At 71.7% G+C, this 382,198-nt stretch carries 334 protein-coding genes, 3 tRNA genes, 7 pseudogenes and 1 riboswitch (1 of these 345 running past the window's edge); of the genes and pseudogenes, 184 read left to right on the top strand and 160 right to left on the bottom strand.

Annotation, left to right across the window (positions count from 1 at the left end):
- Positions 1–222 precede the first annotated feature (222 nt).
- The gene (locus AB0M18_RS05490) at positions 223–495 is read left to right on the top strand and encodes a hypothetical protein (protein ID WP_365755474.1); all 273 of its coding nucleotides are present in this window, start codon (positions 223–225) and stop codon (positions 493–495) included.
- A gap of 249 nt (positions 496–744) precedes the next feature.
- Here AB0M18_RS05490 and AB0M18_RS05485 read toward each other — a convergent pair whose 3' ends face one another.
- The gene (locus AB0M18_RS05485; protein ID WP_365755473.1) at positions 745–1,620 is read right to left on the bottom strand and encodes a transglutaminase-like domain-containing protein; all 876 of its coding nucleotides are present in this window, start codon (positions 1,618–1,620) and stop codon (positions 745–747) included.
- Positions 1,617–2,630 carry a GNAT family N-acetyltransferase gene (locus tag AB0M18_RS05480; RefSeq protein ID WP_365755472.1) on the bottom strand — a complete coding sequence of 338 codons (1,014 nt, stop codon included), beginning with the start codon at positions 2,628–2,630 and terminating at the stop codon, positions 1,617–1,619. Before AB0M18_RS05480 ends, AB0M18_RS05485 begins: the two co-directional genes overlap by 4 nt.
- A 112-nt stretch (positions 2,631–2,742) precedes the next feature.
- Here AB0M18_RS05480 and fdxA point away from each other — a divergent pair, with 112 nt between their 5' ends.
- Together fdxA and dapC are read left to right on the top strand one after the other, a co-directional pair.
- Positions 2,743–3,063 carry a ferredoxin gene (gene fdxA, locus AB0M18_RS05475; protein WP_010474859.1) on the top strand — a complete coding sequence of 107 codons (321 nt, stop codon included), beginning with the start codon at positions 2,743–2,745 and terminating at the stop codon, positions 3,061–3,063.
- Between the two features lie 103 nt (positions 3,064–3,166).
- Positions 3,167–4,267 (top strand): succinyldiaminopimelate transaminase, encoded by a 1,101-nt coding sequence (gene dapC, locus AB0M18_RS05470; RefSeq protein WP_365755471.1) that lies wholly within the window; start codon positions 3,167–3,169, stop codon positions 4,265–4,267.
- Positions 4,268–4,332: 65 nt separating this feature from the next.
- Here the strand turns inward: dapC and AB0M18_RS05465 are convergent, their stop codons facing one another.
- Together AB0M18_RS05465 and AB0M18_RS05460 are read right to left on the bottom strand one after the other, a co-directional pair.
- Positions 4,333–4,710, bottom strand: coding sequence for an ATP-binding protein (locus AB0M18_RS05465; protein WP_365755470.1), 378 nt, complete (start codon positions 4,708–4,710; stop codon positions 4,333–4,335).
- Between the two features lie 304 nt (positions 4,711–5,014).
- Positions 5,015–5,953, bottom strand: a complete 939-nt coding sequence (locus tag AB0M18_RS05460) for a hypothetical protein (protein WP_365755469.1) — start codon at positions 5,951–5,953, stop codon at positions 5,015–5,017.
- A 38-nt stretch (positions 5,954–5,991) separates the two neighbouring features.
- Between AB0M18_RS05460 and dapE the strand changes: the two genes are divergently transcribed.
- Positions 5,992–7,098: a succinyl-diaminopimelate desuccinylase gene (dapE, locus tag AB0M18_RS05455; RefSeq protein WP_365755468.1), complete on the top strand. Its 1,107-nt coding sequence runs from the start codon at positions 5,992–5,994 to the stop codon at positions 7,096–7,098.
- A gap of 98 nt (positions 7,099–7,196) precedes the next feature.
- Positions 7,197–7,946, top strand: a complete 750-nt coding sequence (locus tag AB0M18_RS05450; RefSeq protein ID WP_365755467.1) for a TIGR00730 family Rossman fold protein — start codon at positions 7,197–7,199, stop codon at positions 7,944–7,946.
- Between the two features lie 58 nt (positions 7,947–8,004).
- On the opposite strand, the gene folP is transcribed toward AB0M18_RS05450, so the two are convergent.
- Positions 8,005–8,865, bottom strand: coding sequence for a dihydropteroate synthase (gene folP, locus AB0M18_RS05445; RefSeq protein ID WP_365755466.1), 861 nt, complete (start codon positions 8,863–8,865; stop codon positions 8,005–8,007).
- 126 nt (positions 8,866–8,991) lie between these two features.
- Between folP and AB0M18_RS05440 the strand changes: the two genes are divergently transcribed.
- Complete coding sequence (locus tag AB0M18_RS05440) at positions 8,992–9,333, top strand: DivIVA domain-containing protein (protein ID WP_365755465.1); 342 nt, start codon at positions 8,992–8,994, stop codon at positions 9,331–9,333.
- Complete coding sequence (locus AB0M18_RS05435; protein WP_365755464.1) at positions 9,330–9,977, top strand: DNA-3-methyladenine glycosylase I; 648 nt, start codon at positions 9,330–9,332, stop codon at positions 9,975–9,977. Before AB0M18_RS05440 ends, AB0M18_RS05435 begins: the two co-directional genes overlap by 4 nt.
- Here AB0M18_RS05435 and AB0M18_RS05430 read toward each other — a convergent pair.
- Complete coding sequence (locus tag AB0M18_RS05430; RefSeq protein WP_365755463.1) at positions 9,940–10,743, bottom strand: enoyl-CoA hydratase-related protein; 804 nt, start codon at positions 10,741–10,743, stop codon at positions 9,940–9,942. The two genes, AB0M18_RS05435 and AB0M18_RS05430, sit on opposite strands and share 38 nt — an antisense overlap.
- Before the next feature lie 290 nt (positions 10,744–11,033).
- On the opposite strand from AB0M18_RS05430, the gene AB0M18_RS05425 reads away from it, so the two are divergent.
- A complete protein-coding gene (locus tag AB0M18_RS05425) occupies positions 11,034–11,201 on the top strand; it encodes a DUF3117 domain-containing protein (RefSeq protein WP_205628308.1) in 168 nt (55 codons plus the stop codon).
- Positions 11,202–11,350: 149 nt separating this feature from the next.
- Here the strand turns inward: AB0M18_RS05425 and AB0M18_RS05420 are convergent, their stop codons facing one another.
- A complete protein-coding gene (locus AB0M18_RS05420; protein WP_365755462.1) occupies positions 11,351–11,965 on the bottom strand; it encodes a class I SAM-dependent methyltransferase in 615 nt (204 codons plus the stop codon).
- Between the two features lie 207 nt (positions 11,966–12,172).
- Here AB0M18_RS05420 and sigE point away from each other — a divergent pair, with 207 nt between their 5' ends.
- From sigE to AB0M18_RS05395, 5 genes are all read left to right on the top strand, one after another.
- Positions 12,173–12,931, top strand: coding sequence for an RNA polymerase sigma factor SigE (sigE, locus tag AB0M18_RS05415; RefSeq protein ID WP_365755461.1), 759 nt, complete (start codon positions 12,173–12,175; stop codon positions 12,929–12,931).
- The gene (locus AB0M18_RS05410) at positions 12,928–13,653 is read left to right on the top strand and encodes a zf-HC2 domain-containing protein (RefSeq protein WP_365755460.1); all 726 of its coding nucleotides are present in this window, start codon (positions 12,928–12,930) and stop codon (positions 13,651–13,653) included. Before sigE ends, AB0M18_RS05410 begins: the two co-directional genes overlap by 4 nt.
- 100 nt (positions 13,654–13,753) lie before the next feature.
- Positions 13,754–15,307: a trypsin-like peptidase domain-containing protein gene (locus AB0M18_RS05405; RefSeq protein ID WP_365755459.1), complete on the top strand. Its 1,554-nt coding sequence runs from the start codon at positions 13,754–13,756 to the stop codon at positions 15,305–15,307.
- Between the two features lie 106 nt (positions 15,308–15,413).
- On the top strand, positions 15,414–15,869 hold the full coding sequence (locus AB0M18_RS05400; protein WP_365755458.1) for a sec-independent translocase: 456 nt from the start codon (positions 15,414–15,416) through the stop codon (positions 15,867–15,869).
- Positions 15,870–15,965: 96 nt separating this feature from the next.
- On the top strand, positions 15,966–16,574 hold the full coding sequence (locus AB0M18_RS05395) for a hypothetical protein (RefSeq protein WP_365755457.1): 609 nt from the start codon (positions 15,966–15,968) through the stop codon (positions 16,572–16,574).
- A gap of 74 nt (positions 16,575–16,648) precedes the next feature.
- Here AB0M18_RS05395 and AB0M18_RS05390 read toward each other — a convergent pair whose 3' ends face one another.
- From AB0M18_RS05390 to AB0M18_RS05380, 3 genes are all read right to left on the bottom strand, one after another.
- Complete coding sequence (locus tag AB0M18_RS05390; RefSeq protein ID WP_365755456.1) at positions 16,649–17,806, bottom strand: Mrp/NBP35 family ATP-binding protein; 1,158 nt, start codon at positions 17,804–17,806, stop codon at positions 16,649–16,651.
- Between the two features lie 139 nt (positions 17,807–17,945).
- Positions 17,946–18,455, bottom strand: coding sequence for a DUF1003 domain-containing protein (locus AB0M18_RS05385; RefSeq protein WP_365755500.1), 510 nt, complete (start codon positions 18,453–18,455; stop codon positions 17,946–17,948).
- A gap of 49 nt (positions 18,456–18,504) precedes the next feature.
- Entirely contained in the window at positions 18,505–19,773 is a 1,269-nt protein-coding gene (locus AB0M18_RS05380) for a CBS domain-containing protein (protein WP_365755455.1), read from the bottom strand.
- Positions 19,774–19,991: 218 nt separating this feature from the next.
- Between AB0M18_RS05380 and AB0M18_RS05375 the strand changes: the two genes are divergently transcribed.
- Positions 19,992–20,801 (top strand): hypothetical protein, encoded by an 810-nt coding sequence (locus tag AB0M18_RS05375; protein ID WP_365755454.1) that lies wholly within the window; start codon positions 19,992–19,994, stop codon positions 20,799–20,801.
- A 46-nt stretch (positions 20,802–20,847) separates the two neighbouring features.
- On the opposite strand, the gene AB0M18_RS05370 is transcribed toward AB0M18_RS05375, so the two are convergent.
- Together AB0M18_RS05370 and AB0M18_RS05365 are read right to left on the bottom strand one after the other, a co-directional pair.
- Positions 20,848–21,351, bottom strand: coding sequence for a hypothetical protein (locus AB0M18_RS05370; protein ID WP_365755453.1), 504 nt, complete (start codon positions 21,349–21,351; stop codon positions 20,848–20,850).
- Positions 21,352–21,380: 29 nt separating this feature from the next.
- On the bottom strand, positions 21,381–22,520 hold the full coding sequence (locus AB0M18_RS05365) for a magnesium and cobalt transport protein CorA (protein WP_365755452.1): 1,140 nt from the start codon (positions 22,518–22,520) through the stop codon (positions 21,381–21,383).
- Between the two features lie 448 nt (positions 22,521–22,968).
- Here AB0M18_RS05365 and AB0M18_RS05360 point away from each other — a divergent pair, with 448 nt between their 5' ends.
- The 4 genes from AB0M18_RS05360 (at position 22,969) to AB0M18_RS05345 (ending at position 26,143) form a co-directional block, all read left to right on the top strand.
- Positions 22,969–23,559, top strand: a complete 591-nt coding sequence (locus AB0M18_RS05360) for a suppressor of fused domain protein (protein WP_365755451.1) — start codon at positions 22,969–22,971, stop codon at positions 23,557–23,559.
- A 115-nt stretch (positions 23,560–23,674) separates the two neighbouring features.
- A complete protein-coding gene (locus tag AB0M18_RS05355; protein ID WP_365755450.1) occupies positions 23,675–24,313 on the top strand; it encodes a DUF6758 family protein in 639 nt (212 codons plus the stop codon).
- Between the two features lie 182 nt (positions 24,314–24,495).
- Positions 24,496–25,356, top strand: a complete 861-nt coding sequence (locus AB0M18_RS05350) for a PHP domain-containing protein (RefSeq protein ID WP_365755449.1) — start codon at positions 24,496–24,498, stop codon at positions 25,354–25,356.
- 181 nt (positions 25,357–25,537) lie between these two features.
- Positions 25,538–26,143 (top strand): MarC family protein, encoded by a 606-nt coding sequence (locus AB0M18_RS05345; RefSeq protein ID WP_365755499.1) that lies wholly within the window; start codon positions 25,538–25,540, stop codon positions 26,141–26,143.
- Positions 26,144–26,241: 98 nt separating this feature from the next.
- On the opposite strand, the gene AB0M18_RS05340 is transcribed toward AB0M18_RS05345, so the two are convergent.
- The 3 genes from AB0M18_RS05340 to AB0M18_RS05330 form a co-directional block, all read right to left on the bottom strand.
- Positions 26,242–26,394 (bottom strand): hypothetical protein, encoded by a 153-nt coding sequence (locus tag AB0M18_RS05340; RefSeq protein ID WP_365755448.1) that lies wholly within the window; start codon positions 26,392–26,394, stop codon positions 26,242–26,244.
- A gap of 176 nt (positions 26,395–26,570) precedes the next feature.
- On the bottom strand, positions 26,571–27,494 hold the full coding sequence (locus tag AB0M18_RS05335) for an alpha/beta hydrolase (RefSeq protein ID WP_365755447.1): 924 nt from the start codon (positions 27,492–27,494) through the stop codon (positions 26,571–26,573).
- Between the two features lie 97 nt (positions 27,495–27,591).
- On the bottom strand, positions 27,592–30,351 hold the full coding sequence (locus AB0M18_RS05330; RefSeq protein ID WP_365755446.1) for a DEAD/DEAH box helicase: 2,760 nt from the start codon (positions 30,349–30,351) through the stop codon (positions 27,592–27,594).
- Between the two features lie 481 nt (positions 30,352–30,832).
- Between AB0M18_RS05330 and AB0M18_RS05325 the strand changes: the two genes are divergently transcribed.
- Positions 30,833–31,564 carry a ferritin-like fold-containing protein gene (locus AB0M18_RS05325; RefSeq protein ID WP_365755445.1) on the top strand — a complete coding sequence of 244 codons (732 nt, stop codon included), beginning with the start codon at positions 30,833–30,835 and terminating at the stop codon, positions 31,562–31,564.
- A 52-nt stretch (positions 31,565–31,616) separates the two neighbouring features.
- Here the strand turns inward: AB0M18_RS05325 and AB0M18_RS05320 are convergent, their stop codons facing one another.
- From AB0M18_RS05320 to AB0M18_RS05305, 4 genes are all read right to left on the bottom strand, one after another.
- A complete protein-coding gene (locus AB0M18_RS05320; protein WP_365755444.1) occupies positions 31,617–31,892 on the bottom strand; it encodes a hypothetical protein in 276 nt (91 codons plus the stop codon).
- A 191-nt stretch (positions 31,893–32,083) separates the two neighbouring features.
- Positions 32,084–32,311 (bottom strand): DUF3107 domain-containing protein, encoded by a 228-nt coding sequence (locus AB0M18_RS05315; RefSeq protein ID WP_265866637.1) that lies wholly within the window; start codon positions 32,309–32,311, stop codon positions 32,084–32,086.
- 173 nt (positions 32,312–32,484) lie between these two features.
- The gene (locus AB0M18_RS05310; RefSeq protein WP_365755443.1) at positions 32,485–33,144 is read right to left on the bottom strand and encodes a TetR/AcrR family transcriptional regulator; all 660 of its coding nucleotides are present in this window, start codon (positions 33,142–33,144) and stop codon (positions 32,485–32,487) included.
- A 172-nt stretch (positions 33,145–33,316) separates the two neighbouring features.
- The gene (locus tag AB0M18_RS05305; protein ID WP_365755442.1) at positions 33,317–33,532 is read right to left on the bottom strand and encodes a hypothetical protein; all 216 of its coding nucleotides are present in this window, start codon (positions 33,530–33,532) and stop codon (positions 33,317–33,319) included.
- 144 nt (positions 33,533–33,676) lie between these two features.
- Between AB0M18_RS05305 and AB0M18_RS05300 the strand changes: the two genes are divergently transcribed.
- The 7 genes from AB0M18_RS05300 to moeZ all read left to right on the top strand — a co-directional run bounded on the left by AB0M18_RS05300 (position 33,677) and on the right by moeZ (position 42,510).
- The gene (locus tag AB0M18_RS05300; RefSeq protein WP_365755441.1) at positions 33,677–34,657 is read left to right on the top strand and encodes an alpha/beta hydrolase; all 981 of its coding nucleotides are present in this window, start codon (positions 33,677–33,679) and stop codon (positions 34,655–34,657) included.
- 8 nt (positions 34,658–34,665) lie between these two features.
- Positions 34,666–36,129, top strand: a complete 1,464-nt coding sequence (locus tag AB0M18_RS05295; protein ID WP_365755440.1) for a DUF3152 domain-containing protein — start codon at positions 34,666–34,668, stop codon at positions 36,127–36,129.
- 241 nt (positions 36,130–36,370) lie between these two features.
- Positions 36,371–38,062 (top strand): DUF3492 domain-containing protein, encoded by a 1,692-nt coding sequence (locus AB0M18_RS05290; protein ID WP_365755439.1) that lies wholly within the window; start codon positions 36,371–36,373, stop codon positions 38,060–38,062.
- A 13-nt stretch (positions 38,063–38,075) separates the two neighbouring features.
- Entirely contained in the window at positions 38,076–39,386 is a 1,311-nt protein-coding gene (locus tag AB0M18_RS05285) for a hypothetical protein (RefSeq protein ID WP_365755438.1), read from the top strand.
- A 164-nt stretch (positions 39,387–39,550) separates the two neighbouring features.
- On the top strand, positions 39,551–40,513 hold the full coding sequence (locus tag AB0M18_RS05280; protein ID WP_365755437.1) for an NAD-dependent epimerase/dehydratase family protein: 963 nt from the start codon (positions 39,551–39,553) through the stop codon (positions 40,511–40,513).
- Complete coding sequence (locus tag AB0M18_RS05275; RefSeq protein WP_365755436.1) at positions 40,501–41,256, top strand: spherulation-specific family 4 protein; 756 nt, start codon at positions 40,501–40,503, stop codon at positions 41,254–41,256. Before AB0M18_RS05280 ends, AB0M18_RS05275 begins: the two co-directional genes overlap by 13 nt.
- 75 nt (positions 41,257–41,331) lie before the next feature.
- Complete coding sequence (gene moeZ, locus AB0M18_RS05270) at positions 41,332–42,510, top strand: adenylyltransferase/sulfurtransferase MoeZ (protein WP_265866628.1); 1,179 nt, start codon at positions 41,332–41,334, stop codon at positions 42,508–42,510.
- Positions 42,511–42,571: 61 nt separating this feature from the next.
- On the opposite strand, the gene AB0M18_RS05265 is transcribed toward moeZ, so the two are convergent.
- The 6 genes from AB0M18_RS05265 to AB0M18_RS05240 form a co-directional block, all read right to left on the bottom strand.
- Positions 42,572–44,149: an alpha/beta hydrolase gene (locus tag AB0M18_RS05265; RefSeq protein ID WP_365755435.1), complete on the bottom strand. Its 1,578-nt coding sequence runs from the start codon at positions 44,147–44,149 to the stop codon at positions 42,572–42,574.
- Between the two features lie 86 nt (positions 44,150–44,235).
- Complete coding sequence (locus tag AB0M18_RS05260) at positions 44,236–45,819, bottom strand: alpha/beta hydrolase (protein ID WP_365755434.1); 1,584 nt, start codon at positions 45,817–45,819, stop codon at positions 44,236–44,238.
- Between the two features lie 76 nt (positions 45,820–45,895).
- A complete protein-coding gene (gene narI, locus AB0M18_RS05255) occupies positions 45,896–46,621 on the bottom strand; it encodes a respiratory nitrate reductase subunit gamma (RefSeq protein WP_365755433.1) in 726 nt (241 codons plus the stop codon).
- Entirely contained in the window at positions 46,621–47,283 is a 663-nt protein-coding gene (gene narJ, locus AB0M18_RS05250) for a nitrate reductase molybdenum cofactor assembly chaperone (protein WP_365755432.1), read from the bottom strand. Before narJ ends, narI begins: the two co-directional genes overlap by 1 nt.
- Positions 47,280–48,803 carry a nitrate reductase subunit beta gene (narH, locus tag AB0M18_RS05245; RefSeq protein WP_365755431.1) on the bottom strand — a complete coding sequence of 508 codons (1,524 nt, stop codon included), beginning with the start codon at positions 48,801–48,803 and terminating at the stop codon, positions 47,280–47,282. The genes narJ and narH overlap by 4 nt, the downstream gene beginning before the upstream one ends.
- Positions 48,804–48,807: 4 nt before the next feature.
- Positions 48,808–52,473, bottom strand: a complete 3,666-nt coding sequence (locus AB0M18_RS05240; protein WP_365755430.1) for a nitrate reductase subunit alpha — start codon at positions 52,471–52,473, stop codon at positions 48,808–48,810.
- Positions 52,474–52,607: 134 nt separating this feature from the next.
- Between AB0M18_RS05240 and AB0M18_RS05235 the strand changes: the two genes are divergently transcribed.
- Positions 52,608–53,369 (top strand): YwiC-like family protein, encoded by a 762-nt coding sequence (locus AB0M18_RS05235; protein WP_365755429.1) that lies wholly within the window; start codon positions 52,608–52,610, stop codon positions 53,367–53,369.
- A gap of 60 nt (positions 53,370–53,429) precedes the next feature.
- On the opposite strand, the gene AB0M18_RS05230 is transcribed toward AB0M18_RS05235, so the two are convergent.
- Positions 53,430–56,054: a lysylphosphatidylglycerol synthase transmembrane domain-containing protein gene (locus tag AB0M18_RS05230; RefSeq protein WP_365755498.1), complete on the bottom strand. Its 2,625-nt coding sequence runs from the start codon at positions 56,052–56,054 to the stop codon at positions 53,430–53,432.
- 294 nt (positions 56,055–56,348) lie between these two features.
- On the opposite strand from AB0M18_RS05230, the gene AB0M18_RS05225 reads away from it, so the two are divergent.
- From AB0M18_RS05225 to nudC, 6 genes are all read left to right on the top strand, one after another.
- Positions 56,349–56,690 carry an MGMT family protein gene (locus tag AB0M18_RS05225; RefSeq protein ID WP_365755428.1) on the top strand — a complete coding sequence of 114 codons (342 nt, stop codon included), beginning with the start codon at positions 56,349–56,351 and terminating at the stop codon, positions 56,688–56,690.
- A 203-nt stretch (positions 56,691–56,893) separates the two neighbouring features.
- Positions 56,894–60,250, top strand: a complete 3,357-nt coding sequence (locus AB0M18_RS05220; RefSeq protein WP_365755427.1) for an ATP-dependent DNA helicase — start codon at positions 56,894–56,896, stop codon at positions 60,248–60,250.
- Between the two features lie 57 nt (positions 60,251–60,307).
- Positions 60,308–61,153 carry a hypothetical protein gene (locus AB0M18_RS05215; protein ID WP_365755426.1) on the top strand — a complete coding sequence of 282 codons (846 nt, stop codon included), beginning with the start codon at positions 60,308–60,310 and terminating at the stop codon, positions 61,151–61,153.
- A 64-nt stretch (positions 61,154–61,217) separates the two neighbouring features.
- A complete protein-coding gene (locus AB0M18_RS05210; protein ID WP_365755425.1) occupies positions 61,218–64,661 on the top strand; it encodes a UvrD-helicase domain-containing protein in 3,444 nt (1,147 codons plus the stop codon).
- Between the two features lie 10 nt (positions 64,662–64,671).
- On the top strand, positions 64,672–66,093 hold the full coding sequence (locus AB0M18_RS05205; protein ID WP_365755424.1) for a dipeptidase: 1,422 nt from the start codon (positions 64,672–64,674) through the stop codon (positions 66,091–66,093).
- A 44-nt stretch (positions 66,094–66,137) separates the two neighbouring features.
- Positions 66,138–67,085 carry an NAD(+) diphosphatase gene (gene nudC / locus AB0M18_RS05200; protein ID WP_365755423.1) on the top strand — a complete coding sequence of 316 codons (948 nt, stop codon included), beginning with the start codon at positions 66,138–66,140 and terminating at the stop codon, positions 67,083–67,085.
- Positions 67,086–67,159: 74 nt separating this feature from the next.
- Here the strand turns inward: nudC and AB0M18_RS05195 are convergent.
- A pseudogene (locus AB0M18_RS05195) lies at positions 67,160–67,246 on the bottom strand (NrdH-redoxin); the annotation flags it as partial.
- A 65-nt stretch (positions 67,247–67,311) separates the two neighbouring features.
- Between AB0M18_RS05195 and AB0M18_RS05190 the strand changes: the two are divergent.
- The gene (locus AB0M18_RS05190; protein WP_365755422.1) at positions 67,312–69,015 is read left to right on the top strand and encodes a recombinase family protein; all 1,704 of its coding nucleotides are present in this window, start codon (positions 67,312–67,314) and stop codon (positions 69,013–69,015) included.
- Between the two features lie 200 nt (positions 69,016–69,215).
- Positions 69,216–69,470: pseudogene (locus tag AB0M18_RS05185) on the top strand (XRE family transcriptional regulator); the annotation flags it as partial.
- Positions 69,471–69,538: 68 nt separating this feature from the next.
- On the opposite strand, the gene AB0M18_RS05180 reads toward AB0M18_RS05185, so the two are convergent.
- Entirely contained in the window at positions 69,539–69,793 is a 255-nt protein-coding gene (locus tag AB0M18_RS05180) for a mycoredoxin (RefSeq protein ID WP_365755421.1), read from the bottom strand.
- Between the two features lie 168 nt (positions 69,794–69,961).
- On the opposite strand from AB0M18_RS05180, the gene AB0M18_RS05175 reads away from it, so the two are divergent.
- The 5 genes from AB0M18_RS05175 (at position 69,962) to AB0M18_RS05155 (ending at position 73,822) form a co-directional block, all read left to right on the top strand.
- Positions 69,962–72,142 (top strand): ATP-dependent DNA helicase UvrD2, encoded by a 2,181-nt coding sequence (locus AB0M18_RS05175; protein WP_365755420.1) that lies wholly within the window; start codon positions 69,962–69,964, stop codon positions 72,140–72,142.
- Between the two features lie 170 nt (positions 72,143–72,312).
- Entirely contained in the window at positions 72,313–72,660 is a 348-nt protein-coding gene (locus AB0M18_RS05170; RefSeq protein WP_365755419.1) for a hypothetical protein, read from the top strand.
- Between the two features lie 175 nt (positions 72,661–72,835).
- Positions 72,836–73,204: a WhiB family transcriptional regulator gene (locus tag AB0M18_RS05165; RefSeq protein WP_365755418.1), complete on the top strand. Its 369-nt coding sequence runs from the start codon at positions 72,836–72,838 to the stop codon at positions 73,202–73,204.
- Positions 73,201–73,524 (top strand): hypothetical protein, encoded by a 324-nt coding sequence (locus AB0M18_RS05160; RefSeq protein WP_365755417.1) that lies wholly within the window; start codon positions 73,201–73,203, stop codon positions 73,522–73,524. The genes AB0M18_RS05165 and AB0M18_RS05160 overlap by 4 nt, the downstream gene beginning before the upstream one ends.
- A 115-nt stretch (positions 73,525–73,639) precedes the next feature.
- Positions 73,640–73,822 carry a hypothetical protein gene (locus AB0M18_RS05155; protein ID WP_365755416.1) on the top strand — a complete coding sequence of 61 codons (183 nt, stop codon included), beginning with the start codon at positions 73,640–73,642 and terminating at the stop codon, positions 73,820–73,822.
- Between the two features lie 25 nt (positions 73,823–73,847).
- On the opposite strand, the gene AB0M18_RS05150 is transcribed toward AB0M18_RS05155, so the two are convergent.
- Positions 73,848–75,218, bottom strand: a complete 1,371-nt coding sequence (locus tag AB0M18_RS05150; protein ID WP_365755415.1) for an AarF/ABC1/UbiB kinase family protein — start codon at positions 75,216–75,218, stop codon at positions 73,848–73,850.
- Positions 75,211–76,398 carry a TOMM precursor leader peptide-binding protein gene (locus AB0M18_RS05145; protein WP_365755414.1) on the bottom strand — a complete coding sequence of 396 codons (1,188 nt, stop codon included), beginning with the start codon at positions 76,396–76,398 and terminating at the stop codon, positions 75,211–75,213. The genes AB0M18_RS05150 and AB0M18_RS05145 overlap by 8 nt, the downstream gene beginning before the upstream one ends.
- Before the next feature lie 169 nt (positions 76,399–76,567).
- Here AB0M18_RS05145 and AB0M18_RS05140 point away from each other — a divergent pair, with 169 nt between their 5' ends.
- The 4 genes from AB0M18_RS05140 to AB0M18_RS05125 all read left to right on the top strand — a co-directional run bounded on the left by AB0M18_RS05140 (position 76,568) and on the right by AB0M18_RS05125 (position 80,445).
- Entirely contained in the window at positions 76,568–77,146 is a 579-nt protein-coding gene (locus AB0M18_RS05140) for a M48 family metallopeptidase (protein ID WP_365755413.1), read from the top strand.
- A gap of 177 nt (positions 77,147–77,323) precedes the next feature.
- Complete coding sequence (locus AB0M18_RS05135) at positions 77,324–78,976, top strand: TerD family protein (protein ID WP_365755412.1); 1,653 nt, start codon at positions 77,324–77,326, stop codon at positions 78,974–78,976.
- A gap of 15 nt (positions 78,977–78,991) precedes the next feature.
- Positions 78,992–79,672, top strand: a complete 681-nt coding sequence (locus tag AB0M18_RS05130; protein WP_365755411.1) for an AIM24 family protein — start codon at positions 78,992–78,994, stop codon at positions 79,670–79,672.
- A 17-nt stretch (positions 79,673–79,689) separates the two neighbouring features.
- A complete protein-coding gene (locus AB0M18_RS05125) occupies positions 79,690–80,445 on the top strand; it encodes an AIM24 family protein (RefSeq protein ID WP_365755410.1) in 756 nt (251 codons plus the stop codon).
- 67 nt (positions 80,446–80,512) lie between these two features.
- Here AB0M18_RS05125 and AB0M18_RS05120 read toward each other — a convergent pair whose 3' ends face one another.
- Together AB0M18_RS05120 and AB0M18_RS05115 are read right to left on the bottom strand one after the other, a co-directional pair.
- On the bottom strand, positions 80,513–81,037 hold the full coding sequence (locus AB0M18_RS05120) for an NUDIX hydrolase (protein ID WP_365755409.1): 525 nt from the start codon (positions 81,035–81,037) through the stop codon (positions 80,513–80,515).
- Positions 81,034–82,473 (bottom strand): zinc-dependent metalloprotease, encoded by a 1,440-nt coding sequence (locus AB0M18_RS05115; RefSeq protein ID WP_365755408.1) that lies wholly within the window; start codon positions 82,471–82,473, stop codon positions 81,034–81,036. The genes AB0M18_RS05120 and AB0M18_RS05115 overlap by 4 nt, the downstream gene beginning before the upstream one ends.
- 232 nt (positions 82,474–82,705) lie before the next feature.
- Between AB0M18_RS05115 and AB0M18_RS05110 the strand changes: the two genes are divergently transcribed.
- From AB0M18_RS05110 to AB0M18_RS05095, 4 genes are all read left to right on the top strand, one after another.
- Complete coding sequence (locus AB0M18_RS05110; RefSeq protein ID WP_365755407.1) at positions 82,706–83,815, top strand: SDR family oxidoreductase; 1,110 nt, start codon at positions 82,706–82,708, stop codon at positions 83,813–83,815.
- Positions 83,816–83,893: 78 nt separating this feature from the next.
- Positions 83,894–84,367 (top strand): molybdenum cofactor biosynthesis protein MoaE, encoded by a 474-nt coding sequence (locus tag AB0M18_RS05105; RefSeq protein ID WP_365755406.1) that lies wholly within the window; start codon positions 83,894–83,896, stop codon positions 84,365–84,367.
- Between the two features lie 184 nt (positions 84,368–84,551).
- A complete protein-coding gene (locus tag AB0M18_RS05100; RefSeq protein WP_365755501.1) occupies positions 84,552–84,821 on the top strand; it encodes a hypothetical protein in 270 nt (89 codons plus the stop codon).
- A gap of 56 nt (positions 84,822–84,877) precedes the next feature.
- Positions 84,878–85,966 (top strand): PDZ domain-containing protein, encoded by a 1,089-nt coding sequence (locus tag AB0M18_RS05095; protein ID WP_365755405.1) that lies wholly within the window; start codon positions 84,878–84,880, stop codon positions 85,964–85,966.
- 82 nt (positions 85,967–86,048) lie between these two features.
- On the opposite strand, the gene AB0M18_RS05090 is transcribed toward AB0M18_RS05095, so the two are convergent.
- Positions 86,049–86,603, bottom strand: coding sequence for a PPA1309 family protein (locus tag AB0M18_RS05090; protein ID WP_365755404.1), 555 nt, complete (start codon positions 86,601–86,603; stop codon positions 86,049–86,051).
- Between the two features lie 154 nt (positions 86,604–86,757).
- Here AB0M18_RS05090 and AB0M18_RS05085 point away from each other — a divergent pair, with 154 nt between their 5' ends.
- The 4 genes from AB0M18_RS05085 to AB0M18_RS05070 all read left to right on the top strand — a co-directional run bounded on the left by AB0M18_RS05085 (position 86,758) and on the right by AB0M18_RS05070 (position 92,142).
- Positions 86,758–89,721 carry a UPF0182 family protein gene (locus AB0M18_RS05085; RefSeq protein WP_365755497.1) on the top strand — a complete coding sequence of 988 codons (2,964 nt, stop codon included), beginning with the start codon at positions 86,758–86,760 and terminating at the stop codon, positions 89,719–89,721.
- Between the two features lie 45 nt (positions 89,722–89,766).
- A tRNA-Met gene (locus tag AB0M18_RS05080) sits at positions 89,767–89,840 on the top strand.
- Positions 89,841–90,045: 205 nt separating this feature from the next.
- The gene (locus AB0M18_RS05075) at positions 90,046–92,022 is read left to right on the top strand and encodes a tetratricopeptide repeat protein (RefSeq protein WP_365755403.1); all 1,977 of its coding nucleotides are present in this window, start codon (positions 90,046–90,048) and stop codon (positions 92,020–92,022) included.
- Between the two features lie 46 nt (positions 92,023–92,068).
- A tRNA-Met gene (locus AB0M18_RS05070) sits at positions 92,069–92,142 on the top strand.
- A gap of 119 nt (positions 92,143–92,261) precedes the next feature.
- Here the strand turns inward: AB0M18_RS05070 and AB0M18_RS05065 are convergent.
- The 3 genes from AB0M18_RS05065 to hisN form a co-directional block, all read right to left on the bottom strand.
- Positions 92,262–92,681: a Fur family transcriptional regulator gene (locus AB0M18_RS05065; protein ID WP_365755402.1), complete on the bottom strand. Its 420-nt coding sequence runs from the start codon at positions 92,679–92,681 to the stop codon at positions 92,262–92,264.
- A gap of 108 nt (positions 92,682–92,789) precedes the next feature.
- Positions 92,790–93,176, bottom strand: a complete 387-nt coding sequence (locus AB0M18_RS05060) for a CBS domain-containing protein (protein WP_365755401.1) — start codon at positions 93,174–93,176, stop codon at positions 92,790–92,792.
- A gap of 193 nt (positions 93,177–93,369) precedes the next feature.
- Positions 93,370–94,182 carry a histidinol-phosphatase gene (gene hisN, locus AB0M18_RS05055; RefSeq protein ID WP_365755400.1) on the bottom strand — a complete coding sequence of 271 codons (813 nt, stop codon included), beginning with the start codon at positions 94,180–94,182 and terminating at the stop codon, positions 93,370–93,372.
- Positions 94,183–94,288: 106 nt separating this feature from the next.
- On the opposite strand from hisN, the gene AB0M18_RS05050 reads away from it, so the two are divergent.
- On the top strand, positions 94,289–95,002 hold the full coding sequence (locus tag AB0M18_RS05050) for a TetR family transcriptional regulator (RefSeq protein WP_365755399.1): 714 nt from the start codon (positions 94,289–94,291) through the stop codon (positions 95,000–95,002).
- On the opposite strand, the gene AB0M18_RS05045 is transcribed toward AB0M18_RS05050, so the two are convergent.
- From AB0M18_RS05045 to AB0M18_RS05030, 4 genes are all read right to left on the bottom strand, one after another.
- Positions 94,894–95,217, bottom strand: a complete 324-nt coding sequence (locus AB0M18_RS05045) for a multidrug efflux SMR transporter (protein ID WP_365755398.1) — start codon at positions 95,215–95,217, stop codon at positions 94,894–94,896. The genes AB0M18_RS05050 and AB0M18_RS05045 overlap by 109 nt on opposite strands.
- 82 nt (positions 95,218–95,299) lie before the next feature.
- Positions 95,300–96,310, bottom strand: coding sequence for a ribosome small subunit-dependent GTPase A (gene rsgA / locus AB0M18_RS05040; RefSeq protein WP_365755397.1), 1,011 nt, complete (start codon positions 96,308–96,310; stop codon positions 95,300–95,302).
- Between the two features lie 3 nt (positions 96,311–96,313).
- Complete coding sequence (aroA, locus tag AB0M18_RS05035) at positions 96,314–97,666, bottom strand: 3-phosphoshikimate 1-carboxyvinyltransferase (RefSeq protein WP_365755396.1); 1,353 nt, start codon at positions 97,664–97,666, stop codon at positions 96,314–96,316.
- Between the two features lie 31 nt (positions 97,667–97,697).
- Entirely contained in the window at positions 97,698–98,393 is a 696-nt protein-coding gene (locus tag AB0M18_RS05030; RefSeq protein ID WP_365755395.1) for a M50 family metallopeptidase, read from the bottom strand.
- Between the two features lie 50 nt (positions 98,394–98,443).
- On the opposite strand from AB0M18_RS05030, the gene AB0M18_RS05025 reads away from it, so the two are divergent.
- The 8 genes from AB0M18_RS05025 to def all read left to right on the top strand — a co-directional run bounded on the left by AB0M18_RS05025 (position 98,444) and on the right by def (position 105,802).
- Positions 98,444–99,259 (top strand): SOS response-associated peptidase, encoded by an 816-nt coding sequence (locus tag AB0M18_RS05025; protein WP_365755394.1) that lies wholly within the window; start codon positions 98,444–98,446, stop codon positions 99,257–99,259.
- Positions 99,260–99,284: 25 nt separating this feature from the next.
- Positions 99,285–99,917 carry an alpha/beta family hydrolase gene (locus AB0M18_RS05020; protein WP_365755393.1) on the top strand — a complete coding sequence of 211 codons (633 nt, stop codon included), beginning with the start codon at positions 99,285–99,287 and terminating at the stop codon, positions 99,915–99,917.
- A gap of 254 nt (positions 99,918–100,171) precedes the next feature.
- On the top strand, positions 100,172–100,828 hold the full coding sequence (locus AB0M18_RS05015; RefSeq protein ID WP_265866716.1) for a sigma-70 family RNA polymerase sigma factor: 657 nt from the start codon (positions 100,172–100,174) through the stop codon (positions 100,826–100,828).
- Entirely contained in the window at positions 100,825–101,139 is a 315-nt protein-coding gene (rsrA, locus tag AB0M18_RS05010) for a mycothiol system anti-sigma-R factor (protein ID WP_365755392.1), read from the top strand. The genes AB0M18_RS05015 and rsrA overlap by 4 nt, the downstream gene beginning before the upstream one ends.
- A 163-nt stretch (positions 101,140–101,302) precedes the next feature.
- Positions 101,303–102,727 (top strand): HD-GYP domain-containing protein, encoded by a 1,425-nt coding sequence (locus AB0M18_RS05005; RefSeq protein ID WP_365755391.1) that lies wholly within the window; start codon positions 101,303–101,305, stop codon positions 102,725–102,727.
- Positions 102,724–104,019 (top strand): HD domain-containing protein, encoded by a 1,296-nt coding sequence (locus AB0M18_RS05000; protein WP_365755390.1) that lies wholly within the window; start codon positions 102,724–102,726, stop codon positions 104,017–104,019. The genes AB0M18_RS05005 and AB0M18_RS05000 overlap by 4 nt, the downstream gene beginning before the upstream one ends.
- A gap of 79 nt (positions 104,020–104,098) precedes the next feature.
- Positions 104,099–105,079, top strand: a complete 981-nt coding sequence (locus AB0M18_RS04995; protein ID WP_265866586.1) for a hypothetical protein — start codon at positions 104,099–104,101, stop codon at positions 105,077–105,079.
- Positions 105,080–105,151: 72 nt separating this feature from the next.
- The gene (gene def, locus AB0M18_RS04990; protein ID WP_365755389.1) at positions 105,152–105,802 is read left to right on the top strand and encodes a peptide deformylase; all 651 of its coding nucleotides are present in this window, start codon (positions 105,152–105,154) and stop codon (positions 105,800–105,802) included.
- Positions 105,803–105,866: 64 nt separating this feature from the next.
- Here def and AB0M18_RS04985 read toward each other — a convergent pair whose 3' ends face one another.
- The 6 genes from AB0M18_RS04985 to AB0M18_RS04960 form a co-directional block, all read right to left on the bottom strand.
- On the bottom strand, positions 105,867–106,886 hold the full coding sequence (locus AB0M18_RS04985) for a ribonucleotide-diphosphate reductase subunit beta (protein ID WP_365755388.1): 1,020 nt from the start codon (positions 106,884–106,886) through the stop codon (positions 105,867–105,869).
- Entirely contained in the window at positions 106,883–109,252 is a 2,370-nt protein-coding gene (locus AB0M18_RS04980; RefSeq protein ID WP_365755387.1) for a ribonucleoside-diphosphate reductase subunit alpha, read from the bottom strand. The genes AB0M18_RS04985 and AB0M18_RS04980 overlap by 4 nt, the downstream gene beginning before the upstream one ends.
- Positions 109,253–109,396: 144 nt before the next feature.
- Positions 109,397–109,553, bottom strand: a riboswitch (cobalamin riboswitch).
- Between the two features lie 34 nt (positions 109,554–109,587).
- Positions 109,588–110,097: a GNAT family N-acetyltransferase gene (locus AB0M18_RS04975; protein ID WP_365755386.1), complete on the bottom strand. Its 510-nt coding sequence runs from the start codon at positions 110,095–110,097 to the stop codon at positions 109,588–109,590.
- A gap of 75 nt (positions 110,098–110,172) precedes the next feature.
- A complete protein-coding gene (gene mctP / locus AB0M18_RS04970) occupies positions 110,173–111,798 on the bottom strand; it encodes a monocarboxylate uptake permease MctP (RefSeq protein ID WP_365755385.1) in 1,626 nt (541 codons plus the stop codon).
- Entirely contained in the window at positions 111,795–112,049 is a 255-nt protein-coding gene (locus AB0M18_RS04965; RefSeq protein WP_365755384.1) for a DUF3311 domain-containing protein, read from the bottom strand. Before AB0M18_RS04965 ends, mctP begins: the two co-directional genes overlap by 4 nt.
- Positions 112,050–112,278: 229 nt before the next feature.
- On the bottom strand, positions 112,279–113,043 hold the full coding sequence (locus tag AB0M18_RS04960; RefSeq protein WP_365755383.1) for a GntR family transcriptional regulator: 765 nt from the start codon (positions 113,041–113,043) through the stop codon (positions 112,279–112,281).
- 303 nt (positions 113,044–113,346) lie between these two features.
- On the opposite strand from AB0M18_RS04960, the gene AB0M18_RS04955 reads away from it, so the two are divergent.
- The 4 genes from AB0M18_RS04955 (at position 113,347) to AB0M18_RS04940 (ending at position 118,106) form a co-directional block, all read left to right on the top strand.
- Entirely contained in the window at positions 113,347–114,630 is a 1,284-nt protein-coding gene (locus tag AB0M18_RS04955; protein ID WP_365755382.1) for an extracellular solute-binding protein, read from the top strand.
- 78 nt (positions 114,631–114,708) lie between these two features.
- Entirely contained in the window at positions 114,709–115,701 is a 993-nt protein-coding gene (locus AB0M18_RS04950) for a sugar ABC transporter permease (protein WP_365755381.1), read from the top strand.
- Positions 115,698–116,576 carry a carbohydrate ABC transporter permease gene (locus tag AB0M18_RS04945; RefSeq protein ID WP_365755380.1) on the top strand — a complete coding sequence of 293 codons (879 nt, stop codon included), beginning with the start codon at positions 115,698–115,700 and terminating at the stop codon, positions 116,574–116,576. The genes AB0M18_RS04950 and AB0M18_RS04945 overlap by 4 nt, the downstream gene beginning before the upstream one ends.
- A gap of 9 nt (positions 116,577–116,585) precedes the next feature.
- Positions 116,586–118,106, top strand: coding sequence for a glycoside hydrolase family 3 N-terminal domain-containing protein (locus tag AB0M18_RS04940; protein ID WP_365755379.1), 1,521 nt, complete (start codon positions 116,586–116,588; stop codon positions 118,104–118,106).
- An 86-nt stretch (positions 118,107–118,192) separates the two neighbouring features.
- Here the strand turns inward: AB0M18_RS04940 and nagB are convergent, their stop codons facing one another.
- Positions 118,193–118,978: a glucosamine-6-phosphate deaminase gene (gene nagB / locus AB0M18_RS04935; protein ID WP_365755378.1), complete on the bottom strand. Its 786-nt coding sequence runs from the start codon at positions 118,976–118,978 to the stop codon at positions 118,193–118,195.
- A gap of 531 nt (positions 118,979–119,509) precedes the next feature.
- On the opposite strand from nagB, the gene AB0M18_RS04930 reads away from it, so the two are divergent.
- Positions 119,510–120,976, top strand: coding sequence for a histidine kinase N-terminal domain-containing protein (locus AB0M18_RS04930; protein WP_365755496.1), 1,467 nt, complete (start codon positions 119,510–119,512; stop codon positions 120,974–120,976).
- Between the two features lie 228 nt (positions 120,977–121,204).
- Here AB0M18_RS04930 and AB0M18_RS04925 read toward each other — a convergent pair whose 3' ends face one another.
- Both AB0M18_RS04925 and AB0M18_RS04920 read right to left on the bottom strand, forming a co-directional pair.
- Positions 121,205–121,462 carry a WhiB family transcriptional regulator gene (locus AB0M18_RS04925; protein ID WP_003953983.1) on the bottom strand — a complete coding sequence of 86 codons (258 nt, stop codon included), beginning with the start codon at positions 121,460–121,462 and terminating at the stop codon, positions 121,205–121,207.
- Between the two features lie 319 nt (positions 121,463–121,781).
- Entirely contained in the window at positions 121,782–122,750 is a 969-nt protein-coding gene (locus AB0M18_RS04920; RefSeq protein WP_365755377.1) for a diacylglycerol kinase family protein, read from the bottom strand.
- A 135-nt stretch (positions 122,751–122,885) separates the two neighbouring features.
- Here AB0M18_RS04920 and AB0M18_RS04915 point away from each other — a divergent pair, with 135 nt between their 5' ends.
- Positions 122,886–123,350, top strand: a complete 465-nt coding sequence (locus AB0M18_RS04915) for a hypothetical protein (RefSeq protein WP_365755376.1) — start codon at positions 122,886–122,888, stop codon at positions 123,348–123,350.
- A 72-nt stretch (positions 123,351–123,422) separates the two neighbouring features.
- On the opposite strand, the gene AB0M18_RS04910 is transcribed toward AB0M18_RS04915, so the two are convergent.
- The 3 genes from AB0M18_RS04910 to AB0M18_RS04900 form a co-directional block, all read right to left on the bottom strand.
- On the bottom strand, positions 123,423–124,460 hold the full coding sequence (locus AB0M18_RS04910) for an RNA polymerase sigma factor SigF (RefSeq protein WP_365755375.1): 1,038 nt from the start codon (positions 124,458–124,460) through the stop codon (positions 123,423–123,425).
- Positions 124,457–124,870 (bottom strand): anti-sigma regulatory factor, encoded by a 414-nt coding sequence (locus tag AB0M18_RS04905; protein WP_123457481.1) that lies wholly within the window; start codon positions 124,868–124,870, stop codon positions 124,457–124,459. The genes AB0M18_RS04910 and AB0M18_RS04905 overlap by 4 nt, the downstream gene beginning before the upstream one ends.
- Before the next feature lie 224 nt (positions 124,871–125,094).
- Positions 125,095–125,355, bottom strand: coding sequence for a UBP-type zinc finger domain-containing protein (locus tag AB0M18_RS04900; RefSeq protein ID WP_365755374.1), 261 nt, complete (start codon positions 125,353–125,355; stop codon positions 125,095–125,097).
- A 56-nt stretch (positions 125,356–125,411) separates the two neighbouring features.
- On the opposite strand from AB0M18_RS04900, the gene AB0M18_RS04895 reads away from it, so the two are divergent.
- Positions 125,412–127,019 (top strand): Na+/H+ antiporter, encoded by a 1,608-nt coding sequence (locus AB0M18_RS04895; protein ID WP_365755373.1) that lies wholly within the window; start codon positions 125,412–125,414, stop codon positions 127,017–127,019.
- Between the two features lie 19 nt (positions 127,020–127,038).
- Here the strand turns inward: AB0M18_RS04895 and AB0M18_RS04890 are convergent, their stop codons facing one another.
- Both AB0M18_RS04890 and AB0M18_RS04885 read right to left on the bottom strand, forming a co-directional pair.
- On the bottom strand, positions 127,039–127,953 hold the full coding sequence (locus tag AB0M18_RS04890) for a pyridoxal-phosphate dependent enzyme (protein ID WP_365755372.1): 915 nt from the start codon (positions 127,951–127,953) through the stop codon (positions 127,039–127,041).
- A gap of 103 nt (positions 127,954–128,056) precedes the next feature.
- Positions 128,057–128,647: an N-acetylmuramoyl-L-alanine amidase gene (locus tag AB0M18_RS04885; RefSeq protein WP_365755371.1), complete on the bottom strand. Its 591-nt coding sequence runs from the start codon at positions 128,645–128,647 to the stop codon at positions 128,057–128,059.
- A gap of 252 nt (positions 128,648–128,899) precedes the next feature.
- Here AB0M18_RS04885 and AB0M18_RS04880 point away from each other — a divergent pair, with 252 nt between their 5' ends.
- The 4 genes from AB0M18_RS04880 (at position 128,900) to AB0M18_RS04865 (ending at position 132,528) form a co-directional block, all read left to right on the top strand.
- Positions 128,900–130,315, top strand: a complete 1,416-nt coding sequence (locus tag AB0M18_RS04880; protein ID WP_365755370.1) for a family 2B encapsulin nanocompartment shell protein — start codon at positions 128,900–128,902, stop codon at positions 130,313–130,315.
- A gap of 137 nt (positions 130,316–130,452) precedes the next feature.
- Entirely contained in the window at positions 130,453–131,514 is a 1,062-nt protein-coding gene (locus AB0M18_RS04875) for a family 2 encapsulin nanocompartment cargo protein polyprenyl transferase (protein WP_365755495.1), read from the top strand.
- Between the two features lie 213 nt (positions 131,515–131,727).
- Positions 131,728–132,066 carry a hypothetical protein gene (locus AB0M18_RS04870; protein ID WP_365755369.1) on the top strand — a complete coding sequence of 113 codons (339 nt, stop codon included), beginning with the start codon at positions 131,728–131,730 and terminating at the stop codon, positions 132,064–132,066.
- A gap of 42 nt (positions 132,067–132,108) precedes the next feature.
- The gene (locus AB0M18_RS04865; protein WP_365755367.1) at positions 132,109–132,528 is read left to right on the top strand and encodes a DUF6304 family protein; all 420 of its coding nucleotides are present in this window, start codon (positions 132,109–132,111) and stop codon (positions 132,526–132,528) included.
- A gap of 52 nt (positions 132,529–132,580) precedes the next feature.
- On the opposite strand, the gene snpA is transcribed toward AB0M18_RS04865, so the two are convergent.
- Entirely contained in the window at positions 132,581–133,231 is a 651-nt protein-coding gene (gene snpA / locus AB0M18_RS04860; protein ID WP_365755366.1) for a snapalysin, read from the bottom strand.
- A 179-nt stretch (positions 133,232–133,410) separates the two neighbouring features.
- Between snpA and AB0M18_RS04855 the strand changes: the two genes are divergently transcribed.
- Complete coding sequence (locus AB0M18_RS04855; protein ID WP_365755365.1) at positions 133,411–134,358, top strand: LysR family transcriptional regulator; 948 nt, start codon at positions 133,411–133,413, stop codon at positions 134,356–134,358.
- 30 nt (positions 134,359–134,388) lie between these two features.
- On the opposite strand, the gene AB0M18_RS04850 is transcribed toward AB0M18_RS04855, so the two are convergent.
- The gene (locus AB0M18_RS04850; protein ID WP_365755364.1) at positions 134,389–134,520 is read right to left on the bottom strand and encodes a hypothetical protein; all 132 of its coding nucleotides are present in this window, start codon (positions 134,518–134,520) and stop codon (positions 134,389–134,391) included.
- Between the two features lie 155 nt (positions 134,521–134,675).
- Positions 134,676–137,603, bottom strand: coding sequence for a BTAD domain-containing putative transcriptional regulator (locus AB0M18_RS04845; protein ID WP_365755362.1), 2,928 nt, complete (start codon positions 137,601–137,603; stop codon positions 134,676–134,678).
- A 236-nt stretch (positions 137,604–137,839) separates the two neighbouring features.
- Between AB0M18_RS04845 and AB0M18_RS04840 the strand changes: the two genes are divergently transcribed.
- Positions 137,840–140,278, top strand: a complete 2,439-nt coding sequence (locus tag AB0M18_RS04840) for a tetratricopeptide repeat protein (protein ID WP_365755361.1) — start codon at positions 137,840–137,842, stop codon at positions 140,276–140,278.
- Here the strand turns inward: AB0M18_RS04840 and AB0M18_RS04835 are convergent.
- The 7 genes and pseudogenes from AB0M18_RS04835 to AB0M18_RS04805 form a co-directional block, all read right to left on the bottom strand.
- Positions 140,217–140,534, bottom strand: a complete 318-nt coding sequence (locus AB0M18_RS04835; protein WP_365755360.1) for a hypothetical protein — start codon at positions 140,532–140,534, stop codon at positions 140,217–140,219. The genes AB0M18_RS04840 and AB0M18_RS04835 overlap by 62 nt on opposite strands.
- A complete protein-coding gene (locus AB0M18_RS04830) occupies positions 140,531–141,775 on the bottom strand; it encodes a hypothetical protein (RefSeq protein ID WP_365755359.1) in 1,245 nt (414 codons plus the stop codon). Before AB0M18_RS04830 ends, AB0M18_RS04835 begins: the two co-directional genes overlap by 4 nt.
- A 576-nt stretch (positions 141,776–142,351) precedes the next feature.
- Positions 142,352–143,560: an enoyl-[acyl-carrier-protein] reductase FabV gene (fabV, locus tag AB0M18_RS04825; protein WP_365755358.1), complete on the bottom strand. Its 1,209-nt coding sequence runs from the start codon at positions 143,558–143,560 to the stop codon at positions 142,352–142,354.
- A 283-nt stretch (positions 143,561–143,843) separates the two neighbouring features.
- Positions 143,844–143,948 (bottom strand): annotated as a pseudogene (locus AB0M18_RS04820) (DNA mismatch repair protein MutT); the annotation flags it as partial.
- Positions 143,949–143,967: 19 nt separating this feature from the next.
- Positions 143,968–144,588, bottom strand: coding sequence for a DUF5753 domain-containing protein (locus tag AB0M18_RS04815; protein ID WP_365755357.1), 621 nt, complete (start codon positions 144,586–144,588; stop codon positions 143,968–143,970).
- Positions 144,589–144,694: 106 nt separating this feature from the next.
- A pseudogene (locus AB0M18_RS04810) lies at positions 144,695–144,790 on the bottom strand (RNA-binding protein); the annotation flags it as partial.
- A gap of 293 nt (positions 144,791–145,083) precedes the next feature.
- Positions 145,084–146,217 (bottom strand): hypothetical protein, encoded by a 1,134-nt coding sequence (locus AB0M18_RS04805; RefSeq protein WP_365755356.1) that lies wholly within the window; start codon positions 146,215–146,217, stop codon positions 145,084–145,086.
- Positions 146,218–146,376: 159 nt separating this feature from the next.
- On the opposite strand from AB0M18_RS04805, the pseudogene AB0M18_RS04800 reads away from it, so the two are divergent.
- The 3 genes and pseudogenes from AB0M18_RS04800 to AB0M18_RS04790 all read left to right on the top strand — a co-directional run.
- A pseudogene (locus AB0M18_RS04800) lies at positions 146,377–146,733 on the top strand (hypothetical protein); the annotation flags it as partial.
- A gap of 198 nt (positions 146,734–146,931) precedes the next feature.
- The gene (locus AB0M18_RS04795) at positions 146,932–152,034 is read left to right on the top strand and encodes a hypothetical protein (RefSeq protein ID WP_365755355.1); all 5,103 of its coding nucleotides are present in this window, start codon (positions 146,932–146,934) and stop codon (positions 152,032–152,034) included.
- Positions 152,035–152,286: 252 nt separating this feature from the next.
- On the top strand, positions 152,287–152,415 hold the full coding sequence (locus AB0M18_RS04790) for a hypothetical protein (RefSeq protein WP_351848821.1): 129 nt from the start codon (positions 152,287–152,289) through the stop codon (positions 152,413–152,415).
- 317 nt (positions 152,416–152,732) lie between these two features.
- Here the strand turns inward: AB0M18_RS04790 and AB0M18_RS04785 are convergent, their stop codons facing one another.
- From AB0M18_RS04785 to AB0M18_RS04770, 4 genes are all read right to left on the bottom strand, one after another.
- Complete coding sequence (locus AB0M18_RS04785; RefSeq protein ID WP_365755354.1) at positions 152,733–154,334, bottom strand: hypothetical protein; 1,602 nt, start codon at positions 154,332–154,334, stop codon at positions 152,733–152,735.
- A 70-nt stretch (positions 154,335–154,404) separates the two neighbouring features.
- Positions 154,405–154,770 (bottom strand): ASCH domain-containing protein, encoded by a 366-nt coding sequence (locus AB0M18_RS04780; protein ID WP_365755353.1) that lies wholly within the window; start codon positions 154,768–154,770, stop codon positions 154,405–154,407.
- Positions 154,767–155,882, bottom strand: coding sequence for a hypothetical protein (locus tag AB0M18_RS04775; RefSeq protein WP_365755352.1), 1,116 nt, complete (start codon positions 155,880–155,882; stop codon positions 154,767–154,769). The genes AB0M18_RS04780 and AB0M18_RS04775 overlap by 4 nt, the downstream gene beginning before the upstream one ends.
- On the bottom strand, positions 155,879–156,379 hold the full coding sequence (locus AB0M18_RS04770) for an ATP-binding protein (RefSeq protein WP_365755351.1): 501 nt from the start codon (positions 156,377–156,379) through the stop codon (positions 155,879–155,881). The genes AB0M18_RS04775 and AB0M18_RS04770 overlap by 4 nt, the downstream gene beginning before the upstream one ends.
- Before the next feature lie 104 nt (positions 156,380–156,483).
- On the opposite strand from AB0M18_RS04770, the gene AB0M18_RS04765 reads away from it, so the two are divergent.
- Both AB0M18_RS04765 and AB0M18_RS04760 read left to right on the top strand, forming a co-directional pair.
- Complete coding sequence (locus AB0M18_RS04765; protein WP_365755350.1) at positions 156,484–157,821, top strand: XRE family transcriptional regulator; 1,338 nt, start codon at positions 156,484–156,486, stop codon at positions 157,819–157,821.
- On the top strand, positions 157,818–158,636 hold the full coding sequence (locus tag AB0M18_RS04760; RefSeq protein WP_365755349.1) for a methyltransferase domain-containing protein: 819 nt from the start codon (positions 157,818–157,820) through the stop codon (positions 158,634–158,636). The genes AB0M18_RS04765 and AB0M18_RS04760 overlap by 4 nt, the downstream gene beginning before the upstream one ends.
- Positions 158,637–158,648: 12 nt before the next feature.
- Here the strand turns inward: AB0M18_RS04760 and AB0M18_RS04755 are convergent, their stop codons facing one another.
- Positions 158,649–159,308: an SMI1/KNR4 family protein gene (locus AB0M18_RS04755; protein WP_365755348.1), complete on the bottom strand. Its 660-nt coding sequence runs from the start codon at positions 159,306–159,308 to the stop codon at positions 158,649–158,651.
- A gap of 135 nt (positions 159,309–159,443) precedes the next feature.
- On the opposite strand from AB0M18_RS04755, the gene AB0M18_RS04750 reads away from it, so the two are divergent.
- Both AB0M18_RS04750 and AB0M18_RS04745 read left to right on the top strand, forming a co-directional pair.
- On the top strand, positions 159,444–160,259 hold the full coding sequence (locus tag AB0M18_RS04750) for a hypothetical protein (protein WP_365755347.1): 816 nt from the start codon (positions 159,444–159,446) through the stop codon (positions 160,257–160,259).
- Positions 160,260–160,395: 136 nt separating this feature from the next.
- A complete protein-coding gene (locus AB0M18_RS04745) occupies positions 160,396–160,635 on the top strand; it encodes a hypothetical protein (RefSeq protein ID WP_365755346.1) in 240 nt (79 codons plus the stop codon).
- Between the two features lie 175 nt (positions 160,636–160,810).
- Here the strand turns inward: AB0M18_RS04745 and AB0M18_RS04740 are convergent.
- From AB0M18_RS04740 to AB0M18_RS04725, 4 genes and pseudogenes are all read right to left on the bottom strand, one after another.
- A pseudogene (locus AB0M18_RS04740) lies at positions 160,811–162,493 on the bottom strand (mobilization protein).
- The gene (locus AB0M18_RS04735) at positions 162,483–163,034 is read right to left on the bottom strand and encodes a hypothetical protein (protein WP_365755345.1); all 552 of its coding nucleotides are present in this window, start codon (positions 163,032–163,034) and stop codon (positions 162,483–162,485) included. The pseudogene AB0M18_RS04740 and the gene AB0M18_RS04735 overlap by 11 nt, the downstream one beginning before the upstream one ends.
- A gap of 315 nt (positions 163,035–163,349) precedes the next feature.
- Complete coding sequence (locus tag AB0M18_RS04730; protein WP_365755494.1) at positions 163,350–164,591, bottom strand: DUF3631 domain-containing protein; 1,242 nt, start codon at positions 164,589–164,591, stop codon at positions 163,350–163,352.
- A 570-nt stretch (positions 164,592–165,161) separates the two neighbouring features.
- Entirely contained in the window at positions 165,162–165,356 is a 195-nt protein-coding gene (locus AB0M18_RS04725; protein WP_365755344.1) for a helix-turn-helix domain-containing protein, read from the bottom strand.
- A gap of 121 nt (positions 165,357–165,477) precedes the next feature.
- On the opposite strand from AB0M18_RS04725, the gene AB0M18_RS04720 reads away from it, so the two are divergent.
- Positions 165,478–165,978, top strand: coding sequence for a helix-turn-helix transcriptional regulator (locus AB0M18_RS04720; RefSeq protein WP_365755343.1), 501 nt, complete (start codon positions 165,478–165,480; stop codon positions 165,976–165,978).
- Between the two features lie 24 nt (positions 165,979–166,002).
- A complete protein-coding gene (locus tag AB0M18_RS04715) occupies positions 166,003–167,157 on the top strand; it encodes a site-specific integrase (RefSeq protein WP_365755342.1) in 1,155 nt (384 codons plus the stop codon).
- A 7-nt stretch (positions 167,158–167,164) separates the two neighbouring features.
- Here the strand turns inward: AB0M18_RS04715 and sodN are convergent, their stop codons facing one another.
- Positions 167,165–167,560 carry a superoxide dismutase, Ni gene (gene sodN / locus AB0M18_RS04710; protein ID WP_265866548.1) on the bottom strand — a complete coding sequence of 132 codons (396 nt, stop codon included), beginning with the start codon at positions 167,558–167,560 and terminating at the stop codon, positions 167,165–167,167.
- Between the two features lie 142 nt (positions 167,561–167,702).
- Here sodN and sodX point away from each other — a divergent pair, with 142 nt between their 5' ends.
- A complete protein-coding gene (sodX, locus tag AB0M18_RS04705; protein WP_365755493.1) occupies positions 167,703–168,119 on the top strand; it encodes a nickel-type superoxide dismutase maturation protease in 417 nt (138 codons plus the stop codon).
- Here the strand turns inward: sodX and AB0M18_RS04700 are convergent.
- Complete coding sequence (locus AB0M18_RS04700) at positions 168,041–168,670, bottom strand: CGNR zinc finger domain-containing protein (RefSeq protein ID WP_365755341.1); 630 nt, start codon at positions 168,668–168,670, stop codon at positions 168,041–168,043. The genes sodX and AB0M18_RS04700 overlap by 79 nt on opposite strands.
- Positions 168,671–168,765: 95 nt before the next feature.
- Here AB0M18_RS04700 and AB0M18_RS04695 point away from each other — a divergent pair, with 95 nt between their 5' ends.
- Positions 168,766–169,566 carry a class I SAM-dependent methyltransferase gene (locus AB0M18_RS04695; RefSeq protein WP_365755340.1) on the top strand — a complete coding sequence of 267 codons (801 nt, stop codon included), beginning with the start codon at positions 168,766–168,768 and terminating at the stop codon, positions 169,564–169,566.
- 744 nt (positions 169,567–170,310) lie between these two features.
- Here the strand turns inward: AB0M18_RS04695 and AB0M18_RS04690 are convergent.
- The 3 genes from AB0M18_RS04690 to AB0M18_RS04680 are packed head-to-tail and all read right to left on the bottom strand — an operon-like array spanning position 170,311 to position 173,029.
- Positions 170,311–171,078 carry an amino acid ABC transporter ATP-binding protein gene (locus AB0M18_RS04690; protein WP_365755339.1) on the bottom strand — a complete coding sequence of 256 codons (768 nt, stop codon included), beginning with the start codon at positions 171,076–171,078 and terminating at the stop codon, positions 170,311–170,313.
- Positions 171,075–172,028 carry an amino acid ABC transporter permease gene (locus AB0M18_RS04685; protein ID WP_365755338.1) on the bottom strand — a complete coding sequence of 318 codons (954 nt, stop codon included), beginning with the start codon at positions 172,026–172,028 and terminating at the stop codon, positions 171,075–171,077. The genes AB0M18_RS04690 and AB0M18_RS04685 overlap by 4 nt, the downstream gene beginning before the upstream one ends.
- A 29-nt stretch (positions 172,029–172,057) precedes the next feature.
- Positions 172,058–173,029 (bottom strand): ABC transporter substrate-binding protein, encoded by a 972-nt coding sequence (locus AB0M18_RS04680; RefSeq protein WP_365755337.1) that lies wholly within the window; start codon positions 173,027–173,029, stop codon positions 172,058–172,060.
- A gap of 547 nt (positions 173,030–173,576) precedes the next feature.
- Between AB0M18_RS04680 and AB0M18_RS04675 the strand changes: the two genes are divergently transcribed.
- The 3 genes from AB0M18_RS04675 (at position 173,577) to AB0M18_RS04665 (ending at position 177,385) form a co-directional block, all read left to right on the top strand.
- Positions 173,577–174,788: an NADP-dependent malic enzyme gene (locus AB0M18_RS04675; protein WP_365755336.1), complete on the top strand. Its 1,212-nt coding sequence runs from the start codon at positions 173,577–173,579 to the stop codon at positions 174,786–174,788.
- A gap of 146 nt (positions 174,789–174,934) precedes the next feature.
- Positions 174,935–175,900 (top strand): zinc-binding dehydrogenase, encoded by a 966-nt coding sequence (locus AB0M18_RS04670; RefSeq protein ID WP_365755335.1) that lies wholly within the window; start codon positions 174,935–174,937, stop codon positions 175,898–175,900.
- A gap of 102 nt (positions 175,901–176,002) precedes the next feature.
- Positions 176,003–177,385 (top strand): cellulase family glycosylhydrolase, encoded by a 1,383-nt coding sequence (locus AB0M18_RS04665; protein ID WP_365755334.1) that lies wholly within the window; start codon positions 176,003–176,005, stop codon positions 177,383–177,385.
- Between the two features lie 82 nt (positions 177,386–177,467).
- Here AB0M18_RS04665 and AB0M18_RS04660 read toward each other — a convergent pair whose 3' ends face one another.
- Both AB0M18_RS04660 and AB0M18_RS04655 read right to left on the bottom strand, forming a co-directional pair.
- Positions 177,468–178,358, bottom strand: coding sequence for a helix-turn-helix transcriptional regulator (locus tag AB0M18_RS04660; protein WP_365755333.1), 891 nt, complete (start codon positions 178,356–178,358; stop codon positions 177,468–177,470).
- A gap of 1 nt (position 178,359) precedes the next feature.
- Positions 178,360–179,265, bottom strand: a complete 906-nt coding sequence (locus AB0M18_RS04655) for a DUF4097 family beta strand repeat-containing protein (RefSeq protein WP_365755332.1) — start codon at positions 179,263–179,265, stop codon at positions 178,360–178,362.
- A gap of 182 nt (positions 179,266–179,447) precedes the next feature.
- Between AB0M18_RS04655 and AB0M18_RS04650 the strand changes: the two genes are divergently transcribed.
- On the top strand, positions 179,448–180,290 hold the full coding sequence (locus tag AB0M18_RS04650) for a hypothetical protein (RefSeq protein ID WP_365755331.1): 843 nt from the start codon (positions 179,448–179,450) through the stop codon (positions 180,288–180,290).
- Between the two features lie 15 nt (positions 180,291–180,305).
- Here the strand turns inward: AB0M18_RS04650 and AB0M18_RS04645 are convergent, their stop codons facing one another.
- The gene (locus AB0M18_RS04645; RefSeq protein WP_019075209.1) at positions 180,306–180,488 is read right to left on the bottom strand and encodes a DUF6104 family protein; all 183 of its coding nucleotides are present in this window, start codon (positions 180,486–180,488) and stop codon (positions 180,306–180,308) included.
- A 105-nt stretch (positions 180,489–180,593) separates the two neighbouring features.
- On the opposite strand from AB0M18_RS04645, the gene AB0M18_RS04640 reads away from it, so the two are divergent.
- The 7 genes from AB0M18_RS04640 to fxsT all read left to right on the top strand — a co-directional run bounded on the left by AB0M18_RS04640 (position 180,594) and on the right by fxsT (position 192,564).
- Positions 180,594–181,127: a CU044_2847 family protein gene (locus AB0M18_RS04640; RefSeq protein WP_365755330.1), complete on the top strand. Its 534-nt coding sequence runs from the start codon at positions 180,594–180,596 to the stop codon at positions 181,125–181,127.
- Complete coding sequence (locus AB0M18_RS04635; RefSeq protein WP_365755329.1) at positions 181,124–183,211, top strand: trypsin-like peptidase domain-containing protein; 2,088 nt, start codon at positions 181,124–181,126, stop codon at positions 183,209–183,211. Before AB0M18_RS04640 ends, AB0M18_RS04635 begins: the two co-directional genes overlap by 4 nt.
- A 310-nt stretch (positions 183,212–183,521) precedes the next feature.
- The gene (locus tag AB0M18_RS04630; RefSeq protein WP_365755328.1) at positions 183,522–184,562 is read left to right on the top strand and encodes a MoxR family ATPase; all 1,041 of its coding nucleotides are present in this window, start codon (positions 183,522–183,524) and stop codon (positions 184,560–184,562) included.
- A 7-nt stretch (positions 184,563–184,569) separates the two neighbouring features.
- Complete coding sequence (locus AB0M18_RS04625) at positions 184,570–187,755, top strand: SAV_2336 N-terminal domain-related protein (RefSeq protein WP_365755327.1); 3,186 nt, start codon at positions 184,570–184,572, stop codon at positions 187,753–187,755.
- A gap of 206 nt (positions 187,756–187,961) precedes the next feature.
- A complete protein-coding gene (locus tag AB0M18_RS04620) occupies positions 187,962–188,156 on the top strand; it encodes an FXSXX-COOH protein (protein ID WP_365755326.1) in 195 nt (64 codons plus the stop codon).
- Between the two features lie 69 nt (positions 188,157–188,225).
- Positions 188,226–189,509, top strand: a complete 1,284-nt coding sequence (locus tag AB0M18_RS04615; protein WP_365755325.1) for an HEXXH motif-containing putative peptide modification protein — start codon at positions 188,226–188,228, stop codon at positions 189,507–189,509.
- Between the two features lie 55 nt (positions 189,510–189,564).
- On the top strand, positions 189,565–192,564 hold the full coding sequence (fxsT, locus tag AB0M18_RS04610) for an FxSxx-COOH system tetratricopeptide repeat protein (RefSeq protein WP_365755324.1): 3,000 nt from the start codon (positions 189,565–189,567) through the stop codon (positions 192,562–192,564).
- 97 nt (positions 192,565–192,661) lie between these two features.
- Here fxsT and AB0M18_RS04605 read toward each other — a convergent pair whose 3' ends face one another.
- The 6 genes from AB0M18_RS04605 to AB0M18_RS04580 form a co-directional block, all read right to left on the bottom strand.
- Complete coding sequence (locus AB0M18_RS04605; protein WP_365755323.1) at positions 192,662–196,459, bottom strand: multifunctional oxoglutarate decarboxylase/oxoglutarate dehydrogenase thiamine pyrophosphate-binding subunit/dihydrolipoyllysine-residue succinyltransferase subunit; 3,798 nt, start codon at positions 196,457–196,459, stop codon at positions 192,662–192,664.
- A gap of 303 nt (positions 196,460–196,762) precedes the next feature.
- Positions 196,763–197,815, bottom strand: a complete 1,053-nt coding sequence (locus AB0M18_RS04600; RefSeq protein ID WP_365755492.1) for an ATP-binding protein — start codon at positions 197,813–197,815, stop codon at positions 196,763–196,765.
- Between the two features lie 122 nt (positions 197,816–197,937).
- Positions 197,938–198,675 carry a response regulator transcription factor gene (locus tag AB0M18_RS04595; RefSeq protein WP_265866529.1) on the bottom strand — a complete coding sequence of 246 codons (738 nt, stop codon included), beginning with the start codon at positions 198,673–198,675 and terminating at the stop codon, positions 197,938–197,940.
- A 60-nt stretch (positions 198,676–198,735) separates the two neighbouring features.
- A complete protein-coding gene (locus AB0M18_RS04590) occupies positions 198,736–199,440 on the bottom strand; it encodes a spermidine synthase (protein WP_365755322.1) in 705 nt (234 codons plus the stop codon).
- 114 nt (positions 199,441–199,554) lie between these two features.
- A complete protein-coding gene (locus AB0M18_RS04585; RefSeq protein WP_365755321.1) occupies positions 199,555–200,040 on the bottom strand; it encodes a hypothetical protein in 486 nt (161 codons plus the stop codon).
- Between the two features lie 79 nt (positions 200,041–200,119).
- Positions 200,120–200,755 (bottom strand): GNAT family N-acetyltransferase, encoded by a 636-nt coding sequence (locus tag AB0M18_RS04580; RefSeq protein WP_365755320.1) that lies wholly within the window; start codon positions 200,753–200,755, stop codon positions 200,120–200,122.
- A 130-nt stretch (positions 200,756–200,885) separates the two neighbouring features.
- On the opposite strand from AB0M18_RS04580, the gene lon reads away from it, so the two are divergent.
- On the top strand, positions 200,886–203,297 hold the full coding sequence (lon, locus tag AB0M18_RS04575) for an endopeptidase La (protein ID WP_365755318.1): 2,412 nt from the start codon (positions 200,886–200,888) through the stop codon (positions 203,295–203,297).
- Positions 203,298–203,350: 53 nt separating this feature from the next.
- Here lon and AB0M18_RS04570 read toward each other — a convergent pair whose 3' ends face one another.
- Both AB0M18_RS04570 and AB0M18_RS04565 read right to left on the bottom strand, forming a co-directional pair.
- Positions 203,351–204,502, bottom strand: coding sequence for a glutamate--cysteine ligase (locus tag AB0M18_RS04570; RefSeq protein ID WP_365755317.1), 1,152 nt, complete (start codon positions 204,500–204,502; stop codon positions 203,351–203,353).
- A gap of 215 nt (positions 204,503–204,717) precedes the next feature.
- A complete protein-coding gene (locus AB0M18_RS04565; protein ID WP_365755316.1) occupies positions 204,718–205,083 on the bottom strand; it encodes a hypothetical protein in 366 nt (121 codons plus the stop codon).
- A 182-nt stretch (positions 205,084–205,265) separates the two neighbouring features.
- On the opposite strand from AB0M18_RS04565, the gene AB0M18_RS04560 reads away from it, so the two are divergent.
- Both AB0M18_RS04560 and AB0M18_RS04555 read left to right on the top strand, forming a co-directional pair.
- Positions 205,266–206,099 (top strand): helix-turn-helix transcriptional regulator, encoded by an 834-nt coding sequence (locus tag AB0M18_RS04560; RefSeq protein WP_365755315.1) that lies wholly within the window; start codon positions 205,266–205,268, stop codon positions 206,097–206,099.
- Positions 206,081–206,350, top strand: coding sequence for a DUF397 domain-containing protein (locus AB0M18_RS04555; RefSeq protein WP_365755314.1), 270 nt, complete (start codon positions 206,081–206,083; stop codon positions 206,348–206,350). The genes AB0M18_RS04560 and AB0M18_RS04555 overlap by 19 nt, the downstream gene beginning before the upstream one ends.
- 3 nt (positions 206,351–206,353) lie before the next feature.
- On the opposite strand, the gene AB0M18_RS04550 is transcribed toward AB0M18_RS04555, so the two are convergent.
- Positions 206,354–207,217: a lytic polysaccharide monooxygenase gene (locus AB0M18_RS04550; protein WP_365755313.1), complete on the bottom strand. Its 864-nt coding sequence runs from the start codon at positions 207,215–207,217 to the stop codon at positions 206,354–206,356.
- A 199-nt stretch (positions 207,218–207,416) separates the two neighbouring features.
- On the bottom strand, positions 207,417–208,262 hold the full coding sequence (locus AB0M18_RS04545) for a lysozyme (protein WP_365755312.1): 846 nt from the start codon (positions 208,260–208,262) through the stop codon (positions 207,417–207,419).
- 300 nt (positions 208,263–208,562) lie between these two features.
- Between AB0M18_RS04545 and AB0M18_RS04540 the strand changes: the two genes are divergently transcribed.
- On the top strand, positions 208,563–208,997 hold the full coding sequence (locus tag AB0M18_RS04540; protein ID WP_365755311.1) for a MarR family transcriptional regulator: 435 nt from the start codon (positions 208,563–208,565) through the stop codon (positions 208,995–208,997).
- A gap of 13 nt (positions 208,998–209,010) precedes the next feature.
- Here the strand turns inward: AB0M18_RS04540 and AB0M18_RS04535 are convergent, their stop codons facing one another.
- Entirely contained in the window at positions 209,011–209,793 is a 783-nt protein-coding gene (locus tag AB0M18_RS04535) for a hypothetical protein (protein ID WP_365755310.1), read from the bottom strand.
- Between the two features lie 372 nt (positions 209,794–210,165).
- Here AB0M18_RS04535 and AB0M18_RS04530 point away from each other — a divergent pair, with 372 nt between their 5' ends.
- The 5 genes from AB0M18_RS04530 to AB0M18_RS04510 all read left to right on the top strand — a co-directional run bounded on the left by AB0M18_RS04530 (position 210,166) and on the right by AB0M18_RS04510 (position 215,947).
- Positions 210,166–213,069 carry a nitrate- and nitrite sensing domain-containing protein gene (locus AB0M18_RS04530; RefSeq protein WP_365755309.1) on the top strand — a complete coding sequence of 968 codons (2,904 nt, stop codon included), beginning with the start codon at positions 210,166–210,168 and terminating at the stop codon, positions 213,067–213,069.
- Positions 213,066–213,569 (top strand): roadblock/LC7 domain-containing protein, encoded by a 504-nt coding sequence (locus AB0M18_RS04525; RefSeq protein WP_365755308.1) that lies wholly within the window; start codon positions 213,066–213,068, stop codon positions 213,567–213,569. Before AB0M18_RS04530 ends, AB0M18_RS04525 begins: the two co-directional genes overlap by 4 nt.
- Positions 213,566–213,979, top strand: coding sequence for a DUF742 domain-containing protein (locus AB0M18_RS04520; RefSeq protein ID WP_365755307.1), 414 nt, complete (start codon positions 213,566–213,568; stop codon positions 213,977–213,979). Before AB0M18_RS04525 ends, AB0M18_RS04520 begins: the two co-directional genes overlap by 4 nt.
- Before the next feature lie 82 nt (positions 213,980–214,061).
- Positions 214,062–214,682: an ATP/GTP-binding protein gene (locus AB0M18_RS04515; protein ID WP_365755491.1), complete on the top strand. Its 621-nt coding sequence runs from the start codon at positions 214,062–214,064 to the stop codon at positions 214,680–214,682.
- Between the two features lie 29 nt (positions 214,683–214,711).
- Positions 214,712–215,947: a styrene monooxygenase/indole monooxygenase family protein gene (locus tag AB0M18_RS04510; protein WP_365755306.1), complete on the top strand. Its 1,236-nt coding sequence runs from the start codon at positions 214,712–214,714 to the stop codon at positions 215,945–215,947.
- Here the strand turns inward: AB0M18_RS04510 and AB0M18_RS04505 are convergent.
- From AB0M18_RS04505 to AB0M18_RS04490, 4 genes are all read right to left on the bottom strand, one after another.
- The gene (locus tag AB0M18_RS04505) at positions 215,920–217,110 is read right to left on the bottom strand and encodes a C40 family peptidase (RefSeq protein WP_365755305.1); all 1,191 of its coding nucleotides are present in this window, start codon (positions 217,108–217,110) and stop codon (positions 215,920–215,922) included. The two genes, AB0M18_RS04510 and AB0M18_RS04505, sit on opposite strands and share 28 nt — an antisense overlap.
- Before the next feature lie 74 nt (positions 217,111–217,184).
- A complete protein-coding gene (locus AB0M18_RS04500; RefSeq protein WP_365755304.1) occupies positions 217,185–217,511 on the bottom strand; it encodes a hypothetical protein in 327 nt (108 codons plus the stop codon).
- A gap of 24 nt (positions 217,512–217,535) precedes the next feature.
- Positions 217,536–218,258 carry a TetR/AcrR family transcriptional regulator gene (locus tag AB0M18_RS04495; protein ID WP_365755303.1) on the bottom strand — a complete coding sequence of 241 codons (723 nt, stop codon included), beginning with the start codon at positions 218,256–218,258 and terminating at the stop codon, positions 217,536–217,538.
- A gap of 74 nt (positions 218,259–218,332) precedes the next feature.
- A complete protein-coding gene (locus tag AB0M18_RS04490; RefSeq protein ID WP_365755302.1) occupies positions 218,333–219,268 on the bottom strand; it encodes a diiron oxygenase in 936 nt (311 codons plus the stop codon).
- Between the two features lie 111 nt (positions 219,269–219,379).
- Here AB0M18_RS04490 and AB0M18_RS04485 point away from each other — a divergent pair, with 111 nt between their 5' ends.
- A complete protein-coding gene (locus tag AB0M18_RS04485) occupies positions 219,380–220,501 on the top strand; it encodes a ferritin-like domain-containing protein (RefSeq protein WP_365755301.1) in 1,122 nt (373 codons plus the stop codon).
- A 77-nt stretch (positions 220,502–220,578) separates the two neighbouring features.
- Here the strand turns inward: AB0M18_RS04485 and AB0M18_RS04480 are convergent, their stop codons facing one another.
- Positions 220,579–223,731 (bottom strand): DNRLRE domain-containing protein, encoded by a 3,153-nt coding sequence (locus AB0M18_RS04480; protein WP_365755300.1) that lies wholly within the window; start codon positions 223,729–223,731, stop codon positions 220,579–220,581.
- Between the two features lie 652 nt (positions 223,732–224,383).
- Here AB0M18_RS04480 and AB0M18_RS04475 point away from each other — a divergent pair.
- The gene (locus AB0M18_RS04475) at positions 224,384–232,312 is read left to right on the top strand and encodes a ricin-type beta-trefoil lectin domain protein (protein ID WP_365755490.1); all 7,929 of its coding nucleotides are present in this window, start codon (positions 224,384–224,386) and stop codon (positions 232,310–232,312) included.
- Positions 232,309–232,545, top strand: coding sequence for a DUF2283 domain-containing protein (locus tag AB0M18_RS04470; RefSeq protein ID WP_365755299.1), 237 nt, complete (start codon positions 232,309–232,311; stop codon positions 232,543–232,545). The genes AB0M18_RS04475 and AB0M18_RS04470 overlap by 4 nt, the downstream gene beginning before the upstream one ends.
- Positions 232,546–232,620: 75 nt before the next feature.
- Here AB0M18_RS04470 and AB0M18_RS04465 read toward each other — a convergent pair whose 3' ends face one another.
- From AB0M18_RS04465 to ligD, 7 genes are all read right to left on the bottom strand, one after another.
- Positions 232,621–234,099 carry a penicillin-binding transpeptidase domain-containing protein gene (locus tag AB0M18_RS04465; protein ID WP_365755298.1) on the bottom strand — a complete coding sequence of 493 codons (1,479 nt, stop codon included), beginning with the start codon at positions 234,097–234,099 and terminating at the stop codon, positions 232,621–232,623.
- Positions 234,100–234,123: 24 nt separating this feature from the next.
- On the bottom strand, positions 234,124–235,524 hold the full coding sequence (locus tag AB0M18_RS04460) for an FtsW/RodA/SpoVE family cell cycle protein (protein ID WP_365755297.1): 1,401 nt from the start codon (positions 235,522–235,524) through the stop codon (positions 234,124–234,126).
- Positions 235,525–235,591: 67 nt separating this feature from the next.
- Entirely contained in the window at positions 235,592–236,899 is a 1,308-nt protein-coding gene (locus AB0M18_RS04455; protein WP_365755296.1) for a HAMP domain-containing sensor histidine kinase, read from the bottom strand.
- Positions 236,896–237,642: a hypothetical protein gene (locus AB0M18_RS04450; protein WP_365755295.1), complete on the bottom strand. Its 747-nt coding sequence runs from the start codon at positions 237,640–237,642 to the stop codon at positions 236,896–236,898. The genes AB0M18_RS04455 and AB0M18_RS04450 overlap by 4 nt, the downstream gene beginning before the upstream one ends.
- 166 nt (positions 237,643–237,808) lie before the next feature.
- Complete coding sequence (locus AB0M18_RS04445; RefSeq protein WP_365755294.1) at positions 237,809–239,911, bottom strand: PBS lyase; 2,103 nt, start codon at positions 239,909–239,911, stop codon at positions 237,809–237,811.
- A 412-nt stretch (positions 239,912–240,323) separates the two neighbouring features.
- Complete coding sequence (locus tag AB0M18_RS04440; RefSeq protein ID WP_365755293.1) at positions 240,324–241,250, bottom strand: DNA ligase; 927 nt, start codon at positions 241,248–241,250, stop codon at positions 240,324–240,326.
- 131 nt (positions 241,251–241,381) lie between these two features.
- The gene (gene ligD, locus AB0M18_RS04435) at positions 241,382–242,275 is read right to left on the bottom strand and encodes a non-homologous end-joining DNA ligase (protein ID WP_365755292.1); all 894 of its coding nucleotides are present in this window, start codon (positions 242,273–242,275) and stop codon (positions 241,382–241,384) included.
- A 52-nt stretch (positions 242,276–242,327) separates the two neighbouring features.
- On the opposite strand from ligD, the gene AB0M18_RS04430 reads away from it, so the two are divergent.
- The 3 genes from AB0M18_RS04430 (at position 242,328) to AB0M18_RS04420 (ending at position 245,986) form a co-directional block, all read left to right on the top strand.
- A complete protein-coding gene (locus AB0M18_RS04430) occupies positions 242,328–243,386 on the top strand; it encodes a Ku protein (RefSeq protein WP_365755291.1) in 1,059 nt (352 codons plus the stop codon).
- Between the two features lie 51 nt (positions 243,387–243,437).
- A complete protein-coding gene (locus tag AB0M18_RS04425) occupies positions 243,438–244,169 on the top strand; it encodes a 4'-phosphopantetheinyl transferase superfamily protein (protein WP_365755290.1) in 732 nt (243 codons plus the stop codon).
- Between the two features lie 320 nt (positions 244,170–244,489).
- On the top strand, positions 244,490–245,986 hold the full coding sequence (locus AB0M18_RS04420; protein ID WP_365755489.1) for a M4 family metallopeptidase: 1,497 nt from the start codon (positions 244,490–244,492) through the stop codon (positions 245,984–245,986).
- A gap of 81 nt (positions 245,987–246,067) precedes the next feature.
- Here the strand turns inward: AB0M18_RS04420 and AB0M18_RS04415 are convergent, their stop codons facing one another.
- The 7 genes from AB0M18_RS04415 to AB0M18_RS04385 are packed head-to-tail and all read right to left on the bottom strand — an operon-like array spanning position 246,068 to position 255,504.
- A complete protein-coding gene (locus AB0M18_RS04415; RefSeq protein WP_365755289.1) occupies positions 246,068–246,826 on the bottom strand; it encodes a DsbA family protein in 759 nt (252 codons plus the stop codon).
- The gene (locus AB0M18_RS04410) at positions 246,823–250,653 is read right to left on the bottom strand and encodes a multicopper oxidase domain-containing protein (protein ID WP_365755288.1); all 3,831 of its coding nucleotides are present in this window, start codon (positions 250,651–250,653) and stop codon (positions 246,823–246,825) included. Before AB0M18_RS04410 ends, AB0M18_RS04415 begins: the two co-directional genes overlap by 4 nt.
- 45 nt (positions 250,654–250,698) lie before the next feature.
- Positions 250,699–252,045 carry a methyltransferase domain-containing protein gene (locus tag AB0M18_RS04405; RefSeq protein WP_365755287.1) on the bottom strand — a complete coding sequence of 449 codons (1,347 nt, stop codon included), beginning with the start codon at positions 252,043–252,045 and terminating at the stop codon, positions 250,699–250,701.
- Positions 252,042–252,929, bottom strand: coding sequence for an iron-containing redox enzyme family protein (locus AB0M18_RS04400; RefSeq protein WP_365755286.1), 888 nt, complete (start codon positions 252,927–252,929; stop codon positions 252,042–252,044). Before AB0M18_RS04400 ends, AB0M18_RS04405 begins: the two co-directional genes overlap by 4 nt.
- Positions 252,926–253,744 carry a dihydrodipicolinate synthase family protein gene (locus AB0M18_RS04395; RefSeq protein ID WP_365755285.1) on the bottom strand — a complete coding sequence of 273 codons (819 nt, stop codon included), beginning with the start codon at positions 253,742–253,744 and terminating at the stop codon, positions 252,926–252,928. Before AB0M18_RS04395 ends, AB0M18_RS04400 begins: the two co-directional genes overlap by 4 nt.
- A 1-nt stretch (position 253,745) precedes the next feature.
- Positions 253,746–254,318 (bottom strand): DUF6190 family protein, encoded by a 573-nt coding sequence (locus AB0M18_RS04390; protein WP_365755284.1) that lies wholly within the window; start codon positions 254,316–254,318, stop codon positions 253,746–253,748.
- Complete coding sequence (locus tag AB0M18_RS04385) at positions 254,308–255,504, bottom strand: pyridoxal phosphate-dependent aminotransferase (protein ID WP_365755283.1); 1,197 nt, start codon at positions 255,502–255,504, stop codon at positions 254,308–254,310. The genes AB0M18_RS04390 and AB0M18_RS04385 overlap by 11 nt, the downstream gene beginning before the upstream one ends.
- Before the next feature lie 577 nt (positions 255,505–256,081).
- Between AB0M18_RS04385 and AB0M18_RS04380 the strand changes: the two genes are divergently transcribed.
- Positions 256,082–256,729 (top strand): helix-turn-helix domain-containing protein, encoded by a 648-nt coding sequence (locus AB0M18_RS04380; RefSeq protein ID WP_365755282.1) that lies wholly within the window; start codon positions 256,082–256,084, stop codon positions 256,727–256,729.
- A 102-nt stretch (positions 256,730–256,831) separates the two neighbouring features.
- Here the strand turns inward: AB0M18_RS04380 and AB0M18_RS04375 are convergent, their stop codons facing one another.
- Positions 256,832–257,401, bottom strand: a complete 570-nt coding sequence (locus AB0M18_RS04375; protein ID WP_365755281.1) for a YceI family protein — start codon at positions 257,399–257,401, stop codon at positions 256,832–256,834.
- A gap of 33 nt (positions 257,402–257,434) precedes the next feature.
- A complete protein-coding gene (locus tag AB0M18_RS04370; protein ID WP_265868545.1) occupies positions 257,435–257,764 on the bottom strand; it encodes a rhodanese-like domain-containing protein in 330 nt (109 codons plus the stop codon).
- Positions 257,765–257,858: 94 nt separating this feature from the next.
- Between AB0M18_RS04370 and AB0M18_RS04365 the strand changes: the two genes are divergently transcribed.
- Positions 257,859–258,314, top strand: a complete 456-nt coding sequence (locus AB0M18_RS04365; protein WP_365755280.1) for a MarR family transcriptional regulator — start codon at positions 257,859–257,861, stop codon at positions 258,312–258,314.
- Positions 258,315–258,417: 103 nt separating this feature from the next.
- Here the strand turns inward: AB0M18_RS04365 and AB0M18_RS04360 are convergent, their stop codons facing one another.
- Entirely contained in the window at positions 258,418–259,875 is a 1,458-nt protein-coding gene (locus tag AB0M18_RS04360; RefSeq protein ID WP_365755279.1) for a hypothetical protein, read from the bottom strand.
- A gap of 167 nt (positions 259,876–260,042) precedes the next feature.
- Positions 260,043–260,510, bottom strand: coding sequence for a GtrA family protein (locus AB0M18_RS04355; protein ID WP_365755278.1), 468 nt, complete (start codon positions 260,508–260,510; stop codon positions 260,043–260,045).
- 123 nt (positions 260,511–260,633) lie between these two features.
- Here AB0M18_RS04355 and AB0M18_RS04350 point away from each other — a divergent pair, with 123 nt between their 5' ends.
- Positions 260,634–261,608 (top strand): glycosyltransferase, encoded by a 975-nt coding sequence (locus tag AB0M18_RS04350; protein WP_365755277.1) that lies wholly within the window; start codon positions 260,634–260,636, stop codon positions 261,606–261,608.
- 1,370 nt (positions 261,609–262,978) lie between these two features.
- On the opposite strand, the gene AB0M18_RS04345 is transcribed toward AB0M18_RS04350, so the two are convergent.
- Positions 262,979–263,833, bottom strand: a complete 855-nt coding sequence (locus AB0M18_RS04345; protein ID WP_365755276.1) for an ETEC_3214 domain-containing protein — start codon at positions 263,831–263,833, stop codon at positions 262,979–262,981.
- Between the two features lie 690 nt (positions 263,834–264,523).
- Here AB0M18_RS04345 and AB0M18_RS04340 point away from each other — a divergent pair.
- The gene (locus AB0M18_RS04340) at positions 264,524–265,222 is read left to right on the top strand and encodes a hypothetical protein (protein WP_365755275.1); all 699 of its coding nucleotides are present in this window, start codon (positions 264,524–264,526) and stop codon (positions 265,220–265,222) included.
- Here the strand turns inward: AB0M18_RS04340 and dcm are convergent.
- From dcm to AB0M18_RS04325, 3 genes are all read right to left on the bottom strand, one after another.
- The gene (gene dcm, locus AB0M18_RS04335; protein WP_365755274.1) at positions 265,180–266,412 is read right to left on the bottom strand and encodes a DNA (cytosine-5-)-methyltransferase; all 1,233 of its coding nucleotides are present in this window, start codon (positions 266,410–266,412) and stop codon (positions 265,180–265,182) included. The two genes, AB0M18_RS04340 and dcm, sit on opposite strands and share 43 nt — an antisense overlap.
- A gap of 650 nt (positions 266,413–267,062) precedes the next feature.
- Positions 267,063–267,755: an HAD family phosphatase gene (locus tag AB0M18_RS04330; protein WP_365755273.1), complete on the bottom strand. Its 693-nt coding sequence runs from the start codon at positions 267,753–267,755 to the stop codon at positions 267,063–267,065.
- Positions 267,742–268,608, bottom strand: a complete 867-nt coding sequence (locus tag AB0M18_RS04325; protein ID WP_365755272.1) for a winged helix-turn-helix domain-containing protein — start codon at positions 268,606–268,608, stop codon at positions 267,742–267,744. Before AB0M18_RS04325 ends, AB0M18_RS04330 begins: the two co-directional genes overlap by 14 nt.
- Before the next feature lie 152 nt (positions 268,609–268,760).
- On the opposite strand from AB0M18_RS04325, the gene AB0M18_RS04320 reads away from it, so the two are divergent.
- The 13 genes from AB0M18_RS04320 to AB0M18_RS04260 all read left to right on the top strand — a co-directional run bounded on the left by AB0M18_RS04320 (position 268,761) and on the right by AB0M18_RS04260 (position 276,704).
- The gene (locus AB0M18_RS04320) at positions 268,761–269,093 is read left to right on the top strand and encodes a hypothetical protein (RefSeq protein ID WP_365755271.1); all 333 of its coding nucleotides are present in this window, start codon (positions 268,761–268,763) and stop codon (positions 269,091–269,093) included.
- 2 nt (positions 269,094–269,095) lie between these two features.
- Positions 269,096–270,445, top strand: a complete 1,350-nt coding sequence (locus AB0M18_RS04315; RefSeq protein ID WP_365755270.1) for an FtsK/SpoIIIE domain-containing protein — start codon at positions 269,096–269,098, stop codon at positions 270,443–270,445.
- Between the two features lie 80 nt (positions 270,446–270,525).
- Positions 270,526–270,720, top strand: a complete 195-nt coding sequence (locus tag AB0M18_RS04310; RefSeq protein WP_365755269.1) for a hypothetical protein — start codon at positions 270,526–270,528, stop codon at positions 270,718–270,720.
- 20 nt (positions 270,721–270,740) lie between these two features.
- Positions 270,741–271,445 (top strand): DUF2637 domain-containing protein, encoded by a 705-nt coding sequence (locus AB0M18_RS04305; RefSeq protein WP_365755268.1) that lies wholly within the window; start codon positions 270,741–270,743, stop codon positions 271,443–271,445.
- A 20-nt stretch (positions 271,446–271,465) separates the two neighbouring features.
- Positions 271,466–271,654: a mobile element transfer protein gene (locus tag AB0M18_RS04300; RefSeq protein ID WP_365755267.1), complete on the top strand. Its 189-nt coding sequence runs from the start codon at positions 271,466–271,468 to the stop codon at positions 271,652–271,654.
- A gap of 18 nt (positions 271,655–271,672) precedes the next feature.
- Positions 271,673–271,831, top strand: a complete 159-nt coding sequence (locus AB0M18_RS04295) for a hypothetical protein (protein ID WP_365755266.1) — start codon at positions 271,673–271,675, stop codon at positions 271,829–271,831.
- An 11-nt stretch (positions 271,832–271,842) separates the two neighbouring features.
- Complete coding sequence (locus AB0M18_RS04290) at positions 271,843–272,199, top strand: SpdD-like protein (protein WP_365755265.1); 357 nt, start codon at positions 271,843–271,845, stop codon at positions 272,197–272,199.
- Positions 272,200–272,207: 8 nt separating this feature from the next.
- Entirely contained in the window at positions 272,208–272,756 is a 549-nt protein-coding gene (locus tag AB0M18_RS04285; protein WP_365755264.1) for a GGDEF domain-containing protein, read from the top strand.
- A 94-nt stretch (positions 272,757–272,850) separates the two neighbouring features.
- Positions 272,851–273,030: a hypothetical protein gene (locus tag AB0M18_RS04280; protein ID WP_365755488.1), complete on the top strand. Its 180-nt coding sequence runs from the start codon at positions 272,851–272,853 to the stop codon at positions 273,028–273,030.
- A gap of 5 nt (positions 273,031–273,035) precedes the next feature.
- Positions 273,036–273,749 (top strand): DNA methylase, encoded by a 714-nt coding sequence (locus tag AB0M18_RS04275; protein ID WP_365755263.1) that lies wholly within the window; start codon positions 273,036–273,038, stop codon positions 273,747–273,749.
- Complete coding sequence (repSA, locus tag AB0M18_RS04270) at positions 273,746–275,149, top strand: replication initiator protein RepSA (protein ID WP_365755262.1); 1,404 nt, start codon at positions 273,746–273,748, stop codon at positions 275,147–275,149. Before AB0M18_RS04275 ends, repSA begins: the two co-directional genes overlap by 4 nt.
- Positions 275,150–275,160: 11 nt before the next feature.
- Positions 275,161–275,334 (top strand): helix-turn-helix domain-containing protein, encoded by a 174-nt coding sequence (locus AB0M18_RS04265; RefSeq protein WP_362524122.1) that lies wholly within the window; start codon positions 275,161–275,163, stop codon positions 275,332–275,334.
- Positions 275,331–276,704: a site-specific integrase gene (locus AB0M18_RS04260; RefSeq protein WP_365755261.1), complete on the top strand. Its 1,374-nt coding sequence runs from the start codon at positions 275,331–275,333 to the stop codon at positions 276,702–276,704. The genes AB0M18_RS04265 and AB0M18_RS04260 overlap by 4 nt, the downstream gene beginning before the upstream one ends.
- A 216-nt stretch (positions 276,705–276,920) precedes the next feature.
- Here the strand turns inward: AB0M18_RS04260 and AB0M18_RS04255 are convergent.
- Positions 276,921–276,992: transfer RNA gene (locus AB0M18_RS04255), tRNA-Arg, on the bottom strand.
- A 159-nt stretch (positions 276,993–277,151) separates the two neighbouring features.
- Here AB0M18_RS04255 and AB0M18_RS04250 point away from each other — a divergent pair.
- The 26 genes from AB0M18_RS04250 to AB0M18_RS04125 all read left to right on the top strand — a co-directional run bounded on the left by AB0M18_RS04250 (position 277,152) and on the right by AB0M18_RS04125 (position 303,838).
- On the top strand, positions 277,152–277,625 hold the full coding sequence (locus AB0M18_RS04250; RefSeq protein ID WP_365755260.1) for a response regulator: 474 nt from the start codon (positions 277,152–277,154) through the stop codon (positions 277,623–277,625).
- 100 nt (positions 277,626–277,725) lie between these two features.
- Positions 277,726–278,769 (top strand): ArgS-related anticodon-binding protein NrtL, encoded by a 1,044-nt coding sequence (nrtL, locus tag AB0M18_RS04245; protein WP_365755259.1) that lies wholly within the window; start codon positions 277,726–277,728, stop codon positions 278,767–278,769.
- Between the two features lie 14 nt (positions 278,770–278,783).
- Positions 278,784–280,175: a diaminopimelate decarboxylase gene (lysA, locus tag AB0M18_RS04240; protein ID WP_365755258.1), complete on the top strand. Its 1,392-nt coding sequence runs from the start codon at positions 278,784–278,786 to the stop codon at positions 280,173–280,175.
- A 151-nt stretch (positions 280,176–280,326) separates the two neighbouring features.
- Positions 280,327–281,625 (top strand): homoserine dehydrogenase, encoded by a 1,299-nt coding sequence (locus AB0M18_RS04235; protein ID WP_365755487.1) that lies wholly within the window; start codon positions 280,327–280,329, stop codon positions 281,623–281,625.
- 6 nt (positions 281,626–281,631) lie between these two features.
- Entirely contained in the window at positions 281,632–282,702 is a 1,071-nt protein-coding gene (thrC, locus tag AB0M18_RS04230; RefSeq protein ID WP_365755256.1) for a threonine synthase, read from the top strand.
- Between the two features lie 258 nt (positions 282,703–282,960).
- Positions 282,961–283,878: a homoserine kinase gene (gene thrB, locus AB0M18_RS04225; RefSeq protein WP_365755255.1), complete on the top strand. Its 918-nt coding sequence runs from the start codon at positions 282,961–282,963 to the stop codon at positions 283,876–283,878.
- Between the two features lie 421 nt (positions 283,879–284,299).
- A complete protein-coding gene (gene rho / locus AB0M18_RS04220) occupies positions 284,300–286,372 on the top strand; it encodes a transcription termination factor Rho (protein WP_365755254.1) in 2,073 nt (690 codons plus the stop codon).
- Between the two features lie 219 nt (positions 286,373–286,591).
- On the top strand, positions 286,592–287,683 hold the full coding sequence (locus AB0M18_RS04215; RefSeq protein ID WP_365755253.1) for an LCP family protein: 1,092 nt from the start codon (positions 286,592–286,594) through the stop codon (positions 287,681–287,683).
- Between the two features lie 166 nt (positions 287,684–287,849).
- Positions 287,850–288,074: a 50S ribosomal protein L31 gene (gene rpmE, locus AB0M18_RS04210; RefSeq protein WP_030761597.1), complete on the top strand. Its 225-nt coding sequence runs from the start codon at positions 287,850–287,852 to the stop codon at positions 288,072–288,074.
- Between the two features lie 98 nt (positions 288,075–288,172).
- Positions 288,173–289,252 (top strand): peptide chain release factor 1, encoded by a 1,080-nt coding sequence (gene prfA, locus AB0M18_RS04205; protein WP_365755252.1) that lies wholly within the window; start codon positions 288,173–288,175, stop codon positions 289,250–289,252.
- Positions 289,253–289,318: 66 nt separating this feature from the next.
- A complete protein-coding gene (gene prmC, locus AB0M18_RS04200; RefSeq protein WP_365755251.1) occupies positions 289,319–290,164 on the top strand; it encodes a peptide chain release factor N(5)-glutamine methyltransferase in 846 nt (281 codons plus the stop codon).
- Between the two features lie 34 nt (positions 290,165–290,198).
- On the top strand, positions 290,199–290,846 hold the full coding sequence (locus AB0M18_RS04195; protein WP_365755250.1) for an L-threonylcarbamoyladenylate synthase: 648 nt from the start codon (positions 290,199–290,201) through the stop codon (positions 290,844–290,846).
- The gene (locus AB0M18_RS04190; protein ID WP_365755249.1) at positions 290,843–291,496 is read left to right on the top strand and encodes a protein-tyrosine-phosphatase; all 654 of its coding nucleotides are present in this window, start codon (positions 290,843–290,845) and stop codon (positions 291,494–291,496) included. Before AB0M18_RS04195 ends, AB0M18_RS04190 begins: the two co-directional genes overlap by 4 nt.
- 286 nt (positions 291,497–291,782) lie before the next feature.
- Positions 291,783–293,036 (top strand): serine hydroxymethyltransferase, encoded by a 1,254-nt coding sequence (gene glyA / locus AB0M18_RS04185; protein ID WP_365755248.1) that lies wholly within the window; start codon positions 291,783–291,785, stop codon positions 293,034–293,036.
- A gap of 107 nt (positions 293,037–293,143) precedes the next feature.
- Positions 293,144–294,490: an MraY family glycosyltransferase gene (locus AB0M18_RS04180; RefSeq protein WP_365755247.1), complete on the top strand. Its 1,347-nt coding sequence runs from the start codon at positions 293,144–293,146 to the stop codon at positions 294,488–294,490.
- Between the two features lie 273 nt (positions 294,491–294,763).
- Entirely contained in the window at positions 294,764–295,177 is a 414-nt protein-coding gene (locus AB0M18_RS04175) for a hypothetical protein (protein WP_365755246.1), read from the top strand.
- A 225-nt stretch (positions 295,178–295,402) separates the two neighbouring features.
- A complete protein-coding gene (atpB, locus tag AB0M18_RS04170; RefSeq protein ID WP_365755245.1) occupies positions 295,403–296,212 on the top strand; it encodes a F0F1 ATP synthase subunit A in 810 nt (269 codons plus the stop codon).
- A 90-nt stretch (positions 296,213–296,302) separates the two neighbouring features.
- The gene (gene atpE / locus AB0M18_RS04165) at positions 296,303–296,536 is read left to right on the top strand and encodes an ATP synthase F0 subunit C (protein ID WP_010474382.1); all 234 of its coding nucleotides are present in this window, start codon (positions 296,303–296,305) and stop codon (positions 296,534–296,536) included.
- 41 nt (positions 296,537–296,577) lie between these two features.
- Positions 296,578–297,123: a F0F1 ATP synthase subunit B gene (locus AB0M18_RS04160; protein WP_265868513.1), complete on the top strand. Its 546-nt coding sequence runs from the start codon at positions 296,578–296,580 to the stop codon at positions 297,121–297,123.
- Entirely contained in the window at positions 297,120–297,935 is an 816-nt protein-coding gene (locus AB0M18_RS04155; protein WP_365755244.1) for a F0F1 ATP synthase subunit delta, read from the top strand. Before AB0M18_RS04160 ends, AB0M18_RS04155 begins: the two co-directional genes overlap by 4 nt.
- A gap of 140 nt (positions 297,936–298,075) precedes the next feature.
- Positions 298,076–299,674 carry a F0F1 ATP synthase subunit alpha gene (gene atpA, locus AB0M18_RS04150; RefSeq protein ID WP_365755243.1) on the top strand — a complete coding sequence of 533 codons (1,599 nt, stop codon included), beginning with the start codon at positions 298,076–298,078 and terminating at the stop codon, positions 299,672–299,674.
- 20 nt (positions 299,675–299,694) lie between these two features.
- On the top strand, positions 299,695–300,612 hold the full coding sequence (locus AB0M18_RS04145; RefSeq protein WP_365755242.1) for a F0F1 ATP synthase subunit gamma: 918 nt from the start codon (positions 299,695–299,697) through the stop codon (positions 300,610–300,612).
- Positions 300,612–302,054 carry a F0F1 ATP synthase subunit beta gene (gene atpD / locus AB0M18_RS04140; RefSeq protein WP_365755241.1) on the top strand — a complete coding sequence of 481 codons (1,443 nt, stop codon included), beginning with the start codon at positions 300,612–300,614 and terminating at the stop codon, positions 302,052–302,054. The genes AB0M18_RS04145 and atpD overlap by 1 nt, the downstream gene beginning before the upstream one ends.
- A gap of 110 nt (positions 302,055–302,164) precedes the next feature.
- The gene (locus AB0M18_RS04135) at positions 302,165–302,539 is read left to right on the top strand and encodes a F0F1 ATP synthase subunit epsilon (protein ID WP_365755240.1); all 375 of its coding nucleotides are present in this window, start codon (positions 302,165–302,167) and stop codon (positions 302,537–302,539) included.
- 145 nt (positions 302,540–302,684) lie between these two features.
- On the top strand, positions 302,685–303,131 hold the full coding sequence (locus AB0M18_RS04130; RefSeq protein WP_365755486.1) for a DUF2550 domain-containing protein: 447 nt from the start codon (positions 302,685–302,687) through the stop codon (positions 303,129–303,131).
- Between the two features lie 71 nt (positions 303,132–303,202).
- Entirely contained in the window at positions 303,203–303,838 is a 636-nt protein-coding gene (locus tag AB0M18_RS04125) for a 4'-phosphopantetheinyl transferase superfamily protein (RefSeq protein WP_365755239.1), read from the top strand.
- Here the strand turns inward: AB0M18_RS04125 and AB0M18_RS04120 are convergent.
- From AB0M18_RS04120 to AB0M18_RS04110, 3 genes are all read right to left on the bottom strand, one after another.
- A complete protein-coding gene (locus tag AB0M18_RS04120) occupies positions 303,835–305,595 on the bottom strand; it encodes a glycoside hydrolase family 18 chitinase (protein WP_365755485.1) in 1,761 nt (586 codons plus the stop codon). The two genes, AB0M18_RS04125 and AB0M18_RS04120, sit on opposite strands and share 4 nt — an antisense overlap.
- Before the next feature lie 210 nt (positions 305,596–305,805).
- Positions 305,806–306,480, bottom strand: a complete 675-nt coding sequence (locus AB0M18_RS04115) for a response regulator transcription factor (protein ID WP_365755238.1) — start codon at positions 306,478–306,480, stop codon at positions 305,806–305,808.
- The gene (locus AB0M18_RS04110) at positions 306,477–307,676 is read right to left on the bottom strand and encodes a histidine kinase (protein WP_365755237.1); all 1,200 of its coding nucleotides are present in this window, start codon (positions 307,674–307,676) and stop codon (positions 306,477–306,479) included. The genes AB0M18_RS04115 and AB0M18_RS04110 overlap by 4 nt, the downstream gene beginning before the upstream one ends.
- Before the next feature lie 163 nt (positions 307,677–307,839).
- Between AB0M18_RS04110 and AB0M18_RS04105 the strand changes: the two genes are divergently transcribed.
- Positions 307,840–308,472: a hypothetical protein gene (locus AB0M18_RS04105; RefSeq protein ID WP_365755236.1), complete on the top strand. Its 633-nt coding sequence runs from the start codon at positions 307,840–307,842 to the stop codon at positions 308,470–308,472.
- Here the strand turns inward: AB0M18_RS04105 and AB0M18_RS04100 are convergent.
- Both AB0M18_RS04100 and AB0M18_RS04095 read right to left on the bottom strand, forming a co-directional pair.
- Positions 308,392–308,964, bottom strand: coding sequence for a cob(I)yrinic acid a,c-diamide adenosyltransferase (locus AB0M18_RS04100; RefSeq protein WP_365755235.1), 573 nt, complete (start codon positions 308,962–308,964; stop codon positions 308,392–308,394). The two genes, AB0M18_RS04105 and AB0M18_RS04100, sit on opposite strands and share 81 nt — an antisense overlap.
- Before the next feature lie 13 nt (positions 308,965–308,977).
- A pseudogene (locus AB0M18_RS04095) lies at positions 308,978–309,073 on the bottom strand (ABC transporter permease); the annotation flags it as partial.
- A gap of 29 nt (positions 309,074–309,102) precedes the next feature.
- On the opposite strand from AB0M18_RS04095, the gene AB0M18_RS04090 reads away from it, so the two are divergent.
- The 4 genes from AB0M18_RS04090 to AB0M18_RS04075 all read left to right on the top strand — a co-directional run bounded on the left by AB0M18_RS04090 (position 309,103) and on the right by AB0M18_RS04075 (position 313,667).
- A complete protein-coding gene (locus AB0M18_RS04090; protein WP_365755234.1) occupies positions 309,103–309,246 on the top strand; it encodes a hypothetical protein in 144 nt (47 codons plus the stop codon).
- 179 nt (positions 309,247–309,425) lie between these two features.
- The gene (locus tag AB0M18_RS04085; protein ID WP_365755233.1) at positions 309,426–310,274 is read left to right on the top strand and encodes a 3-hydroxyacyl-CoA dehydrogenase family protein; all 849 of its coding nucleotides are present in this window, start codon (positions 309,426–309,428) and stop codon (positions 310,272–310,274) included.
- A 222-nt stretch (positions 310,275–310,496) separates the two neighbouring features.
- On the top strand, positions 310,497–310,820 hold the full coding sequence (locus tag AB0M18_RS04080; protein WP_365755232.1) for an STAS domain-containing protein: 324 nt from the start codon (positions 310,497–310,499) through the stop codon (positions 310,818–310,820).
- A 228-nt stretch (positions 310,821–311,048) separates the two neighbouring features.
- Positions 311,049–313,667: an ATP-binding protein gene (locus tag AB0M18_RS04075; RefSeq protein WP_365755231.1), complete on the top strand. Its 2,619-nt coding sequence runs from the start codon at positions 311,049–311,051 to the stop codon at positions 313,665–313,667.
- A 79-nt stretch (positions 313,668–313,746) separates the two neighbouring features.
- Here AB0M18_RS04075 and nucS read toward each other — a convergent pair whose 3' ends face one another.
- The gene (nucS, locus tag AB0M18_RS04070) at positions 313,747–314,418 is read right to left on the bottom strand and encodes an endonuclease NucS (protein WP_365755229.1); all 672 of its coding nucleotides are present in this window, start codon (positions 314,416–314,418) and stop codon (positions 313,747–313,749) included.
- A gap of 273 nt (positions 314,419–314,691) precedes the next feature.
- Here nucS and AB0M18_RS04065 point away from each other — a divergent pair, with 273 nt between their 5' ends.
- Positions 314,692–315,084, top strand: a complete 393-nt coding sequence (locus tag AB0M18_RS04065) for an SCO5389 family protein (protein WP_365755228.1) — start codon at positions 314,692–314,694, stop codon at positions 315,082–315,084.
- A 106-nt stretch (positions 315,085–315,190) separates the two neighbouring features.
- Here AB0M18_RS04065 and AB0M18_RS04060 read toward each other — a convergent pair whose 3' ends face one another.
- Positions 315,191–316,225 carry an LLM class flavin-dependent oxidoreductase gene (locus tag AB0M18_RS04060; RefSeq protein WP_365755227.1) on the bottom strand — a complete coding sequence of 345 codons (1,035 nt, stop codon included), beginning with the start codon at positions 316,223–316,225 and terminating at the stop codon, positions 315,191–315,193.
- Between the two features lie 222 nt (positions 316,226–316,447).
- Between AB0M18_RS04060 and AB0M18_RS04055 the strand changes: the two genes are divergently transcribed.
- The gene (locus AB0M18_RS04055) at positions 316,448–316,774 is read left to right on the top strand and encodes an ATP/GTP-binding protein (protein WP_365755226.1); all 327 of its coding nucleotides are present in this window, start codon (positions 316,448–316,450) and stop codon (positions 316,772–316,774) included.
- A 77-nt stretch (positions 316,775–316,851) separates the two neighbouring features.
- On the opposite strand, the gene AB0M18_RS04050 is transcribed toward AB0M18_RS04055, so the two are convergent.
- The 7 genes from AB0M18_RS04050 to mce all read right to left on the bottom strand — a co-directional run bounded on the left by AB0M18_RS04050 (position 316,852) and on the right by mce (position 327,205).
- Positions 316,852–317,691 carry an ABC transporter permease gene (locus tag AB0M18_RS04050; protein WP_365755484.1) on the bottom strand — a complete coding sequence of 280 codons (840 nt, stop codon included), beginning with the start codon at positions 317,689–317,691 and terminating at the stop codon, positions 316,852–316,854.
- A 32-nt stretch (positions 317,692–317,723) separates the two neighbouring features.
- A complete protein-coding gene (locus tag AB0M18_RS04045) occupies positions 317,724–318,830 on the bottom strand; it encodes an ATP-binding cassette domain-containing protein (RefSeq protein ID WP_365755225.1) in 1,107 nt (368 codons plus the stop codon).
- A gap of 170 nt (positions 318,831–319,000) precedes the next feature.
- Positions 319,001–319,780: an ABC transporter permease gene (locus tag AB0M18_RS04040; RefSeq protein ID WP_365755224.1), complete on the bottom strand. Its 780-nt coding sequence runs from the start codon at positions 319,778–319,780 to the stop codon at positions 319,001–319,003.
- Between the two features lie 3 nt (positions 319,781–319,783).
- Positions 319,784–320,758 (bottom strand): ATP-binding cassette domain-containing protein, encoded by a 975-nt coding sequence (locus AB0M18_RS04035; RefSeq protein WP_365755223.1) that lies wholly within the window; start codon positions 320,756–320,758, stop codon positions 319,784–319,786.
- A gap of 139 nt (positions 320,759–320,897) precedes the next feature.
- Positions 320,898–321,833 carry a cellulose-binding protein gene (locus AB0M18_RS04030; protein WP_128984664.1) on the bottom strand — a complete coding sequence of 312 codons (936 nt, stop codon included), beginning with the start codon at positions 321,831–321,833 and terminating at the stop codon, positions 320,898–320,900.
- A gap of 114 nt (positions 321,834–321,947) precedes the next feature.
- Positions 321,948–326,549, bottom strand: coding sequence for a polarized growth protein Scy (gene scy / locus AB0M18_RS04025; protein WP_365755221.1), 4,602 nt, complete (start codon positions 326,547–326,549; stop codon positions 321,948–321,950).
- Positions 326,550–326,752: 203 nt separating this feature from the next.
- Positions 326,753–327,205, bottom strand: coding sequence for a methylmalonyl-CoA epimerase (gene mce / locus AB0M18_RS04020; RefSeq protein WP_265864808.1), 453 nt, complete (start codon positions 327,203–327,205; stop codon positions 326,753–326,755).
- Between the two features lie 137 nt (positions 327,206–327,342).
- Between mce and AB0M18_RS04015 the strand changes: the two genes are divergently transcribed.
- The gene (locus tag AB0M18_RS04015; protein ID WP_365755220.1) at positions 327,343–328,545 is read left to right on the top strand and encodes an acetyl-CoA C-acetyltransferase; all 1,203 of its coding nucleotides are present in this window, start codon (positions 327,343–327,345) and stop codon (positions 328,543–328,545) included.
- Positions 328,546–328,581: 36 nt separating this feature from the next.
- Entirely contained in the window at positions 328,582–329,538 is a 957-nt protein-coding gene (gene meaB / locus AB0M18_RS04010; protein WP_365755219.1) for a methylmalonyl Co-A mutase-associated GTPase MeaB, read from the top strand.
- Positions 329,539–329,642: 104 nt separating this feature from the next.
- Here meaB and AB0M18_RS04005 read toward each other — a convergent pair whose 3' ends face one another.
- From AB0M18_RS04005 to AB0M18_RS03990, 4 genes are all read right to left on the bottom strand, one after another.
- The gene (locus AB0M18_RS04005; RefSeq protein ID WP_365755218.1) at positions 329,643–330,119 is read right to left on the bottom strand and encodes a MarR family transcriptional regulator; all 477 of its coding nucleotides are present in this window, start codon (positions 330,117–330,119) and stop codon (positions 329,643–329,645) included.
- Positions 330,120–330,199: 80 nt separating this feature from the next.
- Positions 330,200–330,997, bottom strand: a complete 798-nt coding sequence (locus AB0M18_RS04000; RefSeq protein WP_365755217.1) for an AIM24 family protein — start codon at positions 330,995–330,997, stop codon at positions 330,200–330,202.
- Positions 330,994–331,644, bottom strand: coding sequence for an AIM24 family protein (locus tag AB0M18_RS03995; protein ID WP_365755216.1), 651 nt, complete (start codon positions 331,642–331,644; stop codon positions 330,994–330,996). The genes AB0M18_RS04000 and AB0M18_RS03995 overlap by 4 nt, the downstream gene beginning before the upstream one ends.
- Positions 331,644–332,282 (bottom strand): AIM24 family protein, encoded by a 639-nt coding sequence (locus AB0M18_RS03990; RefSeq protein ID WP_265864803.1) that lies wholly within the window; start codon positions 332,280–332,282, stop codon positions 331,644–331,646. Before AB0M18_RS03990 ends, AB0M18_RS03995 begins: the two co-directional genes overlap by 1 nt.
- A gap of 108 nt (positions 332,283–332,390) precedes the next feature.
- Between AB0M18_RS03990 and AB0M18_RS03985 the strand changes: the two genes are divergently transcribed.
- Positions 332,391–332,735, top strand: a complete 345-nt coding sequence (locus tag AB0M18_RS03985; protein ID WP_265864802.1) for a DUF3817 domain-containing protein — start codon at positions 332,391–332,393, stop codon at positions 332,733–332,735.
- 58 nt (positions 332,736–332,793) lie between these two features.
- Here the strand turns inward: AB0M18_RS03985 and AB0M18_RS03980 are convergent, their stop codons facing one another.
- The 3 genes from AB0M18_RS03980 to AB0M18_RS03970 all read right to left on the bottom strand — a co-directional run bounded on the left by AB0M18_RS03980 (position 332,794) and on the right by AB0M18_RS03970 (position 335,357).
- Complete coding sequence (locus AB0M18_RS03980) at positions 332,794–334,167, bottom strand: recombinase family protein (protein ID WP_365755483.1); 1,374 nt, start codon at positions 334,165–334,167, stop codon at positions 332,794–332,796.
- Between the two features lie 32 nt (positions 334,168–334,199).
- Positions 334,200–334,547 (bottom strand): hypothetical protein, encoded by a 348-nt coding sequence (locus tag AB0M18_RS03975; protein WP_365755215.1) that lies wholly within the window; start codon positions 334,545–334,547, stop codon positions 334,200–334,202.
- Positions 334,548–334,628: 81 nt separating this feature from the next.
- The gene (locus tag AB0M18_RS03970; protein ID WP_365755214.1) at positions 334,629–335,357 is read right to left on the bottom strand and encodes a GntR family transcriptional regulator; all 729 of its coding nucleotides are present in this window, start codon (positions 335,355–335,357) and stop codon (positions 334,629–334,631) included.
- 88 nt (positions 335,358–335,445) lie between these two features.
- Here AB0M18_RS03970 and AB0M18_RS03965 point away from each other — a divergent pair, with 88 nt between their 5' ends.
- Together AB0M18_RS03965 and AB0M18_RS03960 are read left to right on the top strand one after the other, a co-directional pair.
- A complete protein-coding gene (locus tag AB0M18_RS03965; protein WP_365755213.1) occupies positions 335,446–336,258 on the top strand; it encodes a class I SAM-dependent methyltransferase in 813 nt (270 codons plus the stop codon).
- Between the two features lie 204 nt (positions 336,259–336,462).
- Positions 336,463–337,209 carry a hypothetical protein gene (locus AB0M18_RS03960; protein ID WP_365755212.1) on the top strand — a complete coding sequence of 249 codons (747 nt, stop codon included), beginning with the start codon at positions 336,463–336,465 and terminating at the stop codon, positions 337,207–337,209.
- Positions 337,210–337,222: 13 nt separating this feature from the next.
- Here AB0M18_RS03960 and AB0M18_RS03955 read toward each other — a convergent pair whose 3' ends face one another.
- The gene (locus AB0M18_RS03955) at positions 337,223–337,672 is read right to left on the bottom strand and encodes a hypothetical protein (protein ID WP_365755211.1); all 450 of its coding nucleotides are present in this window, start codon (positions 337,670–337,672) and stop codon (positions 337,223–337,225) included.
- An 82-nt stretch (positions 337,673–337,754) separates the two neighbouring features.
- Between AB0M18_RS03955 and AB0M18_RS03950 the strand changes: the two genes are divergently transcribed.
- From AB0M18_RS03950 to AB0M18_RS03940, 3 genes are all read left to right on the top strand, one after another.
- Positions 337,755–338,273, top strand: a complete 519-nt coding sequence (locus AB0M18_RS03950) for a MarR family winged helix-turn-helix transcriptional regulator (protein WP_365755210.1) — start codon at positions 337,755–337,757, stop codon at positions 338,271–338,273.
- 91 nt (positions 338,274–338,364) lie between these two features.
- The gene (locus AB0M18_RS03945; RefSeq protein WP_365755209.1) at positions 338,365–340,200 is read left to right on the top strand and encodes a cellulose synthase catalytic subunit; all 1,836 of its coding nucleotides are present in this window, start codon (positions 338,365–338,367) and stop codon (positions 340,198–340,200) included.
- A gap of 3 nt (positions 340,201–340,203) precedes the next feature.
- A complete protein-coding gene (locus AB0M18_RS03940; protein ID WP_365755208.1) occupies positions 340,204–342,186 on the top strand; it encodes a kelch motif-containing protein in 1,983 nt (660 codons plus the stop codon).
- A 1-nt stretch (position 342,187) separates the two neighbouring features.
- On the opposite strand, the gene AB0M18_RS03935 is transcribed toward AB0M18_RS03940, so the two are convergent.
- Complete coding sequence (locus tag AB0M18_RS03935; RefSeq protein WP_365755207.1) at positions 342,188–343,207, bottom strand: glycoside hydrolase family 6 protein; 1,020 nt, start codon at positions 343,205–343,207, stop codon at positions 342,188–342,190.
- A 231-nt stretch (positions 343,208–343,438) separates the two neighbouring features.
- On the opposite strand from AB0M18_RS03935, the gene AB0M18_RS03930 reads away from it, so the two are divergent.
- The 3 genes from AB0M18_RS03930 to AB0M18_RS03920 all read left to right on the top strand — a co-directional run bounded on the left by AB0M18_RS03930 (position 343,439) and on the right by AB0M18_RS03920 (position 346,109).
- A complete protein-coding gene (locus AB0M18_RS03930; protein WP_093874040.1) occupies positions 343,439–343,948 on the top strand; it encodes a MarR family transcriptional regulator in 510 nt (169 codons plus the stop codon).
- 43 nt (positions 343,949–343,991) lie between these two features.
- On the top strand, positions 343,992–344,324 hold the full coding sequence (locus tag AB0M18_RS03925; RefSeq protein ID WP_265864787.1) for a DUF3817 domain-containing protein: 333 nt from the start codon (positions 343,992–343,994) through the stop codon (positions 344,322–344,324).
- Between the two features lie 84 nt (positions 344,325–344,408).
- The gene (locus tag AB0M18_RS03920; protein WP_365755206.1) at positions 344,409–346,109 is read left to right on the top strand and encodes a methylmalonyl-CoA mutase family protein; all 1,701 of its coding nucleotides are present in this window, start codon (positions 344,409–344,411) and stop codon (positions 346,107–346,109) included.
- Positions 346,110–346,188: 79 nt separating this feature from the next.
- Here the strand turns inward: AB0M18_RS03920 and AB0M18_RS03915 are convergent, their stop codons facing one another.
- Complete coding sequence (locus AB0M18_RS03915; protein ID WP_365755205.1) at positions 346,189–346,827, bottom strand: TetR/AcrR family transcriptional regulator; 639 nt, start codon at positions 346,825–346,827, stop codon at positions 346,189–346,191.
- 289 nt (positions 346,828–347,116) lie between these two features.
- On the opposite strand from AB0M18_RS03915, the gene AB0M18_RS03910 reads away from it, so the two are divergent.
- The 4 genes from AB0M18_RS03910 to AB0M18_RS03895 all read left to right on the top strand — a co-directional run bounded on the left by AB0M18_RS03910 (position 347,117) and on the right by AB0M18_RS03895 (position 351,387).
- On the top strand, positions 347,117–348,085 hold the full coding sequence (locus AB0M18_RS03910) for a tetratricopeptide repeat protein (protein WP_365755204.1): 969 nt from the start codon (positions 347,117–347,119) through the stop codon (positions 348,083–348,085).
- Positions 348,086–348,687: 602 nt separating this feature from the next.
- Positions 348,688–349,356, top strand: coding sequence for a DUF6230 family protein (locus AB0M18_RS03905; RefSeq protein ID WP_365755203.1), 669 nt, complete (start codon positions 348,688–348,690; stop codon positions 349,354–349,356).
- A gap of 125 nt (positions 349,357–349,481) precedes the next feature.
- Entirely contained in the window at positions 349,482–350,102 is a 621-nt protein-coding gene (locus AB0M18_RS03900) for a DUF6114 domain-containing protein (RefSeq protein ID WP_365755202.1), read from the top strand.
- A complete protein-coding gene (locus tag AB0M18_RS03895) occupies positions 350,092–351,387 on the top strand; it encodes a hypothetical protein (protein WP_365755201.1) in 1,296 nt (431 codons plus the stop codon). Before AB0M18_RS03900 ends, AB0M18_RS03895 begins: the two co-directional genes overlap by 11 nt.
- Before the next feature lie 109 nt (positions 351,388–351,496).
- Here the strand turns inward: AB0M18_RS03895 and pyk are convergent, their stop codons facing one another.
- From pyk to pta, 3 genes are all read right to left on the bottom strand, one after another.
- Entirely contained in the window at positions 351,497–352,930 is a 1,434-nt protein-coding gene (gene pyk, locus AB0M18_RS03890) for a pyruvate kinase (protein ID WP_365755200.1), read from the bottom strand.
- Between the two features lie 82 nt (positions 352,931–353,012).
- On the bottom strand, positions 353,013–354,236 hold the full coding sequence (locus AB0M18_RS03885; protein ID WP_365755199.1) for an acetate kinase: 1,224 nt from the start codon (positions 354,234–354,236) through the stop codon (positions 353,013–353,015).
- Positions 354,233–356,314: a phosphate acetyltransferase gene (gene pta, locus AB0M18_RS03880; RefSeq protein WP_365755198.1), complete on the bottom strand. Its 2,082-nt coding sequence runs from the start codon at positions 356,312–356,314 to the stop codon at positions 354,233–354,235. The genes AB0M18_RS03885 and pta overlap by 4 nt, the downstream gene beginning before the upstream one ends.
- 280 nt (positions 356,315–356,594) lie before the next feature.
- Here pta and AB0M18_RS03875 point away from each other — a divergent pair, with 280 nt between their 5' ends.
- Together AB0M18_RS03875 and AB0M18_RS03870 are read left to right on the top strand one after the other, a co-directional pair.
- Positions 356,595–357,620: an ATP-dependent 6-phosphofructokinase gene (locus AB0M18_RS03875; RefSeq protein ID WP_365755197.1), complete on the top strand. Its 1,026-nt coding sequence runs from the start codon at positions 356,595–356,597 to the stop codon at positions 357,618–357,620.
- A 92-nt stretch (positions 357,621–357,712) separates the two neighbouring features.
- On the top strand, positions 357,713–357,943 hold the full coding sequence (locus AB0M18_RS03870) for a hypothetical protein (RefSeq protein WP_365755196.1): 231 nt from the start codon (positions 357,713–357,715) through the stop codon (positions 357,941–357,943).
- 91 nt (positions 357,944–358,034) lie between these two features.
- Here the strand turns inward: AB0M18_RS03870 and AB0M18_RS03865 are convergent, their stop codons facing one another.
- From AB0M18_RS03865 to AB0M18_RS03850, 4 genes are all read right to left on the bottom strand, one after another.
- Positions 358,035–358,787 (bottom strand): tyrosine-protein phosphatase, encoded by a 753-nt coding sequence (locus AB0M18_RS03865; RefSeq protein ID WP_365755195.1) that lies wholly within the window; start codon positions 358,785–358,787, stop codon positions 358,035–358,037.
- Between the two features lie 4 nt (positions 358,788–358,791).
- Complete coding sequence (locus AB0M18_RS03860) at positions 358,792–359,406, bottom strand: helix-turn-helix domain-containing protein (protein WP_365755482.1); 615 nt, start codon at positions 359,404–359,406, stop codon at positions 358,792–358,794.
- Positions 359,407–359,586: 180 nt separating this feature from the next.
- On the bottom strand, positions 359,587–360,279 hold the full coding sequence (locus AB0M18_RS03855) for a response regulator (RefSeq protein ID WP_365755194.1): 693 nt from the start codon (positions 360,277–360,279) through the stop codon (positions 359,587–359,589).
- Positions 360,276–361,982 (bottom strand): ATP-binding protein, encoded by a 1,707-nt coding sequence (locus AB0M18_RS03850; RefSeq protein ID WP_365755193.1) that lies wholly within the window; start codon positions 361,980–361,982, stop codon positions 360,276–360,278. The genes AB0M18_RS03855 and AB0M18_RS03850 overlap by 4 nt, the downstream gene beginning before the upstream one ends.
- Before the next feature lie 162 nt (positions 361,983–362,144).
- Here AB0M18_RS03850 and AB0M18_RS03845 point away from each other — a divergent pair, with 162 nt between their 5' ends.
- On the top strand, positions 362,145–363,497 hold the full coding sequence (locus tag AB0M18_RS03845) for a cation:dicarboxylase symporter family transporter (RefSeq protein WP_365755192.1): 1,353 nt from the start codon (positions 362,145–362,147) through the stop codon (positions 363,495–363,497).
- A 157-nt stretch (positions 363,498–363,654) separates the two neighbouring features.
- Here AB0M18_RS03845 and AB0M18_RS03840 read toward each other — a convergent pair whose 3' ends face one another.
- Complete coding sequence (locus AB0M18_RS03840; protein ID WP_365755191.1) at positions 363,655–364,548, bottom strand: aldo/keto reductase; 894 nt, start codon at positions 364,546–364,548, stop codon at positions 363,655–363,657.
- Complete coding sequence (locus tag AB0M18_RS03835; protein WP_365755190.1) at positions 364,548–365,450, bottom strand: NAD-dependent epimerase/dehydratase family protein; 903 nt, start codon at positions 365,448–365,450, stop codon at positions 364,548–364,550. Before AB0M18_RS03835 ends, AB0M18_RS03840 begins: the two co-directional genes overlap by 1 nt.
- Positions 365,451–365,495: 45 nt before the next feature.
- Between AB0M18_RS03835 and AB0M18_RS03830 the strand changes: the two genes are divergently transcribed.
- The 3 genes from AB0M18_RS03830 to trxA are packed head-to-tail and all read left to right on the top strand — an operon-like array spanning position 365,496 to position 366,818.
- The gene (locus tag AB0M18_RS03830) at positions 365,496–366,011 is read left to right on the top strand and encodes an Lrp/AsnC family transcriptional regulator (protein ID WP_365755188.1); all 516 of its coding nucleotides are present in this window, start codon (positions 365,496–365,498) and stop codon (positions 366,009–366,011) included.
- A 52-nt stretch (positions 366,012–366,063) separates the two neighbouring features.
- Complete coding sequence (locus tag AB0M18_RS03825) at positions 366,064–366,492, top strand: MerR family transcriptional regulator (RefSeq protein ID WP_365755187.1); 429 nt, start codon at positions 366,064–366,066, stop codon at positions 366,490–366,492.
- The gene (gene trxA, locus AB0M18_RS03820) at positions 366,489–366,818 is read left to right on the top strand and encodes a thioredoxin (protein WP_365755186.1); all 330 of its coding nucleotides are present in this window, start codon (positions 366,489–366,491) and stop codon (positions 366,816–366,818) included. The genes AB0M18_RS03825 and trxA overlap by 4 nt, the downstream gene beginning before the upstream one ends.
- A 13-nt stretch (positions 366,819–366,831) precedes the next feature.
- Here trxA and thrS read toward each other — a convergent pair whose 3' ends face one another.
- Positions 366,832–368,082, bottom strand: a complete 1,251-nt coding sequence (gene thrS / locus AB0M18_RS03815; RefSeq protein WP_365755185.1) for a threonine--tRNA ligase — start codon at positions 368,080–368,082, stop codon at positions 366,832–366,834.
- A gap of 349 nt (positions 368,083–368,431) precedes the next feature.
- Between thrS and AB0M18_RS03810 the strand changes: the two genes are divergently transcribed.
- Positions 368,432–370,666: a UvrD-helicase domain-containing protein gene (locus tag AB0M18_RS03810; RefSeq protein ID WP_365755184.1), complete on the top strand. Its 2,235-nt coding sequence runs from the start codon at positions 368,432–368,434 to the stop codon at positions 370,664–370,666.
- Here the strand turns inward: AB0M18_RS03810 and glgB are convergent.
- The 5 genes from glgB to AB0M18_RS03785 form a co-directional block, all read right to left on the bottom strand.
- Complete coding sequence (gene glgB / locus AB0M18_RS03805) at positions 370,653–372,947, bottom strand: 1,4-alpha-glucan branching enzyme (protein ID WP_365755183.1); 2,295 nt, start codon at positions 372,945–372,947, stop codon at positions 370,653–370,655. The genes AB0M18_RS03810 and glgB overlap by 14 nt on opposite strands.
- A gap of 121 nt (positions 372,948–373,068) precedes the next feature.
- The gene (locus AB0M18_RS03800; protein ID WP_365755182.1) at positions 373,069–374,418 is read right to left on the bottom strand and encodes a maltokinase; all 1,350 of its coding nucleotides are present in this window, start codon (positions 374,416–374,418) and stop codon (positions 373,069–373,071) included.
- A gap of 211 nt (positions 374,419–374,629) precedes the next feature.
- The gene (gene treS / locus AB0M18_RS03795) at positions 374,630–376,342 is read right to left on the bottom strand and encodes a maltose alpha-D-glucosyltransferase (protein WP_365755181.1); all 1,713 of its coding nucleotides are present in this window, start codon (positions 376,340–376,342) and stop codon (positions 374,630–374,632) included.
- Complete coding sequence (locus AB0M18_RS03790) at positions 376,339–378,333, bottom strand: alpha-1,4-glucan--maltose-1-phosphate maltosyltransferase (protein ID WP_365755180.1); 1,995 nt, start codon at positions 378,331–378,333, stop codon at positions 376,339–376,341. The genes treS and AB0M18_RS03790 overlap by 4 nt, the downstream gene beginning before the upstream one ends.
- A 331-nt stretch (positions 378,334–378,664) precedes the next feature.
- Entirely contained in the window at positions 378,665–379,315 is a 651-nt protein-coding gene (locus AB0M18_RS03785) for a dihydrofolate reductase family protein (RefSeq protein WP_365755179.1), read from the bottom strand.
- A gap of 222 nt (positions 379,316–379,537) precedes the next feature.
- On the opposite strand from AB0M18_RS03785, the gene glgP reads away from it, so the two are divergent.
- On the top strand, positions 379,538–382,105 hold the full coding sequence (gene glgP / locus AB0M18_RS03780) for an alpha-glucan family phosphorylase (protein ID WP_365755178.1): 2,568 nt from the start codon (positions 379,538–379,540) through the stop codon (positions 382,103–382,105).
- Between the two features lie 65 nt (positions 382,106–382,170).
- Here the strand turns inward: glgP and AB0M18_RS03775 are convergent, their stop codons facing one another.
- Positions 382,171–382,198 carry the final stretch of a M4 family metallopeptidase gene (locus AB0M18_RS03775; RefSeq protein ID WP_365755177.1) on the bottom strand. 1,997 nt of this gene lie beyond the right edge of the window, so only the last 28 of its 2,025 coding nucleotides appear in the window; the start codon falls outside the window, past its right edge; it ends in the stop codon at positions 382,171–382,173.

Raw genomic sequence — 382,198 nt, 5'->3', positions numbered from 1 at the left:
CCCGGGGCTTTCCGCGTGGCCGGGCCCCCGGCCGCCCTCCGAGTGTGTAAAGGCTCCCGGAGACACCGGGTCAAGGGTGGCCGCAGGCCATCGCGCAGCGACGCGACCGAAGGGAGCGCCCTTGAGGCGGTGGTGGAGGGGGCCACACTCGGAGAGAGGGCGGCCACACCAGAAGCCTGCAAGGCCCACCACCCCGAGCGCCTCCGGCGGTAGGTTGCGCCTGTGGAGATACCTGATTGGGTTCGCTGGATCGCCCTCGGCCTCGTGGTGTTGAACCTGCTCGGCCTCGTGCCCGTGGTGCGTCGGATGCGCGGTGGCGACCCGGTGGAGCGGACCGCGGCCCGTATCGACCTGTTCGACAGCGCAGGATCGCTGCTGATGCTCAGCGGCATCGGCCTGCGCCTCGTTCCCCTCGCCGCCGCCGGGCTCGCGATCATGGGGGTCGCCATCACGGTGGGGCTCGTGCGGCGGATCCGCGCCCGATCCGCCGCCTAGGTCCGCGACGCCCGGCACGGCACTCCCCCTGGGCCCCTGCGGGCCCGGGCGGACCCCCACGCCGCGTTGTCGTCGGCCGCCGATGTCCCCCTCGCTTCCGCCCCGGCCTTGCGGCCGGGGTGGGGGTACCACCGGCGAAGCCAGGGGGAGTACCCCACCGCCGCCTGCGATCCACGGCGCTGGGGGTACTCGCAGGCGAAGCTCTGGGGGAGCCGCTCGCTGATCCGGCCTGATCCGAAAAGACACGGCCTAGTTCAGCAGTGCCCGCGCCGCCTTCGCGCGGCGGCGGATCGTCTCTGCGGCGCTCGGTTCGACGGCGTCCATGATCGTCGCGTAGGCCTCCATCTCCGCCGCTCCCGTCAGGAAGTCGCCGCGCTGGACGAGCAGCTCCGCGCGCTCGTAGCGGAGGCGGGCGGGGTGGGAGGGGAGCAGCAGGGAGAGCTCGACGGCCAGGAGGGCGACGTCGGAGCGTTCGGGGCGGGCGGAGGCCCAGGCGCGGATGTTGTTGAGGACACGCAGCACGATGGCCGGCGGGGTCGCGGGGCGCAGCATCGAGGGGTCGAGGGCCTCGCCGGTGGCGCCGGTGACGAGGAGCTCGGCGTCGGTGCCGGTCATCGCGCGGCCGCCGGCGAAGGGGTCGGCGAGGTGGAGGTCGGCGGGGTCGCCGAAGCCGACGACGAAGTGGCCGGGCAGCCCGAGGCCGTACACGGGTGCTCCGGCCCGGCGGGCCACCTCCATCCAGACCACGGACAGCAGGATGGGCAGGCCGCGCCGGGTCCGCAGCACCTCGTGGAGCAGCGAGGACTCCAGGCGCTGGTAGTCCGCGGGCACGCCCTGGAAGCCCTCGCGGCGGCCGAGGAGGTCCGCGAGGGCCGCGACCCACGCGTCGGCGCCGTGTGTCCCGTACGGGACGAGCCCGGCGAGCCGGTCGAGTTCGATCTCGGCCTCGTCGAGGTCGGCCTCGGTGACGGTCGGGTCGGCGACGGCGCACAGGAGCAGGCACAGTCGGGCGAGGTCGGGCCGCTCGGACCTGGCCTCCTCGGCGAACTCCCGCCGCCAGTCGGTGACGCCGCCGGCGTCTTCCGTACCGTCGCCGACTCCGCCGCCGTCGTCGTCGTCCGTCACGCGCCCGTCCATCGGTAGTGGTGGTAGTGGTGATGGGTGGTGAAGCCCATCCCGTCGTACAGCGCCCGGGCGCCGTGGTTGTCCGACTCCACCTGGAGCCAGGCCGCCGAGGCGCCCTCGTCGAGGGCCCGGCGGGCGAGCGCGGTCATGACGGAGGTCGCCAGGCCGCGTCGCCGCTGCTCCGGGTCGACCTCGACCGCCATGAAGCCGGCCCAGCGGCCGTCCACGACGAGGCGCCCGATCGCCGCCGGAACGTCCCCCGCGTTGTCTCCAGTGCCCGGTACGGACGCGAACCACACACTCGGGCCGCCCTCCAGCACCTTCGTGACGTGCGGGCCCGGCTCGCCGAAGCGCTGGTAGCGGCGCAGCCAGGCCTCGTCGAAGCCGCGGCCGACCCGTACCGCCGAGATGTCGGCGTCGAGGTCGCCGATCGGGGCGAGCGCCGCGATGCGCAGCTCGGCGGTGACCTCGCGGGTCCAGCCGCGCCGGTCCAGTTCGGCGCTGAGCAGCTCCTGGGTGTCCGCCGCGCCGGTGGCGGTCTGGATGAACGCGGGCAGGTCGCGGGCCGCGTACCAGTCCCGTACCCGCTCCAGGGCGGCGTCGAGTGGGAGGCCCGGATCGCCCAGCGGCAGCACGGAGTTGGCCCGGCGGGTGAATCCGGCGGCGGCCCGCAGGGTCCACTCGCCGAGCGGCTCGCTCTCCAGCGGCGGCCAGGCGCGGGCGGCGGCGCGGGCGAGCTCCGGGAAGGTGGCGGCGGGACCCCGGCGGCGGGCCGGGGCGGCGGGGACGGCCTTGCCGGCGACGAGGGCGGATTCCGCGATCCGGACGGGTTCACCGGTCCTGCGTGTGATCAGCAGCACACCCGCGTCCCATGATGTGAGAACCCCGACCGCGTCGGTGAACTTCTCACCCGGGGCGGCCGACTCCGTCACGTACCGAACAGAGACGCGTTTTCCCACGTCAGCCGCCGTAATGCGGACCTCGAGCCGTCCTCCACCGGTGAATTCCACAGCTTCTGAGCCCCTCCTGTTCGGATCGTCCCCAAGAACGGAGATACTAGGGGCGGGCATCGACGACACCGCGCTCCCGCGCAGACCAGCCCTATCGAGGAGGAACGACAGCGTGACCTACGTCATCGCGCAGCCTTGTGTCGACGTCAAGGACAAGGCGTGCATCGAGGAGTGCCCCGTCGACTGCATCTACGAGGGCCAGCGGTCCTTGTACATCCACCCGGACGAGTGCGTCGACTGCGGGGCCTGTGAGCCGGTCTGTCCGGTGGAGGCGATCTTCTACGAGGACGACACCCCGGAGGAGTGGAAGGACTACTACAAGGCGAACGTCGAGTTCTTCGACGAGCTCGGCTCGCCCGGTGGTGCCTCCAAGCTCGGACTGATCGAGCGCGACCACCCCTTCATCGCCGCCCTGCCGCCGCAGAACGGCTGATCGGACGATCACCACTGAACAACCACCCTCGGTCCCGTACGGCGTCGCCGCCGCTGTACGGGACCGTTGTGTTCTCCGTACGTACGAGGAAGTGAGCCCCACCGTGAGCGCCCCCGTCTCTTCGCGCCTGCCCGTCTTCCCCTGGGACAGGCTGGAGCCCTACAAGGCGACCGCGTCCGCCCACCCGGACGGGATCGTGGACCTGTCCGTGGGCACCCCCGTCGACCCGGTCCCCGCGCTGATCCAGGAGGCCCTGGTGGCGGCGGCGGACTCGCCGGGCTATCCCACGGTGTGGGGTACGAAGGAGCTGCGGGACGCGCTCACCGGCTGGTGCGGGCGGCGCCTGGGCGCGGTCGGGCTGGTGCACGAGAACGTGCTGCCGGTGGTCGGCTCCAAGGAGCTGGTGGCCTGGCTGCCGACCCAGCTGGGGCTCGGGGTGGGGGACGTCGTGGCGTACCCGCGGCTCGCCTACCCGACGTACGAGGTGGGTGCGCGGCTGTGCGGCGCGACGCCGGTCGTCTACGAGGACCCGACCACGGATCTCGACCCGGCCGGTTTGAAGCTGCTGTGGCTCAACTCGCCGTCCAACCCGACCGGCAAGGTGCTCGGCAAGGACGAGCTGACCCGGATCGTGGCGTGGGCGCGCGAGCACGGCGTGCTCGTCGTCTCCGACGAGTGCTACCTGGAGCTGGGCTGGGAGGCCGACCCGGTCTCGGTGCTGCACCCGGACGTGTGCGGTGGCTCGTACGAGGGGATCGTCGCCGTCCACTCGCTGTCCAAGCGCTCCAACCTGGCGGGCTACCGCGCGGCGTTCGTCGCCGGTGACGCGGCGGTCCTCGGCGAGCTGCTGCAGATCCGCAAGCACGGCGGCATGATGACCGCCGCCCCGGTGCAGGCCGCGACGGTCGCCGCGCTCGGCGACGACGCGCACGTGGCGGAGCAGCGCGGGCGGTACGCGGCGCGGCGCGCGGTTCTGCGGGCGGCCCTGGAGGCGCACGGCTTCCGGGTCGAGCACAGCGAGGCCAGCCTGTACCTGTGGGTGACGCGGGACGAGCCGTGCTGGGAGACGGTGGCGTACCTGGCGGAGAAGGGCATCCTGGTGGCGCCCGGCGACTTCTACGGCGAGGCCGGGGAGCGCTTCGTGCGGGTGGCGTTCACGGCGACGGACGAGCGGGTCGAGGCGGCCGTGAAGCGGCTGGGCTGACGGATGTGCGAAGGCCCCCGGAGAGCATCGCTCTCCGGGGGCCTTCGCGTGTGCCGTGACCGTGATCAGCCGCCGATCGGCAGGCCGCCCATCAGACCGCTGGTCGGCAGCTGGCCGGTGGGCAGCGTGCTCAGCGCGCCGCCCGTCGGGGCCTCGGCCTTCTCGGTGACGGCGCCCGTGGTCTGGCCGACGGTGTCGGTCGCCTGGTCGGTGGCGCCGGTGAGCTTCTGCGTGGCGGGGACCTTGTTCGCGACGCCGGTCGCGGTGCCGAGGGCGCCCTCGGCACCGGCCTTGTCCAGGGAGGTCAGACCCGTCAGGGCGCCGGTCGGCGCGAGCGACTGGTCCGCGGCGCTCGCGGAGCCGGCCGCCGCGACCACGGGGGCTGCTCCGGCCGCGATGAGCAGGGCGGCCTGGGCGATCCGACGGGTCAGGGGGAGGGACATGGTGCTCCTTCGACGAGAGGACGTGTACGCGGTGACAACCGGCCCCGGGGCGGGGGAGGTTGCGGACGCCGAAGGTAAAGACTGGGTAATGCGTACGATTGTCGGGCGGGGAGGAAAGCGGACGAACGCGACGGTTCGCGACGGTGTGCCGAACCGTCACTCCCCTTGCGCCCCAAGGATCTTGCGGAGGCATGCCGGACGCCGGGAGGGCTCCCCGCGGGCCTCGCCGCCACGCCGGGCGTGTGACACGTCCGGGTGACGGGTCGCAAGTGTGACCAGTGGGGATGGGGAGGCGGCCGGGGCGCTAGCGCGCCAGGCGGATGCGGACCGTCGAGCCGTCCGTGGACTTCGAACGGGCCGGGGACCAGTCGCCCGAGGCGTCGTCGGCGATCCAGACGTGGTCTCCGAAGGAGACCTCCGCTATGCGGAGTTCGCCGGCGCGGGCGACCGCCCACTGGGCCAGTTCCCAGCCGCGCCGGTCGCGGGTGGCGGTGGTGGGGCGGACCGGGACGGAGAGTTCCACCGGGGGAGCGGTGACCGCCGCGCCGCCCGCCGCGGCGCCGGAGCCGGCGCCCGGGGTGACCGGCTTCGGCGCCGTCTCCTCGCCGAAGGCGCGGATCAGTTCGGCGCGGATGCGGGCGGGGTCGCCGGGGCGGCCCTCCTTCACGTCCGCCGTGCAGGTGAGCGCGGCCGGGGCGCGGCCGGTGAGGGCCGCCGAGAGGAGCGTGGCGTCCGGCTCGTGCTTCGCGTACGCCTGGGGGAAGCCGCTGCGCTGCACCTTCTGCGCCGCCACTGTCAGCGGCAGCCGCGAATAGCCCGGAACCTTCTCCAGGCCTTCGTAGAACCTCCCCGACGAGTACACGGGGTCCAGGATCTGCTCCGGCGTGCCCCAGCCCATCGACGGGCGCTGCTGGAACAGGCCGAGCGAGTCGCGGTCGCCGTGCTCGATGTTCCGCAGCGCCGACTCCTGCAGCGCGGTCGCGAGCGCGATCGTCACCGCGCGCTCCGGGAGCCCGCGGCTGGTGCCCACGGCCGCGATCGTCGCGGCGTTCGAGGCCTGCTCCGGAGTGAATTCGTACCGGTTCGACCCGCTTCCGATGGTGCACCGGGGCGCACCCTTGCTGCCCGTGACGTAGTGCACCGTCACGTACGCGACCAGGCCGAGGAGCACGGCGAGGCCCGCCGCGAACCGGGCGGCGCGGCCGCGGCGGGCGGGACGGGAGAGGCGGGTGGGCTCGGACACGCGCCCCACCGTACTGGAGGCCGCGTTAGGGTCGACACATGGCTGACACCGCTCCTTCGGAACCCGCTCCGGCCCCCTCGCTGGACCTCTCGCTCGACGGCGCCGCGCTGACCGCCGCCCTGGTCGACATCCCCTCCGTCAGCGGAACCGAGCAGCCGCTCGCCGACGCGATCGAGCGCGCCCTGCGCGGCCTGCCGCACCTCACCGTCGACCGCCACGGCAACAACGTGGTGGCCCGCACGAACCTCGGCCACTCCGAGCGCGTGGTCCTGGCCGGCCACATCGACACGGTGCCGATCGCCGACAACGTGCCCTCGCGGCTCGACGAGGACGGCGTGCTGTGGGGCTGCGGCACCTCCGACATGAAGTCCGGCGTCGCCGTCCAGCTGCGGATCGCCGCCACCGTCCCCGCGCCCAACCGCGATCTGACCTTCGTCTTCTACGACAACGAGGAGGTCGCCGCCCACCTCAACGGCCTCGGCAAGATCGCCGACGCGCACCCGGACTGGCTCGCCGGCGACTTCGCCGTGCTCCTGGAGCCCTCCTTCGGGCAGGTCGAGGGCGGCTGTCAGGGCACGCTGCGGGTCAAGCTGCGCACGGTCGGTGAGCGGGCCCACTCCGCGCGCTCCTGGATGGGCGCCAACGCCATCCACGCCGCCGCCCCGATCCTGGCCCGGCTCGCCGCGTACGAGCCGCGCAAGCCGGTCATCGACGGCCTGGAGTACCACGAGGGCCTCAACGCGGTCGGCATCGAGGGCGGTGTCGCCACCAACGTCATCCCCGACGAGTGCGTGGTCACCGTCAACTACCGCTTCGCCCCCGACCTCTCCGTCGCGCAGGCCCTGGCCCACGTCCACGAGGTCTTCGCGGACTGCGGCGTCACCTCCATCGAGGTCGACGACGAGAGCCCCGGAGCGCTGCCCGGCCTCTCCCACCCGGCCGCCGCGGCCTTCATGAAGGCGGTCGGCGGCAACGCCATGCCCAAGTTCGGCTGGACCGACGTCGCCCGCTTCAGCGCCCTCGGCGTCCCCGCCGTCAACTACGGGCCGGGCGACCCGCTCTACGCGCACAAGCGCGACGAGCACGTGCACGTCGAGAGGATCCACCACTGCGAGGCACGGCTCCGCGACTGGCTGACGGAATGATTCCCGTAATTTCGCTTTTCGTCACCTCCGTGGACCTACCCTGACCGGACCGGACGATCAACCCCGGTCGATCAGTGGAACGGTGAGAGGAGCAGGCCATGGGCGTACCCGAAGAGCCGAAGAAGCTCGAGGAGCAGCGGCTGGGACCGGTGATCAGGCGCCGTGACCAGGTGCAGGCCGGCACCACGGACCAGCGGCTGCTCGACACCGAGGGCGACTCGGAGTGGGTGCACACCGACCCCTGGCGGGTCATGCGGATCCAGTCCGAGTTCGTCGAGGGCTTCGGCGCGCTCGCCGAACTGCCCAGCGCCATCAGCGTCTTCGGCTCGGCCCGTACCAAGCCCGAATCGCCCGAGTACGCGGCGGGCGTCAAGCTCGGCCGCGCCCTCGTGCAGGCCGGCTTCGCGGTGATCACCGGCGGCGGCCCCGGCGCCATGGAGGCGGCGAACCGGGGCGCCCGCGAGGCCAAGGGCATCTCGGTCGGCCTCGGCATCGAGCTGCCCTTCGAGCAGGGCCTCAACCCGCACGTCGACATCGGCGTGAACTTCCGCTACTTCTTCGTCCGCAAGACGATGTTCGTGAAGTACGCGCAGGGCTTCGTGGTCCTGCCCGGCGGCCTCGGCACCCTCGACGAGCTCTTCGAGGCGCTCACCCTCGTCCAGACCCGCAAGGTCACCCGCTTCCCGATCGTGCTCTTCGGCACGGAGTACTGGGGCGGCCTGGTCGACTGGCTGCGCGACTCCGTCGTCGGCGGCGGCAAGGCGTCCGAGCAGGACCTGCTGCTCTTCCACGTGACGGACGACGTGGAGGAGGCGGTGGCGCTGGTGTCCAAGGAGGTCGGGCGGTAGGGCCAGGCCTTGTGTGTGGGGGGGGGCGCCCCTGCGGCGCCCCCCCCGGTCCGGCCCGCTACGCCAGGCCTCGTCGGGCCACCGCCGGCTCGCGGTGCCCCGCGATCGTCGCCACCATGTCCAGGACCTGCCGCGTCTCCGCCACCTCGTGCACCCGGTACACCCGCGCCCCGAGCCACGCCGACACCGCCGTCGTCGCCAGCGTCCCGAGCACCCGCTCCTTCACCGGCCGGTCCAGCGTCTCGCCGACGAAGTCCTTGTTGGACAGCGACACGAGCACCGGCCAGCCCGTCTCCGCCATCTCGCCGAGCCGGCGGGTCGCCTCCAGGCTGTGGCGGGTGTTCTTCCCGAAGTCGTGGCCCGGGTCGATCATGATCCCGTCGCGCCGCACGCCCAGCGACACGGCCCGCTCCGCGAGCCCGACCGTGACGCGCAGGATGTCGGCCATCACGTCCTCGTACGTGACCCGGTGCGGCCGGGTCCGCGGCTCCGCGCCGCCCGCGTGCGTGCACACCAGGCCCGCGCCGTACTTCGCCGCCACCTCCGCGAGCCGCGGGTCGACGCCGCCCCACGCGTCGTTCAGGAGGTCCGCGCCGGCCTCGCAGACCGCCTCGCCGACGTCCGCCCGCCAGGTGTCCACGCTGATCACCACGTCCGGGTGGCGGCGCCGCACCTCGGCCACGAAGCCGACCGTGCGCCGGGCCTCCTCCTCGGCGGTGACCTCCTCGCCGGGGCCCGCCTTGACCCCGCCGATGTCGATGATCGCCGCGCCCTCGGCCACGGCCTGTTCGACCCGGGCGAGCGCCGGCTCGTCCCGGAAGGTGGCCCCCTGGTCGTAGAAGGAGTCCGGGGTCCGGTTCACGATCGCCATGATCACCGGCTCGTGCGGCCCGAATTCACGCCGTCCCAAGCGGAGCATCCCTTTTGTCCTCCCTCGCGGCAGCTCGCCTGCGTCGTCTTGCGACCCTAACCGTCGTCGGCACATGGCACGATCGGCACCGGACGTTTTCCACGCGGGGAAACACGCTCGGGGAAAGGCGCGCAGGTGTTCTGGTTTCTGCTGATCACGATGGTGGTCGTCGTCGCGGCGGTCACCCTGGCGGTGGTCGGAGGCGGCGACAGCGAGGTGCTGCCCGAGGTGGCGCCCCAGCAGCTGGTCGATCCGCTGCCCGCCGGCCGCCCGGTCGACCAGGCCGACGTCGAGGCGCTGCGCCTGCCGGTCGCCCCCCGGGGCTACCGGATGGCGGACGTGGACGACGTCCTCGGCCGGCTCGGCGCCGAGCTCGCCGAGCGCGACGCCCGTATCGCCGACCTGGAGACCGCGCTCGCCGGCGCCCGCGCGAACGGCGAGCAGCGCGAGCAGGGCGGGGAGGGCGAGGAGGCGTGAGCGAGGGCACGGCGGTCCCGGGGCCCGACGGCCTGCCGCGCTGCCCCTGGGGCCTGTCCACCGAGGACTACGTGGCGTACCACGACGAGGAGTGGGGCCGCCCGGTCCACGGTGACGACGCGCTCTTCGAGCGCCTGTGCCTGGAGGCCTTCCAGTCCGGCCTGTCGTGGATCACGATCCTGCGCCGCCGGGAGGGCTTCCGGAAGGCCTTCGCGGGCTTCCGGATCGCCGAGGTGGCCCGGTTCACCGACACCGACCGGGAGCGGCTGCTCGCCGACGAGGGCATCATCCGCAACCGCGCGAAGATCGACGCCACCCTCGCCAACGCGAAGGTGCTCGCGGGCTGGGAGCCCGGCGAGCTGGACACGCTGATCTGGTCGTACGCGCCGGATCCGGCGACCCGCCCGGCCCCGGCCACGATCGCCGAGGTCCCGGCGGTCACGGACGAGTCCACGGCCCTGTCGAAGGACCTGAAGAAGCGCGGGCTGCGCTTCATCGGCCCGACCACGGCGTACGCGCTGATGCAGGCCTGCGGCCTGGTCGACGACCACGTCGAGGGCTGCATCGCGCGCGGTGCCGGGCGGCGGCCCGCCCGGAAGGCGGGGGCTAGCGGCCGAGGTACTTCGGCTTCTCCTTCGCGATGAAGGCCTGCACCGCGATCGTGTGGTCCGCCGAGGCGCCCGCCTTCGTCTGGAGCTCGTCCTCCTTCTCCAGGGCCTCGGCGAGCGAGTGGTCCGCGCCGTACGCCAGCGACTCCTTCAGGGCCGCGTAGGCGACGGTCGGGCCCTCGGCCAGCTTGCGGGCCAGCTTCGCGGCCTCCTCGGCGAGTGCGTCCGGCGCGACGAGCCGGTTCACGACGCCCAGCTCGTACGCCTCCTGGGCGCTGATCGAGCGCGGGAAGAGCAGCAGGTCGGCGGCCCGGCTCTGGCCGATCAGGCGGGGCAGCGTCCACGACATGCCCGAGTCGGCGGTGAGCGCCACGCCGGCGAAGGAGGTGTTGAAGGAGGCGGTGTCTGCGACGATCCGGTAGTCCGCCGCGAGCGCGAAGCCGAAGCCCGCGCCGGCCGCGACGCCGTTCACGGCCGCGACGACCGGCTTCGCCATCCCGGTGAGCGCCTTCACGATCGGGTTGTAGTGGTCGCGCACCGTGTTCATGGTGTGCTGCGTGCCGGACTCCTTGTCCTGGAGCAGCAGGCCCACGTGCTCCTTGAGGTCCTGGCCCACGCAGAACGCGCGGTCGCCGGCCGCCGTGAGCAGCACCGCCCGGACGGCCGGGTCGGCGGCGGCCGCCTCGGCCGCGTCGCGCAGGGCCACCTTGGCCGCCACGTTCATCGCGTTCATCGCCTCGGGGCGGTTGATCGTGATGGTGGCGAGCCCGTCGCTCACCTCGTACAGCACCGTGTCGGCCATCGGGATCCCTTCGCGTCTTCGCGTCGCTGACAGGGCTCAGCATGGCGGAGATCACCCACCGATCGCCCGGTCCGAGCGTGTGAGCTGCGTCAAAGAATCGTCCCCCGGGCGCCGACCGGCGGCGGCGAAGTATCGCAGGTGGATCGGCGAAATGTGCGCCTTTGTGAAAGCGCGTTGCGGAAGCGATGCCTGCTGATGTTGGTCATCGGGTCCTGTGATGCGGGATAATGACCGGGAAGCAATCGTGTTCGATGCTGACGATGAGCTGGTTTTGCGGAAGGGGAACGAGCATGGCGGCCATGAAGCCGCGGACGGGTGACGGCCCGCTCGAGGTGACCAAGGAGGGGCGGGGCATCGTCATGCGCGTTCCGCTCGAAGGCGGCGGCCGGCTCGTCGTCGAGCTGACCCCGGACGAGGCGAAGGCACTCGGCGACGCCCTGAAGGACGTCGTCGGCTGACGCCCCCGTAGCGTTTTTCCCGCTTCTGCCCCGGTACGGTACCCACCGCACCGGGGCAGTGGTGTGTCGGGGGCCGGGTTCTCGGGGTCGGTACGGCCGGTACGGTCGGTACGGCCGGTACGGCCGGTACGAGGTGTGAGAGGCGCTGCTCAGACGCCGCGGCGGACCGCGCACAGCAGGCCGTCGCCCACCGGCAGCAGCGTGGGCAGCAGCTCACGGCTCTCGCGCACCGTGCGCAGCAGTTCCCGTATCCGCTGCACCTCGGCCGGCTGGGCCGCCGAGTCCACCGTACGGCCGTCGGCGAAGACGCCCTCGAAGCAGACCAGGCCGCCGGGGCGCAGCAGGCGCAACGATTCAGCGAGGTAGTCGAGCAGCTCGAGACGGTCGCCGTCGCAGAAGACGAGGTCGTATCCGCCGTCCGCGAGCCGCGGCAGCACGTCGAGCGCGCGGCCGGGGATGAACCGCGCCCGGTTGCCCGCGAAACCCGCCGCGCGGAACGCCGCCTTCGCGTGCGCCTGCCGCTCCGGCTCGACGTCCACCGTGGTCAGCACCCCGTCCGGGCGCATCCCGAGGAGCAGATAGATCCCGGAGACCCCGGTACCCGTGCCGATCTCCGCCACCGCCTTGGCGTCCGCCGTCGCGGCCAGCAGGCGCAGGGCGGCGCCGGTGCCCGAAGACACCGAGGGCAGCCCTGCCTCCCGGGCCCGGTCACGGGCCCAGCGCAGCGCCTCGTCCTCGGCGACATAGGCGTCGGCGAACGCCAAACTCGTCTGCCGGTTGGCGGTAATGGCCCTCTCCTGTCCCCGTCTTGGACGCCGTAGTCGACGATGGCGTCGACTGTATCCGCTGTGCGCGGGAACCCGCAGATGGGACCGCGCGTTCCTCCTGACGGGAAGCGAGCGGGACGGCGACACGGGCCCGCCCCAAATTCGCGTAAAGATTCTTATCCGGAGCTAACGGGCGAGGTGGCTATGGTAGGGGCTCCACTGGACACCACCAGAGCCGACAGGGGAGGTGCGGCTGCGCCTGTGGATCGGAGAGGGGTGCTGCGACGCCTTCTCGGGTCGGCGGGTGAGCCGAAATCCGTGACCGACACCGCTGACCGTTCCCGCACCGCCGATTCCGCACCCACCACCGCGACCTTCGCATCGGATGCGGAATCGCAGGCGTGGACTCCGCCCAGCTGGGAGGAGATCGTCAGCACGCACAGCGCCCGGGTCTACCGGCTCGCCTACCGCCTGACCGGCAACCAGCACGACGCCGAGGACCTGACCCAGGAGGTCTTCGTCCGGGTCTTCCGCTCGCTGTCGTCCTACACGCCGGGCACCTTCGAGGGCTGGCTGCACCGGATCACCACCAACCTGTTCCTGGACATGGTCCGCCGCAAGCAGCGGATCCGCTTCGACGCGCTCGCCGACGACGCCGCCGAGCGGCTGCCGAGCCGCGAGCCGTCCCCGCAGCAGGCGTTCAACGACACGCACTTCGACGCCGACGTGCAGCAGGCCCTGGACACCCTCGCGCCCGAGTTCCGTGCCGCGGTCGTGCTCTGCGACATCGAGGGCCTTTCGTACGAGGAGATCGCCGCGACCCTCGGCGTGAAGCTCGGCACCGTCCGCAGCCGCATCCACCGCGGCCGCTCCCACCTGCGCAAGGCGCTCAAGCACCGCTCGCCCGAGGCGCGCGCGGAGCGGGCCCTCGCCGCCGTCGGCTGGGAGGGCGGAACAGCGTGAGCTCCACACGTCCGTCCGCGACCCCGGCGTCCCCCGAGGCGCAGCGGCTCGCGGAACACCATCTCGGGGACCGGCTCGCCGCGCTCGTCGACGGCGAGCTCGGTCATGACGCCCGCGAGCGGGTCCTCGCCCATCTCGCGACCTGCGCGCGCTGCAAGGCCGAGGCCGACGCCCAGCGCACCCTGAAGAGCGTCTTCGCCTCCTCCGCGCCCCCGGCCCCCTCCGAGGGGCTGCTCGCGCGGCTCCAGGGGCTGCCGGGGGGACCGCCTGACCAGGGGGGACCCTTCGACGACCTGCTGCGGGGCGGCGGCGTGCGCGCCGACGGCTTCGCCACCGCCCGGCCCGTCACCCCGGACGGGGGCTTCCCCATCCACGCGGTCGGCGAGCGCTCCGCCGGACGCGGACGGCGTTTCGCCTTCGCGGCGGCCAGCGCGGTCTCCTTCGCGGCGATCGCCCTGAGCAGCACCCTGTCGATCGACACCCCGCGCGGCGGCCAGGGCACCGGCAGCAATGTCACACCGCTGCGGGCGCCCGCGACCTTCGCCTCCGGCTCGCGCCGCGAGACGACCCCCGCGGCCGCGCCTCCGACGGTCATCCCGGCCCGCCTCGAACTGGCCCCGCTCGTCCGCCCGATGAGCCCGGCGCTCCGGCTCTCGTACGTGCCGGGGCTCCCCACCGGCTCCCCGACGCCCACCCCGGCCCCCGGCCCCTCCCATCCCTGACCCGCGACCTGGTTCAATTCCAACCTGGTTGAATCCAGGGGCAGGGGCGCGCCGCCCGGCGACACGGGCGGCGCGGACAGGGATGCGTTGCGGGGAGAGCATGAAGAACGGGAAGCCGACCTGGTGGAGCCGGCCGTCGACCATCGCACCGACGGCGCCCGCCGCACCGCCCGAAGGGGCGGACGACGCCGACTTCACCCTCGCCGCCCCGGCGGCCCTCGGGGCCCCGGCCCCCGAGCCCGCGGCTGAGCCGGAACCGGCGCCCGAGCCCGTACCCGCGCCGGTCCAGGAGACGGAGCCCGCGCCCGTACCCGTACCTCCGGCGGCGCAGCAGCCGCTGCACGCTCCCGATCCCTACCGGACGCCGCCCTACGGCGAGCCGGGCCCCTGGGCGCCCGCGCCCCCGGTCCAGCCGCCCGCGCCCATGTCCGCGCCCGCGCCCGTACCCATGGCGGTGCCGTCGCCCGCGCCCGCGTACGACCCCTGGAGCGCCCAGCCGCTCACGCAGTCGCTCGTGGTCGAGGACAAGGCGCCCCGCAAGCCCCGGCGCGGCCTCGCCCTGGTCGGCGCGCTCGCCTTCGCGCTCGTCACCGGTGTCGTCGGCGGCGGCGTCGGCGCGTACATCGAGCGCAACGGCGGCCTCAGCACCGTCGAACTGCCGCAGGCCGGGCCCGCCGACACCGGCCGCGCCCCCGGCAGCGTCGCCGGGATCGCAGCCAGCGCCCTGCCCAGTGTCGTCACCATCCACGTCAGCGGCAGCGGCTCCTCCGGCACCGGCACCGGCTTCGTGCTCGACACCCGCGGCCACATCCTCACCAACAACCACGTGGTGGACGCGGCGGCCTCCTCCGGCGAGATCTCCGTCACCTTCAGCAACGGCGAGACCGCCCGCGCCAAGCTCATCGGCCGCGACACCGGCTACGACCTCGCGGTGATCCAGGTCCGCGGTGTCTCCGGTCTCAAGCCGCTCGCGCTCGGCAACTCCGACAGCGTCCGCGTCGGCGACCCGGTCGTCGCCATCGGCGCACCCTTCGACCTCTCCAACACGGTCACCTCCGGCATCATCAGCGCCAAGGAGCGGCCGATCACCGCCGGCGGCGAGAAGGGCGACGGCAGCGACGTCAGCTACGTCGACGCCCTCCAGACCGACGCACCGATAAACCCCGGCAACTCCGGCGGCCCGCTGGTCGACGGGCAGGGCCGGGTCATCGGCATCAACAGCGCCATCCGCGCCGCCGGCGGCGGCTCCGACGGCGAGGGCGGCGGCGGTCAGTCCGGCTCCATCGGCCTCGGCTTCGCCATCCCGATCAACCAGGGCAAGCGGGTCGCCGAGGAGCTCATCAACACCGGCAAGGCCACCCACCCGGTCATCGGCGTCAGCCTCGACATGGCCTACACCGGCGACGGCGCCCGGGTCGGCGACAAGGGCAAGGGCGACACCCCCTCGGTCACCGCCGCCGGCCCCGCCGACAAGGCCGGCATCCGCCCCGGCGACATCATCACCAAGGTCGACGGCCAGCGCGTCCACAGCGGCGAGGAACTGATCGTGAAGATCCGCTCCCACCGCCCAGGGGACAAGCTGAAGCTGACCCTGACCCGTAACGGCAAAGAGCAGACAAAGACCTTGACCCTGGGCTCCTCCACGGGCACCTGAGGGACCGCCCAGTGGCCATGTGGAGGACACCACGCGGTACCCGCCGGACAGTTTCGGCGGGTACCGTGGAGCGGGCCGCCCGGGACCGGCGAGAAGGAGCTACAGGGTGTTCAGCGACATAGGCGCACTCGAGCTGGTGACGCTCGTGGTGCTCGCCGTGCTCATCTTCGGGCCCGACAAGCTGCCGAAGGTGATCCAGGACGTCTCCCGCTTCATCCGCAAGATCCGCGAGTTCTCCGACAGCGCCAAGGCCGACATCCGCAGCGAGCTGGGCCCGGAGTTCAAGGACTTCGAGTTCGAGGACCTCAACCCCAAGAACTTCATCCGCAAGCAGCTCGCGGAGAACGAGGACTTCAAGGAGCTGAACGAGCTCCGCTCGACCTTCGACCTCAAGAAGGAGATGAACGAGGTCGCCGACGCGGTCCACGGCCGCGAGTCCCAGCCGTCGTCCCCGTCCTCCTCGTCCGCTCCCGCGGTCACCGGCGGCAAGCCGGACCTCCTCAAGAAGCAGGACAAGCCGGACAACGCCGAGCGCCCGCCGTACGACTACGACGCGACCTGACGCGCCGTCCCACCGGCGGTGACGACGCCCTGTCACCGAACCACCCCGCAGCGGTGGCTATCCTCCCTCTGTTGACTGAACGAGGAGGCGGCCGAGATGAAGACGACGAGTCGGGTGGAAGCCGACGGCTTTCTGCGCGCACCCTTCGCCTGGTACGGGCTCGACGAGGCGTTCACCGGACCCCGCCGGCTGATGCAGATCGGCACGGCGGCGGACGGCACCGTGCAGCACGGCTCCATGGGCCACGGTGACGAGCCGTCGATAAAGTCCGAGGCCGGCGGCGCGGGCACCGAGAAGGAGCGCTTCGCGGTCGTCGTGACGGTCGCCGCCAACCCCGTGCGCCGCACCGGCGACGGCACCGGCGTCCTGGACGCCACCACGGTCTCCTCGGCGGCCTGGCTGGCCGGCTCGGGTCTCCTGGCCCACACCTGGCCCGCACAGCTCGACCACGCCCTGCGTGACAACTGGCTGGACCAGCAGACCGAGACCGCCTTCGAGCTCGCCGACGACCTCGACGGGCCCGCCTGGGCGACCCTCTCGCTGCCCGTGGACGGCGTCCCGGTGCCCTTCCACTACCGCGAGTCCGAGTTCGGCTGGGTCCTCGCCGGCTCGGCGGACGGCGTGCACATCGGCGCGTACGGGCGGGGGATGAGCGCGTACGGGCTCGGGTTCGCGCGGGTGAAGGACCTCGGCGCGTACGCCTGACGGAGCCGTGGACACGCCGAAGGGCGCCCCGCGACTCGCGCGGGGCGCCCTTCGCCGTACGTACCGTCGAGCGGTCAGAACTTGTTCCGCGGCGTGATGCCCAGGCTCATGCCCGACAGGCCGCGCTGGCGGCCGCCCAGCTTGCCCGCGATCGTGCGCAGGGCCGCGCCGGCCGGGGAGTCGGGGTCGGCCAGGACGACCGGCCTGCCCTCGTCGCCGCCCTCGCGCAGGCGCACGTCGATCGGGATCGAGCCGAGCACCGGGACGGTCGCGCCGGTGGTCCTGGTCAGGCCGTCGGCGACCAGCTGGCCGCCGCCCGTGCCGAACACGTCGACCATCTCGTCGCAGTGCGGACACGGCAGGCCCGCCATGTTCTCGACCACGCCGACGATCTTCTGGTGGGTCTGCACGGCGATCGCGCCGGCCCGCTCGGCGACCTCGGCCGCCGCCTGCTGCGGGGTCGTGACGACCAGGATCTCCGCGTTCGGCACCAGCTGGGCCACGGAGATCGCGATGTCACCGGTGCCCGGCGGCAGGTCGAGGAGGAGGACGTCCAGGTCGCCCCAGTACACGTCCGCGAGGAACTGCTGGAGCGCGCGGTGCAGCATCGGGCCGCGCCACACGACCGGCGCGTTGCCCGGGGTGAACATGCCGATCGAGATGACCTTCACGCCGTTCGCCGACGGCGGCATGATCATGTTCTCGACCTGGGTCGGACGCCCGTCCACGCCCAGCATGCGCGGCACGCTGTGGCCGTAGATGTCGGCGTCCACGACACCGACCTTCAGACCGTCGGCGGCCATCGCCGCCGCCAGGTTGACCGTCACCGAGGACTTGCCGACGCCGCCCTTGCCGGACGCCACCGCGTAGACCCGGGTCAGCGAGCCCGGCTTGGCGAACGGGACCTCGCGCTCGGCGGTGGTGCCGCGCAGCGCCGACGCGAGCTCCTTGCGCTGCTCGTCGCTCATCACGTCCAGGGAGACGTCGACGCCGGTGACGCCCTCGACCCGGGAGACGGCGTCCGTCACGCGCTGGGTGATCGTCTCGCGCATCGGGCAGCCGGAGACCGTGAGGTAGACGGTGACGGCGACCTTGCCGTCGTCACCGATCTCCACCGACTTCACCATGCCGAGCTCGGTGATCGGCTTGTTGATCTCGGGGTCGTTCACCGTCGCTAGTGCTTCGCGCACCGCGTCAGTCGTTGGGGTGAACCCCGACCTATCGGCAGTCATCCGTCTTCCTTCGCCACTAGGCTCCCACTCGCGCCATTCGGCGCCGGGCAGGGCTTGTCCGTCATGAGGACGCGTACGCGTTCAAGTGAGAAGCCCCTCCTCAGGGAGGGGAGGAGTCACAGAGAGATGGTACGGCGATTTAGCGCGTCGGTTCTGAACCATCAGCTCGTAGGGGATGAGAGATCCGTCGCTCCTCGAACTCCTTCAGGAGATCGAGGAGCTCCGAGCGCATCCAGTCGCGGGTGGCCACCTCGCCCAGGCCCATCCGCAGCGCCGCGATCTCCCGGGTCAGGTACTCGGTGTCGGCGATCGAACGCTCGTTCTGCTTGCGGTCCTGTTCCAGGTTGACCCGGTCCCGGTCGTCCTGCCGGTTCTGCGCGAGCAGGATCAGCGGAGCCGCGTACGAGGCCTGCAGGGACAGCGCGAGCGTCAGGAAGATGAAGGGGTACTCGTCGAACCGCAGCGCCGACGGCGCGAAGACGTTCCACCCGATCCAGACGACGACCGTCAGGGTCATCCAGACCAGGAACCTGCCCGTCCCCAGGAAGCGGGCGATCCGCTCCGAGAGCCGCCCGAAGGCCTCGGGGTCGTACTCCGGCAGCAGCCGGGCGCGCCGCTCGCGCGGCAGGTCGAGCCGGATCCGGGGCAGCGTGCGCTCCCGGTCCCGGTCCCGCTCGCGGTCCCGCTCCTGCGCGCGCTCAGCCACCGGCCACCCCCTCCTCGTGGAACTCCGTCTCGCGCCAGTCGTCCGGCAGCAGGTGGTCGAGCACGTCGTCCACCGTGACCGCGCCCAGCAGCGAGCCGCTCTCGTCCACCACCGGCGCCGCCACCAGGTTGTACGCGGCGAAGTAGCTGGTGATGGCGGGCAGCGGGGTGTCCGGGCCGAGCGGCGGCAGATCGGTGTCCGCGAGCGCGCTGACCAGCGTGAACGGCGGGTCCCGCAGCAGCCGCTGGAAGTGCACCGTGCCCAGGTACTTGCCCGTCGGGGTCTCGTCCGGCGGCCGGCACACGTACACCTGCGCGGCGAGCGCGGGGGAGAGGTCCTGCTGGCGGACCCGGGCCAGCGCGTCGGCGACCGTGGCGTCCGGCCGCAGCACGATCGGCTCGGTCGTCATCAGACCGCCCGCGGTCCGCTCCTCGTACGCCATCAGCCGACGCACGTCGGCCGCGTCGTCCGGCTGCATCAGGGTCAGCAGCCGCTCCTTCTCGTCCTCCGGCAGCTCGTTCAGGAGGTCGGCCGCGTCGTCCGGGTCCATCGCCTCCAGGACGTCCGCGGCCCGCTCCTCCTTCAGCTTGCCCAGGATCTCGATCTGGTCGTCCTCCGGCAGCTCCTCCAGGACGTCCGCGAGCCGGTCGTCGTCGAGAGCGGCCGCCACCTCGGCGCGCCGCTTGGGGGAGAGGTGGTGCAGCGCGTTGGCGAGGTCGGCGGGGCGCAGCCGCTCGAAGGTGGCGACCAGGCTCTCGGCGCCCTGCCCGTGCTCCTCCAGGGAGAAGCCGGTGACGGCGGACCAGTCGACGGTCAGCGTCTCGCCCTTGCGGCGAAGCGCCCCGCCCTTGCCGCGCCGTACGAAGACCTTGTCGATCTCCCAGTCGCGGCGGGCCGGCAGCTGCTGGATCGCCACGTCGAGGACGGTGACCTCCTCACGGGTCTCCACCAGCGTCACCCGCCGGTCGAGGAGTTCGCCGAGCACCAGTCGCTCGGTGGGGCGTTGTTCGAAGCGCCGCATGTTGACGACACCGGTGGTGATGACCTGGCCGGACTCGACGCCGGTGATCCGGGTCATCGGCACGAAGACCCGGCGGCGCGACAGCACCTCGACGACCATGCCGAGCAGCCGCGGCGGGCGTCGGCCCACCCGCAGCATGGCCACCAGATCGCTGACCCGGCCGACCTGGTCGCCCACGGGGTCGAAGACCGGGACGCCGGCGAGATGGGAGACGAAGACCCGGGGGGCGCCTGCCGCCATGCTCGCGCCTCCTCCGTGCCGCACGATTCGGGCCGGTACGTGAATGCTCGTCCCGCTTGCCGGGTTCAGGCTAGCCCGTGGCGGACGGTGCCGCTTCGGCAGAGCGCCCGTCCGGCTGCCTGCGGGACGGGCACCCGGCCCGGGTACGCTGCGGTCTGCCGCCCCCCACCGGCTCCGGATCCCACCGGCCGTCCCCCACCCTCACGAGAGGTGCCCAGGTGACCGTGCTCCGTCCGACCTCGCGCGTCCGCGGGGCCGTCCTTCCGCTCGCGCTCTCCGTGGGCCTGATGACGGTGCTCGGTGCGTGCGCCTCCGACCCGGACGAGGGGACCAACGGGGTCGGGCGGCTCGACGCCACCGTGATCGAGGAGAAGGCCAGGGCGGCGGCCGACGGGGCCGAGGCGGTGCGCCTGTCCGGCACGCTGGTCAGCAAGGGCGGCACCTACAAGCTGAACATGCGCCTCAAGCAGGACGGCGCGAGCGGCTCGGTGACCACGAAGAACAGCACCTTCGAGCTGCTTCGGGTCGGCGACGCGCTCTATCTGAAGGCGGACGCGGGCTTCTGGGAGCACGAGGACGGCGCCGGCGGCTCGGCCGCCCCGTCGGAATCCGAGGGCTCCGGCTCGGGCTCCGGCGACTCGGGTTCCGACCACGGTGGGTCGGAGGCCGCCGACACGCTTGAGGACAAGTACGTGAAGGTGCCCGAGGACGACCCCTCGTACAAGCAACTGCGCGGCTTCACCGACATGAACCTGCTGCTCGACGGGCTGATCGGGCTGCACGGCGACCTCGTCAAGGGCGACCACGACAAGATCGGCGGCGTGCGCACCATCAACGTCCGCGTCGGCGAGGACGCCGTGGGCGGCTCGCTCGACGTGTCCCTGGAGGGCGCCCCGTTCCCACTGCGCTTCGCGCGCGGCGGCGGCGCGGGCGTGGTGATCCTGTCCGAGTGGAACAAGGACTTCCCGCTGGCCGAGCCGGAGAAGGGCCAGATGCTCGACTACGGCAAGCAGCTGCCCCGAACGTAGCCCCCCGTGCGCAGCCCCCGTACGCAGCCCCGTCCAGGGCGGCCGTCTAGCGGCGGTGCTTGCGCTTCAGGAGCAGCTTCGGCAGGCCGGCCGGGACCGGCCGGCGGGTGATGCCGGGTGACGGCAGCGGTACGGCGGCCAGCGAGCCGTCCGGCAGGTCGGTGGTCGAGGCCCGCGGTTCGAGCCGCACGACCCGGCACTCGCGTGCCCAACGGTCCGGCATGGCCTCGCCGTCGGGCGCGTTCAGCCGCTTGCCCTTCAGCTCGGCGACCGCCGCGTCCCACTCCTCCGTACCGGCCGGCAGTTCGCGTACGACGGCGGTCCAGGCGACGACCCGGCCGCCCTTGTCCTTGCTGCGCACGGTGACCTCGGCGGTGCCGCCGTCGGCCAGGCCCGGCAGCGGCTGCTCGCCCGGCCCGTCGCCGACGACGAGCGCGGCCCCCTCGTGCCACACGTGCCACAGCGCGCGGGCCGCCGGGGCCGCGCCCCGCACCCAGACGAGGCCGGACTTCTTGGTGGCCTCCTCGACGAGGAACAGCTCTTCGGTCATGGGCCGAAGCCTATCGAGCGGTGCGACTCCTACAACCAGCCGTTGCGCTTGAGGGTGCGGTGGATGGCGAAGCAGATGACGGCGATGCCGCCGAGCACCATCGGGTACCCGTACTTCCAGTGCAGCTCCGGCATGTGGTCGAAGTTCATGCCGTACACCCCGCAGACCGCCGTCGGGACGGCGACGATCGCCGCCCACGAGGTGATCTTGCGCATGTCCTCGTTCTGCGCGACGGTCGCCTGCGCCAGATTGGCCTGGAGGATCGAGTTGAGCAGCTCGTCGAAGGCGACGACCTGCTCCTGGACCCGGGCGAGGTGGTCGGCGACGTCCCGGAAGTACTTCTGGATGTCGGGGTCGACCAGGCGCATCGGCCGCTCGCTGAGCAGCTGCATCGGGCGGAGCAGCGGCGTGACCGCCCGCTTGAACTCCAGGACCTCGCGCTTGAGCTGGTAGATCCGGCCGGTGTCAGCGCCGCGGGTGGAGCCCTTGGCGGCCGGCGAGAAGACGTCGATCTCCAGCTCGTCGATGTCGAGCTCGACGGCGTCGGCGACCGCGATGTAGCCGTCGACGACATGGTCGGCGATGGCGTGCAGCACGGAGGAGGGGCCCTTGGCGAGCAGTTCGGGCTCGCCCTGGAGGCGGTGCCGGAGGTTGCGCAGCGAGCCCTGCCCGCCGTGCCGGACGGTGATGACGAAGTCGGGGCCGGTGAAGACCATCACCTCGCCGGTCTCCACGACCTCGCTGGTGGCGGTGAGTTCGGCGTGCTCGACGTAGTGGATCGTCTTGAAGACGGTGAAGAGGGTGTCGTCGTAACGCTCCAGCTTGGGCCGCTGGTGGGCGTGGACGGCGTCCTCGACGGCGAGCGGGTGCAGCCCGAACTCGGCGGCGATACCGGCGAATTCGGCCTCGGTCGGCTCGTGCAGACCGATCCAGGCGAAGCCGCCGCTCTCCCGCACCTGGCGCATCGCGCCGCGCGGGGTCAGGCAGGCGCGGTCGTCGACCCGGCGCCCGTCGCGGTAGACGGCGCAGTCGACGACGGCGCTCGCGGCCGTGGGGTCGCGGGTGGCGTCGTAGTTGGCGTACTGCGCGGCGGTGGCGGTGGTGGTCTTGCGCAGCGGGTGCAGCAGGGACGGACGGACGGCGGCGCGCAGGTCACGGATCATCGACATGGGCGTGCTCCTTCACGGAGAGGCCGTCGGCGACGGTGGCACAGCCCGGAATGAGGACGTGGAGCCACGTCGTCCACAAAGCGGGCGGCACCGGCGGATCGCGGTGACGGCGTTCGCTACAGACAGGGAGGCAAGAAGGTGCTCTTCCGTCGTGCGTGCTGCCGGAGACCGGAGAGAGGGGATCCGGGAAGGCCGAGAGGCTACGGGGATCCGTGTGTCACCGGAGGGAGGAGCGCACCGGGCTGGGGTGCGTGGCGGCGGAAGAGCGGCTGGTACTGCCGGGTCGACTTCGATCCATCGCAGTCCCACCTCCTCCGGCCGGTCCCTCGTGAGGGATGACGTGTGACGAGCAGTCGGGTCATCAAGCCCGACCAGTCGCCAACACTATCAGCCGACCGAGGGTCAATCCCTTACTTTGCCCGTTCCATACGCGCTTTATGCTCGCCGCATGGCAGAAATTCTCGTTCTGGTCGAGGCCCGGTTGCGCACCGCCCTCGGCGAGCCGGACGCGCGGGCGGCGATCACCTTCCTCGGCACCGACCGGATCGAGGTGCTCCGCTTCATCGACGCCGAGGCCGGACTCGTGCGCTACGCGACCCTCGGCATGTCCGCGCAGCCGATGGCCGACCCCACCTCCGCGCTCGCCGACCCGGTGAAGGGCCCGCGCGCCGAACTGCTGCTCACCGTGCGCGCCGGCCTCGCCGACACCGACCAGGTGCTCCGCCCGCTCGCCGTACTCGCCGCCACCCCCCAGGTGGAGGGCGTGGTCGTGGCCCCCGGCGCCTCGCTCGACGTCGGCGAGCCGCTGTGGCCGGGCGCGCCCTTCAGCTCGGTCCTGGTCGCCGAGCCGGGCGGCCTGGTGGAGGACCTGGACCTCGACGCCCCGCTCGACCCGGTGCGCTTCCTGCCGCTGCTCCCGATGACCTCGAACGAGGCCGCGTGGAAGCGCGTGCACGGCGCGCAGGCCCTGGAGGAGCGCTGGCTGGGCAACGGCACGGACCTGCGCGATCCGCTGCGCAGGTCCGTGACCCTGGACTGACCGACGGGCGGGCGCAAGGGGACGATCGCGGTCCGGGTGAAGCGCTCCGGCCGGACGGGTGATCATCGGTGATCGTCCTTGACGCGGGGCCCCGCGGGTAGGACCGTTGAGCCCTATGAGGGGCGAACCCAGTTGCCCGAAGTGCGGTGGCCGGGTCAGGGCGCCCGGTCTCTTCGCCGACTCCTGGCAGTGCGACGTGCACGGCTCGGTGCACCCGCTCCAGCCCGTCATCCCACCCAGCGTCGAAGGCCTCGGTGTGGTCGTGCACCGGGCCCACGTGCCGGTGTGGATGCCGTGGCCCCTGCCCGTCGGGTGGCTCTTCACCGGGGTGGCGTACGCCGGTGACGACCGCAGCGGCGGACGCGCGACCGCCGTGGCCTGTTCCGGGCCCGGTCCGCTCGGCGGCATCGGGGAGCTGCTGCTCGTCGCCGAGGAGCTCGGCGTCGGACTCGGCGCCCGGTACGCGGGCATGGACGGACCCGATCCCGGCCCCGGCATGGCCATCGACAAACCGCCGCAGGTCAAGGTCCTCGCCGCCGGCCGCCCGACTCCGCTCTGGCATGTCACCGGTGCCCCGCAGGACCGCGCCGTCTTCGCCGGCGAGGCGCGCGGACTGTGGCTGTGGGCGATCGTCTGGCCCGAGCAGTCCGGACTGCTGATGTACGACGAGCTGGTCCTCACCGATCTGCGCGAGGCGGGTTCGGAGGTCGAGCTGCTGCCGTGCGGCGCGCTGACACCGAGGCTGCTCACGTAGGCCGGGTCTTCCGGATCTTGCCGGGGTCTTCCGGATCTTGCCGGGCTTCCGGCGGGACGGGCCGGCGCGGCGACCGCAGGTAAGGGGCGGGGGCTTCGGTGGCTCCGTACGAAGGGGCTTGATTCGCCCGTTATGCTGGAGCGGTCCCTTCAGTCCGCCCCGAGCCCCCGGAGTCCCGCGTCGTGCGCATCGACCTGCACACCCACTCCACGGCCTCGGACGGTACGGACACCCCGGCCGAGTTGGTGCGCCATGCCGCCGCCGCGGGCCTCGACGTGGTCGCGCTGACCGACCACGACACCACCCGGGGACACCGTGAGGCCGTCGCGGCCCTGCCCGAGGGCCTCACCCTCGTCACCGGCGCCGAACTCTCCTGCCGCTACGACGGCGTGAGCCTGCACATGCTGGCCTACCTCTTCGACCCCGAGGAGCCCGCCCTGCTCGCCGAGCGCGAGCTGGTCCGGGACGACCGGGTGCCGCGCGCCCGCGCCATGGTCGCCAAGCTCCAGGAGCTCGGCGTGCCCGTCACCTGGGAGCAGGTTGCCCGGATCGCCGGCGACGGCTCCGTGGGCCGCCCGCACGTCGCCGAGGCCCTGGTCGAGCTCGGCGTCGTGCCCGATGTCTCCGGCGCCTTCACGCCCGAGTGGATCGCCGACGGCGGCCGGGCCCACGTGCAGAAGCACGAGCTCGACCCGATCGACGCGATCCGGCTGGTCAAGGCCGCCGGGGGGGTCACCGTCTTCGCCCACCCGCTGGCCGTCAAGCGCGGCGAGTGCGTGCCCGAGTCCGCCATCGCGCAGCTCGCCGAGGCCGGTCTCGACGGCATCGAGGTGGACCACATGGACCACGACGAGCCGACCCGGGCCCGGCTGCGCGGACTCGCCAAGGAGCTGGGGCTGCTGACCACCGGCTCCAGCGACTACCACGGCAGCCGCAAGACCGTCGGCCTCGGCGAGTACACCACCGACCCCGAGATCTACGGCGAGATCACCCGCCGCGCCGCCGGTGCCTTCCCGGTGCCGGGCGCGGGCGGACGCCCGTAACGCCTCGTCATCGCCGCACCCTTCTCCCTTTCCGCCTGACGGCCGGCCGCCCCGCGCGGCCGGGCCGCCGTGCCGCGGCGTCCCCGTGCTTCCCCTCCCGGCCGGCTCCGGCCTGCCCGCTCCCCGGAATCCCTTATTCCGGATGTTCGTGTACACCCCTTTCCCGCAAGGCACCCACACCGTGTTCGACGTCGCCGTCTTCGGCTCGCTGTTCCTGACCCTCTTCGTGATCATGGACCCCCCGGGGATCACCCCGATCTTCCTCGCGCTCACCTCCGGCCGCGCCGTCAAGGTGCAGCGCCGCATGGCCTGGCAGGCCGTCGCCGTGGCCTTCGGCGTCATCGCCGTCTTCGGCGTCCTCGGCCAGCAGATCCTCGACTACCTGCACGTCTCCGTCCCCGCGCTGATGATCGCGGGCGGACTGCTCCTGCTGCTCATCGCGCTCAGCCTGCTCACCGGCAAGAACGACGAGCCGCAGCAGACCAAGGACGTCAACGTCGCCCTGGTCCCGCTCGGCATGCCGCTGCTCGCCGGGCCCGGTGCCATCGTCTCGGTCATCCTCGCCGTGCAGCACGCCGACGGCGCCGCCGCGCAGATCTCCGTCTGGGCCGCCATCGTCGCCATGCACATCGTGCTGTGGCTGACCATGCGCTACTCGCTGCTGATCATCCGCGTCATCAAGGACGGCGGCGTGGTGCTCGTGACGCGGCTCGCCGGCATGATGCTCGCCGCCATCGCCGTGCAGCAGATCATCAACGGCGTCACCCAGGTCGTCCAGGGCGTCTGACACCCCGGACGCCGCGCCGTACACACCACTGCGCCCCCGTACGGATTCCGGATCTCCGGAGTCCGCGCGGGGGCGCGGTGCGTGGTGGTGCTTCGTCTCTACGAGGCCGAGGTCTCGGCCGGACGGATCCAGATGCGCTGGCCGATCGCGGCGGCCTGCTGCACGATCCGGTTGACGGAGGCGGCGTCCACGACGGTCCGGTCGACGGGCGTGCCGTCGGTGTCGTCGAGTCGCAGGATTTCGAAGCGCATGGGCTTCTCCCTTCGTCTGGAGTTGATCCTCCTGATGGAGAACTGGGGTGCACACCGGCCTCTGTGGCGGCGTACGTATGTGTCCAACGGCTTGCACCCTGCAAACATTCCCTACGCTAAGGAAATTTTTCGGGAAGCTAAATATCGCTGGGTAGACCCATCCTCGCCGACGCGCGTTACGAGGGTGCTTCGGCCGGATTTCCACCGATCGGCACCTCGGTACGACCCGGGAGCGCCCGCTCCGGGACCGCGTCCCAGAACGCCGCGAGCAGCGCCGCCAGCTCCCGGGGGTGCGACACGTTGGGGGAGTGACCGGCCCCCGCCACCACCGTGTGGTGCGCGCCGGTACGGGCGGCCGCCGCCGCCAGGTCCGGCACCGGCCAGACCGTCTCCTCGTCCCCGTACGCCAGATGCAGCGGCATCGGCAGCGCCCGCAGCGCCGCCGTCCCGTCCGGGTCGCCCACGAGCAGCCGCCCCGCGCCCGAGAGCTGGGCGATCCGGGTCAGCATCCAGCGCCGGCGCAGGAACTCCACGATCTCCGGCGGATCCCCGGCACCCGGCTCCTCGCCCCGGCTGTCCAGCCAGCGGGTCGCCTGCCACACCCGCTCCTTCGGCAGCAGCGCGAACGCTCCGCGCAGCGCCCGGATCCGGATCCGCTGCGGCCGGGCCACCCGGCCCGGGCCCGAGGAGAGCAGGGTCAGCGAGTGGAAGGCGTCCGGCGCGAGCGCGACCGCCGCGCGGGCCACCAGACCGCCGAAGGAGTGCCCGAGCAGATGCACCGGCCCCTCGCCGAGCGCCGCCGCCTGCGCGACCACGTCGAGCGCGAGCGCCTTGCGCCGGTACGCGGCCCGGCCGCGCGGCCCCGGCGTCTCGTGCTGGCCCCGCCCGTCCACGGCGACCGCGCGATACCCGGCCCCGGCGAGCGGACCGAGCAGCGCGAGGAAGTCCTCCTTGCTGCCGGTGTACCCCGGCAGCAACAGCACGGTCCCGTGCCGGGGTCCCTCGGGAACGGTGTCGAGCACGGCGAAGGGCCCCCGCGCGGTGGCCAGTCGAAGACGACGGGTACGGGGCGGCAACGCCAGGGACCGGGGCTTGCTCATACAGGGACTGTAACCGGAACCGGAGCGGCGCCTCGGCCCGTACGCACCGCGGCCCGGCGCCTCCGGAGAGGGGCCGGGCCGCGGTGGTGCCGGATGGTTACGCCTCGGGCTGGGCGGCGGCCTTCTTGGCGGTCCGCTTGCGCGGGGCCTTCGGGGCGGCCTCCGTGGCCTCGGCCGTGGTGGCCTCGGTGGCCACGGCCTTCTTGGTCGTACGGCGACGGGTCGGCGTCTTCGGCTCCGAAGCGTCCGGCGCCTCGGCGGCGACGGCCTTCTTGGCCACGCGCTTGCGCGGGGCGGCCTTCTTCGGCTCCTCGACCGTCTCGGCGGGGGCCTCGGCCGGCGCCTCGGTGGCGACGGCCTTCTTGGCGACCCGCTTGCGCGGGGCGGCCTTCTTGGGGGCCTCGGTCACGGCCTCGGCCTCGGCCGGAGCCTCGACCTCGGCGGCGACGGCCTTCCTGACCGTGCGCTTGCGCGGGGCGGCCTTCTTCGGCTCCTCGACCGTCTCGGCGGGGGCCTCGGCGGGCACCTCGGTGGCGACGGCCTTCTTGGCGACCCGCTTGCGCGGGGCGGCCTTCTTCGGCTCCTCGGCCACCACCGGCTCGGCCACCGGGGCGGCGGCCTCGACGATGACCACGGCAGCGGCGCTCGCGGTCGACGTCACCGGGCTGGAGGCCCGACGGGTCGCACGGCGGCGCGGCTTGGGCTCCTCGGCGACCGGCGCGGGGGCCGGCTCCGGGGCGGCGGGGGCCTCGGCGGCCGGGGCCGTCGACGTCACCGGGCGGGTGGCGCGGCGACGCGGACGCGGTGCCGACGGAGCGGCGGCGGCCGGAGCGGCGGTCACCGGCTCGGCGGCCTGCGCCGGGACGGCGGCCTTGGGCGCCTCGGCCTTGACCTCGGCGGCCTTCGGCTCGGCGGCCTGGGCCGGCACCGTACGGGCCGAGGCGGCGGCCAGCGCGGCGGCGGCCGTCTCGACCGTCTGGAAGGTCACCGTCTCCTCGGCCGGACGCGGCCGGACCCGGCGCTTGCGCGGGGCAGGCGCAGGGGCAGCGGCCGGAGCCTGGGCAGGGGCGGCGGCGGTCACCGGCTCGGCGGCCTCCGGACGCGCGCCACGGGAACGACGGCGGCGCGGCCGGGACTCCTCGGCCGGGGCCTCGACGACCGGCTCGGCGACCGGGGTCTCGGCGACCGGCTCCGGGGTCACCACGGCGGGAGCCTCGGCGACCTCGGCGGTCTCCACGACCTCGGTGGTCTCCGCGGCGCGGGTCCGGGTGCGGCTGCGACGGCGGCGCGGCTCCTCGGCGGGCGCCTCGGCCACCGGGGCGGCCGGAGCCTCGACCGGCGTCTCGACCGGCGTCTCGACGGCCGGGGCCTCCACGACGGCGGTCGTGCTCGCCGTGCCGGCGACCGGGATACCGGCCGACGGGCCGCCCGTGCCGCGGGTGCGGCGGCGGCGCGGACGGCGCGGACCGGCGGGCGCCTCGGCGGCGTCCGTACCGGCGGCCGGGGCCTCGGGCGCGGTCGCCACGGCGGTCTGCTCGACCGGCGCGCCGTCGCCGAGCTCCGAACCGCCACGGGTGCGGCGGCGCTGGCGCGGCGTACGGGTGCGGGCCGGACGCTCCTCGGCCTGCTGCTGCTCGCGGCGCGGGCCGCGGCCGCGCTTGCCGCCGGGCTCGCCCAGGTCCTCCAGGACCTCCGCGTCGAGACCGGCGCGGGTGCGCTCGGCGCGCGGCAGGATGCCCTTGGTGCCCTCGGGGATGTCGAGCAGCTCGTAGAGGTGCGGCGAGCTGGAGTAGGTCTCGACCGGGTCGCTGAACTTCAGGTCGAGGGCCTTGTTGATCAGCTGCCAGCGCGGGATGTCGTCCCAGTCGACCAGCGTGATCGCGGTGCCGCTCGCGCCCGCGCGGCCGGTGCGGCCGATGCGGTGCAGATAGGTCTTCTCGTCCTCGGGGGACTGGTAGTTGATGACGTGCGTCACGCCCTCGACGTCGATGCCGCGGGCGGCGACGTCGGTGGCGACGAGGACGTCGACCTTGCCGTTGCGGAAGGCGCGCAGCGCCTGCTCGCGGGCGCCCTGGCCGAGGTCGCCGTGGACCGCGCCGGAGGCGAAGCCGCGGCGCTCCAGCTGCTCGGCGATGTCGGCGGCGGTGCGCTTGGTACGGCAGAAGATCATCGCGAGACCGCGGCCACGGGCCTGCAGGATGCGGGCGACCATCTCCGGCTTGTCCATGTTGTGGGCGCGGAAGACGTGCTGCGCGATGTTGGCGTGCGTCGCGCCCTCGTCGTCCGGCGAGGTGGCGCGGATGTGCGTGGGCTTCGACATGTAGCGGCGGGCCAGGCCGATGACGGCGCCCGGCATGGTCGCCGAGAACAGCATGGTCTGGCGGGACGCCGGAAGCATGCTGATGATCTTCTCGACGTCGGGCAGGAAGCCCAGGTCGAGCATCTCGTCGGCCTCGTCCAGGACGAGCGCCTTGACGTGCGACAGGTCGAGCTTGCGCTGGCCGGCCAGGTCGAGCAGGCGGCCCGGGGTGCCGACGATCACGTCGACGCCCTTCTTCAGCGCCTCGACCTGGGGCTCGTAGGCCCGGCCGCCGTAGATGGCGAGGACCCGCACGTTGCGCACCTTGCCGGCGGTGAGCAGGTCGTTGGTGACCTGCTGGCACAGCTCGCGGGTGGGCACGACGACGAGCGCCTGCGGGGCGTCGGTCAGCTGCTCGGGCTTGGCGCGGCCCGCCTCGACGTCGGCGGGGACGGTGACGCGCTCCAGGAGCGGGAGGCCGAAACCGAGGGTCTTGCCCGTACCGGTCTTGGCCTGGCCGATGACGTCGGTGCCGGAAAGGGCGACCGGAAGGGTCATCTCCTGGATGGGGAAGGGGGTGACGATGCCGACGGCTTCCAGGGCCTCGGCCGTCTCGGGAAGGATCCCGAGGTCGCGGAACGTAGTCAGGGTGCTGCCTCTTCTGTGAGACGCGGCGCGAGGCGAACGAAGGGGGTCTCACCGTGCCGGGAACCACTGGGGGGATCGGGAAGATCACCGTCGGGTCGGCGCGGGACCACTGCCGTCGCTCGAGCGTCGTGCCGCTGAGGGACCCTTCGGCGGGTCCGCCGGAAGGGCTGTCGGGCCGGAGCCGATCGGGCCACCGACCGGGCATCCTCATTCATCAGTCGGCCCACCGAGTACGTCCGAACGTGCGAAAGCATGTCCGCATACTCAGCAGGCGCATTACCACTGTACCCCGGAATCGCGCATGTGTGTCGGGAGAATTCCCGGCGAGGCCACCGTCACAGGGGACGACCGGCGCCCCGGGCGTCACGGCGAGCGGGCTATTGTGCGCTTCATGGAGACGCCTGACAACGCCACACCCACCGGTATCGCCGCCCAGGACTGGGCCACCGCGTCCGCCGTGCCGCAGTACCGCGCCGCCGTGATCGACCTGCTCGGCGCGCTGGCCTACGGCGAGCTCGCGGCCTTCGAGCGGCTCGCCGAGGACGCCAAGCTGGCGCCGACCCTCGCGGACAAGGCGGAGCTGGCGAAGATGGCCTCCGCCGAGTTCCACCACTTCGAGCAGCTGCGCGGCCGGCTCGCCGCCGTGGACGCCGAGCCCACCGAGGCGATGGAGCCCTTCGCGAAGGCGCTGGACGACTTCCACCGGCAGACCGCGCCGTCCGACTGGCTGGAGGGCCTGGTCAAGGCCTACGTGGGCGACTCGATCGCCAGTGACTTCTACCGCGAGGTCGCGGCCCGGCTCGACTCCGACACCCGCGCGCTCGTGCTCTCGGTGCTCGACGACACGGGGCACGGCAACTTCGCCGTGGAGAAGGTCCGCGCCGCCATCGACGCCGATCCGCGGGTGGGCGGCCGCCTCGCGCTGTGGGCGCGCCGGCTGATGGGCGAGGCCCTGTCGCAGGCCCAGCGCGTGGTCGCCGAGCGCGACGCCCTGTCGACGATGCTGGTCGGCGGCGTGGACGGGATGGCCGCGGGCTTCGACCTCGCCGAGGTCGGCCGCATGTTCTCCCGCATCACCGAGGCGCACACCAAGCGGATGGCCGCGCTCGGCCTGGCCGCGTAGAGGACCGCGGCGGGAGTGAACGTTCCGCCGCGGGTGCTTCCGCCGCGGGCGCTCAGCCCGCGGCGGCTGATCGGCGCAGCCGCCGCCGCGAGGCCGGGCGGATGAGCAGCGACAGCAGGACGGCGGTGATCGCGACGGCGCCGATCAGGGTGGCCAGGAAGTGGCCGGGCCCGAGGGCGCCGTGGGTCACCAGGGCGCCGAAGACGCCGCCCAGCGCGCCGGTCAGCAGGACGGCGGCCCGTCCGGGGAGGCGATCGGGGAGCCGGTGCGCGGCGGCCCAGGCCAGGGCGAAACCGAGCAGGGCGGAGCCGAGGGCTTCCAGGAACACGGCGGATCACCTCGCGTGGGGTGCGGGGCGGGCAGTTCGGTCACTCCCGTCCTACCCGGTCACTCCGGATGACAATCCTCCCCGTACCCCCCTGACGTGGGCAGACGGAGACGGCACCGGTCGGCGAGGAGCGCAAGGCGAAGGGGCCCGGCGGACAGTGTCCGCCGGGCCCCTTCACTCGGTCGTACGTCTCAGAGGGCGCCGAAGCCCACCCGGCGCACGGCCTGCTCGCCGATCTCGATGTACGCGATCTTGTCGGACGGGACGAGGACCTTGCGGCCCTTCTCGTCCGTCAGGCTGAGCAGCGGCGTCTTGCCGGCCAGCGCGTCGGCCACCGCGCGCTCGACCTCCTCGGCGGACTGCCCGCTCTCCAGAACGATCTCCCGGGGTGCGTACTGCACGCCGATCTTGACCTCCACGGCTATGTCCCTCCGAACGGTCTGCTGTGCGCGTGGATCCCGCGCCGTACCTGCCACACATTAGCCCGGTGAGGGGACGGACACGGTGTGCACGGGGCACGCCAAGAGCGAACAGCGCGGGGGAACAGGCGCGGGGACACAGGGGGCGGTCCCGGGTCGGTGACCCGCGGGGCTCAGTGGCCCTCGGCGGCGAGCTGTCCGTCCGTGCCGTGCAGCGGGAAGCCGGCGATGCCGCGCCAGGCGAGCGAGGTCAGCAGGCCGACCGCCGTGTCGCGGGGGATCGGCGACTCGCTGGACAGCCAGTAGCGCGCGACCACCTGGGACACGCCGCCCAGGCCCACGGCCAGGAGCATCGACTCGTCCTTCGACAGTCCGGTGTCCTCCGCGATGACCTCGGAGATGGCCTCGGCGCACTGCAGCGAGACCCGGTCGACGCGCTCGCGCACGGCCGGCTCGTTGGTCAGGTCCGACTCGAAGACGAGCCGGAAGGCGCCGCCCTCGTCCTCCACGTACGCGAAGTAGGCGTCCATCGTCGCCGCGACCCGCAGCTTGTTGTCGGAGGTGGAGCCCAGGGCCGTGCGCACCGACTGGAGCAGCGCCTCGCAGTGCTGGTCCAGGAGCGCGAGGTAGAGCTCCAGCTTGCCCGGGAAGTGCTGGTAGAGCACCGGCTTGCTGACGCCGGCCCGCTCGGCGATGTCGTCCATGGCGGCCGAGTGGTAACCCTGGGCGACGAACACCTCCTGGGCCGCGCCGAGCAGCTGGTTCCGACGGGCACGGCGCGGCAGGCGCGTGCCCCGGGGGCGTGCTGCCTCTGTCTGCTCGATGGCGCTCACGCCGCCTCCAAAGTTCGATCCATGCGCGCATTGGCGTCGCGCCGCCATCGTACTTTTGGGTAACCCGGCTGTGCGCGGTGCGAACGCAGAATTTCACGGACCGGACGCCCGGGGCGAGAGGCGACGGGCAACAAGATGGTCAGGTAACCGAACACATCGCGCCCGGCCGGGGTCAGCGGTAGTCGTCCTCGTCGACGCTGACCACCCGGGTCTGTTCCACCGCGTCCGCGTCGTTCGCCTGGTCGTGCGGCAACTGCTGAGGCCGCTCGTCCTCGCGCTGCTGCAGTTCGGTGTGCTGCTCGGCCGCGTCGGCCTCCGGGATCTCCTCGTCGAGCACGACGTCCTCTTCCTCGGCGAATGTGTCCGGCTCGTTCGGGTCGACAGTCATGCGGTTCCTTCCGGCGTGGCGGGTCCGCGGGTCCTGTCCGATGACCCTCAACTCCGAGCGTAGGAGCTCCCCCGGCGCGGCGCACCCGATCCTGTGACGCCACCCACACGCGCCCGGGCGTGATCGTCTCGTAATATCGCTGCCATGTCCTCGACCGAGCTGCCGGAAACCCGGACCGCCGCACCGCCCGCGACCCGGCCGCGCGCCGTGCGGGTCGCCGACGGCGAGAGACTGCGCTCCGTCGCGCTGCCCGGGCTCACCCTGACCGTGCGCTCCCGGCCCGGCGACCGCCCCGGTCTGCCGCCCGCGCTGTACGTGCACGGGCTCGGCGGCTCCTCGCAGAACTGGTCGGACCTGATGCCCCGGCTCGCCGACCTCGTCGACGGCGAGGCGGTCGACCTGCCCGGCTTCGGCGACTCGCCGCCGCCGGACGACGGCGACTACTCCGTGACCGGACACGCCCGGGCGGTCATCCGGCATCTCGACGCGGCCGGCCGCGGCCCGGTGCACCTCTTCGGCAACTCGCTGGGCGGCGCCGTCGCCACCCGGGTCGCCGCCGTGCGCCCCGACCTGGTGCGCACCCTCACCCTGGTCTCCCCGGCGCTGCCGGAGTTGCGGGCCCAGAAGTCCGCCTGGCCGACCGCGATGCTCGCGCTGCCGGGCGTCACGTCGCTGTTCGCGCGGCTCAGCCGGGACTGGACGCCCGAGCAGCGGGTCCGCGGGGTGCTCTCGCTCTGTTACGGCGACCCCGGCCGGGTCAGCGAGGAGGGCTTCCGGCACGCCGTCGAGGAGATGGAACGGCGCCTGGAACTGCCGTACTTCTGGGACGCGATGGCCCGCTCCTCGCGCGGCATCGTCGACGCGTACACACTGGGCGGCCAGCACGGGCTGTGGCGGCAGGCGGAGCGCGTGCTCGCGCCGACCCTGCTCGTCTACGGCGGCCGTGACCGGCTGGTGGGCTTCCGGATGGCGCGCAGGGCGGCCGCCGCGTTCCGCGGCTCGCGGCTGCTCACGCTCCCGGAGGCGGGGCACGTGGCCATGATGGAGTATCCGGAGACCGTCGCCGCGGCGGTCCGGGAGCTGATCACCGATGCCGCGCGGACCGCGGCCGAGGGCGGGAGCTGAGCCGGACCGTGGGACGACATAGTCGCAAGGGGCCCGCACCCGCGCCGGTGGCCGACACCGGACAGCGGGAGGCCGCGAGGCCCGGGCCGGGGAGCGGGCGACGCCGCCGCGGCGAGGACCAGCAGCCTCCGGCCGCCGGACCCTGGCAGGGCGGGCAGACCCCGTCACCGCAGCGGCCGCAGGCCGCACAGCCCTATCCGGGCGGGCCCCGGCCCCAGAACGCACAGCAGCCCATGGGCGCCGCGCGGCCGCAGCCCTACCCGGGCGGGCCCCGCACACAGGGCGCGCCGCAGTATCCGGGCGGCCCCCGGCCGCAGGCCGCGTCGCGGCCCCCGCAGCCGCCTCGTCCGTACGGCCCGCAGGGGGTGCCGGTGTACGGCGCGCCGGGGCGCACGGCCGCTCCCCTCTTCGACACGCCGATGCACGGCACGCCGCGCGTGCAGGGGCCGTACGACCCGTACGACCCGAGCGCCGCCGACTCCTTCGTACGCGGCGGGCACCCCGTGCACGAGGAGACCGCACCCCCTGCGGCTCCCTTCGTTCCCGGCCCGCGCCGCGAGGCGCCGCCCCGGCCGATCGTCGAGGAGACGGAACAGGCCGCTACGGAGGCCGAGTCCGTCGGAGACCCCGAAGCACGGCGGTCCGGGCGGTCCGGCGGTCTCGGGCGGGCCCTCACCGGCGTCGCCGCCGCCGCGATCACCACCGTGCTCGCGGTGGTCGTGGCCGGCCAGGTCGCCGAGCGCGAGAGCGGCGGGGGCGCGGCGCAGTCCAAGGCCGCCGACCGGCCCGCCGACCGTGCCGGGGCCGAGAACCCCGCGTCCCGCTCGGACGACCGCCCGACCCGTACGCCCACGGCGGCCCCCGCGCCGCCCTCGTACGAGGAACTGATGGCGCGGCGGTTCCCGATCGACCCCAAGCTGCGCGGCCCGGGGAGGTTCGACGCCGTGCCCGGCTTCGACAAGGCGCCCGGCAAGGGCCGCAAGGTCCGCTACCGGATCGACGTGGAGCAGGGGCTCGGGCTCGACGGCTCGCTGTTCGCGCAGGCCGTGCAGAAGACGCTCAACGACCCGCGCAGCTGGGCCGGCCGGGGCGAGATGACCTTCGAGCGGATCTCCAGCGGCGACCCCGACTTCGTCATCACCCTCGCCAGCCCCGGCACCACCGGCGACTGGTGCCGCAAGTCCGGTCTCGACACCACCGTCGACAACGTGTCCTGCGACTCCGCCTCGACCGAGCGCGTGATGATCAACGCCTTCCGGTGGGCGCAGGGTTCGGACACCTTCGGCCCGGCCGCGATGCACGCCTACCGTCAGATGCTCATCAACCACGAGGTCGGGCACCGGCTCGGCCACAACCACGTGAGCTGCCGCACGCCCGGCGCGCTCGCGCCGGTGATGCAGCAGCAGACCAAGTCGCTCGACATCGACGGCGTCAGGTGCCGCCCCAACCCCTGGGTGCACCCCGGGAGTTGACGTCCGTCGACGCCTGTTGACGCCCCGTCGAACTACCCCCCGGGGCCTGACGGAGAGTGACCGTACCGGCCCGTAGCGCCACGGAACGCGACGGGTGCGGGAAAGTCACGCGCATTCACCCCTTCCGGTGGTGCGACGGACAACCGTCCATCACACCCCCGTCATGTCCGCTTACGTTCTTCACGCTGCGGGTCGCCGGACCGAACGGTGACCGCCGTCACGGGAGAACGGGGGTGTGCTCATGCGGATCGGACTGCTCACGGAGGGTGGCTACCCGTATGCCGCCGGTGAGTCCGGGCTCTGGTGCGACCGGCTCGTCCGCGGGCTCGCCCCGCACGAGTTCGACCTGTACGCGCTGAGCCGCGACGCCCACCAGGAGGCCGCCGGCCGGCTGCCGCTGCCGCCCAACGTGCGCGGTGTGCGCACCGCCCCGCTGTGGACCCCCGAGGACGACACCCGGGGCCCCGGCCGGGCCCGCGGCCGCGGCTACGGCCGACGCGACCGGCACCGCTTCGAGGACGCGTTCCGGGAGCTCGCCGAGGGCGTCTGCGCCGCCGACGCGCCCGACGGCACCGACCGGCCCGGCACCGAGGGCCCCGAGCGCTTCGCCGCCGGGCTCTACGGACTCGCCGAACTCGCCCGCGCGAGCGGCGGACTCGCCGGCGCGCTGCGCTCCGAGCACGCCGTCCGGATCCTGGAGGCCGCCTGCCGCGCCCCCGGCGCCCGCCGCGCCGCCGCCGCCACCGTCGCCGACCAGCTCGCCTTCACCGAACAGCTGGAACGCGCCCTGCGCCCCCTCTCGCTCGACTGGTACGACGAGGAGGCCGGCCGCGACGGAACGGCCGGCGGCCTCGGGCTCGTCGACCTCTGCCACGCCGCCTCCGCCGGCGCCGCCGCCCTCCCGGGCCTCCTGGCCAAACGCTTCTTCGGCACCCCGCTGCTCGTCACCGAGTACGGCGTCCAGCTCCGCGCCCACTACCTCGCCGCCACCGGCGCACCCCTCGCCACCCCCGTACGCGCCCTGCTCGCCGCCTTCCACGGACGGCTCGCCGGCGAGGTCTACCGGCAGGCCGCGCTGCTCACCCCCGGCAACGCGCACGCCCGCCGCTGGCAGGAGAGGTGCGGCGCCGACCGGGCCCGGCTGCGCACCGTCCACCCCGGCATGGACGCCGAGCGCTTCGCCGAGGTCGGCGAGGACGAGGAGAGCGGCGATCCGGCCACCCTCTCCTGGATCGGCCGGGTCGAACCCGCCAAGGACCTCGTCGCCCTGCTGCACGCCTTCGCCGAGGTGCGCCGGCAGCAGCCCGACGCCCGGCTGCGGATCATCGCCGCGCCGGTGCGCGAGGCCGGCGCCGCCGCGTATCTCGCGCACTGCCGGGGCCTGGCCGAGCAGCTGTTCCCCGACGAGGCGGCCGGCGCGCACGCCATCGGCGAGAACCCGGTCTCCTTCGAGGAGCTCGGCGGACCCGAGGCGCCCAGCCTGGAGGAGGCCTACGCGGCCAGCGCCGTCGTCGTGCTCTCCAGCGTCGTGGAGGGCTTCCCGGTCGGCCTCGTCGAGGCCATGTTCTGTGCCCGGGCCACCGTCTCCACGGACGTCGGCGCGGTCGTCGAGGTCATCGGCGGCACCGGGCTCGTCGTCCCCCCGCGCAACCCCAAGGCGCTCGCCGACGCCTGCCTCGCGCTGCTGCGCGACCCGGACCGCCGGCACCGGCTCGGCGCGGCCGCCCGCGCCCGCGCCCTTGAGCTGTTCACCGTCGAACAGAACCTGGCGGCGTTCCGCGGCATCTACCTCGAACTTCTCTCCCACTCACCGGTCCGCCGCCGCACCACCAGCGGCGTGCCCTTCGCCCACCCGGCCGAGTCCCATGTGCCGGGCAGCTGGGCGGACCAGCCGGTCACCGCGGCGACCGGAGCGGGAGAACCCGATGCGTGAAGGAGGCACATCCATGCGCGGCCCCGCCGCACCCACCAGCCCCGGCCCCTGGGACTCCCGCTCCGAGGCGCTCCTCAGCGCCCCCGCGCTCACGGCGCCCGCGCTGCCGGCCGGCGGACTCGACCTGGCGGCCGCGCCGACCGCCCCCGCGGCGGTCACGGCCCCCGCCCCCGCCGTCGCGCCGAAGTCCGCCCCGGCCGCCCCTGCCGAAGCGATTCAGCAGACCGCGGTCCAGGCCGCCTCCGCGCGGCCCCGGCGCGGCCCCGCCGACCCCGTCAAGGCCCTGATGCACCGCCACCGCGAGCTGTGCGAACGGGCCGTGGACCCACTGGAGATCGCCGCCGGCCTGGAGGCGCACGGCGTCACCGACCGCACGGCCGCCCGCTTCCGCCACCGGGACGTCTTCTCGCTCGCCGAGGAGCTGTACGCCCGCGTCCCCCGCGGGGAGGCCACCGTGCCCCGTACCCCGTCCGACCGGGCCGCCGGACCCGGACCCGCGAGCTGGGCGCTCACGGTCTGCGCGCCCGGCGCCGTCGCGGGCCTCGCCACCCTCGGACTGGCCCTCGGCACCGGCGGGCTGCGGATCGCCGCGGGCGTCATCGGCGCCCTCGGCCTCTTCGCCGGACTCGTCGTCGCCGTGCGGCGCGGCCCGCTCCGCAGCTCTGCCGGCACCGCGACCGCCGCGCCGCTGTGGACCCTCGGTCTGCTCGCCTACGCGGCGGCGGGCGACGGACTGCTCGACCAGCTGCTGCGCGGCGGGCCCGACACCGGACCGGTCGTCACCACCGCCCTGGACGGCCCGGCCGCCGCCGGAGAGTGGGCGTTCGACACCGCGCCGCTGCTCGCCCTCGCCCTGTCCGTCGTCCCCGCCGCCTGGTGCGCCCACCTCTTCGCCGTACGGGCCCGCCACCGGCTCACCGCCAGCCGCGGCCTCGCCGACTTCGCGGCCGGCGCCCGCCCGCTGCTCCTCGGCACCGTCGCCCTCCACCTCGCGCTGCTCGCCGGACTGCTCGTCCTCACCGGCTTCCACCCCGGCGCCCTCGCGCTCGGCGCGCTGCTCCTGATCGCCCGGCTGCTCGCCGTCCACGGCTTCGCCGAGGCCGCCGGGCGCACCCTCGGGGCCGCCTGCGCCGCCGAAGCCCTCGCCCTCGCGAGCGTCCTCGCCGCCCGCCTCCCCGGCCTCGACCCGCTCGGCGCCCCGGTCCGCGCGCTCGTCACGTTCGGCGGCCCCGCCGCCCTGCCCGCCCTGGTCTGCGGCTGCGCCGCCCTCGCCCTGCTCACCCACGCCACCGAGGCCCTCTCCCGCGCCTCGGCCCACGCGTAGGCACCCACCCCCCACCTTGCCCCACCCCCACCCCCACACCCGAAACGCGCACCCGCGGAGCCGACGCCGCGGGCGTGCCCTCCACGCGACACCTCCCAAGGAGAAGAACGACACATGACACCCGGATCCCGCACCACGGCCGGTCGGCACGAGGGGGCCGCACGATGAGGGTGCTGCTGCTCGGAGCCAACGGATTCGTCGGACGGTTCGTCGCCGACCGGCTGCTCGCCGACCCGGCGGTGCACCTCACCGCCCTCGGGCGCGGCGACGACGCCGACGTACGGTTCGACCTCGCGACCGGCAGCCCCGGCGCGCTCACCCGGTTCCTCGACGCCGTCCATCCCGGAGTCGTCGTCAACTGCGCCGGCGCCACCCGCGGCGGCGCCCGCGACCTGACCCGGCACAACACCGTCGCCGTCGCCACCGTCTGCGAGGCGCTGCGCCGCAGCGGCTGCGGCGCCCGGCTCGTCCAGGTCGGCTGCGCCTCCGAGTACGGGCCCAGCCAGCCCGGCTCGTCGACCGCCGAGGACGCGGTGCCGCGGCCCGGCGGCCCGTACGGCGTGTCCAAGCTCGCCGCCACCGAACTCGTCCTCGGCTCCGGCCTCGACGCGGTCGTGCTGCGGGTGTTCTCGCCGGTCGGCCCCGGCACCCCGGCCGGCTCCCCGCTCGGGCGGCTCGCCGAGGCCATGCGCCGCGCCATCCAGGCCGGGGACGGCGAACTGAAGCTCAGCGGACTCGGCGTGCAGCGCGACTTCGTGGACGTCCGCGACGTGGCCAGGGCCGTGCACGCCGCCTCGCTGTCCGCGGCCCAGGGCGTGGTCAACATCGGTACCGGCCGTGCGGTCAAGCTCCGCGACGCCGCCGCCGTGCTCGCCCGGGTCGCCGGCTACGCCGGTCAGCTGCACGAGGTCGACGGGCCGCCGCAGCGCCCGGTGATCGGGGCCCCGCGCACCGAGGCGACCATCGCCGAGCAGCTGGCCGCCGCCCCCTACCCGTACCCCGACGGCTGCGGACCCTGGCAGCAGGCCGACGTCCGCACCGCCCGCGACCGGCTCGGCTGGCGTCCCCGGATCAATCTGGAGGAGTCGCTCGCCGACATCTGGATGGAGGCGGCATGTCGCATCTGACCGCCACCGGCACCGGGACGGACACGGGGACGGTCACCGGGATGGGAGTGGGCGTCCCCGGCTACGCCCACCCCCTCCTCGCGCCCGTCGAGTGGGCCGAGCTCACCCGCCCCGGCACCCCCGTGCACTGGGCCGTGCTCAATGTCGCCGAGGGGCCCGGCGAGCGGCCCGACCCGCACTGCCTCGAAGCGGCCGGCAGGCTGCGCAACGCCGGGGTCCGGGTGCTCGGGCATCTCGACCTGTGTCATGGATCACGTCCGTACGCCGAGCTGGTCTCCGACGCGCAGCGGTTCCTGGACTGGTACAAGGCGGACGGCTTCTATCTGGACCGGGCGCCCGCCGACCGGGCCGACCTGCCCGCCGTGCGGCGGGTCTCGGCGACCCTGGAGGCGCTGCGGGACGGCGAGGCGCACCTCGTCCTGGGGCACGGCACCCATCCGTATCCGGGCTATGCGGAGGCCGCCGACCAGCTGGTCACCTTCTCCGGGGCCTGGACGGACTACCGCTGGTCGCAGGTGGCGGAGTGGACCGCCGACCACCCGGCGGGGAAGTTCGTCCACCTCGTCCACGGAGTGCCCAGGACACACCTGGACGAAGCCCTGCGGATCGCCCGCTGGCAGGGGGCCGGCACGGTCTTCATGACCGACCGCCCGGGTGGGCCGGGACATACCGCCCCATTCCACTCGCTGCCCGGCTACTGGGACGAAATCGTCTCGCGTATCGGACGGGGTGTCTCGGAATGAGAAGGGGCGTGGCAGTGTTGTGCGGAGAACAAGCGTCTTACTGACATCCCGACCAGCTGTATTGATGAGGTCTCCGTGTCGCTGCCACCCCTGGTCGAGCCGGCTGCCGAGCTCACCGTAGACGAGGTCCGCAGGTACTCCCGCCACCTGATCATCCCGGATGTCGGGATGGACGGACAGAAGCGGCTGAAGAACGCCAAGGTGCTCGCCGTGGGCGCCGGCGGTCTCGGCTCCCCGGCGCTGATGTACCTGGCCGCGGCCGGTGTCGGCACGCTCGGCATCGTGGAGTTCGACGAGGTCGACGAGTCGAACCTGCAGCGCCAGATCATCCACAGCCAGGCCGACATCGGCCGGTCCAAGGCGGAGTCGGCGCGCGACAGCGTGCTCGGCATCAACCCGTACGTGAACGTGGTCCTTCACGAAGAGCGGCTGGAAGCCGAGAACGTGATGGAGATCTTCAGCCAGTACGACCTGATCGTCGACGGCACGGACAACTTCGCGACCCGCTACCTGGTCAACGACGCGTGCGTGCTGCTCAACAAGCCGTACGTGTGGGGCTCGATCTACCGCTTCGACGGCCAGGCCTCGGTCTTCTGGTCCGAGCACGGCCCGTGCTACCGCTGCCTCTACCCGGAGCCCCCGCCGCCGGGCATGGTCCCGTCCTGCGCCGAGGGCGGCGTCCTGGGCGTGCTGTGCGCGTCCATCGGCTCCATCCAGGTCAACGAGGCCATCAAGCTCCTCGCGGGCATCGGCGAGCCGCTGGTCGGCCGCCTGATGATCTACGACGCCCTGGAGATGCAGTACCGCCAGGTGAAGGTCCGCAAGGATCCCAACTGCGCGGTCTGCGGCGAGAACCCGACCGTCACCGAGCTCATCGACTACGAGGCCTTCTGCGGCGTCGTGTCCGAGGAGGCCCAGGAGGCGGCGCTCGGCTCCACGATCACTCCGAAGCAGCTCAAGGAGTGGATCGACGACGGCGAGAACATCGACATCATCGACGTCCGCGAGCCGAACGAGTACGAGATCGTCTCGATCCCCGGCGCCCGCCTGATCCCGAAGAACGAGTTCCTGATGGGCAACGCCCTCCAGGACCTCCCGCAGGACAAGAAGATCGTCCTGCATTGCAAGACGGGTGTCCGCAGTGCGGAAGTCCTCGCCGTGCTCAAGTCCGCGGGCTTCGCGGACGCGGTGCACGTCGGCGGCGGCGTCATCGGCTGGGTCAACCAGATCGAGCCGGAGAAGCCGATCTACTAGGCACAAGGCTGCGTGAGGGCCCCCGGACCTGCCTCAGGTCCGGGGGCCTCGTGCGTGTCCGTTACGAGCAGGTCTTGCCGTACGCCGGGATCTCGGCCCGCAGCAGATACGCGTCGATCGTCTTCGTGGCGCAGGCCGCCGAGCCGTACGCGCCGTGGCCCTCGCCCTTGTTGGTGACGAGCACGCCCACGCCCGGGCCGAGCGCCTTCGCCATCCGCTCCGCGCCCTCGTACGGGGTGGCCGGGTCGCCCGTGGTGCCGACGACCAGGATCGGGGCGGCGCCCGGGGCGCTCGCCGCGGGGGTCGTGGACTCACCCTCGACCGGCCAGTCCGCGCACCAGCCGGCCGTGTCCCAGGCGAGGGCGGCGCCGAACACGGGGGAGAGGCGGCGGAACTCCGGGAGCAGCGCCCGGGCCTCGTCGAGGGTGGGCCGCTGGGCGGAGTCGGCGCAGGAGATCGCCCGCTGGGAGTGCGACTGCGTCGAGTAGTGGCCGGTGGCGTCCCGGTCGTTGTACCAGTCGGCCAGCGAGAGGAGTTCGGCGCCGGAGCCGTTCTCCGCCTTGGTGAGCGCCGAGGTCAGCAGCGGCCAGTTCTGCTGCGCGTAGAGCGGCATGACCACGCCCATGAGGGCGAGCGAGTCGTTGAGCTCGCGGTCGCCGACCGTGAGGGGCTTCCTGTCGAGCCTCTCCAGGAGCCGGACGATCCGCCGGGTGCCCTCCTTCGGGTCCTGGCCGGTGGAGGTCAGATAGTTGTCGAGGGCCCGCTGGAAGCCGATGGTCTGGTTGCGGGCGTGGCCGACGGAGTCGGCGGTCGGGTCGACCACCGCGTCGAGCACCATCCGGCCGACGTTCTCGGGGAAGAGGTGGGCGTAGGCGGCGCCGAGCTGGGTTCCGTACGAGATGCCGAAGTAGTTCAGCTTCGGGTCGCCGAGGACCTGCCGGATGAGGTCCATGTCGCGGGCGGTGTTGCTGGTCGTGGTGTACGGCAGGACGGTGCCGGAGCGGCGCTCGCAGCCCTGGCCGAAGGAGACGGCGTCGGCGCGGAGGGTCTTCTCCTCGGCCGCCGTCTCGGGCGTGAAGTCGACGGTCCGCTCGGCCTTCGCCTGCTCCTCGTCGTCCCGGCACACCACCCCGGAGCTGCGCTGCACGCCCCGCGGGTCGAAGGAGACCAGGTCGTAGCGGGTGCCGAGGGCCGTGTACTCGGCGGCGCCGCGCGGCAGGATGTCCACGCCCGAGCCGCCGGGGCCGCCGAAGTTGAAGAGCAGCGAGCCGATCCGGGCGTCCTTGGCGCCGGCCTCCTTGCGGATCAGCGCGATCGGGATGGTCGGCCCGTCCGGCTTCGCGTAGTCGAGCGGCACCTTCACCGTGGCGCAGCGCCAGGCGGAGCCGGGGGCCTCGCCGCCCTCGGGGGCGGTGCAGCGGCGCCAGTCGGGCCGCTGCCCGGTGAGCGCGGCGGGCAGCGCGGGCCCGCCGGGCTTGCCGGTGGAGGAGGACGCGGAGGCGGAGGGCTTGGCGTCGCCGGGCGCCGGGGCGGAGCTCGGGGTGCCGCCGGGGCCGGTCCCGCCCGTGGTCGTACACCCCGTGGCGAGCGCTGCGGAGAGGGCGACGACGGCCCCCGTACGTATGAACGACGAGCGCACCGAGCGCCACCCCCTGATCCGAGCCGGACCGCCATCCTAGGCGGGGCGGCACGGTCGGTTACGGGCGGCCGGTCACGGGCGGAGGGTCACGGGCAGACGGTCCCGGAGGCGGGCACCTTGCCGTTCAGGAGGTACGCGTCGGTCGCGGTCTTCACGCACTTGTCGCCGCTGCTGTAGGCGCCGTGGCCCTGGCCCTTGTAGGTGAGTTCGACGCCGACGCCCTTGCCGAGGGCGTTCACCATGGCGCGCGCGCCCTCGTAGGGGGTGGCGGGGTCGCCGGTGTTGCCGATGACCAGGATCGGCGCGGAGCCGGGCGCGGAGACGTTCGGGTGGTCCCAGCTGCCGGGCACCGGCCACTGGCCGCAACCGGACAGCGCCCAGCCCATGAAGGCGCCGAAGACGGGGGAGACCTCGCGGAACTCGGGGACCCGTTCCTTGGCCTGGCCGAGGGTGTACCGCTCCTTGAAGTCCACGCAGTTGATGGCGGCGTTGGCCGCCTGGATGTTGCTGTAACTGCCGTCCTGGCTGCGCCCGTTCATCGAGTCGGACAGCGCGAGCAGCAGGGCGCCGTTGCCGCCGTCGGCCTCGTCGAGGCCCTGTTCGAGATAGGGCCAGAACTCCTTGGAGTACAGGGCCTGCGCGATGCCGTTGGTGGCCTGGGTCTGGGTGAGCTTCCGGTCGCCGATGCCCGCGATGGGCTTGGCGTCGAGCTCGGCGAGCAGTTCGGTGATGAACGCCTCGATCTCGGCGACGCTGCCGCCCGGCAGCCGGCACTCGTCGGCCCGGTCCACGCAGTCCTGCGCGAAGTTGTCCAGGGCGAGCTGGAAGCCCTTCGTCTGCCCGAGCGCGCCGGCCTCCACGCCGGCCGTGGGGTCGACGACCGCGTCGAAGACCGCCCGGCCCACGTTCTCGGGGAACAGGTGGGCGTAGACGCCGCCGAGTTCGGTGCCGTAGGAGATGCCGAAGTAGTGCAGCCTGTCGTCGCCGAGGACCCGGCGCATCAGGTCCATGTCGCGGGCCGCGTTCTCGGTGCCGACGTACGGCAGCCGGTTGCCGGCGTTGTTCTCGCAGCCGTTCGCGTAGGTCTGCTGCGCCTCGGAGAGGGTCTTCTCCTCGGCGGCGTCGTCGGGGGTGAAGTCGAGGGCGTAGTAGGCGTCGAGCTCCTTGTCGCCCTCGCACTCGACGGGGACGCTGCGGCCGACCCCGCGCGGGTCGAAGGAGACCAGGTCGTAGCGGGAGCGCAGGCTCTCGAAGTCGGCGGCGAAGCCGGGCAGTCCGGTGACGCCGGAGCCGCCGGGGCCGCCGAAGTTGAAGACCAGGGAGCCGATCCGCCGGTCGGGCGCGGCGGCCCTGGCGCGGATCAGGGCCAGGTCGACGGTCTCGCCGTCCGGGTTCGCGTAGTCGAGCGGCGCCGTCATGAAGGAGCACTCCCACGGCGTGCCGCCGGGCAGCGGTGTGGGGGCCGGTCCGCCGCCCTCGGCCGGGGACGGCGGCAGGCACTCCGACCATTCGAGCTTCTGCGCCGCGAGTGCGTCGAGCCCGGTGGGGCCGCTGGTCTCGGGGGCCGCCTGCCCTCCGTCGTCGGAGCACCCGGTGGTCGCGGTGAGCAGGGCGGTCGCGGTCAGCAGGGCGGCGCGCCGGGCGGTGCGCTGGGCGGCGGAGATCGGCATGATCCCATCGTGGGGCGCCCGCCCGGGGCCCGCGCGGGAGGTGGGCCATGCGGGTGGCCCACCCGGCCTCCCGGTCCTAGGACACCCGCTCCCAGCCGCGCTTCGGCTCGCGGGCGGCGAGCCGGCCGGGGCGGCGGCGCCGGTAGACCACGAAGGGCCGGAAGAGATACCGCACCGGCGCGGCGAACATGTGTACGAGTCGGGAGTAGGGGATCAGTGCGAAGAGCGCGAGGCCGAACAGCACGTGCAGCTTGAACACCAGCGGGGCGCCCGCCATCAGCCCCCAGTCCGGGCTGAGCGCGAACAGCGACCGGAACCAGACCGAGACGCCCTCCCGGTAGTTGTAGTCGTCCGTCTGACCGGTCGAGTTGAGCACCGTGGCGAGCAGCCCGAGCGCCATCGCGCCGAGCAGCACCGTGTACATCAGGTGGTCGCTCCTGAGCGTCGCCTTCCGTACCGCCGGCACCGTGAAGCGCCGGTACACCAGGATGCCGATGCCGACGGCCGCCGCAAGCCCGGCGACGGCGCCGGTGGACACCGCCATCAGGTGGTACGCGTGGTCGCTCAGCCCGACCGCGTCCGTCCACGCCATGGGCACGAGCAGCCCGACCACGTGCCCGAGCACCACGAAGGCCATGCCGAAGTGGAACAGCGGCGAGCCGATCCGCAGCAGCCGCGACTCGTGCAGCTGCGAGGAGTGGGTGGTGATCCCGAAGCGGTCGTGCCGGCCGCGCCAGATCGTGCCCGCCACGAGCAGGACGACGGAGACATAGGGCAGCACGCCCCAGAGCAGCAGATCCATCAGGACCGGGTCCTTTCTTCCTGGCGCGTCGGCGCGGCCTGGCGCTTCGTCGTCCACGGCAGCTCCACCCCGGGACCGAAGGGTTCGAAGTCCCCGAGACCGACCAGCTCGCGCGGCGGCCCGGAGCGGGCCAGCGCCTTCGCCTCCTCCTTGGTGGCGGGCGAGGGGCCGGGCAGCGTCGCGCAGACCGCCTCCACGACCTGGGTGTACGGGGTGTCCGCGACCGTCAGCGCGAGCCGCAGCAGCTCAAGACCGGCCCGGTGCTCCTCAAGCAGCGCGGTGCCGGACTCCTCGTGCCGGGCGGCGAACTCCAGGGCGACGGGCAGGAAGTCCGGCAGCTCCTCGCTGTCGAACTCCAGGCCCCGCTCCCGGTAGATCCGCTTGATCCGCACGAGGGAGAGCCCGCGCCGCCGTGTGTCGCCGTCCGTCCACCAGGTCAGATACAGACAGCGCCGGTTCCTGGTGTCGAAGGTGTCGGTGTAGTGCGCGGCGAGCTCCAGCGGGTCGGTGCGCTCCACATGGTCGAGGAAGGCCGCGAGCCCGGCTCCGCCCCGTACCCCCTCCACAGCGCCCCGGAGCAGCGGGAGGTCTTCGTACAGGCGCTCGTCCGGGTAGGTCAGGCAGCGCGCCGCCACCAGCCGGATCACGGCGTCGGGGTTCACGGGTTCCTCCTCGTACGGCTGAGGTTGAGCAGCACGCGTCCGCCCCCGGCCTGGTCGGCGACCGGGCAGCCGGCGTCCAGCGGGTGGGAGTCCGCGAGCGCGTCCGCGTCGGCGCGGGCTGCCGTCGGGATCACGTACCGGTCCTCGTACTTGGCGATGGCGAGCAGCCGGAACATGTCCTCCATCTCCTCGCCGGTCAGTCCGACCGCCTTCGCGATCGTGTCGTCCTTCGCCTCGCCGAGGTTGACCGCCCGCATGTAGGAGCGCATGGCCGCCATCCGGCGCAGCACCGCCTCCACCGGGTAGGTGTCCCCGGCGGTGAGCAGCTCGGCCAGGTACTCGACGGGGATGCGCAGCGCGTCGATCGCGCCGAAGAGGTTGCCCGCGTCCTCGCCGTCGCTGCCGGTCGCGGCGACCGCGTCGACGACCGGGGAGAGCGGCGGCACGTACCAGACCATCGGCATCGTGCGGTACTCCGGGTGCAGCGGCAGGGCGACCTGGTAGGTCGCGATCAGGTCGTACACGGGGGAGCGGCGGGCCGCGTCCAGCCACTCCTCGGTGATCCCGGACGCCTTCGCCGCGGCGGCGACCGCCGGGTCGTTCGGGTCGAGGAAGCATTCCAGCTGGGCCGGGTAGAGGTCGTGTTCGTCCTCCACGGCCGCCGCCTCGGCGACCTTGTCGGCGTCGTACAGCATCACGCCCAGATAGCGCATCCGGCCCACGCAGGTCTCGGAGCAGATGGTCGGCAGGCCGACCTCGACGCGCGGGAAGCAGAAGGTGCACTTCTCGGCCTTGCCGGTCGCGTGGTTGAAGTAGACCTTCTTGTACGGGCAGCCGGTCACGCACATCCGCCAGCCCCGGCACTGGTCCTGGTTCACCAGGACGATGCCGTCCTCCTCGCGCTTGTACATCGCGCCGGACGGGCAGGACGAGACGCACGCCGGGTTGAGGCAGTGCTCGCAGATCCGCGGCAGGTAGAAGAGGAAGCTCTGCTCGAACTCGAAGCGGATCTTCTCGCCGACCTGCGCCCGGACCTTCTCGACCAGCGGGTCCTTCGGCCCGTGCTCGGGCGCCCCGCCCAGGTTGTCGTCCCAGTTCGGTCCCCACTCGACCTTGTCGAGCGGCTCACCGGTGAGCTGGGAGACGGGGCGGGCGACGGGCAGGTCGTCGCCCGCCGGCGCCTCGGTGAGGTTCTTGTACTCGTACGTCCACGGCTGGTAGTAGTCGTCGAGCTCCGGCAGCTCCGGGTTGGCGAAGATCTGCCCGAGCCGCTTGAGGCGTCCGCCGGCCCGCAGCCGCAGCCTCCCCGAGCGCGTCCGCTCCCAGCCGCCCTTCCACCGCTCCTGGTCCTCCCAGCGCCGCGGATACCCCTGCCCGGGCAGGGTCTCGACGTTGTTGAACCAGACGTACTCGGTGCCCTGCCGGTTGGTCCACGCCTGCTTGCAGGTGACCGAACAGGTGTGGCAGCCGATGCACTTGTCGAGGTTCATGACCATGGCGACCTGTGCCATCACGCGCATGGGATCAGTACTCCACCTTCTGGTCGCGGCGGCGGATCACCGTCACCTCGTCGCGCTGGTTGCCGGTCGGGCCCAGGTAGTTGAAGGCCCAGGTGAGCTGGGCGTAACCGCCGACGAGATGGGTGGGCTTGAGCATCACCCTGGTCAGCGAGTTGTGGATGCCGCCCCGGCGGCCGGTCTTCTCCGTCTTCGGAACGCCGACCGTGCGCTCCTGCGCGTGGTTCATGTAGACCGTGCCCGGCGGCATCTTGTGGGAGACGATCGCGCGGGCGGTCACCACGCCGTTGCGGTTCACGGCCTCGATCCAGTCGTTGTCCCTGACCCCGATCGCGTCCGCGTCCTGCGGGGACATCCAGATCGTCTGCCCGCCCCGGCCGAGCGTCATCATGTACAGGTTGTCCTGGTACTGGGAGTGGATCGCCCACTTGTTGTGCGGGGTCAGATACCGGACCGCGACCTCGCGCCCGTCCCGCCCGTCCCGCCTGGACCCCAACTCCGGCTCCCCGTACAGCCGGTGCATGTCCAGCGGCGGCTTGTAGACGGGCAGTGCCTCGCCGACCTCGTGGATCCAGTCGTGGTCGAGGAAGAAGTGCTGGCGCCCGGTGAGGGTGTGCCAGGGCTTCAGCTGCTCGGTGTTGACGGTGAACGCGGTGTAGCGGCGCCCGCCGGACTCGCTGCCCGACCACTCCGGCGAGGTGATGACGGGGACGGGCCTGGCCTGCGTGTCGGCGAAGGTGATCCGCTTGCCCTCGGCCTCCGCCGCCAGGTGCGCCATCTCCGTGCCGACCCGCTTCTGCAGCGTCTCGAAGCCCTGGGTGGCGAGCCGCCCGTTCGACGTGCCGGAGAGGGAGAGGATCGCCTCGCAGGCGCGCTGCGCCGTGTCGAGCCGCGGCCGGCCGTCGGCGACCCCGCCCCGTACCCGCCCGTTCCTCTCGCCGAGGTACGCGACCTCCTCGCCGACGTCGAAGGTGATCGCCTTCGTCGTCACGCCGAGGCTGTCCACGAGCGGGCCGAGCGCCGCGAACTTCTCGCCCACCGCTCCGTAGTCCCGCTCCACGACCGTCAGGTTGTACATGCTCTGCCCCGGCACCGGCGGGCACTCGCCCTTCGACCAGTCGAGCGCCACCCCGCCGGGCTGCGCCATCTCGCCGCCCGCCGTGTCGTGCTGGAGCGCCGTCGCCACCAGGTCCCTGCGCACCCCCAGATGCTCCTTGGCCAGCTCGCCGAAGCGGCGGGCGAGAGCGAGGAAGGCGTCGTAGTCGGAGCGGGCCTGCCAGGGCGGGTCGACGGCCGGGGTGAACGCGTGCAGGAAGGGGTGCATGTCGGTGGACGACAAGTCGTGCTTCTCGTACCAGGTGGCGGCCGGGAGCACGATGTCGCTCAGCAGCGTCGTGCTCGTCATCCGGAAGTCCATCGCGAGCAGCAGGTCCAGCTTCCCCTCGACGTCGGCGGCCGGTGTCCGCACGTCCTTCGGCGTGCACCGCGGGCCGTCGGAGGGGAGGTTGGAGTGGGTCCCGAGCAGATGCCGGAGGAAGTACTCGTTGCCCTTGGAGGACGAGCCGAGGAGGTTCGCCCGCCACACGTTGAGCACCCGCGGCCAGTTCTGCGGCGCGTCCGGGTCCTCTCCGGCGAAGCCGAGCGTGCCGTCCTTCAGCGCCCGTACGGTGTCGCCGACCGGGTCGGCCTGCGCGCCGAGGTCCAGCGGATTGCGGTCGAAGGTCGGGTACGAGGGCATCCAGCCCATCCTGGCCGCCGCCGCCAGACAGTCGGCGCCCGTCATCCCGGCGAACCGGCCCGCGCCGAGCGGCGAGGACAGCGCCTCGGCCGGCAGCGTGTCGTACCGCCACTGGTCGGTGTGCAGGTAGAACCAGCCCGCGCCGATCATGTGCCGGGGCGGGCGCCCCCAGTCGGAGGCGCTCGCCAGGGTCGCCCAGCCGGTCACCGGCCGGCACTTCTCCTGGCCCACGTAGTGGCCCCAGCCGCCGCCGTTGCGGCCCTGGCAGCCGGTCAGCGTCAGCAGCGCGAGGAAGGCGCGGTAGATCGTCTCCGAGTGGAACCAGTGGTTGGTGCCCGCGCCCATCAGGATCATGCAGCGGCCGTGCGAGCGCTCGGCGGTGTCCGCGAACTCCCGTGCCACCCGGGCCGCCTGGGCGGCGGGGACGGAGGTCAGCGTCTCCTGCCAGGCCGGGGTGCCGGGCTGCGACGCGTCCTCGTACGAGGCGGGCCACTCGCCCGGCAGACCCGCGCGCCCCACCCCGTACTGGGCGAGCAGCAGGTCGTACACGGTGGTGACCAGCGATCCCCCCTCGGCGAGCCGGCGCACGGGGACGCCGCGGCGGAGCACCGCGCCCTCCTCGTCGAAGCGGGGCAGCAGCACCTCCGCTGACTCGCCCTCCTCCAGGAGGGAGAGCCGCGGCCGTACGTCTCCGAGGTCCAGGTTCCAGTCGGGCTTGCCGTCCGTGCCCCAGCGGTGGCCGAGGGTGCCGTTCGGGACGACCGGCTCGCCGGTGGCGTCGTCGACGAGGACGGTCTTCCAGGCGGCGTTCTCGACGTCCTGCCCGAGATCGGCGGCGGTGACGAACTTCCCCGGGACCAGGCCCTTGTCGGTCTCCCGCAGGGTCACCAGGAACGGCAGGTCGGTGTAGGTGCGGACGTAGTCCAGGAAGAAGGGGGTCCGCCGCTCGACGAAGAACTCCTTCAGGACCACGTGCCCCATCGCGAGGGCGAGCGCCCCGTCCGTCCCCGGGTGCGGGTGCATCCACTCGTCGGCGAACTTGGTGTTGTCGGCGAAGTCGGGGGAGACCGTGACGACCTTCTGGCCCCGGTAGCGGGCCTCCGTCATCCAGTGCGCGTCCGGGGTCCGGGTCACCGGCACGTTCGAGCCCCACATCAGCAGATAGGCCGCGTCCCACCAGTCGCCCGACTCCGGTACGTCGGTCTGGTCGCCGAACACCTGAGGCGAGGCCACCGGCAGGTCCGCGTACCAGTCGTAGAACGACAGCATCGGCGCGCCGATGAGCGAGTGGAAGCGCGCGCCGGCCGCGTGCGAGGCCATCGACATGGCCGGGATCGGCGAGAAGCCCGCCACCCGGTCGGGGCCGTGTTCCCTGATCGTGTGGACGTGCGCGGCGGCGGCGATCTCCAGGGCCTCGTCCCAGCTCGCCCGCACCAGACCGCCCTTGCCGCGCGCCCGCTGATACGTGCGGCGGCGCTCCGGGTCGCGCTGGATGTCCGCCCAGGCGAGCACGGGGTCCTTCAGGCGCTTCCTCGCCTCCCGGTACATCGAGAGGAGGGTGCCCCGGACCATGGGGTGGCGGACCCGGGTGGGGGAGTAGCTGTACCAGGAGAAGGAGGCTCCGCGCGGGCAGCCGCGCGGCTCGTACTCCGGGCGGTCGGGGCCGACCGAGGGATAGTCGGTGGCCTGCGTCTCCCAGGTGATGATGCCGTCCTTGACGTACACCTTCCAGCGGCACGAACCCGTGCAGTTGACGCCGTGCGTCGAGTACACGACCTTGTCGTGGCTCCAGCGGTCCCGGTAGAAGGCCTCGGCCTCCCGCCCGCCGGTGCGGTGGACGGTGCGCAGGTCCTCGGAGACCTCGGCGCCGGAGGCGCGGGCGAAGAAACCGCCCGCCCGGAGGAGGGTCTCGGCGGGGTTGGGCCTCTGCTGCACGGCTGACTCCTTGACGGCGGCACGTCGCTGCGATCGGTGCGATCTGTGCTTCGAGGCTAGAACCGGCGTGCGGGCCGGGAAGGGGGCCGATGGTCCCTCCGGGGGGTGACCAAATCCCGTAGTTGTCCCGGCAGATGGTGTGTGACCGTGAGGGGGTGAGCGTTGCCGGACGATGGATCCCGAACCAGCACGGTGCGTGGGCGATGCTGACCGTGCCCTACGCGGCGGGCGTGCTGCTCGGCGACCCCGTGTGGGCCCAACTGCCCCTGTTCGCCGCCTGGCTGGGCGCGTACATCGCCGCCTACCACGCCCAGCAGTGGCTACGGCTCCGCCGGCTGTCCCGCAACCCTCGCGCGGCCGCCCGGCACGTCCGGCCCGCCGTCGTCCTCGGCGGCTGCACGGCCGTCCTCGGCGTGCCGCTCGCCGTCGTGCACCCGTGGCTGCTGCTCGCGGCCGCCGCGATGGTGCCGTTCCTCGCGGTCAACGCCTGGCACGCGCACGTGAACCGGGAACGCGCCCTGCTCAACGGCCTCGCCGCCGTCGTCCCCGCCTGCGGCATGCTCCTCGTCGCGCTCCGGCTCGGCGGCGGCACCCTCGCCGAGGGCCTCGCCCCGGCGCTCGCCTGCCTGCTCTACTTCGCCGGCACCGTGCCGTACGTGAAGACGATGATCCGCGAGCGGAATTCGGCCGCGTACCGGCGGGGGTCGGTCGCCTACCACGCGGCGGCGCTGCTCGCCGCCGCCCTCCTGAACCCCTGGCTGGCCCTGCCCTTCGCGGTCTACCTCGCCCGCGCGGCGGTCCTGCCCGGCCGGGGACCGAAGGTCCCGGTGGTGGGCGCGGTGGAGGTCGGCTGCTCGCTGCTGCTGCTCGGCTTCGTGGTGGGGGTGTACGGGTAGCCGGTACGAGGAGCCGGTGTCGCAGGTATCGCCGGTGCCCCGTGGCCTTCGACACACGCCCTAGAGCGCCTCCTGCTTGGTCAGCCAGTTGAAGCAGATCCAGCCCGGCAGCACCGGCAGCCACAGGGTCAGCAGACGGTAGAGGAGGACCGCGGGGGTGGCGACGTCGATCGGCAGGTTGCCCACCGCGACGAGACCGCCGATGAGCGCGCCCTCGACCGCGCCGACGCCGCCGGGCGTCGGCGCCGCCGAGCCGAGCGCGTTGCCCGCGAGGAAGACCACCGCCACGCCCGCGAAGCTGATCGACGCGCTCTCGCTCCCGAAGGCGCGGATCGACGCGTCCAGGCAGAAGACGAACGCACCGGTCAGCAGCAGCATCCCGCCGATGCCGGTGACCAGCTTCATCGGCCGCTGCAGCACGTCCAGCATGCGGGGCACCACGCCCGCGAAGAGCGAGCGCACCCGGGTCGAGACGAACTTCCGCATGAACGGGATCGCCGTCATCACCAGGACGAGCACCGCGACCGTCAGCAGACCCGCGATGACCGTCCTCGACGGCGTGAACGACTGCGACTTCTCGGTCCCCGTCAGATAGCCGAAGGCGAGCAGCAGCAGGATGTGCGCCCCGAGCCCGAAGAGCTGCGAGGCGCCCACGCTGGCCACCGCGAGCCCCGGGCGCACGCCCGCGCGCTGCAGGAAGCGGGTGTTCAGGGCGACGCCGCCGACCGCCGCCGGGGCGACGATCTTCACGAACGAACCGGCGACCTGCGCCACCACCGTCCGCCAGAACCCGACCCGCTCCGGCACGAAGCCGAGCAGGCTCATCGCCGCCGCCACATAGCTGATCGCGGAGAACAGCACCGCGGCCGCCACCCACCGCCAGTCCGCCTCGCTGATCGTCGACAGCGGGGTCCGGGCGATCTGCGAGAGCAGGAAGTACGCGCCGACCGCGCCCGCGAGCAGCGAGATCAGCGTCCGCGGCTTGATGCGCTCCAGACGGACCGGCTCCACCGGCGCCTGCGGCCGGATCAGCAGCACCTGCTGGCGGATCTGCGCGAGCAGATCCTCCTCGCGGGCCTCGTCGAGGGCCGAGTCGAGCGCCCGCTTCTCCGCCTTCTTGTCGGCCTGCTTCTCCGCCCGGGCCGCCTTCCGGTCGGTCTCCAGATTGGCCTGCGCCCGCGCCTCCGCCCGGGCCTGCTTGGCCGCCGCGGAGGCCGCGAGCACCGCCTCGCGCTCGCGCGCGGAACGCTCACGGGCCCGCCGGCGCAGCTCCCCGCGGGTCGACCGGCTCAGCGCGATCGGCTGGAGCAGCGGCAGACAGGCGGCGATCGCGTCCGGACCGAGCACCTCCACGGCCGCCGCGACCGCCCGTTCCGCCCCGACCCGCAGACCGAGGGTGGTGAGCAGCTGCGCGATGTCCATCCGCAGCACGATGTCGCCGGCCGCGATCTCGCCGCCGCGCAGATCGGTGAGGATCACCCTGCCGGAACGATCCACCAGAATCGCGTCCCCGGCGAGCCGGCGGTGCGCGATCCGGCGCGACTGGAGCGCCTTCACCTGGCGCCAGGCGCTGCGCACCAGCTCGTCGTTGATCTCGTCGTCGTCCAGCGAGTCCAGGGTCCGGCCGCCCAGGTGCTCGTACACGAGCATCACGGCGTCCGGTCCGAGCTCGGAGGTGGCGATCAGCTTCGGCGCGTTCGCGCCCGCCGCGATGGCCGCGTACGCGAGCAGCGCCTCCTGCTCCAGTGCCTGGCGCAGCGACACGATCGAGCGGCGGGTGGTGATGGCGCGCAGGGTGAGGCGGCGCCAGGCCCGGTAGAAGAAGCCGTGCGCCTGCTGCTCGCGGTCGACGACCGTGACGTCGAGCGGCGGCCCGTCCTCCAGGGTCACGATGTAGCGCCGGCCCCGGTCGCCGCTGTCGGCCGAGTCCGGCACGCCCTCGGCGCGCAGCGCGGTCACCGGCCGGAAGCCGACCCGGCGCAGGCCGGCGAGCAGGGTCTGCCCGGTCGGCCGGACGTTGGGCGAGCCGACCGCGTACAGCGTGCCGTACGCCACGGTCCAGCCGATCAGCACGGTGAGGATGATCGAGAAGGCGGTGGTGTAGCCGGCGACGAGCATGGTGAACGCGTCGAGCAGCAGCACCACCCACAGCACCACCCGCCAGCGCGGGCGCCGGGCCATGCCGACGGCGGTCATGTACGCGATGACGGGCGCGAGGTAGTTGTGCACCGGGTCGGTGAGCCCGCCGCCTGACTGCGGCTGGGTCAGCGCGTCCGCGATGGTGCCGGGCGCGGCCTTCGCCACCCACAGGTCCGTGGCGAGCGTCACGCCGTGCGCGAGGACGGCGGCGAGCACGCCGTCGGCGATGCGCAGCCCGTCACGCTTCACCAGGCGTTCGATGGCGAAGGCGACCGGGACGAGGAGGACGGCGATCGACGACACCAGACCGGCGATCTTGACGAAGACGTCGGGGGCGCCGCCGGCGCCCTTGTTGATGTCCTGCTCCAGGCCGGAGGTGGTGCCGTGGGCGAAGGCGGCGATGCCGAGGACCACGGCGATGGCCAGGACGCCGATCAGCAGCCGCATCAGGTCGGACGGCCGGTGCACCCGTGCGGCGAGCAGCGGCTCGTCGCCGGACACGCGCTCGGGAGCGCGCTCCGGTGGGCTGTCGTGCGCCATCACCATGTCCGTCTCTGCATGCCGTGTCGTGATCGGGCCTGTCGCGGGTGCCGTCGCGCGGTCGGCCGCGCGGTCGGTCGCGGATGCCGTCACGGGTTCCGTGGTCGGTTCGGTCATCGGGTCTGTCTTCGAGTCTGCCGCCGGGTCCGCCGTCGGGTCTGCCGTCGGGTCCGTCGGGTCTGTCGTGGTCGTTTGTTCTTGATCTCGTATCACCAGTCACCGCCCGGACGATGGTGGCACGAAGAGGGGCCGTTCGGAGGCATCAGGGGGTTGTCGGTGGGGTGAGGCAGGATGGTCCGAATGGAGACGCAGGAGCTGCCCGAGCTGCCCGACTATGCGGAACGGGTCCTTCAGGTCGCCGAGGAGATCCCGCCCGGCCGGGTGATGACCTATGGCGACGTCGCCGAGTGGCTGGGCGAGGGAGGCCCCCGGCAGGTAGGCCGGGCGATGGCGTTGTACGGAGGCTCCGTGCCGTGGTGGCGCGTGGTGCGGGCGGACGGGGTGCCGCTGCCGGGCCACGAGCGACGTGCGCTCGGTCACTACCGGGCGGAGGGCACACCGCTGCGGCAGCCGGCGGGCGGCGGCCCGCTGCGCCTGGACATGCGGCGGGCGAGGTGGGACGGCGCCCCGGTGCCCGAGTGAGGACACGCGGCGGCGGGGGTTTCGCGCCCGGAATCGCGTAACGTCGAGGGTCGCGCTCCTCATGCGAGCGCTCCCCGCACCGAACGACACACCGCGTGCGTACGAACCCGACAGACCCAGCAGCAGGACCGGCGACCCACGTGACTTCCTCCTCCACCCTTCGGCATACGCGGGGCCCCGGCGCGTACCGGCTGGTGCGGGCCATGCCGGCACCGGTACGGCCCCCTGTGCTTGACGCGGCACAGCGGGCGGTGGTTGAGCACACGGACGGAGCACTTCTGGTCCTGGCCGGACCCGGCACCGGCAAGACGACGACGCTGGTCGAGGCGGTCGCGGCGCGGGTGGAGGCGGGCGCGGACCCGGAACGCCTCCTCGTCCTCACCTTCAGCCGCAAGGCGGCCGTGGAACTCCGCGACCGGATGGCGGCCCGGCTGGGCGGGCGGCGCCCGCCGCAGGCCACCACCTTCCACTCGTACTGCTACGCGCTCGTCCGCGCCCACCAGGACGCCGACCTGTTCGCCGAGCCGCTGCGGCTGCTGTCAGGGCCCGAGCAGGACCTGGCGGTACGGGAACTCCTCGGCGGCCAGATCGACCTGGCGAAGCTCGGCCTCGGCCACGTCCGCTGGCCCGACGAACTGCGCGCCTGCCTCACCACACGCGGCTTCGCCGACGAGGTCCGCGCGGTCATCGCCCGCTCCCGCGAACTGGGCCTCGGCCCCGACGCCCTCGGCGCCTTCGCCCGGCGCGTCGGCCGCCCCGACTGGGGCGCGGCGGCCGGCTTCCTCGCCGAGTACCTCGACGTCATGGACCTCCAGGGCGTCCTGGACTACACCGAGCTGGTCCACCGGGCGGTGCTGCTCACGGAGTCCGCGGCGCCCGGCTCCCTCCCCTCGTACGACGCGGTCTTCGTCGACGAGTACCAGGACACCGACCCGGCGCAGGTCCGGCTGCTGCGCGGCCTCACCGCCGGCACCGCCGCCACGGTCGTCGCCTTCGGCGACCCCGACCAGTCCATCTACGCCTTCCGCGGCGCCGACGTGAACGGCATCCTCGACTTCCCCGCGGCCTTCGGCGCCGCCGTACGCGTCCTCGACACCTCCCGCCGCTCCGGCGCCGCCCTCCTCGCCGCCACCCGCCTCCTCACCCAGCGCATGCCGCTGCCCCGCCTCCCCGCCGACCGCGTCCGCGCCCACCGCGCCCTCGCCCCCGTCCGCGACGGCGGCCGTGCCGAGGTCCACACCTACCCCACCCCCTCCACCGAGACCGACAACATCGCCGACCTCCTCCGCCGCGCCCACCTCGAAGACGGCGTCCCCTGGCACGACATGGCCGTCCTCACCCGCTCCGCCACCCCCCTCCCGTCCCTCCGCCGCGCCCTGACCGCCGCCGGAGTCCCGGTGGAGACCGACGCCGCCGACACACCCCTGCGCCACGAACCGGCCGTCGCCCCGCTGCTCCTCGCACTGCGGGCGGCGGCGGGCGGAGCGGGGGAGGCGGACGCGGGCCCCGGCGTGTCGCCGGGCACGGGGCAGGACCCCGAGGCCCCTGCCGAGGGCGGCGCCGATGCGGGCCAGGGGCCCGAGGTCCCGGCTGGCGGCACCGGCTCCGATGCCCCCGGCGCCGGGGCGGGCACAGCCCCCGGGCCCGGAGGTCCGGACCCGGCCGCGCCCGCCGCGCCCGCGGCCTGGCTCGACACCGAGACCGCCGTCGCTCTGCTCGCCTCGCCGCTCGGCGGGATGGATCCCGCCGATCTGCGGCGGCTCGGGCGCGCGCTGCGCGACGAGGAGCGGGCCGGGGGGAACAAGGTGCCCGCGCCGTCGGACGTGTTGCTCGCGCGGGCGCTGGCCGAGCCGGAGCGGTTGGTCGCGCACGACCAGACGTACGCGCGCGGGGCCCGGCGGCTCGGGCTGCTGTTGCAGGCGGCGCGGAACAGGCTGGCCGCCGGAGGGACTGCGGAGGAGGCGTTGTGGCTGCTGTGGGACGGGACGCCGTGGCCCGGGCGGCTTGAGCGGGCGTCGCTGCGGGGCGGGCCCGCGGGGCGGAACGCGGACCGGGACCTGGACGCGGTGTGCGCGCTGTTCGAGACGGCGGCGCGGGCCGAGGACCGGGTCGGCGGGCGCGGCGCGCTGAACTTCCTGGAGGAGCTGGACGCGCAGGACATCGCCGCCGACACCCTCACCCGCCGCCACACCCGCCCCGACGCCGTGCGCCTGATGACCGCGCACCGCTCCAAGGGCCTGGAGTGGGGCCTCGTCGTCGTCGCCGGCCTCCAGGAGGGCCTGTGGCCCGACCTGCGGCGGCGCGGCTCGCTCCTGGAGGCGGACCGGATCGGCCGGGACGGACTCGCCGAGCCGCTCACCCCCGGCGCGCTGCTCGCCGAGGAGCGCCGGCTCTTCTACGTCGCCGCCACCCGCGCCCGCGACCGCCTCGTCGTCACCGCCGTCAAGGCCCCGGCCGAGGACGGCGACCAGCCCTCCCGCTTCCTCACCGAGCTCGGCGTCGAGCCGAAGGAGGTGACCGGCCGCCCCCGCTGCCCCCTCGCCGTCGCCGCGCTCGTCGCCGAGCTGCGGGCCACCACCGTCGACCCCGACGCCTCGCCCGAGCTGCGCGCCGCCGCCGCCGAACGCCTCGCGACCCTCGCCGCCCTCGCCGACGAGGACGGCCACCCGCTCGTCCCGGCCGCCCACCCGGACCGCTGGTGGGGCCTCGCCGAGCCGACCCGCAGCGAGGTGCCGCTGCGCGACCGGGACCGCCCCGTCGCCCTCTCCGGCTCCGCGCTCGACCAGCTCGCCAACACCTGCGCCCTGCAGTGGTTCCTGGGCCGCGAGGTCAAGGCGGACGCCCCCGCGACCACCGCCCAGGGCTTCGGCAACGTCGTGCACGTCCTCGCCGACGAGGTCGCCTCCGGCCGCACCCCCGCCGACCTCGACGTCCTCATGGCCCGCCTCGACTCCGTCTGGGACGCCCTCGCCTTCGACGCGCCGTGGAAGTCGGCGCAGGAGAAGCAGAACGCCCGGGTCGCCCTGGAGCGCTTCCTGCACTGGCACGTCATGGACCGGGGCGCGGGCCGCACCCCCGCCGCGACCGAGCACGACTTCGACGTGACCCTCGGCGCCGGCGCGTACCAGGTCCGCATCCGCGGCTCCATGGACCGCGTCGAGGCCGACGAGCACGGCCGCGCCTACGTCGTCGACTTCAAGACCGGCAAGTCCGCGCCCACCAAGGACGAGGTCGCCCACCACCCGCAGCTCGCCGTCTACCAGCTCGCCGTCCGCGAGGGCGCCGTCGACGAGGTCTTCGGCGGCCGCACCCCCGAACCCGGCGGCGCCGAACTCGTACACCTGCGCCAGGCCGCACCCAAGAAGGAGGGCGGCGACGCCCTGCCCAAGGTGCAGGCGCAGGAACCGCCGGACGGCGAGTGGATCGGCGACCTCCTCGCCGACGCCGCCGGCCGCGTCCTCGACGAGCGCTTCACCCCCACCGCCGGGCAGCACTGCACGACCTGCTCCTTCCGCGCCTCGTGCAGCGCCCGCCCGGAGGGCCGCCAGATCGTGGAGTAGCGGGCCCCCGCCCGCTCCGGCACCCTGGAATTTCGGGGAGTCCCGGAGGAGGCCCGCATGGCGTCCCAGACCACCAAGCTCCGCGCCGCCGCCGCCGTCGTGTGCACCGCGCTGATCGGCGCCGCACCCGTCGCCCTGGCACCCGCCGGCCACACCGCGTCCCCACCGGCGTCCCCACTCGCGTCCCCACCCGTCTCCGTACGGGCTCCGAGCCCCTCGCCCGACCCCTTCAAGGGCCTCACCGCCGACCAGATCGGCGACAAGGCCGTCGCCGCCACCCGGTCCGCGCACTCCCTGCGCATGACCGGCCGGGTCTCCTCCGGCGGACAGCCGCTGGTCGTGGACTTCTCCGTCAGCGACAAGAGCGAGTGCACCGGCGCGATCAGGCTCCAGGGCGGTACCGCCGAACTCCGCCGCACCGGTGGCGCCACGTACATGAAGGGCGACGAGGCCTTCTGGCGCGCCTCCATGACCTCCCAGGGCATGCCCCCCGCGCAGATCGACGCGACCATCGAGCTCCTCAAGGGCCGCTGGCTGAAGATCCCCCAGGGACAGCCCGGCACCGAGGACCTCGGCAGCGTCTGCGACCTGAAGTCGCTCCTCGCCGACCTCGGCAGGAACAAGGAACAGCGCACCGGCCTGGTCCGCGGCCCCGACGGCGAGGTGAAGGGCACCCCCGTCGCCACCCTGGTGAAGCGGAAGACCAGCGGCGACACCACGACCACCACCACCGTGTCCGTCTCCGAGCGCGGCAAGCCGTACATCCTGAAGATGGTGAAGACGGGCGGCACGGACCCCGGCAGCGTGGTCCTCTCCGACTACGACAAGCCCGTGAAGGTCGTCACCCCGCCGGCCGACCAGACCGTGGACCTCACCAAGCTGGACCAGGGCACCCCCGCCTGAGGCCCACCCCGGCCGTCCGGTCACCCGGTCCGGACTGTCGGTCCGTCCGGTTAGCCTCTTTCGGGTGACCGCACGCATCACCGACCCCGAGCAGCTCAAGGAGCTGCTCGGCATCCCGTTCACCCCGGAGCAGACGGCCTGCATCACCGCGCCGCCCGCCCCGCAGGTCATCGTGGCCGGAGCCGGTTCCGGCAAGACCACGGTGATGGCCGCCCGGGTGGTCTGGCTGGTCGGCACGGGCCAGGTCGCGCCCGAGCAGGTCCTCGGCCTCACCTTCACCAACAAGGCCGCCGGCGAGCTCGCCGAGCGCGTCCGCACCGCCCTCGTCCGGGCCGGGGTCACCGACCCCGACGTCATCGACCCCGACGAGCCGCCCGGCGAGCCCCTCATCTCCACGTACCACGCCTTCGCCGGCCGGCTCCTCACCGACCACGGCCTGCGCCTGGGCCTTGAGCCCACCTCCCGGCTGCTCGCCGACGCCACCCGCTACCAGCTCGCCGCACGCGTGCTGCGCGAGGCCCCCGGCCCGTACCCCGCGCTCACCCGTTCCTTCCCCACCCTGGTCGGCGACCTGCTCGCGCTCGACGCCGAGCTCGCCGAACACCTCGTACCACCCGAGCGCCTCCTCGGATACGACTCCGAGCTGCTCGCCGAACTCGCCGGCGCCAGGCTCACCAACGCCGACCTGCGCAGACTCCCCGAGACGGCGACCGCGCGGCGCGAGCTCCTCGACCTCGTCGTGCGCTACCGCGCCGCCAAGCGCTCCCGCGACCTGCTCGACTTCGGCGACCAGATCGCGCTGTCCGCCGAGCTCGCCACCACCCGGCCCGAGGTCGGCGCGATCCTCCGCGACGAGTTCCGGGTGGTGCTCCTCGACGAGTACCAGGACACCTCCGTCGCCCAGCGGCTGCTGCTCTCCGGCCTCTTCGGACAGGGCACGGGCCACGCCGTGACCGCCGTCGGCGACCCCTGCCAGGCCATCTACGGCTGGCGCGGCGCCTCCGTCGCCAACCTCGACGACTTCCCCGAGCACTTCCCCCACGAGGACGGCACCCCCGCCACCCGCTTCGCGCTCTCCGAGAACCGGCGCAGCGGCGGCCGCCTCCTCGACCTCGCCAACGGCCTCGCCGCGCCGCTGCGCGCCATGCACGCGGGCGTGGAGGCGCTGCGGCCCGCGCCCGGCGCCGAGCGGGACGGCAGCGTGCGGATCGCCCTGCTGCCCACCCACGCCGAGGAGCTCGACTGGATCGCCGACCGCCTCGCCCACCTCGTCCGCACCGGCACCGAACCCGGCGAGATCGCCGTCCTGTGCCGGACCGCCACCGACTTCCCCGCCATCCAGGCCGCCCTCGTCGCCCGCGACGTGCCGGTCGAGGTCGTCGGCCTGTCCGGGCTGCTGCACCTGCCCGAGGTCGCCGACCTGGTCGCGGTCTGCGAGGTCCTCCAGGACCCCGGCGCCAACGCCTCGCTCGTACGGCTCCTCACCGGCCCCCGCTGGCGGATCGGCCCCCGCGACCTGGCCCTGCTCGGCCGCCGCGCCCGGCTGCTCGTCCACCGGCCGGGAGCGGAGGCGGACGACGCCGACCAGCGGCTCGCCGCCGCCGTCGAGGGCGTCGACCCGGCCGAGGTGATCTCCCTCGCCGACGCGCTCGACTCCTTCCTCGACCAGGGAAGCACCGGCGGCGGCGAGGACGACGGACTGCCGTTCTCCGCCGAGGCCCGGGTCCGCTTCGCACGCCTCGCCGCCGAACTGCGCTCGCTGCGCACCTCGCTCGCCGACCCGCTGATGGACGTGCTGCACCGGGTGCTCGCCGCCACCGGCCTGGAGGTCGAGCTGTCGGCCTCCCCGCACGCCCTGGCCGCCCGCCGCCGCGAGACCCTCGGCAACTTCCTCGACATCGCGGCCGGTTTCGCCTCCCTCGACGGCGAGGCCACCCTGCTCGCCTTCCTCGGCTTCCTGCGCACGGCCGCGCAGTACGAGAAGGGCCTCGACAACGCGCTGCCCGGCGGCGAGAACACCGTCAAGGTGATGACCGCGCACAAGTCCAAGGGCCTGGAGTGGGACGTCGTCGCCGTGCCCGGCCTCGTCACCGGCCAGTTCCCGTCGGCCCGCGCCCGCGAGTCGTGGGCCGCCCAGCCGCAGGTCCTCCCGCACGCCCTGCGCGGCGACGCGGCCACCCTGCCCGCGCTCGACACCTGGGACGCCAAGGCGCTCACCGCCTTCAAGAACGCGATGCGCGACCACCAGCACACCGAGGAGCTGCGCCTCGGCTATGTGACCTTCACCCGCCCCCGCTCCCTGCTGCTCGGCTCCGCCCACTGGTGGGGCCCGGCGCAGAAGAAGCCCCGCGGCCCCTCCGACTTCCTGCTCGCGCTGTACGAGCACTGCGCCGCCGGCCACGGCGAGATCGACGCCTGGGCGGACCCGCCGGAGGAAGGCGCCGAGAACCCGGTCCTCGCGGCGGAACTGCGCGACCAGGCCTGGCCGCTGCCGCTGGACAAGGAGGGCATGGAGCGGCGGCGGGAGGCGGCGCGGCTGGTCCTCGACCGCCTGTGGGCCCGCGAAGTCCCCGCCCCTCCCCCCGACCCTGTCCCCGCCCCTGCCCCCGTTCGGGAGGAGCCGGACGACCTCTGGCTCCCGGAGGACCTGGAGGACCCTCCGTACGAACCGGAGTGGGACGAGCCCCATGTGCCCGCACCGCGCGAGGAGCCGAACCCCCTCACCCCGGAAGAGCAGCGCACCATCGCCTCCTGGGACCGAGACCTCACCGCCCTCACCGCCGAGCTGCGGCGCGCCCGCGCCACCACGCGGGACGTCCTGCTGCCCGCGTACCTCTCCGCCTCCCAGGTGCTTCGCCTCGCCGCCGATCCCGAGGGCTTCGCCAAGGAGCTGGCCCGGCCCATGCCGAAGCCGCCGCAGCCGGCCGCCCGGCGCGGCACCCGCTTCCACGCCTGGGTGGAGTCCCGCTTCGACGAGCTGCCGCTGCCGTTCCTCGGGCCGGACGAGCTGCCCGGCGGCGAGGAGTTCGCCGGCGAGCCGGAGATCCTGGACGAGCGGGACCTGGAGTCGCTCAAGGAGGCCTTCGACCGCACCCCGTACGCCCGCCGCACCCCGTACCGGGTCGAGGTCCCCGTCCACCTCACCCTCGGGGGCCGGGTGGTCCGCGGCAGGATCGACGCCGTGTACCGGGACCCGGACACCGGCGCGTACGAGATCGTCGACTGGAAGACCAGCCACCTGCGCAACGCCGACCCGCTCCAGCTGGCGATCTACCGCCTCGCCTGGGCCGAGCAGCACGGCCTCGACCCCGAGGAGGTGGCCGCCGCCTTCGTGTACGTACGGACCGGGGAGGTCGTACGGCCGCGGCGGCTGCCCGGCCGGGCCGAGCTGGAGACCGTACTGCTCGGCACCCCGGCCGGGGACGGGCTGGCCGGGGACGGGCTGGCTGGGGACGGGCCGGCCGGGGACGGGCTGGCCGGGGACGGAGCGGCTTCCGGCGCCGGATAGGCTCGGTGGCATGAGCGAGACCCCGGACAACGCCGTCCACGCCGCACCGACCGCTGCCGTACGCGCGTACATCGAGCAGCACCGCACCGCCTTCCTCGACGACCTCGCCGAGTGGCTGCGGATCCCCTCGGTGTCGGCGCAGCCGGAGCGCGCCGGGGACGTGCGCCGCAGCGCCGACTGGCTCGCCGCCCGGCTCACGGACACCGGCTTCTCGACCGTCGAGGTGTGGGAGACCGACGGCGCGCCCGCCGTCTTCGCCGAGTGGCCGTCCGGCGCGCCGGACGCGCCGACCGTCCTCGTCTACGGGCACCACGACGTGCAGCCCGCCGCCCGCGAGGACGGCTGGCACACCGACCCGTTCGAGCCGACCGTGATCGACGGCCGGATGTACGGGCGGGGCGCCGCCGACGACAAGGGCCAGGTGTTCTTCCACACCCTCGGCGTCCGCGCGCACCTCGCCGCGACCGGCCGCACGGCGCCGGCCGTCAACCTGAAGCTGGTGGTGGAGGGCGAGGAGGAGTCGGGCTCGCCGCACTTCCGCGCCCTGGTGGAGAAGCACGCCGACCGGCTCGCCGCCGATGTCGTGATCGTCTCCGACACCGGCATGTGGTCCGAGACCACCCCGACCGTGTGCACCGGCATGCGCGGGGTCGCGGACTGCGAGATCGATCTGTACGGGCCGGACCAGGACATCCACTCCGGATCCTTCGGCGGCGCCGTGCCCAACCCGGCCACCGTCGCCGGCCGGATCGTCGCCGCCCTGCACGACGCCGACGAGCGGGTCGCGATCCCCGGGTTCTACGAGGGAGTGACCGAACTCACCGAGGACGAGCGACGGCTGATCGCCGAGCTGCCCTTCGACGAGGCCGGCTGGCTGTCCACCGCCAAGTCGTACGGCACCCTCGGCGAGGCCGGCTACTCCACCCTGGAGCGGGTCTGGGCCCGCCCGACCGCCGAGGTCAACGGCATCGGCGGCGGCTACCAGGGCCCCGGCGGCAAGACGATCGTGCCCGCCTCCGCCCACCTGAAGCTGTCCTTCCGGCTGGTCGCCGGCCAGGACCCGGCGCGGATCGAGACCGCGGTACGGGACTGGCTGGCCGGCCTGGTCCCGGCGGGCGTCCGCCACGAGATCGTCTTCGGCGCCCCGACCCGGCCCTGCCTGACCCCGCTCGACCACCCCGCCCTCAGGGCGGTGGCCGGCGCGATGAGCCGCGCCTTCGACGGCGCCAAGGTCCGCTACACCCGCGAGGGCGGCTCCGGACCGGCGGCCGACCTGCAGGACGTGCTCGGCGCGCCCGTGCTGTTCCTGGGCATCTCGGTGCCGTCGGACGGCTGGCACGCGCCGAACGAGAAGATCGAGCTCGACCTGCTCCTCAAGGGCGTCGAGACCACGGCCCACCTGTGGGGCGAACTGCCCGCCGCCCTCCGCTGAACTTCGCATTCACTGACACCGATCCGGGGGAGTTGGAAGCACCTGTGAGCACCTTGAACAACGCGTTCGCGGACCGCCCGGTCTCGCTCACCGCCCCGAGCGGGATCGACCGCGCCGCCCACCACCGCCTCGACGAGGCGTGGCTCGCGGCCGCCTGGAGCCACCCGACGACCCGGGTCTTCGTGGTCTCGGGCGGCCAGGTGCTGATCGACGACACGCCCGACGGCCGGACCGAGCTGGTCATGACCCCGGCCTTCGAGGCCCCGGTCACCGAGACCCACCGCTACTTCCTGGGCACGGACGAGGACGGCGTGTCCTACTTCGCGCTGCAGAAGGACAGCCTGCCGGGCCGCATGGACCAGTCGGCCCGGCCCGCCGGGCTGCGCGAGGCGGGGCTGCTGCTCTCGCCGCGCGACGCCGGTCTGATGACGCACGCGGTGGCGCTGGAGAACTGGCAGCGGCTGCACCGCTTCTGCTCGCGCTGCGGCGAGCGCACGGTGATCGCGGCGGCCGGGCACGTCCGCCGCTGCCAGGCCTGCGGCGCCGAGCACTACCCGCGCACCGACCCGGCCGTGATCATGCTGGTCACCGACGACCGGGACCGCGCGCTGCTCGGCCGCCAGGTGCACTGGCCCGAGGGCCGTTTCTCGACCCTGGCCGGTTTCGTGGAGCCGGGCGAGTCCATCGAACAGGCGGTGGTGCGCGAGGTCTTCGAGGAGGCGGGCGTCACGGTCGGCGAGGTGGAGTACGTGGCGAGCCAGCCCTGGCCCTTCCCGTCCAGCCTGATGCTGGGCTTCTTCGCCCGGGCGACCTCCGCCGAGATAGACGTGGACGGGGAGGAGATCCACGAGGCCCGCTGGTTCTCCCGCGAGGACCTGGCGGCCGCCTTCGAGTCGGGCGAGGTGCTGCCGCCGTACGGGATCTCGATCGCCTCCCGGCTCATCGAGCTCTGGTACGGCAAGCCGCTGCCGAGGCCCGGCGACGCCGTCTGACCCCGATCGGCCTCCGATCCCGAACAGCCCCCGTCCAGCACTGCTGGGCGGGGGCTTTTTTCGGCCAGGCGGGATCAGACGCCGACCTTCTGCTTGACCTGGGCGAGCGACGGGTTCGTCAGCGTCGAGCCGTCAGCGAAGAGCACCGTCGGTACGGTCTGTACACTTCCCTCTTGAGGCAGGTGGCCGGGGAGGGTCACCTCGACTCCGGCGAAGGGGGAGGCCCGTGAGCGAGAAGCCCAGGGCTCTTGGCGTGGTCCGTCTGTCCGTTGGTAACGAGAATCAGACCGGTGAGGAAACGCAGCGCATCCGCATCAGTAAGCGTGCGGACGCCGAAGAGATGGAACTGGTGGACTTCGCCGTCGATATCGACGTGTCGGCGTCCGTCTCGCCGTGGATGCGCCCGTCTCTGGGGGACTGGCTCAACAACAAGAAGGACCAGTTCGACCACATCGTCATCCTGAAGATCGACCGCATCGCACGGTCGGTTCGCCACCTCTTGGACATCATCGAGTGGTGCGAGGCGAACGGTAAGGGACTGATCTCCTGCGAGGAGGGGTTCGACCTCTCGAAGCCGTGGGGCAGGACCATCGCCAAGATCCTGGCCGTGGTCGCAGAGGCCGAGCTGGACGCCATCAAGGCCCGTAACAAGGCATCTCGGGAGACCATGCGCAGGACGGGCCGCTGGCCGGGCGGCCTTGTCCCGTTCGGGCGCAGGGCGGTGAAGGGCGAGGAAGGGTTCACTCTGGAACTCGACCCGGAGTACGGCCCGACGCTCATCGAGATGATCCGGCGGTTCATCGAGAAGCCGAGCTTTTCGGCCGTGGCCGACTGGCTGAATGACCGAGGTGTCCCCACGGTCCAGGACATCGCCCGCATCCGTGCGGCAGCGGGTGAGAGCACGACCCGGCTGGCTGACCCGAAGCCACGGGGAAGCCGGTGGACGCCGACCACGGTGCAAGCCGTACTGACGAGCCGGTCACTGTTGGGGGAGTACGTACGCGCCGACGGGGCCGTGGTCCGCAACGACGACGGCTCACCTGTCATGAGGTCGGAGCCGGTGTTGAACGAGGAGGAGTGGACGAGGCTGTCCGAGGCCGTCGCCTCGGTCAAGTACAAGAAGCAGAAGGGCTCTACGTCCCCCACGGTCGGCGTGACCTTCTGCCTCATGTGCAAGAGCCCCATCTACTACGTCAAGGGCGTCCCGTCCAAGAGCAAGCGTGAGCGGTACCGCTGTCACGGAAACAAGAGCCAGGGAATCAAGGCGTGTCCGAAGCTCACGTTCTGGGCTGACGACCTCTACCCCTGGCTCGAATCCACGTTGCTCGGAGAGATCGGCCATCTCGAAAGGATGGAGTCCAGCACCACCATCGACGACAGCAGGGCGGCGAAGCTTGCGGTCATCGACGGCAAGATGAACCAGCTCAACAAGGAGTTCCAACAAGGGCAGATGTGCGCCACCGCCTACGCCTCCCAGATGGCCAGTCTTGCGCAGGATCGGGAGAAGATCACCAGCCAGGAAGGCCCCAAGCCGGTTACTGTCTGGGTCTCGACCGGCGAGAGCTACGCAGATTGGTGGCAGCGGTCCACCGTGGACGAGCGTCGCGAGTGGTTGAAGAAGCACAAGGTGAAGGCGTACTTCGGACACGACGTGATGGCCATTGACCCCGGTGACCTGATCGAGAACCTTCGCCAGCAGGGAATCTCGTGGTGGGACACGCCGGCCAAGGCATCCCAGGTGCTGGCCCCGATCGGTCCTATCTCGCTGCCCGGAAGGCCCTACGCGAAGCCCCAGGCGCTTACGGGCGCAGAGTGGGAGATCGTCAGCCGCTGGGAGGACTTCGAAGCGGAGAGAGCGGCGGAGCGGAAGAGGGCCGAAGAGGAAGCGAAGGGAGCAGAGGAAACCGAGACCGCGCTGATTCAGGTCTGACGCCTGGCGAGTAGGCGAGGAGGCCCCCCGGCCGTGGGGGCCTCTCCCATCTCCCCGCCCGGTACTTTGCCTGCCAGGACGCCGCAGTCGCTCCGGACCACAAGAGACCGAGTCCGGGCCCTGCTCTGACTCGAGTGCTCCGGGCCGATCTCCACGTTGCCGCCGGTCTCTACGGCTGCGGCTTGTCACCAGTCGCCAGGCTCGACCTGACCGTAGACCGGAACGGCGTCACGGGGTCGTGGGTCGAGCAGACGGCGGCGGACGGCTACTACAACGGGGCCCGGTACCACGGGGCCGTTCAACTCTCGGTGGAGCCGACCGGCCGGAGGATGGCCGGGAAGTGGGTCGGGTTCGGCAAGGACTTTGACGTGAACACGGGGCCGTGGGAGCTGCGGCTTGTGGGCAGGTCCACGTCAAAGGCCTCCTTGGAGCAGTGCGCTCGCGCCCCTGAATGATCACCGGGACGCGAGCAGGGCCCCCGCCGGAGCGGGGGCCCTGCCGTACATAAGGGGGATCGGGAGGGTCAGACGGCGAGGGCCTGCTTGACCTGCGCGAGGCTCGGGTTCGTCATGACCGACTCAGCACCGGTGGGGGCGATTACCAGCACCGTCGGTACGGTCTGGTTGCCCCCGTTGGCCTTCTCCACGAACGCGGCCGACTCGGGGTCCTGCTCGATGTTGATCTCCGTGTACGCGATGCCCTCGCGGTCCATCTGGCTCTTCAGCCGGCGGCAGTAGCCGCACCACGTCGTGCTGTACATCGTCACAGTGCCCTGCATGGCCTGGTGCTCCTCGGGTCGGGGTCGCTCGGGTCGGTGCCGAGAGGAAGAACGTACGCGGTCACCCGGCCATTCCCGGAAACCACGGTCTGTGATTCGTATGACCGCGGCCGCCCGCCTGTGGACGACCCGCCGCACCGACCCCACGGAACCTGGCAGCATGGCGGGGTGACAGCAGCAACGCACTCCACTCTCTTCCCGCAGGTCCCCGAGTCGGCCGACGCGGTGCTCGACGGGCTCGACCCGGAGCAGCGCGAGGTCGCCCTGGCCCTGCACGGCCCGGTGTGCGTGCTGGCCGGCGCCGGCACGGGCAAGACGCGGGCCATCACCCACCGCATCGCCTACGGGGTGCGCGCGGGCATACTCCCGCCCGCGAGCGTGCTCGCCGTCACCTTCACCAACCGTGCCGCCGGCGAGATGCGCGGCCGGCTCCGCCAGCTCGGCGCGGGCGGCGTCCAGGCCCGCACCTTCCACTCCGCGGCCCTCCGGCAGCTCCAGTACTTCTGGCCGAAAGCCGTCGGTGGCGAGCTGCCCCGGCTGCTGGAGCGGAAGATCCAGCTGGTCGCCGAGGCCGCCGCGCGCTGCCGGGTCCGGCTCGACCGGAACGAGCTGCGGGACGTCACCGGCGAGATCGAGTGGGCCAAGGTCACTCAGACCGTCCCCGCCGACTATCCGGCGGCCGTCGGCAAGTCGCTCCGCGAGGCCCCCCGCGACCCCGCCGAGATCGGCCAGATCTACGCGATGTACGAGCAGCTGAAGCGCGACCGCGACGTGATCGACTTCGAGGACGTGCTGCTGCTCACCGTCGGCATCCTCCAGGACCGGCACGACATCGCCGACCAGATCCGCCGGCAGTACCAGCACTTCGTGGTCGACGAGTACCAGGACGTCTCGCCGCTCCAGCAGCGGCTGCTCGACCTCTGGCTCGGCGACCGGGACAACCTGTGCGTGGTCGGCGACGCCAGCCAGACGATCTACTCGTTCACCGGCGCCACCCCCGACCACCTGCTGAACTTCCGCACCCGACACCCGGACGCGACCGTGGTCAAGCTGGTCCGGGACTACCGCTCCACCCCCCAGGTGGTCCACCTGGCCAACGGGCTGCTCAGCCAGGCCCGCGGCAAGGCCGCCGAGCACCGCCTGGAACTGATCTCCCAGCGCGACCCGGGCCCCGAGCCGGCCTACACGGAGTACGCGGACGAACCCGCCGAGGCCGAGGGCACCGCCCGCTGCATCCGCGACCTGATCGCCGCGGGCGTCCCGGCGGGCGAGATCGCCGTGCTCTACCGGATCAACGCCCAGTCGGAGGTCTACGAGCAGGCCCTGGCCGACGCCGGCGTGCCCTACCAGCTGCGCGGCGCCGAGCGCTTCTTCGAGCGCCAGGAGGTGCGCGAGGCGGGCGTCGCCCTGCGCGGCGCCGCCCGCGCCGGGGGGAACGACGCGCTGCTCGACGACGCCGAGGACCTGCCGTCCCAGGTGCGCGCCGTGCTCTCCACCAAGGGCTGGACGAGCGAGCCGCCGGCCGGCTCCGGCGCGGTCCGGGACCGCTGGGAGTCGCTGGCCGCGCTGGTGCGGCTCGCCGAGGACTTCGCCCGGGCCAAGTCCGGCGCCACCCTCTCCGACCTGGTCGCCGAGCTCGACGAGCGGGCCGCCGCCCAGCACGCCCCGACCGTCCAGGGCGTCACCCTGGCCTCGCTGCACGCCGCCAAGGGCCTGGAGTGGGACGCCGTCTTCCTGGTCGGCCTCACCGAGGGCATGATGCCGATCACCTACGCCAAGACCGACGAGCAGGTCGAGGAGGAGCGCCGGCTGCTCTACGTGGGCGTCACCCGGGCCCGGCTCCACCTGTCGCTGTCCTGGGCGCTCTCGCGCTCCCCGGGCGGCCGGGCCTCCCGGCGCCCCACCCGCTTCCTGAAGGGCCTGCGGCCCGGCTCCGGCCCGCTCGGCGGGTCCGGCGCGGGCGGCGGCGGGGGCATCGAGCGGGGCGCGGGCTCCGGCGGCCGGCGCAAGCGGCGCGGACCGGTGCTCTGCCGGGTCTGCGGCGCCACCCTCACCGAGGCCGGCGAGATGAAGCTGATGCGCTGCGAGGGCTGCCCCTCCGACATGGACGAGGGGCTGTACGAGCGGCTGCGCGAGTGGCGCTCGGTCCAGGCCCGCGAGCTCGGCCAGCCCGCCTACTGCGTGTTCACCGACAAGACCCTCATGGCGATCGCCGAGCGCGTCCCGTCCTCCGACGGGGAGCTCTCCTCGATCTCCGGGGTGGGGGCCCGCAAGCTCGACCGCTTCGGTGCCGATGTTCTCGCCATCTGCGCAGGTGAGGAGCCCGGAGGAAGCGACGAGGAGGACTGATGAAAACTCGTGGGAAAAATAGTTTGCGCCCGCCCCGTCAAGCCCCATAGGTTCTTAACCACGACACAGCGGCTTCTTTGAAGCCCTGTCTTCGTGCTGTACTTGTCCAAATGAACATGAGGGTCCGGCTCACCCCGAGCCCTCCGAGACGCCGAGAGGAGGCGATTCCAGTGATCAGCATCAAGAACATCAAGACCAGCACCGCCAAAATGACCGATCTCTCGGTCGTCGCCTCCGCCTGCCCGCTCGGCCTCACCGCCTTCGCGTCCCCCGCCGCCTTTGGCACCGGTCTGTCCGGAGCCGGTCTGTCCCTCGGCTCGCCCAGCAGCCTGCTGATGGATCGACTTGAGGGCGCGGAGCGACCGACCAAGGCACTGGAAGCAGGAGTGGTGGGCAAGGCCGAGGCCGCTGCCTATGGCTTCGTGGCAACCGGTGCCGGCATTCAGCGGACGACGACGCAGCACCACCACACGATGTGGGCCTTCCGTGGGCTCGAACCCTGGAGTGATCCAGCCTGATCGACGATCAGGCCGGCGCCTTCAGGGCCGCGGAACCCCACCAGGGATCCGCGGCCCTTCTGTTTGTCCCCGAACGGGGCTGACGGAGCGAGGGGGCCTCGGGACCAGCAGTGACCGGTACCAGCCGAATCCCCGGCCCACCAGGCCGGAACGACCAGACGAGGAAGTCAAACCCGTGCAACTCGAAGCGCACGCCCCGTCCGTACCGCCTTCCGAAACGATCCCCCCGCCCGGCCTCACGAAGGACTTCGCCTTGACCCCGCTCTCCACGCTCACCGCGCTCGACGACGCCATCGAGAACCTCGGCGTGCCCGTCCCCTGCCGCTCCTACGACCCCGAGGTCTTCTTCGCCGAGTCCCCGGCCGACGTCGAGTACGCCAAGTCCCTCTGCAAGACCTGCCCGCTCGTGGCGGCCTGCCTGGCGGGTGCCCAGGAGCGTCGCGAGCCCTGGGGCGTCTGGGGTGGCGAGCTCTTCGTCCAGGGTGTGGTCGTCGCCCGCAAGCGGCCCCGTGGCCGTCCGCGCAAGAACCCGGTCGCGGCATGAACGTCTCCGGAACCATCGACCGCCCCCTCACGCACGATCCCCAGAAGCAGGCCCCGATGACCTCGTCCGCCCACGAGCCCTCCGGCTCCGCGACTTCAGACGTTTCGATCAGCGGCGCGAACCGCTCGCGCCAGAACAGGACCCGTGAGATGCAACTCATCCCAGAAGCCCTGGCCCGTGCCCATATGCACGACAGGCGGCGTGAAGCCGAGGCGGAACGCCAGGCCGCGCGCCTGGTCGCCGCCCGGCGGATGCAGCGGCGCGCCGAGCGCGTCTCGCTGCGCGCCCGCCGCGCGCTCGCCATGGCCGTCATGCACTGACGACCTGGAGAGCCAGGCAGAGCAGACCCTGACCCCGCGGGGGCCGGTCCGAACGGACCGGCCCCCGCGGTGCGTTGCCCGGTCGGCGGGCCCTCCTCGGGTTATCGTCACCAAGGTGAACGACGCCCCTGCGAACGAGCCCCCCGTCGTCTGCGCCCGCTGCGGCAAGACCGCCCCGGAGCTGCCCGTCACCTGGACCTGCTCGGTGGAGAACGGCACCCGCCAGTACTTCTGCGAGGACTGCGCCCGCGCCAACATCAGGGCCATCGAGGGCCGCCTCGACTCCTCCTGGTGGTGAGGGCATGACGGCCCGACGGTGACCCCTACGCGTCCGTGGCGACGAAGCCCGGCAGCCACTCCGCGAGTTCGTCCCGCAGCCGCACCGTCGCGCCCAGCTGGCACAGCACCCCGATCGTGCTCAAGGTCACACGGTGTATCAGCAGATACGAGGGCGGCAGATTCAGCTGCTTGCCCAACTGGTGGGCGGGGGAGCGGGGATCGGCGATCCGGGCGGCCTGCGCGCGCATCCAGCCGCGGGTGAACCCGAACGCGTCCACCTCGGCCGGCTCGATGATCGGCAGCAGGTACTCCAGGACCGCGTCCGGATCCAGATCCACGGACTCCTTCACGAAGCCCTCCGCGCGCAACAGCTCGTAGACCCGCTCCGCCTCGCCCACGAGGGTCATCCGCAGACAGGTGCCGATGGTCTCCGGCAGTCCGCCCGGCAGCCGGTCCACGGTGCCGAAGTCGAGCACCCCGAGCCGCCAGGACCCGGCGTCCCCGTCCCCTTCGCCCTCCTCGCCGCTGCCGCCCGCCGGGCCGGGCAGCAGCCGGAAGTTCCCCGGGTGCGGATCCGCGTGCAGCAGCCCGGTGCGCGCCGGGCCGGAGAACAGGAACCGGGCGAGCAGCTGACCGGCCCGGTCGCGCTGCTCCGCCGTGCCGTCCGCGATCACCTCCGACAGCGGCACACCGTCCATCCACTCGGTGATCAGCACCTGCTCCGACTGGTGCACCACCGCGGGCACCACCACGTCCGGGTCGTCGGCGAACTCCGCCGCGTGCGCCCGCTGGGCCTCGGCCTCCAGACCGTAGTCCAGCTCCTCCGAGACCCGGTCCCGCAGCTCCGTGATCAGCGGCTTGATGTCCAGACCGGGGATCAGCGGGCCGAGCAGCCGGGCGAACCGGCTCAGCTGGGTGAGGTCCGAGAGCAGCGCCTCCCCGGCACCCGGGTACTGCACCTTCACCGCGACCTCGCGGCCGTCGTGCCACACCGCCCGGTGCACCTGCCCGATCGACGCGGCGGCCGCCGGCTTGTCCTCGAACTCCTCGAACAGCTCCCGCCAGCCCTCGCCGAGCCGCTCCTCGAGCACCGTGTGCACGGTCCGGGTCGGCATCGGCGGCGCCGCGTCCTGCAACTTGGTGAGCGCCGCCCGGTAGGGCCCGGCGATCTCCTCCGGCAGCGCCGACTCGAAGACGGACAGCGCCTGCCCGAGCTTCATGGCGCCACCCTTCAACTCGCCCAGGACCTTGAACAACTGATCGGCCGTGCGCTGCTGGAGCTCCCGCGCCACGAGCTCCGCGGACTTCCCGCCGATCCGCTTGCCCAGGCCCCAGGTGGCCCGGCCGGCGAAGCCCAGAGGCAACGCGGCCAACTTGGCGGTCCGGGTGACCGCCTTCCGGGGAAGATCAGACATGCGCCCTCCAAGTCCCAGACTGCCGTGCCGCGCGGGAACCGTGCCCCGCCATTGTGTCGTGCGTCGCTCGGGGCGCGGTCGCATGCTCCCCCTCGGCGTCGCGGCGCGCCCCGCACGGACACGCGGGGTGTGCCCGGACCGGCGCCGAGCGCCACTCGAGCAGCGGCAGCGACACCTCCCAGCGCGCCCCGGTGCTCGCCGGCAGGTCCCCGTCCAGGAAGGCCAGGGCATGCGCCGCCGCAAGCCCCGCGACCGCCGCCGCGAGCGTCACGTCGCAGGCCGGCAGCGCGTGCGGCGGACCCGAGCGCCACTGCGCCGGCAGCCGCGGCCACACCGGCTCCCGGTCGGTCCGCTCCCGCTGCATGCAGCCCGCGCACGCCGTGCCGCCCGGCAGCACCAACGGGCCCACCACACCGGTCGCTTCGAGCACCCCCGCGTACAGATGCGGAGTCCCGGTGGCGAGCCAGGCCTCCGCCGGCAGCGGGTCCGGCACATACGCGCCGAGCCCGTCCCGGGGCGCCACCACCACGAGCGCGAGCCCCGGCTCCCCGCCTCCGTCGTCCGGCCCGCCGGGCGCGCCCCGCGGCGGCCGCCCGCCCGGCGCCGACCTGCCCACAAGGCGTCGCGCCGCCACCGTCCTGCGCTCGCCGACCGCCTCGGCCGGCAGTCCGCCCGGCGCGACCTCCCACGGCGGGACCGTGCCCCGGTCGAGCACCTCGACCCGGCCGACCCCGGCGGCAGAGAGCAGCGCCGCCACCGCCGCGCCCACCCGCCCCGCGCCGCGCACCTGCACCCGCGCCGCCCGCCGCGCCGCCAGAGCACGCGCCGCCCCGTCCGGCGCGCGGTGGACCACCGACAGCGAGGCCAGGTCGGCCCGCACCGGATCGAGCTCCGGCGCGGCCGACGGCCCGCCGGGCGGCCGCACCGCCGCGTCGGCGATCAGCCCGGCGGCGGCCAGCCGGTCGAGCAGCGCGTCGAGCCGCCCCTCCGGCAGCCCGAGCGCCGCCGCCTCGGCCCGCAGCAGCTCCAGGCCCCGTGTCCCGTCGAGCAGCCCGAGCAGACTGCCGGTCGTGAGGTCCACCGGCCCCAGGACCACCGCGTGCGCGGGAGTCACCCCGAACTGCACGGACTGCATGTCGCGCCAGGCGCGCCGCAACGCCGGCTTCACCATCGGATGCATCGGTCAACCCCCGTCGTCCCCGTCACCGCTTTCACGGTTCATCGCTTCCACGGTCAGATTGCCCGGTCCGGGCGACCGGTGCGGAAAGTTGTCCACAGGGCCGAGGCATTAATCATTCGAATGCGACGGTGCGGGACTTCCGCCGCCGCATACGGGTAACGTCGGGGCCGTGCCGGCCGACCCACAGCGCAGCGTGACAAGCAGACCGCCCCGCGGCTCGGGGACGAGCGCGGTCGAGGTGCGCAGAAGCTCCCGCCGGAGCAGAACGGTCTCCGCCTACCGCGAGGGCGACCGGACCATCGTGCTCATCCCCGCCCGCATGTCGGAGGCGGAGGAGAAGCGCTGGGTCACCGTCATGCTGGACAAACTGGCCGCGCAGGAGAGCAAGCGGGTTCTCGGCGACGGCGCGCTGACCGAGCGCGCCGCACAGCTGTCCGAGCAGTACTTCGGCGGCCGGGCCCGCCCCACGTCGGTGCGCTGGGTCACCAACCAGAACACCCGGTGGGGCTCCTGCACCCCGTCCGAGGGCAGCATCCGGCTCTCCCACCGGCTCCAGGGCATGCCCGAGTACGTCGTCGACTACGTGCTCTGCCACGAGCTGGCCCATCTGCTCGTGCCCGGCCACGGCCCGCGCTTCTGGCGCCTCCTGGACGCCTACCCGCGCACCGAACGGGCCCGCGGCTATCTGGAGGGCGTTGCCGCCGCCACGCGGGGGCCGCACCTGCCGGACACCGCCCGCGAGGACTGACCGCGAGGCGCGCGCTCCGCTCCGTAGCCTCCGTTCCGCTCTGTAGCGTCTGTTCCGCTCCGTAGCCGTGTGCTCCGGTTCTGTACCGAACGGGCACGGCCCTGCCGCGATGTCCGGGCCACCCGTTAGCCTGGCGCGACGCAATCGTCGTAATCGGATGGGGGACGGTCGTCACTCATGGCCAGGGAATTCCAACGCGGCCACAAGGCCAAGATCAGCGATCTCACGGCGGGCACCGATCTGTACGTGGGCGTGCAGATCGCGGCGCCAGGCCTGAGCTTCGACATCAGCTGCTTCGGTCTGGACGCCGACGAACGGCTGTCGGACGACCGCTACTTCGTCTTCTTCAACCAGCCCAAGTCGCCCGAGGAGTCCATCCAGCTGCTCGGCGCGCAGTCCGGTGACACGGAATCCTTCCGGGTGACCCTGGACCGGATCCCGGCGCACATCCAGAAGCTGTCGTTCACCGCGACCATCGACGGCGCCGGGCAGATGTCGCAGGTCGGGCCCGGCTGGATCCGGATCGTCGCGGGCGGCGAGGAGGTGGCCCGCTACGCCTTCACCGGCGCGGAGTTCTCCACCGAGCGCGCCGTCATGCTCGGCGACTTCTATCTGAAGGACGTGTGGCGGTTCGCCGCCGTCGGACAGGGCTTCGACGGCGGTCTGGAAGCGCTCCTGAAGAACTTCGGCGGCGAGGTCGCCGAGGAGGAGCCCGCCGCGCCGCAGGCGCCGCAGGGCGCCGCCCCCGGCTTCGCGCCCCCGGCCCAGGCCGCCGCGCCGCCCGCGTTCGGCGCCCCCGCCGCCCCGGCCCCGGCCCCGGCCCCCGCTCCGGCCCCGGCCCCCGCGCCCGCTCCGTCGTTCGGTGCCCCGGCCGCTCCCACGCCGCCGCCCGCGCCCGCGCCGGTGCACTCCGCGCCGACGATGGTCGGCCCCATGACGCCCCAGGCGCCCACCCCGCCGCCCGCTCCGGCGCCCGCCCCGTACGGGCAGCCCCCGCAGTTCGGCCAGGTCCCCGGCCAGACGCCGCCGCACGGCGCGCCCGCCCCGTACGGACAGCAGCCCCCGGCCCCGTACGGACAGCCCGCTCCGTACGGGCAGCCCCCGCAGTTCGGCCAGGTCCCGGGGCAGGTCCCGCAGCAGGGAATGCCCCAGGGCGCGCCGGCCGCCGGCGCCGGGCTCGCCGCCGCGCTCGCGCCGTTCAAGGAGACCGCGACCGGCGTCCGCTGGACCCCGCAGAACCAGCAGCTCATGCGGGTCGACCTCGCCATGGGCGGCGTCCCCGTCCTCGCCCGCCAGGGCTCCATGGTCATGTACCAGGGCAAGGTCGACTTCTCCTACAAGGGCGCCGGTTTCGCCGGCCGCATCGTCGGCAACGCCACCGGCCAGGAGATGCAGCTGATGCGCTGCACCGGACGCGGCCAGGTCTTCCTCGCCGAGAACGGCGCGCACCTGCACCCGATCGAGCTCCAGGGCGACGGCATCTGCGTCTCCGCGGAGAACGTGCTCGCCTTCGACGAGTCGCTGCAGTACGAGGTGCGGCGCATCGAGGGCCACGGCATCCCCGGCGGCGCGCTGTTCACCATGCAGTTCCAGGGCACCGGCACGGTCGTCGTGAAGACCCACGGCACGCCCGTGGTGCTGCCCGTCACCCCGACCACCTTCGCCGACTGCAACGCCGTCGTCGCCTGGTCGGCCGCGTCCCAGGTCATCCTGTCCAGCCAGGTCCGGCTGCGCCGCAACGCCTACCCCGGCCACAGCGGGGAGACCGTGAACCTCCAGTTCCGGGGCGCCCCCGGCAACTTCATCGTCGTCCAGCCCTACGAGGTCTAAAGGGAGCCCGGAACCATGAACCAGCAACTCGCGGGCTACGCCCCGACCCCGATCGCGGCCCGGATGGAGAACCACGGCCGCTCCATGCTCAAGGTCGCCATGGCCACCGGCCAGGACCTGTACGCGCGCACCGGCTCGATGGTCGCCTACGAGGGCTTCATCAGCTACGAGCCCAACCCGCCGGCCGTCCGGCAGGTCGCCCAGCAGTGGATCACCGGCGAAGGCGCGCCGATCATGAAGTGCACGGGTGACGGACTGCTCTACCTCGCCGACTACGGCGCGGACGTGGTCGTCATCAACCTCAACAACGACTCCCTCTCCGTGAACGGCAGCAACCTGCTCGCCTTCGACGCGCACCTGACGTGGGGCGTGGAGCGGGTCAAGGGCCTCGCCAAGTTCGCCGGACAGGGCCTGTTCAACGTCGAGCTCGCGGGCACCGGCTGGGTCGCCATCACCTCGCGCGGCACGCCGGTCGTCGTCGACTGCGGCCGCGGCGAGGACGAGACGTACGTCGACCCGGACGCCCTGGTCGCCTGGTCGCCCGCGCTCAAGGTGAAGGGCAAGCGCAGCTTCAAGGCGTCCTCCCTGATCGGCCGTGGCAGTGGCGAGGCGTTCCAGATGGCCTTCTCGGGCCAGGGCATCGTCGTCGTACAGCCGAGCGAGGACAGCAGCGACCGGCTCCGGATCCGGGGCTGAGGGGGAGCGAGAGACACATGCAGAGCCCGCTTTTCAACCACGCCGAGCAGCAGAGCCAGGAGCGCTACGTCGTGCAGAACCCGCAGATGCTGCGGGTCTCCCTGACGGGCCAGGACGACATCCTGGCCCGCAAGGGCGCGATGGTGGCCTACCAGGGCCTGGTCGACTTCGACGGCGAGTACCAGACGTCCAGCCAGCGCCGGGCCCGCGCCCGCACCGGTGAGGGCCTCGACCTGATGCGCTGCTCCGGGCAGGGCACGGTCTACTTCGCCAACCTCGCGCAGTACATCCACGTCGTGGACGTGGACCACGAGGGTCTGACCGTCGACAGTGCCTACGTCCTCGCGCTCGACTCGACCCTGCACACCGAGGTCATCGCGGTGGACAGCCAGTACGGGGTCTCCGGCACCGGCAAGTACCAGCTGAACATCACCGGCCGCGGCAAGGTCGCCCTGATGACCTCCGGCCAGCCGCTGATGATGCAGGTGACGCCCGACAAGTACGTGAGCGCCGACGCCGACGCGATCGTCGCCTGGTCCACCGGGCTCCGGGTGCAGATGCAGGCCCAGACGCACAGCTCCGGCGTCCGTCAGCGCCGCGGCAACACCGGCGAGGGCTGGGAGCTCAGCTTCCTCGGCCAGGGCTTCGCCCTGGTGCAGCCGAGCGAGGTCATGCCGCCGCAGAACGCCGGCATCGGACAGGGCATCGCCGCCCAGTACGGCGTCGGCCAGCACGGCGCGCACGCCCAGAACCAGAACAACGCCTGGAACTGAGGCAGGGCCCCAACGGGCACGCGTAAGGGGCGGTCGCCATGGCGACCGCCCCTTACCGTTGCGCCGCTCAGAGGCGCTTCAGCGTGTTCTCCATCAGCCGCACCACCGAGGTGTCCGCCACCTCGGCCACCTCGTCGTACGAGAACCAGCGCAGGTCCAGCGACTCGTCGCTGATCTCCTCCACGGCACCGGCCGGGGTCAGCGCCGCGTACTGCACGTCCAGATGCCAGTTGCACGGAGCCGGAATCGGATGCCGGTCGAGCCGCACGGGTCCGCCCGGCAGCAGCGTCAGACCCGTGATGCCGGACTCCTCCGTCGCCTCACGCAGCGCCGCCGCCTCGACCGTCGCGTCCTCCTGCTCGCAGTGCCCGCCCATCTGCAGCCACATGTTCAGCTTCTTGTGCAGGGTGAGGAGTACCCGGCCCCGCTCGGGGTCGATCACCAGCGCGCTCGCCGTCACATGCCCGGCCGAGCACGGCTTGTACATGCCGTCCTCGCCCTGCGCCGCGAGGTGATCCAGATAGACGTCACGAAGCTCCGGCTGGTCCGCGTACTCCTTGAGCACCAGGACCGCGTCGTCGTACAGGCTCACTTCTCGGTCTCGTCCTTGCCCTCGTCGTCCTTGCCCGCGTCCTCGGAGCGGCCCTGGGCCGCCTCGCCCAGCATCTTGTCGAGCTCGGAGAAGTCCAGCTGCTCGCGGTGGACGAAGCCGTCCGGGTCGTCCAGGTCGGTCGCCGTCGGCAGCATGTCCGGGTGCGCCCACAGGCCGTCCCGGCCGTCCACACCGCGCGCGTCGGTGAGCGAGGCCCACAGCCGCGAGGCGTCCCGCAGCCGGCGCGGCCGCAGCTCAAGGCCGATCAGGGTGGCGAAGGTCTGCTCCGCGGGGCCACCGGTCGCCCGGCGCCGGCGCAGCGTCTCGCGCAGCGCGTCCGCCGAGGTCAGCCGGGTCTTCGCGGCCTCGTGCACCACCGCGTCCACCCAGCCCTCGACCAGCGCGAGCGCCGTCTCCAGACGGGCGAGCGCGGCCTTCTGCTCGGGGGTGTCCTCGGGCTGGAACATGCCCTGCTGGAGCGCCTCCTGCAGCTGCTCGGGATGCGTCGGGTCCAGCTGGCCCACCGCCTCCTCCAGCTTGGAGGTGTCGACCTTGATGCCGCGGGCATAGCCCTCGACCGCGCCGAACAGATGAGAGCGCAGCCACGGCACGTGCGCGAAGAGACGCTGGTGGGCGGCCTCGCGCAGGGCCAGGTAGAGCCGGACCTCGTCCGAGGGGACGCCCAGGTCCTTGCCGAAGGCCTCGACGTTCAGCGGCAGCAGCGCCGCCTTGCCGGCCGGGCCGAGCGGCAGACCGACATCGGTCGAACCGACGACCTCGCCCGCGAGCACGCCCACGGCCTGCCCGATCTGCTGCCCGAACATGGCGCCGCCCATGGAGCGCATCATGCCGATCAGCGGGCCCGCCATGGCCTGCATCTCCTGCGGCAGGACGTCGCCCATCGCCGCGCCGACCCGCTCGGCGACCGGGTCCACGAGCTGCTTCCAGGCCGGCAGGGTCGCCTCGACCCACTCGGCACGGCTCCACGCCACGGCCGTGCTCGCGCCCGAGGGCAGCGAGGTCGCCTGGTCGAGCCACAGGTCGGCCAGCCGCACCGCCTCCTCGACCGCCGCCTTCTCGGCGGGGCCGACGCTCGCGTCCTTCGTGCCGTCAGGGGTGCCCTGCGCCACGACCTGGCGGGCGATCTGCTTCGCCATGTCCCAGTTGACCGGCCCGCCCTCGTAACTGAGCATCTGGCCGAGCTGCTGGAAGGCCGCGCCCAGGTCCTGGGGGTTCAGGTTGCCGAACATGGCCGCGAACGGATTGTCCGCGCCGCCCGGGCCGCCCATGCCGGGCAGCCCGCCGAAGCCGAACGGGTTGCCCCCGCCCTGGCCACCGGACCCCTGGCCACCTCCGGCGGGGTCCTTCTTCTTGCCCTCGTCGCCGTTGTCCGGCTCCTCCGGCGGAAGGCCGAATCCGAATGGGGTGTCGCTCACAGGTTTCCTCGGCTCGTCGGGCCGCCGGCTTCCAGCCGACGGCGGGCTCTCACCACCAGCGTAGGCGCTGGCTCGCCGGTCAGACCGGGCCGACCGGCGAGCCCGCGCCCCGACATCCGCACCGGATCCGGGCTCAGTGCTCCGCCGGGCCGTGGCCTGGGGCAGGATGGACGCCACCTGGTACGTACGCGTCATTCGGGTACGTACTGAAGACAACCGCTGGAGACGCCCGGTGAGTTCCCCTGATCCTCAGGTTCGCGCAGCGCGAAACCACTCAACCCGGTCCGCCGCGCGCGGCCCCGTCGTCGCGGTCACCGGTGCCGCGGCCGGCGTCGGTGACCTGCTGACCCGGCGCCTCGCCGCGTCCGAGGAGGTCAAGCAGGTCATCGCGATCGACGAGCGCCGGGGCGAGGTGTCCGAGGCGCAGTGGCACATCCTCGACGTGCGCGACCCGGCCATCGCCGAGAAGCTGCGCGGCGCGGACGTCGTCGTGCACCTCGCGGTCGACCTCGACCTGGAGACCGACCCGGCCGCGCGCACCGCGTACAACGTGCGTGGCACCCAGACCGTGCTGACCGCCGCCGCGGCGGCCGGCGTGCACCGGGTCGTGCTGTGCACCTCGGCGATGGTCTACGGCGCTCTGCCCGACAACGACATCCCGCTCTCCGAGGACGCCGAGCTGCGCGCCACCGCCGAGGCCACGGGCGTCGGCGACCTCCTGGAGATCGAGCGGCTCGCCCGGCGCGCCCCGCGCGCCCACCCCGGGCTCAACGTGACGGTGGTCCGCCCGGCGGTCCTGGTCGGCGGTACGGACACGGCGCTGACCCGCTACTTCGAGTCGCCCCGCCTCCTCGTCGTCGCCGGATCCCGCCCCACCTGGCAGTTCTGCCATGTCGACGACCTGGTCAGCGCGCTGGAGTACGCGGCCCTGGAGAAGGTCGACGGCGAGTTCGCGGTCGGCTGCGACGGCTGGCTGGAGCAGGAGGAGGTCGAGCAGCTGTCCGGCATCCGGCGCATGGAGCTGCCCTCGGCGGTCGCCCTGGGCGCGGCGGCCCGGCTGCACCGGATCGGCCTCACCCCGTCCCCGGCCGGTGACCTCGCCTACACCATGCACCCGTGGGTGGTCAGCGTCGGACGCCTGCACGACGCGGGCTGGCGGCCGCAGTGGACCAACGAGGAGGTGCTCGCCGCCCTCCTGGAGGAGGTGCAGGGCCGGCACACGGTCGCCGGGCGCCGGCTCGGCCGCAAGGACGCGACGGCGGCGGGCGCGGCCGGTGCGACGGTGGCGCTGCTCGGCACGGCGGCCCTGGTGCGGCAGATGCGGAAGCGGCGCGGTCTGTAGGACCCTCCTACGGAGGGTCCGGGCCGCCGGTGGAAAACGCTATTCCGCGCTGTCGGTGGCGTACGGCACGATGGAGCCATGGCAGACACGCACGCCCACGCCAGTGACCACCCCGGTGAGCGGGTCGCGGACGACCCGATCAAGCTCCTCGCCGTCCGTGACGCCCCGCTCTCGCTCGACGAGGTCTTCCGCGCGGTCGGCGACGACGCGGCGGGCGGCACGACCCTGTTCGTGGGCACGGTGCGCAACCACGACGGCGGCGCCGACGTGGACGCGCTCGGCTACTCCTGCCACCCCACCGCCGAGGCGGAGCTGCGCCGGGTCGCCGAGAAGGTCGTGGCGAACCACCCGGTCCGCGCCCTGGCCGCCGTCCACCGGGTGGGCGACCTCCGTGTGGGTGACATCGCGGTCGTCGTCGCGGTCTCCTGTCCCCACCGCGGCGAGGCCTTCGAGGCCTGCCGGATGCTGATCGACGACCTCAAGCACGAGGTCCCCATCTGGAAGCACCAGACGTTCTCGGACGGCACCGAGGAGTGGGTCGGCGCCTGCTGAGAGGCGCGGCCGCACCGGGTTCCGTATGCACGACGCCTGGCAACCCGCCACGCCGACGACCCGTAGCCGAACGCCCCGATTTGCGTAACCGGCCCCCGCGCGTGAGCGTTGATTCCGCGGATGAATAATCTGCTGATCGACTGCTGATCAACTCACTGCGGACCATTGGGGATGGGAGGTCGGGATGGCAGCGCTGGCTTGGTTGTTGATTCCGCTTTTCGCCGTCGTCGGCGCGGCGATATGGGGAAGCTGGGCTTCGAGGAACAAGACGACAGGCGACGTCGCCGAGCTCGCGGGCTACGCACGCTTCAGGGATGCCATGGAGCGCGTCCACACCGTGCCCGCCGACTCCGCGGCCGCCGTTTCCACCGCCGCCTCCACCATCGCTCCCGCCACCGCTTCCGCTTCGCTGGTGCCCGAGCGCGAGGCAGCCCCGGTGACGACCACCGGTTGATCACGTCCGGGTCGCCCCAGGGGCGCACTCACAGAGCGGTCCCGTACTGTCGTTCCATGCCACGCCGCACCGCGACGATGCTCGCCTCCACCCTGGTCCTGATCACGCTGCTCTGCGTCGGCGTCCTCATTCCGGTCCCGTACGCGGAGATGAGCCCCGGCCCGACCGTGAACACCCTCGGTGAAGCCCGCGGAGAACCGGTTCTGCAGATCTCCGGACACCAGACCTACCCGACCACCGGCCACCTCAACATGACGACCGTCCGGGTCACCGGCGCGGACTACCGGATGAACGCGGTCGAGGCCGTGTACGGCTGGCTGGCCCACGACAGCGTGATCGTCCCGCACGACACCCTCTACCCGGACGGCAAGACCGAGGAGGAGTCGAGCCAGGAGAACGCCGAGGAGTTCAGCCAGTCCCAGGAGAGCGCCAAGGTCGCCGCCCTCAAGGAGCTGAACATCCCGGTCACCACCCGGGTCGTCGTGGCCACCGTCGTCAAGGGCACCCCTGCCGAGGGCAAGCTGCACGCCGGCGACGTGATCCGCGCCGTGGACGGCACGCCCGTCAAGGAGCCCGGCGACGTGGCCAAGCAGGTCACCAAGCGCAAGCCCGGCCAGGACGTGGTCTTCACCATCGTCCCGGCCAAGGAGGCCGCCGCCGCGGAGAAGGCCCACAAGGAGGCCACCACCACCGAGCGGGTGGTCATCAGGACGGCCACCTCGGAGGAGGGCGACCGGGCGATCGTCGGCATCCAGGCCGGCACCGACCACGTCTTCCCGTTCACCATCGACATCAAGCTGGCCGACGTCGGCGGCCCCAGCGCCGGACTCATGTTCGCGCTTGGGATCGTCGACAAGCTCACCCCGGGGCCGCTCACCGACGGCAAGTTCATCGCCGGCACCGGCACCATCGACGACAAGGGCAAGGTCGGCCCGATCGGCGGCATCGAGATGAAGCTGGTCGGCGCGCGCCGGGCGGGCGCGCAGTACTTCCTGACCCCCGCCGACAACTGCGCCGCCGCGGCCTCCGACACCCCCGCCGGCCTCACCCTGATCAAGGTCGACAGCATCGACGACGCGACGAAGTCGCTGGAGAAGCTCCGCAAGGGCGACACGGGCTCGCTGCCCAACTGCGCCAAGAGCTGAAACGGAGCCGAGAGCTGATACGGAAGGGGGCGCCCCGCACCGCGGGGCGCCCCCTTCCGCGTACGGCAGTACCGCGGAGGCCTCAGGACTCGAACGTCGCGGCCAGCGCGTCCGCGAGCCCCGGCACCAGGTCGGGGCCGGTCAGCACCTCGTTCGGCGAGTCCTTCTCGCGCAGCCGGATCGCGGCCTCGCGGGCCCCGTCCCGCAGCACGGCGACCGTCATCCGGACCTCCTGGCGGTCCGGGTGCGCGGCCACCCACTTGGCGAGCCCGGCCTCGTTCAGGCCCTTCGGCACGGCGGCCTCGGCCGACGGCGGCAGCATCAGCCGCTCCACCGTGAGCGCGCAGCCGGCCACGCCCTCGGGCCAGGCGATGGTGCCGAGGAACTCGTCGAGCGGCTTGCCCTTCGGCAGCTCCTCCTGCTCGATCGGCGTGTAGGTGGTGGTCTGGTCGGCGCCGGCGCCCAGCTGGGAGGCGAGCGAGGGCGCCTGGGCGCGCAGCCGCGCGGTGTCGACGAGGGCGAACAGGCGGGCCGGCCGGTCCCAGCCGAGACCCGAGGCGTACTCGTCGATCTCGAGCACGGCGCGGGTGAGGGGGCTCGCGGCCATCGGAGGCCCGGAGGGGGAGTGGTTGGACATGAGCAATATCCTGCCTGGTCTTCTCCCGAAGACGGGAACTAGGTAAAGCCTCAGTAAGTTGCATCAGTGGGCTCTACGATCGCGGAGCCTGCTTACCGACGCATTCGAAGCATTCGAAGCATCAGACCTCGAGGGGCGCACGTTGGCTTTCCAGATGCCGGACCGCGGCGGCGGCACAGGTCCTTCCGGGCCGAGGATCAGAGTCGGCCGGCCGTCCCGGCGCGCCCGTACGCTGCTGATGACGCTGGGCGTCCTGGCGGTCCTCGCCATGGCGTTCGTGATGTTCGCCGGGTTCTGGACGGACTGGCTCTGGTTCCGCTCGGTCCACTACTCGTCCGTGTTCACCACCACCCTGTGGACCAAGGTCGGCCTGTTCCTGGTGTTCGGCCTGCTGATGGCGCTGGCCGTCGGCCTGAACATCTGGCTGGCGTACCGGCTGCGGCCGCCGCTGAGCGCGATGTCGCTGGAGCAGCAGAGCCTCGACCGGTACCGGATGGGTCTGGCGCCCTTCAGGAAGTGGGTGCTGCTCGCGGTCACCGCCCTGGTCGGCCTGATCGCCGGCGCCTCCGCCTCCGGGCAGTGGCGCACCTGGCTGATGTGGGTGAACGGGGTCTCCTTCGGCGAGAAGGACCCGCAGTTCCAGCTCGACGTGTCGTTCTACGCGTTCGACCTGCCGTGGTACCGCTTCCTGCTCGCCTTCGGCTTCGCGGCCACCGTGCTCTCGCTGATCGCCGCCGCCCTCACCCACTATCTGTACGGCGGGCTGCGGATCACCAGCCCGGGCGCGCGGGCCACCGCGGCCGCGACCGGACACCTGTCGGTGCTGCTCGGCGTGTTCGTGTCGCTGAAGGCCGTGGCGTACTGGCTCGACCGGTACGGCCTGGCGGTGAAGTCCAGCGACTTCAAGGCCACCGGCAACTGGACCGGTCTGCGCTACGTGGACGCCAACGCGTACCTGCCGGCGAAGACCATCCTCTTCTGCATCGCCGTGATCTGCGCGGTGCTGTTCTTCGCGACGCTGTGGCGGCGCACCTGGCAGCTGCCGGTGATCGGCTTCGGCCTGATGGTGCTCTCGGCGATCCTGATCGGCGGCCTGTACCCGGCCATCGTGCAGAAGTTCCAGGTCCAGCCGAACGAGCAGGCCAAGGAAGCGCCGTACATCGAGAAGAACATCGCCGCGACCCGCAAGGCCTACGCGATCGACTCCACCAAGGCGGAGGAGTACTCCGGCAAGTCGACGGTGAAGGCGAAGGACCAGCTGCGTGCCGACTCGGACACGGCGGCCAGTTACCGCCTGGTCGACCCGAACGTCGTGTCGCCGACCTTCCAGCAGCTGGAGCAGAAGCGGAAGTACTACCAGTTCCCGCTCACCCTGGACGTGGACCGCTACGCCGGCAAGGACACCGTGGTCGGTCTGCGCGAGCTCAACATCAAGGGCATCCCGAAGCGGAACTGGATCAACGACCACTTCACCTACACCCACGGCTACGGCGCCATCATGGCGGCCGGAACCCAGACGGACGCCAACGGCTCCCCGGTCTTCACCGAGCAGGGCCTGCCGACCACCGGCATGCTCCCGAAGTACGAGCAGCGCATCTACTACGGCGAGAAGACCGACCAGTACTCGATCGTGGGCGGGCCCCAGAAGGAGCTCGACTACGAGGAGAACGGCGAGAAGACCACCAGCTACCGGGGCGACAGCGGGGTCAGCCTCTCCAGCGCCTTCAACCGGGCGGCGTACGCGGTCGCGTTCAGCGAGCCGCAGATCCTCTACTCGGGAGCCATCGGCGACGGTTCGCGGATCCTCTACAACCGCACCCCCAAGGAGCGGGTCGAGGCCGTCGCGCCGTGGCTGACCATCGACGGCGACGCCTACCCGGCGGTCGTCGACGGCCGGATCCAGTGGATCGTCGACGCCTACACCACCACCAACGGCTACCCGTACGCCTCGCGCACCACCCTGGGCGAGACCACCGCGGACGCCCTGACGGTCGGCAACCAGCAGCGCGCGGTGGTCGCCCAGCAGAACCAGGTCAACTACATCCGCAACTCGGTGAAGGCCACCGTCGACGCCTACGACGGCACGGTGACCCTCTACCAGTGGGACACCCAGGACCCGGTCCTGAAGACCTGGATGAAGGCCTTCCCGGGCACGGTCAAGGAGCGCTCCGCGATCAAGCCCGACCTGCTCGCCCACCTGCGCTACCCGCAGGACATGTTCAAGGTCCAGCGCGAGCTGCTCACCCGCTACCACGTGCAGGACCCGGCGCAGTTCTACAGCGGCTCGGACGCCTGGCAGGTGCCGGACGACCCGACCAACAAGGACGGCAACGCGGTCCCGCCGTACTACCTGAGCATCAAGATGCCCGGGGACACCTCGCAGAAGTTCTCGTTGACGACGACCTTCACGCCCAACGGGCGGCCCAATCTGGGCGGGTTCATGGCGGTCGACGCCGACGCCGCCGGCAAGGACTACGGGCGGATAAGGCTGCTGCGGGTCGGGGAGGACGTGCCCGGACCCCAACAGGTGCAGAACAAGCTCAACAGCCTCCCGTCGGTGGCGACCTTCGTCCGTGACATGAAGGGCGCCGACTCCGACATCATCTACGGCAACCTGCTCACCGTCCCGCTCGACGGCGGCTTCCTCTACGTGGAGCCGGTGTACGCGCAGGGCCGCAACGCGCAGTACCCGCTCCTCAAGAAGGTGGCGGTGTCCTACGTGGACGCGGACCAGCCGAAGGGCGACACCACCAAGGACACCACGGTGTTCGCGGACAACCTGACGGCCGCCCTGAACGAGGTCTTCGGGGTCGAGGGCACCCAGCCGCCGGCCACCCAGCCGCCCGGCACCAAGCCCCCGACGGCGCCGACGACCAACGACGCCGCCCTCAAGCAGGCCATCGCGGACGCGCAGAAGGCGTACGACGACGGCGAGGCGGCGCTCCAGAAGGGCGACTGGGCGGCGTACGGCAAGGCGCAGGACGCCCTGCAGGACGCCCTCCAGCGCGCGGCCGACGCGGGAGCGAAGCTCCAGAGCGGCCAGCCCGGTCAGTCGGGCCAGTCGGGCCAGCCCGGTCAGTCGGGCCAGCCCGGTCAGTCGGGCCAGTCCGGCGGATAATCGGTCAAGACCTCACCCCGCGTCGTGATACGGTTTTCCTACCGACGCGGGGTGGAGCAGCTCGGTAGCTCGCTGGGCTCATAACCCAGAGGTCGCAGGTTCAAATCCTGTCCCCGCTACTGACACGAAGAGGGCCCGAATCCATAAGGATTCGGGCCCTCGACGTGTGTCCGGAGCGACCTCGGGCACGAAGGGCGGTATGGATGGGGCGAGTTGGCGTGAGTCGTGTTTGACTTGTCTCTCTGTGGGCATGTCGACAAAACGCTGAAGTGACCTCACTGGCTGCGATATACCAGGTGTACGCGGGTTGCGGGTGGTGCGACGATGGTATTTATGGGGGACAGGGCAACTCTGTTGGAGACAGGGCGGTTTGTGCAGCGGCATGCCGGAAACGCCGCAGACGAGATCATCGAGGCCGCGGGGGCCGTCGATGCCGCCGTCGACACCACCGCCGACCAGGAGAACGAGGCCGAGACCGAGGCCCGCCACCGCCTCGCCGCCGAGAAGGGCGACCCCGCGTCCATGAGCGTGCTCGGCGCGCTCCTGCTGCGCCGCGGCGACCTGGACGGCGCCGAGCCCTATCTGCGCGGCGCCACCGGCCAGGGCGACCGCGCCGCAGCCAACAACCTGGGCGTCCTGCTGCACCAGCGCGGCTACCCGGACGAGGCCGCCGGCTGGTGGCGGGTCGCAGCCGTCGCCGGCTCCGCCCCGGCCGCCCACGCCCTCGGCCGCCACCACCGCGAGCGCGGCGACGAGCCCGCCGCCGAGTACTGGCTCCGCCAGGCCGCCGAACAGGGCCACGCCCTCGGCGCGTACGCCCTCGCCGACCTCCTGGAGCACCGCAGCGACGTCGGCGCCGAGCGCTGGCTGCGCGCCGCCGCCGAGCAGGGCCACCGCGAGGCCGCCTACCGGCTCGCCCTCGCCCTGGAGCGCCGCGCCACCGGCCCGGCCGCCCGCGGCCCCCACGCGTACGACACAGGCACGGGCACGGGTACGGGTACGGGCACGGGCACGGGTCCGAGCACGGGCACCGGCCTGCGCGCCGCCACGCGCCCGGCGCCCCTCGGTGAGGCCCGGCCCGCGGCCGAGGACGGGCTCGCCGAGGCCGAGCAGTGGTTCCGGCAGGCGGCGGCCCGCGGGCACCGGCGGGCCGCCCTGCACCTCGGCGCCATCCTGGAGAGGCGCGGCGACCTCAAGGAGGCCGGCCGCTGGTATCTGACCTCCGCCAAGGACGGCGAGGCCAAGGCCGCCCGCGCGCTCGGCTTCCTGCTGCGCGACGCCGGCGACGAGGAGAGCGCCGCCGTGTGGTGGCTGCGCGCCGCCCAGGACGGCGACGGCAACGCCGCCAACGCGCTCGGCGCGCTGCACGCCGCCCGGGGCGAGCAGCAGACCGCCGAGCGCTGGTACCGCGCCGCGATGGACGCGGGCGACGTGAACGGCGCCTACAACCTCGGGCTGCTCTGCGCCGCCCAGGAGCGCACCCAGCAGGCCGAGCAGTGGTACCGCAGGGCCGCCTACGCCGGACACCGCGAGGCCGCCAACGCGCTGGCCGTGCTGCTGCTCCAGGCCGGTGACGCGGGGGGCGCCGAGCCGTGGTTCTCCAAGGCCGCCGAGGCCGGCAGCGTCGACGCCGCCTTCAACCTGGGCATCCTCCACGCCGGCCGGGACGACGACCGCACCGCGCTCACCTGGTACGAGCGGGCCGCGGCCGCCGGACACACCGAGGCCGCGCTCCAGGTCGGCATCGCGCATCTGCGCGACGGCGACGAGCAGGCCGCCGAGCGGCATCTGCGCTGCGCGGCCGGCGGCGGCAGCGCCGAGGCCGCCTACCGGCTCGCCACCGTCCTCGACGCGCGCCGCCCGGCCCCCGGGCCGCCGGTCCTCGGCGCGCCGCGCGAGGAGCGGAGCGAGTGCGAGGAGTGGTACGAGCGGGCCGCCCAGCAGGGGCACCGCCGCGCCCAGGTCCGGGTCGGCATGCTCGCCGCCGCCCGCGGCGACATCGAGGAGGCGGCCCGCTGGTACCGGGAGGCGGCCGAGGCCGGCTCCCGCAACGGCGCCTTCAACCTCGGTCTGCTGCTCGCCCGCGAGGGCGCCGAGCGGGAGGCCGCCCTGTGGTGGACCCGCGCCGCGCACGCCGGGCACGGCCGGGCCGCCCTGCGGCTCGCGCTGCTCGCGGCCCGGCGCGGCGAGCTCACCGAGGGGCGCCGCTGGTGCGACCGCGCGGTCGAACTCGGCCCGGCCGAGGTGGCGGAGCGGGCGGCCCGGCTCAGCGAGGCGCTGCACCAGGAGCTCACCGCGTAATGGATTTGCGCTGGTGAGGGCCGTACCGTAAGGTTGGGTTCACCGACGCGGGGTGGAGCAGCTCGGTAGCTCGCTGGGCTCATAACCCAGAGGTCGCAGGTTCAAATCCTGTCCCCGCTACTCAGTAGCACGAAGGCCCGGATCCTCAGGATCCGGGCCTTCGTCGTATGTGCCGCCGGTGTCATCGGAGACGGAAAAGCCCCGCCCGAAGGCGGGGCTTTCATGTGTCGCCGAAATGACTAGGCGGTCGCCGCGCAGCTCGGGCAGATGCCCCGGTAGGTGACCTCGACGTCCGAGATGGTGAAGCCGAAGCGCTCGGTGGCGGGCAGGTCGGCCAGCGGGTCGCCGGCCGGGTGCACGTCACGGATCGCGCCGCAGCGGGCGCAGACCAGGTGCTGGTGCGGCCGGTGGGCGTTCGGGTCGTAGCGCTTGGCGCGCCCGTCCGTGGCCACCTCGATCACCTCGCCGAGCGTGACCATCTCGCCGAGCGTGTTGTAGACGGTGGCACGGGAGATCTCGGGCAGGCGCTCGATGGCCCGGGCGTGGACCTCGTCCGCGGTCAGGTGCACATGGTCCCCGTCGAGCACCTCGGCCACGACACGGCGCTGCGCGGTCATCCGCCAGCCGCGGCCGCGCAGTCGTTCCAACAGGTCACTCATGGGGGTCAGCGTAACAGCCGCCGCAACCGAGTCCCGAACGGGTGTGAGTTTGGATACTCCCTCGGATTGGACAAAGTCCAAGCCGAGGGAGCGGGGCCGAGGGTGTGCTCAGGCGGCGCTGTGCACCGGGAGCCAGCAGCGGATGATGTCGCGGACGGAGACGATGCCGACCGGCCCGTGGTCGTCGAGCACCACGAGATGGCGGAAGCCGCCGCGGGTCATCGCCTCCGCGGCCTCCTCCAGGGTCCAGGTCGGCGCGGCGAAGACCACGTCCCGGGTGGTGTGGGCGTCGCAGGTCTCGAGGTCGGGGTTCCGGTCGGTGCCGATGGCGTTGAGGACGTCGCGTTCGGTGAGGATGCCGAATCCGCCGGCGTCGCCGTCCTGGACGACGGCCGCGCCGACGCGGCGCGCCGACATCAGCCGGGCGGCCTGGCGCAGCGTGTGGGCCGGTCCGATGGTGAGGATCACGGTGGTCATGGCGTCACGGACGAGCATGGAGGGAACCACCTCCGGTTCGGAGACTTCACATGCGGAGACTTCGAGAACTTTTTCACAAGTTCACAAAGGGGGGATTCTCAGAGTGACACCGGGGGAGGGGGCCGACAAGGGGGCGCGCGGAGCTCCCCCGGGCGCACGCGGGGGGCGTGTGGCGGCCGGGGTGTGACGGTGGATCGGGTGTGACGGGGGCTCAGCCCTGCTGCGGCGGTTCCGTGTTGAGATAGCTCAGCAGCTCGCCGTGGAGCAGCCCGTTCGACGCCGCCGCGTTGCCGCTGTGGGGGCCGTGCCGCCCGTCGAGCCCGGTGAAGGTGCCGCCGGCCTCCTGCACCACGATCGCCGTGGCCGCCATGTCCCACAGCGACAGCTCCGGCTCGGCGCACAGGTCGACCGAGCCCTCGGCGACCATCATGTACGGCCAGAAGTCCCCGTACGCCCGGGTCCGCCAGACGGCGCGGGTGAGGTCCAGGAAGCCGTCGAGCCGGCCCCGCTCCTCCCAGCCGGTCAGGCTGGAGTACGCGAAGGAGGCGTCCTCCAGACGCCCGACCTTCGAGACCCCGATCCGGCTCGCCGAGGCCAGGCTGCGGCCGGTGTACGCGCCGAGTCCCTTCGCGGCCCACCAGCGGCGGCCGAGCGCCGGGGCCGACACCACGCCCACCACCGGCTGGAAACCGGTCTCGCCAGCCTCCATCAGCGCGATCAGGGTCGCCCACACCGGCACCCCGCGCACATAGTTCTTGGTGCCGTCGATCGGGTCGATCACCCAGCGGCGCGGGCCCGAGCCCTCCACGCCGTACTCCTCGCCGAGGATCGCGTCCCGCGGCCTGGCGCGCTGCAGCTGTCCGCGGATCAGCTCCTCGGCCGCCTTGTCCGCCTCGCTGACCGGAGTCATGTCGGGCTTCGTCTCGACCTTCAGGTCGAGCGCCTGGAACCGGTCCATCGTGGCCGCGTCCGCGGCATCCGCGAGGACATGGGCGAGACGCAGATCGTCGTGGTAATCGGCCATGGTCGAAACTCTATCCCCCGAAGACGCGTCGCCCGGCGGCGACCCTTGACACTGCGTGTTCGTCCGTCAACGCTGAGCGCAGAACCGATCCGGCTGGGAGGCGACGATGCCGACTGCCCGAGAGTCCCTGCTCGACACGGCCCTCGCGGCCCTCGGCACCCTGCCCTGGTCCGCCGTGCGGATGGTCGACGTGGCCGCCCGCGCCCGGGTGTCCCGGCAGACCCTCTACAACGAGTTCGGCAGCAAGGAGGGGCTCGCCCGGGCCCTCGTCCGGCGCGAGGCCGACACCTATCTCCTGGGGGTACGGCGGGTGCTCGCCACCCCCGCACCGCCCGAGCGCAATCTGGTCGCCGTCGCCGAGTGGACCGTGGCGCGGGCCGCCGAGCGCCCGATCCTGCGGGCCCTGCTCACCGACGCCTGGAACGAGGCCCTGCCCCGGCCGCGGCCCGCCCGGGCCGGCGCCCGGCCCGCTCCCGTACCCGCCCAGCGGCGTGCCGACGCCGGGCCGCCCGCGCCCGGCGAACTGGTCGCCGAGACCGCCGCCTGCGCGGGGGAGCGGTGGGCCGCCTCGTGCGAACTCGCGGTGCGGTTCGCCCTCAGTCATGTCGTGGCGCCCCCGATCGCCGTCCCGGTCGCCCGGCGCGCCGACGCCCGAGGCACGGACGCCCGAGGCGCGGACGCACAAGGCACGGGCACCGAGGGCGGCGACGCTCAGTGCGCGGAGCCGGAGAGCTGGAGGCCGATCACCCCGACGATCACCAGCGTGATCGAGACGATCTTGAGCGTGGACACGACGTCGCCGAGGAAGATCATCCCGTAGATCGCGGTGCCCGCCGCACCGATCCCGGTCCACACCGCGTACGCCGGACCCACGTCCAGCTTGCGCAGCGCCAGGGTCAGCAGTCCGAAGCTGCCGAGCGCGAAGGCGGCGAACGCGACCGTCGGCCACAGCCGGGTGAAGCCGTGCGAGAGCTTCAGGCACACCGCGAAACCCGTCTCCAGGAGCCCGGCGACCACCACCAGCAGCCACGCCATCGTCAGTGCCTCCCACGCCCCATATGGATCACTTGGTGCGATTATGCACTTACCAGCCGCGGTGACTCGCAAACGTGCGCGGTCAGTCGCCCTCGCGGCGCTCGCGGGTCGCGAGCAGCCGGCGCAGCGAGTACAGCCGGGCCGGGTCCGCGTGGCCCTCGGCCACCCAGGCGTCGAGCGCGCAGTCCGGCTCGTCGTGGCTGCACGCCCGCGGGCAGTCCTCGGTGCCCGGCTCCAGGTCCGGGAAGGCGTGGATGACCCGGGACGGATCGACGTGGTGCAGACCGAAGGACCGCACGCCCGGGGTGTCGATCACCCAGCCGTCGACCTTGTCCAGCGGCAGCGCGAGCGCCGAGGTCGTGGTGTGCCGGCCGCGGCCGGTCACCGCGTTCACATGGCCGGTGAGCCGCCGCCGCTCCTCCGGCACGAGCGCGTTCACCAGCGTCGTCTTGCCCACGCCCGAGTGCCCCACGAACGCGGTGACCCGGTCGCCCAGGTACTCGCGCACCCGGTCCGCCGCCCCGCCGTCGTACAGCTCCTCGCGGTTCACCACCACGTACGGGATGTCCAGGGCGCCGTACAGCTCCAGGAGCATCGAAGGCGGGGCCAGGTCCGACTTGGTGAGCACCAGGAAGGGGTCGAGCCCGCCGTCGTAGGCCGCGACCAGACAGCGGTCGATCAGCCGGGGGCGCGGCTCGGGGTCGGCGAGCGCGGTCACGATCGCCAGCTGGTCGGCGTTGGCGACGACCACCCGCTCGTACGGGTCGTCGTCATCGGCCGTGCGGCGCAGCACCGAGCTGCGCTCGCCGATCCGCACGATCCGGGCCAGGGTGTCCTTCTCGCCGGACAGGTCGCCCACCAGGGAGACCCGGTCGCCGACCACGGCGGCCTTGCGGCCCAGCTCGCGGGCCTTCATCGCCATCACGGTCCGGTCCTCGACCAGACAGGTCAGCCGGCCGCGGTCCACGGTGAGGACCATGCCCTCGACCGCGTCCTCGTGCTTGGGACGGATGTTGGTCCGGGGGCGGCTGCCCTTGCGGTTGGGGCGCTGGCGGATGTCGTCCGCGTCGGTGTGCTTGCCGTAACGCCGCATGGCTCAGACTCCGAGCATTTCGGTCCACATCCTCGGGAAGTCGGGCAAGGTCTTCTCGGTCGTCTTCACGTTCTCGATCTCCACGCCCTCGACGGCCAGGCCGATGACCGCGCCCGCGGTCGCCATCCGGTGGTCGTGGTACGTGTGGAACACGCCGCCGCGCAGCGGGCGCGGGCGGATGTGCAGACCGTCCTCGGTCTCCGTGACGTCGCCGCCGAGCCCGTTGATCTCCTTCGTCAGCGCGGCGAGCCGGTCGGTCTCGTGCAGCCGCAGATGCGCGACACCGCGCAGGGTGGAGGGGGAGTCGGCGAGCGCGGCGACCGCCGCGATGCCCGGGGTCAGCTCGCCGACCTCGCCGAGGTCGACGTCGATGCCGTGGATCCGGCCGGTGCCGGTGAAGGTCAGGCCCCGGTCGGTGAGCTCGCAGGAGCCACCCATCTCGGTGAAGATCTCCCGCAGCGCGTCACCGGGCTGGGTGGTCCTGGCCGGCCAGTCCGGCACGGTGACCCGCCCGCCGGTCACCAGCGCGGCGGCCAGGAACGGCTGGGCGTTCGACAGGTCGGGCTCCACCACCAGGTCGCGGCCGAGCAGCGCGGACGGGGCGACCCGCCACACGTCGGGGCGCCCGCCGTGCTCCGGCTCGTCGACCTGCGCGCCGACCGCGCGCAGCATGTCGACCGTCATCCGGATGTGCGGCAGCGAGGGCAGCCGGCCGCCCACGTGCCGTACCTCCACGCCCTGGTTGAAGCGGGCGCCGGAGAGCAGCAGGGCGCTGACGAACTGCGAGGACGAGGAGGCGTCGATCTCCACGACACCGCCCTCGAGACCGCCGCCGCCGTGCACGGTCATCGGCAGCGCGCCGCGCCCGTCGTCGTCGATCCGGGCGCCGAGCGCGCGCAGCGCGTCGATCACGCCGTGCAGCGGGCGCTCGTGGGAGCGCGGGTCGCCGTCGAAGCGGACCGGCCCGTCGGCGAGCGCGGCGACCGGCGGCAGGAAGCGCATGACCGTGCCGGCGTTGCCGACGTCCACGGTCGCCGGGCCGCGCAGCCCGGCCGGGATGATCCGCCAGGCCTCGCCGGTGCCGGAAGGGACCCCCGTGACGGAGGAACTGGAAGACACGGTCTCGTCGATCTTCACGCCGAGGGTGCGCAGCGCGTCGGCCATCAGCACGGTGTCGCGCGAGCGCAGCGGGCGGCGCACCCAGCCCGGCTCGGCCGCGAGTGCGGCGAGCACCAGGGCGCGGTTGGTGACCGACTTCGATCCGGGCACGGTGACGGTGGCGTCGACGCCGCCGCCCGCGTACGGGGCGGGCCAGTGGCCGGTGAGCGGATCGGTGGACGGGGTGCTGTCGGTCATGCCCTCACTGTACGGGGGCGAAGAGAGGCCGCTACACGGCGAGCAGCCAGCGTCCGCCGCCGATCAGGGCACAGATCGAGACCGCGTGGAAGAACAGCAGCCACAGCGTGGGCGGTACGTGGGTGAGGCGGCCCAGCTGGTCCGCGTCGGAGTCGCCAGCGTCCCCGTGCCGCCGCTTGGCCTGCAGCTCGAAGGCCGGACGCACCCCGCCGAGCAGCAGGAACCACACCACCGTGTACGCGAACACCGACTGCACGTCCGGGCCGGTCAGCCAGGAGACGAGCAGGAAGGCGGCGCCGGTGAGCAGCACCGTGAAGATCCCGTACGCGTTGCGCACCATCAGCAGCATCGCGAGCAGCAGCGCCGTGGCCAGCCACAGCAGCAGGGTGATCCGGTGCGAGGAGAGCAGCGCGGCGCCGCCGAGGCCGAGCAGCGGGGCCGCGGTGTAGCCGGCGGCGGCCGTGAGGATCATGCCGAGGCCGGTGGGGCGGCCGCGCGAGACGGTGAGTCCGCTGGTGTCCGAGTGCAGCCGGATCGACTGGAGACGGCGGCCGGTGACGAGCGCGATCAGGCCGTGCCCGCCCTCGTGCGCGATGGTGATCGCGTTCCGGGACAGGCGCCATATCGAGCGGGGTACGACGGCGGCGAGGGCGGCGACCCCCGTGGCGATCACGATCCACAGCGCGGGCGCGCTCTGGGTGCCGAGGACGTCGAGATCGGGGCTCATTGCGTGGACGGCTCCTCGGTGGGTGACGGTTGCGTGGCAGTGTGGCACGCATGTGCGGACGGTATGCGGCGAGCAGGAGCCCCGAGGAGCTGGCGGCGGCCTTCGGGGTCGAGAAGTGGGAGCCGGAGGAGACCCTGGCGCCCGACTGGAACGTGGCCCCGACCAAGCAGGTCCACGTGATCCTGGAACGTCCTCTCAAAGACGCGGAATCGCGGCGCCCGGTTCGCCAGATGCGGGTCCTGAAGTGGGGCCTGGTGCCGTCCTGGGCCAAGGGACCGGAGGGCGCCGCCCGGATGATCAACGCGCGCGCGGAGACCCTCCACGAGAAGCCGTCCTTCAAGGAGGCCTTCGCGCGGCGCCGCTGCATCGTGCCGGCCGACGGGTATTACGAGTGGGTGACCGGCTCCGACGAGCGCGACCTCGAGGTCGAGGGGAAGCGGAAGCGGGCCCGCAAGCAGCCCTACTTCGTGACCCCCGCCGACGGCTCGGTCTTCGCGATGGCCGGGATCTACGAGTTCTGGCGCGACCGCACCCTGCCCGACGCCCACCCGCTCGCCTGGTGGGTGACCTGCTCGGTGGTCACCACCGAGGCCGAGACCGCGCCGCTGGGCGTCGCCCCGGCCGAGGGCCCGCGCTCGCTCGCCGACATCCACCCCCGGATGCCGCTGATGCTCACCCCCGACCGCTGGGACGCCTGGCTGGACCCGGCCCGCACCACGCCCGGCGCGCTCGGCACCCTGCTCGCCCCGCCGCCCGAAGGCCTGATGCGGGCCTACCCGGTGGCGACGGCGGTCAGCAACGTGCGCAACAACGGGCCCGAACTGCTGACGGAGCTGGAGGGCCCGGAGGAGGCGACGCTGTTCTGAGGCCCCGTCGGTGCAGGATGAGGACGTGACCAAGACCGAGATCGTTCCGACCGACGCCGGGAACGCCCGGATCACCTGGCACTCCGCGCGCAAGCCGTGGACGGTGCTCGCGGTGAGCCACGGCGCCGGCGGCGGCATCGAGGCCCGCGACCTGGTGGCCCTGGCCGGCGCGCTGCCCGCCGAGGGCGTGAGCGTCGCCCTGGTCGAGCAGCCCTGGCGGGTCGCCGGCAAGAAGGTCGCCCCCGCGCCGAAGACCCTCGACACCGGCTGGCGCGGACTGTGGCCCGCGCTCGCCGCCCCCGGCCTGCCCGTGATCGCCGGCGGCCGCAGCGCCGGCGCCCGGGTCGCCTGCCGCACCGCCGGCGAGCTCGGCGCGAGCGCCGTCCTCGCGCTGAGCTTCCCACTGCACCCGCCGGGCAGGCCGGAACGGTCCCGAGCTGACGAACTACTGGGCGCCGGAGTGCCGACCCTCGTCGTGCAGGGCGGCAACGACCCCTTCGGGAAACCGGCAGAGTTCCCGGCCGGCCCGCACACCCTCGCCGAGGTGCCGTACGCGGACCACGGCCTCGCCGTGCCCAAGCGCGCCCCGATCACCCAGGACGAGGCCCTGGACACCGTGGTGGGCGCGGTCACCGGGTGGCTCGCGTCACTCCGCTGACCGCCCGGCACGGGCCGGGAATGCCGGGCGGGGCGGTGCTGTTGTGACGGACATCGGTGCTTGGAGCAAAGGAAGAGGGAGTCCGTCGCATGGGTTCTGCCATCTGCCGTGAGCGCCCGCAGGCCGCTGACCTCGACTGGACAGTGCTGCCCGGGCCCAAGACCGCCCCTGTTCGGGCGGCGGGCGGAGCGGTTCCTCGTCTATCCTCCGAAGCGAGCGGGTCCGCGTTCGGGTTCGCCGCAGCGCTGGAGGAGGTGGGTCCGGTCACTGGGACCGACACAGGGACCGACGACGGCCCCGAGGAGACGACCGCGGAGCGCAACGCGCGCTTCGAGCGGGACGCCCTCGGCTACCTCGACCAGATGTACTCGGCCGCGCTGCGCATGACGCGCAACCCCGCGGACGCCGAGGACCTGGTGCAGGAGACCTACGCGAAGGCGTACGGCTCCTTCCACCAGTTCCGCGAGGGCACGAACCTGAAGGCGTGGCTGTACCGCATCCTCACCAACACCTTCATCAACTCGTACCGCAAGAAGCAGCGTGAGCCCCAGCGCTCGGCTGCCGAGGAGATCGAGGACTGGCAGCTCGCCCGCGCCGAGTCGCACATGTCGACCGGACTGCGCTCCGCCGAGTCGCAGGCCCTCGACCACCTGCCGGACTCCGACGTGAAGGAAGCGCTGCAGGCGATCCCCGAGGAGTTCCGCATCGCCGTCTATCTCGCGGACGTAGAGGGCTTTGCGTACAAGGAGATCGCGGACATCATGGGTACACCCATCGGTACGGTGATGTCCCGACTGCACCGGGGCCGCCGCCAGCTGCGCGGCATGCTCGAGGACTACGCTCGCGACCGCGGGCTGGTACCCGCGGGCGCCGGTGAGTCGTCGCACGATCTGAAAGGCTCGGGCTCATGAGCTGCGGAGACCCGCACGAGACGGACTGCTCAGAGGTCTTGGACCATCTCTACGAGTTCCTCGACCGAGAGATGCCCGATGGTGAATGCACCAAGTTCGAGGTGCACTTCGAGGAGTGCTCCCCGTGCCTGGAGAAGTACGGCCTGGAACAGGCCGTGAAGAAGCTGGTCAAGCGCTGCTGCGGCAGCGACGATGTGCCGGTCGACCTGCGCGCCAAGGTGATGGGCCGGATCGAGCTGATCCGCGAGGGCCATCTGCTCCCCGAGCAGGACGCCACCGCGGCGGCTCCCGCCGCTCCGCAGGAGCAGTAGCCGCAGAACACCGGACACAGGACACAGGACGCGTACCGGGAGCCGGGCGAGCACCTCGCCCGGCTCCCGGTCTGTCTATCGGCCCATCGGCTTGTATCACCCGATGGTGCGAATCGCCCGTGCCCGGCCGCTCCGCCGACCCCGACTCGCTAGCGTGACAGGCGTGATGGTGGTCCCGCGAACGGCACGCGTTTTCATCGGCTGCGCCCTGCTGGCCGCCGCCGCGGTCACCCTGCCCGCGTTACGCCCCGCCGCCGGCACCCCCTGGCCTACGGTGCTGCTGCTCGCCGCGCTCTACCCGCTGTGCGAGCTGCCCGCCCGCTGCCTGCGCTCCGGCGGCGCCCTCGGCGGCCGGGACGGCGGACCCTCGGGCCCCGTCTCCTTCTTCCCCGTCCTCATCGCCGCCGCGCTGCTGCTGCCGCCCTCCGCCGCCGCGCTCACCGCCCTGCCGGGCGCCGTGCTCACCCGGGTCGACCGGCCGCCCGCCGCGCTGCGCCGTACCTGGCGGGCCGCCCAACTCGCGCTGGCCGTCTGGGCCGCGGCCACCGTCGGCCGCACCCTGCGCTGCGACGAGTCCCTGGGCCTCGGCCCGCGGACCCCCGACTTCCCCTACGTGCTGCTTCCGGCCGGGGCCACCGCCCTCACCTTCTGCCTGGTCCTCACCGCCCTCGACGGCGGCATCCGCGCCACCGCCGAACAGCACCCGCTCCGCACCGCCTGGCGCGGACTCCTCGGCCGGGCCCTCGCCCCGCACGCCGTCCACGGGCTCGCCGGACTCATGACGGCCGTGCTGTGGCGCAGCGCATACGGGCCGGTGGCCGCCCTGTTCGCGCTGCTGCCCATCTACCTGTCCTGCTGGGGCTTCGCCCAGTACCACCGCGAGCGCGCCGCCCACCAGGCCACCATCCGCGCCCTCGTCCAGGCCGTCGACATCAAGGACCGCTACACCCGCGGCCACAGCGAACGCGTCGGCCGCGCCTCCGTCCTGATCGCCCATGAGCTCGGCATGGACGAACCCCGCCTGGAGGTCGTGCGGTTCGCCGGCATCCTGCACGACGTCGGCAAGCTCGGCGTGCCCACCCGGGTGCTCCGCAAGGACGGCCCGCTCACCCCCGAGGAGCGCCGGATCATCGAACTGCACCCCGAGTACGGGCACGAGATGGTGCGCGGCATCGGCTTCCTCGGCGAGGCCCGCACGGCGATCCTGCACCACCACGAACGCATGGACGGTTCCGGCTACCCGTACGGCCTCAAGGGCCATGAGATCCCCGAGTACGCGCGCGTGGTCGCCGTCGCCGACGCCTTCGACGCCATGACCTCCACCCGCTGCTACAGCCGCGCCCGGCCGGTCGACACCGCGCTCGCCGAGCTGGAGCGGTGCGCCGGCAGCCAGTTCGACCCGCGGATGGTCGAGGCGCTGGTCCGCGCCCTGCACCGGCACGGCTGGCAGACCGAGGTCACCGCCGACGAGCCGGCCGTCCCGACCCCGCGCGGCCCCGAGCCGCCCGGACCGGCCGAGCCGGCGCCCGCCGCAGCCGCTCCCGCATCCGCTCCCGCATCCGAAGCCCCGCTCCAGGAGCCCGCGTGAGCGGCGGCCGCGCCACCGTAGGCCTCGTCCACGGCGCCGCGCTGCTGCTCACCCTCGCCGGCCTCGGCGGCACCCTCTGGCACGGCCTCGACGAACCCGGCCACGCCCTCGCCTTCGGCGTCCTCGTCGCCGTCGGCGAGCTCACCCGCTGGGGCGCCCGAAGAAGCGAGCGGGAACCCGCGCCGCTGGCCGCTGCCGGCGCCCTCGCGTACGCGCTGCTCGGCCAGAGCGCCGGCCGGCCCACCACCCACGGGGTGCTCCAGACCGTCGCCGTGGTCGTCGCCGCCGGCCTCGTCGGGATCGTCCCGCACATCGCCCGCGGCCACGGACCCGACCCCGACCAGCTCGCCCGCCGGGTCCTCACCGTCGGCTTCGCCGCCCTCTGCTTCCAGCCCCTCTACAACGCGGGCACCGTCACCGCCCGGATCGGCGAGGGCCCGCAGTACGCCCTCTTCCTGCTCCTTCTGCTGCTCCTCACCGCCCTCTGCGACGCCGTCGTCGCCGCCCTGCTGCGCCGGGCCCGCAAGGGGCACCCCTACGGGCCGCTGCTCCGCGACGAGCTGCGCGCCCTGCTCGGCATCGGCTCCGCCGTGTGCGCCACCGGTGCCGTGATGGCGCTCGGGGTGGCCGTCGCGGGCCTCTGGGCGCTGCCCGTCTTCGCCGTACCGCTCCTCCTCACCCAGGTCTCGCTCCGCCGCTGGGCCGCCGTGCGCACCACCAACCGGCAGACCATCGCCTCCCTCGCCCGCGCCACCGAGATCGCCGGCTGCACACCGCCCGGGCACGTCCACCGGGTCGCCGCGCTCAGCCGGGCGGTCGGCCGGGAGCTCGGCCTGTCCGGGCCCGCGCTGACCGACCTCGAATACGCGGCGCTCATGCACGACATCGGACAGCTCTCCCTCGTCGACCCGGTCGACGGCGGCGCGACCGCCCCGCTGCCCGCCGCGGAACAGCGCCGGATCGCCCTGCTCGGCGCCGCCGTGGTGCGCCAGACCGGGGTCCCCGAGGCCGTCGCCCGGATCGTCGAGCGGCAGGCCGACCCGTACCGCGAGCAGCCGCTGCCCGCCCGGATCGTGCGGGTCGTGAACGCCTACGACGACCTGGCCGGCGACCGCGCCGGCGGCGGCCTCGGCGCCCTGGAACGGCTCCGGCTCGGCACCGCCCGCGACTACCACCCCGACGTGGTCGAATCCCTCGCCCGGGTGCTCGCCCGTGGCGGCGTCCCGGCCGCCGCCACGCCCGGTGCCCCGCCCGGTGCCACCAGGGGCATCGCCCCCGTCCCACCGGGGTAACCCATGGGTAATGAGCGCGCGTCCGACCGGGCATGGTTGGATGCGAACAAGAGGGTGTAGCGACCGGCAGGCGGGAATCGTGAGGATCTTCGGGAAGGTACGGCATCGGCCCTCCGCCTCGTGGCGGCAGGCCACCGACCGCGCGTTCACGCTGATCGGCGACGGCCGGTACGAGGACGCGGGCGCGCTGCTCACGCGAGCGGCGGACCTGGAGCCCTGGCTCTCCGAGTCCTGGTTCAACCTGGCCCTGCTGCACAAGTTCCGCCACGACTGGGAACAGGCCCGGGCCGCGGGCCTGCGCGCCGTCGCCCTGCTCGACAAGGAGACCGGCGCCCCCGACTGGTGGAACGTGGGCATCGCCGCCACCGCCCTGCAGGACTGGCCGCTGGCCCGCCGCGCCTGGCAGGCCTACGGACTGAGGGTGCCCGGAGCCGCCTCGGGCACCGGCGAGCCGGCCGGCATGGAGCTGGGCAGCGCGGCCGTGCGGCTCTCCCCGGAGGGCGAGGCCGAGGTCGTGTGGGGCCGCCGGCTCGACCCGGCCCGGATCGAGGTCCTGTCCATCCCGCTGCCGTCCTCCGGCCGCCGCTGGGGCGAGGTCGTGCTCCACGACGGCGTGCCCAACGGCGAGCGCACCACCAGCGCGGGCCCCTCCTACCCCGTCTTCGACGAGATCGAGCTGTGGGCGCCCTCACCCGTGCCCACCTGGGTGGTCCTCCTGGAGGCCGCCACCGAGGCCGACCGGGACGCCCTGGAGCAGCTCGCCGCCGACGCGGGCTTCGCCGCCGAGGACTGGTCGTCCTCCGTTCGGCTGCTCTGCCGCGCCTGCTCCGAGTCGACGATGCCGAGCGCCGAGGGCGAGGGCGAGCACCTGGACCCGCACGACCACAGCGAGCCCGGGCACCCCGGTCCGCTGGGCCACCGCTCGCCCGGCGAGCTGTGGGTGCCGGAGCGCGAGTGCGGCATCGCGGCGCCCGCGGGCCTGGTCCGCGGGCTGCTCGACGGCTGGGTGGCGGACAGCCCGGACAGCCGGGAATGGCGTGATCTGGAAGAAGTCTGCTGACCGCTGCCCGTAGGCTGTACCCCACATCTACGACAGATCCCTCGGATCTCAGGAAGAAGGCGTACGGCGGACATGTCGCAGCAGGGCACTGAGCAGGAGCAGACGGGCGTGTACGCCGTGGACGACGAGGGCTTCATCGTCGACACCGAGGACACCGAGGCCCGCGAGACCGCCCACCGCGAGCGCGGCACCTCGCGCCCCATCACGGTCGTGGGCAACCCCGTCCTGCACCGGGAGTGCAAGGACGTCACCGAGTTCGACGCCGAGCTGGCGCAGCTCATCGACGACATGTTCACCAGCCAGCGCACCGCCGAGGGCGTCGGCCTCGCCGCCAACCAGATCGGCGTGGACCTCAAGGTCTTCGTCTACGACTGCATGGACGACGAGGGCAAGCGCCACGTCGGCCACGTCGTCAACCCGGTCCTCGTCGACCTGCCGGCCGAGCAGCGCCACCTCGACGACTCCAACGAGGGCTGCCTGTCCGTCCCCACCGCCTACGCCGAGCTGGCCCGCCCGGACTACGCCGAGGTCAACGGCCAGGACATGCAGGGCAACCCGATCAAGGTCCGCGGCACCGGCTACTTCGCCCGCTGCCTCCAGCACGAGACCGACCACCTCTACGGCTTCCTCTACATCGACAAGCTGTCGAAGCGGGACCGCAAGGACGCCCTGCGCCAGATGGAAGAGGGCACCCCGCGCTACGAGATCGTCCCGAACGCCTGATCTCCGCGTCCGTACGCGAAAGGGCCCCGCACTCCTCGCAGTGCGGGGCCCTTCGTCGTACGGACTAGAAGTCCTCGTCCAGGTCCACCGAGCCCTCGACCGCCACCTGGTAGGCGGACGGGCGGCGCTCGAAGAAGTTGGTCAGTTCCTGGACGCCCTGGAGCTCCATGAAGGAGAACGGGTTCTCCGAGCCGTACACCGGGGCGAAGCCCAGGCGGGTCAGCCGCTGGTCGGCGACGCACTGGAGGTACTCGCGCATCGACTCGGTGTTCATGCCCGGCAGGCCCTCGCCGCACAGGTCGCGGCCGAACTGGAGCTCCGCCTCGACGGCCTCCTTCAGCATCTCCGTGACCTGCGCCTGGAGCCCGTCGTCGAAGAGCTCCGGCTCCTCCTTGCGGACGGTGTCCACGACCTCGAAGGCGAAGCTCATGTGCATCGTCTCGTCGCGGAACACCCAGTTGGTGCCGGTCGCCAGGCCGTGCAGCAGACCACGGGACCGGAACCAGTAGACGTACGCGAAGGCGCCGTAGAAGAACAGGCCCTCGATGCAGGCGGCGAAGCAGATCAGGTTCAGCAGGAAGCGGCGGCGGTCGGCGGCCGTCTCAAGGCGGTCGATCTTCTCGACCGAGTCCATCCACTTGAAGCAGAACTGGGCCTTCTCGCGGATGGAGGGGATGTTCTCGACGGCGGCGAACGCGGCGGCGCGGTCGTCCGGGTCGGGCAGGTAGGTGTCGAGCAGCGTCAGATAGAACTGGACGTGCACGGCCTCCTCGAAGAGCTGGCGCGAGAGATAGAGCCGCGCCTCCGGGGAGTTGATGTGCTTGTAGAGCGTCAGCACCAGGTTGTTGGCCACGATCGAGTCGCCGGTCGCGAAGAAGGCGACGAGACGGCCGATCATGTGCTGCTCGCCCGGGGACAGCTTGGCGAGGTCGGCGACGTCCGAGTGGAGGTCGACCTCCTCCACGGTCCAGGTGTTCTTGATCGCGTCGCGGTAGCGCTCGTAGAAGTCCGGGTAGCGCATCGGACGCAGGGTCAGTTCGAAGCCCGGGTCGAGCAGGTTGTGGTTGCGGCTGGGGGTCGTCACTGGCAGGCCTCGCAGGACTCGGGGTTTTCGAGGGAGCAGGCGACGGCGTCCGCGTCGGGTGTGGCCTGCTGGACGGGGATGGTCGTGGCCTGGGCGGCGCGGGCGATGCGGGTCGCCGGGCGGGAGCGCAGGTAGTACGTGGTCTTCAGGCCCTGCTTCCAGGCGTACGCGTACATCGACGACAGCTTGCCGATGGTCGGCGTCTCCATGAACAGGTTCAGGGACTGCGACTGGTCGAGGAAGGGGGTGCGGGCGGCGGCCATGTCGATCAGGCCGCGCTGCGGGATCTCCCAGGCCGTGCGGTACAGCTCGCGCACCTCGGCCGGCACCCAGCCGAAGCCGGCCACCGAGCCGTTGGCCTCGCGCAGCGCCTCGCGGGTCTGCGCGTCCCACACGCCGAGCTCCTTGAGCTCCGCGACCAGGTACGAGTTGACCTGGAGGAACTCGCCGGACAGCGTCTCGCGCTTGAACAGGTTGGAGACCTGCGGCTCGATGCACTCGTAGACGCCGGCGATCGAGGCGATCGTCGCGGTCGGGGCGATGGCGAGGAGGAGGGAGTTGCGCAGGCCGGTCGACGCGATCCGCGCGCGCAGCGCGGCCCAGCGCTCCGGCCAGTTGAGCTCGACGTCGTAGTGGTCGGGGTGCAGCACGCCTCGGGCCGTGCGGGTCTTCTCCCAGGCGGGCAGCGGGCCGTTGCGCTCGGCCAGGTCGGCGGAGGCCTCGTACGCGGCGAGCATGATCCGCTCGGCGATGCGGGTCGACAGGGCGCGGGCTCCGGCCGAGTCGAAGGGGAGCTTCAGCTTGAAGAAGACGTCCTGGAGGCCCATCGCGCCCAGGCCGACCGGGCGCCACTTGGCGTTGGAGCGGCCGGCCTGCTCGGTCGGGTAGAAGTTGATGTCGACGACCCGGTCGAGGAAGGTGACGGCCGTGCGGACGGTCTCGTCGAGCCGGTCCCAGTCGAGGTCGCCCGTCTCCTGGAGCACGAAGGCGCCGAGGTTGACCGAGCCGAGGTTGCACACGGCGGTCTCGCCGTCGTCGGTGACCTCGATGATCTCGGTGCACAGGTTCGAGGAGTGCACGACCGTGCCGGGCTCGGCGGTCTGGTTGGCGGTGCGGTTGGAGGCGTCCTTGAAGGTCATCCAGCCGTTGCCGGTCTGCGCGAGGGTGCGCATCATCCGGCCGTACAGGTCCCGGGCCGGCATGGTCTTGCGGGCCAGGCCCGCCGCCTCGGCCCTGCGGTAGGCGGCGTCGAACTCCTCGCCGTACAGGTCGACGAGCTCGGGCACGTCGGCCGGGGAGAACAGCGACCACTCGCCGTCCGCGTCGACCCGGCGCATGAACTCGTCCGGGATCCAGTGTGCCAGGTTGAGGTTGTGGGTGCGGCGGGCGTCCTCGCCGGTGTTGTCGCGGAGCTCCAGGAACTCCTCGATGTCCGCGTGCCAGGTCTCCAGATAGACGGCGGCGGCGCCCTTGCGGCGGCCGCCCTGGTTCACGGCGGCGACGGAGGCGTCGAGGGTCTTCAGGAACGGGACGATGCCGTTGGAGTGCCCGTTGGTGCCGCGGATCAGCGAACCGCGGGCGCGGATGCGGGAGTAGGCGAGGCCGATGCCGCCGGCGTGCTTGGACAGGCGCGCGACCTGGTGGTAGCGGTCGTAGATGGAGTCCAGCTCGTCCAGCGGGGAGTCGAGCAGGTAGCAGGACGACATCTGCGGGTGGCGGGTGCCGGAGTTGAAGAGGGTGGGGGAGGACGGCAGGTAGTCGAGCCGGCTCATCAGCCCGTACAGCGCCGTGACCTCGTCGAGCGCGCGGGCCGAGTCGTTCTCGGCGAGGCCGGAGGCGACGCGCAGCATGAAGTGCTGCGGGGTCTCGATCACCTTGCGGGTGATCGGGTGCCGGAGCAGATAGCGCGAGTACAGCGTGCGCAGACCGAAGTAGCCGAAGCGGTCGTCGGCGGCCGGGTCGATCGCCGCGTCGAGGCGCTCCGCGTGCAGCGCGACGAAGTCGGCGGTGCGGTCGGCGATCAGGCCCTCGCGGTGGCCGACGGCGACGGAGCCGGAGAAGGACACGGCGCCCTGACCGGCCGCCTCCTCGGTGATCGTGATGGTCAGGAGCCGGGCGGCGAGCCGGGAGTACGCCGGGTCCTCGGCGATCAGGCCGGCGGCGGCCTCGGTGGCCAGCTCGCGCAGTTCCGCCGCGTCCGAGCCGGGGTGCCGGCCGCGCAGCGCGGCGGCGGCGACCCGGCCGGGGTCGGTGTCCGGGAGGTCGGCGGTCAGCTCGGTCAGGGTCCGCAGCAGCGCGGTCCCGGGGCCGTCGCTGTCGACGGCGGAAGCCTGGGCCGAAGCCGGATCGGCGGGCGCGATGGTCACGTGGGGGCTCTCCCTCGCTCGGCTCGGGGCCAGGGCGGGGGAGGCGGGAAACGACGGGCCTCCGTGGCGTACGTACGCACACGGCGGCACCGCGTCCACCGGCCCACTCCGCGAGGCCCGGACGTCTGTGGCACCCGGAACGGACGGACCGGGCGCACCATCGGCAGGTCTTCGGACTCTCTCCGCGCGAAAAGCGCGAAGTGCACCGTTGCGGGACAGTTCCGGATTTCCACCGGATTCCCCTGCGGCGACAGCGAGGACGAGCATACATGTGGGGGGCGCCGATCGCGGCACCCCCCACATGTTGTGTGTCGTCTGACGAGCCGTCTGGATTCCTACAACTCCAGGGCGTAGCAGAGCAGCAGGAAATCGGGCTGCTCGGGAATGGGGGCCCAGTCCCGTTCCGGAGCGCGGCGGAAGCCCAGGCGCTCGTATATGCGGTGCGCGGTGCGCATCTCGGGCTGGGTGGACAGCACGATCCTCTCGCAGCCCTCCACGGCCCGCGCGCGCTCGACACAGGCCCGGACGAGGGCCTCGCCGACGCCTCGGCCGCGGGCCGCCCGGTCGACGGCCAGCATCCGGATCTCGGTCTCGCCGGGGCGGGCGCGGTCGCCCATCACGCCGGGGGCCGGGACGAAGGTCACGCCGCCGAGGACGGCGCCGTCCGCGTCCACGGCGGCGAGCACCTCGGCCACCTCGACCCGTCCGGCCACGTTCCGCAGATGCCCGTAGTACCAGTCGTCCGCGCCATGGAGGAGGAACCCGTCGTCGAGGTAGGCCCGGCCGGTGATCTCGCCGAGGGTCTCGTACTCCTCGGGCCGTACAGGTCTGATCGTGAAGTCCATGCACGTCAGTGTGCCCTTGACGCACCCGCGCCCGCCCCCGGGATTTCGGGGACGGGCGCGGGCTCATGCGCGGTGTCAGTGACCGGCGGCGCCGACCTTCGGCAGGTCGGTGGCGACGCCCGCGTCACCCGCGTCGGCGGTGTAGTCCGCCGGGGAGGTCTCGTCGACGCCCTCGGGGGCCTTGACGGCCTTGAGGACGAAGGTGAGGACCACGGTGACGAGCACGTTGAGGACGAAGGCGGTGAGGGCGATGTAGCCCATCTCGCCGATGCCCGGGATCTCCGCGGCGGAGCCGCCGAAGTGCTTCTGGGTCGGGCTCGCGACGCCGTACGCGGCGAACGTGCCGTAGATCATGCCGACCGCCCAGCCGGCGAGCAGTGCCCAGCGGTGCATCCAGCGGGTGAACAGACCGCCGACCAGGGCCGGGAAGGTCTGCAGGATCCAGATGCCGCCGAGCAGCTGGAAGTTGATCGCGACGGTCTTGTCCATGGTGAGGACGAAGATCAGCGCGCCGACCTTCACCAGGAGCGAGACCAGCTTGGAGACCTTGGTCTCCTGCGCGGGGGTCGCGTCGCGCTTGATGAAGTCCTTGTAGATGTTGCGGGTGAAGAGGTTGGCCGCGGCGATCGACATGATCGCGGCCGGCACGAGCGCGCCGATGCCGATGGCGGCGAAGGCCACGCCCGCGAACCAGTCGGGGAACATGTTCTCGAAGAGCTGCGGGATGGCGAGCTGGCCGTTGGTCACCTTCACCCCGGCGGCGATCGCCATGAAGCCGAGCAGCGCGAGCAGGCCCAGCATCAGCGAGTACAGCGGCAGGATGGTGGTGTTGCGGCGGATCACCTCGCGGCTCTTCGACGACAGGGTCGCCGTGATCGAGTGCGGGTACATGAACAGCGCGAGCGCCGAGCCGAGCGCGAGGGTCGCGTACGTCCACTGGCTCGCCTCGCCGGGCACGAGCGCGCCCTTGGGCTTGCCGGTGGCCGGGTTGACCTGGGCGAAGGCCTCGCCGGCCTTGCCGAAGATCTCGTCGAAGCCGCCCAGCTTGATCGGGATGTAGATGATCGCCACCGCGATGACGATGTAGATGAGCGTGTCCTTGACGAACGCGATGAGCGCGGGCGCGCGCAGACCGGACGAGTAGGTGTACGCGGCGAGCACGCCGAAGGCGATGAGCAGCGGCAGGTCCTTGACGAACCAGTTGGTGTTCTCGCCGCCGCCGACGCCCATCACGTCCAGGACGGCCTGGATGCCGACCAGTTGGAGCGCGATGTACGGCATGGTGGCGAGGATGCCGGTGACCGCGACCGCGAGCGAGAGGCCCTTGGAGTCGAAGCGCCCGCGCACGAAGTCCGAGGTGGTCACGTACCCGTGCTTGTGCGACACCGACCACAGGCGGGGCAGGAAGGTGAAGATCAGCGGGTAGACCAGGATGGTGTACGGCACCGCGAAGAAGCCGGCCGCGCCTGCCGCGTAGATCGCCGCCGGGACGGCGACGAAGGTGTACGCGGTGTAGAGGTCGCCGCCCAGCAGGAACCAGGTGATCCAGGTGCCGAACGAGCGGCCGCCCAGGCCCCATTCGTCGAGGCTGTGCTCGTTCTCGGCCCGGCGCCACCGGGCCGCCAGGAAGCCCATGACCGTGACGGCCAGGAAGAAGAAGATGAAGACGCCGAGCGCGACGCCGTTCACGCCGTCCTTCACTGCGACGCACCCCCCTTGCGGGCGCGCTGGTCACGCTGCCACAGCTTGTAGGCGACCATGGTGAGCAGGGTCGAGATCAGCACCCAGAGCATCTGGTACCAGTAGAAGAACGGGACGCCGATGAAGGTGGGTTCCACCTTCGCGTAGGAGCTCACCCACAGCATCGCGACGAACGGTACGAAGAGGCAGAGCGCGATCACCACTCTCAGTGGAGTGATGACCGGTTGTTTCCCTTGTGTCTCTTGTGACATGGCGATCCCGTCCCACGTGCCGATGACCTTGTAATGCCGAGGAAATCTAGGGGACCGTTCGCATTCTCGGAACCCCTGTCCGTATCACGGATGTGTTCCCGCGGTGGTTCACAACCAGCCATCTGGCAGCCCGCACGGGCCGATCTTTCCCGGAAGCGACCGGTTCGCCCGGCGGCTCGGAATGGCTGGTTCTCGTCCGTCGGCGGACTCGAACCAGCCTTGCCCGTCGTCAGTCGAGCGGCCGCTGGAGGCGGGCGACGAACTTGTACCGGTCGCCCCGGTAGACCGAGCGCACCCACTCGACCGGATCGCCGTGGGCGTCCAGCGAGTGGCGGGAGAGCATCAGCATCGGCAGGCCCACGTCCGTGCCGAGCAGGCCGGCCTCGCGCGGGGTGGCGAGCGAGGTCTCGATGGTCTCCTCGGCCTCGGCGAGGTGCACGTCGTACACCTCGGCGAGCGCGGTGTAGAGCGAGGTGTACTTCACCAGCGAACGCCGCAGCGCGGGGAAGCGCTTGGCGGACAGATGGGTGGTCTCGATGGCCATCGGCTCGCCGCTGGCGAGGCGCAGGCGCTCGATGCGCAGCACCCGTCCGCCGGTGGAGATGTCGAGCAGCCCGGCGAGGGTGTCGTCGGCCGTCACGTAGCCGATGTCGAGCAGCTGCGAGGTGGGCTCCAGGCCCTGGGCCCGCATGTCCTCGGTGTACGAGGTGAGCTGGAGGGCCTGGGAGACCTTGGGCTTGGCCACGAACGTGCCCTTGCCCTGGATCCGCTCCAGGCGGCCCTCGACGACCAGCTCCTGCAGGGCCTGGCGGACCGTCGTGCGCGAGGTGTCGAACTCCGCGGCGAGGGTCCGCTCCGGCGGCACCGGCGTACCGGGCGCCTGGGTCTCGGTCATGTCGAGCAGGTGCCGCTTCAGCCGGTAGTACTTGGGCACGCGCGCGGTACGGGTGGCGATCCCGCTGTCTGTCTCGGTGTTCCCCGCGTCCGTGGCCATGGCCCGCCTTTCCGACTCCTGTGCTGCTGCCGTCACCGGCTCCTCCGTCTGTCGCGGCTCACATGGTGGCACGGACCGGTCACGGGTCGTCGCCCTCCCTCAGGTGTCGGTCCGGTAACGGACCCGACTGCCCTTCTTATACACCCTTGACACCCCTAAAGGTCTAGGCCAAGCTCCGGGTACTGGTCTACACCATTAAAGATCAGGTCCCAGCCCCACAGCATTACTCGAGGTACGACTCGACGTAAGTCTTCGCGTCTTCGCGCGGTGGGAGGGGGAGCAGGCATCCCTGAGGAGGGTGGCGTGAAGCGCAAGCTCATCGCGGCGATCGGCGTCGCGGGCATGATGGTCGGCATTGCCGCGTGTGGTGGCTCGGACGACAAGGGCGGGGCGAAGGCCGGCGGCGACGCCAAGGAGCTCACCGTCTGGCTGACGGTCGACGCCCAGAACAACTGGCCCGAGCTGGTCAAGGCCGCCGACGACGCGGTCGCCAAGAAGCACCCGGGCATCAAGATCAACCACGAGTACTACGGCTGGCCGGACAAGAACACCAAGCTCGACGCGGTGCTCGCGACCGACAAGGCCCCGGACGTTGTCGAGATGGGCAACTCCGAGATGATCAGCTACATGGCCAAGGGCGCCTTCGCCGAGGTCGACCCGTCGAAGTTCGAGAACTCCGACAAGTGGCTGGACGCCCTCAAGGACTCGGTCACCTACAACGGCAAGACCTACGGCGTCCCCTACTACGCCGGTGGCCGCGTCGGCACCTGGCGCAAGGACATCGCCGCCGAGGCGGGCGTCAAGGCCGCCCCGAAGACCTGGGCCGAGCTGACCGCCGCGCTCGACGCCATCCAGAAGAAGAAGGGCGACAAGTTCAGCGCCTGGTACCAGCCGTCGCCGGACTGGTACGCCGCGATGTCCTTCGTCTACGAGCAGGGCGGCTCCATCGCCAAGCAGGACGGCGAGACCTGGAAGGCGAACCTGTCCTCGCCGGAGTCCATCAAGGGCCTCACCGAGTACAAGAACATCCTCGACAAGTACATGCACGGCGACAAGACGAAGGACGAGGCCGACCGTCCCGTCGTCTACGGCCAGGGCAAGTCGGCGACGATCTTCGCCGCCGCCTGGGAGGGCGCCACCGCCGCCGACCCGAAGAGCGACAAGGTCGGCGGGCTGAAGGACAAGCTCGAGAACTTCGTCATGCCCGGCCCGTCCGGCAAGAACCTCCCGGTGTTCCTCGGCGGTTCGGACCTGGCCGTCCCGGTCAAGTCCAAGGCGCAGGCCGTCGCGGCCGAGTGGATCAACGCCTTCACCGGCGCCGAGGGCCAGAAGGGCCTCATGGCCAAGGGCAACCTGCCGAACAACAAGGCGGACCTCGCCCCGCTGAAGAACGACCCGGCCACCGCCGTCCCGGCGACCGCGGCCGAGTCCAGCTGGTTCGTCCCGACCGCCCCCGGCTGGGGCCAGGTCGAGAAGGCCCAGACCCTCAAGACGATGCTCATCGACATCGCCAACGGCAAGAAGTCGGTCGAGCAGGCGGCCAAGGACGCCGACGCCGCGATCGACAAGGTCATCAACACCAAGTGACCTGACGTGCAGGGCCCCGTCGTCGCGTGACGGGGCCCTGCCGCCCGTACCACGAGAGGGATCGCTGAGGAGCACGGGATGAGTGCCGCAGACACAACCACCGCGAAGGTGCCGCCGGCGCGGCAATCGCCACCATCCGGCTCCACGGCCGGTACGCCCGCCCGACGCGGCGGGAAGCCCAGGAGCGGGGCCGGGATCCCCTGGCTGCTGCTCGCGCCATGCCTGCTCGTGCTGCTCCTGGTGCTGGGCTATCCGCTGGTCCGCCTGGTCACCCTCTCGTTCCAGCACTTCGGCCAGCCGCAGCTGTGGGGCTTCCAGGAAGCGGAGTCGGCCGGCTTCGACAACTTCGCCAAGATCCTCGGCGACGGCGAGTTCTGGTCCGTCGTCCTGCGGACGGTGATCTTCGCGGCCGGCGCCGTGATCGTCACCATGGTGCTCGGCATGCTGATCGCCCTGCTCCTCCAGCGGGTCTCGGGCTGGGTCAAGCTGCTGATCAACATCGTGCTCGTGGCGAGCTGGGGCATGCCCATCATCGTCGCCACCGCCATCTTCAAGTGGGTCTTCGACGCCGACTACGGCGTCCTCAACTGGCTGCTCAGCCGCCTTCCCGGCGTCGACATGATCGGTCACAACTGGTTCGCCAGCGGCCCCGAGGGCCTGGCCGTGATCATGCTCCTGGTGGTGTGGGGCGCCGTGCCCTTCGTCGTGATCACCCTCACCGCGGGCCTCACCCAGGTGCCCAAGGAGCTCGAAGAGGCCGCGCGCCTCGACGGCGCCGGCGCCTGGGGCGTGTTCCGCTACGTCACCCTGCCCATCCTCAAGCCGATCATCGTCATGCTGACGACGCTCTCGGTGATCTGGGACATGGGTGTCTTCCCGCAGGTCTACGTGATGCGCAACGGCCACCCCGAGGCGGAGTTCCAGCTGCTGACCACGTACTCCTTCGACCGGGCGTTCGTCGTCAACGACTACGGCACCGGCTCGGCCATCGCGCTCGTCACGGTCCTGCTGCTGCTCGGCGTGGTCGCGGTGTACATGCGCCAGATGCTCAAGATCGGAGATGTGGAGTGAGCGTCACGAAGGCTCCCGCCGCCACCCATGGCCCCGCGCCCCATCGCCCGCGCAAGCCCCGCAAGTCCAAGCTCGGCTGGAACCTGCTCGGCCTGCTCGTCTTCGTCACCGCCGGCTTCCCCGTCTACTGGATGCTCAACACGGCCTTCAAGCCGGCCAAGGACGCGATCGACCCGAACCCGCACTTCTTCCCGACCACGTTCACCCTTGAGAACTTCAAGCGTGCCCTGGACATCGCGGACTTCTGGGGCCCGGTCACCCGCAGCCTCGTCGTGTCGGCCGTCGTCGTCGTCATCGGCATCGCGGTCGGACTGCTCGCCGCCCTCGCCATCTCCCGGTTCGCCTTCCGCGGCCGCAAGATCGTCATCGTCGGCATCCTCGCGGTCCAGATGGTCCCGCTCGTCGCGATGATCATCCCGGTCTTCCTGCTGCTCAACGACCTCGGGCAGTACGACAAGCTCAGCGGCCTGATCATCACCTACCTGACCTTCATCCTGCCGTTCACGGTGTGGACGCTGCGCGGCTTCATCGTCAACATCCCCAAGGAGCTGGAGGAGGCGGCGCAGGTCGACGGCTGCACCCCGACCGGGGCCTTCCTCCGGGTCGTCTTCCCGCTGCTCGCCCCGGGGATGGTCGCCACCTCCGTCTACGGCTTCATCCAGGCGTGGAACGAGTACCTGTACGCGCTGATGCTGATGAGCCAGCAGAACCAGACGGCCACCGTCTGGCTGTCCAACTTCATCACCAAGAACGGCACCGAGTACGCCCCGATGATGGCCGGCTCGACCATGATGGCCGTCCCCATCGTGGTCCTCTTCCTCCTCGTCCAGCGCAAGATGGCCGCGGGCCTGACGGCCGGCGCGGTGAAGGGATAACGGCGCCCCATGACCACGTTCGCAACCGGCTCGGACACCCTGACCCGGGACGCGCTCACCGTCCTCCAGCCGGGCTTCGTCGGCACCACCGCCCCCGACTGGCTGCTCCGCCGGATCGGCGAGGGACTGTCCTCGGTGGGCCTCTTCGGCCGCAACGTCGTCGCCCCCGACCAGCTGGCCGCCCTCACCGCCCGGCTGCGCGCCGAGCGCGAGGACGTCCTGGTCGCCATCGACGAGGAGGGCGGCGACGTCACCCGCCTGGAGGTGCGCGAGGGCTCCTCCTTCCCCGGCAACTACGCCCTCGGCAGCGTCGACGACGTCGAGCTCACCCGGGCCGTGGCCCGCGAGCTCGGCCGCCGGCTCGCCGAGTGCGGGATCGACCTCAACTGGGCGCCGTCCGCCGACGTCAACTCCAACGCCGACAACCCGGTCATCGGGGTGCGCTCCTTCGGCGCCGACCCCGACCTGGTCGCCCGGCACACCGTGGCCTACGTCGACGGCCTCCAGGCCGTGGGCGTCGCCGCCTGCACCAAGCACTTCCCGGGACACGGCGACACCAACGTGGACTCGCACCACGCGCTGCCCCGGATCGATGTGAATCTCGCGACACTGCACGCCCGTGAGCTGGTACCTTTCCGCGCGGCCGTCGCCGCGGGTACCAAAGCCGTCATGAGCGCGCATATCCTGCTGTCCGCGCTCGACCCCGACCGGCCGGCCACCCTGAGCCCGCAGATCCTCACCGGACTGCTGCGCCGGGAGCTGGGCTTCGAGGGGCTGATCGTCACCGACGGGATGGAGATGCAGGCCATCGCGTCGACGTACGGCATCGAGCGTGGATCCGTCCTCGCGATCGCCGCGGGCGCCGACGCCATCTGCGTCGGCGGCGGGCTGGCCGACGAGGACACCGTACTGCGGCTGCGCGACGCGCTGGTCGATGCGGTACGGACCGGTGAACTGCCCGAGGAGCGGCTGGCCGACGCCGCGGCGCGCGTACGCGCCCTGGCGGCCTGGACCCAGGCGCACCGGGCCAGGGGGGCTGCATCGGGGCCGGGCGCGGCGTCACAGGAGGGGACCGCGCCCGGCACCGAGGTCGGACTCGTCGCGGCCCGCCGGGCCCTGAAGGTGACACCGGGGGAGCGGCCCTTCCAGCCGCTCACCGCCGCGCCCTACGTGGCCTCCCTCACCCCGGTCGCGAACTTCGCCGTCGGCGACGAGACGCCCTGGGGCATCGCCGCCGAGCTGGAGCGCCTGCTGCCGGGCACCACGACCGGCTCGTACGGAGCGGAGGCCTCGGCCGACGCCGTGCTCGCCGCCGCCGGGGAGCGGCGCGTGGTCGCCGTCGTCCGCGACGCCCACCGGCACCCGTGGATGGCCGGCACCCTGGACGCCCTGCTCGCGGCCCGCCCCGACACCGTGGTGGTGGAGATGGGTCTGAACGAGTCGTCCCCGCGCGGCGCCCTCCACATCGCCACCCACGGCGCCGCCCGCGTCTGCGGCCGCGCGGCGGCCGAGGTCATCGCGGGAGCCTGAGTCCCGGGAGTTCTAGGGGTACGCGAAGGGGCCCGGCACCTGATCCAGGTGCCGGGCCCCTCCGCGTACGACCGCGTGGGGTGGATCTAGATGCCCTGCCAGGAGGGCTTGTTCGCGTAGGTGTGGCGGAAGTAGTCCGCGAGCTTCAGCTTGGAGGCGGCGGCCTCGTCCACGACCACCGTCGCGTGCGGGTGCAGCTGGAGCGCGGAGGCCGGCACCAGCGCCGCCACCGGGCCCTCGACGGTCTGCGCCACGGCCTCGGCCTTGCCCTCGCCGGTGGCGAGCAGCACCAGGTGGCGGGCCTCCAGGATGGTGCCGATGCCCTGGGTGATGACGTGGTGCGGCACCTGCTCGATGTCGTTGTCGAAGAAGCGTGCGTTGTCGATCCGGGTCTGCTCGGTGAGCGTCTTGATCCGGGTGCGGGAGGCGAGCGAGGAGCACGGCTCGTTGAAGCCGATGTGCCCGTCCGTGCCGATGCCGAGGATCTGCAGGTCGACGCCGCCGGCGTCGACGAGCGCCTGGTCGTACGCCTCGCAGGCCGCCTGGACGTCCTCGGCCGAGCCGTCGGGGCCCATGAAGGCGTCGGGGGAGAGCCCGAGCGGCTCGACGACCTGGCGCAGCACCGTCGCCCGGTACGACTCGGGGTGCCCGGTGGGCAGGCCCACGTACTCGTCCAGCTGGGCGATCCGAGCCCGGGAGACGTCCACGGAGCCCGCCGCGACCTTGGCGGTCAGGGCGTCGTAGATGGGCAGCGGGGTCGATCCGGTGGCCACGCCGAGCAGCGCGTCGGGCTTGCGGCGCAGGAGGTCGGCGATGCCGTCCGCGATGAGCTCGCCGCCCGCCGTGGCGTCCTTGACGATGACAACTTCCACGCTGTGCCTGCCGATCTGGTGAGGGGCTGGAAAGGAGCCGGTGGTATAGACCAATCTAGGCTCAAATCTAGCAGAGCGCGGGCCCTCGGCCCATGCCGTTCCGGCTGCCGGACGGGGCGCCGGGCGAGGCTGCTCCCATGGTCGAACGCGGCTGTCCCGGCGGCCACCCGGAAGGGCCGCTGAAGGGGGGCGGGTCGGAAAGGGGCCCGGAAATGCCCGCGGGCCGCGGCACCGGGACGGGACCCTCAACCCGTCCGGCACCGCAGCCCGGAGCTGCCCGGCCGGGGGTGTGCGGTTCCCTCGGCCGTTGTGGGAGGTCTCGGCGCAGTCAGGGCAGAGAGCGCCGGGTACCTCGTCCGTCCTCCTGTGCGGGGAGGACGGAGGCTCTATGAAATGATTGTGGACTAGACCATTCTTGTCTGTCCATCCATGCGAGCCTGGTCGTTCCGGGCCCATCCTCCAACACGGACGCCGGGAACTCCAGGTTCACCGCCCGGTAATTCCACGGGTACGCTCGCACACGTGCCCTCCATGAACGACCTCGTCCGCCAGCACACCGCACTCAGCGAGTCCGACCTCGACTGGCTCCACCTGCTGGTCTCGGAGTGGCAGCTGCTCTCCGACCTCTCCTTCGCCGACCTGGTCCTGTGGGTCCCGACCCTCGACGGCACCCGCTATGTCTCCGTCGCCCAGATGCGCCCCAACACCGGGCCCACCTCCTACCAGGACGACATGGTCGGCCACCTGGTCCCGCGCGGCCGCCGCCCGCTGCTCGACGCCGCCCTCGACGAGGGCCGGATCGTCCGCGAGGGCGACCCCGAGTGGCGCGAGGAGGTCCCCGTACGGGTCGAGTCCATCCCCGTGCGGCGCGAGGGCAGGGTCCTCGGCGTCATCGCCCGCAACACCAATCTGCTCACCGTGCGGACCCCGTCCCGGCTGGAGCTCACCTACCTCCAGTCCGCCTCCGACCTGGCCCAGATGATCGCGGCCGGCTCCTTCCCCTTCCCCGGGGAGCAGGTCGACATGGACTCCTCGCCCCGGGCCGGCGACGGCCTGATGCGGCTCGACGCCGACGGCGTCGTCCAGTACGCCTCGCCCAACGCGCTCTCCGCCTACCACCGGCTCGGCCTCGCCGCCGACCTGGTCGGCCAGGAACTCGGCCAGGTCACCGCGGAACTCGCCCCCTCCCGTGGGCCGGTGGACGAGGCGCTGGTCAAGATGGCCTCCGGCTACGCCCCGCGCGAGTTCGAGATCGAGGGCAGCGGCGGGGTGATCCAGCTGCGGGCGATCCCGCTCAAGCCCAAGGGCGCCCGCATCGGCTCCCTCGTCCTGCTCCGCGACGTCACCGAACTGCGTCGCCGCGAGCGCGAGTTGATCACCAAGGACGCCACCATCCGGGAGATCCACCACCGGGTGAAGAACAACCTCCAGACGGTGGCCGCGCTGCTGCGCCTCCAGGCCCGCCGGATGGACTCCGACCGGGGTCGCGAGGCGCTCAACGAGGCCGTGCGACGGGTCGGCTCGATCGCCATCGTCCACGAGACGCTGTCCCAGAACCTGGACGAGCGGGTCGAGTTCGACGAGATCGCCGACCGGGTGATCGCGATGGTCGCCGAGATCTCCCCCGGCAAGGTCACCTGCCGGCGCAACGGACGCTTCGGCATCCTCGACGCCGAGGTCGCCACCCCGCTCTCCATGGTGCTCACCGAGGTCCTGCAGAACGCCCTGGAGCACGCCTTCGCGCCCGGCGAGCAGGGCACCGTCGAGGTCACCGCCGTCCGCGGCGAACCGCGCGCCGACGCCCGGCTGCTGATCACGGTCAAGGACGACGGCCGCGGTCTGCCCGAGGGATTCGACCCGCAGCGGGCCGGCAACCTCGGCCTGCAGATCGTACGGACCCTGGTCGAGGGCGAACTCGGCGGCACTTTCGACATGCAGCCCGGCGCGGAACGCGGTACGCGGGTCGTGCTCGACATTCCCGTACAGCCGCAGAAGTAATACGCCGACGGGAATTCTTATGCGGCGAACTGCCTTCCGGGAGAGGGCAGTTCCCGTGCGGTGGGTGCGTGAGACCCGTGCGGTGAGTGCGGTGAAGAGCAGCGAGCCCCGGACCGAAGTGAATCGGTCCGGGGCTCGAATGCTGTGGGTTACTGCGCGCGCTGCGGCTCGGGGGCGGTGATTGCGTACACGACGTACGCGCCGCTTGCCTCAGACTGTGCAGGTGGCTCAGGCGCTGGCGTTGCGCGCCCGGTTGCGGGCGGCGCGGCGCTTCATCGCACGACGCTCGTCCTCGCTGAGGCCACCCCAGACGCCGGAGTCCTGGCCGGACTCGAGCGCCCACTGCAGGCACTGCTCCATGACGGGGCAGCGGCGGCAGACGGCCTTGGCTTCCTCGATCTGCAGCAGCGCAGGACCGGTGTTGCCGATGGGGAAGAACAGCTCGGGGTCTTCCTCACGACAAACGGCGTTGTGACGCCAGTCCATGGCTGCTACCTCTCTCAGGTGTTACGTGCAAGTTGCTTGTGAATGTGAACGCTTTCACGAATCCCCCCGCAGGGGAAGGGCCGACTGCCAGGTGAACTGGCGTGGTCCTTGTCACTGGGGTGGGGTTCTGGCTCTCAGTGGAGGCCGGTCTTGCGGGCCGTCCCGATCGCCAAGAAGAGACTCCCAAACCCCAGCAACGGATACAACCCCTTCTGGAAAGTTTTTTTTGATTCCTCGGTGTCGGCTCCGTCACAGCCGTACTTCTAGGGGGTGGAGGGCAGCCTAAACGTTCGAGTGGAAGGACTTTCGGTCCTTCTGGTCACACAATCACACGCAGTGCACGGCGTACGCCTGTGAACGTCACGCTCGTACGCAGCCCCAGGTGGTCGCCGTCCATCTGGAGCGGCAGTGGCACCTTCGAATGCAAGGTGAAGTCGGTCAGATCGTGCAGGGTCACCGCATGCTTGCCGCGGGGCCCCCGCTCGGGGGTCGAAGTGAGCAGCTGAGTGGCGTACCGGGCCACCGAAGGAGCCGACAGACGGCTCAGTCCGAGCACGTCCAGGGCCGTCTCGAAGGAGGCCTCCGGCGACGCGTACACCGGACGATTCCCCAGGTAGGTCCAGGGGGAGGTGTTGCAGATTATGGAGAGCACGAGATCCTTCACGGGATCCTCGCCGGGCCGCTCCAGGGTGATCGTGCCGTGCCGCCGGTTCTGCTCGCCCAGGAACTGGCGCACCACCTGGCGCAGATAGAGCGCGTGGGTCGAACGCTTGCCGCGCTCGCGCTGCTGTTCGACCCGGCCGATCACGCTCGCGTCGAAACCGAAACCCGCACAGAACGTGAACCAGCGTTCGGGAACCGCCTCGTCGTCCGTGCCCGCGGTCCCGGACGCCAGTCCGAGACCGACCGTCCGCGCCCGCCGCTCGCGCAGCGCGTCGAGCAGCGCACCGGTCGCCTCCACCGCGTCGTTCGGCAGACCGAGCGCCCGCGCGAACACGTTGGTCGAGCCGCCCGGCACCACCGCGAGCCCCGGCAGCCGGTCCGGATCCGGCCCCGCGTGCAGCAGCCCGTTGACCACCTCGTTGACCGTGCCGTCGCCGCCGAGCGCCACGACGAGGTCGATGTCGTCCGAGTCGGCGGCCCTGCGACCAAGGTCACGGGCATGGCCCCGGTACTCGGTCGTCACCGCCTCCAGCTTCATCTCGCTGGCGAGCGCGTGGATCAGCACGTCCCGTGTGCGCGCACTGGTGGTGGTTGCTGCCGGATTGACCACGAGAAGCGCGCGCATGACCGCCAGCGTACCTACCCGGCGGTACCGGGCCCAGTCCCGGCCTCCCCGACCGGACCCGGATCCGCCCCCTAGGGCCTGTCCGGCCGCGCCTGGGCGCCCCGCCCCGTACCGGCCCCGGCTACCCTGCCTTGCATGAGCAGTGCGAGCAGGGCGAGCAGCGCCGACACGAGCAGTTCCGAGCAGCCGACGGAGCCGGTCTCCCGGCCCGGGCGGCTCACCGCCGCCGCGGTGGTGGCCGCGGTCGAGGGCCTGGCCCTCGTGGCCGGCGGCCTCGTCATCCTGGTCCGCAGCCTCGGCGACCGGCCCGGCGACCTCACCTCGGCCCTCATGGGCGCGGTCACCCTGGTCGCCCTCGGCCTCATCCCGCTGGTCGCCGCCCGCGGTCTGTGGCTGCGCCGCTCCTGGAGCCGCGGCCCCTCCGTGATCACCCAGATCCTGGCGCTGCCCGTCGCCTGGCAGCTCCTCCAGGCCGACAGCGTGATGATCCCGGCCGGCATCGCCCTCGCGGTCCTCGCCGTGACCGGCCTCGTCCTCCTGGTGAGCCCGTCCACCACCGCGGCGCTCGGCATCCGGCGCCCGGGCCAGGACGCCTCGTAACGCACGGCTCGCGCATGACGGAGGGGCCGGGGGATCACCCCCGGCCCCTCCGTCATGACACCGGTGTTCCGCTCACTCCTCCACGAGGAGCTTGTCCCGCAGCTGCGCCAGCGTCCGCGCGAGCAGTCGCGAGACGTGCATCTGCGAGATGCCGACCTCCTGCGCGATCTGCGACTGGGTCATGTTCCCGAAGAAGCGAAGCAGCAGGATCCGCTTCTCGCGCGGCGGCAGGTCCTCCAGGAGCGGCTTGAGCGACTCCCGGTACTCGACGCCCTCCAGGGCCTCGTCCTCCGCGCCCAGGGTGTCCGCCACCGCCGGCGACTCGTCGTCCGTGTCCGGGACGTCGAGCGAGAGCGTCGAGTAGGCGTTCGCCGACTCCAGACCCTCCAGGACCTCCTCCTCGGAGATCCCGAGCCGCTCCGCCAGCTCGTGCACCGTCGGCGAGCGCCCGTGCTGCTGGGACAGCTCGGCCGTCGCCGTGGTCAGGGAGAGCCGCAGCTCCTGCAGGCGGCGGGGGACCCGTACCGCCCATCCCTTGTCACGGAAGTGGCGCTTGATCTCGCCCACCACCGTCGGCGTCGCGTACGTGGAGAACTCCACCCCGCGGTCCGGGTCGAACCGGTCCACCGACTTGATCAGGCCGATCGTCGCCACCTGCGTCAGGTCGTCCAGCGGCTCGCCCCGGTTGCGGAAGCGCCGGGCCAGGTGCTCCACCAGCGGCAGGTGCATCCGCACCAGCCGGTCGCGCAGCGCCGCCTTCTCCGGCGAACCCTCCGGAAGGCCGCGCAGTTCGACGAAGAGCGCCCGCGCACCGCTACGGTCGTGCGGTTCGGAGGCGGCTTCCGGGGCCGGGCCGGAAGCCGGGCCGGAAGCCGCTTCGGGGGCCGGACCGGGGGGCGGATCGGGGACGTGGCCGGGCGCCCCGTCGGGGACCCGGTCGTGGGCCTCCCGAGGCGCGCCCGCTCCCGGGGCCTCTTCGTGCTGCTCGTGCTCGCTCATCTGGTCCGCCTGCTCCGTAGCGACCTCGACCTCGACCTCGACACCGGCCGCCCCCTGCGGCCGGGCCCGCTGCTGTTCAGGGATGCCGGCCGTCGCGTCCCCGCTCCTCACGCCGGGCCTGGCCCCGCGCCGCGCTGTTTGTACAGGCTGATGGAGACCGTCCGGTCCTCGGCGACCGACGACTCCACCTTCCCGGCGAGCGCGGAGAGCACCGTCCACGCGAAGGTGTCCCGCTCCGGCGCCCTGCCGTCCGTGGTCGGGGCCGACACCGTGACGTCGAGCGAGTCGTCGATCAGACGGAACACACAGCTCAGCACCGAGCCCGGAACCGCCTGCTGGAGCAGGATCGCGCATGCCTCGTCGACCGCGATCCGCAGGTCCTCGATCTCGTCGAGGGTGAAGTCCAAGCGCGCCGCGAGACCGGCCGTGGCCGTACGCAGCACGGACAGGTAGGCACCCGCAGCGGGCAGCCGGACTTCCACGAAGTCCTGGGTCCCGGGCTCGCCTGCGATCTGGGACACCCTCACCTCCAAGGTGGCACAAGCTCTTTCGGGATCCGGGGCGGAAAGCCCCGGACCTGGCGGTACGCAGTCGGTTCTGCAGTCCGCCGAGACGCTATCGCGATCCGTCCCGCCGTGTCGCCGGGGGCCCGGGAGGACCGCCCCCGCGGGGACCCGGTCCGGAAGGACCCGCCGTACGCACCGGCGGCCGCGGAGAACCCGCGGAGGGGTGACGTACCCAGCCGTCAGACGATCGAACCGTCGACGAAGCACCAGCGCCAGCGTTCGTTCGGCTCGAAGGTCCGCATCACCGGGTGCCCCGAGGTGTGGAAGTGCGCCGTCGCGTGCCGTCCCGCCGACGAGTCGCAGCAGCCCACGTGCCCGCAGCTCAGGCAGAGCCGCAGCTGGACGGGGTGCGTGCCGTCCGCCAGGCACTCCGGACAGGTGTCGTTCAGCGGCGCCGGTTCGGGGCGCGGCACTTCGGCAACGTGCGGGCACTCGCTCATGATGGCCAGGTTACGTTGTGGCGGGAGTGACGGACGGGTACGAGACAGGGACCGGCATGGACGCACTGCAACTGGTGGCGCTGGTCGCGGCGAGCACCGCGGTGGCGGGCCTCGCCCGCCGGACCCCGGTCCCGGCCCCGCTGCTCCTGGTCGCCGTCGGCCTCGTCGCCGCCTACCTGCCCGGAGTGCCCGACTACACCCTCGACCCGCACATCGTGCTGCCGCTGGTCCTGCCGCCGCTGCTCTACACCGCCGCCGTCGACTCCTCGTACCTCGACCTGCGCGCGAACATCCGGCCGGTCGCACTGCTCTCCGTCGGCTACGTGCTCTTCGCGACCGTCGCGGTCGGCTGGCTCGCCTACGCCCTGGTGCCCGACCTGCCGCTGACCGCCGCCCTCGTCCTCGGCGCCGTCGTGGCCCCGCCGGACGCGGTCGCCGCCACCGCCATCGCCCGCAAGCTCGGCCTGCCGGGCCGGATCACCACCATCCTGCAGGGCGAGTCCCTGGTGAACGACGCCACCGCGATCACCGCCTACAAGGTCGCGCTGGCCGCCGCCGTGGGGGAGGGCGTCAGCTGGGCCGGCGGTCTGTGGGAGTTCGCGCTCGCCGCCGTCGGCGGCATCGGCGTCGGCCTGGTCCTCATGGTCCCCATCCACTGGCTGCGCACCCATCTGCGCGAGGCCCTGCTGCAGAACACCCTCTCCCTGCTCATCCCGTTCATCGCCTACGCCGCCGCCGAGCAGGTGCACGCCTCCGGAGTGCTCGCCGTCGTCGTGGTCGGCCTCTTCCTCGGGCACAAGAACTGGAAGGTCGACTTCGCCACCCGCCTCCAGGAGGAGGCGGTCTGGAAGATGGTCGCCTTCGTCCTGGAGTCCGCCGTGTTCGCGCTGATCGGCCTCCAGCTGCCCTTCGTCGTGCAGGGCCTCGGCCCCTACGGGATCGGGGAGGCCGCCTGGTACGCGATCGGGGTCTTCGTCTTCGTGGTGGTCGTGCGCTTCGTCTGGGTCTTCCCCGCGACCTTCCTGCCCCGCTGGCTGTCCCCGAAGGTCCGCTCCCGCGAGCCCGGGGTGGACTGGAAGGCGCCGGTGATCGTCGGCTGGGCCGGGATGCGGGGCGTGGTCTCCCTCGCCATCGCCTTCTCCATCCCGATCGCCACCGACGGTGTCCCCTTCCCCGCCCGCAACCTGGTTCTCTTCCTCACCTTCACCACCGTGATCGGCACCCTCGTCGTCCAGGGCCTCACCCTGCCGCCGCTCATCCGCGCCCTGAGACTGCCCGGCCGCGACCGTGTCCAGGACACCCTCGCCGAGGCCCAGGCCCAGAGCGAGGCCTCGCAGGCCGCCGAGGCCCGGCTCGACGAACTCCTCGCCGACGAGCGCAACGCCCTGCCGGGGCCGCTCGCCGACCGGCTGCGCACGGTCATGGAGCGCCGCCGCAACGCCGTCTGGGAGCGGCTCGGCACCGTCAACGAGCTCACCGGCGAGACCGCCGACGACACCTACCGGCGCCTCGCACGCGAGATGATCGACGCCGAGCGCGAGGTCTTCGTGCGGCTGCGCGACGCCCGCCGCATCGACGACGAGATGATGCGCACCCTGCTGCGCCGGCTCGACCTGGAGGAGGCCGCGGCCTACCGGGAGACCGACCAGGGCCGCCTCCCGTAGGCCCGCGCCCCTCAGTGGGTCAGGCGGTGCCGTCGGGGGACCCGGTGATCACGGCGGCGATCCTGGTTCCGGGTGCGAAGGCGCCCTCCGCCGCCAGGGTCACCAGTCCGTAGAGCATTTTGGCGACATACAGCCGCTCGATGGCGAGTCCGTGCCGCGCCCGGTGCCGCGCCTCGAAATCCTGTGCGAACGCCGCCAGGGCGGGAGGCACGCGCGCGTAGCCCCCGCCGTGGAAGCGCTCGTCGAGGGACCAGTCCCCGCGTGGGCCGCCGAAGGCCGTCTCCTGGAGGGCGCGGACCTCCGCGCCGAGGAAGCCGCCCTTGAGGACCGGGACGCCGAGGGTCCGGCCCCCGAAGCCGGCCGCCAGGCCGGCCAGGGTGCCGCCCGTGCCGCAGGCCACCACGGCCACGTCGGCGCGGCCGGCCAGCTCGCGGCCCAGCTCCACGCACCCGTGGACGGCGAGCGCGTTGCTGCCGCCCTCCGGTACCACGTACGTCCCCTCGGGCGCCTCGGCCAGGGTGAGGATCCGGGCCAGGGTGTCCGGTTCGTGCTTCGTGCGGTACGTGGCGCGGTCCACGAACACCAGGCGCATGCCGTCCGCCGCGCAGCGCGCCAGCGAGGGGTTCAGCGGCCGGCCGGCCAGCTCGTCGCCGCGTACGACACCGACGGTGGGGAAGCCCAGCAGCCGGCCGGCGGCGGCCGCGGCCCGCAGGTGGTTGGAGTAGGCGCCCCCGAAGGTCAGCACCGGCCGGCCGGCCGCCTCGCGCAGGTTGAGCGCGAGCTTGCGCCACTTGTTGCCGGGCAGGTCGGGGTGGATCAGGTCGTCACGCTTCAGCAGCAGCGTGAGCCCGTGCCGGGCGAAGCGCTCGTCCGCCACCGGCTCCAGGGGCGAGGGGAGCCGGGGCCGCAGACGGGAGAGATCGGGCGCGTTCACCCGGCCATTCTCGCCGCCCCGCGGCGGCCTGGGCGCGGGGGCACGGCGCACGGGTCACGGCGCGCGGGGCACGGGTCACGGGGCACGGCGCGCGGGGCACGGGTCAGCGCAGCCGGTCGGCGATCCGCTCGCGCATCGACGCCATGGTGAAGCCGCGCGGGTCGACCTTGCCGGGCTGCCACTCCAGGTGGCCGATGACCGAGCGCTGGGTCCAGCCGTGGACCCGGCACACCGCGGCCGCGGCCTTGGCGATGGCCTCCAGCTGGACCTTGGGCCACGGGTCGGTGCCGTTGCCCAGGTTCTCGCACTCGAAGCCGTAGAAGTGCCGGTTGCCGTCGGTGGTGGCCTCGTCGTCCGGCGGCAGGCGCTTCTCGGCGATGACCGCCCGCAGCACCTCGTCGTCGCCGAGACCGGCGTGGTTGGCCCGGCCGTAGCCGACCAGGTGGACCGTGCCGTCCTTGGCGATCACACCGTGGCAGAGCGGGCCGGGCAGGGACTCGTAGCCGTCCCGGCAGATGCGGACGGTGTTGCCGGTGCCCCGGGTGACGGTGTGGTGGATCATCACCCCGTGCACGGGGCCCCAGGGGCCCTTGTGGTTGCGGTTGTGGGTGCGCCAGTCGCCGACCTCGACGACCGTCAGACCTTCGTCGCGCAGCGCGTCGAGGAAACGGCTCGCGGACATGGGTGTGGCCATGACCGGCTCCTTTCGGGACGGGGGTTCCGGTTCTTCCGGTTCCGCCTGCCCTACCGGGGTACCGGAGTCCTCCGCTCCGCTGCCATCCGTTCGGTTCGTGTGCGAGCCGATCCGGACGAATTCCGGGGCGGGGAATCGTGCGCCATGCCCAGCCCCGGGGCGGCCGACACCCACTCTTTTGTGTAATGGCGCGGACACGCTGCGTGCTGGAAGGCTTCCCCTCGCAGGCCTGTCGCATCGAGAGGGAGTTCCATGTCCGTTGGTTCGGTTGACGGCGAGGTGCGCGAGGGCGGGGCGCCCGAGCAGCAGAGTCTCGGCACCGCCGCCGCGCGGAACCTCGCGGGCACCACCAAGTCCGCCCCGCAGATGCAGGAGATCACCTCCCGGTGGCTGCTGCGCGCGCTCCCGTGGGTGGACGTCCGGGGCGGTGCCTACCGGGTGAACCGGCGGCTCAGCTACGCCGTGGGCGACGGCCGGGTCACCTTCGTGCAGACCGGCGGGCGGGTCGCGGTGGTCCCCGCCGAGCTGGGCGAACTCCCCGCCCTGCGCGGCTTCGACGAGCCGGACGTCCTCGCCGGGCTGGCCGCCCGCTGCGTCCAGCGGGAGTACGCGGCGGGCGAGGTCATCGCCGCCCGCGGCGCGAGCACCGACCGGGTCCACCTGCTCGCGCACGGCCGGGTCGAGCGGCTCGGCGAGGGCCCCTACGGCGACGAGACCGTGCTCGGCGTGCTCGCCGACGGCGCCTACTTCGGCGAGGACGCGCTGGCCGCCGCCGACGCCTCGTGGGCGTGGACCGCCCGCGCCACCACCGCCTGCACGGTCCTGGAGCTGACCCGGGCCGATGTGCTCGCCCTCGCCGAGCGGGCCGGCGCGCTCGCCGGACACCTCGCCGAGTTCGCGGTCCTGCCGCCACATCGCACCAACCGGCACGGGGAGGCTGCCATCGACCTCTCCGCCGGCCACGTCGGCGAACCGGTCGTCCCGCACGCCTTCGTGGACTACGAACTCTCCCCGCGCGAGTACGAGCTGAGCGTCGCCCAGACCGTGCTCAAGGTCCACACCCGCGTGGCCGACCTCTACAACCACCCGATGGACCAGACCGAACACCAGCTGCGGCTGACGGTCGAGGCGCTGCGCGAGCGCCAGGAACACGAGCTGGTCAACCACCGGGAGTTCGGCCTCCTCGCCAACTGCGACCACGGGGAGCGGATCCAGCCGCAGGACGGCGCGCCGGGCCCCGACGACCTGGACGAGCTGCTGTCCCGGCGGCGCGGCTCCAAGCTGTTCCTGGCCCACCCGCAGGCCATCGCCGCCTTCGGGCGCGAGCTCGACCGGCGCGGTCTGGTGCCGGACACGGTCGACCTCGACGGCACGCGGATCATGACCTGGCGCGGGGTCCCGCTCTACCCGTGCGACAAGATCCCGGTCACCGACGCCCGTACCAGCTCGATCATCTGCATGCGCACGGGCGAGTCCGACCAGGGCGTCATCGGCCTGCACCGGACCGACCTCCCGGACGAGGTCGAGCCGGGCCTGTCCTGTCGCTTCATGGGCATCGACGACCAGGCGATCACCTCCTACCTGGTCACCGCCTACTACTCGGCGGCGGTGCTCGTGCCCGACGCACTGGGCGTCCTGGAGAACGTCGAGGTAGGCCGCCGCCACTGATGCCGCGGCGCCGTCGCCGACGCGGGCGCCGCCACAGACGTACCGGGGACGGGGGCCGGGCCGACGGGTCGCCGCCCCCGGTGCACGCCATCCACCAGGCCATGCCATGGCATGCCGTGAGGAAAGTGACCGAGAAGATGACCACGACCAGCGCGGACGCCGAGACCGGGGCGACCGGGGGACGCAGCGCCGCGCTGCTTCTGGACCGGACGCGCAGCGTCGTCGACCCGCAGCTCCGGACGACCGTCCAGTCCCTGCCGGGCTCCATACGGCGCATCGCCGCCTATCACTTCGGCTGGGAGGAGGCCGACGGCTCCCCGACCGAGGACGGCCGGAGCGGCAAGGCCATCCGGCCGGCCCTGGTGCTCGCCGCCACCCGCGCGCTCGGCGCGGACCCGGCCCCGGCGGTCAAGGCCGCCGCCGCGGTGGAGCTGGCGCACAACTTCACCCTGCTCCACGACGACATCGTCGACGAGGACCCGACCCGCCGTCACCGCCCCACCGCCTGGAAGGTGTTCGGCATCCCGGACGCGCTGCTCGCCGGCGACGCCATGAACGCGCTCGCGCTGAGGCTGCTCGCCGAGGATCCGCACCCGGCCGCCGTCCCGGCCGCGGCCCGGCTCGCCGCCTGTGTCATCGAGCTGTGCGCGGGCCAGCAGGCGGACTGCGCCTTCGAGCAGCGCGACCCCCGGGAGGTGTCCCTGGACGAGGTGGTGGCGATGGCCACCGCCAAGACCGGCGCGCTGCTCGGCTGTTCCTGCGCACTGGGCGCGCTGTACGCGGGGGCGGACGAGGAGGCGGTCGCGGCGCTCGACGCGTTCGGCCGGGAGGCGGGCCTGGCGTTCCAGCTGATCGACGACCTGATCGGGATCTGGGGCGACCCGGGACGCACCGGCAAGCCGGCCGGCGCCGATCTCGTCGCCCACAAGAAGTCGCTGCCGGTGGTGGCCGCGCTCACCTCGGGGACCCCGGCGGGCGCGGAGCTGGCCGAGATCTACGCCTGCCCGGTGCTCGACGCCGCGGCGGTGCGGGCGGCGGCGGACGCGGTCGAGCGGGCCGGCGGCCGGGACTGGGCACAGAGCCAGGCGGCCGAGCGGATGGCCCGCGCGGTCGAGCAACTCTCCAGGGCGGTCCCGGACCTGTCCGCGGCGGGGGACCTGCTTGCGCTCGCGGAGTTCGTGACGCGTCGCAGTCGCTGATCTCTTCGAAGGGAGGCGGCGGCGCCGCGTCCATGCTCACGTACCTGGATGGGCTCGTACCGCCTCGGCCTGGAGGCCGGGATGCCCAGCCCGTAGGCCCATCTCCGGGTCCGCGAGCTCAAGGCTGGAGGACGTGCGCACCTTCGGCAATGGCGTCGTCGTGCGCTGGTACGCCAGGAAGCGGTGACGCCCGGCCCGTCCTAGGCTGGAAGCATGGTGGGCGAGACGCCGCACACCACACGGGACCCCCGCGCCGAGCATCCGTGCCCGGCCTGCGGGGAGCCGCGTCAGGTGGTGGCCGAACGGCACAAGGTCCTCGGGGCCTGGGTGCCGGAGTGGGTCGTGCAGCCGTGCCGTAATCCGGAGTGCGAGCTGTACGAGTCGGAGGGCGACGCGGCGGCGGACGGTGCGCCGCGGGACCCCGCCGGGAACGGCTCGGGGCATGCCTCGGGGCACGGCTCGGGGCCTGGCGAGGAACCCGGCGCGGAAGCCACTACCACGCACGTGACCGGCAAGAACGGCGAGACCGGGAGAAGTCCGGCCCCTGGGTGACCGGCCGCGCGCCGGAGCCGGTCATACCGCTACAGTCCGCGCATGTCATCGGAGTCGACAGAAGTCTGGACCGGCTGGTACCGGGACCGCCGCGGTGCGGAAGCGATCGTCATCACGGCCGCCGGGGACCATGTGGCCACCCGGATCAGGGGTATCGAGTACACGGGCGCGAGCTTCGCCGCGCTCAGCGCCGCGGGCGAGGGCGGGCAGGCCCTCACCGGGTGCGTCCTGGAGTGGGACCTGCCGCTCCCCGTCGTCGCGGACGGCGTCACCCAGCAGGCCACGCTCAGCTGCCTGTTGACCCTCGGCGAGCGCGCCGACCTCAGCCTCACGCTGCACTACGGGGGCGCCGCCTACGAGTCCGGCATCGCCGGCGGGGACTTCGAGGAGGCGCTCGGCCGGGTGCGCCGGCAGCTGCCGCCCGGCACCGAGTTCGGCCGGGGGCTGCTCCAGGCGGCCTGAGGCGGCAGGGGGGGGCAGGGCGCCGGCCGGTGGGCGCCCCGCCCCTGGGGGATCAGCCGGCCTTGACGGCGGTGGCGAGTCCGTACTGCCACAACTGGTCCACGCGGGAGCGTTCCCGGGAGTTCGGGTACGCGTTCTGGCAGGACGTGCCGGGCCCGCCGCCGGACATCAGCTCGCCGCACGGGCCGCTGTAGTGGTCGGGGAGGCCGAGCACGTGCCCGGTCTCGTGGGCGGTGACGCGGGTGGAGTTGTACTGCTGGTTCTGCCGGTAGTCGAGGAAGATGTAGCCGCCGCCGTGCCCGTCCGTGCTCGCGTACGAACCGCGGGAGTCGTTCCCCTCGTAGTACGCGAAGTCGGCGTTGGATCCCTCGACGAGGCGGACGTTGCTGACCGAGCTGTTCCAGATCTGCGCCGAACGGGATATCTGGGTACGGAAACTGGGTGCGTTGGCGGCGCTGTAGACCACGGTGACGGCGGTGGCACCAGGCGTGGCGGCCCGCTTCTTCGCCACCGACTTCACGACGGCGTCGAAGAACGCCTGGTTGGCCCGGGCCTCCTCGGCCGAACCCGCGTAGCTCGCGTATCCGGCGCGGTCGGCGGTGGGGGTGGGTGCGGCGGAGGCCGGGGCGGCGCCGAGCGAGAGGGTGAGACCGGCACCGAGGGCGGCGGTGAGTAAGGACGTGAGGACCTTCGGGTGTCGCATGGGGGGCTCCTCCTGTGGGGTTAGAGGAGAGTGTGGGGCAGCGGGGTGCGGACGGGGAATGATGCCATCCGCCGATAACGCCGCGCTATCACGGGGGAGTTGACGTATTCGCACGCGGGTGTACGGGGGGCGTGCGGGGTGGTCTGGTGCGTGCCCCGGAGCCGCCCTAACCTCGGACCATGGAGCTGGAGGTGAGGCACCTGCGGGCGCTCTGCGCCATCGCGGACACCGGCAGCCTGCACAAGGCGGCCCGCCGGCTCGGCGTCAGCCAGCCCTCCCTGACCACCCAGCTGCGCCGCATCGAGAACGCCCTCGGCGCCGAACTCTTCACCCGCGGCCGCACCGGCTGTCTGCCCACCCCGCTGGGCCGCTCCGTCCTCAGCCGGGCCCGCCCGCTGGTCGACGGCATGACCGCCCTGGTCACCGAGACCCGCGCGGCCGCCGCCCGGGCCGCCGACGGCCCGGTCCTCCGCGTCGGTTCCACCGCCAGCCGCGCACTGCCCGGCTGGCTGAGCCGGCTCCGGCAGGGCGCGGCCGGCACCGACATCGCGCTCCGGGTCGACGTCTCGGCCCACACCCTGCTGCGCACGGTCGCCGCGGGCCGGCTCGACCTGGCCTTCGTCCACGAGGTGGAGGGCTGCCCGCTGCGCGTCCCGGACGGCCTGACCGGGCGGGTCCTGGTCGAACGCGAGCCGCAGTTCGTCTCCATGGCGAGCGACCACCCGGCGGCCGCCCACGAGGTCGTCGACCTCACCGACCTCGCCCACGACCGCTGGACGGTCGACCCGGCCGTCGACGGCGAGTGGGACGGTCTGCGCCGGGTCCTCGGCGCGGCCGGCCTCGACCCGCCGCTGCTGCACGCCGACTACCACACCGCAGCCTCCCTGGTCGCCCTCGGCGAGGCCGTCGCCCCCTGCCAGCCCACCTCCCGCCCGCGCGAGGACATGGCCGTCCGCCCCCTCCGCGGCGACCCCCTCGCGGTCCGCCTCCTCCTCTTCGCCGCCCCCGGCGTCCCCCTGGACCGCCCGTACGCCGACCTCACCGCCGCCTACCGCGAGGCGGCCCTCCGTGCGGCCCCGTACCGCCGCTGGCTCCACGCGGGCGGGACGGCGGGGCCGTGCATGTGAATGGGCCCGGAATTCCGGGCCCAGGGTTTGTCAGCGCGGGCTGACGGCGGAAACGGCGAGGGTGGTGCTGGGCGTGGAGCCCCACGCGGCGGCCACCAGTGGAATGCATATGAGGCCGGCGGTGAGGGTGGCGGCGAGGTGGCGAAGGATTCGATGCTTCATGGTGTTCATCGTGCTCTCTCACGGGTCGTTCGGGTCGCCCGAGCGGCGACCTGAGGGCAATGAGAGCACGCCCGTCGAAAGCTTCAAAATCGGCCGGATATTCGCCTTCGTTCTGCTAGGTTCTTGTTCCTCGAAAATGATTTGGCATATGCCGATCAGGTATTCTTGACGGGCGTGCCCGTGGCGCGGAGCGCCCGCGCCGCCCGTGCCTCCTCGTGTGCCGCCCCGATGCTGCGAGCCGCCTCCAACGCGCCCTTGTAGTGCGCTGTCGCCTCGTCGTCACGGCCCAGGCCGCGCAGCGCGTCGCCGATCCGGTGCAGCGCCTCGGCCGTGTTGCGCAGGTCGCCCACGCCGCGGAAGGTCGCCAGGGCGTCGCGGTAGAGCCGCAGCATTTCCGCGCCATCCTTCTCAGGAGTCATCGTGTTCGCCAGATTGACCCGGGCCGCCGCACGCTCCGTCTCGTTTCCGAATCGTTCCATCAGGGTCAGGGATTCGATGGCTGTCTGTCGTGCGGTGGCCAGATCGCCGGTATGCACATAAAGGTCGGAGAGGTTGTTGAGGACGCATGCGACTTCTCTTTCGTCGCCACAGGACCGGAATCCCTGGAGGGCGGCGAGAAAGTGTCTCCTGGACTCCTCGAATTCCTGGAGGAAGAGATAGGTGATCCCGATGTTGTTCCGGCACCTGGACATTTGCCAGACATCTCCTGTGTGCCGGCGCAGTTCGAGCGTCGATTTCTGGAGCGAGAGGGCGGTGTCGTGGCTGCCGAGGTGCCAGTGGAGGACGCCGAGAAGGTGCCGGACCTCCGCCTCGGTCTCGGGGTCGCCGAGGGCGCGGGCCAGGTCGAGGGCGCGGTGGACGCTCGACAGGGCTCGGTCGTAGCGGCTCGCGCGGGACTGGGCGGCGCCCAGGTCGACGAGGGCGGAGATCTCGCCCCGTACGTCTCCCACCTCGCTCCAGTGGCGGGCGGCCGGGCCGTGCATGCGCTGCGCCTCGCCCCAGTGGCCGTCCTCCTCCAGGAATCCTGCCAGGGCGCCGGCGAGGAGGGCGGCCTCGTGAGGGCGACCGCGGGTGCGGGCGTGGTGCTCGGCGGCGACCAGGCCCAGGCGTTCCTGAGCCAGCCAGCCCCGCGCCTCCTGCGCGTCGTGCCAGTCGGGGAGTTCGTACGCCGGTGGTGTGTGCGCCGGGTGATCCGCGGCTTCGTACCGGAAGCGCCGGGGGTGGATCATGCGAGCGGCCCGGGCGCTTGCCTGGATGTAGAACCGGGCCAGCCGGTGCCGTGCGTCGGATCGTTCGGCGGGGGTGTCCTCCATCGCCGCCAGCATCCGCGCGAATTCCCCCACGAGGTCGTGGAAATGGAAGCGTTCGGGCATGGGTTCGGAGAGCAGATGATCGTCCAGAAGCGAGTCGAGCGTCCGCTCCGTGTCGGCGAGGGAAAGCCCGGTGAGGGCGGCCGCCGCGTGCGGTCCGAACGTCGGGCCGAAGTGCAGGCTCAGCATCCGGAATGCATCTTGGTGATCTTCGTTGAGGGCGTGATAGGACATCTCGAAAACGCGGGCGATCTCCGTGAATCCGTCCCGGATCTCCGCGAGCCGCCCCGGAGTTCTGCGCAATTTCTCGATCAGGTGCGTGGTCGTCCACGACGGCCGGGAAGCCAGCCGCCCGGCGGCGAGCTCGACCGCCAGGGGCAGGTGACCGCAGAGCCGGACGATCCTGGCCGCGTCGTCCGGGTCCTGGACGCGCTCCTCGCCGACGAGAAGGCGGAACAGCGCCGTCGCGTCGACGGCCGGCAGCACGTCGAGGAAGAGGGCCCGGACACCGGGCAGTCCGGTGATGCGGCGTCGGCTGGTGACGATGACGAGAGACCGGGTGCTGCCGGGGAGCAGGGGACGCAGTTGCTCGGCGTCCACCGCGTCGTCCAGGACGATCACGGCACGGCGGGTGCTGAGCAGGGTGCGCCAGAGAGCGGTCCGCTCGTCGGGGTCGGAGGGGATGGCCGGCGCCGCGACTCCGAAGACGCGAAGGAGCGTGAAGAGGGCGGCCTGCGGGCTCAGCGCCTGGCGGCCGGGGGCGTGTGCGCGCAGATCGAGCAGCACCTGTCCGTCGGGGTAGCGGTCGGCGAGGTGGCGCGCCGCGTGCACGGCGAGCAGGGACTTGCCCACGCCCGGCATCCCGGCGATCGTCTGGAGGGCGATGACGCGCCGGCCGCGGGGCTCGTCCGCCGCGTGGGCGTCCACCAGGAGTCCGAGTTCTCTGGTCCTGCCGACGAGGACGCCGTGGCTCGGGAGGGTGTGCGGAGCGGACGGGGAGGGTTCGGAGCGGGGCAGCAGGTCCGGGACCGGGGCGCGGTCCAGGACGAGGTGGTGAAGTCTGGTGAGTGCCTCGCCGGGGTCGGCGCCGAGTTCCTCGGAGAGTCTGCGGCGCACCGTCTCGTAGGTGCGCAGCGCGTCCGCCTGTCGCCCGCACCCGTAGGCCGCGGTCATCAACTGGGCGGCGATGGTCTCGTCCGTGGGGTGTTCGTCGAGCAGTGCGGCCAGGTCGGGGACCAGTTCGGCGTGGTGCCCGAGACGCAGCTGGATGCCGGTCCGGGTCAGGGTGGCGGCGAGCCGCTTCTCCTTGAGGTGGGCCCGGGTGCCCTCCGCCCACAGCCCGGCGAGGCCGGCGAGCGGTTCGCCGCGCCACAGCGCGTCCGCCTCGGTCAGCCGCTCCAGGGCGGTTGTGGGGTCGCCGCCGTCGCATCGGGTCCGGGCCTCGTCGACGAGGCGCAGGAAGCGGTGCCAGTCCACCAGGTCGGCGTCGATGTCGAAGGTGTACGCGTTGGCCTCCTGGATCAGCCGCGCCACTTCTCCGGCAGCCCGCAGGCGCTGTCGGATCCGTGCCGCGTAGGCGTGCAGGCTGGCGCGCGGCTTGGCGGGCGGAGTGTCGTCCCACACGCGCTGCGCCAGGGTGTCGAGGGACACCGGCCGGCCCGCGCTCAGGGCGAGGGCCGCGATCATCAGGCGTTCCTTGGGTGTTCCCGTCGAGGATCGACGTCCGGCCGTCACGAATTCGACAGGCCCCAGTACGCGTATTCCGAAGTCCATCCAGCGCCCCCGATCGCCGGTCGTCTCCCGCTCGCACGCGCACTCGCGTGTAGAGGCCAAAGGATGACACGATGCCAACTAGGTCAAAAGATGGCGTCTCTCGATCAAATTGCATGACTAAAACGATCTGATGATCGAAAGAATCCGTCTCGTCGGGGCATTGAGCGTAAGGCTCTTGCCGACCAGGAAGGCCAGAGTCATAGGCGCCGGTGGACATACGGGGGGAGACGGTGGACATGGAACCCGTGGCGGCCGTACAGCTCAGCACCGCCCTGACCGCGGGAGCGGCACGACCCGCGATGTGGCGCGTACTCGTCGACGTGCTGCGGGAGTTCCGGGGCACCCCCGCCGTCGCCGCGCTGTTGCGTGGCGAGCAGGGCCTCCCGCCGCACAGCGGCGCGGACCTGGTCCGCGACCTCGTCGAGGCCGCGGCCGCCGATCACCGCCTCTCGCTGGTCCTGAGCCGATGGGCCGCGGCGGTGACCGACGGTCCGACGGACCGCGTGGGCAACCACGTCGGCGGAGCGACCACGGTCCACGGCTCCGTCGTGCAGGCCGGGGACATCCGGGGGGACGTACACATCCACGTCCCGTCCGAGGCCGCGCGAGGCGGCCCGGCACCGCTCGGCGCCCCGCACGCGCCACGCCAGCTCCTCCCCTTACCCGAGCACTTCACGGGGCGGACGGACACGCTCGGCTCCCTCGACGCGCTGCTGCCCCAACTGGCCGCGCGTCCGCTGCTCGTGGTGGTCAACGGACCGCCGGGCGTCGGCAAGTCGGCCCTCGTGACCCGCTGGCTGCACGGCCTGGCCGACCGCTTCCCCGACGGACAGCTCTACGCGGACCTCCGCGGCCACCTCCCCGACGCGGGCGCCGGACCCGCGGCACCCAGCGACATCCTCGGCCGCTTCCTCCGGGCCCTCGGTGTGACCGAAGTCCCCATGGAACCCGCCGAGTCCGCGGCACTCTGGCGCTCCCACACCGCCGGACTGCGACTCGCGCTGATGCTCGACAACGCGCTCAGCGCCGCCCAGGTCCGCCCCCTGCTCCCCAGCGCGCCGGGCAGCCTCGTCGCGGTCACCAGCCGGCGGCGCCTGACGGCCCTGGGCATCGACGGTGCCGTCTTCCGCCAGCTCGGTCTGCTGTCCCCGCACGACGCCGTGGACCTCCTCGCCCGCCGGATCGGGGCAGACCGGGTGCATCGGGAACCGGAGGCGGCGGCCGAGGTCGCGGCCCTCTGCGCCGGGCTGCCCCTCGCCGTCTGTGTCGCCGCCGCCCGGCTTGCCGCACGGCCGCAGCAGTCCCTCGCCGCCATGGCCGGAGCGCTCGGCGGAGCCGGTGCCGCCCGCCTCGACGCCCTCGACCTGGGCGGCGAACACGCCGTCCGGGTCGCCCTGGACGCCTCGTACCGGCAGCTCTCACCCGAGCTGGCCCGCGGCTATCGCAGACTCGGGCTCCCACCGGTCACCGTCCTCAACGGCCCGGTCGCCGCGGCGGCCTGCGCCGTCGGCCCGGAGGAGGGCGACCGGCTGCTCGACGAGCTCGCCGAGGTCAACCTGCTGGAGGATCTCGGGACCGACGCCGCCACCGGCCTCGGGCGCTACCGCTTCCACGACCTCGTTCGCGTCCACGCCGGCCAGCTCGCAGCCGACACCGAAAACCTGGAGGAACGGCGGGAGACCGTCCGCAGAGTCGTCGACCACTACCTCGCCACCGCCACCGCCGCGGAAGCCCTGCTCACCCCGAGCCACCGCACCCTGAGACGCGACTACGCGCACCCCGCGCCGCACCAGCCGCCGTTCGACGCGCCGACCGCGGCACTCGGCTGGCTGGACGCCGAGCGTGAACACCTCATGGCCGCGCTGCGTACCGCCGCCGACGAGGGCTGGCACGCCACCGCGTGGCAACTCGCCGACGCCATGTGGCCGCTCTTCCTGCGCCTGCGCCCGTACGAGCTGTGGGTGGAGGCGCACCGGATCGGGCGCACCGCCGCCCTGCGGGCCGGCGACCGGCAGGGACTGAGCCGGATGCTGACCTCGGGCGGTGTCGGCCTGCGCAACGCCGGACTGTGCGACGAGGCCGTCGACTGGTTCACCGAGGCGGCCCGGGGCGCGCGCACGGACGGCGACCGCAAGGCCGAGGCCCAGGCACTGCACGGCCTCGGCCAGTCGCATCTGCTGGCGGGCCGGCTCGACCGGGCCACCGAACACCTCACCGCGGCCCTGGCGCTCCGCGAGGCCATCGGGTACCACCGTGGCGCCGCGATGACCCGGATCTGCCTCGGTGACGTCGAGCTGGCGGCCGGCCGGCCCCGGCGCGCCCTCGCTCCACTCGCTCGGGCCAGGGAGGAGCTCGTCGCCGTGCCCGACCCCTACGACGCGGCCCGCGCCCTGGCCTTCCTCGGCCTCGCCCTCGTCCGCGCGGGAACCCGCCACACCACAGGGCAGGACGGCGAGACCCTGCTCTGGCAGGCCCTCGACGAGTTCGCGGCCGCGGGGTCGGTCCACTGGCAGGGACGGGTCCTGGAGATGCTCGGCGACGTCGCGGCCCTGCGCGGGGAGGCGGACGAGGCCAGGAACCGGTATGCCCGATCCCTGGCGCTCTACGAACCGGTCAGCGACAGGGACTCGACCCGCTTACGGGCGCGGCTCGCGGAACTGGACGCCCGGCGGTGAGCACCAGGACGGCGATCCGGTCCGGCCCGCGCAACCGCAGGCCGACCGCGCATCCGCCCTCGCACCGCCGCACGACGGTCACCAGGCAGCCCGGATAGCGTGACAGCAGGTCCCGGGCGAGCAGCACCGCGGCGGAGTGCGGGCGCGGGTACCGCGTGCGCAGCAGGTCCGCGCACTCCCGCCAGGTCTCACCCGAACCGCCGTCGAGGTCCACGCAGAGGAGGTCCTCCGGCGCGGGCGGGGCCCAGGTGGTCACGCGGACACCTCCGACCAGTCCTCGGGCCGACCGTGCGCCGCGCCCTCGGTCTCCAGCGGGCGCGGATCCGGCAGGGGAGCGGTCACCGGCTGGTAGGCGGGCTCCCCGAGCCGGAGGATCCGGTACAGCAGCCGACGCATGTTCGCGTCGAACCGGCCCGGCTCGGACGAGATCCGGGCGGCGATCCGGGCGTACGCCTCGGTGGGATACGCCTCGGCCGCGTACGCCAGCTGCTCCGCCAGCGGGTGCGCGACGGACAGCGCGGGCGCCGTCCGGGCCAGTTCGGCCCCCGGCGAGTCGGGATTGACGTCCTCCTCGGGAAACCGTGCGAGCAGGATCGCCGCGCGTGTCATCGTCGCGTACAGCGTCACCGAGCCATGGTCGCCGAGCACCCAGTCCGCGGCGACGAGCAGCGGCCGCCAGTCGGTCCCCGGCGAGACGAGTACGACGCCCCGGCGGCGCAGTGCCGCCAGCCAGGACCGGACCTGCCAGTCACCGTGGCCGGACCAGACATTGGGGTGGACGAGCACGGCGATCCGGTACCCGCGGCCCGGCAGCTCCGTGAGGAGGCGCGGCAGCAGGGCGTCCAGCCGGTTGAACGACGAGCCGAGCCCCCAGGTGGAGGAGACCAGGACCAGCCGTTCCCCCTGCCGCAGCCCCAGGGCGAGCCGGTAGCGCTCCCGCAGCGGCATGCTCGCCGCGATCCGGTCGTGCACCCCGTCCCCGACCACCTCCGTGATCGGCACGGCCTCCGGGCACGACACCCGCAGCAACGCCAGGTCCTCGTCGTGGGCGACCGCGTACGCGGCGGGGACGACCCGGTCGCCCCACATCAGATAGGAGCGTCCCATCCCGCCGACCGCCCTGGGCTCACCCGCGGCCCGTGCGTCCGCGACCCGCGACAACTTGATGTGCCCCGCGCCGTGGGGCAGCCGTACGAGGGGAGCACGCAGTCGCTCCGTGCCCTGGGAGCCGGCCGCGAGCGCGAGGTCGAACTCGGTGCGCACGGCCTCCTCCCAGGGCAGCACGACCTCGCCCACCCCGTGCAGCGCCCTGCGCGTGCCACCGTTGAAGGCGTGCGGCGCGACAGTGAACGCGACCTGGACCCGCAGGTCGGATGCCAAGAGCGGCAGTACGTCGAGCAGCCTGCGGCCGTACACCTCGGTGTGCACGACGACGAGCACCTTCCGGCACCCGGCCAGCGTCACCCACTGCGCCGGATTCCTGTCCGTCACGTTCATCGAAGCCCCCGTCTCCGGTTCGCGGCGTTTCCGCGTCACGCGACGGACCCTTCCCCGGACGTGTGTTCGTGTCCTTGCAGGAGCCTTGCCGAATCCTTGCCGTCGACTTCAGAGCCGCGGCGCTCGGGTTCGCCGCCCCCTTCGTTCGACCCGGCCCACACCTCGGGCTGCCGCCGGTGGCCGCTCGTCAGCGCCGGCCCATGACGGCCCGCATCGGTAGGTGGTCCAGTGGGCGCCGACGCCGGGGTCGCCACCGCCGCGGCTCCACACCCACTGGCCGTTGACGACGCGGACCGGCATCGAGTAGGCCATGAACGACGGGAGGGCGGGGGCCGGGGGCGGCCGCCGGCTTGGACCGCCGGATCCACTGCTCGTAGTACGCGTGCACCTCCTCCCGGCTCCGGAAGATGCGTTGCACGTCCTCATCCGGGGATCCACGCCCACCTGACGGCCGGGCGAGAACGACCGCACCCGGCCCGCCCTGGACGCCGTTGCTCGGCGGCCTGCGGACCGGGTGCGGACTGCAGCGGCAGTGCCCCGGTGTCGTAGCGGTGGTGGGGCCACTCCTGGAGCGGGTCAGATGGTGAGAGCGGGCCAGGAGACGTCGGTCTCGACAGCGGCGGTGTAGTCGACGCCGGGGACGGAGAAGCCGTAGAGGCGGCGGACTTCGTCGCTGAACCAGTCAAGGTCAGCGAGTGCGGTGATGGAGCCGCTGGTGGCGGTGCTCCAGCGTTCGGCGACGGCGTTCTGCACGGCGGGGTCGAGTTCCCAGCTGTCGAGGCGAACCCGGCCCTCGTCGTCGAGGTCGAGCGGGCGGACACCGGTCAGCTGGTCCCACAGCTCCACCAGTTGGCCGATCGGGGCCACCATGGCATCCCCGAGGACGCCTCGCAGCAGCCCGAGGTACAGGGCGATGCCGGGGATGGCGGTGGAGGACTGGGTGACGGCGGCGGCGTTGACCGATGTCACGGCCCGGCCACCCAGCGTCTTGGCGAGGCGCTCGTCCAACGTGCGTGCGGTGGCTTCCAGATGGGACTTCGCGGCGCCGATGGTGCCCTGCCGGTAGATCGCCGCGGTGAGCGGCGAGCCGATGTAGGAGAGGGCGGCGGTGGTGAAGCCGTCGGCGAGCAGGGACCGGTCGGCCAGGAACGTGATCCACCGCTCCCAGTCCGTGCCGCCCATCACCGCCACGGTCTGCTCGATGTCGTCGCCTTCGGCCGGCGCGGTGGTGACCTCCTTCACCTCCGGGCCACCGTGCTCGTCGAAGACGAGCGTCTTGGTGGTGTACGGCGAGCCGATCGGCTTGAGGACCGAGGCGTACACGTCGCCGGTGTCCGGGTCGGTTCGGCGAGGCGCGGCCACCGAGTAGATCAGGTAGTCGAGCCGTCCCCCGAAGCGCTCCGCGAGGAGGTCGGCGACCTGCTCCTTCACCGTGTCGCTGAACGCGTCGCCATTGAGGAAGACCATGTCCCGACCGTGCTGTCGGGCGAGCCGGGCGGTGGCGGCGGTGCGATACCAGCCGGCCGTGCCGGTGCGCCGCGCGGGCGCCTTCTCGAAGCACACGCCGATGCCACGGATCCCGACACGGGCCAGGCCCGCGATCGTGGCGGCCAGGCCATACCCGGCGGACGAGCCGATGACCAGGGCCACCGGCCCTTCGCCCCCGGCGGTGACCGGGGCGGGGACGGCTTCCCACATCTCGTCCACCAGCTGTCGGCAGCCGCCAGGATGGGAGTCGAGGAACAGGAAGCCCCGGCTCTTGGGCGCAATGACGCGTTCGCTCACGGTGTGGTGTCCCAGGGGTCGTCACGGACAAGGACGCGGCAGCCCGCGGCCGCCCCGTTCTGCAAGTCTGCGGCCGTGCTCATGAGCACGGTGATCTTGACCGGCACAACGATGTCCAGTGGGGCTTGGAGGGTTCCCACTAGCTCCAGCGGGGGCGGCTGACGGCACCGAAGTCCCATCCCGCAGGGCCGGGCCGAGCCTGCCGACCGGCAGGAACGCCGACTCAGGTCACTGGCTCCAGCCGTCGAAGACGCGGTTGGTCGCCTTGTCGTGGACGATCGAAGACGCGGTTGGTCGCCTTGTCGTGGACGATGACGGCGGCGACCCGCAGGGTCATGGATTCGAGCGCCGGCTTGAGGGCGCTTCGGACTGCTGTGCGGCGCTCCACCGCTGGAGTGACGAACGGCCTACTGCCGGAGTGGGGTGTCGGCCCAGAAGGCGTGGGCCTTCTTCAGAAGCTCCTCGGCGGCGTCGCCGTACGATGCCGCACTGCTCAGCGCGGTGAAGGCTTTGTCGTAGAGGTCGAGTTCGCTCTGTTCCGTGATGTCCACGGAGGAGGAGACGAGTTCGACGTGGGCCCGGTCGCCGTCGCCGTAGATGTCGAACGCGTGGACGGGGAACAGGTCCACCCGTGCGGTGGAGGGAAGGATCCCGAGTGTGAGAGAGGCCAGGCCGAGCTCTCGCAGGAGGCGCTCGATCTGTTCCCGCATGATTTCGGGTCCGCCGATGTTCGTGTAGAGCGCCTGCTCCCCGAGGACGACGTCGTAGTGGTGCTCGCCGTCGTACAGCACCTGCTGCCGTTGCATGCGCTTGGCGACGCCTGCCGGCACGTCGTTCGGGATGCCGAGGAAGTCGACGACCTGGCTGAGGATCACGCTCGCGTATGCCTCGGTCTGGAGAGTGCCCCAGATCATCGTGGGCACATACGCCTTGCCTTCGCGCGTGCTCTGGTACCAGCGCACCACGTCGTCCTGAGTCGATTCCGTACCGGTGGACAGACGATCCGTCCAGCGAACTGAACTGGTCACCGCACCCCCTCCTGGGTGGTGCCGCCGGGGGGGGCGGCTTCGATGAGCGTTGCCGTTCCGGTCGAGGATGGCCCCGAGTGTCCGATCTTGTAAGAGCGGGAATCGGTCAGGCCATGCGCTTGATCTCGATGGCGAGGGCGCCGAGGGCTTCCTTCTCGGGGCCGTAGATGGTGCGGATGTTGGCGAGCTGCTGGGCGCGGGTGAGGTCCACGGCCTGGAGGGCCTTTGTCGACAAGGTGGGAGCCGAAGACCCAGTCGCCGCCCTTGACCATGACGTGCAGGGTGTCGTTCGGGCTGGTCAGGGCGAGTTCCTTGACCAGGTTGCGGTAGAGGGTGGCCAGGTCCAGGTACGCGTACGCGGCGTAGTCCGGCGGCGGGGGAACGGCATCGTGCGGTGCCGGCCCGTGCCTGGAAGGAGATCCGGGGCGGTGTCGGTTGCCTCGTTGGTGAGTCCGCTTGCCGTGGTCGACAGCAGAGCGACTTGACTCGGTGAGGTCAGCCCAGTGGCGGCCAGGGCCCGGCGAGCAGGCGTCCTGCCTCCTCGGTGATCTCTTCCGCCAGAGGTTCCCGGTCGCCGCGTCGGATCGCTGCCCAGTCGTTGTATGCCTCGGTCTTGTCGACCAGGGGCCTGAGCGTTTGCGGCCGGGCCAGGGCGCCCCACCCTTCGTACGTGATCAGGTCACCGCCGGCGCCGGGGTCCAGGCTGCCGTTCACGATGAGCCGGAGCCACCAGCGGACGAGTTCCCAGCGCGCCGCTTCCCACGGGAGGTCGGTGGTGTCGGCCGGGAGGTCCTGGAACAGGCCCAGTTCGTCAAGCACCTGGTCGAACAGTACGTCGGCCTGCTCGCGCTCGGCGCGTGCCAGGCCCGCGAGGAGGGGGAGGGAGTCCGTCTCGACGTCGAGAAGCAGGGCCGTGAGGCCGGCTTCGATGAGCTGCTCTGGGTGGTGCCGGCGGCCGATCAGGCGTTCCAGGGCCAGCATTCTGATGCAGTCGACGGCCTCCTGCGCGCTCCTGGCGTACGGCGTGAACGGCGTGGGCAGAGAGACGTCGATGCCTGGACCGCCCTCGACGAAGTACGACCAGAAGTCGACCGTCGAGTGGGCGAGGAAGCTCGAGGCGTGGCCGGCGAACTCGTGGTGAATGTAGTCGGCGAGGTCGTTCCCGTACAGGACGATGTCGGTCTGCCAGACGGACAGGACGGGGTGGCCGTGCTCGCCCGCCGTGCCGGGCAGGTAGCGGTGTCCGTAGACCGGAACCAGCTGCGGCACGCTCTCCAGCTCGGCCCTCGCGACGCCCAGTGCCTCGGATGTCCCGGCCGGCCTCGACGGCCAGCCGGGATGCCAGAACCCGTTGTGCTCCACGTCGAAGAGCACGCCCTCCACCGGCCACGCCAGCTGCTCGGCCAGGTCCTCGGGGTCGCCGTCGCGCCAGTCGGGCCACCGCGACGAGCCGTGCGGGAGCCCGGCGGAGAGGAAGACGCGGTGGTCCGCCGCGAACGTGAAGCCGAACCGTGTCTCGACCGCGTCGAGTTCCTGCTCGGTGAGCCCCGGTCCGATCTCGGTTCGGAGCGTGCCCTGAAGGGCACGGGCGGCGTCCAGAGTCAGTCGTGGGGGCGACGGCGTGTACACGCCTGCCAGCGTAGTGAGTGGTACGGCCGCACATGCCAGGAGGTTGTGTCCCGAAGCCCCTCCACACGACCATCGAGGGCTGGGTGGAGGGGCTCGCTTTGGCTCACCACGCATCCATGTGGGCAAGGCAGGTCACCAAGCTCGTCGGCGATGACGTCGAACTGCACCCGGAGGGCCCTCCAGGCGGAGGAGAGTGAGACGGCCGAGCGCGAGGACCGCAAGCCTGTCGAGCTGCCGCACATGGTGACCCACGACCTGCGGCACTTCTACGCCTCCGCGCTCATCGCCGGCGGCGCGGGGCGGCGCGAGCGTCAAGCAGGTGCAGCTCGTCCTCGGGCACGCGTCCGCCGTCATCACGCTGCGGACCCACGCCCACCTGACGGCCGGGCGAGAACGACCGCACCCGGCCCGCCATGGACGCCGTTGCTCGGCGGCCTGCGGACCGGGTGCGGCCTCTGGCTTCTCGCGAGGAAGGTCAGGCCTTCTTCGTCTCCTAGTAATGGGCCGGGTCGGTGACCTGCGGCGATGGTGGCCGCAGGTCGCTGACCTGGCCTTTTGCTGTTGGGTGGCGATGGGGTGCGACGGTCTTGATCGGGTGTCCTGCGGACTGTGTGCGGACTGGGCAGAGACTGATGCGATATCCCTTCACGGTTCTCGACGCACCGCTACGGTGAGCAGTGCGGCCACATATCGCACGATGCCACCGAGGAACCCATGAACGAGTCCGTTGCACCGGATGCTGCTGCTCGGTCCGAAGGCGAGATGGCATCTGGATCCGCCGCTGCTCCCCAGGATGCGACCGCTGGGGGTGCCACTGCCGTAACCGGTGGCACGGAACGAGGATCGAGCACCTACGCCACCGGCGGGGGCGGCGTTTCGTTCGCGCACCGCGTCGCGGCCGTCTATCTCGCCGGCATGTTGACCAGCGCACGACGGGCGGAGACGTCTGAGCTGCCGGTTCGGAGGGTCTCATTCCAAACTGGTCCGGCGCATCCGGTGGATGACCTTCTTGTGGAGTGCGGCGATGAGTCGGGCGAGGTCACCCTCGCCGTGGCATGCCGCGCGACGCCGGATTTCGTCCCGAGCCATGACGAGACGGTGAAGCTCGTCGGGTCGCTGCTTTCCGAAGTCGAAAGGTTCGACACAGACACTCACCAGGTCGCTGTCGCAACCGCCGGCCGGTCCAATCAGTGGGACCACCTAGCAACGCTCTGCGATATCGCGCGGGCTCATGCCGACCAGGAGTCGTTCCAAGCGTCCATGGCCGTCGACGGCCGCTGGTCGAAGCCGGTGCGTGAGCGGCAGAGGCATTTTCTGAAGATGGTCGAGAAGGTCGTCGAAGACGGCACAGTACCGAAAGAGATCCTGCGGCTGGCATGGCGGCTGCTCGGCCGGCTGCACATCCTCGGTTTTGCTGTCCAAAGTCCGGACGAAGGTGACCGCGCGGCAGTCGCAACGTCGCTGGACGGCGTGGCCTCAGCTGCCACCGACGGAGTGGGGGTCCGGAACCGGCTCGAGGTCGAGGCAACCCGCTACGACGCGACGGGCGCCGTGGTGGACGTCAAGGTGCTTCGCCGTGACATTCACGTGTTCCTGGACTCGGCCGCGACGCGAAGCCGGCACGCGTGGTCGGTGCTCGCCGAACAACGCAAGCTGGCTGTTGCCCGTGTGCGGACCACGATCGGTGATGAGACATCTGGAGGACCGGTCGAGATCTCGTTCGACGACCGCCGCGAGCAACTCACCGGGGCCCTGCGCGAGGCAGGTGCTCGTGTTTCGGCTCTGCTGGTGTCCGGCGAGTCGGGCATCGGCAAGAGCGCGCTGACGCTGTCGGCCGTCGAAGAGTTGGAAGCCGCAGACCCCGTTGGGTTCCAGGGGGTGGTGGTGAACTTCCGGGGCTTGCCGCAGTCGAGCTTGGAGTTGCGGGCTGCGCTCGGGATGTCGCTGGAGGATGTGCTCGCGGAGACATCGGCACCGTCTCGGGTCCTGGTCATCGATGCGGCTGATGCTGCCCTGGAGCGATCTTCCGGCCTGTTGAGTGACCTGGTGTCGGCAGCGGCTGCGGCGGGTGTGGGCATCGTCGTGGTGACCTCTGACGTGGCAATGGGTTTCGTGCGAGAACAGGTGGAGCCGGGGTTCGCGAAGTCCATTTCGTCCTTCGAGATGCGGCCGTTGGACGATGAGGACATCTCTGTCGTCTCGGACCACTTCCCGCTCTTGCGTAAGGTCCTGCGGGACCTGCCTGCGAACTCGCTGCTGAGAAGGCCCGTTGTGCTCGACCTTCTGGCTCGGACCGGGGCGGAGCCGGAAAGTTCACTGGGTGAGTGGGAATGTCTTGATCTGGTGTGGAGCCGGATTGTTCGCGGCGATGGGCGGCCCGGCGTCGGCTCGGCGGAGGCACGTGAACAGACGCTGCTCGCAGTAGCCGCAGAGACCATGAAGCTGCCCGAGGACCGTCGACCTCGCGCAAGCGTCGATGCTGCAGCGGTCGACGCGCTGCGTCGGGATCATTTGCTCGCACCACCGAGCCGATATCGGAATCAGCCGGAATTTGCACATGACGAAGTTCGGCGGTACGCGACCGCCATCCTTCTCGTCCGTGGTACAAGCCCCACCGATTTGCTGCAGGCGGCAGGAGCGCCTCGGTGGGCGCTGTCGGCCGCCATTCTTGCGTGCGAGGGGCTACTGAAAGCACCGGACGCTCGGCCTGTCCGAAAATTCATCGAACTGAGCTCGCAATTCCAGATGTTCGCGGCAGCACGCGGTCCCCGGTGGGCCGACGTTCCGGTGGAGGCGGTACTGGAGACACCATTCGGGTACAAATGCCTGAAGTCAGCGTGCACGGACCAGTCGGTCGGTTTGGTACTCGGCGAGGTAGTTCGAGTCGCTCAGCAGCGGCATAAGGTCAATGGGCTGGTCGACCGCCTGGTTGCGAAGCCCGTTGTGCAGATCATCCTCGATGACAAAGAGCCGTGGAACGTGTCGAAGGAGTCGTTTGAACTGCTCGCGGACTGGCTTCAATCCCTGTCCCTGGCGGACGTTCCGGCTGGCAACGAACTAAGAATCAGGCTTCGGGACCGTCTCCTTGCCTACTGGAACTCGTTCTCTCCCCGTAAAACCGACGGAGAGGCACTGTCCGGTGGGATGGCGCAGCGTCGGCGACGCCGACGCCGGCTGGATCACCATCTGGAGAAGGAAGAGTTCGTTGAAACGCTGGCCCTGCTCGGTCCGGACATCGATGATGCCGCCGAAGAGTGTCTTCGGGCTATCGCGGACGACGCGCCAGCGTCCCTGGCTCCGGCCGCGGACTCGCCGCTGAGCGCCCGAGCCTTGGCGCAGAAGAACCCAGAGCTACTGGCGGCGTTGATGGCGGCCTACTACATCGACGACGAGCCGAGGTGGCACCGAGATGAGGGTGTCCGGAGGCATCAGGGCCGATGGATAGGATTCGGACCACCGTTCTTCCAGTACTACTTCGGTGGATTCTGGCAGCTGTTCCAGACAGCTCCATTGCCGACATCGGTGCGGGTGCTGAACGACATTCTTAATAGCGGTGCACGGGCACGCGTAGCGAGGCTGTCGAGGCTTAGCCCGCCTGATGCATTCGCTGGGTCCATCCACGCCGGCAACGAAAGCGTAGACGCCGACACGGAAAGCGGAGAAGGAGAAAAACGCGGTGCGGTCCTGAACCTTGACGGCACCGCCCGCCTGTATGTCGGCGACAGTCATGTGTGGAGCTGGTACCGGGGAACGTCAGTTGGCCCCTACTCGGCCATGAGCGCACTCCAGGCGATGGAGCGTCTTGCCGACACGTGGTTGAGCCAGGGTGCGTCACCGAGATTGGTTGTCGAGGCACTTTTGAACGGCTGTGAGAACCTGGCCATTCCGGGGATGCTATTCGGCCTGCTGGTGCGTCACATTGAGAAAGTCGGCACCGAGCTCGACCTTTTCCTCGCCGAACCTGCCGTATGGGAGCTGGAGTTCGGCCGCAGGACGAGTGAGTACGTAGGGCTGCGTGCGGCAACCGAAGGGCTCGCAAACCTTGAACGCCGCCAGTGGACACCGCGTGAAGTAGCCATGTGGCTGATGGTGAACGGCGGACAGGAGCGTAACCAGGCTTTGAAGAAGGTCGCCGACAAGCTCGTCGAGAACGGCGACCGACTGGGAATCAGCGAGGAGCGTACGAAGAACTGGGCCGCAAGCCTGGACTCGGAGCAATATCGGGTTAAACAGCATGGGGATGAGGTTTACATCGAGGTCGAACCACCGATTGAGCTGCAAGCAGCGCAGGAAGCGCACGAGGCTCACCAGGAGGTCGTGCAGACCAGCCTGCGCCTGCAGAATCGGTACTGGGGCTCGGCCAAGCACGACGCGGAGTACGGTCCGCCCTCGTCGGAAGAGATCGCCGCGGACCTGGCGGCAGGACGTGCCTTGATCGAAGTCGATGAAGACCTGATGCCGAACCGGCCTGTGGACGCTGTTGCCCACGTCGTCCGAGCAGCGGTCGAACGAGCCGCCGCCGGCGATCTGGAGGCGCTGGGCTGCGAAGCGCAGTTCGCGGCCGAGTTCGTCCTCGGCATCGCGTCATTGTTCCAAGACGCCGAGAACCAGGTCCATGAGGACCAGTACTTCGACCTCAGTGCCGACCGAGCTGTGGCTCAAGCCCTGCCGGCGTTCCTTACACCCGCACTGGCCGCACCGCTGGAAGCGGCCGGCGGCTCGGCCGAAGATGTTGCCCAGGTCGGCCTTGCGATGGCAGACAAGGCGTCCTTGGAGACTCGGCTGTACCTGGCGCGTGGATGCGATGTCGTCTGGGGCTCTCCGTGCCACTTCGACCCCTGCATCCACCGGACCGCCTTGAACTGGATGCTCGAGACCGCTCGTGGCGCAGAAATCGGTCCCTGGGACCAGGACGGCCAGAGTCGGTCGAAGGCCCGGATCACCGGCGACGTTGTTCAGCGCCTCCAGGAACTGCCGGGCGACTCGGTGGACATCGCGGTTCTCGACGCGGCCGTTCGCGGGCTCGGCGCAGCCTCGTCGGCAGAGCACTGTTGCACCGACGACGCGGTGACGCTCCTCGCCGCGTTTCTCGACGTCGAGCGACGGGCCATGGTCACGCAGGAGAAGGAGGGCTGGTCCGCGGACGACCGCGGCATGCACAGCCTTGTTGCCGCACGGGCTCTGCTCGGAGGGTTCGCGAAGAACCGCGACGCGGGGCCGCTGCTCGATCACCTCGATGTTCTTCGCGTAGATGCACAGCTGATGTCGCATTTCCTTCACGGCCTCGCCGCGGCAGGCGCAGAGAACGAACGCTTGGCCGAAGCTGCCCGAGGCGTCTGGCCGTCGCTGCTGCGCCACGCCCTCGGCTACCTGAGTGACACCCCGAGCCCCTACCGCGACCACCACTGGGGGGACTGGGCCGCCGCCGCTCTGCTGCCGAGCCCGCTTTCGTGGACACAAGGCATGTACAACGAGGTCGCCGGCGAGCCCATCGACTGGGTGCGCGCTGAGGACTTCGTTGAGTCGATTGACGACTGGCTGCCAGCCGCTCACGGAGAGGCCATGCCCCTCGATGCGCTCATCCGCATCCTTCGGAAGCTGCCGAAGGAAACGCAAGCGACTCGTGGCGTGTCCTGGGTGTCCGACTTGTGCATCCAAGAGGGGCGTGTCACGGTCAAGTGGTCCCGGCTTTCGGACGACTGGCTCAAGGAGATCCGCAGAACGGCTGAGGAAATCGACGAGCTGGACAGCTGGCAGATGCTCGTCGATTCCTTCGTGGTCGCCGGAAATGAGCGCCTGGCGCCGTACAGCCGGTGACGCCGCAGGGGCCCTGTCCGGCAGTGACAGCGACAACACCGAACTCGATGACCTCTGGCACCGGCTCGCCGGTGACGTCCTCGGCGTCGGGCGCGGCACGGCCCGGATCTCGCCCAGCGCTCGTTTCCCCCTGGAGAAGGCCCCTGCCTTCCTTGGCGAGGGGTCGGCCGGGAGGTCGTCGAACTGCCGGGAACCGTGACTGTCCGCGATCCCGGGCCCGTCATGGCCCACGTGGCTTCGCACCGAGCCTGGGTGGATCAGTACCAAGTGCCCTTCGACGCGACCGCCGACCGTGCGCGCGTCCTCGTCGCCGGTCACATCGCCCGTCACGGCGCGTACGAGATCACTTGCCTCGGTGGCGTCCTCGTCCGCAGCAGGTGAGGGGCTCTGGCATCTTCCCCGTCTTCTCCCGTGGGTCCCGGGGACGGCGGCGGCCCGCGCCGGGGTGTCCGGGCGGGCTGCTCCATTCGATCTCTGGCCTGCGACGGGCCAGGAGGGCGGGAGTAGCCTGGGTCCGGCCTTCCTGGTCTCCGTAACGGGGCGGGTCGGTGACCTTCGGTGATGATGGCCGAAGGTAGCCGAACGGCCCTTTTGCTGTTAACTGGCGATGGGTGCGACGGTCTTGATCGGGTGTCTTGCGGACTGTGTGCGACTGGCAGCGCCCCGGCCCCGCCCGGCGGTTGCCCATCAGGGCGACCTTACTCTTGCTGGGGCTTGGGTTCGCTCGCCCATTCGCTCAGACCGGTCAGCATGGACAGAGCTGATGTGAAGAAAGTCTTGACGGCTGCCAGTCCCCGCAAGTCGCCGAAGACCCTGGTGAGTGTCTTCTCGTAATCGCTGCTCTTACGGTGAGCCGTCGCCTTCGAACGGATCTCCTGGAGGTTTCGCAAGAACTGGGTGTCCCGTTCGGCATGCGGGTAACCCTCCTGCTCCATCCAGCGCTTGAACTTCGAGATGCCCTTCTCGTTATCAATGCGGTCCGGCAGACGCTTCTGGATCTCCCGTTCATTGAGGGCGTCAACGAAAAGCTGGGTCATAATTCGAATGCTGGACTCGAATTCTGCCTGTGAATCATTCAAGGGTAGGCGTAGGCGCTGTAGAAGTCCTGCATCGGCTTCCTCGGGCTTCCGGAAGAGCTCCCACCCGTAGACCTCCTCCCATGTGCGTCTGAAGGTCAGGTAGTTGGAGCGAACGAGTAGGTCCTCGGCGGTCGGCTCGGCGGGCTGCCCCAGGAATGCTCGGCGAATCAGAGTCTCGCTAGGTGGGCCGTCTTCTGCGACATTGAAGCTGCGCCAGTAGTCCCGCTCCTGCCTGGGTAGATCGCGACCAAGGTCTCCAAGAAAGACGACGACGTAATCCTGGGCACTGTTATCGAGTCGCAGGCCCCATAGTGATGCGCAACTGAGATATCCGTCCGATACGGTGTAGAGTTCAGGCTTATCGTAGTACTTCTGCAGCACTTCCCGGCGAAAATATACGGGCGTGAGGTAGTGTGGAGCATCGGGGTTCGCTCCGAAATAATTACTGAGAGAATCGGGATTGCAGCTGTATCGAATCTCATCGCCATCGGAGTCCGTCGCAATAATGAACTCCGGAAAGTGGGAGTCTTCTTCCTCGAACGGCCAGATCCCACTCTTCTCGACCGATGGCGGCGGAACTACTCGGGTGCCGAGGAGGCGGGTAAATTTTCCGGGTCCGACTCGGTCTCCAGGGTAAAGGGAGATTCGTGCGGTGTCCGTGGTCAGGTCAAAGGCTTCGGGAAGCGCGTCATCTTTCTCGCCGATGCAGACGGAATCCACATAGAGGATCAGGTCGTACCCTTGGGCAGCCTGGAATTGGCGCAGCAGTTTTGTGCGGACTTCGATCTTGCTGGCGGTCAGCTTGACGGCGGCCAATGAAGTGCCGTCATCCAGAGGCTGCATGAATTGTGCGCTGAGCTCATCCCAGTAGAGATTGTGGTATAGCCGAAAGTGTTCGGCTAGCTCTCGGGTCGACGGTACTGCTCCGTGATATTCCCGGCACAGGACCAGCGGCTCGATGCCGTCTTCGGTGCTGCTGCGGAAGTACCTGGTTACGATCTCGCCGTTCTCTCGGTGCTGCGAGAAGCCGGGGCGAAAATCGCTCATACTCACATCCCACGATGGAGATTTGAGGATTCTCGTGCGCATCGCAGCCGGAGCGAAAGCGCAATAGATTCCGCCATTTCCGTTCTGCTCGTGCCAATCTTCGTACACAGTTGTCCACGAGCCCTGCTCCATCGAGGTGAAGCGCCTAAGCATCTCTTCTTGCCGCAGGTCCATTTGCGCATATTAGGTGCGACCGCCGGTTGCGGCAATAGGTTTACCTGGTGTTCGTTCTTGCGCTCTAGGGTCAAGAGTCTGGTGTCGAGATCCGTCGGACCTGAATGGCGAGTGCGCCGAGGGCTTCCTTCTCGGGGCCGTAGATCGTGCGGATGTTGACGAGCTGTTGGTCGCGGGTGGCGGTCGGGTTGACGTTGGACGGGCCTTCGCCGTCTAGGAGGGCTTCGAAGCCGGGGTACTCCGTGACGCGGAGGACCTCGACGTCGCAGTTCTCGTTGGTGTCCTTGATGCGGAAGCGGATGGTGTCGCCGGCGGTGAGGTCGGCGAGGTGCGGGTACTTGACCCGCACCTCGATCGTTTTGGTGCCCGCGGCGACGAGCTCGAAGTACTGGCGGTAGAGGTTGAGCTCGCGGACGCGGGCGGTGCGGTCGGTCATCGGGAGGGAACGCTCCTGGGGGACGGTGCGGTGATCAGGCGGCCGATCTCGGCGGCCGAGTACGAGCGGAAGAAGTGGCGGGGGTCGGAGAGCAGGGTCTCGGCCATGGCGAGCAGCTGGTCGGCGTACTCGGTGACGGTGCCGGGCCACTGCCGAGTGTCGAGCATCCAAGGGGCGGCGCCCTCGGGCAAGGGGGCACGGCCTTCTCGTATGAGGGATTTCGACAGCTTGGCGCCGGTGTCGGTAACGACCTGGGGGCAGAACAGGCGGGCCGGGAGCTGGGTGCGCGTGAGGCCCACGGCCTGGAGGGCCTCGTCGACGAGGTGGGAGCCGAAGACCCAGTCACCGCCCTTGACCATGACGTGCAGGGTGCCGATGGGGCTGGTCAGGGCGAGTTCCTTGACCAGGTTGCGGTACAGGGTGGCCAGGTCCAGGTACGCGCCGGCGGTAGGCGTGATCGCGGCCTCGTGCGGACCGTGGTGGAGGCAGACGGCGGAGACCACCGCCGACTCGGGCCCGGTGAGGCGGACCCGGGTGCGTTCGGCGTGCTTCTCAGCCCAGCCACAGTCGGGGTGAGGGCAGGGGACGCGGAGGTGAGGAGTGCCGGTGGAGGGGGCGAGCCACCAGCGGGCGGCGTCAACGCGGGGGAGCAGGCGGAGCCAGGTGCGGCGGTAGTGCTCGCTGGCCTGCTGCTGGGTGTACGTCTCGATGCGGTGCGGGATGCCCAGGTGCCTGGACAAGGCGGTGAAGAGAGGCTGGTAGAGGGCGGCGACGAAGTCGTGCAGGGCCTGCTCGCCGAGGGCCTGGGCGTAGGCGCGCTGGTAGCGGTTACCGCTGGCCGGGTCGGTGGCCAGCTCGTACGGGGCGTTGTCGAGGGCGCTGAAGAGCACCTCGGTGGGGAGACCAAAGCGGTCGCGCAGGCGGGCGGCCATGGCGAAGGCCAGGGACTGCACGAGCGAGGTGCCGATGTGCGGGGCGCCGTTGATCTGGGTGCCGACGACCAGCACGATCCGCTCGGGCGGGGTAGCCAGGATGCGCGGGGTCAGGACGTCCTCGGCGTGGTGGAGGGCGTTGGCGAGAACGGTGTTCGGCGAGACGGGGTGCGTGGTCACGAGGTGTCTCCCTGGGGGCCGGTGGTGTGGGGCGGCAGGGGAGCGGCCCCGTTCTTGGCACGGTCGAATGCGGCCCAGACGCACTTTCCGGGGCCCGTCCGCTCCTTCACGCCCCAGCTGTCGGCGGTCGCGGCGACGATCAGCAGACCGCGGCCATCGACGGCGGACTCCTCGGGAACGCGCTTCGTCGGCCTCTTCACGCCGCTGTCGTGGACCTCGATCCGCAGCTCCGCGTCGAGGGACTCGACCCGTACCAGGACCAGCCGGCCCACGGGGACCCCGTGCAGCACGGCGTTGGTGACGAACTCCGAGGTGCACAGCCGCATGTCGTCGAGGCGGCTCGTCTCACCCCATTCGGTCAGCGTGGCGGCGACGAAGTCGCGAGCGGTACGCGGTGTGGTCCGGCGGCGAGGGAACAGCATGGTGCGGTGCCGGCCCGTGCCCGGAAGGAGGTCCGGGGCGGCGTCGGTCGCCTGGTTGGTGAGTCTGCTTGCCATGGTCAACAGCAAAGCGACTTAACTCATTTGGGTCGGGAGCCAGCACGGGGGCCAAGACGGGGGCCACTATGGGGGCCAGAGGTCATGTGTTCCTGGGGGACGGCATGGGTGACACCGGGATCGGTGCCTTGCTCGTCCGGCTGCGCACCGCGCGTGGCTGGAGCCAGCAGAGGGTTGCCGATGAGTACAACGCTCTGGAGGGGCGTTCCGCGAAGACCGGCAAGGAGATCGGGCGGTACGAGCGCGAAGCGCGAGTCCCTGTTCCCTACGCTCGGAAGTACCTGGCGCAGGTCTTCGGTGTCGATGTCGCCGTATTCGACCAAGCCGTTGCCGTCAGCAAGGGGCAGCGAGACGGGGCCGATGCCCCCGAGGCCAAGATTGTGCCGCTGGTGCTGCCGCCCGAAGACACCCACGTCCGTGGAGACCCACTCTCGGAGGACGCGGTGCGGTCGGCGGACTTTGCCCGCTTCATCGCGCAGCGGAACGCCGACGAGTTCGTGGTGGAGCAGCTGGAGGCAGACGTCGGCCGGCTCGCCCGTACGTACGTCAGCCACCCGTTGATGGAGCAGTACGTCGAGATCAGGCGGTTACGGGACGGGGTGTTCGAGCTGCTGCGCGGGCGCCAGCACCCACGGCAGACCACCGACCTGTACCTCTCCGCTTCTCGCCTCTGTGGCCTGTCCGCGCACGTCTGCCTCGACCTCGGTGACTACGACTCCGCCGCCACCCACGCCCGTACCGCACGCGCCTGTGCCGAGGCGGCTGGGCACGAGGGGATGCTGGCTTGGGTACGGGCCGTGGAGTCGTTGATCGCGTACTGGACCGGGCGGTACGAGCAGGCGGCCCGGCTGGCGCAGGCCGGCCGGCGGCACCGTGCTAGCGGCAGTATCGGTGCACGGCTGGCCAGTCTGGAGGCGCGGGCGTTGGCGACAGTCGGCGACTCGGCAGGTGCGCTCGCTGCCCTGTCGGATGCCGAACGATCTCGTGAGGCGATCTCGGATCGGGACGAGGTACTGGGAGTCTTCGACTTCCCTGCGGCCAAGCAGTTCGCTTACGCCGGAACGACCCTTCTGGCCGTGGGCGGGCAGGAGCTCGTCCAGCGGGCCATCGTCAGCGCGGAGACGGCGATCCGCCTCTATCGCAGCGCGGACGGAGACGATCAGTCGGTCGGTGATCTGTTCGCCGCGCACCTCGACCTCGCCCGCGGGCACATGCTCCTGGGCGACCTGGATGGCACGGAGGAGATGCTCGGCTTCGTGCTCCAGTCCTCGCCGGAGCGCATGTCGGCCAGTATCGTGCGCCGGCTCACCGTTTTCGGGCGGGAGTTGGGAGGGTCGCAGTACGGTGGAGCCGCGCAGGCGGTGCACCTGCGCGAACGACTCCAGCACACGGCCGTCCGTGCGTCCCTGCCCGCCGCCCACCTTCCGGAGTTGCCGACGTGACCGACCTGTCTGCCGTCCACGACGCTGCTGTCACCGACCGGACCCGCCTGGCGGGCAGCGCCTACAACGGAGACCGGGACCTGGCCGCCCGGCAGTCGCTCTACCAGTGGCAGACGCCCCGGTACGACCTGCCCGGCCTCGTCGCCGAGCGGCTGGGCGACGTACGCGGGCGCGTTGTCGACATCGGCTGCGGCAACGGCAAGTTCATCCAGCGGCTCCGTCAGGACCGCCCGGACCTGTCCCTGCTCGGCCTCGACATCGCTCCCGGCATCCTTGCCGGCGTCCCCGGCCCGGTCGCCGTGGCGGACGCCACGCGGCTTCCGCTGGCAGCGGGCAGCGCTGACGCCGCTCTCGCGCTCCACATGCTCTACCACGTACCCGACATCCCCCAGGCGGTCAGGGAGCTGGCCAGGGTCGTGGCCCGTGACGGGCTGGTGGTCGCCTCCACCAACAGCGACCGCGACAAGGCCGAACTCGACGACCTCTGGCAGCGGGCCGCCGGCGACGTCCTCGGTATCGACCGCGGCCCGGCCCGCATCTCGCTCAGCGCCCGCTTCTCCCTGGAGAAGGCCCCGGCCTTCCTCGGCGAGGAGTTCGGACAGGTGGAGGTCACCGAACTGCCGGGGACCATCACGGTCCGCGACCCCGAGCCGGTCATCGCTCACATGGCCTCTTATCGCGCCTGGTCGGACCAGCACGACGTGCCCTTCGACGCGACCATCGACCGGGCCCGTGCCCTCGTCGCCGACGACATCGCCCGCAATGGCGCGTACGAGATTACCTGCCTTGGCGGCATCCTTGTCTGCCGCCGTTGACGGGGAGAGTCGCTACAGCTCGTCGGTCACACTGCCGTCGGGGTGGTGGCGGTAGAAGTGCACGCGGCGCTCGTCCGAGGGCTTCTGCTGTTCGGCTTCGTACCAGGGAACCAGGCGGGCCCACGCTTCCCTTTGCTGACGGACGTTCGCTTCCAACCAGTCCGTGAAGCGGATGTAGACCCGAGACGGTTCGGTGTCACCCTCGGAGTAGGTCCACACCTCTGGATCGGGCCCTTCGCCGCGCAGGAACTCGAATTCGTAGCCCTGGTGCATGAAGATCACGCGATCGGAGCTGCGCAGGTGAAAGGGCTCTTGGTTCTCTCTCAGCAGTTCGTCCGCTGCTTCCCGAAGGCCGATGACGTGGGGGTAGAAGACGTCACTGCCTTGAAAGAAGTGGCCGGCACCGCCACCGACGAGGCGGAGGAAGCAGGCGTAGGCCGTACCCAGAGGAGCAGGCTGGTCCCGTTCGATTTCGTCGAGCTCGTCGGCTGACAGCCCGCGCAGCCCGTCTGCCGTGGCCGTCGTGCCGTCGGCGAGTGATGCCAACAGAGCGCGAACCATCGCCTCGGAGGAGGTGTCTGCTGGCCCGTGCGGGGGAGTAGCAGACGCGGTTATCGCGTTCTCGGACTCATTCTGGCTCCCACCCTGCTTGGCCTTCTTCCAAAACTGCACGTGATCCCACCCCAGTGCTCTGGCCGATCCTTCCCCGGCCCGTCGGCCTGAGGCTAACGGACACCTGCCGCCTCGGTTCGAGTCCTTGTTGGTGCCTGGGGCGGGCCCTGACCAGGGCAGTAGGCTCCATCGATCATGAGCATGCAGGCCACCCCCGAGGGTTTGCCGGATGAGGTACCCGGGACCGACCTTCACGAGGCTTGGCGGACCGGTCGGGTCTTCGGCCCGCCGATCCGGCGGACCTTTCGCGACGTCATCGCCGACCGTCTCTCAGATCCGCTGCCACCGCAGGCAGCGATGCTGTTCGAGCCCCTGGCGGATCCACACTGGGACAGCGACGGGTTCTTCCTCGGCGACTTCTACAGCGAGATCCTTCATCAGGACACCTGCCATCCGTGCACCGCAGACGGTGTTGCCTTGCTCGCAGCCTTGTCCGTCGACGACCGAGTACCTCCCCAGCTCCGCTTCCGGAGTGTGGTTCTGCTGTTCGAGATCGCCACGGTTGCGGACCGCCACCTTGCCCAGTGCTGGCCGGACGTCCCGCCGCATGCCGATCCTGAAAGTGAGGGCAGGGCCCGTGACGCTGTCCGGTTCTGTATCCCGGACCTGCTTGCCCGATGGGCGATCGAATGCCCCGCAGTCCGTCTAGCGCTGGCTGGGATCGCCGTCGTCTTCCCAACGGTCCGCACGCTGCCCGCACTGACCACACGGCTTCAAGGCTTCGCCGAGCAGCACCCTCAAGGCACCGATATCGGTGACTACGTGCGATTCGCGCTGGTGCTGGCTGCCGGCGATGACCAGCACACCCTCACCGCAGTCGAGACGCTCACGGACGCCTACTGGACAGGCACCGCACGCAGGGCGCCCACACGCGCACGAGCACTCCACTTGCTCGGCCAGATGCTGACTACAGTCGGTGGCAACCTCAGGCGGCCCGCTGCTGGGGCATGACGCAATACCGTCTTGGGGAATCGAAGGCTCTCACGTTGATCTTGTGGCGGCCGTCAGCGGGTCACGCTTTCCGGCTCTGTCACTGATCTTGTGATGGCCTGGATTCTGCGCGGTCACACTGGTTACGTTGTCGGGCATGCCCCTCGAACCTCGCAGCCGTGAAGAGCTGGTCACCTTCCTGCGTGACCTGCACAAAGAGTTCCGTACCCACGGTCACGAGTGGGAGAACAACACTCTGGACGACTTCCTTGAAGCGCTCGCCGCATGGGTGCACGACTCCCCGGGTGCGTACGGCAACGCGGGAGAGCAGATCCCGCCCGATGGCGACTGGACCTTCATGGCTCGAGCCCTCCACGCAGCCACCATCTACGAGTAGAGCGGTGTTCCTCCAGCCACTCCAGTGCGTCACAAGATCAGCGACAGACCCCGCTTTCCCTACGATCTACATGATCAGAGTCACGTAATTCCCCCGCCCGCGCGGTCGCGGTGGCTTTGCCGTTGAGCCGGACCCGATGCCCTGCCACGAGGCGTGGCGGGGCATCGGGCCGGGGTCAGCGGTGTCGACTGCGCTCTTCGGGCCTCGCGGCTGGTGTGGCCGAAGGGTGTGGCGTGGCGGACATGGACGGCGTTCCGCTGGTGGTGCTTCGGCTGCGAGCTGCTTGCGTCCGCCGGTTCGGTTGAGCGGTGATGCGCCAGTTGAGGACCTCGGCGGGGTGCTCGGCGCTGTCGAGTTCTCGTTGGGTGCCCACTTCGGCCAGGAGGCGGCGGGGGGCGTGGCCGGCGGTCTCGGCCTGGGCGAGAGTTGTGGTCAGGGCGGTCCAAGTGGGGTCGGCGAGGATCCGGTCGGCGTGGTCGGGGAGGGCCGCGCACACGTCTTGCTCGAAGCGGCGGGCGGTTGCGGCTCGTGGTGCGCGGCGGGTCAGGTCCGCCAGGACGGGTGTGGCGGCCTGCTGGTAGCCCGCCTGGAGGTGGCGGAGGGCTTCTTGGGCCGCTGCGGCCTGCTGTTCGTGGCCGCGTTGCTCGTGCCACTTGGCGGCGGCGCGGGCCAGGTGGACGGTGGCGAAGAGCAGGGCGATGGCGAGTCCGCCCGGTGCGTTGGAGGCGTAGGTGAGTTCTTTGGCGGCCTTGCGCAGGGCGGTGGCGGCCTGGTGGTCGGCGCGGGTGGCGGAGCGGCGGGCGCGGTTGAATGCCATCGCCGCCGCTCGTAGTTCCGCCTGGTGGGGGCCGGTCGTGGCGCTGGCGATGTTGTACAGGGCGTCGCCGAAGGCGGCCAGGTGGCCCTAGGCGGCGGCATAGTCATCGGAGTCGAGGACGGTGCGTGCCGTGTGTATGGCGGTGGTGGTGTGGCGCCATGGGTCGGCGGGGTCCGCCACATACCGGGGGTGGTCGGCCACCTTCTGTTCGGGGAGGCGTTCGCGTAGGCGGTTGATGGAGAGGTCGGGGGCGAGTTTGGAGCCGCCGTACCAGACGGGTTCGCCGGCTGCGTTGGTGTCGCCGGGTGCGGCGAGGCTGTAGCCGGTCTCGGGGCCGAGGCGTGTTTTGACCTTGATGCCGAGGGACTGCAGCACGGTGAAGTAGTCGGCTTCGTTTTGTACGGCGGCGGCGACCGCGTACGCCTGATCGCGCAGCCACTGCCGTGCCGTGACCGTCTGGCCCTGGCGCTCGGCCTTGGCGCGTTCGGCGCCGGTGGGGGTGCGGGGCGCGGTGAGGTCGCCGGACTTCAGGCGGCGCAGGCCGAACTCGGCTTCGATCTTGCGGCATTCGGCTTGGGCCCGCTGTCCGTCGTGGTGGGTGCGTGGGCGGCGGCCGTCGGCGCGGACGGTGGTGGCCATGATGTGGATGTGGTCGTCGGCGTGGCGCACCGCGATCCACCGGCATGCCTTCTCGTCGCCTTCGGGGGCGATGCCGGTGGCGTGGACGATGCGGCGGGCGACCTCGGCCCACTCGGTGTCGGTGAGGTAGCGGTCGCCGGGCGCGGTGCGGACCGGGCAGTGCCAGACGTGCTGAGGTGGTTTCTTGCCGCCCAGCTCGCGGGTGCGCAGGTCGACGTGGTGGTCGAGGCGCTTGGCGAGCTGGGAGTAGGTGGCTGCCGTGTCGCGGCCCGGGTCAGGGGCGCCGGCCATGTCCCAGGCGGCGACGATGTGAGGGTCGGTGTGTTCGTCGCGGCGGCCGGAGCCGAAGAGGTAGACGATCAGTCCGCGGGTGTCGGAGCCGGTGGAGACGTCAGGAACCATGCGCGGTGCCTTCCGTCAGGAGCTGGTCGATCAGTCGGTAGCTGTTCTGGGCTGCTTGCTCGACGCGGTCCAGCACCGCCTCGGCGCGCTCGGGCACGGTGCCTCGGTGGATGGCTGCGGTGATCTGGTTGAGGTTGGCACCGATGCGGTTCAGCGCGACCGTGTGCGCCTCGACAGCCTCGATCAGCGGGCGGACCGGGTCGTCCTCCGGGCTGCCGACCAGCCCCGCCTTGCCGAGGGCGACGGCGAGGGCGGCGTCCCCGACGAATCCGGCGAACTTCTGACCGCGCTGGTGAGCTGCGGTGCTGATCACGCTCACAGCGGTCCGGGTGAAGCGGATGGTCTTCTCCTGATCGCGCTTCTCCACGGTGCGCTTGCGGTTCATCAGTGCGGGCAGGGTGGGGGCGTCGAGGTCCCGCCAGGAGAGCTGCTCGACGGGCGGATGGACGTCGGTCGGTTGCTGGGTGCGGAGGGCGGCGGAGTCGGCTATGACCTCCCCCGGCTCGGGCGCCCCTTGGCGCTCGGCCTTCTCCTCCGCCACCCCTGGGGCGGGGGCAAGCGCGGACGAAGCCTCGTTAGAGGCTCGTTCGCTCCAGCTTGCTGCTGATCGGCGGGTCAGGCCGAAGAATCCTTTGCGGCGGCGGGTGGGGGAGTTGTCGGTGCTCGTTTCGGGCATGGTCGTGCTCCGGTGGTCGTGTGGGGTGGGGCTTCGTCACGTCCGTTGCATCCGTCCCGTAGCTGGTCAGGACAGGTACGGAAACGGTCGCAGGTACGGAGTGATCCGTATCGGCGAGGAACTCCGTCCCCGCGCTGACTTGCGCGGGGACGGATGCGACGGATTGATACGGAGCTGGGGTCAGCGAGTGGGCCTGGGGCCAGCAGGGCCGCCGGGCGGGCCGATGGGCAACGTTCCGGACGGAAGGGCCGGCGGCTTGCTCTGGGCCCGACGTGCGGGCGCGGCCTCGCCGGCTGCGGGGGCCGGCTGGGTGGGGTCGGGGCAGTAGCGCGCCCAGGCGTCGATGAACTGGTTGCGGGCGTACGCCTTGGCCTGCCTGCCGTTCTCGAAGCGGTGGTTGGCCGGGCTGATGCCGAAGTCGCGCAGCAGGTTGGCCAGGTGGTAGGCGTTCAGGCCCTTGGTGCCGTACTCGGCCCACGGCGCCTCGGCGTCCTGGACGAGGGCGGCGAGCAGGTCGTGGCTGCGCAGCGCCTCCTTGGCGCCCTGGTGCTCGAAGACTCGGCGGATGTCCCGGAGCAACCGGGTCTTCAGCGTCGTCTGCTCGTCCTGGACCACCTCGTTCCTGGTCATCGCCAGGCAGGCGGCACGGGCCCGTGAGGGCCAGTGCCCGCCGGCCAGGTCGGCGACGATGACCAGCGGTTCCCACGTGTCGGCGGCACGGTCTTCGACCGGCATCTGCGGAACCAAGCCCTCTGCGGTGCTTCGCAGCGGGGCCAGCCAGGCGGTCAGACGGTCGCGCAGCGCGTTCAGTTCCGGGACGGAATACCGCGAGCGGAACGGGGCTATGTGCTCACCCGGCCTGCGCTTCTGCATGCGGAGCACGACCGCCCGGTCCATGATCGTGTCCGGAAGGTCGCCGATCCCGGCGAGCGCCGCCATGGCGAAGGTGGGAAACGCCGTCGCCTTGTGCTCCGGGCCGGAGATTCGCCAGGCGGGCCGGTTGCGCTGGTGCCCCGCGTTCAGCAGGCCGCGCAGGTCCTCCTTGTCGCCGGCTTTGGGGCCGAAGATGGTGTCGGCCTCGTCCACCAGCAGCGTCGGCGGGTCCTCGCCAATGACGCGGAAGACCACCGCAGGCGAGGTGTTAACCGTCATCATCGGCTTGTGCACGGTCTCGTGGAGCACGTCCAGCACACGGGACTTGCCGCAGCCCTTGGTCGGCCCCACCACCGCTAGGCGCGGCGCGTGCTGGAGGGCGGGCTGGATGTGGGAGGCCGCCACCCACAGGGTGACCGCGGTCAGGGCCTCCTCGCTCGGCAGTACGACGTACCGGCCGATCGCGGCGCGCAGCTCGTCCAGTACGGCGGTCCCGTTCTGGTCCCGGTCCGCATCGAGGCTGGCACCCTCGCGGTCCCCAGTCCCCAGTCCGGGTTCGGGGACCGTCCCCGGAGCGCTGTGGCGACCATGGTCAACCCGGACCGTCGGTCCGGGTTCGCTGGCCGACCGACCGGAACTCTCCGCCCGGTCCTCGGCTTCCGGACCGGGTCCACGGTCCGGGTTCCCGGGCTGGTCCGGTAGGCCGCTGACCTGTGTGTTCTCCGTCGGTCCGGGTTCCTGGTCCGGGTTGACCGGAACTCCGGTCCGGGTTTCGGTCGCGGACCGGTCCGGTCCCGGACCGACCGGACCAGCGGCACGGACCGGTCGGTCGCCGGTCCCCGGAGAGGTGCACCGTCCGTCCGCTCGGTCCGGACGGTGCCACGGGATGCCCTGGCCGGGGACCGCAGGGGTGGGCCAGACGACCTTGGGGGACGTGTTCGAGGTGGCGGGGGACGTAGAGTCCTCCATTGGCGTTCCTCTCAGGTGAGGGGGCGGGACGGGCAAGGTCCCGCCCCCTCACCGGTTCGTTCGTTCAGGGATGGGCGACAGGCAGGGGAATCTCCGGCCCTCGGCGTTGGCGCGCCGGGGGCCGTTGCTGTGTCCGGGGTTGCTGGCGGCTCATGAGGCCAGGCCCCACTCGTCTCGGCCGTCGATCAGCGTGCGCTCGTAGCGCAGCAGCTCCGCCTCGGGGTACAGCACCCGCTTGCCGATCTTGATGCCGCGCGGCCCCTTCCCGATGTGGCGCCAGTAGCGGACGGTGCTCTCGGCCGTGCGGTAGCGCTCGGCGACCTCGGCGGTGGTCAGGTATCGCATGCATTCCCATTCGGCTAGGTGGCGATTCGATCTGCATAGAGTTGTACCTCGCGATCGCCGGTTAACCAAATCGGGAAGCTCATGTTTCAATTGGGATAGCGACGGTGACGATGGAGGTTCGATGGCAGGCGACAGACCCGAGGGCGGCGAGGTGCCGCTGCTCTACAGCGAGGGGAACGTGGCCGCGCGCGTGGCCCTGGAGCGCGAGGTCAGAGGGTGGAGCACGACTGAGCTGGCGGAGCGGGTGACCAGAGCCGGCGTCAAGATGAACCAGACGGCGGTCTGGCGCATTGAGAACGGCACCCCCCGTCGCCGCATCAACCTCGACGAGGCCCTCGCCTTCTCCCGCGTCTTCGAGCTCCCTCTCGAAGAACTGATGTCACCGCCCCTGGAGGGGCTCGACATCGACAGCCGGCGCCTCGTCCAAGAGGCCGTTGAAGCCTTCTACGAGGCCCGAGACGCGCGCGACCGCCTGCACCGCGCAGTGGTCGCCATCGCCGACCACATCAAGGCCCATCCCGACAGCTCGCGGGCGATCCACGAGCAGTGCCTCCGCCTCATGGGCGACGAGCGGGACGCTCGCACGCTCAGCGGTGACATCGAGGACGGCGGCCACTACTGACAACCGACACGAAGGAGAGGCCACTTGGCCAACATCCAGAAGCGCCCCAACGGCAAATGGCGAGCCCGCTACCGCGACCTCGACGGCAAGGAACACGCCCGCCACTTCGAGAGGAAGCTCGACGCCCAGCGGTGGATCGACGAGGTCACGGCCAGCATGGTCACCGGCCAGTACGTCGACCCGCGCGCCGGCCGCGTCACCTTCGAGAAGTACGCCGAGAGGTGGGAGGGCTCGCTCATCGCGAGCGAGGCGGGCGAGCGCATCACTGACAATGCGCTCCGGCTCCACCTCGTACCGGCGCTGGGTGCCCGGTCCATGGCGGCGATACGCCGCAACGACATACAGGTGCTCTTCAAGCACCTGTCCGACCAGCTCGGCCCCGGCAGCGTGCGGAACGTCTACGACGTCCTCGTACGCGTCATGACCGCGGCCGTGGACGACAAGGTCATCGCCTCCAGCCCGTGCCGCCGGATCACCCTCCCGGCCATGCCGGACGAGGAGGTCACTCCGCCCACGGTCGAGCAGGTCGAGGCGATGGCGCGGGTGATGCCGCCGTACATCCGCGCGGCGATCGTCACCCTCGCCGGATCAGGGCTGCGCATCGGTGAACTGCTCGGCCTGACGGTGTCGGACGTCGACTTCAAGGCTGGCGCCATCCGGGTCGACCGGCAGCGGCTTCAGTCCGGGAAGATCGGCCCGCCGAAGACCGCCAAGTCACGGCGTACGGTCCCGGTCGGCGAGGTCGTCACCGATGCGCTCCTCGCGCACCTTGCTGCACGCCCCTCCAGGGAGTGGCTGTTCACCATGGAGGAGGGCGAGCCACTCAACTACCGGCGGTGGAAGACCGAGTGGAACGGGGCCCGCAAGGCGCTCCAGGCGGCCGAGAACGGGGCCGCCGAGCGGGAAGGCCGTAAGGCCGTCGAGCTGCCCCACATGGTCACCCACGACCTGCGGCACTTCTATGCCTCCGCGCTCATCGCCGGGGGCGCGAGCGTCAAGCAGGTGCAGCTCGTCCTCGGGCACGCGTCCGCCGTCATCACGTTGCGGATCTACGCGCACCTCTGGCCCGGGGAAGAAGACCGCACCCGGGCCGTCATGGACGCCGTGCTCGGCGGCCTGCGGACCGGGTGCGGACAGGTAGACGGCATGGCCCGCGAAACCGCAGGTCAGAACGCCTAACCAGAGATCAGGCCTTCTTCGTCTCCCAGAAGATGCGGTCGATCTCGGCGATGAGCTCCAGCGCCTTCTCGCCCGTCTTCGGGTCCGTCGAGGCCTTCGCTGCCGACAGGGCCTTCAGGGTGTCGTTCACGAGCTGGTTGAGCTCGGGGTACTTCTCGAAGTGCGGGGCCTTGAAGTAGTCGCTCCACAGGACCGAGACGTGGTGCTTGGCGAGCTCCGCGCGCTGCTCCTTGATGACGACGGCGCGGGCGCGGAAGTGCGGGTCCTCGTTCGCCTGGTACTTCTCCTGGACGGCCTTGACGGACTCGGCCTCGATGCGGGCCTGGGCCGGGTCGTACACGCCGCAGGGGAGGTCGCAGTGGGCGCTGACCTTGACCTTGGGGGCAAACAGGCGGGAGAGCATTCTGCTGTCCTTCCTCGTGATCGTCTTCTCAGGTGGGACATTACTCGGTGACAAGCGCGTTTTCGCGAGTGCCCCCTGGTGCTTAGGACAAAAGTCCAGGGTCACCATGGGACTCGTGGACGATCGGACCGGGAGGTGCCGGATGGTGGAATCGGGGCGTGAGCCGGGGCGGGAGCCCGGGGCCCCGTTCGGGATCGCCGAGGTGACGGGGGTGTCGATGGTGCCCACGCTGCTTCACGGCGATCAGCTGTTCGTGCACTACGGGGCGCGGCTGCGGCCCGGGAACGTGGCCGTGCTGCGCCACCCGCTCCAGCAGGATCTGCTCATCGTGAAGCGGCTGATCGAGCGGCGCGGCGGCGGCTGGTGGGTGCTCGGGGACAACCCGGACGCCGAGGGCGACAGCCGGGTGTTCGGGGTCGTACCGGATCCGCTGGTGCTCGGGCGGGTGCGGGCGCGGTACCGGCCCGTCACCCGCGGGCGTCAGCGGTCGGCCGGTGTGGCGCTCTCCTGGCTCTTCTCCGCCGTCAGGCCGGTGCGCTCGGCGTCGAGGGCCTCCTGACGCTTGCGGGCGCGGTAGGCGGCCACGTTGGCGCGGGTCGCGCAGCGGTCGGAGCAGTAGCGGCGGGAGCGGTTGGTCGAGGTGTCCAGGTAGGCGTTGCGGCACGGCGCCGCCTGGCACAGGCCGAGGCGGTCCGCGCCGAACTCGGTGAGGTGGAAGGCCAGGCCCATCGCCGCGATGGCGGCGTAGCCCGCGGTCGCGTTCGACGGGTGATCGGCGAGGTGCATGTGCCAGCGCGGCCGGCCCTCCTCGTCGAGGTAGTCGTGGCCGGAGATCTGCGGGCTGACCGGGAACTCCAGGAGGAGGGAGTTCAGCAGGTCCACGGCCCCGGTGTGGTCGCCCTCGTCGGCCGCCGTGAAGACGGCCCGCAGCCGGGCGCGTACCGAGCGGAAGCGCGTCACGTCGGCGTCGGTGGCCCGCCGGGCCATCTGGGACGCGGCGCCGAAGAGCTCCCGGACCGCCTCGACCGTGGTCAGGGAGTCCTTGTTGCGGGCCGGCTCCTCGGTGTTGACCAGACGTACGGCGTAGTCCGAGTAATAGGCCAGTTCCACTTGTAGTCCTTACTCCGGCGGGCTAGGGTCGGGGCGGGGAAGGGTAAGCGATGCCTTCCTTCCGAGGGTATTACGAAGAGGGTGGAGGCAGAGCCATGACGGACGCCGCGAACGCCAAGGACGCGAACACGACCGGCACCGGCACCGGGACCGGCACCGACTGGGCGGCCTGGCAGCGCAGCTGGGACCGTCAGCAGGAGTGGTACATGCCCGACCGCGAGGAACGGTTCCGGGTGATGCTCGACATGGTCGAGGCGCTCGTGGGACCGGAGCCCCGCGTGCTCGACCTCGCCTGTGGTACGGGGAGTATCACGAGCCGGCTGCTCCAGCGGTTCCCGGGGGCGACCAGCACCGGCGTCGACCTCGACCCGGCACTCCTCGCCATCGCCGAGGGCAGCTTCGCCGGCGACCCCCGCGTCACCCTCGTGGCCGCCGACCTCAAGGACCCCTCCTGGACCGAGGCGCTGCCGTACGACACGTACGACGCCGTCCTCACCGCCACCGCCCTCCACTGGCTGCACAGCGAGCCCCTGGCCGCCCTCTACGGGCAGCTCGCCGGCCTCGTCCGCGACGGCGGCGTCCTCATGAACGCCGACCACATGATCGACCCCTCCACGCCCCGCATCAACGCCGCCGAGCGCGCCCAGCGGCACGCCCGCATGGACCGCGACAAGGCCGCCGGCGTCCTCGACTGGGCCGACTGGTGGGCGCTCGCCGCCAAGGACCCGGTGCTCGCCGAGCCCACCGCCCGCCGCTTCGAGATCTACGGCGAGCACGCCGACGGCGACATGCCCGCGCCCCGCTGGCACGCCGACACCCTCCGCGCCGCCGGCTTCGGCGAGGCCCGGACCGTGTGGGCCTCGCCGTCGGACACAATCGTGCTGGCGGTCAAGTAGGGAGCCGGGCAGAACGGAAAAGGGTGGCGACGCCACATGGCGCCACCACCCTTTTCCGTTCCACCGACTACGGAAGCTTCAGCCAGGGGCTCCGGAACGGCGGGGTCCAGGTCCCGTCGGACGTCCACAGGATCTGCGTGAAGGTGGTGTACGCCTCGCCCTCTTCGTGCGTGCTGTCGTAAAAGTCGGGAGCGGCAAACCGCTTCGCGGTAATGGCGCCCGACGGGCAAGCGTGCGTCCTTTGCGACACCACCCTCGAACCGCCCGTCCGGACCGCCCGAATGGCTATCTTGCAGGCAGGGTGACCGGATCGAAGGGTTATATAGGCGTCGGGTCGCCCCACTCCGCGACTGGGTGCGCTGATACAGGTCTTGATGGTGACGTACGTACTCCTGCCAACGCCGTCGTAATAGGTGGAGCACCCACCGCCACTTGCCGCCTGGGCGCTGGATCCGGTCATGACCGAGGCCGCCACGATTCCGGCGACGCCAACCACCCGTGCGGTCGTCTGCATGAAGCGGTTCAAATGGAACCCCCCCCTTTTTTGTGTCTTGTCGAAGATTCGGCAAGACGGTCGTCAGGGACGCTACGGCGGGACTCTCTCCCCGTCCAGCGATTTCAAGATCCTTGAGGGTTTCCTGAGCTTCCGTGTGGAGGGGCGTAAACGGGAGTCGAAACGGGCTGGGGCCCCACCGCGAGAAACGGCGGAGCCCCAGCCTGATGTGACGTTCCAGATGCTGTTGGTTAGAGGACCTTAGACAGGAATGCCTTCGTCCGGTCGTGCTGCGGGTTCGTCAGGACGTCCCGCGGGTTGCCCGACTCGACCACCACGCCGCCGTCCATGAAGACCAGCGAGTCGCCGACCTCCCGGGCAAAGCCCATCTCGTGCGTGACGACGATCATCGTCATGCCCGACTCGGCCAGGTCGCGCATGACGTCGAGGACGTCACCCACGAGCTCCGGGTCGAGCGCCGAGGTCGGCTCGTCGAAGAGCATCAGCTTCGGCTCCATCGCCAGCGCACGGGCGATGGCGACACGCTGCTGCTGGCCGCCGGAGAGCTGCGACGGGTAGTTGCCCATCTTGTCCCGCAGGCCGACCCGGTCGAGCAGACGCTCGGCACGCTCGCGCGCCACCGCCTTGGAGTCGCCCTTCACCTGGATGGGCGCCTCCATGACGTTGGCCAGGGCCGTCATGTGCGGGAACAGGTTGAAGCGCTGGAAGACCATGCCGATGTCACGGCGCTGGACCGCGACCTCGCTGTCCTTCAGCTCGTAGAGCTTGTCGCCCTTCTGGCGGTAGCCCACCAGCTCGCCGTCGACCGAGAGCCGGCCGCCGTCGATGCGCTCAAGGTGGTTGATGCAGCGCAGGAAGGTCGACTTGCCGGAGCCGGACGGGCCGACCAGGCAGAAGACCTCGCCGTTCTGCACCTCCAGGTCGATGCCGCGAAGGATGTGGGCCGCGCCGTAGGACTTGTGGACGCCTTCGGCCTTGACCATGGGCTGACCGGTCATGCCGTTGCCTCCGGGGAACGCTTGAAGATGATGACGTTCTTCTTGACCCGCTGCCACGGGGTGGGCGGCAGGTTACGGGTCGAACCGCGGGCGAAACGACGCTCCAGGTAGAACTGGCCGACGCTGAACACGCTGGTCAGCGCGAGGTACCAGATCGAGGCCACGAAGAGCATCTCCATCACGGCGCCGGCCGTGGTGCCGATGTTCGAGGAGGCTCGCAGGAGCTCGGTGTACTGCACGGCCGAGACCAGCGACGAGGTCTTCAGCATGTTGATGAACTCGTTGCCCGTCGGCGGCACGATCACGCGCATGGCCTGCGGCAGCACGACCCGCCACATGGTCTTCGTCTGCGACATGCCGAGCGCGTGCGCCGCCTCGGTCTGGCCCTCGTCGACCGACTGGATGCCGGCCCGGACGATCTCCGCCATGTAGGCGCCCTCGTTGAGGCCGAGGCCGAGCAACGCCACCATGAACGGCGTCATGACGTCCACGGTCTCGTTCTTGTAGATCGGCCCGAGGTTGATGTACTGGAAGATCAGCGACAGGTTGAACCACACCAGCAGCTGCACGTACACCGGGGTGCCGCGGAAGAACCAGATGTACAGCCACGCGACCGCGCCGGTGACCGGGTTCTTCGACAGGCGCATCACCGCGAAGAGGATGCCGAGCACGAGGCCCAGCGCCATGGAGGCGACGCTGATGATCACGGTGTTGGCCAGACCGTCGAGGACGGACGGGTCGAACACCTTGTCCCACACGGTGTCCCAGATGATGTTGCCCTGGGAGAACGCGTAGATCAGCCACCCGAGCAGCGCGACGACCACGACGGCGCTGACCCAGCGCCCGTAGTGACGCACCGGGATCGCCTTGATCGCCTCGTACGGGACGGCCGAGGGGCCGGAGCCGGCCGGACGCGAGTCCGACGGCTCCTTGGAGATCTTGTCAGTCACGACGACTGCCCTTCAGTGGAACGAGGAGGTCACTTGCCGGCGTTGACGGTGGCCGACTGGACAGCGCTGCCCTCGACGTTCCACTTCTTCAGGACTTCAGCGTACGAGCCGTCCTTGATGATCGCGTCGAGCGCGTCCTTGACGGCGTCACGCAGCTGGGTCTTGTCCTTGGAGACGCCGATGCCGAAGAGGCCGACGTCGCTCTGGCTGCCGACGACCTCGAAGTCGTTGCCGCCGCCCGAGGTCTTCGCGATGTACGCGGCGACCGGGTAGTCGTTCAGGTCGGCTACGGCGCCGCCGGCCTTGACGCGGGTCTGCGCCTCGGCGTCGGTGTCGAAGGCCTGGATCGTCAGCTTGTTGGCGCCGCACTTGGTGGCCTGCGCCTTGAAGGTGTCCTCGTAGATCGTGCCGCGCTGCACGGCCACGGTCTTCCCGCAGAGGTCGTCGAGGGAGTTGATGCTCTGCGGGTTGCCCTTCTTGACCAGCAGGGAGACGCCGGAGCTGAAGTAGTCGACGAAGTCGATGCCCTTGCCGATCTTCTTGCCGCTGTCGTCCAGGCCCTCCTGGCGCTTCTTGTTGTCCGTCATCGCGGACATGACCAGGTCCTGGCGGCCGGTGTAGATCGAGGTGATCAGGCCGTCGAAGGTGCCCGAGGTGAACTCGAACTTCACGCCGAGCTGCTTGCTCAGCGCTTCGGCGATGTCGGGGTCGATACCGACGATCTTGCCGCCCTCGGTGTACTCCATCGGGGCGTACGAGGCGTCCGTGCCGACCTTGATGACGCCGGCCTTCTGGATGTCGGCCGGGAGCTTCGAGAAGAGGGGGGCCTTGTCGGCGGCCGGGGCGGAGGAGCCGCCGGTCTGGGCCGCGCCGCCGTCATTGGTCTGGTCGCCGCAGGCGGTCAGCAGCATCGAGCCGGCGACCGCGATGGCGGCGACCGCGGCAAGACGGGACGTACGGGTCTTGGCGGCGGTCGTACAACGCGTGAAGCGTGCGGTCATGGTCGGGTTCCTCCGGCAGGTGAGGGAGTTGCCTTAGGCCGCGCACGCAGCTTCGAGTGCCGCGACCTCGTGTGATTACGGCATCTTGCCATTCGGACTGCCTCAAACCGACGGCCACGGATGTCAAAATCGGATAACGGGTCGTGGCTGAATCGCGATGGCCAGTCCCCCCAAGGCGAAACCTTCTGCGGGAAGGTGCCGGTGGGGCAGTAAATTCTCCTGTTCGTCTCGCCATTCGGACGACGCGAAGGCGGCTATTCGGGTGCTCGGGGCACCTATCGGACATCGAGTGACGAGTCATTCTCTATCCGTGCTCCGTCCGGGGCCGGTAGCACTCGGTATGAGTCGCGTCACCGAGGAGGTTTCGACTCGTCTCCGGACCCGTCTGTCCGGTAAGAAGGATCCTTACACCCCTCATCCGGGGCTCAGGGCGCGTTGTGCGGCGCGCCCGCGCGGCTGCCCGACAAGGCGGCCGCGGGACCCACGCCACCCCTCCTCAACCGGGAGTGGCCACCCTCAAATGAAGAAGACTTAAGGGGTCAACCCAATGGCAGCGGAGATCGTCAATCCTCGCAGCGAGACCGGTACGGAAGGGCCTACCGAGGAGCCCTTCGACCCGGCGTTCGCGCTGCACCGCGGCGGCAAGATGGCCATTTCGGCCACGGTGCCGCTGCGCGACAAGGACGACCTGTCCCTCGCGTACACGCCCGGCGTCGCCAAGGTGTGCACGGCAATCGCGGAGCAGCCCGAGCTGGTCCACGACTACACCTGGAAGTCCCAGGTCGTCGCGGTCGTGACCGACGGCACGGCGGTGCTCGGCCTCGGCGACATCGGCCCGGAGGCCTCCCTCCCGGTCATGGAGGGGAAGGCCATCCTCTTCAAGCAGTTCGGCGGCGTGGACGCGGTCCCGATCGCGCTCGCCACCACCGACGCCGACGAGATCGTCGAGACCGTCGTCCGGCTCGCCCCGTCCTTCGGCGGCGTGAACCTGGAGGACATCTCGGCGCCCCGGTGCTTCGAGATCGAGCGCAAGCTCCAGGAGCGCCTGGACATCCCGGTCTTCCACGACGACCAGCACGGTACGGCGATCGTGTCGCTGGCCGCCCTGCGCAACGCGGCCAAGCTGACCGGCCGGACCCTGGGCGACCTGCGCGCGGTCATCTCCGGCGCCGGTGCGGCCGGTGTGGCCATCGCGAAGTTCCTGCTGTCGGCGGGCATCGGCGACGTCGCCGTGGCCGACCGCAAGGGCATCGTGAGCAGCGACCGGACCGACCTCACGGACGTCAAGCGCGAGATCGCCGGGCTCACCAACAAGGCGGGCCTCTCCGGCTCCCTGGCCCACGCCCTGGCCGGCGCGGACGTCTTCATCGGCGTCTCCGGCGGTACGGTGCCCGAGGAGGCCGTCGCGGCCATGGCGCCGAACTCCTTCGTGTTCGCCATGGCCAACCCGAACCCCGAGGTGCACCCGGACGTCGCGCGGAAGTACGCGGCGGTCGTGGCCACCGGCCGTTCGGACTACCCCAACCAGATCAACAACGTCCTCGCGTTCCCCGGCATCTTCGCCGGCGCGCTCCAGGTCCGGGCCTCCCGGATCACCGAGGGCATGAAGATCGCCGCGGCCGACGCCATCGCCGGCGTGGTCGGTGACGACCTGTCCGCCGACTGCGTGATCCCGTCGCCGTTCGACGAGCGCGTGGCTCCGGCCGTCGCCGCCGCGGTCGCCGCCGCCGCCCGCGCGGAGGGCGTCGCCCGCCGCTGACGCGCCGAGCGCAACCCACGAAGCCCCGCCCGGGCTCGGCCGAACCGGGCGGGGCTTTCGCGTGCGTGCGGGGACCCCGATGAGGGACGCGCGTCACAGCGGGGTGTGGTTACGCGATCACGGGGTGCGCGCCTAGGGTCGGGGCCATGTTCGCTGCCTACGCCGCCCGAATCGACCGCGACCAGCCGCTGAACGGCCTCGAACTGGGGGAACGCCCCGAGCCCGAGGTGCGGCCCGGATGGACCACCGTCACCGTGAAGGCCGCCTCGCTCAACCACCACGACCTGTGGTCGCTGCGCGGGGTCGGACTGTCCGAGGAGAAGCTGCCGATGATCCTCGGCTGCGATGCCGCGGGCATCGACGAGCACGGCAACGAGGTCGTGCTGCACTCCGTCATCGGCCAGACCGGCCATGGCGTCGGCCCCGACGAGCCGCGCTCCATCCTCACCGAGCGCTACCAGGGGACCTTCGCCGAGCGGGTCACCGTGCCCAGCTGGAACGTACTGCCCAAGCCGAAGGAGCTCTCCTTCGAGGAGGCCGCCTGTCTGCCGACCGCCTGGCTCACCGCGTACCGGATGCTGTTCACCAACGCCGGTGTACGGCCCGGCGACTCGGTGCTCGTGCAGGGCGCGGGCGGCGGTGTCGCGACCGCGGCCATCGCGCTCGGCAAGGCCGCAGGGCTGCGGGTCTACGCGACCAGCCGTGACGAGGCCAAGCGGAAGCGGGCCGTCGAGCTCGGCGCCGTCGAGGCCTACGAGCCCGGCGCGCGGCTGCCGCAGCGTGTCGACGCGGTCATCGAGACCGTCGGCGCCGCCACCTGGTCCCACTCCGTCAAGTCGCTGCGCCCCGGCGGCACCCTCGTCATCTCCGGCGCCACCAGCGGCGACCGCCCCTCGCACGCCGAACTCACCCGGATCTTCTTCCTGGAGCTCAAGGTGGTCGGCTCCACCATGGGCTCCAAGGACGAGCTGGAGGACCTGCTGTCCTTCTGCGCGGCCACCGGCGTCCGCCCGGTGATCGACGAGGTGCTGCCGCTCGACCGGGCCCGCGAGGGCTTCGAGAGGATGGCCTCCGGCGAGCTCTTCGGGAAGATCGTCCTGAAGGCCTCCTGAACCAGTCCTGACCGACCTCTTGAACCAGGTCGGTTGACCTGCTGGGATCTCCGGCACCGCGAAAAGGTGAACAACGCTCACATCGCCTGTCGGAGGTCCCCCTTGTTGCGTACCACCCTCGTGGCGGGCGCCCTCGCCGCCTCGCTGATCGCACCCGCCGCCCCGCGGGTCCACGCCGACCCGGGCGACGCGATACCCGCCCTCACCGACTCCCACGGCCGCACCCTCACGCTGCGCGGCTGGAACGTCGAGGACAAGGCGAACCGCGGCCCGGCCGCCCTCTCCGCCATCACCGAGAAGCACTTCCGCGACATGCGCGCCAAGGGCTTCGACTTCGCCCGGCTGCTGGTCTTCTGGGACGACCTGGAGCCCCGCCCCGGCCAGTACAGCCAGGACTATCTGCGCAGGATCGAACGCATCCTGGACTGGGCCGAGAAGTACGACGTCAAGGTCCTCATCGACGCCCACCAGGACGTCTTCGGCCCCGCCTTCGGGCACCGAGGCATCCCCGAGTGGGCCACCCGGACCGACGGACTGCCCTTCGAGCGCAACCCCGACGACTGGTTCTCCGAGTACTTCCAGCCCGCCGTGCAGCGCGCCTTCACCCACCTCTACGAGGACGCCGACCTGCGCCGCGCCCAGGCCCGCATGTGGCGCGTCCTCGCCGAACGCTTCGACGACCACCCGGCCGTCCTCGGCTACGACCCCATCAACGAGCCCATGGGCGAACTCCGCGAGGGCGAGGACCTGCCCACCGCGGCCCGCCGCATCGAGTCCGAGCAGCTCACCCCGATGTACAACCGCCTGGCGGACGCGATCCGTTCGGCCGACCCCGACGCCTGGGTCTTCGTCGAGCCGACCCCGATCGTCGGCGAGGGCGTGCCCACCGGCCTCGGCCGGATCGACGACCCCAAGGTCGTGTACGCCCCGCACTTCTACAACACCGGCATGGAGGCGGGTGCGGACTACGACCCGGCCGCCGGCTGGATCGAGAGCTACGAGCAGGCGGTGACCCTCTACCCCAAGCAGTACAAGGTCCCGGTGGTCGTGGGCGAATGGGGCCCGCTGAACAACTCCCTCCCGAACATGAACCGCTTCTACCGCGATGCCATGAGCTCGCTCGGCCGCTACAGCTCCGGCTGGGCGGGTTACGTCTGGTGCTACGGCGGCGGCTACTGCGCGGTGAACGGCGACGGCACCTTCCGTACGAACAAGGAGCTCACCGCCGAGCCCTACGCCGAGGCCGTCGCCGGCACCGTCCGCGCCTCCTCCTACAACGCCACAGCCGGCGTCTACCGCCTGGAGTACGACGCCGCCGGCCCCCGCGGCTCCCGCGTCACCGAACTCTCCCTGCCCCCGGGCGCGTGGCAGGTCGCGACCGGGGGCAGGGCGATCGTGCTCCGCCCCGCCCAGGGCAGAGCCCTCGTCATCGCCGCCCCCGGCAGCCGGGTGACGGTCACGGTGACCGCCACCGACCGCGGTTGACCGGCGGGAACCGACCGGGCCGATCCGGCGCCGGGCCCTCCCGGCCCGGGGCCGGGCCAGGGCCGGCCCGGCGCGACGGCCGTTACGGCCTGTGGCGGTCCGGGGCGAGCAGGGACAGGATGCCGTCCGCCGCCGTCGCCAGATGGCGGCGGGCCTCGGCCAGCTGGTCACGGCTCACGCCGTGGTCCCGGGCGGCGTCGCGGACGTCGTCGCGGAAGCGGTCGAGCAGCCGGTCCAGCTCGCGGGCCGGCTCGGCCGCGCCGTCGATGTCCTTCGCCCAGTCGGAGACGGCCTGTTCGGGCGAGCCGGGCCGGCCGGCGGCCGGGCCGTGGGCTGTGCCCGTCACCAGGTTGCCCAGCTGGGCGGTGATGTCCGAAATGCCCTCCCAGACGCCCTTCGGCCAGTCGCCGCCCTTCAGCCGGTCCTGGAACTGGTCCTGGAGCTGCTGCGCGATCCGCTGGTACTCCTTCGCCTGCAGCTTCGCCGACTGCGCCTCCGCCCGCGCCTGTCGGGCCTGCTCCTTCAGCTCCTGCTTGGCCTTGCGCAGCTCCTCCCGTGCGTCGAAGGAGGCCGAGGCGCCCGTCGAGCGGGACGCGCTCGCCGCCGCCCGCATCTCGCTGCGCAGCTTCCCGGCGGCACCTCGCACGTCGTCGCGGATCTCGGCGGCCAGTTCGGAGACGGACTCGCGGATCTCCTCCTCCAGGTCCGCCAGTTCGCCGCCGCGCCCGGCCAGCTCGGCCCGGCCGGCGTCGGTGATCGAATAGACCTTGCGGCCGCCCTCGGTGGCGTGGGTGATCAGACCCTCCGCCTCCAGCTTGGCGAGCCGTGGATAGACCGTGCCCGCCGAGGGCGTGTACAGGCCCTGGAAGCGCTCCTCCAGGAGCCTGATCACCTCGTACCCGTGGCGGGGGGCCTCGTCGAGCAGCTTGAGCAGATAGAGCCGGAGCCGGCCGTGAGCGAAGACGGGCGCCATGTCAGAGGACCTTTCCGGTCGTGGGGGAGGAGGCGGCCGAGCCGTCGCCGTCGCCGTCGCCGTCCGGCCCGGTCGCGGGCTCGGTCTCCGGCTCGGGGCGGCGCAGCAGGGCGATGGAACCGGACACCGTGGTCGCCTTGAGCGCACCCCGGCCGGCGCCCAGGGTGCCGGTGATCGACCGGGTGCCCCATGTGCCGCCGACCCGCAGGTCGTCGAACGCGCTCGACACCGAGCCGCTGGTGGTGGTCGCCTGGACCCGGGCGTCCGCGGGGTGCGGCAGCCGGATCGCGATCTCGCCGGAGACACTGGCCAGCCGGATGTCGGCGGGCGGCCCGTCGAGGCCGGCCGCCGGGTCGAGGTCGATCACCATGTCCCCGCTGACCGTCTCGGCCTTCACGGCCGACCCCGCGCCGTCGATCACCGTGAGGTCGCCGGTCACCGAGTTGACGTGGAGGGCGCCCGTGACCGACTGCGCCTCCAGGTTCCCGGAGACGGTCTCGGCGCGCACCGGGCCGCGCAGGCCGACCAGCGTGGTGTCCCCGGTGACGCCGCGCACCGCCGTGCGTCCTCTGACGCCGGAGATCACGGTCTCGGCGCCGACCGCGCCGACCTCGACCTCGGCACCGGCCGGCACGGCCACGGAGACCACGACCCGGCGCCGGTGGCCCTTGGGGTCGAGCCACTTGAGGAGGCCCTTCCAGTGCAGGTCCTCGTAGGTCACGACCAGCGTGGAGCCCTCCTGCGTGACGATCAGCGGCGGGCCCTCGATCTCCGAGACCTCCACCCGCGCGGAACTCTCGTCGGTGCCCACCACGTTCACCGCTCCGTTGACCACACGGACCTGGAGCCGCTTGACGGGGTCGGTCAGCGGGATCTTGCGAGGCTCGGTGACGGACCACTCTGTCATGGTGCTGCCCTCCCGTGTCACGGTCACGACGTCGACGACGACGCAACATATCGCGTCTTCCGATAGACACGATATATCGCGGTACGGTCAAGTCAACCCTGACTCACCCCTGACAGGGGTCGCGGCATCGGCGCTCTGGGGCATTCACCGCTGAAAGCGGACAATTGCCCTACGTTGGGGGCATGACTGCGACATCGGGAACCCGCTCCGCCGGAGCGCTGCTGCTCTGCCGTGCCGAGCCCCCGGCGGTCCGCCCGCCGGCCCAGCTGCTCCGCGAACAGCTCCTCCTCGCGCCCGCGGGACCCGACTGGAGCGTGCTCGTCCCGGAGGGGAAACCCTGGCTCGACGACGGCGAACCCGTCGAACGGGTCGTCACCGGCTGGGCCACCGCCCTCGCCGTCGGCGCCGCCACCTGGCCGGTTCTCGCACTGTGGTGGGACGCGGACCGCGCCGGACTCACCCTCGCCGCCGGCTTCCGCCGCACCGTCGGCTACACCTGGCTCGCCGACGGCACCCCGGTCGGCGAGGACGAGGCCATGCGGACCTTCGCCGAGCGCCTCGCGCTCGACCCCGTGCTCGACGTCCAGGCTCTGGAACCGCTCACCCGGCCCGACCCGGACGCCGACGCCCACGCCCGGCTCGTGGGGCTCACCGCCGTCCTCGCCCGCAGCGGACTCGCCCTGCCCACCGGCCTCACGCCCGGCGACAGCGCCGACCGGCTGCGCGCCGCCGCCCGCGCCCAGGGCGCCGAACACCTCGAATGGTCCGGCTGGCGGGACGCCGTACGCGCCGAGCTCGGCGCCGTCCAGGACACCCGCATCGGCCCGTATCTGCGCGGCCCCCGCGCCCGCCTCCTCGCCGCCGCCCAGCTCGCGGCCGGGCTGCCGCTGCTCGCCTGGGGGATCGGCCGGCGCAGTGGCGGCTGGACGACGGCCGGCGCGCTGCTCGTCGCCCACGGGGTCGCAGGGCTCGCCTACGACCGCTTGTGCGACCGCCTCGACGACCGCCTGCGCGAAGTGACCTGACGGCTCTGCCGGTGCCTACTCGTCGTCGTCCTCGTCGTCGAGCCGCGCCAGCCAGGTCGCGAGGCGCTCGACCGGCACCTCGAAGTCGGGATTCAGGTCGACGAACGTGCGCAGCTGCTCGGCGAGCCACTCGAAGGTGACCTCCTCCTCGCCGCGCCGCTTCTCCAGTTCCTCGATGCCACGGTCGGTGAAGTACATGCGATCAGAATAGGCCGTGGTCAGCGAAGCCGACCGCGTCCCCTGTTCCTCTCACGTCCCACGGACTAGCCTCTTTCATCATCGTTTCGGGGAGCGGGGGCCGCTGTGACGGATGGGATCGCTCGGATTCGGCTGGACGACGGCACGCCCGTGTGGGCCCGGGTCAGCGCGGCGGAGGAGCTGCGCCGGGGCGGCGGGTTCCAGGACACCGGGATCGGGGACCGGATCGGCGACCGGGTGGTCTCCATGGCCGGCGGGCTGACGGACGTGGTGCGAGGGGTGGTCGGCTCGCTGCGCGCCGGACTCGACCCGGAGGGCTCGGTCGAGGTCGCGGTCAGCTTCGGCATCGAGCTCTCCGCGCAGGCGGGCAAGGTGATCGGAGTGCTCGCCGACGGCGGCGGCAAGGCCTCGATCAACGTGTCCCTGACCTGGACGGAACCCGGCCGCCCCGCCGAGGACGGCGCCACGCGCGCGGAGGAGGCCGCCCCGGCCCCCGCCGACCGGGCCGCCCCCGCCGACCAGACCGCGCCCGCACCCCGGCCCGCTCCCGTACCCGCACCCGTACCCCCCATGCCTCCGGCGCCGCCGACCCTGCCCTCGCCCGCAGCCTCCCCGGAGAACGGCCCTGGCGCCGTATGAGCGCCTTCGACGCTCTCGTGCGCCCCGCACTCGTGCGCATCGCCGCTCCCGGCGACGGGTATGACCCGCACGGCGACCCGTTCTGGGGCACGGGATTCTTCATCGCCCCCGGCTGGGTGCTGACCTGTGCCCACGTCGTGGCCAAAGGGGGGAGCGCGGTGTGGCGAGAGGAACCCGCCGTCGGCATCACCTGGGAGGGCGGCCGGACCACCGGCCAGGTGGTGCTGGCCAGGCCGCGCCCCGCCACGCCCGAGGACGAGCTCGACTTCTGGGAGTTCCCGGACCTCGCGCTCGTCCGCGTCGAGGGCGCCGAGGACGCCGCCTGCGTACGGCTCAGCGAGCGCCCGCCCACCACCCCCACCCAGGTCAGCCTGCACGGCTGGGCCCGGCAGACCGGGGAGGTCGGCGTCCGGGACGTCCTCGGCACGGCGTACGGCTTCGAGGCCGGCGCCCTGCTCCTCAAATGGGGCGTCCCCGTCGAGGGCTGCTCCGGCGGCCCGGTCGTCGACCTCACCAGGGGCGCCGTCATCGGCGTCAACAAGGGCCGCGGCCAGGACGAGGGGGCCGCCGTCCCGCTCACCTCGCTGCGCGAGCTCCATGACGTGCCCGGCGGCCAGGTCCTCCACGAGGTGCTGCGCGCCCACGACCGCCACCACCTCGCCCGCCACCGTTCGCTCCGCCCCGGACGCCGCACCTGGACCGACGCCCAGATGTCGCTGTGGCCGGCCACGGCCCGCGGGGTCAGCCCCGCCCGGCGCACGCATCTGTACGGGCGCTTCGCCGAACTCCCCTCGCCCACCGTGCCCGGCGATGTGATGGGCCTCGTCGACGCGGTCAAGCGCCGGGTCCTCCATCCCGATTACCAGGCCGTCCTGGAGGCCCGCGCCCACACCTGGCGCGACGGTGTGGGCCTGCTCCACGAACTGCACACGAGCGAGCGGGAGGACGGGCGGGGCAGTACCGACCTCGGACTCGACGCCGTGCTCCTCTACGCGGCGCACGTCGTCCGCCACCTCACCGAGCGCTACGGGGCCGAGGCCGCCCCCGGCAGCCCGACGGCCGTCGGGCTGCGGAGCCTGGTCGACTGGATCACCGACGAGTCCGGCGACGCCCACGCGGCCGTGCGCGAGGAGATCGCCGCCCTGCTCGACCCCGCGCCCCCGGACCCCGCCGCCCCCGCCACGGCGGCCGGGCCGCGCGCCGACGTGCGGATCGAGATCGACCCCGTGCCTTGGGTCACCGGCGCCCCGCGCTACACCTGGCGCGTGATGCTGCTCTTCGACGGCCGCACCATGACCCCGCTGGCCGGCCACGACGAGGGACTGCTCCGGGACCGGCTCCAGGACAGCCTGCGCGGCCCGCTCGACGAGGCCCTGGGCCACGGGGACAGCGGCGACCACCTCGCCGCGGTCGAATTCGTGGTGCCGCGCGAGCTGTTCGACGTGCCCTTCGACACCTGGCGGCTCGCGCCCGAGGACGAACCCTTCGGCGAGCGCTCCCTGCCGCTCGGCCAGCGGCGCACCGTCGTCCTCCGCGACCGCCGGCGCAGCCGTCGCCGGCCGTCGCCGGAGTGGCACCGGCGCTGGCGGGGCAGCGAGGGCGGTCCGCTGCGGGCCGTGCCGCTGCGCGCCGAGGTGCTCGCCGCGGGCGCCGAGGCGCACGCCCCGCACCTGCGCAAGGAGAGCCAGACGGCGTCGTACGAGCGCCTGGACGGGGCTCCGGACGGCAGTGTGCCGATCTTCTGCGGCCCGGTCGGCACGGGCGACGGGCGGCGCGCGATGGACGCCGCGCTGGCCGCCGGGCACCCGGTCGCGCTGTGGCGGCACGCGGCCCGCGAGCACGGCGACTGCCCCGAGTTCCACAAGGGCGCCGGGGTGCTGCTCGCGGGCGCGGGCGCCGCCGAAGGACTGCACCGGCCCGTGCGCACCCTGCGCCGACGCGTGGGCGACACCGAGGCCGACCCCCGGGAGTGGGCCGAGCACGCCTGGGCCGAGGGCCTGGCCGTCCTGTACGACCCGCCCGACCGCCCGCCCTTCGAGGCCCCTTTGGAGGGCCCGTCGCTGCTCGGCGAGGAGGAGCGGTGACCCGTACGGGACGGGATGGGGGAACGGTCAGGGGCCGGGCGGGAGTCCTGGCGGGGGTCCGGACGGTTGTCCGAGAGGGAGTCCGTGCGAGTCCGTCCGGCACCGGGCGGACTCGACCCGCCCGCGACGGGGCAGGTTGGACGGGGCAGGCGCCCGGAGTCCGGGCACGGGGAGGGCGGATGCGGACGGCCTTCGGCCGTCCGGGTCAACTCCCGCTCGACGGGGCCGGATTGGCCGGAGACGGACCGGAGGTCCGAGCGGTACGGTCGACGGGGGTCGGCACAGGCATCGCAGCCAGGAGGGGTAAGGCGTGAACGATTGGCGGATCTACCGTGGGGCCGGCCATCCGCACGACGAGATACGGCGGCTCCCCGCGCCGCCCCCGTGGCGGGACTTCTCCGCGGGCGGCGCCGACGACACCCTGGCCGGTTCCGACCGGCGGCTCGGCGTGCGCCGGCGGCTCGTGCAGAACCACCACCCCCGGCCCGCCGAGACCGACGCCGTCAACGCCGCGCTCTACCTGCGCCGTCCGCTGCTCGTCACCGGCAACCCCGGCACCGGCAAGTCCACCCTCGCGCACGCCGTCGCCCACGAGCTGGGCCTCGGACGGGTCCTGCGGTGGCCGATCGTCAGCCGTTCGACGCTCCAGGACGGCCTCTACCGCTACGACGCGATCGGCCGCCTCCAGGACGTGCAGCTGGAGCGCGCCCGCGCCGAGGCCCGTACCGCCGAGGAAGCGGAGGAGGGCGCCGGGGACGGCGGTGCCGCGAGCGCGGCCGGCATCGGCTCGTACCTGCGGCTCGGGCCGCTCGGCACCGCGCTGCTGCCCTCCGAGCTGCCCCGGGTGCTGCTCATCGACGAGCTCGACAAGAGCGACCTCGACCTGCCCAACGACCTCCTGAACGCCCTGGAGGAGGGCGAGTTCGCGATCCCCGAGCTGGAGCGGCTCGCCGACCGCGAACCGGTGGTGCGGGTGCTCACCGACGACGGACGCAAGGTGCCCGTGCAGGGAGGACGGATCCGCTGCACCACCTTCCCGTTCATCGTGCTCACCTCCAACGGCGAACGGGACTTCCCCGCCGCCCTGTTGCGCCGCTGCATCCGCCTGGAGCTGGAGGCGCCCGGCGAGGAGCAGCTCAACGCCATGATCGAGGCCCACCTCGGGGCGGACGCCGTGACCGCCGAACCCGGTCTCGTCGCCCGCTTCCTGCACCGGGAGCCGGGCGAGGTCATCGCCACCGACCAGCTGCTCAACGCCCTCTATCTGACCCAGCACGCCCCCCGCGCCGAGCGGGTGACGCGGGACCGCATCGCGGACATGCTCATGCAGCCGCTCGATCAGCCGAGGTGATGGCCGGATGCACCGGATGCATCTGGAGGAGCTCACCCGCAGACTCCGGGCCGGCGGGCAGGACCCGACGGCCGAGGAGATCGCGGACGCCGTCTGGCTCGCCCAGTGGCTGCCTCGCGCCGACCCGGCGGGGCGGGCCGGGGACCCACCGCCGGGCCCGCCGGGCCCGCCGGGCACCGACGAGGACCGTCGGGATCCGGCCAACGGCGCGACCGGTGCCACCGGCGTCAGTGGCACACCCGCCACCGGCGCCCCGTCGGACCCTGACGCCCCGGATGCCCCGGACGCCTCGGGCGCACCACCCGGCCGGCCGGCCGAGACCGTCGACCTGTTGATGCCGAAGGACGGCGGCGGACCCGGTGGGGAGCTCGGCGGACTCGCCCAGCGGGCCCGGGGCGGCGGTGCCGCCCTGCCGGTCCGAGCCCCCGGAGCCAACGCCCTGCCCGGCCTCCTCGGCCTGCAGAAGGCGCTCCGGCCGCTGCGCCACTACGCCGCCCGACTGCCCGCCCGCCCCGGCGGGCAGCGCCTCGACGAGGAGGCCACCGCCGAGCGCAGCGCCGCCTCCGGGATCCTCACCCCCGTGCTGCGCCCCGCCGCCGGCCAGCGCCCCGACATCCAGCTGCTCATGGACACCGGGCCCGCCATGGTCGTCTGGACCCGGATGGTCGAGGAACTGCGCCAGGCCTGCCAGCAGTCCGGTGCCTTCCGTGACGTCCGGGTGCACCGCCTGCACGACACCGGCGAGGGCCCGCCGCTCGTCACCACCACCAGCGGACCCGACGGCCGTCCCCGGCTCCGGCCCGGTGACCAGCTGCACGACCCCACCGGGCGCCGCCTCACCCTCGTCGTCTCCGACTGCGTCGGCCCGCTCTGGCAGCGCGGCGCCGCCCAGAAGCTCATCCACCAGTGGCCCCGGCACTCCCCGCTCGCCCTCGTCCAGCCACTGCCGCCCCGGCTGTGGCCGCGCACCGCGCTGCCCGTCGAACCCGGCACCCTGGAACGCCCGGCCGGTCCCGGCGGGCACGTCCGCTTCGAACCCGACGAGCCGGACTGGGACCCCGTCGCCGCCGACCTGCGGGCCGTGCCCGTGCTCACCCCGACCCCCGAGGCCTTCGCCTCCTGGGCGCGGCTGCTCACGGGGCACGGCGGGGGAGCGGTACGCGGCTGGGCCGCCCGCATCGGCCCCGTACCGGCCGGATCCGCACGTCCGGCCGACCCGTCGCTGCCCGGAACGGCCGCCGCCCGGCGCGGCGACGACGAACTCCTGCGCGCCTTCCGGGCCGGGGCCTCGCCCGGGGCGGTCCGGCTCGCCGTGCACCTCGCCGCCGCCCCGCTCGCGCTGCCCGTGATGCAGCTCGTGCAGCGCGCCATGCTCCCCGACACCGGCCCCATGGAGCTCGCCGAGGTGCTGCTCAGCGGCCTGTTACGACGGCTGCCCGGCCCCACCCCGTACCCCTGCTTCAGCTATCCGCCGGCCGTGCAGGACCACCTCCTCGGCTCGCTCGACCGGGGCGCCGCCGCGCTCGTCCTCAAACACTGCTCCGAGTTCGTCGAACGGCACTTCGGGCAGGGCATGCGCAACTTCCCCGCCCTCGCCGCCGCCCGGCTCGCCGGGCAGGGCACCGACGAGGAACCGGCCACGCCCGGCGGCGCCGCCACCGTGCCGGCGGAGGACGACGAACCGCAGGCGGGCGCCGCCTCCGAGCTCTTCGCCCGCATCCCCGCGCGCGTGCTGCGCTTCTACCACCCCGATCTCGTCACCCCCGAACCGCTCGCCGCCGCCCGCCGGCTGCTCGACCGGTGGCGCGGCCAGTCCGACCCCTCGCTCCTCGCCGCCGCCCGCGAGCTCGCCGAGACCGCGCTCGGCGCCGACGGGCCGCCCGCCCGCCCCGAGGACCTCGCCGGGGCCCGTCTGGTGCTCGGCCAGGTGCTGTACGCGCAGGCCGGCACCGCGGCCGTACGGGACCGGGGACAGCGCCGGGAACTGCTCGACCGGGCCCTGGCCGAGCTCGTACGGGCCGGGGAGCTCGCCGCACCCGGCGGCCCGGACTGGGCCGAGGCCCGGCTCGAACAGGCCGCCGTCCAGCACGCGCTGTGGCGGCACACCGACGAGACCGGCCGGCTCGACGAGGCCCTCGCCGCGCTCGCCGGAGACCCTGCCGACTGGCCGGAGAGCCACCGGCACGCCCTGCGCGTACGGCGCGGCCGGCTGCACCTCGCCCGCACCGAAGGCGCCGAGGCCGCCGCCGAGTTCACCGCGGCGCTCGATCTGCGGGCCACCGGCCCGGTCCTGCTCGACCTGGCCGACGCCCTGCTCCTCGCCGCCGCCCCGCCCGCGCGCGTCGCCGACGCCCTCGACCGCGCCGAGCCCCTGCTCGGCGACTCCTCCGCGCTCCTGCTGCGCTGGACCACCACGCGGGCCCGGCTCCACGAGACCACCGGCGACGGCCCGGCCGCCGACGAGGCCTACGAGCGCGCCACCCTGCTCACCCCCGCCGAGGGCGAACAGCGCGGCCGACTCCTCCTCACCTGGGGCGAGTCCCTGCTGCGCCGGGCCGCCGCCGGCACCGGCACGGCCCCCGTCGACCGCGCCGAGTCCGTGCTCCGCGAAGCCCTCACCTGCCTGCCCGCCACCGCCGGTGTCCGCTTCCGGGCCATCGTCCTCATCGGCAGCGTCCTCGCGCTGCGCTTCGACCGCGCGGGCTTCCTGCCCGACCTCTTCGAGAGCCGCCACCTCCTCGACCAGGCCGTCCGCACCGCCCAGGGCCCGGCCGCCCGCGCCGAGGTGCTGCTCCAACTCGCCTGGGTCCGGCTCCACCTGAGCGAGGCCGCCCGCGACGGGCACCTCGCCGACGCCCTCACCGCCTACCAGCGCGCGGCCGAGGACACCCGCACCGCCCACGGCACGAACCCGGGCACGGTGACCCTGGCCCGGGCCCTGCACGGCCAGGGCACGGTCCTCCTCCTGATGGACCGCCTGGCGGCCGCCACGGCCGCGCTGCGCGCCGCCGCCGAGCAGTGGCGGCGCCTCGACGGGGCGCTCGTGGCCCTGGACTGGGGGGACGTGGAGCGGACACGGGCGCTGCTCGCGGCGATGACGGCGAACCCGCGCCCGCGGCCGGACCGGCTCTCCAGGGAGGAGCGGAAGCAACTCGCGCCACCCTGGTGGCCCTGGCGGGAGGCGGAGGCGTAGGCCGAGCGGAATCGGAACGGCTTGATGACGGGGGCGCGCGTGGGGGCAGTTGAGTCGAACGGGTTTCTGGGTTTGCGAGGTCGGGAAGAACCGCTCCGCCGCTACGACCGTGGGGGACATGGCCGTGTCTTGTGGATCTTGCCGGGCTCCCGACGCCCGGCAAGATCCACAAGGCACGGCCAAGGGCCGGTGAGGAGGAGCCGAGGGTGTTGGAGCACACGCAGTGGCAGACCGGCACCGCCCGGGATCCCGGACCGCCTCCGCCCCTGCCCGATCTCGCCGCCCTCGACCTGCACACCCTTCGGGTCGTGGACCATCCCGCTCTGGTGGCCGAGGCCGAGCGGGTGCTCGGCCGGCTGCCCGACCTCGGCGAGTCCTGGGTCAGTGAGGGCAACCCCTGAAACCTCGCGCCCCCACCGGCGCTTTTCGGCCGGATTTCCGCACCGGCCGCCCGCCGGTGGAGCGGGCGCGTGCTGACGACCGGCCTCCTGACCGAGGCCCAGTTCGCCGAACTGGCCAGGACGGGCCCGGCCGTCCTGGGCATGTCGACGCTCCGTACGGGGCTGCGCGGGCACCGGCTGCTGCTGCTCAAGGCCCTGCTGATCCGCGTCCGGCGCGAGCACGACCTCGTCGACCCGGCGGTGCTCGACCGCTTCGAGAACGCCTGGCGGCTGCTCGAACGGGCCGAACGCGCCCGGCCGGTCGTGGCGCGGGAGGTCCTCGACTACCCCACCACCGGGGCGTGGCTCGCCGCCGCCCTCGGCGCCGAGGGCGGAGCCGAGCTGGATCATCGTCTCGGCCGGCTCGAATCCATAGCCGTCACCGCGGCCCTGCGGGCCGGCTGCCCCCTCGACCTGACTGCCGTCGCCCCCGGGGGAACCCTGTCGCTGACCGGCGTCGGGCGCTGCCACATCGGCGCGGAGCTGGTACGGATCAGGTCGCACGGCCGGGTGGTGCGCATCGTTCCGGAGGGCGCCCGTGCCACCCGGGGCCTGCTCCTCGCCCGCCCCGGACGCGGCGGGCTCACCGGGCTCGGCCCCGGCTGGGCGGCGCTGCGGACACTCCCCGGCACCGTGGCCCTGCTCGACGACCTGGACCCCTATCGAGTGCCGCCCGGCGGTGTGGGCGCGCCGCCCCGGGCCGCGGCCGACCGCGCCGCCGTCGATTCCGACGCCTGGCACGAGCGCTGGCGCGTCGCCCACCGACTGCTGCACCGGATCGACCCGGTCCGCGCCGGTGAGGTGCGCCGCTCCGTACGGGCCGTCGTCCCGCTCGCCGCCGCCGAGGGCCCCGGTGCCGTGCCGATGAGCGCCACCCTCCGGGCCGCCCCGGGCGCCGTGCTCGCCTCGCTGCCCGTCAGTCCCCGGGCGATGGCCGAGACCCTCGTGCACGAGGTGCACCACAGCAAGCTGGCCGCCCTGCACGAGCTCGTACCCCTGCACCGGCGGGGAAGGGCCTCCGTGCACCGGGTCGGCTGGCGCACGGACCCCCGGCCCATCGCGGGGGTCTACCAGGGTGTCTACGCGCACCTCGCCCTCACCGACCTGTGGCGGCGGGCGATCGTCGCCGACGGTGCACCGAGGGCGTGGCGGACGCGCGCGGAACACCGGTTCGAGCGCTTCCACATTCAGGTGGGCGGCGCACTGGAGATCCTGCTTGAATCGGATGAACTGACCATCGCAGGACGGGAGTTCGCCCGACACATGCAGAGGCATCATGCGAGCCTCGGCAGAGTGCGCGGACCCCTTGGGTAACACTGTGTCGCAGGAATGTGACACGCCGTGGCGCGTGAGCGGATAGGGAGACACGATGGCGGAACAAGGGCGGGCCGGCGCCGCGACCGGACCGGAACACGTCCTGGTGGTCTTTCCGGGCTATCACCGCCCCTGGGCCACCTGGATCGCGCAGCGGCTCGACCTGCAGGGCGTCCGGAACACCCTGCAGCGCTGGGACCCGCCGCGCGAGGTGCCCCTGGAGGACTCCCTCGGCGACCTGCTGCTCGCTCGCGGACAGGTCCTTCTCGTCCTGAACGACTGGTTCTTCGAGCTCGGTCCCCGCCCGGCCGGCGAGTGGAACGACGTGTTGCGCGGTTTCGTCGCGGCCCAGGCCGACCGGTTCGCCGCCGTCAACCTGACCAACCGGCCCCTGCTGCCCGCCACCGCCGTTCTCGAACCCGTCAGCCTCTGGGGGGTCGGCGAGGAGGAGGCCGAGGCCCGGCTGCTCAGCCGGCTCGGCATCGGACAGCGCCGGACCGCCGCCCGCCGCGTCGGGCCCGGCTCGCTGGTCCGTTACCCCGACACGCCCCCCGAGATCTGGGGCGAGGTACCGCGCCGCAACCCCCGGTTCACCGGCCGCGACGATCTGCTGACCGAACTGCAGGAACGGCTCATGGACGCCGAACGGGGCAACGCCGCCTGCACCCTGCTCGGCATGTCCGGCATCGGCAAGACCCAGATCGCCGCCGAGTACGCGCACCGCTTCAGCCCCGACTACGACGTGGTCTGGTGGGTCAGCTCCGACGACCGCAACGTCCAGCGCGACCGCTTCGGCGAACTCGCCGCCTCCCTCGGCCTCGCCACCGGAAACGAGCCCGGCGAACGCATCCGAGCCGTCCGCGAGGCCCTGCGGCGCGGCGACCCGCAGGCCAAGTGGCTGGTGATCTTCGACGGCTGGGACGACACCGACGGCGCCGAGATCATGCTGCCGCACGGCCCCGGCCACGTCCTGATCACCTCGCGCAACCGGGCCTGGGGCGAGCACACCGACATCCTCCAGGTGCCCAGCTTCGACCGGGCCGAGTCCACCGGTTACCTGATGCGCCGCGCCCCGCACATCTCCGCGGTCGAGGCCGACGAGGTCGCCGCCGAGTTCGGCGACGTGCCCCTGCCGCTCGTCCAGGCCGCCGCCTGGCTCGGCGAGTCCCGCATGGAGGTGCCGGAGTACCTGCGCATGGTGCGGGAGGGCCGGCTCTCCACCGTCGACGAGGGCGCGGCCACCCACGGCTACCCGCACGCCTCCCTCACCTCCTGGGCCATACTGATCAACAGGCTGAGGCGCACCCAGCCGCAGGCCGTCGAGATCCTCAGCCTGTGCGCCTCCTTCGCCCCCGGGCGCATCCCCCTCGGCATCATCCGCGCCTATCCGCAGGCCGAACTTCCCGAGGACCTGCGGTGGATGACCACCGACCTGCCCACCTGGAGCCGGGCCCTGGACACCCTGGTCAACTACTCGGTCATCACCCGGGAGATGCGCGGCCCCACCACGGAGACCGGCCCCCACCAGGAGTCCGTGCACATGCACCGGCTCGTCCACGACATCGTCGCCCGGCTCACCGACGGCCCCCACCGGGACGCCCACCGCAAGGCCGTGCGCACCCTGCTCGCCGAGGCCGACCCCGGCAACCCCATGGACAGCCGCCACTGGCCCCGCTACGCCGAGCTGCTGCCCCACCTGGAACCCTCGGGCGCGCTCACCAGCCGCAACCCCCGCATCCAGAACGCCGTCCTCAACTGCCTGCGCTACTGCTACCGCAGCGGTGAGTTCAAGGCCGGGGCGAGGCTGGCCGAGAAGATCCGGGCCAGCTGGAGCGGCTTCATGGACCCGCTCGCCCAGCCGATGCTCGACCTCACCACCCAGGAAGGCAACGTCCTTCGCGCCAGCGGCCGGTTCCGCGAGGCCCACCAGCTGGACCACGCGCTGCGACAGCGGCTCGGCGAGGCCACCCCCGTCAACGACCTCGGCGTCATGCTCTGCGACGGCGCCCTCGCCAGCGACCTGCGCCACCTCGGGCAGTACGCCGACGCCGAGACCCTGCAGCGCGAGGTCCTCGACGAGGCCCGGCGACTGCTCGGCGACACCGACTTCGTCAGCCTCGTCGCCCGCTTCAACCTCGGCCTCGGACTCCGGCTCCTCGGCCGCTACCAGGAGGCGTACGAACTCGACATCGAGACCCTGGCCACCCGCGAGACCGTCCTGCGGCCCCGGCACGCCAACACCCTCAACTCCGGCATCGCCTGCGCCCAGGACCTGCGGCTCCTCGGCCGCTACCGGGACGCCCTGGCCCGCCAGGAGTCCAATCTGCGGATGCACGTACAGGTCCTCGGACCGCTGCACCCGCAGACCCTCAAGGCCCGGGCCCAGCTCACCCTCTGCCGGCGTCGCGAAGGCGGCTTCCAGCAGGACATCGGCGCCATGATGGCGAGCACCCTCGACCAGCTGGAACAGGTCCACGGGCGCGGCCACTACGTGACGCTGGCCTTCATCAACGACTACGGCAGCTTCCTGCGCGAGCACGGCGACCTGACCAAGGCCACCGAGCTGATCACCGAGGCCGAGGCCGGCTACCGCGCCCTCCTCGGCCCCGCCCACCCCTTCGCCACCGGCATGCTCAGCAGCACCGGGCTCGTCATGCAGGCGGCCGGAGACCGCGCCGACGCCCTCGCCATGCTGGAGGCGGCCCTCGCCGGGCTCACCGCCTCCCTCGGCCCGGACCACCCCTGGGTGCTCGGCTGCGCTCTCAACGCGGGCGCCGCACGGAACTTCAACGGCAGGGTCGCCGACGCCGCGGAACTCAGCCGGGACGCCCTGCGCCGGGCCCGGCACACCCTGGGCAACGACCACCCGCTCACCCTGTCCTGCCAGATCGCGCTCGCCACCGATCTGCGGGGCCTGCGGGAGACCGAGGAGGCGGGCAAGCTGGAGGAGGACGCCCTGCTGACCCTCACCCGGACCCTGGGCGCCCAGCACCCGCACACCCTGTCCGCCCGCCAGCGCATCCGCCCCTACTGGGACTTCGAGGCCTACTTCTAGTCCCTCGTGGAACGCCGGAGCCGGGAACGCCGGAGGCCCGGCACCCCCTCTCGGGGTGCCGGGCCTCCGTACGTACGACCGCTCCGTACGCCTCGGATCAGGCGTCGAAGACCTCCGCGACCAGCTGCGCCTGCTCCGCCTGGTGGCGCTTGGCGGAGCCGACCGCCGGGGACGAGGAGTGCGGGCGGGAGATCCGGCGCAGACGCTCGCCCGCCGGGATGTCCGCGCCGACCGCCAGGTCGAGGTGGTCGATCAGGTTGAGCGCGATGAACGGCCAGGCACCCTGGTTCGCCGGCTCCTCCTGGGCCCACAGGTACTTCTCGGCGTTCGGGTACTTCGCGATCTCGGCCTGCAGCTCGGCACCCGCCAGCGGGTACAGGCGCTCCAGACGGATGATCGCGGTGTCCGTGACGCCGCGCTTCTGGCGCTCGGCCTCCAGGTCGTAGTAGACCTTGCCGGCGCAGAAGACGACCTTGCGGACGTCGGCCGCGTTCACCGAGTCGTCGCCGATCACCGGGCGGAAGCCGCCGGTGGTGAACTCCTCCACCTTCGACGCCGCGGCCTTCAGACGCAGCATCGACTTCGGGGTGAAGACGATGAGCGGCTTGTGGTGCGGGTTGTGGACCTGCCAGCGCAGCAGGTGGAAGTAGTTCGACGGCAGCGTCGGCATGGCGACCGTCATGTTGTCCTGGGCGCACATCTGGAGGAAGCGCTCCGGGCGCGCGGACGAGTGGTCCGGGCCCTGGCCCTCGTAGCCGTGCGGCAGGAGCAGCGTGACGCCGGAGGTCTGACCCCACTTCTGCTCGGCCGAGGAGATGAACTCGTCGACGACGGTCTGCGCGCCGTTGACGAAGTCACCGAACTGGGCCTCCCAGACGACCAGGGAGTCCGGGCGGGCCAGCGAGTAGCCGTACTCGAAGCCCATCGCCGCGTACTCGCTGAGCAGCGAGTCGTAGACGTTGAAGTGGGCCTGCTCGTCGGTCAGGTAGAGCAGCGGCGTGTAGTCCTCGCCGGTCTCCTGGTCGACCAGCACCGCGTGACGCTGGCCGAAGGTGCCGCGGCGGGAGTCCTGGCCGGACAGCCGGACCGGGGTGCCCTCCATCAGCAGGGAGCCGATGGCGAGGGTCTCGCCGAAGCCCCAGTCGATGGTGCCGTCGTCGATCGAGGCCGCGCGGCGCTGCAGCTGCGGCAGCAGACGCGGGTGGACCGTGACCCGCTCCGGGATGTTGACCTGCGACTCCGCGATCCGCTTCACGACCTCCTGGGAGACCGCGGTGGTCACGGCGACCGGGAACTGCGGCTTCGCGTCCGGGACCTGCGCCTGGGCCGGCGCCGAGGTGGCCTCGCGGACCTCCGCGAACACCTTCTCCAGCTGGCCCTGGAAGTCCTGGAGGGCCTGCTCGGCCTCTTCCAGGGTGATGTCGCCGCGACCGATCAGCGACTCGGTGTAGAGCTTGCGCACCGAACGCTTCTTGTCGATCAGGGTGTACATCTGCGGGTTGGTGAACTGCGGGTTGTCGCCCTCGTTGTGACCGCGGCGGCGGTAGCAGATGAGGTCGATCACGACGTCCTTGTTGAACGTCTGGCGGAACTCGAAGGCGAGCCGCGCGACGCGGACGCAGGCCTCCGGGTCGTCGCCGTTCACGTGGAAGATCGGCGCCTCGATCATGCGGGCCACGTCCGTCGCGTACATCGAGGAACGCGAGGACTCGGGGGCCGCGGTGAAGCCGACCTGGTTGTTGATGACGATGTGGACCGTGCCGCCGGTGCGGTAGCCGCGCAGCTGCGACATGTTCAGCGTCTCGGCCACGACGCCCTGGCCCGCGAAGGCCGCGTCGCCGTGCAGGGCGACCGGCAGGACGGTGAAGTCCGTGCCGCCCTTGTTGATGACGTCCTGCTTGGCGCGGGAGACACCCTCCAGGACCGGGTCGACCGCCTCCAGGTGGGAGGGGTTGGCGACCAGCGAGACCTTGATCTGCTCGCCGTCGAGACCGGTGAAGGTGCCCTCGGCGCCCAGGTGGTACTTCACGTCGCCGGAGCCGTGCATCGACTTCGGGTCGAGGTTGCCCTCGAACTCGCGGAAGATCTGCGCGTACGACTTGCCGACGATGTTCGCGAGGACGTTCAGGCGGCCGCGGTGGGCCATGCCGATGACGACCTCGTCGAGGCGGGACTCGGCCGCCGAGTCGATGACCGCGTCGAGCAGCGGGATGACGGACTCGCCGCCCTCCAGCGAGAAGCGCTTCTGGCCGACGTACTTGGTCTGCAGGAAGGTCTCGAAGGCCTCCGCCGCGTTCAGCCGGCGCAGGATGCGCAGCTGCTCCTCGCGCTCCACACGCGCGTGGGGACGCTCGACGCGGTCCTGGATCCACTTGCGCTGCTTCGGGTCCTGGATGTGCATGAACTCGATGCCGGTGGTGCGGCAGTACGAGTCGCGGAGCACGCCGAGGATGTCGCGGAGCTTCATCATCGACTTGCCGGCGAAGCCGCCGACCGCGAACTCGCGCTCCAGGTCCCACAGGGTGAGGCCGTGCTCGGTGATGTCCAGGTCGGGGTGCTTGCGCTGCTTGTACTCCAGCGGGTCGGTGTCGGCCATGACGTGGCCGCGGACCCGGTAGGAGTGGATCAGCTCGAAGACCCGCGCCGCCTTGGTGACGTCGTCGTCGTGCGAGGCGTCGATGTCCTTGAGCCAGCGGACCGGCTCGTAGGGGATGCGCAGCGACTTGAAGACGTCGTCGTAGAAGCCCTCCTCGCCGAGCAGGAGGTTGGCGACGATGCGCAGGAACTCGCCGGAGGCCGCGCCCTGGATGACCCGGTGGTCGTAGGTCGAGGTCAGGGTCATGACCTTGGAGATGCCCAGCTTGTTCAGGGTGTCCTGGGAGGTGCCCTGGAACTCGGCCGGGTAGTCCATGGAGCCGACGCCCATGATGACCGACTGTCCGGGCATCAGACGCGGCACGGAGTGGACGGTGCCGAGGCCGCCGGGGTTGGTCAGGGAGACCGTGACGCCGGAGAAGTCGTCCATGGTCAGCTTGCCGACGCGGGCGCGCTTGACGATGTCCTCGTAGGCCTGCCAGAACTCGAAGAAGTTCAGGGTCTCGGCCTTCTTGATGCCGGCGACGACGAGCTGGCGGTCGCCGTTCGGCTTCACCAGGTCGATCGCCAGACCGAAGTTCACGTGCTCCGGCTTGACCAGGGTCGGCTTGCCGTCCTTCTCCGCGAAGGAGTGGTTCATGGACGGCATGGCCTTGATCGCCTGCACCATCGCGTAGCCGATCAGGTGCGTGAAGGAGATCTTCCCGCCCCGGGCGCGCTTCAGGTGGTTGTTGATGACGATCCGGTTGTCGAAGAGCAGCTTCACCGGGACGGCGCGGACGGACGTGGCCGTCGGCATCTCCAGCGAGAGGTTCATGTTCTTCGCGACGGCGGCGGCCGGGCCGCGGAGCGTGATCAGCTCGGGGCCGGCGGGCGCATCGGTGGCGGGGGCCGCGGCGGGCTTCGCCGGGGCGGCCTTCGCGGGGGCCGGAGCGGCCGGGGCGGCCTTCACCGGAGCCGGAGCGGCGGCGGCGGGCCTGGCCGCGGCGGGGGCGGCCGGCGCGGGCACGGAGGCCGGAGCGGCGGGCGCGGCAGGTGCGGCCTGTGCGGGGCCCGCCTGCGGCGCGGCGGGCGCGCTCGGAGTGGTGGCGGCCGGGGCGGCGGGGGTCTCCGCGCCACCGGGCTTGTAGTCGGCGAAGAAGTCCCACCAGGCACGATCGACCGAATTCGGGTCCTGGAGGTACTGCTGGTAGATCTCGTCGACGAGCCACTCATTGGCACCGAAGGCGGCGGCGGGGGACTTCCCCTGCCCGTCCTGGTCGGTCGGGGAGCTCGGGGTACTGGGGGACTGAGACGACACGGCGGCAACCGCCCTCTTCCGCTTCACAAGGTGATGGACAGCGGAAATAAAGGCTACGCCTCCCTGGCCTGGAGGTGCAGGCCGGGCACTCCAACGTCGCGCAAGTCACACTTGACGGGGTGTTTCGCCGCTGTGAATGGCGGGAAACAAGCGTGGTTCCGGTCCTGTGAGGGTACGGAGAACCGCGGCTGCGGCCCCCTTGGACCGCACCCCTGACCGGTCCCGCGCGTCACCTGTACGAATCCCGCACGGGGCAGTCGTACATGTACACGCAGAACGAGAGCTTCCGGTTCGGACCCTACGTCAATCCCGGGCGGGAAGGCTGCCCGGAAGAGTGAGCTGAATGCGGCAGCCGCGTGACGATTCGGCCACTCCGATGTGACCGCCGTGCAGATCCACCGCCCAGCGCGCGATGGCCAGGCCGAGACCGGTCCCGCCGTCGCTGCCCGGGCCCTGCTGCGCGGGGACCGCGCCCCGGTTGAAGCGCTCGAAGACCTTGTGCCGCTCCGACTCCGGAATCCCGGGGCCCTCGTCCTCGACCTCGAGCACCACCGACTGGGGACACAGCCCGCGCCGTGCCCGTACGGTCACGCGCCCGTGCGGCGGGGAGTGCTTCACGGCGTTGTCGATCAGGTTGGCCATCACCTGGTGCAGCCGCTCCGCGTCCGCGTGCGCGGTCAGCTCGGGCGGGGAGACGTCCAGGTGCAGATGCACGTCGGTGCGGCGGTGCAGGCCGGAGGTGGAGGACAGGCCGCGCTGGGAGGCGGCGAGATTGGCCTCGCGCAGCACCCCGGACAGATACGGCCACACCTCGAAGCGGGTGCGCCGGAGCGTGACGACACCGTTGTCGAGTCGTGACAGGTCGAGCAGCGTCTCCACGAGCCGGCCGAGCCGCTCGGTCTGCTTCAGGGCCGTCCGCATGGTCTCCGGGTCGGCCGCGGAGACGCCGTCCACGACGTTCTCCAGAAGCGCCCGCAGGGCGGCGATGGGGGTGCGCAGCTCGTGCGAGACATTGGCCACCAGCTCCTTGCGGTGCCGGTCCACGGCCTCCAGGTCGTCCGCCATGCGGTTGATCGTGGAGGCGAGGTCGCCCAGCTCGTCGCGGCGGTCCGCGCCCCGCACCCGGCGGCTGAAGTCGCCGCGCGAGATCGAGCCGGCGACATGGTTCATCTCGTCCAGCGGCGCGGTCAGCGACTGCGCCACGAACTGGGTGATCAGCAGGGTCGCGATCATCGCGAAGATCGTGATGTAGCGGAACTCGGTCGAGGTGCGGATCGCCACCAGGGCGAGGCCCGAGGTCAGCAGGACCGCCCCGACGACCAGGGCGCCCAGCTTGGTCTTGATCGAGATCGCTATCCGGTGCCGTTGCCGGCGCCGCGCGAGTGGCCCCCGGGGGCCGCTCGGTGGCTCGGGTGCCGCCGGTTCCTCCGGCCTCTCGGGCCTCTCTGGTCCCTCCGGCCCCCTGGGCCCCCGCCGGCTCACGGCGCCGGGGTCTCCAGGGCGTAACCGACGCCATGGACCGTACGGATCCGCTCGGCGCCGATCTTCCGGCGCAGCGCCTTGATGTGGGAGTCCACGGTCCGGGTGCCGGAGGCGTCCGCCCAGTCCCACACCTCGGCGAGCAGCTGCTCGCGGGAGAGCACCGCGCGCGGGGTGTTCGCCAGGCAGACCAGCAGGTCGAACTCGGTGGGCGTCAGATGCACGTCCTCCGCGCGGACCCGGACCCGGCGCTGCGCGTGGTCGATCTCCAGCTCGCCGAGCCGCAGGATCCCGCTGCGCGGGGTGACGGCGGCGAGCGCGGCCCGCTCCACCCGGCGCAGCAGTACGTGCACCCGGGCGGCCAGCTCACGCATGGAGAACGGCTTCGTCATGTAGTCGTCGGCGCCGACGCCCAGGCCGACCAGCATGTCCGTCTCGTCGTCCCGCGCGGTGAGCATCAGGACCGGGACGGGGCGCTGGGCCTGCACCCGGCGGCACACCTCCAGGCCGTCGAAGCCCGGCAGCATCACGTCGAGCACCATCAGGTCCGGCTGCCACGCCTCGGCGGCGTCCACGGCGGCCGGGCCGTCGGTCGCGGTCTGCACCAGGAAGCCCTCGGCCCGCAGCCGGGCGGAGATCGCCTCCACGATCGTGGCGTCGTCCTCCACGACGAGAACTCTGCGCTGGGCTCCCGGAGTCGTCGCCGCACCGTGGTTCGTGGTGTGTGTCTGCTCCATTGCCCCGCCTCGCGTCGCCAACATCGGTGCAGCAGCCTAGAGGCAGCGGCGGCGTCAAGGCTACGCAGTCGATCCGGCGGGCCGGACGGCGAGGTGGACCACGTCGGGGACGCCCCGGGCAACGGGGATCTCTTCCGTCCGTACCCCGCTGAATCCGGCATTCCGCAACGACTCTTCGAAATCGGCGGAGGGCTGCGCCGACCACACGGCGAGGATTCCGCCCGGCTTCAGGCGGGCCGCGCAGGCGGCCAAACCCTCGGCGGAGTAAAGGGATTCGTTGTCCTCGGTGACCGTCCAGTCCGGCCCGTTGTCGATGTCCAGGCAGAGCGCGTCGTACGTGTCCGGGGAGGTGCGGACGTACTCGACCAGATCCGTGTGCAGGATCACGGTGCGCGGATCGGTGAGCGCCGGACCGGACACGGCGGCCAGCGGGCCCCGGCGGTGCCAGTCGATGATCGCCTCCTCGCGCTCGGCGACGGCGATCCGTCCCCAGCGCGGATCGGCGGCGGCGTGCGCCAGCGAGAAACCGACGCCGAGACCGCCGATCAGGACGGCGGCGCCCGGCCGCCGGTCCTCCGGCAGCGCGTCCATCGCCGCGTCGACGAGCAGCCGCTCCGAGCGCCCGTCGGAGGTGTCCATCAGGAAGGTGCCGTTGGCGATGATCTCGTAGTGGGTGCGGTCCTCGGCGTGCTCGGCGTCCCGGCGCCGCAGGACGACCTCTCCGTACGGGCCCTCGCGGCGGTCGAGGGTGACGGGGCTGGTCATGCTCACTCCCTGGCTCGATGCGTACGTGTCCGTCCGGCCATCCTCCGAAAGCGGGGCGGCCGGGACAATCGCTTATCGAACGGGATGCGCGGGGGTTACGGGCGGGGCCCGCGTTCAGGGCGCGGTCGGCGGGCCGCCGTCGGGGAGGGCGTCGAAGACCCGCTGGAGCGCGGGCGGGCGGTCCTCGCCGTCGCGGGTGAGGACGAGCCGGTGGGCGTACGTGACGGCGTACTCGAAGCCGTCGGCGACCGGGCTGCCGGTGGGGCGGTCGGGGACCTTCGCGTACGCCGGGTCCTCCAGGGCGGCGCGGAGCGCGGCGACGTGGTCCGGGGTCATCCGGCCGGTGGTGGGCTCACCGGTGCCCCTGCGGAGGGTCCAGGAGCCGTCGTACCGGACGACCAGCTTGTTCCGGACGCCCGCGAAGCCGCCGCTCACGACGACCTCGACCAGGTCCTCCTGGGGCGCCGGATGCCCGTCCCGGGGCGCGGTGCTGCTCGTGCCCGGGGCGTCCGGGGGCGCCGCGGGCGCCTGGCCGCAGCCGGTGACCACGACGACCGCGGCGAGGACCGCCGCCGCTCCGTACCGCTTCGCGTACTCCATGGCCCGAGCATGCCCGCACTTCGGGGTCGGGCGCAGCCGGAACACGAACCGGAGCACGTGAAGGCGAGGCGTGGGCCGGTCAGGCGGTGCGGACGATGCCGGTGAGCGGGCCGCGGTGGTACCAGTCGAGGGAGTCGTAGAGCGCCATCCCGTCGGCGGTCGCCGACAGGACCCCGGTCTCGGCGCCGGCCTGCGCGGCGGCCGCCTCCAGGGTGCGCGTCACATTGGCGCCGAGCCCGCGCCGCCGGTGGGCCGGATCGGTCTCGATCTGGTCCGCCACGGCCGTCGCGCCGGTCGGCGCGATCTGGCCGCGGGCGGCCAGGGTGCCGTCGGGCGCGAGGATCCGCACCCGGATCACCCCGTCGCGGGTCTCGGTGGTGCGCGCGTAGCCCTCGGGCGGCGCGGGCCGGACCGAGGGGTCGAGCCGCCTGGTCATCATGAAGCCGGGGTCGTCGGGGACCGTCCAGCCCTCGGTGATCCAGGGCGCCACCTCCTCGGGCGTCGCCATCACCTTCAGCCAGGCGCCCGGCTCCGTGATCCCCGCGCACAGCTTTCCCACGGACACCGCGTCCGGGTGCGGCAGCACATGCCGGAAGACGTGCCCGGGCAGTCCCACGTCGATCCGGTAGCCCCAGGGTTCGACGACGGCGGGCGCGGTGCCCCGGGAGACGGTCCAGCCGGCCACCCAGGCCGATGTAATGGCTGCGATATCCATGAGGGCATTACATCGGCTGTTCACGGCCTGCGGGGGAGTGATCGCTCAGAGCGAACAAGGGGTGGGGAACATTCGGCGGCTCAGGTGCATTGAGTCCACATAGCTCAACTTGACTGCCGAAGGGGAGATCATGGCTGCTGAGTCCATGGCGTCCGCGCCGATCGCTCTGCCTGTGCTGCCGCTCGACGACGAGGTCGTGCTGCCCGGAATGGTGGTGCCGCTCGACCTGTCCGACAACGACGTGCGGGCCGCGGTCGAGGCCGCGCAGGCCGCCGCGCGCGGCGGCACCGGAAAGCCGCGGGTGCTGCTGGTGCCCCGGGTGGACGGCACGTACGCCGGGACCGGTGTGCTCGGCACCGTCGAGCAGGTCGGACGCCTGTCCGACGGCGACCCCGGCGCGCTGATCCGCGCCCGCGGCCGCGTCCGTATCGGCGCCGGGACCACCGGCCCGGGCGGCGCCCTGTGGGTCGAGGGCACCGTCGTCGAGGAGATCCTGCCCGAGCCCCTGCCCGGCTCCGTGACCGAACTGGTCAAGGAGTACAAGGCGCTGGCCACCAGCTGGCTGCGCAAGCGCGGCGCCTGGCAGGTCGTCGACCGCGTCCAGCAGATCGAGGGCGTCGGCGCCCTCGCCGACAACTCGGGCTACTCGCCCTTCCTCACCGTCGAGCAGAAGCTCGCGCTCCTGGAGACCGCCGACCCGGTCGCCCGCCTGAAGCTCGCCACCGCGCAGCTGCGCGAGCACCTGGCCGAGCAGGACGTCGCCGAGACCATCGCCAAGGACGTCCAGGAGGGCGTCGACAAGCAGCAGCGCGAGTTCCTGCTGCGGCGTCAGCTCGAAGCCGTCCGCAAGGAGCTGCGCGAGCTCAACGGCGAGAGCGAGGCGGACGAGGCCGACGACTACCGGGCCCGGGTCGAGGCCGCCGACCTGCCGGAGAAGGTCCGCGAGGCGGCCCTCAAGGAGGTCGAGAAGCTGGAGCGGTCCAGCGACCAGTCCCCGGAGGGCTCCTGGATCCGCACCTGGCTCGACACGGTGCTCGAACTGCCGTGGAGCGAGCGGACCGAGGACCGGTACGACATCCAGGGCGCCAAGGCGGTCCTGGACGCCGAGCACGCCGGCCTGGAGGACGTGAAGGAGCGCATCACCGAGTACCTGGCCGTCCGCAAGCGCCGGGCCGAGCGCGGCCTCGGCGTGGTCGGCGGCCGGCGCGGCGGCGCCGTGCTCGCGCTCGTCGGCCCGCCCGGCGTCGGCAAGACCTCGCTCGGCGAGTCCGTCGCGCACGCCATGGGCCGCAAGTTCGTCCGGGTCGCCCTCGGCGGCGTCCGGGACGAGGCGGAGATCCGCGGCCACCGGCGCACCTACGTGGGCGCGCTGCCCGGCCGCATCGTCCGGGCGATCAAGGAGGCCGGGTCGATGAACCCGGTGGTCCTGCTCGACGAGATCGACAAGGTCGGCTCCGACTACCGGGGCGACCCGGCGGCGGCGCTGCTCGAAGTCCTCGACCCGGCGCAGAACCACACCTTCCGCGACCACTACCTGGAGGTCGAACTCGACCTGAGCGACGTGGTCTTCCTCGCCACGGCGAACGTCCTGGAGGCCATCCCGGAGGCCCTGCTCGACCGCATGGAGCTGGTCCGCCTCGACGGCTACACCGAGGACGAGAAGGTCGTCATCGCCCGTGACCACCTGCTGCCCCGGCAGCTGGAGCGGGCCGGCCTGGCCGAGGGCGAGATCGTCCTGGAGGAGTCGGCGCTGCGCAAGCTGGCCGGCGAGTACACCCGGGAGGCGGGCGTCCGCACCCTGGAGCGCTCGATCGCCCGGCTGCTGCGGAAGGTGGCCGCCCAGCACGAACTGGGCGAGCGCGAGCTGCCGGCCACCCTCGGCGAGGGCGACCTGCGCGGCCTGATCGGGCGGCCCCACCACGTGCCCGAGTCCGCCCAGGACCCGGCCGAGCGCCGTACCTCGGTGCCCGGCGTGGCCACCGGCCTCGCCGTCACCGGCGCCGGCGGCGACGTGCTCTTCGTCGAGGCCTCGCTGGCCGACCCGGAGACCGGCGCGGCCGGACTGACCCTCACCGGTCAGCTGGGCGACGTGATGAAGGAGTCCGCGCAGATCGCGCTCTCCTTCCTCCGTTCGCACGGCGCGGAGCTGGAGCTGCCCGTCACCGGTCTCAAGGACCGCGGCGTGCACATCCACTTCCCGGCGGGCGCGGTCCCGAAGGACGGCCCCAGCGCGGGCATCACGATGACCACAGCCCTCGCCTCGCTGCTCAGCGGCCGGCTGGTCCGCACGGACGTCGCGATGACCGGCGAGGTCTCCCTCACCGGCCGGGTCCTCCCGATCGGCGGCCTGAAGCAGAAGCTCCTCGCCGCCCACCGCGCGGGCATCACGACCGTCGTGATCCCCAAGCGCAACGAGGCCGACCTCGACGACGTCCCCGCCGAGTTCCTCCAGAAGCTGGAGGTCCACCCGGTCACGGACGTCCGCCAGGTCCTGGAGATCGCCCTGACCCCGGCGGAGGTCGCGGTGAGCGCGGCGGCGTGACGGACGGCGGTGTGCGGTGGGCGCCCCTCGCCGAGGGGCGCCCACCGGCCGTCTCACGCGGGGACGGTACGGCGCACGGCGTCGGCGACGACCGAGGCCAGGTCCGCGTCGCCACCGTGCGCGGCCCGCTGAAGGTCGGCGCCGGTGCCCCGGGCGAGCAGCAGTTCGGTGCCGCGCACGGCCCGGTCCAGGTCGCCGGTGGCCCGCAGGGCCGGGGCGACATGGCCGACCAGGGCCTCCAGGACGGCGCCCGCCGGGGCCGGCTGCCAGGTCAGCGGGTGCAGCAGCGCGCCCCGTAGCCCGTATCTGCTGGCTCGCCAGGACGCCAGGCGCAGCACGGCGGTCGGGACGGGATCGGGCTCCCGGCCCGCCCGCCAGGACCGGGCCTCCGTCTCCACCAGGGCGCGGACGAGGACGGCGAGGAGCACACCGTCCTCGACGTGCTGGCAGACGTCGCCGACCCGCACCTCCACCGTCGGGTATCGACGGGACAGCCGGGCGTCGAAGTAGACCATGTGCTCGTCGAGGAGCACCTCGCTCGCCACCATGGCCCGCGTGGTCTCCTCGTACGTCTCGACGTCGCCGTACAGCTCGCTCGGCCCGCTCATCGGCCAGCGCGACCACAGCTGGTGGCGCCAGCTCGCGTAACCGGTGTCCCGGCCCTGCCAGAACGGCGAGTTGGCACTCAGCGCGAGGAGCGGCGCGAGCCAGGGCCGGAGCCGGTCGAGGACCGCGACGCCCTCCTCCGCGGAGGCGAGATGGACGTGGACGTGACAGGCGCAGGTGAGCTTGTCGTCGACGAGCCGGGCGAACCGGTCCTCGATGCGCCGGTAGCGGTCGGCCGGATTGAGCAGCGGGTCGAACCGCACCGGCGCGGTCGCGAGCGCCGCCACGGCCGCCCCCGCCTCCTTGGCGGCGGCCGCGACGGCGCCTCTTGCCTGCCGCAGCAGCTCGTCGAGCTCGGCCGAGGTCACGCAAGGGCGGGTGGCGATCTCCACCATCTCGCAGAACAACTCGCGCTGCACCGGCTCGACCCGTTCCGCCGGCCGCAGGACATCGGCGTGCCATGCGGCGATCTCGGTGACGGTGCCGGAGAGCGGCCGGGGAATCCCGTTCTCGGGATCGACGAGGAGCAGCTCCTCCTCCACCCCGAACGTGCGCGGCCCTTCCCCACGGTGATAGACCCACCGCTGCTGCTTCCGCATGGAGCGCTCTCCTTCGCGGTCGGACGACGTGCGCTGACGGCCGTTCGAACGGAGCTCTCCTGAAGCCTGTCCACGGAAGCACTCACTCCCACCCGTCCTGGTACGGATGGCGCGAAATCGACACGAGAAGGTACGTCGGAGGGCACGAGGGCGACAGCAGCGCCCTGGGCGGCAGGTGAGCGTTCACCCCGGTGCGGGGAGCTCGCCGTGGACCGTCAGGCGGTGTGCGGGTCCGTGGAGACCAGCCACCGCCAGCGTCGGCGTTCTGTGACGAGGGTGGCGGCGGCGAGGAGCGACACAAGGGCTGCCGCGTAGACGGGCCACGCCAACCATGCGGAGATCACGGCGGCGGCGAGCTGGAGGAGCACGAGCAGGATCGTGACCGTCCCCGGAACCGGGATGATCACCTGCCTCTTGTCTCCCGGGGTGGAGAAGACGGTCGGAAGGCCGATCAATACCACCACCGCCAAGACGGCGAGCAGCCACGAGTACGTGGACAAGGCCCACGGGGTGGCCACCCAGGCGACAAGTTCCGTGGCGAAGCGCAGGGTTGATGCGAAGCGGTCGTCCGGTCGTTCCACGTTCGTCCCCCAAGAGCTGTGTCGACCATCAGCGGACGATCTTACGAGGCGCAAGCGACCGTGGCGCGGCTGGCCCGTTCGGGGGAATCTTCGGGTTCGGTGACTGCGGGTGAGGGGGGATCCGTACAGTCGGTAGCGGCTACGGGGGTGGCAACTACGCTGCGGGTTTGGGGAGTTAAACCATGGCCAAGGCCAAACGGCAGGAAGCGTGGGAGTTCTTCGGCGAGCTGCTGAAGGAGCACCGGGAGGCGGCGGGGCTCACGCAGAGCGAGTTGGGTGCGCGGGTGTTCGTCTCCGGGGCGTACATCGGGCTGTTCGAGCAGGGGGTCCGGAAGCCGCAACTGGAGCTGGCGAAGATGTTCGACGAGGTGCTGAAGACGGGGCACCTCTTCGAGAAGACCTGGCGGAGACTGATCAACAAGTCGCCGTACGCGTCGTACTTTCAGGCGGCGGCCGAGCTGGAGGCCGCGGCGACGAAGATCTGCGACTTCGAGTCCACCACCATCCCCGGCCTGCTCCAGACGCCCGCCTATGCGTGGGCCGTTACGCTCGCAAGCAACCCTCTGGCCACCGACGAGTACATCGAGGACACGGTCCAGGGTCGGATGGACAGGAACGCGATCCTCAAGGACGCGACACGGCCGGTGTATTGGGCGATCCTGCATGAGGCGGCGCTACGCATTCCGGTGGGCGGCCCCGCAGTCATGGCCGAGCAGCTGGACCAGCTTGTGGCGGCCGCACGCGAGCGCAAGGTGCTGATCCAGGTGCTGCCGTTCGCTGCGGGCGCGTACCCCCAGATGGGGAAGCCGCTCAGGCTCATGGAGTTCGAGGATCAGCCGCCAACGGCCTATACCGAGGCGGTGTATTCGGGCAATCTGCTCGACGATCCGGCGGTGGTGAAGCGCGCGCAAGCGACCTACGATCTGCTCAGGAGCGCCGCGCTGTCGCCGGAGGCGTCCCTGGCCCTGATCGAATCGGCGGCGGAGGACTACAGACGATGCGCGCCTACGACCTGACCCACGCCCACTGGTTCAAGAGCTCCTACAGCGACGGTCACGGCGGCGATTGCGTCGAGGTCTCGTACGACTTCGCGGACGCCGGCTGGCGCAAGAGCAGCTACAGCGACGGCGACGGCGGAAATTGCGTCGAGGTCCGGGACGACGTTCCCGGTGTCGTCCCGGTCCGCGACAGCAAGGTTCCCGCCGGGCCGGTGCTCGTGGTCGCCGCCCCGGCCTGGGCGTCCTTCATCGCCGGCCTGAAGGCCTGACGGTCAGCCCTCGTTACGGCGCCGCGCGACGAGCACGCTGCCCGCTCCGAAGGCGGCCAGCGCGCCGGCGCCCGCCAGGGCGAGGGGGAGCGGGGAGCCGGAGGTCTCGGCGGTGTCCGTGGCGAGGGCCGGGGGCTGTTCGTCGCCGCCGTGGCCCGCGTGGCTGACCGTGGACAGCTGCGCGCCCGCCATGAGTTCCGCCTCGGTCGGGGCCTCGGCCGTGGCCGCCGCGGTCCCGCCGAAGGTCACGTCCGAGCAGCTGTAGAAGGCCTCGGGGCTGTCGTTGCGCTGCCAGATCATGTAGACGATGTGACGGCCGGTCCGGGAGGGCAGGGTGCCGTCGAAGGCGTAGTAGCCGTCGGTCGAGGTGCGGGTGGTGTTGTGGACGGCGACCGGGGCGCTGTCGAGGTCCGACCACTTCAGCGGCTGCGTCGGGTCGAAGCCCTGCTTGGTGATGTACATCGTCATCGTGCCGGAGTGCGGGGCGGTGACCCGGATCTTGAAGCCGAAGGCGCCGGAGTTCACGGCCGTGGCCGGCCAGTCGGTGCGGGCCCAGTCGAGCGCGCGGTACTTGTCGCGGTTGGCCGAGCAGAGCTTGCCGTCCGGGATCAGCGCCTGGTGGTTGCCGTCGGCGTTGGCGATGTTGACCTCGTTCCAGTCGTAGAGCGGCTGGGTGCCGGAGTCGGCGACGAGGTCCTTGCACACTTGGGAGTCGGGGGACTCCGGCCCCTCGGCGTAACAGGCGGCGATCCGGCTGACCGGGTTGAACACGGCGCCGTGGGCCTGCGCGGCGGTCGGGGTGAGGGAGACGAGCGCGGCGGCGGAGACCGCGGCGAGGGCGGCGGTGGTGCGGCGAGGGGACGGCATGCGGGGGCTCTCTCTCGTACGTGGGGGAGGACGGGACGAGCAACACACGTGTGGCGTATGGGAGTTGCGGCCTCCCGTGGCGCCGCCAAGAGGGTCGCATTGGTCCATACCAATAGGCAAGGGGAGTGGCCCGGGCAACGCGCGGCGGCGGGGCCTCGGGCGTGCCGCTCGCCCGGAACCCCGCCGCCGTACCGTTCCGTCAGCCGTTCGCGAGCGCCTGCACCCGCGAGAGGTCGCCGTTGAAGTGGTTGTGGTCGCCGACCGTCGGGCCGGTCGAGGTGTACTGCCACATCGTGTAGTAGCTCCAGCCGGCCGGCAGGGTGCCGACCGTGGAGGAGTACCGCGCGATCCACAGCGGGTTGGTGGTGGCGAAGCCGCCGTAGTTGCCGGTGCACTGGGTCCACCAGCTGGTGGCGGTGTAGATCACCGGGTCGCGGCCGGTCCGGTACTTGTAGCGGTTCACGAAGTCGCGGATCCAGGCGACCATCCCCGACTGTGTCTTGCCGTAGCAGGTCGCGCCGTACGGGTTCCACTCGATGTCCAGCGCCCCCGGCAGCGTCTTGCCGTCCTTCGACCAGCCGCCGCCGTTGTTCACGAAGTAGTCGGCCTGCGCCGCGCCCGTCGTGGTGTCCGGCGTGGCGAAGTGGTACGAGCCGCGGATCATGCCCACGTTGTACGAGCCGTTGTACTGCTGCGTGAAGTAGGTGTTCTTGTAGTACGTGCCTTCCGTCGCCTTGACGTAGGCCCACTTCACCCCGCTGTTCCACAGCGTCGACCAGGCGACGTTCCCCTGGTGGCTGGAGACGTCCACGCCCTCGGTCTGCACGGCCTGGATCGAGATGCCGCCCGGCTGTGCGCCCTGGCCGTCATGGGCGATCACGCCCATGCCCATGTAGGCGGAGCCGCGGGCGGGGACCTGCTTGGCGGTCTTGGTGTCGGGGTCCGGCGCGGCGCTCGCGGGGCCGGAGAGGGCGAGGGGGAGGGCGAGGGCCAGGGCCGCGAGAGCGGCGCCGGCGAGAGTCGTTCCGGATCTGTGCACACGCATCGCGTGCCTCCGAGGGGCTCGGCGGGGGAACCAGGACGGGGAACCAGGACAGAGCTGCCCGCGTCAAAGCTGGCGCGGACATGTCATGCAGTGTCGCCGGGGACGACGCTACGCACGTAGACCCGCCGGACGGAAGAGGGCCCGGCGGCTGCCGTTGGTCTACGCCTGCGAAATACTGAAAGAGCTGCGGCGATGGCCGCCGTGGCTGTGAAACTTTCAGCGAGCGGAAAGCGCGCGAGGGGTGCTGACGTGCACGTAAGCGGTACGGGGAGTGAATCCGGACCCAAGAGCGGGAGTGGTGTGGACCAGGAATTCCTCGCCCTGGAACGCGAACTGGCGGTCTTTCTGCGCCGCGCCCGCGCCCAGTCCGGCGAGATGGCCCGCGAGGTCCACCCCGAACTGGAGCCCGCGGCCTACGGGCTCTTCGTCCGGCTCGACGAGGCCGGACCGCAGCGCGCCACCGACCTGGCGGGGTACTTCGGCGTCGGCAAGGCCACGATGAGCCGTCAGCTGCGGGCCCTGGAGGACCTCGGCCTGGTCGCCCGCGACCCCGACCCCGCCGACGGACGCGCCTCCCTGGTCCGGCTCACCGAGGAGGGCCAGGGCCGCTTCCGCCACGTCCGGGACGCGCGCCGCGAGCGGTACGTCCGCAAGCTCGCCGACTGGGACCGCGCGGAGGTCGCGGAACTGGCCCGGCTCCTCCGCCACTTCAACGTCCGCTCGGCGGAGGGCTGAATCCGCGCGGCGCTCAGAGCTCCACATACACGGCGGTCGCGTCGTCGTGGAGCTTCCAGCGGTGTGTGCCGCCGGCTGCCGCGTCCGCCGTCTCCAGGGCCCGGACCCGGTGCAGCAGGGCGTGCGGGCCCTCCTTGTCGAGGATCGCGAAGAGGTCCGTCCAGTCGCCGGCCCGGAACAGCTCCACCCAGCGGGTCGCGCCGTCGCTGAGCGCCGCCACCGCCCGTACCGCCGCACGCGGGCTCGTCCCGGTCACCGCGTGGGCGGCGACGGACGGGTCCGCGGCGGCCGTGAAGAAGCCGCCCTCCGCGTTGCGCAGCCGGTCCGTGGCCGCCAGGGAGCGCCGCACCTCGGCCGGCACCCGGTCGAGCCGGTCGTCGAGCACCGCCCGCACCGTGCCGTCCGGGGCCGCGAGGAGCAGCGCCGCGTCGGACAGCACCAGATGCTCCACGGTCTCCTCGTCCCAGCGCGCCATGGCCACCGTCGCCTGCGGAGTTCGGACGTGAGAAAGGTCACAGGTGTTCCGGTGGGCGTCCGCGGTGCGTCGGATTGCCAAGGCGAGGATCCCGGACAGCGTCAGATCGCGCCGCGAAGCGGACAGTTCCGTCAAAGCGCCGCCGAGCCGGGCCGTGAACCAGGGCACCCCGTGCACACAACCGTCCTCGCCCGCCGGGGGTGTCACCCCGTCCAGGACCACGATCGTCCCGCCCGCCCCCGCGGCGGGCAGAGCTGCGGCCGCCCAGTCCTCATTGGGGCGTTCGGGGCTGCCGGGGAGGGTCACCGCTTCCGTGCGCATGATCCACAGTCTGCCCCGCGGACCACCCGCCCGCATCACTCCTTCACACCGCCTCCAGACGCCCGAAAATGGCCTGTACCAAAGGCGCCTGACGGGGGTGGAGACACGGAAGTGAAGGCTCCGGGAAGCTGCGGGCGGGCATCCTGCCAAAGCCCGCGCGGAAGATCCAACCGGCGGTAAGCCGGACACACCTGTACCCGCGGGTGCGAGTTGTTCGCCAACTCAGGAGTGTTGTTCACTCGTTCGGGTGGCGGAGCGGCCGATGCCAGACCCCTGACCAGAACCGCTGAAATGGTCGGAAGACACACCAGGGGTGGGGGCTCTTACATGTGACCGGTCGTCACCTCTGCTTCATGGGCGGACGAGTCAAGAATGCGAGCACCGGTGCAGAAGAAGCGGCCTCGGAGCAACAACGGCACGCGGAGCCAGACCCCCGGTGACCCGCAGAATTCCGGGCTGCCCGCGACCCCCGCGGCCCCCGGCGCGACGACCGGTCCCGGCGCCACGGCCGGTCCCGGTGCCACGGCCGGTCCCGGTGTCGCAACCCCCGCCGGCCGCGCCAAGCGCGTCCGCAGCCGGCTCTTCGCCGGAGTCGCCCTGGTCGGCGTCACCGTGCTCGCCGCCGGCGCCCCCATGGTCCTCACCGCCTCCGCCGACCTCGACGAGTCGGTCGACCTGGTCGCCCTCGCCGAACTCGACCGCCAGGCCGTCACCCTCGCCCACTCGCTCTCCGACGAGCGCGACGAGGTCGTCGCCTACGTCGCCGCGGGCCGCGACGAGCAGAGCGGCAGCGCCAAGGACAAGCGCCGGATCACCGACGCCCGCTCCGCCCGGGTCGACCGCCAGATCGACGAGATCCGCGCCGCCGCCCCCGCCGAACTCCGCCGCGACCTGGCCGGTCTGCCCTCCATCCGGCGCGCCGCGCTCACCGGCAAGGGCACCGCCCTGGAGGCCCACAAGGCCTACACCGACGTCATCGGCAAGCTCCAGGCCCTCGCCGACGCGCTCGCCGAGCGCACCCCGGCCCGCGCCGCCGAGGCCCTGCGCGCCCCCGCCGCCCTCGGCCGCGCCACCGAGCAGGCCTCCGCCGAGCGCGGACTGCTGCTCGCCGCGCTCGCCGTCCCGCGTCCCGACTCCAGCGGCACCACCCACTACGACCCGCTCAGCGGCACCTACGTCACGGACAGGCCCGAGGGCGCGGAGGAGGCCGACCGCACCCGTAACGCCCTCACCGCCGCCGCCCAGCAGGCCCGGGTCCGGGAACTCGCCGCCCTCGCCGACTTCGACCAGGCCGCCACCGCCCCGGCCCGCGACTCCCTCGCCGCCACCGTCACCGGCCCCGACGTCAAGAGCGCCGAGCGCCAGCTCGCCAGGCTCACCGACCGGCCCGAGCTCTCCGACTCCGAGCTCGACACCGACCCGGTCAAGCTGGACGCCGCGCTCTCCGCCCGCATCGAGCAGATGCGCGGCGTCGAGTCCACCCTCGCCACCCAGCGCGCGGAGCGCCTCTCCGCGCTCCGCGCCGACGACATCACCGCCCTCGAAGTCCGTATCGCCTACCTGGGCGGCTGTCTGCTCGTCGCCGTCGGCATCGCCACCTGGGTCGCCCGCTCCATGACCCGGCCGCTCGCCGTGCTCCGGATCGGCGCCGCCCGGCTCGCCGGCTCCGGCGAGCCCGAGCGCGAGGAGCCGATCCGCTTCACCGGGCGCAACGACGAGTTCGCCCAGGTCGTACGGTCCCTCAACACCCTCCAGGGCCGGCTCGCCGAGCTCTCCGCCCGGGTCGGGCGGCTCGACGGCGAGCGCGCCGAACTGGCCGCCGCCCGCGAGGCCGTCGCCGCCGAGCTGGCCGCCCAGCGCGCCGAGCTCCAGGGCCAGAACGCGCTGCTCACCGCCGAACTGGAGCGGCTGCGCGGCACCGTCCAGCACACCTTCGTCAACCTCTCGCTGCGCAGCCTCGGTCTGGTCGAGCGCCAGCTCGGGGTCATCGAGAAGCTGGAGGAGCGCGAGCAGGACCCGGACCGGCTCGCCACCCTCTTCAAGCTCGACCACATGGCGACCGTCATGCGCCGCCACAGCGAGAACCTCCTGGTCCTCGCCGGCCACGAGCACCACCACGGCCACCCCGGCCCGGTGCCGCTGGTCGACGTGCTGCGCGCCGCCGTCAGCGAGATCGAGCGCTACGAGCGGGTCAGCATCCAGTCGCTGCCGCCGCACGCCCAGGTGGCCGGCTTCGCCGCGGACGACCTCAGCCATCTGATCGCCGAACTCCTGGAGAACGCCACCTCGTTCTCGCCGCCCGACACCCAGGTCCAGCTGTCCGGCTGGCTCCTGGAGTCCGGCGAGGTCATGCTCTCCGTCCAGGACGGCGGCATCGGCATCTCCGCCGCCCGGACCGCCGAGCTCAACGCGCGGCTCGCCGACCCCGGCGACCCGGCCGGCACCGGCGCGGACGGCGAGGGCCTGGGCATCCGGGTCACCGCGCTGCTCGCCGAGCGCCACGGCGTACGGGTCGAGCTGCGCGAGCACACCCAGGGCGGCACCACCGCCGTCGTGGTCCTCCCGCTGCCGCTGCTGCCCTCCGCCCCGCCGGCCACCGTCCCGCCGACCGTCACGCTCGCGGCGGGCGGCCAGGTGCCCGTACTGACCCTGCCGGGCTCGGTCGCCGAGGCGAACTCCAACACCCTGCCCTCGCACCGCGACCCGCTGGTCGAGGCGGCGGAGCGGGCCATCGCGCAGGCGGAGTCGGAGCCGCCGCTTCCGGAGCCCGCGCCCGCGCAGGAGCCCCCGCTCATGCAGGAGCCCGCGCCCGCGCAGGCGCCGGTGCGCCAAGAGCCGGTGTTCCAGGAGCCCGTACCGGCTCCCGAGCCCGCGCCCGCGCCCGTACAGACCCCCGGTCTCGGCGAGTCCGTGTCCGAGACCACGCTCCAGGTGCGCCTGCCCGACCCGCCGGCCGAGCCCGACGCGCACGAGCGCGTCACCGAGGAGCCCGAGGCCGACCACGTGTCCGGCCCGCGCTCCGGGCAGTGGGAGCGGGTCACCGACAAGGGACTGCCCAAGCGCACCCCGCGGATAGTGCGGCAGGCCGGTGCCGGTGCCCCCACCGCGCCGATACGGCGCGGCGGCGTGGACGCCGAGGCGCTGCGCAGGCGCCTGGGCGGCTTCCAGCGAGGAGCCGAGAACGGCCGCCGCGACGTCGCGGCCGAGATCCGCGCCGCTGACTCCGCACGTACCGAGGAGAAGACGGGGGACACAGTCGAGGAGGCACGCAGTTGACTGCGACCGGAACATTCGGACTGAGCAGCGAGGCCCGCAACCTGCAGTGGCTGCTGGGCAACCTGGTCGAGGAGGTGCCCGGCGTCCGCTCCGTCGCCGTGGTCTCCTCCGACGGCCTGCTCCTGCTCTCGTCGGACCCGGACGTCCCGGCCGGGGCGCCCGCGGCCGCCGACCGGGCCGACCAGGCCTACGGGCCGCGCGGCTCCAGCGCCGACCTCGCCACCATCGTCTCGGGCATCGGCAGCCTCACCATCGGCGCCGCCCGGCTGATGGACGGCGGCGGGGTCAAGCAGACCATGGTCGCGATGGAGGAAGGCAGCGTCTTCGTGATGTCGATCAGCGACGGCTCGCTGCTCGGCGTGCACGCCACGCCCGACTGCGACATGAGCGTCATCGCGTACCACATGGCGCTCTTCGTGGGCCGCGCCGGGCACGTCCTCACCCCCGAGCTGCGCAGCGAACTGGCCAAGTCCGCCCAGGGCATGGAGAGCGCACAGTGACCGCCGCGTCCCACATCCACCGGCTGCCGATACGCGGGGAGGGGCGGCGCCCCTCCCGGGTCCGTCCCTACTCGCTCACCGGCGGCCGTACCCGCTTCGGCCACGTCCTCCTCGTGGAGACCTTCGTGGCCGCCCTGGAGGCCTCGCCGGGGAGGAAGGCCCTCACGGACGGCGGCAGGGCCGCGCGCGGTCTGATGCCGGAGATGCGGGCCATCGTCGAGATCTGCCGCCGGATGCGGACGGTGGCGGAGATATCGGCGCTTCTGAAGATGCCGTTGGGTGTCGTCCGGGTGCTGCTCAGCGACCTGGCCGACCAGGGAAAGATCCGTGTGTACGGGACCGGTCACGGCACCGGCCAGCCCGACCGCGCGCTGCTCGAAAGGGTGCTGAGTGGACTCCGCCGTCTCTGAGGCGACTTCCGTCTCCGACGAAACCGAAGCGCCGGTGCTCACCGGCATCCCCGCCCAGCCCACGGCGGCCGAGCCCGAACCCGTGGCCGAAGCGGAACCCGCGGCCGAGCCCGATCCCGAAGAGGGCGCCCGGGACTGGCAGCTCGACCACACCCGCGCCCCGATCGCGACCAAGGTCGTCGTCGCGGGCGGCTTCGGCGTCGGCAAGACCACCTTCGTCCGCGCGGTCTCGGAGATCACCCCGCTCCAGACCGAGGCGCTGATGACGCGGGCGAGCGAGGAGACCGACGACCTCACCGCCACGCCGGACAAGCTGACCACGACCGTCGCGATGGACTTCGGGCGGATCACCCTCGACGACGACCTGGTGCTGTACGTCTTCGGCACGCCCGGGCAGCAGCGCTTCTGGTTCATGTGGGACGACCTGGTGCGCGGCGCGATCGGCGCGATCGTCATGGCCGACACGCGACGCCTCACCGACTGCTTCCCGGCGCTCGACTACTTCGAGAGCTGCGGACTGCCCTACATCGTCGCCGTCAACCACTTCGAGGGCACCGAGCGCTTCGAGATCCCGGACGTCCGGGACGCGCTGACCATCGCCGAGCACGTACCGGTCCTGATCATGGACGCGCGCAAGCGGTACAGCGTGGTGGAGACGCTGCTCGCGATGGTCGAGCACGCCCTCGAAGCCACCCCCGAATAGCCCGCCCTCAGCACACCCCAAGGTCGTTCATGCGGAAGATACTCATCGTCGGGGCCGGTCAGTCCGGTCTCCAGCTGGCCCTCGGACTGCAGTCGAAGGGCTACGAAGTCACCCTGATGTCCAACCGGACGGCGGACGAGATCCGTTCCGGGCGGGTCATGTCCACGCAGTGCATGTTCGACACCGCGCTCGGCCACGAGCGCGACCTGGGCCTCAACTTCTGGGAGTCCCAGGCCCCGCGCACCGAGGGCCTCGGCGTCTCCGTCGCCGGCCCCGCCGGCGAGCGCGTGATCGACTGGGTCGGAAGGCTCGACGGCTACGCGCAGTCCGTCGACCAGCGGGTCAAGATGGCCGGCTGGCTGGAGACCTTCGCCCAGCGCGGCGGCCAGCTGGTCATCCACGGCGCGGCCGTCGGCGACCTCGACTACTTCGCTCGCGGCTACGACCTGGTGCTCGTCGCCGCCGGCAAGGGTGAGCTGGTCTCCATGTTCGGCCGCGACGCCGAGCGTTCCCCGTACGCGGAGCCGCAGCGCGCGCTCGCCGTCGCGTACGTGCACGGGCTCGGCCCGCGCCCCGAGCACCCCGACTTCGACGCGGTGCGCTGCAACCTGGTGCCGGGCGTCGGCGAGCTGTTCGTGATGCCGACCTTCACCACCTCCGGCCGCGCCGACATCCTCTTCTGGGAGGGCATCCCGGGCGGCCCGGTCGACGCCTTCCGCGGCATCAAGGACCCGGCGGACCACCTGGCGCTCACCCTTGAGCTGATGGAGAAGTTCACGCCGTGGGAGTACGCGCGGGCCACGAAGGTCGAACTGACCGACGCGGGCGGCACGCTGGCGGGCCGATACGCCCCGACCGTGCGCAACCCGATCGGGCACCTGCCGGGCGGCGGTCTGGTGCTCGGCGTCGCCGACGTGGTCGTCGCCAACGACCCGATCACCGGCCAGGGCTCCAACTCGGCGGCCAAGTGCGCCGCCGCGTACCTCGACGCGATCGTCGCGCACGGCGACCGGCCCTTCGACGAGGCGTGGATGCAGGCCACGTTCGACCGCTACTGGGAGACCGCACAGCACGTCACCAAGTGGACCAACGCGATGCTCGGCGTCCCGCCGGAGCACGTCCTGAACCTGATCGGCGCGGCGGGGCAGCTGCAGCCGGTCGCCGACCGGTTCGCGAACGGCTTCGACAACCCGGCCGACTTCGAGAACTTCTTCTTCGAGCCGGAGAAGACGGCGGCCTATCTGGCGTCCGTGTCCGGGGCCTGAGCCGGGGGTTCGTCCGACAAGCCCTCGCCTGACAGGCCTTCGCCCGACAGGCCCTCGTCCGCGCCGTCCGTGGCTCCCGCCGGGAGCTCGGGCGGCGCGAACGTGTCCAGGGGTGAGGCCGCCGGGTCCGGGCGGACCGCGCCGAGCAGCGGGTTGGCGGCGATCGGCGAGACCTTGATCCGGGCACCGGGGCGCGGGGCGTGCACGACCATGCCGTCGCCGAGGTAGAGGGCGATGTGGGTGGCCTCGGGGAAGTAGACGACCAGGTCGCCGGGCCGCAGGTCGGTCAGGGCCACGTGCGGGAGGGTCTCCCACTGCTCCTGGCTGGTGCGGGGGATCTCCTGGCCGGCCGCCGCCCAGGCCGACTGGGTCAGGCCGGAGCAGTCGTACGTGTCGGGGCCCTCCGCGCCCCACTCGTACGGCTTGCCGATCTGCCCGACCGCGAAGCGCAGCGCCTCGGCGCCGGCCGCCGAGGGGGTGCGGGTGCCGTCGAGGGCGCCGGAGCCGAGCAGGGCGCTCTGGGCGCCGGCGGTCGCCTGCGTCTCCAGGGAGGCCAGCCGGCCGAGCTGCTCGGGGGAGAGGCCGGCGAGCAGCCGCTCGACCTCGCGGAGCTTCGCCTCGACCGTCTCCTTCTGCTTCTTCCGGCCGCCGAGCAGCGCCGTGCGGCGCTCCAGGGCGGTGCGGGAGGCGTGGGCCAGGGCGTCCGCCTTCTTCTCGGCGGTCTGCAGGCGGGTGACGGCGGCGGCCCGTTCGCGGGCGGCGCGGGCGAGCAGCCGGCGCTGGTCGAGGGCGTCGCCGGGGTCTGCGGAGAGCAGCAGTCCGAGGTACGGGGAGAGCTCGCCGCGGCTGCGGTACTGCTGGCGCGCGAGTCGCCCCACCTCGTCGCGGCCCTTCTGCAGGGCGGCCCGGGCGGCGGTCAGCTCGGCGCCGGTCCGGCGGGTGTCGGCGGTTTGCTTCTTCAGGGCCTCGTCGGCGGCGTTGTAGGCCTCGGTGGCACGCTCGGTCTCCTGGTAGAGGGTGCGGAGCCGGGTCAGGAGGCCGCCGACGGAGTCCGGGGGGTCGGTGGGGGCGGCCGCTCCGGCGACGGTGGTCGACAGGGCGAGGACCCCCGCGAGCCCTGCGAGTGCTCCCGTACGGACCGTGCGCAGCAGTCGTCCCGGCACGTCATCACCTCCAGGTGGATGATGACGTGTCGAATGGTGTGATTACCGGACCATCGGCACGGTGCTCGGCGCGCTCACTCGGACGGCGCAGTGGGTCCGGGCGTTGGCCCGTCCGCGGGCGCGTCCGCGGGCTTCGGTGACGGCTTCGTCCAGGGCCACCTCAGCTCGCGCCGCTCGCGCCCGCCCGGCGCGTACTCGTACACCCAGCCGCGCTGCAGCCCGAGCCGCCTGGTGTAGCCGGCCGGCTCGCGGCGGTACGCGTACACGGTGGCCGGGTGCCCGTCGTGGGCCGGGACCGGCACCTCGTACCACTTCGGGGGATGCCCGGTCGGTCCGACGAGCACGGGGAGGACCCGGCCGTCGAGGGGGCCGCCGCGGAAGGGGGTGTTCTCGCTCTTCACCCCACCAGTGTCCGACAGATGGCCTCACAACAGGTGCGCGGCCTGGTCCACCACGGGGATCACCCTCCGGGCCAGCCGCCCCACCGGCCCCTCCGCCCGCTCCTGGGAGAGCAGCCGGGCGACGACGTCGGCCGTCTCCGGGTCGCCGGCGGCGGTCGCCGTGAGCAGTGCGACGAGATGGTCGACCAGCCAGTCCCGCAGCTCGGCGGCCGGCGGGCGCTTGCCCTCGTCGACCCAGATCAGCGAGGCCGCCTCGACGGCCGCGATCCAGGTCCGCACCATCATCCCGAGCCGTGGCCCGGGCTCGTCCACGCCCAGGTGGAAGAGGATCTGCTCGGCGGCGGCCCGCCGCACCTCGTCGACGATCGCCGAGGTGCGGGAGGTCTCGGCGACGCTGCCGCCGCGCAGCAGGGCGGCGAAGCCCGCGTCGTGCTCGTCGACGAAGGCGAGATAGCGGTCCAGGACCCGGGCCAGACGCTCGGTGGGCGGCCCCGCCGGCGGCTCGGCGAAGCAGTGCTCCAGGGCGTCGGCGGAGGAGCGCAGCGCCGCCTCGTACAGCTGCTGCTTCCCGCCGGGGAAGTAGCGGTACACGAGCGGCCGCGAGACCCCCGCCGCCTCGGCGACGTCGTCGAGCGACACGTCCTCCGGCGGCCGGTGCGCGAACAGCGTCTGCGCGGCGTCGAGCAGCTGCCGCCGCCGCTCCTCGACGCTGAGGCGGCGGTACGCGGGCGTAGCGGCACTGGTCATGCCCGCAGCGTAACCCCGTGGGGGCGACGCCCGAGGGGCGATGTCGGGTCGGGATCCGGATCCCGACCCACCCCTCAGGCCAGCAGCCCCGACGACCTCCACAGCCGCCGTCCCGCGCCCCGCAGCACCCCGATGTCGTCCAGGAAGTCGGTCAGCCGCTGCGCGCCGGACCGCATCACCTCGCGGCGGTGGGGGCTGGCCTTCACCTGCGCCACGGCCTGGCGGCGGTCCAGGCCCACGTTGTCGTAGACCGCGGGGTTGACGAAGCAGGTGGAGAAGACCCGGGCGGCCTCGCCGCAGCTGAGCCGGGTGAACTCCTGCTCCCAGCGCGGGGCGGTGATCATCTGGCGGCGCAGTTCCTCCCGTGCGTAGCGCACGTGGCGGGCCTCCTCGACCACGTGGATCCGGGTGACGCCGCGGACCAGCGGCTGCACCCGCTCGTCGGGGAAGGTGAGGCGCTGCATCCAGTCGAGGATCTCCTCGCCGAGCAGGGTCGCGGCGAAGGAGCCGGGGGTGGTGGAGACGGTCTTCAGGACGCGGCCGAGGTTGTGGTAGATCCGCGGCACCGGGTACTCGGGCGCGCCGCCGCGGCGGATCAGCTTGGCGAACATCATCGAGTGCCGGCACTCGTCGGCGATCTCGGTGAGCGCGTACCGGACATGACTGCTGGTCAGTGATTTGTCGTAGATGTGCCGGACGAGCAGTTGCATGAGGATGATCTCGAACCAGATGCCCAGCGAGGCGAGCGACGCGGCCTCGTGCCGGGACAGGTCGATCCGCTGCTCCTCGGACATCCGGTGCCACAGCGGGGTGTCGTAGAGGGAGACCAGCTCCGGCGGCCAGAACCACTTGCCGTCCTCGAAGGGCGCGGTCCAGTCGAGCTCGGTCTCGGGGTCGAAGGAGTGCTTGAGGGAGGACTCCAGGAGCCGCTCGGCGACCTGTTCGCGGTCGCGCAGCGGTCCGAGGGCGTCCCGCAGCAGGCTGAAGTCGGGCTCGGTCATGCGGGGCATGACTTTATAAGACTCCTCGTCAGTAACGTGGTCAATCCCTCGCGCACGACTTGTTGACCCTGCGTCTACCAACGTGTGAGCCTGCTGGAAGACAGCGGGAAGGAGCCGTCAGTGTCGACGCACGACTTCTACGTCCGGGCCCCCGAGGAGCCGATCTGGTCGGTGCCGGCGTCCGGCGCCGCCCGTTTCACCTGGGAGTACGACCCCCAGGCGGCGGACGGCCAGAACCGCCTTCTGGCCCTCTACCAGAAGGGCAAGGACAAGCAGTGGGACGGCGCCAAGCGCATCGACTGGGACCTGGAGGTCGACCCGTACGACCCCCTCGGCACTCCTGACGAGGCCATGTCGCTGTACGGCACCCGGCACTGGGCCAAGCTCACCGACAAGGACAAGGGCGAGCTGCGCCGGCACTACACCTCCTGGCAGTTCAGCCAGTTCCTGCACGGCGAGCAGGGCGCGATGATCTGCGCCGCCCGGATCGTGGAGTCGGTGCCCGACCTGGACGCCAAGTTCTACTCGGCGACCCAGACCATGGACGAGGCCCGGCACGCCGAGATCTACGGGCGCTTCCTGCAGGAGAAGATCGGGATGCTCTACCCGATCAACGACAACCTGCGGGGACTGCTCGGCGACACCCTGCGCGACTCCCGCTGGGACATGCCCTACCTCGGCATGCAGGTGCTGATCGAGGGCCTCGCGCTCGCCGCCTTCGGCATGATCCGCGACACCACCGACAAGCCGCTGCCCAAGCAGATCCTGGCGTACGTGATGCAGGACGAGGCCCGGCACGTGGCCTTCGGCCGGATGGCGCTGCGCGACTACTACAAGCAGCTCACCGACGCCGAACTGCGCGAGCGCGAGGAGTTCGTCATCGAGGGCTGCTACCTGATGCGCGACCGGCTGCGCGGGGTCGAGGTCCTGGAGAACTTCGGCATCCCGAAGAAGGAGGCCGAGGAGCTCAGCGAGCAGAGCGAGTTCCTGCACCTCTTCCGCAAGCTGCTGTTCAGCCGGATCGTGCCCTGCGTCAAGGACATCGGCCTGTGGGGCGAGCGGCTGCAGAAGGCCTATCTGGACATGGGCGTCTTCGACCTCGGCGACTCCAACCTCGACCTGCTGATGACCCAGGACGAGGAGATCGCGGAGGCGCTGGACCGCGAGCGGTTCGCGGCGGAGGAGGCCCGGCGGGTCGCCGAGGTGACGGAGGCGATCGCTGAGGGGGAGGCCGTCTCGTAGCCGTACGGGGAAGGGGTGGGCCCCCGGCGCCGGAATCCCGGCACCGGGGGCCCACCCCTTCCCGTACGGGCCTCGGCTCAGCCGAAGGCCTTCTTCACCTGCCAGCCGGAGGCGATGACGGTCTTCGCCGCGGCGTTGGTGTTGGTGGTCGACGGGTAGTAGACCGCCATGTGTCCGTCGGACGCGAAGCGGGCCCAGATGTCCGGGATCCCGTCGGCGTTGATGTCCGGGATGCCGATGGCCGAGCTGACGTTGGCCTCGGTCCAGCCGGTGCCGAAGGGCTCGTCGCCGGCGACGGCGTTGGCGGCCAGCATCAGGGAGTCGAGGTCGACGCTGCCCGTACCCGTGCCCGGCTTGCCGCGGCGCAGGTACATGTTGCCGTTGTCCAGGTTCCGCCAGAGCAGGTCGGGGACGCCGTCCTTGCTCATGTCGGCCAGGTTGACGATGTCGCGGCGGCCCCACGCGTCCGGGTTCATCATGGTCGCGGTCTGGACGGTGCCGCCGGTGTAGCCCGAGAGCACCCAGAAGGAGAGGCCGGAGCGGATCACCAGGTCCGGCAGCTTGTCGCCGGTGATGTCACCGACCGCCTTGAGCTGGGTCCAGGTGGACGGCGCGGGCGCGTTCGACGGCAGCCGGACCTTCATCCGCTTGCCGGCGTCGAAGGAGCCGTAGCCGTCGCCCGGGTAGAGCCAGAAGCCGCCGTCAATGGTGACCGCGAACAGGTCCGTGGTGCCGTCGCCCGGGTAGGCGTCCTGGTAGTGCGCGATCAGCGCGACCTTGCCCGAGGCGGCGTCGAACCAGTGGCCGGCCGGGTCGAGGTCCGGCTTGCCGTCGGCGCCGATCGTGTACGAGGCGGCCAGGGAGCCGTACAGCTCGCCGCCCGGCTGGGCCGCGTACGACCGCAGGTTGCCGTTCTCGTCGACGACGAGGAGGTCGGGCGTGCCGTCGCCGCCGACGTCGCCGGGACTGTCGGCGGTCTCCTTCGGCGGGATGTAGGTGGTGTAGTCGGTGCGCTTGCTCGGGTTGCCGAGGCTGTCGTACGCGTACACCTGGAGGGTGCTCGGGCCGGCGTTCAGCGGCTGCAGGGCGGGCACGGTGGCCATGCCCTCGGCGTCGGCGTTGATCGTCTGCGGGCTGACGCCGGTCCAGTTGTACGTGAACTTCACGGCGCCGGGCGAGTCGAAGGTGACCGGACCGGTCTTGCCGAAGCTCACCGTGGCCCAGGTGGCGCCGTCCGAGGTGGCGCGCAGGAACACGTCACTGGTGACGATGGGCTGCGAGGGGCCGCTCGGGTCGACCGTGATGCGGCAGGGCTCGGAGCCCGGCGGGTACACGGTGGAGTCGGCGCCCGCCGCGTCCCGGGCCATCACGTCCCAGGAGAGCGTGGTGTTGGTGGTGATGCCGCTCAGCAGCGGGTCGGTGACCGGGATGTTCAGCGAGGCGACGCCGGACGAGTTGGTGGTGACGAAGGTGCCGGCCGGGATCGTGCCGCCGGTCTTCCAGATGCGGAAGCGCAGCGACTTCAGGTTGCCGTCGGCGTCCTTGGCACTGGCGGTCAGCGTGATGTTGGTCTTGCCGATGGTGACGCCCGCGCCCGGGCCGGGGGTGCACGCGCCACCCGGCTTCGAGGTGCCGCCGGTGGGCTCGGACGGCTTGCGGTTGTAGTCGACCTCCAGCGTCGCGGACGTGGCACGGAACTTGCGCCAGGTGTACGTGCTGGTCTCGGTCGTGGCGCGCAGGCCGAAGGTGATGTTCGACCAGCCGTTGGTGGCCGCCTTCTGCGCGGCGCCCACGACCTCGGAGTTGTTGAACACCTCGTAGTCGTCCGGGCAGGAGGTCGACCAGCCGTGCGCGAAGGACTTCTTCTGCAGCTGGTCCGACCAGGACGGCTGGGAGTTCCACGTCGTACCGGAGGAGATGGCGCCGGTCAGGTAGAACTGGAACTCGCGGGTGTCGCAGGACCACGAGTGGTTGTTCAGCACCTTGAACGCGGCCGAGGTGACGGTCGCGCCCTTGATGCTGCTGGAGAAGCCCATTCGCCAGAAGGAACGGCCCAGACCGCCGGTGTCCTGCTCGTAGCCCACGCGGGCGTCGGACGTGCCGGAGGAGAAGTTGGTGCCGTTGTAGAAGCTGGTGTTGGGGTACGGCCGGTAGGCGGTGGTCCAGGCCTGCCAGGCGGTGTTGAGCGTCGGGTCGACGAAGACGGGGTACGTCACGTCCTTGCCGGACAGCAGACCCGCGCCGGCGACGTTCAGCTCGATGCGCGCCTCGCCCGTCCCTTCGCCCGCGAGCGTCAGCGGCAGCTGGGCGGACTTCGCGCCCGGCTCGATGCCGGTGAGGCCCGAGAGCTTCAGGACCTGGGCCGGGGTGCCGGTGGCGACCCGGTTCGCGGTGCCCGCGGGCAGCTCGGGGTCACGGCCGCTGGAGTCCCAGGCGAAGGGGGTCGGGACGGAGCCGATCTCCTTGCCGGCCCTGTCCTGGACTTGCACCCGGCTGCCCGCGGTGTCGTTGCGGAAGGTGGCGGTCGCGGAGCGCAGTCCGTAACCCACGTGCGCGAGCGCGGGGTTCGCGGCGGCCTTCGGGGTCTTGACGATCAGCAGCTCGGCCAGACCGCCCTCCTCGCGGGCCACGAGCAGCAGGTCGACGCCCGGCAGCACCTCGGAGTAGAGGGCGCGCGGACCGTCGAGCACCGGCTCGGGCAGGGCGCCCGGCCAGGTGTACGCGACGGTGTGGCCGTCGAGTTCGACCTCGGCGAGCACCGTCTCGCCCGGCACCTCGGCGCGGGCGAACGAGCGGTCGGCACGCGCCTTGGCCGGCGTTCCGCTTGCGAACCGCACGGGAACGGCGGGGTTCACGGGTGCGATGCCGAGGCCGCGGGGCGCCTTGGCCGAGCGCTTCAGGGTGTTGTCGAGGTCGGCCCACTCGCCTTGGGCGTTCCTCGCCCGGGTCGGGGTGGCCGTCATGCGGGTGCGGTACTGCCCGTCGGGCAGCGCCCAGGTGAGCGACGTGGCCGTGGTGGCCGTGTCGACGAGGACCTTCTTGCCGGTGCGGACGGCCTCGGCCACCGCGGCGGCCTCGTCCTTCGGACCGGTCGAGGCCGGTGTGGCCTTGGTGGAACCGCCGGCTTCGGCGGGATGCGAGCCGCCCGGCAGCCACCAGGGCAGCAGGGCGGCGGTGAGGACGACGAGGACGAGGCCCAGGGTCGACGACAGCCGTGCGCGCGTGCGCACGAAGGGGCTGAGATATCGGGGATATCGGGGCGGCGCGGTCACGGCGGTCTACTCCCGTGGGAACCATGTGGATGGGGACAGCACAGACAGCCCCGACGGCGGGCCGCGGGGCACAAGGCGCGCACACGATCACACATGTGAAGCACCGCGTCTACGAGTGAAGGATTTATGAATCCGTTACGCAAAGCCGGAACCGACTTGACGGAATGTCAACGCGGCCCGGTTCGCGGCATTTCGGTGCCGTAATCACCCGTGATCATGTGACATCGCGGGTTCTGACTGACGCGCCGTCAGTGCGCCGGTCCGCTCGCCTTCATCCCGTGACCGAGATCACTTCTCCCGGCTTTGCGCGGCTCCGGTCGATCTTGATATGTGCCCGGAACATGACAGAGAGTGCGCACGCACGCGCCTGAGCCAGGCGTGTGCCCTTCGGTGTTTCCGCACCTCGTCCGTATCGAAGTTGCCAGGGTGGGAGTCGACGCGCATGCGTGCTTCAAGTCCGCTGTCATGGCTGGGGCGAGGACGCCCAGCCCTGACGGAGTCACAACGACGGCGCCGGCGGCGAAGCCGCGCGGCGATCGTCCTGCTGTTGTCCTCGACGCTGACCGTCACCAGCCTCGGCGGACAGGCGCTCGCCGTCCCCGGCCCCGGCATGAACCGCCAGGAGTCCACCAGCACGGTCGACCTCCCCGACCTGCCGAAGGAGTCCGAGACCCCCGGTGACGACACCGCGCAGAAGACCCTGACGCTGGCGCCCGAGGCGGCCATCCCCCAGTACGCGCCCGACAACATCGCCCCCTGGCCCTCCGGCCCCGGCACCGCGACGATCGACGCGACCAGCACGCCCGGCACCACCGTCCCGGTCACCAGCCCGAACAACCTGCCGGTCGCGCTCGGCGTGCCCGAGGGCGGCGACCCGGCGGCCCTGGCCGGCGACTGGCAGGTCAGCCTCGCCCCGCAGACCGACTCCGTGACGGCCGGCGTCTCGGGCATGGTCATGAAGGTGACCCCGCCGGCGACCGTCGACCCGGCCGCCGAGGTGGCCCTCACCGTCGACACCACGGGCTTCGCCGACCTCTACGGACCGCAGGCCGCCGACCGCTTCGGTCTGATGCTGCTGCCCGAGTGCGTGTACTCGGCTCCCACCGAGGGCGACTGCGCCGACGGCGCCGGCACCACCCCGATGTCCCTGTCCGAGGAGGACAAGGACGTCAGGAACGGCAAGAAGAACTTCCAGCGGCTCGCCTCCACGGTGCGGACCGTGCCCGCGAAGAACGCGCCCACCAGGTCGGCCGCCGCGAAGAAGTCGCCGACCCGCACCCTCGTCACCGGCACCGTCCCGGTGTCCAGCCTGGTCGGCGAGGGCTTCGTGCCCGCCGGCGCGACCAAGGCGTCCTACCGCGACGGCGTGCAGCCCGCCGCCACCGCCACCGGCGGCGCCGCGGTCGGCATGCTCGACACCGGCTCCTCGGTCTCCGGCGACTTCACCGCCTCGCCGCTGCTGTCCTCCGGCTCCTGGTCCGCCGGCTCCTCCTCCGGCGCCTTCACCTACGGCTACCAGGTGCAGGTCCCGGAGACCGCCGGCGGACTGATGCCGAAGGTCAGCCTGGCCTACTCCTCGCAGTCCGTCGACGGCCGCACCTCCGCGTCCAACAACCAGGCCTCCTGGATCGGCGACGGCTGGGACTACAACGCGGGCTCCATCACCCGCACGTACGCCAACTGCCGCCAGGACTCCAAGAAGGCCGGCTCCAACAACTCCACGCACCGCACCGCGGACCTCTGCTGGGGCTCGGACAACGCCACCCTCTCGCTCGCCGGCATGACCACCGAGCTGGTCTGGGACGAGACCAAGGGCCCGCTCGGCTCCGACGGCAAGCCCGTCGGCCAGTGGTTCACCGCCAACGGCGACGGCTCCAAGGTCGACCGGGTGCGGGGCACCGCCACCGGCAACGGCGCCAAGGACGGCGAGTACTGGCGGGTCACCACCAAGGACGGCACGAAGTACTACTTCGGTCTGAACAAGCTCCCCGGCTGGTCCGACCACGGCACCGCGGCCGACGACCCGACCACCGACTCGGTGCTCACCGTCCCGGTCTACGGCAACCACTCGGGCGAGGACTGCTACAAGGGTCCGACGACCGAGGACTGGAAGAACTCCTACTGCACGCAGGGCTGGCGCTGGGGCCTCGACTACGTCGAGGACGTCCACGGCAACGCCATGTCGCTGTGGTGGAAGAAGGACCAGAACCACTACGCCCGCAACTTCAACTTCAAGGACCCGGTCGTCTACGACCGGGACGGCTGGCTCGACCACATCTACTACGGCCAGCGCAGCGACACCATCTTCACGAAGACGGCCCCGGCCCGCGTCGGCTTCGAGGTCGCGGAGCGCTGCTACACCATCGGCACCATCACCTGCACCGAGGCCAACTTCACCTCGAAGGACCCCGGCCAGTACCGGCCCTGGTTCGACACCCCGGCCGACCTGCGCTGTGAAGCGGACAAGAAGTGCTGGAACGCCGGCCCGTCCTTCTGGACCCGCAAGCGTCTGGACAAGATCCAGACCTCGGCCCAGCGGCGCACCGACACCGACGCCCGCCAGGTCGTCGACGTCTACCAGCTCAAGCAGTCCTTCGCCGAGCTGAAGACCGGCCCGAACACCGCCCTGTGGCTGGAGTCCGTCCAGCGCACCGGCTACGCCCGCAACGGATCGACCGACGCCAGCGTCACGCTCAACTCGGTCCGCTTCGAGCCCAACACCGAGGACATGCCGAACCGGGTCAAGGCGGTCCACCCGAACCGGCCCGGCTTCTCCCGGCTGCGCATCGCGCGCGTCATCAACGAGTACGGCGGCGAGACCGTCGTCAACTACAAGCCCATCGAGGGCGACTGCCTCAGCGGCAGCCTCCCGGGCAAGGACGACAAGGCGGCCCTGAAGGCGAACAGCCGCCTCTGCTACCCGTCGTTCTGGAACCCGGACCCCGAGGTCCAGGACATCGACTGGTTCCACAAGTACGTCGTGGACACCATCGAGGAACTGCCGAACATCGACGGCAGCTTCACCACGAAGACGGCCTACCAGTACCGGAACCCGGCCTGGAAGCTGGCCGAGGCCGAGTTCACCAAGAAGGCCGAGCGCACCTACTCGCAGTTCGCCGGCTTCGAGCAGACCACGGTCCTGACCGGCCCGGACGACGCCACCAGCGCCGCGCAGCGCTCCAAGGCCGTCACCCGCTTCTTCCGCGGCCTCGGCGACACCGTGCCCGTCACGGACATCACCGGCGCCGAGATCGCCAAGGACCGCGAGCCCTTCGCCGGCATGATCGCCGAGGAGCTCACGTACACCGACTCCACCAAGGCCGACGGCGACTGGCTGTCCCGCTCCGTCACCAAGCCCGAGGCCACCGAACTGGCCAAGCGCGACCGCGACGACGGCCTGAGCCCGCTGCGCGCCTGGCGCGTGACGGAGCCCGAGGAGACCGCGTACACCAAGTCGTCGGGCACGAACACCGACGACCCGCGCACGGTCCGCTCGGTGCGGACGACGACCACGTACGAGCCGGACTACGGTCTGCCGACGCTGGTCGAGTCGCTGGGCGACACCGGCAAGACCGGTGACGAGACCTGCACCAGGTCGGAGTACGTCCACCAGACGGCGAAGAACCTCATCGGCCTGAGCAAGCAGGTCCTGATCTCGCCGACGACCTGCGCGAACGCCGACTGGGCGAACCTCGGTTCGCTGGCCGGGGCCACGCGCACCGCCTACGACGGCGCCGCGTACGGCACGGCCCTCGCCGCCGACTCCCGCGGTCTGGCGACGCAGAGCTGGTCCCTCAACGGCACCGGCACCGGTTTCCAGACCGACGGCACGCGCGCCTTCGACGACGTCGGCCGCGTCATCCGGCAGACCGACCCGGACCAGCTGGCCAAGGCGACCCCGAAGTCGTCCACGATCTCCTACGTCTCCGAGGGCCCCGCGACGGGCCAGGTCTTCAAGGTCGTCACGACCAACGTGCTCGGCCACACCCAGACCCAGGAGCTGGAGCCGGGCCGCTCGGTCACGACGAAGACCACCGACCCCAACGGGTACACGAGCGAGGCGCTGTACGACCCGCTGGGCCGGCTGTCCGAGGCCTGGGCCCCGGGCCGCACCCCCGGCAGCGGCATGGCCGACTTCCGCGCGGTCTACACGATCCCGGCGGAGGAGACCGACCCGACCGACGCGCAGATCAAGATCCGCAAGCCTCCCTACGTCACCACGTACGCGCGTGGCTACGAGGACCGGATCGAGACCTCCGTCACCCTCTACGACGGCCTCGGCCGCGAACGGCAGACGCAGGAGGAGGCCGACAACGGCTCCGGCCTGCTGATCACCGACACCCTCTACAACAACGCCGGTGAGGTCTACCAGACCAACAACGCCTACCTGACCCAGGAGGCGAAGCAGGGCGAGCTGTTCAGCCCGCTGTCCGACACCGCGGTTCCCAACATCACGCGCTACACGTACGACGGCCTCGGTCGCGTGACCGAGGAAATGCCGTACATGAAGTGGATCGACCCGAACACCACGGAGTCCTACTCCAAGCCGTACCCGGAGCGGGCCGTCCGCTACGAGTACGGCGAGGACTGGTCGAAGGTCGTCCAGCCGCAGGGCGACTCGTCCTACCGGGTCTGGACCGACGCGACCGGCCGCACCCTCCGCACGGACACCTTCAACCCGGCGGCCCCCGGCGGGTTCACGTCGACGCGCTACACCTTCGACGCGAAGGGGCAGGTCCAGCAGGCGGTCGCCTCGGCCGACCCGACGCACCCGTGGTCCTGGACCTACGACCACCGCGGCCGGGCGGAGACCGTCACCGACCCCGACGCCGGTGTCACGCGGAACACCTACGACAACCGTGACCGCCCCCTGACGGTCACCAACGGCCGCGGCACCAAGGTCTGGAACGGCTACGACGAGCTGTCGCGGCCCACGGAGCAGCGACTCGACGGCTCCGCCGGCAAGCTCCTCGCCGGCTTCACGTACGACACCGTCGCGGGCGGCAAGGGCATGCCCGCCACCGCCACCCGCTACACCGACGACCTGGCGTACACCCAGACGGTCAACGGCTACACGAAGGACTACCAGCCGACCTCGACCACCCTGTCCCTGCCGCAGTCGATCGCCACCACCTGGGGTCTGCTGAAGGACTACACGTACGAGTACAAGTACTCCGACAACGGCATGCTGGACGAGTCCACCGTCCCCGCGGTGGGCAGGTTCGCGAGCGAGAAGCTGGTCGTCCGCTACAACAAGGACGGCAAGCCGCTCTCGGTCTCCGGCAAGGACTGGTACGGCTCCGAGACCGTCTACGACGCCTACGGGCAGGTGCTGCGCTCCACCCTGGGCGCCCAGCCCTACCGGGTGTGGACGCAGAACTCGTTCGACGAGTCCAGCGGTGAGCTCACCGAGCAGTCGGTCTACCGCGAGAAGGGCGCCGCCGACCCCGCCACCGACAAGAGCGTCGTCGGCGGCAACCTGGTGTCCAACCGGGCGTACACCTACGACCCGGCCGGCAACGTCACCTCGATCCAGGAGAAGTCCACCGGGATCGAGGAGCGCCAGTGCTTCGTCTACGACCCGATCGGCCAGCTGAAGTCCGCCTGGACCTCCAAGGACCCGGCGACGAAGGCCTGCACCACCCCGCAGAACACCGACGGCACGCTCAACGTCGCCGCCGGCGCGGACACCTCCGGCTACTGGCAGGAGTACGAGTACGACCTCCTCGGCAACCGCACCAAGCTGACCGAGAAGGACCTCTCCGGAGACGCGAACAAGGACGCCACCACCTCGTACGAGTACGGCGTGGGCGCGGCCAAGAGCCAGCCGCACACGCTGACCAAGGTGTCGAAGACCTACCGGACCCCCGCGGGTGCGCAGGTCAAGGCCGAGGCCACGCGTCTGTACGAGCTGACCGGCGAGACCAAGTCGATCACCTCGATCGAGAACGGTGACAAGCAGGACCTGACCTGGACCTACGACGGACGGGTCGACCGGATCACCGGTGCGGGCAGCGGCGGCAGGACCCCGTACGTGGGCCTGGCCGACAAGTGCCTGGACCTGAAGACCGGTCTGGGGGCCGCGGGCCAGCCGGTCCAGCTCTACGGCTGCAACGCCACGACGGCACAGAACTTCAGGTTCACCCCCACCCCGGCCCCGGTCGGCGGAACCCAGAGCGACCCCGACCGTGGCACGCTCTCGGTGAACGACACCTGGTGCCTCCAGCCCGCGGCCAACACCGCGGGGTCGGCGGTCCAGGTCCAGAAGTGCGGCACCACGGCGGCGCAGGTGACCGCCCAGGAGCTGCGCCGGAACACGGCGGGACAGCTCACCCACCTCGCCTCCGGCCTGTGCCTGGCGGTGCAGGGGGCCAACTCGGCCAACTCCACACCGGTCGTCCTGGCGACCTGTGACGGCACGTCGGCCGCGCAGCTGTGGCTGCCGCAGAACGACACCCGGCACATCTACGGTCCCGGCGGTGTGCGTCTGCTGACCGTCAAGGGCAAGCAGGCCACCCTGTACCTGGCCGAGGCCGAGGTCACCGTCCAGCAGGGCGGCGTCCTGGTCAACACCCAGCGCAGCTACCCCACGCCCGGCGGCGCGGTCATGCGCTACGCCTACGGGACCGGCTCGGAGACCCTGGTCGCGCAGACCGCGGACCACCAGGGCAGCGCGTACGCGGAGGTCACCCTCTACGGCGGCATGTCGGTGCGCATCCGCAAGCAGGACCCGTTCGGCAACGAGCGCGGTACGGCCGCCGCCAACATGCAGAACCACAAGGGGTTCCTGGGCCAGACCAAGGACGACGCCTCCGGCTTCCAGCCGCTGGGCGCGCGTCTGTACGACCCGGTGGTCGGACGCTTCCTGTCCGCCGACCCGGTGCTCGACCTGAACGACCCGCTGCAGTCCAACGGGTACGCGTACGCGCAGAACAACCCGGTGACGTACTCGGACCCGAGCGGTCTGGCGATCAGCCTGACCGCGTCGGAGAAGGCCGCGGCCCTGGCCGGCGCGGGTCTGACCGCGGCCGAGGTCGCGCAGGCGCAGGCGATGCAGGGCAAGTCCCTCACCTCGGTGATCCTCGCCGTGGCGTGGGAGACGCTGAAGGACTTCATCGGCATCAACGACGCCATGGCGTGCTTCGGCGGCGACATGTGGTCCTGCGTCAGCATCGCGGTCGACGCCATTCCGTGGACGAAGCTCGGCAAGATCCCGTCCGTCATCAAGGCCGTCAACCGCACCATCGACGCCATCAAGGCCTTCAAGGCCGCGAAGCGGGCGGCGGAAGCGGTCCTCAAGGCGGCCAAGGCCGCCGAGGCGGCCGCGTTGCGGGCCAAGAAACTGGCCATCGAGAAGGCCAAGAAGGAAGCCGCGCAGAGAGCCAAGAAGAAGGCGGCGGAGGCCGCCAAGAGACGAGCCGACGCGGCGGCCGCCGCCAAGCGGAAGACGGGTAACCCGACACACAAGCAGGCCCAGTCCAAGGCCGCACCCAAGTCCTCCTCCCACGGCGGCGGAGGCAAGGGCGGCGGCAGCAAGGGCGGCGGCGGAGGCGGCGGCGGCAAGTCCGGCGGCTCCTCCCGCAGCAACGGCGGCAGCAGCGGTGGCGGCGGTTCCGGAAAGGCCGGCCCCGGCTGCAACAGCTTCGTGCCCGGCACGAAGGTGCTGATGGCCGACGGCTCCACCAAGCCGATCGAGCAGGTGAAGGCCGGCGACAAGGTCGTCGCGACCGACCCGAAGACCGGGGAGAGCCGGGTCGAGACGGTCACGGCGGAGATCAGGGGCCAGGGACTCAAGCACCTGGTCGAGATCAGCGTCGACGTCGACGGCGAGGCCGGGGCGAAGACGGCCCGGGTCACCGCGACCGACGGCCACCCGATCTGGGTTCCCGAGCTCGGCGACTGGATCGAGGCCACCGACCTGAAGTCCGGCCAGTGGCTCCAGACCAGCGCCGGTGTCCGGGTCCAGGTGACCGCGGTCAAGCGCTGGACCGCTCAGGCCGCCACCGTGCACAACCTGACCGTCTCCGACCTCCACACCTACTACGTGGCGGTCGAGGACACCTCGGTCCTGGTGCACAACTGCAACGGCTGGCTCGACGGCCACGCCGACTCCTGCCGGTGCGACGGCAGCGGCAGCGACCCGAACGCGGTCCTGGAGGGCCAGGGCGGTGCCGCGGACGACGCCTGGGACGCCCATGAGGCAGCCCAGAGGGCCGCCGACGACGCGGCTGACGCGGCGGACGACGCCGTCCAGGCCGCTGAGGACACCAGCGGCTTCACGTCTCATGCATTGCAGCGACTGAGGGAGCGGAATGTCTCGGTGGAGACAGCGCGTGCGGTGCTCGCGCAGACTCCGTTCTCGTACGAGCACGAGGGCCTGAACAAGATCGGTTACTACGACCCGAAGTCCAGGGTGTTCATCGCCAAGACCATCGATGGCAACATCAATACGGTGATAGCCGACGTGTCGCAGAGCTACGTCGACGGTCTCCGGCCTGACGGCGGAAACGGCGGAAGAAGAGGAGGGCGTCACCGATGACGAATGTTCGGGTCACCTACGACGGGGAGGCCAACGCGGCATATGTGTACCTCGACCACCCGGAGGTACGTCAGAGGGTGGCGCACACGTATCCGTGTGATCCGGCCAAGGTCGGGGGCATGATCAACCTCGACTTCGACAAGGACGGACGCCTCGTGGGCGTCGAGGTACTGGACGCTGACACCAAGGTTCCCCAGTACCTGCTCGATGCGGCGGAGCGCCTGGACGCCTGACGGCGTCGAGGTAACCCCGAGGGAGCCCCCGCCCGGCACACGCCGGGCGGGGGCTCCCTCGCGTCCGGGACATCCCTAACGCCCCCGCGCCTCCGCCTCCAGCCTCAGCGCCTCCTCCATCACCGCCTTCGCGATCGGCGCCGCGCTGCCGCCGCCGCTGATGTCCGTGCGGCTCGCCTCCGCGTCCTCCACGACCACCGCGACCGCGACCGCCGGCTGGGCCGAGTCGGCGGCCTGGGCCCAGGCGATGAACCACGCGTAGGGGGTGCCGGTGTTGCCGAGGCCGTGCTGGGCGGTGCCCGTCTTGCCGCCGACGCGGGCGCCCGGGATGGCGGCGTTGGTGCCCGTGCCGTCCTCGACCGCGCGGATCATCAGGTCCTGGAGGCGGGTGGCGGTGGAGGGGCGCATGGCCTGGCGGTAGGTGCGGCGGGGGGTGGTGTCGATGGTGGTGCCGGAGGAGTTGGTGGTGCGTTCGACGAGGTGGGGGTGGGCGATCTCGCCGTTGTTGGCGACGGCCGCCGCGACCATGGCCATCTGGAGCGGGGTGGCCGCCGTGTCGAACTGGCCGATGGAGGAGAGGGCCAGCTGGTCGTCGCTCATGTCGGTGTCGAAGTTCGACTTCGCCACCCACGACGGGACGCGCAGCCCGGTGTCGTTGAAGCCGAAGGCCTGGGCGGTCGCCACCATCCGGTCGAGCCCGACCTTCACGGACAGGCCGGCCATCACCGTGTTGCAGGACCACTGGATGGCGTACGCGAGGGAGGCCTTCGCACAGCCGGTGGCCTCGTTCGGGAGGACCTGGCGGGTGCCGGGCAGGACGAAGGGGTCGGGGGTGTCGGTCGGGGCGTCGGGGTCGGTGACGACGTCCGTGTCCAGGGCCGCCGCCGCCGTCACGATCTTGAAGGTGGAGCCGGGCGGGTACGTCTGCCGGATCGCCCGGTCCAGCATCGGCTGATGGGGGGAGGTGTTGAGCCGCTGCCACTCCTCCGTCACCGCCGGGCCGGTGCCGGACAGGACCCCCGGGTCGTACGAGGGGGAGGAGACGAGCGCCAGGATCCGGCCGCTCGACGGCTCGATCGCCGCCACCGCGCCCCGCTTGCCGTCCAGCCCGCGGTAGGCCGCCTCCTGCATCCGGGCCCGGACGGTGGTGACGACGTCGCCGCCGGGCCGCCGATCGCGGCTGATGTCGTTCCACAGGGGGAGCGGGGCGAGCATCGGGTCGGTGCCCGACAGGACGGAGTCCTCGGCGTTCTCGACCAGGGTCGTGCCGTACGTCTGCGAGGCGTAGCCCGTCACCGGCGCGTACAACGGGCCCTGGGTGTACGTGCGTTCCCAGCGCAGCTGCTGCCGGCTGTCGCGCGAGCCGGTCACCGGGCGCCCGTCCACCAGGATCTCGCCGCGCGGCTGGCCCCAGCGGTTGATCGCGATCCGGCGGTTCGCCGGGTTGTCGTCGTACGACCCGGCCTCGAAGACCATCACCCGGGCCGCGTTCACGAGGAGCGCGACCAGCAGGACGAAGCACAGGGCGGCGGCCCGCCGGATGTACCGGATCACGGGGAACCCCTCATGTCGCGTCCCTCACTTCGAGTCCTCCGTGATCGGGGCGATGACCCCGGTGTCCGCCATGTCCGGGCGCGGCGCCCGTGCCGAGTCCGAGACCCGGACGAGCAGGGCGACGATCACCCAGTTGGTGACGACGGACGACCCGCCCTGCGCGAGGAACGGCATCGCCATGCCGGTCAGCGGGATCAGCCCCATCACCCCGCCCGCGATGACGAAGACCTGGAGCGCGAGGATCGAGGCCAGGCCGACGGAGAGCAGCCGCCCGAAGGGGTCGCGCAGTGCGAGCCCCGCCCGGTAGCCGCGGGCGACGAGCAGCGCGTACAGCAGGAAGAGCGCGGTGAGGCCGGCCAGGCCCAGCTCCTCGCCCACCGTCGCCAGGATGAAGTCCGACTTGGCGGCGAAGCCGATGAGCACCGAGTGCCCGAGGCCCAGGCCCGTGCCCAGCATCCCGCCCGCGGCGAACGCGAACAGCGACTGGGCCAGTTGCCCCGGCCCGTCGCCCGCCCGGATCGACGCGAACGGGTCCAGCCAGTCCTCCACCCTGCTGTGCACATGCGGTTCGAGCGAGCCGACCAGGAAGGCGCCGGCCGCGGCGAGCAGCAGCCCGACCGCGATCCAGCCGGTGCGCCCGGTCGCCACGTACAGCATGATCACGAAGAGCCCGAAGAACAGCAGCGAGGTGCCCAGGTCCCGTTCGAGGACGAGGACACCGACGCTCAGCAGCCAGATCGCCACGATCGGGCCGAGCACCCGGCCGGTGGGGAACTGCAGCCGCCAGACCTTCCGCCCGGTGTACGCCAGCGCGTTGCGGTTGGCGGCCAGATAGGCGGCGAAGAACACCGCGAGCAGGATCTTGGCGAACTCGCCCGGCTGGAAGGACAGTCCGCCGATCCGGATCCAGATCTTCGCCCCGTTCACGGCGGGGAAGAAGATCGGCAGGATCATCAGCGCGAGCGCCGTGGCCACCGACAGATACGCGTAGCGCTGCAGCACCCGGTGGTCCCGGATCAGCAGCACCACCAGGATGAAGAGTCCGACCCCGAGAGTCGACCAGTCCAGCTGGGTGGGCGCGGCCGTGTCGGCCGGCGTCTCCAGGTCGAGCCGGTAGATCAGCACCAGACCGAGCCCGTTGAGCAGCACCGCGATCGGCAGCAGGAGGGGATCGGCGTACGGGGCGCGCAGCCGTACGGCGAGATGCGCGAGGAGCGCGAGGGTGCCGAGCCCGGCGCCGTAGCGGGCGGCGTCCGGCGGCACGGCCCCGTGGCGGGCCAGCCCCACCTCCGCGTATCCCAGGACCGAGATCAGGACCGCGCCGACGAGCAGCGAGAACTCCACACCGCGCCGCTTCGGGACCCGGACCCCGGGCGGGGGCGCGTCCCTGATGTCCTTCGCGTCCGTCGGCGGCGGTGCGGTCATGGACCGCAACGTAGCAAGCAGTAAGCCTTATGTCCCTTTTGTGTGACGGTGTGCCGCGGCCGGGGCGTTACGGGTTCGCCGGGCCTTCCGGGTCCGCGAGGCGTACGTACTCCGGGAGCGTCAGCCGGGCCAGCGCCCCGCCGCCCCCGTCCTCCTCCGGCGCGTTGGCGAACACCAGCTCCGCGCCGATCACCTCCGCCTGCCCGGCCGCGATGGTGAGCCCGAGCCCGTGGCCCTTGCCCCCGCTCTCGGTGCGGAACCGCTGCGGGCCGGCCGCGAGCAGATAGTCCGGAAAACCCGCGCCGTGGTCCCGGACCGTCACCACCGGCCCGTCCACCGTCAGGACCACCGGCGGAGCGCCGTGCCGGTGCGCGTTCGCGACCAGATTGCCCAGCACCCGCTCCAGGCGCCGCTTGTCCGTCTCCACGGCCGCGTCCCGCACCACCCGCACCTCGGTCCGGGCCGCCCCGGCGGTGCTCGCGGCGGCGCGCACCACCCGCTCGGCCAGCGGCCCCAGGTCGTGCACCGCCAGGTCGACCCTCTCGGTGCCCGCGTCGAGCCGGGAGATCTCAAGCAGGTCCTCGGTCAGCGCCCGCATCGTCCGCACCCGGTCCCGCACCAGCTCCGACGGCCGCCCCTCCGGCAGCAGTTCGGCCGCCGCGGACAGACCGGTCAGCGGAGTGCGCAGCTCGTGCGCCACATCCGCCGTGAAACGCTGCTCGCTCTGCAGCTTGCGCTGGAGCGAGGAGGCCATGGTGTCGAGCGCCGCGGACACCGTGGCCACCTCGTCGAGTGGCCGCGAGGGGTCCTCGGTGCGGGGGTCGCCGACGCGCGCGTCCAGGTCGCCGGCGCTGATCCGCCGCGCCACCGTCGCCGTCGCGTGCAGCCGCCGGGTGACCCGGGTGACGGCGAACGCGCCGACGAGCAGGGTGGCCCCGATGGCCAGGACCGACGATCCCAGGATCGAACGGTCGAGCCGGTCGATCGTCGCCGCGCCCTGCGTGTAGTCGACGCGTACGGCCAGGGCGCGCCCGTCCGCCGGACCCGCCGCCCACATCGTCGGACGCCCCTCGAACTCCGCCACCATCGTGCCCCGCTCGCCGCCCGTCGCGAGCGCCCGCAGCGAGGCGGGCAGGCCGGGCGGGTCCACCCCGGCGGACCGGGGCAGCGGCTCACCCGACTCGTACAGCCGGCCGACCTCGTCGAGCCGGGTCAGCGCCTTGTCCCGGGAGTCCCGCACGGTGTGCCCGGCCACCGACGCGTGCACGAGCACGCCGAGCAGCGCCGCGAGCGCGCAGCACATGACGGCGATGAAGACGGCGGCCTTCCAGGTGAGCGTCGCCGACCAGGCGGGCCGCCTCGCGAGCCGCCTCACGGGCCGCCCCCGGAGGGGGTGGGGCTCACGAAGTCGGGCGCGGGGACGATCGAGGCGCCGGGGCCGCGCGGCCGGACCCGGACGATCTCGTCCCTGGCCGGCAGCATCGTGTGCTGCTGCGCGTCCCAGGACCACGCGGTCCGGTACTCGTAGCCCGGGATCCCGGCCGAGCTCGCCCGGACGATCAGGTCCCGGCCGGCCAGCTCGACGCTCACCACCTGGTCGACCGTGGACATGATCCGGGTCAGCCCGCCGTTCTCGGCGATGTAGACGCGCACGCCGAGCTGCTGCTCGGGCATGCGGATGCCGACGATCAGGTCGTCACGCCCGTTGCCGGTGAGATCGCGGTAGTACGGTGCGAGGACCGGGCAGCCCTTGCGGTCGGTGCCGCACCTCTCGACGGCCCGCACCGTCTCCTCGTACAGCCCGTCCCGCCCGGACCGCGCGTCCTCGTGCCCGCGCACCTCGGCCTGGACGACGGCGACCGGGTCGACCGCGCGCACGTCGTTGTCCGGGGCCGCGATGCCGGGGACGCGTTCCGTGGTGTTCTCGCCGTAGTCGATCGGCGGATCGGTCGCGGGCGGCAGGTCCGGCCAGAGGCGGACCGGCCCGACGGCGCCGGACGTGCGCCCCGCGCTCTGCAGCTCGCCCTGCCCGCCGCAGCCGGCGAGGAGCGCAGCGAGGAGCGCCGTGAGCAGCGCGGTGAGCGGTGCGGTGACGGCGAACAGGCGTCGGCGGCGCATTCCCACGCTGCTCCCTCGCTGTGACGGGCTCCCTTTCTCCGTAAACCTTATTCGTAGGGAAGTCCTTTTTGTCCACTCGCCGGAGTCGGGCGCGGGCGCTCCCACGCCGTCATGCCCTCACGCCGTCATGCCTTCACGCCGTCATGCCTTCACGCCTCTCGCGCCCTCACACCGAGCGGCGCTCCAGCTGCGACAGGGCCGCCCGGCACAGGGTCAACAGCTTCTCGTCGTCGTGCACGTCGTGCGAGCCCGCACCGTCCTCGCGCGCGTTGTGGCGCCGCCTCCGGGACAGCTCCGCGCGGATCGCGGGCTCAGCGCCCGCCGCCGCCGGACCCATCTCCGCCAGGCACTCCGCCACGGCCACCCGGGTGTGACGGTTCTCCTCCCAGGCCGCGAGCAGCACCGGCAGGGTGTCCACGGTCTCGCCGGTCACCCGCCACAGCGCCGCCGCCGACCGCACCCGCACCCACAGCTCCCGCGCGCCGAGCCCGGCCCGCAGGGCCGGCGCCGTCCGCGCCGCCGCCGGGCCGATGGCGCCCAGGGACAGGGCCGCCGCACACCACTCCTCGCCCGAGGTGCCCGGCCGCAGCCACTGGTCCAGGGTGTCGAGCGCCTCGTCCAGCGAACCGTCGAGCGACCACACCGCCCGCGCCGCCATCGCCGAGACCGCCGCCGACGGCGAGGCGAGCAGCCGCCGGGCCTCCGGCAGCGCCTCCCGCGCCGCCGGGCCGAACGCGGTCAGCGTGCGCAGACACGCCTCGTGCACCCAGTCCCGCCGGTTCGCCGGCGCCCCGCGCAGGATCCTCAGCACCTCCGGCAGAGCCTGCGCGCCCCGTACCGAGCCGAGCGCGAACAGCAGCGGCGCCGCCCGGTCGTACAGCAGGTCGTCGAGCTCCACCTCACCGAGCCGGCGCCGCAGCACGGGGGCGAGCGGCAGGGCCGCCGGACCCAGCGAGTCCACCGCGTACAGCAGCTCCCGCCGCACCTCGCGCTCCTCCAGGGCGCGCGCGAGCAGCGGGATCGCCCGCGAGTCGCCCGACCGGGCGAGCGCGAGCAGCGCACCGCCCCGCCCGGCCCGCGCACCCGGCCCGGGAACCGGCCACGCCTCCGTCACCCCGCCCGCCCCGGCCGTCAGACGGGCGGCGAGCGCGTCGGACGAGGGCGCGGCCAGCTCGAAGAGGCGCTCCAGGAGCGACGTGGCCGCCTCGCGCAGCCGCGGCTCCGGGTCGCTCAGCTGCGCCCCGACCAGCCGCACCACCTCGTCGTACCGCCCGCGCCACACCCGTATCAGACCGCCGCACAGCCAGATCGCGTCCGAGCGCTGCCCCCAGTCGGGGCTGCGCAGCTGGGCCAGGACGAGCGCGATGCGGTCGTCGACCCGGTCGTCGAGGGCGGTGTGCAGGGTGCGAAGCAGCTCCTCGGTCCACGGGGTGGGGCGGCCCGCCGAGTGCTCCTCCAGGAGTTCGCGCACCTGGCCGATGAGGGTGGGCGCGGCGACCGTACGGGCCGGCTCGGCGGAGACGTCGGCGGGCGCCGTGCGCACCTCGTCGAGCAGCACCGTCACCCGCTCCACCACGTCGTCCGGGATCTCGGCGGGCGCCACCCGGGCGAGCTGCGCGAGCGCGGCGAGCCGCAGCCCCGGCGCCTGCGCGACCCGCGACAGCCAGTCCAGCCACTCCACGGTCTCGGCGCGCAGCGACTCGTGCCGCAGCGCGATCCGTCCGACCGCGGCGACGAGCGCGAGCCGCACCTCCGTGTCCCGCTCGATCGTCAGCCGCTCACGGAGCAGTCCGAGTACGTGGACGGGGTCGCCGTGCAGGGAGGCGAGCGCGCACGGGGCCGCGAGCCGCACCTCGGGGTCGGGGTCGTGGACCAGGGCGAGGAAGACGTCCGCGCCGGCGGCGATCGCGGCCGCGGCCATCGCGTAGTTCGCCGCCGGGGTGAACTCGGCGTCGTCCGGGTCGAGTTCGTCCAGCTCCTCGTCGCCGCAGAGGTCGATGCCGCCGATGCTGGTGAGCAACTCCACGATGCCGCCCCGGTCCTGGACCGTGGGGTCGGCGACGAGTTCGAGGAGGAAGGGGATGCAGGCGAGGGTCGAGTCGTAGACGTCGCCCTGGTGGTGGACCGCTCCGTACATGCCGTCGAGGGCGTTCTCGCGCTCGGCGGGATCCTCGGAGGCGAGCCCCCGCAGCAGCTCCGGCACGTCGTCGGCGGGGCCGTAGGCATGGCCCAGCGAGGCCCAGTCGACCTCCTCGATCCCCGTCAGCATGCAGGCCGCCTTCCCCGTGAGCGCGCTGTACCAGGCAGCAAGTGTGCACCAATGGGCCCTTCACAAGGACCCGCCTGCCGGACGCGGTCCCGCAACCCCCGCACGGCCGCTCGCTTTGCGCCATCCGCAGGTCCGCCCGGAGCGCCGGCGGACCCCCGCCCCGCCGTCCCTGAGCCCTCGCACGCCCTCTTCCCTCGGCTCGCGCGCCCGCCCGCGCCCGCCGGACATGCGCACTTGTGCGCCGGAGTGCGCCCCGGGTGCGGCGCGCCGGGCGTCCGGGGACTTTGTCCGGAACGGAACGGAGCAGAGTGGCCGCCGGGATCCGGCCAGAGGGCGGTCCGGTGGCCGGGTGCGGGCTTGCGCGGGCGGGGCCGGCGGGGGTTCCCGTACGGGGCCGGGTCCGGCGTCGGGGTCAGAGAGCGTCCGGGTCCGGGCCGGGAGCGGCGTCCGGGTCCGGGTCGGCGTCCGGGTCGGGCCAGGGTTCGGTCTCCCGTACCCGGACGAAGCGGGCGGTGTCCTGGCGGCCGGCGATCACGAGCAGCTCGACCGTCACGGGCGCGGCCAGCGGGCGCACCGGCCCGTGCTCGGGATGCTCCACCGGTTCGTCGGCGACCCCGGCCGCCGCCGCGGGCCCGGCGACCTCGTGCGCCTGGCGCCCGGTGAGCCGGGGCGCGGTCCGCAACTCGCGTCCGTCGGGCAGCCGGACGAGGAGCGCGTGCGGCCGGCCGGGCAGACCGAAGAGCCCGACGAGCCGGGCGTCGACGGTGTCCGAGTGCCGGACCTTGCGCCAGGCCCAGGTGCCGCCCGGCCGGTACGCCGAGTTCCAGGCCTTCGCCACGACCCCCTCGACCCCGGCCTCGCGCAGCGCGTCGAACCAGTCGCGGGCGGTCGCCTCGTCCTCGGTGGCGAGCACCCGCTGGAGCGGCGGCCCGATGCCGGCGAGGGCGGCGCCGAGCAGCTCCCAGCGTTCGCGCAGCGGCCGGGCGCGCAGGTCGTGGCCGGGGAGGGCGAGCAGGTCGAAGGCGATGTACGAGACGGGGACCCCGGCCCGCTCGCGGTCCCGGTGCGAGCGCAGCAGATCGGTGAAGCTGAGCCGCCCGTCGCGGTACGCGCAGAGCTCGCCGTCCAGGACGATTCCGGGCGGCAGCCGCTCGCCCAGGTAGTCGGCGATGCCGGGAAACTCGGGCGCCAGGTCCCGCCGGGCCCGCGACTGCAGGAAGACCTGGCCGCCGTCGAGGACGAAGGCGAGGGCACGGAAGCCGTCGAGCTTGAGCGAGTACTGGTAGCCGCCGGGCACGCCGTCCTGCCGGGGCAGCGCGTCGGCGGCCCGCGGCCGCATGACGTCGACGGGCGGCCGGAGGACGACATCGGGATCGGGGCTCCCGGCGGGACCCGCACCAGGGCCCGTACCCGGACCCGCACCCGGACCCGGACCCTTACCCGGGCCCGTACCCGGGTCGGCGCCGGCGCTCACGGCACCGGGCCCGCGACGGCCGGGTCGAACAGCGGGGCGAGCAGCTCGCCGTACTCCTCCAGGCGCGGACCGATCGCGTCCATCAGCAGGACCAGCCGCTCCGGCGACCCGCTCTCGGCGGTCTCGGCGACCTCGTCCCAGGTCACGGGCGCGGAGACGGACGGCAGCGGGCGGGCCCGCAGGGTGTAGGGGGTCGCGGTGGTCTTGGCGGCGGCGTTCTGGCTGTGGTCCACGAAGACCTTCCCGGGCCGCAGGGCCTTCGCCATCCGGTGCACGACGAGCCGCGGCAGCGCCGCCTCGGCCGCGACGGCGAGCCGGCGGGCGTACCCGGAGACCGTCTCCGACGGCGTCGGCGTGACCGGCACGAGCAGGTGCAGCCCCTTGGCGCCGGACGTCTTCGGGAAGGCGGTGAGACCGTCCGCGGCGAGCTGTTCCCGCAGGTGGAGGGCGACCCGGCAGCACTCGACCACGGTCGCCGGCGGCCCCGGGTCGAGGTCGAGCACCAGCCGGTCGGCGACGGCGGGGGCGTCGGCCCGCCACTGCGGCGTGTGGAACTCGACGACCAGGTTCGCCGCCCACATCAGCGAGGCCAGGTCCTGGATCATCACCTGCCGGGCGCGCGGGGCGTCCGAGCGCGGCACCGGGGTGGTGTTCACCCAGGCGGGCGTGCCGGGCGGCGGGTTCTTGGTGAAGAAGAGCTGCCCGTCCGGGCCGTCCGGGTAGCGCAGGAAGGAGACCGGCCGGTCGCGCAGATGGGGCAGGATCGCGGGCCCGACGGTGGCGTAGTAGTGCAGCAGCTCGCCCTTCGTGGTGCCGGTGGAGGGGTGGAGGACCTTGTCCAGGTTGCTGAGGGCCAGACGGCGCCCCTCCACCTCTGTGATGGGCGTCATACGATGAGAATCCCACGTATGCCGGGACGTATCAGGACGAAGGGGATGAAGCGTGCGATCCATCTGGAACGGGGCCATATCCTTCGGACTGGTCAGCATCCCGATCAAGCTGGTCAACGCCACCGAGAGCCGGTCCGTCTCCTTCCGCCAGGTGCACACCGAGGACGGTGGCCGCATCCGCTACAAGAAGGTGTGCGAGCTCGACGGCGCCGAGGTCGCCCAGGCGGAGATCGGCAAGGCGTACGAGGACGCCGACGGCACCATGATCCCGATCACCGACGAGGACCTGGCCGCGCTGCCGCTCCCGACGGCGAAGACGATCGAGATCGTGGCCTTCGTCCCGGCCGGAGAGATCGACCCGCTCCAGATGGACGCCGCGTACTACCTCTCCGCCAACGGCGTGCCCGCCGCCAAGCCGTACACCCTGCTCCGCGAGGCGCTGAAGCGCAGCGAGAGGGTGGCCGTCGCGAAGTACGCCCTGCGCGGGCGTGAGCGGCTCGGCATGCTGCGGGTCGTGGACGACGTCATCGCCATGCACGGGCTGCTCTGGCCCGACGAGATCCGCGCCCCGGAAGGCGTGGCGCCGGAGACGCCGGTGACGGTGCGGGAGGCTGAACTCGACCTGGCCGACGCCCTGATGGCCACCCTCGGCGAGGTCGACATCTCCACCCTGCACGACGACTACCGCGAGGCGGTCGAGGAGATGATCGCCGCGAAGGCGGAGGGCGGCGAGGGCGTCGCACCGCCGGAGCCCGAGACGGGCGGCGGCGGCCAGGTCATCGACCTGATGGCGGCACTGGAGGGCAGCGTCCGCGCGGCGAAGGAGGCCCGGGGAGAGGCGGCGCCGGTCACCGAGCTGCGCCCGCGGAAACGGACGGCGGCGACGTCGACGCCGAAGGAGACGGGCGCGAAGAAGTCGACGGCGAAGACCGCGGCGAAGAAGACGGCGGCGCCGGCCCGGAAGTCGACCGCGGAGAAGAAGCAGCCCGCGAAGAAGACGACGGCGAAGTCGACCGCCAAGTCGACCGCCAAGTCGACCGCGAAGAAGCAGCCCGCGGCCGCGAAGAAGACGGCGGCGAAGAAGGCCGCGCCGCGCAAGCGCAGCGCCTGAACGGCCCGCACGCGTGTACGGTCGGTCCGGACCGGAGGGGGACACCGACCGATGCGTGCCGATGCCTGGCTGCTGGAACTCGACGAACCGAGCGCACTGAACGAGACCGCCGACGCGCCGTCGCTCGCCCCGGCGTTGCTCGACCCGGGCGTGCTCGACGCGCGGGAGCGTGAGCGGGCGGCGGCGTTCCTGCGGCCCGCCGACCGCGTGCTCTACGTCGCCGCGCACGTCGCCCTGCGCACCGTACTCGCCGGTCTGCTCGGCGAGCGTCCGGCGGACCTGGAGTTCACCCGCGAGCCCTGCCCGTGCTGTGGCGAGCCGCACGGCCGGCCCGCCCTGGCCGGGTCCGCACCGCAGCTGCACTTCTCCCTCTCGCACACGCGCGGCCGGGTGCTGATCGCCACCGCGCCCGTCCCGGTCGGCGCGGACGTCGAACTGCGCCCCGAGCCCGCGGCCGTACGGGAGCTGGTGGCCGTCCTGCACCCGGCCGAGCGGGCCGAGGTCGGACCGGACGGCGACGCCGCCGCGTTCGGCCGGATCTGGGCGCGCAAGGAGGCGTATCTCAAGGGGCTCGGCACCGGCCTCGGCCGGGCCGCGCACCTCGACGACCTGAGCGGGACCGCGCCCGCCCCGGCCGGCTGGAGCCTGTACGACCTGCCCTGCGGCCCGACCCACGACGCCGCCCTGGCGCTCCGCGCCCCGGCCGGGCTCGCCGAGCCCCCGTCGCTGCGTCACCTGTCACCGCGTCACCTGTCGGCAACGACGGAACTCATCCTTCCGTAACCTTCCGGCCGCCCCTTCGGCCCCCCTCTGACCCTTTCCGGACCCCCTCGGCCACCCCTATGTCCACCCTCGTCGACCCTTGGACCGGTCAGCTCGCCGTATAGCGGACGGAGTTGGCCGTCCTTCGGACAACGGTTGGTCAAATCCTTGTTGCATACCTGTCAATCAGGGCTGCTCGCTGGCACGCTCGCACCCGCACCACCCCCCACATGAAACCCCCACGCTTCATCAGCGAAGGAGCCCGCGTGATCCGCCAGCAGACCTCGCGCCGTACCTCTCGTACCACCGCCCGAGCCGCCGCCCTCATCGCATCCGCCGCCATGGTCGTCGTCGGAGTCCAGACCGGCTCGGCCAGCGCCGATGCCCAGCGCGAGGCGGGCGCGACCGCGCTCGTGCTCAGCAGCACCCAGCGCGCCGCCGCCATCCAGGAGGCGCAGAGCGGAGCGGCCGGTACCGCGAAGGCGATCGGCCTGTCCGACCAGGAGAAGCTGGTCGCCCGGGACGTCGTCAAGGACGCGGACGGCACCGTCCACACCCGGTACGAGCGCACCTACCAGGGCCTTCCGGTCCTCGGCGGCGACCTCGTCGTGCACCAGAAGAAGAACGGCGCCCGTTCCACCACCAAGGCGACCAACGCCCGGATATCCGTGGCCACCACGAAGGCCGCCGTCGCCCCGGCCGCCGCCGCCGACGCCCGCAAGGTGATCTGGGCGGCCGACGGCAAGCCCGCCCTCGCGTGGGAGACCGTGGTCCACGGCACCCAGCACGACGGCACCCCGAGCGAGCGCCACGTCATCACCGACGCGGCCTCCGGCAAGGAGCTCTACTCCTACGAGGCCATCGAGACCGGCGTCGGCAACACCCAGTACAGCGGCCAGGTCACCCTCGGCACCTCCGCCGGCTACACCCTGACCGACGCCACCCGCGGCGGCCACAAGACGTACAACCTCAACGGCGGCACCTCCGGCACCGGCACGCTGTTCACCAACAGCACCGACACCTGGGGCAACGGCTCGCCGAGCAACCCGGAGACCGCGGCCGCCGACGCCCACTACGGCGCGGCCGTCACCTGGGACTTCTACCAGAACGAGCTCGGCCGCAACGGCATCCGCAACGACGGCAAGGCCGCCTACAGCCGCGTCCACTACGGCAACGCGTACGTCAACGCCTTCTGGTCCGACCAGTGCTTCTGCATGACCTACGGCGACGGCACGAACAACCTCAAGCCGCTGACCTCGCTCGACGTCGCCGGCCACGAGATGTCCCACGGCCTGACCGCCTCCACCGCCGGTCTCAACTACCGCCGCGAGTCCGGCGGCCTGAACGAGGCCACGTCCGACATCTTCGGCACCTCGGTCGAGTTCTACGCCAACAACACCTCGGACCAGGGCGACTACCTCATCGGCGAGAAGATCGACATCCGCGGCAACGGCACCCCGCTGCGCTACATGGACAAGCCCAGCAAGGACGGCAACTCCGCCGACTACTGGTCCAGCGGCGTCGGCCGCCTCGACGTCCACTACTCCTCGGGCCCGGCCAACCACTTCTTCTACCTGCTGTCCGAGGGCAGCGGCGCCAAGACCCTCAACGGCGTCAGCTACAACTCCCCGACCTACGACGGCTCCACCGTCACGGGCATCGGCCGCCAGAAGGCCTACAAGATCTGGTACAAGGCCCTGACCACCTACATGACCTCCTCCACGGACTACGCCGGCGCCCGCGCCGCCACCCTGTCCGCCGCCACGGACCTCTACGGCGCCGGCAGCGCGGAGTACACCGCGGTCGCCGCCGCCTGGAACGGGGTCAACGTCAAGTAACACCCGGCCGGCCGTGAGCGGGGCCGTACGGCAGGATGGGCAGTCCTGCCGTACGGCCCCGCGCTCGTTCACACGCCCCGGCTACAGCAGCTCCGCCGCCTGCCGCAGCAGCTTCTCGTAGATCTCCGGGCGGTCCTCGTCGATGTACGGGTAGCCCGTCCCGAAGCCGCCGTTGATCCAGCGGGCCCGGATGCCCGGGTTCGCCGCCTCCGTGCCGTCGTGGAGGAAGACGTGCGGGCTGCAGTCGACACGGCCGTCGCGGGCCGAGTCGTACTGGGACATGATCGCCGGGCGGGACGTGCCGCTGTCGACGGCGGCGGCGAGCAGGGCGACGTCCACCGCGCCGGTCTCCTCCGCGACCTCCAGGATCACATGGCGCTGCGAGATGCAGCGGCCCTGCGCCCAGAAGGCGCGGCGCAGGGCGCGGTCGAGCTGTTCGCTGGCGTGCCAGCTCTGGGACTTGGCCGCGTGGACGGCCTCCAGGGCGGGCAGCGTGGTCACCGGGTAGGTCCAGTCCGGGCCCTCCCAGAGCCGCCAGCCGGCCTCGGGCTCCAGGGCGCCGAGGACGGAGATCTCCGAGTCGACGCCCGGACGGGCGTTGACCTCGCGATTGAACAGCTCCAGCGGGAAGGCCCGGAAGTCGAACCAGACCCTGCCCTCCAGGCCGAGCCGTCGCCGCGTCTCGTGCAGCCGGTGCACGGCGACATGGGCGAAGGAGCAGTTGAGGTCGGTGTAGACGGCGATGGTGTCGGGCGCGGCGGGCAGCCGCGGGTCGGTGGCGCTCTCGATGGCGGTCTCGGTTGCGGTCTCGGTGGTCGTCGGGGATTCGACGTCGGTCATGGACCCTCCTCTACACGGATCAGTCCCCACCAGCCCTCGCTGACACCCCAGTGCATGTTGCTGGTGCGGTACAGGTGGTCGCCCGGATGCTGCGCCCGGAAGCGCACCGTCCGGGTGCTTCCGGCGGCCAGCGCGCCGATCGTCGACACGTACCAGCCGAGACCGGTCTCCGAGGCGTCCCACACCTGCCCGTGCACCGTGAAGCCCTGGTTGCGCATCCGGTGCGAGCCGATCGCCAGGTGGACGGCCACCTGGTCGCCGGGGCGGACGGTGAGGAGCGGGGTCGGCGGCGCCGGGTCGGACAGCACCGGGTCCAGCGGGTGCAGGGCCGCGGTGCGGTAGTTGTACGCCTTCTGGCCGGCGTCGTCCGGGCTGTCCGAGAACAGGTCCGTGACCGGCTGGGTCAGGTCGCCGTCGTGGTAGAGCCGCAGACCGTCCTGGGTGACGAGGACCAGTTCGCGTACGGGTTCGGCGTGCGGGCGGCGGACCACGGCCCGCTCGCCGGTCCACCGCTCCCGGCCGGTGTCCGGGTCGTACGGCGTGGCGTCGGCCTCCTCCACGACGAGCACGCCGACCAGGCCCCGCCGCGGGTGCGAGATCACGTCCGCGTGCGAGCGCAGCAGCACCACACCCGGCTCGGCGGCGAACCAGCGGTACGTCCGCGACGACCCCGGCTTCACCGTCGAGTCGGAGTTGCGGCCCACGTGCGCGCCGTCGTCCGTCCGCACGTCGAAGTCGAGCAGGGTGGGGTGCAGCGAGACCCGGCCGGAGATCGTACGGGCGCCGGGGTCGGCCTCGTCCATCAGCCGCGGGTCCAGCGGGCTGGCGGGCGGCGGCCCGTCCAGCTCGTTCACCAGGGTGACCTCCACCCACTCGCCGGCCCGGCAGCGCAGCACCAGCGGGCCGTCCTCCGGGCCGCCGTCCCCCTCGGCGCTGAACACGAGCCCGTACGGGTCGGTGCGCAGCGGGCTGTACTCGATGACCTGGGAACGGGCCCGTACGGTGTGCCTGCGCACCCGGCGGCGCGGCGGAAGCCCGGGCGCGGAGACGCGCCCCAGCGGCGGCAGGTCCGCCTGCGGGCGGTCGTGCAGACGCAGCAGACCCCAGCAGCCCAGCCACAGGTCGTTGCCCGCGCCGAAGGACCACAGGTGGTCGCCGGCCCCCAGCGTCGGGGCGAGCCGCAGCTGGGCGACGTTCGAGATGCCGAAGGTCTGCTGGTTGCGCCAGGCGGTGTCCTCGCGGCCCGCCCACTCGCGCCAGCGCGCCCCGGAGATCGTGAAGCTGTGCTGGAGGTCGTGCGAGCCCTGCACGACGTGCACGCGCAGGTCCTCGCCCGGGTAGCCGCGGAGCAGCGCGGTGCCGGGGTCGCCGTGCTCGGCACTGGAGAACCAGTGGGCCGGGTCCCCGCCGCGCTCGGAGAGCGGCTCGCTGCGGTAGTTGACGCCCATCGCGCCCTGGTCGTCGGGTGCCCCGGGGGCCGGCGGCGGGTTGACCGGGCCGCCGTGGTCGCCGTGTCCGTGCCGCACCATCGGTACGAAGTCGCCGATGGCGAGGACCAGTTCGCGGTGCGAACTGCCGTCGGCGTGCTTGATGACCGCCTGCGTGCCACGCCGCAGCTCCTGGCCGTGGTCCTGCGGCGACACCCAGGTGGCGCCCTCCGGCTCGGCCATCAGCGCGCCGAACAGGCCGTGCCGCTGGCGGTAGTTGGCGAGCAGATGGTCGTGGAAGAGGACGGTGCCGAACTCCTCGTCCACGTACCAGCGGTACGTCCACGAGTTGTACCGGCCGAACGCCTCCTCGCCCTGGTCGGCCGTCGTCGTCGCGGAGAGGTAGTTCCAGCCCACCGCCGAGCCGTCGGAGACCAGCGGGTCGTACTTCACCAGGTGGGTGTGCAGGCCGAGTTCGGGCTGGAAGGGCAGCGGCGGATCGAAGGCCGACTCCTTCTGCGGACCGGCCGGCAGGGCGTTGGTGAGGGTGAGTTCGAGCACCTCGCCCTTGTTGGCGCGGATGACCAGCGGCTCCAGGGTCCGCTCGCCCGCGGCCAGCTGCCGCTTGAACTCCTCCAGGCCGCCCGCCTCCTCGATCTCCTCGGCGAGGACGTAGAAGTGGGCGTTGTGGTCGTGCCAGGTCGTGGCGTGCTCGTCCGTCGGGTCCCCGTGGTAGAAGAGCGTCCCGTTGGTGACCACCAGATGGAAGCGGCGTACGGGCGCGTCCGCCGGCCCGATCTTCGTGAAGGCCTCGCCGGGCTGCGGATCGTCCACGAACGCGGCGAGCTCCAGGGGGGTGGGCTCGCGGCCCATGCCCGGCGGCTGGAGCGGGGTCCGCGGCGGCCGCGGGTTCTTCTGCGGGAAGGTCGCCGACTGGGTGATGAAGCCGGGGAAGCCGGGCCGCTCGGGCGTCGGCTCCGGCGGCGCCGCACGATGGGGGAGCGGTACGAGGGCGTCGACGGGCCGCCCGTCCGGGTAGTGGCCGGTGCCGTCCTGGAGGGTGTCGAAGATCCGGAACAGGCCCCACATGCCCATGTGGAAGTGGACGTACATGTGGCAGTGCCAGATCGAGTCGCCGACCGCGCCCTGCCGGGACCCGAGACCGCCGATGAGTTCGAGGGTCATGGCCTCCTGCGGGCCGATGCTGACGGAGTCGACGATCGGCGCGTTCTCGTCCTCCGGGCGCACCCGCCACTGGTGCAGGTGGGTGTGGAAGACATGGGTGTCGCGCATGCCGCCGTGGACCAGGCGGATCACGGTCGGGTCGCCGGAGTAGCCGCGGAGGACGGGCGTGGCCGGGTCGCCGAACAGCCAGGAGCTGTGGTGCATCTCCTCGCCGATCATGGCGTCGCGGACCGGGTCGATCCTCCCCTGCTCCATGAGCTGGTGGTAGCGGTACATCCGCCACTCCATCGGCTCGATGCGGTGGTTGACCGGGAGCATCGCGTTGTTGAGCGGGGTGAGGTCGTCGATCGTGTCGGAGGTGCCGGGGCGGAGGGCGGGGGCGCCGGTGGCGGAGGGACGGTAGATGCCGGCCTCGGAGGCCGGAGCGGAGGCGTCGGCTGCGGCGGCGAGCATGTGCCCGCCCTCGTGCCCGCCCCCGCCGCCCCCGCCGCCGTGTCCGCCCCCGTGCCCCGGCATCGGCGGCGGCATCACCGGGTTGTCGTTGCTCGGGTACTCCATCATGAAGACCACGAACTCGCGGAAGCTGCGGTCCGGCAGATGGACGTCCGCGTACAGGCCGGTGGCCAGCGGACCGCCCGTCTCCGGGTCGGTCCAGGTCGCCTCCGGCGCCTCGACCACCACCGCGCCGACCATGCCGTGGCTCTGCGAGCCCTCGCCCCGCGCGTCGGACATGTCGCCGAAGTGGAACACGCCCTCGTGCTCGCACACCCACTCGTACACGCGGGTGTCGCCCGGCGCCACGCTCGTGTCCGGATTCGCTCCCGCCGCCAGACCGTCCGTCGTGCGCACGTCGTACCGCACGCCCTGCAGCGTGATGCCGGCCCGGCGCGAGAGCTCGTTGGTCAGCCGCACCCGCAGCCGCTCGCCGCGCCGGACCCGCAGGACCAGCGGGCGGGCGAGCGGGTGCGGACCCGGCACCAGCTCGGGGTGCTCCAGATAGCTGGGGAAGGGCTGCGGCCAGGAGGCCGCGAGCTCCCGCAGCTCCGGCGCGTCCGAGGCGAGCGTGTAGAGCGCGCCGTTGCGGTCGTGGTCGCCGAAGGCGTTGTACGCGATGGGGACGTCGAGGGCGACCACGTCGTACGTGCGGACCGGCCGCCCATGCCCGTCCGGGTGCCGACCTGTGGTTGTCGACGTCGACTCCGTGCTGTTCATCATCCTTGGTGAACTCCCCCGTGGTGATTGGTTGTTGTGCTTGACGGCCTAGTCGGGCGGGGCGGTTTCGGCGGTGCCGGTGCTGTGATCGAATTCGGCCACCACACGCGTGCCGGAGAGGACCCGTCCCTTCCACGTGTACGTCTGGCCGAAGGGGCTGCCGTCGCGGCCCGCCGCCCGGGCCAGGGTCATCGCGATCCGGTCGCCGCGCCGCACCCGTACCGGCCGCTCGATCGGCAGGTAGCAGTGCTTCCAGCTGTCGGAGGTGGTGCGGCCCGCGATGTCGTCGCCGGAGATGTCGAGCGCGACGGTCTCGGACAGCCGGGCCGCGAAGTACCCCTTGAAGCCGGTGAGCACGCCGTCCCGCTGCACCGTGTAGACCAGCGGCACGTCGTACGAGGTCGGGGTGGCCTCCGGCCGCTCGGGCTCGTAGTGGCGCACGAGGCGGGGCGAGGCGAGGTGCCCGGCGACCGGCAGGATCACGTCGTAGTACAGCGCGTACGGATCCTTCGCGCCGCGCGCCGCGAGCAGGTCGGCGAACGCCTCCGGCCCGCCCGCGTCCCGCGGCCCCTCGCCGGCCAGCTGCGCGTGCGCCTCCTCGGCCGCCACCGGCACCAGGAAGCTGTCGACGACCCGTGGCAGCATGAGGCCGCCGGGGCGCAGGAAGCGTGTGCGGGCGTCGTCGAGGATGGCGGAGAAGTTCTCGTTGTCGGCGAGGTTCCCCATGATCTCGGAGATGACGATGTCGACCCGCTCGGGCAGCTCCAGGTCGAAGGAGAGGCCGAGAAGCGGCTCGAAACGGTCGGCGAAGCCGGCCGCGCCGAGCCGTTCGACCGCCGCGTCGAGGACCTTCTCGTTGAGGTCGATGCCGTAGACCTTGGCCGCCCCGGCCTCCAGGGCCCACAGGGCCAGGATGCCGGTGCCGGTGCCCAGGTCGAGGACGGTGTCCCCGGGGCGCACGGCCTCGGTCACGGCGGTCTTGAAGGCCGCCATGCGCAGGTCGTCGCCGAGCATCAGTTCGTGGAACTCCTCGCCCCAGTCGAGCAGTTGCTCCGAGGCGGGCAGCCACACCTCCTCCGCGCGGTAGTAGCCGGGCCAGACGCCCGCCCGGTACACCGGCAGCGACTCCTCGGTCGGGCCGCCGGCCGGGCAGCCGGTGGCCAGGTCGAAGGTGCTGTGGTGCAGCGGGCAGCTGATCCGCAGCGTCCGCGGGTTGACGTAGCCGTGGACCAGGCGCCCCTTGCGGTGCGGGCAGGAGGCGCCGACGACGAACTCCTGCCCGGCCACGCGCACCCGGAGCCGGTCGCCGGGGAGCTCTTCGAGGACCGGCTCGGGTGGCTGCCTGTTCTCGGTCGGCCTGTTCTCCGTCGGCCTGTTCTCGGTCGGCCCGCTCATGCCGCCGCCCCGCCGGACAGCTCCCGCGCGCGGGCCACGGCCGCGTCGAAGGCGCCGCCGATCAGCCCGGAGAGCAGCCGGGCACCGGTCCACAGCCGCGCCGGGTCGAGGCCGTGGGCCGCCTCGTACTCCTTGATGGCGAGCTGCATCTCCTGCATGTGGAAGGTGTCGATGTGCAGGTGCTCGGTGTAGTAGCGGCCGTGCGCGACGCCGAGGCGCTCGCAGGCCCGCGCCTGGTAGGTGAAGGCGTCCGGGATGGAGGCCTCCAGGTAGGCGAGGGCGCCCAGGAAGTACTCGACGTGCGGGGCGCGCTGGGTGAGCCAGTAGAAGACGTTGAGGAACTGGAAGGTCTCGTCGCCGGTGGTGTCGACGAAGTGCTCCGGCTCGGTCGGCAGGCCCAGCTCGGCCAGGAGCAGCCGGTAGAGCTGGGAGTGCGCCTGCTGGAGGTTGCCGCAGCCGAACTCGTCGATGAGGACCCGCATCACCGCCATCTGCGCCTTGATCGGCAGCCGGGGGACGGCGGGGAAGAAGTTCTGCGCCTCGGTCAGCCCGTCGAGCGCGAACTCCCTCACCACCAGGGTGAATTCCTCACGGGTGGCCTCGTCGGCCAGATACGTGCTGGACGGGCTCGGCTCGCGCTCCTCGGCGAGCAGCCCGTCGAGCAGCCGCTGCCAGGCGGCCCGGTCGGGCACCGGCTCGCCGGCCGCCTCGACGGAGTCGATCAGGGGCAGGATCCAGGCCCGCTCGATCTCCTCGACCCGGGCGAGCAGCCGGGAGTCGAGGCGGGAGCGGTTGAGCCGGAACAGCTCGCGGTGCGCCGACTCGGCGTCCGCGGGGCGGGGACCGGGTATGCCGCTCCTCTCCACCGTCTGCGTCGTGGTCATCCCTGGACCTCCCCGCCGGCGCCGGAGCCGGCCCCGGTGCCGACGGTCCGGTCCGTCTCCAGCACACCGCGCTCGTGCAGCGCGGTCTTGACCCGTACGTACCAGTCGTCCTCCTCCAGGCCGTACCGCTCGACGGCCTCGGCCAGCGGCGCGGCCGGATCGTCGAGCCGTCCCGCGAACAGGTCGGCGCACAGCGCCGGTTCGAGGTTGGCGAGCGCCACCACGTACCCGTCGACGGCCCCGGACTCAAGCAGCAGGTGTTCGAGCCCGGCGTAGACGCGGGCGCCGGGCGCGGCCTCGACGAGCCGCCGGGTGAAGGCGGAGCTGCCGGAGGAGTCCTTGACGCCCACCACCGAGGGCAGCTCGCAGATGCGCAGCAGCGTCTCGAAGTCGGCGCAGTTGTCGGCGACTTCGGTGCCGTGGTACGCGACGACCGGCAGCCCGGCGCGGGCGTCGAGCTCGGCGAAGTGGCGGTGGATCTCGTCCTGGGTGACACCGGATCCGTACGGGGTGGTGCTGACGAGCCCGTGGGCGCCGAGGTCGGCGGCGACCCGGGCCCGCTCCAGGACCCGCTCCGTCGTGGGCCGCAGCACTCCGGCGAGGACGGGCAGGTCGCCCGCGTGCTTCACGGTCGCCGTGAGCATGTCCTCCCACTGGCGGTCGGTCAGCCACCGGCCCTCGCCGGTGCTGAGGTTGGGCAGCAGGGCGTCGACGTGCGGACGGATGCTGTCCAGCAGCCGGGCGACCCCGCTCTCGGAGACCTCTCCGGTCTCCGAGAGCGGCGTCACCAGGGCCGCGATCACTCCCTGGAACATCTCACGCTCCCTCGGGCAGGCGCAGGGCCAGCGATGTGCGGTAGAGCCGCTCCAGCGGCTCGGGGAAGGAGGGCTCCGGCGCGCCGGCCGGCCGGGCGGCCACCGAGCGGACCGGAAGCCCTCCGAAGGCGGCGAGCCGCGGGCCCGCCGTGTGCAGCAGGCCCTTGCGGTTGATCACCTGGGCGAGCAGCAGCCGGTCGGTGAACGGAAGCCGCGCGGGCAGGCCGGAGTCCTCGGCGAGGGCGAGCCCGGCGTCCGCGGGCTCGTACCCCTCCCGGCTGATGTCCATGACCGTGTGGAGGTGGTCCATGAACGGGTAGTAGAGGTCCTGGAGTTCGCGCGAATAGCCCCAGATGAGGTCGTCGCAGCGACCCACCTGCTCCAGGCTCATCGTCACCCGCCCGCCGAGGCGTTCCACGAAGAACGCCTTGCAGGCGACGCGCAGGCCCTCGTCGGCGCTGTTCATGCCGAGGAAGAGGTCGGCGTCGATGAAGGCCTCGGCGTCGGTGAAGGCCTCGGTGTCGATGAAGGGTTCCGTGCCCTGAGCCGTGTCCAGAAGGGGATCAGCCGGCATAGCGGTCCAGCACCTCCCGCAGGCGCTTCATCGCCCCGGCGAACATCTCCGGCTCGCGGGCCAGGGCCATGCGGATGTAGGGCTCGCCCTTGCCGGGCTCGTTCCAGAAGAAGAAGCGGCCGGGCAGCACGTACACGCCCTCGGCGCGCAGCTCGCGCTGCAGCTCGGTCGCGGTCAGCTCGGGGTGCCGGATCCTCGCCCAGGCCACGCTGGTCTTGGCGATGGGCTCCTGGTACTCCAGGATCGTGCCGGCCAGCGCCTCCTTGACCGCGGCCCGGTTCACGTCGAGGAGGTCGCGGACCGAGGCCATGCCGTCCTTGGCCGAGTTCTCTATGTACTCGGCCAGCATGTTGAGGACGAAGGGCGAGACGTTGAGCAGGACGCTGGTGTGCAGGTTGTACACGTCCTCCTTGATGTCGTCGCTGGCGGTGAGCATCGCGGCCTTGGCGTCCTGGACCGGCCAGGTCTTGCCGGTGTCCTCGATGACCAGGTAACGGACGCCGGAGTTCTCCAGGAGCTCGTAGACGTCGAACCGGGCGAGCTCCTCGTCGTACAGCGTGAACGAGGCGAAGCAGAAGTCGATGACCAGCAGCTTGTCGTGGTCCTTGCAGTACCGGACGACCTCCTCCAGGCCCCGGCGGCCGTGCGACATCAGGCTGAAGCCGGTGGGGTTGTTGGGATCGACGAGGAAGAGCGCGTCGGTGCGGACCCGGCGCTTGAGCTCGGTGTAGATGCGGTCGACGTCGTGCAGCGCGGACTCGTCGATCGGGTAGAGCGGTACGCCCATGTTCGACAGCACGTCGTGCAGGTTGTCGAAGCAGGGCTCGACCAGGGTCACCGCCATGCGCTGCCGCTTGAGGTACATCGCCACGACCATGGTGGAGATGGACGCGGCGTACGACAGCAGCGTCTTGTTCTTCTCCAGCGCGGTGGGCTGGCGGTGGAGGCGGAAGAACGCCTCGGTGAAGCGCTGTTCGTAGGTGGCCTGGAGGCCTTCCTCCGCCTCGTACCACAACTGCGGGAGCCGCTCGACGATCCCGTGCTGGGAGGCGGACTGGCGCTGGTGGGTGTGGGCGTCGGCGAGGTTGAACTCGGTGCGCAGTGCCTGGATCTCGTGCTGGGTCAGATCCAGGAAGCGCTGGTCGTCGTTCTCGGTGCTGAAGGTGGTGTCGGCGTGCACGGTCATCGTTCCTCCGGTCGTACGGCGTACGGGTGAGGAGCACGGGCGGGTGGGCGGGCGCATGGCGGCGCCGGCCGGCTCGTGCTCAAGAGGATTTCTCGTTGCAGGCCGCGGCCTCGGGGCACGCGGAAACCGTCCCTGCGGACGGGGAGCGGGTGCGGTTGCTGTGCGGGTGCGGTGCGGGTGCTCCGGTGTCCTACGGATGTCCTACGGAACGGTGGAGTGGATGCGTCTGCGGGAGGAGGTCGAAGAGCTCCTGCCGGAACGCGATACAGCCATGATTACCCCCGTAAACGGACTGCGGTCCGATTGGGGACTCTGTCACAGTCGGCGGCGGGGGGACAAGCGGCTCGCCACGGAGTGGGCCATGTTCTGGACGCCGGTTGCGAGATGGTCGTGTGGCCGTCGCACGATGGTCGGTTGGCGGTCGGTTGACGGTCGGTCGGCGGTCGGTTCGCGGTCGGTCGGCGGGCTCGTGGCGGGGGTACGGCGGCGAGACGGTCCGGCCCGGACCGTCCGCCGTACACTGCACGTACGCCGCCCCCGCTCCGCCATCCCCACGGAGAAAGAACCGAGGCCCCGCGTGCAGAACGTCTCGCCCGCGCCCGCGCCCCTGCCTGTGCCCGTCCTGATGCCCGCGCCCCTGCCCTGTGCCCTGCACGAGCCCCCGGCCGAGCGCTCGGACGCCGCGCGCAACCGGCTGCGGATCCTCGCGGCCGCCCGGGATCTCTTCGACCGGCTCGGGGTGGCGAACGTGTCCATGGACGCCATCGCCGCCGCGGCCGGCGTCGGCAAGGGCACGCTCTTCCGCAGGTTCGGCAACAAGGCCGGCCTGGCCGCGGCCCTGCTCGACGCGCAGGACAGCCGCCTCCAGGAGCGCATCCTGTACGGCCCGCCGCCCCTCGGCCCGGGCGCCCCGGCGGCCGCGCGCGTCACGGCCTTCTTCGGTGCGTACCTGGACCTCCTGGACGAGAACCTGGAGCTGGTACGGCTCTCGGAGACGGCCGCGCCGGGCGCGCGCTACCGGATAGGTTCGTACGCCTTCTGGCGCGTGCATCTGACCATTCTGCTGCGCGAGGCATGTCCGGATATCGACGCCGATTGTGGCGCGCATCTGCTTCTCGCACCGCTGGACTCCGACCTCCAGCACGCGCTGCGGGAGGGCGAGTTCGACGGTGAACGGATCCGGGCGACGCTGCTCGCGCTGGTGACCCGGATCACGGGCCCCTGAGCGGCTGTTGGGCGGGGCTCTGAGAGAGGCTGCTGGGTGCGAGGCAAGGGCCTCGGCCGTGCCGGCTTGCACGACCGAGGCCCTCGCCGGGGCGACAGGAGGTCAGTTCTCCTTGATCGCCTCGAGCTCCAGGGACAGCTCGATCTCCTTGGAGACGAGGATGCCGCCGGAGTCCAGGACCATGTTCCAGGTCAGGCCCCAGTCCTCGCGGTTGACCTTGCCGTGGGCGGAGAAGACCGTACGGTCGTTGCCCCACGGGTCGCGGGCGTGGCCGAGGTAGTCGACCTCCAGGGTCACCGGCTTGGTGACGTCCTTGATGGTGAGGTCGCCACTGAGGGTGCCGCGCTTGCCGTCCCAGGTCACCCGGGTGGAGGCGAAGGTGGCCTTCGGGAACTTCTCCACGTCGAAGAAGTCGCCCGAGCGCAGGTGGTCGTCGCGGGTCTTGTCGCCGCTGTCCACGCTGGCCATGTCGATGACCGCGGTGACCTTGCTGTCCTCGGGCCGCTCGCCGATCTCGATGGTGGCGTCGACGCCGGTGAACCGGCCGCGGACCTTGGTCAGCATGAAGTGGCGACCGAGGAAGCCGACCTCGGCGTGACCCGGGTCGATCTTCCAGGTGCCGACGGCGGGCAGCTCCACGCCGTCGACGGTACGAGTCGGGGAAGTGGTCATGTCAGTCGCGTCCTCTGTTCGGAGGTCGAGGTGTCAGGCGCCGGACTCGGTCGGCAGGCCGGCCTCGACCCAGTCGGCCTTGCCCTCGTAGTACTCGCGCACGTCGGTGTAGCCGAGCTCCACCAGACGCTCGGCGGCGATGCCCGAGTTGGGGCAGGGGCCGTCGGCGCAGTAGGTGACGATCGCCGCGTCCTTGTTCGGGAGCAGGGTCGGGGAGAGCTCGTCCACCTGGTCGAGCGGGAGGTTGAGGGCGCCGGGGAGGTGCTTGTCGGCGTAGTACGACAGCGGCAGCGCCTCGACGACCGTCACCAGGCCCTCGTCGATCTTCTTCTGCAGCTCGTCGCGGGTGATCTTCTGGACCATGTCCGTGCCTCCAGCATGAGTGGCTAATCAGTGCGTCCGCACACACATTAATCAATGCGTGCGCACGCACGCAAGTCCCGTTACACTCGTCCTCGTGAACGAAGGTGAGCACCGACTCGAGGCCTGGCGAGGACTGCTTCTCGCCCACAGCGCCGCCGTGCGCGCCATCGAGAGTGATGTGGCGCGCAACGGCACCATTCCGCTGACCTGGTACGACGTCCTCTTGGAAGTCAGGAGCGGCGGCGACCAGGGCCTGCGCATGCAGGAGGTCGCCGAGCGGGTGGTCCTCAGCAGGACCCGCGTCAGCCGCCTGGTCGACGAGATGGCCCGCTCAGGCCTGGTGACCAAGCGTCCCGACCCCACGGACAAGCGCGTCACCTGGGCCGCCATCACCGACGCGGGCCGCGCCGCCATCCTCGCCACGGCCCCCGCCTACATGGCCGGCATCTGGGAGCACTTCTCCCGCCACCTGACCGACGAGGAGTCCGCGACCATCGCGGAGGCGCTGCTGCGCGTGGCGCACGCCCAGCAGGAGATCCGCCTCACCTGACCCCGGGACCCGGCCCCGGGCCCTGACCCCGGAGCAACGCGAACAGCGCCACCGTTCGGAGGATCCGAGGGTGGCGCTGCTCGCACGTACCGTGTGACGACCGTTACGACCGGGCTTCGGCACCGGCCTCGGAGAGCGGGAGACCGGTCTGCTCCGCGGTCTCGGTGGTCTTCTCCTCGGTGGTCCTCTCCGAGTCGGCCTGCTCCGCCTCGGCGCGGGCCGACTTCGCCCGCCCCACCCAGAGCAGCAGGAGACCGAGCGTGCCGGCGAGCGCGGGCCAGTAGAAGTACCGGAAGTCGCCGGCGGGCACCGTCGGCAGGTAGCCGGCCATGTACGCCGCCGCGCTGATCCCGAGCACCCGCACGGGCATCGCGTACTGCCCGCGGCCCGGCCGGATCGACAGCGTGACGCCGACGGCCAGCCAGAACCAGCCCGCGAAGAGGAACGGCAGGTCCTTGACCATGCCCACCACGTAGTAGCGCAGCATCGCCGTGCGGCGCATGTCGGGCTCGCCGATGCCGGGGGCGTTGGCCAGGGTGCCGTTCTGGAACTGGTACCGGCCCTGGAACATGACCTTGGAGAAGACCTGCAGGCGGTACTCGGCGTACTCGGGCAGATGGCGGGGGATCTCGCTGATCCACATCGAGGTCAGCTCGTCCGAGTGACGGCCCAGGTCGGCCAGGCCCGCCGAGAGGTCGCGCGGGTAGCAGCGCCAGTAGGCGTCGGACAGATTGCTCTCGGGCCGGCACCGCTTGGTCGTGACGACCATGTTCTCCTGGAAGTCCGGCGTCGTCGCGGCCTTTCCGGCCGCCTTCCGCACCTCGTCCACGCTCAGGACGTGGACCAGGTCGTCCAGCAGGACCTGCGAGAGCTGGCGGGTCTCGACCGGCTTGGCGACGGCGGAGACGATGCCGCTCGACGCCGCGGCGGCGACGACCAGGGCCACGGCCGAGACCAGCCACTTCCGCCGCCCGGGCGCCGGCCACAGGGCGCGTACGAGCAGGTAGAACACCGGGATGCCGGCCAGCACGGCGTTCTTGCGGACCAGGATCGCGTAGGTGATGAACAGCACACCGACGGCCAGGAGCACCCAGCGCGTGCGCGTGCGGTCGGCCGGCAGGTCCCGGGCGACGAAGGCGACGGCGCAGGCGGCGAGGAGGGTGAACGCCATCTCGACGTCCTTCCACACCACGCCGGTGAAGTTGACGATGTACGGGGCCACGCCGATCGCGAGGATCGCGAGGGAGCCGCCCTTCCTGCCGGTGCGCGCCCAGACCCGCCAGGCGATGACCCACAGCGCCGACCACAGGACGGCGGACTGGAGGGCGGCCAGGGCACCGGGGCGGCCGGTCAGCTCGATGAGCGTGCGCCAGAGCAGGGCCATGACAGGCGGGTGCCAGTCGGTCAGGGTCTGCTTGCCCAGCGCCTGCTGGAGCTGGTCGACGCTGTCCAGGCTGAGGAAGCCGGGGGAGAACACGAGGGCGGTGCCCCAGCCGCAGAACGCGGCGATGGCGCCGAGGACCCACGGCCACAGCGCTCGATCCGACAGATATGACCTCATCCGCAAGATCGGTCGCGCGGGTCGCTCAGGTGTCATGAGGTGGGAGCCTAACAGCACGGGGTTGACACACCGCGGGCACCGAACCTGCACGCCCGTGCCCTGCCGTCAGGCGTCCTCGGAAGGTCTCGGAAGGTCTCTGAAAGGTCTCTGGAAGGTCTCGGACGGCCTCAGGCGGCCTGGAACACATAGCGCCGATAGACCACGAAACGGACGAGCGTGGCCGCCGCCCACCCGGCGAGACGGGTGATGTTGTCGGTGAGGGCGGAGTCGAGTCCGAGCAGCTCGCGCGAGAGGTAGACGGGTGCGGCGGTGATCACGATTCCCGCGATGTTCACCAGGATGAACACGACGACCTCGCGCGGTGTCGTCTCGGTGCGCTGGTCGCGGTACGTCCAGTGCCGGTTGCCGTACCAGCCGACCACCATCGCCGCGGCCGTGGCGACGACCGACGCCAGGACCGGGAAGGACGCCATGGGCCCGCCGGCAAGGCCGGGAAGGCCGAAGACGAGAAGGTTGTAGCCACCGGCGTCCACGACGAAGGCGACCGCCCCGACGACCCCGAACTTGGCCACCTCACGCCAGAGGCCACGAATGAGGTCGCTCAGGCGGAGACGCAGGGACAGATGATCCGACATGAAAGAGAGCCTAACCGCAGGGTATTCTCGCGTGACTCCACACATGACTACCTCGTCGTCTCAGGTGCCCGCTCGCGGCGTGGAGCTGGAGCTGGAGCTGCGACAAGCCTTAAGGATCAAGACATGAGACCCACGATCGCCTGCGTCGTCCCCTGCTACAACGAGGAGGCGGCCATCGGCAAGGTGGTCAGTGATCTGCGTGCGGCGCTTCCCGAGGCCGAGATTTACGTGTACGACAACGCCTCCACCGACCGCACGGTCGAGGTCGCCCTGGAGGCCGGAGCGATCGTCCGGCACGAGCGCCGCAAGGGCAAGGGCAATGTCATCCGTCGCGCGTTCGCCGACGTCGACGCGGACGCGCTGCTCATCATCGACGGTGACGACACCTACGACGCGTCGCGCGCCCGCGACCTGGTCGACCTGCTCTTCGAGGGCCCGTACGACCACGTCGTCGGCGCCCGCCGCGAGACCGTCGAGGGCGCCTACCGCCCGGGCCACGCGGTCGGCAACAAGATGCTGACGGGCGCCGTCCGCAAGCTCTTCGGCAACGACGTCACCGACATGCTGAGCGGTTACCGCGTGTTCTCGCGCCGCTACATCAAGTCCTTCCCGGCGCTGTCGCACGAGTTCGAGACCGAGACCGAGATGACGGTCCACGCGCTGAACCTGCGGCTCCCCACGGCGGAGATCCCCGTCGACTTCAAGGACCGCCCGGCCGGCAGCGAGAGCAAGCTGCGCACCTACCGCGACGGCTGGCGCATCCTCAAGATGATCCTCGGCCTGGCCCGCCGCCAGCGTCCGTCGCTCTTCCACAGCGTGCTCGCGGGCCTGCTCGCGCTGATCTCCCTCGGCCTCGGCACCCCCGTGATCGTCGACTACATCAACACGGGCACGGTGCCGCGCTTCCCCACGGCCATCCTCGCCGCGGCGATCATGACCATCGCGGTGCTCGTACTCCTCGTGGGGTACATCCTCGAGTCGTTCATGCACCTGCGCCAGGAGCAGTCCCGCCTCGCCCACCTCGCCTACCCCGCGCCGACCCGCTCCCCGAAGGGCCTCGACGCGGACCAGTCCGCGAAGACCCTGGCCCGCTCGTAACCCGAGCGGCCCCGCCTCTCGGGCCCAGCATCGCAAGAGCCCCCGCCGGATCCGTCCGGCGGGGGCTTCTTCGCTGCCATACAGCGAAACTCGATCCCCATTCATGCGATGCATCGTCCCGATCCGGACTCCGTCGCCCGTCGCCGATGACGTGCCCAGGACGACGGCGGGAATCCTCGCCTGCTCCAGGGCCTGGGCGATGCGGGTCGTGGGCCTTCTCCAGCTTCTCCAGGTGCAGGCCGGCGTGCTGGTGCTGCCGGAACTTGTCGAAGACCTCGTGGACGCGCGCGACGAGGCCCGAGTTGCACGGTGCGTTCCGCGTGCTGATCGCTGACGGCAAGCGGCCGTTTCGAGACGTTGCTGTGTGACAACCCCGTCGAGGTGGTCTTCCAGTATCTGAAGCGCCGGCCGTCCTTCGACGACGAGCTGATGGCACGCCTGGCCAGGTGGACGGCATCGACCGCGCCGAGGCGAAGCCGGACCTGCACCTCTCCTCCCCTCTGGAGGTCTTCGCCGAGCACGGCGCGGAGACCCAGGAGGTCCTGGAGTGGTTCGTCCTCACGGTCGCGCTGCACCCCAGCGTCGGGCGACATGTACAAGCGGCGGCGCCGGGCGCTGAGTGCTGCTCTCGAACATGCGGTTGCCATGGGGGATATTCCGGAGAACCCGCTTCAGCGGACCCGCCGGAAGCGCGTCGGCTCCAACGACGTCGTCGGTTCCTGGGATCGCTGTCGTGGGCGGCGCCTGGTGGCCTTCTACGCGGTCCTGTACTACGCGGGGCTCCGGCCCGCTGAGGCGGTCGGGCTCCGGTGGTCGGACTGTCACCTGCCCGAGAAGGGTGGGGCACGCTGACACTGCGGGAGACGCGCCCAGTCTCCGGGAAGCAGTGGACCGACTGCGGCGAGCGCCACGACAGGCGGGGCCTGAAAGGCGCGCGAGGCGTCCACGGACCAACCGGTCCCTATCCCGCGCCCGTCCTGGTCGCCACCCTTCAGTCGCACTGAGAGGATTTCGGGACCGCCATGGAGGGGCGTGTCTTCGGGAACGAACGTGGGGGAGTGGTCGGCTCTTCCACTTATTGGCGGGTGTGGGAGGAAGCGCGAGAGTACGCGCGGCCGCCGGAACGCATCGACTCTCCGTTGGCCGGCCGCCCATACGGCCTTCGGCATGCCTGCATTACACGGTGGCTGAACGCTGGGGTGCCGATTGCCGAGGTGGCCCGGCGGGTCGGCAACTCGCCGGAGGTGATCCACCGCCGTTACCACGGCTGCATCGATGGCCATGAGGAAGCCGCAAATGTGCAGATCGCAAAGGCGCTAGCGGAGGATGGTGATGTCGTGTAGGGCTATGTTTGGGAACGGTCTGATCGGCTAGGGGCGGATGACGATTCGGTCTACCCCGATTTGATCAGGGTAGACCGAATCGATGTCGACCCCGGGCGCCGTCTCGGCGTAAGTGTTCGGAGTCGATGATTTCATCATCTGGTAATCGGTGGCTTGGAGGTCGGTTCCGAGAACAATCAAGATTCCGCCCTGTCTCTGAGGATGCTTGAGATACCAGTCGTCCCACGGGTCCAAGCGGATCTCCTTTTGTTCATCAGTCCAAGCGCCGCACGAGTCGTTGATCCCCCATGCGTAGGTTCGATAGCTGGTGGGGTTACCGCCAATGTATGTTTGGAATGCGTATTCCGAAGATGTTGCAGTCGCGCTAAAGACCTTGAGGCGCAGTCCATTGGACTTAGATTCGATCTCGTCAGCGAGCGTGTTGTAGAGGTTCTCGCTGTTCAGCGTCACTCGTGGCCACCGGCTCCCATTCCGGAAGCGGAACGTCGGGCGGAATTGATTGCTGCACGAGGTGACGGAGTAAGAGAGGGTGGTGTTGGTTCGATCCGTTGTGACATCTACCCAGTATTCCTGTCTCGGGTGGAATACTAGAGAGACCTTTCCGTCGGTCCGTGTTTTTCTGTACGCTGGCTTCCCTAGAAGTTCCTGAAATCTCTCGATCGTCTGGCCGGATCGTAGCTGGTTCAGCTTCTTGTATTCCGCTGGTCTCCAGTCCTCATGCGATTTCTGCCACCACCCCCAGCCCGCGACGCTGGCCGTGGCCAGGGTGCTGAGTGCGGTAACGATGCTTGCTACGAAGAAGAGAACGGTGAGCGTTCCATTTTCTGATTGGAATCGCTTCAGTCTTTCTGTGAAGGAAGGGCGATCTTCGGATCCCGCCATTGCCGATCTCCCAGTGCGGCTGAGTCTCTCCCGAGGGCGTGGTCAAACGACATGCGAGGCTCAGGTTGTGCGCAAGCGCCTCACTAAAGCCTGATGAAGCAATCGCTTGGACGCCACGCCGCACGGCTGTCTGGGTGGACGGAGCGTTGCAGGGCTGGGTACCGGGCAGCGAGGGGCGCCCGGGTCGGGCCGATGCCCGCGGCCGCGCCGGCGAGGCCCTGCGTGTCGGAGGTGTGTCGCGATCAGTGAGAGACAACGAGAGAGGGCGGGAGTCAGTGAGACTGACTCCCGCCCTCTTCTGCTGGCACACGTGCTGGTCAGCGGGTTGATCACGCTGGCCTAGCTTCTGTGCCCCCGGCAGGATTCGAACCTGCGCACACGGCTCCGGAGGGCGCGTGCCTCCCTGGCGTATTGGCAGGTCAAGAGTGTAGTGGCGGGCTGGCGTGTCCCGCTGGTCCACAGATGGGCCACAAGTTGGTGTGCTGCCAATCAGCAGAAGTGCTGATGCCGGCGACCGCGTCAGTCACGCTGTCTGAAGGATGCAGCCCGCGTGGCTGGCTGGCGCCTGTCCGGGATGAGCGGGTGCTAGCCGGAACGCGTCCTGTATCGGCAAGCGAGACTATTAACGCAAAAGGTACGTGCTGTCTCAATCGAACACCGGGACTGTGCACTCATGCCATGATGCGGATCATGAGCGTCCAGGACGACAAGCGCGAGAACCAGATGATCGATCGCTTCAACCTTGAGGTTCCGGAGGACCGCAAGCGATCCGACGTCGATGCCTACTTGACCGTCGAGGGTCAAACTATTTCTTTCGAGCTGAAGTCGGCTACGCGTAAAGGTGTGTCGACAGTCAGGGACCTTGGGGCGGGCCATTTCAGTAAGTGGAAGAACATGCATTGGCTCTTCGGTGTGTACGACCCCAGGGGGGAGCGGCTGCTGTACACCCACTACGCCTCGCCCGAGGCCATGGTCCCGTGGATCTCGGGCAGGGAGGAGTACGTACGCCCCGATGTCTCGCTCGCGCTGCACGCCGCGAAAGGTGTGGGCCGAGATGCTGTCATCGACCTGCTCGGCGAGAAGGATTACTACACCCGAGACGAAGCCGAGTGGGTCATGAAGAAGCAGTGGTCGACCGCGCAGTACCTGGAGGCGGGAGATTTGACCGAAGGAAAGGACGTCCGCTACTCCCTGGGTCGAATGGTTGAGATAATGCGGGAGCGTTGCCTCTACGTGATGTCTCGCGGAGCTACTCTGAATAACCCGCACATTCCGATGCGGTACATTGCTGAGTTGCCGAAGATTACGGATGAGCCGGCGATGAATCTCCGGCGGCTGGTCAGGGACTACTTGGAGAGTGCGTCCTTGACTGAAGACGCCACGGCGTAGGCGAGCGGCGGCGGAACGGCGTTCCCAATCTGGCCGAGAGCCATGTAGGTGGCGCCTACGAAAGGCCAATCCTCCGGAAACCCTTGAATCAGCGCCACGTCAGGGACGGAAAGTCGGAAGTGTCCGTTCTTGGCGATGAAAGCTCGGGCGGAAGGTCGGTCCGCCGCCACTCCGTTCGGCCAGATTTCCAGACTCTCGAACTTGCGCTGCGCGGCGACGCTATTGAGGATCGACGTCGTGTGGCGCGGTCCGGTCAGACTGCTTCGGATCGTGGGGGAGAGATCGTCGATTCCGATGTCTGGCAGGCCCAGAGCCTCTCGAAGTCCCATGCATCGGGCCTCGCTTCCGATGGAAGCGTCACCCCAAAAGTGTGTGGGTTCAGGTGCGTTCCAGGCATTGGCCATCTTTTTGGTGCGAAAACCCACAAAAAAGACTCGGCGTCGAACCTGGGGTACGCCAAAGTCGCTGGCCTGAAGGATTACCTTCTGAATGTGGTAACTGGTGGACAGGGGGGTCAGGATGTTTTCCGCTACATATTCTGAGAACTTCGGGCTAGCCAATGCGGGCACATTCTCGCCGATGAAGGCAGCCGGCCTGATCTCCTTTACGGCGCGCACGAACTGTGGCCACATGTCTCGTTCATCCAGGTGGCCTTGCTGTCGTCCTGCGTTGGAGAATGGCTGGCAAGGGGGTCCTCCGTGCAGCAGGTCAACCTCCCCGCGCCACTGCTTGAAATTGACTCCCCGCACGTCGCCTTCGCTGCCGCTGAAAACCGCCCAATGGTCGCGGGCTTTCCGCAGTGTGTCGCCGGCCTCCGGCATAATTTCGTATGATGCCGTGTGGCCGAAACCGGCCCGCTCCACGCCTAGGTCCAGTCCGCCTCCGCCGCTGAAGAGCGACAGAGCCCTCATGCCTGCTGCTTCGCGCTGTGGCATCAGGTCCAATGGCCGGAAGTTCGGTGTGTTGATCTCATGCAGTGGGGCAGGTCCCTCGCCAGCCAATGCAGAGCGTCGCGCTTCTCGAGACTCGCGCGACATTCTCCTGAACTTTTCGCGCTGCGCTTCGGTCAGATCACGTGGCTGGTGGAAGGGGGAGGTCGTCCGGATCCGACTCGGCACGACCTGCCCCTCGGGTGCCTCCGACGTACCGGAGGTGTCGAAGAGGCTGTCTTGCTGAGTGGGCTTGGGCATGCTGTGAATCTTACGAGACGCCGGAACGTTTGTCAGCTGCGTGAGGTGTTGACTGCTCTGACCTGGGGATATGTTCCGGCTGCCTCGCGCGTCTTGCAGGGTTTCGCGGGCGAGGGGCCTTGGGGTCTGCAGTCGGTTAGTGAGGTTCTGCGTGAATGATCACGACGTCGTTTAGCTCCGCGTCGCAGGACCTTGCAGTACCCCCTAACTCCCATCCCGTCTGCCGTCGGCCCACACGTATGTGGAGCTGGCGCGGGGCCGGGCGTCAAGGTGGAGCGCGCCACTGTACGAACGACCTTGACGCCCGGTGCCGTGGCTGCTCGGCTTGTCCTGGGCCGATGGCAGGCGGGATGGGAGTTCCCCACCTCAGCACCCCTCCGGCCGGCACCCGCGTACGCTCCCCCTCCATCCCGGAGCCGGAGCGCCCCCGCCGGAGGCATCGTCTTGAGCCGCACTCACGTACCGCCGCGGCCACATCGTGGGTTCGTCACCCATCAACCCGAGCCGTCAGGCGTGCGGCCGGCGGCCGGGGCGAAGCGGGGCGTAGACAGGAGCGGCGGCCCGGACGACGGGCCGCGCGCGCCGCGCTGTGCGCGGCGGGTGCCTCGATGAGGTAGAGAAATCTGTAACAGGTCCCCGCTGGCTCTCGGCTATGCCGTGGTGAGCGCGTCAGCGATGGACTGCATGTCCTGGGTAACGACGTCCGCCCGTGCTTCGGTGAACGCCTCGGACTTGTGGGGCTTGTTCGCGTAGCCGATGACCGTTGCCCCGGCGGCATGGGCGGCCTGGATGTCTGTGAGCGAGTCACCAATCAGCGTGCAGCTCGTGACGTCGATGTGCATGAGCTCGGCTGCTGTGATGAGCGGGAAGGGGTTCGGCTTCATGAGGTGCGGCTGTTCAGAGGGCCGGCCTACGATCTCGGCGACGTACTCGTCTAGCTCGTGCAGCTTAAGGAAGGCCTGTACGCACTCGGCGGAATTGTTGCTCACCACTGCCACGCCTCGACCGGCGGACTGTGCTGCCCGAAGTGCATTTGCCGCACCTGGCGTCGGCTGCCCGGCCACTGCGACGGCTCGGACTTCGGCGGCTGTCAGTGCCTGCTCGATCTTCTGGCCAAGCTCGGTATCGGCCTCGTGCGCGATGCGCAGTACCTCGATCGGGTCCTCCGTCTGGGCCGCCATCGAGCCCGCGGCTTCGTTCTGATTGGAGAGGAGCGCAGTCAGTTCCCCCGCGACTTTGCGCGCCGGTAGTCCGGCGAACACGTCGCACACGGGCCCGTCGAAGTCGAAGAGGATCACGCGGGCGTTCGCCAGGGCCTCGGAGAGTCCGTCAGCGTGCGTCAAGGTCGAAGTCCCTTCCGATCGTCTCCCAGACGCTGTCGAACCACATCCGGGCCTGCTGGACCTGCTGCGCTCCACTGGACGACTCGCCGTCGTTGACCGAGTGGTGGAAGAGGGTCGTGTCCTTACCCACCAGGTCGTAGATCTCGATCGTCTCGCCCTGGGTAACGACCTTGTTCGGACGGATCGGGTAGTACCCGAAGAACGCGTCCTCGTTATTGATCACGTACAGCTTGAAGAACTGCGTGCCACTGTGGACGCGCACGCTGATGCGGGTCTCGGCTACAAGCCCCAGGTGCTCCAGCTCAGTGATGGCGTCCCGGATGCTTCGGGTGTAGCCAGTCATGATGTCGTGCATGCGGTCGCGGAGCCGCTTGTCGTCGGCCCCGTCCGACATCCGCACGGGCGCCGCCTGCGGGACGGACATGTCAGGAACGAGTATCCGCATGGTGATGCTCGACGGGGTCAGCCTGCCGATACGGATCTTGTCGAGTGGCTCTTGAAGCGCGCCGTGCAGGGTCTCGCTGGAGAACCCCGCGAAGTCAATCGTGACGTGGTCCTTCGCGAATGCCTGCTCGACGTACGGGCGGAGACCCGCCGGCCGCTCCGTCCGGTTGCGGACGTAGACGCCGCTGCCCTTTCGGGAGATCACGAGCCCCTCATCTTCGAGGTCCCGCAGCGCCCGTTGGATCGTCGCCCTTGCGAACCCGTAGCGCTCCGTCAGCTCCTTGTGAGACGGCAGCTTCTCGCCCGGCGCCAGGCGCCTGGTTCGGATCGCCGCCCCAAGGCTGCTGGCCACCTGCTCGTACGGGGCTCGGTCGTCGTCGGGGTCGAGAGGCTCGGGGACAAAGGTCATGAAGCGATGGTAGGCGACGCACCCCAAGCAGGACAGTCATGGCAGCCATGTTGTTGACATGGCTAGCCATCTCCCCTAGCTTCGAGATGTGACTAACCGGGTTAGCCAAGTTGGTCATCTAGGCCCTTCCTGCCCTCTCGAAGGAGAAATCCATGCCGTCGTTCAAGGTGGACACGTCGACCGCCGTGGTGTTCGTGGCCACGGCGCCCGTCCCGAAGCTCGTGAGCAAGCAGACCGGCGAGCGGGCCATGGACCGGGAGACCGGCGCCGGCCTCTCGACCGTTGGCCTGCTGATCTCGGACGAGGGTGAGGGGAACCTCTACCAGGTGACCGTGCCGGAGACCGGCCTTCCGGAGGGGCTGGCGCCGGGTATGCCGGTGTCGGTGATCGGGCTCAAGGCGCGGGACTGGGAGAACACGTTCAACGGCCAGACCCGTCACGGCATCTCGTTCCGTGCGGTCGCCGTCACACCGATGGGGGCCTGATCATGACGGACCTGTCGACGTTATGGGAGGTCGGCGTCCCGCTGGCCGGAGCCGCGGGTGGGCTCGGGTACGCGAAGGTGCGGGCGCCTCGGGTGTTCTGGTCGCTGGTGGGTCTGCCGGTGGCGCGGGTGCGGTTCGCGATGACGTACCGGTCCACGATGGACGTGTGCGGGCTGACGGTGCAGCCGTCCCGCCTGCGGGCGTTCATGGTCCGCACGGTCGCTCGCCGCACTGACGTCCAGCCGGTGCCGCCGAAGGTCCGCCGCGTGCGGGGCACGTCGACCGGCCTGCGGGTCACGCTCCGTCTCCCGGCCGGCCTGGAGCCCGCTGACGTGGTCGCGGCCTCGGAACGGCTGCGGCACGCCTGGGGCGTCCACTCGGTCAATGTGGTGGAGACCAAGCCGGGGCACGTCGAGCTGCGTATGACCGGCTATGACGTTCTGCGGCGGGTGAAGATGCCGCGCCGGGTGCCTTCCGGTCCGATGACCGTTCCGGTCGCGCTGCGGGAGGACGGCACCGCGTTCGTCCGGGACTACCTGAAGGTCCCGCACGCGCTGACGCTCGGCGCGAACCAGTCGGGTAAGTCCATGTATCAGCGCAACCTCGTCGCCGGGCTCGCCCGGCTGCCGGTCGCGCTGGTCGGGATCGACTGCAAGCGGGGTGTCGAGCAGCGCGGATACGCACCCCGCCTGTCCGCCCTCGCGATCACCCCTGAGGAAGCCTCCGGCCTCCTGGATGCCTTGGTGGGCGAGATGGAAGAGCGCTTCGACCTGCTCAGCGAGTATGGCGCTGGCGACATCTGGGACCTGCCCGACAGCATCCGGCCTGTGCCGGTCGTGGTCCTGGTCGATGAGGTCGCGGAGCTGTTCCTCGTCGCCACGAAGAAGGATGAGGAACGCCGGGACCGGATGGTCACGCAGATGATCCGCCTCGGCCAGATGGCTCGCGCGGCCGGCATCTTCCTGGAGGTCTGCGGGCAGCGCTTCGGCTCGGACCTCGGCAAGGGAGCCACCGCCCTGCGCGCTCAGCTCACCGGCCGCGTCGTCCACCGGGTCAACGACAAGCAGACCGCCGAGATGGGTGTCGGCGACATCGCCCCGGACGCCGTGGTCACGGTGCTGGTCATTCCGCCGGACAAGCCCGGTGTCGCAGTGGCCGGTGACTCCTCCGGCGGCTACTCCCGCATCCGTACACCCAAGCTGAGCGCCGCCGCCGCTGCCGCGGCCTGCGCGAAGTTCGCGCACCTCACCCCGGAGCTCCCGGCCCTTGCCCCGTACCGGCCGATCATCGCCACCCCGGTCGAGTCCGCCCCGCCGGTGCCGCTCGTGAAGCCGATTCCGGCGACGGACTGACACACCCTGCCCCTCGGTCGGCGTGACCGTCTCACGCCAGGTCCCTACCCGACCCATGCCCAAAGCCGAAGGGAACAGCCATGACCACCACCCCCAAGACGCCCCCGTCCTCGCGCCGCCGCTCGCCCAAGCCCGTGTCCGTCCCGCCGTCCTGCGGCACCTGCGCCGGCACCGGTGAGACCACGACGACCGTCCTCGTCGGGCGCAAGCGCCGGGAGATCAACGCCACCCAGACCGCGCTGTGCCTGGACTGCTTCGGCACCGGCACCGCCTGACCGAGGAAGGAGACGGCCCGGTGTCCCGCACCTTCCGCTTCGACGCCGTACTCATCCAAGCCGTCATCGCCGGCGCCCTGTCCTTCGCCCACCTGCACGACCTGGCCGCGGCGGCCGGACAGGACGGCTGGAAGGCCTGGGCCTACCCGGTCAGCGTCGACCTGCTCCTTGTCGCAGCCTGGCGCCGGATGCGCAACGACGGTGGCAACCGTGACGCGTGGCTGTGGTTCGCCATCGCCCTCATCGCGTCCCTCGGCGCCAACGTCGCCACCGCCGGAATGCTCGACATGAACAACGTCCCGGCCTGGCTGCGCATCCTCGTCGCCGGATGGCCCGCCCTGGCCTTCCTCGGCGGCACGCTCCTCGCCCACGCACACACCGCGACACCCACCCCCGAACCGGCCCCGGCCGCCGTCAAGCCGCACGACACCGAACCCGTGCCGGACCTGACCGTGGAACGGGCTCCGGAACCGGCGCCCGAACTCCCGCCGGCCGAACCTGCACCCGTAGCTGTTCCGCCGGAACCCGCCCCGCAGGAAGAAATGCCGGAGCTCGCACCCCCGGCGCCCGCCGCGGCAATCCCGCCCGCGCTGCTCGACCACGCCCGGAAGATCGCGGACGCCCACCGGTCCCAGACCGGTGCCCCGATCGACGCGGCCACCTTGCGCGCTCGCCTCGGAGTCCCGCCCGCGCTGGCGGACTCGATCGCCCTCCAACTCGCCTGACCCGAAAGGAGACAAGACCCGTGCGTCCGAACCGCTTCTACAACGTCGTCCGCTTCGGCCCGGTGCAGGTCGGCACCCACCACGACGGCCGTGGCCGCACCAAGCACACCGCCGTGTGCACCGCCCCCGGCTGCGACTACTCCGCCGACTACCCCACCCGCTCCGGCGCCGAACTCGCCGCCCGCACCCATCGCTGCAACCCCCGCTGACCCGAAGGAGCCCGTCTCGTGGACGTTCCGCTCTGGCTCGCCCTGATCGTCGTCGGCGCCCTCGGCATCAAGCTCATCCGCCCGCCCTGGTGGCTCGTCGCCGTGATCCTCCTCGGCGGCTACCTCCTCGCCGACAGCCTGTTCGCCCCGCTCATCGACAGCACGATCAACAAGTAGGGAGATCCGTCATGCTCCGACCGCGCATCCCGGTCAACCCGCTCCCGACCGGCATCGTCACCCCCCTCGTCCACCCCACCCCCACCCCGACTGCGGGCGTCGACCTGCACCACACCTCCGCGCCGGTGGTCTGCGGGCACGACCACACCCCGGCCCCCGCGCCGGTGCCGGTCGCCCCGGCCCGTACGTCGGTCCAGCTCACCCCGGGCAGCGCTCTCGCCCTCGCCGCCGGCGGTGGCGCGGTGGTTCTGGTCGTCGGCGCCGTCCTCGTGTCGATGCTGCTCGCGGTCGCCATCACCGGCGTCTCGATCGCGGTCGTGGCGGTCGTCCTGCGGCTGCTCATCCGCGACATGCAGAAGGGCCGGTGACCAACACCGTGGACACATACACTCTCGCCGCCGCCGGCTTACCGGCCCTCGGCTGGGCCCTGCACGGCAGCCTCCTCGCCCGCCGTCTGGCCACCGCCCGCCGAGACCCGCTGACCGGCCTGCACACCCGCGCCGGATTCACCGCCCGCGCCGAACACCTCATCACTCGGCACGCGAACGCGCTCGTGGTCCTGGTCGACCTGGACGACTTCAAGGACATCAACGACACCCACGGCCACGCGGCCGGAGACGCCGTTCTCACCGCGACCGCCCGCCGCCTGGCGGCCTGGTGCGGACGCCACGGCATCGCCGCCCGCCTCGGCGGAGACGAGTTCGCCGCCATCGTCACCGACCCCGCCCACACCCCCGGCCTCCCCGCCCTCCGCGCCGCACTGGACGAGCCGGTCGAGCACCTCGGGCACGTCCTGCGGGTCTCCGCCTCGGTCGGCCACTGCCACCGAACGGGCCTGCCGGTCCCGGTCCTCACCGACGCCCTGTCCGCCGCCGACATGTCGATGTATGCGGCCAAGGGCCACGGCAGGCGCAACACACTCTGAGCGGCCCCCGGGGCGGCCTCGGTCGCCAAACTTCCGCCGCCCCGGGCGCCTGAACCCACTCCAGATCCAACGGACCCGAAAGGGAAAACCCATGATGCCCCAGACCCCGACCGCCCGCGTCTGCTCCCACTGCGACGGCTTCCCCGTTGTCCACATCACCACCGGCAGCGTCACCCCGAACGGGCAGCGCAGCACCCTCGCCGCCACCTGCCCCGCCTGCAAGGGCACCGGCCACCGCACCGTTTCCGCCGCCCTCATCCGCGCCGGGAAGTGACCACCGTGACCGCTCTCACCCACACGCCGAACCCGCCTCGGGTCCTGGACCTGTTCTCCTGCGCCGGCGGTGCCGGAACGGGCTACGCCCTCGCCGGGTTCGAGGTCGACGGCTGCGACATCGCCGACCGGCCGAACTACCCCTTCGCCTACCACCGCGGCGACGCCCTCGAACACCTCGCCCACCTCATCAAGTCGGGGGACTTCGAGCGGTACGCCCTCGTGCACGCCTCGCCGCCCTGTCAGGCCGGATGCGCCGTGACCGTCGGCACCAACGCCTCCCGCGGCTGGGGCAGGGAGCACGTCGACCTCGTCGCCCCGACCCGCGAACTCCTCGACGCCTCCGGCCTGCCGTACGTGATCGAGCAGCCCAACGGCCGGGCCGCGATCCGCAAGGACCTCATGCTGTGCGGCGAGATGTTCGGCCTGGGTGTCCTGCGGCACCGGAACTTCGAACTCGGCCGCTGGGCCACCGCCAAGCCGGCTCACGCCCGCCACCGCGGCTATGTCCGTGGGCACCGCCACGGCATCCGCCGCGACGGCCCCTATGTCGCCGCGTACGGCCAGGGTGGCGGCAAGGCCACCGTTCCGGAGATGCAGCGTGCCATGGGGATCACGTGGACCGATGTCCGCGAGGAGCTGACCGAGGCCATCCCGCCCGCCTACACCCGCTGGATCGGCACCGCCTTCCTCACGGCCCGGCAGGAGGTGTTCGCGTGACCGACACCGCCACCGCGGCGGGCCTGGACCCGGCCACCCTGAGCGATCTGCTCCGGGTGGCCGGGTCACCCGGCTTCGACCGCCTCACCGAACAGCTCCGCCGCACCGGCGGCTGCTCCGCACCCATCCGGCTCACGGGTGGCACCAAGCTCCTCGACCCCGCCACCAAAACCGTCCTCCACGCGTACACGACCGACGCCGAGCCCGGTGGGGTCCTGCGGGTCGCCTGCGGCAACCGCCGTGCCTCGCGCTGCCCGTCCTGCGCCTGGACCTACGCCGGAGACACCTACCACCTGATCCGCGCCGGACTCGTCGGCGCCCCCGACAAGGGCACCCCCGACACCATCCGCGACCACCCCCGCGTCTTCGCCACCCTCACCGCCCCCTCCTTCGGCCCCGTCCACAACCGGCCCGGCACCCGGCCCTGCCGCTGCGGCACCCGCCACGCCGAGGACGCCCCGGAGCTGGGCACGCCGCTCGACCCGTCCTCGTACGACTACGCGGGCGCGGTGCTGTGGAACAACCACGCCTCCGAGCTGTGGCGGTACTTCACGATCTACCTCCGCCGGGAAATCGCCGCCCGCGCCGGCCTCACCCAGAAGGCGGCCCGCGAACAGTCCCGCGTCTCCTTCGGCAAGGTCGCCGAATACCAGAAGCGCGGCGCCGTCCACTTCCACGCCGTGATCCGCTTCGACGGACCGGACGGCCCCCACACCCCGCCCCCGCACTGGGCCACCCTCGACCTCCTCACCGACGCCATCCGGGCCGCCGCCGCCCGCGTCCGTGTCGTCGTCCCTGCCGCGCCCCATCACGGTGTCGAAAAGGACGTGACGCTCGCCTGGGGCGCTCAGCTCGACGTCCAGCCCATCGGCGCCTTCGGCGACGGCAAGGAACTGACCGAACAGGCCGTCGCCTCCTACGTCGCCAAGTACGCAACCAAAGCCGCCGAGACCACCGGCACCGTCGACCACCCGGTCGGCAACAAGGAAGCCCTCATCCTCCTCGGCATCCCCGACCACCCGCGGCGCCTGATGGAAGCCTGCATGGACCTCGATGCCGCCTACCCCGACCGGCGCCTCCGCGCCTGGGCCCACATGCTCGGCTTCCGCGGCCACTTCTCCACCAAATCCCGCCGCTACTCCACCACCCTCGGCGCCTTACGCCAGGTCCGCGCGGACTACCGAGCCGCCCAGCAACGCACCGCCCTGGGCCTGCTCGACCCCGACGAGCACCCGGAGTCCACCGTCCTCGTCGTCGCGCACTGGGCCTACGCCGGCCACGGCCACACCCCCGGCGAGTCCTGGCTCGCCGCCAACATCCGCCGCGACATCCAACACAACCGCGAGCACGCCAGAGAGATCCGCACCGAACTCGAAGCACAGGGGGATGAACTGCTGTGAAGGACGAACTGATGACCGTGCCGCAGATCCTCGCCGAGCTGGGCGGGGTGTCGCGACGGACCTTCTACCGGTGGCGTGAGCTGGGGCAGGGGCCGAACGCCTTCAAGCTGCCTAACGGTGAGCTGCGGGTGTGGCGCTCGGATTTCTCCGCCTGGCTGCGCGGTCTCGAAGGAGCTGCCGCGTGAAGTCGACCGATGTGCGGGTCTGGGCGATTCGGACCAAGCAGGGAGCCCGGCCTTCCTATGAGGTGCGGTGGAAGGTGGCGGGACAGCCGTTCTCCCAGACGCGCAAGACGAAGGCTCTTGCTGACAGCTTCCGGTCCAAGCTGCTCCGGGCCGCGCGGGACGGGGAGGAGTTCGACACGGAGTCCGGTCTCCCGGACTCGATGGTCGAGAAGAAAGCCACCCTGAGCTGGTACGAGTTCGCGCTGAAGTACCTGGCTATGAAATGGCCGCACGCTGCTCCGAACACGCGCGATGGCATAAATGAGTCGCTCACCTCCGTGACGATCACACTTCTGGAAGAGCGCCCCGGCCGGCCCGCTGATGATGTGCTCCGAAAGGCACTGCGGAACTGGGCCTTCGTCCTGCCCGGGCCTACTGACAGGGAGCTCCCGGTCGACGTCGGTAACACGCTCCACTGGGTCTCGAAGGCGTCTCGCCCCCTGGCGGTCCTCACCGATCCCGTGGTCGGCCGGGCCGTCCTCGACTCGCTCAAGCTGAAGCTGGATGGGACTGCCGCCGCTGCCGAGACCGTACGACGGAAGCGTCGAACGCTCGTCAACGCACTGAATTACGCCGTGGATCTTGGTGAGTTCTCCGAGAATCCGCTGACCGCCGTTCGCTGGCAGAAACCGAAGGTTTCCAACGAGGTAGATCCGCGCGTCGTGGCGAATCCTGAGCAGGCCCGGTCTCTGCTTCACTCCGTCTCGTACGTCGGCGGCTACCGCCGTGCCCGTGGCCGGCGCCTGGTCGGGCTCTTTGCCGGGATGTACTTCGGCGGCTTCCGACCGGCCGAAATCGTCGGCCTGGCTGAGCCGGATCTATCCCTGCCCGCGTCAGGCTGGGGGACTGCTCTCCTCCACCGGACTCGCCCCAGCGTCGGCAAGCAGTGGACCGACTCCGGCGAGAGCCACGACGACCGCGGTCTGAAGAACCGCCCCACGGAGGACGTCCGGAGGGTGCCCATCCCTCCCCAGCTCGTGAGCATCTTCCGCGAGCACATCGACACCTTCGGCACGGCTGACGACGGGCGGCTGTTCTTCAGTGAGAGCGGGGGAGTGGTGTCCTCCTCCACCTACTACCGGGCCTGGCAGGAAGCCCGGGAGCTCGCGCTTCCGCCAGCCGTCGTTGCCTCGCCGCTTGCCCGGCGCCCGTACGACCTCCGGCACTCCGCGCTCTCCACGTGGCTCAATGCGGGCGTCGATGCCACTGAGGTTGCCGAGCGCGCCGGCAACAGCGTTGAGGTGCTGCTGAGTCGATACGCGAAGTGCCTCGACGGGCGGCAGGAGGTGGCGAATCGGAGGATCGAAGACCTGCTCCGCGAGTACGAGTGAGCGGCGAGTGAACCACCCTGCAAGGCCCTGGGACCCGTCCCGGGGCCTTCGTCGTTTCCTGGTGCTGACCTGGGGCTTTGCCCTGCGGTCCAGGCCGCGAATAGGCCGCGGCCCCCGTCATACAGCCGCTCAGGGCGGCATACGCCTGCACATACAACAAGACCCCGATCTCAGCGTTTCTGCTGATCACGGGGTCTTTTGGCACTTCCTGCGAAGTGCCCCCGGCAGGATTCGAACCTGCGCACACGGCTCCGGAGGCCGTTGCTCTATCCCCTGAGCTACGGGGGCGTTCACCGCTTGTCGCGGCGACGGGAAGAACACTACCAGCTCTCGGAGTGTGCCTGTGAACAGGTATTTCCGGGGCGTCACCGGGGTAGGGGTCGCTCGCACGGGTCAGAAGTGGGCAAAAGCCGGACGCAGTGGCTGCGCGGGTCCTACTCTCGAGGTGTGTCAGGCGTGTCCGGGCGGGTGCTGGTTGTGGATGACAACCGGGTGATCCGTCAGCTGATCAGGGTCAATCTCGAGCTCGAGGGGTTCGAGGTGGTGACCGCGGCCGATGGTGCCGAGTGTCTGGATGTCGTGCATGAGGTCTGTCCTGATGTCGTCACCCTGGACGTCGTCATGCCGAAGCTCGACGGGCTGAAGACCGCCGCGCGGTTGCGGGAGGATCCGCGGACCAGGGATCTGCCGGTGGCGATCATCAGTGCCTGCACCGAGTACGACACGGACGGCGGCGACCTCTCCGGGGTCGACGTGTTCCTCGCCAAGCCCTTCGAGCCGGCCGAGCTGGTGCGGGTCGTGCGGCAGCTCATGCACCGGGAACGGCGCGGGCCGCGGGACGGTGGGGGAGCGGCGGGTGGGCAGGACGGCGCCGAGGAGCCGTCCGCAGTGAGTTCGAGCCGCCGCGGGGGAGAGGCCTGAGCGAGGGCCGGACCCGGGCCCGGCGCCGTACCGTCCACGCACCGCCCACATGGCGAAACCCGTTCGCGTTCGTACCCCCCTCCTCCCCTACGCTTGTCCCGTGACCCCCGCGGACCTCTCCCTCACCGTGCTGCACGCCGTGCGCCGTGCGGTCGACGAGGGCGCGTTGCGGGTCGACGTGCCCGCCCGCGTCAAGGTCGAGCGGCCCCGGCCCGGTGGCACCGGCGACTACGCCAGCAGCGTCGCCCTCGGGCTCGCCCGGCCCGCCGGGCTCGACGCCCGCGCCGTCGCCGCGATTCTGAGGGAACGGCTCCACGACAGCCCGGGTGTCCGCTCCGTCGACATCACCGGGCCCGGGTTCCTCAACTTCACGCTGGACGTCGACAGCCGGCAGGAGCTCGTACGGGACATCCTGCGGCGCGGCGAAGAGTACGGGCGGCGCGAGCCCACCGGGGCCGTCGCTCAGCTCGTCCATCGGGCCGACGTCCGCGCCGCCGTCACCGCCGACGCCGTACGGCGGATCCTCGCCTCCCAGGGAACCCGCGTCCGGGTCTCCTGCGAGGACGCCGCCGACCCCGACTGGGCCCTCCTCGGTGCGCGCGCCGAGGCCGAGCACGCCCGCGGGCGGCTGACCGCCGACATCGCGCCCCTGCCCGTCCCCTTCGGCGCCGCCGAGCTGCACCGCCGCCTCGGCCGCGACGCCGCGCGCTGGGGACTCCTCTCCGCCGCCGGGCACGACCACGCCGGGCTCGGCGACGAGCTGCTCCACCAGCACGAGGACAACCCCCTCTTCCGGGTGCGCTACGCGCACTCCCGCACTCGCGCCCTGACCCGCAACGCCGAGCAGCTCGGCTTCCGGAGCGAGCCGGGGCAGACCGAGGACGCGACCCGCCTCCTCACCCTCCTCGGCGACCACCCCGACGTCCTCGCCTCCGCCGCCCGCCACCGTGCCCCCGACCGGGTCGCCCGGCACCTGGAGAGCCTCGCCGACGCGTTCCTCGCGTACCAGCACACCGTCCTGCCCCTCGGCGACGAGAAACCCTCGGCCGCCCACCGCTCCCGGCTCGCGCTCGCCGAAGCCGCCGGGACGGTGCTCGCCGGTGGCCTCTCCCTGCTCGGCATCAGCGCACCCGACCAGATCTGAAAGACGCAGAGACCATGAGCCGTTCCGCCCACCCCGCCGGGCCCCGCCACGCCGACGTCCTCCCCGAGGGCCACTACTCCGCGCCGCCCACCGACCTCAACCGGCTCGACCCCAAGGTCTGGGCCCGGACCGTCGAGCGCGACGAGCAGGGCCGGCTCACCGTCGGCGGGCTCTCCGTCACCGAGCTGCGCGAGCAGTTCGGCACCCCCGCCTACGTCCTCGACGAGAGCGACTTCCGCGCCCGCTGCCGCGCCTGGGCCGACGCCTTCGGCAAGGAGGCCGACGTCTTCTACGCCGGCAAGGCCTTCCTCTCCCGCGCCGTCGTCCGCTGGCTCAAGGAGGAGGGGCTCAACCTCGACGTCTGCTCCGGCGGCGAGCTCTCCACCGCCCTCTCCGCCGGCATGCCCGCCGAGCGCATCGCCTTCCACGGCAACAACAAGAGCACCGAGGAGATCCAGCGCGCCGTGGAGGCCGGCGTCGGGCGCATCGTCCTCGACTCCTTCCAGGAGATCGTCCGCGTCGCGCACATCGCGCAGTCCCTCGGCAAGCGGCAGCGCGTGCAGATCCGCGTCACCGTCGGCGTCGAGGCGCACACCCACGAGTTCATCGCCACCGCCCACGAGGACCAGAAGTTCGGCATCGCACTGGCCGGCGGGCAGGCCGCCGAGGCGGTGCGGCGGGCGCTGAAGCTCGACGGCCTGGAGCTCATCGGGATCCACTCGCACATCGGCTCCCAGATCTTCGACATGGCCGGCTTCGAGGTGTCCGCCCGGCGCGTCGTCCAGCTCCTCGCCGAGGTGCGCGACGAGCACGGCGTCGAGCTGCCCGAGATCGACCTCGGGGGCGGCCTCGGCATCGCGTACACCTCCGACGACGATCCCCGCGAGCCGCACCACATCGCCAAGGCGCTCACCGAGATCGTCTCGCGCGAGTGCGAGGCCGCCGGGCTGCGCACCCCCCGCATCTCCGTCGAGCCCGGCCGCGCGATCGTCGGCCCCACCGCCTTCACCCTGTACGAGGTGGGCACGGTCAAGCCGCTGGAGGGGCTGCGCACGTACGTCTCCGTCGACGGCGGCATGTCGGACAACATCCGCACCGCGCTGTACGACGCCGAGTACAGCGTCGCGCTGGTCTCCCGTACGAGTGACGCCGAGCCCATGCTGTCCCGCGTCGTCGGCAAGCACTGCGAGAGCGGCGACATCGTCGTGCGCGACGCCTTCCTGCCCGCCGACCTCGCGCCCGGCGACCTCATCGCGGTGCCCGCCACCGGCGCGTACTGCCGCTCCATGGCCAGCAACTACAACCACGCGCTGCGCCCGCCGGTCGTGGCCGTACAGGACGGGGAAGCGCGCGTCATCGTGCGCCGCGAGACGGAGGAAGATCTCCTGCGTCTCGACGTCGGGTGATGAAATAGTCGAGTGATGGAAACCACGTCTCGCCATTCGGACCAGGCCCTGAAACGGACGTCCGGTGAGTGAGACTGGTTCCACCGTAAGCACCTGACCGTAGAGATACGGATCAGTAGGTATCAGTAGGTACGAGAGACGAGGTCGGATGATGCGTACGCGTCCGCTGAAGGTGGCGCTGCTGGGCTGTGGAGTGGTCGGCTCAGAGGTGGCGCGCATCATGACGACGCACGCCGACGACCTCGCCGCGCGCATCGGCGCCCCGGTCGAGCTCGCCGGCGTCGCCGTCCGCCGGCCCGACAAGGTCCGCGCGGGCATCCCCGCCGAGCTGCTCACCACCGACGCGACCGCCCTCGTCAAACGCGGGGACATCGACGTCGTCGTCGAGGTCATCGGCGGCATCGAGCCCGCCCGCACCCTCATCACCACCGCCTTCGAGCACGGCGCCTCGGTGGTCTCCGCCAACAAGGCACTGCTCGCCCAGGACGGCGCGACCCTCTACGCCGCCGCCGAGCAGCACGGCCAGGACCTCTACTACGAGGCCGCCGTCGCCGGCGCCATCCCGCTGATCCGGCCGCTGCGCGAGTCCCTCGCCGGCGACAAGATCAACCGGGTGATGGGCATCGTCAACGGCACGACCAACTTCATCCTCGACAAGATGGACACCTCCGGGGCGGGCTATTCCGAGGCCCTGGACGAGGCCACCGCGCTCGGGTACGCCGAGGCCGACCCGACCGCCGACGTCGAGGGCTTCGACGCCGCCGCCAAGGCCGCCATCCTCGCCGGGATCGCCTTCCACACGCGCGTGCGCCTCGACGACGTCTACCGCGAGGGCATGACCGAGGTCACCGCCGCCGACTTCGCCTCCGCCAAGGAGATGGGCTGCACCATCAAGCTGCTCGCGATCTGCGAGCGGGCCGCCGACGGAGAGTCCGTCACCGCGCGCGTGCACCCCGCGATGATCCCGCTCAGCCACCCGCTCGCCTCCGTCCGCGAGGCGTACAACGCGGTCTTCGTCGAGGCGGAGGCCGCCGGGCAGCTCATGTTCTACGGTCCGGGCGCCGGCGGCTCGCCGACCGCCTCGGCCGTCCTCGGCGACGTCGTCGCCGTCTGCCGCAACCGTCTCAACGAGGCGACGGGCCCCGGCGAGTCCGCGTACACCCAGCTGCCCGTGAGCCCCATGGGCGACGTGGTGACGCGGTACCACATCAGCCTCGACGTGGCCGACAAGCCGGGCGTGCTCGCCCAGGTCGCGACGGTCTTCGCCGAGCACGGCGTATCCATCGACACCGTGCGCCAGCACGGTCGACAGGACGGAGACGGCGAGGCATCGCTCGTCGTCGTCACCCACCGCGCGCCCGACGCCGCCCTCTCCGGGACCGTCGAGGCGCTGCGCAAGCTCGACACCGTGCGCGGTGTCGCCAGCATCATGCGTGTTGAAGGGGAGTAAGGACCCATGACCACCAAGGGCACCCACCAGTGGCGCGGCATCATCGAGGAGTACCGGGACCGCCTTCCGGTCACGGACACGACGCCGGTCGTCACGCTCCGTGAGGGCGGCACGCCGCTCGTCCCCGCTCAGGTCCTCTCCGAGCGCACGGGCTGCGAGGTGCACCTCAAGGTCGAGGGCGCCAACCCCACCGGTTCCTTCAAGGACCGCGGCATGACCATGGCCATCTCGAAGGCCAAGGAGGAGGGCGCGCAGGCCGTCATCTGCGCGTCCACCGGCAACACCTCGGCCTCCGCCGCCGCGTACGCGGTGCGCGCCGGGATGGTCTCCGCGGTGCTCGTCCCGCAGGGCAAGATCGCGCTCGGCAAGATGGGCCAGGCCCTCGTGCACGGCGCGAAGATCCTCCAGGTCGACGGCAACTTCGACGACTGCCTGGACCTGGCCCGCGCGCTGTCCGACAACTACCCGGTCGCGCTGGTCAATTCCGTGAACCCGGTGCGTATCGAGGGGCAGAAGACCGCCGCCTTCGAGATCGTGGACATGCTCGGGGACGCCCCCGACATCCACGTGCTGCCCGTGGGCAACGCCGGCAACATCACGGCGTACTGGAAGGGGTACCGCGAGTACGCCGCCGACGGTCTGGCCACTCACCGCCCCCGCATGTGGGGCTTCCAGGCCTCCGGCTCCGCGCCCCTCGTGCGCGGCGAGGTCGTCAAGGACCCGTCGACGATCGCCACCGCGATCCGCATCGGCAACCCGGCCTCGTGGGACTACGCGATCGCCGCGCGCGACGAGTCGGGCGGCTTCATCGACGAGGTGACGGACCGTGAGATCCTGCAGGCCTACCGCCTGTTGGCCGCTCAGGAGGGCGTCTTCGTCGAGCCCGCCTCGGCCGCCTCGGTGGCCGGCCTGCTGAAGGCCGCCGCGCAGGGCAAGGTCGACCCGGGCCAGACCATCGTCTGTACGGTCACGGGCAACGGCCTCAAGGACCCCGACTGGGCCGTCGCCGGCGCCCCGCAGCCGGTGACCGTCCCGGTCGACGCCTCGGCCGCCGCCGAGCGCCTCGGCCTGGCCTGAAATCGGTCCCCGTAGGTTCCTGATCAAGGGGCAAACCCGATCAGGAACCTACATAGGCGCACAGGTTGGCGCGCGACACGCATCGTGCGCCTCCTGTGCGCCCTATGTCGCGACAGAACCTTCCTTCGATAGGCTGTGTCCAACCCGCCCCGCCGCAGATGTGCGGTGTTGTTGCCGTCGCCCGAGAGGCGCGAACGGCCCCCGGGTTCTCCGCACTTCCTTCGAGTCACCCCGCAAGTCAAGGAGAGTCATCGAGCGATGGCCGGTCCAGCGTTCCGCGCCGCCGCCGTACGGGTGCGCGTTCCCGCCAGCAGTGCCAACCTCGGCCCGGGCTTCGACGCCTTCGGGCTGTCGCTTGGGCTCTACGACGACGTCGTCGTCCGGGTCGCCGACTCCGGACTGCACGTCGACATCGCCGGCGAGGGTGCCGACACCCTGCCCCGCGACGAGAGCCACCTGCTCGTCCGCTCGATGCGCACGGCCTTCGACCTGCTCGGCGGGCAGCCGCGCGGCCTCGAGGTCGTCTGCGCCAACCGCATCCCGCACGGCCGCGGCCTCGGCTCCTCCTCCGCCGCCATCTGCGCCGGCATCGTCGCCGCCCGCGCCGTGACCATAGGCGGCGACGCCCGCCTCGACGAGACGGCCCTGCTCGAACTCGCCACCGAGATCGAGGGACACCCCGACAACGTCGCCGCCTGTCTGCTCGGCGGATTCACCCTCGCCTGGACCGAGGCCGGTGCCGCGCGGGCGATCAGGATGGAACCCTCCGATTCCATCGTTCCGGTGGTTTTCGTCCCCGGGAAGCCGGTGCTCACCGAGACCGCCCGCGGTCTGCTCCCGCGCACCGTCCCGCACGTGGACGCCGCCGCCAACGCCGGCCGCGCCGCCCTCCTCGTCGAGGCGCTGACCCGCCGCCCCGAACTGCTGCTCGCGGCCACCGAGGACAAGCTGCACCAGGAGTACCGGGCACCCGCGATGCCGGAGAGCATCGCCCTTGTGAACCGGCTGCGGGCGGACGGGATCCCCGCGGTCATCTCCGGCGCGGGCCCCACGGTGCTCGCGCTGGCCGAACACGGGACGGCCGACAAGGTCGCCCTGCTGGCGGGCGAGGGCTGGGCCGCGAACCGGCTCGACCTCGACATGTCCGGCGCGAGCGTGCTGCCGCTCGCGCCCTGACCGACCGGCCGCGCGGTCTTTCGAGCCGGACCGCGCGGACACGGGATTGCCGGTGACGGAGAGGGGGAATGTTTGTTGGAGCCGGTAGTGTTAACCTCAAGTCTGCACCCGACGTCTTCGAGACGCGGTGCTGAGTGTCCCCGTCCGGGACCACAGATTCTTCCGGGAGCCTCCTCCACTGCCTGAGCAGCCTGCCTGAGCAGTTTCGAGCACGCTCCGGAACCGGCGCGACACCCCTCGTTCTTTCTCGTCGAGGGCCGAGCAGGGGGCGCTCGGGCCGGACCCACAGCACGTTTTCCTCTCTCCGCCGCACCCGGCGGGACCACCGCCCCGACACGGTTCACCAAGCAGGACCGCTGCCGGACAGCACAACCGGTCGCCGAGCCAGATGGCCGACGTCCGCTCCAGGGAAGGACCCTTCGTGAGCGACACCACCGATCTGATGGGCGTGACTGCCGACAACAGTGTCGACACCACCGCGCCCGCCGCAGGTGCTGCCACTGGCACCACCGCACGGCGCCGCCGCTCCGGCACCGGCCTCGAGGGCATGGTCCTGGCCGAGCTGCAGCAGGTCGCGTCCGGCCTCGGCATCAGGGGCACCGCGCGGATGCGCAAGAGCCAGCTGATCGAGGTCATCAAGGAGGCGCAGGCCGGAGGCTCCGCCGCCGGTTCCGCCGCGCCCGCCAAGTCCGGCGACGCCGCCGAGACCAAGCCGAAGCGCCGCGCCACCTCCAAGGCCCGCACGGCCGAGTCCGCTGCCGAGACCGCCGCGCCCAAGGCCGAGAAGGCCGAGCAGGGCGAGAGCGCCGCCCAGCAGCAGATCGAGATCCCGGGCCAGCCGGCGGGCGAGGCCCCGGCCGGCGAGCGCCGTCGTCGGCGCGCCACCGCCCCCGCCGGTTCGCCGGAGGGCGGCGAGGGCAAGGCCGAGACCGCGCAGGCCGTCAAGACCGAGGCCCGTGCCGAGGTCCGTACGGAGACCAAGGCGGAGCCGCAGGCCGCGACCGACGCCAAGGCCGAGGCCGCCGCCGACGGTGCCGAGGGCCGTGGCCGCCGCGACCGCGGTGAGCGGGGCGAGCGCGGTGACCGCCGTGACCGCCGCGACCGTCAGCGCGACCGCAAGGGCGACGACCAGCAGGGCGGTGGCCAGGGTGGCCAGCGTCAGCGCCAGGGTGGCCAGGGCCAGGGCGGCCAGCAGGCCGGCCAGGGTCAGGGCCCGCAGGGCGGCCAGCAGGCCGGCCCGCAGGACGACGACGACTTCGAGGGCGGCCGTCGTGGCCGTCGCGGGCGCTACCGCGACCGTCGGGGCCGTCGTGGCCGTGACGACTTCGCGACCGGCGAGCCGCAGGTCTCCGAGGACGACGTGCTGATCCCCGTCGCGGGCATCCTCGACATCCTCGACAACTACGCGTTCATCCGGACCTCCGGCTACCTGCCCGGCCCGAACGACGTGTACGTCTCCCTCGCCCAGGTCCGCAAGAGCGGCCTGCGCAAGGGTGACCACGTCACCGGTGCCGTGCGCCAGCCGAAGGAGGGCGAGCGCCGCGAGAAGTTCAACGCGCTCGTGCGCCTCGACTCGGTCAACGGCATGGCGCCGGAGTCCGGCCGCGGCCGCCCCGAGTTCAACAAGCTCACCCCGCTGTACCCGCAGGACCGCCTCCGTCTGGAGACCGACCCGGGCGTGCTGACCACGCGGATCATCGACCTCGTGTCGCCGATCGGCAAGGGCCAGCGCGGTCTGATCGTGGCCCCGCCGAAGACCGGCAAGACCATGATCATGCAGGCGATCGCCAACGCGATCACCCACAACAACCCCGAGTGCCACCTGATGGTCGTCCTCGTCGACGAGCGTCCGGAAGAGGTCACCGACATGCAGCGGTCGGTGAAGGGCGAGGTCATCTCCTCGACCTTCGACCGTCCCGCCGAGGACCACACCACCGTCGCCGAGCTGGCCATCGAGCGCGCCAAGCGCCTCGTGGAGCTGGGTCACGACGTGGTCGTCCTGCTCGACTCGATCACCCGCCTGGGCCGCGCGTACAACCTCGCGGCGCCCGCCTCCGGCCGCATCCTGTCCGGTGGTGTCGACTCGACCGCGCTCTACCCGCCGAAGCGCTTCTTCGGTGCCGCGCGCAACATCGAGGACGGCGGCTCGCTGACCATCCTGGCCACCGCGCTGGTCGACACCGGCTCGCGCATGGACGAGGTGATCTTCGAGGAGTTCAAGGGCACCGGCAACATGGAGCTCAAGCTCGACCGGAAGCTCGCCGACAAGCGCATCTTCCCGGCCGTCGACGTCGACGCCTCGGGTACGCGCAAGGAGGAGATCCTGCTCGGCAGCGAGGAGCTCTCCATCACCTGGAAGCTGCGCCGGGTGCTGCACGCGCTCGACCAGCAGCAGGCGATCGAGCTGCTGCTCGACAAGCTCAAGCAGACGAAGTCGAACGCCGAGTTCCTGCTGCAGATCCAGAAGACGACGCCCGGCGGCGGCAACGACTGAGCCCGACACCTTCGCCGAGATCCTCGTCACACGGCGTGACGGCGGCCCCAGGGTCGTAACCTCGTCGTGACCTGCGCAAACGACTGCGCCCACCGTGCCCGGCACGGTGGGCGCAGTCGCGTTACGGGCCGTCGCTCATCCAAACCTCACAGCCACCCATGCAACCCTTTCGGGTGCTTTGCCGTCACACAAGGTGAACCATAGGGCTGAGGGAAGACGATGACCGAGCAGAACAGCACCGGCCGAATAGGCACCCGGGGCCGCCGCCGCAAGCCGCCCGCCAAGGGCCGCCGCGCCGCGGTCGTGGCCGCGTGGGCCGCCGCCGCGCTGGTCCTCGTCGGAGGCTCCGGACTCGGTTACGTGTACTTCAAGCTCGACGGCAACCTCGAAGGCGTCGACATCAACGCGGCGCTCGGCAAGGACCGGCCCGAGAACGTCGACAACGGCTCGATGGACATCCTCCTCCTCGGCTCCGACTCCCGCTCCGGCGCCAACGGCGCGTACGGCAGGGACGAGGGCGGCGCCCGCTCCGACACCGCGATGGTCGTGCACGTCTACGAGGGCCACAAGAAGGCCTCCGTCGTCTCCATCCCGCGCGACACCCTGATCACCCGCCCGACCTGCACCGCCGGCGACGGCACCACCGTCCCCGCCGAGCGGCGCGCCATGTTCAACACCGCGTACGAGGTCGGCGGCCCCGCCTGCGCCGTGAAGACCGTCGAGGCCATGTCCGGCATCCGCATGGACCACTACATCGAGGTCGACTTCACCGGCTTCAAGAAGCTCATCGACAAGCTCGGCGGCGTCGAGATCACCACCACCCAGGCCATCAAGGACTCCAAGAGCCACCTCGACCTCGCACCGGGCACGCACACCCTCGACGGCGAGCAGTCCCTCGGCCTGGTCCGCACCCGCAAGAGCGTCGGCGACGGCAGCGACCTCGGCCGCATCCAGCTCCAGCAGGCCTTCATGAAGGCCTTCATCGACCAGGTGAAGAGCGTCGGCGTCTTCTCCAACCCCAAGACCCTCTTCGACCTCGCCGACACCGCCACCAAGGCCATCACGCCGGACTCCGAGCTCGACTCGGTCAACGAGCTGATGGGCTTCGCCAAGGGCCTGTCCGGGCTCGGCGCCGACGACGTCCACATGATCACGCTGCCGGTCCGGTACGACCCCCGGGACCCCAACCGCGTGGTGCCCCTGGAGGCCCAGGGCAAGCAGGTCTGGGCGGCCCTCAAGGCGGACCGGCCGATCCCCGGGGCGGCCACCAGGGACGCCGCCACCGGCCAGGCCGCCGGCCTGGTCAGGTAACCCCCCGGACCGGCAGGCAGGCCGTCGGGAACAGTCAGGAATAGTTCCGCACCGACCCCGGTTTTGGGAGATGCGGCCGGTCCTGGCAGACTGGTACGTCGGCCCCGGTTCACGCATGTGCATCCCGCACGGGCGACCCGGAGCCCTCCCGAAACTAGGAGACACCTTGAAGCGCGAGATCCACCCCGAGTACGTCGAGACCCAGGTCAGCTGCACCTGTGGCGCGTCGTTCACCACCCGTAGCACCCTCACCGAGGGCACCATCCGTGCCGAGGTCTGCTCCGAGTGCCACCCGTTCTACACGGGCAAGCAGAAGATCCTCGACACCGGCGGCCGCGTCGCCCGCTTCGAGGCCCGCTTCGGCAAGGCTGCCGGCTCCGCCAAGAAGTAGCGAGCCACAGCGCCGGTCTTCGGCTGCCCCTGCGCGGGTGGCCGGGACCGGCGCTTTGCCGTCCCCGTAGCAACTGACGAAGACCCCAGGAGCCCCCGATGTTCGAGGCCGTCGAGGAACTGGTCGGCGAACAGGCCGACCTCGAGAAGAAGCTCGCCGACCCTTCGGTTCACGCCGACCAGGCCAACGCGCGCAAGCTGAACAAGCGTTACGCCGAGCTTTCCCCGATCGTCGCCACCTACCGCTCCTGGAAGCAGACCGGTGACGACATCGAGACCGCGCGCGAGCTGATGCACGACGACCCCGACTTCGCGGCCGAGGTCAAGGAGCTGGAGAAGCAGCGCGAGGAGCTCACCGAGAAGCTCCGCCTCCTGCTGGTCCCGCGCGACCCCAGCGACGACAAGGACGTCATCCTGGAGATCAAGGCCGGCGCCGGCGGCGACGAGTCCGCCCTCTTCGCCGGCGATCTGCTGCGGATGTACCTCCGCTACGCCGAGCGGATCGGCTGGAAGACCGAGATCATCGACGCCACCGAGTCCGAGCTCGGCGGCTACAAGGACGTCCAGGTCGCCGTGAAGACCAAGGGCGGCAACGGTGCCACCGAGCCCGGCCAGGGCGTCTGGGCCCGGCTGAAGTACGAGGGCGGGGTGCACCGCGTGCAGCGCGTGCCCGCCACGGAGTCGGCCGGCCGCATCCACACCTCCGCCGCCGGCGTGCTCGTCACCCCGGAGGCCGAGGAGGTCGACGTGGAGATCCACGCCAACGACCTGCGCATCGACGTCTACCGCTCGTCCGGCCCCGGCGGCCAGTCGGTCAACACCACCGACTCCGCCGTCCGCATCACGCACCTGCCGACCGGCATCGTCGCCTCCTGCCAGAACGAGAAGAGCCAGCTCCAGAACAAGGAGCAGGCGATGCGCATCCTGCGCTCCCGGCTGCTCGCCGCCGCGCAGGAGAAGGCCGAGGCCGAGGCCGCCGACGCCCGTCGCAGCCAGGTCCGCACCGTCGACCGCTCCGAGAAGATCCGTACGTACAACTTCCCGGAGAACCGCATCTCGGACCACCGCGTCGGCTTCAAGGCGTACAACTTGGACCAGGTGCTCGACGGCGAACTCGACCCGGTCATCCAGGCCTGCGTGGACGCGGACTCGGCGGCGAAGCTCGCCAACGCCTCGTAAGGCCGCGCAAGCGCGCAAGGCCGCGTAAGTACTCGTAAAGCCCCACCCGCACCACGGAGGACCAGCGTGAACCTGCTGCTTGCCGAGGTGGCCCAGGCCACCCAGCGGCTGGCCGACGCCGGCGTTCCCTCTCCGCGTTTCGACGCCGAGGAGCTCGCCGCGTTCGTGCACGGCGTCAAGCGGGGGGAGCTGCACAACGTCAAGGACGCGGACTTCGACGCCCGCTACTGGGAGGCCATCGCCCGCCGCGAGGCGCGCGAGCCGCTTCAGCACATCACCGGCCGCGCGTTCTTCCGCTACCTGGAGCTCCAGGTCGGCCCCGGCGTCTTCGTGCCGCGCCCCGAGACCGAGTCCGTGGTCGGCTGGGCCATAGACGCGGTGCGGGCCATGGACGTCGTCGAGCCGCTCGTCGTCGACCTGTGCACCGGCTCCGGCGCGATCGCGCTCGCGCTCGCCCAGGAGGTGCCGCGCTCGCGCGTGCACGCCGTGGAGCTGTCCGAGGACGCGCTGGTGTGGACCCGCAAGAACGTCGACGGCTCCCGCGTCGCGCTCCACGAGGGCGACGCGCTCACCGCGCTGCCGGAGCTCAACGGGCAGGTCGACCTGGTCATCTCCAACCCGCCGTACATCCCGCTCACCGAGTGGGAGTACGTGGCCCCCGAGGCCCGCGACCACGACCCGGAGATGGCCCTCTTCTCCGGCGAGGACGGCCTCGACACCATCCGCGGCATCGAGCGCACCGCGCACCGGCTGCTGCGGCCCGGGGGCCTGGTCGTCATCGAGCACGCGGACACCCAGGGCGGCCAGGTGCCGTGGATCTTCAACGAGGAGGCCGGCTGGGCGGACGCCGCCGACCACCCCGACCTGAACAACCGGCCGCGCTTCGCGACCGCCCGCAAGGCGACCCCATGACGATGTTCGACGTGTACGAGGAGGACCGGGACTGATGGCTCGGCGATACGACTGCAACGAGGCGACGGACCGGGCGACGGGTCTGCGTGAGGCCGCGTCCGCCGTACGCCGCGGCGAGCTGGTCGTCCTCCCCACCGACACGGTGTACGGGATCGGCGCGGACGCCTTCGGCTCGGAGGCCGTCGCGGACCTCCTGGCCGCGAAGGGCCGGGGCCGCAACATGCCCACGCCCGTGCTCATCGGCTCCCCGAACACCCTCCACGGCCTGGTCACCGACTTCTCCGAGATGGCGTGGGAGCTCGTCGACGCGTTCTGGCCCGGCGCGCTGACGCTGGTCGCCAAGCACCAGCCGTCGCTCCAGTGGGACCTCGGCGACACCCGCGGCACCGTCGCGATCCGGATGCCGCTGCACCCGGTCGCCATCGAGCTGCTCACCGAGGTCGGCCCGATGGCGGTCTCCTCGGCGAACCTCACCGGCCACCCGGCGCCGGAGGACTGCGACGCGGCGCAGGGCATGCTCGGCGACTCGGTCTCCGTGTACCTCGACGGCGGTCCGACCCCCGGCAACGTGCCGTCGTCCATCGTGGACGTCACGGGCAAGGTGCCGGTGCTGCTGCGCGAGGGCGCGCTGACGGCGGAGGAGCTCCGGAAGGTGGTACCCGACCTCGAGGTGGCGAGTTGACCGCCCCTGAGGGGCGTGGCATAGCGGGGCACGAGCACGACGGCAAGACCTTCCGCATCCTCCACGTCAGCACCGGCAACGTCTGCCGCTCGCCGATCACCGAGCGGCTGACCCGCCATGCCCTGATCGACCGGCTCGGCGACCCCATGGGCGGCGGTCTGATCGTGGAGAGCGCGGGCACCTGGGGCCACGAGGGCGCCCCGATGGAGTCCAACGCGGAGCAGGTCCTCGCGGACTTCGGCGCGGACTTCAGCGGCTTCATGGGCCGCGAGCTCCTCGACGAGCACGTCATCCGCGCCGACCTGGTCCTCACCGCGACCCGCGACCACCGCGCGCAGGTCATCTCGATGGGCCACTCGGCGGGCCTGCGCACCTTCACCCTGAAGGAGTTCACCCGCCTCGTCCGCGCCATAGACCCGGCCACCCTCCCGGACCCCCGCGACGGCCACGGCACGGTCGACCGCGCCCGCGCCCTGGTCCGCGCTGCCGCCGCTCTACGCGGGTGGCTCCTGGCCCCGTCCCTGGAGGCGGACGAGGTGAACGACCCGTACGGCGCCCCGATCACGTTCTTCCGCTCGATCGGCGACGAGATCAACCAGGCGCTGGATCCCGTGGTGACGGCCCTGACGGGCGTGCGGGCGCGCCGCTGACGTCGCCGGGTCGTCGGTCCGGCACCCCCCACCGCCGGTCGGAGGCCGGCGCAGCGGCTCGAAGCCTGTGAGGCCCTCTGGGGCCGAGCAGTGCGAGGGGCGCGTCGGGGACAGGGGCTCGACCAGGCGCTGGATCCCGTGGTGACGGCGCTGACAGGCGTGCGGGCGCGCCGCTAGAAGGGCCCCTTGCGGGGCCCTGGCGGCCCGTGGAGCAGTCCGGGGGGCGGGGTGGGGCACTGGTGCCTAGAGTGGGGTTTCAGGTCCCCCCTCACGCCCGGAGTGCGCCATGCCGGTCACCGCTCCCACCGAAGCCGAGCACGGGCTCGACGTGCTGCGCCGCCAGGATCCCGAGGTCGCCGACGTGATCCTGGGGGAGGTGCGGCGGCAGGGGGACAGTCTGCAGCTGATCGCCGCCGAGAACTTCACCTCGTCCGCCGTGCTCGCCGCGCTCGGCTCGCAGCTCGCCAACAAGTACGCCGAGGGCTACCCCGGCGCCCGGTACCACGGCGGCTGCGAGTACGTCGACGCCGCCGAGCGGATCGCCATCAGCCGCGCCACCTCCCTCTTCGGCGCCGAGCACGCGAACGTGCAGCCGCACTCCGGCTCCTCCGCCGTGCTCGCCGCCTACGCCGCCCTCCTCCGCCCCGGCGACACCGTGCTCGCCATGGGGCTCGCGTACGGCGGGCACCTCACCCACGGCTCGCCCGCGAACTTCTCCGGCCGCTGGTTCGACTTCGTCCCGTACGGTGTCGACGCCGAGACCGGGCTCGTCGACTACGAGCAGGTCGCCGCCCTCGCCCGGCACCACCGGCCCAAGGCGATCGTCTGCGGCTCCATCTCCTACCCCCGGCACCTCGACTACCCGCTCTTCCGCGCCATCGCCGACGAGGTCGGCGCGTACCTCATCGCCGACGCCGCCCACCCCCTCGGCCTGATCGCCGGCGGCGCGGCGCCGAGCCCGGTGCCGTACGCCGACATCGTCTGCGGCACCACCCACAAGGTGCTGCGCGGCCCGCGCGGCGGGCTCCTGCTGTGCGGGGCCGAGCTGGCCGAGCGGGTCGACCGGGCGGTGTTCCCGTTCTCCCAGGGCGGTGCGCAGATGCACACGATCGCCGCCAAGGCGGTGGCCTTCGGCGAGGCGTCCACCCCGGCCTTCACCAGGTACGCCCATCAGGTGGTCGAGCACGCCCGGGTGCTCGCGGCCGCCCTCGCCGCCGAGGGCTTCGCGCTGACCACCGGCGGTACCGACACCCACCTCATCACCGCCGACCCCGCCCCCCTCGGTGTCGACGGGCGCACCGCCCGCGCCCGGCTCGCCGCCGCCGGCATCGTGCTCGACACCTGCGCGCTGCCGTACGGCGACGGCCGCGGCATCCGGCTCGGCACGGCCGCCGTCACCACCCAGGGCATGGGCGCCCCGGAGATGGCGAGAATTGCGGCACTGTTCACTTCCGCGTTGCGGGACGACGCGGAGGAAACGGCCCGGGTACGCGCGGAAGTACGCGCGCTGGCCGGGCGATTTCCCCCGTATGGCCGGTAAAGCGGGCCCCACCGCAACCGTTCGCGGCACCCGTATGTCCTCAACCATGGGGACGGCCCGGCTAGGGTGTGGGGCTGAGATGGCCAGCGATTCCTGTGGGGCAGCCCGTGCGTGATTACCTGCTGACGCTCTGTGTCACGGCCGCGGTGACCTATCTGCTGACCGGTCCGGTGCGGAAGTTCGCCATCGCGACCGGCGCGATGCCGGAGATCCGCGCCCGCGACGTGCACCGAGAACCGACTCCGCGGCTCGGCGGCATCGCCATGTTCTTCGGGCTGTGCGCCGGCCTGCTCGTCGCCGACCACCTGCAGAACCTCAACAGCGTGTTCGAGCTGTCCAACGAACCCCGCGCGCTGCTCTCCGGCGCCGCCCTGATCTGGCTGATCGGCGTCCTCGACGACAAGTTCGAACTGGACGCGCTGATCAAGCTCGGCGCGCAGATGATCTCCGCGGGCGTGATGGTGATGCAGGGTCTGACGATCCTGTGGCTGCCCATCCCCGGTGTCGGCACGGTCGCGCTCACCCAGTGGCAGGGCACCCTGCTGACCGTCGCCCTGGTCGTCCTCACCATCAACGCCGTGAACTTCGTCGACGGCCTCGACGGCCTCGCCGCCGGCATGGTGTGCATCGCCGCCGCCGCCTTCTTCCTCTACGCGTACCGGATCTGGTTCAGCTACGGCATCGAGGCGGCCGCCCCCGCGACCCTGTTCGCGGCCATCCTGATGGGCATGTGCCTGGGCTTCCTGCCGCACAACATGCACCCGGCGCGGATCTTCATGGGCGACTCCGGCTCGATGCTGATCGGCCTGATCCTGGCCGCCTCCGCCATCTCCATCACGGGCCAGGTCGACCCCGACGCGCTGCGGATCTTCGAGGGTTCGACGAAGGCGGCCACGCACGCGGCGCTGCCGGTCTTCATCCCGCTGGTGCTGCCGCTGACCATCATCGCGATCCCGATGGCCGACCTGGTGCTCGCGATCGTGCGCCGTACGTGGAAGGGCCAGTCGCCGTTCGCGGCGGACCGCGGGCACCTGCACCACCGGCTCCTGGAGATCGGGCACTCGCACAGCCGCGCGGTGCTGATCATGTACTTCTGGTCGGCGCTCATCGCCTTCGGCACGCTGGCCTACTCGGTCCACTCGACCTCGATGTGGATCGTCCTCTCCGTGGTCTTCCTGAGCGCGGTCGGTCTGGTGCTGCTCCTGCTGCCGCGCTTCACGCCGCGCGCCCCGCGCTGGGCCGAGGCGGTCGTGCCGCCGCGCTACCGGCGCCGCGCGCACCTGGTGACGGCCCCGGAGTCGGCCGAGGCGGCCGAGACCGCCGAGGCGGCCCTCGGCGGGACGGAACCCGTGGCAGCCGAGCGCGAGCCCGTGCCGGCCGGAGTCAACGGGGCGACCGCCATCGGCCACCGTTCGCGCTTCTCCGACCGGAGTAAGGCCGGGGCGCGCGGTTGACGCACCGGTCGACGAAAGCCGTATTCGCGTCCAATACCAGACACTTCACCCCGCTGTCGTGCACACACGCGCGCGGTCACTCTCACGTGTGAGAGTTGGCACACCCACGGGTAAAGACCTATTCAAATAGTTTGTGATACGGTTCACGAGACCCGGCGACAGTGCCGAAGGACCGTAGTGCGACGGTCTGTTGGCCCCGAGACACACCTCGGACCGGGCTTACGCTCGTCCCTGACGACACCATCGCCCCCACCAGCAAGCGGAGACACCGCCATGCCGTCCAACGACGCACGCACCCTGCTGCACACCGCAGTGCCCACCGCCGCCGTAGGCGTCATCGCCACGGTCGTCAGCGGTGTGGTCGCCGGTGGCAAGGGTGCGCTCGGCGCCGTCGTCGGCACCGCGGTGGTCCTCCTCTTCATGGGTATCGGGCTGGTGGTTCTGCAGCGGACGGCGAAGAAGCTTCCGCAGCTGTTCCAAGCCATGGGGCTCATGCTCTACACGGCCCAGCTGCTGGTCCTCTTCATCTTCCTGGCCTTGTTGAAGGACACCTCGGCGTTCGACTTCAAGGCCTTCGCCTTCACGCTGCTCGCCACGACCATCGTGTGGGTCGCCGCCCAGGCCCGGGCCTATATGAAGGCCAAGATCATGTACGTCGAGCCCGACAAAACGGGACCGAAGTCGTGAAGGGTAGGGCCGGGATAAAGAGCCGTTCGGCTTCCTGCTATCGTCCGGTGCCAACTGCGGCACTGCGGGCGCGGGCATCCGAAGCGGCGCCTGTCCCAGCGCGAGGCTCGATGCCGAACCGCCGCCCCCTTATCCGTAAGACCAGTCCAGTGCCGACCCGCGGCTGCGTGCCGCGCCGACACAACGAGGTTGCCGTACCTATGCGCCACGCTGAAGGAGCCCGCGGTGAGTGCTGACCAGACGCTTGCCTTCGACCCGGATTGCCACATCTTCACCCCCTGTGGCTTCCCGGCGCCGGGGCTGCACACGTTCATGTACGAGCCCATGTTCTCCGTGGGCGGCTTCGACTTCACCAAGCCGATGCTGCTCGCCATCCTGGGTTCGATCGTGGTCGTCGGCTTCTTCTGGGCCGCGTTCAACAAGCCGAAGCTGATCCCCGGCAAGATGCAGATGGTCGGCGAGGCCGGTTACGACTTCGTCCGCCGCGGCATCGTCTACGAGATCATCGGCAAGAAGGACGGCCAGAAGTACGTGCCGTTCATGGTCTCGCTGTTCTTCTTCGTATGGATCATGAACCTCTGGTCCATCATCCCGCTGGCCCAGTTCCCGGTCACCTCGCTGATCGCCTTCCCGGCGGCCCTCGCGCTGATCGTCTACGTGGTCTGGGTCTCGCTGACCTTCAAGAAGCACGGCTTCGTCGGCGGCTGGAAGAACATCCTCGGCTACGACAAGTCGCTGGGCGCGATCCTCCCCCTGATCATGCTGCTCGAGTTCTTCTCGAACCTGATCATCCGGCCCTTCACGCACGCGGTCCGACTGTTCGCGAACATGTTCGCCGGTCACCTGCTGATCGTGATGTTCTCGCTGGCCACCTGGTACCTCATGAACGGCCTCGGCTTCGTCTACGCCGGCGCCTCCTTCGTGATGGTCATCATCATGACCGCCTTCGAGCTCTTCATCCAGGCCGTCCAGGCGTACGTCTTCGTCCTCCTGGCCTGCAGCTACGTCCAGGGCGCGCTCGCCGAGCACCACTGAGCCGGCCCGGCAGCAGCAACACCACCCCTTACCAACAGTCGTCCGGTGGCCAACCCCCACCGGGTCCTTGAAAGAGAAGGAAGAACCGGCATGTCCGCTCTCGAGACTCTCGCCGCCGTCAACGGAAACGTCGCCTCCATCGGCTACGGCCTCGCGGCCATCGGCCCCGGCGTCGGCGTCGGCATCATCTTCGGTAACGGCACCCAGGCCCTCGCCCGCCAGCCCGAGGCGGCCGGCCTGATCCGTACCAACCAGATCATGGGTTTCGCCTTCTGTGAGGCGCTCGCCCTCATCGGCATCGTCATGGGCTTCGTCTACAAGTAAGCCGGACCGACAGCCCGATTCTTTTTACGGAAGGCACTGATGTGAACGCTCTGCTTCTTGCGGAAGCGGCGGAGGAGCAGCCTCCGCTCATCCCGCATCTCGACGAGCTCGTCATCGGCCTGATCGCCTTCGTCATCGTCTTCGGCTTCCTCGCCAAGAAGCTCCTCCCGAACATCAACAAGGTTCTGGAAGAGCGCCGCGAGGCCATCGAGGGTGGCATCGAGAAGGCCGAGTCGGCCCAGATCGAGGCTCAGAGTGTGCTGGAGCAGTACAAGGCTCAGCTCGCCGAGGCCCGCCACGAAGCCGCGCGTCTCCGCCAGGAGGCGACGGAGCAGGGCACCGCGATCATCCAGGAGATGAAGGCGGAAGGCCAGCGCCAGCGCGAGGAGATCATCGCGGCCGGTCACACCCAGATCGAGGCCGACCGCAAGGCCGCGTCCGCCGCGCTGCGTCAGGACGTCGGCAAGCTCGCCACGGATCTGGCCGCGAAGCTGGTCGGCGAGTCCCTTGAGGACCACGCCCGCCAGAGCCGCACCATCGACCGGTTCCTCGACGAGCTCGAGGAGAAGGCCGAGGCCGTCCGATGAACGGAGCGAGCCGTGAAGCACTGGGCACCGCACGCGAGGCCCTCGACGCGCTGACCGACAACACGTCGGTCGACGCCGGCAGGCTCGCGGGCGAGCTGGCCGCGGTCACCGCGCTGCTCGACCGCGAGGTGTCGCTGCGTCGGGTCCTGACCGACCCGGCGCAGGCGGGCGAGGCCAAGGCCGAACTCGCACAGCGCCTCCTGTCGGGTCAGGTGGACGGCCCCGCCGTCGACCTGGTCTCCGGAATGGTCCGCTCCCGCTGGTCGCAGTCGCGCGACCTGGTCGACGGTCTCGAGGAGCTGGCGAACACCGCCGACCTCACCGCCGCCCAGAAGGCGGGCGCCCTCGACGACGTCGAGGACGAGCTGTTCCGGTTCGGCCGGATCGTCTCCTCCAGCACCGAGCTCCGCTCGGCGCTGACGGACAAGAAGGCCACGGCCTCCGCCAAGGGCGAGCTGCTCCGCAGTCTGCTCGGCGGCAAGGCCGACGCCGTCACCGAGCGCCTGGTCGTCCGTCTGGTGACCCAGCCCCGGGGACGTAGCCTGGAGTCGGGACTCGAGTCCCTGTCCAAGCTCGCCGCGGCGCGCCGGGACCGCATGGTCGCCGTCGTCACCTCGGCGGTGCCGCTGACCGACCAGCAGAAGCAGCGCCTCGGTGCCGTTCTCGCCAAGCTGTACGGCCGCTCGATGCACCTGAACCTGGACGTGGACCCGGCGGTCCTCGGCGGGATCTCGGTGCGCGTCGGCGACGAGGTCATCGACGGCACGATCGCGGAGCGTCTCGACGAGGCGACCCGCCGTCTGGCCGGCTGACGGCAGCCACACAGCAGAACAGCAACACAGCAACACAAGCGGCCCGGTTGGGCCGTGCAGAGATTGCAGAAGATTCCTGGGGGTCGGCCCCCAGACCCCTTAAGAAACTTCGGGCCCAACAAGGAGAGCAGGGAACCCAGATGGCGGAGCTCACGATCCGGCCGGAGGAGATCCGGGACGCGCTGGAGAACTTCGTCCAGTCGTACCAGCCGGACGCGGCCTCGCGCGAGGAGGTCGGCACGGTCAGCCTGGCCGGCGACGGCATCGCCAAGGTCGAGGGTCTTCCCTCGGCCATGGCGAACGAGCTGCTGAAGTTCGAGGACGGCACCCTCGGTCTCGCGCTGAACCTCGAAGAGCGCGAGATCGGTGCGATCGTCCTCGGCGAGTTCAGCGGCATCGAGGAGGGACAGTCGGTGCAGCGCACCGGCGAGGTCCTCTCCGTCGGTGTCGGTGAGGGATACCTGGGTCGCGTCGTCGACCCGCTCGGCAACCCGATCGACGGTCTCGGCGAGATCGCGACCGAGGGCCGCCGCGCCCTCGAGCTGCAGGCCCCGGGCGTTATGGCCCGTAAGTCGGTGCACGAGCCGATGGAGACCGGCTACAAGGCCGTCGACGCCATGACGCCGGTCGGCCGTGGTCAGCGTCAGCTGATCATCGGTGACCGTCAGACCGGCAAGACCGCGCTGTGCGTCGACACGATCATCAACCAGCGCGACAACTGGCGCTCGGGCGACGTGAACAAGCAGGTCCGCTGCATCTACGTCGCCGTGGGCCAGAAGGGCTCGACCATCGCGTCCGTCCGCGGCGCCCTGGAAGAGGCCGGCGCGCTCGAGTACACGACGATCGTCGCCGCCCCGGCGTCCGACCCGGCCGGCTTCAAGTACCTGGCGCCGTACACCGGTTCCGCCATCGGCCAGCACTGGATGTACCAGGGCAAGCACGTCCTGATCGTCTTCGACGACCTGTCGAAGCAGGCCGACGCCTACCGCGCCGTGTCGCTGCTGCTGCGCCGCCCGCCGGGCCGTGAGGCCTACCCGGGTGACGTCTTCTACCTGCACTCGCGTCTCCTGGAGCGTTGCGCCAAGCTCTCCGACGAGCTGGGTGCCGGTTCGATGACCGGTCTGCCGATCGTCGAGACCAAGGCCAACGACGTCTCGGCGTTCATCCCGACCAACGTCATCTCCATCACCGACGGCCAGTGCTTCCTGGAGTCCGACCTGTTCAACGCCGGCCAGCGTCCGGCCCTGAACGTCGGTATCTCGGTCTCCCGAGTCGGTGGCTCCGCCCAGCACCCGGCCATGAAGCAGATCGCCGGCCGCCTCCGCGTGGACCTGGCCCAGTTCCGTGAGCTGGAGGCGTTCGCCGCCTTCGGTTCCGACCTGGACGCCGCGTCGAAGGCGCAGCTGGAGCGCGGTCAGCGCATGGTCGAGCTGCTCAAGCAGGCTCAGTACCAGCCGATGCCGACCGAGAACCAGGTCGTCTCCGTCTGGGCCGGCACCACCGGCAAGATGGACGACGTCCCGGTCGCCGACATCCGTCGCTTCGAGGCCGAGCTGCTGGCGTTCCTGCGCCAGAACCACGCGAGCCTCATGACCTCCATCCGCGAGGGCAAGAAGATGTCGGACGACACCCTGACGGCCGTCGCCGACGCCATCGCGGAGTTCAAGAAGCAGTTCGAGACCTCTGACGGCAAGCTGCTCGGCGAGGACGCTCCTGCCGCCGTCAACGTCTCGAAGTGACGACGGAAGGGACCTGACTCATGGGAGCGCAGCTCCGGGTCTACAAGCGTCGCATCAAATCCGTCACCGCGACGAAGAAGATCACCAAGGCGATGGAGATGATCGCCGCCTCGCGTGTCGTCAAGGCGCAGCGCAAGGTGCAGGCGTCGACTCCGTACGCGACCGAGCTCACGCGCGCGGTCACGGCCGTGGCCACGGGCGCGAACGACAAGCACCCGCTGACCACGGAGTCGGAGAACCCGAGCCGTGCCGCGGTCCTGCTCCTCTCGAGCGACCGCGGTCTGGCCGGTGCCTTCAACTCCAACGCCATCAAGGCGGCGGAGCAGCTCATCAAGAAGCTGGAGGGCGAGGGCAAGGAGGTCGACATCTACGTGGTCGGCCGCCGTGGCGTCGCGCACTTCAACTTCCGTGAGCGGAAGCTCAGCGACACGTGGGTCGGCTTCACGGACGAGCCCACGTACGCGGACGCCAAGAAGATCGCGGTACCGCTGATCGAGGCGATCGAGAAGGACACGGCCGAGGGTGGTGTGGACGAGCTCCACATCGTCTACACCGAGTTCATCTCGATGATGACCCAGACGGCGATCGAGGCCCGGCTGCTGCCCCTCAGCCTCGACGAGGTGGCGAAGGAGGCCGGCCAGCCGGAGACCCTCCGACCGCTGTACGACTTCGAGCCGTCGGCGGAGGACGTCCTCGACGCCCTGCTGCCGCGCTACGTCGAGAGCCGGATCTACAACGCGCTGCTCCAGTCGGCTGCCTCCAAGCACGCCGCCACGCGCCGCGCGATGAAGTCGGCCACCGACAACGCGGGAGACTTGATCAACAACCTCTCCCGACTTGCCAACGCGGCCCGCCAGGCCGAAATCACCCAGGAAATCAGCGAGATCGTCGGTGGCACCGCAGCCCTGGCCGACGCGACCGCGGGGAGTGACAAGTAATGACGACCACTGTTGAGACGGCCGCCGCCACGGGCCGCGTCGCCCGGGTCATCGGCCCGGTCGTCGACGTGGAGTTCCCCGTCGACGCGATGCCGGAGATCTACAACGCCCTGCACGTCCAGGTCGCCGACCCGGCCGAGGAGGGCGCGCTCAAGACGCTGACCCTCGAGGTCGCGCAGCACCTCGGTGACGGCATCGTCCGCACCATCTCGATGCAGCCCACCGACGGCCTGGTCCGCCAGGCCCCCGTGGTGGACACCGGCGACGGCATCACCGTGCCCGTCGGCGACGTCACCAAGGGCCGCGTGTTCAACACGCTGGGTCAGATCCTGAACGAGCCCGAGGCCGAGTCCGAGGTCGGCGAGCGCTGGTCCATCCACCGCAAGGCCCCGGCGTTCGACCAGCTCGAGTCGAAGACCGAGATGTTCGAGACCGGCCTGAAGGTCGTCGACCTTCTCACCCCGTACGTCAAGGGTGGAAAGATCGGTCTGTTCGGTGGTGCCGGTGTCGGCAAGACCGTGCTGATCCAGGAAATGATCATGCGTGTGGCGAAGCTGCACGAGGGTGTTTCCGTGTTCGCCGGTGTCGGTGAGCGTACGCGTGAGGGCAACGACCTCATCGCGGAGATGGAGGACTCGGGCGTCCTCGACAAGACCGCCCTTGTCTTCGGCCAGATGGACGAGCCCCCGGGCACCCGTCTCCGTGTGGCCCTCGCCGGTCTGACCATGGCGGAGTACTTCCGCGATGTGCAGAAGCAGGACGTGCTGTTCTTCATCGACAACATCTTCCGCTTCACCCAGGCCGGTTCCGAGGTGTCGACCCTGCTCGGCCGTATGCCCTCCGCGGTGGGTTACCAGCCGAACCTGGCCGACGAGATGGGTCTCCTCCAGGAGCGCATCACCTCGACCCGTGGTCACTCGATCACCTCGATGCAGGCGATCTACGTCCCCGCCGACGACCTCACCGACCCGGCGCCGGCGACCACCTTCGCCCACCTCGACGCGACGACGGTTCTCTCCCGTCCGATCTCCGAGAAGGGCATCTACCCGGCCGTGGACCCGCTGGACTCCACGTCCCGGATCCTGGACCCGCGCTACATCGCGCAGGACCACTACGACGCCGCCACGCGCGTCAAGGGAATCCTGCAGAAGTACAAGGACCTCCAGGACATCATCGCGATCCTCGGTATCGACGAGCTGAGCGAGGAGGACAAGCTCGTTGTCCACCGCGCCCGCCGTGTCGAGCGCTTCCTGTCCCAGAACACCCACGCGGCGAAGCAGTTCACCGGTGTGGACGGTTCGGACGTTCCGCTCGACGAGTCGATCGCCGCGTTCAACGCGATCTGCGACGGTGAGTTCGACCACTTCCCGGAGCAGGCGTTCTTCATGTGCGGTGGTCTTGAGGACCTCAAGAACAACGCCAAGGAGCTCGGCGTCTCCTGAGCCCCGTGCTCACCTGAGGGGGGCGGGATCGCCCGCCCCCCTCTCCACGCCCTCTAGAATTGATCCCAACACCCGGCAGCACCGCCGGGTGGTGACCCGAGGAGCCACCCTTGGCTGCTGAGCTGCACGTCGAGCTGGTCGCCGCGGACCGGAGTGTCTGGTCCGGCGAGGCCACCCTGGTCATCGCGCGTACCACCTCCGGCGACATCGGCGTCATGCCCGGTCACCAGCCGCTGCTCGGTGTGCTGGAGTCGGGCCCCGTGACGATCCGTACGAGCGAGGGCGGCACGGTCGTGGCCGCCGTCCACGGCGGTTTCGTCTCCTTCGCGGACGACAAGCTGTCGCTGCTCGCGGAGATCGCCGAGCTGGCGGACGAGATCGACGCCCAGCGCGCCGAGCGCGCGCTGGAGCGCGCGAAGTCCGAGGAGGACGCCGCCGCCGAGCGGCGCGCCGAGGTCCGGCTGCGCGCGGTAGCGGTCCGCTAGCGGACCGCGCCGAGAGCCCCAGACCTCAGCCGCGGCACGGTTGGAATCATCCAGACCGTGCCGCGGCTGAGGCGATGCAGATGCAGGTTGTATTCGGTCAGGCCGGTTCTGCCGGTCACGGGACGCAGCGAGGAGGTCGGTGAAGATGTTCCTCGCGCTGCTCGTGTGCGGCCTGGTCGTCGCACTGCTGGTGATCGGGCTCTTCGTCTTCGGCTTGCGCCGCAGACTCATCCAGCGGGCCGGCGGCACCTTCGACTGTTCGCTGCGCAGCCCCGTGGCGGACACCCCGGACCCCAGCGGCAAGGGCTGGTCCTACGGGGTCGCCCGCTACAGCGGTGACGAGATCGCCTGGTTCCGGGTCTTCTCGTACGCACCCCGCCCCAAGCACGTCATGGAGCGCTCGGCCATCGAGGTCCTGGAGCGCCGGATGCCGGAGGGCGAGGAGGAGCTCGCGCTGCTCTCGGACTCCGTGATCCAGGGCTGCCGGGTGAACGGCACGCGCCTGGAGCTGGCGATGAGCGAGGACGCCCTGACCGGTTTCCTGGCCTGGCTGGAGGCGGCGCCGCCCGGCCAGAGGGTGAACGTCGCTTGATTTCTTCTGTACGGCCCGGTGAGTGCCATGTGTGGACCGCCCGGGCCGTTTCCGTTGCCCGGGATCTGGCGGTGCTGCTCGACGCCGCCGAGCGACGGGTGTACGAGTCGCTCACCGAGGAGCGCGTGCGCGCCCAGTACGTGACCGCGCACGCCCTGCTGCGTACGGTCCTGGGCGAGCTGCTGCACCGGGAGCCGTCCTCGTTGTCCTTCGACAAGGGCCCGCACGGCAAGCCGTACCTGACCGACGGGTCCGTGGAGTTCTCGCTCTCCCACTCGGGGGAGCTGGTCGCGGTCGCGCTGTCCCTGGACGCCCCGGTGGGCGTGGACGTGGAGCGGGTGCCGGAGGCGGCGGCCGAGCTGCCGCTGCCGGTGCTGTCCGCCGAGGAGCGGGCGGTCTTCGACCGGGTGCCCGGGCCGGAGCGCTCGGCCGCCTTCGCCACGTACTGGGTGCGCAAGGAGGCCGTGCTGAAGGCGACGGGGGAGGGGCTGCGGGTGGATCCCGCGCGGCTGACGGTGGCCGCCCCCGACCGGCCGGCCGAGCTGCTCGGCCGGCGCGGCCGGGCGGCCGTACCGGAGAACGGCGAAGAGGCCGTACAGCCGCACCCGCCGGTGCGCCTGTACGACCTCGATGCGGGTCCCGGCTACCGGGGGGCCGTCGCCCTGCTGGGCGCCGGACCCCACCGGATCGTCCGGAGAAGCGCCTAGCTCAGACCGGTGTTGATGGCGCCGACGAGCTCGCCGTTGCCGGTGTCACCGCTGAACTCCCAGAAGAACGCGCCGCCGAGGCCCTGGTTCTTGGCCCAGCTCATCTTGGAGTTGACGGTGGCGGGGGTGTCGTAGCTCCACCAGTTGGTGCCGCAGTGGGCGTAGGCGGTGCCGGCGACGGTGCCGTTGGCCGGGCAGGAGTTCTTGAGGACCTTGTAGTCCTCGATGCCCTGCTCGTACGTGCCCTGCGCCGGTCCGGTGGCGGTGCCGCCGGGGGCGGACTGGGTGACGCCGGTCCAGCCGCGGCCGTAGAAGCCGATGCCGAGCAGCAGCTTGTTCGACGGGACGCCCTTGGCCTTGAACTTGGCGATCGCCTCGGCGGAGTTGAAGCCCTGCTGCGGGATGCCGGCGTACGAGGTCAGCGGGGAGTGCGGGGCCGTCGGGCCCTGCGCCGCCCAGGCGCCGAAGAAGTCGTACGTCATCACGTTGAACCAGTTCATGTACTGCGCGGCGCCCGCGTAGTCGGTGGCGTCGATCTTGCCGCCGGTGGAGGCGTCGGCGGTGACGGCCGCGGTGACGATGCCGTTGGAGCCGAACTTGGCGCGCATCGCCTGCATCATGTTCTTGAAGGCGTTCGGGCCGCTGGTGTCACAGGACAGGCCGCAGGCGTTGGGGTACTCCCAGTCCAGGTCGATGCCGTCGAAGACATCGGCCCAGCGCGGGTCCTCCACCAGGTCGTAGCAGGACTGCGCGAAGGCGGTCGGGTTCTGCACGGCCTGGCCGAAGCCGCCGGACCAGGTCCAGCCGCCGAAGGACCAGATGACCTTGATGTTCGGGTAGGCCTTCTTCAGCTTGCGCAGCTGGTTGAAGTTGCCGCGCAGCGGCTGGTCCCAGGTGTCGGCCACGCCGTCGACGGACTGGTCGGCGGTGTACGCCTTGTCGTAGTCCGCGTAGGAGTCGCCGATGGCGCACCGGCCGTTGGTGACGTTGCCGAAGGCGTAGTTGATGTGGGTGATCTTGGACGCGGAGCCCGAGGTCACGATGTTCTTCACGTGGTAGTTGCGTCCGTAGACGCCCCAGTTGGTGAAGTAGCCCATCTTCACGACGTTCGGGGGCGGGGTGCCGCCTCCGCCGCCGGTGGTGCGGACCGGGGTGGCGGCGCTGGCCGGGCCGGTCTGGTCGATGGTGTCGCGGGCGACGACCGTGTAGCTGTAGTCGGTGCCGGCGCTCAGGCCCGTGTTGGTGTAGGTCAGGCCGGTGACCGTGGCGATCGTGGCGCCGTCCCGCTTGACGTCGTAGTTCTTGATGCCGTGGTCGTCGGTGGCCGCGGTCCAGGTGAGCTTCACCGAGGTGTCGGTGATGTTCGAGGCGACCGGGGCGCCGGGGGCGGACGGCGCGTTGTCGCCGGGCTGGGTCGAGCCGTCGCAGGAGCCGCCGTTGACCTTGCAGCCCGACGGGGAGCCCGAACCGGTGCCGTTGAAGCCGAAGGAGATGGTGGCGCCGGGGGCGAGGGTGCCGTTCCAGCCGGCGTTCTTGGCGGTCCAGTGGTTTCCGGAGCTGGTGACGGTGGCGTCCCAGGCGGAGGTGACCGCGGTGCCGGAGGGGAAGTCCCACTCGACGGTCCAGGAGGAGAGCGAGGTGGTGCCGGTGTTCTTCACCGTCCACTTGCCCTCGAAGCCGGTGCCCCAGTCCTGGGTCTTGGTGTAGGTGGCGGTCGCGGAGGTGGCGGCCTCGGCGGGGGCGGCGAGTCCGATCATCGCGGCCAGGGGCAGGACGAGGGCGGTCAGACCGGCGGCGGCCCGGCGTCTGAAGCCTGTTCTGCGCGTCGGTGCTTGAGTGCTCAACGGTGCTCCTCAAGTTGCGGACGACAAGGGGTGGGGGTGGTCCGGAAAGGTGCGCGCCCCGCGAGCGTAGAAAGGTCTGGACCAGCCGTCAAGAGGTCCAGACCAACGTCGGAATGCGTACTCTCAGATCCCCAACTCCTGGGCCAGCACGGCCGCTTGGACCCGGCTGCGCAGTCCCAGCTTCCCGAGCACCTTGCTGACGTGCGTCTTCACCGTGGCCTCCGCCATGTCGAGCCGCACCGCGATCTCCGCGTTCGACAGGCCTCCGCCGAGCGCCCCGAGGACCTCTCGCTCGCGCGGGGTCAGCCGGTCCGCGATGCCCGGATCGACCCTGGGCTCGGGGCGGCGCGGGGCCGCGAACTCGGCGATGAGGCGTCGGGTCACCGCCGGGGCGATCAGCCCCTCGCCGCGCGCCACCGTCCGTACCGCCTCGATGAGGTCGCGGGCGTCCGTGTTCTTCAGGAGGAAGCCGGACGCGCCAGCGCGCAGCGCCCCGAACACGTACTCGTCGAGGTCGAAGGTGGTGAGGACGAGGACGTCCGCGAGTCCCTCGGCCACCACCTGGCGGGTCGCCGACACCCCGTCCAGCTTCGGCATCTGCACATCCATCAGGACCAGGTCCGGGCGCAGTTCGCGGGCCAGCTCGACGGCCCGCTCCCCGTCCGCCGCCTCGCCCACGACGTCGATGTCGGGCGCGCTGCCCAGGATCAGCACGAGCCCGGCGCGCACCGCGCTCTGGTCCTCGGCGACCACGACCCGGATCGTCCGGGCCCCCGTGGCGTCTGTGGCGTCCGTCATGCGTCCGGTGTCCTCTCCTCCGCGGGCAGCACCGCCCGCACCTGCCAGGTCTTCGTCCCGTCGCCCGCGGACACCGGCCCCGCCTCGAACTCGCCGCCGAGCAGCGCCACCCGCTCGCGCATCCCCACCAGACCGGCCCCCGAGCCCGGCGCGCGCGGCCCGGGCCGGTCGCCGAACGGGCTGGTCACCCGCACCGTGAGGGCCCGCGCGTCACGGGCCAGGAGCACGGCGACCGTGCCCGGGGCGGCGTGCTTGAGGGCGTTGGTCAGCGACTCCTGCACGATTCGGTACGCGGCCAGCTCGACCGGCGCCGGCAGCGGCTCCGCGCCGCTCGCCGGGCGGCGGTCCTCCAGGGCGAAGGCCAGACCGCTGGACTTCCCGTTGACGCGGGCCTGCGCGAGCAGCGCCTCAAGACCCGCCAGGGTCGGCGCGGCGGCCGGCTCGGCGTCCCCGCTGCCGTCCCGCAGCAGCCCGATCAGCCGGCGCATCTCCGCGAGGCCGTCCACGCTGTTCTCCCGGATCACCGTCAGTGCCTGCCGGGTGGTGGCCGCGTCGTCCAGGGACAGTGCGGCGGTGGAGTGGATCGCGATGGCCGACAGATGGTTGGCGACCATGTCGTGCAGCTCACGGGCCATCCGGCTGCGCTCGGCGGTCACCGCCTGCACCCGGTCCATCTCGGCGAGCAGCGCCGTCTGCTCGGCCCGCAGCCGGGCGGCGTCGGCGGCCTGCCGGTGGTTGCGCACGACGGCCCCGGTGACCGCCGGCAGGAAGGAGATCATGCCGGAGAGCACGCCCACGAGCAGCGCGATCGCGTTCTGCCACCAGATCAGCAGCCCCACCGTGATCCCCACGGTGATCAGACCGGTGGTGTACGGGATGCGCCGGGCCGAGGCCGGCGGGCCGTACACCACGGACGCGTAGACCACGTCCGTGAACATCAGCACGGTGGCGAGATTGCCGTTGGTGAACTGGTCCGCCGCGATGGCGAGCGTGCCGACGATCAGCGCGGTGCGCGGGGCGGTGCGCCGCAGCGCCTCCATCGCCGACATCACCGTCAGCGGGACCAGCGTGGCCCAGCGCGCCTCGACGACCCGGTCACCGGTCACGTACAGACCGAAGAACCACAGGACCAGACCGCCGACCAGTCCGGCGAGGGCGATCAGCAGGTCGTCGCGGTGGGGGCGGGGAAGGCGCACGTCTCCATCCAACACGGTGGCTACGGCCCCGGCGTCCTCGTCCGGGCCGAGCCGCCCCTCCGTCGAAGGATGTAGGCGCGGTTCGTCAGCGCCGACGACGCGCGGGGCCGGGCCGCACGGAAGCCTGGAGAGGTACCGGGCGCCGTACCGAAAGGGGAGTCCCGTGATCGTCACGCTGATCGTGATCTGCGAGGTCGGATTCTGGGTCCTGCTCACCGCCGGACTCGCCGCCCGCTATCTCCTGCGGATGCCGCGCACCGGCCTCGCCCTGCTGCTCTGCGAGCCGCTCCTGGAGGTCGTGCTGCTCGTGGCCACCGCGATCGACCTCAGGAACGGCGCCGACCCGAGCTGGGAGCACGGCCTCGCCGCGCTCTACATCGGCTACACCGTCGGCCACGGCCACCGCACGGTGACGTGGCTCGACGGGCATGCCGCCCACCGCCTGGCGGGCGGCCCGCCGCCGGTGAAGCCGCCGCGCTACGGCAGGGCCCGCGCCCGCCACGAGGGGAAGGTGTGGCTGGGCACGGCGGTCGCCGCGGTCGTCGCGACGGTCCTGCTGCTCCTCGCCGTCTGGTACGTCGGCTCCGACGGCAGCACCGAGTCGCTGTGGGCCTGGATGGGGGCCGCCTGGCGCGCGGCCGGCATCCACGGCCTGATCGCGCTGTCGTACGCGCTCTGGCCGAGGAAGGCCCCGAAGGACGCGCCGGCGGACCCGTCAGCGGTCCCCGCCCGGGACCCAGAGCACGTCCCCGACCTCACGGTTCGCGATCCTCGCCAGAATGAAGAGCAGGTCTGACAGCCGGTTGAGGTACGTGGCGGTGAGCGGGTTCATCGTCTCCCCGTGCACCTCCATCGCCGCACACGTGGACCGCTCGGCCCGCCGGACCACCGTGCACGCCTGGTGCAGCAGCGCCGCACCGGGCGTGCCGCCGGGCAGGATGAAGGAGCGCAGCTTGTCGAGCCGCTCCAGGAAGAGGTCGCAGTCCGCCTCCAGCTTGTCGATGTACGCCTGCTCGACGCGCAGCGGCGGGTACTGCGGGTTCTCCACCACCGGGGTCGACAGGTCGGCGCCCACGTCGAACAGGTCGTTCTGGACGCGGACGAGGACCTTCACCACGTCCTCGTCGAGCTGCCCGAGGGCGATGGCCGTGCCGATGACGGCGTTGGCCTCGTTGGCGTCGGCGTAGGCCGAGATCCGCAGATCGGTCTTGGCGGTCCGGCTCATGTCGCCGAGGGCGGTGGTGCCCTTGTCGCCGGTGCGGGTGTAGATGCGCGTCAGATTGACCATGAGTCCAGCGTAGTTACGCGCCGGCCGTGCGGAACGTGCGTGTGCCGACCGTCACGGCGAGCGCCGTGAGTCCGAGGGCGACGAGCACCCCGTACAGCATCGTCGCTGACCGGGGCCCCCGCCCTCCAGGCCCGGCTCATGGCCCTCCAGCAGGAGGTCCGCCGGAACACCGTCGCCGCCCTGCGGGAGGAGGCCGGCGCCGGGCCCGAGGAGGCCGGCGCCGGGCCCGAGGACCTGCTCGGCGAGGCCGTGCTCGACTACGCGGTGCGCCCGGCCGGCTGAGCCGCCGCCGGCCCCCTCGGGAAGGCCGCCCCGCACCCCCGCCGGGGTGTCGTGAGTGTGACGTCCGTCAAACCGGGCGTGACGTGGCTTACTTAGCGGTCACATGGCGCCCGCCGCCCGCTAATCTCCGCCGAAGAGCCAGAAGTGAACAGCCGTTAAGGCGATGAGGGGTGGAATCAGTGGCCAGGAAGCTCGCCGTCATCGGAGCCGGACTCATGGGGTCCGGCATCGCGCAGGTCTCGGCCCAGGCAGGCTGGGACGTCGTGCTGCGCGACGTCACCGACGCCGCGCTGACCCGGGGCACGGACGCCGTCAAGGCCTCGTACGAGCGCTTCGTCGCCAAGGGGAAGATGGAGGCCGCCGCGGCCGAGGCCGCGCTCGGGCGGATCACCGCCACCACCGAGCTCGACGCCGTCGCCGACGCGGACATCGTGGTCGAGGCGGTCTTCGAGAAGCTCGAGGTCAAGCACGAGATCTTCCGCTCCCTCGACAAGATCGCCAAGGACGGCGCGGTCCTCGCCTCCAACACCTCCGCCATCCCGATCACCAAGATCGCCGCGGTGACGGAGCGCCCGGAGGCCGTGGTCGGCGTCCACTTCTTCTCGCCGGTCCCGATGATGCAGCTCGTCGAGCTCGTCCGCGGCTACAAGACCAGCGACGCCACCCTCGCCACCGCGCGGGAGTTCGCCGAGTCCGTCGGCAAGACCTGCATCGTCGTCAACCGCGACGTGGCCGGCTTCGTCACCACCCGACTCATCTCGGCGCTCGTCGTCGAGGCCGCCAAGCTCTACGAGTCGGGCGTGGCCACCGCCGAGGACATCGACATCGCCTGCAAGCTGGGCTTCGGTCACGCGATGGGCCCGCTCGCCACCGCCGACCTCACCGGCGTCGACATCCTGGTCAACGCCACGAACAACATCTACACGGAGTCCCAGGACGAGAAGTTCGCGCCGCCGGAGCTGATGCGCCGGATGGTGGACGCGGGTGACATCGGCCGCAAGAGCGGGCAGGGCTTCTACACGTACTGACATCGCGGCCGAACGCGGGGCGTGCCACACGGCACGTCCCGAAGCCGGGGTGGCGCGTACCGATTCCGCACTGGGGTCCGACCGCCCCGGCGCCATCGCCCCCAGGGGTGAATTTCGATATCGGTTCGCTTACAAGGCGCAACGCTTCTGCCGATGCGGCAGTCAGACAGTCAAGCGTTGCGAAGACGGGCATACGACACGGAGCACTCTCGGGGAGCGCATATGCACATCAGGGGCGACGACGCCGAGCTGGTCGTCGGGGGCCGCCTCGACGTCCGTAGCGCGGCTGACGCCCGAACGGTCCTGCACACGGCCGTCGACGACGGAGTCGGCGACCTCGTGCTCGACCTGACCGGCCTCGACTCCTGGGACGCCACCGGTCTCGGCGTCATCATGGGCGTGCACCGCCGGGCCGGCCGCTGCGGCCGCCGGCTCGTGCTCCGCGGAGTGCCGCCCCAGATGCAGCGCCTCCTCGTCGCCACCCGTCTGCACCGCATCCTCGCGATCGAGGGCGGGCTCGCAGCGGAATCGCTTCCTCGCGTCTGATCCCGGCGTCCGACCGGCCCCGAGCGCCCATGGTCCGAACACCGCACGACACACAGGTCACGGCCGCGACACGCGGCTGTGAAGCACCTGTGCGAACCACGCGTCACACCCAATCCTCACAAGACCGTGACGTCTTGGTCTCCACCGCACCCCGGATGTTCACGGGAACCGGACAACCGTCTAGGGTCGGCTCGCCTGCACATCGCCCGCCGCTTGGGAGCTTGGACCATGGACCCGATCAACCGGGGACCGGAGGAGTACGGTCACGCCGCCGAGGGCGAGGACGTCCGCCCCGCACCCGCCGCACCCGCCCCCGTGTCCACCGCCCCCGCCCGCGTGCGCACCGCCCGGCTGGTCTCCGGCGGCCTCCTGCTCACCGTCAACCCGCTCGACGGCAGCGAGATCGAGGTCTGCCCGCCGGCGGATCTGCCCAAGGCCCCGCGGCGCCGGACCACACAGGAGCGCGTCGAGTCCGCCCGCGCCGCCACCCCGCCCGTACCGCCGGGCCCCGCGGCGCCCGTCCTGCCGCTGCTCGAACGCGACGAGCAGCGCGACACGCTCGTGCAGCACCTCACCCGGGGCCGCTCCGCCCGGCTCACCGGCCCGGCCGGCTCCGGCCGCACCCGGCTCCTCGACGCGGTCGCCGCCGAGTGCGGCAAGATCGCCCCCGACGGCGTCGTCCGGCTCTCCGGCCACCACCGCACCCCCACCGACCTGCTCTACGAGCTCTTCCAGGCCGTCCAGTACGCGCCCGGCTTCCGGCCCGACCGCGAGGAACTCCTCCTGGAGGTCCGCGGCATCGGCGCCATCGTCCTCGTCGACGACCTGGAGCTCGGCGGCGCCGCCCTCGACGAACTGCTCGCCGCCACCCCCGACTGCGCCTTCCTCTTCGCCGCCACCCCCGACACCCCCGCGCCCTCCGCCGACGCCGGCCTCGAAGAGGTCGAGCTGTCCGGACTCGGCCGCGCCGCCGCCGCCGAACTCCTGGAGCACGCCACCGGCCGCGCCCTCACCGAGGACGAGGTCAACTGGGCCGGCGACCTCTGGTTCGAGTCCGAGGGCCTGCCGCTGCGCTTCGTCCAGGCCGGCGCCCTGCTCCGGCAGCGCGACAAGCTGCGCGTCCGCCCCGCCGAGTTCGACGCCTTCGGCGCCCTGGAGGAGGCCTTCGGCACCCCCGGCGGCAGCCCCGCGCCCGCCACCGCCACCGCCATGGATCCGGCCACCGCCGGGGACGACCCCGACGTCGAACTGCGCGAGGTGCCCCTGCCCAGCCTCGGCGAGGGCGCCGCCCCCGCCGTGCTGCTCGCCTCCCGGCTCAGCCGCGCCGCCCAGGACGCCCTGCGGCTCGCCGTCGCCCTCGGCGGCGAGGTCCCGCACCAGGCCCACCTGCCCGCGCTGGTCGGCGACACCCACGCCGACGCCGCCGTCGGCGAACTCATGGCCTGCGGACTGCTCTCCCCGGTCGGCACCCGCTACCGCCTCGCCGCCGGTGTCCTCACCCAGCTGGTCGCCCAGAACTACGAGCCCGACCCGCTCGGCCGCGCCCACACCGTCGCCCAGCACTACGCCTGGTGGGCCGGCCACCCCTCGGTCACCCCCGAGCGCGCCACCGCCGAGGCCGACTCGCTGCTCGCCGCCCTCTCCGCGCTGCTCCCCGGCACCGCCCCCGAACACCCGGCCACCGCCGTCCTGCTCGCCCGCGCCGCCGCCCCCGCCTTCGCCGCGGGCCTGCACTGGAGTGCCTGGGAGCGGGCCCTGCGCAGCGGCCAGGGAGCCGCCCGTCAGGCCGGCGAGGTCGCCGAAGAGGCCTGGTTCCACCACGAGTTGGGCGTCCTCGCGCTCTGCCGCGGCAGTCTCCAGCGGGCCCGCGCCGAACTCGAGGCCTCCATAGGCATGCGCGGCGCCCTCGCCGACAAGCGCGGCACCGTCGCCGGCCGCCGCGCCCTCGCCCTGGTCGCCGACCTCACCGGCGCCGCCACCCCGGTGGACGCCGGGCCGGCGACCCCCGCCGAACCCGCCGCGGCCGTCACCGCCCCCGTACCGCAGATCGAGAAGACCGGACAGCAGACCGCCCGCACCGCCGCGCTCCCGCGCCGCGAGGGCCCCGCGTCGCCGCCGCGCGGCATACCGGCGGCGGCCCCGCTGCCCGTGAAGCCCGCCTTCCCCGCCCTCGCGCCGCCGGCCCCGTCGCGCCCGACGGCCACCTCCCCGGCCTCCCTGGACGCCTTCGCGTCGTTCACCGACGAGCCCGCGACCGTCGTCGTCGGCCCGCCCGCCGACGGCGAACCCGCCAAGCGCGGCGGCCTGCGCAAGGGCGTCCTCACCGGGGCCCGCCGCAACCTGGCCGCCGTCGGCGCGGGCGCCGTGCTCGTCGCCGTCCTCGGCACCGTGGTCACCCTGGGCCTCACCTCCGGCGACGCCGACGACCCCGGCACCGGCACGGTCACCTCCGACAGCACCGCGACCCAGGACGCCGGCATCGACGACGGCGGCGACGACACGGAGCCCACCGAGGACGCAACCACGAGCCCCGCCGACTCGGCGTCCCCGACCGCGACCGGCACCCCGAGCCCGGGCGCGACCGGTACGGCCGGCACCTCGCCGACGCCGTCGGGCTCCCCGACGGCGACGGGGAGCCCGACGCCGAGCAGGTCGGCGACGAAGTCGTCGGCGCCGAAGCCGACGATGACATCGCCGAAGCCGTCGCCGACTCCGACCGGGACGACCTCGACTCCGACGACGCCTCCGCCCACGGACCCGCCGACCACCACCCCGCCGCCGACGACCGAGCCCCCGAGCAGCGCCGAGGGCCCGACCACCACCGCCACCACCGGCGCCCCCGCCTGACGGCTCGACGGGTACGCCGAGGGCCCGGGCGCGATCACTCGCACCCGGGCCCTCGCCCGTACCTACGGAAGAACCGACGTCAGAACAGGCGCAGCTTGTCGTCCTCGATGCCGCGCAGCGCGTCGTAGTCGAGCACCACGCAGTCGATGCCGCGGTCGTTCGCGAGGACCCGGGCCTGCGGCTTGATCTCCTGCGCCGCGAAGATGCCCTTCACCGGCGCGAGGTGCGGGTCGCGGTTGAGCAGCTCCAGGTAGCGGGTCAGCTGCTCCACGCCGTCGATCTCGCCGCGCCGCTTGATCTCCACCGCGACCGTGCCGCCGCCGGAGTCCCGGCACAGGATGTCCACCGGGCCGATCGCCGTCGGGTACTCGCGGCGGACCAGGGTCCAGCCCTCGCCGAGGGTCTCGATGCGGTCGGCGAGCAGCTCCTGGAGGTGTGCCTCCACGCCGTCCTTGATCAGACCGGGGTCGACGCCCAGCTCGTGCGAGGAGTCGTGGAGGATCTCCTCCATCGTGATGATCAGTTTCTCGCCCGCTTTGTTGATCACGGTCCAGATGCCCTCCTCGCCGTCGACGCCCTCCTTGAGGGTGCACGGCGGGGACATCCAGTTGAGCGGTTTGTACGCCCGGTCGTCCGCGTGGATCGAGACGCTGCCGTCTGCCTTGACCAGGATCAGACGGGGGGCGGAGGGCAGGTGGGCCGTGAGCCGGCCCGCGTAGTCCACGGAACAACGGGCAATGACGAGACGCATGGTCCGCAACGCTACAAGACGGACGAGCCTCCACGCGATTCGGGCGCCGGGCGGGCGCCGGGCGGGCGCCGGTGTCCGCCGGGCGCCCGCGGCGCGTGCGCCCAACCCCCGTCACTTATTGGCCGGTTGTGTGCCCATTCTCCTGGTGCGGGCAGGACCCGGCGCCTAACGTGGAGGACAGGAGGTCGTCGTCCGTGCACGCTGCGTGCGCGACGACTGCCACCTGTCCCTGCCCGCAAGACCCCGCCCGTCGGGGTCGCGAGAGGAGAACCCATGTCGCTCGACGTCTCACCGGCACTGTTGGAACAGGCCGAGCGAGGCGAGGTCGACGAAGCCGCCTTCGTCGACTGCGTCCGGACCTCCCTGCCCTTCGCATGGGAGATGATCAGTTCTCTGGTGGCCCAGCTGAAGGTCGACGGCGGAGACTTCGCCGACAACCAGACGCCGCCGCCGGACGAGCAGGCACGTGGTCAGCTGCTGCGCGCTCTCGCGAGCGATGCCATCCGTGGTGCGCTTCAGCGGCACTTCGGGGTACGCCTCGCCTTCCAGAACTGCCACCGGGTGGCGGTCTTCCCGCTGGACCCGTCGGTCGACGAGCGGCTCGCCCGCTTCACGTCCGTACGGGCGCAGCTCCTCAACCAGTCGCCGGAACTGCGCGACTGCTGACAGGCCTGGTGCCGCCGCCCCGCGTCGCGGGAGATCACTGATCGCGGAAGCGGCGGCACGGTCGTCACGGCGTCGTCACACCCGGAGAGTCCCCTCACCGCACATGTCAGACGAGCAGCGGAAGCACCTCGGAGCCCAGTCGCCGCAGGTTCTCCTCCGTGGCGGCCAGGTCGCCGGAGCCCTCCGCGAGCAGCGCGAAACGGGTGATGCCCGTGCGCTCCGCGGTCGCCGCGAGCCGGTCCGCCGCGAGCCGGGGGGTGCCCACCGGGTGAAGCCCGCACAGCAGCTCGGTGTACGCCACGGGGTCGCGCATCGATCGAAACCTGCCGTCCACCGTGACATGAGCGTCGAGACCCTGTTTCAGCCAGCCCGGCATCGCCTTCAGCAGGGCCTCGGAGGCCTCCGCCGGGCGGTCCGCCAGCTGGACCACGCCCGCCGAGACATGGCCGGCGCCGATCTCCGCGATCTCGTCCGGGGTGCGCCCGGCCTCCCGTGCGGCCCGCTGCCAGCAGGCCACCATCTCGGCCTTCTCCTCGTCGCCGCAGTGCATGCCGAGCAGCATCGGCAGCCCGCGCTCGGCCGCCAGCCGCACGGTGGAGCGCGAGGTGCAGGCGACCACCACCTCGGGGGCGGCCGGTCCGCCGATCAGCTCGCCGGGGCGCGGCACGACCGCCACCTCGCGGAAGGCGTACCGCTCTCCCCGGGCGCCCACCCGGGGCTCGGTCAGCCAGCGGAGCAGCAGGTCGAGGGAGTCGGGGAACCCCTGTTCGTACGCGGGCAGTCCCGCGCCGAACACCTCCAGGTCGATCCACGGGCCGCCGCGGCCCACCCCGAGGGTGAATCTGCCCCCGGAGGTCACGTGCAGCAGGGCGGCCTGCTCGCCCAGCGCCACCGGGTGGACGCTCGGCAGCACGCTGACCGCCGTGCCCACCCGGAGCCGGCGGGTCCGGCCGAGCAGCAGGGCGGCCAGGGTGACGGCCGAGGGACACACCCCGTACGGCACGAAGTGGTGCTCGGCCAGCCAGACCGAGTCGAGGCCCGCCTCCTCGGCGACCTCCGCGGTCCGCACCGCCCGGTGCAGTGCCTCACCCTGGCCCTGCCCCGGAAACTGGGCGGCCAGCACGAACGTACCCACGCGCATCGCTTCTGCCTCCTCGCGGCCGGCGCGGTCTCCCTGGCGGTCTTCGCCCGCGCGTCCCCCTCGTACTGGCAACAACGTCTGACACGTGCCAAAGGCAACGGCCTGGCATGAAGTTCTTGCGATTTTCCGTTGATCCGCCACCCGCCCGTGCCGGGACACCCCGTCGCGGCCCGTACGCTGGACCGAACCGTCCGTGTCCCCGAGCCCGAGCGAGGTGCCGAAGTGTCCCCGCGCCACAACCGCCCCCGAGGCGGCGCGAAGCCCGACCGGCCGAGCGATCAGGGCGACCGGTACGGCGGCGTGCAGAGCACCGAGACCTGGCAGGGCGAGGAGTGGTACGTGCGCCACGTCGCCGGCGCCAGCGCGCCGGGCAAGCACTACCGCTGCCCCGGCTGCGACCAGGGGATCCCCCCGGGCGCCCCGCACCTGGTGGCCTGGCCCGAGTACGGCGGGGTCGACGACCGACGGCACTGGCACAAGGCCTGCTGGAACGCGAAGGACCGCCGCACCACCCGGGTGCAGCGGTCCCGCAACGCGCCTCGCTACTGACGCCTCGCCACCGAGCACTCTTCCGTGCGGCCCTAGGGGGTGTCCGGCGGATCAGGGTCGGGTCCGCCGGACACGCCCTAGACGTCCCGGCTGTTGAGCAGCGCGAACGCGCCGCCGAGCACGGCCGCCGTCAGAGCGAACAGGATCAGCACCGGCTCCCAGCCGGCCGGACCCTTGCCCTCGAACGGCGCGGTCTCGGTGTAGAGCGCGATCATCTGCGAGGGCAGCGCGTACATCAGCAGTGCCTCCTGCACCGAACGCAGCGCCTCCGAGAACATGAACATCGCCGCCACCAGCGGGAGCAGCAGCACACCGATCATCACGGTGATCGCGCCCGCCGAGTGCCGCACGATCGCGCCGACGCCCATCGCGAGCAGACCGAGCAGCGACAGGAAGAGCGCGACGCCGACGGTGGCCCGCAGCCACTCGCCGCCGGACGGCGTGGCCGCGTCGACCATCGACACCTGCGCCGCGGCCACCACCGCGGTGAGCACCGTGACGATCGAGAAGACCAGCAGGAAGAAGACGATCGCCTTCGCCCCGAGCACCCGGCCGCGGCTCGGGCAGGCGGTCAGCGTGGTGCGGATCATGCCCGTGCCGTACTCGGAGCTGATGGTGAGCACGCCGAGGGTGATCACACAGATCGAGGCCGGCAGGACGCCGAAGAAGCCGAGTCCGAGCGCGGGCTCCTCGGAGAACTCGGGCGTCGAGGCGGCGGCGATGGCGCCGACCGCGAGCCCGATGCCGAGCATGAGCAGCGCCATGACCCCCAGCGTCCAGATCGTCGAGCGCACCGAGCGGATCTTGGTCCACTCGGAGGCGAGCGCGTCGCCGAGATGCGCCCGGCGGACCGGGATGGGGGAGGTGTACGCGTACGGGGCGGGCGCCGGCCCGCCCATCGGGGCCGGTCCGCCCATCGGCGCCGGTCCGTTCATCGGGGTGGAGCTGCTCATCGGGCGTCCTCCGGGTTCTGGCCCGGCTGCTGCGGGTCCTGCGGGGCGGTGGCGTACGGGTTCTGTCCGGGCGGCGGCGGGGCGTACCAGCCCTGCTGCGGCACCTCGGGGATCACGTACTGCGCCTGCGGGTCCTGCGGCAGCTGGTGCGGCGGCACCGGCGCCTGGAGATGCGCGAGACGGTCGTCGGTGGAGCGGTAGTCCACGGCGCTCTGCGTCATGCGCATGTACGCCTCCTCCAGGGACGCCTGGTGCGGGGAGAGCTCCCACAGCCGGACGTCCGCCTCGTGCGCCAGATCGCTGATCCTGGGCAGCGCGAGGCCGGTGACCCGCAGCGCGCCGTCCGGCTCCGAGAGGACCCGGCCGCCGGCCTCGGTGAGCACCGCGGTCAGCTTCTCGCGCTGCTGCGGCTCGGTCTGCGGGGTGCGGACCCGGGCGAAGTCGGCCGAGTTCGCCGAGATGAAGTCCTTGACGCTCATGTCGGCGAGCAGCTGGCCGCGGCCGATCACGATCAGGTGGTCGGCGGTCAGCGCCATCTCGCTCATGAGGTGGCTGGAGACGAAGACGGTGCGGCCCTCGGCGGCCAGCTTCTTCATCAGGTTGCGCACCCAGAGGATGCCCTCGGGGTCCAGACCGTTGACCGGCTCGTCGAAGAGCAGCACCTGCGGGTCGCCGAGCAGCGCCGCCGCGATGCCGAGGCGCTGCCCCATGCCGAGCGAGAAGCCCTTGGAGCGGCGCTTGGCCACGTCCTGGAGGCCGACCACGCCGAGCACCTCGTCGACCCGCTGGGCCGGGATGCCGGCCAGCTGGGCGAGCGACAGGAGGTGGTTGCGGGCGCTGCGGCCGCCGTGCACGGCCTTCGCGTCGAGCAGCGCGCCGACCTGCCGGGGCGCGTTCGGCAGCTGCCGGAAGGGGTGGCCGCCGATCGTCACATGGCCGGAGGTCGGCATGTCCAGGCCGAGGATCATGCGCATGGTGGTCGACTTGCCCGAGCCGTTGGGGCCCAGGAAGCCGGTGACATGGCCCGGTCTCACCTGGAAGGAAAGGTTGTACACGGCCGTCTTCGCGCCGTAGCGCTTGGTCAGGCCGACTGCCTCGATCATTCTCCAGCCCCATCGACAGGTCAGGTCGTGTCCTCGTCGGGGCGTCGCGGCCGGCGGCCGTAGCCCCCCGTATGAGCGAAGAGCTTATCCAGCCGTTTACGGTTCCGACGAAGCGGAATCGAGACCTGAGGGAAGGACCAGGGTCGGTTCAGGGAAAACTCAGGGGCCCGTCAGGCGTCGCGCCGCTTCAGCACCAGATAGCCGCCGAGCAGCGCCGCCGCCACCCAGAGCACCATGATCCCGAGCCCGCCCCACGGCCCGTACGGCGCCTTCTCCGAGCCCAGCGCGTCCGGCACCACCTGCATGATCTTGGAGCCGGCCCGGTCCGGGAAGTAGCGGGCGACCTCCTTCGCCTTCGGCACCGCCGCGAGGATCTGCGAGATCAGGAAGAAGAACGGCACCAGGATGCCGAGCGACAGCATCGAGGAGCGCAGCATCGTGGCCACGCCCATCGAGAACAGCGCGATCAGGGCCATGTAGAGGCCGGCGCCGACCACCGCCCGCAGCACGTTGTCCGCGCCGAGCGTGGTGCGGTGGTCGCCGAGCAGCGCCTGCCCGAGGAAGAAGGACAGGAAGCTGGTCACCAGGCCGACGAGCAGCGCGAGCGCGCCGGCCACCGCGATCTTCGAGAAGAGGAAGGTGGCCCGCTGCGGGACGGCCGCGAGCGAGGTGCGGATCATGCCCGAGGAGTACTCGGTGCCGACCACGAGCACGCCGAACACCACCATCGCCAGCTGGCCGAGCGTCATCCCGGTGAAGCTCACGAAGGTCGGGTCGAAGGTGGCCCGCTCCAGCTCGGACAGGTCGTCGAAGGTGGCCTTGAACACCGCGGACAGCGCGGCGCCGACCGCCACCGTCACCACGAGCGCGCTGGCGAGCGTCCACACCGTCGACGAGACCGTCCGGATCTTGGTCCACTCCGACTGCAGGACCGCGGATACCGCTGCCATCGATCAGGCTCCCTCGAAGCTCTCGCCCCAGCGGGGCCCGGCCGTGTCGCCGGCGTCGCCGCCGTGGATGTCCGTCCCGTGCGCGTGGTACTCCACCGCGGCCGCCGTCATCTGCATGAACGCCTCTTCGAGCGAGGCCCGCTGGGAGCTCAGCTCGTGCAGCACGATCTGCTGGGAGGCCGCCAGCTCGCCCAGCTTCTCCGTGGTGGCGCCGTCCACCTCCAGGACCCCGCCGCCCGCCTCGACGGCGACGAAGCCGTTGGCGTGCAGCACGTCCCGCAGCCGCTCCTGCTGCGGCGAGCGCAGCCGTACGTAACTCCGGGAATTCTGCTGGATGAAATCCGCCATCGACGTGTCGGCGAGCAGCTTTCCCTGCCCGATCACGATCAGATGATCGGCCGTCAGCGCCATTTCACTCATCAGATGACTGGAAACGAAGATCGTCCGGCCCTCGGCGGCCAGCGCCTTCATCAGATTGCGGATCCAGTGAATTCCCTCGGGGTCCAGACCATTGACGGGTTCGTCGAACATCAGGATCTCGGGATCGCCAAGCAGCGCGGAGGCGATTCCGAGCCGCTGGCCCATACCGAGCGAGAAGCCCTTCGACTTCTTCCGCGCCACCGCCGTCAGACCGACCAGATCGAGCACCTCGGAGACCCGCTGCGGCGGAATCCGGTTGGACTGGGCCAGACACAGCAGGTTGTTGTACGCCGAGCGGCCGCCGTGCATCGCCTTGGCGTCGAGCAGCGCCCCGATGTACTTCAGCGGCTCCTGGAGCTCCCGGTAGTGCTTGCCGTCGATCCGGACGGTCCCGCTCGTCGGGTTGTCCAGGTCGAGCATCATCCGCATCGTCGTGGACTTGCCCGCCCCGTTCGGCCCCAGGAAGCCGGTGATCACTCCGGGGCGCACGGTGAAGGTGAGGTGGTCGACCGCCGTCTTCGACCCGAACCGTTTGGTGAGACCCTCCAGCTCGATCATGCGTACCAACCTAAGGGCACGCAAAACCCCCCGCCACCGGAATGACAGGGGGTCTTTTACGCCAGTGTGCCCGAAACGGCGACCGCCGAGGTCAGCGGGTCAGCGGCTCAGAGTGTCGGCGAGTCAGCGAGTCAGCGGGTCAGCGGGTCTGCTGCGCCGGGACGCCCGCGGTGCGCTCGTCGTCGATCGGGGAGCCGGCCGCCGCCACCGCGGCACCGGTCAGCGTCGCCAGCATCTCGCGGACGTTGGTCAGCTGCGCGTTGATCGAGTCGCGGCGGTTCGTCAGCGCCGCCAGCTCGCGCTCCGATTCCGAACGGATCCGGTCGGCCTTGGCGTTCGCGTCGGCCACGATGTCCTCGGCCTGGCGCTGCGCGGTCTCCACCGTCTGGCGGGCCCGGCGCTCGGCGTCCGTACGCAGCTTCTCGGCCTCCAGGCGCAGCTGCTCGGCCCGGTGCTCGATCTCCGCGAGACGCTTCTCGGCCTTGGCCTGACGGGAGGCCAGGTCGCGCTCCGACTGCTCACGGCGCTTGGCGAGGTTGGTCTCGAAGTCCGCGGCGGCCTGGGCGGCCTTGGCGCGGGTCTCCTCGAAGAGCGCGTCCGCCTCCTCGCGCTTCGACTGCGCGTCCTTCTGGGCCTCGGCGCGCAGCGAGTTGGCCTCGCCCTGGGCCTTCTCGACGATCCGGACGCCCTCGTCCTCGGCCTTGGCCTTGCGCTCGGCGGCGAACGACTCGGCGTCGTTGCGCACCTGCTGGGCCGCCGACTCGGCGAGCTCACGGTGCTGCTCGGCGGCGCGACGGGCCTCCTCTCGCAGGTCCTTCGCCTCCTCCTCGGCGAGCCGGAGGATCTTCTCGACGCGCGCGCCGAGACCGGCGTACGACGGCTCGGCGTCGGTGACCTGGGCCTGGGCGTTCTGCGTCTCGAGGTGCAGCTCCTCGATGCGCTTTTCCAGAGAGGTGATTCGGGCCAGAGCACTGTCACGGTCGGCGACGAGCTTGGTAATGCGGTCGTCCACCTGACCGCGGTCGTAACCACGCCGCACGAGCTCGAAGCCGAAGGGGGAGGAAGTGTCGCTCATGGGGTTCCTGTCGAATGAGACCGGTGAGGTGTTAGGGGGAATCCTAGGGGTCGAAGCGGCGTGTCATCGAGCGTATGCCCGTTTGATCTGGAGAATGTCCAGCCTTTTGAGTGGCTAGCTACCGGAGGACTTGCCCCCCGAACGAGTGGACCCCGTCGCGGCGCCCGCCTTGACCCCGTCCCGGCCGCCGTCGGACTTCGCTCCCGAGGACGGAGTCTCGAAAGACTCCAACGCCTCCAACACGTCCTGGACACGGGAGATCTCGGCATTGATGTTCTCGCGCCTGCGCACCAGGACATCCAGCTCGCGCTTGCCCTCCGAGACGGTCTGCTCGGCCTCCTGCTCGGCCTCGGCCTTGATCCGCTCGGCATCGGCCTTGATCCGCTCCGCCTCCGCGACCAGCGAGGCCTTCTTCTGCTCGGCCTCCTTGAGCAGCGCCTCCGCCTTCTTCACCGCGGCGATACGGACCTTGCTCGCCTCCGAAGTCGCCTCCGAGACCAGCTCCCTGGACTTCTCCTCGGCCTGCGCACGCTGCTCCTCGGCGGCCTTCACCAGCTTGTCGACACGCTCGCCGGCCGTCTTCATCTGCTCGGACGTCTCGCGCCGCGCCCGCTCGTGCAGCTCCTCGATCTCGCCCTCGATCCGGCCGCGCAGCTCCTCCGCCCGCTCCCTTATCGCGGTCGCGTCCGAGCGCGCCCCGACGAGCAGCTCGTCGGCGTCCGTCCGGGCCTTCTCCACCAGCGAGTTGCCCTCGATGGTCGCCTCGGCGACGATCCGCTCGGCCTCCTTGCGGGCCGCGCCGACCATCGTGTCCGCCTGCTCCTCGGCCTCGGTGGTGGCGCGCAGCGCCTCCTCCTGGGCCTTGGCGATCAGCTGGTCGGCCTGCTCGGCGGCGTCCGCGCGCTTCTTCGCGCCCGCCTCGCGGGCCTCGTCGAGCGTCCGGTCGGCCTCCGCGCGCGCCTCGGAGCGCATCTCCTCGGCCGCGGCCTCGGCGTCCGCCTGCACCCGTACCGCCTCGGCGGCGATCCGCTCGGCCTCCGCCGTCGCCTCGCCCACCAGGCTGTCCGCCTGCTCGGCCGCGTCGGCACGCCGCTGGTCGGCCGCCTCGCGCGCCTCGTCGAGGACGCGCGATGCCTCCTCGCCGATCCGCTCCGCCTCCGCCCGGGCCTCGCCGATCAGGCTGTCCGCCTGCTCGGCGGCGTCCGCCCGGCGCTTGTCCGCGGCCTTACGGGCCTCGTCCAGGATCCGGTCGGCGTCCGCGAGCGCGGCACTGCGCAGCGCCTGCGCGTGCGCCTCGCCGTCCACCTTGACCTGCTCGGACTCGGTACGGATCCGCTGCGCGTCCTGCTCGGTCGACTCGAGCAGCTCCGCCGCCTCGGCGGTGATCCGCTCGGCCTCCGCCGTCGCCTCGCCCACCAGGGTGTCGGCCTGTTCGGCGGCGTCCGCGCGCCGCTTGTCCGCGGCCTTGCGGGCCTCGTCGAGGACCTGCTCGCCGTCGGCGCGGGCGGCGGCCCGCAGCGCCTCGGCCTCGGCCTCGCCCTCGGCCTTGACCTGCTCGGCCTCGGCCTTGAGCCGCTCGGCGTCGGCGGTGAGCCGCTCCGCCTCCGCGCTCGCCTCGCGGATGAGCGTGTCGGCCTGTTCGGCGGCGTCCGTGCGCCGCTGGTCGGCCGCCTTGCGGGCCTCGTCGAGGACCTGCTCGCCGTCGGCGCGGGCGGCGGCCCGCAGCGCCTCGGCCTCGGCCTCGCCGTCCGCCTTGACCTGCTCGGCCTCCAGCAGAAGCTGCTCGGCCTCGTTGGCGATCCGCTCGGCCTCCGCGCTTGCCTCGCCGATCAGGGTGTCGGCCTGTTCGGCCGCGTCCGCCCGGCGCTTGTCCGCCGCCTCGCGCGCCTCGTCGAGGACGTGCGACGCCTCCTCGCCGATCCGCTCGGCCTCCGCACGGGCCTCGCCCACGACGGTCTCCGCCTGCGCGGCCGCCTCGGAACGGATCCGGTTGGCGTCCTCGCGGGCGTCCGCACGGGTGCGGGCCGCGTCCTGGTCGGCCGAGGCCAGCGCGTCGGTGACCTCCGTGCGTACCCGCTGCGCGTACTCGGCGGTGTCCGCCCGCAGCTTCTCCGACTCGGCCAGCGCGTCCGCGACGGTCCGCTCGGCCAGCGCCTTGGCGGCCTCGGTCTCCTCCTGCGCGCGCTCGCGGACCCGGTTCGCGTCCTCGGTGGCCCGCTCCCGCTCCGCGTACGCGTCGGCGCGGACCCGGTCCGCCTCCTCCTGTGCCTCGGTACGGGTGCGCTCGGCCGCGTGCTCGGCGGCGCTGCGCAGCCCGGCGATCTCCTCCTCGGCCGTCTCGCGCAGGCCCGAGACCGAGTCCCGCACCTCCTGCGCGGTGGTCTCGGCGGCCGACACCATCTCGGTGGCGCGGGCGTCCGCCTCCGACACCAGGCGCTGTGCCTCGGCCTGCGCCTCCTCGACCCGCTTGCGGGCGGAGGCGAGCAGCTCCTCGCTCTGCTCGCGGGCGACCTCGCGCTCCCGGCCGGCCTCGCCGCGCGCCGACTCCAGGGTCTCCTCGGCCTCCCGGCGGCGCCGGTTGGCCTCCTCCTGGGCGGCGGCGAGCGCCTCGGCGGCCTCGGCGGCCACCCGCTCGGCGGCGGCCGCGGCCTCCGCGCGCACCCGGTCGGCGGTCTCCTGGGCCTCCGACTTCAGCCGCTCGGCCTCGGCGTCGGCCTCCGAACGCACGGTAGCGGCGGCCGACTCGGCCTCGCTCCGGGTCGCCGACGCGTCGGCGGCGGCCTCGGCGCGCAGCCGCTCGGCCTCCGTCTCGGCCTGCGCCTGGAGGGTACGGATCCGCTCGGCGGACTCGGCGCGCAGCCGCTCGGTCTCCTCGGCGGCCTCGCGCCGGATCCGCTCGCCCTCGGTACGGGCGTCGGTCAGCTCCTGGCCGGCCGAGGCGAGCTTGCTCTCGGCCTCGGTGTGCAGCCGGGTCAGCTCCTCGGCGGCCTCGGCCCGGCGCGCCGCGGCGGCCCGCCCGGCCTCCTCGCGCGTCTCGGCGGCCTCGCGGTCGGCCGCGGCCCGTACCGACTCGGCCTGCTCCTCGGCCTCGGCGCGCAGCCGCTCGGCCTCGGCCCGGGTGCGCTCCAGGGTCTCCTCGGCCTGGGTGCGCAGGGTCTGCGCCCGCTCCATGGCCTCGGCGCGCACCCGCTCGCTCTCGGCGCCCGCGCTGCCGCGCAGCTCCTCGGCGTCCTTGCGGGCCTTGGTCAGCAGCTCCTCGGCGGTCTTCGCCGCCTCCTCGATCTGGCCGACGGCCTCGCGCCGGGCCTCGCCGCGGATCCGCTCGCCCTCGGCGATCGCCTCGGCGCGCAGCTGCTCGGCCTCGCCGCGCAGCCGGCGGGCCTCCTCCTGCAGCTCGACCGTCTTGGCGCGGTACTCCTTGGTGTCGTCCTTCGCCGAGCCGAGCAGCTCGTCGGCCTGCTCCTCGGCGGTGGACCGCAGCCGGTCGGCCTCGGTCTCGGCCTCGCGGCGGATCCGCTCGGCCTCCTCGGCGGCCTTGCGGGTGGTCTCCTGGGCGTCCGCGGAGGCCTTGGTGAGGATCTCCTCGGCGCTGCGCGCGGCCTTGGCGAGCGCGGCGGCGGAGTCCTCGGCGGCGACCGTACGGGCCTTGTCGGAGGCCTCGGAGACCAGCTTCTCGGCCTCGGCGGTGGCCTCGCGGAGCTTCTCCTCGGCCTGCTCCTTGAGGGCCTCGGCCTCCTTGGTGGCCTCGCCGACGAGGCGGGCGATCTCGGACTTGGCGGTGCGGGTGCGCGCCTCGTTGACGGACTCGGCGCTCGCGATCTGCTTGGCCGCGGCGTCCTTGGCCTCGGAGAGGGTGCGCTCGGCCTCCACCCGGGCCTCGCGCAGCCTGAGCTCGGCCTCCTGGACGCGGACCTCGGCCGTACGGGACAGCTCGGCGGCCTCGCGGCGGGCCTGGTCCGTCTCGGCGGTGGCGCTGGAGCGCAGCCGCTCGGCGTGGCCGGTGGCCTCCTCGGCCTGGCTGGAGGCGGCGGTGAGCATCCGCTCGGCGTCCTTGCGGGCGCGCAGCAGAATCGCTTCGGCCTCGGCGCGGGCGGTCTCCGCCTCGGTGCCGGAGCGGCGGCGGGTCTCCTCGGCGATCCGGGTGGCCTCCGCGCGGGCGGCGGCGAGCGCCTGCTCGGCCTCGGCCCGGGACTCCTCGAGGAGGCGGCGGGCCTGGGACTCGGTGCGGGCCCGCAGCTGCTCGGCCCACGCCACGTTCTCGTTGACGTGCGACTCGACGGTCTGCCGGCGCTCGCTCAGCTCCTGGTCGAGCTGCTGGCGGCGCTGCACGGCCTCGGTGTGCAGCTCGGCCTGGAGCCGGGCCTGCTGTTCGGCGTGCTCCTGCAGGATCCGCTGCGTCTGGGCGCGGGCCTCGCGCAGCTCGCGCTCGGCGTCCTGGCGCAGCTGCTCGGCCTGCATCTGCGCGTTGCGCAGCAGCTGTTCGGCCTGGTAGCCGATGTCCGCGCTGTCGTAGGCGGGCCTGGACGCGATCGTGCGGCGCGCCTCGTGGAGCTTGGCGCGCAACACCTCGACCTGGTACCCGAGGTCCTCGGCGTGCTGGACGGCCTTCTCTCGCTCCTTCTTCAGCCGGTCCATCTCGGCCTCGAACCGCGAGAGATGGTCGTCTTCAGCTCGGTGGCTCTCCTGGCGTTCGTAGCCCCGCACTGCGCGGTCCATCCTTCCCCGAGCCAGGCGAGCAGGGGAGACCCCAACCCTGGTCGCGACGTTCCGACGAGCACCGTTCACCGGACAGAACGGTCCCCCCGGGGAATCGTGGCAGATCGGACGACCCCGACATCCCGACTTCGCAGCCGCACGCGGACGGCCCCGACCGGCCCCGGCCCGGAGTTGCCCACTCTACCGGGCCGGGAATCCGGAGGTCAGTGCTCCGCTGAGGAGTGGTCAGCGGAGGGCTTCGCCGAAGTGACCAGTTCCGTCAGGACGCCGTGGCAGTCCTTGGGGTGCAGGAAGGTGATGCGGGAGCCCATGGAGCCGATCCGCGGCTCGTCGTAGAGCACCCGGACGCCCTTGCCCCGGATGGCCTCCGAGTCGGCGTCGACGTCGGCCGTGCCGAAGGCGATGTGGTGCACACCCTCGCCGTTCTTCGCCAGCCACTTGCCCACCGCGGAGTCCTCGCGGGTGGGCTCCAGGAGCTGGAGGTAGGAGGCGCCGCCGTCGGAGGTCTCGTTGATCTTGAGCATGGCCTCGCGCACGCCCTGCTCCTCGTTGACCTCCTCGTGGAACACCTCGAAGCCGTAGGTCGCCCGGTAGAACTCCACCGTCTTGTCGAGGTCGAAGCAGGCGATCCCGATGTGGTCGATACGCGTCAGCATGCCTCCAGTGCAGCGCCGACCCGATGGTTACGCAACGTGCGCGCCGTCACACCGGCAGGCCGGTGACCCGGCCCGTCGCGGCTCAGTACATTGAACGTAAACCCTCGTTCACTCCTCATCCCAAGGGGCTGCGCCTCATGTCTGGAACGACCGGTACCACCTCAGTGATCGTCGCGGGCGCCCGCACGCCCATGGGCCGCCTGCTCGGCTCCCTCAAGTCCTTCTCGGGCGCCGACCTCGGCGGATTCGCCATCAAGGCCGCCCTGGACCGGGCCGGCATCGGCGGCGACCAGGTGCAGTACGTGATCATGGGCCAGGTGCTCCAGGCGGGCGCCGGGCAGATCCCCGCCCGCCAGGCCGCCGTCAAGGGCGGCATCCCGATGAACGTCCCCGCGCTCACCGTCAACAAGGTGTGTCTGTCGGGCATGGACGCCATCGCGCTCGCCGACCAGCTGATCCGCGCCGGCGAGTTCGACATCATCGTGGCCGGCGGCCAGGAGTCCATGACGAACGCGCCGCACGCGCTGGCGAAGTCCCGCGAGGGCTTCAAGTACGGCGCGATCGAGATGCTCGACACGATGGCGTACGACGGCCTCACCGACCCCTTCGACGGCATCGCGATGGGCGAGTCCACCGAGAAGCACAACGCCCGCCTCGGCATCCCGCGCGAGGTCCAGGACGAGATCGCCGCGCTGTCGCACCAGCGCGCCGCCGCCGCCCAGAAGAACGGCATCTTCGAGGCCGAGATCACCCCGGTCGAGATCCCGCAGCGCAAGGGCGAGCCCGTCGTCTTCTCCCAGGACGAGGGCATCCGCGGCGAGACCACCGCCGAGTCCCTCGGCAAGCTCCGCCCGGCCTTCGCCAAGGACGGCACCATCACCGCCGGCACCGCCTCGCAGATCTCCGACGGCGCCGCCGCCGTGGTCGTGATGAGCAAGGCCAAGGCGCAGGAGTTGGGCCTGGAGTGGATCGCCGAGATCGGCGCCCACGGCAACGTGGCCGGCCCGGACAACTCGCTCCAGTCGCAGCCGTCCAACGCCATCCTGCACGCCCTCAAGAAGGAGGGCCTGGAGGTCTCCGACCTCGACCTGATCGAGATCAACGAGGCCTTCGCCGCCGTCGCCCACCAGTCAATGAAGGACCTCGGCGTCACCTCCGAAAAGGTGAACGTCAACGGCGGCGCCATCGCGCTCGGCCACCCGCTCGGCATGTCCGGCGCCCGCGTGGTGCTGCACCTGGCCCTGGAGCTCAAGCGCCGCGGCGGCGGCGTGGGCGCGGCGGCCCTGTGCGGCGGCGGCGGCCAGGGCGACGCCCTGATCGTGAAGGTCCCCGGCAAGTAACGGGCAAGTGATCCGTCACCTCAAGGAGCAGCGCACATGGTGGACGTTCCCGCACTGGTCGACCAGGCACGGGAGGGCCGGCCGCGCGCCGTGGCCCGGCTGATCTCGCTGGTGGAGGGGGCGTCCCCGCAGCTGCGCGAGGTGATGGCGGCACTGGCGCCGCTGACCGGCAACGCCTACGTGGTGGGCCTGACCGGCTCGCCCGGCGTCGGCAAGTCGACCTCGACCTCGGCGCTCGTCGCCGCGTACCGCAGGGCCGGCAAGCGAGTCGGCGTGCTCGCCGTCGACCCGTCCTCGCCGTTCAGCGGCGGGGCGCTGCTCGGCGACCGGGTGAGGATGTCGGAGCACGCCTCCGACCCGGGCGTCTACATCCGCTCCATGGCCACCCGCGGACACCTCGGCGGCCTCGCCTGGTCCGCCCCGCAGGCCATCCGCGTCCTGGACGCGGCCGGCTGCGAGGTGATCCTGGTGGAGACCGTCGGCGTCGGCCAGTCCGAGGTCGAGATCGCCTCCCAGGCCGACACCTCGGTGGTGCTCCTCGCCCCGGGCATGGGCGACGGCATCCAGGCCGCCAAGGCGGGCATCCTGGAGATCGGCGACGTGTACGTGGTCAACAAGGCCGACCGGGACGGCGCGGACGCCACCGCGCGCGAGCTCAACCACATGCTGGGCCTCGGCGAGGCCCGCGCGCCCGGCGACTGGCGCCCCCCGATCGTCAAGACCGTCGCCGCCCGCGGCGAGGGCGTCGACGAGGTCGTGGAGGCCCTGGAGAAGCACCGCGCCTGGATGGAGGAGCACGGGGTACTGGCGGAGCGGCGCCGGGCCCGGGCGGCCCGCGAGGTCGAGACGATCGCCGTCACGGCCCTGCGGGAGCGGATCGGCGACCTGCGCGGCGACCGCCGGCTCGACGCGCTCGCCGAGCGCATCACGGCCGGCGAGCTCGACCCGTACGCGGCCTCGGACGAGCTGATCGCCAGCCTGACGGGCAACTAGGGCCTGTCCGGCGGATCAGACACGGCCTAGGCGTGACGCGTACGGGTCGGGCCCGGCACCCTCTCAGGGGCGCCGGGCCCGACCCGTACCGGCTGTGCGGCTGCCTACGGCTTGCCGCGGCGGCCGCGCAGCTGCTCGGCGACCGGCTTCAGCGTCTCGTGGAGGTCGGTGAGCGCCTCCGGGCCGATCTGGTCGATGAAGTGCCTGCGCACCGACTCGACGTGGTGCGGGGCGACCTTGTGCATGGTCGCCATGCCCTCGTCCGTCAGCACCGCGTAGAGCCCGCGCCGGTCGGACTCGCAGTTCTCACGGCGCACCAGGCCGGCGTTCTCCATCCGGGTGATCTGGTGGGAGAGCCGGCTCTTGGACTGCAGGGTGGCGGTGGCCAGGTCGCTCATGCGCAGCCGCCGCTCGGCCGACTCCGAGAGATGCACGAGGATCTCGTAGTCGTTCATCGTCAGGCCGAAGGGCTGGAGGTCCTTCTCCAACTGGTACGTCAGCATTCTGTTGACGTCCAGGAAGGTGCGCCAGGCGCACTGCTCTGCGTCCGTGAGCCAGGGGGTGGCGGTCTCGGTCTCCATATATGGATTCTACCTAAGAAGTTGAAAACTTGACGAATGCTGGGAGTGTGTTCGACGCGTCACGCTCCGCAGACTACCGCTCACAGACCGAAGCGACGCTGCAGGTCCCCCAGCTGGCCGGGAAGACGCGGTACCGACCCCATCTGGTTCTGGCCGGATCCATGCGATCCCGGCACCCCGTGACCGGCGCCCGGCACACCCGGCGCCGCGCCCACCTCACCGATCGCCCGCTCCGGCATCAGCAGCTCCGTGGACTGCAACAGCACCGTGCCCGCCCCGACGAACTCGAACTGGTGCTCCTCACCCGACGAGCCGCCGATGCCCGTGAGGGCGCGCACACCGCCCATCACGCCGGTCAGATAGCCGTGATCGTAATGGTGGCAGGGGGAGGGGCAGTCCGCCCAGCCGACCAGAGCCTGCGGATCCACCCGCAGCGGCGGCTCCATGAAGACCACCGGACCGTTCGACGCCGCCACGAACTTCCCCGTACCGATCAGCGTCACGAAGCCCGGCACGATCGACTGCTTCAGCGCCAGCGAGGGCTGGTACGCGAGCAGATTGCCCGAACGGATCGTCAGGTTGCCCTCGTCCAGGTCGTACGAGTTCACGTCGAACGCCCGGTCCGCGAGCAGCATCTTCCCGCTGCCCTCCGCCACCACCCAGTCGCTCGCGTGCAGCGGCGAGTGGAACGAGGTCCGCACCAGCCGGTCGAGCCGGCCGTGACCGATCCCGTTGAACTCGATCCGCCCGTAGTAGGCGATCATCTTGCCCTTCTGCAGAAACCACTGGGAGCCCTTCAGCTCCACGCAGAAGGTGTACGGATTGACGTTGTCGTCCGACGGCAGCGTCATCGGGTCGTAGACCACAGGGGTGCTCACAGCTTCTCCTCCGACGCCTGGACGTACACCGCGCCACTGCCGCTCAGCTCCAGCTGGAACGCCTCGCCCGAGCCGCGGCCCACCATGTCCCGCCAGCCCAGCGCCGTGGACAGCTTGTTGCGCACGTCGCCGTGGTGCGCCACGTACGCCTGCGGGTCGACGTGCACCGGCCGGCCCGGCGTGATCGGCAGCTCGATCACCCCGCCGTGCGCCATCACGGCCACCGAGCCGTGACCCCTGAGGGTCGTGGTGAACAGGCCCTGGCCGGTCACCTGGCCGCGCACCATGCCCATCACGCCGCCCTGCGAGCCCATGAACATGGTGCCCTGCTCCAGGGTGCCGTCGAAGGCGAGCAGCCGGTCGGCCTCCACGTAGAGGGTGTCGCCGGTCAGCGCGATCACCTGGATGTGGTGACCGCCGTGCCCGAACATCACGGTGCCGCTGCCCTCGACGGTCATCAGCGGGGTCGCCTCGCCGGCCACCCGGCGCCCGATCATCGACATCAGACCGCCCTGGCCGCCGGCGATGTTCGGCGTGAAAGTGACGTCGCCGCGGTACGCCAGCATGGCGCCACGCTGACTGAAGAGCCGCTGCCCCGGGATCACCGTGGCCTCGATCATCTTGGAGTTGATCTCGCGGAACGGCATCAGACGTCACCCCCGATCGTGTTCCGCTCGGACGGCTGGACGTACACGAGTCCGTCACCTTCGAAGCGGATCTGGAACGCCTCGCCGCCGCCCTCGCCCAGGAAGGTGCGGAAGGTCACACCGGACTGGAAGCTCTGCTGGAGGTTGCCCTGGTGGGCTATGTACGCGCCGGGGTCGACGGACAGCGGGTACTGCGGGCTCACCCGGAGCACCACCGCCGGACCGTCGGACATGATCGCGGCCTGGCCGGTGCCCTCGACGGTCGTGGTGAACAGACCGTTGCCCGTCGCACCGCCGCGCAACCCGGTGAAGGTCGTGCCGGTGCGCAGCCCGGCGTCGGTGCAGAGCAGGTTGCTCGCCTCCACCCACAGCTTGTCGCCGTGCAGTTGGACGAGGTTGATCTCGGAGGCGCGGTCGGCGAACCAGCAGGTGCCCTGCCCGCGGACCTCCATCACCTCCATCTGCTCACCGGTCAGCCGGCGCGTGACCATGCCGCGCAGGCCCTCACCGCCGCCGGACATCTTCTTGAAGGCCATCTGGCCGTCGTAGGCGACCATCGAGCCGTTTTTCGCCTTCACGGCGTCGCCGGTCATGGTCACGGCGAGCACTTTGCTGCCTTGGAGTCGGAACGTTGCCACGGAGGGAAGGTACTGGCCCCCCGGATAAAGGGACAGCAAAGTCGCCGTGCACAATGGAACGGCCCTTGTGCATCCGTTCACAAGATCCGAACGAAGGTGACCCCTCCCGTGGACATCAAGACCGCCTCCTCCCTGCACCGGCTCCGGCTCGTCTCCGCCCCGGAAGCAGTGTCGTTCCTGCTGCTCCTGGTCTGCTCGGTGCTGAAGCGGACCACGGACTTCAACGCGGTGCCGGTCATGGGTGCGATCCACGGCATCCTCTTCATCCTCTACGTGCTCTTCTGGCTGGACGCCTGGAACAAGACCAAGTGGAGCTTCGGCACGGCCGCCCTCTACTTCGTCCTCTCCGTGCTGCCCTTCGGCGGCTTCGTCGCCGAGCGCAAGCTGAAGCGCGAGGCCGAGGCCGCGGTCATCGCGTCCCGCGCCCGCCGCGAGGGAGTGGTGAACGCATAACCTTCCCCCGTGTGGATGGCCGAGGTTCCTGCGGATCGTGCCGTAGGAACCTCTGGCGTCAGCCCCAGGCCACGGTCAGGCGGTCGGTCATCTGCTTTGGGTGGAGCGTCACCCGCAACCTCAGGCCCGCCAGGAGGCGGGACCGGGCCGGGATGTCGTACGACTCCCATGCCTGGGCCATCGTTCGCCCGGTGTCCACCTGGACTTCCCGGACCTCGGGGGCATGTGCGGCCCTCAGCCGGGCGTATGTGTCTTCGAGGTCCTGGGTCAAGCTCTCGAGCGTCCCCGACATCAGCGGGCCGGCGGTGGCCATACGTGCGGCCAGGCGCTTTGCCTGCTCCTTCGCTTCGAGCAGCTCGGCGGACAAGTCGTTGCCACCCTCCAGCCGAATGACGGTCTCGGCGCGGGACGCGAATCTCGTCAGGAACTCCGTCTCCACACGGCCGTCCAGCGTCGCCGCGTAGATGGTGACGTGGCCCGCCTTGCAGCGGTACAGGGGGATGCCCTTGTCCGACGTGCCGCCATTCAGCTTCCCGGCGCATCGGTGGCAGAACGCCATGCCGGAGCACATGAGGGTGGCGCGGCGCGGGGCGCGACCCTGGCCTGTGGCCAGGGTCAGCAGGCGCTCATGGACGGCGCGCAACTCGACAGAGGAGAGGATCTCCTCTGCGAATTTCATGGGAGTTATGCCGTCCGGCTCGCGGACCAGTTCGCCCTTGTGTGTTCGTTGACCCCGCAGCGTGGGTGATTTCAGGAGCCGTCGCCACTGAGGCTCTGACAGGCCCGTCATGCGTGCTGTGGCGGCCACCGTGGACCCGTTGACCAGAGCCGTGACAGCTTTGCGGATCTTTCCGGCTTGGCTTTCGTCGATGGCGAGGAAGGCGGCGCCGTCCCGCCGCTCGATGCGGTAGCCGAACGGCGGACGGCCCGAGGACCAACGGCCTTGACCCCGGCGTGTGGCGTGCCCGTCGGTGATGCGGGACGCGATCATGTTGCGCTCCCACTCGGCAAGCGCGGCCAGGGCCGCCGCCACCAGACGCCCGGTCGGCGTTGTTGTGTCGACGACGTGGTCGGTGGTGGCAATCGACGTGCCATGAGCTTCGGCCCAGGCGGCCAGCCGCAGGAACTCGGACACGGACCTGGTCAAGCGGTCCAGCTTCCAAGCCACAACCACGGTGGGGCGTGCGGCGATCAGGGCGGCCATACCCTTCCGTGCTTCCAGCGGTTTCGTGCCGGACGTCCCGGTGTCGACGTACTCAAGGGCATCCGCCGGGTCGTACCCGTGGGCGAGTAACCAGCGGTGAGTGGAGGACCTCTGGGTTTGAAGGCTCGCGCTGTCGTCGGACTCGCGTGACAGCCGTAGGTAGACGGCGACGACCGGCCGTTGTTCGGTCCGGTGCGATGGCGCGACTGACGGAGAAGGCCGAGACAACGGAGCGGCCCTACCCGCGGTGGTGGCGTCGGTCATGGGGTGCTGCCGTTGATCGATACGGCGCGGATGTTGTCCGCCGCCGTGGTCCACTCGACACCGGACGCCGGCCGGATGTGCGCCAGGCGAACCGGGCGGCCGCCGTCCTGAAGCTCGTGGGTGACGGCGGTGAGCCGTCCCACGCCGCGCGAGGCGACGTCGCGGACCAGTGTGTTCAGTAGCGGGTGCCGCTCGTAGCCGTCGGCGCCGACTGAGTGAAGGGCGCCTTCCTCTCCGGCGTGGTCCTGGCCGCGGCGCATGAACCGTTCCCATCCGTCGGCCGCCCGTAAGCGCAGGGTCCGGCTCGGTTCGCCGATGCGGGGTTCCTCGGGTGGCGTGGGCATGCGGATCCTCCTTCCGGCCGGCGAAGCGCACCGTACGTATGCCTGCCGTCGGAATTAGACTGGACCGGTGGACCGGTCCAGTCAATCCCCGTGACCCATCGAATAGTTGTCCGTGCGCTCCCACACTCCCTCGGGTGTCAGGCCCTCCTCGCAGACCAGTGGCCGGTCTTGCGCGTCGTACGCCGTGTGCAGCACCACGGCGACGGCGCACGGGCGCTTCACCCGAAGCTGTTCCGCTTCGGCGCTGGTCACCAGCCGGACCGAGGTGACGTCCACGCCCCGGACCGGGCCCCGACCGGTCGTGCGCCGGACGTAGTGGGTGGTTCCTTCGGCGATCGGACCGTTCTGGTGCAGCCGAGGGCAGGCCTCGGCGATGTCGGGCGGGAACCAGGCCGTGGTGAGGGAGTGCGGTCGACCGTCGTCCAGCAGAGTCAACCGGGCGCGGTGCAGGGCGCGTACGCCGCTCCCCAGCCCCAAGACTTCGGCGACGTGGGAGGGCGGCACCAGCAACTCCGGCACGCCGAGGCGCTTGAACGGCATCCCTCCCTGAATGCGGCTGGTGCCGGGGCCGCGCCCGCCGGCCGGCCTGGCCACCGGGGTTTCCACGACCGAGAATCCGCGCCCCTGGTGGGGCGTCACCAGACCGTCGGCGCGGAGTGTCTCCATGGCTTTGATGGCCGTCGCCCGCGAGACGCCCCACTGCTCGCACAGGTCGCGGCTGGAGGGGAGGAGGGAGCCCGGTTCGAACTCCCCGTCGGCGATGCGGCGGCGCAGGCTCTCGGCGATCTGCTCGTACTTCAGTAGAGGCATGTCCGTTCCCTGGTGTGTGACGCTGACCGGTTGACCGGTCAGGCTAGGGGGCTGTTACCTCGCACCGCCAGCGGTCACAATCGCCACCATGTCCACACCTTCCGTAGGTCCCGAGATCATCGCCTTCTACAGCGAGACCATCAACGAGTCCGAGCGGCTGACCGGCAGCGCCGACGGGGTCCTTGAGATGGTCCGTACTCAGGAACTGCTGCGACGGCACCTGCCGGACGCGCCGGCCCGGATCCTCGACATCGGCGGAGGGCCCGGCGCACACGCCCGATGGCTGATCGAGGACGGTTACGACGTCGAGCTCGTCGACCCGGTCCCGCGCCACGTCGAGGAGGCGTCCGCGCTGGGGATTCCGTCCACGCTCGGGGATGCCCGGGCGTTGGGCGCGCCTGACGACTCGTACGACGTGGCGCTCGTGCTCGGTCCGCTGTACCACCTGCTCGACCACGACGACCGCATTCGCGCGCTGCGCGAGGCGGCCCGGGTCGTCCGCCCCGGAGGTCTGGTCGCGGCGGCGGCCATCGGCCGCTACGCCTCGCTCTTCGAGCATGTCGCCACCACCATGCTCACGGTCGACCGCGTTCGCGACGCCGTGGCCGACATCCTCGTCACGGGCGTCCACGCGCCTGGCCGTAAGGGGTTCACCAGCTCGTACTTCCATACGGGCGAAGGCCTGGCCGCCGAACTGGACGAGGCCGGTCTGACGGACCCGGTCGTCTTCGGGATCGAAGGGCCGGTGTGGTCCGCGCTCAAGGCGACGGAACAATACGCCAAGGAGAGCGTGGTCGGAACGGCGATGTTCCAGGCCGCCCTGACGGCCGCCCGCCTTGCGGAGCCCCACCCGGACCTGCTCTCGGCGAGCTCCCACATGCTCGCTGTCGCCACCGTCTAGCGCGGTGCGCGGGCCTCCACGGCGGCGACGGCGCGTGTCACGGACGGCCTGACGAAGAAGGTCGAGACGGTGGAGCGGCACCTGGCCGACTGAGGCCGGCACTCGTGACGTGACGTCGATCCGCGAGTGCCGGGCGGCTCATCGCCGACGCGTACGGGCGTGGCTGGACGTCTGCGCCCGTGGGACCTGGTGCACACTGCCGACATGGCCGAGGACGAGGCGCGGCTCAGCCCTCCTGAGTCGTTGTTGCAGTTGATCGACAATCTCGCGCGGTTCCATCGCGAGCATGAGGAGTACTACTCGCAGGCACCGTTGCGGCAGGCCGGCGAGCTGCAGGAGCGGTCCCGGGCGCTGAGGACGCTGGCCGACCGGTGGAGCGTGGTCGGCGTGGGCGAACAGGCGCCGGGCGCCTCGTTCGCCGGCACGGAGGACCTCAACGCCCCCGGGCTCGTCGCGACGTCGGGGATCCTCTTCATGGAAGGGGAGGGCGAGCCGGTCGAACTGCGGCGGCTGAAGCGTGAGGTCGGCCTGGTCGCGGATGACGTAGAGCAGACGGGTGCCTGGCTGGCCGGTGCGATGGAGCAGGCGTGGGAGATCGCCGGAGGTCTGGCTGCCTACCCGGCGCTGGCCGACCTGCTCGGGGAGCGGCATCGGATCATCGCCAACGACTGGCAGTCCGCGGGCCTTCAGGTCCTGGTCGCCCGGCTGCTGCGGCGTGCTCTCGACCTGCTGGCCCGCATCGACTTCGCTCCGAGGGCGCTGCGGGCCGACCTGGGCGGCGACCGGACGGCCCCCGCCTACCTCTATTCGGCTTCCGAGCTGCTGGACCGGGCGGCCGATCTGATGACGGAGTCGGCGACGCTGGTGCATGACAACGAGCGGCGCTGGCGTGTCTTCCGCGCCCGAGTGCGTGCGTTGCGGTCCACGAAACCGGGTCCGCTCGACGCCTGAACAGGGGACGGCGTCACGCGCCTCGGGCCGGCTCCGTGGTCACCGTGTCGACGTGCTCGCCGAGCCGCTGGAGCAGCGTCATGAGCGTGCCGAACTCCTCGCGCGACAGGCACTGCGTGATCCGGGTGCGCAGGGCGGCGACCTGGGCGGCGATGCGGCGGTGGGCCGCGTGGCCCTCGTCGGTGAGGGTCACCGTGGTGTCGGGGGCGAGGACGGTCCAGCCGCGGGCGGTCAGGGCGTCGACCCGGGGCCGTACGGTCGGGGCGGTGGGGGAGAGAAAGGGCGCGAGGGACTCGTCGATCCGGCTCAGGGGGACCGGTTCGTACGAGACGGTGTTGAGGATCTGCCAGTCGCGGCGGGTCAGGCCCTCCTCGGCGAAGAGGCGGGCCATGGCGCCTTCGATCGCGCCGTCGATGTGCTTCAGCCAGTGGCCGAGCGGGCGCTGCGTGCGGACGTCTTCCATGGTGCGTGCACCCCGATCCCTGTAGATCCCCGTAGATCCCCGTAGATCCATGTCGTTTTACAACAGTTGTAAACTAGCATGCATGTCGGACAAGGAACAGCGGGAAGCCCTCACCGCCGTCGAGCGCGCCATGGTGGCCATCCGCCGCAGCCAGACCCGCCGCTCCCTCGGGCGCCTCGCCCCGCCCGGCGGCGAGGACCGGCCCGTCGACCCCACCCTCTTCGGCGTCCTCGACGCCGTCGAGGAGCGTGACGGGGCCTGCTCCGTCTCGGACGTCGCCGCCGCCCTCGGGGCGGACCAGCCCCGGGCCAGCCGCCTCGTGCTCCGCGCCGCCGAGGAGGGCTGGCTGACCCGCGCCCCCGACCCCGCCGACGCCCGCCGCACCCTGCTCGCCCTCACGCCCGAGGGCCGGGGCCGGCTCGACCGCACCCGCCGCCTCCGTGAGGAGGTCTTCGCCCGCGCGATGACGGGCTGGCCGGACGCCGACCGGGTGGAGTTCGCCCGGCTGCTCACCGCCTTCGTCGAGGGCTTCGGACGGGAGGTCGGCTCGGCTCCCCGGGTCGCCCGTCACCCGTCGCGCCCAGAGGATCGCGGTCTCTGAAAACCCCTCACTCGGACGCTTCCAGTCGACACGCCGATGAATGTCCCTTTTTGTAGGGCTATCGACAGGTTCGACGACAGCTGGAGGCACCGTGCGGCCGGGAGGCTACGACTACGACACCTACAGCCGACTCGCCGGTCCCCTCACGGAACCGGATCAGGCGAACGGGCCCTACCAGGTGCGGTACCGGAGTCTGCTCTCGAAGGAGCCGCACCGAATACGAGCCGTCCTCCTCATGGGGCTCGCCCCGCTCCTGTCGGCACTGCTGCTCGCGTACCTCGTGTGGCCCACCCACTGGACCGTGCGCGAGGGGGACGACGTCTGGCGGGTGCCGTACGACACGGTCATGCTCGTGGCGATCGGGCTGATCTGCTTCTTCATGCTGGTGAACGTCACCTCGATCGCGCACGCCACCCTCGTCGCCCGTGACCCGATACCCGTGCACGCCGAGCCCGGCACCCGGGTCGCCTTCCTCACCACGTACGTGCCCGGCAAGGAGCCGCTCTCCATGGTCCGGGCCACCCTCGAAGGGGCCGTGCGGCTGCGGCACGACGGGCCGCTCGACGTGTGGCTGCTCGACGAGGGCGACGACGCCGACGCCAAGGCGCTCTGCGAGGAGCTCGGGGTCCGCCACTTCACCCGGGCCGGTGTGCCCGAGTGGAACCGCAGGAAGGGCGTCCACAAGGCCCGCACCAAGCACGGCAACTACAACGCCTGGCTCGCCATGCACGGCGACGCCTACGAGTTCTTCGCCTCGGTCGACACCGACCACGTGCCGCTGCCCAACTTCCTGGAGCGGATGCTCGGCTACTTCCGCGACCCCGACATCGCCTTCGTCGTCGGCCCGCAGGTGTACGGCAACTACACCTCCGCCGTCACCAAGGCCGCCGAGTCGCAGCAGTTCCTCTTCCACGCGCTCATCCAGCGGGCCGGCAACCGCTACCGCACCCCCATGTTCGTCGGCACCAACAACATCGTGCGGATCTCCGCCCTCCGGCAGATCGGCGGCCTGTACGACTCCATCACCGAGGACATGGCCACCGGCTTCGAGCTGCACCGCCGCCGCAACCCGCTGACCGGCCGCTTCTGGCGTTCGGTCTACACCCCGGACGTGCTCGCCGTGGGGGAGGGACCGGCCTCCTGGACCGACTTCTTCACCCAGCAGCTGCGCTGGTCCCGCGGGACCTACGAGACGCTGCTCAGGCAGTACTGGAAGGCACCCTTCCGGACCCCGCCCGGACGGCTCCTCAACTACACGCTGATGCTCGTCTACTACCCGATGACGGCCGTCAACTGGCTCCTCGGCATCCTCTCCTGTGTCCTCTTCCTGTGGCTCGGCGCCTCCGGCACCCAGGTCTCCTCCTCGGTCTGGCTGATGATCTACAGCGACGCCGTCGCCCTGCAGATCGGTCTCTACCTCTGGAACCGCCGCCACAACGTCTCGCCCCACGAACCCGAGGGCTCCGGCGGCCTCGCCGGCATGGCGATGTCCGCGATCTCCGCGCCGATCTACCTCAAGTCGCTGGGCTCCGCGCTCCTCCGCACCCGCGGCCGGTTCGTGGTCACCCCCAAGGGCGGCGAGGCCAGCCCCGACCGCATCCTCACCTTCCGGATCCATCTCTACTGGGCCGCGATCCTCGTCGCCTCCCTCGTCGCCTCCGTCCACTTCGGCCACACCCATGTGGCCATGCGCACCTGGGCGGTGCTCGCCCTGGTCATCGCGCTCGCCCCGATCACGGTGTGGGCGTTCACCAGCCGCCGCGACCGGCACCGGCTGCGGGTGCGCGCCGCCGCCCGGGCCAGGGCCCGCGCCCGCGGCCGTACGGACGCCGCCGAGGGCCTCACCCGCGTCTCCGCCCCGGCCCCCGCCGGCACCGGACCGAAGCCCGCCGCCGCGCCCGCGCCCACGACGACCGGAGGGAACTGAGCCATGGCCTACCGGCCGTCCAAGCAGTTCAAGAAGACCCTGTTCGGCAGCGGTGCCGTCCTCGTCCTCGCGGCCCTCAACGCCCCGGCCGCCGTCTCCTTCGCGAGCGAGAAGTACCACGCGTACAAGATCGCCCAGCCCGAGTACATGAAGAAGTACGGCTCCTGGGGCGTGGTCGCCGTCCCCGAGCAGTACAAGGTCAACGCCATCCACGCCGCCCTGCTGCACACCGGCAAGGTGCTGCTCATCGCCGGCTCCGGCAACAACCAGAAGAAGTTCGACGCCGGCACCTTCGAGACCGTCCTGTGGGACCCGGTCAAGAACACCTTCAAGAAGATCGACACCCCGGAGGACTTCTTCTGCTCCGGCCACACCCAGCTCCCCGACGGGCGGCTCCTGGTGGCCGGCGGCACCGCCCGCTACGAGATCCTCGACGGCGAGGTGAAGAAGGCCGGCGGCGGCATGCGGGTCAAGAACGAGAGTCCCGACAAGGCGGTCACCCTCAAGAAGGGCACCGTCTTCCGTTCCCCGTCCGGTGTCGAGTACGTGTCGAAGTTCGACGTCACCGTGCCCAAGGCCAAGCGCGAGTTCGAGATCTCGTACTTCAAGAGCGGCCAGATGAAGCCCTGGAAGACGAAGGTCACCGCGGCCGAGGCGCGGGTCTTCGTCGAGGCCAGGAAGGAGGGCCCGCAGGCGCTCACCACCGAGGCCGCGCAGTACGAGGTCGTCGGCCTCAAGGGCGACGACGCCGACAACGTCTACGGCCTCGCCCAGAAGCTCACCACCGAGAAGCAGGACTTCCAGGGCATCAAGGCGGCCTACGAGTTCGACCCGAAGGCCGAGCGGTACATCCCCGTCGCGCCCATGAAGGACGCCCGCTGGTACCCGACGCTCGTCACCCTCGACGACGGCAGGGTGCTCGCGGTGTCCGGGCTCAACGACGTCGGCGACGTCGTCCCCGGCGACAACGAGATCTACGACCCGAAGACCAAGAAGTGGTCCAAGGGCCCCTTCCGCTACTTCCCCACCTACCCGGCGCTCTTCCTCACCAAGGGCGGCAAGTTGCTCTACACCGGCTCCAACGCCGGTTACGGCCCCGCCGACAAGGGCCGCGAACCGGGCCTGTGGGACCTGAAGAAGAACGCCTTCACCAAGCTGCCCGGGCTCACCGACCCCGACCAGCTGGAGACCTCCGCCTCCCTGATGCTGCCGCCCGCCCAGGACCAGAAGGTCATGGTGCTCGGCGGCGGCGGGGTCGGCGAGTCACCGAACTCCACCGCCCGCACCTCCATCATCGACCTGTCCAAGGACAGCCCCGTCTTCACCGACGGGCCGGCGCTGCCGCAGGGCACCCGCTATCTCGCCAGCGTGCTCATGCCCGACGACACCGTCTTCACCAGTGGCGGCTCCGAGCAGTACCGGGGCTCGGGCGGCAGCGACATCCTCAAGTCGCAGTTCTACGACCCCCGGAGCAACGCCTTCAGCGAGGCCGCCGAGCCGACCGTCGGGCGCAACTACCACTCCGAGGCGCTGCTGCTGCCGGACGGCAGGGTCGCCACCTTCGGCTCCGACCCGCTCTACAGCAACAAGGACAACACCAAGCTCGGCACCTTCGAGCAGCGCATCGAGGTCTTCACCCCGCCCGTCCTGCACCGGGCCGGCGGGAACCGGCCGGTGCTCGGGGAGGGCCCGCAGGAGCTCGACCAGAACGGCCGGGCCACCTTCAAGACCCGGGACGCGACCCGGATCGCCACGGCCCGGCTGATGCGGCCCAGCGCCGTCACCCACACCACGGACGTCGAACAGCGCTCGATCGAGCTGGGCCTGACGAAGGAGCCGGACGGGGTGACGGTCACCGTCGAGGTCCCCAAGGACCGGACCCTGGTCCCGCCCGGCTGGTACATGCTGTTCGTGACGGACCAGGACGGCGTTCCGTCCGAGGCGAAGTGGATCCAGGTGGCCGGTGGGAGCGAGGACTCCGCCTGAGTCACGGCTTCGCCCGGCGCGCGAGCCCCAGCGCGTAGTCGGGCCACCAGGTACCGGCGGCCGGGCCGCCCCGGCAGGGGCCGTCCGAGTCGCCGGGCCGTTTGATCCACAGATACGCGTCGACCAGCTCGTCCCCGGTCCGGTCCGTCGGCGGTACGCCGAGCGCCCGGCCCGGGGGGTTGCACCAGGCCTCCGCCCGGTTCCCCGGGAGGGGGCCGTCGCCGTTGCGGCTGGTGTCCACCGTGAAGTGGGTGCCGCCGAGCAGCCGGGACAGACCCGCGCCGAAGCCCCGTACGACGTCGTTGGTCTGGAAGTTGGAGACGTTCAGCGCGAAGCCGTCGGCCCGGGCGATGCCCGCCCGGCGCAGCGGCTCCACCAGCTTGTCCGGGTCGTCGATCCAGGCCGGGTTGCCGGCGTCCAGATAGACCCGGGTGCGCGGCTGCCGCTTGAAGCGGTCGATCGCCTCGGAGAGCAGCCGGAGCCGCTCCTCGTGGTACTCGCCCGGGGTGCAGCCGTCCACGACGTGCGGCACCGCGTCCGGCTCCAGGACCACGACCGCGGGCGCGTCCCCGATCGCCGAGGCGAAGGCGTCCACCCAGTTCCGGTAGGCCTGCCCGTCGTGCGCCCCGCCCGCCGAGTACATCCCGCAGTCGCGGTGCGGGATGTTGTACGCGACGAAGACCACCGTGCGCTCGTCGGGCGCCGCGCCCTTCACCGCCCGGGTCACGTCCGGCACCGGGTCGTCGCCGGCCGGCCAGTCCGCCACCGGCCGCTCGGAGATCCGCCGCAGCACCTTGGCGTCCTCGGCGCGGCCCTGCGCCTCGTACTGCCGCACCTGCCGCGCCGCGTCGCTCTCCGGGTCGACCCAGAAGGGCGAGCCGCCGGTCGGCGCCGCCTCGCCGCGTGCCGAGGGCGGCCCGACGGGGGAGGCCGGTCCGTCGTCGTCCGTGGCGCAGCCGGCGAGCAGGAGGACGGTGACAAGGCCGAGAGCGGCGGTGGTGACGTGACGGCGGCGGGACATCCGGCCCCCAGGGTCGGGTTACGGGACGACGAGACGTGACATGTCGGGCCATCGTGGCATACCGGTCAGGCGGCATCCGGTTGCGACACCGTGAGCGCGATTCCGTGCGCGGCCCTGCTGGTCGGGGAGGTCCGGGCGGTCAGGCGGGCGTGGGCGGTCCGGGCGGCGGCGGATGCGACCGAAAGGCGAGACAGGGCTGACCGCCATATGACCAGTCGGTAAGGTCGACGCGTGCCGAAGCCGCTCAGTCTCCCGTTCGACCCCATCGCCCGCGCCGACGAACTCTGGCAGAAGCGCTGGGGCCCGGTCCCCTCGATGGCCGCGATCACCTCGATCATGCGCGCCCACCAGATCCTGCTGGCCGAGGTGGACGCCGTGGTCAAGCCGTACGGGCTGACCTTCGCCCGCTACGAGGCGCTGGTCCTGCTGACCTTCTCCAAGGCCGGCGAGCTGCCGATGTCGAAGATCGGCGAGCGGCTCATGGTCCACCCGACCTCGGTGACCAACACGGTCGACCGGCTGGTGAAGTCCGGCCTGGTCGCCAAGCGGCCCAACCCCAACGACGGGCGCGGCACGCTCGCGTCGATCACCGAGAAGGGCCGCGAGGTGGTCGAGGCCGCCACCCGCGACCTGATGGAGATGGAGTTCGGTCTCGGCGCGTACGACGCCGAGGAGTGCGCCGAGATCTTCGCGATGCTGCGCCCGCTGCGGGTCGCGGCGCACGACTTCGACGAGGGCTGACCCGCGCGAAGATCGCCCGGAACGTGCCGTTACGCTCGACGGCATGAAATCCAGCGTGCTGACCCGCTACCGCGTCATGGCGTACGTCACCGCGGTCATGCTCCTCATCCTCTGTGCCTGCATGGTCGCCAAGTACGGTTTCGGCGTCGGTGAGGACCTGACCTTCGCGGTCTCCCAGGCCCACGGCGTCCTCTACATCATCTATCTGATCTTCGCCTTCGACCTGGGCTCCAAGGCCAAGTGGCCGTTCGGCAAGCTCCTGTGGGTGCTGGTCTCGGGGACGATTCCGACGGCCGCCTTCTTCGTCGAGCGCAAGGTCGTCGCCGAGACGCTTCCGCTGGTCAGCGGCGCGCAGCCGGCTCCCGCCAAGGCCTGATCCGGGCCCCCGGGCCGTACCTCCGCACGTATGTGCGGAGGTTTGCCATCGACATTTACTAGGACGTCCTAGTAAATTCGAAGCATGGACGCTGACGCCATCGAGGAAGGCCGCCGTCGCTGGCAGGCCCGTTACGACAAGGCCCGCAAGCGCGACGCCGACTTCACCACGCTCTCCGGGGACCCGGTCGAGCCGGTCTACGGGCCCCGGCCCGGCGACACGTACGAGGGGTTCGAGCGCATCGGCTGGCCCGGTGAGTACCCCTTCACCCGGGGTCTGCACCCCACCGGCTACCGGGGCCGCACCTGGACCATCCGCCAGTTCGCCGGCTTCGGCAACGCCGAGCAGACCAACGAGCGCTACAAGATGATCCTGGCCGCCGGCGGCGGCGGGCTCTCGGTCGCCTTCGACATGCCCACCCTGATGGGCCGCGACTCCGACGACCCGCGCTCGCTCGGCGAGGTCGGGCACTGCGGCGTCGCCATCGACTCCGCCGCCGACATGGAGGTCCTCTTCAAGGACATCCCGCTCGGCGACGTCACCACCTCGATGACGATCTCCGGCCCCGCCGTCCCGGTCTTCTGCATGTACCTGGTCGCCGCCGAGCGCCAGGGCGTCGACCCGGCGGTGCTCAACGGCACCCTGCAGACCGACATCTTCAAGGAGTACATCGCGCAGAAGGAGTGGCTCTTCCCGCCCGAGCCGCACCTGCGCCTCATCGGCGACCTGATGGAGCACTGCGCGCAGGGCATCCCCGCGTACAAGCCGCTCTCGGTCTCCGGCTACCACATCCGCGAGGCCGGTGCGACGGCCGCGCAGGAGCTCGCGTACACCCTCGCCGACGGCTTCGGCTACGTGGAGCTGGGCCTGTCCCGCGGCCTCGACGTCGACGTCTTCGCGCCCGGCCTCTCCTTCTTCTTCGACGCGCACCTCGACTTCTTCGAGGAGATCGCCAAGTTCCGCGCCGCGCGCCGGATCTGGGCCCGCTGGATGAAGGAGGTCTACGGCGCCAAGACCGACAAGGCGCAGTGGCTCCGCTTCCACACCCAGACCGCCGGTGTCTCGCTCACCGCGCAGCAGCCGTACAACAACGTGGTGCGCACCGCGGTCGAGGCCCTCTCGGCCGTCCTCGGCGGCACCAACTCCCTCCACACCAACGCCCTCGACGAGACCCTGGCGCTGCCCAGCGAGCAGGCCGCCGAGATCGCGCTGCGCACCCAGCAGGTGCTGATGGAGGAGACCGGCGTCGCCAACGTGGCCGACCCGCTGGGCGGTTCCTGGTACGTCGAGCAGCTCACCGACCGCATCGAGGCCGACGCCGAGAAGATCTTCGAGCAGATCAAGGAGCGCGGTCTGCGCGCCCACCCGGACGGCAAGCACCCGATCGGGCCGATCACCTCCGGCATCCTGCGCGGCATCGAGGACGGCTGGTTCACCGGCGAGATCGCCGAGTCCGCCTTCCGCTACCAGCAGTCCCTGGAGAAGGGCGACAAGCGGGTCGTCGGCGTCAACGTGCACCACGGCTCGGTCACCGGCGACCTGGAGATCCTGCGGGTCAGCCACGAGGTCGAGTGGGAGCAGGTCCGGGTGCTCGGCGACCGCAAGGGCCGCCGGGACGAGGCCGCGGTCCGCGCCGCCCTCGACGCCATGCTGGCGGCGGCCCGGGACGGGAACAACATGATCCCGCCGATGCTCGACGCCGTACGGGCCGAGGCCACGCTCGGCGAGATCTGCAACGTGCTCCGCGACGAGTGGGGTGTCTACACGGAGCCGGCCGGCTTCTAGGACCCCGCCGCGAGGCGCGAGGGGCGGTACGGGAGTTCCCGTACCGCCCCTTCGTCCTACCGCTTGTCTCCGGCCGTCTTCAGTGGGCCCGGCCGGCCTCGTCCACCGCGCCCAGGCCGCCGATCAGCAGCGCGGACAGACGCCGTACCCAGGCCTCGTCGACCGGTTCGGCGCTCACCAGGGCGCGGTGCACCACCGCGCCGGCCACCACGTCGAAGATCAGGTCGTCGCCGGCCGCGATGGTCTCCGGGTCGCGCTCGGCGGGCAGTTCGCCGCGTTCCTGCGCGCGCTGGCGGCCCTCCAGGACCAGGCGCTTCTGGCGGTCCACGATGGAGCCGCGGATCCGCTCGCGGAGCGGTTCGTCGCGGGTGGACTCGGCGACCACCGCCATCAGGGCGGTCTTGGTCTCGGGGCGTTCGAGGAGCGCCGCGAACTGCAGGACGACGTTTTCGATGTCGGCGCGCAGGGAACCCAGATCAGGCAGTTCGAGTTCGTCGAACAGGACGGCGACGGCGTCCACGACGAGTTCGTTCTTGTTGGCCCAGCGCCGGTAGAGCGTGGTCTTGGCGACCCCGGCCCTGGTCGCGACATCGCCCATGGAGAGCTTGGACCAGCCCAGTTCCACCAGGGCCGCCCGGGTCGCCTCCAGGATGGCCGTGTCGGCCTCCGCGGAGCGCGGTCGTCCGGTTCGGCTTCGGGAACGGGTGCGGCTACACATGGACGCGACCATACCCGTCAGTAGGTATTGCGCCAGGGGCGGGCGATGTGAGCCAGTTCACCACCGCCCCCGCCCCACGCCGGGGCCGCTGCCATTACGCTACGACCCGTAGCGAAAGGCTTGGGGGTCCCCCCTGGACGAAGTCCTCGGGGGAAGCCTCAGCGACAACCACCGCGCCGGGTGGGGACCCGGCGCAGCGCACCCGCACGGAACCGCATCGTCCCGCCCCGGACGGCGCGGTTCGGCCATGGCTTTCCGGTTACGCGCGCGGAGGGGGGAGGATATAGCCATGCAGCCCCGAAACATGTCCATGAGCGGCGTCGTCGACCTCGCCGCGGTGAAGGCGGCCGGCGAGGCCAAGGCGAAGGCCGAGGCGGCGCGCGCCGAGGCCGCCCGGCACGGCGGCACGGCCGCCGTCGCCCCTTCCGCCCTGGTGATCGACGTCGACGAGGCCGGCTTCGAGCGCGATGTGCTCCAGCGGTCCGCCGAGGTCCCGGTCGTCATCGACTTCTGGGCCGAGTGGTGCGAGCCCTGCAAGCAGCTCGGCCCCCTCCTGGAGCGCCTGGCCGTCGAGTACAACGGGCGGTTCCTGCTCGCCAAGGTCGACGTCGACGCCAACCAGATGCTGATGCAGCAGTTCGGCATCCAGGGAATTCCGGCCGTTTTCGCGGTGGTCGCCGGTCAGGCGCTGCCGCTCTTCCAGGGTGCGGCCCCCGAGGCGCAGATCCGCCAGACCCTCGACCAGCTGGTCCAGGTCGCCGAGGAGCGCTTCGGTCTCACCGGTATCCAGGTGGCCCCGGACGCGCCCGGTGACGAGGGCGCCGCCGCCGTGCCGGCCGGCCCGTACGACGCGCTGCTCGAGGCGGCCATGTCCGCGCTCGACGCGGGCGACCTGGCCGGCGCCGTCCAGGCGTACAAGAACGTGCTCGCCGACGACCCGGGTCACCCGGAGGCCAAGCTGGGGCTCGCCCAGGCCGAACTGCTCTCCCGGGTGCAGGGCGTGGACCCGCAGCAGGTGCGCAAGAACGCGGCGGACAACCCGGCCGACGTGGCCGCGCAGATCGCCGCCGCCGACCTGGACCTGGTGGGCGGGCATGTGCAGGACGCCTTCGGGCGGCTCGTCGACGCCGTGCGCCGCACGGCCGGCGAGGACCGGGACGCGGCCCGGCTGCGACTCCTGGAGCTCTTCGAGGTGATCGGCGCCGACGACCCGCGCGTGACGGCGGCCCGGCAGGCCCTGGCGAGCGCCCTGTTCTGACCGTGTTCCGGCGGTCGAGACCCCTCCCGCAACGGGACGATTTGGCGACACGGTGACATTCGGCGGCCGCGCTTTACCAAAACTTGGTAATCGCGGCCGCTGTTACTTGCAGTAAATCGAACCCGCAAATCTGTCCGTCTTTCTCCGCCCTCATCCTCCTTTGTCATGTCGCACGGCGGCACCCTGTGTGGCCGTCCGATGTCGGCCCGTCGTGCCGTGGTTATCAGGCCGTTACTAGCGAGTAACGAACCCCCTTGTGCGGGCGCCCGTAATGGACCACGATCGGCGACGCTCGGTCCGACACCGCACCAGCCCGGCTACCCGCCGACTGACGCGGCGAAGGGTCCCCACCGAGCGGGCCGGCGGCGACGCCGCCGGTCGTGGACAGGGGGGTTCCTGCTCTGACCGGCAGGGCCTGTCCAATCCGGCCGCGCACCGCGTGGCCAGTGGTTGTCGCTCGGGGGTGATCGCCGGTGATTCGGACGCGCGTCGTGCCGCCTGAGCCCTCGGCGCTCTCCTTCCCGAGGACGTAGCACTTCTCCCATCCCAGGACGGGCCCCTGGGCCCACCCGGAGATGTACGTCCGAGAAGGAGGAATTCTCATGAAGTCCCAGGTTCGTGGCGGGACCAGATGGAAGCGGTTCGCCGTCGTCATGGTGCCGAGCGTGGCCGCGACGGCCGCGATCGGTGTCGGCCTCGCCCAGGGCGCGCTCGCCGCGTCGTTCAGCATTTCCGGCCAGGATTTCAAGGTCAAGGCCGACAGCCTCGTCGGCAAGAACTTCGTCCAGTACGGCAGCGTCGACGCCGGTAAGAAGCTCGACGGCAAGGACTTCGCGGAGCCTGTCGCGGTGTCCGGCTTCTCCGAGGCCTGGATCACCAACATGTGCCAGTCCGTCGTGACGCCGAACGTTCCGTTCGTCGGCGACGTCACGCTGGTGCTGCGGGCCGGCACCGAGGACAAGAAGCCGGTCTACGCGAAGGGCATCTACCTCGATGTCGCCGAGCTGAAGGCCGACGCCGAGTTCGGCAACATCGACATCGGCGTCGCGGCGGGTGACCTCAACAAGGTCAACGGCCAGGTGGTTCCGGGCAAGCCGGGCATCCAGCCGAACACCAAGGCCAACCCGTTCGGCTTCGGCCAGCGTGCCGAGGACGCCAAGCTCACCGACGTGAGGCAGCGGGCGTGGGCCACCACCGCCGCGACCTTCCAGCTGCCGAACCTCGACCTGTCGCTGCAGCGCGGCAAGGGTGCCGGCGTCGAGTGCTACTGATGCCGACGTCCGTCCAGGACTGACGCGTGCGGGTGCGGGGCCGTCCCGTACGGCCCCCACCCGCTTCGGTAGCACCCCTTCTTCTCCACCATCTCAGCAACACCGCTTCCAGGGAGCTGTTTTCCATGAGCGCCGAGTCCACTGCTTCCCGCGGAGTCCCCCTGCAGAACCGGTTCAAGGTCTGGCGGCAGACCCGGCCCTTCTGGGCGGGCCTCTTCACCATGATCGGCGGTGTACCGATCGCCTATCTCCCGTACGGGGACATGCGGCTCGGCAACATGACGCTCGCCATGCAGACGACGGCCGGAGCCGGCGCGCTGATCATCGGCGTACTGCTGATCACGCTCGGACTCACCATGTGGTTCCAGCCTGCCGTCCGGGTCTTCGCGGGTGTCGCGACCATCGTGCTCGGACTCATCTCCATCCCCGTGTCGAACTTCGGCGGCCTGGTGATCGGCTTCCTGTTCGCCCTCGTCGGCGGCGGCATGTCCGCGTCGTGGGCCCCGGCCCCGCCGGTGGAGGAGTCCGCCCAGGAGCCGGAGCGGGCCGAGCACTCGGAGCCGTACGAGCAGACGGAGGCGTACGAGCAGCCGGAGACGGCGCCGGCCGCTCCGGGCGAGCACCACGAGCACGACGGCACGACCGGTACCGGTACGACGCAGCCGCTGATTCCCCAGCAGGGTGCCGAGGCCCCGGTGGCCGAGACCACGACCGAAGCCAACGGCGGGAGCAACAGTGCGGGGTGACGAAACTCAGTCGGCCGGGACGGAGAGAGGACCGCGCCACGCGGCCCCCCGCAAGTCCCTCCTGAACAAGCTCCACGCGCCGGTCGGCAAGGCGATGGCCCTCGCGGCCATGCCCACCGCGGTGATCGTGGGCATGGGCCTGGCACCCCGGCTCGCCCTCGCCGACGACAGCAAGGACATCCCCTTCGCGCCCGGCCCGTGCGTGACCCGCTCGGACGAGCCGACGGCCGACCCGAGCGCCACGCCGGACACGACGGAGAGCCCGAAGCCGACCGCGAGCGCCACCGCGACCGCGAAGCCGACCGAGGAGCCCGCTCCGGACACCTCCGCGAGCGCCGAGCCGAAGCCGACCGCGACCTCCGGCGCGACCGCGCAGCCGCAGACGGGCGTCCAGGCGCTCGCGCCGAAGACCACCACGGCGCCCACGCCCACCCCGACGCCCACCAAGTCGGTCAACCCGCTCGACCCGCTGGGCCTCGGCGACGCGCTCAAGGACCTGTTCGACGGGCCGGACGCGACGACCGCACCGGCGCCCGCGCCCACTTCGACGGCCACCCCGACGAAGGCGCCCACCACGACCGCGGCCCCCACGAAGGCGCCCACCGCGCCCACCGGCACGACCGCGGACAAGTCCGCCGGGACGACGGAGACGACCGACATGGCCGTCGACAAGACGAAGGCGGCCATCCAGGACGCCGCCGACAAGGCCGGCGCCACCACCGAGGAGCTCGACGAATCGGCGAAGGGCCTCGAACCGACCACGGACGAGGACATACCCGACGGCGCCAAGCCGCGCTTCCCCTGTCCCGAGCCCGACCCGGCGGCGCTCGCCGCGGCGGAGCTGGAGACCGGCATGCCGCTGCTCCCGGACGAGCCGTGGCGCCTGGAGACCAGCACCCTTGAGCTGCGCGGTCTCAAGTACCACGGGATCGTCGAGGTGAAGACGGGCAGCGGTCAGATCAAGAAGGTCCTCAAGTTCACCGCGGACGAGGTGGACATCTGGAACCTGCACCAGCTGACCGTGCACTCCGCCGGCATGACCGGACACGTCCGCTCGGACCAGGGCTCGAAGTCCACCATCCGCAACGGCACGGTGACCATGTACACGGAGGAGCTGAAGGGCAACCTCTTCGGCCTCATCCCGGTCACCTTCAGCCCCCAGTCCCCGCCGCCGCTCGACGTCCCGTGGGCGGTCTTCACCAACTGCACGGTGAAGCAGGCCGGCCAGTTCGGCGGCACGCTCAGGGTCCCGGGCCTGCGCAACACGATCGAGCCGAACGCGTAACCGCCCGGCTCGTCACACACCCGTCCGGGAGCCGCACAGAACGGAGCCCCCGCCCCTCCGAGGAGGGACGGGGGCTTCCGTCATGGGATCCGATACGGCCCCCGGGACGTCACGCGCTCTCGGCGGCGCCGCCCAGGTGGTGCACCCGGACCATGTTGGTGGTGCCGGGGACGCCGGGGGGCGAGCCGGCGGTGATGATCATGGTGTCGCCGGCGTTGTAGCGCTGGAGCTTCAGGAGCTCGGCGTCGACCAGGTCGACCATGGCGTCCGTGTTGTTCACGAACGGCACCAGGAAGGACTCGACGCCCCAGCTCAGGGTGAGCTGGTTGCGGGTGCCCTCGTCGGTGGTGAAGGCCAGGATCGGCTGCTGCGCGCGGTAGCGGGAGAGCCGGCGGGCCGTGTCGCCGGACTGGGTGAAGGCGATCAGCGCCTTGCCGCCCAGGAAGTCGGCGATCTCGCAGGCCGCACGGGCGACCGAACCGCCCTGGGTGCGCGGCTTCTTGCCCGGGACCAGGGGCTGGAGGCCCTTGGAGAGCAGTTCCTCCTCGGCCGCGGCGACGATCTTCGACATCGTCTTGACGGTCTCGATCGGGTAGGCGCCCACGCTCGACTCGGCGGAGAGCATGACCGCGTCCGCACCGTCCAGGATGGCGTTGGCGACGTCGCTCGCCTCGGCGCGGGTCGGCCGGGAGTTGGTGATCATCGACTCCATCATCTGGGTGGCGACGATGACCGGCTTGGCGTTGCGGCGGCACATCTCGACGAGACGCTTCTGCACCATCGGGACCCGCTCAAGGGGGTACTCGACGGCGAGGTCGCCACGGGCCACCATGACGGCGTCGAAGGCGGCGACCACCTCGGCCATGTTCTCGACGGCCTGCGGCTTCTCGACCTTGGCGATGACGGGGACCCGGCGGCCCTCCTCGTCCATCACCTTGTGGACGTCCTTGACGTCGGCGGCGTCGCGGACGAAGGACAGCGCGACCATGTCGCAGCCCATGCGCAGCGCGAAGCGGAGGTCCTCGACGTCCTTCTCGGACAGGGCCGGGACGTTCACCGCCGCGCCGGGCAGGTTGATGCCCTTGTGGTCGGAGATGACCCCGCCCTCGACGACGATGGTCTTCACCCGCGGGCCCTCGACCTCGACCACGCGCAGCTCGACGTTGCCGTCGTTGATCAGGACCTGGTCGCCCTTGGACACGTCTCCGGGCAGGCCCTTGTACGTGGTGCCGCAGATGGACTTGTCGCCGGGGACGTCCTCGATGGTGATGGTGAACTCGTCACCGCGCACCAGCTCGACGGGGCCCTCGGCGAAGGTCTCCAGACGGATCTTGGGGCCCTGGAGGTCGGCGAGCACGCCGACGGCGCGGCCGGTGTCCGCGGCGGCCCTGCGGAGACGGTCGTACCGCTCCTGGTGCTCTGCCTGGGTCCCGTGGCTCATGTTGAATCGGGCCACGTTCATGCCGGCCTCGATGAGAGCCTTCAGCTGCTCATAGGAGTCGACGGCGGGGCCCAGCGTGCAGACGATTTTGGAACGGCGCATACGGCGGATCCTATCGGTTTGTTTCACTGCGGAATATTCCGTCTGGTGGAATGTACAAATGGGCAGGGGGCCGCTCAGGCGTTCACTCGTTCGAGCCCGCCCCTTCCAGAACGAGCGCGTAACTCTGGCGCGCGATCTCCAGCTCCTCGTCCGTCGGCACCACGGCGACCGCCACCCGCGCGTACACCGGCGAGATGATCCGGGCCTCGTCGGAACGCACGGAGTTGAGGTCCGCGTCCACCGCGAGCCCCAGTTCCTCCAGGCCCGCCATCGCAGCCTCCCGCACCGGCGCCGCGTTCTCGCCGACCCCCGCCGTGAACGCCACCGCGTCCACCCGGCCGAGCACCGCGTAATAGGCCCCGATGTACTTCTTCAGGCGGTGCACGTAGATGTCGAAGGCGAGCGCCGCCCGCTCGTCGCCCTCGTCGATGCGGCGCCGGATCTCCCGCATGTCGTTGTCGCCGCACAGCCCCACCAGGCCCGACCTCTTGTTGAGCAGTACGTCGATCTCGTCCGCCGACATGCCCGCCACGCGCTTCAGGTGGAAGGTCACCGCCGGGTCGATGTCGCCCGAGCGGGTGCCCATGACCAGGCCCTCCAGCGGGGTCAGACCCATCGAGGTGTCCACGCACCGGCCGCCGCGCACCGCGGAGGCGGAGGCCCCGTTGCCCAGGTGCAGCACGATCACGTTCACCTCCTCCGGCTCCTTGCCGAGCAGCTTCGCCGTCTCCCGGGAGACGAACGCGTGGGAGGTGCCGTGGAAGCCGTAGCGGCGGATCCGGTGCGCGTCCGCGGTCTCCACGTCGATCGCGTACCGCGCCGCCGACTCCGGCATGGTCGTGTGGAAGGCGGTGTCGAAGACCGCGACCTGCGGCAGGTCCGGGCGCATCGCCATCGCCGTACGGATGCCGACGAGGTTCGCCGGATTGTGCAGCGGCGCCACCGGCACCAGGCGTTCGATCTCCGCGAGCACCTCCTCGTCGATGACGGTCGGCTCGGTGAAGCGCAGCCCGCCGTGCACCACCCGGTGGCCGATCGCCGCCAGCTCGGGGGAGTCCATCCCGAGGCCGTCCGCCGCCAGCTCCTCGGCGACCGCCTTCAGCGCGGCCGCGTGGTCGGCGATCGGCCCGTTCTTCTCCCGCTTCTCGCCACCCTGCAAGGGGGTGTGCACGATCCGCGAGGTCTCCTCGCCGATCCGCTCCACGAGTCCCTGCGCCAGGCGGCGGTCGTCGCGCATGTCGAGCAGCTGGTACTTCACCGACGAGGAACCGGAGTTGAGGACCAGTACGCGGGTGGGGGTCGTCATGCCGGGGGCTCCTGGGGCTGGGACTGGATCGCCGTGATGGCGACGGTGTTGACGATGTCGCTGACGAGCGCGCCGCGCGAGAGGTCGTTCACGGGCTTGCGCAGACCCTGCAGGACCGGGCCGACGGCGACCGCGCCGGCCGAGCGCTGCACGGCCTTGTAGGTGTTGTTGCCGGTGTTGAGGTCCGGGAAGATCAGCACGGTGGCCTGGCCGGCCACCTCCGAGCCGGGCAGCTTGGTGGCCGCCACGGACGGCTCGACGGCCGCGTCGTACTGGATCGGGCCCTCGATCCGCAGCTCCGGATGCGCCTCCCGGACCAGCTTGGTCGCCTCGCGCACCTTGTCGACGTCGGCGCCGGAACCGGAGGTGCCGGTGGAGTACGACAGCATCGCGATCCGCGGCTCCACGCCGAAGCGGGCGGCGGTGGCCGCCGACTGCGCGGCGATGTCGGCCAGTTGCTCGGCGTTCGGGTCCGGGTTGACCGCGCAGTCGCCGTACACGAGCACCTTGTCGGCCAGACACATGAAGAAGACCGACGACACGATCGACGCCTCCGGCTTCGTCTTGATGATCTCGAAGGCCGGGCGGATCGTCGCGGCCGTCGAGTGCACCGAGCCGGACACCATGCCGTCGGCCAGACCCTCCTCGACCATCAGGGTGCCGAAGTAGTTCACGTCCGAGACGACGTCGTACGCGAGCTCCACCGTGACGCCCTTGTGGGCGCGCAGCCGCGCGTACTTCTCCGCGAAGGAGTCCCGCAGCTCCGAGGTCTGCGGGTCGATCAGCTGGGTGTCGCCGAGGTCCATGCCCAGGTCGGCGGCCTTCTTGCGGATCACCTCGACGTCGCCGAGCAGGGTCAGGTCGCACACGTCGCGGCGCAGCAGCACGTCGGCGGCGCGCAGCACCCGCTCCTCGGAGCCCTCGGGAAGCACCACGCGGCGCCGGTCGGCCCGGGCCTGTTCCAGGAGTTCGTGCTCGAACATCATCGGGGTGACCCGGCCGCTGCGGGCCACCGAGATACGGCGCAGCAGGTCCGCGGTGTCGACGTGGCGCTCGAAGACGCCGAGCGCGGTCTCCGCCTTGCGCGGCGTGGCCGCGCTCAACTTGCCTTCGAGGGCGAAGAGTTCGGAGGCGGTGGGGAAGCTGTAGCCGGGCACGGAGATGACCGGGGTGCCGGGCGCGAGCTTGGCCGCCAGGGTGAGGATCTCGTCGCTGGGCCGCTCGTCGAGGGTGAGCAGCACGCCCGCGATCGGCGGGGTGCCGGCCGAGTGCGCGGCGAGCGCGCCGATCACCAGGTCGGCCCGGTCGCCGGGGGTGACCACGAGACAGCCGGGGGTCAGGGCGTTGAGGAAGTTCGGCAGCATCGCGCCGCCGAAGACGAAGTCGAGGGCGTCGCGGGCGAACCCGGCGTCGTCGCCGAGGACCACGGTGGCGTCGAGCGCGTGGGTGATCTGGGAGACGGTCGGCGCGGCGAGGGCCGGCTCGTCCGGGAGTACGTAGCAGGGGACGGGCAGCCGGGCGGCCAGCCGCTCGGATATCCCCGCCCGGTCCTCGGCGGCCACCCGGTTGACCACCATCGCGAGCACGTCGCAGCCGAGTCCGTCGTACGCGCGGAAGGCGTTGCGCGCCTCGGCCCGCACCGACTCCGCGGGCTGGCCCTTGCCGCCGACCACCGGGATCACCGAGGCGCCGAACTCGTTGGCGAGGCGCGCGTTCAGGGCCAGCTCGTCGGGCAGCTGGGTGTGGGCGAAGTCGGTGCCGAGGACGAGCACCACCTCGTAGTCGCGGGCCACCGCGTGGAAGCGGTCCACGAGCTGGGACACCAGCTCGTCGGTGCCCCGCTCGGCCTGCAGGTCGGAGGCCTCGTGGTAGTCCATGCCGTACACGGTGGCGGGGTCCTGGGTGAGCCGGTAGCGGCTGCGCAGCAGGTCGAAGAGGCGGTCCGGGCGGTGGTGCACCAGCGGCCGGAACACCCCCACCCGGTCCACCTGGCGGGTGAGGAGCTCCATGACTCCCAGCTCGACGACCTGGCGGCCGTCTCCGCGGTCGATCCCGGTCACGTACACGCTGCGCGTCACGCCGTGGTCTCCTGTCCGAATCCGAGCGGCTTACTTGTCAGCCTGGTGGATGTAAAAACCACCGATAGGGCGGCAATGCCCTCTTGACAATACCCCTGCGGCTCGATACGACGCCCGCTGGACGAAGGGCCCGGAACCCCGGGACCAAAGGCCTCGGAAGGTCCCGGACGGCCCGACGGGGCCGGGTCGGCGGTGCGGCGGCGAGCGCCTCGGCACCGCCGACCGTGTGAGAATCGACAACGGCTCACCCGTACCACTACCGAGCAGGAGACAGAGCACGATGCGCATCGGAGTACTGACAGCGGGCGGCGACTGTCCCGGTCTGAACGCGGTGATCCGGTCCGTCGTGCACCGGGCCGTCACCCACTACGGCGACGAGGTCATCGGTTTCGAGGACGGCTACGCGGGCCTGCTCGACGGCCGCTACCGCACCCTCGACCTCAACGCCGTCAGCGGCATCCTCGCCCGTGGCGGCACCATCCTCGGCTCCTCCCGCCTGGAGCGCGCCCGCTTCCGCGCCGCCTGCGACAACGCCAAGGAGCTGATCGAGAAGAGCGGCTTCGACGCGCTTGTCCCGATCGGCGGCGAGGGCACCCTCACCGCCGCCCGCATGCTGTCCGAGGCGGGCGTCCCGGTCGTCGGAGTGCCGAAGACCATCGACAACGACATCTCCTCCACCGACCGCACCTTCGGCTTCGACACCGCCGTCGGCGTCGCCACCGAGGCGATGGACCGGCTCAAGACCACCGCCGAGTCCCACCAGCGCGTCATGGTCGTCGAGGTGATGGGCCGGCACGCCGGCTGGATCGCCCTGGAGTCCGGCATGGCCGGCGGCGCCCACGGCATCTGCCTGCCCGAGCGGCCCTTCGACCCGGCCGACCTGGTCAAGATGGTCGAGGAACGCTTCGCCCGCGGCAAGAAGTTCGCCGTCATCTGCGTCGCCGAGGGCGCCCACCCCGCCGAGGGCACGATGGACTACGGCAAGGGCGAGATCGACCAGTTCGGCCACGAGCGCTTCCGGGGCATCGGCACGGCCCTCGCGTACGAGCTGGAGCGCCGCCTCGGCAAGGAGGCCCGGCCCGTCATCCTCGGCCACGTCCAGCGCGGCGGCACCCCGACCGCGTACGACCGGGTGCTCGCCACCCGCTTCGGCTGGCACGCGGTGGAGGCCGTGCACCGCGGGGAGTTCGGCAACATGACGGCGCTGCGCGGCACGAACGTGGAGATGGTCCCGCTGGCGGAGGCCGTGACGCAGCTGAAGACGGTGCCCGAGGACCGGATGCGGGAGGCCGAGTCGGTCTTCTGACCGGCTCCCGAGACCCGAGCCGTCCCGGCCGAATCCCTGCTTGAGCCCGGCGCCGCGATCCACAAGGCTGGGGCCGTCGGAGGGAGCTGGCGGTGGGGGTGGAACAGCCGGACTGGCCGAGCGGCACCGAGCCCGAGCCCGAGCCGGAGCCGCGCGGGCGGTGGCGGCTCGGACTGGTCGGCGCGATCGGGGTGGCCGGCCTCGTCCTGGCCGCCGTCAGCGTCGTCGCCCTGGTCCGCGGCGGCACCCCGCCGCACCGCGGCGGCCCGCCCGATGGCCCGGTGACCACGGCCCCGGCCGCTCGGACGCCCGCGTCACGGTGACCGGCACCCCCGGGACCGAGGGCGCACCCCTGACGCAGGCGCCGTGCCGGGCGGACGCGAAGGGACGGCTCTTCGCGTCCGAGCCCGCCGACTAGACGGCCGGCCGCTCCACCAGCCGGGCCCGCAGCGCCTCGATCACCTCCCCGTCCAGGCCGACGTGGCCCGTGACGTACTCCCGTACCGAGCCGTACTCCGTCCGCAGATCCGCGAGGAACAGACGCATGACGTCGGCGGGGGCGCGGCCGAAGCCGTTCCAGCGCAGCTCCCGGTCGGGGTGGGCCGACTTCCAGTCGGCGACGAAGCGGGCGGTGGCGAGCTCGGTCAGGGCGAAGTCCGCCACGACGTCCTCGTCCGAGACGTCGAGGAGGGCGAGGACGAGGGCGGCGATGAGGCCCGTGCGGTCCTTGCCGGCGGCGCAGTGGAAGACCAGGGGGCCCTCCGCCGTGGCGATGATCTCCAGAGCGCTGCGGATCTCGGCGGCGCCGTCGAGGGCGACCTCTCCGAACCGGTCGGCGAGGAAGCGCCAGGGGTCGGGGTCCGGGGCGCGGTCGACCTGGTCGTACGGGCGGTGCTCGATGCTCAGGTTGTGCCAGCTCTGCGGCTCGCTCTCGGGGTGGCGGCCGCGGTGCGCGATCTCCGACGGGTAGCGCAGGTCGATCACGGTCGCGATGCCCAGCTCCCGGAAGCGCTCCAGATCGGAGGCGCACGCGTCGGGGCCGGCGAGCTTGCCGAGGGAGTCGGAGCGGTAGAGGGTCGCCCACCGCACGCTCCCTCCGTCGGCGGTCGGATAGCCGCCCAGGTCACGGAAGTTGTGGAGCCGTTCGAAGGTTATGTGTCGTCTCACGCGGTCAGCCTAGAGGCGCGACCGTCTCCCAGAAATGGTCCATGATCCCGTCCAGGTACGCCCGGCCCTCGTCGCCCGTCGCACCCGACGCGCCCCAGCTGCTGGTCGCCGCCATCCGCGCGTGGTACTCGGTGTGCAGCCGCTGCAGCGCCTGCTCCACCGCCCGCCGGGGCAGCGGCAGCAGCTTGCCGACCGGTTTCACGTACGCCTGCCAGCGCGTCGTCGCCGCGTCCCGCAGCAGACCGGACAGCTTCTCGTCGCCACCGGTCGCGGTCAGCAGCTCGCGCGGGCCGAGGCCGAGGACCTCGGCGAGGGCGGCGGTCTGCCGTTCGTTGCCGCGCCAGCCGCCGGACTCCTCCATGCGCAGATACGCGGCGGGGTCGAGCCCCACCAGCCGGGCCAGGTCCTCCGGCACGAGGCCGCGGGCGATCCGGTGCTCGCGCAGGGTGGTGGCGGCCATCAGGAGCTCGGCGGGGGAGCACCACAGCACGCCCGCGAGGGCGGTGAGCTCCTGCGAGGTGGGCGCGGCGCGGCCGCGCTCCCAGGCGATGACGGTCTCGGGGGCGACGAACAGGCCGTACTGGGCGCGGAGTCCGTAGGCGACATGGCCGGGGGCCATGCCGAGGCCCTCGCGCAGGCGGCGCGCGGCGAGGGCGTTGAAGGGTGGGGAGGGATGGTGCACCCGGCCACGGTAGGCACGGGGGATCACTCCTGGCTACGGTGCGTTCACCCAACGCTTTCGCTTGTGGGAACGTGGGAACCGATCAGTAACCGAGGGCCACAAGCCCGTGACGGCCGGTCAGTGGCCGCGGGCCCCCAGCCACCGGTACTGCAGCTCCGGGCGCCCGATCTGCCCGTACTGCGGCGCCCGCGCCGCCCGCCCCGCCGTCACCAGGTGCTCCAGATAGCGGCGCGCGGTGATCCGCGAGATGCCCACGGCCGTGCCCGCCTCCGCCGCCGTCAGCCCGTCCGGCGCGGCCCGCAGCGAGCGGGTCACCGCCTCCAGGGTGGGGCCGCTCAGGCCCTTGGGCAGCGCCGCCGGCTGCGGTGCGCGCAGGGTCGCGAGCGCCCGGTCCACCTCGTCCTGGCCCGAGGCCTCCCCGGCCGCCGCCCGGAACTCCGCGTACCGCACAAGACGGTCCCGCAGCGTCGCGAAGGCGAAGGGCTTCAGGACGTACTGCACGACCCCCAGCGACACGCCCTCCCGCACGATCGCCAGGTCCCGCGCCGAGGTCACCGCGATCACGTCCGCCGCATGGCCGGCCGCGCGCAGTGCCCGGAGCAGCTGGAGCCCGTGCCCGTCCGGCAGGTACAGGTCGAGCAGCAGCAGATCCACCCGGGTCCGGTCGAGGATCCGCACGGCCTCGGCCCGCGAGTGCGCCACGCCCACCACCGTGAAGCCGGGCACCCGCCCCGCGTACAGGGCGTGCGCGGCGGCGGCCACGGGGTCGTCCTCGACCACGAGCACCCGAATGCCGTCACCCCGGTTCACGCGCCCGCCTCCGCGCCCGCCTCCGCGCCCGCGCCGACCCGGCCGACGGTCGCGCCCAGCGGCAGCCGTACGGTGAACTCCGCGCCGCCCAGCGGGGATTCGGCGATCGTCAGGGTGCCCGAGGCGCGGCGCACGGCCTGCTGGACCAGGGCAAGCCCGAGGCCCCGGCCCGGGCCCCGGGTCGACCAGCCGCGGTCGAGCACGTCCCCGCGGTCCTCGGGGCGCACCCCCGGCCCGCTGTCCCCGACCCGCAGCAGCAGCTCGCCGCCGCCGGCGAGCGCGGTGACGGTGACCCGCGCGCTCCGTACCCCGTCGGGGAGTCCGGCCGCCTCCACCGCGTTGTCGATCAGATTGCCGAGGATGGTCACCAGGTCGCGGGACGGCAGCGACACCGGAAGCAGCCCGTCGTCGATCCGGCTGTCCTCGGTCAGCACCAGCTCCACGCCCCGCTCGTTGGCCTGCGCCGCCTTGCCGAGCAGCAGGGCGGCGAGCACCGGCTCGCCGACCGCCGTCACCACCCGGTCGGTGAGCGCCTGCGCCAGCTCCAGTTCGGCCGTGGCGAAGCCCACCGCCTCGTCGACCCGGCCCAGCTCGATCAGCGAGACCACGGTGTGCAGCCGGTTCGCCGCCTCGTGCGCCTGCGAGCGCAGCGCCTCCGTGAAGCCGCGCTCCGAGTCCAGCTCACCGGTGAGCGTCTGGAGCTCGGTGCGGTCCCGCAGGGTGACCACGGTGCCCCGGCGCTCCCCGCCGACCACCGGCCGGGTGCTCAGGACGAGCACCCGCTCGTCGGTCAGATGCAGCTCGTCCACCCGCGGCTCGGCCGAGAGGAGCGCCCCGGTCAGCGGCGCCGGCAGCCCGAGGTCGGCGGCCGAGCGGCCGACCACGTCGGCCCCGCACAGCCCGAGCAGCTCGCGCGCCCCGTCGTTGATCAGCGCGATCCGGCGCTGCCCGTCCAGCATCACCAGACCCTCGCGCACCGCGTGCAGCGCGGCCTCGTGGTAGTCGTGCATCCGGCTCAGCTGGGTCGCGTTCATGCCCTTGGTGCTGCGGCGGAGCCGCGCGTTGATGACGTACGTGCCGGCGCCGCCGAGCGCGAGCGCGGCGCCCGCCATCCCGAGCAGCGCGACGACCTGCTCGCGCACCTGCTGGCTGATCCGCTCGATGGTGATGCCCGAGCTGACCAGCGCGATCACCCGGTGGTGTCCCGGCGCCCCGGCCCCGGCCCCGGCCCCGGCCCCGGTCCCGGCGCCGTCGTCGAAGACCGGCGCGACCGTGCGCACCGAGAGACCGAGCACGCCCATGTGCGTCTCGGAGAAGGTCTCGCCGCGCACCGCCCGGTCGATGTGCCCGAGGTAGGTGCGCCCGATCTGCTCGGGCTCCGGGTGCGTCCAGCGGGTGCCGTCCGGCGCCATCACCACCACGTAGCTGACGCCCGCGTCGCGCCGTACGGCCTCCGCGTACGGCTGGAGCTGCGCGGTCGGAGCGGTGCGGTCCGCGGCCCGGGCCGCCGCCACCACGGCCGGGGAGGCGGCGACCGCCGTCGCCGTCGCCGTGGACTGCCTGCGCGCGGTCTCCTCCGCCTGCGCGCGGTCCGTCACGTACGCGAAGACGGCGCAGCCCGCGACGACGGCCGCCACCAGCACGACCTGCATCGCGAAGAGCTGGCCGGCCAGGCTGCGGGGACGGGGGAGGCGGAGACGCATGTCAGCCAGTGTGCCCGGCCGCGCGCGACCGCGGTACTTCGGACAGGAGTGACGTACTTCGGCCATGAACGAAACGCACGCAAGGGTGACCCCGGTCACAGGGCTGATGGATAGTCCTGGGGATCCACCGGGACGTGGACATCTGAGGACGAGGAGAACCCCGTGGCCGCAAGACGGGACCGCACCCATTATCTGTACCTGGCCGTGATCGGCGCCGTTCTGCTCGGCATCGCCGTGGGCTTCCTGGCGCCGGACTTCGCCGTCGAGCTCAAGCCGCTCGGCACCGGATTCGTCAGTCTGATCAAGATGATGATCTCGCCGATCATCTTCTGCACGATCGTGCTCGGCGTCGGTTCCGTACGCAAAGCCGCCAAGGTCGGCGCGGTCGGCGGCCTCGCCCTCGGCTACTTCCTCGTGATGTCGACCGTCGCCCTCGCCATCGGCCTGGTCGTCGGCAACATCCTGGAGCCCGGCTCCGGCCTGCACCTCACCAAGGACATCGCCGAGGCCGGCGCCAAGCAGGCCGAGGGCGCGAGCGAGGGCACCGCCGACTTCCTCCTCGGCATCATCCCCAAGACCATCGTCTCCGCCTTCACCGAGGGCGAGGTGCTGCAGACCCTGCTCGTCGCGCTCCTCGCGGGCTTCGCGCTCCAGGCGATGGGCTCCGTCGGCGAGCCGGTGCTCCGCGGCATCGGGCACATCCAGCGCCTGGTCTTCCGCATCCTCGCGATGATCATGTGGGCCGCGCCGGTCGGCGCGTTCGGCGCGATGGCCGCCGTCGTCGGCGCCACCGGCATCGACGCCCTGAAGTCGCTCGCCGTCATCATGATCGGCTTCTACGTCACCTGCGCGCTGTTCGTCTTCGTGGTGCTCGGCACGCTGCTCCGGCTGATCGCCGGCGTCAACATCCTGTCGCTCCTGAAGTACCTGGGCCGCGAGTTCCTGCTGATCCTGTCCACCTCCTCCTCCGAGTCGGCGCTGCCCCGCCTCATCGCGAAGATGGAGCACCTGGGCGTCTCCAAGCCGGTGGTCGGCATCACCGTCCCGACCGGCTACTCCTTCAACCTCGACGGCACCGCCATCTATCTGACGATGGCCTCGCTCTTCGTCGCCGAGGCGATGGGCGACCCGCTGTCGATCGGCGAGCAGATCTCCCTCCTCGTCTTCATGATCATCGCCTCCAAGGGCGCGGCGGGCGTCACCGGCGCCGGACTCGCCACCCTGGCCGGCGGCCTCCAGTCGCACCGCCCCGAACTCGTCGACGGCGTCGGCCTGATCGTCGGCATCGACCGCTTCATGAGCGAGGCCCGCGCCCTCACCAACTTCGCGGGCAACGCCGTCGCCACCGTCCTGGTCGGCACCTGGACCAAGGAGATCGACAAGGCCCGGGTCACCGAGGTGCTCGCCGGCCGCGTCCCCTTCGACGAGACCACCCTCGTCGACGACCACGCCCCCGCCGAGGTACCGGACCAGCGCACCGACGAGGGCGAGGAGAAGGCCCGCGCCGGCGTCTGAGCCGTCAGCCGTCAGCCGTCAGTTGTCGGCTGTCAGCCGTCACGTCCATGAGCCTCCGGGCCCCGGGCCTTGAGCCGGATCCGGGTCCCGGACGCGGAACGCCCCCGAAGCCTGTGCGGCGGGGGCGTTCCGTACGAGCGGGGGAAGGTTCCGCAGGTCACTCCTCCGGTACGGCGTCCAGCTCGGCCGACTCCGCATCCGTCAGCACCAGGTCCGCCGCGAGTGCCGAGTCCCGCGCCGTCTCCGGCCGGCTCGCGCCGGGGATCGGCAGGACATGGCCGCCGGGCCGGGCGAGCAGCCAGGCGAGCGCGACCCGCTGCGGCGACACGCCCCGAGCCCGCGCCACCCGGTGGAAGGCGCCGAAGCGGGGGTCCGCCGCCTGGGCCGAGGCCCCGTCGAGCGAGCTGCGCGAGATGCCGCCCAGCGGACTCCACGGCAGGAAGGCCAGCCCCAGCTCGGCGCAGAGCCGCAGCTCGGGCTCGCTGTCCCGGACGGCGGGGGAGTACCGGTTCTGCACCGACACCAGGCGGTCGCCCAGGATCTCCCGGGCCAGCAGGATCTGCTCCCGGTCCACGTTCGAGATCCCGGCGAGCCGGACCGTGCCCTCGTCCAGCAACTCCCGTACCGCACCGAGCGATTCGGCGTACGGCACCGCCGGGTCCGGCTTGTGCAGCTGGTAGAGCCCGATCGCGTCCGTGCCCAGGCGCCGCGCCGAGCCCTCGGCCACCCGCCGCAGATGCTCCGGGCGCCCGTCGACCGTCCAGCCGCCGTCGGCGCTCCGGCCGCGCCCGCCCTTCGTGGCGACGAGCACCGCGTCGCGGCCCCCGCCGTACGCGGCGAGCGCACGGGCCACGAGCCGCTCGTTGGCCCCGGCCTCCCCGCCCGGCGGGTGGTACGAGTCCGCCGTGTCGAGGAGCGTCACCCCCGCGTCCAGGGCGGCGTGGACGGTGGCGACGGCCCGGGCCTCGTCCGGGTGTCCTTCGATGGACAGCGGCATCGCGCCGAGTCCGACGGCGCCGACGGTGCGGTCGCCGAGCCTGCGGTGCAGCATCAGACCTCCTGGGAAAGGGTCTCGGAGATCGCCTTCCGGAGCCATTCCGAGGAATGCGAGAAACGGAAACCGAGCGCTTCCGCGCGGGAATTGTCCATGCCGTACGAGCGGGCGAAGGAGAACGGCGACACCGCCCCGACCTCCACCTCCCGGAATTCGGTCCGGCCGCCGCCCGTGACCGCCTCGATCTCCGCGCAGATCTCCGCCGTCGTCAGCGGCCCGTGGGAATGCGCGTTCACCGGCCCGGTGAATTCCGTCTCCGTCGCCGCCCACGCCAGGAAGGCCGCGATCTCCTCCACGTACACATAGGTCGCGGGCCGGTTCACCGGCGGTACGGCGATGGGCTCGCCCGCCCGGACGCGCTCCGCGTAGTGCGCGACCCGCCCGGTGAAGTCGTCCGCGCCGCCGAGCACATGCGCGACCCGCACCGACGCCCACGGGAACTCCGCGCCGGCCGCGAACACCGCCTCCGCCTGCCGTTTTCCCTCCCCGTAGTGCGCGTCCAGGAACTCCGGGTCCTCCCACGGCAGCGTCGGGTCGACCGCGACGGCCGCCGGGTCGACGGCGCCCTCGGCGACCGGGACCGCCGAGTCCTCGTACTCGTACACCTCGACCGTCGACGTCATCACATAGCGCCGGGTGCGCCCCGCGAAGACGCGGGTGGCGACGGCCGCCTGGCGCGGGGTGTAGCAGACCTGGTCGACGACGACGTCGAAGGCCCGGCCCGCGAGGACGCTTTCCAGCGCCTTCTCGTCATTGCGGTCGGCACGCAGTTCCGTCACCCCCTCCGGCGCCGGGGAAGAACCGCGATTGAGTACCGAGACGCGATGCCCGGCGTCGAGCAGGCGCGCGATCAGCCGCTTTCCGAAATAGCGGGTACCGCCGATGACCAAGATCTCCATGTCCACCAGTGTTACGTTGTGGCCTCGCCAACTGAAGGGGGAAACATGGGAGTCCGGGCCGTCCCGCCGAAGGAACCACGGACGCAGCGCCTCGCCGCCGTCGAAACGACGGCAGCCGCTTTCGACGCCGTGGACCGGCAGATCCTGGACCTGCTGCAGAGCGACGGGCGCATCAAGCTGAGCGAGCTCGGCCGCCGGGTCCGGCTCAGCCCCGCCGCCGTCACCGAGCGGGTCCGCCGCCTGGAGGCCTGCGGCGCGATCACCGGTTACGGCGCACAGGTCGCCCCCGCCCGCCTCGGCTACGGCATCCAGGCCTTCGTCCGGGTCAACCCGCACGGCGGCTACACGCTCAAGCACCCCCGCACCCTCGAACTCCTCGCCCGCCCCGAGATCCGCGAGGTGCACCACGTGGTCGGTGAGGACTGCTGGATCCTCAAGGTCGCCGTCACCGACACGGTGCACCTGGAAGAGGTCCTGGAACAGACCTCCGCCCTCGGCCGCACCACCACCTCCATCGTGCTGTCCTCCCCGGTGGAGCGGAAGCCGCTGCTCCCCGCCTGACCGAGCCGGCCTGTTTGCCTTGACGTCGGCGTCAAGGCGTACGTTCGAGGACATGCGAATCGGCGAGCTGGCCGAGCGGGCGGGCACGACCACGCGGACTCTGCGCTACTACGAGTCACGGGGACTGCTCACCGCGCGGCGCACGGAGAACGGCCACCGCACCTACGACGAGGACGACCTGCGGCTGCTCCAGCAGATCCGGACCCTGCAGGACTTCGGGTTCGAGCTGGAGGAGACCCGGCCGTTCGTGGAGTGCCTGCGGGCGGGCCACCCGGCGGGCGACGCGTGTCCCGCGTCGATCGCCGTCTACCGGCGCAAGCTCACCGAGCTCGACGGACTGATCGACCAGCTCCAGGGCGTCCGCGCCCAGGTCGGCGCGCAGCTGCTGCGCGCCGAGGCGGAGCTGGCCGGCGGCCCGGAGCCGCGCTGCGAACTCGGATCCGACGAGCGGACCACCGACACGGGAGGGCAAGGAAGATGATCAAGGCGAAGGGCGTGGCCGAGGTCACCGACGCCGACTTCGAGACGGAGGTGCTGGCCGCGGAACTGCCCGTCCTGGTGGAGTTCACGGCCGACTGGTGCGGCCCGTGCCGCCAGCTCGCCCCCGTGCTGAGCGCGGTGGCGGAGGAGGAGGCCGGCCGCCTCAAGGTGGTCCAGATCGACGCGGACACCAACCCGGCCACGGTGACGAAGTACGGGATCCTGTCGATGCCGACCCTGATGGTGTTCCGCGCGGGCGAGCCCGTCCGGTCGATGGTGGGCGCCCGGCCGAAGCGCCGCCTCCTGGAGGAACTCGCCGACGTCTGAGCGGACGTCTGAGCTAGTCCGCCCACAGCTTCACCGAGTGCGCCGCCACCAGCCCCCGTACCCGCTCCAGGAGTTCGGCGGCCGGCAGCGGGTCGAGCCGGCGCCCGTCCCGGAGCCGTACCGACACCCGGCCGTCGGCTGCCTCCTTCGCGCCGATGACGAGCTGGTACGGGACGAGGCGGGCCGCGCGGATGCGGGCGCCGAGGGTGCCGTGGTGCGGGCCCACGACCTCGGCGCGCAGGCCGAGCCCGGCGCAGCGGTCGGCGAGCCCGGCGGCGGCCTCGTACTCGGCGTCGGAGACCGGCAGGACGGCGAGCTGGACCGGGGCGAGCCAGGCGGGGAAGGCGCCGGCGTGGTGCTCGACGAGATGCGCGACGGCGCGTTCGACGCTGCCGACGACGGAGCGGTGGATCATCACGGGGCGGTGCCTGGCGCCGTCGGCGCCGATGTAGTGCAGGTCGAACCGCTCGGGCTGGTGGAAGTCGATCTGGACGGTGGAGAGGGTGGACTCGCGGCCGGCCGGGTCGGCGACCTGCACGTCGATCTTCGGGCCGTAGAAGGCGGCCTCGCCCTCGGCCTCCTCGTAGGGGAGTCCGGAGGCGTCCAGGACCTCGCGGAGGAGGGCGGTGGCGCGGGCCCACTTCTCGGGCGCGTCCACGTACTTGCCGCCAGGCCCGGCGAGCGAGAGCCGGTAGCGGGCCGCCTCGATGCCCATGGCGGCGTGCGCCTCCCGGATCAGCCGCAGCGCGGCCGCGGCCTCCCCGGCGACCTGGTCGAGGGTGCAGAAGACATGCGCGTCGTTGAGCCCGATGGCCCGCACCCGGGTGAGTCCGCCGAGCACCCCGGACAGCTCGGAGCGGAACATGCCGCCCAGCTCGGCCATGCGGAGGGGGAGTTCGCGATAGCTGTGCGCGCGGGAGCGGAACATCACGGCGTGGTGCGGGCAGAGGCTGGGCCGCAGCACGAACTGCTCGCCGCCGACGTCCATGGGCGGGAACATGTCGTCCCGGTAGTGCGCCCAGTGCCCGGAGATCTCGTACAGCTCGCGCTTGCCGAGCACGGGCGAGTACACATGCCGGTATCCGGCCCGCCGCTCGGCCTCGCGTACGTACTCCTCAAGGGCGTGCCGGACGACGGCCCCGTCCGGCAGCCAGTACGGCAGCCCGGCCCCGATCAGCGGATCGGTGTCGAACAGCTCCAGCTCACGGCCCAGCCTGCGATGGTCGACACCTTTTCCGACACCCTCGTCGACGTCGCTGCCCATGGTCACTCCTCGTGTGTTCGGGGGAGCGAGGCCCGGATGCGACGACGACGAAGCCCCGGGGCACTCGCCCCGGGGCTTCGGACAAACTCAGCTGTCAGCGCGCCGGGACACTCTCCGGCGTCGTCGTCTGGAACGCGGCACGCTGCTTCATGCGGCTGACGCTAGCAGGGGGCCGCTGATCCGCGCACAGGGTTTTCCGGGGCTCCCGGAGCTTCCGGGGCACAGAAAAGCCCCGGACTTAGAATTGCAGTCAGGGGCGCGTCTCACGTATATTCATGGATTCCGTGTCCGCGCATAGCAAACACACGGACGGATTCACTAAACGCACCGTATCGCGCCGGGAGTCGAATTGTCAACCGCAGAATTTCGGAACGAGCAGAAATTCATCACCGAGCTCTACGCACGACTCGACGACCTGAGGGACCAGGCCGAGGCCGGCGTCGCCCGGGCCCTCGCCACGCCCGGCGAGGGCAGCGCACAGGCGCGCCTGGAGCGGGACGTGCTCGTGGCCGAGCAGTCCGGACTGCTCGCCGCGCTCAACGCCGGGGAGAGCGGGCTCTGCTTCGGGCGGCTCGTGTTCCGCGACGGGCGCGACCACCACATCGGCCGGCTCGGCATCCGGGCCGACGACGAACTCCGCACCCCGCTCGTCGTCGACTGGCGCGCCGAGGTCGCCCGGCCCTTCTACCTGGCCACCGGCTACGAGCCGATGGGCCTGCGGCGCCGCCGCCACCTCACCACCAAGGGCCGCGAGGTCGTCTCGCTCCATGACGAGGTGCTCGACCTCCAGGACGCGACCCGCACCGGCCACGAGAACCGCGACGCCGACGAGGTCCTGCTCGCCGCGCTCGACGCCGCCCGCACCGGACGCATGCACGACATCGTGCAGACCATCCAGGCCGAGCAGGACGCCATCATCCGCTCCCCGCACCGCGGCGTCCTCGTCGTGGAGGGCGGTCCCGGCACCGGCAAGACCGCCGTCGCCCTGCACCGCGCCGCGTACCTGCTCTACGCCCACCGCGAGCAGCTCGCCAAGCGCGCCGTCCTCATCGTCGGCCCCAACCCCGCCTTCCTCGGCTACATCGGCAACGTGCTGCCCTCCCTCGGCGAGACCGGCGTCCTCCTCGCCACCCCCGGCGAGCTCTACCCCGGTGTCCGCGCCACCGGTACGGACACCCCCCGCGCCGCCGCCGTCAAGGGCTCCGCCCGGATGGCCGAGGCCCTGGCGCAGGCCGTACGCGACCGCCAGCAGGTCCCCGAGCGCGGCGCCCCGCTGATCGTCCCGCACGAGGACGGCGACCTGATCGTCGACTGGGACATGGCCCTGGAGGCCCGGCACAAGGCCCGCGAGACCCACCTGCCGCACAACCTGGCCCGCCCCTACTTCGTCTTCGCGATCCTCGACGCGCTGGCCGAGCAGCTCGCCGACCGCATCGGCGCCGACCCCTACGGCGGCCCCAACTTCCTCGGCCCCGACGACCGCGCCCTGCTCGCCAAGGGCGTCGCCGCCAACCCCGAGGTGCACGCCGCCCTCGACACCCTGTGGCCGGCCCTCACCCCCGAGGGGTTCCTCGCCGACTACCTCGCCGAGCCCACCCACCTCGACGAGGCGGACATCGAGGCGATCCGGCGCGGCCCGGGGGACTGGACGCCGGGCGACGTGCCCCTGCTCGACGAGGCCGCCGAACTCCTCGGCGAGGACGACTCCGCCGCCCGCGCCGCCGAGGAGGCCGAACGGCAGAAGCAGATCGCCTACGCGCAGGGTGTCCTCGACGTCTCCTTCGCCTCCCGCACGTACGAGTTCGAGGACAAGACGGAGCTCGACGCGGACGCGTCCGAGGTGCTGTCCGCGCACGACATCATCGACGCCGAGCGCTTCGCCGAGCGCCACGAGGAGGCCGACCACCGCAGCGCCGCCGAACGCGCCGCCGCCGACCGCACCTGGGCCTTCGGGCACATCATCGTCGATGAGGCGCAGGAGCTGTCCGCGATGCTGTGGCGGCTGCTCATGCGGCGCAGCCCCACCCGCTCCATGACCCTGGTCGGCGATCCGGCGCAGACCGGCGACCCGGCCGGCGTCGGCTCCTGGCGGGAGATCCTCGCGCCGTACGTGGAGGACCGCTGGGAACTGGTCCGGCTCGGCGTCAACTACCGCACCCCGGCCGAGATCATGGAGGTCGCCGCCGAGGTGCGGCGCGCCGCCGACCCGGGCTTCGAGCCGCCGCGCTCGGTCCGCTCCACGGGCGTCGCGCCCTGGGACCGTACGGTCGAGGACCCGGTGAAGGAGACCGCCGACGCGGTCGCGGCGGAACTCCGGCCCGAGGGCCGGCTCGCCGTCATCGCGCCGGCCGCGCTCCACCCCGACCTGATCGCCGCACTCCCCGACGCCGCGTACGGGCCGAAGCCCGACCTGACGCGCCCGGTCGTGCTGCTCGACCCGCGTCAGGCCAAGGGCCTGGAGTTCGACACGGTCCTGGTCGTCGACCCGGACGGCATCCGGGCCGGCGCCACGCACGGCATCAACGACCTGTACGTGGCGCTGACCCGGGCCACCCAGCGGCTCGGCGTGATCAGGCGGGCCTGAGCCAGACCGTCGCGAGCGGCGGCAGGGTCATCCGCACGCTGGCCGAACGCCCGTGCCACGGCACGGACTCGGTCTTCACCGGGTCCGTGCCCACCACGCCGCTGCCGCCGTAGCGCGTCGCGTCCGTGTTCAGGACCTCCGCCCAGGCGGCGAAGGTGTCCGGCACGCCGAGGCGGTAGTCGTGCCGGACCACGGGGGAGAAGTTGGAGACCGCGAGCAGCGGCGAGCCGATCGCGTCGAGGCGGAGGAAGGCGAAGACGTTGTCCTCCGCCGCGTCGCCGACGATCCACTGGAAGCCCTCCGGGGAGGTGTCCCGCTCCCACAGCGACGGCGTCGCCGTGTACACCGTGTTCAGGTCGCGCACCAGGTCCCGTACGCCGCGGTGGTCGCCGGCCGAGTGGTACGTCTCGTCCATCAGCCACCACTCGGGCCCGTGCTCCGCCGACCACTCCGCGCCCTGGGCGAACTCCTGCCCCATGAAGAGGAGTTGCTTGCCCGGATGGGACCACATGAAGCCCAGGTAGGCCCGGTGGTTGGCGCGCCGCTGCCACCAGTCGCCCGGCATCTTCGACACCAGCGCGCGCTTGCCGTGCACGACCTCGTCGTGGGAGATCGGCAGGATGTAGTTCTCGCTGTACGCGTACACCATCGAGAAGGTCATCTCGTGGTGGTGGTACTTGCGGTGCACCGGCTCCTTGCCGACGTAGCCGAGCGAGTCGTGCATCCAGCCCATGTTCCACTTCATGCCGAAGCCGAGCCCGCCGAAGCCGCCCGGGCCGACCTGGTCGGTCGGCCGGGTCACCCCGTCCCAGGCCGTGGACTCCTCGGCGAAGGTGACGATGCCCGGGCAGCGCTTGTAGACCGTGGCGTTCATCTCCTGGAGGAAGGCCACCGCGTCCAGGTTCTCCCGGCCGCCGAACTCGTTCGGCAGCCAGTCGCCGCCCTCGCGCGAGTAGTCGAGGTAGAGCATCGAGGCGACCGCGTCGACGCGCAGCCCGTCGAGGTGGAACTGCTCGCACCAGTACACCGCGTTGGCCACCAGGAAGTTGCGCACCTCGGTGCGCCCGTAGTCGAACTCCAGGGTGCCCCAGTCGGGGTGCGCCGAGCGGCGCGGGTCCTCGTGCTCGTACAGCGGCCGCCCGTCGAACTCGGCCAGTGCCCAGTCGTCGCGCGGGAAGTGCGCCGGGACCCAGTCCATCAGGACGCCGATGCCGGCCTGGTGCAGCGCGTCGACGAGGTGGCGGAAGTCGTCGGGGGTGCCCATGCGGGCGGTCGGCGCGTAGAAGCCGGTGACCTGGTAGCCCCACGAGCCGTGGAACGGGTGCTCGGCGACCGCCATGAACTCCACGTGGGTGAAGCCGAGATCACGGACGTAGCCGGGCAGCTGCTCGGCGAGCCGGCGATACGTCAGGCCAGGGCGCCAGGACGGGAGATGCAGTTCGTAGACGGAGATCGGCGCCTCGTGGTGCGGGCGGGCCCCGCGCCGGGCCATCCACTCCTCGTCCTGCCAGACGTGGTGGTCGGCGGTCACGATCGAGGCGGTGTTCGGCGGGCACTCGGTGCGGCGGGCCATCGGGTCCGCGCGCAGGGTGTGACCGCCGTCGGGGCGCGTGATGTCGAACTTGTACGCCGCGCCCTCGCCGATCCCCGGCACGAACAGCTCCCACACGCCGGACGCCCCGAGCGAGCGCATCGGCAGCGCGCTGCCGTCCCAGTACGTCCAGTCGCCGGTCACCCGGACCCCGCGGGCGTTGGGCGCCCAGACGGTGAAGCGGGTGCCGGCCACGCCCTGGTGGGTCATGACGCGGGCGCCGAGCGCCGTCCACAGCTCCTCGTGCCGGCCCTCGCGGATGAGGTGCAGGTCGAGCTCGCCGAGGGCGGGCAGGAAGCGGTACGGGTCGTGGAGCGCGAGCTCGGCCGCGGTGCCGACGGAGTCGTACCGGACGCGCAGCTCGTACTCCGGCACCTTGCGGAGCCGGGGGATCAGGACGGCGAACAGTCCGTCGCCCTCCGACCGGAGCTCGACCCGGCGCCCCTTCGGCAGGACCGCCGCGACCGCCTTCGCCCACGGCCGCAGCACCCGGATCACCACCCCGCCCTTCACGGGATGCGCCCCGAGCAGCCCGTGCGGGTCGTGATGCTCCCCGGCGATCAGCCGGGCCCGGTCGGCGGGGTGGAGCGGGGGCGCCTCGCGTACGGCGGCCGGCTCCGGCTTGGCCTCCGCCCGGGGAGCGGGCGTCTTCGGCTTGCGGGCGGTCCTGCCTGCGGATCGGGCGGTCACGGGGAGGCCTCCTGAAGGGTGAGGTGTGGGTGATGTACGGGCGGACGCGCCCGGCGCTCTCCACGCAAGCGCAACGCCGCCGCCCGCGCACCGGACACTCGGCCGAACGGGCGGTCCACGGTCACGCTCCCCCCGCCAGGCGCTCGATCGCCGCCATCGGGACCGGGAGCCAGTCCGGGCGGTGGCGGGCCTCGTAGACGACCTCGTAGACCGCCTTGTCGGTCTCGTAGGCGCGGAGGAGGGCGGGGTGGGCGCGGGGGTCGGTGCCGGAGGCCTCCGCGTAGCCGGTGCAGTAGGCGGCGCGGCAGCGGGCCGCCCAGTCGGCGTTCCAGGGGCGGTGGGTGCGGGCCGCGTAGTCGAAGGAGCGGAGCATGCCGGCGATGTCGCGGACCGGTGGCTGCGGGCTGCGCCGCTCGTCGAGCGGCTTGGCCGGCTCGCCCTCGAAGTCGATCACCGCCCAGGCGCCGTCGGAGCCGCGCAGCGTCTGGCCGAGGTGCAGGTCGCCGTGGATGCGCTGGAGCGGGCCGGCGCCGCCCGCGTCGCCGGCGGCGGCGAACACGGCCCGGAGCCCCGGGACGTACGGCAGGAGCGCGGGCACCGCCTGCGCGGCGGCGTGCAGCCGGGCGTCCATCGCGGCGGCCAGGTGCGCGGCCCGGTCGCGCCGGAGGCGCTCCGTGGGCAGGGCGGTCGCCAGGGCGAGGTGCACCTCGGCCGTGGCCCGGCCGAGCGCGCGGGCCTCGGTGGTGAACTCCCGTCCGTCGGCGAGCGCGTCGAGGGCGAGCCGCCAGCCGTCCCGCGACTCGCGCAGGAAGGGCTGGAGGACGCCGAGGGTGGCGTGCTCGGTCTCGAACCAGGCGACGGGCTCCGGCACCCGCGCGCAGCCGGCCCGGGCCAGGGCGAGCGGCAGCTCCAGGTCCGGGTTGGCGCCCGGGCTGACCCGCCGGAAGATCTTCAGGATGAACGAATCCCCGTAGACCAGGGAGGAGTTGGACTGCTCGGCGTCCAGCATCCGCGGGGCGAGCGCGGGCGGCAGCGGCGCGGTGGTGTGGAAGCGCAGCGGGCCGATCCGGCCGGGCGCGCGCAGCCGTTCGTAGAGCAGTCCGGCGAGCCGCGGGTCGCGCAGCCCCTCGTAGACGGCCCGGCCGGCCAGCGGCCCCTGGCGGATCCGCCCGATCAGGGCGGGGGCGAGGCGCGGCGGCAGTTGGGGCCGTACCCCGAGGAGCAACTGGTAGCAGTCGGCGGGTGTTCCGGCCGGGCGGCCGGGTTGCTCGACCCGGACGAGCAGATGGATCAGGCCGGGCCCGGTGCCGTCCAGCGGCAGCAGCTCGGTGGCCGCGTCCAGCGTGAATCCGGTGACCCGGCGGCCCTTGCCGGCGAACCAGCGCTGCCGGGGCAGCCAGGTGTGCAGCAGGGGCGTGAGTGACGGAAGGAGGGCGTCCGGGGCCCGGGTGGTGGATGCGGTCTCCGGCATGGCATCGCGTCCTTTCCCCGGGGTGCGCACGGTGGGTTCGTATGTGTTCAAATGCGCAGATTGTCCCGGATGGCGGCTTCGGCTGTCCGGCTGTGCGGGACGTGTCGGAGGGGAAGATCCGTACGGGTCCGGCAAGAAGGCCCGTACGGACCCACCCGGTATGAGGCGGTGGAAACCGCCTCACACGGGACAGAACTGAAATGACGGTACTTCAGGATCGCTTGAGGCGGAACCAGTAGAACCCGTGCCCGGCGAGGGTCAGCAGATACGGCCACTGCCCGATCGCCGGGAACTCCACCCCGCCGATCAGCTCCACCGGCTTCACACCGTCGAAGCGGCGCAGGTCGAGCTCCGTCGGCTGCGCGAACCGGGAGAAGTTGTTCACACACAGGACCAGGTCGGCGTCCAGTCCCTCTTCGGGGGCGGACTCACGGAGGAAGGCGAGCACCGCCGGGTTCGTCGACGGCAGTTCGGTGTACGAGCCGAGTCCGAAGGCACGGTTCTGCTTACGGATCTCGATCATCCGCTTCGTCCAGTGCAGCAACGAGGACGGCGAGGCCATCCCCGCCTCCACATTGGTCACCTGGTAGCCGTGCACCGGGTCCATGATGGCCGGGAGGTAGAGCCGGCCCGGATCGCACGACGAGAAGCCCGCGTTGCGGTCCGGCGTCCACTGCATCGGGGTGCGCACCCCGTCCCGGTCACCCAGCCAGATGTTGTCGCCCATGCCGATCTCGTCGCCGTAGTAGAGCACCGGCGAGCCCGGCAGCGAGAACAGCAGCGCGGTGAACAGCTCCATCTGCTTGCGGTCGTTGTCGAGGAGCGGGGCGAGCCGCCGCCGGATGCCGATGTTGGCCCGCATCCGCGGGTCCTTGGCGTACTCGGCGTACATGTAGTCGCGCTCTTCGTCCGTGACCATCTCGAGGGTCAGCTCGTCGTGGTTGCGCAGGAAGATGCCCCACTGGCAGCCGGACGGGATCTCCGGCGTCTTCGCCAGGATCTCGGAGACGGGCGTGCGCGACTCGCGCCGCACGGCCATGAAGATCCGCGGCATGACCGGGAAGTGGAAGGCCATGTGGCACTCGTCGCCGCCGGAGCGGAAGTCGCCGAAGTAGTCGACCACGTCCTCGGGCCACTGGTTGGCCTCGGCGAGCAGCACCCGGTCCGGGTAGTGCTCGTCGATCTCCTTGCGGACCGCCCGGAGGAAGGCGTGGGTGGCGGGCAGGTTCTCGCAGTTGGTGCCCTCCTCCTGGTACAGGTACGGCACCGCGTCCAGCCGGAAGCCGTCGATGCCCAGGTCCAGCCAGAAGCGCAGGGCCGACAGGATCTCCTCCCGCACCCGCGGATTCTCGTAGTTGAGGTCGGGCTGGTGGGAGAAGAAGCGGTGCCAGTAGTACTGCTTGCGGACCGGGTCGAAGGTCCAGTTGGACGTCTCCGTGTCGACGAAGATGATCCGGGCGTCCGGGTACTGCTTGTCGTCGTCCGCCCAGACGTAGTAGTCCCCGTAGGGGCCGTCGGGGTCGGTGCGGGACTCCTGGAACCACGGGTGCGCGTCGCTCGTGTGGTTCATCACGAAGTCGATGATCACGCGCATCCCGCGGGCGTGCGCCGCGTCCACGAACTCCACGAAGTCGGCGAGGTCGCCGAACTCGGGCAGCACCGAGGTGTAGTCGGCGACGTCGTAGCCGCCGTCGCGCAGCGGCGACTTGAAGAACGGGGGCAGCCAGAGGCAGTCCACCCCCAGCCACTGCAGGTAGTCGAGGCGCGACGTGATGCCCTTCAGGTCGCCGACTCCGTCGCCGTTGCTGTCCTGGAAGGAGCGGACCAGGACCTCGTAGAAGACCGCCCGCTTGAACCAGTCGGGATCGCGGTCCCTGGCGGGGGTGTCCTCGAAGGTGTCGGGGACGGGTTCGTTGACTGTCATGATGTGGGTGACCCTCCGGTCTGCGGGGACGGTCGCAGGACGAGCACGTGCGCGGGCGTGACACCCGGTTCCAGACGCACGTAGTTGGCCCTGCCCCAGTGATAGGTCTCGCCGGTGAGCTCGTCGCGCACCGGCACGGTCTCGTGCCAGGCGAGGCCGAGTTCCGGCATGTTCAACGAGACCGTGGCCTCCTGGGTGTGGTGGGGGTCGAGGTTGGCGACCACCAGAACGGTGTTCGGACCCGAACGCTTGGCGTACGCGATGACGGAGTCGTTGTCCGTCGCGTGGAAGGTCAGGTTCCGCAGCCGCCGCAGCGCCGGGTTGCGGCGCCTGATCCGGTTCAGGTTCGTGATCAGCGGGGCGATCGAGGCGCCCGAGCGCTCCGCCGACTCCCAGTCGCGCGGCCGCAGTTGGTACTTCTCCGAGTCCAGGTACTCCTCGCAGCCGTCGCGCAGCGCGGTGCCCTCGCACAGCTCGTAGCCCGCGTACATGCCCCAGGTGGGAGAGAGGGTCGCGGCAAGGACCGCCCGCACCTCGAAGGCCGGCCGGCCGCCGTGCTGCAGATAGGCGTGCAGGATGTCCGGGGTGTTCACGAAGAGGTTCGGGCGCATGTGCGCGGCCGCGTCCCCGGACAGCTCCGTCAGGTACTCGGTCAGCTCCGCCTTGGTGTTGCGCCACGTGAAGTACGTGTACGACTGCTGGAAGCCGACCGCGCCGAGCGTGCGCATCATCGCAGGGCGCGTGAACGCCTCCGCCAGGAAGACGACGTCCGGGTCCGCCGCGTTGATCTCGCCGATCACCCGCTCCCAGAAAACCACCGGCTTGGTGTGCGGGTTGTCCACCCGGAAGATCCGCACCCCGTGGTCCATCCAGTGCCGCAGCACCCGCACGGTCTCCGCGACGATCCCGTCCATGCCGTCGCCGGCGCCGTCGAAGTCGATCGGGTAGATGTCCTGGTACTTCTTCGGCGGGTTCTCGGCGTACGCGATCGAGCCGTCCGGGCGCCGGGCGAACCACTCCGGGTGCTTCTCCACCCACGGGTGGTCGGGCGAGCACTGGAGCGCGAAGTCGAGCGCGATCTCCAGGCGCAGCTCGCGCGCCCGCGCCACGAAGGCGTCGAAGTCCTCGATCGTGCCCAGGTCCGGATGGACGGCGTCGTGCCCGCCTTCCGGAGAGCCGATCGCCCACGGCACGCCCACGTCCTCCGGGCTAGCCGACAGCGAGTTGTTCGGGCCCTTGCGGTGGGTCACGCCGATCGGATGGATCGGCGGAAGGTACACCACGTCGAAGCCCATCGCGGCGATGGCCGGGAGCCGCTTCGCCGCCGTGCGGAAGGTGCCCGGCTTCGTCCGGCCGCGGACCGTTCGCACCCCCTCGGAGCGCGGGAAGAACTCGTACCACGAACCGAACAGGGCCCGCTCCCGCTCGACCCGCAGCGGCAACGCGGGGGACTGGCTGACCAGTTCGCGCAGCGGATGCCGGTCCAGGGACTCCACCACGCGGGGCGCGAGCGCCGCCGCGAGCCGCACCGCCGCCGGACGGGACTCGTCGCGCAGGGTGTCCGCGACCGCGAGCACCGCCTCCCGGCCGCCGCCCTTCTTCGGCACGCCCTTCGCGGCCCGCTCGTGCAGCTCCGCGCCCTCGGCGAGGACCAGTTCGGAGTCGATCCCGGCCGGGATCTTGATCCTCGCGGTGTGCCGCCAGGTCGCGAGCGGATCGCTCCATGCCTCGACGGTGTACGTCCACAGGCCCTCGGCGTCCGGGGTGACCTCGGCGCCCCACCGGTCGGTGCCCGGTGCCAGCTCCCGCATCGGGGTCCAGGGCCCGGGCCGCCCGGACGGGCCGCGCAGCACGACATTGGCGGCGACGGCGTCGTGGCCCTCGCGGAAGACGGTGGCCGTGACCTCGAAGGTCTCGCCCACCACCGCCTTCGCGGGGCGGCGGCCACAGTCGACCAGAGGGCTGACGTCCAGGACGGGAATGCGTCCCATGAGCGGATTCACGGCATCACCTGACGGTTCGCGAGGGTGCGGGTGGTGTGCGCTCTTTCTAGCTCCGTCGACGGCCGGGGAGTTGAGGGCATGGCCGCGCCGGTGCGCGTTCACTCGGATGGCGGGTCTCGGAGGAGTACGACGGGGTACGAGGAGGAGCCTTCCCCCCGAATTCGGGTGGGCAATCCGGCGCTTTGTTAACTACTAGGACGTAGGGTCGCCAACGACAAGAACATCTCCCGGACAAGAACGCGGCCCCGACAGAGAACCGGCCCCGTCCTTGGGGGACGGAGCCGGTTCCGGTTCGCTGTTCTCGGCGGATCCCGCCGGGTCACTTCCGCCAGAACAGGTGGTGGGTGACCCCGCTCGGGCTCGGCACCACGTCGAGGTGGTAACGGTCGGTCAGCTCCTCGGGCGAGTCCCACAGCCGCAGGCCGGAGCCCAGCTTCACGGGGGAGACCGCCACGTGCAGGGTGTCGACCAGGCCGGCGGCCAGGAACTCGCGGATCGTGGTGACCCCGCCGCCGAGCCGCACGTCCTTCCCGCCCGCCGCCTCCTTGGCCATCTCCAGGGCCGCGGCCGGATCGGCGTCCACGAAGTGGAAGGTGGTGTCGGAGAGCGTGAACGAGGGCCGCGGGTGGTGGGTCAGCACGAACACCGGGGTGTGGAACGGCGGCTCGTCGCCCCACCAGCCCTGCCACCGAAGGTCCTGCCACGGACCGCGCTGCGGGCCGAACTTGTTGCGGCCCATGATCTCGGCGCCGATGTTGTGCGAGAAGTCCCGGACCAGGTAGTCGTCCAGACCCCGGCTGCCGCCCTCCTCGGTGCGGGTCGGCCAGCTCGCCGTCGCCCCGCACCAGGCGAAGATCCGCGCCGGGTCGAGGTGGCTGCCGAACGGGTGCTCAAGGGACTGGTCCTCGCCGGCCGCGACGCCGTCGAGCGAGACGTTGAAGTTCTGGACCTTCAGCAGTTGCCGTGCCATGGGGTGGTGTTCCTTCCGGGCCGGGCCATGGATGTCGTGACGATGATGAGACCGCCCGGGACGCGGAAACTCATCGCCGCGCCGCCGTGCCTCCTTCGCGCGCCGTGGCGCGCGCCGCCCCACGTGCCCTAGCGTCCGGTCACGCGACACGGCACGGAACACGGCGGGCGCACAGCGTGGTGCTTCCGCTCCGCTCCGTCACCTCCTGCGAAGGTGGAACACGTGAAGGCAATCCGTCGATTCACCGTGCGTCCCGTCCTCCCCGACACCCTTCGACCGCTCGCCGACCTGGCGGGCAACCTGCGCTGGTCCTGGCACGACCCCACCCGCGCGCTCTTCGAGTCCGCGGACCCCGAAGGGGTCCGCGCCGCCGACGGCGACCCCGTCCGCGCGCTCGGCGCCATCGACTCCGGGCGGCTCGCCGCGCTCGCCGCCGACCCGGACTTCCTGGCCCGGCTGCGGACGGCCGCCGAGGACCTGGACCGCTATCTGACCGAACCCCGCTGGTACCAGCGGCAGCCCGGCGACCTGCCCGCCTCGATCGGCTACTTCTCGCCCGAGTTCGGCGTCACCGCCGCCCTCCCGCAGTACTCCGGCGGCCTCGGCATCCTGGCCGGCGACCACCTCAAGGCCGCCAGCGACCTCGGTGTGCCGCTGATCGCCGTCGGACTGCTCTACCGGCACGGCTACTTCCGGCAGTCGCTCTCCCGCGACGGCTGGCAGCAGGAGCACTATCCGGTACTCGACCCGGGCGAACTCCCACTCTCCCTGCTGCGCGAGCCCGACGGCACCCCCGCCCGGGTCACCCTCGCCCTGCCCGGCGGGCGCAGTCTGCACGCCCACATCTGGATCGCCCGGGTCGGCCGGGTCCCGCTCCTCATGCTCGACTCGGACGTCGAGGAGAACGCCCCCGGCGAACGCGAGGTCACCGACCGGCTGTACGGCGGCGGCAGCGAGCACCGGCTGCTCCAGGAGATGCTGCTCGGCATCGGCGGCGTCCGCGCCCTCCGTACGTACAGCAGGCTCACCGGCGCCCCCGCGCCCGAGGTCTTCCACACCAACGAGGGCCACGCCGGCTTCCTCGGCCTGGAACGCATCCGCGAACTGGCCGAACCGGCGGCGGACGGGCGGCCCGGGCTCGACTTCGACGCCGCCCTGGAGGCCGTCCGCGCCGGGACCGTGTTCACCACCCACACGCCCGTGCCCGCCGGCATCGACCGCTTCGACCGCACCCTGGTCGCCCGCCACCTCGGCGAGGACGGCGCGCTGCCCGGCGTCGACACCGGCCGGATCCTCGCCCTCGGCGACGAGACCCCGCTCGGCGGCGACCCCGGCGTCTTCAACATGGCCGCCATGGGCCTGCGCCTGGCCCGCCGCGCCAACGGCGTGTCCACCCTGCACGGCGCCGTCAGCCGCGCCATGTTCGCCGGGCTGTGGCCCGGCTTCGACGCCGACGAGGTCCCGCTCACCTCCGTCACCAACGGCGTGCACGCCCCCACCTGGACCGCCCCCGAGGTCGCCGGGCTCGCCCCCGACGCCTCCGACGGCGAGCTGTGGGAGCTGCGCCGCACCCTGCGCGAACGGCTCGTGCTCGACGTACGGCAGCGGCTGCGGGCCTCCTGGCGGCAGCGCGGTGCGGCCGCCGCCGAACTCGGCTGGACCGACTCGGTCCTCGACCCCGACGTGCTCACCATCGGCTTCGCCCGCCGGGTCCCCTCGTACAAGCGCCTCACCCTGATGCTGCGCGACAAGGACCGGCTGCGGGCGCTGCTGCTGCACCCCGAGCGGCCGGTGCAGCTGGTCGTCGCGGGCAAGGCGCACCCGGCCGACGACGGCGGCAAGAAGCTGGTGCAGGAGCTGGTGCGGTTCGCCGACGATCCTCGGGTGCGGCACCGGATCGTCTTCCTGCCCGACTACGGCATGGGCATGGCCCGCGGCCTCTACCCGGGCTGCGACGTGTGGCTGAACAACCCGCTGCGCCCCCTGGAGGCCTGCGGCACCAGCGGGATGAAGGCCGCGCTCAACGGCTGCCTCAACCTCTCGGTCCTGGACGGCTGGTGGGACGAGTGGTTCGAGCCGGACTTCGGCTGGGCCATCCCCACCGCCGACGGCGCCGCCGCGCTCGACGAGGAGCGCCGCGACGACCTGGAGGCCGCCGCGCTGTACGAGCTGATCGAGCGCCGGGTCGCGCCCCGCTTCTACGACCGGGGCGCGGACGGGGTGCCGGCCGGCTGGACCGCGATGGTCCGCCGCACCCTCACCGACCTCGGCCCCAGGGTGCTCGCCGACCGCATGGTCCAGGAGTACGTGGAGCGGCTCTACGTCCCGGCGGCCGACGCCCACCGGGCCCTCGGCCCGGCCCCGGCCCGCGAACTCGCCGCCTGGAAGGCCCGCGTACGGGCCGCCTGGCCGAAGGTCTCGGTCGACCACGTGGAGGTCGGCGACGACCTGCGGGACGCGGAGCTGGGCGCGACCCCGGCGGTCCGGGTCCGGGTGTCGCTCGGCGAGCTCGGCCCCGACGACGTCGAGGTCCAGGTGGTCACCGGCCGCGTCGACGCCGACGACCGCCTGCTCGACCCCCGCACCGGCGTCCTCAAGCCCGCGGGCGGCCCGGACCTGGAGGGCCGCCTCCCGTACGCGGGCACCCTCTCCCTGGACCGCACGGGCCCCTTCGGCTGCACGGTCCGCGTCCTCCCCTCCCACCCGCTGCTCACCCACCCGGCGGAACTGGGCCTGGCGGCCCTCCCGGCGGAGACGACGGGGGAGGGGGCGGGGGTGCTGATGCGCTGAGGGGGCTTCGCGAACGCCGAAGGGCCCCGGGGCGCATCCGCCCCGGGGCCCTTCGTGTGCCTCCCTTACGGGAAGGTCAGCTTGAAGCTGTTG

The sequence above is a fragment of the Streptomyces sp. NPDC051909 genome (assembly GCF_040681095.1).
Taxonomy (GTDB): Bacteria; Actinomycetota; Actinomycetes; order Streptomycetales; family Streptomycetaceae; genus Streptomyces.
The sequence above is the reverse complement of the archived record's forward strand: the minus strand, read 5'-3'. Positions and strand labels throughout refer to the sequence as shown.

Excerpts from the sequence above, each read along its gene's own strand:
- AB0M18_RS05465 (WP_365755470.1), bottom strand. The coding sequence starts at position 4,710 with ATGTCCCTCCCCCTGACCCGTCGGATCGCCCAGGCCGCCCTGCTCATC.
- dapE (WP_365755468.1), top strand. The coding sequence starts at position 5,992 with ATGGCTGACACCGCTCCTTCGGAACCCGCTCCGGCCCCCTCGCTGGAC.
- AB0M18_RS05450 (WP_365755467.1), top strand. The coding sequence starts at position 7,197 with ATGGGCGTACCCGAAGAGCCGAAGAAGCTCGAGGAGCAGCGGCTGGGA.
- folP (WP_365755466.1), bottom strand. The coding sequence starts at position 8,865 with ATGCTCCGCTTGGGACGGCGTGAATTCGGGCCGCACGAGCCGGTGATC.
- AB0M18_RS05430 (WP_365755463.1), bottom strand. The coding sequence starts at position 10,743 with ATGGCCGACACGGTGCTGTACGAGGTGAGCGACGGGCTCGCCACCATC.
- AB0M18_RS05425 (WP_205628308.1), top strand. The coding sequence starts at position 11,034 with ATGGCGGCCATGAAGCCGCGGACGGGTGACGGCCCGCTCGAGGTGACC.
- sigE (WP_365755461.1), top strand. The coding sequence starts at position 12,173 with ATGGTAGGGGCTCCACTGGACACCACCAGAGCCGACAGGGGAGGTGCG.
- AB0M18_RS05405 (WP_365755459.1), top strand. The coding sequence starts at position 13,754 with ATGAAGAACGGGAAGCCGACCTGGTGGAGCCGGCCGTCGACCATCGCA.
- AB0M18_RS05395 (WP_365755457.1), top strand. The coding sequence starts at position 15,966 with ATGAAGACGACGAGTCGGGTGGAAGCCGACGGCTTTCTGCGCGCACCC.
- AB0M18_RS05390 (WP_365755456.1), bottom strand. The coding sequence starts at position 17,806 with ATGACTGCCGATAGGTCGGGGTTCACCCCAACGACTGACGCGGTGCGC.
- AB0M18_RS05380 (WP_365755455.1), bottom strand. The coding sequence starts at position 19,773 with ATGGCGGCAGGCGCCCCCCGGGTCTTCGTCTCCCATCTCGCCGGCGTC.
- AB0M18_RS05370 (WP_365755453.1), bottom strand. The coding sequence starts at position 21,351 with ATGACCGAAGAGCTGTTCCTCGTCGAGGAGGCCACCAAGAAGTCCGGC.
- AB0M18_RS05365 (WP_365755452.1), bottom strand. The coding sequence starts at position 22,520 with ATGTCGATGATCCGTGACCTGCGCGCCGCCGTCCGTCCGTCCCTGCTG.
- AB0M18_RS05360 (WP_365755451.1), top strand. The coding sequence starts at position 22,969 with ATGGCAGAAATTCTCGTTCTGGTCGAGGCCCGGTTGCGCACCGCCCTC.
- AB0M18_RS05355 (WP_365755450.1), top strand. The coding sequence starts at position 23,675 with ATGAGGGGCGAACCCAGTTGCCCGAAGTGCGGTGGCCGGGTCAGGGCG.
- AB0M18_RS05340 (WP_365755448.1), bottom strand. The coding sequence starts at position 26,394 with ATGCGCTTCGAAATCCTGCGACTCGACGACACCGACGGCACGCCCGTC.
- AB0M18_RS05335 (WP_365755447.1), bottom strand. The coding sequence starts at position 27,494 with ATGAGCAAGCCCCGGTCCCTGGCGTTGCCGCCCCGTACCCGTCGTCTT.
- AB0M18_RS05330 (WP_365755446.1), bottom strand. The coding sequence starts at position 30,351 with ATGACCCTTCCGGTCGCCCTTTCCGGCACCGACGTCATCGGCCAGGCC.
- AB0M18_RS05325 (WP_365755445.1), top strand. The coding sequence starts at position 30,833 with ATGGAGACGCCTGACAACGCCACACCCACCGGTATCGCCGCCCAGGAC.
- AB0M18_RS05305 (WP_365755442.1), bottom strand. The coding sequence starts at position 33,532 with ATGACTGTCGACCCGAACGAGCCGGACACATTCGCCGAGGAAGAGGAC.
- AB0M18_RS05300 (WP_365755441.1), top strand. The coding sequence starts at position 33,677 with ATGTCCTCGACCGAGCTGCCGGAAACCCGGACCGCCGCACCGCCCGCG.
- AB0M18_RS05290 (WP_365755439.1), top strand. The coding sequence starts at position 36,371 with ATGCGGATCGGACTGCTCACGGAGGGTGGCTACCCGTATGCCGCCGGT.
- AB0M18_RS05285 (WP_365755438.1), top strand. The coding sequence starts at position 38,076 with ATGCGCGGCCCCGCCGCACCCACCAGCCCCGGCCCCTGGGACTCCCGC.
- AB0M18_RS05280 (WP_365755437.1), top strand. The coding sequence starts at position 39,551 with ATGAGGGTGCTGCTGCTCGGAGCCAACGGATTCGTCGGACGGTTCGTC.
- AB0M18_RS05275 (WP_365755436.1), top strand. The coding sequence starts at position 40,501 with ATGTCGCATCTGACCGCCACCGGCACCGGGACGGACACGGGGACGGTC.
- AB0M18_RS05260 (WP_365755434.1), bottom strand. The coding sequence starts at position 45,819 with ATGCCGATCTCCGCCGCCCAGCGCACCGCCCGGCGCGCCGCCCTGCTG.
- narI (WP_365755433.1), bottom strand. The coding sequence starts at position 46,621 with ATGGATCTGCTGCTCTGGGGCGTGCTGCCCTATGTCTCCGTCGTCCTG.
- narH (WP_365755431.1), bottom strand. The coding sequence starts at position 48,803 with ATGCGCGTGATGGCACAGGTCGCCATGGTCATGAACCTCGACAAGTGC.
- AB0M18_RS05235 (WP_365755429.1), top strand. The coding sequence starts at position 52,608 with ATGGTGTGTGACCGTGAGGGGGTGAGCGTTGCCGGACGATGGATCCCG.
- AB0M18_RS05230 (WP_365755498.1), bottom strand. The coding sequence starts at position 56,054 with ATGGTGATGGCGCACGACAGCCCACCGGAGCGCGCTCCCGAGCGCGTG.
- AB0M18_RS05225 (WP_365755428.1), top strand. The coding sequence starts at position 56,349 with ATGGAGACGCAGGAGCTGCCCGAGCTGCCCGACTATGCGGAACGGGTC.
- AB0M18_RS05220 (WP_365755427.1), top strand. The coding sequence starts at position 56,894 with ATGCCGGCACCGGTACGGCCCCCTGTGCTTGACGCGGCACAGCGGGCG.
- AB0M18_RS05215 (WP_365755426.1), top strand. The coding sequence starts at position 60,308 with ATGGCGTCCCAGACCACCAAGCTCCGCGCCGCCGCCGCCGTCGTGTGC.
- AB0M18_RS05205 (WP_365755424.1), top strand. The coding sequence starts at position 64,672 with ATGAGCGAGACCCCGGACAACGCCGTCCACGCCGCACCGACCGCTGCC.
- AB0M18_RS05180 (WP_365755421.1), bottom strand. The coding sequence starts at position 69,793 with ATGCAGGGCACTGTGACGATGTACAGCACGACGTGGTGCGGCTACTGC.
- AB0M18_RS05160 (WP_365755417.1), top strand. The coding sequence starts at position 73,201 with ATGAACGTCTCCGGAACCATCGACCGCCCCCTCACGCACGATCCCCAG.
- AB0M18_RS05150 (WP_365755415.1), bottom strand. The coding sequence starts at position 75,218 with ATGTCTGATCTTCCCCGGAAGGCGGTCACCCGGACCGCCAAGTTGGCC.
- AB0M18_RS05145 (WP_365755414.1), bottom strand. The coding sequence starts at position 76,398 with ATGCATCCGATGGTGAAGCCGGCGTTGCGGCGCGCCTGGCGCGACATG.
- AB0M18_RS05135 (WP_365755412.1), top strand. The coding sequence starts at position 77,324 with ATGGCCAGGGAATTCCAACGCGGCCACAAGGCCAAGATCAGCGATCTC.
- AB0M18_RS05130 (WP_365755411.1), top strand. The coding sequence starts at position 78,992 with ATGAACCAGCAACTCGCGGGCTACGCCCCGACCCCGATCGCGGCCCGG.
- AB0M18_RS05125 (WP_365755410.1), top strand. The coding sequence starts at position 79,690 with ATGCAGAGCCCGCTTTTCAACCACGCCGAGCAGCAGAGCCAGGAGCGC.
- AB0M18_RS05105 (WP_365755406.1), top strand. The coding sequence starts at position 83,894 with ATGGCAGACACGCACGCCCACGCCAGTGACCACCCCGGTGAGCGGGTC.
- AB0M18_RS05100 (WP_365755501.1), top strand. The coding sequence starts at position 84,552 with ATGGCAGCGCTGGCTTGGTTGTTGATTCCGCTTTTCGCCGTCGTCGGC.
- AB0M18_RS05095 (WP_365755405.1), top strand. The coding sequence starts at position 84,878 with ATGCCACGCCGCACCGCGACGATGCTCGCCTCCACCCTGGTCCTGATC.
- AB0M18_RS05090 (WP_365755404.1), bottom strand. The coding sequence starts at position 86,603 with ATGTCCAACCACTCCCCCTCCGGGCCTCCGATGGCCGCGAGCCCCCTC.
- AB0M18_RS05085 (WP_365755497.1), top strand. The coding sequence starts at position 86,758 with ATGCCGGACCGCGGCGGCGGCACAGGTCCTTCCGGGCCGAGGATCAGA.
- AB0M18_RS05075 (WP_365755403.1), top strand. The coding sequence starts at position 90,046 with ATGGTATTTATGGGGGACAGGGCAACTCTGTTGGAGACAGGGCGGTTT.
- AB0M18_RS05065 (WP_365755402.1), bottom strand. The coding sequence starts at position 92,681 with ATGAGTGACCTGTTGGAACGACTGCGCGGCCGCGGCTGGCGGATGACC.
- AB0M18_RS05060 (WP_365755401.1), bottom strand. The coding sequence starts at position 93,176 with ATGCTCGTCCGTGACGCCATGACCACCGTGATCCTCACCATCGGACCG.
- hisN (WP_365755400.1), bottom strand. The coding sequence starts at position 94,182 with ATGGCCGATTACCACGACGATCTGCGTCTCGCCCATGTCCTCGCGGAT.
- AB0M18_RS05050 (WP_365755399.1), top strand. The coding sequence starts at position 94,289 with ATGCCGACTGCCCGAGAGTCCCTGCTCGACACGGCCCTCGCGGCCCTC.
- AB0M18_RS05045 (WP_365755398.1), bottom strand. The coding sequence starts at position 95,217 with ATGGCGTGGCTGCTGGTGGTGGTCGCCGGGCTCCTGGAGACGGGTTTC.
- rsgA (WP_365755397.1), bottom strand. The coding sequence starts at position 96,310 with ATGCGGCGTTACGGCAAGCACACCGACGCGGACGACATCCGCCAGCGC.
- aroA (WP_365755396.1), bottom strand. The coding sequence starts at position 97,666 with ATGACCGACAGCACCCCGTCCACCGATCCGCTCACCGGCCACTGGCCC.
- AB0M18_RS05030 (WP_365755395.1), bottom strand. The coding sequence starts at position 98,393 with ATGAGCCCCGATCTCGACGTCCTCGGCACCCAGAGCGCGCCCGCGCTG.
- AB0M18_RS05025 (WP_365755394.1), top strand. The coding sequence starts at position 98,444 with ATGTGCGGACGGTATGCGGCGAGCAGGAGCCCCGAGGAGCTGGCGGCG.
- rsrA (WP_365755392.1), top strand. The coding sequence starts at position 100,825 with ATGAGCTGCGGAGACCCGCACGAGACGGACTGCTCAGAGGTCTTGGAC.
- def (WP_365755389.1), top strand. The coding sequence starts at position 105,152 with ATGTCGCAGCAGGGCACTGAGCAGGAGCAGACGGGCGTGTACGCCGTG.
- AB0M18_RS04975 (WP_365755386.1), bottom strand. The coding sequence starts at position 110,097 with ATGGACTTCACGATCAGACCTGTACGGCCCGAGGAGTACGAGACCCTC.
- AB0M18_RS04965 (WP_365755384.1), bottom strand. The coding sequence starts at position 112,049 with ATGTCACAAGAGACACAAGGGAAACAACCGGTCATCACTCCACTGAGA.
- AB0M18_RS04960 (WP_365755383.1), bottom strand. The coding sequence starts at position 113,043 with ATGGCCACGGACGCGGGGAACACCGAGACAGACAGCGGGATCGCCACC.
- AB0M18_RS04950 (WP_365755381.1), top strand. The coding sequence starts at position 114,709 with ATGAGTGCCGCAGACACAACCACCGCGAAGGTGCCGCCGGCGCGGCAA.
- AB0M18_RS04940 (WP_365755379.1), top strand. The coding sequence starts at position 116,586 with ATGACCACGTTCGCAACCGGCTCGGACACCCTGACCCGGGACGCGCTC.
- AB0M18_RS04930 (WP_365755496.1), top strand. The coding sequence starts at position 119,510 with ATGAACGACCTCGTCCGCCAGCACACCGCACTCAGCGAGTCCGACCTC.
- AB0M18_RS04925 (WP_003953983.1), bottom strand. The coding sequence starts at position 121,462 with ATGGACTGGCGTCACAACGCCGTTTGTCGTGAGGAAGACCCCGAGCTG.
- AB0M18_RS04920 (WP_365755377.1), bottom strand. The coding sequence starts at position 122,750 with ATGCGCGCGCTTCTCGTGGTCAATCCGGCAGCAACCACCACCAGTGCG.
- AB0M18_RS04915 (WP_365755376.1), top strand. The coding sequence starts at position 122,886 with ATGAGCAGTGCGAGCAGGGCGAGCAGCGCCGACACGAGCAGTTCCGAG.
- AB0M18_RS04900 (WP_365755374.1), bottom strand. The coding sequence starts at position 125,355 with ATGAGCGAGTGCCCGCACGTTGCCGAAGTGCCGCGCCCCGAACCGGCG.
- AB0M18_RS04895 (WP_365755373.1), top strand. The coding sequence starts at position 125,412 with ATGGACGCACTGCAACTGGTGGCGCTGGTCGCGGCGAGCACCGCGGTG.
- AB0M18_RS04885 (WP_365755371.1), bottom strand. The coding sequence starts at position 128,647 with ATGGCCACACCCATGTCCGCGAGCCGTTTCCTCGACGCGCTGCGCGAC.
- AB0M18_RS04880 (WP_365755370.1), top strand. The coding sequence starts at position 128,900 with ATGTCCGTTGGTTCGGTTGACGGCGAGGTGCGCGAGGGCGGGGCGCCC.
- AB0M18_RS04875 (WP_365755495.1), top strand. The coding sequence starts at position 130,453 with ATGACCACGACCAGCGCGGACGCCGAGACCGGGGCGACCGGGGGACGC.
- AB0M18_RS04870 (WP_365755369.1), top strand. The coding sequence starts at position 131,728 with ATGGTGGGCGAGACGCCGCACACCACACGGGACCCCCGCGCCGAGCAT.
- AB0M18_RS04865 (WP_365755367.1), top strand. The coding sequence starts at position 132,109 with ATGTCATCGGAGTCGACAGAAGTCTGGACCGGCTGGTACCGGGACCGC.
- snpA (WP_365755366.1), bottom strand. The coding sequence starts at position 133,231 with ATGCGACACCCGAAGGTCCTCACGTCCTTACTCACCGCCGCCCTCGGT.
- AB0M18_RS04855 (WP_365755365.1), top strand. The coding sequence starts at position 133,411 with ATGGAGCTGGAGGTGAGGCACCTGCGGGCGCTCTGCGCCATCGCGGAC.
- AB0M18_RS04850 (WP_365755364.1), bottom strand. The coding sequence starts at position 134,520 with ATGAAGCATCGAATCCTTCGCCACCTCGCCGCCACCCTCACCGCCGGC.
- AB0M18_RS04845 (WP_365755362.1), bottom strand. The coding sequence starts at position 137,603 with ATGGACTTCGGAATACGCGTACTGGGGCCTGTCGAATTCGTGACGGCC.
- AB0M18_RS04840 (WP_365755361.1), top strand. The coding sequence starts at position 137,840 with ATGGAACCCGTGGCGGCCGTACAGCTCAGCACCGCCCTGACCGCGGGA.
- AB0M18_RS04830 (WP_365755359.1), bottom strand. The coding sequence starts at position 141,775 with ATGAACGTGACGGACAGGAATCCGGCGCAGTGGGTGACGCTGGCCGGG.
- AB0M18_RS04795 (WP_365755355.1), top strand. The coding sequence starts at position 146,932 with ATGAACGAGTCCGTTGCACCGGATGCTGCTGCTCGGTCCGAAGGCGAG.
- AB0M18_RS04785 (WP_365755354.1), bottom strand. The coding sequence starts at position 154,334 with ATGGACCTGCGGCAAGAAGAGATGCTTAGGCGCTTCACCTCGATGGAG.
- AB0M18_RS04780 (WP_365755353.1), bottom strand. The coding sequence starts at position 154,770 with ATGACCGACCGCACCGCCCGCGTCCGCGAGCTCAACCTCTACCGCCAG.
- AB0M18_RS04770 (WP_365755351.1), bottom strand. The coding sequence starts at position 156,379 with ATGGCAAGCAGACTCACCAACCAGGCGACCGACGCCGCCCCGGACCTC.
- AB0M18_RS04765 (WP_365755350.1), top strand. The coding sequence starts at position 156,484 with ATGGGTGACACCGGGATCGGTGCCTTGCTCGTCCGGCTGCGCACCGCG.
- AB0M18_RS04750 (WP_365755347.1), top strand. The coding sequence starts at position 159,444 with ATGAGCATGCAGGCCACCCCCGAGGGTTTGCCGGATGAGGTACCCGGG.
- AB0M18_RS04745 (WP_365755346.1), top strand. The coding sequence starts at position 160,396 with ATGCCCCTCGAACCTCGCAGCCGTGAAGAGCTGGTCACCTTCCTGCGT.
- AB0M18_RS04725 (WP_365755344.1), bottom strand. The coding sequence starts at position 165,356 with ATGCGATACCTGACCACCGCCGAGGTCGCCGAGCGCTACCGCACGGCC.
- AB0M18_RS04720 (WP_365755343.1), top strand. The coding sequence starts at position 165,478 with ATGGCAGGCGACAGACCCGAGGGCGGCGAGGTGCCGCTGCTCTACAGC.
- sodN (WP_265866548.1), bottom strand. The coding sequence starts at position 167,560 with ATGCTCTCCCGCCTGTTTGCCCCCAAGGTCAAGGTCAGCGCCCACTGC.
- sodX (WP_365755493.1), top strand. The coding sequence starts at position 167,703 with ATGGTGGAATCGGGGCGTGAGCCGGGGCGGGAGCCCGGGGCCCCGTTC.
- AB0M18_RS04695 (WP_365755340.1), top strand. The coding sequence starts at position 168,766 with ATGACGGACGCCGCGAACGCCAAGGACGCGAACACGACCGGCACCGGC.
- AB0M18_RS04690 (WP_365755339.1), bottom strand. The coding sequence starts at position 171,078 with ATGACCGGTCAGCCCATGGTCAAGGCCGAAGGCGTCCACAAGTCCTAC.
- AB0M18_RS04680 (WP_365755337.1), bottom strand. The coding sequence starts at position 173,029 with ATGACCGCACGCTTCACGCGTTGTACGACCGCCGCCAAGACCCGTACG.
- AB0M18_RS04675 (WP_365755336.1), top strand. The coding sequence starts at position 173,577 with ATGGCAGCGGAGATCGTCAATCCTCGCAGCGAGACCGGTACGGAAGGG.
- AB0M18_RS04670 (WP_365755335.1), top strand. The coding sequence starts at position 174,935 with ATGTTCGCTGCCTACGCCGCCCGAATCGACCGCGACCAGCCGCTGAAC.
- AB0M18_RS04660 (WP_365755333.1), bottom strand. The coding sequence starts at position 178,358 with ATGGCGCCCGTCTTCGCTCACGGCCGGCTCCGGCTCTATCTGCTCAAG.
- AB0M18_RS04655 (WP_365755332.1), bottom strand. The coding sequence starts at position 179,265 with ATGACAGAGTGGTCCGTCACCGAGCCTCGCAAGATCCCGCTGACCGAC.
- AB0M18_RS04650 (WP_365755331.1), top strand. The coding sequence starts at position 179,448 with ATGACTGCGACATCGGGAACCCGCTCCGCCGGAGCGCTGCTGCTCTGC.
- AB0M18_RS04645 (WP_019075209.1), bottom strand. The coding sequence starts at position 180,488 with ATGTACTTCACCGACCGTGGCATCGAGGAACTGGAGAAGCGGCGCGGC.
- AB0M18_RS04635 (WP_365755329.1), top strand. The coding sequence starts at position 181,124 with ATGAGCGCCTTCGACGCTCTCGTGCGCCCCGCACTCGTGCGCATCGCC.
- AB0M18_RS04625 (WP_365755327.1), top strand. The coding sequence starts at position 184,570 with ATGCACCGGATGCATCTGGAGGAGCTCACCCGCAGACTCCGGGCCGGC.
- fxsT (WP_365755324.1), top strand. The coding sequence starts at position 189,565 with ATGGCGGAACAAGGGCGGGCCGGCGCCGCGACCGGACCGGAACACGTC.
- AB0M18_RS04595 (WP_265866529.1), bottom strand. The coding sequence starts at position 198,675 with ATGGAGCAGACACACACCACGAACCACGGTGCGGCGACGACTCCGGGA.
- AB0M18_RS04590 (WP_365755322.1), bottom strand. The coding sequence starts at position 199,440 with ATGACCAGCCCCGTCACCCTCGACCGCCGCGAGGGCCCGTACGGAGAG.
- AB0M18_RS04585 (WP_365755321.1), bottom strand. The coding sequence starts at position 200,040 with ATGGAGTACGCGAAGCGGTACGGAGCGGCGGCGGTCCTCGCCGCGGTC.
- AB0M18_RS04580 (WP_365755320.1), bottom strand. The coding sequence starts at position 200,755 with ATGGATATCGCAGCCATTACATCGGCCTGGGTGGCCGGCTGGACCGTC.
- lon (WP_365755318.1), top strand. The coding sequence starts at position 200,886 with ATGGCTGCTGAGTCCATGGCGTCCGCGCCGATCGCTCTGCCTGTGCTG.
- AB0M18_RS04570 (WP_365755317.1), bottom strand. The coding sequence starts at position 204,502 with ATGCGGAAGCAGCAGCGGTGGGTCTATCACCGTGGGGAAGGGCCGCGC.
- AB0M18_RS04560 (WP_365755315.1), top strand. The coding sequence starts at position 205,266 with ATGGCCAAGGCCAAACGGCAGGAAGCGTGGGAGTTCTTCGGCGAGCTG.
- AB0M18_RS04555 (WP_365755314.1), top strand. The coding sequence starts at position 206,081 with ATGCGCGCCTACGACCTGACCCACGCCCACTGGTTCAAGAGCTCCTAC.
- AB0M18_RS04550 (WP_365755313.1), bottom strand. The coding sequence starts at position 207,217 with ATGCCGTCCCCTCGCCGCACCACCGCCGCCCTCGCCGCGGTCTCCGCC.
- AB0M18_RS04545 (WP_365755312.1), bottom strand. The coding sequence starts at position 208,262 with ATGCGTGTGCACAGATCCGGAACGACTCTCGCCGGCGCCGCTCTCGCG.
- AB0M18_RS04535 (WP_365755310.1), bottom strand. The coding sequence starts at position 209,793 with ATGCGCACGGAAGCGGTGACCCTCCCCGGCAGCCCCGAACGCCCCAAT.
- AB0M18_RS04530 (WP_365755309.1), top strand. The coding sequence starts at position 210,166 with ATGCGAGCACCGGTGCAGAAGAAGCGGCCTCGGAGCAACAACGGCACG.
- AB0M18_RS04510 (WP_365755306.1), top strand. The coding sequence starts at position 214,712 with ATGCGGAAGATACTCATCGTCGGGGCCGGTCAGTCCGGTCTCCAGCTG.
- AB0M18_RS04495 (WP_365755303.1), bottom strand. The coding sequence starts at position 218,258 with ATGACCAGTGCCGCTACGCCCGCGTACCGCCGCCTCAGCGTCGAGGAG.
- AB0M18_RS04490 (WP_365755302.1), bottom strand. The coding sequence starts at position 219,268 with ATGCCCCGCATGACCGAGCCCGACTTCAGCCTGCTGCGGGACGCCCTC.
- AB0M18_RS04475 (WP_365755490.1), top strand. The coding sequence starts at position 224,384 with ATGAACCGCCAGGAGTCCACCAGCACGGTCGACCTCCCCGACCTGCCG.
- AB0M18_RS04470 (WP_365755299.1), top strand. The coding sequence starts at position 232,309 with ATGACGAATGTTCGGGTCACCTACGACGGGGAGGCCAACGCGGCATAT.
- AB0M18_RS04460 (WP_365755297.1), bottom strand. The coding sequence starts at position 235,524 with ATGACCGCACCGCCGCCGACGGACGCGAAGGACATCAGGGACGCGCCC.
- AB0M18_RS04450 (WP_365755295.1), bottom strand. The coding sequence starts at position 237,642 with ATGCGCCGCCGACGCCTGTTCGCCGTCACCGCACCGCTCACCGCGCTG.
- AB0M18_RS04445 (WP_365755294.1), bottom strand. The coding sequence starts at position 239,911 with ATGCTGACGGGGATCGAGGAGGTCGACTGGGCCTCGCTGGGCCATGCC.
- AB0M18_RS04440 (WP_365755293.1), bottom strand. The coding sequence starts at position 241,250 with ATGCGGCCGCGGGCCGCCGACGCGCTGCCCCGGCAGGACGGCGTGCCC.
- ligD (WP_365755292.1), bottom strand. The coding sequence starts at position 242,275 with ATGACGCCCATCACAGAGGTGGAGGGGCGCCGTCTGGCCCTCAGCAAC.
- AB0M18_RS04425 (WP_365755290.1), top strand. The coding sequence starts at position 243,438 with ATGCGTGCCGATGCCTGGCTGCTGGAACTCGACGAACCGAGCGCACTG.
- AB0M18_RS04420 (WP_365755489.1), top strand. The coding sequence starts at position 244,490 with ATGGTCGTCGTCGGAGTCCAGACCGGCTCGGCCAGCGCCGATGCCCAG.
- AB0M18_RS04415 (WP_365755289.1), bottom strand. The coding sequence starts at position 246,826 with ATGACCGACGTCGAATCCCCGACGACCACCGAGACCGCAACCGAGACC.
- AB0M18_RS04410 (WP_365755288.1), bottom strand. The coding sequence starts at position 250,653 with ATGATGAACAGCACGGAGTCGACGTCGACAACCACAGGTCGGCACCCG.
- AB0M18_RS04405 (WP_365755287.1), bottom strand. The coding sequence starts at position 252,045 with ATGAGCGGGCCGACCGAGAACAGGCCGACGGAGAACAGGCCGACCGAG.
- AB0M18_RS04400 (WP_365755286.1), bottom strand. The coding sequence starts at position 252,929 with ATGACCACGACGCAGACGGTGGAGAGGAGCGGCATACCCGGTCCCCGC.
- AB0M18_RS04395 (WP_365755285.1), bottom strand. The coding sequence starts at position 253,744 with ATGTTCCAGGGAGTGATCGCGGCCCTGGTGACGCCGCTCTCGGAGACC.
- AB0M18_RS04390 (WP_365755284.1), bottom strand. The coding sequence starts at position 254,318 with ATGCCGGCTGATCCCCTTCTGGACACGGCTCAGGGCACGGAACCCTTC.
- AB0M18_RS04385 (WP_365755283.1), bottom strand. The coding sequence starts at position 255,504 with ATGACCGTGCACGCCGACACCACCTTCAGCACCGAGAACGACGACCAG.
- AB0M18_RS04375 (WP_365755281.1), bottom strand. The coding sequence starts at position 257,401 with ATGACCACTTCCCCGACTCGTACCGTCGACGGCGTGGAGCTGCCCGCC.
- AB0M18_RS04370 (WP_265868545.1), bottom strand. The coding sequence starts at position 257,764 with ATGGTCCAGAAGATCACCCGCGACGAGCTGCAGAAGAAGATCGACGAG.
- AB0M18_RS04360 (WP_365755279.1), bottom strand. The coding sequence starts at position 259,875 with ATGAGGTCATATCTGTCGGATCGAGCGCTGTGGCCGTGGGTCCTCGGC.
- AB0M18_RS04355 (WP_365755278.1), bottom strand. The coding sequence starts at position 260,510 with ATGTCGGATCATCTGTCCCTGCGTCTCCGCCTGAGCGACCTCATTCGT.
- AB0M18_RS04350 (WP_365755277.1), top strand. The coding sequence starts at position 260,634 with ATGAGACCCACGATCGCCTGCGTCGTCCCCTGCTACAACGAGGAGGCG.
- AB0M18_RS04345 (WP_365755276.1), bottom strand. The coding sequence starts at position 263,833 with ATGGCGGGATCCGAAGATCGCCCTTCCTTCACAGAAAGACTGAAGCGA.
- AB0M18_RS04340 (WP_365755275.1), top strand. The coding sequence starts at position 264,524 with ATGAGCGTCCAGGACGACAAGCGCGAGAACCAGATGATCGATCGCTTC.
- dcm (WP_365755274.1), bottom strand. The coding sequence starts at position 266,412 with ATGCCCAAGCCCACTCAGCAAGACAGCCTCTTCGACACCTCCGGTACG.
- AB0M18_RS04325 (WP_365755272.1), bottom strand. The coding sequence starts at position 268,608 with ATGACCTTTGTCCCCGAGCCTCTCGACCCCGACGACGACCGAGCCCCG.
- AB0M18_RS04320 (WP_365755271.1), top strand. The coding sequence starts at position 268,761 with ATGCCGTCGTTCAAGGTGGACACGTCGACCGCCGTGGTGTTCGTGGCC.
- AB0M18_RS04315 (WP_365755270.1), top strand. The coding sequence starts at position 269,096 with ATGACGGACCTGTCGACGTTATGGGAGGTCGGCGTCCCGCTGGCCGGA.
- AB0M18_RS04310 (WP_365755269.1), top strand. The coding sequence starts at position 270,526 with ATGACCACCACCCCCAAGACGCCCCCGTCCTCGCGCCGCCGCTCGCCC.
- AB0M18_RS04290 (WP_365755265.1), top strand. The coding sequence starts at position 271,843 with ATGCTCCGACCGCGCATCCCGGTCAACCCGCTCCCGACCGGCATCGTC.
- AB0M18_RS04280 (WP_365755488.1), top strand. The coding sequence starts at position 272,851 with ATGCCCCAGACCCCGACCGCCCGCGTCTGCTCCCACTGCGACGGCTTC.
- AB0M18_RS04265 (WP_362524122.1), top strand. The coding sequence starts at position 275,161 with ATGACCGTGCCGCAGATCCTCGCCGAGCTGGGCGGGGTGTCGCGACGG.
- lysA (WP_365755258.1), top strand. The coding sequence starts at position 278,784 with ATGAGCCGTTCCGCCCACCCCGCCGGGCCCCGCCACGCCGACGTCCTC.
- AB0M18_RS04235 (WP_365755487.1), top strand. The coding sequence starts at position 280,327 with ATGCGTACGCGTCCGCTGAAGGTGGCGCTGCTGGGCTGTGGAGTGGTC.
- thrC (WP_365755256.1), top strand. The coding sequence starts at position 281,632 with ATGACCACCAAGGGCACCCACCAGTGGCGCGGCATCATCGAGGAGTAC.
- thrB (WP_365755255.1), top strand. The coding sequence starts at position 282,961 with ATGGCCGGTCCAGCGTTCCGCGCCGCCGCCGTACGGGTGCGCGTTCCC.
- AB0M18_RS04215 (WP_365755253.1), top strand. The coding sequence starts at position 286,592 with ATGACCGAGCAGAACAGCACCGGCCGAATAGGCACCCGGGGCCGCCGC.
- prfA (WP_365755252.1), top strand. The coding sequence starts at position 288,173 with ATGTTCGAGGCCGTCGAGGAACTGGTCGGCGAACAGGCCGACCTCGAG.
- AB0M18_RS04195 (WP_365755250.1), top strand. The coding sequence starts at position 290,199 with ATGGCTCGGCGATACGACTGCAACGAGGCGACGGACCGGGCGACGGGT.
- glyA (WP_365755248.1), top strand. The coding sequence starts at position 291,783 with ATGCCGGTCACCGCTCCCACCGAAGCCGAGCACGGGCTCGACGTGCTG.
- AB0M18_RS04175 (WP_365755246.1), top strand. The coding sequence starts at position 294,764 with ATGCCGTCCAACGACGCACGCACCCTGCTGCACACCGCAGTGCCCACC.
- atpE (WP_010474382.1), top strand. The coding sequence starts at position 296,303 with ATGTCCGCTCTCGAGACTCTCGCCGCCGTCAACGGAAACGTCGCCTCC.
- AB0M18_RS04155 (WP_365755244.1), top strand. The coding sequence starts at position 297,120 with ATGAACGGAGCGAGCCGTGAAGCACTGGGCACCGCACGCGAGGCCCTC.
- atpA (WP_365755243.1), top strand. The coding sequence starts at position 298,076 with ATGGCGGAGCTCACGATCCGGCCGGAGGAGATCCGGGACGCGCTGGAG.
- AB0M18_RS04145 (WP_365755242.1), top strand. The coding sequence starts at position 299,695 with ATGGGAGCGCAGCTCCGGGTCTACAAGCGTCGCATCAAATCCGTCACC.
- atpD (WP_365755241.1), top strand. The coding sequence starts at position 300,612 with ATGACGACCACTGTTGAGACGGCCGCCGCCACGGGCCGCGTCGCCCGG.
- AB0M18_RS04130 (WP_365755486.1), top strand. The coding sequence starts at position 302,685 with ATGTTCCTCGCGCTGCTCGTGTGCGGCCTGGTCGTCGCACTGCTGGTG.
- AB0M18_RS04120 (WP_365755485.1), bottom strand. The coding sequence starts at position 305,595 with ATGATCGGACTCGCCGCCCCCGCCGAGGCCGCCACCTCCGCGACCGCC.
- AB0M18_RS04115 (WP_365755238.1), bottom strand. The coding sequence starts at position 306,480 with ATGACGGACGCCACAGACGCCACGGGGGCCCGGACGATCCGGGTCGTG.
- AB0M18_RS04100 (WP_365755235.1), bottom strand. The coding sequence starts at position 308,964 with ATGGTCAATCTGACGCGCATCTACACCCGCACCGGCGACAAGGGCACC.
- AB0M18_RS04090 (WP_365755234.1), top strand. The coding sequence starts at position 309,103 with ATGGCCCTCCAGCAGGAGGTCCGCCGGAACACCGTCGCCGCCCTGCGG.
- AB0M18_RS04080 (WP_365755232.1), top strand. The coding sequence starts at position 310,497 with ATGCACATCAGGGGCGACGACGCCGAGCTGGTCGTCGGGGGCCGCCTC.
- AB0M18_RS04075 (WP_365755231.1), top strand. The coding sequence starts at position 311,049 with ATGGACCCGATCAACCGGGGACCGGAGGAGTACGGTCACGCCGCCGAG.
- nucS (WP_365755229.1), bottom strand. The coding sequence starts at position 314,418 with ATGCGTCTCGTCATTGCCCGTTGTTCCGTGGACTACGCGGGCCGGCTC.
- AB0M18_RS04065 (WP_365755228.1), top strand. The coding sequence starts at position 314,692 with ATGTCGCTCGACGTCTCACCGGCACTGTTGGAACAGGCCGAGCGAGGC.
- AB0M18_RS04060 (WP_365755227.1), bottom strand. The coding sequence starts at position 316,225 with ATGCGCGTGGGTACGTTCGTGCTGGCCGCCCAGTTTCCGGGGCAGGGC.
- AB0M18_RS04050 (WP_365755484.1), bottom strand. The coding sequence starts at position 317,691 with ATGGGCGGACCGGCCCCGATGGGCGGGCCGGCGCCCGCCCCGTACGCG.
- AB0M18_RS04045 (WP_365755225.1), bottom strand. The coding sequence starts at position 318,830 with ATGATCGAGGCAGTCGGCCTGACCAAGCGCTACGGCGCGAAGACGGCC.
- AB0M18_RS04040 (WP_365755224.1), bottom strand. The coding sequence starts at position 319,780 with ATGGCAGCGGTATCCGCGGTCCTGCAGTCGGAGTGGACCAAGATCCGG.
- AB0M18_RS04035 (WP_365755223.1), bottom strand. The coding sequence starts at position 320,758 with ATGATCGAGCTGGAGGGTCTCACCAAACGGTTCGGGTCGAAGACGGCG.
- AB0M18_RS04030 (WP_128984664.1), bottom strand. The coding sequence starts at position 321,833 with ATGAGCGACACTTCCTCCCCCTTCGGCTTCGAGCTCGTGCGGCGTGGT.
- scy (WP_365755221.1), bottom strand. The coding sequence starts at position 326,549 with ATGGACCGCGCAGTGCGGGGCTACGAACGCCAGGAGAGCCACCGAGCT.
- mce (WP_265864808.1), bottom strand. The coding sequence starts at position 327,205 with ATGCTGACGCGTATCGACCACATCGGGATCGCCTGCTTCGACCTCGAC.
- AB0M18_RS04015 (WP_365755220.1), top strand. The coding sequence starts at position 327,343 with ATGTCTGGAACGACCGGTACCACCTCAGTGATCGTCGCGGGCGCCCGC.
- meaB (WP_365755219.1), top strand. The coding sequence starts at position 328,582 with ATGGTGGACGTTCCCGCACTGGTCGACCAGGCACGGGAGGGCCGGCCG.
- AB0M18_RS04005 (WP_365755218.1), bottom strand. The coding sequence starts at position 330,119 with ATGGAGACCGAGACCGCCACCCCCTGGCTCACGGACGCAGAGCAGTGC.
- AB0M18_RS03995 (WP_365755216.1), bottom strand. The coding sequence starts at position 331,644 with ATGCCGTTCCGCGAGATCAACTCCAAGATGATCGAGGCCACGGTGATC.
- AB0M18_RS03975 (WP_365755215.1), bottom strand. The coding sequence starts at position 334,547 with ATGCCCACGCCACCCGAGGAACCCCGCATCGGCGAACCGAGCCGGACC.
- AB0M18_RS03970 (WP_365755214.1), bottom strand. The coding sequence starts at position 335,357 with ATGCCTCTACTGAAGTACGAGCAGATCGCCGAGAGCCTGCGCCGCCGC.
- AB0M18_RS03965 (WP_365755213.1), top strand. The coding sequence starts at position 335,446 with ATGTCCACACCTTCCGTAGGTCCCGAGATCATCGCCTTCTACAGCGAG.
- AB0M18_RS03960 (WP_365755212.1), top strand. The coding sequence starts at position 336,463 with ATGGCCGAGGACGAGGCGCGGCTCAGCCCTCCTGAGTCGTTGTTGCAG.
- AB0M18_RS03955 (WP_365755211.1), bottom strand. The coding sequence starts at position 337,672 with ATGGAAGACGTCCGCACGCAGCGCCCGCTCGGCCACTGGCTGAAGCAC.
- AB0M18_RS03950 (WP_365755210.1), top strand. The coding sequence starts at position 337,755 with ATGTCGGACAAGGAACAGCGGGAAGCCCTCACCGCCGTCGAGCGCGCC.
- AB0M18_RS03940 (WP_365755208.1), top strand. The coding sequence starts at position 340,204 with ATGGCCTACCGGCCGTCCAAGCAGTTCAAGAAGACCCTGTTCGGCAGC.
- AB0M18_RS03935 (WP_365755207.1), bottom strand. The coding sequence starts at position 343,207 with ATGTCCCGCCGCCGTCACGTCACCACCGCCGCTCTCGGCCTTGTCACC.
- AB0M18_RS03925 (WP_265864787.1), top strand. The coding sequence starts at position 343,992 with ATGAAATCCAGCGTGCTGACCCGCTACCGCGTCATGGCGTACGTCACC.
- AB0M18_RS03920 (WP_365755206.1), top strand. The coding sequence starts at position 344,409 with ATGGACGCTGACGCCATCGAGGAAGGCCGCCGTCGCTGGCAGGCCCGT.
- AB0M18_RS03915 (WP_365755205.1), bottom strand. The coding sequence starts at position 346,827 with ATGTGTAGCCGCACCCGTTCCCGAAGCCGAACCGGACGACCGCGCTCC.
- AB0M18_RS03910 (WP_365755204.1), top strand. The coding sequence starts at position 347,117 with ATGCAGCCCCGAAACATGTCCATGAGCGGCGTCGTCGACCTCGCCGCG.
- AB0M18_RS03905 (WP_365755203.1), top strand. The coding sequence starts at position 348,688 with ATGAAGTCCCAGGTTCGTGGCGGGACCAGATGGAAGCGGTTCGCCGTC.
- AB0M18_RS03900 (WP_365755202.1), top strand. The coding sequence starts at position 349,482 with ATGAGCGCCGAGTCCACTGCTTCCCGCGGAGTCCCCCTGCAGAACCGG.
- pyk (WP_365755200.1), bottom strand. The coding sequence starts at position 352,930 with ATGCGCCGTTCCAAAATCGTCTGCACGCTGGGCCCCGCCGTCGACTCC.
- AB0M18_RS03885 (WP_365755199.1), bottom strand. The coding sequence starts at position 354,236 with ATGACGACCCCCACCCGCGTACTGGTCCTCAACTCCGGTTCCTCGTCG.
- AB0M18_RS03875 (WP_365755197.1), top strand. The coding sequence starts at position 356,595 with ATGCGCATCGGAGTACTGACAGCGGGCGGCGACTGTCCCGGTCTGAAC.
- AB0M18_RS03860 (WP_365755482.1), bottom strand. The coding sequence starts at position 359,406 with ATGGCCCCCGGCCATGTCGCCTACGGACTCCGCGCCCAGTACGGCCTG.
- AB0M18_RS03850 (WP_365755193.1), bottom strand. The coding sequence starts at position 361,982 with ATGCGTCTCCGCCTCCCCCGTCCCCGCAGCCTGGCCGGCCAGCTCTTC.
- AB0M18_RS03840 (WP_365755191.1), bottom strand. The coding sequence starts at position 364,548 with ATGCTGCACCGCAGGCTCGGCGACCGCACCGTCGGCGCCGTCGGACTC.
- AB0M18_RS03835 (WP_365755190.1), bottom strand. The coding sequence starts at position 365,450 with ATGGAGATCTTGGTCATCGGCGGTACCCGCTATTTCGGAAAGCGGCTG.
- AB0M18_RS03830 (WP_365755188.1), top strand. The coding sequence starts at position 365,496 with ATGGGAGTCCGGGCCGTCCCGCCGAAGGAACCACGGACGCAGCGCCTC.
- AB0M18_RS03825 (WP_365755187.1), top strand. The coding sequence starts at position 366,064 with ATGCGAATCGGCGAGCTGGCCGAGCGGGCGGGCACGACCACGCGGACT.
- trxA (WP_365755186.1), top strand. The coding sequence starts at position 366,489 with ATGATCAAGGCGAAGGGCGTGGCCGAGGTCACCGACGCCGACTTCGAG.
- thrS (WP_365755185.1), bottom strand. The coding sequence starts at position 368,082 with ATGGGCAGCGACGTCGACGAGGGTGTCGGAAAAGGTGTCGACCATCGC.
- AB0M18_RS03800 (WP_365755182.1), bottom strand. The coding sequence starts at position 374,418 with ATGCCGGAGACCGCATCCACCACCCGGGCCCCGGACGCCCTCCTTCCG.
- treS (WP_365755181.1), bottom strand. The coding sequence starts at position 376,342 with ATGACAGTCAACGAACCCGTCCCCGACACCTTCGAGGACACCCCCGCC.
- AB0M18_RS03790 (WP_365755180.1), bottom strand. The coding sequence starts at position 378,333 with ATGGGACGCATTCCCGTCCTGGACGTCAGCCCTCTGGTCGACTGTGGC.
- AB0M18_RS03785 (WP_365755179.1), bottom strand. The coding sequence starts at position 379,315 with ATGGCACGGCAACTGCTGAAGGTCCAGAACTTCAACGTCTCGCTCGAC.